Annotated in this window: 412 protein-coding genes, 8 tRNA genes, 5 pseudogenes and 1 riboswitch (2 of these 426 cut by a window edge); of the genes and pseudogenes, 257 read left to right on the top strand and 168 right to left on the bottom strand. The window is 63.1% G+C overall.

Going from position 1 to position 450903, the window contains the following annotated elements; translation table 11 throughout:
- The 12 genes from ACTYOL_RS22285 to lpxC all read left to right on the top strand — a co-directional run.
- Positions 1 to 239, top strand: partial view of a UDP-N-acetylmuramoyl-L-alanyl-D-glutamate--2,6-diaminopimelate ligase gene (locus tag ACTYOL_RS22285; protein WP_153773189.1) — the final stretch only. Its footprint begins 1249 nt before the window's first position; only the last 239 of its 1488 coding nucleotides appear in the window; its start codon lies beyond the left edge, outside the window; its stop codon occupies positions 237 to 239.
- A complete protein-coding gene (locus ACTYOL_RS22280; protein WP_444757064.1) occupies positions 232 to 1599 on the top strand; it encodes a UDP-N-acetylmuramoyl-tripeptide--D-alanyl-D-alanine ligase in 1368 nt (455 codons plus the stop codon). Before ACTYOL_RS22285 ends, ACTYOL_RS22280 begins: the two co-directional genes overlap by 8 nt.
- Positions 1599 to 2681 (top strand): phospho-N-acetylmuramoyl-pentapeptide-transferase, encoded by a 1083-nt coding sequence (gene mraY, locus ACTYOL_RS22275; protein WP_054894005.1) that lies wholly within the window; start codon positions 1599 to 1601, stop codon positions 2679 to 2681. Before ACTYOL_RS22280 ends, mraY begins: the two co-directional genes overlap by 1 nt.
- 6 nt (positions 2682 to 2687) lie before the next feature.
- Complete coding sequence (gene murD / locus ACTYOL_RS22270) at positions 2688 to 4034, top strand: UDP-N-acetylmuramoyl-L-alanine--D-glutamate ligase (protein WP_197891847.1); 1347 nt, start codon at positions 2688 to 2690, stop codon at positions 4032 to 4034.
- Positions 4031 to 5245, top strand: a complete 1215-nt coding sequence (ftsW, locus tag ACTYOL_RS22265) for a putative lipid II flippase FtsW (RefSeq protein WP_054894007.1) — start codon at positions 4031 to 4033, stop codon at positions 5243 to 5245. The genes murD and ftsW overlap by 4 nt, the downstream gene beginning before the upstream one ends.
- A complete protein-coding gene (gene murG, locus ACTYOL_RS22260; RefSeq protein ID WP_112899083.1) occupies positions 5235 to 6314 on the top strand; it encodes an undecaprenyldiphospho-muramoylpentapeptide beta-N-acetylglucosaminyltransferase in 1080 nt (359 codons plus the stop codon). The genes ftsW and murG overlap by 11 nt, the downstream gene beginning before the upstream one ends.
- Positions 6307 to 7761, top strand: a complete 1455-nt coding sequence (gene murC, locus ACTYOL_RS22255) for a UDP-N-acetylmuramate--L-alanine ligase (RefSeq protein ID WP_054894009.1) — start codon at positions 6307 to 6309, stop codon at positions 7759 to 7761. Before murG ends, murC begins: the two co-directional genes overlap by 8 nt.
- The gene (locus ACTYOL_RS22250) at positions 7758 to 8714 is read left to right on the top strand and encodes a D-alanine--D-alanine ligase (RefSeq protein ID WP_054894010.1); all 957 of its coding nucleotides are present in this window, start codon (positions 7758 to 7760) and stop codon (positions 8712 to 8714) included. The genes murC and ACTYOL_RS22250 overlap by 4 nt, the downstream gene beginning before the upstream one ends.
- Before the next feature lie 5 nt (positions 8715 to 8719).
- Positions 8720 to 9589: a cell division protein FtsQ/DivIB gene (locus ACTYOL_RS22245; RefSeq protein ID WP_054894011.1), complete on the top strand. Its 870-nt coding sequence runs from the start codon at positions 8720 to 8722 to the stop codon at positions 9587 to 9589.
- Between the two features lie 14 nt (positions 9590 to 9603).
- Positions 9604 to 10860 carry a cell division protein FtsA gene (gene ftsA, locus ACTYOL_RS22240; protein WP_054894012.1) on the top strand — a complete coding sequence of 419 codons (1257 nt, stop codon included), beginning with the start codon at positions 9604 to 9606 and terminating at the stop codon, positions 10858 to 10860.
- A 55-nt stretch (positions 10861 to 10915) separates the two neighbouring features.
- On the top strand, positions 10916 to 12112 hold the full coding sequence (ftsZ, locus tag ACTYOL_RS22235) for a cell division protein FtsZ (protein ID WP_444757063.1): 1197 nt from the start codon (positions 10916 to 10918) through the stop codon (positions 12110 to 12112).
- A gap of 112 nt (positions 12113 to 12224) precedes the next feature.
- The gene (gene lpxC, locus ACTYOL_RS22230; protein ID WP_054894014.1) at positions 12225 to 13136 is read left to right on the top strand and encodes a UDP-3-O-acyl-N-acetylglucosamine deacetylase; all 912 of its coding nucleotides are present in this window, start codon (positions 12225 to 12227) and stop codon (positions 13134 to 13136) included.
- A gap of 106 nt (positions 13137 to 13242) precedes the next feature.
- Here lpxC and ACTYOL_RS22225 read toward each other — a convergent pair whose 3' ends face one another.
- Positions 13243 to 13698 carry a DUF721 domain-containing protein gene (locus ACTYOL_RS22225; protein WP_063546007.1) on the bottom strand — a complete coding sequence of 152 codons (456 nt, stop codon included), beginning with the start codon at positions 13696 to 13698 and terminating at the stop codon, positions 13243 to 13245.
- 350 nt (positions 13699 to 14048) lie between these two features.
- On the opposite strand from ACTYOL_RS22225, the gene secA reads away from it, so the two are divergent.
- The 4 genes from secA to ACTYOL_RS22205 all read left to right on the top strand — a co-directional run bounded on the left by secA (position 14049) and on the right by ACTYOL_RS22205 (position 19845).
- Entirely contained in the window at positions 14049 to 16784 is a 2736-nt protein-coding gene (gene secA, locus ACTYOL_RS22220; protein ID WP_054894016.1) for a preprotein translocase subunit SecA, read from the top strand.
- Between the two features lie 163 nt (positions 16785 to 16947).
- Positions 16948 to 18165: a bifunctional glutamate N-acetyltransferase/amino-acid acetyltransferase ArgJ gene (argJ, locus tag ACTYOL_RS22215; RefSeq protein WP_054894017.1), complete on the top strand. Its 1218-nt coding sequence runs from the start codon at positions 16948 to 16950 to the stop codon at positions 18163 to 18165.
- Positions 18166 to 18271: 106 nt separating this feature from the next.
- Complete coding sequence (locus ACTYOL_RS22210; RefSeq protein WP_054894018.1) at positions 18272 to 18904, top strand: glutathione S-transferase family protein; 633 nt, start codon at positions 18272 to 18274, stop codon at positions 18902 to 18904.
- Entirely contained in the window at positions 18901 to 19845 is a 945-nt protein-coding gene (locus ACTYOL_RS22205) for a Nudix family hydrolase (protein WP_444757062.1), read from the top strand. Before ACTYOL_RS22210 ends, ACTYOL_RS22205 begins: the two co-directional genes overlap by 4 nt.
- A gap of 35 nt (positions 19846 to 19880) precedes the next feature.
- Here ACTYOL_RS22205 and ACTYOL_RS22200 read toward each other — a convergent pair whose 3' ends face one another.
- Genes ACTYOL_RS22200 through ACTYOL_RS22190 form a run of 3 tightly spaced genes read right to left on the bottom strand, consistent with a single transcriptional unit; the run spans position 19881 to position 23433 of the window.
- Entirely contained in the window at positions 19881 to 20447 is a 567-nt protein-coding gene (locus tag ACTYOL_RS22200; protein WP_054894020.1) for a cob(I)yrinic acid a,c-diamide adenosyltransferase, read from the bottom strand.
- Position 20448: 1 nt separating this feature from the next.
- Positions 20449 to 22479 carry an ATP-binding protein gene (locus tag ACTYOL_RS22195; protein ID WP_444757061.1) on the bottom strand — a complete coding sequence of 677 codons (2031 nt, stop codon included), beginning with the start codon at positions 22477 to 22479 and terminating at the stop codon, positions 20449 to 20451.
- 36 nt (positions 22480 to 22515) lie between these two features.
- Positions 22516 to 23433 (bottom strand): putative 2-dehydropantoate 2-reductase, encoded by a 918-nt coding sequence (locus ACTYOL_RS22190; RefSeq protein WP_444757060.1) that lies wholly within the window; start codon positions 23431 to 23433, stop codon positions 22516 to 22518.
- Between the two features lie 101 nt (positions 23434 to 23534).
- Between ACTYOL_RS22190 and ACTYOL_RS22185 the strand changes: the two genes are divergently transcribed.
- The 3 genes from ACTYOL_RS22185 (at position 23535) to ACTYOL_RS22175 (ending at position 26346) form a co-directional block, all read left to right on the top strand.
- Positions 23535 to 24020, top strand: coding sequence for a YajQ family cyclic di-GMP-binding protein (locus ACTYOL_RS22185; protein ID WP_054894023.1), 486 nt, complete (start codon positions 23535 to 23537; stop codon positions 24018 to 24020).
- A gap of 113 nt (positions 24021 to 24133) precedes the next feature.
- Positions 24134 to 24976, top strand: coding sequence for a mechanosensitive ion channel family protein (locus ACTYOL_RS22180; protein WP_054894024.1), 843 nt, complete (start codon positions 24134 to 24136; stop codon positions 24974 to 24976).
- 125 nt (positions 24977 to 25101) lie between these two features.
- The gene (locus tag ACTYOL_RS22175) at positions 25102 to 26346 is read left to right on the top strand and encodes an MFS transporter (protein WP_063546000.1); all 1245 of its coding nucleotides are present in this window, start codon (positions 25102 to 25104) and stop codon (positions 26344 to 26346) included.
- Between the two features lie 150 nt (positions 26347 to 26496).
- On the opposite strand, the gene ACTYOL_RS22170 is transcribed toward ACTYOL_RS22175, so the two are convergent.
- Both ACTYOL_RS22170 and ACTYOL_RS22165 read right to left on the bottom strand, forming a co-directional pair.
- A complete protein-coding gene (locus ACTYOL_RS22170) occupies positions 26497 to 28044 on the bottom strand; it encodes an AmpG family muropeptide MFS transporter (RefSeq protein WP_054893837.1) in 1548 nt (515 codons plus the stop codon).
- Between the two features lie 43 nt (positions 28045 to 28087).
- On the bottom strand, positions 28088 to 28441 hold the full coding sequence (locus ACTYOL_RS22165) for an MGMT family protein (protein ID WP_112899080.1): 354 nt from the start codon (positions 28439 to 28441) through the stop codon (positions 28088 to 28090).
- Between the two features lie 153 nt (positions 28442 to 28594).
- On the opposite strand from ACTYOL_RS22165, the gene ACTYOL_RS22160 reads away from it, so the two are divergent.
- The 5 genes from ACTYOL_RS22160 to groL all read left to right on the top strand — a co-directional run bounded on the left by ACTYOL_RS22160 (position 28595) and on the right by groL (position 33200).
- On the top strand, positions 28595 to 29602 hold the full coding sequence (locus ACTYOL_RS22160; protein ID WP_054893835.1) for a DUF481 domain-containing protein: 1008 nt from the start codon (positions 28595 to 28597) through the stop codon (positions 29600 to 29602).
- Between the two features lie 96 nt (positions 29603 to 29698).
- Positions 29699 to 30430: a HugZ family pyridoxamine 5'-phosphate oxidase gene (locus tag ACTYOL_RS22155; protein WP_197891865.1), complete on the top strand. Its 732-nt coding sequence runs from the start codon at positions 29699 to 29701 to the stop codon at positions 30428 to 30430.
- A 65-nt stretch (positions 30431 to 30495) separates the two neighbouring features.
- On the top strand, positions 30496 to 30957 hold the full coding sequence (locus tag ACTYOL_RS22150) for an FxsA family protein (protein ID WP_153773178.1): 462 nt from the start codon (positions 30496 to 30498) through the stop codon (positions 30955 to 30957).
- A 261-nt stretch (positions 30958 to 31218) separates the two neighbouring features.
- Positions 31219 to 31512 carry a co-chaperone GroES gene (locus ACTYOL_RS22145; protein ID WP_029614823.1) on the top strand — a complete coding sequence of 98 codons (294 nt, stop codon included), beginning with the start codon at positions 31219 to 31221 and terminating at the stop codon, positions 31510 to 31512.
- Positions 31513 to 31556: 44 nt separating this feature from the next.
- A complete protein-coding gene (groL, locus tag ACTYOL_RS22140; RefSeq protein ID WP_054893832.1) occupies positions 31557 to 33200 on the top strand; it encodes a chaperonin GroEL in 1644 nt (547 codons plus the stop codon).
- An 81-nt stretch (positions 33201 to 33281) separates the two neighbouring features.
- Here the strand turns inward: groL and ACTYOL_RS22135 are convergent, their stop codons facing one another.
- A complete protein-coding gene (locus tag ACTYOL_RS22135) occupies positions 33282 to 34007 on the bottom strand; it encodes a phosphatase PAP2 family protein (protein ID WP_444757059.1) in 726 nt (241 codons plus the stop codon).
- A 189-nt stretch (positions 34008 to 34196) separates the two neighbouring features.
- On the opposite strand from ACTYOL_RS22135, the gene colR reads away from it, so the two are divergent.
- The 5 genes from colR to ACTYOL_RS22110 all read left to right on the top strand — a co-directional run bounded on the left by colR (position 34197) and on the right by ACTYOL_RS22110 (position 37963).
- A complete protein-coding gene (colR, locus tag ACTYOL_RS22130; protein ID WP_054893830.1) occupies positions 34197 to 34880 on the top strand; it encodes a two-component system response regulator ColR in 684 nt (227 codons plus the stop codon).
- Positions 34870 to 36189, top strand: a complete 1320-nt coding sequence (locus ACTYOL_RS22125; protein ID WP_112899078.1) for a sensor histidine kinase — start codon at positions 34870 to 34872, stop codon at positions 36187 to 36189. The genes colR and ACTYOL_RS22125 overlap by 11 nt, the downstream gene beginning before the upstream one ends.
- Before the next feature lie 151 nt (positions 36190 to 36340).
- On the top strand, positions 36341 to 37021 hold the full coding sequence (locus ACTYOL_RS22120; RefSeq protein ID WP_112899077.1) for a class I SAM-dependent methyltransferase: 681 nt from the start codon (positions 36341 to 36343) through the stop codon (positions 37019 to 37021).
- 7 nt (positions 37022 to 37028) lie between these two features.
- Positions 37029 to 37727 (top strand): lipopolysaccharide kinase InaA family protein, encoded by a 699-nt coding sequence (locus ACTYOL_RS22115; RefSeq protein ID WP_054893827.1) that lies wholly within the window; start codon positions 37029 to 37031, stop codon positions 37725 to 37727.
- Positions 37727 to 37963: a hypothetical protein gene (locus ACTYOL_RS22110; RefSeq protein WP_054893826.1), complete on the top strand. Its 237-nt coding sequence runs from the start codon at positions 37727 to 37729 to the stop codon at positions 37961 to 37963. Before ACTYOL_RS22115 ends, ACTYOL_RS22110 begins: the two co-directional genes overlap by 1 nt.
- Positions 37964 to 38009: 46 nt before the next feature.
- Here ACTYOL_RS22110 and ACTYOL_RS22105 read toward each other — a convergent pair whose 3' ends face one another.
- The 9 genes from ACTYOL_RS22105 to ACTYOL_RS22065 all read right to left on the bottom strand — a co-directional run bounded on the left by ACTYOL_RS22105 (position 38010) and on the right by ACTYOL_RS22065 (position 51543).
- Positions 38010 to 41093 (bottom strand): multidrug efflux RND transporter permease subunit, encoded by a 3084-nt coding sequence (locus ACTYOL_RS22105; protein ID WP_444757058.1) that lies wholly within the window; start codon positions 41091 to 41093, stop codon positions 38010 to 38012.
- A gap of 13 nt (positions 41094 to 41106) precedes the next feature.
- On the bottom strand, positions 41107 to 42237 hold the full coding sequence (locus ACTYOL_RS22100; protein ID WP_444757057.1) for an efflux RND transporter periplasmic adaptor subunit: 1131 nt from the start codon (positions 42235 to 42237) through the stop codon (positions 41107 to 41109).
- A 218-nt stretch (positions 42238 to 42455) separates the two neighbouring features.
- Complete coding sequence (locus tag ACTYOL_RS22095) at positions 42456 to 43553, bottom strand: DUF1513 domain-containing protein (RefSeq protein WP_153773175.1); 1098 nt, start codon at positions 43551 to 43553, stop codon at positions 42456 to 42458.
- A gap of 2 nt (positions 43554 to 43555) precedes the next feature.
- Positions 43556 to 44620, bottom strand: a complete 1065-nt coding sequence (locus ACTYOL_RS22090) for an imelysin family protein (RefSeq protein ID WP_151925147.1) — start codon at positions 44618 to 44620, stop codon at positions 43556 to 43558.
- Positions 44621 to 44638: 18 nt separating this feature from the next.
- Complete coding sequence (locus ACTYOL_RS22085; protein ID WP_200603573.1) at positions 44639 to 46066, bottom strand: di-heme oxidoreductase family protein; 1428 nt, start codon at positions 46064 to 46066, stop codon at positions 44639 to 44641.
- Positions 46067 to 46304: 238 nt separating this feature from the next.
- Positions 46305 to 47636, bottom strand: a complete 1332-nt coding sequence (locus ACTYOL_RS22080) for an imelysin family protein (protein WP_153773173.1) — start codon at positions 47634 to 47636, stop codon at positions 46305 to 46307.
- Between the two features lie 160 nt (positions 47637 to 47796).
- Positions 47797 to 49848, bottom strand: coding sequence for a putative bifunctional diguanylate cyclase/phosphodiesterase (locus ACTYOL_RS22075; protein WP_063545989.1), 2052 nt, complete (start codon positions 49846 to 49848; stop codon positions 47797 to 47799).
- Between the two features lie 307 nt (positions 49849 to 50155).
- Positions 50156 to 50752, bottom strand: coding sequence for a superoxide dismutase (locus tag ACTYOL_RS22070; protein WP_054893818.1), 597 nt, complete (start codon positions 50750 to 50752; stop codon positions 50156 to 50158).
- A gap of 191 nt (positions 50753 to 50943) precedes the next feature.
- Complete coding sequence (locus ACTYOL_RS22065) at positions 50944 to 51543, bottom strand: LysE/ArgO family amino acid transporter (RefSeq protein WP_153773172.1); 600 nt, start codon at positions 51541 to 51543, stop codon at positions 50944 to 50946.
- Positions 51544 to 51669: 126 nt separating this feature from the next.
- On the opposite strand from ACTYOL_RS22065, the gene ACTYOL_RS22060 reads away from it, so the two are divergent.
- From ACTYOL_RS22060 to ACTYOL_RS22050, 3 genes are all read left to right on the top strand, one after another.
- A complete protein-coding gene (locus tag ACTYOL_RS22060; protein ID WP_063545988.1) occupies positions 51670 to 52560 on the top strand; it encodes a LysR family transcriptional regulator ArgP in 891 nt (296 codons plus the stop codon).
- A 49-nt stretch (positions 52561 to 52609) separates the two neighbouring features.
- Positions 52610 to 53605, top strand: a complete 996-nt coding sequence (locus ACTYOL_RS22055; RefSeq protein ID WP_065864208.1) for an NAD-dependent epimerase/dehydratase family protein — start codon at positions 52610 to 52612, stop codon at positions 53603 to 53605.
- Positions 53606 to 53691: 86 nt separating this feature from the next.
- Positions 53692 to 54510: an ATPase gene (locus ACTYOL_RS22050; RefSeq protein WP_444757056.1), complete on the top strand. Its 819-nt coding sequence runs from the start codon at positions 53692 to 53694 to the stop codon at positions 54508 to 54510.
- 73 nt (positions 54511 to 54583) lie between these two features.
- Here ACTYOL_RS22050 and ACTYOL_RS22045 read toward each other — a convergent pair whose 3' ends face one another.
- Genes ACTYOL_RS22045 through ACTYOL_RS22035 form a run of 3 tightly spaced genes read right to left on the bottom strand, consistent with a single transcriptional unit; the run spans position 54584 to position 57141 of the window.
- Entirely contained in the window at positions 54584 to 55633 is a 1050-nt protein-coding gene (locus ACTYOL_RS22045) for an alkene reductase (protein ID WP_054893813.1), read from the bottom strand.
- A 19-nt stretch (positions 55634 to 55652) separates the two neighbouring features.
- Positions 55653 to 56825, bottom strand: coding sequence for an MFS transporter (locus tag ACTYOL_RS22040; RefSeq protein WP_054893812.1), 1173 nt, complete (start codon positions 56823 to 56825; stop codon positions 55653 to 55655).
- A gap of 13 nt (positions 56826 to 56838) precedes the next feature.
- Complete coding sequence (locus tag ACTYOL_RS22035; RefSeq protein ID WP_054893811.1) at positions 56839 to 57141, bottom strand: ArsR/SmtB family transcription factor; 303 nt, start codon at positions 57139 to 57141, stop codon at positions 56839 to 56841.
- 152 nt (positions 57142 to 57293) lie between these two features.
- Here ACTYOL_RS22035 and ACTYOL_RS22030 point away from each other — a divergent pair, with 152 nt between their 5' ends.
- Positions 57294 to 57878 carry an acyl carrier protein phosphodiesterase gene (locus tag ACTYOL_RS22030; RefSeq protein ID WP_444757055.1) on the top strand — a complete coding sequence of 195 codons (585 nt, stop codon included), beginning with the start codon at positions 57294 to 57296 and terminating at the stop codon, positions 57876 to 57878.
- A gap of 121 nt (positions 57879 to 57999) precedes the next feature.
- On the opposite strand, the gene ACTYOL_RS22025 is transcribed toward ACTYOL_RS22030, so the two are convergent.
- Positions 58000 to 58788, bottom strand: a complete 789-nt coding sequence (locus tag ACTYOL_RS22025; RefSeq protein ID WP_444757054.1) for a lysophospholipid acyltransferase family protein — start codon at positions 58786 to 58788, stop codon at positions 58000 to 58002.
- Positions 58788 to 59543, bottom strand: a complete 756-nt coding sequence (gene olsB / locus ACTYOL_RS22020) for an L-ornithine N(alpha)-acyltransferase (protein WP_063545976.1) — start codon at positions 59541 to 59543, stop codon at positions 58788 to 58790. The genes ACTYOL_RS22025 and olsB overlap by 1 nt, the downstream gene beginning before the upstream one ends.
- Before the next feature lie 135 nt (positions 59544 to 59678).
- On the opposite strand from olsB, the gene ACTYOL_RS22015 reads away from it, so the two are divergent.
- From ACTYOL_RS22015 to ACTYOL_RS21985, 7 genes and pseudogenes are all read left to right on the top strand, one after another.
- A complete protein-coding gene (locus tag ACTYOL_RS22015; RefSeq protein WP_200603568.1) occupies positions 59679 to 60566 on the top strand; it encodes an acyl-CoA dehydrogenase in 888 nt (295 codons plus the stop codon).
- A 42-nt stretch (positions 60567 to 60608) separates the two neighbouring features.
- Positions 60609 to 61696: pseudogene (locus tag ACTYOL_RS22010) on the top strand (serine hydrolase domain-containing protein).
- Positions 61693 to 61989 (top strand): amidase, encoded by a 297-nt coding sequence (locus ACTYOL_RS22005; protein ID WP_153773166.1) that lies wholly within the window; start codon positions 61693 to 61695, stop codon positions 61987 to 61989. Before ACTYOL_RS22010 ends, ACTYOL_RS22005 begins: the two are co-directional and overlap by 4 nt.
- Positions 61990 to 62034: 45 nt before the next feature.
- Positions 62035 to 62616 carry a YceI family protein gene (locus ACTYOL_RS22000; RefSeq protein ID WP_065864225.1) on the top strand — a complete coding sequence of 194 codons (582 nt, stop codon included), beginning with the start codon at positions 62035 to 62037 and terminating at the stop codon, positions 62614 to 62616.
- A 1-nt stretch (position 62617) separates the two neighbouring features.
- Positions 62618 to 63775 carry a phospholipase D-like domain-containing protein gene (locus ACTYOL_RS21995; protein WP_153773165.1) on the top strand — a complete coding sequence of 386 codons (1158 nt, stop codon included), beginning with the start codon at positions 62618 to 62620 and terminating at the stop codon, positions 63773 to 63775.
- 79 nt (positions 63776 to 63854) lie between these two features.
- Complete coding sequence (locus ACTYOL_RS21990; RefSeq protein ID WP_054893803.1) at positions 63855 to 64433, top strand: DJ-1/PfpI family protein; 579 nt, start codon at positions 63855 to 63857, stop codon at positions 64431 to 64433.
- A gap of 142 nt (positions 64434 to 64575) precedes the next feature.
- Complete coding sequence (locus ACTYOL_RS21985) at positions 64576 to 65166, top strand: GNAT family N-acetyltransferase (RefSeq protein WP_054893802.1); 591 nt, start codon at positions 64576 to 64578, stop codon at positions 65164 to 65166.
- Between the two features lie 108 nt (positions 65167 to 65274).
- Here the strand turns inward: ACTYOL_RS21985 and ACTYOL_RS21980 are convergent, their stop codons facing one another.
- Positions 65275 to 66798, bottom strand: coding sequence for a fumarate hydratase (locus ACTYOL_RS21980; protein WP_054893801.1), 1524 nt, complete (start codon positions 66796 to 66798; stop codon positions 65275 to 65277).
- Positions 66799 to 67039: 241 nt separating this feature from the next.
- Between ACTYOL_RS21980 and ACTYOL_RS21975 the strand changes: the two genes are divergently transcribed.
- Positions 67040 to 67960 carry an iron-sulfur-binding ferredoxin reductase gene (locus tag ACTYOL_RS21975; protein ID WP_200603809.1) on the top strand — a complete coding sequence of 307 codons (921 nt, stop codon included), beginning with the start codon at positions 67040 to 67042 and terminating at the stop codon, positions 67958 to 67960.
- A 101-nt stretch (positions 67961 to 68061) separates the two neighbouring features.
- Here the strand turns inward: ACTYOL_RS21975 and pyk are convergent, their stop codons facing one another.
- Positions 68062 to 69516, bottom strand: coding sequence for a pyruvate kinase (gene pyk, locus ACTYOL_RS21970; RefSeq protein WP_054893799.1), 1455 nt, complete (start codon positions 69514 to 69516; stop codon positions 68062 to 68064).
- A gap of 238 nt (positions 69517 to 69754) precedes the next feature.
- Here pyk and ACTYOL_RS21965 point away from each other — a divergent pair, with 238 nt between their 5' ends.
- The 3 genes from ACTYOL_RS21965 to sbcB all read left to right on the top strand — a co-directional run bounded on the left by ACTYOL_RS21965 (position 69755) and on the right by sbcB (position 72098).
- Positions 69755 to 70138 carry a hypothetical protein gene (locus ACTYOL_RS21965; protein WP_054893798.1) on the top strand — a complete coding sequence of 128 codons (384 nt, stop codon included), beginning with the start codon at positions 69755 to 69757 and terminating at the stop codon, positions 70136 to 70138.
- Positions 70139 to 70252: 114 nt separating this feature from the next.
- Entirely contained in the window at positions 70253 to 70612 is a 360-nt protein-coding gene (locus ACTYOL_RS21960) for a PilZ domain-containing protein (protein WP_444757053.1), read from the top strand.
- A gap of 49 nt (positions 70613 to 70661) precedes the next feature.
- A complete protein-coding gene (gene sbcB, locus ACTYOL_RS21955) occupies positions 70662 to 72098 on the top strand; it encodes an exodeoxyribonuclease I (RefSeq protein ID WP_444757052.1) in 1437 nt (478 codons plus the stop codon).
- Between the two features lie 56 nt (positions 72099 to 72154).
- Here the strand turns inward: sbcB and mvaT are convergent, their stop codons facing one another.
- On the bottom strand, positions 72155 to 72532 hold the full coding sequence (gene mvaT / locus ACTYOL_RS21950; RefSeq protein ID WP_063545971.1) for a histone-like nucleoid-structuring protein MvaT: 378 nt from the start codon (positions 72530 to 72532) through the stop codon (positions 72155 to 72157).
- Positions 72533 to 72825: 293 nt separating this feature from the next.
- On the opposite strand from mvaT, the gene purU reads away from it, so the two are divergent.
- Complete coding sequence (gene purU / locus ACTYOL_RS21945) at positions 72826 to 73677, top strand: formyltetrahydrofolate deformylase (RefSeq protein ID WP_054893794.1); 852 nt, start codon at positions 72826 to 72828, stop codon at positions 73675 to 73677.
- A 15-nt stretch (positions 73678 to 73692) separates the two neighbouring features.
- A complete protein-coding gene (locus tag ACTYOL_RS21940; protein ID WP_081255308.1) occupies positions 73693 to 73926 on the top strand; it encodes a hypothetical protein in 234 nt (77 codons plus the stop codon).
- On the opposite strand, the gene ACTYOL_RS21935 is transcribed toward ACTYOL_RS21940, so the two are convergent.
- From ACTYOL_RS21935 to ACTYOL_RS21920, 4 genes are all read right to left on the bottom strand, one after another.
- Complete coding sequence (locus ACTYOL_RS21935) at positions 73832 to 74824, bottom strand: lysylphosphatidylglycerol synthase transmembrane domain-containing protein (protein WP_153773162.1); 993 nt, start codon at positions 74822 to 74824, stop codon at positions 73832 to 73834. The genes ACTYOL_RS21940 and ACTYOL_RS21935 overlap by 95 nt on opposite strands.
- The gene (locus ACTYOL_RS21930) at positions 74821 to 75585 is read right to left on the bottom strand and encodes a DUF2334 domain-containing protein (protein ID WP_200603806.1); all 765 of its coding nucleotides are present in this window, start codon (positions 75583 to 75585) and stop codon (positions 74821 to 74823) included. Before ACTYOL_RS21930 ends, ACTYOL_RS21935 begins: the two co-directional genes overlap by 4 nt.
- Positions 75578 to 76699: a glycosyltransferase family 4 protein gene (locus ACTYOL_RS21925; RefSeq protein WP_125931518.1), complete on the bottom strand. Its 1122-nt coding sequence runs from the start codon at positions 76697 to 76699 to the stop codon at positions 75578 to 75580. The genes ACTYOL_RS21930 and ACTYOL_RS21925 overlap by 8 nt, the downstream gene beginning before the upstream one ends.
- A gap of 192 nt (positions 76700 to 76891) precedes the next feature.
- The gene (locus ACTYOL_RS21920) at positions 76892 to 78766 is read right to left on the bottom strand and encodes a methyl-accepting chemotaxis protein (protein WP_054893790.1); all 1875 of its coding nucleotides are present in this window, start codon (positions 78764 to 78766) and stop codon (positions 76892 to 76894) included.
- 168 nt (positions 78767 to 78934) lie between these two features.
- Here ACTYOL_RS21920 and ACTYOL_RS21915 point away from each other — a divergent pair, with 168 nt between their 5' ends.
- Entirely contained in the window at positions 78935 to 80410 is a 1476-nt protein-coding gene (locus ACTYOL_RS21915; protein ID WP_444757051.1) for a helicase HerA-like domain-containing protein, read from the top strand.
- Between the two features lie 58 nt (positions 80411 to 80468).
- Here the strand turns inward: ACTYOL_RS21915 and ACTYOL_RS21910 are convergent, their stop codons facing one another.
- Positions 80469 to 81941, bottom strand: a complete 1473-nt coding sequence (locus ACTYOL_RS21910) for an inorganic phosphate transporter (protein WP_054893788.1) — start codon at positions 81939 to 81941, stop codon at positions 80469 to 80471.
- Positions 81942 to 82256: 315 nt separating this feature from the next.
- Complete coding sequence (locus ACTYOL_RS21905) at positions 82257 to 82457, bottom strand: hypothetical protein (protein WP_081255307.1); 201 nt, start codon at positions 82455 to 82457, stop codon at positions 82257 to 82259.
- A 415-nt stretch (positions 82458 to 82872) separates the two neighbouring features.
- Here ACTYOL_RS21905 and pcaR point away from each other — a divergent pair, with 415 nt between their 5' ends.
- From pcaR to pcaC, 9 genes are all read left to right on the top strand, one after another.
- On the top strand, positions 82873 to 83742 hold the full coding sequence (pcaR, locus tag ACTYOL_RS21900; protein WP_054893786.1) for a pca regulon transcriptional regulator PcaR: 870 nt from the start codon (positions 82873 to 82875) through the stop codon (positions 83740 to 83742).
- A gap of 302 nt (positions 83743 to 84044) precedes the next feature.
- Positions 84045 to 85391 (top strand): MFS transporter, encoded by a 1347-nt coding sequence (locus ACTYOL_RS21895; protein ID WP_063545964.1) that lies wholly within the window; start codon positions 84045 to 84047, stop codon positions 85389 to 85391.
- Between the two features lie 326 nt (positions 85392 to 85717).
- Positions 85718 to 86566 carry a CoA transferase subunit A gene (locus ACTYOL_RS21890; RefSeq protein WP_186667290.1) on the top strand — a complete coding sequence of 283 codons (849 nt, stop codon included), beginning with the start codon at positions 85718 to 85720 and terminating at the stop codon, positions 86564 to 86566.
- Entirely contained in the window at positions 86563 to 87342 is a 780-nt protein-coding gene (locus tag ACTYOL_RS21885) for a CoA-transferase subunit beta (protein ID WP_054893783.1), read from the top strand. Before ACTYOL_RS21890 ends, ACTYOL_RS21885 begins: the two co-directional genes overlap by 4 nt.
- A complete protein-coding gene (gene pcaF, locus ACTYOL_RS21880; RefSeq protein ID WP_444758172.1) occupies positions 87339 to 88544 on the top strand; it encodes a 3-oxoadipyl-CoA thiolase in 1206 nt (401 codons plus the stop codon). Before ACTYOL_RS21885 ends, pcaF begins: the two co-directional genes overlap by 4 nt.
- A 172-nt stretch (positions 88545 to 88716) precedes the next feature.
- The gene (locus ACTYOL_RS21875; RefSeq protein ID WP_444757050.1) at positions 88717 to 90006 is read left to right on the top strand and encodes an MFS family transporter; all 1290 of its coding nucleotides are present in this window, start codon (positions 88717 to 88719) and stop codon (positions 90004 to 90006) included.
- 9 nt (positions 90007 to 90015) lie between these two features.
- Positions 90016 to 91368 carry a 3-carboxy-cis,cis-muconate cycloisomerase gene (locus ACTYOL_RS21870; RefSeq protein ID WP_065864245.1) on the top strand — a complete coding sequence of 451 codons (1353 nt, stop codon included), beginning with the start codon at positions 90016 to 90018 and terminating at the stop codon, positions 91366 to 91368.
- A gap of 11 nt (positions 91369 to 91379) precedes the next feature.
- Positions 91380 to 92171, top strand: coding sequence for a 3-oxoadipate enol-lactonase (gene pcaD, locus ACTYOL_RS21865; RefSeq protein WP_444757049.1), 792 nt, complete (start codon positions 91380 to 91382; stop codon positions 92169 to 92171).
- A 10-nt stretch (positions 92172 to 92181) separates the two neighbouring features.
- Positions 92182 to 92574 carry a 4-carboxymuconolactone decarboxylase gene (gene pcaC, locus ACTYOL_RS21860; RefSeq protein ID WP_112899050.1) on the top strand — a complete coding sequence of 131 codons (393 nt, stop codon included), beginning with the start codon at positions 92182 to 92184 and terminating at the stop codon, positions 92572 to 92574.
- A 64-nt stretch (positions 92575 to 92638) separates the two neighbouring features.
- On the opposite strand, the gene ACTYOL_RS21855 is transcribed toward pcaC, so the two are convergent.
- Positions 92639 to 93163: an Mpo1 family 2-hydroxy fatty acid dioxygenase gene (locus ACTYOL_RS21855; protein WP_444757048.1), complete on the bottom strand. Its 525-nt coding sequence runs from the start codon at positions 93161 to 93163 to the stop codon at positions 92639 to 92641.
- A gap of 92 nt (positions 93164 to 93255) precedes the next feature.
- On the opposite strand from ACTYOL_RS21855, the gene ACTYOL_RS21850 reads away from it, so the two are divergent.
- Positions 93256 to 93951 carry a Crp/Fnr family transcriptional regulator gene (locus ACTYOL_RS21850; protein WP_054894503.1) on the top strand — a complete coding sequence of 232 codons (696 nt, stop codon included), beginning with the start codon at positions 93256 to 93258 and terminating at the stop codon, positions 93949 to 93951.
- Here ACTYOL_RS21850 and ACTYOL_RS21845 read toward each other — a convergent pair.
- From ACTYOL_RS21845 to ACTYOL_RS21825, 5 genes are all read right to left on the bottom strand, one after another.
- Positions 93851 to 94834: a LysR family transcriptional regulator gene (locus ACTYOL_RS21845; protein ID WP_112899049.1), complete on the bottom strand. Its 984-nt coding sequence runs from the start codon at positions 94832 to 94834 to the stop codon at positions 93851 to 93853. The two genes, ACTYOL_RS21850 and ACTYOL_RS21845, sit on opposite strands and share 101 nt — an antisense overlap.
- Before the next feature lie 137 nt (positions 94835 to 94971).
- On the bottom strand, positions 94972 to 96177 hold the full coding sequence (locus ACTYOL_RS21840) for an OprD family porin (protein WP_371926266.1): 1206 nt from the start codon (positions 96175 to 96177) through the stop codon (positions 94972 to 94974).
- 291 nt (positions 96178 to 96468) lie between these two features.
- Entirely contained in the window at positions 96469 to 97923 is a 1455-nt protein-coding gene (locus ACTYOL_RS21835) for an AdeC/AdeK/OprM family multidrug efflux complex outer membrane factor (RefSeq protein ID WP_063545955.1), read from the bottom strand.
- Entirely contained in the window at positions 97920 to 101072 is a 3153-nt protein-coding gene (ttgB, locus tag ACTYOL_RS21830) for a multidrug efflux RND transporter permease subunit TtgB (protein ID WP_054894499.1), read from the bottom strand. The genes ACTYOL_RS21835 and ttgB overlap by 4 nt, the downstream gene beginning before the upstream one ends.
- A gap of 3 nt (positions 101073 to 101075) precedes the next feature.
- Positions 101076 to 102230: an efflux RND transporter periplasmic adaptor subunit gene (locus ACTYOL_RS21825; RefSeq protein WP_054894498.1), complete on the bottom strand. Its 1155-nt coding sequence runs from the start codon at positions 102228 to 102230 to the stop codon at positions 101076 to 101078.
- A gap of 254 nt (positions 102231 to 102484) precedes the next feature.
- Here ACTYOL_RS21825 and ACTYOL_RS21820 point away from each other — a divergent pair, with 254 nt between their 5' ends.
- On the top strand, positions 102485 to 103117 hold the full coding sequence (locus ACTYOL_RS21820; RefSeq protein WP_065862401.1) for a TetR family transcriptional regulator: 633 nt from the start codon (positions 102485 to 102487) through the stop codon (positions 103115 to 103117).
- A gap of 82 nt (positions 103118 to 103199) precedes the next feature.
- On the opposite strand, the gene ACTYOL_RS21815 is transcribed toward ACTYOL_RS21820, so the two are convergent.
- Positions 103200 to 104651, bottom strand: coding sequence for an MDR family MFS transporter (locus tag ACTYOL_RS21815; RefSeq protein WP_153773152.1), 1452 nt, complete (start codon positions 104649 to 104651; stop codon positions 103200 to 103202).
- Between the two features lie 377 nt (positions 104652 to 105028).
- Between ACTYOL_RS21815 and ACTYOL_RS21810 the strand changes: the two genes are divergently transcribed.
- Positions 105029 to 105898, top strand: coding sequence for an isocitrate lyase/PEP mutase family protein (locus ACTYOL_RS21810; RefSeq protein ID WP_054894495.1), 870 nt, complete (start codon positions 105029 to 105031; stop codon positions 105896 to 105898).
- 18 nt (positions 105899 to 105916) lie between these two features.
- Here the strand turns inward: ACTYOL_RS21810 and ACTYOL_RS21805 are convergent, their stop codons facing one another.
- Positions 105917 to 106090 (bottom strand): hypothetical protein, encoded by a 174-nt coding sequence (locus tag ACTYOL_RS21805; protein WP_172964814.1) that lies wholly within the window; start codon positions 106088 to 106090, stop codon positions 105917 to 105919.
- Between the two features lie 126 nt (positions 106091 to 106216).
- Complete coding sequence (locus ACTYOL_RS21800) at positions 106217 to 107125, bottom strand: LysR family transcriptional regulator (protein WP_125931524.1); 909 nt, start codon at positions 107123 to 107125, stop codon at positions 106217 to 106219.
- 105 nt (positions 107126 to 107230) lie between these two features.
- Here ACTYOL_RS21800 and ACTYOL_RS21795 point away from each other — a divergent pair, with 105 nt between their 5' ends.
- Positions 107231 to 108106, top strand: a complete 876-nt coding sequence (locus ACTYOL_RS21795; RefSeq protein WP_444757047.1) for an MBL fold metallo-hydrolase — start codon at positions 107231 to 107233, stop codon at positions 108104 to 108106.
- A 30-nt stretch (positions 108107 to 108136) separates the two neighbouring features.
- The gene (locus ACTYOL_RS21790) at positions 108137 to 108751 is read left to right on the top strand and encodes an NAD(P)-dependent oxidoreductase (RefSeq protein WP_200603799.1); all 615 of its coding nucleotides are present in this window, start codon (positions 108137 to 108139) and stop codon (positions 108749 to 108751) included.
- Positions 108752 to 108825: 74 nt separating this feature from the next.
- Here ACTYOL_RS21790 and ACTYOL_RS21785 read toward each other — a convergent pair whose 3' ends face one another.
- A complete protein-coding gene (locus ACTYOL_RS21785; protein ID WP_054894491.1) occupies positions 108826 to 109701 on the bottom strand; it encodes a LysR substrate-binding domain-containing protein in 876 nt (291 codons plus the stop codon).
- 112 nt (positions 109702 to 109813) lie between these two features.
- Here ACTYOL_RS21785 and ACTYOL_RS21780 point away from each other — a divergent pair, with 112 nt between their 5' ends.
- On the top strand, positions 109814 to 111448 hold the full coding sequence (locus ACTYOL_RS21780) for a 5-guanidino-2-oxopentanoate decarboxylase (RefSeq protein ID WP_444757046.1): 1635 nt from the start codon (positions 109814 to 109816) through the stop codon (positions 111446 to 111448).
- A 27-nt stretch (positions 111449 to 111475) separates the two neighbouring features.
- On the opposite strand, the gene ACTYOL_RS21775 is transcribed toward ACTYOL_RS21780, so the two are convergent.
- Entirely contained in the window at positions 111476 to 112399 is a 924-nt protein-coding gene (locus tag ACTYOL_RS21775) for an AraC family transcriptional regulator (RefSeq protein ID WP_065862394.1), read from the bottom strand.
- A 202-nt stretch (positions 112400 to 112601) separates the two neighbouring features.
- Here ACTYOL_RS21775 and ACTYOL_RS21770 point away from each other — a divergent pair, with 202 nt between their 5' ends.
- Positions 112602 to 112895 carry a putative quinol monooxygenase gene (locus ACTYOL_RS21770; protein WP_054894488.1) on the top strand — a complete coding sequence of 98 codons (294 nt, stop codon included), beginning with the start codon at positions 112602 to 112604 and terminating at the stop codon, positions 112893 to 112895.
- A 111-nt stretch (positions 112896 to 113006) separates the two neighbouring features.
- Positions 113007 to 113240 carry a hypothetical protein gene (locus ACTYOL_RS21765; RefSeq protein WP_065862393.1) on the top strand — a complete coding sequence of 78 codons (234 nt, stop codon included), beginning with the start codon at positions 113007 to 113009 and terminating at the stop codon, positions 113238 to 113240.
- Here ACTYOL_RS21765 and ACTYOL_RS21760 read toward each other — a convergent pair whose 3' ends face one another.
- Both ACTYOL_RS21760 and ACTYOL_RS21755 read right to left on the bottom strand, forming a co-directional pair.
- Positions 113241 to 113846: a flavin reductase family protein gene (locus ACTYOL_RS21760; RefSeq protein WP_112899042.1), complete on the bottom strand. Its 606-nt coding sequence runs from the start codon at positions 113844 to 113846 to the stop codon at positions 113241 to 113243.
- A 118-nt stretch (positions 113847 to 113964) separates the two neighbouring features.
- On the bottom strand, positions 113965 to 114408 hold the full coding sequence (locus tag ACTYOL_RS21755; protein ID WP_444757045.1) for a heme utilization protein: 444 nt from the start codon (positions 114406 to 114408) through the stop codon (positions 113965 to 113967).
- Between the two features lie 355 nt (positions 114409 to 114763).
- Between ACTYOL_RS21755 and ACTYOL_RS21750 the strand changes: the two genes are divergently transcribed.
- Complete coding sequence (locus ACTYOL_RS21750) at positions 114764 to 115516, top strand: COG4705 family protein (RefSeq protein WP_444757044.1); 753 nt, start codon at positions 114764 to 114766, stop codon at positions 115514 to 115516.
- Between the two features lie 117 nt (positions 115517 to 115633).
- Here the strand turns inward: ACTYOL_RS21750 and ACTYOL_RS21745 are convergent, their stop codons facing one another.
- The 4 genes from ACTYOL_RS21745 to bglX form a co-directional block, all read right to left on the bottom strand.
- A complete protein-coding gene (locus ACTYOL_RS21745) occupies positions 115634 to 116953 on the bottom strand; it encodes an MFS transporter (RefSeq protein WP_197891915.1) in 1320 nt (439 codons plus the stop codon).
- Positions 116954 to 117232: 279 nt separating this feature from the next.
- Positions 117233 to 118570, bottom strand: coding sequence for a sigma-54-dependent transcriptional regulator (locus ACTYOL_RS21740; RefSeq protein ID WP_444757043.1), 1338 nt, complete (start codon positions 118568 to 118570; stop codon positions 117233 to 117235).
- Positions 118564 to 120321, bottom strand: a complete 1758-nt coding sequence (locus tag ACTYOL_RS21735) for an ATP-binding protein (protein ID WP_197891917.1) — start codon at positions 120319 to 120321, stop codon at positions 118564 to 118566. Before ACTYOL_RS21735 ends, ACTYOL_RS21740 begins: the two co-directional genes overlap by 7 nt.
- A gap of 116 nt (positions 120322 to 120437) precedes the next feature.
- Entirely contained in the window at positions 120438 to 122729 is a 2292-nt protein-coding gene (gene bglX / locus ACTYOL_RS21730) for a beta-glucosidase BglX (RefSeq protein WP_414154174.1), read from the bottom strand.
- Positions 122730 to 122930: 201 nt separating this feature from the next.
- Between bglX and ACTYOL_RS21725 the strand changes: the two genes are divergently transcribed.
- On the top strand, positions 122931 to 123548 hold the full coding sequence (locus tag ACTYOL_RS21725; protein ID WP_200603792.1) for a TPM domain-containing protein: 618 nt from the start codon (positions 122931 to 122933) through the stop codon (positions 123546 to 123548).
- Positions 123549 to 123651: 103 nt separating this feature from the next.
- The gene (locus tag ACTYOL_RS21720) at positions 123652 to 124860 is read left to right on the top strand and encodes a class I SAM-dependent methyltransferase (RefSeq protein WP_197891921.1); all 1209 of its coding nucleotides are present in this window, start codon (positions 123652 to 123654) and stop codon (positions 124858 to 124860) included.
- Positions 124861 to 124967: 107 nt separating this feature from the next.
- Here the strand turns inward: ACTYOL_RS21720 and ACTYOL_RS21715 are convergent, their stop codons facing one another.
- From ACTYOL_RS21715 to ACTYOL_RS21700, 4 genes are all read right to left on the bottom strand, one after another.
- Positions 124968 to 127520, bottom strand: a complete 2553-nt coding sequence (locus ACTYOL_RS21715; protein ID WP_444757042.1) for a TonB-dependent hemoglobin/transferrin/lactoferrin family receptor — start codon at positions 127518 to 127520, stop codon at positions 124968 to 124970.
- Positions 127521 to 127635: 115 nt separating this feature from the next.
- A complete protein-coding gene (locus ACTYOL_RS21710; protein ID WP_444757041.1) occupies positions 127636 to 128589 on the bottom strand; it encodes a FecR family protein in 954 nt (317 codons plus the stop codon).
- A complete protein-coding gene (locus ACTYOL_RS21705; protein WP_063545935.1) occupies positions 128586 to 129113 on the bottom strand; it encodes an RNA polymerase sigma factor in 528 nt (175 codons plus the stop codon). The genes ACTYOL_RS21710 and ACTYOL_RS21705 overlap by 4 nt, the downstream gene beginning before the upstream one ends.
- Positions 129114 to 129200: 87 nt before the next feature.
- The gene (locus tag ACTYOL_RS21700) at positions 129201 to 130220 is read right to left on the bottom strand and encodes a DUF4917 family protein (RefSeq protein WP_065862306.1); all 1020 of its coding nucleotides are present in this window, start codon (positions 130218 to 130220) and stop codon (positions 129201 to 129203) included.
- Positions 130221 to 130348: 128 nt separating this feature from the next.
- Between ACTYOL_RS21700 and ACTYOL_RS21695 the strand changes: the two genes are divergently transcribed.
- Entirely contained in the window at positions 130349 to 131419 is a 1071-nt protein-coding gene (locus ACTYOL_RS21695; protein WP_444757040.1) for a glycerophosphodiester phosphodiesterase family protein, read from the top strand.
- Here ACTYOL_RS21695 and ACTYOL_RS21690 read toward each other — a convergent pair whose 3' ends face one another.
- From ACTYOL_RS21690 to plsB, 6 genes are all read right to left on the bottom strand, one after another.
- Positions 131420 to 133120, bottom strand: coding sequence for a SulP family inorganic anion transporter (locus ACTYOL_RS21690; protein ID WP_197891929.1), 1701 nt, complete (start codon positions 133118 to 133120; stop codon positions 131420 to 131422). It abuts the gene before it with no gap.
- Between the two features lie 203 nt (positions 133121 to 133323).
- Positions 133324 to 133397, bottom strand: a tRNA-Gly gene (locus tag ACTYOL_RS21685).
- A gap of 111 nt (positions 133398 to 133508) precedes the next feature.
- Entirely contained in the window at positions 133509 to 134390 is an 882-nt protein-coding gene (locus ACTYOL_RS21680) for an alpha/beta fold hydrolase (protein ID WP_054894471.1), read from the bottom strand.
- 452 nt (positions 134391 to 134842) lie between these two features.
- Positions 134843 to 135529 (bottom strand): DUF4197 domain-containing protein, encoded by a 687-nt coding sequence (locus ACTYOL_RS21675; RefSeq protein ID WP_054894470.1) that lies wholly within the window; start codon positions 135527 to 135529, stop codon positions 134843 to 134845.
- A 33-nt stretch (positions 135530 to 135562) separates the two neighbouring features.
- Positions 135563 to 135961 carry a YbaY family lipoprotein gene (locus tag ACTYOL_RS21670; protein WP_054894469.1) on the bottom strand — a complete coding sequence of 133 codons (399 nt, stop codon included), beginning with the start codon at positions 135959 to 135961 and terminating at the stop codon, positions 135563 to 135565.
- Positions 135962 to 136155: 194 nt separating this feature from the next.
- Positions 136156 to 138642 (bottom strand): glycerol-3-phosphate 1-O-acyltransferase PlsB, encoded by a 2487-nt coding sequence (plsB, locus tag ACTYOL_RS21665; protein ID WP_444757039.1) that lies wholly within the window; start codon positions 138640 to 138642, stop codon positions 136156 to 136158.
- A 231-nt stretch (positions 138643 to 138873) separates the two neighbouring features.
- On the opposite strand from plsB, the gene ACTYOL_RS21660 reads away from it, so the two are divergent.
- A complete protein-coding gene (locus ACTYOL_RS21660; RefSeq protein ID WP_065862298.1) occupies positions 138874 to 139083 on the top strand; it encodes a cold-shock protein in 210 nt (69 codons plus the stop codon).
- A 64-nt stretch (positions 139084 to 139147) separates the two neighbouring features.
- On the opposite strand, the gene ACTYOL_RS21655 is transcribed toward ACTYOL_RS21660, so the two are convergent.
- The 4 genes from ACTYOL_RS21655 to ACTYOL_RS21640 form a co-directional block, all read right to left on the bottom strand.
- Positions 139148 to 139525, bottom strand: coding sequence for a hypothetical protein (locus ACTYOL_RS21655; RefSeq protein ID WP_054894467.1), 378 nt, complete (start codon positions 139523 to 139525; stop codon positions 139148 to 139150).
- 19 nt (positions 139526 to 139544) lie between these two features.
- Positions 139545 to 140357: a putative RNA methyltransferase gene (locus ACTYOL_RS21650; protein ID WP_197890550.1), complete on the bottom strand. Its 813-nt coding sequence runs from the start codon at positions 140355 to 140357 to the stop codon at positions 139545 to 139547.
- Complete coding sequence (gene dapE / locus ACTYOL_RS21645) at positions 140357 to 141508, bottom strand: succinyl-diaminopimelate desuccinylase (RefSeq protein WP_197890552.1); 1152 nt, start codon at positions 141506 to 141508, stop codon at positions 140357 to 140359. The genes ACTYOL_RS21650 and dapE overlap by 1 nt, the downstream gene beginning before the upstream one ends.
- Before the next feature lie 200 nt (positions 141509 to 141708).
- Complete coding sequence (locus ACTYOL_RS21640; protein ID WP_444757038.1) at positions 141709 to 144300, bottom strand: glycosyltransferase; 2592 nt, start codon at positions 144298 to 144300, stop codon at positions 141709 to 141711.
- A gap of 216 nt (positions 144301 to 144516) precedes the next feature.
- Here ACTYOL_RS21640 and tcdA point away from each other — a divergent pair, with 216 nt between their 5' ends.
- The gene (gene tcdA / locus ACTYOL_RS21635; protein ID WP_197890556.1) at positions 144517 to 145326 is read left to right on the top strand and encodes a tRNA cyclic N6-threonylcarbamoyladenosine(37) synthase TcdA; all 810 of its coding nucleotides are present in this window, start codon (positions 144517 to 144519) and stop codon (positions 145324 to 145326) included.
- 73 nt (positions 145327 to 145399) lie between these two features.
- Here the strand turns inward: tcdA and ACTYOL_RS21630 are convergent, their stop codons facing one another.
- The 4 genes from ACTYOL_RS21630 to ACTYOL_RS21615 all read right to left on the bottom strand — a co-directional run bounded on the left by ACTYOL_RS21630 (position 145400) and on the right by ACTYOL_RS21615 (position 148552).
- A complete protein-coding gene (locus ACTYOL_RS21630) occupies positions 145400 to 145810 on the bottom strand; it encodes a SufE family protein (protein ID WP_200603608.1) in 411 nt (136 codons plus the stop codon).
- Positions 145807 to 147012 (bottom strand): cysteine desulfurase, encoded by a 1206-nt coding sequence (locus ACTYOL_RS21625; RefSeq protein ID WP_444757037.1) that lies wholly within the window; start codon positions 147010 to 147012, stop codon positions 145807 to 145809. The genes ACTYOL_RS21630 and ACTYOL_RS21625 overlap by 4 nt, the downstream gene beginning before the upstream one ends.
- Before the next feature lie 121 nt (positions 147013 to 147133).
- Entirely contained in the window at positions 147134 to 148168 is a 1035-nt protein-coding gene (gene dapD / locus ACTYOL_RS21620) for a 2,3,4,5-tetrahydropyridine-2,6-dicarboxylate N-succinyltransferase (protein ID WP_153773130.1), read from the bottom strand.
- A gap of 36 nt (positions 148169 to 148204) precedes the next feature.
- A complete protein-coding gene (locus ACTYOL_RS21615; protein ID WP_054891086.1) occupies positions 148205 to 148552 on the bottom strand; it encodes an ArsC family reductase in 348 nt (115 codons plus the stop codon).
- A gap of 282 nt (positions 148553 to 148834) precedes the next feature.
- Between ACTYOL_RS21615 and ACTYOL_RS21610 the strand changes: the two genes are divergently transcribed.
- Complete coding sequence (locus ACTYOL_RS21610) at positions 148835 to 150481, top strand: Na+/H+ antiporter (RefSeq protein ID WP_054891085.1); 1647 nt, start codon at positions 148835 to 148837, stop codon at positions 150479 to 150481.
- Between the two features lie 2 nt (positions 150482 to 150483).
- Here the strand turns inward: ACTYOL_RS21610 and ACTYOL_RS21605 are convergent, their stop codons facing one another.
- The 4 genes from ACTYOL_RS21605 to map (ACTYOL_RS21590) all read right to left on the bottom strand — a co-directional run bounded on the left by ACTYOL_RS21605 (position 150484) and on the right by map (ACTYOL_RS21590) (position 156248).
- Entirely contained in the window at positions 150484 to 151221 is a 738-nt protein-coding gene (locus ACTYOL_RS21605) for a M12 family metallopeptidase (protein WP_444757036.1), read from the bottom strand.
- Between the two features lie 304 nt (positions 151222 to 151525).
- Positions 151526 to 152722, bottom strand: a complete 1197-nt coding sequence (gene dapC / locus ACTYOL_RS21600; protein ID WP_444757035.1) for a succinyldiaminopimelate transaminase — start codon at positions 152720 to 152722, stop codon at positions 151526 to 151528.
- Between the two features lie 21 nt (positions 152723 to 152743).
- Positions 152744 to 155443 (bottom strand): [protein-PII] uridylyltransferase, encoded by a 2700-nt coding sequence (locus ACTYOL_RS21595; protein WP_054891083.1) that lies wholly within the window; start codon positions 155441 to 155443, stop codon positions 152744 to 152746.
- A gap of 22 nt (positions 155444 to 155465) precedes the next feature.
- Positions 155466 to 156248 carry a type I methionyl aminopeptidase gene (map, locus tag ACTYOL_RS21590; protein WP_054891082.1) on the bottom strand — a complete coding sequence of 261 codons (783 nt, stop codon included), beginning with the start codon at positions 156246 to 156248 and terminating at the stop codon, positions 155466 to 155468.
- Positions 156249 to 156592: 344 nt separating this feature from the next.
- Here map (ACTYOL_RS21590) and rpsB point away from each other — a divergent pair, with 344 nt between their 5' ends.
- From rpsB to ispD, 23 genes are all read left to right on the top strand, one after another.
- Complete coding sequence (gene rpsB, locus ACTYOL_RS21585) at positions 156593 to 157330, top strand: 30S ribosomal protein S2 (RefSeq protein WP_054891081.1); 738 nt, start codon at positions 156593 to 156595, stop codon at positions 157328 to 157330.
- Positions 157331 to 157516: 186 nt separating this feature from the next.
- Entirely contained in the window at positions 157517 to 158380 is an 864-nt protein-coding gene (gene tsf / locus ACTYOL_RS21580; protein WP_063545921.1) for a translation elongation factor Ts, read from the top strand.
- 180 nt (positions 158381 to 158560) lie between these two features.
- Positions 158561 to 159304 (top strand): UMP kinase, encoded by a 744-nt coding sequence (pyrH, locus tag ACTYOL_RS21575; RefSeq protein ID WP_023381972.1) that lies wholly within the window; start codon positions 158561 to 158563, stop codon positions 159302 to 159304.
- Positions 159301 to 159858: a ribosome recycling factor gene (frr, locus tag ACTYOL_RS21570; protein ID WP_054891079.1), complete on the top strand. Its 558-nt coding sequence runs from the start codon at positions 159301 to 159303 to the stop codon at positions 159856 to 159858. The genes pyrH and frr overlap by 4 nt, the downstream gene beginning before the upstream one ends.
- Positions 159859 to 159873: 15 nt before the next feature.
- Positions 159874 to 160629, top strand: coding sequence for a polyprenyl diphosphate synthase (gene uppS / locus ACTYOL_RS21565; RefSeq protein WP_054891078.1), 756 nt, complete (start codon positions 159874 to 159876; stop codon positions 160627 to 160629).
- Complete coding sequence (locus ACTYOL_RS21560) at positions 160629 to 161444, top strand: phosphatidate cytidylyltransferase (RefSeq protein ID WP_054891077.1); 816 nt, start codon at positions 160629 to 160631, stop codon at positions 161442 to 161444. The genes uppS and ACTYOL_RS21560 overlap by 1 nt, the downstream gene beginning before the upstream one ends.
- Complete coding sequence (gene ispC, locus ACTYOL_RS21555; RefSeq protein WP_054891076.1) at positions 161441 to 162631, top strand: 1-deoxy-D-xylulose-5-phosphate reductoisomerase; 1191 nt, start codon at positions 161441 to 161443, stop codon at positions 162629 to 162631. The genes ACTYOL_RS21560 and ispC overlap by 4 nt, the downstream gene beginning before the upstream one ends.
- A 46-nt stretch (positions 162632 to 162677) precedes the next feature.
- Positions 162678 to 164030 carry an RIP metalloprotease RseP gene (rseP, locus tag ACTYOL_RS21550; RefSeq protein WP_197890566.1) on the top strand — a complete coding sequence of 451 codons (1353 nt, stop codon included), beginning with the start codon at positions 162678 to 162680 and terminating at the stop codon, positions 164028 to 164030.
- 76 nt (positions 164031 to 164106) lie between these two features.
- Positions 164107 to 166455 (top strand): outer membrane protein assembly factor BamA, encoded by a 2349-nt coding sequence (gene bamA / locus ACTYOL_RS21545; RefSeq protein WP_200603605.1) that lies wholly within the window; start codon positions 164107 to 164109, stop codon positions 166453 to 166455.
- A 44-nt stretch (positions 166456 to 166499) separates the two neighbouring features.
- Positions 166500 to 167003: an OmpH family outer membrane protein gene (locus ACTYOL_RS21540; RefSeq protein WP_054891073.1), complete on the top strand. Its 504-nt coding sequence runs from the start codon at positions 166500 to 166502 to the stop codon at positions 167001 to 167003.
- 1 nt (position 167004) lies between these two features.
- Positions 167005 to 168060 (top strand): UDP-3-O-(3-hydroxymyristoyl)glucosamine N-acyltransferase, encoded by a 1056-nt coding sequence (gene lpxD, locus ACTYOL_RS21535; RefSeq protein WP_200603604.1) that lies wholly within the window; start codon positions 167005 to 167007, stop codon positions 168058 to 168060.
- Between the two features lie 113 nt (positions 168061 to 168173).
- The gene (fabZ, locus tag ACTYOL_RS21530) at positions 168174 to 168614 is read left to right on the top strand and encodes a 3-hydroxyacyl-ACP dehydratase FabZ (RefSeq protein ID WP_054891071.1); all 441 of its coding nucleotides are present in this window, start codon (positions 168174 to 168176) and stop codon (positions 168612 to 168614) included.
- Positions 168611 to 169387, top strand: a complete 777-nt coding sequence (gene lpxA / locus ACTYOL_RS21525; protein WP_054891070.1) for an acyl-ACP--UDP-N-acetylglucosamine O-acyltransferase — start codon at positions 168611 to 168613, stop codon at positions 169385 to 169387. The genes fabZ and lpxA overlap by 4 nt, the downstream gene beginning before the upstream one ends.
- Position 169388: 1 nt before the next feature.
- On the top strand, positions 169389 to 170516 hold the full coding sequence (gene lpxB, locus ACTYOL_RS21520) for a lipid-A-disaccharide synthase (protein WP_197890739.1): 1128 nt from the start codon (positions 169389 to 169391) through the stop codon (positions 170514 to 170516).
- A gap of 1 nt (position 170517) precedes the next feature.
- A complete protein-coding gene (gene rnhB, locus ACTYOL_RS21515) occupies positions 170518 to 171141 on the top strand; it encodes a ribonuclease HII (RefSeq protein ID WP_054891068.1) in 624 nt (207 codons plus the stop codon).
- A 90-nt stretch (positions 171142 to 171231) separates the two neighbouring features.
- Entirely contained in the window at positions 171232 to 174756 is a 3525-nt protein-coding gene (gene dnaE, locus ACTYOL_RS21510; RefSeq protein ID WP_153773124.1) for a DNA polymerase III subunit alpha, read from the top strand.
- 105 nt (positions 174757 to 174861) lie between these two features.
- Positions 174862 to 175809 carry an acetyl-CoA carboxylase carboxyl transferase subunit alpha gene (accA, locus tag ACTYOL_RS21505; RefSeq protein ID WP_054891066.1) on the top strand — a complete coding sequence of 316 codons (948 nt, stop codon included), beginning with the start codon at positions 174862 to 174864 and terminating at the stop codon, positions 175807 to 175809.
- Between the two features lie 105 nt (positions 175810 to 175914).
- Positions 175915 to 177210: a tRNA lysidine(34) synthetase TilS gene (gene tilS, locus ACTYOL_RS21500; RefSeq protein WP_197890576.1), complete on the top strand. Its 1296-nt coding sequence runs from the start codon at positions 175915 to 175917 to the stop codon at positions 177208 to 177210.
- 269 nt (positions 177211 to 177479) lie between these two features.
- On the top strand, positions 177480 to 179108 hold the full coding sequence (locus ACTYOL_RS21495) for a CTP synthase (protein WP_054891064.1): 1629 nt from the start codon (positions 177480 to 177482) through the stop codon (positions 179106 to 179108).
- Between the two features lie 3 nt (positions 179109 to 179111).
- Positions 179112 to 179957: a 3-deoxy-8-phosphooctulonate synthase gene (kdsA, locus tag ACTYOL_RS21490; RefSeq protein ID WP_054891063.1), complete on the top strand. Its 846-nt coding sequence runs from the start codon at positions 179112 to 179114 to the stop codon at positions 179955 to 179957.
- Positions 179958 to 180110: 153 nt separating this feature from the next.
- Positions 180111 to 181400 (top strand): phosphopyruvate hydratase, encoded by a 1290-nt coding sequence (gene eno / locus ACTYOL_RS21485; RefSeq protein ID WP_054891062.1) that lies wholly within the window; start codon positions 180111 to 180113, stop codon positions 181398 to 181400.
- 156 nt (positions 181401 to 181556) lie between these two features.
- Complete coding sequence (ftsB, locus tag ACTYOL_RS21480; protein ID WP_054891061.1) at positions 181557 to 181838, top strand: cell division protein FtsB; 282 nt, start codon at positions 181557 to 181559, stop codon at positions 181836 to 181838.
- Positions 181835 to 182542 carry a 2-C-methyl-D-erythritol 4-phosphate cytidylyltransferase gene (gene ispD, locus ACTYOL_RS21475; RefSeq protein WP_153773122.1) on the top strand — a complete coding sequence of 236 codons (708 nt, stop codon included), beginning with the start codon at positions 181835 to 181837 and terminating at the stop codon, positions 182540 to 182542. The genes ftsB and ispD overlap by 4 nt, the downstream gene beginning before the upstream one ends.
- Positions 182543 to 182573: 31 nt before the next feature.
- Here ispD and ACTYOL_RS21470 read toward each other — a convergent pair whose 3' ends face one another.
- Complete coding sequence (locus tag ACTYOL_RS21470; protein WP_054891059.1) at positions 182574 to 183470, bottom strand: LysR substrate-binding domain-containing protein; 897 nt, start codon at positions 183468 to 183470, stop codon at positions 182574 to 182576.
- Positions 183471 to 183576: 106 nt separating this feature from the next.
- Here ACTYOL_RS21470 and ACTYOL_RS21465 point away from each other — a divergent pair, with 106 nt between their 5' ends.
- From ACTYOL_RS21465 to rpoS, 8 genes are all read left to right on the top strand, one after another.
- A complete protein-coding gene (locus tag ACTYOL_RS21465; RefSeq protein ID WP_153773121.1) occupies positions 183577 to 184689 on the top strand; it encodes an S-(hydroxymethyl)glutathione dehydrogenase/class III alcohol dehydrogenase in 1113 nt (370 codons plus the stop codon).
- An 8-nt stretch (positions 184690 to 184697) separates the two neighbouring features.
- Positions 184698 to 185552, top strand: a complete 855-nt coding sequence (gene fghA, locus ACTYOL_RS21460; protein WP_153773120.1) for an S-formylglutathione hydrolase — start codon at positions 184698 to 184700, stop codon at positions 185550 to 185552.
- A gap of 72 nt (positions 185553 to 185624) precedes the next feature.
- Positions 185625 to 186098 carry a 2-C-methyl-D-erythritol 2,4-cyclodiphosphate synthase gene (ispF, locus tag ACTYOL_RS21455; RefSeq protein WP_054891057.1) on the top strand — a complete coding sequence of 158 codons (474 nt, stop codon included), beginning with the start codon at positions 185625 to 185627 and terminating at the stop codon, positions 186096 to 186098.
- Complete coding sequence (gene truD, locus ACTYOL_RS21450) at positions 186095 to 187153, top strand: tRNA pseudouridine(13) synthase TruD (protein WP_063545912.1); 1059 nt, start codon at positions 186095 to 186097, stop codon at positions 187151 to 187153. Before ispF ends, truD begins: the two co-directional genes overlap by 4 nt.
- On the top strand, positions 187141 to 187890 hold the full coding sequence (gene surE / locus ACTYOL_RS21445) for a 5'/3'-nucleotidase SurE (protein ID WP_054891055.1): 750 nt from the start codon (positions 187141 to 187143) through the stop codon (positions 187888 to 187890). Before truD ends, surE begins: the two co-directional genes overlap by 13 nt.
- Positions 187891 to 187931: 41 nt before the next feature.
- Positions 187932 to 188570 carry a protein-L-isoaspartate(D-aspartate) O-methyltransferase gene (locus tag ACTYOL_RS21440; protein ID WP_162714454.1) on the top strand — a complete coding sequence of 213 codons (639 nt, stop codon included), beginning with the start codon at positions 187932 to 187934 and terminating at the stop codon, positions 188568 to 188570.
- 188 nt (positions 188571 to 188758) lie between these two features.
- The gene (locus tag ACTYOL_RS21435; RefSeq protein ID WP_444757034.1) at positions 188759 to 189619 is read left to right on the top strand and encodes a peptidoglycan DD-metalloendopeptidase family protein; all 861 of its coding nucleotides are present in this window, start codon (positions 188759 to 188761) and stop codon (positions 189617 to 189619) included.
- Positions 189620 to 189728: 109 nt separating this feature from the next.
- A complete protein-coding gene (gene rpoS, locus ACTYOL_RS21430; protein WP_054891052.1) occupies positions 189729 to 190736 on the top strand; it encodes an RNA polymerase sigma factor RpoS in 1008 nt (335 codons plus the stop codon).
- 503 nt (positions 190737 to 191239) lie between these two features.
- On the opposite strand, the gene fdxA is transcribed toward rpoS, so the two are convergent.
- Positions 191240 to 191563, bottom strand: coding sequence for a ferredoxin FdxA (gene fdxA, locus ACTYOL_RS21425; protein ID WP_054891051.1), 324 nt, complete (start codon positions 191561 to 191563; stop codon positions 191240 to 191242).
- A gap of 136 nt (positions 191564 to 191699) precedes the next feature.
- Positions 191700 to 194270, bottom strand: coding sequence for a DNA mismatch repair protein MutS (mutS, locus tag ACTYOL_RS21420; protein ID WP_153773117.1), 2571 nt, complete (start codon positions 194268 to 194270; stop codon positions 191700 to 191702).
- A 147-nt stretch (positions 194271 to 194417) separates the two neighbouring features.
- Between mutS and ACTYOL_RS21415 the strand changes: the two genes are divergently transcribed.
- The 25 genes from ACTYOL_RS21415 (at position 194418) to recX (ending at position 214428) form a co-directional block, all read left to right on the top strand.
- Entirely contained in the window at positions 194418 to 194858 is a 441-nt protein-coding gene (locus tag ACTYOL_RS21415) for a hypothetical protein (RefSeq protein ID WP_153773116.1), read from the top strand.
- A 64-nt stretch (positions 194859 to 194922) separates the two neighbouring features.
- Positions 194923 to 195657, top strand: coding sequence for a LexA family transcriptional regulator (locus tag ACTYOL_RS21410; protein WP_054891094.1), 735 nt, complete (start codon positions 194923 to 194925; stop codon positions 195655 to 195657).
- Positions 195658 to 196198: 541 nt separating this feature from the next.
- On the top strand, positions 196199 to 196522 hold the full coding sequence (locus ACTYOL_RS21405; RefSeq protein WP_054891048.1) for a phage holin family protein: 324 nt from the start codon (positions 196199 to 196201) through the stop codon (positions 196520 to 196522).
- A gap of 11 nt (positions 196523 to 196533) precedes the next feature.
- Positions 196534 to 197031: a hypothetical protein gene (locus tag ACTYOL_RS21400; RefSeq protein ID WP_444757033.1), complete on the top strand. Its 498-nt coding sequence runs from the start codon at positions 196534 to 196536 to the stop codon at positions 197029 to 197031.
- The gene (locus tag ACTYOL_RS21395; RefSeq protein WP_112899014.1) at positions 197028 to 197588 is read left to right on the top strand and encodes a phage baseplate assembly protein V; all 561 of its coding nucleotides are present in this window, start codon (positions 197028 to 197030) and stop codon (positions 197586 to 197588) included. The genes ACTYOL_RS21400 and ACTYOL_RS21395 overlap by 4 nt, the downstream gene beginning before the upstream one ends.
- 87 nt (positions 197589 to 197675) lie before the next feature.
- Complete coding sequence (locus ACTYOL_RS21390) at positions 197676 to 198002, top strand: GPW/gp25 family protein (RefSeq protein WP_153773114.1); 327 nt, start codon at positions 197676 to 197678, stop codon at positions 198000 to 198002.
- Positions 197999 to 198880: a baseplate assembly protein gene (locus tag ACTYOL_RS21385; protein ID WP_444757032.1), complete on the top strand. Its 882-nt coding sequence runs from the start codon at positions 197999 to 198001 to the stop codon at positions 198878 to 198880. The genes ACTYOL_RS21390 and ACTYOL_RS21385 overlap by 4 nt, the downstream gene beginning before the upstream one ends.
- A 1-nt stretch (position 198881) precedes the next feature.
- Positions 198882 to 199493: a phage tail protein I gene (locus ACTYOL_RS21380; protein ID WP_065862267.1), complete on the top strand. Its 612-nt coding sequence runs from the start codon at positions 198882 to 198884 to the stop codon at positions 199491 to 199493.
- A complete protein-coding gene (locus ACTYOL_RS21375; protein WP_444757031.1) occupies positions 199486 to 202206 on the top strand; it encodes a phage tail-collar fiber domain-containing protein in 2721 nt (906 codons plus the stop codon). The genes ACTYOL_RS21380 and ACTYOL_RS21375 overlap by 8 nt, the downstream gene beginning before the upstream one ends.
- Positions 202207 to 202217: 11 nt before the next feature.
- Complete coding sequence (locus ACTYOL_RS21370; RefSeq protein ID WP_444757030.1) at positions 202218 to 202655, top strand: phage tail assembly chaperone; 438 nt, start codon at positions 202218 to 202220, stop codon at positions 202653 to 202655.
- A 126-nt stretch (positions 202656 to 202781) separates the two neighbouring features.
- Positions 202782 to 203948 (top strand): phage tail sheath subtilisin-like domain-containing protein, encoded by a 1167-nt coding sequence (locus tag ACTYOL_RS21365; protein ID WP_444757029.1) that lies wholly within the window; start codon positions 202782 to 202784, stop codon positions 203946 to 203948.
- A 13-nt stretch (positions 203949 to 203961) separates the two neighbouring features.
- Positions 203962 to 204471 carry a phage major tail tube protein gene (locus ACTYOL_RS21360; protein ID WP_444757028.1) on the top strand — a complete coding sequence of 170 codons (510 nt, stop codon included), beginning with the start codon at positions 203962 to 203964 and terminating at the stop codon, positions 204469 to 204471.
- Positions 204472 to 204482: 11 nt separating this feature from the next.
- Entirely contained in the window at positions 204483 to 204785 is a 303-nt protein-coding gene (locus ACTYOL_RS21355) for a phage tail assembly protein (protein ID WP_063545900.1), read from the top strand.
- Positions 204786 to 204909: 124 nt separating this feature from the next.
- A complete protein-coding gene (locus ACTYOL_RS21350) occupies positions 204910 to 206940 on the top strand; it encodes a hypothetical protein (protein ID WP_444757027.1) in 2031 nt (676 codons plus the stop codon).
- Positions 206941 to 206955: 15 nt separating this feature from the next.
- Positions 206956 to 207801 (top strand): phage tail protein, encoded by an 846-nt coding sequence (locus tag ACTYOL_RS21345; RefSeq protein WP_112899008.1) that lies wholly within the window; start codon positions 206956 to 206958, stop codon positions 207799 to 207801.
- Positions 207776 to 207982, top strand: a complete 207-nt coding sequence (locus tag ACTYOL_RS21340) for a tail protein X (RefSeq protein WP_444757026.1) — start codon at positions 207776 to 207778, stop codon at positions 207980 to 207982. Before ACTYOL_RS21345 ends, ACTYOL_RS21340 begins: the two co-directional genes overlap by 26 nt.
- A 40-nt stretch (positions 207983 to 208022) precedes the next feature.
- A complete protein-coding gene (locus tag ACTYOL_RS21335; protein ID WP_444757025.1) occupies positions 208023 to 209057 on the top strand; it encodes a phage late control D family protein in 1035 nt (344 codons plus the stop codon).
- A 25-nt stretch (positions 209058 to 209082) separates the two neighbouring features.
- Positions 209083 to 209667 carry a 2OG-Fe(II) oxygenase gene (locus ACTYOL_RS21330; RefSeq protein WP_197890593.1) on the top strand — a complete coding sequence of 195 codons (585 nt, stop codon included), beginning with the start codon at positions 209083 to 209085 and terminating at the stop codon, positions 209665 to 209667.
- 6 nt (positions 209668 to 209673) lie between these two features.
- A complete protein-coding gene (locus ACTYOL_RS21325) occupies positions 209674 to 210483 on the top strand; it encodes a hypothetical protein (RefSeq protein ID WP_197890595.1) in 810 nt (269 codons plus the stop codon).
- A 50-nt stretch (positions 210484 to 210533) separates the two neighbouring features.
- Positions 210534 to 211079, top strand: a complete 546-nt coding sequence (locus tag ACTYOL_RS21320; RefSeq protein WP_197890597.1) for a hypothetical protein — start codon at positions 210534 to 210536, stop codon at positions 211077 to 211079.
- 102 nt (positions 211080 to 211181) lie between these two features.
- Positions 211182 to 211730: a glycoside hydrolase family 19 protein gene (locus tag ACTYOL_RS21315; RefSeq protein WP_153773106.1), complete on the top strand. Its 549-nt coding sequence runs from the start codon at positions 211182 to 211184 to the stop codon at positions 211728 to 211730.
- Positions 211724 to 212224: a lysis system i-spanin subunit Rz gene (locus ACTYOL_RS21310; protein WP_420029855.1), complete on the top strand. Its 501-nt coding sequence runs from the start codon at positions 211724 to 211726 to the stop codon at positions 212222 to 212224. The genes ACTYOL_RS21315 and ACTYOL_RS21310 overlap by 7 nt, the downstream gene beginning before the upstream one ends.
- Before the next feature lie 59 nt (positions 212225 to 212283).
- Positions 212284 to 212766, top strand: a complete 483-nt coding sequence (locus ACTYOL_RS21305; protein ID WP_153773105.1) for a CinA family protein — start codon at positions 212284 to 212286, stop codon at positions 212764 to 212766.
- Positions 212767 to 212870: 104 nt separating this feature from the next.
- Positions 212871 to 213938, top strand: a complete 1068-nt coding sequence (gene recA, locus ACTYOL_RS21300) for a recombinase RecA (protein WP_054891029.1) — start codon at positions 212871 to 212873, stop codon at positions 213936 to 213938.
- A gap of 19 nt (positions 213939 to 213957) precedes the next feature.
- Entirely contained in the window at positions 213958 to 214428 is a 471-nt protein-coding gene (gene recX, locus ACTYOL_RS21295; RefSeq protein ID WP_197890599.1) for a recombination regulator RecX, read from the top strand.
- A gap of 59 nt (positions 214429 to 214487) precedes the next feature.
- On the opposite strand, the gene ACTYOL_RS21290 is transcribed toward recX, so the two are convergent.
- Positions 214488 to 215606 (bottom strand): LOG family protein, encoded by a 1119-nt coding sequence (locus tag ACTYOL_RS21290; protein WP_197890601.1) that lies wholly within the window; start codon positions 215604 to 215606, stop codon positions 214488 to 214490.
- A 357-nt stretch (positions 215607 to 215963) separates the two neighbouring features.
- On the opposite strand from ACTYOL_RS21290, the gene ACTYOL_RS21285 reads away from it, so the two are divergent.
- Positions 215964 to 216167, top strand: a complete 204-nt coding sequence (locus ACTYOL_RS21285) for a hypothetical protein (RefSeq protein WP_112899004.1) — start codon at positions 215964 to 215966, stop codon at positions 216165 to 216167.
- Position 216168: 1 nt separating this feature from the next.
- Here ACTYOL_RS21285 and ACTYOL_RS21280 read toward each other — a convergent pair whose 3' ends face one another.
- Complete coding sequence (locus ACTYOL_RS21280) at positions 216169 to 216591, bottom strand: quorum-sensing-regulated virulence factor family protein (RefSeq protein ID WP_054891025.1); 423 nt, start codon at positions 216589 to 216591, stop codon at positions 216169 to 216171.
- 222 nt (positions 216592 to 216813) lie between these two features.
- Here ACTYOL_RS21280 and ACTYOL_RS21275 point away from each other — a divergent pair, with 222 nt between their 5' ends.
- From ACTYOL_RS21275 to ACTYOL_RS21265, 3 genes are all read left to right on the top strand, one after another.
- Entirely contained in the window at positions 216814 to 217524 is a 711-nt protein-coding gene (locus ACTYOL_RS21275; RefSeq protein WP_065862255.1) for a tRNA-uridine aminocarboxypropyltransferase, read from the top strand.
- A gap of 256 nt (positions 217525 to 217780) precedes the next feature.
- Positions 217781 to 218431, top strand: coding sequence for a response regulator transcription factor ErdR (gene erdR / locus ACTYOL_RS21270; protein ID WP_054891023.1), 651 nt, complete (start codon positions 217781 to 217783; stop codon positions 218429 to 218431).
- A 72-nt stretch (positions 218432 to 218503) separates the two neighbouring features.
- Positions 218504 to 218869: a diacylglycerol kinase gene (locus ACTYOL_RS21265; protein ID WP_054891022.1), complete on the top strand. Its 366-nt coding sequence runs from the start codon at positions 218504 to 218506 to the stop codon at positions 218867 to 218869.
- A gap of 3 nt (positions 218870 to 218872) precedes the next feature.
- Here ACTYOL_RS21265 and finR read toward each other — a convergent pair whose 3' ends face one another.
- The gene (gene finR, locus ACTYOL_RS21260) at positions 218873 to 219799 is read right to left on the bottom strand and encodes a LysR family transcriptional regulator FinR (RefSeq protein WP_054891021.1); all 927 of its coding nucleotides are present in this window, start codon (positions 219797 to 219799) and stop codon (positions 218873 to 218875) included.
- 121 nt (positions 219800 to 219920) lie between these two features.
- On the opposite strand from finR, the gene fpr reads away from it, so the two are divergent.
- Complete coding sequence (fpr, locus tag ACTYOL_RS21255; RefSeq protein WP_054891020.1) at positions 219921 to 220700, top strand: ferredoxin-NADP reductase; 780 nt, start codon at positions 219921 to 219923, stop codon at positions 220698 to 220700.
- Positions 220701 to 220766: 66 nt separating this feature from the next.
- Here fpr and tsaA read toward each other — a convergent pair whose 3' ends face one another.
- From tsaA to rimO, 5 genes are all read right to left on the bottom strand, one after another.
- Positions 220767 to 221462, bottom strand: a complete 696-nt coding sequence (gene tsaA / locus ACTYOL_RS21250; RefSeq protein WP_444757024.1) for a tRNA (N6-threonylcarbamoyladenosine(37)-N6)-methyltransferase TrmO — start codon at positions 221460 to 221462, stop codon at positions 220767 to 220769.
- A gap of 7 nt (positions 221463 to 221469) precedes the next feature.
- Entirely contained in the window at positions 221470 to 221931 is a 462-nt protein-coding gene (locus tag ACTYOL_RS21245) for a DUF1456 family protein (RefSeq protein WP_054891018.1), read from the bottom strand.
- A gap of 49 nt (positions 221932 to 221980) precedes the next feature.
- Positions 221981 to 222691, bottom strand: coding sequence for an rRNA pseudouridine synthase (locus tag ACTYOL_RS21240; RefSeq protein WP_112899002.1), 711 nt, complete (start codon positions 222689 to 222691; stop codon positions 221981 to 221983).
- Between the two features lie 111 nt (positions 222692 to 222802).
- Positions 222803 to 223261: a GNAT family N-acetyltransferase gene (locus ACTYOL_RS21235; RefSeq protein ID WP_063545886.1), complete on the bottom strand. Its 459-nt coding sequence runs from the start codon at positions 223259 to 223261 to the stop codon at positions 222803 to 222805.
- A gap of 109 nt (positions 223262 to 223370) precedes the next feature.
- Positions 223371 to 224702, bottom strand: a complete 1332-nt coding sequence (gene rimO, locus ACTYOL_RS21230) for a 30S ribosomal protein S12 methylthiotransferase RimO (protein WP_063545885.1) — start codon at positions 224700 to 224702, stop codon at positions 223371 to 223373.
- Between the two features lie 268 nt (positions 224703 to 224970).
- Between rimO and ACTYOL_RS21225 the strand changes: the two genes are divergently transcribed.
- Complete coding sequence (locus ACTYOL_RS21225; protein ID WP_444757023.1) at positions 224971 to 226869, top strand: potassium transporter Kup; 1899 nt, start codon at positions 224971 to 224973, stop codon at positions 226867 to 226869.
- 37 nt (positions 226870 to 226906) lie between these two features.
- Here the strand turns inward: ACTYOL_RS21225 and ACTYOL_RS21220 are convergent, their stop codons facing one another.
- From ACTYOL_RS21220 to ACTYOL_RS21200, 5 genes are all read right to left on the bottom strand, one after another.
- Positions 226907 to 228199, bottom strand: coding sequence for a virulence factor family protein (locus ACTYOL_RS21220; protein WP_125931573.1), 1293 nt, complete (start codon positions 228197 to 228199; stop codon positions 226907 to 226909).
- Positions 228199 to 230841: a bifunctional lysylphosphatidylglycerol flippase/synthetase MprF gene (gene mprF / locus ACTYOL_RS21215; RefSeq protein ID WP_444757022.1), complete on the bottom strand. Its 2643-nt coding sequence runs from the start codon at positions 230839 to 230841 to the stop codon at positions 228199 to 228201. The genes ACTYOL_RS21220 and mprF overlap by 1 nt, the downstream gene beginning before the upstream one ends.
- Before the next feature lie 238 nt (positions 230842 to 231079).
- Positions 231080 to 231156: transfer RNA gene (locus ACTYOL_RS21210), tRNA-Met, on the bottom strand.
- Positions 231157 to 231276: 120 nt separating this feature from the next.
- A tRNA-Met gene (locus tag ACTYOL_RS21205) sits at positions 231277 to 231353 on the bottom strand.
- A 119-nt stretch (positions 231354 to 231472) separates the two neighbouring features.
- Positions 231473 to 231549, bottom strand: a tRNA-Met gene (locus tag ACTYOL_RS21200).
- 245 nt (positions 231550 to 231794) lie between these two features.
- Between ACTYOL_RS21200 and dinB the strand changes: the two genes are divergently transcribed.
- A complete protein-coding gene (gene dinB, locus ACTYOL_RS21195; RefSeq protein WP_444758171.1) occupies positions 231795 to 232853 on the top strand; it encodes a DNA polymerase IV in 1059 nt (352 codons plus the stop codon).
- A gap of 30 nt (positions 232854 to 232883) precedes the next feature.
- Here the strand turns inward: dinB and ACTYOL_RS21190 are convergent, their stop codons facing one another.
- From ACTYOL_RS21190 to ACTYOL_RS21180, 3 genes are all read right to left on the bottom strand, one after another.
- The gene (locus ACTYOL_RS21190; RefSeq protein WP_054891010.1) at positions 232884 to 233837 is read right to left on the bottom strand and encodes a hypothetical protein; all 954 of its coding nucleotides are present in this window, start codon (positions 233835 to 233837) and stop codon (positions 232884 to 232886) included.
- Between the two features lie 20 nt (positions 233838 to 233857).
- Entirely contained in the window at positions 233858 to 235573 is a 1716-nt protein-coding gene (locus ACTYOL_RS21185; RefSeq protein WP_063545881.1) for a proline--tRNA ligase, read from the bottom strand.
- Between the two features lie 159 nt (positions 235574 to 235732).
- Positions 235733 to 237034 (bottom strand): OprD family porin, encoded by a 1302-nt coding sequence (locus tag ACTYOL_RS21180; protein ID WP_063545880.1) that lies wholly within the window; start codon positions 237032 to 237034, stop codon positions 235733 to 235735.
- 745 nt (positions 237035 to 237779) lie between these two features.
- On the opposite strand from ACTYOL_RS21180, the gene ACTYOL_RS21175 reads away from it, so the two are divergent.
- Both ACTYOL_RS21175 and ACTYOL_RS21170 read left to right on the top strand, forming a co-directional pair.
- Complete coding sequence (locus tag ACTYOL_RS21175) at positions 237780 to 238199, top strand: HIT family protein (protein WP_063545879.1); 420 nt, start codon at positions 237780 to 237782, stop codon at positions 238197 to 238199.
- Positions 238200 to 238202: 3 nt separating this feature from the next.
- Positions 238203 to 238409: a SlyX family protein gene (locus ACTYOL_RS21170; RefSeq protein ID WP_054891006.1), complete on the top strand. Its 207-nt coding sequence runs from the start codon at positions 238203 to 238205 to the stop codon at positions 238407 to 238409.
- Positions 238410 to 238427: 18 nt separating this feature from the next.
- Here the strand turns inward: ACTYOL_RS21170 and ACTYOL_RS21165 are convergent, their stop codons facing one another.
- Positions 238428 to 239021, bottom strand: coding sequence for a cold-shock protein (locus ACTYOL_RS21165; protein WP_054891005.1), 594 nt, complete (start codon positions 239019 to 239021; stop codon positions 238428 to 238430).
- Positions 239022 to 239302: 281 nt separating this feature from the next.
- On the opposite strand from ACTYOL_RS21165, the gene ACTYOL_RS21160 reads away from it, so the two are divergent.
- From ACTYOL_RS21160 to ACTYOL_RS21060, 21 genes are all read left to right on the top strand, one after another.
- Complete coding sequence (locus ACTYOL_RS21160; RefSeq protein WP_023381917.1) at positions 239303 to 239776, top strand: Dps family protein; 474 nt, start codon at positions 239303 to 239305, stop codon at positions 239774 to 239776.
- Positions 239777 to 239955: 179 nt separating this feature from the next.
- Positions 239956 to 240273 (top strand): ribbon-helix-helix domain-containing protein, encoded by a 318-nt coding sequence (locus ACTYOL_RS21155; protein ID WP_054891004.1) that lies wholly within the window; start codon positions 239956 to 239958, stop codon positions 240271 to 240273.
- Positions 240274 to 240365: 92 nt separating this feature from the next.
- Positions 240366 to 240584 (top strand): FmdB family zinc ribbon protein, encoded by a 219-nt coding sequence (locus ACTYOL_RS21150; protein WP_197890612.1) that lies wholly within the window; start codon positions 240366 to 240368, stop codon positions 240582 to 240584.
- 94 nt (positions 240585 to 240678) lie between these two features.
- A complete protein-coding gene (gene aspS, locus ACTYOL_RS21145) occupies positions 240679 to 242454 on the top strand; it encodes an aspartate--tRNA ligase (protein ID WP_054891002.1) in 1776 nt (591 codons plus the stop codon).
- A gap of 109 nt (positions 242455 to 242563) precedes the next feature.
- Positions 242564 to 243310 carry a YebC/PmpR family DNA-binding transcriptional regulator gene (locus tag ACTYOL_RS21140; RefSeq protein WP_054891001.1) on the top strand — a complete coding sequence of 249 codons (747 nt, stop codon included), beginning with the start codon at positions 242564 to 242566 and terminating at the stop codon, positions 243308 to 243310.
- A gap of 64 nt (positions 243311 to 243374) precedes the next feature.
- On the top strand, positions 243375 to 243899 hold the full coding sequence (gene ruvC / locus ACTYOL_RS21135; protein ID WP_054891000.1) for a crossover junction endodeoxyribonuclease RuvC: 525 nt from the start codon (positions 243375 to 243377) through the stop codon (positions 243897 to 243899).
- 109 nt (positions 243900 to 244008) lie between these two features.
- Positions 244009 to 244626, top strand: a complete 618-nt coding sequence (ruvA, locus tag ACTYOL_RS21130; RefSeq protein ID WP_063545876.1) for a Holliday junction branch migration protein RuvA — start codon at positions 244009 to 244011, stop codon at positions 244624 to 244626.
- Positions 244623 to 245669: a Holliday junction branch migration DNA helicase RuvB gene (ruvB, locus tag ACTYOL_RS21125; RefSeq protein WP_054890998.1), complete on the top strand. Its 1047-nt coding sequence runs from the start codon at positions 244623 to 244625 to the stop codon at positions 245667 to 245669. Before ruvA ends, ruvB begins: the two co-directional genes overlap by 4 nt.
- 125 nt (positions 245670 to 245794) lie before the next feature.
- On the top strand, positions 245795 to 246247 hold the full coding sequence (gene ybgC / locus ACTYOL_RS21120) for a tol-pal system-associated acyl-CoA thioesterase (RefSeq protein WP_054890997.1): 453 nt from the start codon (positions 245795 to 245797) through the stop codon (positions 246245 to 246247).
- Positions 246248 to 246249: 2 nt separating this feature from the next.
- On the top strand, positions 246250 to 246945 hold the full coding sequence (tolQ, locus tag ACTYOL_RS21115) for a protein TolQ (RefSeq protein WP_054890996.1): 696 nt from the start codon (positions 246250 to 246252) through the stop codon (positions 246943 to 246945).
- A gap of 14 nt (positions 246946 to 246959) precedes the next feature.
- A complete protein-coding gene (gene tolR / locus ACTYOL_RS21110; RefSeq protein ID WP_054890995.1) occupies positions 246960 to 247412 on the top strand; it encodes a protein TolR in 453 nt (150 codons plus the stop codon).
- Positions 247412 to 248479, top strand: a complete 1068-nt coding sequence (gene tolA / locus ACTYOL_RS21105; protein WP_054890994.1) for a cell envelope integrity protein TolA — start codon at positions 247412 to 247414, stop codon at positions 248477 to 248479. The genes tolR and tolA overlap by 1 nt, the downstream gene beginning before the upstream one ends.
- A 26-nt stretch (positions 248480 to 248505) precedes the next feature.
- Entirely contained in the window at positions 248506 to 249777 is a 1272-nt protein-coding gene (gene tolB / locus ACTYOL_RS21100; RefSeq protein WP_054890993.1) for a Tol-Pal system beta propeller repeat protein TolB, read from the top strand.
- Between the two features lie 53 nt (positions 249778 to 249830).
- Complete coding sequence (gene pal, locus ACTYOL_RS21095) at positions 249831 to 250328, top strand: peptidoglycan-associated lipoprotein Pal (RefSeq protein WP_023381906.1); 498 nt, start codon at positions 249831 to 249833, stop codon at positions 250326 to 250328.
- 6 nt (positions 250329 to 250334) lie between these two features.
- Entirely contained in the window at positions 250335 to 251141 is an 807-nt protein-coding gene (ybgF, locus tag ACTYOL_RS21090; protein WP_063545875.1) for a tol-pal system protein YbgF, read from the top strand.
- A gap of 160 nt (positions 251142 to 251301) precedes the next feature.
- Positions 251302 to 251949, top strand: coding sequence for a 7-carboxy-7-deazaguanine synthase QueE (queE, locus tag ACTYOL_RS21085; protein ID WP_153773378.1), 648 nt, complete (start codon positions 251302 to 251304; stop codon positions 251947 to 251949).
- 16 nt (positions 251950 to 251965) lie between these two features.
- Complete coding sequence (gene queC, locus ACTYOL_RS21080) at positions 251966 to 252640, top strand: 7-cyano-7-deazaguanine synthase QueC (protein WP_444757021.1); 675 nt, start codon at positions 251966 to 251968, stop codon at positions 252638 to 252640.
- Between the two features lie 60 nt (positions 252641 to 252700).
- Positions 252701 to 252776 (top strand) — tRNA-Lys (locus tag ACTYOL_RS21075).
- Positions 252777 to 252990: 214 nt separating this feature from the next.
- Positions 252991 to 254202: an N-acetylmuramoyl-L-alanine amidase gene (locus ACTYOL_RS21070; protein WP_444757020.1), complete on the top strand. Its 1212-nt coding sequence runs from the start codon at positions 252991 to 252993 to the stop codon at positions 254200 to 254202.
- A 110-nt stretch (positions 254203 to 254312) separates the two neighbouring features.
- Positions 254313 to 255197, top strand: a complete 885-nt coding sequence (locus tag ACTYOL_RS21065; protein ID WP_323454620.1) for a glycosyltransferase family 2 protein — start codon at positions 254313 to 254315, stop codon at positions 255195 to 255197.
- Positions 255198 to 255273: 76 nt separating this feature from the next.
- The gene (locus ACTYOL_RS21060; RefSeq protein ID WP_444758170.1) at positions 255274 to 255843 is read left to right on the top strand and encodes a CatB-related O-acetyltransferase; all 570 of its coding nucleotides are present in this window, start codon (positions 255274 to 255276) and stop codon (positions 255841 to 255843) included.
- Positions 255844 to 255850: 7 nt separating this feature from the next.
- On the opposite strand, the gene ACTYOL_RS21055 is transcribed toward ACTYOL_RS21060, so the two are convergent.
- The 11 genes from ACTYOL_RS21055 to ACTYOL_RS21005 form a co-directional block, all read right to left on the bottom strand.
- On the bottom strand, positions 255851 to 256090 hold the full coding sequence (locus ACTYOL_RS21055; protein ID WP_054890987.1) for a DUF1427 family protein: 240 nt from the start codon (positions 256088 to 256090) through the stop codon (positions 255851 to 255853).
- Between the two features lie 4 nt (positions 256091 to 256094).
- Positions 256095 to 256748 carry a hydrolase gene (locus ACTYOL_RS21050; RefSeq protein ID WP_444757019.1) on the bottom strand — a complete coding sequence of 218 codons (654 nt, stop codon included), beginning with the start codon at positions 256746 to 256748 and terminating at the stop codon, positions 256095 to 256097.
- Positions 256749 to 256893: 145 nt separating this feature from the next.
- Positions 256894 to 257598 carry a LysR substrate-binding domain-containing protein gene (locus tag ACTYOL_RS21045; RefSeq protein ID WP_444757018.1) on the bottom strand — a complete coding sequence of 235 codons (705 nt, stop codon included), beginning with the start codon at positions 257596 to 257598 and terminating at the stop codon, positions 256894 to 256896.
- Positions 257576 to 257797, bottom strand: a complete 222-nt coding sequence (locus ACTYOL_RS21040) for a helix-turn-helix domain-containing protein (protein ID WP_444757017.1) — start codon at positions 257795 to 257797, stop codon at positions 257576 to 257578. The genes ACTYOL_RS21045 and ACTYOL_RS21040 overlap by 23 nt, the downstream gene beginning before the upstream one ends.
- A gap of 117 nt (positions 257798 to 257914) precedes the next feature.
- Positions 257915 to 258970, bottom strand: a complete 1056-nt coding sequence (locus tag ACTYOL_RS21035; RefSeq protein ID WP_054890984.1) for an ABC transporter substrate-binding protein — start codon at positions 258968 to 258970, stop codon at positions 257915 to 257917.
- A 16-nt stretch (positions 258971 to 258986) separates the two neighbouring features.
- On the bottom strand, positions 258987 to 260123 hold the full coding sequence (locus ACTYOL_RS21030) for an NAD(P)/FAD-dependent oxidoreductase (protein WP_444757016.1): 1137 nt from the start codon (positions 260121 to 260123) through the stop codon (positions 258987 to 258989).
- Complete coding sequence (locus ACTYOL_RS21025; protein WP_200602999.1) at positions 260120 to 261475, bottom strand: FAD/NAD(P)-dependent oxidoreductase; 1356 nt, start codon at positions 261473 to 261475, stop codon at positions 260120 to 260122. The genes ACTYOL_RS21030 and ACTYOL_RS21025 overlap by 4 nt, the downstream gene beginning before the upstream one ends.
- Complete coding sequence (locus ACTYOL_RS21020) at positions 261472 to 261762, bottom strand: (2Fe-2S)-binding protein (RefSeq protein ID WP_125931589.1); 291 nt, start codon at positions 261760 to 261762, stop codon at positions 261472 to 261474. The genes ACTYOL_RS21025 and ACTYOL_RS21020 overlap by 4 nt, the downstream gene beginning before the upstream one ends.
- Before the next feature lies 1 nt (position 261763).
- Positions 261764 to 262558, bottom strand: coding sequence for an ABC transporter permease (locus ACTYOL_RS21015; RefSeq protein WP_054890980.1), 795 nt, complete (start codon positions 262556 to 262558; stop codon positions 261764 to 261766).
- A 3-nt stretch (positions 262559 to 262561) separates the two neighbouring features.
- Positions 262562 to 263452 carry an ABC transporter permease gene (locus tag ACTYOL_RS21010; protein WP_200602998.1) on the bottom strand — a complete coding sequence of 297 codons (891 nt, stop codon included), beginning with the start codon at positions 263450 to 263452 and terminating at the stop codon, positions 262562 to 262564.
- A complete protein-coding gene (locus ACTYOL_RS21005) occupies positions 263449 to 264474 on the bottom strand; it encodes an ABC transporter ATP-binding protein (RefSeq protein ID WP_197890634.1) in 1026 nt (341 codons plus the stop codon). The genes ACTYOL_RS21010 and ACTYOL_RS21005 overlap by 4 nt, the downstream gene beginning before the upstream one ends.
- A gap of 237 nt (positions 264475 to 264711) precedes the next feature.
- Between ACTYOL_RS21005 and ACTYOL_RS21000 the strand changes: the two genes are divergently transcribed.
- A complete protein-coding gene (locus ACTYOL_RS21000; RefSeq protein WP_063545865.1) occupies positions 264712 to 265536 on the top strand; it encodes an IclR family transcriptional regulator in 825 nt (274 codons plus the stop codon).
- An 18-nt stretch (positions 265537 to 265554) separates the two neighbouring features.
- Here ACTYOL_RS21000 and ACTYOL_RS20995 read toward each other — a convergent pair.
- The 3 genes and pseudogenes from ACTYOL_RS20995 to ACTYOL_RS20985 all read right to left on the bottom strand — a co-directional run.
- Positions 265555 to 266067 (bottom strand): annotated as a pseudogene (locus ACTYOL_RS20995) (methyl-accepting chemotaxis protein); the annotation flags it as partial.
- A gap of 345 nt (positions 266068 to 266412) precedes the next feature.
- Positions 266413 to 267462: pseudogene (locus ACTYOL_RS20990) on the bottom strand (PDC sensor domain-containing protein); the annotation flags it as partial.
- 284 nt (positions 267463 to 267746) lie between these two features.
- Entirely contained in the window at positions 267747 to 269099 is a 1353-nt protein-coding gene (locus ACTYOL_RS20985) for an APC family permease (protein WP_444757015.1), read from the bottom strand.
- A 595-nt stretch (positions 269100 to 269694) separates the two neighbouring features.
- Here ACTYOL_RS20985 and ACTYOL_RS20980 point away from each other — a divergent pair.
- Together ACTYOL_RS20980 and nadA are read left to right on the top strand one after the other, a co-directional pair.
- Positions 269695 to 271203, top strand: a complete 1509-nt coding sequence (locus tag ACTYOL_RS20980) for a YdgA family protein (protein WP_444757014.1) — start codon at positions 269695 to 269697, stop codon at positions 271201 to 271203.
- A 261-nt stretch (positions 271204 to 271464) separates the two neighbouring features.
- Positions 271465 to 272523 (top strand): quinolinate synthase NadA, encoded by a 1059-nt coding sequence (nadA, locus tag ACTYOL_RS20975; protein WP_200602993.1) that lies wholly within the window; start codon positions 271465 to 271467, stop codon positions 272521 to 272523.
- 94 nt (positions 272524 to 272617) lie between these two features.
- Here the strand turns inward: nadA and ACTYOL_RS20970 are convergent, their stop codons facing one another.
- Positions 272618 to 274051, bottom strand: coding sequence for a M48 family metalloprotease (locus ACTYOL_RS20970; protein ID WP_444757013.1), 1434 nt, complete (start codon positions 274049 to 274051; stop codon positions 272618 to 272620).
- Positions 274052 to 274171: 120 nt separating this feature from the next.
- Here ACTYOL_RS20970 and ACTYOL_RS20965 point away from each other — a divergent pair, with 120 nt between their 5' ends.
- Together ACTYOL_RS20965 and ACTYOL_RS20960 are read left to right on the top strand one after the other, a co-directional pair.
- Positions 274172 to 274411, top strand: coding sequence for a sulfurtransferase TusA family protein (locus tag ACTYOL_RS20965; protein ID WP_054890970.1), 240 nt, complete (start codon positions 274172 to 274174; stop codon positions 274409 to 274411).
- Positions 274412 to 274434: 23 nt separating this feature from the next.
- Positions 274435 to 275505, top strand: a complete 1071-nt coding sequence (locus ACTYOL_RS20960; RefSeq protein WP_054890969.1) for an AI-2E family transporter — start codon at positions 274435 to 274437, stop codon at positions 275503 to 275505.
- 68 nt (positions 275506 to 275573) lie between these two features.
- Here the strand turns inward: ACTYOL_RS20960 and ACTYOL_RS20955 are convergent, their stop codons facing one another.
- Together ACTYOL_RS20955 and ACTYOL_RS20950 are read right to left on the bottom strand one after the other, a co-directional pair.
- A complete protein-coding gene (locus ACTYOL_RS20955; protein WP_054890968.1) occupies positions 275574 to 276047 on the bottom strand; it encodes a peroxiredoxin in 474 nt (157 codons plus the stop codon).
- Positions 276048 to 276056: 9 nt separating this feature from the next.
- A complete protein-coding gene (locus ACTYOL_RS20950) occupies positions 276057 to 276614 on the bottom strand; it encodes a glycine cleavage system protein R (protein ID WP_054890967.1) in 558 nt (185 codons plus the stop codon).
- Between the two features lie 260 nt (positions 276615 to 276874).
- Between ACTYOL_RS20950 and dapA the strand changes: the two genes are divergently transcribed.
- From dapA to ACTYOL_RS20915, 7 genes are all read left to right on the top strand, one after another.
- Positions 276875 to 277762 carry a 4-hydroxy-tetrahydrodipicolinate synthase gene (gene dapA, locus ACTYOL_RS20945; RefSeq protein ID WP_054890966.1) on the top strand — a complete coding sequence of 296 codons (888 nt, stop codon included), beginning with the start codon at positions 276875 to 276877 and terminating at the stop codon, positions 277760 to 277762.
- A 17-nt stretch (positions 277763 to 277779) separates the two neighbouring features.
- Positions 277780 to 278895 (top strand): outer membrane protein assembly factor BamC, encoded by a 1116-nt coding sequence (gene bamC, locus ACTYOL_RS20940; RefSeq protein WP_065862225.1) that lies wholly within the window; start codon positions 277780 to 277782, stop codon positions 278893 to 278895.
- On the top strand, positions 278896 to 279654 hold the full coding sequence (locus ACTYOL_RS20935) for an MBL fold metallo-hydrolase (RefSeq protein ID WP_153773364.1): 759 nt from the start codon (positions 278896 to 278898) through the stop codon (positions 279652 to 279654).
- 29 nt (positions 279655 to 279683) lie between these two features.
- A complete protein-coding gene (purC, locus tag ACTYOL_RS20930) occupies positions 279684 to 280394 on the top strand; it encodes a phosphoribosylaminoimidazolesuccinocarboxamide synthase (RefSeq protein WP_063545856.1) in 711 nt (236 codons plus the stop codon).
- A gap of 91 nt (positions 280395 to 280485) precedes the next feature.
- Positions 280486 to 280575: transfer RNA gene (locus tag ACTYOL_RS20925), tRNA-Ser, on the top strand.
- A 433-nt stretch (positions 280576 to 281008) separates the two neighbouring features.
- Entirely contained in the window at positions 281009 to 281326 is a 318-nt protein-coding gene (locus tag ACTYOL_RS20920; protein WP_197890640.1) for a hypothetical protein, read from the top strand.
- Positions 281323 to 281592 (top strand): DUF3077 domain-containing protein, encoded by a 270-nt coding sequence (locus tag ACTYOL_RS20915; protein WP_151925059.1) that lies wholly within the window; start codon positions 281323 to 281325, stop codon positions 281590 to 281592. The genes ACTYOL_RS20920 and ACTYOL_RS20915 overlap by 4 nt, the downstream gene beginning before the upstream one ends.
- A gap of 97 nt (positions 281593 to 281689) precedes the next feature.
- Here the strand turns inward: ACTYOL_RS20915 and ACTYOL_RS20910 are convergent, their stop codons facing one another.
- The 3 genes from ACTYOL_RS20910 to choX form a co-directional block, all read right to left on the bottom strand.
- Positions 281690 to 282982 carry an MFS transporter gene (locus ACTYOL_RS20910; protein WP_063545855.1) on the bottom strand — a complete coding sequence of 431 codons (1293 nt, stop codon included), beginning with the start codon at positions 282980 to 282982 and terminating at the stop codon, positions 281690 to 281692.
- A 157-nt stretch (positions 282983 to 283139) separates the two neighbouring features.
- The gene (locus ACTYOL_RS20905; RefSeq protein ID WP_444757012.1) at positions 283140 to 284060 is read right to left on the bottom strand and encodes an alpha/beta hydrolase; all 921 of its coding nucleotides are present in this window, start codon (positions 284058 to 284060) and stop codon (positions 283140 to 283142) included.
- The gene (gene choX / locus ACTYOL_RS20900; RefSeq protein ID WP_151925058.1) at positions 284060 to 284995 is read right to left on the bottom strand and encodes a choline ABC transporter substrate-binding protein; all 936 of its coding nucleotides are present in this window, start codon (positions 284993 to 284995) and stop codon (positions 284060 to 284062) included. Before choX ends, ACTYOL_RS20905 begins: the two co-directional genes overlap by 1 nt.
- 322 nt (positions 284996 to 285317) lie before the next feature.
- On the opposite strand from choX, the gene hda reads away from it, so the two are divergent.
- The 3 genes from hda (at position 285318) to ACTYOL_RS20885 (ending at position 287461) form a co-directional block, all read left to right on the top strand.
- Positions 285318 to 286022 carry a DnaA regulatory inactivator Hda gene (hda, locus tag ACTYOL_RS20895; protein ID WP_054890953.1) on the top strand — a complete coding sequence of 235 codons (705 nt, stop codon included), beginning with the start codon at positions 285318 to 285320 and terminating at the stop codon, positions 286020 to 286022.
- 125 nt (positions 286023 to 286147) lie between these two features.
- Positions 286148 to 286789 (top strand): C40 family peptidase, encoded by a 642-nt coding sequence (locus ACTYOL_RS20890; protein WP_153772796.1) that lies wholly within the window; start codon positions 286148 to 286150, stop codon positions 286787 to 286789.
- Between the two features lie 135 nt (positions 286790 to 286924).
- Positions 286925 to 287461, top strand: coding sequence for a C40 family peptidase (locus ACTYOL_RS20885; protein ID WP_054890951.1), 537 nt, complete (start codon positions 286925 to 286927; stop codon positions 287459 to 287461).
- 35 nt (positions 287462 to 287496) lie between these two features.
- On the opposite strand, the gene ACTYOL_RS20880 is transcribed toward ACTYOL_RS20885, so the two are convergent.
- The gene (locus ACTYOL_RS20880; RefSeq protein ID WP_063545852.1) at positions 287497 to 288075 is read right to left on the bottom strand and encodes a hypothetical protein; all 579 of its coding nucleotides are present in this window, start codon (positions 288073 to 288075) and stop codon (positions 287497 to 287499) included.
- A 136-nt stretch (positions 288076 to 288211) separates the two neighbouring features.
- Positions 288212 to 288431: riboswitch (cobalamin riboswitch) on the top strand.
- A gap of 145 nt (positions 288432 to 288576) precedes the next feature.
- Between ACTYOL_RS20880 and cobO the strand changes: the two genes are divergently transcribed.
- The 15 genes from cobO (at position 288577) to ACTYOL_RS20805 (ending at position 301067) form a co-directional block, all read left to right on the top strand.
- Positions 288577 to 289188: a cob(I)yrinic acid a,c-diamide adenosyltransferase gene (cobO, locus tag ACTYOL_RS20875; protein WP_125931596.1), complete on the top strand. Its 612-nt coding sequence runs from the start codon at positions 288577 to 288579 to the stop codon at positions 289186 to 289188.
- Positions 289185 to 290483, top strand: a complete 1299-nt coding sequence (locus ACTYOL_RS20870) for a cobyrinate a,c-diamide synthase (RefSeq protein WP_444757011.1) — start codon at positions 289185 to 289187, stop codon at positions 290481 to 290483. The genes cobO and ACTYOL_RS20870 overlap by 4 nt, the downstream gene beginning before the upstream one ends.
- A complete protein-coding gene (gene bluB, locus ACTYOL_RS20865) occupies positions 290480 to 291130 on the top strand; it encodes a 5,6-dimethylbenzimidazole synthase (RefSeq protein ID WP_151925056.1) in 651 nt (216 codons plus the stop codon). The genes ACTYOL_RS20870 and bluB overlap by 4 nt, the downstream gene beginning before the upstream one ends.
- A complete protein-coding gene (cbiB, locus tag ACTYOL_RS20860) occupies positions 291127 to 292035 on the top strand; it encodes an adenosylcobinamide-phosphate synthase CbiB (RefSeq protein ID WP_151925055.1) in 909 nt (302 codons plus the stop codon). The genes bluB and cbiB overlap by 4 nt, the downstream gene beginning before the upstream one ends.
- Entirely contained in the window at positions 292028 to 293020 is a 993-nt protein-coding gene (gene cobD, locus ACTYOL_RS20855) for a threonine-phosphate decarboxylase CobD (RefSeq protein WP_444757010.1), read from the top strand. Before cbiB ends, cobD begins: the two co-directional genes overlap by 8 nt.
- Positions 293017 to 294471 (top strand): cobyric acid synthase, encoded by a 1455-nt coding sequence (locus ACTYOL_RS20850; RefSeq protein ID WP_372822244.1) that lies wholly within the window; start codon positions 293017 to 293019, stop codon positions 294469 to 294471. Before cobD ends, ACTYOL_RS20850 begins: the two co-directional genes overlap by 4 nt.
- Position 294472: 1 nt before the next feature.
- Complete coding sequence (cobU, locus tag ACTYOL_RS20845; RefSeq protein WP_197890652.1) at positions 294473 to 294994, top strand: bifunctional adenosylcobinamide kinase/adenosylcobinamide-phosphate guanylyltransferase; 522 nt, start codon at positions 294473 to 294475, stop codon at positions 294992 to 294994.
- On the top strand, positions 294991 to 296046 hold the full coding sequence (gene cobT, locus ACTYOL_RS20840; protein ID WP_444757009.1) for a nicotinate-nucleotide--dimethylbenzimidazole phosphoribosyltransferase: 1056 nt from the start codon (positions 294991 to 294993) through the stop codon (positions 296044 to 296046). Before cobU ends, cobT begins: the two co-directional genes overlap by 4 nt.
- Entirely contained in the window at positions 296043 to 296612 is a 570-nt protein-coding gene (cobC, locus tag ACTYOL_RS20835; protein ID WP_444757008.1) for an alpha-ribazole phosphatase family protein, read from the top strand. The genes cobT and cobC overlap by 4 nt, the downstream gene beginning before the upstream one ends.
- On the top strand, positions 296612 to 297346 hold the full coding sequence (locus ACTYOL_RS20830; protein ID WP_200602984.1) for an adenosylcobinamide-GDP ribazoletransferase: 735 nt from the start codon (positions 296612 to 296614) through the stop codon (positions 297344 to 297346). The genes cobC and ACTYOL_RS20830 overlap by 1 nt, the downstream gene beginning before the upstream one ends.
- A 106-nt stretch (positions 297347 to 297452) precedes the next feature.
- On the top strand, positions 297453 to 298631 hold the full coding sequence (locus tag ACTYOL_RS20825) for a glycoside hydrolase family 5 protein (protein ID WP_444757007.1): 1179 nt from the start codon (positions 297453 to 297455) through the stop codon (positions 298629 to 298631).
- Between the two features lie 53 nt (positions 298632 to 298684).
- Positions 298685 to 299089 carry a MarR family winged helix-turn-helix transcriptional regulator gene (locus ACTYOL_RS20820; protein WP_197890661.1) on the top strand — a complete coding sequence of 135 codons (405 nt, stop codon included), beginning with the start codon at positions 298685 to 298687 and terminating at the stop codon, positions 299087 to 299089.
- A gap of 63 nt (positions 299090 to 299152) precedes the next feature.
- The gene (locus ACTYOL_RS20815; protein ID WP_151926334.1) at positions 299153 to 300355 is read left to right on the top strand and encodes an MFS transporter; all 1203 of its coding nucleotides are present in this window, start codon (positions 299153 to 299155) and stop codon (positions 300353 to 300355) included.
- On the top strand, positions 300352 to 300474 hold the full coding sequence (locus ACTYOL_RS20810; protein ID WP_256093865.1) for a hypothetical protein: 123 nt from the start codon (positions 300352 to 300354) through the stop codon (positions 300472 to 300474). Before ACTYOL_RS20815 ends, ACTYOL_RS20810 begins: the two co-directional genes overlap by 4 nt.
- Positions 300475 to 300515: 41 nt before the next feature.
- Complete coding sequence (locus tag ACTYOL_RS20805; protein WP_197890663.1) at positions 300516 to 301067, top strand: glutathione peroxidase; 552 nt, start codon at positions 300516 to 300518, stop codon at positions 301065 to 301067.
- A gap of 24 nt (positions 301068 to 301091) precedes the next feature.
- Here the strand turns inward: ACTYOL_RS20805 and ACTYOL_RS20800 are convergent, their stop codons facing one another.
- Positions 301092 to 301349 (bottom strand): DUF2798 domain-containing protein, encoded by a 258-nt coding sequence (locus ACTYOL_RS20800; RefSeq protein ID WP_197890666.1) that lies wholly within the window; start codon positions 301347 to 301349, stop codon positions 301092 to 301094.
- A gap of 118 nt (positions 301350 to 301467) precedes the next feature.
- Here ACTYOL_RS20800 and ACTYOL_RS20795 point away from each other — a divergent pair, with 118 nt between their 5' ends.
- Positions 301468 to 302397: a LysR family transcriptional regulator gene (locus tag ACTYOL_RS20795; RefSeq protein ID WP_054890936.1), complete on the top strand. Its 930-nt coding sequence runs from the start codon at positions 301468 to 301470 to the stop codon at positions 302395 to 302397.
- A gap of 43 nt (positions 302398 to 302440) precedes the next feature.
- Here ACTYOL_RS20795 and ACTYOL_RS20790 read toward each other — a convergent pair whose 3' ends face one another.
- The 3 genes from ACTYOL_RS20790 to ACTYOL_RS20780 form a co-directional block, all read right to left on the bottom strand.
- Positions 302441 to 303703 carry an OmpP1/FadL family transporter gene (locus ACTYOL_RS20790; protein ID WP_444757006.1) on the bottom strand — a complete coding sequence of 421 codons (1263 nt, stop codon included), beginning with the start codon at positions 303701 to 303703 and terminating at the stop codon, positions 302441 to 302443.
- 145 nt (positions 303704 to 303848) lie between these two features.
- Complete coding sequence (locus ACTYOL_RS20785) at positions 303849 to 304331, bottom strand: hypothetical protein (RefSeq protein WP_153772806.1); 483 nt, start codon at positions 304329 to 304331, stop codon at positions 303849 to 303851.
- A gap of 246 nt (positions 304332 to 304577) precedes the next feature.
- Positions 304578 to 304802 (bottom strand): hypothetical protein, encoded by a 225-nt coding sequence (locus ACTYOL_RS20780; protein WP_054890933.1) that lies wholly within the window; start codon positions 304800 to 304802, stop codon positions 304578 to 304580.
- 955 nt (positions 304803 to 305757) lie between these two features.
- Between ACTYOL_RS20780 and ACTYOL_RS20775 the strand changes: the two genes are divergently transcribed.
- Positions 305758 to 306180, top strand: coding sequence for a tetratricopeptide repeat protein (locus ACTYOL_RS20775; protein WP_444757005.1), 423 nt, complete (start codon positions 305758 to 305760; stop codon positions 306178 to 306180).
- Between the two features lie 168 nt (positions 306181 to 306348).
- Positions 306349 to 307722, top strand: coding sequence for a DNA recombination protein RmuC (gene rmuC, locus ACTYOL_RS20770; protein ID WP_200603015.1), 1374 nt, complete (start codon positions 306349 to 306351; stop codon positions 307720 to 307722).
- On the opposite strand, the gene ACTYOL_RS20765 is transcribed toward rmuC, so the two are convergent.
- A complete protein-coding gene (locus tag ACTYOL_RS20765; RefSeq protein ID WP_153772809.1) occupies positions 307694 to 311170 on the bottom strand; it encodes a hybrid sensor histidine kinase/response regulator in 3477 nt (1158 codons plus the stop codon). The genes rmuC and ACTYOL_RS20765 overlap by 29 nt on opposite strands.
- A 113-nt stretch (positions 311171 to 311283) precedes the next feature.
- Positions 311284 to 312468: an MFS transporter gene (locus ACTYOL_RS20760; protein WP_444758169.1), complete on the bottom strand. Its 1185-nt coding sequence runs from the start codon at positions 312466 to 312468 to the stop codon at positions 311284 to 311286.
- A gap of 163 nt (positions 312469 to 312631) precedes the next feature.
- Between ACTYOL_RS20760 and ACTYOL_RS20755 the strand changes: the two genes are divergently transcribed.
- The 4 genes from ACTYOL_RS20755 to ACTYOL_RS20740 all read left to right on the top strand — a co-directional run bounded on the left by ACTYOL_RS20755 (position 312632) and on the right by ACTYOL_RS20740 (position 316974).
- Positions 312632 to 313771, top strand: a complete 1140-nt coding sequence (locus tag ACTYOL_RS20755; RefSeq protein WP_444757004.1) for a TDT family transporter — start codon at positions 312632 to 312634, stop codon at positions 313769 to 313771.
- 209 nt (positions 313772 to 313980) lie between these two features.
- Positions 313981 to 314712, top strand: a complete 732-nt coding sequence (locus ACTYOL_RS20750) for a GntR family transcriptional regulator (RefSeq protein WP_200602979.1) — start codon at positions 313981 to 313983, stop codon at positions 314710 to 314712.
- A gap of 128 nt (positions 314713 to 314840) precedes the next feature.
- Positions 314841 to 316115 (top strand): MFS transporter, encoded by a 1275-nt coding sequence (locus tag ACTYOL_RS20745; RefSeq protein ID WP_153772812.1) that lies wholly within the window; start codon positions 314841 to 314843, stop codon positions 316113 to 316115.
- A gap of 16 nt (positions 316116 to 316131) precedes the next feature.
- Complete coding sequence (locus tag ACTYOL_RS20740; RefSeq protein ID WP_444757003.1) at positions 316132 to 316974, top strand: amidohydrolase family protein; 843 nt, start codon at positions 316132 to 316134, stop codon at positions 316972 to 316974.
- Between the two features lie 192 nt (positions 316975 to 317166).
- Here the strand turns inward: ACTYOL_RS20740 and ACTYOL_RS20735 are convergent, their stop codons facing one another.
- Both ACTYOL_RS20735 and ACTYOL_RS20730 read right to left on the bottom strand, forming a co-directional pair.
- Entirely contained in the window at positions 317167 to 318030 is an 864-nt protein-coding gene (locus tag ACTYOL_RS20735; protein ID WP_420029858.1) for a methyl-accepting chemotaxis protein, read from the bottom strand.
- Positions 318022 to 319086 (bottom strand): annotated as a pseudogene (locus ACTYOL_RS20730) (methyl-accepting chemotaxis protein); the annotation flags it as partial. The gene ACTYOL_RS20735 and the pseudogene ACTYOL_RS20730, both read right to left, overlap by 9 nt.
- Positions 319087 to 319354: 268 nt before the next feature.
- Here ACTYOL_RS20730 and ACTYOL_RS20725 point away from each other — a divergent pair.
- Positions 319355 to 321229 carry an MFS transporter gene (locus tag ACTYOL_RS20725; protein ID WP_444757002.1) on the top strand — a complete coding sequence of 625 codons (1875 nt, stop codon included), beginning with the start codon at positions 319355 to 319357 and terminating at the stop codon, positions 321227 to 321229.
- 15 nt (positions 321230 to 321244) lie between these two features.
- On the opposite strand, the gene sugE is transcribed toward ACTYOL_RS20725, so the two are convergent.
- From sugE to rdgC, 3 genes are all read right to left on the bottom strand, one after another.
- Positions 321245 to 321562, bottom strand: a complete 318-nt coding sequence (gene sugE / locus ACTYOL_RS20720; protein WP_063545829.1) for a quaternary ammonium compound efflux SMR transporter SugE — start codon at positions 321560 to 321562, stop codon at positions 321245 to 321247.
- Positions 321563 to 321790: 228 nt separating this feature from the next.
- Positions 321791 to 322756 (bottom strand): bile acid:sodium symporter family protein, encoded by a 966-nt coding sequence (locus tag ACTYOL_RS20715; protein ID WP_063545828.1) that lies wholly within the window; start codon positions 322754 to 322756, stop codon positions 321791 to 321793.
- A 138-nt stretch (positions 322757 to 322894) separates the two neighbouring features.
- On the bottom strand, positions 322895 to 323815 hold the full coding sequence (gene rdgC / locus ACTYOL_RS20710) for a recombination-associated protein RdgC (protein ID WP_054890921.1): 921 nt from the start codon (positions 323813 to 323815) through the stop codon (positions 322895 to 322897).
- Positions 323816 to 324000: 185 nt separating this feature from the next.
- Between rdgC and ACTYOL_RS20705 the strand changes: the two genes are divergently transcribed.
- Positions 324001 to 324076, top strand: a tRNA-Val gene (locus tag ACTYOL_RS20705).
- Positions 324077 to 324089: 13 nt separating this feature from the next.
- A tRNA-Asp gene (locus ACTYOL_RS20700) sits at positions 324090 to 324166 on the top strand.
- Between the two features lie 131 nt (positions 324167 to 324297).
- Here the strand turns inward: ACTYOL_RS20700 and ACTYOL_RS20695 are convergent.
- On the bottom strand, positions 324298 to 324678 hold the full coding sequence (locus tag ACTYOL_RS20695; RefSeq protein WP_054890920.1) for a COG4315 family predicted lipoprotein: 381 nt from the start codon (positions 324676 to 324678) through the stop codon (positions 324298 to 324300).
- A 266-nt stretch (positions 324679 to 324944) separates the two neighbouring features.
- On the opposite strand from ACTYOL_RS20695, the gene ACTYOL_RS20690 reads away from it, so the two are divergent.
- Positions 324945 to 326651 (top strand): Hsp70 family protein, encoded by a 1707-nt coding sequence (locus ACTYOL_RS20690; protein WP_444757001.1) that lies wholly within the window; start codon positions 324945 to 324947, stop codon positions 326649 to 326651.
- Here ACTYOL_RS20690 and ACTYOL_RS20685 read toward each other — a convergent pair whose 3' ends face one another.
- The 4 genes from ACTYOL_RS20685 to ACTYOL_RS20670 form a co-directional block, all read right to left on the bottom strand.
- Entirely contained in the window at positions 326652 to 329330 is a 2679-nt protein-coding gene (locus ACTYOL_RS20685) for a molecular chaperone DnaJ (protein ID WP_444757000.1), read from the bottom strand.
- Positions 329327 to 330019 carry a DUF1266 domain-containing protein gene (locus ACTYOL_RS20680; RefSeq protein ID WP_444756999.1) on the bottom strand — a complete coding sequence of 231 codons (693 nt, stop codon included), beginning with the start codon at positions 330017 to 330019 and terminating at the stop codon, positions 329327 to 329329. The genes ACTYOL_RS20685 and ACTYOL_RS20680 overlap by 4 nt, the downstream gene beginning before the upstream one ends.
- Positions 330020 to 330088: 69 nt before the next feature.
- Positions 330089 to 330865: a type I methionyl aminopeptidase gene (gene map, locus ACTYOL_RS20675; protein ID WP_200602973.1), complete on the bottom strand. Its 777-nt coding sequence runs from the start codon at positions 330863 to 330865 to the stop codon at positions 330089 to 330091.
- The gene (locus ACTYOL_RS20670; protein ID WP_054890915.1) at positions 330862 to 331065 is read right to left on the bottom strand and encodes a ParD-like family protein; all 204 of its coding nucleotides are present in this window, start codon (positions 331063 to 331065) and stop codon (positions 330862 to 330864) included. Before ACTYOL_RS20670 ends, map (ACTYOL_RS20675) begins: the two co-directional genes overlap by 4 nt.
- Positions 331066 to 331400: 335 nt before the next feature.
- On the opposite strand from ACTYOL_RS20670, the gene ACTYOL_RS20665 reads away from it, so the two are divergent.
- The 3 genes from ACTYOL_RS20665 (at position 331401) to nirD (ending at position 338664) form a co-directional block, all read left to right on the top strand.
- On the top strand, positions 331401 to 335429 hold the full coding sequence (locus ACTYOL_RS20665) for a molybdopterin-dependent oxidoreductase (RefSeq protein WP_444756998.1): 4029 nt from the start codon (positions 331401 to 331403) through the stop codon (positions 335427 to 335429).
- Positions 335430 to 335749: 320 nt separating this feature from the next.
- Entirely contained in the window at positions 335750 to 338302 is a 2553-nt protein-coding gene (gene nirB / locus ACTYOL_RS20660; RefSeq protein WP_444756997.1) for a nitrite reductase large subunit NirB, read from the top strand.
- Positions 338302 to 338664, top strand: a complete 363-nt coding sequence (gene nirD, locus ACTYOL_RS20655) for a nitrite reductase small subunit NirD (RefSeq protein ID WP_444756996.1) — start codon at positions 338302 to 338304, stop codon at positions 338662 to 338664. The genes nirB and nirD overlap by 1 nt, the downstream gene beginning before the upstream one ends.
- A gap of 561 nt (positions 338665 to 339225) precedes the next feature.
- Here nirD and ACTYOL_RS20650 read toward each other — a convergent pair.
- The 4 genes from ACTYOL_RS20650 to ACTYOL_RS20635 all read right to left on the bottom strand — a co-directional run bounded on the left by ACTYOL_RS20650 (position 339226) and on the right by ACTYOL_RS20635 (position 345896).
- Positions 339226 to 339723, bottom strand: a complete 498-nt coding sequence (locus ACTYOL_RS20650) for an Imm42 family immunity protein (RefSeq protein ID WP_444756995.1) — start codon at positions 339721 to 339723, stop codon at positions 339226 to 339228.
- Between the two features lie 518 nt (positions 339724 to 340241).
- Entirely contained in the window at positions 340242 to 340904 is a 663-nt protein-coding gene (locus ACTYOL_RS20645; protein ID WP_444756994.1) for a hypothetical protein, read from the bottom strand.
- A complete protein-coding gene (locus ACTYOL_RS20640; protein ID WP_444756993.1) occupies positions 340901 to 345442 on the bottom strand; it encodes an RHS repeat-associated core domain-containing protein in 4542 nt (1513 codons plus the stop codon). The genes ACTYOL_RS20645 and ACTYOL_RS20640 overlap by 4 nt, the downstream gene beginning before the upstream one ends.
- 28 nt (positions 345443 to 345470) lie before the next feature.
- Positions 345471 to 345896, bottom strand: a complete 426-nt coding sequence (locus ACTYOL_RS20635) for a DcrB-related protein (RefSeq protein WP_444756992.1) — start codon at positions 345894 to 345896, stop codon at positions 345471 to 345473.
- Positions 345897 to 346045: 149 nt separating this feature from the next.
- On the opposite strand from ACTYOL_RS20635, the gene pcaQ reads away from it, so the two are divergent.
- The 5 genes from pcaQ to ACTYOL_RS20610 all read left to right on the top strand — a co-directional run bounded on the left by pcaQ (position 346046) and on the right by ACTYOL_RS20610 (position 349412).
- Complete coding sequence (gene pcaQ, locus ACTYOL_RS20630) at positions 346046 to 346978, top strand: pca operon transcription factor PcaQ (protein WP_125931795.1); 933 nt, start codon at positions 346046 to 346048, stop codon at positions 346976 to 346978.
- A 144-nt stretch (positions 346979 to 347122) separates the two neighbouring features.
- Positions 347123 to 347857, top strand: a complete 735-nt coding sequence (locus tag ACTYOL_RS20625) for an FKBP-type peptidyl-prolyl cis-trans isomerase (protein ID WP_054890905.1) — start codon at positions 347123 to 347125, stop codon at positions 347855 to 347857.
- Positions 347858 to 348148: 291 nt separating this feature from the next.
- Complete coding sequence (locus tag ACTYOL_RS20620) at positions 348149 to 348589, top strand: YkvA family protein (protein WP_200602964.1); 441 nt, start codon at positions 348149 to 348151, stop codon at positions 348587 to 348589.
- Positions 348590 to 348678: 89 nt separating this feature from the next.
- A complete protein-coding gene (locus ACTYOL_RS20615) occupies positions 348679 to 349038 on the top strand; it encodes a helix-turn-helix domain-containing protein (RefSeq protein ID WP_200602963.1) in 360 nt (119 codons plus the stop codon).
- Positions 349035 to 349412, top strand: coding sequence for a hypothetical protein (locus tag ACTYOL_RS20610; protein WP_054890902.1), 378 nt, complete (start codon positions 349035 to 349037; stop codon positions 349410 to 349412). Before ACTYOL_RS20615 ends, ACTYOL_RS20610 begins: the two co-directional genes overlap by 4 nt.
- A gap of 2 nt (positions 349413 to 349414) precedes the next feature.
- Here the strand turns inward: ACTYOL_RS20610 and ACTYOL_RS20605 are convergent, their stop codons facing one another.
- The gene (locus tag ACTYOL_RS20605) at positions 349415 to 351169 is read right to left on the bottom strand and encodes a bifunctional diguanylate cyclase/phosphodiesterase (RefSeq protein ID WP_444756991.1); all 1755 of its coding nucleotides are present in this window, start codon (positions 351167 to 351169) and stop codon (positions 349415 to 349417) included.
- Positions 351170 to 351289: 120 nt separating this feature from the next.
- Entirely contained in the window at positions 351290 to 353371 is a 2082-nt protein-coding gene (locus ACTYOL_RS20600; protein WP_172964815.1) for a carboxy terminal-processing peptidase, read from the bottom strand.
- Positions 353372 to 353512: 141 nt separating this feature from the next.
- On the opposite strand from ACTYOL_RS20600, the gene ACTYOL_RS20595 reads away from it, so the two are divergent.
- Positions 353513 to 354475 carry an NAD(P)H-quinone oxidoreductase gene (locus ACTYOL_RS20595; protein ID WP_153772830.1) on the top strand — a complete coding sequence of 321 codons (963 nt, stop codon included), beginning with the start codon at positions 353513 to 353515 and terminating at the stop codon, positions 354473 to 354475.
- A 51-nt stretch (positions 354476 to 354526) separates the two neighbouring features.
- Here ACTYOL_RS20595 and ACTYOL_RS20590 read toward each other — a convergent pair whose 3' ends face one another.
- From ACTYOL_RS20590 to ACTYOL_RS20565, 6 genes are all read right to left on the bottom strand, one after another.
- Positions 354527 to 355180 (bottom strand): HAD family hydrolase, encoded by a 654-nt coding sequence (locus tag ACTYOL_RS20590; protein WP_200602961.1) that lies wholly within the window; start codon positions 355178 to 355180, stop codon positions 354527 to 354529.
- A gap of 13 nt (positions 355181 to 355193) precedes the next feature.
- Positions 355194 to 356183, bottom strand: a complete 990-nt coding sequence (locus tag ACTYOL_RS20585; RefSeq protein ID WP_063545808.1) for an ABC transporter ATP-binding protein — start codon at positions 356181 to 356183, stop codon at positions 355194 to 355196.
- A complete protein-coding gene (locus tag ACTYOL_RS20580) occupies positions 356183 to 356977 on the bottom strand; it encodes an ABC transporter permease (protein WP_054895577.1) in 795 nt (264 codons plus the stop codon). The genes ACTYOL_RS20585 and ACTYOL_RS20580 overlap by 1 nt, the downstream gene beginning before the upstream one ends.
- The gene (locus tag ACTYOL_RS20575; RefSeq protein WP_197890711.1) at positions 356967 to 357806 is read right to left on the bottom strand and encodes an ABC transporter permease; all 840 of its coding nucleotides are present in this window, start codon (positions 357804 to 357806) and stop codon (positions 356967 to 356969) included. Before ACTYOL_RS20575 ends, ACTYOL_RS20580 begins: the two co-directional genes overlap by 11 nt.
- Complete coding sequence (locus tag ACTYOL_RS20570; RefSeq protein ID WP_197890712.1) at positions 357803 to 358609, bottom strand: alkaline phosphatase family protein; 807 nt, start codon at positions 358607 to 358609, stop codon at positions 357803 to 357805. Before ACTYOL_RS20570 ends, ACTYOL_RS20575 begins: the two co-directional genes overlap by 4 nt.
- Before the next feature lie 155 nt (positions 358610 to 358764).
- Positions 358765 to 359829 (bottom strand): ABC transporter substrate-binding protein, encoded by a 1065-nt coding sequence (locus tag ACTYOL_RS20565; protein WP_444756990.1) that lies wholly within the window; start codon positions 359827 to 359829, stop codon positions 358765 to 358767.
- Between the two features lie 346 nt (positions 359830 to 360175).
- On the opposite strand from ACTYOL_RS20565, the gene ACTYOL_RS20560 reads away from it, so the two are divergent.
- Positions 360176 to 360889: a UTRA domain-containing protein gene (locus tag ACTYOL_RS20560; RefSeq protein ID WP_153772834.1), complete on the top strand. Its 714-nt coding sequence runs from the start codon at positions 360176 to 360178 to the stop codon at positions 360887 to 360889.
- Positions 360890 to 360924: 35 nt separating this feature from the next.
- Here the strand turns inward: ACTYOL_RS20560 and ACTYOL_RS20555 are convergent, their stop codons facing one another.
- The 7 genes from ACTYOL_RS20555 to minC all read right to left on the bottom strand — a co-directional run bounded on the left by ACTYOL_RS20555 (position 360925) and on the right by minC (position 367578).
- Positions 360925 to 363078, bottom strand: coding sequence for a mechanosensitive ion channel family protein (locus tag ACTYOL_RS20555; RefSeq protein ID WP_444756989.1), 2154 nt, complete (start codon positions 363076 to 363078; stop codon positions 360925 to 360927).
- A 48-nt stretch (positions 363079 to 363126) separates the two neighbouring features.
- A complete protein-coding gene (locus ACTYOL_RS20550; protein WP_172964816.1) occupies positions 363127 to 363291 on the bottom strand; it encodes a hypothetical protein in 165 nt (54 codons plus the stop codon).
- A gap of 140 nt (positions 363292 to 363431) precedes the next feature.
- Positions 363432 to 364721 (bottom strand): M18 family aminopeptidase, encoded by a 1290-nt coding sequence (locus ACTYOL_RS20545; RefSeq protein WP_054895571.1) that lies wholly within the window; start codon positions 364719 to 364721, stop codon positions 363432 to 363434.
- Positions 364722 to 364872: 151 nt separating this feature from the next.
- Positions 364873 to 365508 carry an RluA family pseudouridine synthase gene (locus ACTYOL_RS20540; RefSeq protein ID WP_112898943.1) on the bottom strand — a complete coding sequence of 212 codons (636 nt, stop codon included), beginning with the start codon at positions 365506 to 365508 and terminating at the stop codon, positions 364873 to 364875.
- A 145-nt stretch (positions 365509 to 365653) separates the two neighbouring features.
- The gene (gene minE / locus ACTYOL_RS20535; RefSeq protein WP_003252572.1) at positions 365654 to 365908 is read right to left on the bottom strand and encodes a cell division topological specificity factor MinE; all 255 of its coding nucleotides are present in this window, start codon (positions 365906 to 365908) and stop codon (positions 365654 to 365656) included.
- A gap of 3 nt (positions 365909 to 365911) precedes the next feature.
- The gene (gene minD / locus ACTYOL_RS20530) at positions 365912 to 366724 is read right to left on the bottom strand and encodes a septum site-determining protein MinD (RefSeq protein WP_054893840.1); all 813 of its coding nucleotides are present in this window, start codon (positions 366722 to 366724) and stop codon (positions 365912 to 365914) included.
- A 95-nt stretch (positions 366725 to 366819) separates the two neighbouring features.
- Complete coding sequence (minC, locus tag ACTYOL_RS20525) at positions 366820 to 367578, bottom strand: septum site-determining protein MinC (protein WP_063545803.1); 759 nt, start codon at positions 367576 to 367578, stop codon at positions 366820 to 366822.
- Between the two features lie 111 nt (positions 367579 to 367689).
- Between minC and ACTYOL_RS20520 the strand changes: the two genes are divergently transcribed.
- Together ACTYOL_RS20520 and ACTYOL_RS20515 are read left to right on the top strand one after the other, a co-directional pair.
- A complete protein-coding gene (locus ACTYOL_RS20520; protein WP_153772837.1) occupies positions 367690 to 368625 on the top strand; it encodes a lipid A biosynthesis lauroyl acyltransferase in 936 nt (311 codons plus the stop codon).
- A gap of 89 nt (positions 368626 to 368714) precedes the next feature.
- Positions 368715 to 369869 (top strand): patatin-like phospholipase family protein, encoded by a 1155-nt coding sequence (locus ACTYOL_RS20515; protein ID WP_197890715.1) that lies wholly within the window; start codon positions 368715 to 368717, stop codon positions 369867 to 369869.
- A 24-nt stretch (positions 369870 to 369893) separates the two neighbouring features.
- Here ACTYOL_RS20515 and ACTYOL_RS20510 read toward each other — a convergent pair whose 3' ends face one another.
- Both ACTYOL_RS20510 and ACTYOL_RS20505 read right to left on the bottom strand, forming a co-directional pair.
- Positions 369894 to 370709 (bottom strand): MlaA family lipoprotein, encoded by an 816-nt coding sequence (locus tag ACTYOL_RS20510; RefSeq protein ID WP_054893844.1) that lies wholly within the window; start codon positions 370707 to 370709, stop codon positions 369894 to 369896.
- The gene (locus ACTYOL_RS20505) at positions 370702 to 372000 is read right to left on the bottom strand and encodes a serine/threonine protein kinase (protein WP_065862161.1); all 1299 of its coding nucleotides are present in this window, start codon (positions 371998 to 372000) and stop codon (positions 370702 to 370704) included. Before ACTYOL_RS20505 ends, ACTYOL_RS20510 begins: the two co-directional genes overlap by 8 nt.
- Before the next feature lie 223 nt (positions 372001 to 372223).
- Between ACTYOL_RS20505 and ACTYOL_RS20500 the strand changes: the two genes are divergently transcribed.
- Positions 372224 to 372586, top strand: a complete 363-nt coding sequence (locus tag ACTYOL_RS20500) for a hypothetical protein (RefSeq protein ID WP_063545798.1) — start codon at positions 372224 to 372226, stop codon at positions 372584 to 372586.
- Positions 372587 to 372641: 55 nt separating this feature from the next.
- Here the strand turns inward: ACTYOL_RS20500 and ACTYOL_RS20495 are convergent, their stop codons facing one another.
- Positions 372642 to 374198 (bottom strand): glycoside hydrolase family 17 protein, encoded by a 1557-nt coding sequence (locus ACTYOL_RS20495; RefSeq protein WP_444756988.1) that lies wholly within the window; start codon positions 374196 to 374198, stop codon positions 372642 to 372644.
- Between the two features lie 209 nt (positions 374199 to 374407).
- Between ACTYOL_RS20495 and ACTYOL_RS20490 the strand changes: the two genes are divergently transcribed.
- From ACTYOL_RS20490 to ACTYOL_RS20450, 9 genes are all read left to right on the top strand, one after another.
- Positions 374408 to 375268 (top strand): glycine betaine ABC transporter substrate-binding protein, encoded by an 861-nt coding sequence (locus tag ACTYOL_RS20490; protein ID WP_444756987.1) that lies wholly within the window; start codon positions 374408 to 374410, stop codon positions 375266 to 375268.
- A 188-nt stretch (positions 375269 to 375456) separates the two neighbouring features.
- Positions 375457 to 375768, top strand: coding sequence for a DUF485 domain-containing protein (locus ACTYOL_RS20485; RefSeq protein WP_063545796.1), 312 nt, complete (start codon positions 375457 to 375459; stop codon positions 375766 to 375768).
- Positions 375765 to 377429 (top strand): cation acetate symporter, encoded by a 1665-nt coding sequence (locus ACTYOL_RS20480; protein ID WP_054893849.1) that lies wholly within the window; start codon positions 375765 to 375767, stop codon positions 377427 to 377429. Before ACTYOL_RS20485 ends, ACTYOL_RS20480 begins: the two co-directional genes overlap by 4 nt.
- A gap of 193 nt (positions 377430 to 377622) precedes the next feature.
- A complete protein-coding gene (locus ACTYOL_RS20475) occupies positions 377623 to 378102 on the top strand; it encodes a CS1 type fimbrial major subunit (RefSeq protein ID WP_153772840.1) in 480 nt (159 codons plus the stop codon).
- An 87-nt stretch (positions 378103 to 378189) separates the two neighbouring features.
- Positions 378190 to 380691 (top strand): TcfC E-set like domain-containing protein, encoded by a 2502-nt coding sequence (locus ACTYOL_RS20470; protein WP_444756986.1) that lies wholly within the window; start codon positions 378190 to 378192, stop codon positions 380689 to 380691.
- Between the two features lie 128 nt (positions 380692 to 380819).
- Positions 380820 to 381551 carry a fimbrial biogenesis chaperone gene (locus ACTYOL_RS20465; protein WP_444756985.1) on the top strand — a complete coding sequence of 244 codons (732 nt, stop codon included), beginning with the start codon at positions 380820 to 380822 and terminating at the stop codon, positions 381549 to 381551.
- Entirely contained in the window at positions 381548 to 382753 is a 1206-nt protein-coding gene (locus ACTYOL_RS20460; RefSeq protein WP_444756984.1) for a hypothetical protein, read from the top strand. Before ACTYOL_RS20465 ends, ACTYOL_RS20460 begins: the two co-directional genes overlap by 4 nt.
- Before the next feature lie 29 nt (positions 382754 to 382782).
- Entirely contained in the window at positions 382783 to 383409 is a 627-nt protein-coding gene (locus ACTYOL_RS20455; protein ID WP_153772843.1) for a response regulator transcription factor, read from the top strand.
- A gap of 9 nt (positions 383410 to 383418) precedes the next feature.
- Positions 383419 to 386646, top strand: coding sequence for a transporter substrate-binding domain-containing protein (locus ACTYOL_RS20450; protein WP_444756983.1), 3228 nt, complete (start codon positions 383419 to 383421; stop codon positions 386644 to 386646).
- Here ACTYOL_RS20450 and ACTYOL_RS20445 read toward each other — a convergent pair.
- Positions 386626 to 386778: a DUF3309 family protein gene (locus ACTYOL_RS20445; RefSeq protein WP_065862157.1), complete on the bottom strand. Its 153-nt coding sequence runs from the start codon at positions 386776 to 386778 to the stop codon at positions 386626 to 386628. The genes ACTYOL_RS20450 and ACTYOL_RS20445 overlap by 21 nt on opposite strands.
- A gap of 233 nt (positions 386779 to 387011) precedes the next feature.
- Here ACTYOL_RS20445 and ACTYOL_RS20440 point away from each other — a divergent pair, with 233 nt between their 5' ends.
- Together ACTYOL_RS20440 and csrA are read left to right on the top strand one after the other, a co-directional pair.
- Entirely contained in the window at positions 387012 to 387824 is an 813-nt protein-coding gene (locus ACTYOL_RS20440; RefSeq protein WP_197890733.1) for an SDR family oxidoreductase, read from the top strand.
- A 132-nt stretch (positions 387825 to 387956) separates the two neighbouring features.
- A complete protein-coding gene (csrA, locus tag ACTYOL_RS20435) occupies positions 387957 to 388145 on the top strand; it encodes a carbon storage regulator CsrA (RefSeq protein ID WP_063545790.1) in 189 nt (62 codons plus the stop codon).
- Here the strand turns inward: csrA and ACTYOL_RS20430 are convergent.
- The 5 genes from ACTYOL_RS20430 to mnmC form a co-directional block, all read right to left on the bottom strand.
- Positions 388142 to 388369, bottom strand: a complete 228-nt coding sequence (locus ACTYOL_RS20430) for a YheU family protein (protein WP_054893888.1) — start codon at positions 388367 to 388369, stop codon at positions 388142 to 388144. The two genes, csrA and ACTYOL_RS20430, sit on opposite strands and share 4 nt — an antisense overlap.
- Positions 388370 to 388481: 112 nt before the next feature.
- Positions 388482 to 389666 carry an osmoprotectant NAGGN system M42 family peptidase gene (locus ACTYOL_RS20425; protein ID WP_063545789.1) on the bottom strand — a complete coding sequence of 395 codons (1185 nt, stop codon included), beginning with the start codon at positions 389664 to 389666 and terminating at the stop codon, positions 388482 to 388484.
- Between the two features lie 83 nt (positions 389667 to 389749).
- Complete coding sequence (gene ngg / locus ACTYOL_RS20420) at positions 389750 to 391492, bottom strand: N-acetylglutaminylglutamine synthetase (RefSeq protein WP_054893859.1); 1743 nt, start codon at positions 391490 to 391492, stop codon at positions 389750 to 389752.
- Between the two features lie 3 nt (positions 391493 to 391495).
- On the bottom strand, positions 391496 to 393283 hold the full coding sequence (locus ACTYOL_RS20415) for an N-acetylglutaminylglutamine amidotransferase (RefSeq protein ID WP_151926285.1): 1788 nt from the start codon (positions 393281 to 393283) through the stop codon (positions 391496 to 391498).
- Between the two features lie 123 nt (positions 393284 to 393406).
- Positions 393407 to 395392: a bifunctional tRNA (5-methylaminomethyl-2-thiouridine)(34)-methyltransferase MnmD/FAD-dependent 5-carboxymethylaminomethyl-2-thiouridine(34) oxidoreductase MnmC gene (mnmC, locus tag ACTYOL_RS20410; RefSeq protein ID WP_444756982.1), complete on the bottom strand. Its 1986-nt coding sequence runs from the start codon at positions 395390 to 395392 to the stop codon at positions 393407 to 393409.
- A 131-nt stretch (positions 395393 to 395523) separates the two neighbouring features.
- Here mnmC and pap point away from each other — a divergent pair, with 131 nt between their 5' ends.
- Positions 395524 to 397017 (top strand): polyphosphate:AMP phosphotransferase, encoded by a 1494-nt coding sequence (gene pap / locus ACTYOL_RS20405; RefSeq protein ID WP_054893862.1) that lies wholly within the window; start codon positions 395524 to 395526, stop codon positions 397015 to 397017.
- A 137-nt stretch (positions 397018 to 397154) separates the two neighbouring features.
- Complete coding sequence (locus tag ACTYOL_RS20400) at positions 397155 to 398117, top strand: DMT family transporter (protein ID WP_444756981.1); 963 nt, start codon at positions 397155 to 397157, stop codon at positions 398115 to 398117.
- A 58-nt stretch (positions 398118 to 398175) separates the two neighbouring features.
- Here ACTYOL_RS20400 and ACTYOL_RS20395 read toward each other — a convergent pair whose 3' ends face one another.
- Positions 398176 to 399570 (bottom strand): class II fumarate hydratase, encoded by a 1395-nt coding sequence (locus ACTYOL_RS20395; RefSeq protein WP_197893343.1) that lies wholly within the window; start codon positions 399568 to 399570, stop codon positions 398176 to 398178.
- A 157-nt stretch (positions 399571 to 399727) separates the two neighbouring features.
- On the opposite strand from ACTYOL_RS20395, the gene ACTYOL_RS20390 reads away from it, so the two are divergent.
- The 7 genes from ACTYOL_RS20390 to ACTYOL_RS20360 all read left to right on the top strand — a co-directional run bounded on the left by ACTYOL_RS20390 (position 399728) and on the right by ACTYOL_RS20360 (position 407492).
- Complete coding sequence (locus ACTYOL_RS20390) at positions 399728 to 400252, top strand: DUF2059 domain-containing protein (RefSeq protein ID WP_054893865.1); 525 nt, start codon at positions 399728 to 399730, stop codon at positions 400250 to 400252.
- A 10-nt stretch (positions 400253 to 400262) separates the two neighbouring features.
- On the top strand, positions 400263 to 400559 hold the full coding sequence (locus tag ACTYOL_RS20385) for a BolA family protein (protein WP_054893866.1): 297 nt from the start codon (positions 400263 to 400265) through the stop codon (positions 400557 to 400559).
- A gap of 117 nt (positions 400560 to 400676) precedes the next feature.
- Positions 400677 to 401609, top strand: coding sequence for an oxygen-dependent tRNA uridine(34) hydroxylase TrhO (gene trhO, locus ACTYOL_RS20380; protein ID WP_444756980.1), 933 nt, complete (start codon positions 400677 to 400679; stop codon positions 401607 to 401609).
- 3 nt (positions 401610 to 401612) lie between these two features.
- Positions 401613 to 402245 carry a DsbA family protein gene (locus ACTYOL_RS20375; protein ID WP_153772850.1) on the top strand — a complete coding sequence of 211 codons (633 nt, stop codon included), beginning with the start codon at positions 401613 to 401615 and terminating at the stop codon, positions 402243 to 402245.
- Positions 402238 to 404070 carry an ABC transporter ATP-binding protein gene (locus ACTYOL_RS20370; RefSeq protein ID WP_197893344.1) on the top strand — a complete coding sequence of 611 codons (1833 nt, stop codon included), beginning with the start codon at positions 402238 to 402240 and terminating at the stop codon, positions 404068 to 404070. The genes ACTYOL_RS20375 and ACTYOL_RS20370 overlap by 8 nt, the downstream gene beginning before the upstream one ends.
- A 122-nt stretch (positions 404071 to 404192) precedes the next feature.
- Positions 404193 to 406649, top strand: coding sequence for an EAL domain-containing protein (locus tag ACTYOL_RS20365; RefSeq protein ID WP_197893345.1), 2457 nt, complete (start codon positions 404193 to 404195; stop codon positions 406647 to 406649).
- Between the two features lie 45 nt (positions 406650 to 406694).
- Positions 406695 to 407492 (top strand): TenA family transcriptional regulator, encoded by a 798-nt coding sequence (locus ACTYOL_RS20360; protein WP_151926277.1) that lies wholly within the window; start codon positions 406695 to 406697, stop codon positions 407490 to 407492.
- Between the two features lie 58 nt (positions 407493 to 407550).
- Here the strand turns inward: ACTYOL_RS20360 and ACTYOL_RS20355 are convergent, their stop codons facing one another.
- The 4 genes from ACTYOL_RS20355 to ACTYOL_RS20340 form a co-directional block, all read right to left on the bottom strand.
- Positions 407551 to 408291 carry a YciK family oxidoreductase gene (locus ACTYOL_RS20355; RefSeq protein ID WP_444756979.1) on the bottom strand — a complete coding sequence of 247 codons (741 nt, stop codon included), beginning with the start codon at positions 408289 to 408291 and terminating at the stop codon, positions 407551 to 407553.
- Positions 408292 to 408339: 48 nt separating this feature from the next.
- The gene (mupP, locus tag ACTYOL_RS20350; RefSeq protein ID WP_125931655.1) at positions 408340 to 409011 is read right to left on the bottom strand and encodes an N-acetylmuramic acid 6-phosphate phosphatase MupP; all 672 of its coding nucleotides are present in this window, start codon (positions 409009 to 409011) and stop codon (positions 408340 to 408342) included.
- Positions 409012 to 409013: 2 nt separating this feature from the next.
- Positions 409014 to 409712 carry a bifunctional 2-polyprenyl-6-hydroxyphenol methylase/3-demethylubiquinol 3-O-methyltransferase UbiG gene (gene ubiG, locus ACTYOL_RS20345; RefSeq protein WP_112898930.1) on the bottom strand — a complete coding sequence of 233 codons (699 nt, stop codon included), beginning with the start codon at positions 409710 to 409712 and terminating at the stop codon, positions 409014 to 409016.
- Between the two features lie 64 nt (positions 409713 to 409776).
- Entirely contained in the window at positions 409777 to 411102 is a 1326-nt protein-coding gene (locus ACTYOL_RS20340; RefSeq protein ID WP_197893346.1) for a TRZ/ATZ family hydrolase, read from the bottom strand.
- Positions 411103 to 411211: 109 nt separating this feature from the next.
- Between ACTYOL_RS20340 and mtnA the strand changes: the two genes are divergently transcribed.
- The 20 genes from mtnA to ACTYOL_RS20240 all read left to right on the top strand — a co-directional run bounded on the left by mtnA (position 411212) and on the right by ACTYOL_RS20240 (position 437274).
- A complete protein-coding gene (gene mtnA / locus ACTYOL_RS20335; RefSeq protein ID WP_200603663.1) occupies positions 411212 to 412288 on the top strand; it encodes an S-methyl-5-thioribose-1-phosphate isomerase in 1077 nt (358 codons plus the stop codon).
- Positions 412289 to 412546: 258 nt separating this feature from the next.
- Complete coding sequence (gene gyrA / locus ACTYOL_RS20330; RefSeq protein WP_444756978.1) at positions 412547 to 415318, top strand: DNA gyrase subunit A; 2772 nt, start codon at positions 412547 to 412549, stop codon at positions 415316 to 415318.
- Positions 415319 to 415530: 212 nt separating this feature from the next.
- Positions 415531 to 416616 carry a 3-phosphoserine/phosphohydroxythreonine transaminase gene (gene serC, locus ACTYOL_RS20325; RefSeq protein ID WP_444756977.1) on the top strand — a complete coding sequence of 362 codons (1086 nt, stop codon included), beginning with the start codon at positions 415531 to 415533 and terminating at the stop codon, positions 416614 to 416616.
- Positions 416616 to 417710, top strand: a complete 1095-nt coding sequence (gene pheA, locus ACTYOL_RS20320) for a prephenate dehydratase (protein ID WP_054893877.1) — start codon at positions 416616 to 416618, stop codon at positions 417708 to 417710. Before serC ends, pheA begins: the two co-directional genes overlap by 1 nt.
- A 173-nt stretch (positions 417711 to 417883) precedes the next feature.
- Entirely contained in the window at positions 417884 to 420121 is a 2238-nt protein-coding gene (locus tag ACTYOL_RS20315; RefSeq protein WP_444756976.1) for a bifunctional prephenate dehydrogenase/3-phosphoshikimate 1-carboxyvinyltransferase, read from the top strand.
- Complete coding sequence (cmk, locus tag ACTYOL_RS20310; RefSeq protein ID WP_054893879.1) at positions 420118 to 420804, top strand: (d)CMP kinase; 687 nt, start codon at positions 420118 to 420120, stop codon at positions 420802 to 420804. The genes ACTYOL_RS20315 and cmk overlap by 4 nt, the downstream gene beginning before the upstream one ends.
- A gap of 124 nt (positions 420805 to 420928) precedes the next feature.
- Positions 420929 to 422608 (top strand): 30S ribosomal protein S1, encoded by a 1680-nt coding sequence (gene rpsA / locus ACTYOL_RS20305; RefSeq protein WP_054893880.1) that lies wholly within the window; start codon positions 420929 to 420931, stop codon positions 422606 to 422608.
- A 240-nt stretch (positions 422609 to 422848) separates the two neighbouring features.
- Positions 422849 to 423154, top strand: coding sequence for an integration host factor subunit beta (gene ihfB, locus ACTYOL_RS20300; RefSeq protein WP_125931661.1), 306 nt, complete (start codon positions 422849 to 422851; stop codon positions 423152 to 423154).
- A gap of 8 nt (positions 423155 to 423162) precedes the next feature.
- Positions 423163 to 423384: a DUF1049 domain-containing protein gene (locus ACTYOL_RS20295; protein WP_444756975.1), complete on the top strand. Its 222-nt coding sequence runs from the start codon at positions 423163 to 423165 to the stop codon at positions 423382 to 423384.
- Between the two features lie 345 nt (positions 423385 to 423729).
- On the top strand, positions 423730 to 425211 hold the full coding sequence (locus tag ACTYOL_RS20290; protein WP_200603661.1) for an O-antigen ligase family protein: 1482 nt from the start codon (positions 423730 to 423732) through the stop codon (positions 425209 to 425211).
- A gap of 111 nt (positions 425212 to 425322) precedes the next feature.
- Entirely contained in the window at positions 425323 to 426756 is a 1434-nt protein-coding gene (locus ACTYOL_RS20285) for a lipopolysaccharide biosynthesis protein (protein WP_444756974.1), read from the top strand.
- A 90-nt stretch (positions 426757 to 426846) separates the two neighbouring features.
- A complete protein-coding gene (locus ACTYOL_RS20280; RefSeq protein ID WP_200603660.1) occupies positions 426847 to 428037 on the top strand; it encodes a glycosyltransferase in 1191 nt (396 codons plus the stop codon).
- The gene (locus ACTYOL_RS20275; protein ID WP_065862133.1) at positions 428034 to 429074 is read left to right on the top strand and encodes a polysaccharide biosynthesis protein; all 1041 of its coding nucleotides are present in this window, start codon (positions 428034 to 428036) and stop codon (positions 429072 to 429074) included. Before ACTYOL_RS20280 ends, ACTYOL_RS20275 begins: the two co-directional genes overlap by 4 nt.
- Positions 429075 to 429077: 3 nt before the next feature.
- Positions 429078 to 430196, top strand: a complete 1119-nt coding sequence (gene wbjC / locus ACTYOL_RS20270; RefSeq protein ID WP_197893352.1) for a UDP-2-acetamido-2,6-beta-L-arabino-hexul-4-ose reductase — start codon at positions 429078 to 429080, stop codon at positions 430194 to 430196.
- A gap of 24 nt (positions 430197 to 430220) precedes the next feature.
- Entirely contained in the window at positions 430221 to 431351 is a 1131-nt protein-coding gene (wecB, locus tag ACTYOL_RS20265) for a non-hydrolyzing UDP-N-acetylglucosamine 2-epimerase (RefSeq protein ID WP_153772864.1), read from the top strand.
- A 12-nt stretch (positions 431352 to 431363) separates the two neighbouring features.
- Positions 431364 to 432614 (top strand): glycosyltransferase family 4 protein, encoded by a 1251-nt coding sequence (locus tag ACTYOL_RS20260; RefSeq protein WP_153772865.1) that lies wholly within the window; start codon positions 431364 to 431366, stop codon positions 432612 to 432614.
- On the top strand, positions 432614 to 433579 hold the full coding sequence (locus tag ACTYOL_RS20255) for a UDP-glucose 4-epimerase family protein (RefSeq protein ID WP_153772866.1): 966 nt from the start codon (positions 432614 to 432616) through the stop codon (positions 433577 to 433579). Before ACTYOL_RS20260 ends, ACTYOL_RS20255 begins: the two co-directional genes overlap by 1 nt.
- The gene (locus ACTYOL_RS20250) at positions 433576 to 434586 is read left to right on the top strand and encodes an MraY family glycosyltransferase (RefSeq protein WP_153772867.1); all 1011 of its coding nucleotides are present in this window, start codon (positions 433576 to 433578) and stop codon (positions 434584 to 434586) included. Before ACTYOL_RS20255 ends, ACTYOL_RS20250 begins: the two co-directional genes overlap by 4 nt.
- A 92-nt stretch (positions 434587 to 434678) precedes the next feature.
- On the top strand, positions 434679 to 436673 hold the full coding sequence (locus ACTYOL_RS20245) for a polysaccharide biosynthesis protein (RefSeq protein ID WP_153772873.1): 1995 nt from the start codon (positions 434679 to 434681) through the stop codon (positions 436671 to 436673).
- A 265-nt stretch (positions 436674 to 436938) separates the two neighbouring features.
- Entirely contained in the window at positions 436939 to 437274 is a 336-nt protein-coding gene (locus ACTYOL_RS20240) for a ComEA family DNA-binding protein (RefSeq protein WP_197893354.1), read from the top strand.
- A 449-nt stretch (positions 437275 to 437723) separates the two neighbouring features.
- Here ACTYOL_RS20240 and ACTYOL_RS20235 read toward each other — a convergent pair whose 3' ends face one another.
- Together ACTYOL_RS20235 and ACTYOL_RS20230 are read right to left on the bottom strand one after the other, a co-directional pair.
- Positions 437724 to 438818, bottom strand: coding sequence for an acyltransferase family protein (locus ACTYOL_RS20235; protein WP_444756973.1), 1095 nt, complete (start codon positions 438816 to 438818; stop codon positions 437724 to 437726).
- A gap of 334 nt (positions 438819 to 439152) precedes the next feature.
- A complete protein-coding gene (locus ACTYOL_RS20230) occupies positions 439153 to 439320 on the bottom strand; it encodes a DUF2897 family protein (RefSeq protein ID WP_065862125.1) in 168 nt (55 codons plus the stop codon).
- A gap of 166 nt (positions 439321 to 439486) precedes the next feature.
- On the opposite strand from ACTYOL_RS20230, the gene pyrF reads away from it, so the two are divergent.
- The gene (gene pyrF / locus ACTYOL_RS20225) at positions 439487 to 440188 is read left to right on the top strand and encodes an orotidine-5'-phosphate decarboxylase (RefSeq protein ID WP_153774642.1); all 702 of its coding nucleotides are present in this window, start codon (positions 439487 to 439489) and stop codon (positions 440186 to 440188) included.
- Positions 440189 to 440263: 75 nt separating this feature from the next.
- Here the strand turns inward: pyrF and ACTYOL_RS20220 are convergent, their stop codons facing one another.
- The gene (locus tag ACTYOL_RS20220) at positions 440264 to 441265 is read right to left on the bottom strand and encodes an NADP-dependent oxidoreductase (protein ID WP_197893356.1); all 1002 of its coding nucleotides are present in this window, start codon (positions 441263 to 441265) and stop codon (positions 440264 to 440266) included.
- 229 nt (positions 441266 to 441494) lie between these two features.
- On the opposite strand from ACTYOL_RS20220, the gene ACTYOL_RS20215 reads away from it, so the two are divergent.
- The gene (locus ACTYOL_RS20215; protein WP_063545753.1) at positions 441495 to 442256 is read left to right on the top strand and encodes an SDR family oxidoreductase; all 762 of its coding nucleotides are present in this window, start codon (positions 441495 to 441497) and stop codon (positions 442254 to 442256) included.
- Here the strand turns inward: ACTYOL_RS20215 and ACTYOL_RS20210 are convergent.
- A complete protein-coding gene (locus tag ACTYOL_RS20210; RefSeq protein WP_197893357.1) occupies positions 442207 to 443382 on the bottom strand; it encodes an MFS transporter in 1176 nt (391 codons plus the stop codon). The genes ACTYOL_RS20215 and ACTYOL_RS20210 overlap by 50 nt on opposite strands.
- A 121-nt stretch (positions 443383 to 443503) precedes the next feature.
- On the opposite strand from ACTYOL_RS20210, the gene ACTYOL_RS20205 reads away from it, so the two are divergent.
- From ACTYOL_RS20205 to ACTYOL_RS20195, 3 genes and pseudogenes are all read left to right on the top strand, one after another.
- Positions 443504 to 444901 carry an aminotransferase-like domain-containing protein gene (locus ACTYOL_RS20205; protein ID WP_200603655.1) on the top strand — a complete coding sequence of 466 codons (1398 nt, stop codon included), beginning with the start codon at positions 443504 to 443506 and terminating at the stop codon, positions 444899 to 444901.
- 116 nt (positions 444902 to 445017) lie between these two features.
- Positions 445018 to 446049, top strand: a pseudogene (locus ACTYOL_RS20200) (methyl-accepting chemotaxis protein); the annotation flags it as partial.
- 36 nt (positions 446050 to 446085) lie between these two features.
- Complete coding sequence (locus ACTYOL_RS20195) at positions 446086 to 446961, top strand: methyl-accepting chemotaxis protein (RefSeq protein ID WP_371926324.1); 876 nt, start codon at positions 446086 to 446088, stop codon at positions 446959 to 446961.
- A gap of 118 nt (positions 446962 to 447079) precedes the next feature.
- Here ACTYOL_RS20195 and ACTYOL_RS20190 read toward each other — a convergent pair whose 3' ends face one another.
- Positions 447080 to 448270 carry a benzoate/H(+) symporter BenE family transporter gene (locus ACTYOL_RS20190; protein WP_444756972.1) on the bottom strand — a complete coding sequence of 397 codons (1191 nt, stop codon included), beginning with the start codon at positions 448268 to 448270 and terminating at the stop codon, positions 447080 to 447082.
- A gap of 142 nt (positions 448271 to 448412) precedes the next feature.
- On the opposite strand from ACTYOL_RS20190, the gene ACTYOL_RS20185 reads away from it, so the two are divergent.
- Positions 448413 to 449015: a glutathione S-transferase family protein gene (locus tag ACTYOL_RS20185; RefSeq protein ID WP_153774637.1), complete on the top strand. Its 603-nt coding sequence runs from the start codon at positions 448413 to 448415 to the stop codon at positions 449013 to 449015.
- A 40-nt stretch (positions 449016 to 449055) separates the two neighbouring features.
- On the opposite strand, the gene ACTYOL_RS20180 is transcribed toward ACTYOL_RS20185, so the two are convergent.
- The 4 genes from ACTYOL_RS20180 to ACTYOL_RS20165 form a co-directional block, all read right to left on the bottom strand.
- Positions 449056 to 449427, bottom strand: coding sequence for a glutaredoxin family protein (locus tag ACTYOL_RS20180; protein WP_063545747.1), 372 nt, complete (start codon positions 449425 to 449427; stop codon positions 449056 to 449058).
- A gap of 76 nt (positions 449428 to 449503) precedes the next feature.
- On the bottom strand, positions 449504 to 450049 hold the full coding sequence (folE, locus tag ACTYOL_RS20175; RefSeq protein WP_054891992.1) for a GTP cyclohydrolase I FolE: 546 nt from the start codon (positions 450047 to 450049) through the stop codon (positions 449504 to 449506).
- Positions 450050 to 450118: 69 nt separating this feature from the next.
- Complete coding sequence (locus ACTYOL_RS20170) at positions 450119 to 450679, bottom strand: Smr/MutS family protein (protein WP_054891991.1); 561 nt, start codon at positions 450677 to 450679, stop codon at positions 450119 to 450121.
- A gap of 70 nt (positions 450680 to 450749) precedes the next feature.
- A protein-coding gene (locus tag ACTYOL_RS20165; RefSeq protein ID WP_054891990.1) for a hypothetical protein crosses the window boundary here: on the bottom strand, positions 450750 to 450903 show its final stretch. It continues 167 nt past the right edge of the window; the window shows 154 of its 321 coding nt (coding positions 168-321); its start codon lies off the right edge, out of view; the stop codon is at positions 450750 to 450752.

The raw sequence follows: 450903 nt of genomic DNA, 5'->3' as shown, positions 1-450903 counted from the left end.
CGCTGCGGATCTTCGATGACATTCGCCCTGGTTTCGCCAAACCTGCCGACGCCGAGTTCGTCGCAGGTCGCGGCGAAGCCATCGCACACCTGATCGCCACCGCTGCCGCCGACGATGTGATCGTGCTGGCCGGCAAGGGGCACGAGGATTACCAGGAGATCAATGGCGAGCGCCTTGTTTTCTCCGATCTGGTCGAAGCCGAGAAGGCGCTTTCAGCCTGGGAGGCTCCACATGCTTAAGCCCATGACACTCAGCCAGCTGACCGCAGCACTGAGTGCTCGTCTGGTCGGGGCCGACGCCACCTTCACCGGTGTCAGCATCGACAGCCGCAGCGTGGCTGCGGGGCAACTGTTCATTGCACTGACCGGCCCGCGTTTCGATGGCCACGACTACCTTGCCGATGTGAAGGCCAAGGGCGCCGTGGCTGCGTTGGTCGAGCGCGAAATCGCCGATGTCGACTTGCCGCAGTTGCTGGTCGCCGATTGCCGCGTGGCGCTTGGCCTGCTGGGCGCGCTCAATCGCGCTGCCTTCGACAAACCGGTGGTCGCCATCACCGGCTCCAGCGGCAAGACCACGGTCAAGGAGATGCTGGCCTCCATTCTGCGCACCCGCGGCCTGGTACATGCCACCCGTGGCAACCTGAACAACGACCTCGGCGCGCCACTGACGTTGCTGGAGATCGCGTCCGAGCACAGCGCGGCGGTGATCGAGCTGGGTGCCTCGCGCATTGGCGAGATTCGCTACACCGTTGGCCTGACCCGGCCACAAGTCGTCATCCTTAACAACGCTGGCACCGCCCACGTGGGTGAATTCGGCGGCCCGGAGAAGATCGTCGAGGCCAAGGGCGAGATTCTCGAAGGTTTGGGGGAGGGCGGTATCGCCGTGCTCAACCTGGACGACAAGGCCTTTGACATCTGGCACAAGCGCGCTGGCGCGCACCAGGTGTTGAGCTTTGCCCTGAACAACGAGAAGGCCGACTTCCATGCCAGCGACATCGGTCGCGATGCGCGCGGCTGCCCCTCGTTCACCCTGCACGGTCCGAGCGGTAGTGCGTCGGTGCAGTTGAACCTGCTTGGTACGCATAACGTCGCCAATGCGCTGGCCGCTGCGGCTGGCGCCCATGCCGTAGGTGTGAGCCTGCCGGGCATCGCTGCCGGCCTTGCCGCAGTGCAGCCAGTCAAGGGCCGTTCCGTGGCACAGATTGCGCCCAGCGGTGCGCGGGTGATCGACGACACCTACAACGCAAACCCCACCTCTATGTGTGCCGCCATTGATATACTCGCCGGCTTTTCCGGACGCACCGTCCTGGTGCTCGGGGATATCGGCGAACTGGGGCAATGGGCCGAGGAAGGCCACCGGCAGGTGGGCGACTACGCACGTGGCAAGGTCGATGCCTTGTACGCGACTGGCACCAACATGGTTCATGCGGTCCAGGCCTTCGGCGCCAATGGCCGCCATTTCGCTACTCAAGCTGAGCTGATCGACGCCGTTCGTGCCGAGAGCGTCAGCGATACCACTATCTTGATCAAGGGCTCGCGCAGCGCTGCGATGGAAAACGTCGTGGCTGCATTGTGTGGTGCCAGCGGGGAGAAACATTAATGCTGCTGCTGTTGGCTGAGTATCTGCAACAGTTCTACAAGGGCTTCGCGGTCTTCCAGTACCTGTCCCTGCGCGGGATCCTGGGTGTGTTGACGGCGTTGTCCCTGGCACTGTGGCTGGGGCCCTGGATGATTCGTACCCTGCAGATTCGCCAGATCGGCCAGGCTGTGCGTAACGACGGCCCGCAATCGCACCTGTCCAAGTCCGGCACCCCGACCATGGGCGGTGCGCTGATCCTGTCTGCCATCGCCATCAGCACCCTGCTCTGGGCCGACCTGACCAATCGCTATGTATGGGTGGTGTTGATCGTCACCCTGCTGTTCGGCGCCATCGGCTGGGTCGACGACTACCGCAAGGTGATCGAGAAGAACTCGCGTGGCCTGCCGAGCCGCTGGAAGTACTTCTGGCAGTCGGTGTTCGGTCTCGGGGCTGCGGTCTTCCTCTACATGACCGCCCCGACCAGCGTCGAAACCACGCTGATCGTGCCGTTCCTCAAGGACTTCACCATTCCCCTGGGCGTTGGCTTCGTGGTGCTGACCTACTTCGTCATCGTCGGTTCGAGCAACGCGGTCAACCTGACCGACGGCCTCGATGGTCTGGCGATCATGCCGACGGTGATGGTCGGCGGTGCGCTGGGCATCTTCTGCTACCTGTCGGGCAACGTGAAGTTCGCCGAGTACCTGCTGATCCCTTATGTGCCGGGCTCGGGTGAGCTGATCGTGTTCTGCGGTGCGCTGATCGGTGCAGGCCTGGGCTTCCTTTGGTTCAACACCTACCCGGCACAGGTCTTCATGGGTGACGTCGGTGCCCTGGCGCTGGGGGCGGCGCTGGGCACCATCGCCGTGATCGTCCGCCAGGAAATCGTGCTGTTCATCATGGGCGGCATCTTCGTGGTGGAAACCTTGTCGGTGGTGATCCAGGTCGCATCGTTCAAGTTGACCGGCAAGCGTGTGTTCCGCATGGCGCCGATCCATCACCATTTCGAACTCAAGGGTTGGCCCGAGCCGCGAGTGATCGTCCGATTCTGGATCATCACCGTGATTCTGGTGCTGATCGGCCTTGCCACCCTGAAGCTGAGGTAAACGAGCGTGTCACTGATCGCTTCCGACCAATTCCGCATCGTTGTCGGCCTCGGCAAGAGCGGCATGTCCCTGGTTCGCTTCCTGGCGAACCGGGGTATTGCCTTTGCGGTCGCCGATACCCGCGAGCAACCGCCGGAACTGGACACCCTGCGCCGTGAATACCCGCAGGTGGAAGTGCGCTGTGGTGAACTGGATGTGGACTTCCTGTGCCGCGCCAACGAGCTCTACGTAAGCCCAGGCCTGGCACTGGCTACCCCGGCGTTGCAGCAGGCTGCCGCGCGCGGCGTGAAACTCTCCGGTGACATCGAGCTGTTTGCCCGCCATGCCAAGGCGCCAATCGTTGCCATCAGCGGCTCCAACGCCAAGAGCACGGTGACCACCCTGGTCGGCGAGATGGCTGCCAAGGCCGGCAAGCGTGTCGCTGTCGGCGGCAACCTCGGCACCCCGGCGCTTGACCTGCTCGACGATGCGGTCGAGTTGTACGTCATGGAGCTGTCGAGCTTCCAGCTCGAGACTACCGATCAGCTCAACGCCGAAGTGGCCACCGTGCTGAACATCAGCGAAGACCACATGGATCGCTACAATGGCCTGCCGGCTTATCACCTGGCCAAGCACCGCATCTTCCGCGGTGCGCGCCAGGTGGTAGTCAACCGTCAGGACGCCCTCAGCCGGCCCCTGCCCGTCGAAGGTCGTCCATGCTGGACATTCGGCCTCAACGCCCCGGACTTCAAGGCTTTTGGCCTGCGTGAAGTGGAGGGCGAGAAGTATCTGGCCTTCGAGTTCCAGACCCTGATGCCGGTGCGTGAGCTGAAGATCCGCGGTGCCCATAACCAGAGCAATGCCCTGGCAGCCCTGGCTCTGGGCCATGCCGCCGGTCTGCCGTTCGAGCCGATGCTCGAGGCTCTGCGCGAGTTCAAGGGGCTTGTCCATCGCTGCCAGTGGATCCGCGAGCGCAATGGCGTGAACTGGTACGACGACTCCAAGGCTACCAACGTCGGTGCTGCCCTGGCGGCCATCGAAGGCCTGGGTGCCGACATCGAAGGCAAGCTGGTGCTGATCGCCGGTGGCGACGGCAAGGGCGCTGATTTCGCCGCCTTGCGTCAGCCGGTCGCCGCCTATTGCCGCGCCGTGGTGTTGCTGGGGCGTGACGCCGAGCGCCTGGCCGAGACGTTCGGCGACAGCGTGCCGCTGGTCCGGGTCAAGACCCTGGACGAAGCCGTGCAGCGCTGCGCCGAGCTCGCCCAGCCAGGTGACGCGGTGCTGCTGTCGCCGGCCTGCGCCAGCCTCGACATGTTCAAGAACTTCGAAGAACGCGGGCGCTTGTTCGCCCAGGCAGCGGAGGGGCTGGCATGATCTTCGGCATCATCAAGCCGTATCCGTCGCCGCTGATCAGCGGTCGTGGCATCGACATCGACTTCGCCTTCCTTGCTGGCTGCCTGGCCTTGCTGGGGTTGGGCCTGGTAATGATCACCTCGGCGTCCTCGGAAGTGGCCGCCGTGCAATCCGGCAATCCGCTCTATCACATGATCCGCCACCTGGTGTATGTCGCGATCGGCCTTGTTGCCTGCGGTGTGACCATGATGGTGCCGATCGCCACCTGGCAGCGCATGGGCTTCATGATGCTGATCGGCGCCTTCGGCCTGCTGGTGCTGGTACTGGTGCCGGGGATCGGTCGGGAAGTGAACGGTTCGATGCGCTGGATCGGCTTCAGCTTCTTCAACGTCCAGCCTTCGGAGATCGCCAAGGTCTTCGTGGTCATCTATCTGGCGGGTTACCTGGTACGCCGCCAGACCGAGGTGCGCGAGAGCTGGATGGGCTTCTTCAAACCGTTCATCGTCCTGCTGCCCATGGCCGGCCTGCTGCTGATGGAGCCGGACTTCGGCGCCACCGTGGTGATGATGGGCGCTGCGGCGGCCATGCTGTTCCTGGGAGGGGTGGGGCTGTTCCGCTTCTCGCTGATGGTGGTGCTGGCGGTGGTCGCGGTGTTCATCCTGGTCCAGGCGCAACCCTACCGGATGGCGCGTCTGATCACCTTCACCGACCCCTGGTCCGATCAGTTCGGTTCGGGCTACCAGCTGACCCAGGCACTGATCGCCTTCGGTCGTGGCGAGTGGCTGGGCGTCGGCCTGGGCAACAGCGTACAGAAACAGTTCTACCTGCCTGAGGCGCACACCGACTTCGTGTTCTCGGTGCTGGCCGAAGAGCTTGGTGTAGTCGGCTCGCTGTGCACCGTCGCGCTGTTCGTGTTCGTCACCATCCGCGCCTTGTACATCGGCCTGTGGGCCGAGAAGGCCAAGCAGTTCTTCGCCGCCTACATGGCCTTCGGCCTGGCCTTCCTGTGGATCGGCCAGTTCCTGATCAACATTGGTGTGAACGTTGGCCTGCTGCCGACCAAGGGGCTGACGCTGCCATTCCTCAGCTACGGGGGCAGCTCGCTGGTGATCTGCTGCGCCTGCGTGGGGCTGTTGCTGCGTATCGAGTGGGAGAGTCGAACGCACCTGGGCAGCGAGGAGCACGAGTTCAAGGAGAGCGATTTTGCCGAGGAGACCAGTCATGGCCGCTGATGGCAAGAACGTACTGATCATGGCCGGTGGCACCGGGGGGCATGTGTTCCCGGCCCTGGCCTGCGCCCGCGAATTCCAGGCGCGCGGCTACAGCGTGCACTGGCTCGGTACGCCACGGGGTATCGAGAACGAACTGGTGCCCCAGGCTGGCTTGCCGCTGCACCTGATCCAGGTCAGCGGGCTGCGTGGCAAGGGCAAGCTGTCGCTGCTCAAGGCGCCGTTCACCCTGGTCAAGGCCGTGCTGCAGGCGCGGCGCATCATTCGTGAGCTCAAGCCGGTGTGCGTGTTGGGCTTTGGCGGCTATGTCACAGGCCCAGGCGGTGTTGCCGCGCGGCTGTGCGGTGTGCCGCTGGTGATTCACGAACAGAACGCCCGTGCAGGTACCGCCAATCGCCTGCTGGTGCCACTGGCTGCGCGAGTCTGCGAAGCTTTCCCCGACACTTTCGCTGCCAGCGAGAAGCGTCGGACCACCGGTAACCCGGTGCGCCCCGAACTGTTCCTGGAAACGCCTCGTGCGGCACTTGCCGAGCGTCGTGCGCGTCTTCTGGTGCTCGGTGGCAGCCTCGGTGCGGAACCATTGAACAAATTGCTGCCTAAGGCCCTGTCCGAAGTGACTGCAGACCTGCGGCCAGAGGTGTTCCACCAGGCTGGCAAGCAACATGCGTCGATCACCGCCGAGCGTTATCGCGAGGCCGGTATCGAGGCTCAGGTAGAGCCTTTCATCAAAGACATGGCCCACGCTTATGGCTGGGCCGACATGGTGGTGTGCCGGGCCGGCGCCCTGACCGTCAGCGAACTCGCGGCGGCAGGCCTGCCCTCGATGCTGGTGCCCTTGCCCCACGCGATCGACGATCACCAGACTCACAACGCCCAATATCTGGCTCGCGAAGGTGCCGCCTTCCTGATGCCACAAGCGACAACTGGCGCAGCGCAGCTCGCTGAACGCCTGAACGAGGTGCTGATGCAACCCGAGAAACTCAACACAATGGCCGGCACTGCGCGCCGCCTGGCCAAGCCTGCTGCAACCAGCACCGTGGTCGATATCTGCCTGGAGGTGGCCCATGGTTGAAAGCCAGAAAGCCATGCCGCAGCCCAAGATGGGCCGCATTCGCCGCATTCACTTCGTCGGTATCGGCGGCGTGGGCATGTGCGGTATCGCCGAAGTGCTGCTGAACCTGGGATACGAAGTGTCCGGTTCCGACCTCAAGGCCTCGCCGGTCACCCAGCGCCTGGAGTCGTTCGGCGCCGAAATTTTCGTGGGCCACCGTGCCGAGAACGCTGCCACCGCCGATGTACTGGTGGTCTCCAGCGCAATCAATCCGGCCAACCCTGAAGTTGCCACCGCGCTCGAACGCCGTATTCCGGTGGTGCCGCGTGCCGAGATGCTGGCCGAGCTGATGCGCTACCGCCACGGCATCGCTGTCGCCGGTACCCACGGCAAGACCACTACCACCAGCCTGCTGGCCTCGGTGTTCGCTGCCGGTGGCCTGGATCCGACCTTCGTCATCGGTGGCCGTCTGACTGCGGCTGGCACCAACGCCCAGCTCGGCACCAGCCGCTACCTGATCGCCGAAGCCGATGAAAGCGATGCGAGCTTCCTGCACCTGCAGCCGATGGTCGCTGTCGTCACCAACATCGACGCCGACCACATGGCGACCTACGAGGGTGACTTCAACAAACTGAAGAAGACCTTCGTCGAGTTCCTGCACAACCTGCCGTTCTACGGTCTGGCCGTGATGTGTTTGGACGATCCGGTCGTGCGCGAGATTCTGCCTCAGGTCAAACGTCCGACCGTCACCTACGGCTTCAGCGAAGAAGCCGACATCCGGGCCATCAATGTGCGCCAGCAGGGCATGCAGACGCATTTCACCGTACTGCGTCGCGACTGCGAGCCGCTGGAGGTGTCGGTGAACATGCCGGGCAACCACAATGTGCTCAACGCCCTGGCCACCATCGCCATTGCCACCGACGAGGGCATCAGTGACGACGCCATCATCCAGGGTCTGTCGGGCTTCCAGGGTGTGGGGCGACGCTTCCAGGTGTACGGCGAGCTGCCAGTCGAGGGCGGTAGCGTGATGCTGGTCGACGACTATGGCCATCACCCCACCGAAGTGGCGGCGGTGATCAAGGCCGTGCGCGGCGGTTGGCCGAGCCGGCGCCTGGTGATCGTCTACCAGCCGCACCGCTACAGCCGCACCCGCGATCTTTACGACGACTTCGTGCAGGTGCTGGGTGATGCCAACGTGCTGCTGCTGATGGAAGTCTATCCGGCCGGCGAGGAGCCGATCCCCGGCGCCGACAGCCGCCAGCTGTGCCACAGCATCCGCCAGCGCGGCAAGCTGGACCCGATCTACATCGAACGTGGTGCCGAGCTCGCGCCACTGGTCAAGCCATTGCTGCGCGCTGGTGACATCCTGATTTGCCAGGGTGCCGGCGATGTGGGTGGTCTGGCCCCGCAACTGATGAAAAGCCCGCTGTTCGCTGGCGCTGTCGCCAAGCAGGAGAAACCGCTGTGAGTACCGCCTACGACAAACTGCACTCCACGCTCGACGTCAAGGCCTTCGGCCGCGTCGCCGTGCTGTATGGCGGCAAGAGCGCCGAGCGCGAGGTTTCGCTCAAGTCGGGCGCCGCGGTGATCGAGGCGCTGACCTCGGCCGGCGTGGATGTGGTTGCCATCGATGTGGGTGACGATCTGCTCGCCCGCTTGCAAAGCGAGAAGATCGACCGCGCTTTCATCATTCTTCACGGCCGTGGTGGTGAAGACGGCAGCATGCAAGGCCTGCTCGAGTGCCTGGGCATTCCCTACACCGGCAGCGGCATCCTCGCCTCGGCGCTGGCCATGGACAAACTGCGCACCAAGCAGGTGTGGCAGAGCCTGGGCATTCCGACCCCGCGTCACGCCGTGCTGGCCAGCGAAAGCGACTGTGTCGAGGCCGGCAAGGAACTGGGCTTCCCGCTGATCGTCAAACCGGCCCATGAAGGTTCCAGCATCGGCATGGCCAAGGTGAACAGCGTCGAAGAGCTGGTTGCCGCCTGGAAGGACGCTGCCAAGTACGACTCCCAGGTACTGGTCGAGCAGTGGATCCACGGTCCGGAGTTCACCATTGCGGTGCTGCGCGGGCAGGTGCTGCCACCGATCGCACTGGGTACGCCGCATGTGTTCTACGACTACGACGCCAAGTACATCGCCAACGACACCCAGTACCGCATTCCATGCGGCCTGGACGCTGGCAAGGAACAGGAACTGATGGACCTGACTGCCCGCGCTTGCGATGCCATCGGCATCGAGGGCTGGGGCCGTCTGGATGTAATGCAGGACGAGCAGGGCCGGTTCTGGCTGCTCGAAGTCAACACCGCACCCGGCATGACCGATCATAGCCTGGTGCCCATGGCGGCCCGCGCGGCCGGTCTGGACTTCCAGCAGCTGGTGCTGGCGATCCTGGCCGAAAGCGTAGCGACGCGAGGTTAAGAGCCATGCAAGGCGCGATGATACGTCAGCAGCAACCCGTCACCGGCCGCAGCAAGCCGGTGCCGCGCGGTGCCAGCCGACTGGTGGCCGACGAGCCCGTATCGGCGCGCCTGCCACGGCCCAGCTTCGGTGGGCTGAAACGCCTGCTGTGGCCGGTGCTGCTGGTCGCTGCCGGCTTCGGCGCCTACGAAGGCGCGATCCGGTTGATGCCTTACGCCGACCGCCCGATCACCAAGATCGCCGTGCAAGGCGACCTGAGCTACATCAGCCAGCAGGCGGTGCAGCAGCGTATCGCGCCTTATGTCGCGGCGAGCTTCTTCAGTGTCGATCTGCCGGCGATGCGTACAGAACTCGAGCAGATGCCATGGATCGCCCACGCCGAAGTGCGTCGGGTATGGCCGGACGAGGTGGTGATCCGCCTCGAGGAACAACTGCCGGTCGCGCGCTGGGGCGATGAGGCCTTGCTCAACAACCAGGGCCAGGCGTTCACCCCGCGCGAGCTGGCCAACTATGAGCATTTGCCGCAGCTGTTCGGGCCGCAGCGCGCTCAGCAACAAGTCATGCAGCAGTATCAGGTATTGAGCCAGATGCTGCGCCCCATGGGATTCTCCATCGCTCGCCTGGAGCTGCGCGAGCGAGGCAGCTGGTTCCTGACCACCGGTGCGGGTAGCGCCGGCCCTGGCATCGAGCTGCTGTTGGGGCGCGATCATCTGGTGGAGAAGATGCGCCGGTTCATTGCCATATACGACAAGACACTCAAAGAGCAGATCACCAACATCGCCCGCATCGATCTGCGATACGCCAACGGATTAGCGGTTGGCTGGCGGGAACCGAATGCACCGACGACGGCCCAACCCGCCGTTGCGAAGAATTAGAGAGAGGCAGGACCATGGCAAACGCGCATAGCGGCAAAATGATCGTCGGGCTGGACATTGGCACCTCCAAGGTGGTGGCGCTGGTTGGCGAAGTGGCGGCGGACGGCACCCTCGAGATCGTCGGGATCGGTACGCATCCGTCCCGCGGCTTGAAGAAAGGCGTGGTGGTGAACATCGAGTCGACCGTGCAGTCGATCCAGCGCGCGGTGGAAGAAGCGCAGCTGATGGCCGGCTGCCGCATCCACTCGGCGTTCGTCGGTGTTGCCGGCAACCACATCCGCAGCCTGAACTCCCATGGCATCGTCGCCATCCGCGACCGTGAGGTCAGCGTCGCCGACCTCGAGCGCGTGCTCGATGCTGCCCAGGCCGTGGCCATCCCGGCCGACCAGCGCGTGCTGCACACCCTGCCCCAGGACTACGTGATCGACAACCAGGAAGGTGTGCGCGAGCCACTGGGCATGTCTGGCGTGCGTCTGGAAGCGAAAGTCCATGTGGTCACCTGCGCGGTCAACGCCGCCCAGAACATCGAGAAGTGCGTACGCCGCTGCGGCCTCGAGATTGACGACATCATTCTCGAACAACTGGCCTCGGCTTATTCGGTGCTGACCGATGACGAGAAAGAACTGGGCGTGTGCCTGGTGGACATCGGCGGCGGCACCACCGACATCGCCATCTTCACCGAAGGTGCGATCCGCCACACCGCGGTGATCCCGATTGCCGGTGACCAGGTCACCAACGACATCGCCATGGCCCTGCGTACACCTACGCAGTACGCCGAGGAAATCAAGATCCGCTACGCCTGCGCCCTGGCCAAGCTGGCCGGCGCCGGCGAGACCATCAAGGTGCCGAGCGTCGGCGATCGTCCGCCGCGCGAACTGTCGCGCCAGGCCCTGGCAGAAGTGGTCGAGCCGCGTTACGACGAGCTCTTCACACTGATCCAGGCCGAGTTGCGTCGCAGCGGCTACGAGGATCTGGTGCCGGCCGGCATCGTCCTGACCGGCGGTACATCGAAGATGGAAGGCGCCGTGGAACTGGCCGAGGAAATCTTCCACATGCCGGTACGCCTCGGCGTGCCGCACAGCGTTCGGGGGCTGAGCGACGTGGTGCGCAACCCGATCTATTCAACCGGCGTGGGACTGCTCACCTACGGCCTGCAAAAGCAGACCGAGGACCTGCCCCTGACCGGCAACAGCAGCAGCAACAGCTATGGCGATGAACCTAAGGCCCCGGTGCTTGAGCGCTTCAAGCGCTGGGTCCAAGGCAACTTCTAAGTTTCAAAGCAGTAGTGGTAGGCGCAAAAACTAGAGAACTGTAAGGAGAGGGAAAATGTTCGAGCTCGTAGACAACGTCCCGCAAAGCCCGGTCATCAAAGTGATCGGTGTCGGTGGTGGTGGTGGCAACGCCGTCAACCACATGGTCAAAAGCAGCATCGAAGGTGTGGAATTCATCTGCGCCAACACCGATGCCCAGGCGCTGAAGAACATTGGCGCACGCACCATCCTGCAACTGGGGACCGGTGTGACCAAGGGCCTGGGTGCCGGTGCCAATCCGGAAGTCGGTCGTCAGGCCGCGCTGGAAGACCGTGAGCGCATCGCCGAAGTGCTGCAAGGCACCAACATGGTGTTCATCACCACTGGCATGGGCGGCGGTACCGGTACCGGTGCTGCGCCGATCATCGCCGAAGTGGCAAAGGAAATGGGCATCCTCACCGTTGCGGTGGTGACCCGTCCGTTCCCGTTCGAGGGTCGCAAGCGCATGCAGATTGCCGATGAAGGCATCCGCATGCTGGCTGAAAGCGTTGACTCGCTGATCACCATCCCCAACGAGAAGCTGCTGACCATCCTGGGCAAGGATGCAAGCCTGCTGTCTGCCTTCGCCAAGGCCGACGACGTGCTGGCTGGCGCCGTGCGCGGTATCTCCGACATCATCAAACGTCCGGGCATGATCAACGTCGACTTCGCCGACGTGCGCACCGTGATGGGCGAGATGGGCATGGCCATGATGGGCACCGGCTGCGCCAGCGGTCCTAACCGTGCTCGTGAGGCCACCGAGGCGGCGATTCGCAACCCGCTGCTCGAGGACGTCAACCTGCAGGGTGCCCGCGGTATCCTGGTGAACATCACCGCAGGTCCTGACCTGTCGCTGGGTGAGTACTCCGACGTGGGGAGCATCATCGAGGCCTTCGCCTCCGACCACGCGATGGTCAAGGTCGGCACCGTGATCGATCCTGACATGCGCGACGAGCTGCACGTCACCGTGGTCGCTACTGGCCTGGGTGCGCGCATCGAGAAGCCGGTCAAGGTCGTCGACAACACGCTGCAGACCGCACAGCAGGTGTACGAGTCCTCCAACCCGGCTCCGGTTCGCCAGGAGCAGACGGCGGTGAACTACCGTGACCTGGAGCGTCCGACCGTGATGCGCAACCAGGCACACGCAGGCGCTGCGGCTGCGGCTAAACTCAACCCACAGGACGATCTGGACTACCTTGACATCCCGGCCTTCCTGCGTCGCCAGGCCGATTGATGGAATTTATCAGGGGTATAAGGGTGATTGGTGTTCAGCAAAGGCCGGGTCTGCTATCATTCTCAGCCTTTGTTGATACCAATTCGCAATTAGCGCTAAAGCGGCCAATGCCATGATTAGACAACGCACCCTGAAGAATACCATTCGTGCCACAGGTGTCGGCCTGCATTCCGGAGAGAAGGTCTACCTGACTCTCAAGCCAGCACCCGTGGATACCGGCATCGTTTTCCGCCGCGCTGACCTCGACCCTGTGGTCGAAATCCCGGCGCGTGCGGCCAACGTCGGCGAGACAACCATGTCGACGACGCTGGTCAACGGTGACGTCAAGGTCGATACGGTCGAGCACCTGCTCTCTGCCATGGCGGGCCTGGGCATCGATAACGCCTACGTCGAGCTCTCCGCCTCGGAAGTGCCGATCATGGATGGCAGCGCCGGTCCCTTTGTATTCCTGATTCAGTCCGCCGGCCTGGAAGAACAGGACGCCGCTAAAAAGTTCATCCGTATCCTGCGCGAAGTCAGCGTGGAGGAGGGCGACAAGCGCGCCACCTTCCTGCCCTTCGACGGGTTCAAGGTGAGCTTCGAGATCGACTTCGATCACCCGGTCCTCAAGGGCCAGACCCAGAGTGCAGTGGTTGATTTCTCCAGCACGTCGTTCGTGAAGGAAGTCAGCCGAGCACGCACCTTCGGTTTCATGCGTGACATCGAGTACCTGCGCAAGCACAACCTTGCGTTGGGTGGCAGTGTCGAGAACGCCATCGTGGTCGACGAGACCGGTGTGCTCAACGAAGACGGACTTCGCTCCGATGACGAATTCGTCAAGCACAAGATCCTCGACGCCATTGGCGACCTCTATCTGCTGGGCAACAGCCTGATCGGCGAGTTCAAGGGCTACAAGTCCGGACACGCGCTGAACAACCAGTTGCTGCGCAAGCTGATCGCAGAAACGGACGCCTGGGAAGTGGTGACTTTCGAAGATGCCAGTACGGCACCGATCTCCTACATGCGCCCTGTTGCGGCCGTGTAAGTTCGAACACTCTCTAGTTCATTGAGGCCACCTTCGGGTGGCCTTTTTTATTGGCGCGCCCATGGCCGAGCGGTGTTTGACGCCTTCGCAGATAACGCCTGGAACTTCAGGTCTTGTCGTGGGCGTGTGCTGCAAGCCGTTCCAGCGCGGCCCGCAGTTTTTCGTCATCAATGCCTTGCGCCGTCTCGCGCAGGCTTTGTGCCGCTTGTTGCGACAACTCGGTGGTGTGTGTCGGGCGCGCGGGTGCGCCAACTGGTGGTTGCACCTGGAACTTGATGCGCTGCAGGTTGGCGAAGGCTTCCATGGCTCGCAGCGTTGTCAGCAGGCGCTTCTGCTGGTAGCGCAGACGAGTTGCCCAATGGCCGTCCGTCACCACCAGGAGCAGACAGCCATCGCGCCAGGAGGCCACATGACAGTGTGCCCTGGCAGCGGGCTGCAACTGGCTTTCCAGCAAACGCTGCAGGTGCTCGAGGCGCTCGGCCTGGTTGAGCAGCAGGCGCAGCGGCCTGGCCTGGCGCAGCAAGGCGGCGGGTGGCTGGGCAGAAGGGGGTTTGTAGGCCATCGGAGTACGCATGAGGTTACAAGATTGGCAGTCTAACAGATGCCGCCAGGGCCGTTGCCTGTGCCGGACGCTTTGCCGGCAGCACCGATCCTGGGGGCGGTGCAGAGGGTGCAGGCGCAGGCCCGCCCGCGAGGACGCCAAACACGTTTCATCTCTGGCCGCCTTGAACTTGAGGAAAATGTCCCTATGTTAGAGAGGCCCCGTTTAAAGCGCTGTGCCAGCATCGTGGAAATCCACCACTTTCCTCACCAACGTTTCCGGGTAGAATGCTCGTTCGCATGCGGCCCAAGGGCTGCACGGGCGACTCACGGGGCCGCCCTCCATCCCTAAGTGTGGAAGATCCTGCCGATATGTTTGCGCCTTTGTTAAAAAAACTTTTTGGAAGCAAGAACGAGCGTGAAATCAAGCGCATGCTCAAGACGGTCAGCACCGTCAATGCCTTCGAAGAGAAGATGGTGGCCCTCTCCGACGAGCAACTGCGTGGCAAGACCGCAGAGTTCAAAGAGCGCCTGGCCAAAGGCGAAACCCTCGACCAGTTGTTGCCCGAAGCCTTCGCCGTGGCCCGTGAGGCCGGCAAGCGTGTCATGGGCATGCGCCACTTCGATGTCCAGCTGATCGGTGGCATGACCCTGCATGAGGGCATGATCGCAGAAATGCGTACCGGTGAAGGCAAGACCTTGGTCGGTACCCTGGCGGTCTACCTGAATGCGCTGTCCGGCAAGGGCGTGCATGTGGTCACGGTCAACGACTACCTGGCTCGCCGTGACGCCAACTGGATGCGTCCGCTGTATGAATTCCTCGGCCTCAAGGTGGGCATCGTCTCGGCCTTCCAGCCGCCGGAAGAAAAGCGCGCCGCCTATGCTGCCGACATCACCTACGGCACCAACAACGAATTCGGTTTCGACTACCTGCGCGACAACATGGCGTTCAGCCAGGACGAGAAGTTCCAGCGTGAGCTGAACTTCGCCGTGATCGACGAAGTCGACTCCATCCTCATCGACGAAGCGCGTACCCCGCTGATCATCTCCGGTCAGGCCGAAGACAGCTCCAAGCTGTACATCGAGATCAACCGCCTGATCCCGCGCCTGAAGCAGCACATCGAAGAAGTCGAAGGCCAGGTGACTCAAGAGGGTCACTTCACCATCGACGAGAAGAGCCGCCAGGTCGAGCTCAACGAGGCCGGTCACCAGTTCATCGAGGAGATGCTCACCCAGTCCGGCCTGCTGGCCGAAGGCGAGAGCCTCTACTCGGCCCACAACCTGGGCCTGCTCACCCATGTCTACGCGGGCTTGCGTGCGCACAAGCTGTTCCACCGCAACGTCGAGTACATCGTCCAGGACGGCCAGATCCTGCTGATCGACGAGCATACCGGCCGTACCATGCCGGGCCGTCGCCTGTCCGAAGGCCTGCACCAGGCCATCGAGGCGAAGGAAAACCTGAACATCCAGGCCGAGAGCCAGACCCTGGCTTCGACCACCTTCCAGAACTACTTCCGTCTCTACACCAAGCTGTCCGGCATGACCGGTACTGCCGACACCGAAGCGTTCGAGTTCGCCCAGATCTACAACCTCAACGTGATGGTCATTCCGCCGAACAAGCCGCTGGCACGGAAGGACTTCAACGACCTGGTCTACCTCACCGCCGACGAGAAGTACGCGGCGATCATCGCCGACATCAAGGAAAGCATGGCCAAGGGCCGTCCTGTCCTGGTGGGTACCGCGACCATCGAGACCTCCGAGCACATGTCCAACCTTCTGCAGAAGGAAGGCATCGACCACAAGGTCCTGAACGCCAAGTACCACGAGAAGGAAGCCGAGATCATCGCCCAGGCCGGTGCGCCGGGCGCCCTGACCATCGCCACCAACATGGCCGGTCGTGGTACCGACATCCTGCTGGGCGGTAACTGGGAAGCCGAAGTCGCTGCCCTGGAAAACCCGACCAGCGAGCAGATCGCGCAGATCAAGGCCGACTGGCAGAAGCGCCACCAGCAGGTGCTGGAAGCCGGTGGCCTGCACGTGATCGCCTCCGAGCGTCACGAGTCGCGTCGTATCGACAACCAGCTGCGTGGCCGTGCCGGCCGTCAGGGCGATGCCGGTTCGAGCCGCTTCTACCTGTCGCTGGAAGACAGCCTGATGCGTATCTTCGCCTCCGACCGGGTGAAGAACTTCATGAAGGCGCTGGGCATGCAGTCCGGCGAAGCCATCGAGCACCGCATGGTCACCAACGCCATCGAAAAAGCGCAGCGCAAGGTCGAAGGTCGCAACTTCGACATCCGCAAGCAGCTGCTCGAATACGACGACGTGGCCAACGAGCAGCGCAAGGTGATCTACCACATGCGCAACAGCCTGCTGGCTGCCGAGAACATCGGCGACACCATCGCCGAGTTCCGCAAGGAAGTGCTCGACGCCACCATCAGCCAGCACATTCCGCCGCAGTCGCTGCCCGAGCAGTGGGACGTGGCGGGCCTTGAGGCCGCGCTGTCGAGCGACTTCGCCATGAAGCTGCCGATCCAGCAGTGGCTCGACGAGGACGATCACCTCTACGAGGAGACCCTGCGCGAGAAGCTGCTGAACGAGATCACCACCGCCTACACCGAGAAGGAAGACCAGGCCGGCATCGACGCCCTGCGCACCTTCGAGAAGCAGATTCTGCTGCGCGTGGTGGACGACCTGTGGAAAGACCACCTGTCGACCATGGATCACCTGCGCCACGGTATCCACCTGCGCGGCTATGCCCAGAAGAACCCGAAGCAGGAGTACAAGCGCGAGTCGTTCACCCTGTTCCAGGAGCTGCTCGAGTCGATCAAGCGCGACACCATCCGTGTGCTCTCGCACGTCCAGGTTCGCCGCGAAGACCCTGCCGAAGAAGAAGCCCGCCTGCGCCGCGAGGCCGAGGCACTGGCCAGCCGCATGCAGTTCCAGCATGCCGCAGCCCCAGGTCTGGAAAGCGAGCAACTGAGCGAGGAGGGCGCCGAAGTGGCTGTAGCCTCTGCGCCCGTTCGCAACGAACAGAAGCTGGGCCGCAACGAGCCGTGCTGGTGTGGTTCGGGCAAGAAGTTCAAGCATTGCCATGGTCAGATCGAGTGATTCGATCCGTCACCTGACATCTACAGGGCCGCTTGGCGGCCCATCGCGGCACAAGGCCGCTCCCACAGGCATCGCACAGAACCTGTAGGAGCGGCCTTGTGCCGCGATGGGGCGCAAAGCGGCCCCGCTTTTCGCAACTCATTCATTTTCTAGGAGCGCTCCAATGGCTGTCGGTCTCGGTCCCCTGCCTACCCTGCACCCGGTTCCCGGTTTCGAACTCGGCATCGCTTCGGCGGGCATCAAGCGCCCTGGGCGCAAGGACGTGGTGGTGATGCGCTGCGCCGAAGGCTCCAGCGTTGCCGGCGTGTTCACCCTCAACGCCTTCTGCGCCGCTCCCGTGATCCTCTCCAAGCAGCGCGTGCAGGGCACTGTGCGCTACCTGCTGACCAACACCGGTAACGCCAACGCCGGTACCGGTGCGCCGGGCCTGGCCGCCGCCGAGCGCACCTGCGCCAAGCTGGCCGAGCTGACCGGCGTGCCTGCCGAGTCCGTGCTGCCATTCTCCACCGGGGTGATCGGCGAGCCGCTGCCGGTCGAGAAGATCGAAGGCGCGCTGCAGGCTGCGCTGGACAACCTTTCGGAAAACAACTGGGCCGAAGCCGCTACTGGCATCATGACCACCGACACCCTGCCCAAGGGTGCCAGCCGTCAGTTCCAGCACGACGGCGTCACCGTCACGGTCACCGGGATCAGCAAAGGTGCAGGCATGATCCGCCCGAACATGGCCACCATGCTCGGCTACATCGCCACCGACGCCAAGGTCGCCCCGGCTGTGCTCAAGGACCTGATGCTCGACGGTGCCAACAAGTCGTTCAACCGCATCACCATCGATGGCGACACCTCGACCAACGATTGCTGCATGCTGATCGCCACCGGCAAGGCCAACCTGCCGGAGGTGACTGAGGCAAGTGGCGCGCTGTTCGAAGCGCTGAAGAAGGCCGTGTTCGACGTGTGCATGGAAGTGGCCCAAGCCATCGTCCGTGATGGCGAAGGTGCGACCAAGTTCGTGACCGTGCAGGTCAATGGCGGCGGGAATCATCAGGAGTGCCTGGATGTCGGCTATGCCGTCGCTCATTCGCCGCTGATCAAGACTGCACTGTTCGCCTCCGACCCCAACTGGGGCCGCATTCTGGCTGCCGTCGGCCGCGCAGGCGTGCCGGAACTGGACGTCAGCCTGATCGATGTGTACCTGGACAGCGTGTGCATCGCCAGCAAGGGCGGTCGCAGTCCGAGCTACACCGAAGAGCAAGGTTCGGCGGTGATGGCCCAGGAAGAGATCACCATTCGTATCGAACTGGGTCGCGGTCAGTGCAGCGAAACCATCTGGACCACTGATCTGTCCCACGAGTACGTGAAGATCAACGCCGAATACCGTACCTGATCCACCCAAGGCCGCTGCCACAGGCTCGAAGGGGACCTGTGGAGCGGCCTTGTGTCGCGATGGGCTGCGCAGCAGCCCTGAATCCAAAGAGCAATGGAGCCGAACCATGAGCTATCACCTGATCATCGGCGACAAGCTGTATTCTTCCTGGTCGCTGCGCGGCGCTCTGGCCCTTGAGCTGGCAGGCGTCGGTTATGACGAGACACTGATCAAGCTCAACCAGCCTGATACCCGCAAGCGCATTCTCGAATTCTCGGCCACCGGCAAGGTGCCGCTGCTCAAGACCGAGCACGGCGTGATCGCCGACTCCCTGGCCATCGCCGAATACCTCAACGAACAGCACCCCGAGGCGCAGCTCTGGCCGGTGGAGGTCGCTGCGCGTGCCCAGGCGCGCTCGGCGTGTGCGCAGATGCACAGTGGTTTCTTCGCCTTGCGCGGTGCGATGCCGTTCGATCTGTCGCGCGATCAGGCGTTGGATAGCGTGCCGCTCGAAGTGCAGGTCGATATCGACCGCATCGTCGCCTTGTGGGGCGAGTGCCGCCTGATGGCCAAGGACGGCGGCCCGTTCCTGTTCGGACGGCCTACGCTGGCCGATGCTTTCTTCGCCCCGGTGGCGGTGCGTTTGCGTACCTACCGTGTGCAAGTGCCCGCGCAGGCTGCGGCGTATATCGAAACGATCTACAACTGGCAGGCCTTCCAGGCCTGGCAGAAGGCGGGCTTGATGGAGTGTAACGGGTGAAACGGATCCATGTAGTTGCAGCCGTCATTCGCGGCGTCGACGGGCGCATCCTCATCGCGCGCCGCGCCGATACTCAGCACCAGGGCGGCCTGTGGGAATTTCCCGGCGGCAAGGTGGAAGAGGGCGAGGGCGTCGAGGCCGCACTGGCCCGTGAGCTCCACGAGGAGCTGGGTATCGTCGTCAGCGCCTCTCGGCCGCTGATCAAGGTCAGCCATGACTACTCGGACAAGCAGGTGCTGCTGGACGTGCGCGAGGTGTCGGCTTTCACCGGCGAGCCCCATGGCGCCGAGGGCCAGCCATTGGCGTGGGTTGCTCCGCGAGACCTGGACCAGTATGCATTTCCCGAGGCCAATAAACCCATCGTGGCGGCCGCGCGCCTGCCGGACCAGTACCTGATCACCCCGGATGGGCTCGATACCCCGGTGTTGCTGCGCGGTATCCAGAAGGCAGTGGCCTCTGGCATCAGGTTGATCCAGTTGCGCGCGCCAGACATGTACGACCCCAAGTACCGCGATGTGGCGGTGGATGCGGTGGGGCTCTGTGCAGGCAAGGCCCTGCTGATGCTCAAGGGGCCACTGGAGTGGCTGGGTGATTTCCCATCCGCAGGTTGGCACCTGACGGCGGCGCAATTGCGCAAGTACGCTGCCAAGGGGCGACCGTTCCCGCAGAATCGCTGGCTGGCGGCGTCCTGCCATAGCGCCGAGGAGCTCGAGCTGGCACGGCAGATGGGAGTGGATTTTGTCACTCTGTCGCCAGTGCAGCCTACCCAGACCCACCCCGAGGCCACGCCGATTGGCTGGGACGAGGCACAGCGCTTGATTGCAGGCTTCAACCAGCCGGTGTTCCTGCTGGGCGGGGTCGGGCCGGGTGAGCGTGAGCGGGCCCGGGAGGCGGGTGCTCAAGGTGTTGCTGGGATTCGGGCGTTCTGGCCTCAAGCCTGAGTCGTATCCGGGGCCGCTTTGCGGCCCCGATGGTCTCAGCCTTGCGGCTTCTCGGCAGGCTGCCACAGCACCTCGGCCACCCCCTGGCGTCGGCCGATGATCCGCGCTGCGACAAACAGCAGGTCCGACAACCGGTTGATATAGGCCAACCCCACCCCCTCAAGCGGCTCGACGGCATTCAACTGCTGGCAGCGCCGCTCCGCCGCCCGTGCCTGGGCGCGACACACATGGGCCTGGGCCACCAGCGCCGACCCGCTGGGCAGAATGAAGTTCTTCAATGGCCCCAGCTCCTCGTTCCACCTATCGATGACCGCTTCCAGGCGCTGCACTTCGGCCTGGTCCAGCGCCTGGTAACTGGGCATCGCCAGCTCGCCGCCGAGGTCGAACAGACGATGCTGACAAGGCGCCAACACCTCGCTCAGCTCATCCAGGCCTTGCTCGGCCAGCCCGGCGAGCAGCACGCCCAACTGGCTGTTGAGCATGTCCACCTCGCCGATGGCCTCGATGCGCGGATGGTCCTTGGGGACGCGGCGACCGTCGCCAAGGCCGGTCTCGCCCTTGTCGCCGGTGCGGGTGTAGATCTTCGACAGGCGATAGCCCATGTCATGCCTCCGTCTTGGCCGGGGGCATGGCCCCCAGCTGGCTCAAGGGCAGGCGCAGGGTGAAGCAGGTGCCTTGGCCTGGGGTGGAGTGCACCTCCATCTGCCCTTTGTGGTTGTTGGTGATGATGAAGTACGAGACCGAAAGGCCCAGGCCGGTGCCCTGGCCGATCTCCTTGGTGGTGAAGAACGGCTCGAAGGTGCGCTTGCGCACCGACTCGGGCATGCCGATGCCGTTATCTTCCACCTGGATCTCGGCCCACGGTGGATTGAGGCGGGTGCGCAGGGTGATGCGCCCGGGTTCGCTGGGCGCCGGGCGCTGATGGATGGCCTGGGCGGCGTTCTTCAGCAGGTTGAGCAGCACTTGCTCCAGCTCGTTGGCGGTGCAGGGCACGGGGCCGAGCTCGGGGTCGAACTGACGGACGATGGCCTGTCCCTTGAAGTCGAAGCCCTCCGTCAGGTCGAAGTCGTTGCCGGCGATCTCCACCGCCTGGTCGATCAAGGCGGGCAGGTTGCAAGGCGCCAGTTGGCGGTTGCTGCGGCGGCTGAAGCTGAGCATGTGGGTGACGATCTTCGCGGCCCGCGCGCCGGCCTGCTGGATGCCGTCGAGCAATTGCGGCACCTCGCGGCCGTCCAGGTAGCGGTTGATGCTGGCCAGGTCGATGCCCAGTTCGTCGGCCTGCTCCTGATTGCGCGGCAGTTCCGGCGACAGGCGTCGACGAATGTTCTGCACGTTGTGCAGGATTGCGCCCAGCGGGTTGTTGATCTCGTGGGCCATGCCTGCGGCCAGGCCGCCGACCGAGAGCATCTTTTCCGATTGCACCATCATTTCTTCCAGCGACAGGCGCTGGGTGATGTCGTCGATGCGGATCACCACCCCACGCCCGCCGCCGCCGGTCAGCGGATAGAACGTGAGCGCGTAGTGGCGTGGCTCGTCGTCCTTGGGCCAGGTCACCCGCTCGACCTTCGCTACCCGGTGTTTTTCCACCGTCTCCTTGAGCTGTGGCAGGAATGGTTTGAGTGGCTCGAAAGCGATGAAGATCGGCTGGTTCAGCGCCTCGTCCAACGGCGTTCCGGAAAGCGAGGTGGCTTCCTGGTTCCATTGCGTGACGTAGAGCTGCTCGTCGAGGGCGATCAGTGCCGAAGGCATGGAGTCGATGATGCTGTTCAGGTAGTTCTGGAAGCCTGTCAGCTTTTTCTCGATCTTGCTGCGCACCTGGACTTCCAGTTCCAGCTTGCGGTTGGTGTGGCGGGTTTCCTCGGCCAGGCCCTGGGCCTGGTCGAAAGCCGACTGGAATTCGTCGCGGGCACGCTTGAGCTGGTCTTCGCGCGCTTCGATACGCGACAGCATGGTGTTGAACGCTTCGGCAAGGCTGCCGATTTCGTCGTCGTTGCCCCGTTGCGCACGCAGGGCGTAGCTCTCCTCGCGGGTCACCTGGCGCGAGAGCTCCTCAAGGCTGTTGATCGGCTGGGTGATGAGGCGCTTGATCTGCCGGGCGATGATCAGCCACAGCAGAATGCTGAACACCAGGATCGCCAGGCTGGCAGACAGGGTGCCGGTATAGAACGCAACCGGCAATTCGCTGCTGGCCACCAGCAGCAGGTGCGCGGGCGGGCTGCCTGGACGGGGCAGGGCGATCAGCTGGGTGCTGCGAAACTCGGTGAGGCGCCAGCCGTCGATGTTGCGGTAGCGCTTGGGCATGCTCAGTGGCTGGCCATGTTGCAGTTGGGCCAGCAGGCGCCCGTCGCTGGCATACACGGCGGCGGCGCGCAGCGGTGAATAGCTGTCGAGCTCCTTGAGCAAGGCGCTGGCGGCTTCTGGACTGTCGCTGGCGCGCGCGGAAAGCTGTGGGTTGGCGACCAACCGGCCGATGGTCTGTAGCGCCTGGGGAGCCATGCTTTCCTGGGTGATCCAGTAGGCGGCGCTGATGAAGGCCAGGTTGGCCACCAGCAGGATGGTGACCAGCAGCACCAGCAGGGCGGCCAGCAGTTTTTGCCCGACCGGGAGGTTTTCCAGGCGTTGGCGCAGGGTCATGGGCGAGGTGATGTCCGTGTCGGTGGGTGGGCAGCGTCAGTCGCTGGGCAGGTTGCGTGCCTGCAGGTTATCGACCAGGCGTTGGCGCAGGTGTTCCAGGCCAGGTGTCGCCAGGCCATGCCGGGCGGCAACGTTGCAGGCATGGCCAAGCAGGTAGTGCAGCTCGGTACGTCGGCCTGCGCGCACGTCCTGGTACATCGAAGAGTAGTTGGCCGCGGTCGCCACGATCACCCGTTGGACGTCTTCGGTCAGGTTTTCGGCCGCTTGCGCTTGCCCGGCACTGCGCAGGAGAGTGCTCAGTTCCAGGCACAGTTCGTCGACTTCAGGCAGGTGACCAAGCAGCCCGCCATTCTGGCAGTCGTAAAGCACCGTCAGCGGGTTGATCGCGCAATTGAGTGCAAGCTTGCGCCACAGGCGGGTGAGTATGTCCAGCGACCACTCGGCCGGGATGCCGGCCTCGCTCAGATCGCCGAACCATTCGGGGACGCCAGGGTTGCCCGGATCGCCCAGCCAGTTGAAGCCCTGGCCAGCGAACCGCACCTGCCAGTCGCGCTCGCGGAACGCACCTTCGGTGCTGGAGGCGAAGATACTGCGGGCGTGGGGAGCCTGCTCGGCCACTTCATCCTGGCTGCCGAGGCCGTTCTGCAGCAGGACCAGCTCAGCACCTTCGGCCAGCCGCGGCGCCAGGCGCGCGATGGCAGGCGCGGCGTCGTAGGCCTTGCACGCCAGCAGCAGGCGGTGGATGGGGCCTTCGCCCTCGCAGGTCTGTGCCGGAATGGCGAATTGTGTTGTCTGGTGCTGTTCGATCAGGGTCAGGCCGCCTTCGGCTTCATAAGCTGCCAGGCGCTGTTCGTCGCGCAGCACCAGGCGCACGGCCTTGCCCGCCCGTGCCAGGCGGCAGGCCCAGAGGCTGCCGAGGCTGCCGGCGCCGAGAATATGCCAGGTGCTGCTCATCTGCGTTTCGCAACCCGTTATAATGAGCCCGCATTTTAACCATCAAACCCGACGCGCTCCATCTTCAAGCCGAGCGCGCTTTTATTTTATGGAGAACAACCATGCCTTCGTTCGACGTGGTATCGGAACTGGACAAGCACGAAGTGCAGAACGCGGTCGAAAACGCCATCAAGGAGCTCGATCGCCGCTACGACCTCAAGGGCAAGGGCAGCTTCGAGTTCAAGGACAAGGAGCAGACCGTGATGCTCACTGCCGAAGCCGAATTCCAGCTCGAGGCGATGATCGAAATCCTGCGCCTGGCGCTGGTCAAGCGCAAGATCGACGTCAAGTGCCTGGAAACCAAGGATCCCTATGCTTCCGGCAAGGAAATGAAACAGGAAGCCAAGTTCCGCGAGGGCATCGACAAGGAGCTGGCGAAGAAGATCGTCGCCCATATCAAGGATGCCAAGCTCAAGGTCCAGGCCGCCATCCAGGGCGAGCAGGTACGGGTCACCGGCAAGAAGCGCGACGACCTGCAGGAAGCCATCGCTGCCCTGCGCGCCAAGGAATTCGACATGCCGCTGCAGTTCAACAACTTCCGCGACTGATTCTGCTGGGCAGGAACCTTGATGGCACACCAATGTCCATCGCTTCCTGCGACCGCTGAATGTCCGGCGGTCTGCTTTACTGTGCACGTGTCGTTCGACATCAGGAGATGAACATGGATTTGAACGCTGAAGTCGATCAACTGGTACGCCAGTCCGAGACTTGGATTCCCTTGATCATGGCGTACGGCAGTCGTTTGTTGCTGGCGCTGCTGACCCTGGCGATCGGCTGGTGGATCACCAACAAGATCAGTGATCGATTGGCCAGGCTCGTCGGCCTGCGGGTGGCTGACCCGGCGTTGCAGGGTTTCATCCGCACGCTGTCCAACATCGTGCTCAAGGTGATGCTGGCGATCAGCGTGGCGTCGATGATCGGCATCGAAACCACCTCGTTCGTCGCTGCCATGGGTGGTGCCGTGCTGGCCATCGGCCTGGCCTTGCAGGGCAGCCTGGCAAACTTTGCCGGTGGCGTGCTGATCCTGCTGTTCCGCCCGTTTCGCATCGGTGACTGGATCGAGGCCCAGGGTGTGAGCGGGACCGTCGACAGCATCCAGATCTTCCACACCGTGCTGCGTAGCGGTGATAACAAGACGGTCATTCTGCCTAACGGCACCTTGTCCAACGGCATCATCGTCAACACCAACCGCCAGCCGACGCGCAAGGTCGTGTTCGACGTGGGTGTGGACTACGAGGCCGACCTGCAGAAGGCGCGCAACGTGCTGCTGGAGCTGGCGCAGGACCCTCGGGTGCTGCCCGACCCAGCGCCTCAGGCGGTGGTTGCAACGCTTGGCGACAGTTCGATCACCGTGTCGCTGCGCCTGTGGACCAAGACTGCCGACTACTGGGACGTGATGTTCATGCTCAATGAGCAGGCGCGGGATCGCCTGAAGGCCGAGGGGATCGACATTCCCTTCCCGCAGCGGGTGATTCGCGTGGTGCAGGAGACTGCCGCGCAGTAACCCACGCCGTACAACGGGGCCCCTGTAGGGGCCCTTGTTTTTTGCGCCTTACACTTGTTCACAGCCAAAGCCGGTGATTTCTGGCATATAGCCTGACCCCTTCTGTCTGCACCCGAAACGCCATCATGAAACCATTGTTGTATATCACTCCTCTGCGGGCCCTGTTGTTCGGCCTGACCCTTGCCCTGTTCGAACTGCTGACCTACCTGGCCAGCGATGCAGTCATGCCTGCCATGCCGGTGGTGGTCGACGATCTCAAGGCCAGCCCTGAATTCATTCCCCACGCCCTGAACCTCTACCTGCTTGGCGGCGTAGTGCTACAGTGGCTGATCGGCCCGCTGGCCGACCGCTATGGCCGCCGTCCACTGCTGCTGACAGGCTGCGCCTTCTTTGGTGCGGCATGCCTTGCGACCTTCTGGGTGCACGATATCGGCCTGTTCAATCTGCTGCGCCTGCTGCAGGGCATTGGCCTGGGCTTCGTGGTGACGGTGAGCTATCCGGCGCTCAACGAGGCGTTCAGCGAGGCTGACGCGGTGCGGATGATGGCGCTGCTGGCCAACATTGCGCTGCTCTCGCCGTTGCTCGGGCCGCTGGTGGGGACGTTGATGCTGCAGTGGCTCGACTGGCGCTGGCTGTTCGTCGCCTTCGCGGTGGGCGCGGTGCTGTGCTGGGGGCTGCTGTATCGCCTGATGCCTGAAACGCTCGGGGTCGAGCGCCGTGATGGCTCGCGCCTGGCCTTCACGCCCATCCACCTATTGCCCTTGCTGGCCGGTTACGCGCAGTTGCTGGGCAACCGTCGTTTTGTGGCTGGCAGCGCGGCATTGGGTTTGGTGGGCTTGCCGCTGATCGGCTGGATCGGCCTGTCGCCGGTCCTGCTGATTCATGACGAGGGGCTGAGCACCCTGGAATACGCGCTGTGGCAGTTACCGGTGTTTGGTGGACTGATCCTCGGCAACCTCATCATCAATCGTATTGCGGATCGTTATCCGCTGCCTGCGCTGGTGCGCGGTGCCCTGTGGCCGTACCTGGCCGGGTTGTGCCTGATGGTGCTGGCGACCTGGTTGTGGCCGACGGTGACCAGTGTGGTCGCTGGCATGTCGCTCTATGCACTGGGGTTGGGTGTGGCCAACGCGGTGCTGTACCGCATGACGCTGTTCTCCAGCGAGCAGAGCAAGGGGCTGGTGTCGGCGATGCTGGGGATGATCACCATCGCCTTGCTGGGGCTGGGGGGCGCGGTGTTGGCGATGCTGGGTGCAGGGGCGAGCTTGTTGCACTTTGCCTTGGGTGCAGGGATTGCCGGGGCGCTGGCGCTGTGGCCGTTGTGGTTCGTGGTGGGCGGTCGGCCTGGGGAAGGGGCTGTCGTTCAGTAGGCTTGAAAACGGCGTCGTCCTTTTCGCGGGCAAGTCGGGGCGCCGAACCGCCGCTCCCACAAGTACACCATGGGTTTCAAGAGCAGTGGTGTACCTGTGGGAGCGGCGGTTCGGCGCCCCGGCTTGCCCGCGAAAAGGATGAGGTGACTGTCAGGGCTGCTCGGTGACCGAGTTCTCTGCCTGCGCCTGCTTGCCGCGTCCCACTTCCTGGCGCCAGTGCAGCGCGATCAGGATCAGCGTGGGCACGCCCAGCAGGGCGGTGATCATGAAGAAGTTGTGATAGCCGAACTTCTCGACCATCACCCCTGAATAGCCGCCGATCAGCCGCGGCAGCAACAGCATGATCGAGCTCAGCAGTGCGTACTGGGTAGCCGAGAACTTCAGGTTGGTCAGGCTCGACAGGTAGGCAACGAACGCCGAGGTCGCCATGCCGGAGCTGAAGTTGTCCAACGAGATGGTCACCACCAGCATTTCCAGGTTCGGCCCCATGTCGGCCAGCATCACGAACAGGATGTTGGTACCTGCCGACGCCACGCCGCCGATGAACAGGATCGGCAGGATGCCGAAGCGCACGATCAGCAGCCCGCCGACACCGGCACCGACCAGGGTCATGATCAGGCCGAAGATCTTGCTGACGCTGGCGATCTGGTCCTTGGTGAAGCCCATGTCGATGTAGAACACGTTGGCCATGACGCCCATCACGGTGTCCGACATCCGGTACGTGGCGATCAGCCCCAGCAACAGCAAGGCCTGCCAGCGGTAGCGGACGATGAAGTCGTTGACCGGCGTGAGTACCGGCGCCAGGCCGCGGCGGCCCATGGAAGACAGGCAGGCCCAGGTCAGCAGTGCATAGAGGATCAGGCGCAGGAAGGCGCGGTCTTCGAGCAGCAGGTCGAGCATGGTCGAGTCGCCGAACACCACGCTGGCCCAGTCGGTGTTGAACATCTGGGTGAAGCTGGCGGGCACCGACACCAGCAGGATGATCAGCACGAACACCGACACCAGCTGATGCATCAACCCGTAGCGCGCCGCCGACAGCTGCGTGCGCAACGGCACGGGAGGTTCACGCATCACCAGTGTGGTGAACAGCGCCGGCAGCATGAGGATGCCGAACAGCACGTAGGTGCCGGTCCAGGCTTTGTGCAGGTAGCTGAAACCGGTGGAGCCGAACCATTCGGCGAAGAACAGCGCGCCAGCGGTGGCCAGTAGTGCCGCGACCCGATAGCCAGCCATGTAGCTGGCGGCGAGGGCAGCCTGGCGCTGGTCATCGGCGATTTCCAGGCGGTAGGCGTCGACGGCGATGTCCTGGGTGGCCGAGGCGAAGGCCACCAGCACCGCCAGGGCGATCAGCCAGGACAGGTGTTTCTGCGGATCGCACAGGCCCATGCCCATGAGCCCTACCACGACCAGCACCTGCGACAGCAGCAGCCACGAGCGACGCCGTCCCATGCCGCCGAGCAGCGGCAGGCGCCATTGGTCGAGCAGCGGCGACCAGACCCATTTGAACGCGTAGGCCAGACCGATCAGGCTGGCATAGCCGATGGTCTCGCGGGCGACACCGGCTTCGCGCAGCCACACCGAAAGCGTTGAAAACACCAGCATGTAGGGCAGGCCGGCGGCGAAACCGAGCAACAACAGCACCAAGGTCGACGGGCTGGCATAGGCAGCGAGCGCAGCGCGCCAGGTTTTACGGGGCATGGGCCAACATCTGCCTCAAGTTTGCGAAAACAAAGCGCGCACTCTAACCGCTGTGCTCCATTGGGCGCCAGCCATGGCGCGACATATCCACTCGATTATTGGTCACATTCACGCCCTCTGCGCGCAGCCTGGCGCGTTGTTCGTCGCCCGACGGCGTACCCGACGCGAGGCTCAGGCGGCCACCGGCCCCGAGCACCCGGTGCCACGGCAGGCGTGTGTCAGACGGCAGTTGCCCGAGGGTGCGCCCGACCCAGCGTGCAGCGCGGCCAAGGCCGGCCAGTTCCGCCAATTGGCCGTAACTGATCACCTTGCCAGCCGGCACTTGGCCGAGGACCGAATACAGTGCCATTCGTCGGGCTTCGGGATCGTCCGGATGCGGAATCGATTGATCAGACATCAGTCAATTCCTGACCTGAAGGTGAAACAAGATGAAAAGTTGACGGAAATGAGAATTGAACTCGTAGGCATAGGCCCGGTCTGTCCTTGCTCTGGTCGTGGGTATCTGGATAATGCCCGACTTTTTTCGTCCAACCGAACGCAAATTCTGCCTATGTCTTCTAGAGCTTTGCTGTGCCTTTTCGCCGCCACCCTCTCTGCGCCCGTGCTGGCCGACACCGTCTGGATGAAGAACGGTGACCGCCTGAGCGGCAAGATCAAGGTCTTCGACGGCGGCAAGCTGCTGCTCGAAACACCCTATGGCGGCAGTATCGCCCTGGACTGGAAGCAGGTTCAGACCCTCGAAAGCGACCAGGAACTGTTGGTCAAGCAGGACGCCTACTCCGGCGAGAAGGCCAAGTCGCTCAAGGCCGCCGAAGCCGGCAAGGTGACTCTGGCCAACGGCGATGCGCCCAAGACCGTGGAGCTCGCCAGTATCGAGCAGATCATGAAGCCGCGGCCGCTGGTCGAGGACTTCCTGTGGAAAGGTAATGTCGACCTGGCGCTGGACTACAAGCGTGCCGAAAACGACACCGACGACTACGACGTCAGCTTCAAGACCACCGCGCGCCATGGCCGCTGGCGGCACAACGCCGAAGGCGAATACAACCGCGAAACCAAGGACGACGTCACCACGACCAACAACTGGAGCGCCGAGTACGCGCTGGACCGTTTCCTCACCGAAAAATGGTTCTGGCAGGGGCGCCTGGAATACAAGCGTGACCAGATCGAGAATCTGGCGCGTCAGCGTACCGTCGGTACTGGCCCGGGCTATCAGTTCTGGGACGACGAGCTGGGCGCGTTCTCGCTTGGTTCGCTGATCAACCGTACCGACTACGAATACCGCGATGGCGGCAAGGATAACTTCTATTCGGCTGCGGTGAAGTGGGACTACAACCGCTACCTGATCGGCAAGAAGGTCGAGTTCTTCACCACCGGTGAGCTGGGCAAGCCATTCGGTTCGGTCGCCGATTACTCGCTGGATGCCGAGATGGGCCTGCGCTACAAGGTGACCGAGTGGGCCTCGCTCAACCTCAAGGCCGAGAAGGACCTGATCAAGGGCACCAGCGACAGCGACCTGGACAAGACCCGCTACACCGCAGGTTTCGGTGTGGCCTGGTAAGACCGCTCGCACGGGGCTGTACAGCGCTCCTGTGGCAGGCGGCGGTGATAATGATTATCTTGTCACCCATCCAGCCCGCTGCCCCAGGAGTTCCCCGTGAGTACCAACGCCATCCGCCCCGCCCGGGAACTGCTGCTCGAAGAGTACCGCGGCGTTCTCTCGACCCTGTCCAAGTCCATGCCCGGCTTCCCCTTCGGTTCGGTGGTGCCCTACTGCCTGGACGCCCAAGGGCACCCGCTGATCCTCATCAGCCGTATCGCCCAGCACACCCATAACCTGCAGAAGGATGCCAAGTGCTCGCTGTTGGTGGGCGAGCGTGACGCTGAAGACGTGCAGGCGGTCGGCCGCCTGACAGTGATGGCCGAGGCGCGCAAGCTGACCGACGAAGCCGCCATCGACGCGGCTGCTGCGCGCTACTACCGGTACTTCCCCGATGCCAGCAACTACCACAAGGCCCACGATTTCGATTTCTGGGTGCTGGAACCTGTGCGGCATCGCTACATCGGCGGTTTCGGCGCAATCCACTGGCTGGACGACGTCACCTTGGCCAACCCTTTCGCCGGGGCGGCAGAAGCCAGCATGATCGAGCACATGAACAGCGATCATGCCAACGCCATCGCCCATTACGTCGAGCTCACCGGTCTGCCGCGCAGTGCACCGGCCGAGATGGTCGGCATCGACAGCGAGGGGATGCACCTGCGCATCGGCCAGGCGATTCACTGGCTGGCGTTCCCGAACACTTGCAATACGCCGACACAAGTGCGCGAAGCCTTGGTATTGCTGGCACGCGCCGACCAGTGGCCCACTCCGGCGAAGGCCGAGGGTTGAAATCGCGAGCAGTTGCATCCATCTGAGGTCTTATTGGAAGGTTCTCTTCCGTCGAGGAATCCTTGATGCGTGCTTTTCTACTGCTGTTCCTGATTTTTCCGGTGCTGGAGTTGTTCGTCTTCGTCAAAGTCAGCGCCGCCATTGGTTTCTTCCCGGCGCTGCTGCTGATCATCGCCGGTTCCGCCCTCGGCCTGCTGGTCATGCGCCTGGCCGGTCTGGCGACGGCGCTGCGCGCCCGTGAAAGCCTGCAGCGCGGCGAACTGCCCGCTGAGGACATGTTCCAGGGGCTGATGCTGGCTGTGGGTGGTGGTTTGCTGCTGCTGCCGGGCTTCATCAGCGATGTGCTGGGCCTGCTGTGCCTGCTGCCCTTTACCCGCCATCTGGTTGCGCGCAAGTTGCGTCAACGGGCCGAGGCCCAGGCCACGCGCCAGCGGGCGTTCCAGGATGATCCGTTAAACGGGCAGCCGCGCGATGGCGGTCACCGTCCGAATGTGATCGAGGGCGAATACGAGCGCCGCGATCAGTGATCGACAAATGAACCCAACGGGGCCGCTATGCGGCCCCTGCTTTTTTTCGGCGTGTACACGCCGATTAAAAAAATTCCATGGCAAGCCTTGTAATCGAATCGAGCGGCCTCATGTATGTGTCACCGCAAGGTTTCTGGTGGCGACACCAGACATGACACGTGGGGTTCGCAGGCCGCGAGCCCCCTCCGGCAACGCCGGATAGCCTCAACCCGCCGGTGTCGACACCGGCCGATGAAAACCACAATTTGGGAGAGATCGACAATGAAGCTTCGTCCTCTGCATGACCGCGTCGTCATCCGTCGCAGCGAAGAAGAATCGAAAACCGCTGGCGGTATCGTCCTGCCGGGTTCGGCCGCTGAAAAACCGAACCGCGGCGAAGTTGTCGCCGTTGGCACCGGTCGCGTCCTGGACAACGGCGAAGTTCGCGCGCTGGCCGTGAAAGTGGGTGACAAAGTGGTTTTCGGCCCTTACTCGGGCAGCAACACCGTGAAAGTCGATGGCGAAGACCTGCTGGTGATGGCCGAGAACGAAATCCTCGCCGTCATCGAAGGCTGATTTCCCCGATTTCCCTGCTAAAGAATTCCAAGGATTAAACGATCATGGCTGCTAAAGACGTAAAATTCGGCGATTCCGCCCGCAAGAAAATGCTCGTTGGTGTCAACGTTCTGGCTGACGCTGTCAAAGCCACCCTGGGCCCGAAAGGCCGTAACGTTGTCCTGGCCAAGAGCTTCGGCGCTCCAACCATCACCAAAGACGGTGTTTCGGTTGCCAAGGAAATCGAACTGAAGGACGCCTTCGAGAACATGGGCGCCCAGCTGGTCAAGGAAGTTGCTTCCAAGGCCAACGACGCTGCCGGGGACGGCACCACCACTGCTACCGTTCTGGCTCAGGCCATTGTCAACGAAGGCCTGAAGGCCGTCGCTGCCGGCATGAACCCGATGGACCTCAAGCGCGGTATCGACAAGGCCACCGCTGCCGTCGTCGCCGAGCTGAAGAACCTGTCCAAGCCATGCGCCGACTCCAAGGCCATCGCTCAGGTCGGCACCATCTCCGCCAACTCCGACAGCTCCATCGGTGAAATCATCGCCGAAGCCATGGAAAAAGTCGGTAAAGAAGGCGTGATCACCGTTGAAGAAGGCTCGGGCCTGGAAAACGAACTGTCCGTCGTAGAAGGCATGCAGTTCGACCGTGGCTACCTGTCGCCGTATTTCATCAACAAGCCTGACACCATGGTTGCCGAGCTCGAAGGCCCGCTGCTGCTGCTGGTCGACAAGAAGATCTCGAACATCCGCGAACTGCTGCCGGTTCTGGAAGCTGTTGCCAAGTCGGGTCGTCCGCTGCTGATCGTTGCCGAAGACGTCGAAGGCGAAGCCCTGGCTACTCTGGTGGTCAACAACATGCGCGGCATCGTCAAGGTTGCTGCGGTCAAGGCCCCAGGCTTTGGCGACCGCCGCAAGGCCATGCTGCAGGACATCGCCGTCCTGACCGGCGGCCAGGTCATCTCCGAAGAAATCGGCCTGACCCTGGAAACCACCACCCTGGAGCACCTGGGCAACGCCAAGCGCGTCATCCTGTCCAAGGAAAACACCACCATCATCGACGGTGCTGGCGTTGACGCCGACATCGAAGCACGCGTCAAGCAGATCCGTGCCCAGATCGAAGAGACTTCCTCGGACTACGACCGTGAGAAGCTGCAAGAGCGTCTGGCCAAGCTGGCTGGCGGTGTTGCCGTGATCAAGGTCGGTGCTGGCACAGAAGTCGAGATGAAAGAGAAGAAAGCCCGCGTTGAAGACGCCCTGCATGCTACCCGTGCAGCCGTTGAAGAAGGCGTGGTGCCTGGCGGTGGTGTTGCCCTGGTTCGCGCCCTGGCAGCCATTACCGAGCTCAAAGGCGACAACGAAGACCAGAACGTCGGTATCTCCCTGCTGCGTCGCGCTGTCGAAGCGCCGCTGCGTCAGATCACTGCCAACGCTGGCGACGAGCCAAGCGTTGTGGCCGACAAGGTCAAGCAGGGTTCGGGCAACTACGGCTACAACGCCGCTACCGGCGAATACGGCGACATGATCGAGATGGGCATCCTGGACCCAGCCAAGGTCACCCGTTCGGCGCTGCAAGCCGCTGCTTCGATCGGTGGTCTGATGATCACCACCGAGGCCATGGTTGCTGACCTGCCGGAAGACAAGCCAGCTGCTGGCGGCATGCCAGACATGGGCGGCATGGGTGGCATGGGCGGCATGATGTAAGCCAGCCCTGGCCCTAGCTGCATGAAAAAGCCCCGCCTTGTGCGGGGCTTTTTCATGCGCGTGTGCCAGACCTGCGTCGATTCAGGCAATGCCGCGTTCAGCCACGGTCACCCTTGCCATCCCCCTGCGATAGAGCACCAGGTAATAGCAGCCCAATCCGATCAACCAGCAGAACACGGCGGTCCAGACGTTGTGCGAGAGAAAGTGTGCGCCCTGCATCATCCGGCCTACCGATAGCATCACCCCGACACCTGCCGCGAGGGCGAAGGCACCACGTGCCAGGCGTGGCTTGCGGTCGCGCAGCACGAAGAACAATGCGAACAGGCTGAAGCCGGTCGCTGCGTGGCCGCCGGGCCAGCACAGCCCTGGTTTGTCGGTCGCTGGCCGCGCTTCGAGCAGTTTGCTGTAGGTTTCCTTGCCGCCAAACTGGGTCAGGCTCCACGGGCACTGCACCGCCGTCAGTTGCTTGAGCGGCGTGACAAAACCGGTGGACAGCCCCAGGGCCAGCACCAGGCAACCCAGTTCGCGACGCCAACTGCCCAGGCGTGACCAGAAGAAACTGGCGATGAACGCCACTACCGCCAGCAGCCCGACACCGATCACCGCCTGCTTGACCCGGTCATGCAGGATGGTCTCCAGGAAGTAGCTATGGCGCCCGATGAATTGACCCACGGACGGATCGAACATCAGGTTGGCCACGTCCATGTCCAGCGATGTGGCCTCGAGCAGCAGCAGAACCAGTGCGGTAGCCAGGGGGATGCCAAGGTACAGCCAGAGGTTGATCGGGCGGGGTCGGGCGGTGTGCATGAAGGCTCCACAGGCAAGGGGGAAGGCACGAAAGATCGGGCATTTTCGGTCCGCGGCTATGCTCTGTGTGTGAAGGATCAGTGAAAAAAGCGTCAGTTACGCTGTTTTTCCACCAAGGCTGGCGATGCCTGGCCAATGGCCGTAAGCTGCGCCTGCCGCGCACAGCGAAGCGCCGCACAGGAGACCCCGATGCGCATTCTACTGGTTGAAGACAACCGCGATATCCTCGCCAACCTGGCTGATTACCTGGGCATGAAAGGCTACACCGTCGACTGCGCCCAGGACGGCCTGTCGGGCCTGCACCTGGCCGCGACCGAACACTATGACCTGATCGTGCTCGATATCATGCTGCCCGGCATCGATGGCTACACCCTGTGCAAGCGCCTGCGCGAAGACGCCCGCCGCGACACCCCGGTGATCATGCTGACTGCCCGCGACCAGCTGGACGATCGCCTGCAGGGCTTCCGTTCTGGGGCCGACGATTACCTGCTCAAGCCTTTCGCCCTGTCCGAATTGGCCGCGCGCATCGAGGCGGTGCTGCGTCGCGCCCAGGGCGGTGGTCGGCGTACGCTGCAGGTGGCAGACCTGAGCTACGACCTCGACACGCTGGAAGTCACCCGTCAGGGCAAGCTGCTCAAACTCAACCCGGTCGGCCTGAAGTTGCTGGCGGTGCTGATGCAGAAGAGCCCGCACGTGTTGCGCCGCGAAGTCCTCGAAGAAGCCCTGTGGGGCGACGACTGCCCCGACAGCGACAGCTTGCGCAGCCATGTCCACCAACTGCGCCAGGTGATCGACAAGCCGTTCGAAAAGCCCCTGCTGCATACCGTCCATGGCGTCGGCTATCGCCTCGCCGAGGGTCGCGATGGAGTTTAAGCAGAGCCTTGCCCAGCGCATCATCATTGCCTTTGCACTGATGAGCGCGCTGGTCGCTGGCGCGTTTGCCTTCGGCATCGTCGCCACTGTTCACCTGGTCGAAGAACGCCTGATTTCCTCGGTGCTGGGGGGGGATCTGCAGCGTCTGCTGCGCATGGACAGCGTCAGTGACTGGAGCCACCGCCCGCGCCCTGACCAGTTGTTCTACTTCAGCGGCGGTCGCGATGATTTCGAGTTGCCCAAGGACCTGCGTCACCTCGATGCCGGCTTCCATGAAGTGTTCCGCGACCAGCTCTCCTACCACGCCATGGTCGAGGTCGTGGACGGTCGTCGCTATGTACTGTTGCAGGACCAGAGCGATTTCGAGGAGCGTGAGCGGGTGCTGTTCGCCGTGGTGGTGGTGGGCTTCCTGCTCAGCCTGGTGCTGGCGGCATTCCTTGGCTGGCTGCTGGCGCGTCGGGTCATGGCGCCGGTGATTCGTCTGGCGCGTCAGGTTCGCCATCGTGACCAGTTGCTCGGTTTGGCGCCGCCGCTTGCGCCGGACTATGCCGCCGACGAAGTCGGGCAGTTGGCGGTGGCGTTCGACGATACCCTTGGTCGCTTGCGCGATGCGTTGACCCGCGAGCGACTGTTCACCAGCGATGTCAGCCACGAACTGCGCACCCCATTGATGGTGCTCGCGACTTCCTGCGAACTGCTGATGGAGAACACCGGCCTGGACAGTCGGTCACGCGCCCAGGTGGAACGGATCGCCCGTGCCACCGAGGAGATGCGCGAACTGGTCAAGACCTTCCTCATGCTGGCCCGGGCCCAGCGTGACGAAGGTGCGGTGGCCTCGCGGGCCAGCCTGCGCGAGGTCGCTGATGATCTGATCGGCGTGTGGCGCGACACCATCGAGCAGAAGGGCCTGACGCTCTACTACGATGGCCGTGTCAGTGCCAGCCCGACCTTGTACAACGCCACCTTCCTGCAATCGGTGATGGGCAACCTGCTGCGCAACGCAGCGCATTACACCGATACCGGTTATATCCGCCTGAGCCTCGAGGCCCGCGGTTTCAGTGTCGAGGACAGCGGCGTGGGCATTCCCGAGGAGCAGCGCGAGGCTATGTTCAAGCCCTTCGTGCGTGGCGACGAGCGACGTGGCGAGGGGCTCGGCCTGGGGCTTTCGCTGGTGCAGCGGATCTGCGACGACCAGGGCTGGCGCGTGACCCTGACCGCCACCGCGCCCCACGGCTGCCGCTTCCAGGTAGACCTGAGCCAGGGCACCACGCTGGCGCATGAGCAGGAAATCGACACAACACTGCAGTAGAAACCGGGGCCGTACGGCGGCCCCGATGCAGAATGTTGTGTAATGCTTCGTAAGATTTAACCCTTTCGTGTGACAGTTTTTTCACATGGCGATGACCTGATGCCAACGCTTGCCCACCTAATGTGGTCGGCATTGAGTCAGGAGATGTCCCATGCGTAGCCCTATCAAACTCGAATTTTCCGAAAAGTACGATCAGCAGCACGCCCGTGAGTACTTCATCAAGCATCAGGATGGCCTGGCCCGTCGACTTTCCCACACGCGTGACGAGCAACTTGCTCGCCGCGCCCTGACACTGGCCGGCGAGCCGGGCCTGGTGCTCGACCTGCCATGCGGCGCCGGCCGTTTCTGGCCGCTGCTGGCAGAAAAACCCAACCGCGTGATCATCGGTGCAGACAATTCCGCTGCGATGATCGAGACAGCCTGTGCGTCGCAACCGCCAGCGGTGGTCGAGCGGGTACGCCCTTTGCAAACCTCAGCCTTTGCCATTGACCTGCCGGACAACTCGGTAGACAGCATTTTCTGCATGCGATTGTTCCACCACATCGGTGATCCGGCCCATCGCAAGACAATTCTTTCTGAATTTCAAAGAGTTAGCCGCGATAGCGTGATCCTGTCGCTGTGGGTGGATGGCAATTTCAAGGCATGGCGGCGCAAGAAGCTCGAACAACGACGCAGCGCCAAGGCGGAGCAGGACAGTTACCAGAATCGCTTTGTGTTACCTGCTGCTACGGTTGAAGAAGAATTTGTGACAGCAGGGTTCAGGATTCAGGAACGTCTCGACTTCCTGCCGTTCTATGCCATGTGGCGAGTCTATGTATTGCGAAAGGGGTGAGGGATTCATGGCAGCAACTCAGGGGCAGGTGTCGCAATTCGACTACTACTGGCAACAGCAGGGGGAATGGGTCGAGGAGCCCAATCAGCGACGTGGCGGTGAAAGTGGCGTGCAGCGCCTGGATGATGGCAACGGCCATCTGCTCTATGCCAAGCGCCAGGTCGGGCATATCTACCGCAGCCTGCTGCACCCCTTCGGCCGCCCCACGGTATTGCGCGAGCTGGACGCCCTGAACAGCTTCGAGCAGTTGGGAGTGCGGGTGCCGCGCATCGTCTTTGCTGGTGCAGAACGCGATGCCGAGCACCAGTGGCGGGCACTGTTGGTCAGTGAGGCGCTGGATGGATTCGTCGATCTCGACACCTGGCACGCCCAGGGCGCTCGCGAGCATTACCCGCAGGTGCTGCATGAGCGCATGCTCAAGGACCTGGCTGACAACCTGGCGCGGATGCATCTGGGCCACTGGCAGCACGGCTGCCTGTACGGCAAGCATGTGTTCGTCAAGGTGAGCGGTGAAGGTGAGCAGGCGCGGGCCGAAGTGGCCCTGCTGGACCTGGAGAAGTGCCGCCGCCGCATCAGTTGCCAGCGCGCGGCCTACAACGACCTGCGCCAGCTGCGCCGCCATTCGTCGTTCAATGAAGCGGAGTGGCAAACCCTGCTCTACTTTTATGAGAGGGCGTTTGGCAGCGCTGTCAAAGGGTTAGGTTGATGAAACTAGAAATAGCTCGAGCTTTGTTCCTGGTGGCCGCGCTTGGCGTGACCAGCGTAGCCGTGGCGGCCTGGGAGGTGCCACGGCCGACCGTGTTCAGCAAGAGCGATGCGGCGGGGCAGTGCGCCACGCCGCGGGTGACAAAGCCAGAGCAGGCGCAGGCCCAGGCTCAGCCGGATCATGATCTGCTGTTGTTCCTGTTCGGGATGCGCCAGGGGCTGCGGCCGTTTGGTTGAGCCCCAGGCACGAGGCCCCGCAGATGCGGGGCCTTGTTGTTTCTGGCTAATGGGTTTGTGGTTTTTCCAGGCTTGAGGTTGTGCCGCCGCTCCCCTGGCGCTCATCCGCCACCGTCCGATGCGCCAGCAAGGTGTATACGCAGGGCAGCACGAACAAGGTGAACAGCGTGCCGATCGACATGCCGGTGGCAATCACGATACCGATGTCGAACCGGCTCACGGCGCCGGCACCCGTCGCCAGGATCAGTGGCACCATGCCGAATACCATTGCTGCGGTGGTCATCAGTACCGGCCGCAGACGGATCGCCGCGGCTTCCTCGATCGCCTCGCGCACCCCCAGGCCCTTTTCCTCGCGCAACTGGTTGGCGAACTCGACGATCAGGATGCCGTGCTTGCTGATCAGCCCGATCAGCGTGACCAGCCCGACCTGGGTGTAGATGTTCATGCTCGAGACGCCAAGAAACAGCGGCAGCAGTGCGCCACAGATCGACAGCGGTACGGTCACCAGAATCACCAGCGGGTCGCGGAAGCTTTCGAACTGTGCTGCCAGCACCAGGAAAATGATCGCCAGGGCCAGACCGAAGGTCACCCACAGGGCACTGCCTTCCTGGACGAACTGCCGCGCGGTGCCGGCATAGTCGAAGGCGAAGCCCTCCGGCGCCTCCTCGCGGGCGATGCCGCGGATGGTATCCAGCGCCTCGCCCATGCTGACCATCGGTACGCCCTGGATGATCGCCGAGTTCAACTGCTGGAACTGGTTGAGCTGGCGCGGTCGGGCCCGCTCGCTGAGGGTGATCAGGGTCGACAGGGGCAGCAACTGGTCCTGCTCGTTCTTCACGTAATAGTTGTTCAGCCAGCCGGCGTTGTCGCGGTAGGCCCGCTCGACCTGGGCGATCACCTTGTAGCTGCGCCCTTCGAGGGTGAAACGGTTGATTTCCGCCTCGCCCAGCAGGGTGGCCAGCGTTGCGCCGAGGGTATCCATCGACACCCCCATCTGCGCCGCCTTGGCCCGGTCGATATCGACCACCACTTCGGGCTTGTCGAAGGCCAGGTCGATGTCGAGGAAGGCGAACTTGCCCGAGGTCTGGGCGCGCTCCTTGACGCGCTGTGCCACTTCCAGCAGGGCTGGGTAGTCGCCTGCGGTGTTGAGCACGAACTGGAACGGCAGGCCTTCGCCAGTGCCCGGCAACGATGGCAGGTTGAAGCCGAAGATCTGCAGTCCGCCGATGTCCTCGAGCTTGGCCTGCACCAGCGGCAGCAGTTGCATCTGAGTACGTTCGCGCTCGTTCCAGGGCTTGAGCAGAAAGCCGCCGATACCGCTTTGCACACCATTGAAACCGTTGATCTGGAACGAGGAGTAATACTCGGGGAAGGTCTTGAACAGCGGTGTGAAACGGTCGGTATAGGCGTTGAGGTAATCCAGGTTGGCCGGCTGCGGCGAGCTGCTCATCATGAAGATCACCCCCTGGTCTTCGTTGGGCGCCAGCTCGTTCTGGGTGAACTTGAGCAGTACCGGGATCAGGCACAGGATGATCACGGCGAAGACGATGACCACCGGGCGGCTGTCGAGGGTGCCGTGCAGCAGGCGCTGGTAACGCACTTTCAGACGCTCGAAGATCTGGTCCAGGCGATGGGCCAGGCCTTTCTCGCTCTGCTCGGGGCGCAGCAGCAGGGCGCACATCATCGGTGACAGGGTCAGGGCCACGATGCCGGAGATCACCACCGCGCCCGCCAGGGTCAGGGCGAACTCCTTGAACAGCGCGCCGGTCAGCCCGGTGAGGAAGCCGATCGGTGCGTACACCGCCGCCAGGGTGATGGTCATCGACACCACCGGCATGGCGATTTCCCGCGCGCCTTCGAGGGCAGCGTCGAACGGCGTCTTGCCCTCTTCGATATGGCGGTGGATGTTCTCCACCACGACGATCGCGTCATCCACCACCAGGCCGATGGCCAGGACCATGGCCAGCAAGGTCAGCAGGTTCAGCGAATACCCCATCATCTGCATGAAGAACAGCACGCCGATCATCGACAGCGGGATGGTGATCACCGGGATCAGCACCGAGCGCAGCGCACCGAGGAACAGGAACACCACGACGATGACGATCAGCACCGCTTCGCCGAGGGTCTTGATCACTTCATCGATGGAGGCCTGGATGAACAGCGTGGCGTCGTAGGCGATAGAGACTTTCAGTGCCGAGGGCAGCTGGCTTTCCAGGTCCGGCATGATTCGCCGCACCTCCTTGATCACCTCCAGCGGGTTGGCCGATGGCGTGGCCTTGATGCCGATGTACACCGACGGGATACTGTCGAAGGAGCTGACCGTGTCGTAGTTCTCTGCGCCCATCTCGATGCGCGCCACATCGCCGAGCAGCACGCGACTGTCGCCGACGGTCTTGACCGGCAGGGCGGCGAAGGCTTCGGCGGACTTCAGTTCGGTGGTGGCATTGACGCTGGTGACCACGTATTCGCCCTTCACCTCGCCGGCGGCAGCCAGGAAGTTGTAGCGGCGCACCGCGCTGGTCACATCGGTGGCCGAAAGGCCGAATCCGGCCAGCTTCACCGGATCGACCCAGATGCGCATGGCGAACACCTGGTTGCCGAGGATTTCGGCTTGGGCCATGCCTGGCAGGGTCGCAAGCTTGGGCTGGATGACCCGTGACAGGTAGTCGGTGATCTGCGGATTGCTCATTTCGCTGCTGTAGAAGCTGATGTACATCAGCGCCGAGGCATCGGCCGCCTCCTTGCTCAGGACCGGGTCTTCGGAGTCCTGCGGCAGTTTGTTGCGCACCTCGTTGGCCTTGGCCAGCAGTTGGGTGAACAGGCGATCCGTATCGGCACCGATGCGCGCGTAGACCGAGATCACCGAAAAGTTCTGGCGGCTCACGGAGGTCATGTAGTCGATGCCGTCGGCACTGGCCAGGCTCTGCTGCAGCGGTTGGGTGATGTAGCCCTGGATGGTCTCGGCGTTGGCGCCGGGATAGGCGGTGGTCACCGTGATCAGGGCGTTTTCCATCTGCGGGTACTGGCGGATCTGCAGCTTGCTCCAGGCCTGGAAGCCGAGCAGCAGGATCAGCAGGCTGACCACGCTGGCGAGTACGGGGCGGCGGATGAATGGGTCGGTGAATGCCATGCCAGCCTCCGCGTCAGTGGGGGGCCGCCGCGCCTTGGGCGTCGGCGGGCGACAAGGGCGGGTCCTGGCTGATACGTATCGCAGCGCCCGGGCTGAGCTTGAGCTGTCCGGCGGTGACCACCTGTTCGCCAGCCTGCAGCCCCTTGCGCACCACCACCACGCCATCGCGGCGCTCGCCGGTCTGTACGGTGCGCTGCGCGGCGACCAGATGGGCCTGGCCGTCGTCGGCCTTCTTCTCGCCGACCACATACACCGAGTTGCCGTAGAGGGTGTAGGTGATCGCGCTCTCCGGCACCACCACCTGCAATTGAGGATCGGGCAGCAATACCAGCAGGCTGGCGAACATGCCCGGTAGCAGCTTGCCATCCGGGTTGGCCAGGGTGGCGCGCAGCAGCAGGTTGCGCGTGCTTTCCTCGACCTTGGGGTTGATTGCGCTGAGGCGGGCAGGGAAGGTCTGGCCGGGGAAAGCCGCCACCTGCACCAGCACCTGCTGGCCGAGGGACAACTGCGGTAGCGCCTGTTCGGGTACGTTGAAGTCGACGTAGAGGCTGGAGAGGTCCTGCAGCGTGGCAATCACCGTGCCGCTGGCCAGATAGTCGCCGACATCCACCTGGCGGATGCCGATGGTGCCGCTGAAGGGCGCCTTCATGCTTTTCTTGGCCAGCGAGGCCTTGAGTTGTTCGACCACGGCCTGGTTGCGCCGGTACTGGGCGGTGAGGCGGTCGAATTCACCGCGGGAGATGGCCGAGTCGCCTACCAGTTGGCTGCCGCGGCCGAAATCGACCTTGGCCAGGCCCAGGTCGGCCTGCGCGGTGCCCAGCAGCGCGGCCTCCTGTTCGCTGTCGAGTTCCAGCAGCAGTTGCCCGACCTTGACCTGTTGTCCGGAATCGAAATGCAGGTGCTTTACCGTCCCGGCCACTTCCAGGCTGAGTTCGACGCCCTGCAGCGCCTTGAGGCTGCCGACCGCCGGCAGGCGTTCCTGCCACTGGCGTTGCTCGGCCTTGGCGGCAGCGACGCTGATCGCGGGCTTGGGAGCGGAAAAGACCTGGATCTGGCGGTAGATCGAAAAGGCCTTGATGCCCCCCAGGGCGAGCACGATCAGCAGCACCACGGCCAACATGATCAGCATGCGGCGGCGTAGCATGGTCCGGTTCCTTGGATGTGATTGTTATGGGTATGGCACGACCACGGGCGATCCTGCCCACGTGCGGATGAAGGCAAGTATTGACTGTTTTTCGGGAAGTGGGAGATGTATCGACTGGGCAGGCCCTATCGCAGGGCGAGCCTGCTCCCACTACCCGTGGATGCCGGACCTGTGGGAGCGGGCTTGCCCCGCGGTAGGGGCGGTGGGCCAGTGCTGAATCAGACCAGATGCAGGTGATTGTCCCAAAGCCCGGATGGCAGATTCATGGGCTGCCCGACCAGCTCTGCCTTGCGGCAGTCGTAATAGCGGCAGCGCCCCTGCCCCGAGGTGACGACGAAGCCGTCCTTCACCGCGCCGACCCCGGCGCAGTCGGGCATCGGCGCATCGAGCTTCACCGCGCCGCTGTCCAGGTCCCAGATGAACAGGCGGTTGGCCCGCGGCGCGGTCAGTGCCACCAGGCGCAGGTCACTGTGCACGGCGACACTGGCGGTGTACTGGGCCATCGACTGCAGTTGCCGCTCCGGCACCGGGAAGGCCTTGAACGCCTCGCCCGGACGCTTGATCGCCAGCAGTTCGGCGGTTTCTTCAGCACCTCCCATGAACTGCTGGCAGGCAAGGACGGTGCCGTCGTTGCCCACCGCGAGATGGCGCACGCTGTTCATCTGCTGGGCCAGCGTCTCCTTGCTAAGCAGCGTGCCATCACGCTGCATCAGCACCAGGCTCGGCTCCATGGCGTCGAGGTTCATCTCTACCCGGCTTTCGGCCTCGGTGCGGATGCCTCCGTTGGCCACCACCAGGGTCTCGCCGTCGGGCATCCAGGCCACTTCATGGGGGCCGACGCCATGGGTGGGGATCTCGCCGCTGTGTACCAGGCGCTGGCCCTCGAAACGGTAGACCCCGAGCACGCCGCGCCCGGGGTCGGTGGTGTCGTTCTCGGTGGCGTACAGCCACTCGCCATCCTTGTGGATGACGGCGTGGCCATAGAAGTGCCGGTTCGGTTGCGAGGTGATCGTCTGCAGCAGACGCCCGTCGCGCAGGTCGATCAGGTAGCTTTCGGTACCTGGTCGACGGGCGACGAACAGGGCGACCGGCTGTTCGGGGTGATGAATGATTGCATGGCAACGCTGGGCCACCTGGGTGGCGAACACCTGGGTGCCGTCGAGGCGGTAGCCTACGGCATGGTGGCCGCCATCGGCATCGTCACGCGCCGACAGCAGCAGCGGCTCGCTGCCCTTGTTGCGCAGCAGGGTCCAGCCGCCGAGCGTCAGGGCGCTGAGCAGCACGCTACCGAGTTTGAGGGCCTGGCGTCGCAGCATGATCAGTCACCGTCGTTGGCATTGAAGCCCAGCTGGATATTCAACGCCTTGGCCAGCTCGCCTTCGTGCAGGCGGTGGACGACGTTGAGGCTGTCGTAGATCTGGTTGAGGGTCTGCTTGCCGGCATCGTCGGCGAGCAGTTCGCCCAGGGTCTTCTGGTTGTCAGCCAGCAGTTTGGCAGCGCTGGCGTAGGCATCGTCGATCTTTTGCGCCAGCGCGCTCTGATCTTTACCCAGCAGACCGCGCAGGCCTTTGTTGTCGACCCCGGTCCAGACGGTTTCGGCGGCCTTGAGCGAAGCCTCCAGGCTCTTGAGCGAGGAGTGGCTGCGCCAGGCTTCGGCCTGGAGCGGCTGAGGGATACCCTTGCTCTGACGGCCCATGGGGGCGCCGAGTTTCTTCTTCAGCGTGTCCAGGGCGGTGACCTGCGCGCGCAGCAGGTCGGCGATCGCTTCATGCGAGTCGGCGTAGCGCTGGTTGGGGAATTTGGTCATCTGCGACAGCATGCCATCGGTGCTGTTCCAGCTCTTGAGAATGTCTTCGGCCAGGGCTTTCTGGTGCTCGGCGATGGCCACCAGCAGCGGGCAGTAGCGGGCTTTCTGCTCTGCGGTGGCGATGTCCGGCTTGCTGTCGAAGAGGATGTACTCGTAGGCCGACAGGCCACGGACCACGACGCTGGCCTTGCCGAGGCTGTCTGCGTCGACCGGCTTGTCGCCGCTGACCAGTTGCTCGACCTGGCGGCCGACCAGGTTCTTCTTGTCAGGCCAGAACTGCACCTGCCAGGCGCGGTTGCCTTCGGCCAATGGGCCGACCAGCAGCGGCTGCAGTTCGGCCCAGGCCTTCTGCGCGTTGAGGAAGTCGGCGCGGGCGGTGTCCAGGCTCTGCTTGCCTTCGCAATAGGCCAGGGCGCTGGCGGCCAGTTGGCGGTCGGCCTCGACCCAACGGCTGTAGGTCGGCAGGATCACCTGCTGGGCGATGGCGGCGGAGGTCACGGCTTGCGGGTCCTGCGGCGAGCAGGCGCCCAGGGCGATGGCGGCGAGGCTGGTGAACAACAGTTTGGGTCGGAACATGCCCGGCTCCTTGCGCGTTTAAAGTGAGTTCAGGAAAGCCAGCAGCGCGGCGCGTTGCTCGGCATTGAAGGTCAGTACGTGACGGCGTGCAGCCTCGGCTTCGCCGCCGTGCCAGAGCACGGCCTCGAGCAGATTGCGGGCGCGACCGTCATGGAGGAACTGGGTGTGGCCGCTGACGGTTTCGGTCAGGCCGATGCCCCACAGCGGCGGCGTGCGCCAATCCTGGCCACCGGCGGCGAACTCGCTACGGTTGTCGGCAAGGCCTGGGCCCATGTCGTGCAGCAGCAGGTCGCTGTAGGGCCGGATCACCTGGTTGGCCAGTTCTGGCTCGACGTTGTCACTACCCGTGGTGAACTGCGGTGTGTGACAGCCCTGGCAACCCGCCTGGAAGAACAGGTTCTTGCCGGCCAGCACCTGCGGCGAATTCACCTCGCGGCGTGCAGGCACCGCCAGATTGCGGGTGTAGAACGTCACCAGGCGCAGGATGTTGTCGCTGACTTCCTTTTCCCCGTCGTCACCGTCGCCGTTGGGCGCGGCGCGGCATTCGACCTGCGCCGGCGTGCAATCGTCCTCGGGCTTGAGGGTGCTGGTCAGGCCCATGTCGCCAGCGAAGGCGTGGACGTTCTGCTGGTTGACGTTGGGTTGCCCGGCTTTCCATCCGAAGCGGCCGACCACGGTCTTGCCTTGGGCATCGTCCCAGACCCGGTTGGCGCGGCCGCGGATGCCGTCGTTGTTGCGATCATCCGGGTCTTCGTTGGCCAAAAGCGCAGCCTCCGGGATGGCCTCGAGCAGTCCGAGGCCGATCATGGGCGGGGCGACGCGGGCGGACATGCGTGTGTCCGGGTGCATCGGGCCGTAGCCGAGCTGGGTGATCTCCACGGTCGGGCGGCGCAGTTCGACCTGGTGGCCATCCTTGAAGGTGACGGTCTCGCTGTCGTAGCTGACCCGCACCTTGCCTTCCGGAGCTACGCCGGGGATCGACATGTCCTGCAGCTGCGTACCGTAGACCGGTTCGGGAACCACGCCGAGGCGTTCGATTTCCTTGATGAACTGCGGCTGGTCGGGGATCGACAGACGCACCAGCATGGACACGGCATTGCGGGCATCGGCCTCTGGCGGATGACCTCGGCCGTCGCGGATGTGGCAGTTCTGGCAGGCATTGGTGTTGAACAACGGGCCCAGGCCATCGCGTGCAGTGGTGGTCGAAGGTGCGATCACCCAGGGATTGCGGAAGAAGCTGTTGCCGACGCTGAAATCCAGGCGGCGCTCGGGCGTGAGGTTGGCCGAGGGCATCGAGAAGGCGTTACGGTCGCTGCGCAGGATCGTCGCCTTGCCGCCGGACAGCGCTTCGCCGGGCTCGGCCTGGGTGAAACGCGGAGCGTCGTCACAGGCGGCCAGGACGGTGACCATCAGCAGAAGTGGGAGTCGGGACAGCGACGAGGACATCGAGAATCCTGGGCGTGAGCGAAAAACCGGCGTGCAAGCTTAGCAAAATGGGGATGTTTGAATAAGAGCAATTTGCAATTGCCTGCTGAATCCGCTGGCGGCCCTTTCGCGGGCAAGCCCGCTCCCACCGGCACCAGTGGAAGCGGGCTTGCTCGCGAAGGGGCGGGTTTGGTCAGCGCAAACCCGGATATGAAAAAGGCGACCCGAAGGCCGCCCCTTTCAAACCTTCACCCTGGCATCAGAACTCGTGGTCTGCGGTGTCCGGGTTCAGGTTGTCGATGCCCAGCTTGCCAGCGGCCTGCTCGATGGCACCGGTCTGCTTGACCAGCGCGGCGATGGCGTCGCGCACCACCTGGTTGCCTGCAGCGTTATCGGCAGCGATCAGCTGGTCGTAGTGCTCGCCCTTGAGGGCGTGGTCGACGATCACCTGGATCTTCGCTTCGGTGTCCTGCAGGTCGGCCTTCAGGGTGGCGTCGGTGGCCGGGTCGACCTTGGCCACCAGCGACGACAGGCTCGGGCCGCTGACCTTGGAGCCGTCCGGACGGGTGTACTCGCCCAGGTAGATGTTGCGGATGCCCTTGGCGTCGTAGAAGTGCGACCAGTGGGTGTTGTCGCTGAAGCAGTCGTGCTCGTCTTCAGGCGAGTTGGCTTCCAGCGAGACCTTCATGCGCTCGCCCGCCAGTTCGCCCAGCGACAGGCTGCCCATGCCGAACAGCATCTTGCGCAGGCCATCCTTGACCGGCTCGGCTTCCAGCGAAGCGCGGTAGTTGTCGGCGACGTTCGGTGCCCAGTTGCCGACCATCTCTTCGAGGTCGCTGACCAGCAGGTCGGTGACGGCTTTGAGGTAGGCGCGGCGACGGTCGTTGTGACCACCGGTGGCACCCTGGCCTTCGAGGTAGTCCGAAGCCGGACGGTTGCCTGCGCCTGGGCCCGTGCCGTTGAGGTCCTGGCCCCAGAGCAGGAATTCGATGGCATGGTAGCCGGTGGCGACGTTGGCTTCGGAACCGCCCAGCTCGTTCAGGCTGGCCAGTTTCTCGGGCGTGATTTCCTTGACGTCGATCTTGTCTTCGCCGACCTGGATCTCAGGGTTGGCGATGATGTTGGCGTTGGCAGCCGGGTTGCCCAGGGCGTGCTCGTAGCTCTTGTCGACGTAGTCGATCAGGCCTTCGTCCAGGGGCCAGGCGTTCACCTGACCTTCCCAGTCGTCGATGATGGTGTTGCCGAAGCGGAAGGCTTCGCTCTGCAGGTAAGGAACGCGGGAAGCGACCCAGGCGTCCTTGGCGGCTTTCAGGGTCTCATCGTTGGGCTTGGCCAGGAACGCGTCGATGGCGGTCTGCAGTTGCTTGGCGGTGCTCAGCGAGTCGCTGTACACGGCATGGACCATTTCGGCGTAGTGCTTGACCACGGCCTGGGCAGCAGCTTCATCGACAGCCCCAGGTGCGGCAGCAGTGCTGGCGGCAGGTGCCTGGGCTTGCGGAGCGGCGGCCTTGTCGTCCTTGCCTTCGCCGCAGCCGGCGAGAGCGATGGCGATGGCCAGCAGACTGGCGGAGGCCAGAGGCATTCGAATCATTGTTGGTTTCCCTGCGTCGTTTGGTTGGACCATGTGTTGGAAGCGCTGCACCGTGGCACGCGAAACCGCAACATAATGCGAAAGATTTGCATTTGGTGTAAAGGGTTGGCCGTGCTTTTCGTGCAAATGTCGTTTCCAGGGTCGTCAATGACGACCACGCTCAGAGTGCCGAGACCTGGTTGCGTTGGGCGTGCTTGAGGAAGGCGGTCAGCTCGCGCGAGGGCAGCGGCTTGCTGTAGTGGTAGCCCTGACCCTCGTGACAGCCCTGGGCGATGATGTAGGTTTCCTGCTCGGCGGTTTCCACGCCCTCGGCGATGACCTGCATCCCGAGGCTCTTGCCCAGCTGGATGATGGCGCGAACGATGGTGGCGTCGTCATCGTCGTCCAGCAGGTCCTGGACGAAGCTCTTGTCGATCTTGATCTTGTCCAGCGGCAGCGACTTCAGGTAACTGAGCGAGGAGTAGCCGGTGCCGAAGTCGTCGATGGCGATCAGCGCCCCTGAACGGCGCAGGCTCAGCAGGTGTTGGGCGGCGGTGCTGATGTCTTCCATCAGGCCGGTCTCGGTCACCTCCAGCTCCAGGCTGCGCGGCGGCAGGCGATAGGCCTGCAGCAGGTTGTTGACCACCCGCGGCAGCTCGTTGTGGTGCAGTTGCACGGTCGACAGGTTGACCGCCATGCGCAGCTCGCTGAAACCCAGGTCGTGCCACTCGCGCAACTGGCGGCAGGCCTGGTCGAGCACCCATTCGCCGATGGCGATGATGTTGCCGTTCTGTTCGGCCAGCGGGATGAACTGGTCTGGCGGTACCATGCCCAGCTCCGGATGCTGCCAGCGCAGCAGCGCTTCGACGCCGACCACGCGGTGGTCGCGGTAGCTGATCTGCGGTTGATACACCAGGTAGAGCTGGTTGCGCGGCAACGCCTCGCGCAGGTCTTTTTCCAGCTCTCGGCGCCGACGCATCTCGCTGTCGACGCTGGCGATGTAGAACTGATAGCGGTTGCGCGAGCGGGCCTTGGCCAGGGTCATGGTCTGTTCGGCCTTTTGCAGCAGCTTCTCGGTGCTGTCGCCGTCTTCGGGGAACAGGGTGATGCCGATGGTGGCACGCAAACGGATTTCCTGATGATCGAGGGCGAAGGGCACTTCCAGGTCGTCGAGAATGCTCTGGGCCAGCTCGGCGGCCTCGTAGGGCTGCTCGATGTTGGCTTGCACCAGGGCGAACTGGTCGCCACCCAGGCGGGCGAGGGAGCCGAGGCGGCCGCTGTGGGCGCGCAGGCGGTCGGCCAGGGCCAGCAGCAACTGGTCGCCGACCTGGTAGCTGAACTGCTCGTTGATGCCCTTGAAGTCGTCCAGGCCCACGCACAGTACGGCCACACGGTGCTGCAGGCGCCCGCCATCGACGAGAATCTTGTCCAGTTGCTGTTGCAGTTGCTGGCGGTTGGGCAGGCCGGTCAGGAAGTCGTACTGGGCCATGCGCTGCAGGCTGTTTTCCGCCTCGTGGCGCAAATGGGTGTTGCGTTCGATGGAGGCCAGCAACTGGTTGGCAGTGTCGACCCACAGGCCCAGTTCGTTGCGTTCGTGGCCCTTGAGTTGGGGAATCTGGTGCTGGCTGGGGCGGTCGGGGTTGATCTGGGTGAGATGCTCGATGATTTTCGATAACGGTTTGGTCAGCAGCCAGTGGTACACGAGGTAGAGCACCAGGCCCATGGCCAGGGCGCGCAGCACGCCGGAAATGAAGATGATGACCGCGTTGACCAGAAAGCCCTCGCCATAGCTGGCGGTATCGAGGGTGATGCTCAGGTCGCCGTAGTATTCGCTGTAGGGGCCGCGGCCGACCAGCTGGGTGGTGTAGGTGCGCTCCTGGCCGAGGATCAGGTCGGTCAACCAGCGCAGGGGCATGTCCTGCAGGGGGCGGGACTTCTGCGCGAGCATGGTTTCATTGGGGTGGCCGATGGAGGCCATGCGGACCGATTCGTCCTGGAACAGACCCTCCATGACTTGCATGCCCATCTCTCGGTCGAGGCTGTAGACCGCTTGGGTGGAGGGGTCGCGGAACATGTCGAGGATGCGCTGGGCATCGTTGTTGACGGCCTGGCGGGTCTTGTAGGTGTCATAGACGATCTGCGCACAACTGAGAACGACGCCCACCGCGAGCGCCGACAGCAGCACGACCCTGAGCAACTTGACCGACAAGCTGTTCCGAAATTCCAGCTTCAATGGGGTTTCCTTAATCCATGCGCATGCCATTATTTTGCCATCAACCTTGGCAATACACTATCGACCGATTGCCGCGGCAGGCGAGGGGCCCGTCGCTGGATGCACCCTGAGTACTGTATCGGTTATGCGGCCTTGCGACTTGAATGTCCTGCATCAACTTTCCAGAAGGTTGATGTTAGCGCGCTATTGAGGGGGAGCAAGAGAGGGCGCGCGGGAGGCTTGAAAATTAGCCGTGGTTTTTCCATTTCCTGGACCCGGGAAACAAAAAAACCCGGCCAGGGCCGGGTTTTTCAGAGCGCTGAACGAATCAGGCCTTGAAGGTCTTGCCTTCGAACTGCTCGGCAACGAACTTCCAGTTGACCAGGTTCCAGAACGCCTCGACGTACTTCGGACGCAGGTTGCGGTAGTCGATGTAGTAGGCGTGCTCCCAGACGTCGCAGGTCAGCAGCGGGGTGTCGCCGCTGGTCAGCGGGTTGCCGGCGCCGATGGTGCTGGCCAGGGCCAGGGAACCGTCAGCCTTCTTCACCAGCCAGCCCCAACCGGAACCGAAGGTGCCGACCGAAGTCTTGGTGAACTCTTCCTTGAACTTGTCGAAGGAACCGAAGGCAGCGTTGATGGCTTCAGCCAGGGCGCCAGTCGGCTGGCCGCCGGCGTTCGGTGCCAGGCAGTTCCAGTAGAAGGTGTGGTTCCAGACTTGAGCTGCGTTGTTGAAGATACCGCCCGAGGAGGTCTTGACGATTTCTTCCAGCGACTTGCCTTCGAATTCGGTGCCTGGGACCAGGTTGTTCAGGTTCACGACATAGGTGTTGTGGTGCTTGTCGTGGTGAAACTCCAGGGTTTCCTTGGAGATGTGCGGCTGCAGGGCATCGTGGGCGTAGGGCAGCGGCGGCAATTCAAAAGCCATGGTGGATCTCCTGATTCAGGTCTGTTTGCGGTTTGCGCAAGGCCGATCACGGGCGGCCCGATGAGCGTCGGCGAGTTTGTACTCTTTGCGACGCAAGGGCTGGATCATAGCACCAGCCCCCGCGCATAACCACGCAACAACTATAGGGAATAGAGGTTCCAGAGCGGTTGGGCCCCGGCGACCAGTGGGAATCAGCCGATGATCAACTGCGTGGCCACGGCGAACATCATCACCGCCACCATCAGGTCCAGCAGCCGCCAGGTCCCGGGACGCGCGAGCCAGGGGGCGAGCCAGGCGGCACCCAGGGCCAGGGTGAAGAACCATACCAGCGATGCGCTCGCCGCTCCGGCGACGTAGGCACCAGGCACCGTCTGCTGGGCGCCGAGCGAGCCGATCAGCAGCACGGTGTCCAGGTAGACGTGGGGGTTGAGCAGGGTCACCGCCAGGGCACTGAGCAGCACTGCCCGGCGTGAACGCAGGCCTTGGCCTTGCTGCTGTTCCAGGCTCTGCCTGGAGCAGGCACGTTGCAGGGCCTTGGCGCCATACCAGATCAGGAACAGCGCACCGCCCCAGCGTGCGGCGGCGAGCAGGGTCGGGTTGTGCGCCAGCACCGTCGCCAGGCCAAACACTCCAGCCGCCACCAGGATCGCGTCGCACAGCACGCACAACAGTGCCACTGGCAGGTGATGTTCGCGGCGCAGGCTCTGGGCCAGGACAAAGGCGTTCTGGGTGCCGATGGCCATGATCAGGCCGAAGGCCACCAGCATGCCGTTCAGGTAACTTTGCCACATAACGGGAACACTCCACGGGCGCCGCCGTTGGAGGGCGACGCGGATTCACAAGAAGATGCTGGCTATTGTCGGTAAGGGCGCTGTATAAGAAAAACAAATAGTACTCATCCGGCATTAGGAAAATCGATGTTCGACTACAAGTTGCTCGCCGCCCTCGCCGCCGTGATCGAACAAGGCGGGTTCGAGCGCGCCGCCCAGGTACTGGGGCTTTCGCAGTCGGCCATTTCGCAACGCATCAAGCTGCTGGAGGCGCGTGTCGGCCAGCCGGTGCTGGTGCGTGCCACGCCACCGAGCCCGACCGATGTCGGTCGCCAGTTGCTCAACCACGTGCAGCAGGTGCGCCTGCTCGAGCGTGACCTGCAGCGCCAGGTCCCGGCGCTGGATGAAGAGGGCATGCCCGAACGTCTACGTATCGCTCTCAACGCTGACAGCCTGGCGACCTGGTGGGCCGGGGCAGTGGGGGATTTTTGTGCCGGGCAACGCTTGCTGCTGGACCTGGTGGTCGAAGATCAGGAAGTCGGCCTGCGGCGCATGCGTGCCGGCGAGGTGGCGGCCTGCCTGTGCGGTAGCGAGCGCCCGGTGGCGGGGGCGCGCAGCCAGCCGTTGGGGGCGATGCGCTATCGCGCGCTGGCAAGCCCGGCGTTCATGGCGCGGTATTTTCCGCAGGGGTTCGAGGTGGCGCGGTTGGCCCGCACACCGGCGGTTGTCTTCGGGCCTGACGATTTCCTGCAGCACCGCTACCTGGCGTCACTGGGGATCGAGGACGGTTTCCTGCATCACCTGTGCCCGTCGTCCGAGGGTTTTTTGCGTCTGACCGAAGCCGGGCTCGGTTGGGGCCTGGTGCCTGAACTGCAGGCCCGCGAACAACTGGCCAGTGGCCAGTTGGTGGAAATCTGCAGCGATACTCCCATCGATGTGCCGTTGTACTGGCATCATTGGCGCAACGGCGGGCAACTGCTCGCACAACTGACAGAACACCTGCGCCAGGCGGCGCCAGGTTGGCTGGTGCCGTTGTAGGCACGGGCGGCGTCAACTGCATCTGTAATCTGGCAAGGCGGAGTCTTACATGCGAATTCTGGTCACCGGCGCGAGCGGCTTCATTGGCGGGCGCTTTGCGCGTTTTGCCCTGGAGCAGGGCCTGCAGGTGCGGGTCAACGGCCGCCGTGCCGAAGGCGTGGAGCACCTGGTCAAGCGCGGGGCGCAGTTCATTCCGGGCGACCTGGGCGACGCCGAGGTGGCGCGCCGTCTGTGCCAGGGGGTCGACGCCGTGGTGCATTGCGCGGGGGCGGTGGGCAACTGGGGGCGTTATCAGGATTTTCATCATGGCAACGTGGTGCTCACCGAGAACGTGGTCGAGGGTTGCCTGAAAGAACATGTGCGGCGCCTGGTGCACCTGTCGTCGCCGTCGATCTACTTCACTGGCCGCTCGCGCCTGGACATTCGCGAGGACCAGGTGCCGCGGCGTTTTCACGATCACTATGCGCTGACCAAGCACCTGGCCGAGCAGAAAGTCTTCGGTGCCCAGGAGTTCGGCCTCGAAGTGCTCGCCCTGCGTCCGCGCTTCGTCACCGGCGCAGGTGATGCGAGCATCTTCCCGCGGCTGATGCGGATGCAGGGCAAGGGACGTCTGGCGATCATCGGCAACGGCCTGAACAAGGTCGACTTCACCAGTGTGCACAACCTCAACGAGGCGCTGCTCAGCGCCCTGTTCGCCGAAGAGCAGGCGCTGGGCCAGGCCTACAACATCAGCAACGGCCAGCCACTGCCACTGTGGGACGTGGTGAATTATGTAATGCGCCAGATGCAGTTGCCGCAAGTCACCCGTTACCGCTCCTATCGCCTCGCCTACAGCCTCGCAGCTGTCAATGAGGCCGCCTGCATGCTCTGGCCCGGCCGGCCGCAACCCACCCTGACACGTACCGCGATGCAGGTGATGAGCAAGGATTTCACCCTCGACATCAGCCGCGCCCGGCATAATCTCGACTACCGCCCCAAGGTCAGCCTGTGGACCGCGCTGGATGAATTCTGCGGCTGGTGGCAGCACCTTCCGGGGCAGCAGTGAACCTGTCGGGCGGGCGATGGTCATCAGTGCGCCGCCCGGGCGGTTTATAATATGTCTTTTTGCTATTAGTGCGGTCGAACCTACCCATGCGCAACGATGCCCACGATGATTTCGATGATGTGCCGGTCCTGAGGGCGGGTACGCCTGACGATGATGAACTGCTTCCGGCTCACGTGGCCCGCGGCCGCCAGAAAGCCGCGCGCCCGGCCAGCAACGGCCCGCTGTGGGCGCTGCTGCTGGCCTCGTTCATTGCCCTGGCCGGGCTCGGCTGGTGGAGCTTCCAGCAGATCTCGCTGATGGAGCAGCAATTGGTGGCCACTCAGGAGAGCTTTGCCCGCATCAGCGAGGAAGCTGCCGGCCGCCTGCAGGCGATCAGCGGCAAGGTCGATGCCAGCGAGTCGAACAGCAGCACTGGCAGCGAAGCCCTGAAACTGCAGATTCGCCAGTTGCAGGCCAGTCTTGCCGAGCAGGGCAAGCAGCAGGAAGGCGTCGCTGGTCAGGCCGGCGATCTGGGCAAGCGCCTGGAGCAGGTGCTGGCCGATACCCGCGAGCAGCAGAAGGCGGTGACCGAACTGCAGACCCAGTTGCAGGCGCAGCTCAAGGCCGTGAATACGGAACTGACAGCGCTCAAGTCGGGCCAGGTCGATGGCGGCAAGCTCGATGGCCAGCTCCAGAGCCTGAGCAGCGAGGTGGCCGCGATGAAGAAGCAAGGCGCTGCGATCGAGAGCCTGGAGCAGGATGTGCTGGTGCTCAAGAGCCAGGCGGACAACCGTCCATCCAGCGCGGCTGCCGGTGGCGCGTCGGTGCAGGAGTTCGATGCCTTCCGTGGTCAGACCACCCGCAGCCTCAACACCTTGCAGAGCCAGATCCAGAACCTGCAGCAGCAGATCAACGCGCGGCCCTGATCGCCTGCGCGCGTTAAAAGAAAGCCCGCCCCCACGACCAGGTGTGGGGGCGGGCTTTTTTTCAGCCTGTGCGTTACATCCGCGGATAGTCGATGTAGCCCACTGGCCCTTTGCCGTAGAACGTCTCGGGGTGCGGCTCGTTCAGCGGCGCATCGGCTGCCAGGCGTGCTGGCAGGTCAGGGTTGGCGATGAACGGGATGCCGAAGGCGACGGCATCGGCCTTGCCGCTGGCCAGTGCTGCGTTGGCGGTGGCCTTGGTGAAGCGTTCGTTGACGATGTAGGGGCCGCCGAACGCCTCTTTGATCAGCGGGCCGATGCTGTCGTCGGCTTCTTTTTCCCGCGAGCAGATGAAGGCGATGCCGCGCTTGCCCAGTTCACGGGCAACGTAGGTGAAGGTCTCGGCGCGGTCGGCGTCGCCCATGTCATGGGCATCGGCCCGTGGTGCGAGGTGCACGCCAACGCGCTTGGCGCCCCACACACCGACCACCGCGTCGGTCACTTCCAGCAGCAGGCGGGCACGGTTTTCCAGCGAGCCGCCGTATTGGTCGGTGCGCTGGTTGGTGCTGCTCTGCAGGAACTGATCGAGCAGGTAACCATTGGCGCCATGGATTTCCACGCCGTCGAAACCAGCAGCCTTGGCGTTCTCGGCACCGGTCCGGTAAGCCTCGACGATGTCAGCGATTTCTTCGGTTTCCAGCGCACGTGGAGTCGGGTAGTCGCTCAGCGGACGCACCAGGCTGACGTGGCCTTTGGGCTGGATCGCGCTTGGCGCCACCGGTAGCTCACCGTTCAGGTACGACGGGTGGGAGATGCGCCCCACGTGCCACAGTTGCAGGAAGATGCGCCCGCCGGCGCCATGCACGGCCTGGGTCACGTTGAGCCAGCCACGGACCTGGTCGTTGGACCAGATGCCGGGGGTGTCGGGATAGCCGACGCCCATCGGCGTGACCGAAGTGGCTTCGCTGAGGATCAGGCCGGCGCTGGCGCGCTGCACGTAGTACTCGGCCATCAGTGCGTTGGGCACGCGGCCCTCGTCGGCGCGGCAGCGGGTCAGCGGGGCCATGATGATGCGGTTGGGCAGCTCGAGGTCGCCCAGGGTGATCGGATCGAAAAGCGTGGTCATATCGCAAGCCTCGCGTAGGTCAGTTGGATGCAGCGGCCAGTTCGGCGTCGTTGTCGCCGCGCTGGTTGAAAGTGATCAGGGTGACGATCAGCGCCAGGACAGCCAGGGCACCTGCAGCCAGCGGTACGCTGGTCAGGCCCAGGCCATGGGCGATGACGCTGCCGCCGACCCAGGCGCCCAGGGCGTTGCCCAGGTTGAAAGCGCCAATATTCAGGGTCGAGACCAGGTTCGGCGCATCCTTGCCGTAGGTGACCACGTTGACCTGCAGCGCCGGAACGGCGGCGAAGGCAGCGGTGGCCCAGAGGAACAGGGTGATTTCGGCGGGCACCAGCGCGTTGCTGGTCCAGCTGAACAGGGTGGAGACCACCGCCATGGTGGCGAACACGCCCACCAGCGTGGCGGCGAGGCGGCGATCGGCAAGCTTGCCTCCGAGGATGTTACCCAGGGTCAGGCCCAGGCCGATCAGCACCAGGGTCCAGGTCACGCCACGTGGCGATACGCCGGTAACATCACCGAGCAGTGGCGCGACGTAGGTGAACAGGGCGAACACCGAGGCCGAGAACAGTACGGTCATGCTCAGCGACAACCAGATCCGGGCACCCTTGAGGGAGGCGAGTTCAGCACGCATGTCGACCTTTTCGGCATCCTGTTGCAGGGGCAGGAAGCGGATCAGGCCGATCAATGCGATCACGCCGATGCCGGTCACGGCCCAGAAGGTCGAGCGCCAGCCGGCGACCTGGCCGAGGGCGGTGCCCAGTGGCACGCCGAGCACGTTGGCCAGGGTCAGGCCGGTGAACATCAGGGCCACGGCCGAGGCGCGGCGGTTGGCCGGCACCAGGCTGGCCGCGACCACCGAGCCGATACCGAAGAAGGCACCGTGGCACAGGGCGGTGACCACGCGGGCGAACATCAGCAGGTTGTAGTCGCTGGCCACGGCACACAGCAGATTGCCGACGATGAACACGCCCATCAGCACTACCAATGCCGCCTTGCGTGGCAGACGGGCCGTGGCCAGGGCCATGAACGGCGCACCGATCGCCACGCCCAGGGCGTAGCCGGTCACCAGCCAGCCGGCGCCGGGAATGCTCACCCCCAGGTCGCGCGCCACATCGGGCAGCAGGCCCATGATGACGAACTCGGTGGTGCCGATGGCAAAGGCGCTCAGCGCCAGGATCAACAGTGAAAGGGGCATTGCAAGGTCCTTGTCAGAGCTCTTGGCTCATCTGCTCGAGGAAGGCCTGGATGGTTTCCTCGTTGCGCTTGAAGAAATGCCACTGCCCGACCTTCTGACTGCTGATCAGGCCTGCGCGCTGCAAGGTGGCCAGGTGGGCGGAGACGGTCGACTGCGACAGGCCGCAGCGTTGATCGATCTGCCCGGCACAGACGCCGAATTCGGTGCTGTGGTGCTGGTCGGGGAATTGCGCCGCTGGGTTCTTCAGCCAGTTGAGGATGTCTCGGCGGACCGGATGGGCCAGGGCTTTTATTATTTCGTCGAGGTCGAGAGGCATGGTTGGGCTCGTGGTATGTAGCGGTATATCGCGATAGGGCGAAATATAAATCGGTATTTCGCGATATACAAATATGAAGAGGTTCTGAGCTCAGCTGAAATCGCTATATCGCGTTATAACGATATAAATGTCCACGGTGATAGAATGCCGCCATGAACTACCTCGCACACCTGCACCTTGGCGGCTCCGCGCCGCAGCAACTGCTCGGCAGCCTGTACGGCGATTTCGTCAAAGGCCCGCTCGAAGGGCGCTTTGCGCCTGAGCTGGAGGCGGCAATCCGGTTGCATCGACAGATCGATCGCTACACCGACAGCCACCCGCTGGTGCTGGCGGCGCTGGCGCGTTTCCCGCGGGAGCGTCGGCGGTTTGCCGGGATTGTGCTCGACGTGTTCTTCGATCACTGCCTGGCACGGCACTGGGCGGATTACGCCGAGCAGCCGCTGGCGCAGTTTACCGATAGCTTTTATCGAGTGCTGCTGGCCGAGCCGCAGTTGCCGGGGCGCTTGGCACGCATTGCGCCGTTCATGGCAGCGGATGACTGGCTGGGAGCCTATGGTGATTTCGCCACGCTGGAGCAGGTATTCAATGGCATTGCCCGGCGCTTGTCGCGGCCGGAAGGGATGGCTGGGGTGATGGATGAGCTGGAGCGGCTGTATGAGCCGTTGCTGGCGGATTTTCGTGAATTTTATCCTCAGTTGCAGGCGTTTGCGGCGGCAGGAAGGCTAGCTGACAGCTGAATCTCTATTGCCTTCACTGGCCTCTTCGCGGGTAAACCCGCTCCCACAGGGACTGCGCTGTTTTCAGATCCCGCGCAGTCCCTGTGGGAGCGGGTTTACCCGCGAAGAGGCAATGCCTGAATCAGGCAGCGCGCGCCTGACGCCGTGGAGCCACCGTCTCTTCCTCAACCCCGAACAACACCATGTGAATCGCCTGCTGCGCTTGAAACGCCAGCGCCGCTCGTTCCTTCCCGGCGCTGCCAATCGGCTTCAACAAGTGAATGCAAACCTCTCCCCGAGGCTCGGCAAACAAGCGCATCAGGTGCGAAACCATGTCGTCATCGCCAATGAACGGTGCGATCGGGTCCGGTTCACCGTTGCGCAGGTATTGGATCGCCACTGGCTGCACGGGCGTGCCCTGGTCGATGGCGCCGGCCAGCAGGCGTCCGTGGAAGGTGCGCAGGGCGCGGCCATCGGTGGTGGTGCCTTCAGGGAAGATCAGCAACGGTCTGGCCTGGCCCAATTGCTCGCTGATCTGTTCACGCAGACGCTGGGCGTCACCCCCGCCACGGCGAATGAACAAGGTGCCGGCCTTCTCCGCCAGCCAGCCGGCCAGCGGCCATTGGCGTACCTCGGCCTTGGACAGGAACGACAGCGGGGTGAGCATGCCCAGTACCGGGATGTCGGTCCAAGACACGTGGTTGCTGATCCACAGCATCGAGCGCTGCGGCAGTTCACCGACGACCCGCACCTCGAAGGGCAGGGCACCGATCAGGCGTTTCATGAACAGGCAGGTCCAACGTTGCCGTCGCTCGAGGGAGGCGTGCAGGCCCAAGCGTTCGCCCAGGGCGATGACGCTGGCCATGGCCATTCCCAGCAACAGCACCAGCACCAGGCGCAGGAGGCGGGCACAGGCCCGCAGGCCCGGCATCAGACTGCCGCCTTGAAGTGGCGGGCGTAGCGCGGGCAGAGGTCATCGCGCTTGAGCAGGATGAACACGTCGGCGACCTGGAAGTCTTCGTCCCAGCAAGGCTCGCCACAGATCTTCGCTCCCAGGCGCATGTACGCCTTGAGCAGCGGTGGCATCTCGGTGATCACGTTGTTCGGCAGGGCCAGGCTGGGGAGCGGCTTTTTCGGCTCGGCGCGCAGGTGCTCGTTGCACAGGTAGCGTTCGCGCAGGCGCTGCATGATTGCGTGGGCCTGGATGCCGCCGTCCTGCATGGGGATGCTGGCGCAGCCCATCAGGTAGCTGTAGCGACCTTCGTTGAGCACTTCGGCAAGCTCGCCCCAGAGCACGGCGATGGTGCCGCCGTTGCGGTAGTCGGGGTCGACGCAGGTGCGGCCCAGCTCCAGGATCGGACCTTGCAGTTGCAGCAGGCCATGCAGGCTGAATTCTTCTTCGCTGTAGAAGCGGCCCAGGCTGCTGGCGGCCTGGTGGTCGAGCAGGCGGGTGGTGGCGACCAACTGGCCGGTGGCCAGGTCGCGCACACCGATGTGGCGGCAGTGGATATCGTAGTCATCCATGTCCAGGCCCAGTTCGGCGCCCTTGAGCTTGGCCTTGAATTCGGCGCTGAACACCTTGAAGCGCAGGGCCTGTGCTTCCTGCAGGGCCGCAGCGCCGACCAGGCGTTCGGCTTGCAGACGGCGTTCAGTGCTGTTGTCGCCAGAGCGAGCGATCCGAGTCATTGCGAGTCTCCATAAGCCAGCCAAATAGGGTTGCGGCCGGTCGGCTTTGTTGTGCAAAGTCAGCCTAGGTAGGCGCGGTGTCACCTCCATGAATCTTTGGTGATGCTTGCGTGACACCCCTCACGAGGAGCATCGATGACCTGGTTGCAACGACTCAACGACCCGCTGCGCCAGGCGCTGGCGGCCACCCTGGGCGAGACCTACGCGGCCACGCTGGAGCGCCTGGGCGCTGTCACGCCGTTCGAGCTGGCGGCGCTGGGTGGGCGCGCAATGGACACGCCAGGATTGGCCTTTCTGATCGGTTACCAGGCGGCCTTGCGTGTGCTCTGGCCCAGCGCGCCTGCTGGATTGGGGGCCTTGTGCGCCACCGAGCGGCGCAGTGTGCGTCCGGCCGACATGCACACCCGCCTCGACGGCTTGCGGCTGAGTGGTCGCAAGGATTTCGTCACCGCAGGCCTCGACGCCGAATGGCTGTTGGTGGCGGCCCGCAGCGAAGCGCAGGGCGAGGGCGCGCGGCTGAGCCTGGCGGTGGTCTACCCTGGTGAGCCCGGCGTGACCCTCGAAGCGTTGCCGACCCTGCCGTTGATGCCCGAGGTCGGCCATGCCCGTGTCGAACTGAAGCACGCGGCCTGCGAACTGCTGGCCGGTGATGGCTGGGATGCCTATGTCAAACCGTTCCGCTCCCTCGAAGACCTCTACGTACTCACTGCGCTGCTCGGATGGCTGCATGGCGTTGCCCAGGAATGCGCCTGGCCGCAGGCGTTGCGCCTGCGCCTGATCGGCCTGCTCGCCGCCTGTGCCGAGGCCAGCCGACAGTGCGCCGACAGCGTGGGCTGTCATCTGTTGCTGGCCGGTCTGTTCGCCCAGTTCCAGGCACTGCGGGTCGATATCGACAAGGCCCTGGTCGAAGGACCCGAACACTGGATGCAGCTCTGGCAACGCGACCAGGGGCTGCTGGCGCTGGCGGCTGCGACCCGGGAAAGGCGCCTGGCCAAGGCCTGGGCTGCTGCAGGATTGTCATGAAGCCCAGGCATGCTCCGCCGATTGACCGCGCGTGAGGTATCGATGGGCAGACTGAAGGTGGTACTGGGTATTCTCGGGTTGATCGCCCTGCCGGTGTTCGCCGAGGAGTGGCCGGACAGCCACTGGCAGCAGGATCCGACGCCGTACGACTGGCAGGCTGTCGACGCTTATGCCTTCCCGTTGCGCGACGATGCTGTTCGCAGCGGTGTGCGCAGCGATGCACTGTTATCATTCGTGACGGTCGCATCCTGTACGAGCGCTACGCCGCCCCCACAAGTGCCGATACCCCGCACCTGACCTGGTCGATCAGCAAGAGCGTGCTGGCCACGCTGTTGGGTGTTGCCCGCGGCGAAGGGCGTTTCCAGCTCGATGACCCGGCCGCCCGCTATTACCCCGCCCTGCGTGAGCATCCGCAACTGCGCCTGGTCGACCTGCTGCACTGGGCCAGCGGCCTGGCCTGGCAGGAAGATTATGAATATGCGCCGCTGAAATCCTCGGTAGTGGCGATGCTCTATACCCGCGGACGCAACGACATGGCGGCCTACACCGCAGGCATGGAGCAAGCCGAGAAACCGGGTGAGCATTTCGCCTATTCCAGCGGCGACAGCAACCTGCTGGCGGCGGCCTTGCGCGGCATGCTCGCGCCGGATCAATACGCCGACTATCCCTGGCAGGCGCTGTTCACCCCGCTTGGCATCACGCATGCGGTGTGGGAGCGCGACGCTGCGGGTACCTATGTCGGCTCCTCCTACCTCTACCTCAGTGCTCGCGATCTTGCGCGCATCGGGCTGCTGATGCAGCGCGACGGGCGTTGGCGTGAGCGGCAACTGCTCCCTGCCGACTGGGTGGCCTTCAACCGCACCCTGTTCACCCATGCCGAGCCGGTGCCGGGCGATGCCAACCCTGGTGGGCACTGGTGGCTGAACCAGCCACTGCCGGGCAACCCGACGCCCTGGCCGGACGCACCTACCGACACCTTCGCCGCCCTCGGTCACTGGGGCCAGGCGCTGTACGTGTTGCCCACGCAGAAGCTGGTGATCGTACGCTACGGCGACGACCGCGACGGCAGCTACAGCCACAACGAACTGCTCAAGCGCGTGCTGGCCGTGCTGGCGAAGGAGGGCGCATGAAGCGAGTCTTGCTGGTGTTGCTGCTGGTCCTGCTGGCCTGGGGATGGAGCGAACGTCAGGCCCTGTCGGATTTTCCGAGCATTCTCCCGGCGTATTCGGCAAAGGAGTACTGCTCGTGCCGCTTCGTCATGGGGTTTGACGAGGCCTATTGCCGGGCTTATGTGAAGCAGTACCTGCCATTGGGACGCCTGGAAGAGGACAGCCGCGCACGCAGCGTGCGCGCCGAAGGCCTGGGACGGCTTAGCGAGGCTGCCTGGCAGGGGCCTCGCGAGGGTTGTCGCTTGCTGCCGTGAAGGCCCGCAGGGTAAGGTGGCTGGCCTTGCTTCACGAGGTTTCACATGTCCACTTTGCTCCGCCTGTTACCCGCCCTGTTGCTGGCCCTGTGTCTGCCCGCCCATGCCAACTGGCATCTGGACGGCGAGTCCTCGCGCCTGTCGTTCATCACCGGCAAGAACGGCGATACTGCCGAGGTGCACCGCTTCCTGGTGTTGCACGGCACCATCGACCGCAAGGGTGTGGCTGGCTTGAGCATCGAGATGGATTCGGTGAGCAGCGGTATCCCGCTGCGTGATGAGCGCATGCGTGACGGCCTGTTCGAGGTCGAGCGCTTCCCCGAAGCGACGGTCAAGGCCCAGCTCGACCTGCGGCCGATCAACGACCTGGCCAACGGTGCCCAGCTGGAGTTGCGCCTGCCACTGACCGTGACCCTGCACGGCCAGTCTCACAACTACAACGCGCTGCTGCTGGCCACCCGCCTCGATGAGCGGCGCTTCCAGGTGGTGACCCTCGAACCGCTACTGTTGCGGGCCGACGATTACGGCTTGCTGCCAGGGCTGGAAAGCCTGCGCAAGTTCGCCAAGCTCAAGTCCATCAACCCGTCGGTGCCGGTGAATGCGGTGCTGATCTTCACCGCACGTTGACATGCCAGGGCCAGTCTTCCCCTGGCGGGATGGCAACCAGTTCGAACTGCTGATCGACGGCCCGGAATTCTTTCCGCGCATGCTTACGGCGATCGTGCGCGCCGAGCGCCAGGTCGATCTGGAACTGTACCTGGTGGAGGCGGGGGCCTGTGCCGATGCGGTGGTCGAGGCCCTGGAGTCGGCCGCCTTGCGTGGTGTGCGGGTGCGTTGCCTGTTCGACGACTACGGCGCCCTGGCCTTCCCTTCGGCACTTCGCCAACGCTTGCAGGCCGCCGGTGTCGAGCTGCGTCTGTACAACCGCCTGCGCTGGCGCCGGGGCCTGCGCAACCTGTACCGCGATCACCGCAAGCTGCTGCTGGTGGATGAGCACTGGGGGGTGGTGGGTGGTACCGGGGTGACCGACGAATTCTGGACACCGGGGCAGCAGGCGAGCGAGTGGCATGAAGTGATGGTGCGCATGGAGGGGCCGGTGGTGAGTGACTGGCAGGTGCTGTTCGACCGCCAGTGGCACGCCAACCACCGTCGTACAGCCTGGCGCCCGCCCGAGAACTTCGGCCTGTCGCGCCTGCCGAAGATGCCGGCGCAGGGGCAGGGCTTGGGCCGCGTGGCCTATGCCGATGCGCGCCAGCACCGCGACATCCTGCATTCGCTGGTCCGTGCGCTGAACAGTGGGCAGCGTCGCATCTGGCTGGCGACGCCGTATTTTCTGCCAACCTGGAGCGTGCGCCGCTCGCTGCGCCGGGCGGCGCAAAAGGGCATCGACGTACGCTTGCTGCTCACGGGCCCACGTACCGACCACCCTTCGGTGCGCTACGCCGGCCATCGTTACTACCCTCGCTTGCTGCGCGCCGGGGTACGGATCTTCGAATACCAGCCATGCTTCCTGCACCTGAAGATGGCCGTGGTCGACGACTGGGTCAGCATCGGCTCGTGCAACTTCGACCACTGGAACCTGCGTTTCAACCTCGAAGCCAACGTCGAAGCCCTCGACCCGCCGCTGACTGCAGCGGTGCTGGCCAGCTTCACGCGGGACTTCGCCGTGAGCGAGGAGGTCGATCTGGATCACTGGAAGGCCCGACCGCTGTGGCGGCGGGTGCAGCAGCGGATCTGGGGCTGGCTGGATCGGCTGGTAGTCAATCTGCTGGATCGCCGCAACTGAGACCTGCGCCGTATATCGGTCATGGACAAAGCGGACTATCGTGCAGTGATTGTTCCCTGCAAACGAAGGAGTGAATGCGATGACGGCGAAGAAGATTCTCATGCTGGTAGGCGATTACGTCGAGGACTACGAGGTGATGGTGCCGTTCCAGGCTTTGCAGATGGTCGGCCACACAGTGCACGCGGTCTGCCCCGAGAAGATCGCCGGGCAGACCGTGCGCACGGCCATCCACGACTTCGAGGGCGACCAGACCTACAGCGAGAAGCCTGGGCACAACTTCGCCCTCAACTTCGATTTCGTCCAGGTGCGTGCCGAAGGGTATGACGCGCTGCTGATCCCCGGTGGGCGGGCGCCGGAGTACCTGCGCCTGGACGAACGGGTGCTGAAACTGGTCAAGGAATTCGACCAGGCGGGCAAGCCGATCGCGGCGGTGTGCCATGGCGCACAGTTGCTGGCGGCGGCCGGGGTGCTCGAAGGGCGTGAGTGCAGCGCTTATCCTGCGTGCGCACCGGAGGTGCGGTTGGCCGGGGGACGGTTCGTGGATATCGCCATCGACCAGGCGCATGTGGATGGCAATCTGGTGACGGCACCGGCATGGCCGGCGCATCCGGCGTGGCTGGCGGCTTTTCTCAAGGTGCTGGGCACGCGTATCGGCTGATTCGCGATAGCGCCGGGTAGCGGTTCTGGAGAAATACCCGTCGCGCAGGGGAAAGGGCGCATGGCGCAGCCGATGTTAGGGTTTCCCCTCAGGCCCGGCTTGGCCGGGCGCTTCACCCACATCGACAGAGCGATCGCCCCGCATGGAAATCCGCCTGCTCCACGGCGCTGCCATCGCGCCTTACATCGATGACATCGCTCGCCTGCGCCTGACATTGCTACGCGAGTTTCCCTACCTCTACGAGGGTACGCCGGAGTGCGAGGCCGATGCGCTTCGCCGCTACATCGACTGCGAGTGCAGCCTGGCGATCCTGGCGGTGGACGAGGGACGGGTGGTCGGTGCCTCGACCGGTCTGCCGCTGAGTGACAAGAGCGAGGCGTTGCGCCAGCCGTTTCTCGAGCAGGGGCGCGATCCGCGTACAGTCTATTATTTCGGCAAGTCGGTGTTGCTGCCGGCTTATCGCGGGCGGGGATTGGGTGTGCGTTTTTTCATCGAGCGTGAGTCCTATGCGCACAAGTTGGGCGGCTTTCATTACTGTGCGTTCAGCGCCGTCGAACGGCCCAATGGCCATCCGCGACGACCCGACGACTACAAGCCGCTACACGGTTTCTGGCGTAATCGTGGCTTTCTGCATCAGCCGTCCATGCGTGCATCGTATGCCTGGCGCGATCTTGATGAAGCGGATGAGTCGGACAAGACGCTGTCGTTCTGGCTCAAGGATCTGTTGCTGTGATCCTGTGCTGAAACAGCAGCGCCCCGTTCGCGGGCAAGCCCGTTCCTTGTAGGAGCGGGCTTGCCCGCGAACGGGGCGCTGCTGTTTCAGCCTGGGATTAAAGCAGTCTTACTTCACTTCAACAGCCAGGCTCTGGGCAATCTTGTTCTGCCACAGCGCAGGGCCGGTGATGTGCACCGATTCGCCATTGCTGTCCACCGCGACGGTGACCGGCATGTCCTTGACGTCGAACTCGTAGATCGCTTCCATGCCCAGTTCGGCGAACGCCAGGACCTTGGACTTGCGAATCGCCTGTGCCACCAGGTATGCGGCGCCGCCAACGGCCATCAGGTAAACGGCCTTGTTGTCCTTGATCGCCTCGATGGCGGTCGGGCCGCGCTCGGATTTGCCGATCATGCCCAGCAGGCCAGTCTGTTCCAGGATCTGCCGAGTGAACTTGTCCATGCGCGTGGCAGTGGTTGGGCCGGCAGGGCCGACCACTTCGTCACCGACCGGATCGACCGGGCCGACGTAGTAGATGAAGCGGCCTTTCAGATCCACCGGCAGCTCTTCGCCACGGTTGAGCATTTCGACCATGCGCTTGTGTGCAGCGTCACGGCCGGTGAGCATCTTGCCGTTGAGCAGGATGGTCTCGCCCGGTTTCCAGCTGGCGACTTCTTCGGGGGTGATCTCGTCGAGGTTGACGCGACGTGCGCTCGGGCCGGCTTCCCAGACGATTTCCGGGTAGGCATCCAGCGACGGCGCTTCCAGCTCTGCCGGGCCGGAGCCATCGAGCACGAAGTGGGCGTGACGGGTGGCGGCGCAGTTGGGGATCATGCACACCGGCAGCGAAGCGGCGTGGGTCGGGTAGTCCATGATCTTGACGTCGAGCACGGTGGTCAGGCCGCCCAGGCCCTGGGCGCCGATGCCCAACTGGTTGACCTTCTCGAACAGCTCCAGGCGGATCTCTTCGATGCGGTTCTGCGGGCCACGGGCTTTCAGTTCATGGATATCGATCGACTCCATGAGTACTTCCTTGGCCATGACTGCGGCTTTCTCTGCTGTACCGCCGATGCCGATGCCCAGCATGCCAGGCGGGCACCAGCCAGCGCCCATGGTCGGGACGGTCTTGAGCACCCAGTCGACGATCGAGTCGGACGGGTTGAGCATGGCCATCTTCGACTTGTTCTCCGAACCGCCGCCCTTGGCTGCGACGTCGACTTCGACCTTGTCGCCGGGCACGATGGAGTAGTGAATCACCGCAGGGGTGTTGTCCTTCGTGTTCTTGCGGGCACCGGCCGGGTCGGCCAGGATGGAGGCGCGCAGGACGTTTTCCGGCAGATTGTAGGCGCGGCGCACGCCCTCGTTGATCATGTCGTCCAGGCTCATGGTCGCGCCGTCCCAGCGCACGTCCATGCCAACGCGCACGAACACGGTGACGATACCGGTGTCCTGGCAGATCGGGCGGTGGCCGGTGGCGCACATGCGCGAGTTGATCAGGATCTGGGCGATGGAGTCGCGGGCAGCGGGCGATTCTTCACGCAGATAGGCTTCGTGCATCGCCTGGATGAAATCGACGGGGTGGTAGTACGAGATGAATTGCAGGGCGTCGGCAACGCTCTGAATCAGGTCGTCTTGCTTGATCACGGTCATGCAGCGCGCTCCTCTTAAAGACGGGAACATTCGTAAAGGCATCGACACAGCCGACCAGCGCGTCGAAAGGCCTTGCAAGGCGCACCGGCAGGTCAGGCCGGCACAAAAAGGGCGCGGCAGTATAGCGCGGCTGCCCGTGGGAAACACCTGCGAGTGGTCTGGACCATGGTCGGCCGCTGCCAGGCATCGTTCTTGCTGGCGCTCTGTACAATGGCAACAGACTTCAGGAGACCCTTCGTACATGCCCGATCTTCGTGTGGGCGAGCGCTGCATCAGCGTTCCAACCGGCAGCAACCTGCTCGACGCCCTCAATGGCGCCGGCCTGAACGTGCCCTACAGTTGCCGGGCCGGCAGTTGCCACGCCTGCCTGGTGCGTTGCGTCGATGGCGAGCCGCAGGACGCCCGGCCCGAAGCCTTGCCGGACGACAAGCGTGAGCAGGGCTGGCGATTGGCATGCCAATGCCGGGTGGCCGGCGATATGCGGGTTGCCGTGTTCGATCCCTTGACCGACGGCCTGCCTGCGAAGGTGATTGAGGTCGATTGGCTGGGCGATGTGTTGCGTCTGCGGCTGCGACCCGAGCGTGGCTTGCGCTATCGGGCCGGCCAGCATCTGGTGCTGTGGCTGGGGTCGGTGGCGCGACCTTATTCGCTGGCAAGCCTGCCGGGCGAGGATGAATTTCTCGAATTTCATATCGACTGCCGACGTCCAGGCGCCTTCTGCGACCAGGCGCGGGGCTTGAAAATTGGCGACCAGATGGTTCTGGGGGAGCTCAGAGGGGGCGCGCTGCACTACGACCCCGACTGGCAGGAGCGGCCGCTGTGGTTTCTGGCGGCAGGTACCGGCCTAGCCCCGCTGTGGGGCGTTGTGCGAGAGGCTTTGCGTCAAGGCCATCGGGCAGAAATCAAGGTGATGCATGTGGCACGCGACGCTGCCGGGCATTACCTGCAACCCGCGCTGCACCAGATGCATGGCATCGATGCCGAATGCGTGCTGCAGGAACATCTCGAGGAGGCGCTTGCCAGCTTGCGTCCGACCTCTCGCCAGACCATCGCTTTGCTCTGTGGATCGCCCGCAAGTGTCGAGCGCTTCGCGCGCAGACTGTTCATCGCCGGTGTGCCGAGAAATCAGGTGTTGGCTGACGTGTTCGTCGAGCATGCCTGACGTTCTTGCAGCCGCGGCCTATCGCGGGCTACCAAAAAAAAGACCGCTCCGAAGAGCGGTCTTTTTTGGGGGCGCCTGAGGCCGTTGCCACGGCTTAGGCATCAACCAACCAGCGGATCACCGACGTGCAGGATCTTCATGCCGTTGGTGCCACCGATGGTGTGGTAGCTGTCGCCCTTGGTCAGGATCACCCAGTCACCCTGTTCGACCAGCCCACGCTTGAGCAGCTCGTCGACAGCCGCCTGGCTGACCTTGTCGGCCGGCAGCGAAGCCGGATCGAAGGCGATCGGGTAGACGCCACGGAACATCGAAACGCGGGCCTGGGTCGCGCGGTGCGGCGACATGGCGAAGACCGGCACATGCGAGCGCAGCCGCGACATGATCAGCGGGGTGTAGCCGCTTTCGGTCAGGGCGATGATCGCCTTCACGCCAGGGAAGTGGTTGGCGGTGTACATCGCCGCCAGGGCGATGCTCTCGTCGCAGCGCTCGAAGGTGGTGTGCAGGCGGTGGCTGGACTTCTGGTTGGTCGGGTGCTTCTCGGCGCCCAGGCAGATGCGCGCCATGGCCTGCACCGCTTCGATCGGGTACGAGCCGGCGGCGCTTTCGGCCGACAGCATCACCGCATCGGTGTTGTCCAGCACGGCGTTGGCCACGTCGGATACTTCGGCGCGGGTCGGCATCGGGTTCTGGATCATCGACTCCATCATCTGGGTCGCTACGATCACCGCTTTGTTGTTGCGGCGCGCGTGCTGGATGATCTTCTTCTGGATGCCGATCAGCTCGGCGTCGCCGATTTCCACGCCGAGGTCGCCACGGGCAACCATCACCGCGTCGGAAGCAGCGATCAGGCCGTCGAGGGTTTCGTCGTCGGCAACGGCTTCGGCACGCTCGATCTTGGCCACCAGCCAGGCGCTGCCGCCGGCTTCGTCACGCAGCTTGCGTGCGTATTCCATGTCCTTGGCGTCACGCGGGAAGGAGACGGCCAGGTAGTCCAGGTCCATTTCCGCGGCCAGTTTGATGTCGGCCTTGTCTTTTTCGGTCAGGGCCGGTGCAGTCAGGCCGCCACCCTTGCGGTTGATGCCCTTGTGGTCGGACAGTGGGCCACCGACGATCACCACGCAATGCAGCGCGTCGGCAGTAGCGGTTTCGACGCGCATGACCACGCGACCGTCGTCGAGCAGCAGCTCGTCACCTACACCGCAGTCCTTGACCAGGTCGGGGTAGTCGATGCCGACGATATCCTGGTTGCCTTCGGTGAGCGGGTGGGCGGTGGAGAAGGTGAACTTGTCACCGATCTTCAGTTCGATGCGCTTGTTGCTGAACTTGGCGATACGAATCTTCGGACCTTGCAGGTCGCCCAGCAGTGCGACGTGGCGGCCGTTCTTGGCGGCGATGTCGCGGATCAGGCGAGCGCGGGCCTTGTGCTCGTCCGGAGTGCCGTGGGAAAAGTTCAGACGTGCCACGTCCAGGCCGGCGAGGATCAGTTGTTCGATCACTTCCGGCGAGTTGCTGGCGGGGCCCAGGGTGGCGACGATTTTGGTACGGCGGATGGTCATGCACAGACTCCTATAGTGAAGCGCAGCGAAAGGCTACTCCTCAATTGAGCTGTAGTCATTGTTCCGTTGCACTACCTTGCAGGTTGGCGAGAGGGCGGTTGCACCGTCGGCAGCACCCTACAAGCAGCAGGTTACAGGTAGACGCTTGCCGCCGGGCGTCTGCGGGATGAAGGGTGCATCGGCGCGCTGAAGAAATCGGGGCGCAGGCCGATATACTGCCCATCAAAGGAGAATTCCCATGCGAGCCCTGATCGTGTTAACCATGGCGGCCAGTGTCGTCGGCTGCACCCGTTGGTCCATGGACCATCACCTGAACAACGCCTATCGCGCTTACGACCGTGGCGATTGCCAGCGCGTGATGCTGGAGCTGTCGCAGGTCGATCGCACCAGCCGTGCCCGCCCGTTCATCCATCCGGAAGTGGCGATGCTGCGTGGCCAGTGCCTGGAGCGGCAGAAACTCTATGTCGATGCAGCGCAGACCTACCAGTTCCTGATTCAGCGCTACCCGCAGAACGAGTATGCCTACCGTGCTCAAGCGCGCCTGCAGACCCTGGAGCAGCTTGGCCATCTGCGTGGTGAGCCTGCGGTGACCCGCCCTGCGCCGACTACCCCTTTGCGTTAATACCAAGGTGACAATGATTTCATCGGGGCCGCCGCTCAGGCTAAGCTAGGCTGTAAAGTAGGTGTAACGCTCACCGCCAGTACCTGGTCTTCCTGGCATAGGGTACGGAGAATCATGTTCATCGAACGTCAGATCGATCGTCATCAACTGCCTTACGTGCTCAAGGTCTTCAACCGGTTGACCGATCAGGAGATTGGTTACCTGGGGAATGCCTCCGAGGATGGGGTCATGGTGATCAGCCAGCTCCCGATCATGGTCGGCCCGGATTTCGAGCTGCAGTTGCGTGTGCCGCTGGCAGGCGGTGGCCATCAGTTCATCAATCTTACCGCCAGTTGCCTGTGGAGCCGCGAGGACCAGACCCCGGGGCATTACGATGCCGGCTTCATGCTGCTACAGGCGCCGCGCGAGTACGAGGAGTTCGTGAGCTCGCTGCGCGACTTCTTCAGTTTCAGGCCGATGAACGAGTCGGCCTGAAGGCGTTCCTCCGGTAGACTCGTCCGCGAACTTTGTACAGGACGACACCGTGAGCTCCAGCATCTTCTGGCACGACTACGAAACCACCGGTATCAATCCGCGCTGCGACCGACCGCTGCAGGTTGCAGGCGTACGCACCGATTTCGAGCTCAACGAGATCGACGAACCGGTCAACCTGTATTGCCGCCCCTCCGACGACATCCTGCCGCACCCCGCCGCCTGCCTGGTCACCGGTATCACCCCTGAACAGCTGATCGCCAAAGGCTTGGGGGAAGCGGAGTTCATGACCAGGGTGCATGAACAGTTGTCGCGCCCCGGCACCTGTGGCGCAGGCTACAACACCTTGCGCTTCGATGATGAAGTCACTCGCTACAGCCTCTACCGCAACTTCTTCGACCCCTACGCCCGTGAGTGGCAGGGTGGCAACAGCCGCTGGGACTTGATCGATGTAGTGCGTACCGCCTATGCCCTGCGCCCGGAAGGTATCGTCTGGCCGCAGCAGGAGGGGCGCACCAGCCTGCGCCTGGAGTTGCTGAGCAAGGCCAACGGCATCGACCACGGTCATGCCCACGAGGCCCTGTCCGATGTCCGGGCCACCATCGCGTTGGCTCGTCTGATTCGCCAACGCCAGCCCAAACTTTATGACTGGTTGTTCCAGTTGCGTAGCAAGCACAAAGTCATGGAGCAGATTCGTCTGCTCCAGCCGCTGGTGCATATCTCCGGGCGCTTCTCCAGCGAACGTAGTTACCTGGGGGTGGTATTACCCTTGGCCTGGCATCCGCGTAATCGCAATGCACTGATTGTGTGCGACCTGCACATGGAAACCTTGCCTTTAATAAGGGAAAGTGCCGAGGTATTGCGTTCGCGTTTGTACACGCGGCGCGAGGAGTTGGCTGACGGCGAATTGCCGGTTCCGCTGAAGTTGGTGCACATCAACAAGTGCCCGGTGGTGGCGCCATTGAACGTATTGCGCCCGGTCGATCAACAGCGACTGGGTCTGGATATGTCGCTTGTTCAGTCTCGCGTCGAACAATTGATTCAGCAGCATGACGTGTGGCGGGACAAGCTGGAGAACGTTTACAGCGCTGATGAATTCGCACCCAGCGAAGATCCTGAGCAACAGTTGTACGAGGGATTTCTCGGGGATCGTGATCGGCGCCTGTGCGAGCAAGTTCGTTTGAGCGAGCCGCGACAGTTGGGGCAGGGGCACTGGATGTTCGATGATGCGCGCATGCCCGAGCTATTGTTTCGTTATCGAGCGCGCAACTTTATCGACACGCTGAACGAACAGGAGCAACAACGCTGGCATCGCTTCTGCCAGCAGCGCCTGAGCGATCCGCAGCTGGGAGCGCCCAACACCCTGGGCGATTTCGAGCAGGCGGCGCAGGCGAGTCTGGCCAATGCGGACGATGCCGGGCGGCAGGTGCTGGAGGCCTGGCTGGCGCATGCCGGGAAACTGCGAATGCACTATGGGTTGACAGAATAAATAAAAACGCCGGCGATCAGCCGGCGTTTTGTTGAAGCCATACGCAATTGTCTGGATCAGTCCAGCAGGGTTGCCCAGCTTTCAACCACGTCACCACCCCACTTGGCTTTCCATTCTTTCAGGGTCTTATGGTTGCCGCCTTTGGTTTCAATCACTTCACCGTTGTGCGGGTTTTTGTATTGCTTGACCTTGCGAGCACGTTTGGTGCTGGTGGTCTTGGCAGCGCCACGCGGGGCCTTGCTCAGTTTGGATTCCGGGTCGAGCAGGGCAATCACGTCACGCAGCGACTTGGAGTATTCGCCCATCAGTGCGCGCAGTTTGCCTTCGAATTCCAGCTCTTTCTTCAGCTTGTCATCTTGCGACAGGTTGGCGAGGCGAGCTTGAAGTTCCTTGATAGCTTCTTCGGTGGCGCGGTATTCGTTGATCAGGGACATGGAGTGTTCCTTGGTGAATGTACAGAGAGACAGTGGGCCAATAATAGACAGGCGATACTCGCAAGTAAACAATTAATAAGGGTGTGAAATGTCGAATCATTGTGACGCAACAATAAGAATGCGTCGGTAAAGAAAAATTTACATATTGCCTTATGCCTATCTTCTCACCTCATCCGCCAGCCCGCGGAGGGTCCAGGGCGGCATTGAGCCGCCACACAGGCCAATGGTTACTGCCTTTTTCACGGCAGATGGCTAGAATGTGCGCCTTTGCGAAGTTTTCCGGAGTCTGATCCATGCGCACCTATCGTCTGACGATTGCCTGCCCCGACCGTGTCGGCATCGTGGCAAAAGTCAGTAACTTCCTGGCCTTGTACAACGGCTGGATCAACGAAGCCAGCCACCATTCCGACGAGCAGAGCGGGTGGTTCTTCATGCGCCATGAAATCCGCGCCGAATCGCTGCCATTCGGTATCGAGGCCTTCCGCGAGGCCTTTGCGCCGATCGCCGAAGAGTTCTCGATGAGCTGGAATATCACCGACTCGGCGCAGAAGAAACGCGTGGTGCTGATGGCCAGTCGCGAGTCGCACTGCCTGGCCGACCTGCTGCACCGCTGGCACACCGATGAACTGGACTGCGATATCCCGTGCGTGATCTCCAACCACAACGACCTGCGCAGCATGGTCGAGTGGCACGGTATTCCGTTTTTCCACGTGCCGGTCGATCCCAAGGACAAGGCCCCGGCCTTCGCCGAAGTTTCGCGCCTGGTTGCCGAGCATGGTGCTGATGTGGTGGTACTGGCGCGCTACATGCAGATCCTGCCGCCACAGTTGTGCCAGGACTACGCGGGGCGTGTGATCAACATCCACCACAGCTTCCTGCCATCGTTCGTCGGCGCCAAGCCCTACCACCAGGCTGCACTGCGCGGTGTGAAGCTGATCGGTGCCACTTGCCACTATGTCACCGAAGAGCTGGACGCAGGTCCCATCATCGAGCAGGACGTGGTGCGTGTGAACCATGCCGACAGCATCGAGGATATGGTTCGCTTCGGTCGTGATGTGGAGAAAATGGTGCTGGCGCGGGGTTTGCGCTACCACCTGGAAGACCGCGTGCTGGTTCACGGCAACAAGACCGTGGTCTTCGACTGACCGGAGCCCGCCCAGATGGCCGATCCGCGTGACAAGGCTGGCGCCCAGCCTCCGCCGACACTCGGTGAAGGCTGCCTGGCGCGCTACGATCCCGAGGCGTTGAGCGACGAAGACGGTACCGAGTTCGAAGGTGCCGCCGAGCTCTGGGAGCAACTCAACCCGCCTGACGCCGCCAGCGCTCCAGCAACGGGCGCGCCAGCAGGCAGACGAACACCGGCCCCCCGGCGAGCAGATAGAAGTAATAAGTGACGGCGCGCCAGATCAGGATCGCCGCCGCCGCTGTCGAGCTGCCCACCAGTGGCGACAGCAGGGTCGCCGACGTCAGCTCGGCGGCCCCTGCACCGCCTGGCAGCAGGCTGAATTGGCCGGCACTGAGCGAGAGCATCTGCACCAGGAAGCTCGGTATCCACGACAGCTCCACCCCCAGCCCCCTCAAGACCAGATACAGCACGCTGTAGCGCAAGCTCCAGTGCGCGCAGGTGAGGGCGAATACCAGCGCCAGCGTGCGCTTGGGCAGGCGCCAGGTTTCGGCCAGTGCCCGGATGAAGCGCAGCAGCCTACGTGCCCAGCGCCGACGACGGCTTGTCGACAAACCCAGGCGTTGCAGCAGACGGCCGTTCCAGCGCATCACGCCACGACGGCAGCGCAGCAGCACGACGATTGCCGCCAGCACGCCACACAGCAAGGCGGCACTGCCCAGCAACATGCTTTCCTGGCTGCGGCCCAGGCTGTGGAACAGGGCGTAGCCGGCGATGGCCAGCATGGCGCAGAAGAAGAACAGCAGGTCGTTCAACTGATCCATGGCGAACACTGCGCCGCTGCGGGCGGGGCCAATGCGTTCGCGGGCCAGCAGTGTCATCAGGGTCAAAGGGCCTCCGCTACCGCCGGGCGTAGTGCAGATGGCAAATTCGGTCGCCATCACCACACCCAGGCTGCGTACTCTGCCCAGTTGCGCGCCCTGCTGGCCGAGCAGCAAGCGCAGGCGCACGGCGTTGATGATCCAGCACAGCAGAATCATGCCTAGCAGCGTTGCCATCAGCCCAGGGTCGAACGTCTGCAGGCGCGGCAACAGTTGGCTGCCGCCGAGCAAACCCGGCACCAGCACGGCGAGCACCAGTGCCAGCCCCAGCCAGGCGAGGCGGTTCATGGGCAGGTCCTGCGCTCCAGCCAGGCGGATTTGGTCAGAGGCTCACGCCCTTGCTCGATCAATTCACGCAGGGTGCGCAACCAATAGTTGCGTGCGCTGGCATGGCGCATATCCACCGGATGCAGGCCCAGGCGCAGGGTTTCGGCCTGGCGCCAACGTCGAGCCTGCCAGTCACAGAGCACCCGTGACATACCGCGGCGCCATGCACTGCGGGCGCTCCAGACCAGTCCGGGAGCTTCGATCGCGGTGAAGTCCGGCAGCCGATAAAGGTGCTGCGGTGTGCTGGTGTAGCGCAGCGGCAGGCGGCGCAGGGCTTGGCGGGTGCCTTCGCTCATCAGCCAGGCGGGCGCGACGAAGCCTGCGACCGGCCAGCCCTGGCTGGCGAACAGGGCCAGGCCCGCCTCCAGACGTTGCAGGGCTTCGCGCTGCTCCAGCGCATAGAACTCGCCCTCATGGGTGTAGATCCGGCGCATGAAGTACTCGGCAGGCCCGCGTGGGGCAGGGCCATCGTCGGCGTGGTAGAAACCGTGCAGCGCCAATTCGTCGCCGCGCGCCAGGCGCCGATCGAGCAGGCGGCAGAAGTCGGGGGAACGGGCCAATGCGTTGCGGTGGTGGAAGTCCGGGACCACCAGCCAGGTCATGGGCACGTCGCCCATTGCATCGACGGCTTCGACGAAGGGGCGGTAGTCGGGCCAGGTTTCGGGCGCGACATCGTGCAGCACCAGCATCAGGCTACGCGAATCGGCGGGCGCTTCACGCATGGGCGCGTACCTGTGGCGACAGGCCAAGCACGGCCTGGTAGTGCAGCAGCAGGCCATCGACCACGCTGTCCCATGAGTAATGCTGCTCCACATGGCGACGGGCCTGGGCGCCGAGGGGGCGCACGCCGGCTTCGAAGATTTCGCGCACTGCCCCGGCCATTGCCTGGCTGTCGTTGGCCTGGCACAGGCGCCCGCACTGGTCGTTGACGATCTCGCCGAAAGCCCCGGCGCGCACGGCGACCACCGGTGTGGCGCTGGCCATGGCCTCGAGTATCACCAGGCCAAAGGTTTCCTGGTCGCCGGCGTGCAGCAACAGGTCGGCACTGGCGAGCAGGCGGGCCACTTCATCGGCGGGGCAGAAGTGGTCGATCACGCTGACGTTGTCCGGCACGTTGGCCGGCATGTTCGAGCCGACCAGCAACAGGTGGTAATGGCGACCCAGGTGGCCCATGCACTCGAGCAGCACTGGCAAGTTCTTCTCCCGCGAGCCGCGACCGGCGAAGACGAGCAGACGAGTGGTGTCGGGAAGGCCGAGCTGGGCCCGCAGGTGCGGATCGCGCCTGTCGGGGTGGAAGGTATTCAGGTCGACCCCCAGGGGCTGTACATGCACATCCCGCACGCCAAGACGGCGCAGTTTGTCGGCCATCACCTGGCTCGGCGCCAGCACCCGGTCGAAATTGCCGTAGAGCTTGCTGACATAGGCTTCGACATTGGGGGTGAACCAGTTGCCCATGCGGTTGCTGACCAGCAATGGCAGGTCGGAGTGATAGAAGCCGATCACCGGCACGTCCAGCTTGCGTCGCGCTTCAAGGGCGGCCCAGGCGGTGAGGTAGGGATCGCCGACCTCGATCAGGTCAGGCTTGAGGCGGCGTAGCTCGTTGCACCAGGGCGTCAGGCGTACCGGAAAACGGTAGCCCTTGCCGAACGGCAGGGGCGGCGCGGGCACCTGGTAGATGCCATTGGCATCACGGGCGCTGGGGCCGGGGATCAGCAGACTGTGGCGTACGCCGGGCATGGCGTCGAGGCGATGGTGTTTGGCATCAAGATAGGTCCGTACACCGCCGCTGGCCGGGGCGTAGAACATGGTGATGTCAGCGATGTGCACGATCAGCATCCCTCCGGGATCGTCTTCGGGTCTGTCATCCGGCGGTAACAGACCGACGGTGACGCGCCTAAAGATTGACCTTTATGAAGGATAGTTTGTTCGATCGGGATTGGGCGGCGGGGCGTCCTGGCTTGCCCGCTGCGGGAGCGGGCGAGTCGGGATACCCCGCCGCTCCCAGAGGTGCTGTACAGCCCTCAGGCGTCAGATACGGAAACTGCCCACCAGTTGCTTGAGGCGCGCGGCCTGCTGTTCCAGATCGGAGCAGGCGCGCAGGGTGGCCTGCAGGTTTTCCACGCCCTCCTGGTTGAGCGTGTTGATCTCGTTGATGTCCATGTTGATCGACTCCACCACCGAGGTCTGTTCCTCGGTGGCGGTGGCCACCGACTGGTTCATGCCGTCGATCTCGCCAATGCGCTGGGTCACACTGCCCAAGCGCTCGCCGGCCTGGTTGGCGATCTGCACGCCGTCCTGGCTGTGGCGTTGACTCTGGTCCATGGTCTCGACCGACGTGCGGGCGCCGACCTGCAACTCCTCGATCATCCCCTGGACCTGCTGCGCCGATTCCTGGGTACGGTGGGCGAGGTTGCGCACCTCGTCGGCCACCACCGCGAAGCCGCGGCCGGCCTCACCGGCACGGGCGGCCTCGATGGCCGCGTTCAGCGCCAGCAGGTTGGTCTGTTGGGAGATGCTGGTGATGACCTCGAGGATCTGGCCGATGTTCACGGTCTTGTCGTTGAGGGCCTCGATATGCGCGCTGGAACTGACGATCAGCGCCGACAGGCGGTTCATCGCCTGGATATTGTGCTCGACCACCTGCTGCCCTTCTTCGGCGAGCAATCGGGCAGAGCTGGCATGTTGCGAGGCTTGTGCGGCATTGCCAGCGATTTCCTGAGCCGCGGCGCCCAGCTCGTTGATGGCGGCGGCGACGCTGTTGGTGCGGTTGGCCTGCTCGTCCGAGTTGAGCATCGAGGAGTTGGAGGCGCTGACCACCCGCAGCGCCACTTCGTTGACCTGCTCGGTGGCCGAGGAGACTTCGCGAATCGAGCTGTGCACCCGTTCGACGAAGCGGTTGAATGCGCTGCCGAGCACACCGAACTCGTCATGGTTATGGATGTTCAGGCGCTTGGTCAGGTCGCCTTCACCTTCGGCGATGTCCTCCATGGCACGGGTCATGGTGTGCAGCGGTTGCATCAGCACGCGGATCAGCAGGCCGAGCAGGGCGATGATGATGACCACCGCCACCAGCGTGGCTATCACCGCCGAGTTACGGAAGGTGCTGAGCATGCTGAAGGCTTTGTCCTTGTCCACCGACAGGCCGATGTACCAGTTGGCCGAAGGCAGGCCCTGGATGGGCGTGAAGGTGAGCAGTCGCGCCTGGCCGTCGACCTGCACCTCGGTCAACTCGCGGGACAGTTTCGGAGTGTTCTGTGGGAAGGCCTCCGACAGCGATTTCATCACCAGGGCGTTGTCCGGGTGCACCAGGATCTTGCCCTGGTCGTTGACCAGGAACGCGTAGCCCATGCCGCCGAAGTTCAACGAGTTGATGATCTGTACCAGGCCGTCCAGCGCCAGGTCGCCGCCGACCACGCCGACATCGCTGGAAACCTTGTCGAGGATGCCCATGACCATCTTGTTGGTGGTCATGTCGATGTAGGGTTCGGTGAGGAGGGGGCCGCTGGCGGCCATGCCGTCCTTGTACCAGGGGCGTACGCGCGGGTCGTAGCCGTCGGGCATCTTGCTGTCGGGGCGCACGCTGAAGCTGCCGTCGACCTTGCCCAGGTAGACCGTGAGGAAACTGGAGATCAGCGCCTGTTGCCCCATCAGGGTTTCGGCATCGGCCGGATGCTGAGCGATATTCTGCGCAAGGTTTTCCACCAGCCGGATCCGCCCTTCGAACAGGTTGCGGATCGTGGTGGACGTGGACTGGCCCATTTCTGCCAGGTAACTCTCCAGATTGGCGCGAATGGCATTACGCTGGAGATAGTCGTTGTACAACGTGAACAGCGCAAAGGCCAGTATCACGATCAGAGAGGCCGCCAAGAGAATCTTGTGGCTGAAACGAAGGCTTTTGTTCATGACGTCGTCGGGTCCGCTAAGGTTTTATCGGGTCGCTCGCACGAAGCACAGCAGAAAACAGTGCAACAATCCGGTGAGCCTTGGTGGGTTGTGTCCTGTATTTCGGGTCAATATCGCCTCTGCATATCGGCCGCTTTTAGGCAAAGCTTGAGAAGAGGATGAAATAAGATGTCGGATTCTTCGCAAATCGTTGTAGGTGCCGGTCTAGACGGCATGCCGGTCAGCCAGGCCATGCGCTTGGCCAACCGCCATGGACTGGTCGCCGGAGCGACCGGCACCGGCAAGACCGTGACCCTGCAGCGTCTGGCCGAGGTGTTCAGCGACGCGGGTGTGGCGGTGTTCGCGGCAGACGTGAAAGGAGACCTGTGTGGCCTGGGGGCGGCGGGTTCGCCCCAGGGCAAGGTGGCCGAACGCATTGCCGGGATGCCGTGGCTCGCCCACCAGCCCAAGGCCTACCCGGTGAGCCTTTGGGACATCCCCGGGCAGAGTGGTCACCCGTTGCGCACTACCCTCAGCGAAATGGGCCCGTTGCTGCTGGGCAACCTGCTTGAACTGACCGACAGCCAGCAGGCGGCGCTCTATGCGGCGTTCAAGGTTGCCGACCGCGAGGGGCTGTTGCTGCTCGACCTGAAAGACCTCAAGGCGCTGCTTGGGCATCTGAAGGACAACCCGCAGCTGCTGGGCGAGGATAGCGCACTGATGACCACCGCTTCGACCCAAGCCTTGCAGCGGCGCCTGGCCACGCTGGAACAGCAGGGGGCCGAGGCGTTGTTCGGTGAGCCGGCGCTGCAACTGGAGGATCTGCTGCGGGTCGATAGCGATGGTCGCGGGCGCATCCACCTGCTTGACGCCAGCCGCCTGGTGCACGAGGCGCCAAAGGTCTATGCGACCTTCCTCCTGTGGCTGCTGGCCGAGCTGTTCGAGCAACTGCCGGAGCGCGGCGACGCCGACAAGCCGGTGCTTGCGCTGTTCTTCGACGAAGCGCACCTGCTGTTCAACGGGACACCCAAGGCCCTGCAGGATCGTCTGGAGCAGGTGGTGAGGCTTATCCGTTCGAAGGGTGTGGGGGTGTACTTCGTTACCCAGTCCCCGGCCGACCTGCCCGATGCCGTGCTGGCGCAGCTGGGCTTGCGCATCCAGCACGGGCTGCGGGCCTTCACTGCCAAGGAGCAGAAGTCGCTCAGGGCCGTGGCCGACGGTTTTCGCCCCAATCCTGCCTTCGATACCCTGACGGTGCTCACCGAACTGGGGATCGGCGAGGCGTTGGTGGGCACCTTGCAGGACAAGGGGACACCAGAGGTCGTCCAGCGCGTGCTGGTGGCGCCGCCGCAATCGCGGATCGGCCCGCTCACCACGGCGGAGCGCAGTGCACTGATCGCGCAATCGCCTCTGGCAGGACGTTATGACAAACCGATCGACCGTGAGTCGGCCTATGAGCTGCTGACCCAGCGCAAGGGCGAGCCGGTGGAGCCGGCGCCTCAGCCCAAGGCTGACGCAGACAGCCTGGCCGACAAGGCGGGTGAATTCTTGCAGAGTGCGGCAGGGCAGGCGATCAAGTCGGCGGTGCGTCAGGCCGCCAACCAGTTGGGCAGGCAACTGGTGCGAGGCTTGATGGGATCTTTGCTGGGAGGCAAGAAGCGCTGAGTTTCCCCAAGGCATGAAAAAGGCGCCGTCGCGGGCGCCTTTTTCAATGCTGCAGGTGTCAGCCGATCGCTTTGGAGGCGAGCCAGAACAGGCCAGCCGCCAGGCCCATCGAGGCTGGCAGGGTCAGTACCCAGGCCAGCAGGATGGTCTTCACCGTGCCGCCTTGCAGGCCGCTCTTGTTGGCGACCATGGTCCCGGCAACACCCGACGACAGTACGTGGGTGGTCGAGACCGGCAGGCTGAACACGTTGGCCATACCGATGGCGCAAGCTGCGGTGATCTGTGCCGACATACCCTGGGCGTAGGTCATGCCCTGCTTGCCGATCTTCTCGCCAACGGTCAGTACCACACGCTTCCAGCCGACCATGGTGCCCAGGCCCAAGGCCAGTGCGACGGCGACGATCACCCAGAACGGGGCGTATTCGGTGGTTGCGGTGAGGTCCTTGCGCAGTTTTTCCAGGTCGGCCTTCTCGCGGCTATCCAGCCCTGGCAGTTTTCCGACCTTTTTCGCGGTGTCGTCCAGGCACAGCAGGTAACGACGTACTTCCACACGCTGTTCGGCGTTCAGGTCACGGTAGTCGGTCACGCCCTGGAGCGAGGTCTGCAGCGCGGCAATGGTTGGCTCGGTCTGTTGCGGGTTGCAACTGAACTGCTCCGGCAGGTCGTTCGACTTGGCCTTGCCCAACGCCAGGAACTCGCCAAGCGTGGCGGCATTGCGCTGGTAGAACTGGCTCATGTGCAGGGTGGCGTCGCGGGTGCGCTCGATCTGGTAGGTGGTGCTGTTCAGGTCGAGAACGAACTTGGCCGGGACGATACCGATCAGCACCAGCATGATCAGGCCAATGCCTTTCTGGCCGTCGTTGGAGCCGTGCACGAAGCTCACGCCCATGGCCGAGATCACCAGCACCAGGCGGTTCCAGAAGGGTGGGTGCTTCTTGTCGTCGAGCTTGCGGCGCTGGTCCGGGGTCTTGTGCATCTTCGACAGCGGGCGCCACCATTTCAGGCCAATCAGCACCAGTGCGGCAACGGCGAAGCCGGCCATGGGCGAGACCACCAGCGACATGGCGATGTCGATCGCTTTCTGCCAGTTCACGCCGTCACCCAGCGGGATGTCGCTGAGCAGTGCGTTGGCCAGGCCAACCCCGAGAATCGAGCCGATCAGGGTGTGCGAGCTGGACGCCGGGATACCGAAATACCAGGTTCCCAGGTTCCAGGTGATGGCGGCGGCGAGCAGGGAGAAGACCATGGCCAGGCCATGCCCGGTGTTCACGTTGATCAGCAGCTCGACCGGCAGCAGGTGCACGATGGCATAGGCCACCCCGACACCGCCGAGCAGAACCCCGAGGAAGTTGAACACACCCGAGAAGAACACGGCCAGGTGCGGCGGCATGGCTTTGGTATAGATGACGGTGGCTACCGCGTTGGCGGTGTCATGAAAGCCATTGATGAACTCGAATGCGAGCACGAAGGTGAGGGCGAGCACCAGGCTCACGGCTACCCAGGCATCCAGTCCGCTGAATAAATCGATCATGAAGGTTTTCTGGCGGTCGTAGGGGGGCCGGATTATGCCAGAAAACCATGGCAATCGATGCACCCGTGACAGACAGATGGCAGCTTTTCTAATGCCGCCATGCCGGTTCGGCGGTAGGAAGCAAAGCGAAATCGACGAATAAAAAACCGTTAATTTCGTTGAAATGCAGCGAATACGCGATCAATCAAAGGGTTTCACGGGATTCAAACGATTGTATGAAATTTGTGTAATTCCATTTCATCATCGTCGATTGCAGAAAAAGCGCACGGCGCCATGGCGTTCAGCACCATGGCGCATTGCGATCACGCCCTGAGCTCAAGGCTCTTCGGGGCGCCGTTCCTTTTCCATCTTCTCCAGTTCCTCGGAGAAGGCTTGGTCAAGGAGGCTGGCACGTTTGCGCCAGGGTTTGCGTTCCGGTTCCGGTTGGGCAGCATAAGTGGTGACTTCACCACCATAAACATCCTTGTAACGTTCTGCCTGGCGCTCGAGTTCGGCGCGCAGTTCATCTTTCGTCACAGTATCGACCTGATAAATTGAAGAGGTTCTCGGTACGGGGCTGTAACACGCAGTGCGCGTGGATCCATTTCCCAGCGTGCATACAGACCCGAGCGCCGAATTATAACCGTCGAATCACCAATGGCCACGGCCTTTACTCGAGCCTGATCGTGCAATGGGAAGTTGACCCGTTGTACTTGGGAAGTTGGAGGCGACGTACCGAGTAAAGTTCGGATAAACAGTGCAGAAATGAAAACGGCCTCGCTGGTAAGCGAGGCCGCTGCCTTTAGTCTTCTACGGTGGGTACCTGACCAGTCTCTCCAAAGAAGCCACAAGGGCATGAGAAAGGTATAAGCAAACGTGTCGGCGGTCAATTGCGATTATCGGCCGCTTGTTCGATAATCGCACGAAGCGCCGTTTTTTTTGAGGTCTGCCGATGAACGATGAAACCAACGCTTCCACGCCCAGCGATCCGCAGCGTGCCGTCTCGCCTTCCCTGGCCCCGCCGATCGTCGCATCGCCGGCCAAGCGCATTCAGGCGTTCACCGGCGACCCCGACTTCATGACCTCTCTGGCCCGGGGGCTGGCGGTGATCCAGGCCTTCCAGGAGCGCAAGCGCCACCTGACCATTGCCCAGATCAGCCACCGCACGGAAATCCCCCGCGCCGCAGTGCGTCGTTGTCTGCACACCTTGATCAAACTCGGTTACGCCACTTCCGACGGACGTACCTATTCGTTGCTGCCCAAGGTGCTGACGCTGGGACATGCCTACCTCTCCTCGACGCCGCTGGCCGTCTCGGCCCAGCCCTACCTTGACCGTATCAGCGAGCAACTGCACGAAGCGGCGAACATGGCGACCCTCGAAGGCGACGACATTCTCTACATCGCCCGCTCGGCGACGGTGGAGCGTCTGATTTCGGTCGACCTGTCGGTGGGTGGCCGCCTACCGGCCTATTGCACCTCCATGGGCCGAATCCTCCTGGCGGCACTGGACGACACCAGCCTGCGCGAGTACTTCGAGCGCGCCGATCTCAAGGCTCGAACCAGCCGCACCTTGCATGATCCCGAGTCGCTGTTCGCCTGCATCCAACAGGTGCGCGCCCAGGGCTGGTGTGTGGTCGACCAGGAGCTGGAGCAGGGGCTGCGCTCGATCGCCGTGCCGATCTATGACGCTTCAGGGCAAGTGCTGGCAGCACTGAACGTCAGCACCCACGTCGGACGGGTGACGCGCAACGAACTGGAACAGCGCTTCTTGCCCATACTGTTGTCGGCCAGCCGCGATCTTTGCCATCAGTTGTTCGGTTGAGCGTCTGGGATGGCGCGCCGCCGCAATAGGTGGACAAGCGGTAGAACTATTCTTGTGCGATAAACGCACAATGTCGTTCCTCGTGAATTGCGCCCGCCGCAGGTGCTGATTAATGTTCTCGCAACGGTCGGCGCTGCCGACCGGACAATAACAACACGAGACAAGCCCATGACCACTGTCCCCTCGCTGCCTTGCGCAGTTGCATCGTTACCCAGCTGATTTCAACGCCCGTACCGGTTTCTTTAGCCCTGCGCCTTATTGGTCGCAGCGGTGTACCTGCGCCCATCTTCTGGATAACAACAATGAACAAACCGCAAACTGCTGTCGGCAACTGCCTCGATGTACAGTCGTTCATCAACGACCAGCCGCTGTCCCGCTATCAATGGCGGGTGGTGATCCTGTGCTTCCTGATTGTCTTCCTCGATGGCCTGGACACCGCAGCGATGGGGTTCATCGCTCCGGCGCTGTCCCAGGAGTGGGGGATCGACCGTGCCAGCCTGGGCCCGGTAATGAGCGCCGCACTGATTGGCATGGTCTTCGGTGCCCTGGGTTCCGGGCCGCTTGCAGACCGCTTCGGTCGCAAGGGCGTGCTGGTAGGCGCGGTACTGGTGTTCGGCGGTTTCAGCCTGGCCTCGGCGTACGCCAGCAATGTCGATCAACTGCTGGTGCTGCGTTTCCTGACAGGCCTCGGCCTGGGCGCTGGCATGCCCAATGCCACGACCCTGCTATCCGAATACACCCCGGAGCGCTTGAAGTCGCTGCTGGTGACCAGCATGTTCTGCGGCTTCAACCTGGGCATGGCGGGTGGTGGCTTCATCTCTGCCAAGCTTATCCCAGCCTACGGCTGGCACAGCCTGCTGGTGCTGGGCGGTGTGCTGCCGTTGCTGCTGGCGGTGGTGCTGCTGGTGTGGTTGCCGGAGTCGGCGCGTTTTCTGGTGGTGCGCAATCGCGGCACCGACAAGGTGCGCAAGACGCTTGCCCCGATCGCTCCGGCCGTGGTTGCCCAGGCTGCGAGCTTCAGCGTACCGGAGCAGAAGGCCGTGGCTGCGCGCAACGTTTTCGCGGTCATCTTCTCTGGCACATATGGCCTGGGCACCGTGCTGCTATGGCTGACCTACTTCATGGGCCTGGTGATCGTCTACCTGCTGACCAGTTGGCTGCCGACGCTGATGCGCGACAGTGGCGCCAGCCTTGAAACGGCAGCCTTCATCGGTGCGCTGTTCCAGTTCGGCGGCGTACTCAGCGCCGTGGCGGTGGGCTGGGCGATGGACCGCTTCAATCCGCACAAGGTCATCGGCATCTTCTACCTGCTGGCCGGGGTGTTTGCCTACGCGGTGGGTCAAAGCCTGGGCAACATCACGTTGCTGGCTATTCTGGTGCTGGTCGCGGGGATGTGCGTGAACGGAGCACAGTCGGCGATGCCTTCGCTGGCAGCGCGCTTCTATCCGACCCAGGGGCGTGCCACGGGGGTGTCGTGGATGCTGGGCATTGGCCGTTTCGGCGCGATTCTCGGAGCCTGGAGCGGGGCGACGCTGCTGGGGCTGGGCTGGACTTTCGAGCAGGTGCTGACCGCGCTCCTGGTGCCGGCCGCGCTGGCGACCGTCGGGGTTATCGTCAAAGGCTTGGTGAGTCACGCTGACGCCACCTGATCAGGCCTTGGGGGGGCCTTTTCGCGGGCAAGCCCGCTTCCACAGGGATGGACTGCCCCCAAGAAGTTGGACACAAATCCAACCCTTGGGGCAGTCGAGGGATTGGGCTGGCCTTTAGATTTTGAGCAAGACAGTTACTCCCTTGTGGGAGCGGGCTTGCCTGCGAAAAGGTCGCCACCCGTCATCATCGGTAACGCATTCAAATCGTTCGATAACCGCACAAAAGGTCGATTATCGGATTGTTTCCCCACCCCCGGTCTCCTTAATCTGAGCCCATCGCAGCGACGCTGCACTCAAACCCGACTCAGCCTGACCAGGAGTCTCCAATGGCAGCAATCCTCTCGCTTCATGATGCCGTGAAGCAGTTCGTCCACGACGGCGACAGCGTTGCCCTCGAAGGTTTCACCCACCTGATTCCGACCGCCGCCGGTCACGAAATCATCCGCCAGGGCAAACGCGACCTCACGCTGGTGCGCATGACGCCGGACCTGATCTACGACCAACTGATCGGTGCCGGTTGTGCGCGCAAACTGATCTTCTCGTGGGGTGGCAACCCTGGGGTCGGCTCGCTGCATCGCCTGCGCGACGCCGTGGAGAAACAATGGCCGCACGCGATCGAGATCGAAGAGCACAGCCATGCCGACCTGGCCAACGCCTACGTTGCCGGCGCCTCCGGCCTGCCGTTCGCGGTATTGCGTGCCTACGCCGGCTCCGACCTGCCCAAGGTCAACCCTCTGATCAAGTCGGTCACTTGCCCGTTCACGGGCGAAGTGCTGGCTGCCGTGCCTTCGGTTCGCCCGGATGTCACCGTGATCCACGCGCAGAAAGCCGACCGCAAGGGCAACGTGCTGCTGTGGGGCATCCTCGGGGTGCAGAAGGAAGCGGCCCTGGCCGCCAAGCGCTGCATCGTCACAGTCGAGGAAATCGTCGACGACCTGCAAGCGCCGATGAACGCCTGCGTACTGCCGACCTGGGCGCTCAGCGCAGTGTGCCTGGTACCGGGCGGCGCGCACCCGTCCTACGCCCATGGCTACTACGAGCGTGACAACCGCTTCTACCAGGCCTGGGACCCGATCGCGCGCAACCGCGAATCCTTCACGGCCTGGATCGACACCTACATTCGCGGTACCACCGACTTCACCGAATTCAAGCGCAAGCTGGAGGCTGCACAATGAGCTACTCCACCTCCGAAATGATGACCGTGGCCGCGGCCCGTCGCCTGCGTAACGGCGCCGTCTGCTTCGTGGGGATCGGCCTGCCGTCCAAGGCCGCCAACCTGGCGCGCCTGACCTCGTCGCCTGACGTGGTGCTGATCTATGAGTCTGGCCCGATCGGTGCCAAACCGAGTGTGTTGCCGCTGTCGATCGGCGATGGCGAGTTGGCTGAGACCGCTGACACGGTGGTGCCGACCGGCGAGATCTTCCGCTATTGGCTGCAGGGCGGTCGTATCGATGTGGGCTTCCTCGGCGCCGCCCAGGTCGACCGCTTCGGCAACATCAACACCACCGTGGTCGGTGATTACCACGCGCCCAAGACTCGCCTGCCGGGCGCGGGCGGTGCGCCAGAGATCGCAGGCTCCGCCAAGCAGGTGCTGATCATTCTGAAGCAGTCGCCGCGCGCTTTCGTCGACAAGCTCGACTTCATCACCTCGGTCGGGCACGGCGAGGGCGGCGATTCGCGCAAGCGCCTGGGCCTGCCCGGCGAGGGGCCGGTGGGCATCATCACCGACCTGTGCATCATGGAGCCGGAAGTCGGCACCCACGAATTCGTCGTTACCTCGATCCATCCGGGCGTGACCCGCGAACAGATCGTCGCCGCCACCGGCTGGGCGATTCGCTTTGCCGATGACGTGCAGGCCACCGCCGAGCCGAGCGAGACAGAATTGACCGCTCTGCGTGATCTTGAAGCCCGTACTGCAGCAGCCCATGGCCAGAGCGCAGGAGAAGCCTGATGCGTGACGTATTCATCTGCGACGCGATCCGTACCCCGATTGGCCGTTTCGGCGGCGCCTTGGCTGGTGTGCGCGCCGACGACCTGGCGGCGGTGCCGCTCAAGGCGCTGGTCGAGCGCAACCCGCAGGTTCGCTGGGATCAGCTCGACGAAGTGTTTCTCGGCTGCGCCAACCAGGCCGGCGAGGATAACCGCAACGTCGCGCGCATGGCGCTGCTGCTGGCTGGCCTGCCCGAGAGCATTCCCGGCGTGACCCTCAACCGCCTCTGCGCTTCGGGCATGGATGCGGTCGGCACGGCGTTTCGCGCCATCGCCAGTGGCGAGATGGAGCTGGCCATCGCCGGTGGCGTCGAGTCGATGTCGCGCGCGCCGTTCGTGATGGGCAAGGCCGAGAGTGGCTACTCGCGCAGCATGAAGCTTGAAGACACCACCATCGGCTGGCGCTTCATCAACCCGTTGATGAAGGCTCAGTACGGTGTCGATGCCATGCCTGAGACTGCGGACAACGTTGCCGACGATTACCGGGTCTCGCGTGCCGACCAGGATGCCTTCGCCCTGCGCAGCCAGCAGAAGGCCGCCGCCGCGCAGGCAGCAGGTTTCTTCGCCGAAGAGATCGTGCCGGTGCGTATCGTCCACAAGAAGGGCGAAACCCTGGTCGAGCAGGATGAACACCTGCGCCCGGACACCACCCTGGAAGCGTTGGCCCGGCTCAAACCGGTCAATGGCGCGGACAAGACCGTCACTGCTGGCAATGCGTCGGGTGTGAACGATGGCGCCGCGGCGCTGATCCTGGCATCGGCCGATGCGGTGAAGAAACACGGCCTGACCCCACGTGCCCGTGTCCTGGGCATGGCCAGTGCCGGCGTGGCGCCGCGGGTGATGGGCATAGGCCCCGTGCCTGCGGTGCGCAAGCTCACCGAGCGCCTGGGTATCGCCGTGGCTGATTTCGATGTGATCGAACTCAACGAAGCCTTTGCCAGCCAGGGCCTGGCGGTGCTGCGCGAGCTGGGCGTGGCGGACGATGCGCCACAGGTCAACCCCAATGGCGGAGCGATCGCCCTGGGGCATCCGCTGGGCATGAGCGGCGCGCGGCTGGTGCTGACGGCGCTGCACCAACTGGAAAAGAGCGGCGGGCGCAAGGGCCTGGCAACCATGTGTGTCGGCGTGGGGCAGGGGTTGGCGCTGGCCATCGAGCGGGTTTGACCTGTGCCGTCCTCTTCGTGGGCAAGCCGCTCACGCCATCCTGTGGGAGCGGGCTTGCCCGCGAAGAGGCCGGACCTGCAAGACATAAGGCTAATGGTCAGCCCCCAAGCGGAACGAGAGTGTTACCGGGTATGTCTAGAATTGATGGTAACCCTCGAGGAGTAAGCACGCCATGACCGCAATCCATTACACGGGCGAGGAGCGTAAAAGCCGTATCTTCGCCATCGTCGGGGCTTCTTCCGGCAACCTGGTGGAGTGGTTCGACTTCTATGTCTATGCCTTCTGCGCCATTTACTTCGCCCCGGCGTTCTTCCCCTCCGACGACCCCACGGTGCAGTTGCTCAACACGGCCGGGGTGTTCGCCGCAGGCTTTCTGATGCGCCCTATCGGTGGCTGGATTTTCGGCCGTCTGGCCGACCGTCACGGGCGCAAGAACTCGTTGATGATCTCGGTGTTGATGATGTGCGCAGGCTCGTTGCTGATCGCCTGCCTGCCGACCTATTCGAGCATCGGTACCTGGGCTCCGGCGCTGCTGCTGTTTGCGCGACTGGTCCAGGGCCTGTCGGTCGGCGGTGAGTACGGCACCACCGCGACCTACATGAGTGAGGTGGCCCTGCGCGGCCAGCGTGGATTCTTCGCCTCGTTCCAGTACGTCACCCTGATCGGCGGCCAGTTGCTGGCGGTGCTGGTGGTGGTGATCCTGCAGCAATTGCTCACTGAAGAAGAACTGCGCGCCTGGGGCTGGCGCATTCCGTTCGTGGTCGGCGCCGTCGCCGCGCTGATTTCGCTGATGCTGCGCCGATCGCTGAAAGAGACCAGCAGTGCCGAGACTCGCCAGGATAAAGATGCCGGCAGCGTCAGTGGCCTGTTCCGCAACCACGCCGCAGCCTTCATCACGGTGCTGGGCTATACCGCTGGCGGTTCGTTGATCTTCTACACCTTCACCACCTACATGCAGAAGTACCTGGTCAACACGGCCGGCATGAACGCCAAGAGCGCCAGCTTCGTGATGACTGGCGCGCTGTTCCTGTTCATGATCCTGCAGCCACTGTTCGGCATGTTGTCCGACCGTATCGGCCGACGTAACTCGATGCTGTTGTTCGGCGCGCTGGGCACTCTGTTCACCGTGCCGTTGCTGATGGCGCTCAAGACCGTGACCAGCCCGTTCATGGCCTTCGTGCTGGTGACCCTCGCGCTGTGCATCGTCAGTTTCTATACCTCCATCAGCGGCCTGGTGAAGGCCGAGATGTTCCCACCTCAGGTGCGTGCCTTGGGTGTGGGCCTGGCCTATGCCGTGGCCAACGCGGTCTTCGGCGGTTCGGCCGAATACGTCGCCCTGGGCTTGAAGACGCTGGGGATGGAGAACACTTTCTACTGGTACGTGACCGCCATGATGGCAGCGGCCTTCCTGTTCAGCCTGCGCCTGCCCAAGCAGGCGGCGTACCTGCACCATGATCACTAAGGACGTTGCATGAGCAACCAACTGTTCGATGCCTACTTCACCGCCCCGGCCATGCGCGAGGTGTTCAGCGACCATGGCCGCCTGCAGGGCATGCTCGACTTCGAGGCTGCCCTGGCGCGCGCCGAGGCTGACGCAGGGCTGGTGCCGCACACCGCGGTGGCAGCCATCGAGGCGGCATGCAAGGCCGAGCGCTATGACGTGCAAGCGCTGGCGCAGGCCATTGCGGTGGCTGGCAACTCGGCGATCCCGCTGGTCAAGGCACTGGGCAAGGTGGTTGCCAGTGGCGTGCCGGAGGCCGAGCGTTATGTGCACCTGGGGGCTACCAGCCAGGATGCGATGGACACTGGCCTGGTTCTGCAACTGCGTGATGCCCTGGGGTTGATCGAGGCAGATCTGGAAAAGCTCGCCGACACCCTCGCACGCCAGGCTTTGCTGCATGCCGACACGCCGCTGGTGGGGCGCACCTGGCTGCAGCACGCCACGCCTGTGACGCTGGGCATGAAGCTGGCCGGTATGCTCGGGGCGTTGACCCGTCACCGCCAGCGCTTGCAGGAGCTGCGTCCGCGCCTGTTGTGCCTGCAATTCGGGGGGGCCTCTGGCAGCCTTGCGGCGCTGGGCAGCAAGGCATTGCCGGTGGCCGAGGCGCTGGCGGCACAACTTGGCCTCGCCTTGCCCGAGCAGCCCTGGCACACCCAGCGCGACCGCCTGGTGGAGTTCGCCTCGGTGCTGGGCCTGATTGCCGGCAGCCTGGGCAAATTCGGTCGCGATATCAGCCTGTTGATGCAGACCGAGGCTGGCGAGGTGTTCGAGCCTGCTGCGCCGGGCAAGGGCGGCTCTTCGACCATGCCGCACAAGCGCAACCCTGTGGGTGCAGCGGTGCTGATCGGCGCCGCGACCCGCGTGCCGGGGCTGCTGTCGACGCTGTTCGCCGCCATGCCCCAGGAGCACGAGCGTAGCCTGGGCCTGTGGCATGCCGAATGGGAGACCCTGCCAGACATCTGCTGCCTGGTCTCCGGCGCCCTGCGCCAGGCACAACTGATCGCCGAGGGCATGGAGGTGGACGCCGAGCGCATGCGCCGCAACCTTGAACTGACTCAAGGCCTGGTGCTGGCCGAAGCGGTGAGCATCGTGCTGGCCCAGCGTCTGGGGCGCGACAAGGCCCATCACCTGCTTGAGCAATGCTGCCAGCGCGCGGTAGCCGAACAGCGCCACCTGCGTGCCGTGCTCGGCGACGAGCCACAGGTCACCGAACAGCTGTCTGGCGAAGCGCTCGACCAGTTGCTCGACCCTGCCCATTACCTCGGCCAGGCCCGCGTCTGGGTGGCGCGTGCTGTGGCTGAACATCAACGTTTCACTGCTTGAAGGAGACCGCTGTGGCGCATTTGCAACTGGTCGATGGCGTATTGAACTACCAACTCGAAGGCCCCGAGCACGCCCCCGTGCTGGTGCTGTCCAACTCGCTGGGCACCAACCTGCACATGTGGGATACCCAGATGCCGCTGTGGACCGAACACTTTCGAGTACTGCGCTACGACACGCGCGGTCATGGCGATTCGCTGGTCACCGAAGGGCCGTACAGCATCGAACAACTGGGGCGTGATGTGCTGGCGCTGCTGGATGCTCTGCAGATCGAGCGCGCGCATTTCTGTGGGTTGTCGATGGGCGGCCTGATCGGTCAGTGGCTCGGCATCAATGCAGGTGAGCGTTTGCAGCGTCTGGTGGTGTGCAACACGGCGGCGAAGATCGGATCGCCTGAAACCTGGAATCCGCGCATCGAAATGGTCTTGCGCGACGGCGCCGAGGCCATGCGTGGGTTGCGTGATGCGTCCATCGAGCGCTGGTTCACCCCGGCGTGGTCGAGCGAGCACGCGGATCAGGTCAAGCGCATCACCGACATGCTCGCAACCACTTCGCCACAGGGCTATGCCGCCAACTGCTGTGCGGTGCGCGATGCCGATTTCCGCGATCAGTTGGGAGCGATCAGCGCGCCGCTGCTGGTGATTTCCGGGGAGGCCGATGCGGTGACGCCGCCCTCGGGTGGCCTGTACATCCAAGAGCATGTGGCAGGCGCCGAGTACACCGGCTTCCTGGCTGCGCACCTGTCCAATGTCGAGGTCGGCGAGGCGTTCAGCCGTCGCGTGCTCGATTTCCTGTTGGCCCGCTGAGGAGTACGCCATGGATGAGAAACAACGTTACGACGCTGGCATGCAGGTGCGTCGTGCGGTGCTGGGCGATGCCCATGTGGACCGCAGCCTGGAGAAACTCAACGACTTCAATGGCGAGTTCCAGGAGATGATCACGCGCCACGCCTGGGGCGATATCTGGACCCGCCCGGGGTTGCCACGCCACACCCGCAGCCTGATTACCATCGCCATGTTGATTGGCATGAACCGCAACGAGGAACTCAAGTTGCACCTGCGCGCGGCGGCCAACAATGGCGTGACCCGCGAGGAGATCAAGGAAGTGATCATGCAGAGCGCGATCTATTGCGGGATCCCGGCGGCCAATGCGACCTTCCACCTGGCCGAGTCGGTGTGGGATGAGCTTGGGGTCGAGTCGCGGGCCTAGGCCATAGATCCCCACTGAATTCTTCGCGGGCAAGCCCGCGAAGAATTCAGCACTGTTCCAGCATCTACACCGCCGCCTTCTTCCCGCGCACCGCTACCGGCCCGGCATGGGCTTCCACCTGCTGCCTCAGACCGGCACACAGCCCAAGCATGAACGCCAGTTCTGCAACCACGAACAGTGGCCCGATGATCAAGCCGCTGACATCGTCGACGAAGGCGGGTTTCCTGCCCTCGTAGGCATGCCCGACGAACTGGATGATCCAGCCCAGCACGAAGGCCCCGAGCCCGGCACTCAGCCACAGCCCGGTGCTTTGCAGCGCCAGCCATTCGCCTGCCCACAGGCACAGCCCCAGCAACACGCCCATCACCAGCCCGAAGCGCAGGTCCAGGCGCAGGTAGAACCACACCGACGCTGCCGCCACCAGCAGCGCTGGCGACATCCAGATGCCGGCGACAGGCCAGCCGGGTCGTGACAGCAGGATGCTGACCGCCAGCACGATCAACGGAATGCCGACGAAGTGCGTGGCGATGTTGCGCGGGTCGCGATGATAGGCCGCGTATTGACTCAGGTGTTCGACGAGGTTTTTCATTGTTGTTCCTCCATCAGGGGTAGCGACAGCTTGCCCCGTTCATCCGCCGTCGTCTGTCGCCTGGCCGACAGAGTCCGTTCAGAAGAGGTGTCATGGACAACCCCCAAGCCTGGCGTGCGCAGTTGAGCCACGGCCAGTGGTTTCGGCAGTTGCCCGCTCAGGTTCAGGATAGCCTGCTGGCATTGGCGCGTTCACGTGAGCTGGCGGCCGGACAGTGCCTGTTCCAGCGTGGTGATCCGCCCTGCGGTTTGTATGCGGTGCTGGAGGGCGCCATGCGCGTCGGTGCGGTCAGCCGTGAGGGCAAGGAAGCGCTGTTGACGTTGGTCGAGCCGCCTTACTGGTTCGGCGAGATCAGCTTGTTCGACGGCCAGCCACGCACTCACGATGCCTTTGCCGAAGGTGTCACGCAGCTGTTGTGGATCCCTCAGGCCGCGCTGCTCGACTGGTTGGCGCAGCATCCGCAGCACTGGCGCGACCTGGCTTTGCTGATGAGCCACAAGCTGCGCTGGGTGTTCGTCGCGCTTGAGCAGCAGCACTTGCTGGCCGCGGGGCCGCGTGTGGCCCATCGGCTGTTGCAGATCGCCGAAGGCTATGGCGAGCGCGATGTTGCCCAATGGCGCCTGCAATTGTCGCAGGAGCAACTGGCGCTGATGCTGTCCCTGTCGCGCCAGACCATCAACCAGATCCTCAAGGCGCTGGAGCAGGCGGGGGTGGTGCAACTGGGCTATGGCGAAGTGCTGATCCTCGATGCGCCGAGGCTGCGGGAGATGGCCGCGCATCCAGGCTGACCAAGGTATCGATCATCGCCCGTGCTGCCGGTGACAGGCGATAGCCGCTGCGGCTGATCACCCCGCAACGCACGCTCAGCACTTCCAGCCCCGGCGGCAGGTTGCGCCAGTGCAGGCGTACCAGGCGCCCCGCGGCCAGGTCCTCGGCCACGGCTTCCTCGCTGGCGCTGCCGAGAGTATCGCTGGCCAGCACCACGCTGCGCAGCACTGCCAGGTGTTCGGTCTGCAGGTGTGGGATGAAGTCGCTGCGTCCGCTGAGATTGGCCAGGCGCTTGCGTACACCGGGGGTGAGCAGGGCGCTGGCCAGGGGGTAGGCGAACAGATCGTTGGTCGACAGGCTGTCCTTGGCCAGCAGCGGATGGCCGGGGCGGCAGAAGAACAGGCCCGGGCGCGGGTTGAGGGGCTCGGTGTGGAAGTTGGGGTCGGCCTCGAAGGGGCGGATATCGTCGACGAAAAACTCGATCTGCTCGCGGCGCAGGGCCTGGCCCAGACGTTCGGCATTGTCCACCAGCAGCTCGGTGCGAATCCCCGGATGCTGGGTGATGAACTGCTGCAGGGCGTCGGGTACCAGTCGTGCAGCCAGGGCTGGGCCGCTGCCGAAATGCAGTTCGCCGGCGTCGAGCTTGGTCATCTGCAGCACGTCGTTGCTCAGTTGTGCGGCCCCCTGAACCAGGCGCCGGGCATGTTGCAGCACCACCTGGCCTTCGGGGGTCGGTTGCAGCGCCTTGTTGCCGCGATCGACCAGGGCGCAGCCGAATTCCTGCTCCAGGCCCTGGATGGCGCGACTGAACGCGGGTTGGGTAATGCCCATGGCTTCGGCAGCGCGGACGAAGCTGCGGTACTCGGTGAGGGCGATGAAATAGCGCAGTTGGCGAAGGTCCATATCGAGATTCTGCGGAGTAGAGAGGGCTCGTTTTAGACCTTGTCACTTATTCCGTCAACGATGGTTTAGTTAGTTGTTTAGCTGTTTTTGTTATTTATAGGGGCGGGTAAGCCCGCCCCCCAAGCGCGGCGCGACTTTCACAACAGGCTGAACGGATAACTCACGATCAGCCTGTTCTCGTCGAAGGCGTTGGTGCTGAAGTCCCTGCGCATGGTGGAGTTGCGCCATTTCACCGACAGGTCCTTGAACGTACCGGACTGGATCACGTACGCCAGTTCGCTCTCGCGCGCCCACTCCTTGCCATCGGTGATGCTGCCGACATGCACGTTGTCCCCCTTGATGTAGCGGTTCATCAGGGTCAGCCCGGGGATGCCGACGGTGGCGAAGTTGAAATCGTGGCGCAGTTGCCAGGAGCGTTCCTTGGCATTCTCGAAGCTGGCGTTGTAGCTGTCGTTGGCCAAGGTGCCGCCGCTGGTGCCGTTGACTCGCATCCACTCGTCATCGCCGCCGACCTTCTGCAGGCCGACATAGAACGTATGACCCTGATAGCGCGCCGAAAGCATGGCCGAGGCGGTGCGGTTGTCCAGCTTGCCGGCACGCTCGGCGCCGTCTTCCTTGCCGATGAAGTAACCCAGGTTCGCCCCCAGGGTCCAGTCGCCCAAGGGCTGGCTGTGCACCAGGTTGAAGTACTGCTGGCGGTAGATATCCTTGAGCTGGGCGTCCCACACCCCGACCAGGGTGCGCTTGTCGTTGAAGCTGTACTCACCCCCTGCAAAGTTGAAGCGGTCGGAGGTGAAGCCCGGGCGGCTGAACAGCGCCATGTCCTCCATGCTTGCGTCGTTGCGCGGGCTGTTGCCACGGAACTGGCCGGCGTACAGGGTCAGCCCGGCGATCTCCCTGGAGGTGATCTGGCCGCCGCGGAAGGTCTGCGGCAGCGAACGACCATCGTCAGAGCGCAGGATCGGCAGTACCGGCATCCATTCGCCGACCTTGAGCTCGGTCTGTGAAATCCTGGCCTTGAGCGCGACACCCAGGCGGCCGAAGTCGTCGGCGGGGCGACCATCGTCGTGCACCGGCAGCAGCTGCGTGCCGGCCGTCCCCTTGCCGCCATCGAGCTTGACCGAATACAGCCCCAGCACATCGACGCCAAAGCCGACGGTGCCCTGGGTGAACCCGGAACGCGCGTCGAGGATGAAGCTTTGCGTCCATTCCTCGGCCTTGCCCTGGGCCTTGGCAGGGTCGACGAAGTTGCGGTTGATGTAGAAGTTTCGCAGGTTGAGGGTGGCCTTGGCGTCTTCCAGGAAGCCGCCGTCGGCGGCGAGGGCGGGGAGGGCGCAGGACATGGCCAGAAGGCCCGGCAGCAGGGGGCGTGCGGGTTGCAAAATGCTCATCTGTCGTGGATCTCTTGTTTTTATGGGCGAGTCGGAGCGCTGCGGCCGGAGGCTGCAGGTCGACGCTTTATTGATGAACTTGTGCAACGTTGCGTGAAGGATGGTGCGTGATCGGAGCTGCGGCGAGCAATTCGTCGGAAGTGGAACGGGGCGATAATCGAACGCATTGTGTGAGGCGGGGTGTTGTTGCCGGAAAACAAAAAGCCCACCGCGAGGGTGGGCTTGATGCTTTTGCCGGATCACTCAGCCTTTGGGCGAGTCCACCGAAGCCTGCTGGTTGGCCTGTCCGGTCTGCTCGTACCAGCCACCGCCGAGCGCCTTGTACAGGTTGACCTCGCTGGTCAGCTGCGACAGGCGATCGCTGATCAGCGCCTGCTGGGCACTGAACAGGTTGCGCTGGGCGTCGAGGAAGGTCAGGTTGCTGTCGATACCGATGCGGTAGCGACGCTCAGCCAGACGGTAGTAATCCTGGTTGGCGGCAACCAGGTCACGCTGGGCCTGCAACTGCTCTTCGAAGGTCTTGCGCGCCGCCAGGCCATCGGAGACTTCCTGGAAGGCGGTCTGGATGGTCTTTTCGTACTTGGCGACGTTGATGTCCTTCTGGATCTTCGAGTAGTCCAGGCTGGCGCGCAGGCTGCCGGCGTTGAAGATCGGCAGGTTGATCTGCGGTTGGAACAGCCAGGTCCCCGAACCACCCTTGAACAGCCCGCCCATGTCCGGGCTCAGGGTGCCGGCGTTGGCGGTCAGGCTGATGCTCGGGAAGAACGCCGCGCGGGCTGCGCCGATGTTGGCGTTGGCAGCCTTGAGCAGGTGTTCGGCTTCCTGGATGTCCGGACGCCGCTGCAGCAGGTCGGACGGCAGGCCCGCTGGCACGTCGGCCAGTTGGTCGGCGTCGAGCTTCAGCGAGGCCGGCAGGTCCGCCGGTACACCGGTGCCCAGCAGCACGGTCAGGCTGTTCAGGTCCTGCGCCACCAGGCGCTGGTACTGCGACAGCTTGACCCGCGCGCCTTCGACAGCGGTGCGCGCCTGGCTCAGGTCAAGTGCGGAGGCCACGCCGACCTCGTTGCTGCGGCGGGTCAGGTTGTAGCTTTCTTCGTAGGTCTTGAGCGTTTCTTCGGTCAGCTTCAGCAGCGCCTGGTCGGCCTGCCAGGTGTAGTAGGCGTTGGCCACGCTGGCCACCAGGCTGATCTGCGTGGAGCGACGTGCCTGCTCGCTGGACAGGTAGGTCTCCAGTGCCTGTTCACTCAGGCTGCGGACGCGGCCGAACAGGTCCAGCTCATAGGCGCTGACGCCCAACGTTGCCGAGTACTGGCTGGTGATGTTCGCTTCGCCGGTCTGCGACAGGTTGCCCGGAACCCGCTGACGGCTGCCGCTGCCGGTGGCCGAGACCGCCGGGAACAGGTCGGCGCGCTGGATGCGGTACTGCGCACGGTAGGCATCGATGTTCAACGCGGCCACACGCAGGTCGCGGTTGTTGACCAGCGAGGTCTGGATCAGCTTCTGCAGCGCCGGGTCGTGGAAGAACTGGCGCCAGCCCTGTTCGGCGGCGGCCACGTCTGCCGACTGGGTCGGCGAGTACGCAGGGCCTTGCGGCCACTGCGCGGCCACCGGCGCTTCCGGGGTCTGGTAGTCAGGAATAAGCGAGCAGCCGCCGAGAATGAAAGCGGTTACCGCCAGGGACAACAAAGACTTGGTCATTGCCCAGCCTCATTACGTGGAGTTTCAGGGGTGGCGTCGGTGTGCGGCTCTTTGCTGCCGAACAGCGACGACACTGCTACGAAGAACAGCGGTACCCAGAAGATCGCCAGCACAGTCGCACTGATCATGCCGCCGATCACCCCGGTGCCGATCGCGTGCTGGCTGCCAGAGCCTGCGCCGCTGGCGATGGTCAACGGTACCACGCCGAGGATGAATGCCAGAGAGGTCATGATGATCGGGCGCAGACGCATGCGGCACGCCTCGATCGTCGCATCGAACAGGCTCTTGCCCTGTTCGTGCAGCTCTTTGGCGAACTCGACGATCAGGATGGCGTTTTTCGCCGCCAGGCCGATAGTCGTCAGCAGGCCGACGAGGAAGTACACGTCATTCGACAGCCCGCGCATGCTGGTGGCGATCAGTGCACCGATGATACCCAGCGGCACCACCAGCACGACGGCGATCGGGATCGACCAGCTTTCGTACAGCGCTGCCAGGCAGAGGAACACGAACAGCAGCGAAAGGGCGAACAGCGCCGGCATCTGCGAACCGGAGAGCTTCTCCTCGTAGGACATGCCGGTCCAGGAGTAGCCGATGCCCGACGGCAGTTCGCCGACGATGCGTTCGACCTCGGCCATGGCCTCACCGGTACTGTAGCCAGGCGCCGGGGCACCGAGGATCTCGACTGCTTCCACGCCGTTGTAACGCGACAGCTTCGGCGAGCCGTAGGTCCATTCACCGGAGGCGAAGGAGGAGAACGGCACCATCTCGCCCTGACCGTTGCGCACGTACCACTTCTGCAGGTCTTCGGGGCTCATGCGGGCACTGGAGTCGCCCTGGATGTACACCTTCTTGACCCGGCCACGATCGATGAAGTCGTTGACGTAGCTGCCACCCAGCGCGATCGACAGGGTGTTGTTGATGTCGGCAATGGTGACGCCCAAGGCACTGGCGCGCTCATCGTCGACGATCAGCTGGTACTGCGGCTCGTCGTTCAGGCCGTTGGGGCGCACGGCGGAGAGGATCTTGCTCTGCGAGGCCTTGGCCAGGAACTGGTTGCGCGCTTCCATGAGCTTCTCGTGGCCGACGCCGGCACGGTCCTGGAGGAACACGTCGAAGCCGGTGGCGTTACCCAGTTCGAGCACTGCTGGCGGTGCGAAGGCGAACACCATCGCATCGCGGAAGCTGAAGAAGTGCTGCTGGGCGCGGGTCGAGAGATTGAACACGCTGTTCTCGGCCGAACGCTCGCCCCAAGGTTTGAGCATGATGAACGCCATGCCCGAGCTCTGGCCACGACCGGCGAAGTTGAAACCGGTCACGGTGAACACCGACGACACGGTGTCGGCTTCGTCCTTGAGAAGGTATTCGCGCATCTTGTCGACGACCACCTGGGTGCGTTCGGCACTGGAACCGGCCGGGGTCTGCACCTGGGCGAAGAGTACGCCCTGGTCTTCTTCAGGCAGGAACGCGGTGGGGATGCGAGTGAACAGCCAGATCATGCCCACCACGATCAGCGCATAGGCCAGCAGGAACGGGATCTTGTTGCGCAGGATGGTACCGACACTGCGCTCGTAGCCCTTTACGCTGCGGTCGAAGTTACGGTTGAACCAGCCGAAGAAGCCGCCCTTGGCCGTGTGGTGCTCACCCTTCTTCAACGGCTTGAGCATGGTCGCGCACAGCGCCGGGGTGAAGATCAGTGCCACCAGCACCGACAGGCCCATGGCCGATACGATGGTGATCGAGAACTGGCGGTAGATCACGCCGGTGGAGCCGCCGAAGAAGGCCATCGGCAGCAGTACCGCCGAAAGCACCAGGGCAATACCCACCAGTGCGCCCTGAATCTGCTGCATCGAGCGCTTGGTCGCTTCCTTGGGGGGCAGCCCTTCTTCGGACATCACCCGCTCGACGTTTTCCACGACGACGATGGCATCGTCCACCAGCAGGCCGATGGCCAGGACCATTGCGAACATGGTCAGGGTGTTGATGCTGAAGCCTGCGGCGGCAAGGATGCCGAAAGTGCCCAGCAACACCACCGGAACGGTCATGGTGGTGATGATGGTGGCGCGGAAGTTCTGCAGGAACAGGTACATCACCAGGAACACCAGGACCACGGCTTCGATCAGGGTGTGGATTACCCCGCTGATCGATTCGGTGACCACTGGCGTGGTGTCATACGGGAACACTGCCTTGACCCCGGGCGGGAAGAACGGCTCGAGGTCGCTGATGGTCTTGCGCAAAGCCTTGGCGGTATCCAGGGCGTTGGCGCCGGTTGCCAGCTTGACCGCCAGGCCCGATGCCGGCTTGCCGTTGAACTGTGCGCTGACCGCGTAGTTCTCGCCGCCCAGCCCGACCTTGGCGACGTCACGCAGGCGCACCTGCGAGCCATCGCTGTTGACCTTGAGCAGGATCTTCTCGAACTGCTCGGCGGTCTGCAGGCGAGTCTTGCCGATGATGGTGGCGTTGAGCTGGGTACCTGGCATCGCTGGCAGGCCACCGAGCTGGCCGGAAGAGACCTGCACGTTCTGCGCAGTGACGGCGGTACGTACATCGACCGGGGTCAACTGGAACTTGTTGAGCTTGGCCGGATCGAGCCAGATACGCATGGCGTACTGGGCACCGAACACCTGGAAGTCACCAACGCCGGCAGTCCGCGAGATCGGGTCCTGCATGTTGGAGACGATGTAGTTGGCCAGGTCGTCCTTGGTCATGCTGCCATCTTCGGACACCAGGCCGATCACCAGCAGGAAGTTCTTCACTGCCTTGGTGACACGGATACCTTGCTGCTGCACTTCCTGCGGCAGCAGCGGGGTGGCCAGGTTGAGCTTGTTCTGCACCTGCACCTGCGCGGTGTCGGCGTTGGTGCCCTGCTCGAAGGTAGCGGTGATGGTCATGCTGCCGTCGGAGTTACTTTCCGAAGACACGTAGCGCAGGTTGTCGATACCGTTGAGCTGCTGCTCGATGACCTGTACCACGGTGTCCTGCACGGTCTGCGCCGAGGCGCCCGGGTAGGTCACGGCGATGGCGATGGCCGGCGGCGCGATGCTGGGGTACTGGTTGATCGGCAGTTTCAGGATCGACAAGGCCCCGACCAGCATGATCACCAAGGCGATCACCCAGGCGAAGATCGGGCGATCGATAAAGAACTTCGACATGGTTTACTCCGCTTTGGCGTCGGCTTTCGCGGCGCTGGCCTGTTCAGGGCTGCCCGGCTTCTTGACGTTGGTGGCTTCGCTGACCTTGACCTCGACACCTGGACGCACGAACTGCAGCCCCTCGGTGATCAGGCGGTCGCCCGGATTGAGGCCTTCCTCGATCAGCCACTCGTTGCCCAGCGTGCGGCTGGCCTTGAGTTGACGCAGTTCCACCTTGTTATCCTTGTTCACCACCAGTGCCGTGGGCGAGCCCTTGAGGTCGCGGGTCACACCTTGCTGAGGGGCGAGGATCGCGTTGGCATTGACACCAGCTTGCAGGCGGGCATGCACGAACATGCCAGGCAGGAGGGTGTGGTCCGGGTTGGCGAACACCGCACGCAGGGTCACCGAGCCCGTGGTTTCATCGACCGAGACTTCGGAGAACTCCAGGCGACCTTCACCGGCGAACGTGCTGCCGTCTTCAAGCACCAGTTGCACCTTCGCGGCATTGTCGCCAGCCTTCTGCAGCCGGCCGCTTTCCAGATCACGGCGCAACTTGAGCAGTTCGGCGGTGGACTGAGTAACGTCGACGTAGATCGGGTCGAGCTGCTGGATGGTGGCCATGGCGTTGGTCTGGCCATTGCTCACCAGCGCGCCTTCGGTGACCGACGAGCGTCCGATGCGACCGCTGATCGGCGCCAGCACCTTGGTGTAGCGCAGGTCGATCTGCGCGCTCTTGAGCGAGGCTTCGGCCTGCAATCGTTTGGCATTGGCGTCGTCATATTCCTGTTTGGAGACGGCCTGCTCGTCGATCAGCTGCTTGTAGCGCTCGGCCAGCGAGCGGGTAGCCTGAAGGTTGGCCTGGGCATTACCCAGGTTGGCTTCATAGACGGCGGGATCGATCTGGTAGAGCTGCTGCCCTTCCTTGACGTCGCTGCCTTCCTTGAACAGGCGCTTGAGAATGATGCCATTGACCTGTGGACGGACTTCGGCGACGCGATAGGCGCTGGTGCGCCCTGGCAGTTCCGAGGTCAGGGTGAAGGCCTGCGGCTGCAGGGTGACGACGCCGACCTGAGGAGCCTGCGCTGCAGGCGCGGCTTCTTCTTTCTTGCAGCCACTGAGCAGGGTTGCAAGGGCGACGGCGGAAACCAGGGCGGTAACGGCTGGCTTGAATTGCATGAGGATCCTCGGGTCGCAGGAGCAGGGGGAGCTCAAGAATAGTGGAAGAGTCTTGTCAGAAAAATCGCTATCGAGTGGATTAGTAGCTTACTAACGAATATACTTACATTCATGGTTGTTTGTAAATACCGCGTGGTGGTACCAGGCTACTACCGCAAAACGTGATTAATGCATCCGGGAGTCGCCCTGCAGAGGCGAACCCGGCCCAAAGCCCAGGCGATTCTTGTGCCGGGCTCAGATGAGGTTGAGCTGCCATGGTCCGTCGAACCAAAGAGGAAGCCCAGGAAACCCGCGCCCAGATCATCGAGGCGGCGGAAAAGGCTTTCTACAAGCGCGGAGTTGCGCGAACCACCTTGGCCGATATCGCCGAGATCGCGGGCGTCACCCGTGGTGCGATCTACTGGCATTTTAGTAACAAGGCCGAGCTGGTCCAGGCGCTGCTCGACAGTTTGCATGAGACCCATGACCATCTCGCGCGTGCCAGCGAAAGCGAGGACGAGCTCGATCCGCTCGGCTGCATGCGCAAGCTGCTGTTGCAAGTGCTCAACGAGCTGGTACTGGACGCCAGGACCCGGCGTATCAATGAAATCCTGCATCACAAGTGCGAGTTCACCGATGAGATGTGTGAAATCCGCCAGCAGCGACAAGGCGCCATCGTCGAATGCCACGAAGGCATTTCCCGCGCCTTGGCCAATGCGGTACGCCGTGGCCAGTTGCCCGCCGACCTGGATGTCGAGCGGGCGGCCATCGCCATGTTCGCCTATGTCGACGGCCTGATCGGGCGCTGGTTGCTGCTCCCGGACAGCTTCGACCTGTTGCGCGATGCGCAAAAATGGGTCGACACAGGGTTGGATATGCTGCGCTTGAGCCCGGCCCTGCGCAAATGACACTTTGTTAAGGATTGTGATGAAGTTTTTCCCGGCAGGATTAAGCCGGGGTTAAAAGGGCCGCTTTGCGGCCCTGGCCTTTTCAATGCCCCCGTAACTGCCGGTCTGGCAACGCCAGTGCCGCCAGCAGCCCCAGCACTGCCGCGGCGGCACTGGCCAGCAGCAGGTACCGGAACGTCACCAGCAGATGCGCCTGGGTCGCCGGATCCGTCTCGCCGCCCTTCAGGCTGCCCAGCAGCGGGTTGCCCAGCACCTCGAGCCCTCCGAGATGCAGCAGCGCCAGCAGCAGGCTGGACATGCAGGCCACGCCCATCGCCCCACCCAACGAGCGGAACAGGTTGGTGGTGCTGGTGGCCACACCGATATCCTTCATGTCCACCGCGCTCTGCGTCCCCACCAGCGAGGTCGGGAACTGCAGCCCGCAGGCGATACCGGTCAACAGCATGAACAACCCGCCCAGCCAGGCTGACTGCGGCGGTGTGAAGGCCATGCCGAGGATCGCCAGCGGCATCAGCAGTGCGCCCGCCAGGATCTGTGGTTTGTAGCGACCGGTGAATGTCGTCAGGCGGCCTGCGCTGAAGGCTCCCAGTGGCAACCCCATCGCCAACGGCAGCAGGTGCAGCGCGGCACTGTCGGCGCCGGCACCGGTGATGCTCTGGAAGCGCAGCGGCATGAGCATGGTCAGCGAGATCGACTGGAAGCTGGCGAAGAAGATCACGCACCAGCACAGCACGGCGACCCGATTGCCGAACAGTTTCAGTGGCAACAGCGGCTCCTGGCAGCGGCGTTCGTGGGCGACGAACAGCACCAGGCCCAGTACCGCGCAGGCAAACAGGGCCAGCACCGGCGCCGCGGTCCAGGCATGCCCTTGACCCACCAGGGTGATGCCCAGCAACAAACTGCCCAGGCCCAGGATCAGCAGCAGTGCACCGATATAGTCGACCTGTGCTTCCCGGCGTTGGACCGGCATGCCCATCAGCGCGCGGCGGATCACCCACCAGGCGCAAAGCCCCAGCGGCAGGTTGATCCAGAACACCCAGCGCCACGACAGGTATTCGGTCAGCCAGCCGCCGAGCACCGGGCCAGCCACGCTGGCCAGGGCGTACATGCTGCTGAAATAACCCTGGTAGCGCCCGCGCTCGCGAGGCGGGACGAAGTCGCCGATGATCGCCTGGCTGACCGAGACCATGCCGCCCGCGCCGATGCCCTGCAGCACGCGCGCCAGCACCAGTTGTTCCATGTTCTGTGCCAGGGCGCAGAAGATCGAGGCCAGGGTGAACAGTGCGGTGCCGGTGAGGATCATGCGCCGACGGCCATACAGGTCGCCCAGCTTGCCGTAGATCGGCACGGCCACGGTCATGGCAACCATATAGCCGGAGATGACCCATGCCAGCAGGCCGACATCGTTGAACTGGGCAGAAATGGCCGGCATGGAGACGGCGACGATGGTCTGGTCGAGGGCACCAAGAAGAATCGCCAGCATCAGCGCGCTGAGCACGCTACGCAAGTCGGCGGGGGGCAGGGCGGCGGTCACGGGGTCACACCTTGTGGTCGGAGGTAGTGAAATTGTGCTGTTCGTCGGCGGCCCGTGGCGAGTGAAATGGCTGCGAACGAGACGGGGATTGTAACCTGAGTTAGGTAGCTTCCTATGTACTGTCTGCATCGCCTATGCACGATCGGCATAAGCGCTTTCACACGAACGCGCATGGCCGCGTGATATCGTGCAGGTTCATAGCAGCCGAAATACACTGGTTTGCACCCATTTGGTGCATTGTGACCCAGGTTTCCGCATCGCTGTAATCCCGCACTTCTCTTCCACTCTCTGCATGTCATGCCTATGGCAGGGCGGAGGGTCCCGGTTCAGGGGCGGTAGTCAGCCAGTTCGACTTTTCACGTTTATGCGGAGTGATCATGCCCAAGGCTTCCCACCAAGATCTGCGTTTTGCCTTCCGCGAACTGCTCGCGTCGGGTTCGTGCTATCACACAGCTTCAGTCTTCGACCCGATGTCGGCGCGCATTGCCGCAGACCTGGGCTTTGAAGTCGGTATCCTCGGCGGCTCGGTCGCTTCCCTGCAGGTGCTCGCCGCCCCGGACTTCGCCCTGATCACCCTGAGCGAATTCGTCGAGCAGGCCACACGCATTGGCCGCGTCGCCCAGTTGCCCTTCATCGCCGATGCCGACCATGGTTATGGCAACGCGCTGAACGTCATGCGTACGGTAATCGAGCTGGAGCGCGCCGGCGTGGCGGCGCTGACCATCGAAGATACCCTGCTGCCGGCCCAGTTCGGTCGCAAGTCCACCGACCTGATCTCGGTGGAAGAGGGCGTCGGCAAGATCCGTGCAGCGCTGGAAGCGCGAGTCGACTCGTCGCTGTCGATCATTGCCCGGACCAACGCTGGCGTACTGACCACCGAGGAAATCATCGTCCGCACCCAGAGCTACCAGAAGGCCGGTGCCGACGGTATCTGCATGGTCGGGGTGAAGGATTTCGAGCAACTGGAGCAGATCACCGAGCACCTGAACGTGCCGCTGATGCTGGTCAGCTACGGCAACCCGAACCTGCGTGACGACGAGCGCCTGGCGCGCCTGGGCGTGCGCATCGTGGTCGATGGCCATGCGGCGTACTTCGCTGCGATCAAGGCCACCTACGACTGCCTGCGATTGCAGCGCGGGCAGCAGAACAAGTCCGAGAACCTCAGCGCCACCGAGCTTTCGCACACCTACACCCAGCCTGAGGATTACATCCGCTGGGCCAAGGAGTACATGAGCGTCGAGGAGTGACCGACAGGCGTTGTCGGGCTACCTGAGGGCGCTCAGCGTTGCGGTGTGCGGGACGCAGTGCTCGTGTGCGCAACTGGCTGCGGTACTGGGCTGGCTGCGCAACAGCTCGACGCGCCAGCAGGCCGAACCATAGAGCCCGGCCACGGCGACCAGGGCCAGGACGATCACGCACCGTCTGGATTTGATGCCCATGTTGCCTACCTCCTGCTGTGACCACAGGTGATACTTGCAAGCATAGGTCAGGTCGCAGCAATTGCCTGGAGCGAACATCGAGATCGGTGCGATTTGCGTCACAGCGGCGCAAGGCCGCTCCACGCACTAATCCAGCTCCCGATCCCACTCCGGTTCTTCGCTGAAGCGTTGGGCAAGAAAGTCCAGCATGCTGCGCAAGGTCGCGGGCATGTGTTTGCGTGAGGTGTAGACCGCATTGAGGTTCAGCTCCCGCGGTCGCGCCAGGGGCAGTAGTTTCACCAACTCGCCGCGACGCACTGCGCAGGCGGCCTGGTAGGTCGGCAGCATGGCGATTCCGGCACCGGCCAGGGCGGCCTTCTGCAAGGTCAGGGCTTCGTTGGCGCTGATATTGCCCTGCACGGGCACCGCGACCTGTTCACCGGCCACCTCGAAATGCCACAGGCTGTGGCCGAAGTAGGCGTGGGTCAGGCAGTTGTGCTGGGTCAGGTCCTCGACTCGCTGCGGCGTGCCGTACTCGCGCAAGTAGGCGGGGCTGGCGCAGACCACCGAACGGCAGACGCTCAGGCGTCGGGCAATCAGGTTCGGGTCCAGGTCGTTGCTGGTGCGGATCGCCAGGTCGATGCGCTCGTCAACCAGGTTGACCGTGCGATCGAGCATCTGCAACTCCACCTTCACCCCCGGATAGCGTTTCACGTACTCCGCCACCGCATCCACCAACTGCGCCTGACCGAACGAGGTGCTCACGCTGATGCGCAACTCGCCGCGCGGCGCATCTTCAGGCGCACGCACCGCTGTCTGCAGGTCGCAGGCCAGTTCCAGCATCTGTCGGCAGCGTGGCAGGGTGTCCAGGCCCGCGGCGGTCAGGCTCAGCTTGCGCGTGGTGCGCTGCATCAAGCGTGCGCCGACCCACTCCTCAAGCTCCGCGAGATAGCGCGACACTACAGGCCTGGAAAGCTCCAGGTGATCTGCCGCAGCCGACTGGCTACCCAGGTCGACGACGGTGACGAACACGCGCATGGCGTTCAGACGGTCCATGATTTGCCCGATTTCAGAAACAAACTATGTTCAAGCATCGCATTTTTTGTGACGGATCGGGCAACTAAGCTGTGTTCCATCGTCCCGCTTTCAGGAACCCTCACCATGTCGATTTTCACTCCACTGCGCAGTCTGATGCTGGCCTGTGTCGCCCTGACGGGCCAGGCAATGGTGGCCGATCCGCTGCACCTGGATGTCTACAACCCAGGCCATGACGCACTGTTCCCGGTCAGTTCGGTGATCGTCAGTGGCGAGCGGGAGGCTGTGCTGGTGGATGCGCAGTTCGGCAAGGCCCAGGCCGAGCAGGTGGCTGAGCGCCTGCGTGCCAGTGGCAAGCGGCTGACCACCATCTACATCAGCCATGGCGATCCGGACTATTACTTCGGCCTCGACACCCTGACCCAGGCGTTTCCAGACGCCAAGGTGGTCGCCTCCGCTGCCACTGTGGCGCACATCCGCCAGACCATGGACGCCAAGCTGGCCTACTGGGGGCCGCAGATGGGCGCCGACAAGCCCGCGAAACTGGTCGTACCCCAGGTGTTGGCCGGTAACCGTCTCGAGCTGGAGGGGCAGGCGCTCGAAGTCGTTGGCCTGGACGGCCCGCAGCCCGAGCGCAGCTTCGTCTGGATTCCCTCGATCAAGGCGGTGGTCGGTGGTGTGGTGGTTTCCGAGAACATTCACGTATGGATGGCTGACACCCAGTCTGCCCAATCCCAAACCGACTGGCTGGCAACGCTTGCACACATCGAAAAACTCGCCCCGCGCACGGTGATCCCAGGCCACTACCTGGGACAGAGCAGCCGTTCGCTGGATGCCGTGCGCTTCACCGCAGGCTACATCCGCGCCTTCGACAGCGAAGCGGCCAAGGCTCGTGATGCGGCGGCGCTGATTGCTGCAATGAGCAAGCGTTATCCGAACCTGGCCGATGAAAGTTCCCTGGAGCTCGGGGCCAAGGTCGCAAAAGGCGAAATGAAGTGGTAACCCCCTTACAACCCTGATGGAGTGTTTCCCATGAGCAAGATCGCAATCATCGGTGCCACCGGCCGCGCCGGCAGCCAGTTGCTGGAAGAGGCTCTGCGCCGTGGCCACAGCGTGGTCGCCATCGCACGCGATACGTCTTCGCTGCAGGGCCGTGAAGGTGTCACGGTCAAGGCGCTGGATGCCAAGGACAGTGCTGCGCTGCAGGCGGCAGTCACAGGCGTGGACGCTGTGCTGAGCGCTGCGCACTTCTCCACCCTTGCGCCGCAGGCGATCATCGAGCCGGTCAAACGCGCCGGGGTCAAGCGACTGCTGGTGGTCGGCGGTGCCGGCAGCCTGCTGCTGCCGTCGGGGCAGCGGGTGATCGACAGCCCGGACTTCCCCGAGGCGTACAAGGCCGAGGCCAGCGCCGGCGTGGGCTTTCTCGATACCTTGCGCCAGGAGCCGACCCTCGACTGGACCTTCCTTTCGCCTTCGGCCGAGTTCGTCGAGGGTGAGCGCAGCGGGCGCTATACGCTGGGCAAGGATCACCTGCTGATCGGCGCCGATGGCAAGAGCTGGATCACCTTCGCCGACTACGCCATTGCCTTGATCGACGAACTGGAAAAGCCTGCCCATACGCGCCAGCGCTTCACTGTCGGCTACTGAGGTGTCGCTGCCAGTTTTTCGCAGGTGAATCGCGGCGCAGTACATGCTGCCGAGCTCATGGGGTCGCAGGGCCGCTAAAGACTGGCGCGTGCCTGCAGCCACTCCAGTAATTCGCCCAGCCCCGGCGGCAGGCTTTTCGACGGGCAGACCAGGTAATAGCCTTTGCCCGTCATCACCTTCAGCGCAAAGGGCATGCATAACCGCCCACTGCGCAGGTCATCGCCGATCAGCGCCCAGTCGCCGATGGCCACCCCGGTCCCCTGGGAGGCCATGGCCATCGCCATGTCCAGTGTCTCGAAATGCTGGCGTCGGCCCTGTGGCTCGAACGCAGCGCCGGCCGCTTGCAGCCACAGGCGCCAGTCACGCTCGTCGCGCGAGGGGTGCAGCAGCATGTGCCGCGCCAGGTCCTCCACTCGCTCCAGAGGCATGCCGCCTTGCAGCAACGAGGGGGCGCACACCGGTGTCAGTTGCTCGTCGAACAGCTTGCGCACCAGCGATCCCTGGGCGGGCGGGCTGCCATACACCACTGCCGCATCGAAGCCTTCATGACGAAAGTCCACGCCGTGCTGCACCGTCGTGGTCAGTTCCACCGGCACATCCGGGCGCAGCGCCTGCCATTCCATCAGCCTCGGCAGTAGCCAACGCATCACGCAGGTCGGGGCCTTGAGCTGCAAGGTGGCGGTGCGCGCACTGACCTCGCGCACCCCCTGTTCGATCAGGGCGAACACTTGCTGCACCCGCGGCAGCCAGTCCTGGCCTTCACGGGTCAGGCTCAGGCCACGGGCCTGGCGCTGAAACAAGGGGTAGCCGAGTTGCTCCTCGAGCCCGGCGATCTGACGGCTGACAGCGCCCTGGGTGATGTGCAGATGCTGGGCGGCACGGGTGAAATTGCAGTGCTGGGCGGTGACCAGGAAGGTGTGCAGGGCGGGCAGGGGAGGGAGTCGTTTCATCGTGGCGAGCCATGATCTGGAGACATGGCTAGTATGTGTTTTTTTGCATTGTCGCGGTAGCCGCAGCTTGATTCCATGAGCACTGATTTCAACAAGAATCAGGGTAAAGACGATGGCAACCTGTGGCGAAGTACTGGTCAAACTCCTCGAAGGCTATGGCGTAGACCATGTGTTCGGGATTCCCGGCGTGCATACCGTGGAGCTCTATCGCGGGCTTGCGCGCTCGTCGATCCGTCATGTCACGCCGCGCCACGAGCAGGGCGCCGGCTTCATGGCCGACGGCTACGCGCGTACGCGCGGCAAGCCGGGAGTGTGCTTCATCATCACCGGCCCCGGCATGACCAACATCACCACGGCCATGGGCCAGGCCTATGCCGACTCGATCCCCATGCTGGTGATCTCCAGCGTGCAATCGCGCAATGCACTGGGCGGTGGGCGCGGCAAGCTGCATGAGCTGCCGAACCAGTCTGGGCTGGTGGCGGGCGTTTGCGCGTTTTCCCAGACCCTGATGAGTGCCGATGACCTGCCGCAGGTGCTGGCCCGCGCCTTCGCCGTGTTCGACGGTGCCCGGCCACGCCCTGTGCATATCGAGATCCCGCTGGATGTGCTGGTCGAGCCAGCCGACCACCTGCTGCAAGTTCGCCCGGTGCGTACCAGCCGTGCAGGCGCCGCGCCGCAGGTGGTGGCGCAGATGGCCGAGCGTCTGGCCAAGGCCCAGCGCCCGTTGATCCTCGCCGGTGGCGGTGCGCTGGCGGCAGGCGAGGCCCTGGCGCAACTGGCCGAGCAGCTCCAGGCGCCGGTGGCCCTGACCATCAATGCCAAGGGCCTGCTGCCGGGTGCTCATCCGTTGCAGATCGGCTCGACCCAATCGCTGCCGGCAACCCGTGCCCTGGTTGCCGAGGCCGACGTGGTACTGGCCATTGGTACCGAGCTTGCCGAAACCGACTACGACGTGACCTTCAAGGGCGGATTCGAGATCCCCGGCAGCCTGCTGCGCATCGACATCGATCCAGACCAGACCGTACGCAACTACCTGCCTGAGCTGGCACTGGTCGCCGATGCCAAGCTGGCTGCCGAAGCCCTGGTTGCAGCGTTGGCCGAGCAGCCTGCGGTGCGTGACGAACGCTGGGGCGCTGCCCGTGCCGAGCGCCTGCGTATCGACCTCGCTGCCGGCTGGGACCAACCGACCCTGAGCCAGACCCTTCTGCTTACCGCGATACTGGAAACCTTGCCCGATGCCGTGCTGGTGGGTGACTCGACCCAGCCGGTCTACACCGGCAACCTCACCCTCGACCTTGCGCGTCCGCGTCGCTGGTTCAATGCGTCGACCGGCTACGGCACGCTCGGCTATGCCTTGCCAGCTGCGATGGGCGCCTGGCTTGGCAGTGCTGAAGTCATGGCTGAACGCGCCCCGTCGGTGTGCCTGATCGGTGACGGCGGCCTGCAGTTCACCCTGCCGGAACTGGCCAGTGCAGTCGAGGCACAGGTACCGCTGATCGTGCTGCTGTGGAATAACCAGGGTTACGAAGAGATCAAGAAGTACATGGTCAATCGCGCCATCGAGCCTGTGGGCGTGGACATCCACACCCCCGACTTCATCACCGTGGCGCAGGGGCTGGGGGCTGCGGCCGAACATGTCGGCGATGTGGCGCAGTTGCAGGCCGCGCTGGCGCTGGCGGTCGAGCGCAAGGGGCCGACCCTGATCCAGGTGGACCAGGCACAGTGGCAGGCAGCGGTGGCCGGCTGAGGCGCTCGCTCTCGGGGGCTTGCGGAATCAACCCGCGCTCGAGCGCAGGCGCGCCATGTCGCGAATTGGCGGCGCGCCGTACAGCCGGCTGTACTCCCGGCTGAACTGCGACGGGCTTTCATAGCCCACTCGATACCCCGCCACCGCGGCCTCCAACCCATCGTTGAGCATCAGGCGCCGGGCTTCCTGCAGGCGCAGTTGCTTCTGGTACTGCAACGGGCTCATGGACGTCACGGCCTTGAACCTGTGGTGCAGGGTCGAGGTGCTCAGGTTCACTTCCCGGGCCAGCTCCTCGATGCGCAGCGGCAGGTGGAAATGCTTGTTGAGCCAGGTGATCGCCTGGCTCACGCGGTGTGTCTGGCTGTTGGCCAGGGCAATCTCGTACAGGCGATGCCCCTGCGGCCCGCGCAACAGGCGGTAGAGGATTTCGCGGCGAAACAGCGGGGCCAGCATCGGGATGTCGCGCGGGCTATCGAGTAAGCGGACCAGGCGCAGCAAGGCATCGAGCAGGTGCGCATCGGTCTTCTCCACATACAGCCCAAGCCCGGACTGCACGCTGGGCACCAGCATCGGGCCGCTTTCGGCAATCAACTGGCTGATCTCTGCTGCGTCCAGATCGATCCGCAGCCCAAGCACAGGGTTTTCCGGGCTGGCGTCGAGCCTCACCCGGCTGATCGGCATGGTCACCGACACCACCATGTAGTGCAGCGGGTCGTAGGCATACTGCTGATCGCCCAGGAACAGACTCTTGCTGCCTTGGGCCATGACGCAGAGGGCCGGCAGGGCCAGGCCCGGCTTCGAACGGATGTTGTCTTCATAGCGCGACAGGTACAGCTGCTCGATGGCCGTCGGTGGTCCGTGGGGATCGCCTGCGTGCCTCAGGATCAGGTCAGCGAGTTCCAGACGCTGGTTTTCCAGGGTCGGGTCGAGAGCGGCAAGGGCAGTGGTCATGATCGAATTCCTCCAGGGACCGGGCCAGCATAGATTTGGGCAACATCCGGCGCTAGCCAAATGCTGCCGACCGATTGCCTGATCCTGCATTGCGACAGGATCAGGCAATCGGCAGACAGAAATGGCCTAACGCAGGGTGCGGGCGAGGACCTAATCTTGGCAGCCTGGCTTTTCCGTCCCGCCTGCTTCAAGGAGATCGTTCATGACCTTGCATCAACCGGTCACACACTTGGCTTTCATCCGTGCCAGCAGCGGTCGTTCGGCGGAACTCGGCATGCGCCTGCGCGACCTGCTCGAGCCTTCGCTGCGCAGCCCAGGCTGTCTGGCGTTCACCGTCCAGCGCTCCCAGGTTGACGCTGACCTCTGGCTGCTCAGCGGCAGCTGGCAGGACCAGCAGGCCATGCGCGGTTACTTCGCTTCACCGACGCTCGAGGTCTTCGGCGACCTGCTGCAGGAGCGGGTGGTGGCGAGCATGGACCTGCAGACCTTCGATTGAGGGTTGGTCGCGGGTAACCTTCTCGCGGGCAAGCTTGCCTATGAAAAGGCCACTACCGTAACGCCTGCTGCAGTAGAATCCCGCCCCTCGTTCAACAGCTGGAGCACAGCAATGGCACGTAGAGAGTTCCCGGGCTTCGAGGCCGTTTCGGCGATGGTCCCGGTCGAAGGTGGCGGCTACCACGCGGCAATCGCGGTCAAGGCCCTGCACATGGGTGGGGCACCGCGCTTTCACAAAGTCCTGGAGGGCCAGGTGTTCAAGTCGGCACTGGCCGCTGACGAGGCGGCCTGTGCCGAACTCGAACGCCTGCAGGGCGTCGGTGAAGAGGGCGAGCTGGCCTGGTGATCAGGCCTGCGGGCGACGCATCTTGAACAGGTTGCCCAGCTCGAAGTAATCCGCCGGGCCACCGCCACGCAGGATCGGCTCGGCGGCAGCAGTGTCGTAGATACCCTCTTTGAGCAGGTGCTCGGCGATGTGCACGGCCACCACTTCACCCAGGATCAGCCAGCTGGGCACCAGCTCCTGATCGGCGCGCTTGAGCTGGATGATCTGGCTCACCTTGCACTCGAAGTTCACCGGGCTCTCACCCACCCGCGGCACGCCGACCACGTTCGAGGGCGCCGGTGTCAGGCCGCTCAGCTCGAATTCGTCGATATCCGCAGCCACTGCGGCGCAGCTCTGGTTCATCTGCTCGGCCAGCGGGCGCGTGGCCAGGTTCCAGACGAACTCGCCGGTCTGTTCGATGTTGTTCAGGCTGTCTTTGCGCCCGACGCTGCAGAAACCGATGATCGGTGGAATGTAGTTGAAGGCGTTGAAGAAGCTGTAGGGCGCCAGGTTCAGGCGACCTTCGCGATCATGGGAGGATATCCAGCCGATGGGCCGGGGGCCGACGATGGCGTTGAACGGGTCGTGGGGCAGGCCGTGGCCTTTGGCGGGTTCGTAGTAGTGCATCTGCGCAGGGCCTTGGCCCTTCCTCTGGGACGGACGAGGCGCCTAGTGTGCCAAGCCTTGAGCTGGCTGGGAATGATCAAGCCCGGCCAAAACCGGGCAGGGTGACACGCATCAGTGATCAGCTGATGCGGTGGGCGTTGGTGCGGCTGAAGCCATCTTCAGCGAAGCGTTGGCCGCCAGTACGGTCGAAGCCGTCTTCGGCGAAGCGTTGACCACCAGTGCGGTCGAAGCCGTCTTCGGCAAAGCGTTGACCACCAGTGCGGTCGAAGCCGTCTTCAGCGAAGCGTTGGCCACCGGTGCGGTCGAAGCCGTCTTCGGCGAAGCGTTGGCCGCCAGTGCGGTCGAAGCCATCTTCAGCGAAGCGTTGGCCGCCAGTGCGGTCGAAGCCGTCTTCAGTGAAGCGTTGGCCACCGGTGCGGTCGAAACCGTCTTCTGCGTAGCTGGCCGATTGGCTTTGTGCAGCGGCGAAGGTGTGGGCGTTGGTGCGGTCAAAGCCGTCTTCGGCGAAGGCACCTGCGGCGAAGACCGAAAGGGCCAGGGTCAGGATCAGTTGGTTTTTCATGGTCGTTGCTCCAGTAGATTCGAGGGGGTTTGTTCTTGCTATGAATCTCATGCTACGCCGATTAATTTGATTAAAAAGCGCAAAAAATTACGTAAAATAATCAATTTTATCGATGTGTTTGCGCGCGAGGTTTCCAAATAAGTAGCTGTCGGCTCTACCCCGCAGCATGCGGCATATCAAATATCCGAAAGCGTTCTGTCAGCGCTTGTAGGTTGCTCCACCTCAATTAATGGCGAGTTAAGGACTCAACCCTTCGTCGCTCTCGACGCCAAACGGTTTTTTCATTCCTTTCCAACCGATTTTTCAGACGTTCATCTTCAACATCGCCGCATTCCAGAAACCGGAGCGGCACACGATGAATAAACTTCCGCAAATCACCTTGGCCTTCTGGGTCATGAAGATCTGCGCCACCACGCTGGGCGAGACGGCTGGCGACCTGCTGTCGATGACGCTCGACATCGGCTACGCCATAAGTTCGCTGTTGTTGATCAGTGTGTTCTTGCTGACGTTGCTCACCCAACTTTATTCCCGCCGCTATCACCCAGTGCTCTACTGGCTGGTGATACTGTCCACCAGCACCGCTGGCACCACCCTGTCCGATTTCATGGATCGCACGCTCGGGTTGGGTTACGCCGCAGGTTCAGCGCTGCTGATCGGCATCCTGCTGTTGACCTTCGCCCTGTGGCGGCTGAGTGGTAATCCACTGGATGTCACGCGCATCCGCAGTCGTGCTGGCGAGTTGTTCTACTGGGTTGCGATCCTGTTCTCCAACACCCTGGGCACCGCAATGGGCGACTACCTTGCAGATGATTCAGGCCTGGGATTCGCGGGTGGCGCCCTGCTGATCGGCAGTGCCATCGTGTTGGTGGCTATGGCGCGTTACTGGACCCGAATCCCTGGTGTGGTGTTGTTCTGGGTAGCCTTCGTGCTGACTCGGCCATTCGGTGCAACCCTGGGCGATTTCCTCACCAAGCCATACGAAAAAGGCGGTCTGGACTTTGGCACGATCGGCTCGTCCATGGTGTTGGGCGCGATCCTGCTGGCGCTGGTGCTACTGGCCACCTACTACCAGCGTCGTCAGCCGCAGCAAGTGCTGGAAGTATCCTGACCTCAGGAAAAAAGGACTGACGCGAACGGTACAAATGCCCGCAGCAGAGCTTTTTTGCGGCCGCAAAAAAGGGCCGTTCCACCGGAACGACCCTTTTCAGTTACAGCGGACGCAGAATCAATCAGTGGTGATGCGCGAGTGCTGCTTGGTGTCCTTCATGGTCGCGTAGACCAGCAGCGAGCAGGCGATGCAGCCGGTGACGTACCAGTAGAAGCCGGTTTCCATGCCGACGCTCTTGAACCACAGGGCCACGTACTCGGCGGTGCCGCCGAAGATCGACACGGTCAGTGCGTAGGGCAGGCCAACGCCCAGGGCGCGGATCTCGGTGGGGAACAGCTCGGCCTTGACCACGGCATTGATCGAGGTGTAGCCGCTGACGATGATCAGCGCGGCCATGATCAGGAAGAATGCGCCCCACCAGGTCTGGATGGTGTGCAGGGTGCTGAGGATCGGTACGGTGAACAGGGTCCCCAGCACGCCGAAGGCGATCAGGATCGGGCGCCGGCCGATCTTGTCGGACAGCCCGCCGATCACCGGCTGCAGGCACATGAACAGGAACAGCGTGGCCGCCGAGATGGTGGTCGAGTCGCTGATGCTCATGCCGACGGTGTTGACCAGGTACTTCTGCATGTAGGTGGTGTAGGTGTAGAAGGCCAGGGTGCCGCCCATGGTCAGGCCGACGACGGTCATCAGCTCCTTGGGGTGGCGCATCAGGGTGCGCATCAGGCTTTCCTTGGACTTCTCCTTCTTGGTGAAGGACGCGGTCTCTTCCATCCCACGGCGCAGGTACAGCGCAACCACCGCGCACAGCGCGCCGATCACGAAGGGCACGCGCCAGCCCCAGGCATACAGCTCTTCGGTGGTCAGCACGTTCTGCAGGATGATCAGCACCGCCAGGGCGATGAGCTGGCCGGAGATCAGGGTGACGTACTGGAAACTGGAGAAGAAGCCACGGCGTTCCTTGCTGGCCATCTCGCTGAGGTAGGTGGCCGAGGTGCCATATTCACCGCCGACCGACAGACCCTGCATCAGGCGTGCGATCACCAGCAGGATAGGCGCGGCGACGCCGATGGTTTCATAGCCCGGCGTCAGGGCGATGACCAGAGAGCCTGCACACATCAGCAGTACCGAAGCCATCAGCGCAGCCTTGCGGCCCTTGCGGTCGGCGTACAGCCCCATCAGCCAGCCACCGATCGGGCGCATCAGGAAGCCCACGGCGAAGATCGCGGCGGTGTTGAGCAGTTGTGCGGTGGTGTCGCCAGCGGGGAAGAAGGCTTTGGCGAAGTACAGCGAGAATGCGGCGTAGACGTACCAGTCGTACCATTCGACCATGTTGCCGATCGAACCGCTGAAGATCGACTTGAGACGACTGGCGGTGGTTTTTTCCGCGGCGGGCGCAGTGGCCGCCCCGGCGGGCAGGGTGGTGGCGTTATCCATCAGGGATACCTTCTCGTTGTTTTTGTGAGGCGCGCGGGACCGCGGCTTGAGAAGGGTTTTGCAGAAGCTGTGCCAAATGAGGGCGTAACGATCCGAATGAGGTGTCGGCCGCCCCATCCTTGGGCATGCCAGCGCCACGGAAACGCGATGGATCAAGGCCTGCACTGTATCCGTAGGAGCGGGCTTGCCCGCGAACAGCCGCGCTGCTTGCACCGGCCAGACACAGGCCATATGAGCGGTAACCCGCCTATTGGCAGCTTTTGATCGGCAAGATTCCGCTCATTCGCGCTCGATAAAATCCTCGCGCATCAGGCCATGGCGCTGCATCTTCTCGTTCAGCGTACGCCGCGGCAGTTGCAGCGTCTCCATGACCCCTTTGATCTCGCCCTTGTGCTGACGCAGCGCGGCGCGCAGGCATTGCAGCTCGAACGCCTCCATCTGTTCGCTCAGCGACTGACCTCCCGGCGCCACCTCGATGCTCGATGAACCCAGCCCCAGCGCATGGCGCTCGGCGGCATTGGCCAGCTCGCGCACATTGCCCGGCCAGTCATGGGCCAGCAGTTGTGCCAGTTGCGCGCCTGAAAGCGGCGGTGTGCTGCTGCGCCCCAGGCGCTCGGCGGCGGTACGGACGAAATGCTCGAACAGCAGCGGGATGTCCTCGCGCCGCTCGCGCAGTGGCGCCAGACGCAGTTCGGCAACGTTCAGGCGGTACGCCAGGTCTTCGCGAAATCGCCCGGCGCGAGCCTCGTCGAGCAGATCGGGTTTGGTCGCGGCGATGATGCGCAAGTCGACGGTGATGCTCTGGTTGGCACCCAGGCGTTCGAGTTTCTGCTCCTGAATCACCCGCAGCAACTTGGCCTGCTGGGCCAGTGGCATGCTTTCGATCTCGTCGAGAAATACCGTGCCGCCATTGGCATATTCCAGCTTGCCGATGCGTTTGCCCTGGGCGCCGGTGAAGGCGCCGCTCTCATGGCCGAACAGCTCGGCCTCGAACAGGGCTTCGGGGATTGCCGCGCAATTGAGGGCGACGAAGGGCTTGTCGGCACGTGGGCCGAAGTCGTGCAGACAACGCGCCACGCGCTCCTTGCCGCTACCGGTCTCGCCGCGGATCAGCACGTTCACCGGCAGCCCGGCCAACTCCAGTACCTGCCGGCGCAACTGTTGCAGGCCCTGGGACATCCCGAGCAGGGTCGCCTGCAGCCGTTCCTTGAGATCGGCCTGCTGGTGCAGCGCGCGGTTTTCCAGCACCAGTTGGCGCTTGTCCAGAGCGCGGCGCAGGCTGCCCAGCAAGTGCTGCGGGGTGAAGGGCTTTTCCAGGAAGTCGTAGGCGCCGTTGCGCATGGCCTCCACTGCCATCGGCACATCGCCGTGGCCGGTGAGCAGGATCACCGGCAGGTCAGGGTCCTGTGCCTGCAGGCGTTCGAGCAGCTGCAGGCCATCCATGCCCGGCATGCGCACATCGCTGATGACCACGCCGGGGAAGTGTTGTGGCAGTTGCGCGAGACATTCCTCTGCGCGGGCGAACAACTGCACGCTGAAGCCGGACAGGCTCAGCCATTGCTCCACCGCGGTGCGGATGCTGGCTTCGTCGTCGACGACGATCACTGAATTCAACATGCAGGCTCCAGGTCGCGGGGCAGGGTAAGGCTGAAGCGGGCACCGCCAGGCAGGTTTTCGACCTGCAACTGGCCGCCGGCTTCATGAACGATGCCATAGGAAATCGCCAGGCCCAGGCCCAGGCCTTCGCCCACCGGCTTGGTGGTGAAGAAGGGGTCGAAGACGCGGGCCAGGTCGGCGTCCTTGATGCCGCCACCGGAGTCGAGCACGCTCAGGTGCCAGCGTTCGTCCTCGGCTTCGATGCGGATCTCCAGACGTTTGTAGCGCTTGTCGGCCATGGCGTCGAGGGCGTTGTGCAGCAGGTTGATCAGCACCTGTTCGAGGCGGATCGCGTCGCCGCGCACCCACGCAGGACGCGCCAGGTACAGCGCCACCTCGACCTGCTCGCCGCGAATGCGGGTGTCGAGCAGGTGCAGGGCCTGGTCGACCACGGTGGCCAGGTCGAGACGCTCGCGCAGCCCGCCTGGGCTATTGCGTGCGAAGGTCTTGAGGTGGCCGGTGAGGGCGGCCATGCGCGTGAGCATCTGCTCCAGCGGCTCCAGCGCCTGACGCGCCTGTTCATGGCGGCCATGGTCGAGCAGTAGGCGCAGGGTTTCCAGTTGCATGCGCTGGGTGGTCAACGGCTGGTTGATCTCATGGGCCAGCGCCGCCGACATCTGCCCCAGCGCCGCCAACTTGGCCGACTGCACCAGGCCTTCCTGGGCAGTGCGCAACTCGCGTGTGCGCTCCTCGACCAGGCGCGTCAGCTCTTCGCGGCTGCGTTGGCGCAGGCGGGCGATGCGCAGGCGCTGGCTGACGAACAGCACGGCGAACACCAGGCTCAACCACACCGCGGCGCCAGACAGCGCCGCATTGCGGGCATCCTCGCTGACCTGCGGCTTGCGCAGCAGGTGCAGGGTCCAGCCTTCGGTGGTCAGCGGCAAGCTCTCCCACAGATAGTCGGCGCTACCATCCGGCCCCTGCACGCGGCTGAACGTGCTGCGTTCGTCGAAACGGGTCAGCAACTGGTGCTGCAGAGGGACCAGGGGCTGTTTGTCGTACTGGCGGGTTTCGGCCAGCTCAGCGCGGTCTGCGGCGGTCAAGGGCTGCAGCTCGCGATAGCGCCAGCCGTTCTGGTTGGCGATGAAGATGATCCCGCGCGCATCGCTGACCAGCAGGATGTCGCTGCCCTGGCGCCATTCGCGTTCGAGCTCGGGGAACTCGAGCTTGACCACCATGGCACCGAGGAAGCGTCCGTGCTCGTCGTTCACTGCGCTGGACAGGAAATAGCCCGGCACGCCGCTGGTCACGCCGACGGCGTAGAAGCTGCCGGTGCCCTGGCTGCGGGTCTGCTTGAAATAGGGGCGAAAGCCATAGTTGGAGCCGACATACGTGGTCGGCAGGCGCCAGTTGCTGGCTGCCACGGCGAGACCGGTGCGGTCGAGCAGTTCGAGGGTGGAGGAGTTGGCGGCGCCGTTGATGCGTTCGAGCTTGCGGTTCAGCGCATCCTGCAGCGATTCGCCGACCGGCCCGCGCAGGGCATCGATCAGCTCCGGGTCCAGCGCCAGGACGGCGGGCAGGGCGCGGTAGCGTTCGATGAGCGTATGCAGGCCGTTGGCGTAGAGGGTCAACTGCTCGCTGGCCCGGCGTGCGTCGGTCTGCATCGCCTGGCGCTTGGCGTGGTGCATCGCCCAACTGGCGCTGAGGGCAGTGCCGACCAGGATCAGCAGAATGATCAGGGCCAGGCGCAGTGCGCGGAAGGGTGAGGGCATGGTGCGGGTCCGGGCGTTCTGTTTAAAGTGCCGGCCCCTTCGCGGGTAAACCCGCTCCCACAAGAGCACATCCGACCCTGTGGGAGCGGGCGTGCCCGCGCAGTGGCCGCAGCGGTCTACAGCAACTCGAAGCTCTGCTGCTGCACGGCCTGCGAGTCCAGTCCGATCTGGACGTTGAACTGCCCAGGCTCGGCCACATGCTGCAACTGGCCATTGTAGAACTTCAGGTCATCCTCGCTGATGCGGAAGGTCAAGGTTCGGGACTCACCCGCCTTGAGCAGCACCTTCTGGAAGTTCTTCAGCTCTTTCACCGGACGGCTCATCGAAGCGCTGACATCCTGGATGTACAGCTGCACCACGGTTTCGCCATCGACCTTGCCGGTGTTCTTCACCGTCACTTCGGCCTGCAGGTTGTCACCGCGCTTGAGCGCGGTCTTCGACAGCGCAAGATCCGAGAGCTCGAAGGTGCTGTAGCTCAGGCCGTAACCGAACGGATACAGCGGGCCATTGGGCTCCTCGAAGTACTGCGAGGTGTAGTTGCCCGGCTTGCCCGGGGTGAACGGGCGGCCGATGCTGAGGTGGTTGTAGTACATCGGGATCTGCCCGACCGACCGCGGGAAGGTGATGGCCAGCTTGCCGGACGGGTTGTAGTCGCCGAACAGCACATCGGCGATGGCGTTGCCGCCTTCGGTGCCGCTGAACCAGGTTTCGAGGATGGCATCGGCCTGCTCGCGCTCCCAGGCGATCGACAGCGGACGGCCGTTCATCAGCACCAGCACCAGGGGTTTGCCGGTGGCTTTGAGCGCCTTGATCAGCTCGCGCTGTACCGCCGGAATCTCCAGGGTGGTGCGGCTGGACGACTCGTGGGACATGCCGCGCGACTCACCCACCACCGCCACTACCACGTCCGATTGCTTGGCGGCCTTGACCGCTTCATCGATCAGCACGGCGGCCGGGCGCGGATCGTCGATGATTTCTGGCGCCGCGAAGTTGAGGAAGTTCAGGTAGTCGAAGATCGCCTTGTCGCCGGTGATGTTCGAACCCTTGGCATAGATGACCTTGGCCTTGCCTTCGGTGGCGCGACGCAGGCCTTCGCGAACCGTCACCGAATGTTCGGGGCGGCCGTCGGCAGCCCAACTGCCCATCATGTCGATCGGGGCATCGGCCAGTGGGCCGACCAGGGCGATGGTGCCTGCCTTCTTCAGCGGCAGGGCCTGCTTCTTGTTCTCCAGCAGCACCAGGCTGCGCCGTGCCACGTCGCGGGCGGCTTCACGGTGCAGGCGGTCGTCGCCGTAGTAGTCCTTGAGATCGGTCTCGGGCTTGCCGATGCGCACGTAGGGGTTCTTGAACAGACCCATGTCGTACTTGGCGCCCAGCACTTCGCGTACCGCCTGGTCGAGCTCGGCCTGGGTCACTTCACCGGACTTGAGCAGGCCCGGCAGTTCCTGGCCGTAGAGGGTGTCGTTCATGCTCATGTCGATGCCGGCCTTGATCGCCAGCTTCGCCGCCTCGCGGCCGTCGCGGGCGACGCCGTGGCGGATCAGCTCCTGGATGGCGCCGTGGTCGCTGATGGTCACGCCCTTGAAGCCCCACTCCTTGCGCAGCAGATCGTTCATCAGCCAGGTATTGGAGGTGGCCGGTACGCCGTTGATCGAGTTCAGCGCTACCATCACCCCGCCCGCACCGGCGTCGAGGCTGGCGCGGTAGGGTGGCAGGTAGTCGTTGTACATTTTCGGCAGGCTCATATCGACCGTGTTGTAGTCGCGCCCGCCTTCCACTGCGCCATACAGGGCGAAGTGCTTGACGATGGCCATGATGCTGTCGGGCTCGGCCGGGCTCTTGCCCTGGAACGAGCGGACCATCACCTGGCCGATCTTCGAGGTGAGGTAGGTGTCTTCGCCGAAGCCCTCGCTGGTGCGACCCCAGCGTGGGTCGCGGGCGATGTCGACCATCGGCGCGAAGGTCATGTCCAGGGCATCGGCCGAAGCTTCGATGGCCGAGGTGCGGCCGACCTTGGCGATGGCGTCCATGTCCCAAGTCGCTGCCAGGCCCAGGCTTATCGGGAAGATCGTACGCTCACCATGGATGGTGTCGTACGCAAAGAACATCGGAATCTTCAGGCGGCTGCGCATGGCGGCGTCCTGCATCGGCCGGTTCTCTGGCGCTGTGCGCGAGTTGAAGGTACCGCCGATGCGACCGGCGGCGATCTCCTCGCGGATCTTTTCGCGCGGCATTTCCGGGCTGATACTGATCAGGCGCAACTGACCGATCTTCTCGTCGACGGTCATCTGGCTGATCAGATGGTCGATGAAGGCCCGCTTGTCTTCCAGGGGCGGGGCAGAGGTGGCGGCCACGGCCGCCTGACTGGCAAGGCCCATGGCCAGGCCCAGCAAGGACAGTTTCATCATCAATTCCGTTGTCGAGTGGTTCGCTCGCGGCCGATTTTTCGGACGGCTGTTGTTGTCTGGCCCGCTGGCGGTGTAACAGGTCGCTCCCCCATCCTCCCGCGGTCGCCGCGGATTATGCCTTATAAGTGGGGCTCGATGAGATACACTCTCGCGACCGCGTGCCGGGCTAACAACTATAAGAACGATCGAGAGACCGAAGGCATGACCCTTCTCAATGAATACGAACAACGCCAGGTTGCCGAAGCCATCGCTCGTGCCGAACAGCGCACCGACGCGGAGCTGGTGACGGTGCTGGCGCGCCACGCCGATGACTATGCCTACCTGCCGTTGCTGTGGGCCGTGCTGCTGGCGCTGGCGCTCCCCGGATTGGTGCAGGTGCTGCTGGGGTGGCCAGGGCTGCGTGGGCTGCTGGTGGCCCAGGTACTGACCTTCATCGCCTTCAGCCTGTTGCTGCGTAACCCGCGCCTGGCCGGCTGGCTGGTCCCACGGGTGCTGCGCCACCGCCGTGCCGCCGATCTTGCGCGGCGGCAATTTCGTGAGCAAAACCTGCAGCGCACCGAGGGAGCTACCGGGGTGTTGATCTTCGTCAGCGAGGCGGAGCGCTATGTGACCATCCTGGCGGACGAGGGCATCGCCCAGCACCTGGACGAACGAGCACGTGCCGAACTGGTGGCACGTTTTACCGCGCAGGTCTGCGCGGGGCGCACCTTGCAGGGGTTCGTCGAATGCATCGATGCCTGCGGCGAGTTGCTCGGCCAGCACCTGCCGCCGACGCGGCGGCGCAACCAGTTGCCCAACCAGCTGGTGATCCTGGATTGAACAGTGTGTGGCGGTGCGGGCCGACGATCGGGCCTGCACAGCCACTCAAGCCTGCAAACCTGTAGAATGCCGGCCATTGCGCATCTTGAGGCACCCCCTTCCCATGTCTTCCTCCACTCCCGCTGCGGACGCCCGCGCCCAGTTCCTGACCTTGCTGGGCGATGCCCTGCACAGCGAAACCCTGACCAAGCTGGTGCTGGCGCGCCATGTGGGTGCCGACCAGAGCCTGCAACGGATCATTGCAAAGCCTGTGCAGATCAAGGGCCAGCCCTGCCTGTCGCTGGTCTACCGTCACCAGACCCGCGACATCACCCGCAACCTGCCGCTGGATCAGGCCCAGGCCCTTGTCGCCGAGTTGTTGCCGGAGAGCTTTCGCAATGCCCATCTGTTCACCGCCGACGGCGAGGTGCAACTGGGGTTCAGCAAGAAGGGCAAGCCGCTGTTGCAACGCCACGGCACCCAGGTGCCGCGCGAGGCTGCGGCGGGGGGGCACGATCGTGAGAAGAAACGCTATCTGGAACTGTCGCGGCCATTTCTGCGCGATCTGGGCGTGACCGACACTCAAGGTGCGCTGATTCCGTCGATGTCGCGCAAGTGGAAGCAGATCAACAAGTTCATCGAGGTCTTCGCGCATGCCCTGGGCAGTGCGCCGCTGACTGCCGACCAGGTGCTGCGAGTCGCCGACTTCGGTTCGGGCAAGGGCTACCTGACCTTCGCCATGCATGACTACCTGCGCAACACCCTGGCTCGCGAAGCGCAAGTGACCGGCGTCGAGTTGCGCCCCGACATGGTCGAACTGTGCAACGCTGCCGCGGCGCGGCTGGAGCATCCTGGCCTGGAGTTCCAGTGCGGCGATGTGCGTAGCGTGGTGCCCGATGCCATCGAGGTGATGATCGCGCTGCACGCCTGCGATACCGCCACCGACTACGCCATCCATACCGGGATCCGCTGCGGCGCGTCGATCATCATGTGCTCACCGTGCTGCCACAAGCAGATCCGTCCGCAACTGCACAGCCCAGGGCTGTTGCAGCCCATGCTGCAGTACGGGCTGCACCTGGGCCAGCAGGCCGAGATGCTCACCGACAGCCTGCGCGCGTTGTATCTGGAAGCTTGTGGCTACGAGACCAAGGTGTTCGAGTTCATTTCGTTGGAGCACACCAACAAGAACAAGATGATCCTGGCGGTCAAGCGCAGACAGGCGGGGGATAACAGCGCACTGCTGGAGAAGATCGCCCAGCTCAAGGCGTTCTATGGGGTACAGGAGCATTGCCTGGAGAGCCTGTTGCGGGCCGATGGGCTCATTGCCGGCTGAGTACTGCCAGGCCCTGTGGGAGCGGGTTTACCCGCGAACAGCACACCGCCAATGTTCGCGGTGGTTCGGCGCCCCGACAAGCTCGCCTCCACCGCGACTGGCGACAATCAGAAGAACCGCGTCACGCTGATCTTGGCATTGCGCCCTTGCATCAGCGCATTCTCCCCCGACAGCTCTGGTCGGGCCGACTCGTTGAACAGGTTGTCCACCGTCAGGTTGACCTCGGTACCTTTCAGGTAGGCCTGCTGCGGCTTCCAGTTGGCGAACAGGCCGTGGATCTGGTAGCTGCTGTTGGCGAACTGATCGTAGTAACGGTCACCCAGTACGCTGGCCGGCCCCTCGTAGTATTTGTCGCTTGGCAGGCGGTCGGTCTTGCGCACGAACTGCGCGGTCCAGCCGATCCGCGCATCCCAGGCCGGAATCTTCACCCCCAGCGTGGTGATCCATTTCGGCGCGGGAATATCCTTGGCCCACACATCCGGGCCCCAGGGGTTGGTGTAGGCGCCCTGGTGACGGCCGGTGATCCAGGAGAACGACGCCGAGCCGAACAGGTAGGTCGAATCGTAGAAGCTCTCGACCTCGAAGCCCTTGATCACCACATCGCCAATGTTGCGGTAGTTGGAGATCAGCCCGCCGCCACAGGTGTTGGCGATGCTGCCACCGGTGACCAGTTGCTGTGGGCAGCCGATGCCGGTGGCCTTGAAGATCTCGTCCTCGATGTGGTTGCGAAACAGCGTGGTGCGCACCTGGGCGCTGTCGTTGGCCAGCAGGAGGTTGTCGAAGTCGAACACGCTGCCCACGCGCAGGGCGGTGATGCGCTCCGGGTCCAGGTTGCGGCTGGTGGCGGTGCGGCTACCGCTGCCCTGGACTTCGTACTGCTCGTCCAGCACCGGCGCCCGCCAGGTCTTGCTGTAGTCGGCGAACAGGGCGGTGTTGGGCGTGACCTTCCAGAACACCGACAGACGTGGCGACCAGCCGCTGTAGGTCTTGTCGCTGTAGTCGTGGCCCGCGGCCGGGTTGTTGTACAGCGGGGCATCGTTGGGCTTGCCCTCGTTGGTCACCTGGTCGTAGCGCAGCGACGGGGTGATGGTCACATCACCCAGGGTGACGGCGTCCTGCAGGTAGTAGCCCTGGCTCCGCACCTTGCCGCTGGGCATGAAGTACGGCTGGTAGTGGCCGTAGTTGTAGCGCGGCGTGTCGTAGATGCCGCCCGGCATCCACATCTGCGTGTCGCGGTCGTGGCGGCGCACTTGCACGCCCGCCGTCAGTGCGTGCTCCAGCACGCCGGTCTCGAACAGGCTGGTGTTGGTCACGGCGAGCATACGGTCGCGGTACTCGGTGTCCATCTTGCGCCCGCCGGTGGCAGGCTGGAAGAACGCCGTGGCCAGGCGCTCGTCGGTCTGCTTGGTGTCGGAGTCGGAGTACTTCACTTCCAGGTCGACCCAGCGGTTGTCGATCGGCTGGTAGGTGTAGGTGGTCGACCAGGTGGTGTCGGTGGTGGTGCGGTTGGCCAGGAAGCGTTTGAGCGCCGCTTCGTAGCCGTACTTCTTGATGTCGGCGGCGGTGGGCGGCGTGGGGTAGGCGGTGGACGAGAACGGTGCCCAGCGTTCGCTCTGCGACTGTGACCAGGAGAAGCCCAGGCTGTGCTCTTCGTTGAAGTGCACGTTGCCCTTGAACAGTGCGCCGTCCAGGTCCAGGGCGCTGTTGGGCAGGCGCGTCGGGTTGATCGGGTAGCGGCCGTCCGGGTCGGGGATGTTACTGGCCAGCTTCATGTCGCCGCCGTCGCGCTTGGTCAGGTAGGCCAAGCCATCGAAGCGGCCATCCTCGGTGCGACCGAACAGCGCCGAGCTGTACACCTGCTGGTGGTCGTTGCTGGCGTAGCCGTACTTGACCATCGCGCCGCTGTTGCGCCCTTCCTGGAGCAGGTCGCCGGCGTCCTTGGTGGTCATGTTGACGCTGCCGCCGAAACCGCCATTGCCGGTCTTGACCGAGTGCGGGCCTTTTTCCACCTCGATGTGCTTGATCAGCTCCGGCTCGATGAACACCGTGCCTTGCTGGTAGCGTTCGAAGCCGCTCTTGGTGGCGCCGTCGACGGTCATCGGCACGTCTTCGGCGTCGCCCAGGCCCCAGATGTTGATGGTCTGCCCGCCCGGCTTGGCCGAGCCGCCCATGTTCACGCCTGGCAGAGTGGCGAGCACGCTGGGGATATTGCTGGGCTGGTAGCGGTCGATCTGTTCCTGGTTGAGGGTCGAGCGTCCGACGTTCTGCGGTCCGATCTGCTGGCCGTCGCCGACGATGCTCATGGCACCGAGCTGGATGCTGTTGTCGGCCTGCGGTTGCTCTTCGTTGAGCCGCACCACGTAGGTGTTGCCCATGCGCACCATGCTGAAGCGGCTGCCGGCAAGCAGGCGGGCGATCGCATCCTGCGCCTCGAAGGCACCTTGCAGGGCCGGGGCCTGGGCGTTGTGCAGCAGGGCTTCGTCGAACAGCAGCTGGACCTTGGCCTGCTGCGCCAGTTGGCTCAGCGAGCGCGCCAGCGGTTGGGCGGGCAGGTCGAACTGCTGCGGCGCGGCTTCGGCGGCCAGGCTGATGGCCAGGCACAGGGCGAGCAGGGTGGGACGAGTGGGCAAGGTTTTCAACGGACGCAACGCAGGCAACATGGATTCCCCCAAACGGCAAATGGCCGGAAAAAAGCCCGCCGTTTACGCGGCAGGCGGGGAGGAAGACGCGGTGTTGGGAAAAACCCTCACCTGCGAATGATAAAAATTCTCAAATTTATTTCGAGCGATGTTCGATGCGCAGGCGGCCGTCGCCGAGCAGCGTGGTTTTTACCGGGAGCAACGCGGGCAGGGCGGTGAGCAGTGCATCGGGATCGTGCACATCGAGATTGCCCGACACCTTGTAGCGGCCCAGGCTCGGATCGGCGAGCAGCACCGGTTGCTGGCGGTACAGGCTCAGTTCGTCGATCAGGCTCGCCAGCTCACGGTTGCGAAAGCTCACGTGGCCATCGCGCCAGTCGGCCACCGGCTGTTCTCCGAGCTCCTGACGCACCAGCGTGCCGCGTGCCGGGTCGTAGGTAACCCGTTGTCCGGCACCGAGCAGCAGCGCAGGCTGATGTTCGCCCGAGGTCTCGAAGGCGACCTGGCCGTGGGCCACGCTCAAGGCCAGCTCGCGGTCGCCGCGGCGCAGGTCGAAGCCGGTGCCGACCACGCGCACGCGGGCACTGCCGGCATCGACGAACAGCGGGCGCTCCTTGTCGGGTGCCACCTCGATGTACAGCTGGCCGTGTTCGAGGTTGATCAATCGTTGTTCGGCGGTGAAGTCCAGGCGCAGGCGGGTCTGGGCGTTGACGAACAACTGGCTGCCGTCGGGCAGGCGCAGGGTGCGCATGCTGTCGTTGGCCGCCAGGTTCTGATGCATCGGTGCAGCGGTGCTGCCCAGGTTGCTGGCCAGCACCGCGCACAGCAGCGCCGCGGCCACCGCCAGAGCCGGACGCCAGCGCGGTGCCTGGCGTATGGGCAGGGCGACAGGCTGGCTGGCCTGTTTGAGCGCCGCCAGGTCGTCCCACAGCTGTTCGAACTGGCGATAGGCGCGCGCATGCTCCGGGTGCTGGATCCACAGGGCGAAAGCCTTGCGTTCATCACGCGACGGGGTATTGCGGTTGCGCGTGAACCAACTGGCCGCCTGGGCGTCGATCGGACGCTGGTCGATGTCGTCGATAAGGCTCATTGCGGCTGCTCCCTGCCATTGTCACTGTCCAGCCGTTGCTTGCATTGCAGCAGGGCGGCGGCGATGTGCTTCTCGACCATGCTTACGGAAATGTCCATGCGTTCAGCGATCTGTGCCTGGGTCAGGCCTTCGAAGCGGTGCAGCATAAGGGCTTCTCGTCGCCGCGGCGAGAGTTCGCCGAGCACTTCACGCAATTGATCCAGGCGTTGCGCGTGCTGGGCGTGGTCGAGCGGGTCGTTGTCGGCCGCTGTTTCGTCCTGGGCCTGGTCGTCGAGCACGGCATGGCGCACCTTCTGCCGACGCCAGTGATCGCTCAGCAAGTTGCGCGCCACCTGGAACAGAAAGGCGCGGGGTTGCTCGACCTTGGCCCGGTCGCGGTAGCCCAGCCATTGGGTGAAGACATCCTGGGTCATGTCGGCGGCGTCACTGGCATTGTCCATGCGCTTGCGCAGGAAATGCAGGATCTCGGCATAGAAGCCGCGGCAGGTGTCCTGGGTGGCTGGGTCGGGCTTGAGGCGCTGCATGCACGCTTTCCGGGCTGGCCTGGGAAGGAAAGGGTGCGGATCTTATCGAGAATTATTTACATTTACCAGATCGCCGCGGATGAATTGTCAGTGACGTCGCGCTTGCGCCAACGGCACCGGCAGTGCCAGTTCCGCGGCGCCGAGCGGGTGGCTGGTGGCGTCGAAGAAGTGCAGGGAAACGCCAGCAAGATCGGCGAAGCGCTTGGAAAAGTGCTGCTTCTGGTTGATGATCGAGGCTTCGTTCAGAGGCCGGATGGCGATGCTCAAGTGCTTGGGGCGGGCTTGGTGAATGGCTTGCAGCAGGTGTTCGTCGCTGCTGTCCAGGTGGTGGCCGAACAGGCATAGACCGTCGTGTTCGGTGGCCAACTGCGCGAGGCTCCAGGCCAGATAGTCCGAGTTGCGGATCGCCCGCAGCTTCTGCTCGCTGCGGTCTTCATTGACGAACAGCGGCACCTCGCCAGGGATGTTCACGGCGAAGCCGTCGAGCAGTTCGCTGCCGACAGCGCTGCGCTGGCGCGTGCTGCCGTCGGGCAGCTTGAGCAGGTGCATGCCACCGTGCAGGTGCAGGACCCGGGTGCCGGTGCTGGCGGTGCGGCGTACATCGAAGAAACCTTCGTCATCGAACAGCTGCGCGAAACCTTGTGGCGCATGTTCGATGGCCCAGGGCAGGATCAGGTCGTAGTTGCTGGTGTAGACGCTGCGGTACTGGCGCAGTGCGGCGTTGATCGACGCCAGGGTGGCGCTCGACAACAGCGTGTGCGGCGGATGCACCGTGCGGGTGGCGTGGATCAACGCTTCCTTGATCGAGTAGTAGCGGTTCAGCGGCGCGGTGGAGTTGATCGCCAGGGCCGCGTTGGCCCGTACCGTGGTGTTCAGGGTGCTCAGCACCGGTTCGAACAGCTCGGTGCCCAAGGCCTTGAACAGCGCTTGGTCGCTGATCGCCAGGCCGCTCTTGCGTCCCGCGCGCTGCGCCTGTTCGAACAGCGAGAAGTAGCCGAACGGCTTCCACAGCACCCGACTGGCGCCGTTGCCCACCAACAGGGCGGTGCAGGAGTGGCGGGCGTTGAGATCGGGCCAGTTGGCCAGCTGGGAATCGAGAGAGGGCATCGCGCATCCGTGGGGCAAGGGTGAACGCGGGGACTTTAGCATGTCATCCAAGCTGTGAGAGGCTTGCGTCTCCAAGGAATCAGCTGCGCAGCTTCCCTTCTGAACGCGCAGCCCAAGAGGATCGATGAATGCGTATACCTGCTCTTCCGGCAATGGGCCTGGCCCTGCTCCTTTGCGCGATGAACGCTGCCGCCAGCGATGGCCCCTCCCTGGCCAAGGCCCAGCATGTCCCCCATCCGGCGGTGATCGCCCACCGCGGCGCCTCCTTCGATGCCCCCGAATCGACGCGAGCGGCCTATCTGCTGGCCCGTGAGCTTGGCGCCGACTACCTGGAGCTCGACCTGCAGCGCACCCGCGACAACGTGCTGGTGGTGGTGCATGACGATGTGCTGGCGCGTACCAGCGATGTGGCCGAGCGCTTCCCCGAGCGGGCGAAGAGCCCGGTCAGCGATTTCACCCTCGCCGAGTTGAAGTCGCTCGATGCCGGCAGCTGGTTCAACAAGGCCTATCCGGATCGTGCCCGTGAATCGTTCGGCAAGCTGCAGATCCTGACGCTGGACGAAGTGATCGATATCGCCGAAGGCAACCCCGAGCGCCATCCGGGGCTGTACATCGAGACCAAGGTGCCCAAGCAGTTTCCGGGCATCGAGAAGCAGCTCAAGGAAAAACTCAAGGCTCGCGGCTGGCTCGACAAGCCGGGCCGGGTGATCCTGCAGACGTTCGATCGCAACAGCCTGGCGCTGCTGCACCAGCAGATGCCACAGGTGCCGAAGATCCTGCTGCTGTGGATCGGCAAGGACAGCATCGAGCCGAAGTCGGGCAAGGATTTTGCCGATTCCGCTGAACAGGACAAGGCCGCGTTCTATGCCCGCCAGGAACCGAAGGATCGTGAGGAATTCCTCCGTTGGCTGGATGCGGCCAAGGCCGGTGGCGCCATCGGTACGGGGCCTTCGGCGGTGCGCAGCAATCTGGGCGAGCAGAGCTATGCCGACCTGATCAAGCCATGGATGAACCAGGCCAGCCATGAGCGCGGCTTGCTGGTGCACGTGTACACCCTCGATGAGCGCGTGGACTTCGACAAGGCGATGAAGGCGGGGGTGGATGGCATCTTCACCAACCGGGCCGGGGAACTGCTGCGTTTTTATGGGCGTGCGCAGGTACCGGCCGAGGCGCAGTTGCTGAAGGTGCTGGGTTACTGATCACACGTTTTGCGCTGTGCTGCGCTCCCTGTTACGCCACACCCGATAGGCGCGGATACCGGCGCGGACCGAGCCGAACAGCAGCTTGTCTTCCATCTCCCGCGCCATCCCCGAGCGCACCAGCATGCGCAGGAAGGTGCCGCGGGCGCGGGCGATGGCGAAGTGCACGCCCTGCGCTTGCAAGGTGTCGCGCACTTCGCGCAGGGCGGCGATGCCGCTGACGTCGATGCTGGTCACGGCCTCGGCATCGAACAGCACAGCCTTGGGCTCGGTCTCGCGCTGCAGGGCTTCGAGCAGGCGCATCTTGAAGTAGTCGGCGTTGAAGAACAGGATCGCGTCATCGAAGCGGTACACCACCAGGCCAGGTACCGTGCGCGCGTCCTGGTGCTGGCGTACGTCGACCTGGCCTTCGATACCCGGTACCCAGCCGAGCACGGCATCGGTGGGTTGGTAGATGGTGTAGAGCAGACGCAGGATGGCCAGGGTCACGGCAAAGACGATGCCTGGCAGCACGCCCAGGCCAAGCACGCCGATGGTGGTCAGCAGGCACAGCCAGAACTCGAAGCGGCTCAGGCGCCGGATCTTGCCCAGGGACTTCACGTCGATCAGACCCCAACCGGCCATCAACAGCACGGCGCCCAGGGCGGCCTGGGGGATCCAGGCCATGGGAGCGGTGAAGAACAGCAGGATCAGCGCGATCACCAGCGCGGCAATGATGCCCACCAACTGGCTCTTGCCACCGACCATGTCGTTGACCGCGGTGCGCGAGTCCGCGCCGCTGATGGCGAAGCCCTGGGAGATGCCTGCGGCCAGGTTGCTCACACCCAGGGCGACGAACTCGTGGTTGGCATTGATCGCGTAGCCATGCCGCGCGGCGAAACTGCGCGCGGTGAGCATGGCGCTGCAGAAGCTGACCGTGGCGATACCCAGCGCGTCGCGCAGCAGGCTCTTGGTTTCGGCCAGGTTGCTCTGGGGCCAGGCCAGCTCCGGGATGCCCGCAGGCACTGGGCCGAGGATCGCTACGCCGAATCGGTCGAGACCGAACAGGGCTGCGAGCACGGTGAACACTGCCACAGTCACCAGTGCCGCAGGCAACCTCGGATAGCGCCTGGGCAGCCAGATCAGCAGGGCCAGGCCACCGAGGCCGATGACCAGGGTCAGCCAGTGGATCTCACCCAGGCGCTCGAGGAAATTGATCAGACTCAGCACGAAGCCATCGCCCTCGATGCGGAACCCGACCACTTTCGACAGTTGTCCGGCAATCAGGCTCAGGCCGATACCGTTGAGGTAGCCGATCAGGATCGGCCGCGAAAAGAAGCTGGCGATGAACCCGGCGCGGGCCAGGCCCGCCGCGATCAGCATCACCCCGACCAGTACCGTGACGATCACCGACAATTCGGCGATGCGCTGCGGATCGCCCATTGCCAAGGGCGCCACAGCCCCGGCGATCATTGCGCAAGTGGCGGCATCGGGGCCGACCATCAATTGCCGCGAGCTGCCGATCAGGGCGTAGACCATCATCGGCAGTACGCAGGCATACAGGCCGTACTGCGGCGGCAGGCCAACAATCTGCGCGTAGGCGATGGCGATCGGGATCTGGATCGCGGCCACCGACAGGCCCGCCTGCAGGTCGGCGTGGAACCACTCGCGACGGTAGTGCAGGAGGTTGGCCAGGCCGGGCAACCAGCGGGAGAGAAACATGGGCAGTCCCTTGGAAATGTCTCTGGGTAGAGTAGGCGATATGCACCCGAAGCCGTCTCGCTTGCAAGCGAAATCCGGCCGCGCATTCAAGCGGATCGGCAAGGGGGCGGCCATGGGCCAGATCAATGGAAGATGCAGAAACGAAAAAAGAGCCGACGGCTCTTTTTACGGGCGCTGAAACCAGGGGTTTCAGGCGAGGAATCTGGAGCGGGTAGAGGGAATCGAACCCTCAACTAAAGCTTGGGAAGCTTTCGTTTTGCCACTAAACTATACCCGCTTCGCAGCGCGACTTTTTACCAGAACCCAAGCCTCATGAGAAGCCCAGGGTTGTAAAAAAGCCTGTCGACGACCTGAACCGGCGGGTAACGGCCACAGGTCGCCGGGCCGCTCAGATGGCCAACGCATGCTGCCCCTGCACGTAGGTGTAACGTTGGCGCGGCTCGCGTGCTGGCTTGAGGAAACCCAGCATGGCATTGCGGGTATCCTCGCAGGCGGTCTTGTGTTCCATGTCGAGGAAGTGGCCGGCATCGCGAATCACGCTGAACTGGCTCTTGCCCACATGGCGGCTGAACTGCCGGGCATCCTCGACGGTGGTGTACTCGTCACGTTCGCCGTTGATGAACAGCACCGGAATATCGATGTTGCGCGCGCCCTTCAATGCCCGCTCCAGATCATGATCCAGCACCTGGTTGATGTGAAAGTGCATCTGTGCGTACTCGTGGCTGTCCAGGCTGCTTACGTGGCGGTAGTTGAAGCGCTTGAACAGCGATGGCAGGTGCTTGCCGATGGTGTCGTTGACCAGGTTGCCGACCTGATAGCGATCGCAGGCCGACAGGTACTGGCAGCCGCGCTCCAGGTAGTCGCGCATCGGATCGTTGATCACCGGCGAGAACGAACTGACGATCGCCTTCTTCACCAGGCGTGGCTGGTGCGCCAGTGCCAGCAGGGTGCACGCGCCGCCCCAGGAGAACGACATCACGTGATCGGCACGGAAGTGCTCGATCAGCTCCAGCAGAATATGCGCCTCGGTCTCTTTCGTGAGCAGACGTTCCTGGCGGTTGTGTGGCTTGGACTTGCCGGCATAGGGCTGGTCGTACAGCACCACGTTGAATTGCGGATACAGATTGCGCACCGTCTGGGCAAAAGATGCCGTGGTGGCCAGCGAGCCGTTGATCAGGACGATCGTCTTCTCTGCCGTTTCCGCGCGATAGAACTCCGTGTAAACCCGGTACTGACCTTGGATATCAAGTACAGCGATTTCTGGCCTCATGTCATCGACTCCTGGCGCAAAAAGGGCACTCGCGTCATCTAGTGGCCTGCTCAGTCGTATCGATCGCTCGACATGGCTGCGCAGAACCCTAGGGTGCACGTTCCATATGACAGGTAGGCATTCGCCTTGAAGTGAAACCGGGGGCCCAGTGCCGATCCCGGTTGTGCGGGTCGACGGGTATTGTTGTAGGCGGGCGATCTGCCGTGCCCCAAGGCATCGAGACCCTGGGTGGCCAGCAAAAGGCGTCTTGGACTCCATGAGTGACCGATGAGTCACATGAAGACTGACGAATTGGATTCAAGCAGCCGTGCGCGGATCGTGCAAGTGCCGCCTGGGGGATCTTTTGCGCAAAACCGCCGGATGGTCGTTCTGGCGGCGCCCATGGGCGTGGGCTGGGGTGGCATCGCGGGCGTTTGCCCGCGATGCACGTTCAGGCAGTGACGTTGGGCGAATCAGAGTGCGCCGAACACTTTCTTGGCCAGGCTGGTCGCGGCCTGTGCCGGGTTCTGGCGGATGCTCTGTTCTTGCTTGGCAATCATTTCGAACAGCCCATCCAGGGCCTTTTCGGTCACATAGTTCTCGATATTGGCGTCGTCCTTGATCAGGCCCAGCCCCTTGGCCTGGCCGGCGAAGCTGTTGTACTGCTGGGCCAGACCGACCTTGTCGGTAGCCTGCTTGACGATCGGCAGGAACTTGGCGCGAATCTGCTCGCGGCTGCTCTTGTTCAGGTACTGGGTGGCCGAATCCTCACCACCGCTGAGGATGCCCTTGGCATCGGTGACGGTCATCTTTTTCACCGCATCCACGAGAATCGCCTGGGCTTGTGGCACGGCAGCCTCAGCAGCCTTGTTCATGCTGTTTTCCAGGGCATCGACCTGATCGCCCTTGCCAAACATCTTCATCGCTTTGGCGGCCTTGCCCAGGTTGCCGGGCAGTTCGATGCGTACGTCAGGGTTATTGTTGAAGCCCCCTGGGGTGCTCAACTGCTTGACGGCAATCTGCGCGCCCTGAGTCAGGGCGTCCTTGAGGCCGCCGGAGGCGTCGCTCTGGGACAGGTCGCCAAGCGACAGGGCCAGGGCGCTGGCCGACAACAGCAAGCCGGCGCACAGGGTGGTGAAGCGCAAGGAGGAGCGAATCATGGAGACTTCCTTATGGGCAGAAATGAAGCGGGATCAGCGCACCTGATCGACTTTGATCCGCACAGGTTGCGGGTCGCTGCCGTCGAGTCGGACGCCGTGGTGTTCGGTGTTGATGAACAGCAACTTGCCATCGAGCTCGATACGCGCGCTGACGGCGTAGCGATGACCCGGTTGGACCTTGGCCGGGTCGTAGCTGAGCTGGAACGGCAGTGGCACGTTGCCTTTGACCGGACCTGACTGGCTGGCCAGGGTGACGGCCGGGGCGTCCATCAGCGAGACATCCTGCAGGCTCACGCTGAGCGTAGCGGCGGGCGGCAGGGCAATGCGCTGCAGGTAGAAGACTTCGCCTTCCAGGCTGGCCTGGTGGGACGGGGTATGGCTGGAGCAGGCTGTGAGCAGGGTGGCACAGCACAGCGTGAGAAGTTTTTTCATGGAATCTCCGCAGTCCTTGGCGTGGGCTTGTGGCCGACCACTGGGACTTTAGCGCAATGGCGGGTGGGGAAGGAAATCTGTCCGGTGCTCAGCGCCATGCCCGGAACATTTGCCGCGTTGGTCTTTTCGCTGGCAAGCCCGCTCCTACAAAATCTTGCAGGGGTGGGCTTGCCTGCGAAAAGGCCAACCCTGGATCAGGCGATAGCCTGTTCTCCGGTGTCGTCCCTATGCAGCGCCACCTGCCGGATCGACAAGCGCAGCTCCGCCGACAGCACGCGCTTGGCGACGCCTTCGGCCAGCTCGGCGAGTTTGTCGTGGTAGCCAAGCTTGCCATTGCCATCGGGCAGCAGCACGCCTTCACGCACCAGGGTCTGGATGAAGTGGCGGAACAGGGTCTTGTCGAAGAACTCCGGGGCATTGAGCCCATGCAGGATCGACAGGCGCTGGGCCATCATCACGCACAGGTCTTCCAGTTCTTCGGCGTTCAGGCTGTGCTGGCCACTGTTGAGCAGCAGCGAAGTGGCCATGTAGAAACGCTGTAGCGTCTGGGTGATGGCGCGGGCCAACAGGGTGAGCAGCACGAACTGGCGCGAGCTGGGCGCCGGACGCAGGTACACGCCGTTCTCGAAGCGCAGCAGGCCTTGTTCGACCAGTGCGCTCAGCCATTGGTCGATGGCCTCGTCGAGTTGCTCCGGTGTCCAGCGCAGGAACAATTCGGCCTGCAGGTACGGGTAAAGCGCCTGTACATATTGCCCCACCAGTTCGCGACTCATCCGCGAGCTGCTGAGGAAGAAACTGGCGAGCAGCGCCGGCAGGGCGAAGATGTGCAGGACGTTGTTGCGGTAATAGGTCATCAGCACCGCATTGGCTTCGTCCAGGTAGAGGATACGCCCCAGGGCGTCCTTCTGTTCGGCCAGCAACTCCATGCCCCTGACATGTTCGATCAGCGCCTTGCCGTCGCCTTCGGGCAGGGTCACGTGGCTTGAGTAGGGCACCTGGCGCAGCAGGGCCAGGTAGAGGTCGAGCACACGAATCAGGGCGCGCTCGTCGAGCGCCAGGCGGCTGGTCGAGAGCAGCGCGAGGGCTACCAGGTTGACCGGGTTGATGGCTGCCGCACCGTTCAGGTGTTGGGCCACCGTCTGGCCCAGGCGTGTAGTGGTGTCGTTGAGCCAGGCCGGGCGGAACTGCGGGGCAAGGTCTTGCTCGCGCCAGCCAGGTTGCTGCTGGTCCAGGAACGCGCCCAGGCGGATCGGTTCGCCGAAGTTGACATAGACCTGGCCGAAGCGTTGCTTGAGGGCGCCGATGACCTTGAAGATGTCGAAAATCGACTCTTTCTTCTTGCTCGCACCACGCAGCTCTCCCAGGTAGGTGCGGCCTTCGAGTACGCGTTCATAGCCGATATAGACCGGCACGAAGACGATTGGCGTGCGCGAGGAGCGCAGGAAGCTGCGCAGGGTGATCGCCAGCATGCCCGGGCGTGGCTGCAGCATGCGCCCGGTGCGCGAGCGTCCGCCCTCGACGAAGTACTCCACCGGGAAACCCTTGGTGAACAAGGTGTGCAGGTACTCGTTGAACACTGCGGTGTACAACGGGTTACCCTTGAACGTCCGGCGCATGAAGAACGCACCACCGCGGCGCAACAGGCCGCCGATCACCGGCATGTTGAGGTTGATGCCGGCGGCGATGTGCGGCGGCGTCAGGCCATTGCGGAACAACAGGTACGACAGCAGCAGGTAGTCGATGTGGCTGCGATGGCACGGCACGTAGATCACTTCGTGGCCCGGAGCGATGCCTTGCACCTGTTCGATGTGGTTGACCTTGATGCCGTCGTAGATCTTGTTCCAGAACCAGCTCAGCACCACTTCCAGGAAACGGATCGCGGTGTAGGTGTAGTCCGAGGCGATCTCGTTGCCGTAGTGCAACGCCTTGGCCTCGGCCTTGGCGTAAGGGATCTTCTCGCGCTCGGCTTCATCGCTGATCGCCTGGCGTACCAGCGGGTCATGGACCAGGCCCTTGACCAGGTTGCGTCGGTGCGAGATGTCCGGCCCGATCACTGCGGTCTTGAGGTTGCGAAAATGCACGCGCAGCAGGCGCTGGGCCATGCGCACGGTACGCTCCTGGCCCTTGTTGTGCTGCACCAGTTCACGCAGGTGGATCGGCGCGGAGAACTGCACGCGGGTCTTGCGGCCGAGGATCAACACACTGAGCAGCCGGCGCAGACGGCCGGTGACTGCCCAGCTGTCGGCGAACAACAGTTTCCACGGGCTGGATTCGCTGGCCGGGGTCTGCCCCCAGAACACGCTGACCGGAATGATTTGCGCATCCTCTTCGGCATGCTCGCCAATGGCCGCGATCAGGCGCTCCAGGGTGGGGGGCGCGCCGCGTTTGTCCTGGCGGCCTAGCCAGTCCGGGTCTGGGGTGAGGTAGAAGAACGCCGCAGGTTCGTGCAGCGGCCCAACGGCAACGGGCAACACGGGGCGTGGCAGCCCCGCTTTGGTGCATTCGCGGTCGACCACCGCCAGGTCAGTGAGCGACGGCGAGGGCAAGGCATAGAACACCGGGCGGCAGCGGTCGAGCTTGAGCGTCAGCGAAGACTGATTGATGGTTTCGGATCGCACCCACAGATAGAGCACGCGACGCAGGGCGCCGAAGATCAGGCGGCGCAGGGGGGAACGGGTCATGGGGTGTCTGCCCTGGAAAATGTATCAGGTGATATACCAGCAAGTTAGGCTGCTGTATCTGCATAAGTTCAGCAAAAATCGGCCATCCACGGGCCAGTCATCAAATTTTTTTGTTCTCTGTCATATACTCGGTCCGCACCTTGCAGGAAATTTCCTCAAGCAGTGTCGGCACAGGGAGGAGACCCTGTGCCTGCAAGGCGATCTTCAAAATAAAAATCCGGAGTGTTTCAGATGTCGTCTCGTGAGACTGGGAATGTGAAGTGGTTCAACGATGCCAAGGGTTTTGGCTTCATTCAGCGCGACGGGGGAGCGGATGTGTTCGTCCACTATCGTGCGATCCGCGGTGAGGGGCATCGTACCCTGGTCGAGGGACAGCAGGTCGAGTACTCCCTGGTGCAGGGCCAGAAAGGCCTGCAGGCAGAGGACGTGGTCGGTCTCTGACACGTAGTCGGCACGCTTCAAGCTGCAGGTTGTCCGTGGAACTTGCAGCCTGATGCGAGCTTTTTCAGCTGGTGCGCCAGGTGATTTCCTCTTCACCGTCGGCGCTGATGCGGATCCAGCGATCGGCATCCTCTTCACCATCTTCCTCGACCCAACTGCCCGGCGCGCAGCGCACTTCGACATTGAGCGCAGCGAAGGCGGCGCGGGCGCAAGCGACATCATCGGCCCACGGCGTCTGATCGCTTTCCAGGTACAGGCTGTTCCATTTCCCTACAGCCTTGGGTAACCAGGTGACCGGAATGTTACCGGCTGTGCACTTGAAGGTCTGGCCTTTCTGTTTCCATTCGCTGCATGGGCCCAAGGCCTGGGTCAGCCAGTCGGCGATCTGCTTGTGATCGACGTCGGCGTCCTTGAGGTAGATCTCGATATCGGGTTGGCGCATTTCAGGGCTCCGGGTGTGCTCAGTCTTGGCGCACGAAATAGTCATAACGCATGGAAACCGTGACGTCGAACGGCTCAGGCTGCTCGATCACGCTGGCACGTTTCTCGGCGCTGGCGCGCCAGCCGTGCGGGGTCATCGCCAGCAGGTCCGCGCGGGCCTTGCCTTCGCGCAGTGTCAGGGTGAACTCGAGCACCTCGCCGTGGGCGTGCTGCATGCCGTCCGGGACCAAGGCCAGGTGCTTGTCGTCGGCGTAGGGGCGCACTTCATCGTAGAGCATCTGGCGCAACTCCATCAGGTGGCCGCTGGTCGGTCCGACCCGCATCAGGCCGCCACCTGGGGCGAGCAGGCGCTTGGCTTCTGCCCAGTCCAGCGGGCTGAAGACACTGGCGATGAAGTTGCAACTGGCGTCCGCCATCGGCACTCGAGCCATGCTGGCGACCATCCAGGTCAACTGCGGCGCGCGGCGGCAGGCGCGCTTGACTGCCTCGCGGGAGATGTCCAGCGCATAGCCGTCTGCCGTTGGCAGCGCCTGGGCGATCTGCGCGGTGTAATAGCCCTCGCCGCAGCCGATGTCGAGCCACGTTGCAGGCTGGCGCTCGGCGGCCAGTTGCGCCAGGCGCGCGGCTACCGGAGCGTAGTGACCGGCGTCGAGGAAGTCGCGGCGGGCCTCGACCATCGCTTGATTGTCGCCCGGGTCGCGGCTGTTCTTGTGCTGTACTGGCAGCAGGTTCAGGTAGCCTTGGCGGGCGCGGTCGAAGCGGTGGCCGGCAGGGCAGGCCACGCCGTTGTCGAGCTGCGCCAGGGGCGCCTGGCAGAGGGGGCAGGCAAGCATCAGGCGAGCAACCGCACCAGGGTTTGGTAGTAGATTTCGGTCAGCAGGTCCAGGTCGCTGGCCAGGATGCGCTCGTCCACCTGGTGGATGGTGGCGTTGACCGGACCCAGTTCGACCACCTGGGTGCCCATGGTGGCGATGAAGCGGCCATCGGAGGTGCCGCCGCTGGTGGACGGCTGGGTGTCGCGACCGGTGACGGCCTTGATGCTCGATGACACCGCATCGAGCAGCTCACCCGGTTCGGTGAGGAACGGCAGGCCCGACAGCGCCCAGTCGATCGACCAGTCCAACTGGTGCTTGTCGAGGATCGTCGCGACCCGATGCTGCAGGCCTTCGACGGTCGACTCGGTGGAGAAGCGGAAGTTGAACAGCGCGGTCAGGTCGCCCGGGACCACATTGGTGGCGCCGGTGCCGGAGTTGAGGTTGGAGATCTGGAAGCTGGTCGGCGGGAAGAAGGCATTGCCCTCGTCCCAGTGTTCGGCGGCAAGTTCTGCCAGGGCCGGTGCGGCCAGGTGGATCGGGTTGCGGGCCAGGTGCGGGTAGGCCACGTGACCCTGCTTGCCGCGCACGGTCAGCTTGGCGCCGAGCGAGCCGCGACGGCCGTTCTTGACCACGTCCCCGAGCAGCGTGGTGCTCGACGGCTCGCCGACGATGCACCAGTCCAGGCGCTCGTTGCGGGCCTTGAGCAATTCGACCACCGCTTTGGTGCCGTGATGCGCTGGACCTTCCTCGTCACTGGTGATGAGGAAAGCCACCTTGCCGCGGTGATTGGGGTAATCGTTCACGAAGCGCTCACTGGCGATCACCATCGAGGCCAGGCTGCCTTTCATGTCGGCAGCACCGCGGCCGCAGAGCATGCCGTCGGCGTCGATCAGCGCGTCGAAAGGCTCATGCTGCCATTGCTGCACGGGGCCGGTGGGCACCACGTCGGTGTGACCGGCGAAGCACAGCACCGGGCCGTCCTGGTTGCCATGGGTGGCCCAGAAGTTGTCGACGTCCTCGAAGCGCATCGGCTCGAGCTGGAAGCCGACGGCACCCAGGCGGTTCATCATCTGGGTCTGGCAGTCGGCATCGACCGGCGTCACCGAGGGGCGACGGATCAGGTCGCAGGCCAGTTGAAGGGTGGGCGAGAGCTCGGCTGGGGCCGTCATGGGGGACTCCGGGGCAAGGCAAGGCGGGAAATCTTGGGGGCGTTATCTTATATCAAATGATTTCAGGCTTCACGGCCCATTCGCCAGCAAGTCGCAGCGGTGGTTCGCCCCTGCCAGCCCATGCACGGTCCACAGCACCGGTGCGGTACCTGTAGGAGCGGGCTTGCCCGCGAATGGGCTGCCAAGCAGCCCCCGCTACATCAGGCCTGCTGCGGTTCGGCGGCCTTTTCTCCAGGCTTGGGCAGCGACGACAGCAACGCCATCACCAATGCCGCCAGATATGGCAGCGACTGCACCAGCAGCATCGCTACCCAGAAACGCATGTCGGAACTGGGCAGCCCTTGCACCAGGTAGATCCCAGCCGCTGCGCTCCACAACAGCAACATGATGAACAGTTCTTCGCGTGCCTCGGAGATCGCCACCAGCACGCCATGGCTGTCGGCGTTCTTCGGGGTGCGGAAGAACGGCATGCTGCTGGTGAAGAAGCCGTACAGCACCGCCTTGGCGATAGTGTGCGACAACGCCAGGCCCGCCAGGGCGGCGGCGAAGGCATCCTTCATGTTGACCCCCACCGCACGGCGGTAGAGGAAGACGATCTTGCCGACCTTGAAGAAGAACAGCGCCAGCGGCGGGATGGCAAAGATCATCAGCGGTGGATCGACGCGATGCGGCACGATGATCATCGCCGCCGACCACAACAGTGCGCCGACGGTGAAGAAAATGTTCATGCCATCGGCGATCCATGGCAGCCAGCCAGCCAGGAAGTGGTAGCGCTGGCCACGGGTCAGCTCGCTGTTCCTGCCGCGCAGCAGGGCGCCGGCGTGGTGCTTGATGATTTGGATCGCACCATAGGCCCAGCGGAAGCGCTGTTTCTTGAAGTCGATGAAGGTGTCGGGCATCAGGCCCTTGCCATAGCTGTTGTGAGCGTAGGCAGCCGACAGCCCCTTCTCGAACACTCGCAGGCCCAGCTCGGCATCCTCGCAAATGCACCATTCGGCCCAGCCCAGCTCTTCGAGCACGCTGCGGCGGGTCATGGTCATGGTGCCATGCTGGATGATCGCGTCACGGTCGTTGCGGGTGACCATGCCGATGTGGAAGAAGCCCTTGTACTCGCTGTAGCAGAGCTTCTTGAAGGCGCTCTCGTGCTGGTCGCGGTAGTCCTGCGGCGACTGCACCACGGCGATCTTCGGGTCGGCGAAGTGCGGCACCATGTGCTTGAGCCAGTTGCGGTCGACGCAGTAGTCCGAGTCGATCACCGCGATCACCTCGGCGTCTTTGGCGGTGTGCGGGATCAGGTAATTCAGTGCGCCGCCCTTGAAGCCCGCCAGCGGGGCCACATGGAAGAACCTGAAGCGCTCGCCGAGTTTCTCGCAGTGGGCCTTGAGCGGCTCCCACACGGCCGGGTCCTTGGTGTTGTTGTCGATCACCAATACTTCGTAGTCTGGATAGTCCAGGGCGGCGAGGGCGTCGAGGGTCTGTTTCACCATCTCCGGTGGCTCGTTGTAGCACGGCACGTGCACCGAGACCTTGGGCCGGTACGCAGCGTCGCCCTGCACCGGCAGGAACTCGCGTCGTCGCTTGTGAATCCATACGGCCTCGGCCAGCTCGTGGGCCTCGGTGAGCAAGACGATGAACACGCCGATGGCGCCGAGGGCCAGAAGCAAGCCTACGGTCAGGCTGAACCAGGTGCTGTACTGCTGGCTGTAGTCGTAGGCGATCCACACCAGCACCGACCCGCAGAGGAAGGTGATGAAGGTCAGGAAGGTGCGTCCGCGTTGGCGCAGGGCCGAGCCGTCGATCAGCAGCACGGTCAGGGCGATCATCGCCAGCACCACCGAAGCCACGGCCAGGGCTCGCCATTGTGGAATGGCAACCACCGGCCCTTCGAAGTTGAATTTCTGCTGGCGTTCGGCGTTGAACACACCCCAGTAGGCGCCCACCGAGCCTTCGTCGCTGGCTTTCCAGGGTTGGTCGTAGGCTTCGATCACGAAGTAGTTGAAGCCGCGGCGGTTCAAGGTGTTGACCAGGGTGCGCAGGTAGATTGCCTGGTCAGCCTGGGTCGCATCGGCACCGCCGCGCATGCGGCCATTGCTCGGCCAGCCCACTTCCGACAGCAGCAAGGGTTTGCGCGGGAACTGGCGCTTGAGGTCGCGGGCGCGGTCGAGCACGAACTGGATCGAGTCGCCCACCGGCACGAACTCCCAGTAAGGCAGGATGTGCGCGGCGATCAGGTCGACGTGCTTGGCCAGTTCTGGATGCTCTTTCCAGATGTGCCATTGCTCACTGGTGGTAACGGGGACTTTGACTGCGGCCCGTACGCGGTCCAGGTACTTGATCAGTGCCTCTGGCGTGATTTCTTCGCGGAACAGTGCTTCGTTGCCCACCACCACTCGCACCACGCTGCGCGAGCTGTTGGCCAGGCCGATGGCTTTTTCGATCTCGCGCTCGTTGCGCTCCAGGTCGGTACTGATCCAGATGCCCAGGGTCACACGCAGGCCCAGCTCCTCGGCCAGGTGCGGAATTTCCGCCTGGGTGCCTTCGACGGTGTAGATACGGATGCTGTCGGTGAGCTTGCTGAGTTGCTCCAGATCCTGGCGCATCTCGTCTTCGCTGGGGTACTGGCCCTTTTGCGGGCTTTCACCGAGACGGAAGGGCGAGTAGGAAAAGCCGGAGATCTGTTCTGGCCAGGCAGGGGCCGACACCGGGCGGTTGACCAGCGCCCAGAAGCCGGTGAACAGCGCGGCAATGGCCAGCACCACCACCAGGTTGAGACCGAATTTGCGTGATGACATAGGTGATTCAGTTTCCGAGGAAGGGGCGGGAAGCTTGCGCCGTGGGTCCCGCTCTGTTGTCGTCCAGATCTGCTTGTTTGGTAAGACATTAAAGCAGGATTGGTAGGCTGTTTCCTAATGAACGCGCGCTGCGCGAAGAGCCCCCTCGTGTCGACAAAGCCTCACCGGTCTGTCCGCTTGGCATATAATGCGCGCCGGTTTTTTCGGGGTATCAACATGAGCACAGAAGATCCACGCTTTGCCGGTGTCGCCCGGCTGTACGGCGATGACGGCCTGCAACGTCTGCATCAGGCCCACGTGGCGGTTGTTGGCATCGGCGGTGTGGGTTCTTGGGCGGCGGAAGCCCTGGCGCGTAGTGGCGTGGGCGAAATCAGCCTGTTCGATCTGGACGATGTCTGCGTCAGCAACACCAATCGCCAGGCCCATGCACTGGAAGGGCAGGTGGGGCGCTCGAAGGTCGAGGTCATGGCCGAGCGCCTGCGCGCGATCAACCCGGCCTGCACCGTGCATGCGGTGGCTGACTTCGTCACCCGTGACACCATGCTCGAATACATCACCGAGTCGCTGGATTGTGTGATCGACTGCATCGACAGCGTGCAGGCCAAGGCCGCGCTGATCGCCTGGTGCCGCCGACGCAAGATTGCGATTGTTACCACAGGTGGTGCGGGCGGCCAGATCGATCCGACCCAGATCCAGATTGGCGACCTCAACAAGACCTTCAACGACCCACTGGCGTCGCGGGTACGTTCCACCTTGCGCCGGGACTACAACTTCTCGCGCAATGTCAGCCGTAATTACGGGGTGCCCTGTGTGTTCTCCAGCGAGCAACTGCGCTACCCCAAGGGCGATGGCAGTGTTTGCTTGCAGAAGAGCTTCGTGGGGGAAGGCGTGCGCCTGGATTGTTCGGGGGGCTTCGGCGCGGTGATGATGGTCACCGCTACCTTCGGCATGGTGGCGGTGAGCAAGGCTGTGGAGAAGCTGGTGGCGGGGGCGCGGCGGCCCTCGGAGCGGGTCAAGGCGCAATAAGCGCGCGGGCTTCTTCGCGGGTAAACCCGCTCCCACAGGGGCTGGATTTATCCGCGAAGCACGTGCTGCCGTCTCAAGGGTTGGTCACCAACTCCGTCATCCGCAACAACACCGCATGCAGCCCATTGCTGCGTGAAGGCGAAAGCTGCCGCTCCAGCCCCAGTTGTGTGAACCACTCACGCAGGTCCAACCCGGCCAACGCTTCGCTGTCCAGCCCCTGTACCCGCACCAGCAGCAGCGCCAGTAGACCGCGCAGCAGCCGGGCATCACTGGTGGCCTTGAAGCGCCACTGTCCGTCGACCTGGCCAGCCACCAACCAGACCAGGCTTTCGCAGCCATGCACGCGGTTGGCGTCGGTCTTGTCAGACTCGTGCAGTGGCTCCAGGCGATCGCCTATCTGCATCAACAGCCGTGCGCGCTGTTCCCAGCCTTTTGCCTGGGTGAAGGTGTCCAGTGCCTGCTGGGCGTCGGCAGGCAGGCTCACCGCAGCAGCTCCAGGCCCTGGTCGAGCGCATCGAAGAAGCGCTGCAGGTCGTCGCTGTCGTTGTACAGCCCCAGCGAAACGCGGATCGCGCCTTCCAGCCCCAGTCCCTTGAGCAATGGCATCGCGCAATGATGGCCGGCGCGCACTGCGATCCCTTGTTCGGTCATTAGGTGGGCGATATCGGCGTTGTGCACGCCATCGATGACGAAACTGGCCAGTGCGCTCTGTGGGGTGCCGAGCATGCGCACGCCTTCGCGGTCAGCCAGGCCGCGCACCAGGTGCTGGTGCAGGCTGGCTTCGTGGGCTGCCACGGCCGCAGGATCGAGGCTGGCAAGGTAATCGAGGGTCGCGCCCAGGCCGATGACACTGGCGATCGGCGGCGTGCCCGCCTCGAAGCCCAGTGGCGCGGGACGAAAGCTTGCCTCATGGTAGTCGGCCAGTTGCACCATCTCGCCGCCGAACTGCCAGTGGCGCAGCCGTGCCAGGGCCTCCGTGCGGCCATAGAGCGCGCCAACCCCATCCGGGCCATATAGCTTGTGGCTGGAAAATACGTAGAAATCGCAGCCCAGCTGCTGCACGTCGTGGCGGCCATGAACCACGCCCTGGGCGCCATCGACCACGCTCAGAGCGCCTTGGGCGCGGGCATGAGCGAGCAGCGCAGGCAATGGCTGCCAGGTGCCGAGCACGTTGGACAGTTGGCTCAGCGCTACCAGGCGGGTACGTGGGCCGATCAGTTGCAGGGCCTGGTCGAGGTCGATCCGGCCATGTTCGTCCAGCGGCAGCACTACCAGGCGCAGATTGCGGCGCCGCGCCAATTGTTGCCAGGGCAGCAGGTTGGCGTGGTGCTCCAGCGCGCTGACGGCGATTTCGTCGCCGGCTTCGAAGCCATGCTCCAGCCCGTATGCCAGCAGGTTGAGCGCCGAGGTGGCGCCGTGGGTGAAGATGATCTCCCGGGAGTCAGCGGCGTTGAGCCAGGCAGCAACCTTGTCGCGGCTGGTCTCGAATGCCTGGGTCGCCAGCGCGCCAGGCAAGTGCTGGGCGCGGTGCACATTGGCTGCACCATGGCTGTAGTAGTGGCTCAGGGCGTCAAGCAGGGCTTGGGGTTTCTGCGTTGTGGCGGCGCTGTCCAGGTAGGTCTGGTGCTGCCGTTGCAGGGCGGTGATGGCGGGAAAGTCGGCACGCCAGGGGGAGGGCTGGAACATGATCGCGGGGCCTGGAATGAAAATCGGGTCTGGCGTGGTGCCAGACCCGATCTTAACATCTCAGACGCCGAGAGTCCGCTGATCGCGGGCAAGCCCGCTTCTACAGAGGCCTGCAAGGTTCTCAGTTGTGTGCGTGCAGCGCCTCGTTCAGCTCGATGGCCGACTTGTGGGTCTTGCACTCGACTGCGCCGTTGAGCGAGTTGCGACGGAACAGCAGGTCGGTCTGGCCGGCCAGGTCACGGGCCTTGACCACCTTGACCAGCTCATTGTGCTCGTCGAGCAGGTTCACCTTGGTGCCAGCGGTGATGTAAAGGCCGGCTTCGACAGTGTTGCGGTCGCCCAGCGGGATACCGATACCAGCGTTGGCGCCGATCAGGCAGCCTTCGCCAACCTTGATGACGATGTTGCCGCCACCGGACAGGGTGCCCATGGTCGAGCAACCACCGCCCAGGTCCGAGCCCTTGCCGACGAACACGCCTGCCGAGACACGGCCTTCGATCATGCCCGGGCCTTCGGTGCCAGCGTTAAAGTTGACGAAGCCTTCGTGCATGATGGTGGTGCCTTCGCCGATATAGGCGCCCAGGCGCACGCGGGCGGTGTCGGCGATACGCACGCCGCTCGGGACCACGTAGTCGGTCATCTTCGGGAACTTGTCCACCGAGAACACTTCCAGCAGTTCGCCCTTCAGGCGTGCTTCCAGTTGCTGCTCGGCCAGTTCGGCCAGGTCGATGGCACCCTGGTTGGTCCAGGCCACGTTCGGCAGCAGCGGGAAGATGCCGGCCAGGGAAACGCCGTGCGGCTTGACCAGACGGTGCGACAACAGGTGCAGCTTGAGGTAGGCCTCGGGGGTTGAGGTCAGCGCGCCGTCTTCGGCGAGCAGGGTGGCGACCAGCGGCTTGTGGCTTTCGGCCAGGCGGGTCAGCAATGCGTGCTGGACGGCATCCACGCCCTTGACCGCGTCGGCGAGCTGGGCGGCCTGGGCCGGGCTGAAGGCGATCGCCTGGTTGCCGCCTTCGTAACCGAGGATCGGAGCGACGGCCGCGACCAGCTCGGTGGACGGGTTGAGCAGGGGCTGAGCGTAGAAGACTTCCAGCCAGGTGCCCTGGCGGTTCTGGGTGCCGACACCGAAGGCCAGGCTGAACAGAGTGGTGGACATGCAATTACCTCGTGCGAAATAGGGTGTGGAGCGGAATCAGGCCAGTGCCGCGGCGTACAGGTCGGGCTTGAAGCCCACCAGGGTGCGGTCACCCAGATCGAGCACCGGGCGCTTGATCATCGACGGTTGAGCCAGCATCAGCTCGATGGCCTTTGCCTGGTTCAGGTCAGCCTTGCTGGCCTCGTCGAGCTTGCGGAAGGTGGTGCCGGCGCGGTTCAGCACGACTTCCCAGCCGTGCTCGTCGCACCAGCGCTCGAGGCTGTCACGGTCGATGCCTTGGGTCTTGTAGTCGTGGAACGCGTAACCGATGGCCTGTTCTTCAAGCCAGGTGCGGGCCTTTTTCATGGTGTCGCAGGCTTTGATGCCGTAGAGAGTGTAAGCCATTGAATGCCTGGGGCTGCCGGGCCGGACCTGGCGTCCCCGATACTCCTTGAAGAATGGGTGGGGCGATTATGCGGTATCGATGGGCCTGGCGCCACGGCTTGCTGTCCGGCTAGGCGATCGATCTGTATCACGACCTCTCAGGTAGCATTGTGTTACACATTGCTGGGTAGCGTTCGACCATGGTTCAGCGGTGCATCATCACCGCTCGCCGCTAACATATTGTTTCAAGGGCGAAGTCTGGCCCTTTTTTTCGTGTCTGCTTTCATACAGGAAGTCTTGCCAATGCAGTCAGCCTATACCGTTCTTATCCTGCTGATGCTGGTGAGCCTTTCCAAGCTGGTCGGACGCATGGTGCCGCTGCCCTTGCCGCTGGTGCAGATCGCGGCCGGCGCGCTGCTGGCCTGGCCCACGCTTGGGCTGCATGTGGCCCTCGATCCCGAGCTGTTCCTGTTTCTGTTCCTGCCGCCGCTGCTGTTCGCCGATGGCTGGCGCATCCCCAAGCGTGAGCTCTGGCGCATTCGTGGCCCGGTGGTGGCCTTGGCCGTGGGGTTGGTGCTGTTCACCGTGGTGGGAGCGGGGTACTTCATTCACTGGATCCTGCCAAGCATTCCACTGCCGGTAGCGTTCGCCCTGGCCGCGGTGCTCTCGCCCACTGATGCGGTGGCGGTTTCGGCGATTACCCAGGATCGCCTGCCAACCCCCTTGATGCACATGCTCCAGGGCGAAGCACTGATGAACGATGCTTCGGGCCTGGTGACGTTCAAGTTCGCGTTGGCAGCTGCCATTACCGGGGTATTCTCGTTGACCGATGCCAGCCTGACGTTCGTGCTGGTAGCCATCGGCGGGCTTGCGGTTGGCGTGGGTCTTAGCTGGCTGGTGGGGCGCCTGCGTGCCTGGATGATCGCCCGGGGCTGGGACGATCCGGCGACGCATGTGGTGTTCATGCTGCTGTTGCCGTTTGCCGCCTACGTACTGGCCGAACGACTAGGTGTCTCGGGCATTCTCTCTGCGGTGGCGGCAGGGATGATGCAGAGCTGGCTCGACCTGTTGCCGCGCCAGACCAGCACGCGCCTGCTCAACCGCAGCGTCTGGTCGCTGCTGGAGTTCGCCTTCAATGGTCTGATCTTCCTGCTGCTGGGCTTGCAATTACCCGACATCATCAAGGCAGTTGTCAGCCACGAAACGTCGTTGTGGCCGACCCTGGCCTGGCGTTGCCTCGATGTGGTGGCGATCTTCGTGGCGTTGGTGCTGCTGCGGTTCGTCTGGGTACAGAGCGTGTGGCGCGCTATCGGCGTGGTGCGCCGCTGGCGCGGTAAGTCGGCGTTGGTGCTGATGCCCAGCGCACGTTCGTGCTGGTTGTTGACCCTTGGCGGTGTGCGGGGGGCTGTGACCTTGGCGGGTGTGATGTCGGTGCCCTTGCTGATCGGGGCCGGCCAGGCGTTCCCGGAGCGTGATCTGCTGATCTTCATTGCCGCCGGGGTGATCCTGCTGTCGCTGATCAGTGCCTGCATCGCCCTGCCGATCCTGTTGCGCGGGGTGACCAAGAGCCCGGACGAGCGCCTGCACCAGGAGGTGCAGGAAGCCTGGAGGCGTACTGCAGAAGCGGCCATCCATGCCTTGGAGGCCGAGGAGGTCGTCGATGCCAATGCCCCGCAGGATGCCGCCCAGGCGACGCTGGCGACCGAGCTGAAGGCGCGCCTGATGGCAGAGTACCGGGACGAGCTGGACAGCTACAACGACAGCGCCGAAGCGCGTGCATTGGCCGAGCAGATGGATCTTCTGGAGCGCCGCCTGCGCCTGCGCGCATTGCGTGCGCAGCGGTTGGAGCTCTACAGCCTGCACCGCCAGCACCTGGTGGGGGATGAAGTCGTGCGCCAGGTGCTGGGGGAGTTGGACATGAGCGAGGCGAACCTGGGGCAGGTTCGTTAGCGTCAGTCGTGCGGGTAGGCCAGGCGCATCAGGTCGATGTCTTTCGCACTGAGCTCTGTGTTCTGGCCTATCTCGGAATTATCCAAGGTCATCCAGGCCGCAATCGGGTAATGCATTATGGATAGCGGATCGTACTGGGTTTTGATCAGTCCGCTGTCGGGCCGTTTGTTCAGGTATTGCTCCCTGACGTCTTGCTCTGACCAGCCAGCCGCACGCTTGTGAGCTTCGATTAGCAACGGCTCGTTCCAGGGGATGCTGGCATCGGGGTGCAGATGTTCATGTTCGAACCCCAGCGCATGGCCGAACTCGTGTAACACGGTGGATTCGAATGTTTCATCCCCCGGTATGACATTCAGCGCCATGGTGTCGTCTTCATAAGCCAGTGCATCGGTGCCGATGTCTGATTCGTTGTGCTCTGCATGCTTGCCTGTGAGGATCCTGATCTGGGCATGTTTGTCATCATCCTCTGATAGATCAAGCGTCAGGTTGGCGTCGGAAAGTTCCACCCACTGGCAACCCAGTTCGAAGACCGACATCTTGAGCTTTCTGTCCGGAGCACCGAGAAACGAGACCCACAAAGTACGACCGGGTGCCCATAGTCGGCCGGTCTGTATCAGTCCGCGCTTTTTTCGACCGCCGTTGCTCTGGCCTCTGTTGTGGGGGTTCTCGGTAACGGCCAGATCATGGGAAAGCTGCTGCTCGGTGCGCTGACGGCAGCGGGGTGGGGAGGGTGTATGCATCGGAGAGTTCCTGGTGTGGTTGGAAACTCAGGATGATCTACGACGGATCAAGCTACGTAGCATTACATAAGTCTGTGCGGTGACATGCGTTCAGGCATCCCCGCGCCCGGGTGCTCATGCTCATGATCATGCCCGGGGCATGACCGAACTCGAGATTTGCATGCTCCAGCCATTGGCAGGCGACCTTCAGGATATCGCTCAGCTCCTTGGTCGGGAGCGAACAATGTGCCGGTGCAGGGGCGAGGGGCCGGTGGATAGTTGCCTCGGGGCTGACATCGACGCCAGCCCCGAGACGAGGGGCATTTCAGCGCCCTGCGAGGAACCCGCGAATCCGCTCGGCCGCCTCGATACACTCGGCCAGCGGCGCAACCAGCGCCATGCGCACGCGTCCGGCTCCGGGATTGACGCCATCCACTTCACGCGACAGGTACGAGCCAGGCACCACGGTCACGTGTTCGGCCTCGAACAGGTCGCGGGTAAAGTCGGTGTCGCTGCCCGGCACCTTGGCCCACAGGTAGAAGCTGCCATCCGGGCGCTGTACATCCATCACGGGCTGCAGGATCTCGAGCACGGCGTCATATTTGGCGCGGTACTGATCGCGGTTCGCCCGCACATGGGCCTCGTCCTGCCAGGCGGCCACGCTGGCCAGTTGCGTCTGCACCGGCATGGCGCAACCGTGGTAGGTGCGGTACAGCAGGAATGGCTTGATGATCCTGGCGTCGCCCGCGACGAAGCCTGAGCGCAGGCCCGGCAGGTTGGAGCGCTTGGACAGGCTGTGGAACACCACGCAGCGCGCAAAATCGCTGCGGCCGAGTTCGGCGCAGGCGCTCAGCAGGCCAGGCGGCGGGGCGTCTTCGTCGAAGTACAGCTCGCTGTAGCACTCGTCGGCGGCGATCACGAAATCGTGCTCGTCGGCCAGGGCGATCAGTTTTTTCAGGGTGTCCATCGGCACCAGCGCGCCAGTGGGGTTGCCTGGGGAGCACAGGAACAGGATCTGGCAACGTTTCCAGATCTCGGCAGGTACCGCGTCGAAATCCGGATTGAAACCGTTGCTTTCCAGGCATGGCAGGTAGTGCGGGGTGGCGCCGGCCAGCAGCGCCGCGCCCTCGTAGATCTGGTAGAACGGGTTGGGGCTGACGACCAGGCCGTCATCGGCGCGGTTGACCACTGTTTGAGTGAAGGCGAACAGCGCTTCGCGGGTGCCGTTGACCGGCAGGATGTGCTGGTCGGCATCGAGCCAGCCGGCGGGTACGCCGAAGCGGCGCTCGCACCACTGACCGATGGCCTGGCGCAGGGCCGGCAGGCCGAGTGTGCTGGGGTAGACCGCCAATTTGTCGAGGTTGTCGGCCAGGGCCTTGGCGACGAACGCCGGGGATTCGTGCTTCGGCTCACCGATCGACAGGGCAATGGCGCGTTTGTCCGCGGCAGGCTTCACGCTGCCGAGCAGGGCGCGGAGCTTTTCGAAGGGGTAGGGCTGAAGCTGGGTCAAGGCATGGTTCATCGGCGCAAGGTCTCGTAATCGTCAGAAGGTCACGCGGGTGGGGCTGGTATCGCTGGACTGGCCGGCCTGCAACTGTTCGACGATGGCTTCCTGCAGGCGGCTGCACAGTTGCGGGTCGGAGAGCGGCTGGTTGTCGGCATCGGTGATGAAGAACACGTCTTCCACGCGCTCGCCGAGGGTGGCGATCTTGGCGTTCTGCAGCGACAGGTCGAACTCCAGGAAGATCCGTCCCAGGCGCGCCAGCAGGCCGGGCCGGTCGGGGGCCGTGATCTCGAGGATGGTCACCGGGCGCTGGGCGTCGTTGAGGATGGTCACCTGCGGCGCGAAGTTGAAGTGCTTGAGCTGGCGCGGCACGCGTCGCTGGATGATGGTCGGGTAATCCTCGGGATTGCGCAGTGCCTCGGTCAGCCCTTCGCGTATCTGCTTGACCCGCTGCGGGTTGTCGCCGATCGAGCCGCCGTCGTTGTCGAGCACGATGTAGGTGTCGAGGGTGAACTGGCTGCTGGAGGTAATGATGCGGGCGTCATGGATGTTCAGGTTGAGCTGCGACATCGCCGCCACGGTCACGGCGAAGAAATCGTGCTGGTCGGGCGCGTAGATGAAGATCTGCGTGCCGCCTTCGAACTCGCGCTGGGTGGTTTCCTTGATCAGCACCAGCGGGCCGCCATCGGCCGGCTGCTGAAGGATTGCATCGCTGTGCCAGGCCACGTCCGCTGCGGTGTGCTTGAGGAAATAGTCGTCGCCCAGCTGCGACCAGAGTTGCTCTACATCGTCCGGGTCGGTGCCTTCGCGCACGAGAATGTCCAGCGCCGCGCTCTGGGTCTGGCGGATCTGTTCTTCACGGTCCAGCGGGTTTTCGAGGCCCCGGCGCAGCGCGCGCTTGGTTTCGGTGTAGAGCTGGCGCAGCAGGCTGGCGCGCCAGGAGTTCCACAGGCTGGGGTTGGTGGCGTTGATGTCGGCCACGGTCAGCACGTAGAGGTAGTCCAGGCGGGTTTCGTCGCCGACGAACAGTGCAAAATCGTTGATCACCTGTGGGTCGGAGAGGTCCTTGCGCTGGGCCGTGGTGGACATCGCCAGGTGGCTCTGCACCAGCCAGGCAATCAGGCGCGAGTCCCAGGCCGGCAACTGGTGGCGTTCGCAGAAGGCTTGCGCGTCCACCGCGCCGAGCTCGGAGTGATCGCCCTGGCGACCCTTGCCGATGTCGTGATAGAGGCCGGCGAGATAGATCAGCTCAGGCTTGGGCAGGCGTCCCATGAGCTTGCTGGCCAGCGGGAATTTCTCCGACACCGGGGTGTACTGCAGTTTGCGCAGGTGCTTGATGAGGTTGAGCGTGTGCGCATCGACCGTATAGATGTGGAACAGGTCATGCTGCATCTGTCCGACGATCAGGCCGAATTCCGGCAGGTAGCGACCGAGGATGCCATAGCGGTTCATGCGCCGCAGGTTGCGGTGGATGCCGATCTCGCACTTGAACAGCTCGATGAACAGGCTGGTATTGCGGATATCGTTGCGGAATTTGTCGTCGATCAGGTGCCGATGTTCGCGCAGAAGGCGCACGGTATCGGCGCGTACGCCCTTGATCTCCGGATGCTGGGCCATCAGCACGAAGATCTCCAGCATGGCGAACGGAGTGCGCTTGAAGACGTTCGGATTGACCGCTTCTATATAGCCATCATGCAGGCGAAAGCGCGTGTTCAGCGGTTGGGTGCTGCCGTTGTCGTCAGCGAGTATCACTTCCTCGAAGTGCTGGATGATCAGGTCGCACAACTGGCTGATGCTCATCACCACCCGGTAGTACTGCTGCATGAACTGCTCGATGGCGCGCTTGGGGTTCTCGTCGCTGTAGCCGAGCAGCGCCGCGATGCTGCGCTGGTGATCGAACAGCAGGCGGTCTTCGGCACGTCCGGCAAGCATGTGCAAGGCGTAGCGCACGCGCCAGAGGAAGGCCTGCGAGGAGGCCAGCAGGTCGTTCTCGCTTTCCAGCAGAAAACCTTCACCGGCCAGCGCGTGCAGGTTGAGGGTGCCGTACTGGCGGCGGGCAACCCAGAGTACGGTCTGGATGTCGCGCAGGCCGCCTGGCGAACCTTTGACGTTGGGCTCCAGGTTGTACTCGGTGTCGTTGTACTTGTGGTGCCGTGCCTTGAGCTCGGCGCGCTTGGCCAGGAAGAACTCCTTGCTCGGCCACATGTGCGCAGTGCTGGTGACTTCCAGCATGCGCTCGCGCAGCGTCTCGGGGCCGGCGACGGTGCGGCTTTCCATCAGGTTGGTGATCACTGTCAGGTCGGCGCGCGCCTGCTCGGCGCATTCCTCGACCGTGCGCACGCTCTGACCGACCTCCAGGCCGATGTCCCACAGCAGTGTCAGGAAGCGCTCGATGGCGTCGCGATACTGCTCGTGTTCCGCCTGGTCGAGCAGGATCAGCAGGTCGATGTCCGACCAGGGGTGCAGCTCGCCGCGGCCATAGCCGCCGACCGCGACCAGGGCAATACCGTCCGGATTGCCCCAGTCGAACTGGTTCCAGGCCTGCTGCAGGATATTGTCGACGAACCAGGCGCGGTCCTCGATCAAGCTCCGGATCTCGACACCCTCGCGAAAGCGTCTGTCGAAGACGTCTGCTGCCTGGCGCAGAGCCTTCTTGAAGGCGGGGATGGGGCTTGCCTTGAGCGCCAGTTCCGCCTGGAACTGGCCACGGTCGAACAGCTCTGGATCCACCTGGGGCATCGAGTCGCCTTCCTGAGTTGAATTACGCCGAGGTACGGGGAATGGTGTCGTCTTTGCGCAGGGTGAAGATTTCATAACCCGTGGCGGTGACCACCAGCGTATGTTCCCACTGTGCCGAGAGCTTGCGATCCTTGGTGATGGCGGTCCAGCCATCGCCCAGCACCTTGGTGTCGGCCTTGCCCTGGTTGATCATGGGCTCGATGGTGAAGGTCATGCCTTCTTTCAGTTCCATGCCGGTGCCGGCCTTGCCGTAGTGGAGGATCTGGGGTTCTTCATGGAAGACCTTGCCGATGCCATGGCCGCAGAACTCGCGAACCACCGAGAAACCGTTCTTTTCAGCGTGTTTCTGGATCACTTCGCCAATGTCGCCCAGGCGGCAGCCAGGCTTGATGAGCTCGATGGCCTTGTACAGGCACTCTTGCGTGACCTTGGACAGGCGCTCGGCCCAGGGCGCGACGGTGCCGACATGGAACATGCGGCTGGTGTCGCCGTGGTAGCCATCCTTGATCACGGTCACGTCGATGTTGATGGTGTCGCCATCCTTGAGCGGCTTCTCGTTGGGAATGCCGTGGCAGACCACATGGTTGATCGAGGTGCAGATCGACTTGGGGAAGCCCTTGTAGTTGAGCGGTGCCGGGATCGCCTGCTGGACGTTGACGATGTAGTCGTGGCACAGGCGGTCGAGTTCCTCGGTGGTCACGCCAGGCTTGACGTGCTCTTCGATCATTTCGAGGACTTCGGCGGCCAGGCGGCCGGCGATGCGCATCTTCTCGATGTCTTCTGCGGTCTTGATGGTGACGGTCATTACAGGCTCTCTACGGCGCCGGGCGGCGCGCAACAAACGGGAAAGGCCGGATTCTAACAGAGCAGGGCGGCGTTCTGTGGGGAGAAAACCGCGGATCCGGTGGTCTATGGAAGGCATTCTGGCGCGATTGTCGAACCGCTGCAAAAGCCGCTGACGGATGAAACACCTTGCGGGTTCCGTTCGTCTTCTGTCTGTGGTATAAAATGCGCCGCTTTCGGGGAGGTCCCCGTCAGCTCAAACCCACACACGTGTCGACACGATGGCCTGGGTGCCCGGGATCTTAGGATCCATGGGTTGGTCATTGGGATACGTGGAGGCCCAACCCGACTTATCAAGGAACTATCATGTCCCAAGTCAACATGCGCGATATGCTGAAGGCCGGTGTGCACTTCGGCCACCAGACCCGTTACTGGAACCCGAAAATGGGCAAGTACATTTTCGGCGCGCGCAACAAGATCCACATCATCAACCTGGAAAAAACCCTGCCGATGTTCAACGACGCTCTGTCGTTCGTAGAGCGCCTGGCCCAGGGCAAGAACAAGATCCTGTTCGTCGGCACCAAGCGTTCCGCTGGCAAACTGGTCGCCGAGCAAGCTGCTCGTTGCGGTTCGCCATACGTTGATCACCGCTGGTTGGGCGGCATGCTGACCAACTACAAGACCATCCGTGCTTCGATCAAGCGTCTGCGCGACCTGGAAACCCAGGCCGAAGATGGCACCTTCGCCAAGCTGACCAAGAAAGAAGCCCTGATGCGCTCGCGCGACCTGGAAAAACTGGATCGCAGCCTGGGTGGTATCAAGGACATGGGCGGTCTGCCTGATGCTCTGTTCGTCATCGACGTTGATCACGAGCGCATTGCAATCACCGAAGCCAACAAGCTGGGCATCCCGGTCATCGGCGTTGTCGATACCAACAGCAGCCCGGAAGGCGTTGATTTCGTGATCCCAGGCAACGACGACGCAATCCGCGCCATCGAGCTGTACATGACTTCGATGGCTGACGCCGTCATCCGCGGTCGCAACAACGTTGCCGGCGGTACCGAAGTCTACGCTGAAGAAGCGGCGGCACCAGCTGCTGAGTAATTGACGCCTGGCGTCTACTTGGCACGCGAAAAGGGGGCTTGGCCCCCTTTTTGCCACCTGAAATCCTCTTGTCAGCAAGCACGCCGCATCATGTGTGACGCTGGTGTGAAGACAGTGGATTTCCAGAATTGAACGCCCGTGATGAACGGGTGGAATGGTTGAAAAACTTTCCAAGAGGATTTTGAAATGGCAGCAATTACTGCAGCGCTGGTCAAAGAACTGCGCGAGCGTACCGGCGAAGGCATGATGGATTGCAAAAAGGCCCTGGAAAAGGCCGGCGGCGACATCGAGAAAGCCATTGACGACATGCGTGCCTCGGGCGCCATCAAGGCCGCCAAGAAGGCTGGCAATGTTGCCGCTGAAGGCGCTATCGCCGTCAAGACCGACGGTAAGGTCGCCGTTCTGCTGGAAGTGAACTCGCAGACCGACTTCCTGGCCCTGCAAGACGACTTCAAGAACTTCGTCGCCGAAAGCCTGGAAGAAGCCTTCGCCCAGAAGCTGACCGACGCAGCTCCGCTGATCGCTTCGCGTGAAGCTGCTCGTGAAGCCCTGGTCGCCAAGTGCGGCGAGAACGTCAACATCCGTCGTCTGGCTCGCGTCGAAGGCGACGTGGTCGGTGCCTACCTGCACGGCAACAAGATCGGCGCTGCCGTCGTTCTGAAAGGCGGTGACGTAGAGCTGGCCAAGAACATCGCCATGCACGTTGCAGCTTCGAACCCTGAGTTCCTGGATTCGTCGGAAATCTCCGCCGAGGCCATCGAGCGCGAGAAGGGTGTCTTCCTGCAGCTGAACGCCGACAAGATCGCTGGCAAGCCGGAAAACATCGTCGAGAACATGATCAACGGCCGTATCACCAAGTTCAAGGCAGAAGCCTCGCTGAAAGAGCAGGCCTTCGTCATGAACCCGGAAGTCAAGGTCGGCGATCTGGCCAAGAAAGCCGGTGCTGAAATCGTCTCCTTCACCTACTTCAAGGTTGGCGAAGGCATCGAGAAACCTGTTGACGACTTCGCTGCCGAAGTTGCCGCCCAGGTCGCTGCCGCCAAGCAGTAAGACGGACTCGTCTGTCGCCCCAAAGAGGCTGCCCGCTCACGCGCGCAGCCTCTTTGTCAAAGCGCGCAAGGGTTTATCTGGCCCTGTGCGCTGGCACTGAAGCAGTGCCACGCTACAGTTAGCAGGCTGCACACAGCCCGCACGGAATTTTCTAAAAGTACGCCGCAGGAGAGACTCGCAATGGCTCAGCAGGTGAGTGGTCGCCAACCTCGCTATAAACGCATTTTGCTCAAACTTAGCGGCGAGGCCCTGATGGGCTCGGAAGACTTCGGGATCGACCCGAAGGTGCTGGACCGCATGGCCCTGGAAGTCGGCCAGCTGGTCGGTATCGGTGTCCAGGTCGGCCTGGTGATCGGTGGTGGTAACCTGTTCCGCGGCGCCGCGCTCAGTGCAGCCGGCATGGACCGCGTCACGGGCGACCATATGGGCATGCTGGCCACCGTGATGAACGCACTGGCCATGCGCGATGCGCTGGAGCGCTCGAACATCCCGGCACTGGTCATGTCCGCCATCTCCATGGTTGGCGTCACCGATCATTACGATCGTCGCAAAGCTATTCGCCACCTCAACTCCGGGGATGTGGTAATTTTCTCCGCCGGTACCGGCAATCCGTTCTTCACCACCGACTCCGCAGCCTGCCTGCGTGCCATCGAAATCGATGCCGACGTGGTGCTGAAGGCGACCAAGGTCGATGGTGTGTACACTGCCGACCCATTCAAGGACCCGCATGCCGAGAAGTTCGACCACCTCACCTACGACGAGGTGCTGGATCGCAAGCTCGGTGTCATGGACCTGACCGCAATCTGCCTGTGCCGCGACCACAAGATGCCATTGCGGGTATTCAACATGAACAAGCCTGGCGCCCTGCTGAACATCGTGGTGGGTGGCGCTGAAGGTACTTTGATCGAGGAAGGCGAAGCATGATCAACGACATCAAGAAAGACGCGCAGGAGCGCATGGGCAAGTCCCTCGAGGCGTTGGCCCGCAACCTGGCAGCGATCCGCACCGGTCGCGCCCACCCAAGCATCCTGGACGGCGTCAAGGTCCCTGCCTGGGGTAGCGAGATGCCGCTGAACCAGGTGGCCGCGATCACCGTCGAGGATGCCCGTACCCTGAAGATCGTCGCCCACGACAAGAACCTCAGCGCCGCGATCGAGAAGGCCATCCTGACCTCCGACCTGGGCCTGAACCCATCGAGCGCCGGTACCACCATTCGCGTGCCGATGCCGGCCCTGACCGAGGAAACCCGCAAGGGCTACACCAAGCAGGCCAGCGGCGTTGCCGAGGACGCCAAGGTTGCCGTGCGCAACGTGCGTCGCGATGCATTGGCTGATCTGAAGAAGCTGACCAAGGACAAGGAAATCAGCGAAGACGAAGAGCGTCGTGCAGCTGACGAGATCCAGAAGCTGACCGACAAGTTCGTGGCGGAAGTCGATGCTGCGTTCAAAGCCAAGGAAAAGGACCTGATGGCCGTCTGAGGCCAGGACTTTTTCATGGAAAAGACCAAGCAGGCGGCACCCTCGTCGGTGCCGCGTCACGTCGCTATCATCATGGACGGCAACAACCGCTGGGCGAAAAAGCGCCTGCTGCCTGGCGTTGCCGGGCACAAGGCCGGCGTCGATGCGGTGCGTGCGGTGATCGAGGTCTGCGCCGAGGCCAAGGTCGAAGTGCTCACGCTCTTCGCCTTCTCCAGCGAGAACTGGCAGCGTCCGGCCGATGAGGTGGGTGCGTTGATGGAGCTGTTCTTCTCGGCATTGCGCCGCGAGGCCAAGCGACTGAACGACAACAACATCTGCCTGCGCATCATCGGTGACCGTTCGCGCTTCCATCCGGAGCTGCAGGCGGCGATGCGAGAGGCCGAGGCGCTGACTGCCGGCAACGATCGCTTCATCCTGCAGATCGCTGCCAATTACGGCGGTCAGTGGGATATCGCCCAGGCCGCCCAGCGCCTGGCGCGCGAAGTCCAGGCCGGCCATCTGCGCCCGGACGACATCACGCCCGGTCTGCTGCAGACCTGCCTTGCCACGGGTGACCTGCCGTTGCCCGACCTGTGCATCCGCACCGGTGGCGAACACCGCATCAGCAACTTCCTGTTGTGGCAGTTGGCCTACGCCGAGTTGTATTTCTCCGACCTGTACTGGCCGGACTTCAAACACGAGGCCATGCGTAGTGCACTGGCCGATTTCGCTTCGCGCCAGCGCCGCTTCGGTAAGACCAGCGAGCAGGTCGAGGCTGGAGCTCGTGCTTAATGCTTAAACAACGCATCATTACTGCGCTGATCCTGTTGCCGATCGCGCTGGGCGGTTTCTTCCTGCTCAACGGAGCGGATTTCGCCCTGTTCATCGGTTTCGTGGTGACCCTTGGTGCCTGGGAGTGGGCGCGTCTGGCCGGGTTGATGGCCCAGCCATTGCGCATCGCCTATGCCGCCGTGGTCGCTGGAGCGCTGATGGTGCTCTACCTCATGCCGGACCTTGCACCTTGGGTGCTGGGGGCGTCGGTGATCTGGTGGGGATTGGCCACCTGGCTGGTGCTCACCTACCCACGCAGCGCTGAGTTGTGGAGCAGTGCCGCTTGCCGTCTGCTGATCGGTCTGCTGGTGTTGTTGCCCGCCTGGCAAGGTTTGTTGCTGCTCAAGCACTGGCCGTTGGGCAATGGCTTGATCCTGGCGGTGATGGTACTGGTCTGGGCTGCCGACATCGGTGCATATTTCTCTGGCCGTGCCTTTGGCAAGCGCAAGCTGGCGCCGCACGTCAGCCCCGGCAAGAGCTGGGAGGGCGTGTATGGCGGCATGGCCGTGAGCCTGTTGATCACCTTGGTGGTCGGGCTCGTGCGCGACTGGGGGCTGGGGCAGTTGCTGCTTGGCCTGGTCGGCGCGGTGATCGTGGTCATGTCCTCGGTGGTTGGCGACCTGACCGAAAGCATGTTCAAGCGTCGTGAAGGCATCAAGGACAGCAGTAACCTGCTGCCCGGCCACGGCGGCGTGCTTGATCGCATCGACAGCCTGACCGCGGCGATCCCGATGTTCGCCGTGCTGCTCTGGGCGGCCGAATGGGGTGTGATGTGAGTCATCCGCAGCGGATTACCGTACTCGGTGCGACCGGGTCGATCGGCCTGAGCACGCTGGATGTGATCGCCCGCCACCCCGAGCGCTACCAGGTGTTTGCCCTGAGCGGCTATTCGCGTCTGGATGAATTGCTGGCCCTGTGCCTGCGTCATCGGCCGGCGTATGCGGTGGTGCCGGACGTCGATTCGGTCGCCCGCCTGCGTGAAGGGCTGGCGGCGGCGGGCAGCACCACCGAGGTGCTGGAAGGCGAAGCAGGGCTTTGCCAGGTTGCGTCTGCCAGCGAAGTGGACACCGTGATGGCTGCCATCGTCGGCGCTGCCGGTCTGCGTCCGACCTTGGCGGCGGTGCAGGCCGGCAAGAAGGTGCTGCTGGCCAACAAGGAGGCGCTGGTGATGTCCGGCGCGCTGTTCATGGAGGCAGTGCGCACCAGTGGTGCAGTGCTGCTGCCGATCGACAGCGAGCACAATGCTATCTTCCAGTGCTTGCCCGGCGACTATGCTCGCGGCCTGGCGCAAGTGGGGGTGCGTCGTATCCTGCTGACGGCGTCTGGCGGGCCCTTCCGTGAAACCTCGGCGAAGGCGTTGATGGATGTCACGCCGGAGCAGGCCTGCGCTCATCCGAACTGGTCGATGGGGCGCAAGATTTCGGTCGACTCGGCAAGCATGATGAACAAAGGGCTCGAGCTGATCGAGGCCTGCTGGCTGTTTGATGCTGCGCCAGCCAAGGTCGAGGTGGTGGTGCATCCGCAAAGCGTGATCCATTCGCTGGTCGACTATGTGGATGGTTCGGTGTTGGCGCAGTTGGGCAACCCGGACATGCGCACGCCGATCGCCAATGCCCTGGCATGGCCTGAGCGGATCGATTCCGGTGTTGCGCCGCTGGACCTGTTCGCGGTCGCCCGTCTGGATTTCCAGGCGCCCGACGAGCAGCGGTTCCCCTGCCTGCGCCTGGCGCGAGAAGCTGCTGAAGCGGGCAATAGCGCGCCGGCGGTGCTCAATGCCGCCAACGAGGTGGCGGTCGAGGCATTTCTCCAGCGGCGTATCCGCTTCCCGGAAATCGCGGGTATGATCGAACAGGTGCTCGAGCAGGAGCCGGTAGTGCCGTTGCCTTCGCTGGATTCGGTGTTCGCCGCCGACCAGCGAGCCCGGGAGCTGTCCCGGGAGTGGTTGAGGCGCCACGGCCGCTGATTTCCCATCGGCCCCAGGCCTGGCTGAACGTCATTCGGAGATGGATATGACTGCGCTCTACATGATTATCGGCACCCTGGTGGCTCTGGGTGTATTGGTCACGTTTCACGAATTCGGCCACTTCTGGGTGGCACGCAAGTGCGGGGTGAAAGTCCTGCGCTTCTCTGTGGGGTTCGGCACGCCGCTGGTGCGCTGGCACGATCGCCATGGCACCGAGTTCGTCGTCGCGGCGATTCCGCTGGGCGGCTACGTCAAGATGCTCGACGAGCGCGAAGGCGAGGTACCGCCGGCGCTTGCCGATCAATCCTTCAATCGCAAATCGGTTGGGCAGCGTATTGCTATCGTTGCCGCAGGCCCCATTGCCAATTTCCTCCTCGCCATCCTGTTCTTCTGGGTGGTCGCCATGCTTGGCAGTCAGCAGGTGCGTCCGGTCATCGGTGCGGTCGAGTCTGGCAGCCTGGCGGCATCTGCGGGCCTTGTGGCAGGCCAGGAAATTGTTTCTATCGATGGCAAGCCGACCAGTGGCTGGTCTGCGGTCAATCTGCAGCTGGTGCGCCGCCTCGGCGAGAGCGGCAGCCTGCGGGTAGGTGTGCGCGATGATGGCGGCACGCTGGAGCGCCAGCATGAGATCCGCCTGAACCAATGGCTCAAGGGCGCCGATGAGCCCGACCCGATCCAGTCCCTGGGGCTGCGTCCCTGGCGGCCGGCGGTGAGCCCGGTGCTCGCCGAAATCGACCCCAAGGGACCGGCCGCTGCAGCCGGGCTGAAGAGCGGCGATAAACTCCTGACGCTCGATGGCGTTGCACTGGGCGACTGGCAGCAGGTGGTAGACGCTGTCAGGGCTCGCCCCGACGCGAAGGTGCAGTTGCGTATCGAGCGTGATGGCGCACAGCTGGAGTTGCCTGTGACGCTGGCCCGCAAAGGGGAAGGGCAGGCCTCCGGAGGCTATCTGGGCGCTGGGGTGAAAGGCGCCGAGTGGCCTGCGAACATGCTCCGAGAGGTCAGCTATGGGCCGCTGGAAGCAGTCGGTGAGGGGCTCTCGCGTACTTGGAACATGAGCGTCCTGACCCTTGAATCGCTGAAGAAAATGCTGTTCGGGGAGCTCTCGGTAAAAAACTTGAGCGGACCGATAACCATTGCTAAAGTGGCGGGCGCTTCAGCCCAGTCGGGCGTTGGGGATTTCCTGAATTTCCTGGCCTACCTGAGCATAAGCCTGGGGGTTCTGAACCTGCTGCCCATCCCGGTACTGGATGGGGGGCATTTGCTGTTCTACCTGATCGAGTGGGCGCGCGGTCGTCCGCTCTCTGATCGGGTGCAAGGTTGGGGGGTCCAGATCGGTATCAGTTTGGTCATTGGGGTGATGTTGCTCGCCCTGATCAACGATCTGGGTCGACTTTAACGCTTCGCTCTATTGCGAACCTGCCGCCGTGCTGCGGTGGCGGGTTGTTTATTGCCAGTTGGAATAAAAGGACTTCATGAAACGTCTGCTGCTAACTGCGGTCCTCTCCGCACTGATGATCGCTGAAGTTCACGCCGAGTCCTTCACCATCTCTGATATTCGTGTCAACGGCCTGCAGCGGGTTTCCGCCGGCAGCGTGTTCGGCGCGTTGCCGTTGAACGTAGGCGACCAGGTCGATGACCGCCGCCTGGTGGAGTCGACTCGCTCGCTGTTCAAGACCGGTTTCTTCCAGGACATCCAGCTGGATCGCGACGGCAATGTCCTGATCATCAACGTGGTCGAGCGCCCATCGGTGTCGAGCATCGAGATCGAGGGCAACAAGGCGATCAGTACCGAAGACCTGATGAAAGGCCTGAAGCAGTCCGGCCTGGCCGAGGGCGAGATCTTCCAGCGTGCCACGCTCGAGGGCGTGCGTAACGAACTGCAGCGCCAGTACGTGGCCCAGGGCCGCTATTCGGCCGAGGTCGATGCCGAGGTCGTGCCGCAGCCACGCAACCGTGTCGGCCTGAAGATCAAGATCAACGAAGGTACCGTCGCGGCGATCCAGCACATCAACGTGGTGGGCAACACCGTGTTCAGCGACGAAGACCTCTCCCAGCTCTTCGAACTGAAAACCACCAACTGGCTGTCGTTCTTCAAGAACGACGACAAGTACGCCCGTGAAAAGCTCTCCGGTGACCTGGAGCGTCTGCGTTCCTACTACCTGGACCGCGGTTACATCAACATGGACATCGCGTCCACCCAGGTATCGATCACCCCGGACAAGAAGCACGTCTACATCACCGTCAACGTCAACGAAGGCGAGAAGTACACCGTCCGTGACGTGAAGCTTTCCGGTGACCTGAAAGTGCCGGAAGACCAGGTCAAGTCGCTGCTGCTGGTACAACCTGGCCAGGTCTTCTCGCGCAAGGTGATGACTACCACCTCCGACCTGATCACCCGTCGACTGGGTAACGAAGGCTACACCTTCGCCAACGTCAACGGCGTGCCGCAACCGAACGACCAGGATCACACCGTCGACATCATGTTCGTCGTCGATCCGGGCAAGCGTGCCTACGTCAACCGCATCAACTATCGCGGCAACACCAAGACCGAAGACGAGGTGCTGCGTCGCGAGATGCGTCAGATGGAAGGTGGGTGGGCATCCACTTATCTCATCGACCAGTCCAAGACCCGCCTCGAGCGCCTGGGCTTTTTCAAGGAAGTCAACGTCGAGACCCCGCCGGTGCCAGGCACCGACGACCAGGTCGACGTCAACTATGCGGTCGAGGAGCAGGCTTCCGGTTCGATCACCGCCAGCGTCGGCTTCGCCCAGAGTGCGGGCCTGATCCTGGGTGGTTCGATCAGCCAGAGCAACTTCCTGGGTACCGGTAACAAGGTGTCCATCGGCCTGACCCGAAGCGAATACCAGACCCGATACAACTTCGGCTTCGTTGACCCCTACTTCACTGCCGACGGCGTGAGCCTGGGCTACAACGCCTTCTACCGCAGCACCAACTACGACGACCTCGACGTCGACGTGGCGAGCTATGCGGTAGACAGCCTCGGTGCCGGCGTCAGCCTGGGCTACCCGATCAGCGAGACCTCGCGCCTGACCTACGGCCTGACCGTCCAGCAGGACAAGATCAAGACCGGTCGCTACACCGTGGACGAGATCTTCGACTTCCTCGACAAGGAAGGCGACAACTTCCTGAACTTCAAGGCGTCGATCGGCTGGTCCGAATCGACCCTGAACAAAGGCGTGCTGGCAACCCGTGGTCACTCGCAAAGCCTGACCCTGGAAACCACCGTACCGGGCAGCGACCTGTCGTTCTACAAGCTCGACTACCGCGGCCAGCTGTTCAAGCCACTGAGCAACGACTACACCCTGCGCCTGCACACTGAGCTGGGCTATGGTGATGGTTTCGGCGGCACCTCGGGCCTGCCGTTCTACGAGAACTATTATGCGGGTGGCTTCAACTCTGTCCGCGGCTTCAAGGACAGCAGCCTCGGCCCACGCAGTACGCCGAGCCAGGGCACCAATCCGGGTACCATTCGTGACCCGGACCAGGACCCGCTGCCGTTCGGTGGTAACGTCCTCGTACAGGGCGGTGTCGAGCTGTTGTTCCCGCTGCCGTTCGTCAAGGACCAGCGTTCGCTGCGTACCTCGGTCTTCTGGGATGTGGGTAACGTGTTCGACACCAACTGCGGCTCCAAGCCTGACTGCGCGAAGGTCGGTTTCTCCGACATGGCCAGCTCCGTCGGCCTGGGCGTGACCTGGATTACCGCGCTGGGCCCGTTGAGCTTCAGCCTGGCGATGCCGATCAAGAAACCGGACGACGCCGACACCCAGGTGTTCCAATTCTCTCTGGGCCAGACTTTCTAAGCTTGGCCCTTGCTTAACGACAACGGTTTATCCAGGAGTGCATCGTGCGTAAGTTGACTCAACTGGCCGTAGTGGCCGCGGCGCTGGTCGCCACCCCGGCTTTCGCCGAAATGAAGATTGCCGTTCTGAACTACCAGATGGCGCTGCTCGAATCCGACGCCGCCAAAAAGTACGCTGTCGATGCCGAGAAGAAGTTCGGTCCTCAACTGAACCAGCTGAAAACTCTCGAAAGCAGCGCCAAGGGCATCCAGGATCGACTGATCAAGGGTGGCGACAAGATGCAGCAGCAGGAGCGTGAGCGCCTGGAGCTCGAGTTCAAGCAAAAAGCCCGTGACTTCCAGTTCCAGTCCAAGGAACTGAACGAAGCCAAGGCCGTTGCTGACCGCGATATGCTCAAGCAGCTCAAGCCCAAGCTCGACGGTGCCGTCGAGGAAGTCATCAAGAAAGGTGGTTTCGACCTGGTGCTTGAGCGTGGTGCGGTAATCGATGTCAAGCCTCAGTATGACATCACCCGCCAGGTCATCGAGCGCATGAACCAAGCGCGTTGATATGACCGTAACCATTACGCTCGGTCAGTTGGCCGAGACCCTCGGGGCCACGCTCAGTGGCCCCGAGTCGCTTGAAATCACCGGACTGGCCACCTTGCAGGAAGCCGGTCCGGGGCAGTTGAGCTTCCTCGCCAATCGTCAGTACCGCAAATTCCTGGATGACAGCCAGGCGGCAGCGGTACTGATCAAGGCCGAGGATGCCGAAGGCTTCACCGGCAATGCGCTGATCGTCCCCGATCCCTACCTGGCCTACGCCCGTATTTCTCACCTGTTCGATCCAAAGCCCAAGGCTGTGGCGGGAGTTCATCCCAGCGCCGTGGTAGCCGACGATGCGCAGGTGGATGCCAGCGCCAGCATCGGGCCGTTCGCGGTCATCGAAAGCGGTGCGCGCATCGGTGCGAACGTGACCGTTGGCGCGCATTGCGTTGTCGGTGCCCGCTGCATCATCGGCGAAGGTGGCTGGCTTGCCCCGCGTGTGACGCTGTACCACGATGTCACGATCGGCAAGCGTGTCGTCATTCAGTCGGGTGCGGTGATCGGTGGTGAAGGCTTCGGTTTCGCCAACGAGAAAGGTGTGTGGCAGAAGATTGCCCAGATCGGCGGCGTGACGCTCGGTGACGATGTGGAAATCGGTGTCAACACGGCTGTGGACCGTGGCGCGCTCTCGGACACGCGAATCGGCAATGGCGTCAAGCTCGACAACCAGATTCAGATCGCCCACAACGTGCAGATCGGCGACCATACCGCGATGGCGGCTTGCGTCGGGATTTCCGGCAGCACGCGCATCGGCAAGCACTGCATGATCGCGGGTGGCGTCGGCATGGTCGGTCATATTGATGTTTGCGACAACGTCTTCGTCTCCGGCATGACCATGGTCACCCGCTCGATCACCGAGCCGGGCGGCTATTCTTCCGGTACTGCCATGCAGCCGTTGGCCGATTGGCGCAAGAGCGCAGCACGTATACGTCAGCTCGACGAGATGTCCAAGCGTCTGCAGCAACTGGAAAAACGCGTCGAGACCGTGACCTCAGGTGGCCAGCCGGCATCAGAAGGCTGATACCATTTCCTGAGCAAGAGTGAACAGTCGCTAGCTGGCTCCTCTTTGGACTGCAAAAGGAGCGTGTGGTCAGCACCTGCGCTCCCTATTCTTATTACAGGCTTCCCCCCGAAATGATGGACATCAACGAGATTCGCGAATACCTGCCTCACCGTTACCCGTTCCTGCTGGTGGACCGGGTCACGGAGCTGGACTTCGAGGCCCAGAGCATTCGTGCCTACAAGAATGTCAGCATCAACGAGCCGTTCTTCAACGGCCATTTCCCGGCGCACCCTATCATGCCGGGCGTGCTGATCATCGAGGCGATGGCCCAGGCGGCCGGGATTCTCGGCTTCAAGATGCTCGATGCGAAGCCTGCCGATGGCACTCTTTACTACTTCGTCGGCTCCGACAAGCTGCGTTTCCGCCAGCCAGTGCTGCCGGGTGACCAGCTCGTGCTGGAGGCCAAGTTCCTCAGCCGCAAGAGCATGATCTGGAAGTTCGAGTGCCGTGCTCTGGTCGACGGCAAGGCCGTCTGCTCGGCCGAGATCACCTGCGCGGAACGCTCCCTATGAGTTCGATTGATCCGCGGGCGATCATCGATCCGTCGGCCAGGCTGGCTGACGGCGTCGAGGTCGGCCCTTGGTCGATCGTAGGCCCCGATGTCGAAATCGGGGAGGGCACCGTCATCGGTCCGCATGTAGTGCTCAAGGGGCCTACCCGGATTGGCAGGCACAACCGCATTTATCAGTTCAGTTCCATCGGCGAAGACACACCTGACCTCAAGTACAAGGGTGAGCCGACGCGCCTGGTGATCGGCGATCACAACGTGATCCGCGAAGGTGTCACCATTCACCGCGGCACTGTGCAGGACCGTTCGGAAACCACGCTTGGCGATCACAACCTGATCATGGCCTATGCCCATATCGGTCATGACAGCGTGATCGGCAACCATTGCATCCTGGTCAACAATACTGCGCTGGCCGGTCATGTGCATGTGGGCGACTGGGCGATCCTGTCCGGCTATACCCTGGTGCACCAGTACTGCCATATCGGCGCTCACGCGTTCTCTGGCATGGGCACGGCGATCGGCAAGGATGTTCCGGCGTTCGTCACGGTGTTCGGCAGTCCGGCCGAGGCGCGCAGCATGAACTTTGAAGGTATGCGCCGTCGCGGTTTCAGCGATGAGGTCATTCATGACTTGCGCCGTGCCTACAAGATCGTCTATCGCCAGGGGTTGACCGTGGAAGAGGCGATCAAGGAACTGGACGAACTGGCCGGGCAGCACCCGGAGGTCGAACTGTTCCGCCAGTCGATCCTCAATTCTGCCCGCGGCATCACCCGCTGACATGGCGTCGCTTTGCGTAGCGCTGGTCGCCGGTGAGGCCAGCGGCGATATCCTCGGTTCCGGCCTGATGCGCGCGCTCAAGGCGCGCCATCCCGATGTTCGCTTCATTGGCGTCGGCGGTCCGTTGATGGAAGCCGAGGGCATGCAGTCGTACTTCCCCATGGAGCGCCTGGCGGTGATGGGGCTGGTCGAGGTGCTTGGGCGCCTGCGTGAGCTGCTCAAGCGGCGCAAGGATCTGATCCAGACACTGATCGCCGAGAAGCCCGACGTGTTCATCGGCATCGACGCCCCGGATTTCACCCTCAACATCGAATTGAAGTTGCGTCAGGCCGGGATCAAGACCGTGCATTACGTCAGCCCGTCGGTCTGGGCCTGGCGGCAGAAGCGGGTGCTGAAGATCCGCGAAGGCTGCGACCTGATGCTGACGCTGTTGCCCTTCGAAGCGAAATTCTACGAAGAAAAGGGTGTACCGGTACGCTTCGTCGGCCACCCGTTGGCTGACACTATCCCGCTGGAGGCTGACCGTGCTGGGGCACGTGCTTCGCTGGGATTGGGCGATGGACCGCTGGTAGCCTTGATGCCGGGCAGTCGCGGCGGCGAAGTGGGGCGCCTTGGCGTGTTGTTCCTCGATACTGCCAAGCGCTTGCAGGCGTTGGTGCCCGGTGTGCGTTTCGTTTCACCCTGTGCCAGTCCGGCGCGTCGTGCGCAGCTCGAGCAGATGCTGCAGGGGCGCGAACTGCCGTTGACCCTGCTCGACGGTCAGTCGCACCAGGCACTGGCCGCCTGCGACGCGGTGCTGATCGCTTCGGGCACCGCAACTCTCGAAGCGTTGTTGTACAAGCGCCCGATGGTTGTCGCCTATCGTCTTGCGCCGCTGACCTTCTGGATTCTCAAGCGCATGGTCAAGAGCCCCTACGTGTCGCTGCCCAACCTGCTGGCCCGGCGTTTGCTGGTCCCCGAGTTGCTGCAGGACGCCGCAACGCCCGAAGCGCTGGCAACCACGCTCGCGCCCTTGGTGGTGGGCGGTAGCGAGCAGACCGATAGCTTCGATCAGATTCACCGCACCCTGCGCCGCGACGCCTCGAACCAGGCTGCCGACGCGGTGCTGGCATTGTTGAAGGATCGATGACATGCAGATGGGACTTGATTTCAACCTGGTCGAAGACCTGGTCGCGGGTGTCGACGAAGTCGGGCGTGGCCCACTGTGCGGTGACGTGGTCACTGCAGCGGTGATCCTTGATCCGCAGCGGCCGATCCTGGGTCTGAACGACTCGAAGAAGCTTACCGAGGCGCGTCGCGAGCTGCTGTTCGACGAAATCTGCGAAAAGGCACTGGCCTTCTGTGTCGCTCGTGCCACGGTCGTCGAGATCGACCAGCTGAATATCCTGCAGGCCACCATGCTGGCCATGCAGCGTGCGGTGGAAGGGTTGAGCGTGACGCCGAAACTGGCGTTGATCGATGGCAACCGCTGCCCGAAACTGTCGGTGCCAGCAGCGCCGGTGGTCAAGGGCGATTCCCAGGTGCCGGCCATCGCTGCCGCTTCGATCCTGGCGAAGGTCACGCGTGACCGCGAGATGAGCGCCTTCGAGCTGATCTATCCGGGCTACGGCATCGGCGGGCACAAGGGCTACCCGACACCGTTGCACCTCGAAGCCCTGGCGCGACTGGGGCCTACGCCCATCCATCGGCGTTCGTTCGCACCGGTGAGGGCTGCGTGGGAGGTTCGTGAAGGGCTTTCCAGCACGCTGATCTGATCTGTCGGGGCCGCTATGCGGCCCCAAAACATTCTGGCTAATTACGCTACAATCCCGCCCTTGTCGTTCAGCATTGCCACAGGATCTTCAATGTCGGTCTCCTTCGTTCACCTCCGCGTGCACTCCGAGTTCTCCCTGGTCGACGGCCTGGTGCGGATCAAGCCGCTGGCCAAGGCTCTGGCTGGAATGAACATGCCGGCGGTGGCGATCACCGACCAGAGCAACATGTGCTCGCTGGTGAAGTTCTACAAGACCGCCATGGGCGCAGGGATCAAACCGATCTGCGGCGCCGACCTGTGGCTGGCCGGTGCCGATCCGGAGGCACCGCTGTCGCGCATCTGCTTCCTGGCGATGAATCCCCAAGGCTATCGCAACCTGACCGAGCTGATCTCCAAGGGCTGGACCGACGGCCAGCGCAACGGCCTGGTGATCATCCAGCGCGAATGGATCGCGCCCGCCAGCGAGGGCTTGATCGGCCTGTCCGCGGCGCGTGAGGGCGATATCGGCATGGCGCTGCTCTCCGGTCGTACCGACGAGGCCGAGGCCCTGTTGCGCGACTGGATGCAGATGCTGCCGGAGCGCTTCTATGTGGAAGTGCAGCGCACCAACCGGGCAGGCGACGAAGAATACCTGCATGCTGCCGTTGCCCTCGCCGACAAGGTCGGCGCGCCGCTGGTGGCGACCAACGATGTGCGCTTCATCAAACAGTCCGACTTCGATGCCCACGAGACCCGCGTCTGCATCGGCGAGGGCTGGACCCTGGACGACCCGCGGCGCCCACGCGCCTACAGCGACCAGCAGTACCTCAAGTCGCCCGAGGAGATGGCCGAGCTGTTCAGCGACCTGCCGGACGCCATCGCCAACACCGTCGAGATCGCCAAGCGCTGCAACATCACGGTGCAGTTGGGCAAGTACTTCCTCCCCGACTTCCCGACGCCCAACGGCATGGGCATCGACGACTACCTGCGCCACGTCTCCTACGAGGGCCTGGAAGAGCGTCTGGCCGTGCTCTGGCCGAAAGAGACCACCCCCAATTACGAAGAGAAGCGCCAGGTCTACCTGGATCGCCTGAAGTTCGAGCTGGATATCATCATCCAGATGGGCTTCCCCGGTTACTTCCTGATCGTTATGGACTTCATCAAGTGGGCCAAGAACAACGACGTGCCGGTGGGCCCGGGGCGGGGTTCGGGTGCTGGCTCGCTGGTGGCCTACGTACTGAAGATCACCGACCTCGACCCGCTGGCTTATGACCTGCTGTTCGAGCGCTTCCTCAACCCTGAACGTATTTCCATGCCCGACTTCGACGTCGACTTCTGCATGGATGGTCGCGACCGGGTGATCGACTACGTGGCCGAGGCCTACGGGCGCAATGCGGTGAGCCAGATCATCACCTTCGGCACCATGGCCGCGAAGGCGGTGGTGCGTGACGTGGCGCGTGTGCAGGGCAAGTCCTACGGCCTGGCCGATCGCCTGTCGAAGATGATCCCGTTCGAAGTGGGCATGACCCTGGAGAAGGCCTACGAGCAGGAAGAGATCCTGCGCGACTTCCTCAAGGGCGACGAAGACGCTCGCGAGATCTGGGACATGGCCCTCAAGCTCGAGGGGGTCACTCGCGGTACCGGCAAGCACGCCGGTGGCGTGGTGATCGCGCCGACCAAACTCACCGATTTCTCGCCGATCGCCTGTGACGAAGAGGGCGGCGGCCTGGTGACCCAGTTCGACAAGGACGACGTCGAGGCTGCCGGCCTGGTGAAGTTCGACTTCCTCGGCCTGCGGACGCTGACGATCATCAAGTGGGCGATGGAGATCATCAACCGCGAGCAGAAAAAGAAAAACCTGCCCGACGTCAACATCGACTTCATCCCGCTGGACGACCGCAAGACCTACGAGCTGTTGCAGAAGGCCGAGACCACGGCGGTGTTCCAGCTTGAATCGCGCGGCATGAAAGAGCTGATCAAGAAGCTCAAGCCCGACTGCCTGGAAGACCTCATCGCACTGGTGGCCTTGTTCCGCCCCGGCCCGCTGCAGTCGGGCATGGTGGATGACTTCATCAACCGCAAGCACGGCCGCGCGGAGCTGGCCTACCCGCACTCCGATTACCAGTATGAAGGCCTCAAGCCGGTACTGGCCCCCACCTACGGCATCATCCTGTACCAGGAACAGGTGATGCAGATCGCCCAGGTGATGGCCGGCTACACCCTGGGTGGCGCCGACATGCTGCGCCGGGCGATGGGCAAGAAGAAGCCCGAGGAAATGGCCAAGCAACGCGGCGGTTTCATCGAAGGCTGCGTGGCCAACAACATCGACGCGGACCTGGCCGGTAACATCTTTGATCTGGTAGAGAAATTCGCAGGTTACGGCTTCAACAAGTCTCACTCCGCGGCCTATGGCCTGGTCTCGTACCAGACCGCCTGGCTCAAGACCCACTACCCGGCGCCGTTCATGGCTGCGGTGTTGTCGGCGGATATGCACAACACCGACAAGGTGGTGGTGCTGGTCGAGGAAGTGCGCAGCATGAAGTTGCGCCTCGACGCGCCGGACGTGAACTTCTCCGACTTCAAGTTCACCGTCAACAACGACGGTCGTATCGTCTACGGCCTGGGTGCGATCAAGGGTGTGGGTGAAGGCCCGGTGGAGGCGATCGTCGAGGCACGCGCCGAAGGTGGACCGTTCAAGGACCTGTTCGACTTCTGCGAGCGCGTCGACCTCAAGCGTATCAACAAGCGTACCCTCGATGCGCTGATCCGCAGCGGTGCGCTGGATCGCCTGGGCCCGCACTTCCATGACGAGATCAAGGCCTATCAGGCCAACATCGACCGCAACCGCGCGGTGCTGCTGTCGGCGCTCGAGGAGGCCATCAAGTCGGCCGAGCAGACCGCCCGCACCGCTGACAGCGGGCATATCGACCTGTTCGGTGGGCTGTTCGTCGAGGAAGACTCCGATGTCTATGCCAACCACCGCAAGGTCCGCGAGCTCACGCTCAAGGAGCGGCTGAAAGGCGAAAAGGACACCCTCGGGTTGTATCTCACCGGTCATCCGATCGATGAGTACGAAACCGAGATCCGCCGTTTCGCTCGTCAGCGCATCGTCGACCTCAAGCCTTCGCGCGAGACCCAGACCATCGCGGGGATGATCATTGCCCTACGGGTGATGAAGAACAAGAAGGGTGACAAGATGGGCTTCGTCACCCTCGACGACCGCTCCGGTCGCATCGAGGCTTCGTTGTTCGCCGATGCCTTCATGGCGGCCCAGGCGCTGCTGCAGACTGACGCCATGGTGGTGGTCGAAGGCGAGGTCAGCAACGACGACTTCTCCGGCGGCCTGCGCCTGCGCGTCAAGCAGGTGATGACCATGGAGGATGCCCGCACCAAACTGGCCGAAAGCCTGCGCCTGAAGATCGCCCACGAAGCGCTCAAGGGCGATCGCCTGGCCTGGCTGGGCGAGCTGATCACCCGTCATCGCGGCGGTTGCCCGATCACGCTCGAGTACACCGGCAGCGATGCCAAGGCCATGCTGCAGTTCGGCGACGAGTGGTCGATCGACCCCGCCGATGGCCTGATTCAGGCGCTGCGTGACCAGTTCGGACGTGAGAACGTCTTCCTGCAATACCGTTGAAACGACGAATTTTAATCTCGACCTGAATGCGCCAGATCCCGTAAGGTATGGCGCCAAACGGATCAACCGGCCGGCCGCCTGGCCGTAGACCCAAGACGGATGCCTATGAACCCGAATTTTCTCGATTTCGAACAGCCGATTGCCGACCTGCAAGCCAAGATCGAAGAGCTGCGCCTGGTCGGTAACGACAACTCGCTGAACATCAGCGATGAAATTGCCCGTCTGCAAGACAAGAGCAGCACCCTGACCGAAAGCATCTTCGGCAACCTGACCAGCTGGCAGATTGCCCGCCTGGCACGCCACCCGCGTCGTCCGTACACCCTGGACTACATCGATCACATCTTCACCGAGTTCGAAGAGCTGCACGGCGACCGTCACTTCTCCGACGACGCCGCGATCGTTGGCGGTACCGCGCGCCTGGACGGCAAGCCGGTGATGGTCATCGGTCACCAGAAGGGCCGCGAAGTGCGTGAGAAGGTCCGCCGTAACTTCGGCATGCCGCGTCCTGAAGGCTACCGCAAGGCCTGCCGCCTGATGGAGATGGCCGAGCGCTTCAAGATGCCGATCCTGACCTTCATCGACACCCCGGGTGCCTACCCGGGTATCGATGCCGAAGAGCGCAACCAGAGCGAGGCCATCGCCTGGAACCTGCGCGTCATGGCGCGCCTGAAAACCCCGATCATCGCCACCGTGATCGGTGAAGGCGGTTCGGGCGGCGCACTGGCTATTGGCGTGTGCGACCAGCTGAACATGCTGCAATACTCCACCTACTCGGTGATCTCGCCGGAAGGTTGCGCCTCGATCCTGTGGAAGACCTCCGACAAGGCGCCGGACGCTGCCGAAGCAATGGGCATCACCGCTGAGCGCTTGAAGAGCCTGAACATCGTCGACAAGGTGATTGGCGAGCCACTGGGCGGCGCTCATCGCGATCCGGCCAAGATGTCGGCCAGCATCCGTGCCGACCTGCTCGAGCAGCTCGACATGCTGGGCAAGCTCGACAACGATACCCTGCTCAAGCGTCGCTACGATCGCCTGATGAGCTACGGTCTCTGATTGGCAGGGGCGCCTGGCGCCCCATTCGCAGGCAAGCCGCCTCCCACTCGTGCGTCTTCTGTGGGAGCGGGCTTGCCCCGCGATGCGGTCCTCAGTGAGGCAACCATGCTCGACCTCACCCAATCCCTCTCCCCCTGGCTCAAAGCCCCCGCCTGGCACGTCGCCTTCTCCGGTGGCCTCGACTCCACCGTCCTGCTAAACCTGCTCTTCGATTACGCTCGCGATCATGAAGCACCGCCATTGCGTGCCGTGCATATTCATCACGGTCTGCAAGCGGCCGCCGACGCTTGGCCTGCACATTGTCAGCAGGTCTGTGATGCGCTGGGTATCGAACTGCGCGTGATCCATGTCCAGGTCGAGCCTGTCGCCAGCCTCGAGCAAGCCGCCCGCACCGCGCGATACGACGCGTTCACAGCGCTTCTGGGCCCCGACGAAGTGCTGTTCACCGGCCAGCACCGCGAAGACCAGGCAGAGACCCTGCTGTTTCGCCTGTTGCGTGGTGCCGGCCTGCGCGGCCTGGCGGCGATGCCTGCTTCCCGTCCGCTGGGACAGGGGCAGTTGGTCAGGCCGTTGCTTGATCTGGCGCGGGGTCAGTTGCAGCGGTATGCCCAGGCATCGGGGCTGAGATGGATCGAAGACCCGTCCAACACCGATACCCGCTTCGCCCGCAATTTCCTGCGCGCCGAAGTGTTCCCGCTGCTACGCCAGCGCTGGCCGCAAGCGAGCCAGAGCCTGGCACGCAGTTCCGCGCACCTGGGCGAGGCCCTGGCGCTACTGGACGAACTCGCCGCCTCCGACATCGCTGCCGCAAGCGCCGGAGCAGTGGCGCCCTGGCAATGCCTGGACTCGTTGGACATGGGAGTGCTGGCGGCGCTCTCGCCGGCGCGCCAGCGTAACGCCTTGCAGTACTGGCTGAGCAGTCGTACACGTCTACCTGATAGCCGCCATTGGGCCGGCTGGGACAACCTGCGTGATGCGGCAGCCGATGCCCAGCCGCTCTGGCGCTTGACCGATGGCGAGCTGCAGCGCAGCCATGGACGGCTTTGGTGGTTGAGCGGCGATTGGCTGCAAGCGCCGCACGGCGGGGTGGCTTGGCCGGATCCGAGCCAGCCTCTCGCACTACCCGGCAATGGCAGCTTGCAACTGGTGGGTGTCATTCCTGGGTCTGGCCTGCATGTCACCTATCGCCAGGGCGGCGAAGTCCTCGATATTCCAGGGCGCGGCCACCGCGACCTGAAGCGCCTGCTCAACGAGCACCGCGTGCCGCACTTCGTGCGTCATCGCCTGCCACTGCTTTGGCAGGGCGAGCGCCTGCTGGCGGTGGCCAACCTGCCGGAGCTGGGGCAGACCGACTGGCAACTGCAGTGGCAGCCGCCGACGAACGTGCAAGGTTTGAGCTGAAGGGTACATTCCGGTAGACTACCCTCCCTTCTTGATACAGCTTCTGTGGGTTCCGCGAAAACACAGGAGTTGCCGATTACCAAGCAGTTTTTTGCTGGGCTGATTCTTAAAATGACGAGCGAGCTCCACACTGGGGATACCCCCGGTCTGTACAGACGCGGCAGTTGTTCGAGATGCACTGTGATTGACGCAGGTGATCGGGGGCTTCGGCCTTCCTTCGCTTTCTCCGGCGGCGCTGGCCGCCTTAACGCAGACTTCTAGGGTTTTTCATGACGCGCTACATATTCGTCACGGGCGGTGTTGTTTCTTCATTGGGGAAAGGCATTGCCTCGGCTTCCCTGGCGGCCATCCTGGAAGCGCGGGGGCTCAAGGTCACCATGCTCAAGCTGGACCCGTACATCAACGTCGATCCGGGCACCATGAGCCCGTTCCAGCACGGTGAAGTGTTCGTCACCCACGACGGTGCCGAGACCGACCTCGACCTGGGCCACTACGAGCGGTTCATCCGCACCACGATGACCCAGAACAACAACTTCACCACCGGCCGCATTTACGAGCACGTGCTGCGCAAGGAACGCCGTGGTGACTACCTGGGCGCGACCATCCAGGTCATCCCGCACATCACCGACGAAATCAAGCGTCGCATCATCAAGGGCGCCGGCGATGCCGACGTGGCCTTGGTCGAGATCGGCGGCACCGTGGGCGACATCGAGTCGCAGCCATTCCTCGAAGCCATCCGTCAGTTGCGTGTCGAAGTGGGCTCCAAGCGCGCCATGCTGATGCACCTGACGCTGGTGCCGTACATCGCCACCGCCGGCGAAACCAAGACCAAGCCTACTCAGCACTCGGTCAAGGAGCTGCGCTCCATCGGCCTGCAGCCTGACGTGCTGATCTGCCGCTCCGACCACCCGGTCGATGCCTCTTCGCGCCGCAAGATCGCCCTGTTCACCAACGTCGAAGAGCGTGCGGTGATTTCGCTGGAAGACGTCGACACCATCTACAAGATCCCGGGCGTGCTGCACGCACAGGGCCTGGACGACTTCGTCGTCGAGCGCTTCGGCCTGCAGTGCAATGGCGCCGACCTGTCCGAGTGGGACAAGGTCGTCGACGCCAAGCTCAATCCCGAGCATGAAGTCACCATCGCCATGGTCGGCAAGTACATGGAGTTGCTGGACGCGTACAAGTCGCTGATCGAAGCGATGAGCCACGCCGGCATCACCAACCGCACCAAGGTCAACCTGCGCTACATCGATTCCGAAGACATCGAGAACCAGGGCACCGGCCTGCTCGAAGGCGCCGACGCCATCCTGGTGCCGGGCGGCTTCGGTCTGCGTGGCGTGGAAGGCAAGATCAAGGCCGTGCAGTTCGCCCGTGAGAACAAGGTTCCGTACCTGGGCATCTGCCTGGGCATGCAGGTCGCGGTCATCGAGTTCGCCCGTAACGTGGTGGGCTGGAAAGACGCCAACTCCACCGAGTTCGATCGCAACGGCGCGCACCCGGTCGTCGGCCTGATCACCGAGTGGGCCGATGCCACCGGCGCCGTCGAAACCCGTACCGAAGCCTCTGACCTGGGTGGCACCATGCGCCTGGGCGCGCAGGATTGCCAGCTGATCGCCGGTTCCAAGGTCCACGACTGCTACGGCAGCGACGTGATCACCGAGCGTCACCGTCACCGCTACGAAGTGAACAACAACCTGCTGCCGCAACTGATCGACGCCGGCCTGGTGGTTTCCGGTCGTTCCGAAGATGGCGCGCTGGTCGAAGTGGTCGAGTCGAAGGATCACCCATGGTTCGTCGCCTGCCAGTTCCACCCGGAGTTCACCTCCACGCCTCGTGACGGTCACCCGCTGTTCAGCGGTTTCGTCAAGGCAGCCCTGGCACAGAAGAACAAGGCCTGATCCATGACCCAGAAGATCATTCGCGTCGGCAACATCGAGATCGCCAACGACAAGCCGTTCGTCCTGTTCGGCGGCATGAACGTCCTGGAGTCCCGTGACCTGGCCCTGAAGGTCTGCGAGGAGTACGTGCGGGTGACCGAGAAGCTCGGCATCCCGTACGTGTTCAAGGCCAGCTTCGACAAGGCCAACCGTTCGTCGGTGGCCTCGTACCGTGGTCCGGGCATGGAAGAGGGGCTGAAGATCTTCGAGGAGATCAAACGCACCTTCAACGTGCCGGTGATCACCGATGTGCACGAACCCTACCAGTGTGAACCGGTGGCCAAGGTCTGCGATATCATCCAGCTGCCGGCGTTTCTCTCGCGCCAGACCGACCTGGTAGTGGCCATGGCCAAGACCGGCGCGGTGATCAACATCAAGAAGGCCCAGTTCCTCGCACCGCACGAGATGAAGCACATCCTCGCCAAGTGCGTCGAGGCCGGTAACGACCAGCTCATCCTCTGCGAGCGCGGTTCGAGCTTCGGCTACAACAACCTGGTGGTCGACATGCTTGGCTTCGGCATCATGAAGCAGTTCGAGTACCCGGTGTTCTTCGATGTCACCCACTCGCTGCAGACGCCGGGTGGTCGTGCCGACTCCGCCGGCGGTCGCCGTGCCCAGGTCACCGACCTGGCCAAGGCGGGCATGAGCCAGGGCCTGGCCGGCCTGTTCCTCGAGGCTCACCCGGACCCGGACAACGCCAAGTGCGATGGCCCATGCGCCCTGCGCCTGGACAAGCTGGAGCCATTCCTGGCGCAGCTCAAGCAACTGGACGACCTGGTGAAAAGTTTTCCGACGGTAGAGACCGCGTAAAGCTCGTTTCTCGGGTAAAGTACCGCCCGTTCCACCCCCTGGCCTGCCGGTCAGGGGCTCCCTTCGCCAGGCCTGCCCGTGCCATGTCGCCTGGTGAACGGCAAGAATTCCCAAAGCTGCGTTGTTTTCGTCAATTCTGGAGTGCTTACAACAATGGCAAAGATCGTCGACATCAAAGGTCGTGAAGTTCTCGATTCGCGTGGCAACCCCACCGTGGAAGCCGATGTGCTGCTCGACAACGGCATCATCGGCAGCGCTTGCGCGCCGTCTGGTGCTTCCACTGGCTCGCGCGAAGCGCTGGAGCTGCGTGATGGCGACAAGAGCCGTTACCTGGGCAAGGGCGTGCTGAAGGCTGTCGGCAACATCAATGGTCCGATCCGTGACCTGCTGCTGGGCAAGGATCCTTCCGACCAGAAAGCACTCGACCGCGCCATGATCGAACTGGACGGTACCGAGAACAAGGCCAAGCTGGGCGCCAACGCCATCCTCGCCGTGTCCCTGGCCGCTGCCAAGGCTGCTGCACAGGACCAGGACCTGCCGCTGTACGCACACATCGCCAACCTCAACGGTACCCCTGGCCAGTACTCGATGCCGGTGCCGATGATGAACATCATCAACGGCGGCGAGCACGCCGACAACAACGTCGACATCCAGGAGTTCATGGTTCAGCCGGTCGGCGCCAAGACCTTCTCCGACGGCCTGCGCATGGGCACCGAGATCTTCCACCACCTCAAGGCTGTCCTCAAGGCCCGTGGCCTGAACACTGCCGTGGGTGACGAAGGCGGCTTCGCCCCGAACCTGGCCTCCAACGAAGACGCCCTGGCGGCCATCGCCGAAGCAGTCGAGAAGGCCGGCTACAAGCTGGGCACCGACGTCACCCTGGCCCTGGACTGCGCCGCTTCGGAGTTCTACGAAGACGGCAAGTACAACCTGTCTGGTGAAGGCAAGTCGTTCGACGCCGAAGGTTTCGCCGACTACCTGAAAGGCCTGACCGAGCGCTTCCCGATCATCTCGATCGAAGACGGCCTGGACGAGTCCGACTGGGCTGGCTGGAAGATCCTGACCGACAAGATCGGTGCCAAGGTGCAACTGGTCGGCGATGACCTGTTCGTGACCAACACCAAGATCCTGAAAGAAGGCATCGAGAAGGGCATCGGTAACTCGATCCTGATCAAGTTCAACCAGATCGGCTCGCTGACCGAAACCCTGGAAGCCATCCAGATGGCCAAGGCCGCTGGCTACACCGCGGTGATCTCGCACCGTTCCGGTGAAACCGAAGACTCGACCATCGCCGACCTGGCTGTCGGTACTGCTGCAGGCCAGATCAAGACCGGTTCGCTGTGCCGCTCCGACCGCGTCTCGAAGTACAACCAATTGCTGCGTATCGAAGAGCAACTGGGCGCCAAGGCCGTCTACCGTGGCCGTGCCGAGTTTCGCGGCTGAGCAAGAGATGGTAAAAAGGCAGCAGCCGGGGCTGTCTGAGCGTTCTCACTGAGCGTTCAGCGCCTTCAAACGGGTTTCTGTCGACGAAGCCTGGCCTCGGCCAGGCTTCGTGCTATCGGAAGCTCGCTGCGGCGGCCTTTTACCCTGGATATCTTCATGCGCAGTCCCTATTGGTTGTTCCTCGTCCTGCTGTTGTTGCTCGGAGGCCTGCAATATCGCCTCTGGGTCGGTAATGGCAGCCTGGCGCAAGTGGCCGAGCTGCAACAGCAGATCGCCGACCAGCATGCCGAAAACGAACGGCTGCTGGAACGCAATCGCGTGCTCGACGCTGAAGTGCTGGAGTTGAAGAAAGGTATGGAGACCGTGGAAGAACGGGCTCGTCATGAACTGGGGATGGTCAAGGAGGGCGAAACCCTCTACCAGTTGCCACAGAAATGATCCATGAACTGCCGGCCTTCTGGGCCGTGATTCCTGCCGCGGGCATTGGTGCCCGCATGGCTGCCGACCGCCCCAAGCAGTATCTGCAACTGGGCCGGCAGACCATCCTCGAGCATAGCCTCGACTGTTTTCTCGACCATCCCACGCTCAAGGGGGTGGTGGTCAGCGTTGCCGAAGAAGATCCCTACTGGCCTGGCTTGCGCTGTGCGAATGATCCGCGCATCCAGCGCGCAGCGGGCGGGCGCGAGCGTGCCGATTCGGTATTGAATGCCTTGCTGCTGCTGCATGCCCACGGGGCGGCCGACGATGACTGGGTGCTGGTGCACGATGCTGCGCGGCCGAACCTGGCGCGCAGCGATCTGGACAAGCTGCTGTCGGAGCTGGGCGACGATCCGGTGGGCGGGCTGCTGGCGGTGCCTGCGCGCGATACTCTCAAGCGTGCCGACGCGACTGGCCGGGTCAGCGCCACGGTGGACCGCACCACCGTATGGCAGGCCTACACGCCGCAGATGTTCCGGCTTGGCATGCTGCACCGGGCACTGGCCGAGTGCCTGGTGGCGGATGTGGCAGTGACCGATGAATCCTCCGCCATTGAGTGGGCCGGGCATGCGCCGCGATTGATCGAAGGGCGTAGTGACAACATCAAGGTGACCCGGCCCGAAGATTTGGAGTGGTTGCGTCAGCGCTGGGCTGGGCGGCGCTGAGGCTTTAGCCTGTGCCCGCTTCTTTGCGGGCTCAGCCTGGCTGATACTCCGGCAATCCTGCCAACCCGTCCTTCAGATAGTCGACCAACCGCCGTACCTTGGGTGACAGGTGCCGCTGTTGCGGATACAGCGCCCACACCGCGGTGTTCGGCGGCTGGTGCGCCTCCAGCAGTGACACCAGTGCCCCGGCATGCAGATGCTCGAGCACGTAGTAATCCGGTAACTGACACAACCCCATTCCCTGCAGCGCCGCGTCGAGTACCGCCTGGCCGCTGTTGCAGCGCCAGTTGCCTTGAACCCGTTGGCTGATTTCACGGCCATCCTGCTGCAGCACCCACAGATCCGAACTGCCCACCAAGCAATTGTGCCGCGCCAGTTCCGACAGGCTGTGCGGTCGGCCGTAACGCTCCAGATACGCTGGCGATGCACACAGGTACATGCGCCGCGGTGCGAGGCGCGTGGCCACCAGGCGTGAATCCTGTAGGCGTCCCAGGCGAATAGCCAGGTCCATGCCCTCGTGCAGCAGGTCCAGGGTGCGGTTGCTCAGCTCCACCTCGACGCGCAACTGGGGATACAGCGCCATGAAACGAGTCACCAGTGGCACGATGAAACGCTCGCCGTAGGCCACCGCGCAGGTCATGCGCAGCAGACCTTTGGGTTCGCTGGCCAGGTCCCCCATCGCGCGCAGCGCTTCTTCGCGGCCATCCTGCAAACGCTGGCAGTGTTGCAGGAAGGTCTGCCCGGCCTCACTCAGGGTCACGCGCCGGGTGCTGCGGTACAGCAGCCGAGTTTGCAGGCGTTCCTCCAAGCGAGCGATCTGTCGGCTGATATGCGATGAGGAAACCCCCAGTCGTTCGGCGGCCGCGGTGAACTGGCCCGACTCGGCGACCGCGACGAACTCGTCGATTCCTTCCCAGCGACTGCTCATTGATTATCCCTGTGTGGCAATAATGTTTTGCATTTGCCCGGATTATTCATCAAAAAAGCATGAATTACACTGATGACCTGAACCGATACCTAGCTTGGAGCCCTTCATGATCAAGTCCCGCGCCGCTGTTGCCTTCGAGGCCAAGAAACCCCTGGAAATCGTCGAAGTGGACGTGGCCATGCCCAAGGCGGGCGAGGTGCTGCTGCGCGTGGTCGCCAGCGGTGTCTGCCATACCGATGCCTACACACTCTCCGGCGCGGACCCGGAAGGTATCTTCCCGTCGATCCTCGGTCACGAGGGCGGCGCGATCGTCGAAGCGGTGGGTGAGGGCGTCACTTCGCTGGCTGTTGGTGACCACGTGATCCCGCTGTACACCCCGGAATGCGGCAAGTGCAAATTCTGCCTGTCGGGCAAGACCAACCTGTGCCAGGCCATCCGCGCCACCCAGGGCAAGGGCCTGATGCCTGATGGCACCACACGCTTCAGCTACAAAGGGCAGCAGTTGTTCCACTACATGGGCACCTCGACCTTCTCCGAGTACACCGTTCTGCCGGAGATCTCCGTGGCCAAGATCCAGAAGGAAGCGCCGCTGGAGAAGGTCTGCCTGCTCGGTTGCGGCGTGACCACCGGTATCGGTGCGGTACTCAACACCGCCAAGGTCAAGCCGGGTGACACCGTGGCCATTTTCGGCCTGGGCGGCATTGGCCTGTCGGCGGTGATCGGTGCGGTGAAGGCCAAGGCCTCGCGCATCATCGCCATCGACATCAACCCGGCCAAGTTCGAGATCGCCCGCCAGCTGGGCGCCACCGACTGCATCAATCCGAAGGAGTACGATCGTCCGATCCAGGAAGTGATCGTAGACCTCACCGATGGCGGCGTGGACTTCTCCTTCGAATGCATCGGCAATGTCCAACTGATGCGTGCGGCGCTCGAGTGCTGCCACAAGGGCTGGGGCGAGTCGGTGATCATCGGGGTGGCCGGCGCTGGCCAGGAAATCGCCACCCGTCCATTCCAGTTGGTTACCGGCCGGGTCTGGCGTGGTTCGGCATTCGGCGGCGTGCGTGGCCGCAGCGAGTTGCCAAGCTACGTGGAAATGTCCGAGAAGGGCGAGATTCCGCTGGACACCTTCATCACCCACACCATGGGTCTGGAGGACATCAACAAGGCCTTCGACCTGATGCATGAAGGCAAAAGCATCCGCAGCGTGATCCACTTCTGAGGTCAGCCATGAGCCTGGACAACATCTCCTGCCAGAAGAGCTTCGGCGGCTGGCACAAGCGCTACAAGCATCACTCCAAGGTGCTGGGCTGCGACATGGTGTTCGCCGTCTACCTGCCACCGCAGGCCGAGCAGGGCGAGAAACTGCCGGTGCTGTACTGGCTCAGTGGCCTTACCTGCACCGACGAGAATTTCATGCAGAAGGCCGGCGCCCAGCGCCTGGCCGCCGAGCTAGGCCTGATCATCGTCGCGCCCGACACCAGCCCGCGTGGCGAGCAGGTGCCCGGCGATCCGGAGGGGGCCTGGGATTTCGGGCTCGGCGCCGGCTTCTACCTCAATGCCACCCAGCAGCCCTGGGCCCAGCATTACCGCATGCACGATTACGTGGTGCAGGAGCTGCCGGCGTTGATCGAGGCGCATTTCCCTGCGTCCGATCAGCGCAGTATCAGTGGTCATTCGATGGGCGGGCATGGGGCGCTGGTCTGTGCCCTGCGCAACCCGGGGCGCTACCGATCGGTGTCGGCGTTCTCGCCGATCAGCAACCCGATGGATTGCCCGTGGGGCGAGAAAGCCTTTTCCCGCTACCTGGGTGATGACCGCGCGCGCTGGCGTGAATGGGATGCCAGCGTGCTGCTGGCCGACACCCCGGCTGGCCAGTGCCCACCGCTGTTGGTCGACCAGGGCGATCGCGATGACTTCCTCGACAAGCAGCTCAAGCCAGCAGCGTTGGAGCAGGCGGCGCGCAAAGGAGGGCATGAACTGACCCTGAGGCTGCAGCCGGGGTATGACCATAGCTACTACTTCATCGCCAGCTTCATTGATGAGCACCTGCGTCATCACGCCGTCGCACTTGGGCGGGTGTAGTGATGCAGCAGCGGCCCCAATAGCGGCCAAAGCAGGTAGAATCACGCCCTGACTCAATCAGGGCGTTTTTCTATGCGTATTGGCCACGGCTACGATGTGCACCGTTTTGCTGACGGTGATTTCATTACCTTGGGCGGGGTGCGTATTCCCCACAAATACGGCCTGCTGGCCCATTCCGATGGTGATGTGCTGCTGCACGCCCTGAGCGATGCCTTGCTTGGCGCTGCTGCGCTGGGTGACATCGGCAAGCATTTTCCCGACACCGACCCGCAGTTCAAGGGCGCTGACAGCCGCGTGCTGCTGCGTCATGTGGTGGCCGTCGTGCAGGCCAAGGGCTGGAAGGTGGGCAACGTCGACGCCACCATCGTCGCCCAGGCGCCGAAGATGGCGCCGCACATCGACACCATGCGCCGCTTCATCGCCGAAGACCTGCAGGTCGAGCTCGACCAGGTCAACGTCAAGGCGACCACCGAGGAAAAGCTCGGCTTTACTGGCCGTGAGGAGGGCATCGCCGTGCATGCGGTCGCCCTGTTGCTGCCAGCATGACCGAACTGGAACTGCTGGGCCCGCGCGCCAGCGGCGAGGCCCTTGGCCGCGCCGTGCTCAAGGCGGTCGCCGATGATTTTCAGGTCGATGAAGTGCTCGACATCCCACTGTCCGGTCAAGGCGAGCACCTGTGGCTGTGGGTCGAGAAGCGCGACCTGAACACCGAGGAAGCGGCCCGACGCCTGGCGCGCGCGGCCGGTGTGCCGGTTCGTGCCATCAGTTATGCCGGCCTGAAGGACCGTCAGGCGTTGACCCGGCAGTGGTTCAGTCTGCATCTGCCGGGCAAGGCCGATCCTGACCTGTCCCGTGCCGAAGACGACAGCCTGCGCGTGCTCAAACAGGTGCGTCACCAGCGCAAACTGCAGCGCGGCGCGCACTCGGCCAATGGTTTCACTCTGCGACTGACGGCACTGAGCGCCGATCACCAGGCGCTGGATGCACGTCTGGAACAGCTCAAGGTGCAAGGCGTACCGAACTATTTCGGTACCCAGCGCTTCGGTCATGCCGGCGGAAACGTCCACGATGCACTCGACTGGGCGTCTCGAGAGGCGCTGCCTGAGCAGCGCAATGTGCGTTCGCGGCTGCTGTCTGCGGGACGCAGCTACCTGTTCAATCAGGTTCTGGCGGCGCGAGTGGCGGACGGAAGCTGGAACCAGGCGCAGGTTGGCGATCTTCTGGCCTTCACGGATAGCCGTAGCTTTTTTCCGGCTGGCGAGCAGGAATGCTCCGATCCTCGGCTGGCAATTCTCGACCTTCATCCCACCGGACCCCTGTGGGGCGCGGGTCTTCCGTCAAGCGCGGGCGGGACCGCGGCGCTGGAAACGGCAGTCGGTGAGCGCCATCCGGCACTCTGCAAATGGCTGGGCAGGGCAGGACTGGATCACGAACGGCGCATCCTGCGGCTCCCTATTGGGCGGCTGACGTGGCATTATCCCGAGCCTGATATCCTGCAACTGGAATTCGTCCTTCCGGCCGGATGCTTCGCCACCGTGGTGGTGCGCGAACTTGTGGATCTGGTGCCGGCAGGGCAGACGGAAAGCCCATGCGTATTCTGATTTCCAACGACGACGGTGTTACCGCCCCCGGCCTCGCTGCGCTTCACGGTGCGCTGCAGGACTACGCCGAGTGCGTGGTGATCGCCCCGGATCAAGACAAAAGCGGCGCCAGCAGTTCGCTGACGCTCGACCGGCCACTGCACCCACAGGTGTTGGCCAACGGTTTCATCAGCCTCAACGGCACGCCCACCGATTGCGTGCACCTGGGGCTCAACGGCCTGTTGCCGGAAACGCCCGACATGGTCGTCTCCGGAATCAACCTGGGCGCCAACCTGGGCGACGACGTGCTGTACTCCGGCACGGTTGCCGCTGCATTGGAGGGCCGCTTTCTCGGCGGCACTTCGCTGGCGTTCTCGCTGCTGTCGCGCCTGCCGGACAACCTGCCGACCGCCGCCCATATCGCCCGGCGCCTTGTCGAGGCGCAGTCGCGTCTGGAACTGCCGGCGCGCACCGTGCTCAACGTCAACATCCCCAACCTGCCGCTGGAGCATATCCGCGGTATACGCCTCACCCGTCTGGGGCACAGGGCACGTGCGGCCGCACCGACCAAGGTCGTCAATCCGCGCGGCAAGGAAGGGTACTGGATCGCCGTGGCCGGTGACGCCGAGGACGGCGGCCCGGGCACTGACTTCCATGCAGTGATGCAAGGCTATGTATCGATCACGCCGCTGCAACTGGATCGCACCTTCAACGATGCCTTCGAGCGCCTCGATGGCTGGCTGGAGGGGCTGCTTTGATGCGCGAACAGGATGATCTTCAGCGCCGTGGCGGCATTGGCATGACCTCCCAGCGTACCCGGGAGCGCCTGATCCAACGCTTGTATGAAGAGGGCGTGTCGAACACCAAGGTGCTCGAGACCATTCGCCGCACCCCTCGCCACCTGTTCGTCGATGAAGCCTTGGCCCATCGGGCGTATGAAGATACTGCGCTGCCGATCGGCCATAACCAGACGATTTCCCAGCCATTCATGGTTGCGCACATGAGCGAACTGCTGCTGGAGGCCGGCCCGCTGGACAAGGTGCTGGAGATCGGCACCGGTTCTGGTTACCAGACCGCCATCCTGGCGCAGTTGGTCGAGCGTGTGTTTTCGGTCGAGCGGATCAAGGTGCTGCAGGATCGTGCCAAGGAGCGTCTGGTCGAGCTCAACCTGCGTAACGTGGTGTTTCGTTGGGGCGACGGTTGCGAAGGCTGGCCGGCGCTGGCGCCTTACAACGCCATCATCGTCACCGCGGTGGCGCCGGAAGTCCCCCAGGCCTTGCTCGATCAGTTGGCACCCGGCGGACGCATGGTGATTCCGGTAGGGGCGGCGGGCGAAGCACAGCAACTGTTGCTGATCGTTCGTGAGGAACAGGGCTTCTCGCGCCGGGTGCTGGGCGCCGTACGCTTCGTGCCGCTGCTCAACGGGCCACTGGCCTGACGGCCGACGGAATATGTGCGGTTGTAACGAATTCTTGCGCCGCGGGCTTGTCTATCTGGCGGGGTGAGGCAAACCCCGCCAGAATGACAGCGCCCGTACGGGCCACCCAAGCGGGTCGGGCTCGGTTATAATTGAAACAATATTGCATATCGTCATATCCAGATTTCGGCACCATGAGGGGAGCGCGGGTGGGTCACACAATCATTCGGCAGCGCAAGGATCGGTCGGGTTTGAAGCTTCTGGTGATTGCGCTGGCCATGGGAACCTTGCTGGCGGGATGCTCCAGCACCGGCTCCAGTGGCGCTCGGGTGGTCGATCGCAACAACGCGGCACCCAAGCGTCCGACCGTGACCTCGGGGCAGTATGTGGTCAAACCTGGCGATACCCTGTTCTCTATCGCCTTCCGCTACGGCTGGGACTACAAGGAGCTGGCCGCGCGCAATGGCATCTCGGCGCCCTACACCATCCGTCCTGGCCAGCCGATTCGTTTCAGCAGCGGCGCTGGAGGCTCCACCACCGTCGTATCGTCCGGTCCCTCGTCGTCGAGCAGGACCACGGTCATTCGCCGTCCGGTTGGTACGCAGACCCCGCCAGTAACAAATAGCGACAAGCCGGCAACAGCTTCCCCTGCCACAGCCGCTCCGACCGTCACCCAGGTGCCGGCCGCAGAGCGTGCGGTGGGGGGCTGGACTTGGCCGGCGAACGGCGTGCTGATTGGAAAATTCGCTTCAAACGGTAGTTTGAATAAAGGCATTGATATCGCCGGAGATTTGGGACAGCCTGTTTTTGCTGCATCTGATGGTGCGGTGGTTTACGCCGGGAGTGGCTTGCGGGGCTACGGCGAACTCATCATCATCAAGCACAATGATACCTACGTCAGTGCCTACGGCCACAACCGCAGGCTCATGGTTCGGGAGGGGCAGCAGGTCAAGGCAGGGCAGACGATCGCAGAAATGGGGTCTACGGGCACTGATCGGGTGAAGCTGCATTTCGAGATTCGCCGCCAGGGCAAACCCGTCGACCCACTCCAGTTCCTGCCACGCCGTTGATTGTTGCACCAGCCTGTTCCTGAAGACGTAAAGGGGACAGGCTTTAGCGCTGCCAGGGAATCAGGCGACGCTAGAGTCTGAGGTTCGAACTCAGCAAAGGACTATAACAATGGCTCTCAGCAAAGAAGTGCCGGAGTTTGACATCGACGATGACCTCCTCCTGATGGAGACAGGTATCGTTTTGGAAACGGATGTGGTGTCAGACGAACCTGCTGTACCTTCGGTTCGGACCAGGGCCAAAACGGGCTCATCGCTCAAGCAGCACAAGTACATCGATTACAGCCGTGCGCTCGACGCCACGCAGCTGTACCTCAACGAAATCGGTTTCTCGCCACTGCTCTCCCCGGAAGAGGAGGTGCACTTCGCGCGCCTGTCTCAGAAGGGCGACCCGGCCGGCCGCAAACGCATGATCGAGAGCAACCTCCGTTTGGTCGTGAAGATCGCCCGCCGCTACGTCAATCGTGGCCTGTCGCTGCTCGACTTGATCGAGGAGGGCAACCTGGGGCTGATCCGCGCCGTGGAGAAGTTCGATCCGGAGCGCGGCTTCCGTTTCTCGACCTACGCGACCTGGTGGATCCGCCAGACCATCGAACGGGCGATCATGAACCAGACCCGCACCATTCGCCTGCCGATCCACGTGGTCAAGGAGCTCAACGTCTACCTGCGCGCTGCGCGCGAGCTCACCCAGAAGCTCGACCATGAGCCGTCCCCCGAAGAAATTGCCGGGCTGCTGGAGAAACCAGTGGCTGAGGTCAAGCGCATGCTTGGGCTCAACGAGCGTGTCTCCTCGGTCGACGTGTCCTTGGGCCCGGATTCGGACAAGACGCTACTCGACACCCTTACCGATGACCGCCCCACCGATCCGTGTGAATTGCTGCAGGACGACGACCTGTCGCAGAGCATCGACCAGTGGCTGGGTGAGCTGACCGACAAGCAGCGGGAGGTGGTGATTCGCCGCTTCGGCCTGCGTGGCCATGAAAGCAGTACGCTCGAGGATGTTGGCCTGGAGATTGGCCTCACCCGTGAGCGTGTACGGCAGATCCAGGTGGAGGGGCTCAAGCGTCTGCGTGAGATCCTGGAAAAGAACGGCCTGTCCAGCGAGTCGCTGTTCCAATAAGCTGCTGCGCGCAAACAGAATGCCCCGATGACCTCGGGGCATTTTTTTGTCTGGGAAATTGTTCAACCTACTAGCGCTGTTGCTTGGCGTGTAAGAGATCGCTTACTCGTGGTGTAAGCCTTCGCTACCAACAAGAGTAAACAATTGCCTTTTTCAGCAACGATATTTTCTTAACTATCTGAAAATAATGAATTTTTTCGATGTTTGAAAATGTGTCAGCTGTAGCATCTTGTTAGGTGCGCGGGTTGCTCGCGCTGGGGAAATCGCTAGTATCTGAAGTGTGCCGACGGACTGGCACAGGCTTTCAAGGATGATTGCCAAGGACATCGCAGGATGCGATTCATCAGGATGATGAATGGGACAAGCAGGGACTACGGAAAAAATGTGGGCGGGTCAAACCGCCCCTTTTTTTTGCCTGCGATTTCTCCTCGCTCGGGCTTGCATGAGCTCGAATGCCAGGCACAAAAAAGGCCCTTGCGGGCCTTTTTTTGTCACTGCAGCGATCAGCGCTCCAGATCAGCGATCTTGCCTGGCTTGCCATCCCATTCTTCAGCGTCCGGCAGGGGATCCTTACGCTCGGTGATGTTCGGCCATATCTCAGCCAGCTCGGCGTTGAGCTCGAGGAAGTTCTCCATCCCGGCAGGCACTTCGTCCTCCGAGAAAATGGCCTGTGCCGGGCACTCAGGCTCGCACAGCGCACAGTCGATGCACTCGTCCGGGTGAATGACCAGGAAATTCGGGCCTTCGTAGAAGCAGTCCACCGGACAGACTTCCACGCAGTCGGTGTACTTGCATTTGATGCAGTTGTCGGTGACGACGAAGGTCATTTCTAATTTTCTCCTCAGGCGACGGCAGCGTGCCCTTCCTTCCAGGGCAGCGCGGTTCACGTTGGCTGCAGGCCAGGCTAATAGCCTGCAGCTCCGGCAAACCGCGGCGGATTCTACCAGCTTGCGCGGCTGGCCGTTATAACAGGTTTTTCAGTTGATATAGCATTTCGATAGCTTGGCGAGGCGTCATGTCGTCCAGTGCCAGCTTGCCCAGCTTCTCGATGGCCGGGTGTGGCAGGCTGGCGAACAGGTCGCTCTGGTGTGGCACGTGCGGTTCGCCCTTGGCCTTGGTCACCGGCGCCTCGTGGGGCAGGCTGGCGGTTTCCAGACGGCGAAGGTGTTCACGGGCGCGCAGGATGACTTGCGAAGGCACGCCCGCCAGTTGCGCCACTGCCAGGCCATAGCTCTGGCTGGCGGGGCCTGGCAGCACATGGTGCAGGAACACGATACGCTCGTTGTGCTCGGTGGCGTTCAGGTGCACGTTGGCCACCAGCGGCTCGCTGTCCGGCAGTACGGTCAGCTCGAAGTAGTGGGTGGCGAACAGGGTGTAGGCGCGCAACTGCGCCAGACGTTCGGCAGCGGCCCAGGCCAGCGACAGGCCGTCGAAGGTACTGGTTCCGCGGCCGACCTCGTCCATCAGTACCAGGCTGCGGTCGGTGGCATTGTGCAGGATGTTGGCGGTCTCGCTCATCTCTACCATGAAGGTCGAGCGGCCGCCGGCCAGGTCGTCGCTGGAACCGATGCGGGTGAAGATGCGGTCCACCAGCGACAGTTCGCAGCGCGCTGCCGGCACGAAGCTGCCGATATGCGCCATCAGCACGATCAATGCGGTCTGGCGCATATAGGTGGATTTACCGCCCATGTTCGGACCGGTGATGATCAGCATGCGGGTGTTGTTGTCCAGGCCCAGGTCGTTGGCCACGAACGGCGTGGTCAGTACCTGCTCGACCACTGGATGACGCCCTTGCTCGATGCGCAGGCACGGCTCGTCGACAAAGGCCGGGCAGTTCAGGTCCAGGGTCAGTGCGCGCTCGGCGAGGTTGCTCAGCACGTCCAGCTCGGCCAGCGCCGCAGCGCTGTCCTGCAACGGCGCGAGGTGGCTGATCAAGGTCTCGAGCAGTGCATCGTAGAGCATCTTCTCGCGGGCCAGGGCGCGGCTCTTGGCCGACAACGCCTTGTCTTCGAACGCCTTGAGCTCAGGTGTGATGAAGCGCTCGGCGCCCTTGAGCGTCTGGCGGCGGATGTAGTCGCCCGGCGCTTGTTCGGCTTGTTTGGTGGGCAGCTCGATGAAATAGCCATGCACACGGTTGTAGCCGACCTTGAGATTGGCAAGCCCGGTGCGGGCTTTCTCTCGGGCTTCGAGGTCGATCAGGAACTGACCGGCGTTCTCGCTCATGGCCAGCAGTTCGTCGAGTTCGCTGTCGTAGCCGGTCTTGAGCACGCCGCCGTCGCGGATCACCGCAGGCGGGTTGTCGATGATTGCCCGCTCCAGCAGGCTGGCCAGCTCCGGGTAGGTGCCGGTGATCGCCGCCAGGCGGGCCAGGTGGGGGGCTTCGAGCTCGGCCATGGCGTTCTGCAGTTCGGGCAGGGCGCCAAGCGCATCGCGCAGGCGTGCCAGATCACGTGGGCGGGCGTTGCGCAGGCCGATACGGGCGAGAATCCGCTCGATATCACCGATTTCCTTGAGTTGCGGCTGCAGCTTCTCGAAGCGGTAGCCGTCGAGGAAGCAGCGAATCGAATCCTGGCGTGCCTGCAGGACTTTCAGGTCGCGCAGCGGGCGGTTCAGCCAGCGGCTCAGCAGGCGGCTGGCCATGGCCGTCTGGCAGCGGTCGATGACCGACTGCAGCGTGTTGTCGCGGCCACCTGCCAGGTTGATGTCCAGCTCGAGGTTGCGGCGGCTGGCGCCGTCGAGAATCACCGTGTCATCCATGCGCTCATGGCGCAGGCTGCGCAGGTGCGGCAGGCTGGTGCGCTGGGTTTCCTTGGCGTAGGTCAGCAGGCAGCCGGCGGCGCCGATGGCCAGAGTCAGCTTGTCGCAGCCGAAGCCCTTGAGGTCCTGGGTTGCGAACTGCTGGCACAGACTCTTGCGCGCCGAGTCACGATCGAAGTCCCACGGAGCCCGACGCCGCGCTCCCGGGCGCTTCTCAGCAGGCAGGCCTTGGGGCCAGTCGTCGGGAATCAGCAGCTCCACCGGGTTGATACGCTCGAGTTCGGCGAGCAGGTTTTCCCAGCCCTTGATCTCCTGCACGGTGAAGCTGCCGCTGGTGATGTCCAGTACCGCGAGGCCAAACAGGCGTTCGTCACCCAGCAGGGCGGCGATCAGGTTGTCGCGGCGCTCGTCGAGCAGCGCCTCGTCGCTGACCGTACCCGGCGTGATGATACGCACCACCTGGCGCTCAACCGGGCCCTTGCTGGTGGCCGGGTCGCCGATCTGCTCGCAGATCACCACCGATTCGCCGAGCTTGACCAGTTTGGCCAGGTAGCCTTCCAGCGAGTGGAACGGAATCCCGCACATGGGGATCGACTGGCCCGCAGACTGACCGCGCGCAGTCAGGGTGATGTCCAGCAGTTTCGCGGCTTTCTTCGCATCTTCGTAGAAGATTTCGTAGAAGTCGCCCATGCGGTAGAACATCAGCTGGTCTGGATGCTGGTTCTTCAGCTTCCAGTACTGTTGCATCATCGGGGTGTGTGCGGAGAGATCAGACATTCAGGGCCTTGAAACAGGTGGTCTGGTGGCAATTTCGAAACCCGCAATGGTACAGGCTTTTTTCGCCTGCTGCAGGACACAAAGGGCAGGGCACCGCTATGATTTGTCGATTTTCCGGACAGGCCCGAATACAGCGCGAGGAATTCCATGCCAAGGGTGGCGTTTTATCTGATGGTCGCAGGCTTGAGCCTGCCGTTACCGGTCATGGCGGCTGCACAGTGCCCTTTCCCGCAGGGTATGCAGGCGTCGATAGAGGCTTCGCGGCATGTCGTCCAGGCACGGGCTGACGGGACACCGCGGGAGCAGTTGCTGCAGGGGATACCGGCCAAGCTGGACGAGCCGACCCGCCAGTTGCTGCGCGAGATCGTGAGCGAAGTCTATGACAATGAGCCGGTGCAGGCCGATGTGTATGCGGCCTATCGCTTCGAGCACTGTTTCCTGTCTCAGCAGCATGCCGAGACTGTCGCTGCAATCAAGTTCAGCGACGCATTGCCGTTGCTGCGCAAGTGCGAGCAGATCGAACCCCAGGGCGCGCGTCCGCCTTGCGCGATGCGGGCGGTGCATGCGGTGACGGGGATCCCAGAATGATCGCGTGTTCAGGGCGCGCGGTATGCATTTGCATTTCCCATCGATCTGCAGCAATATGCATTTTATGCAAAAGCGCAACGTAGCCACTGTACTCAGAGAACTGCTCGATCGCCACGGCCTGTCCCCGACGGAGCTGCACCGGCGCACGGGCGTACCGCAATCCACCCTGTCTCGGATTCTCAGCGAGAAAATTGTCGATCCGTCAGACAAGCATGTCTCCAGGATCGCCGATTACTTCGGCGTGAGCACCGATCAGTTGCGTGGCCGCATAGAGCTGGGTGAGTCCCGCGAGGCGCAGCCCATGCATGGTCATGTGGACCTGAGCGACATCAGCCTGTGGGACGACGAAACCCCCGTCGAGGATGACGAGGTGTCCGTTCCATTTCTTCGAGAGGTCGAATTGGCAGCAGGATCAGGAAGATTCGTCATCGAGGAAAGCGAGCGCGCGCGCCTGCGTTTCGGCAAGCGCAGCCTGCGCCACAATGGTGTGCAGTTCGACCAGGCCAAGTGCGTCACGGTGCGCGGCAACAGCATGCTGCCAGTGCTGCGCGATGGTGCGACGGTCGGCGTCAACACCGGCAAATGTGCCATTGGCGATATCATCGATGGCGATCTCTACGCCATCAACCACAATGGCCAGCTGCGGGTGAAGCAGGTCTATCGCCTGCCCACCGGCATACGCCTGCGCAGCTTCAACCGCGATGAACATCCCGACGAAGACTACAGTTTCCAGCAGATGCAGGAAGAGCAGATCAGCCTGCTCGGGCATGTCTTCTGGTGGGGCATGTACGCACGCTGACTCGTAAATCCGCTGGATAAAAACCCGCTTCGGCGGGTTTTTTCATGCATACGAAACATCCCCGCTTCCCGCCTTGCATCCCCCGCCGCCACAAACCCTACCCGGCCTACAAAAATTTTAGGCTCTCTGAAAAGCCCTACAGGCCATACCCGACAAGACCTTCATGCATTTAAGCAACTCCTCATGCATAAATTTTTTCAAAAATGCATTGACTGCATATGCATCAGTGCATAGCCTGTATCTCAAGCCGGACAGCAACCGGTTGTTACACAGGCAGCGATGAACAGGCCTTGACTGTTCAGAGGGTTGGCAACTGGCCCGGGTGTGCAGCGTAAAGCACCACGATCAGTTATCCGGCGGGCAGGTGGCCGCGGTCGGAGTCACCAATTTGAAGCGGAACCGGTCGGTGTCACCAGATGTGACCGACGGTTCGACAACGCATTACTGAAGGGCCTGCACGGACGGGCCTTTTGGAATGCCGCGTTATACGGCAAGGGATCCACCGGCACTCGCCGGTGGCCATGACACAGGAGACAGGACAGTGACGAACGAGCAACAGGCGTTGCTGGAGATGCCGCTCTGGCTGGTGATCGTCCTGGCATTGCTGGGAGGGCTTTCCGGCGAGATGTGGCGGGCCGACAAGGCCGGTGCCCGAGGCTGGTCGCTGCTGCGGCGGCTGGCGCTGCGCTCGGGGGCTTGCATGGTCTGCGGGGTGTCGACGGTGATGCTGCTGTATGCCAGCGGCATGTCGATCTGGAGCGCCAGCGCCTTCGGGTGCCTGACCGCGATGGCGGGGGCCGATGTCGCCATCGGCCTCTATGAACGCTGGGCAGCCAGGCGCCTTGGTTTGAAGGACGAACGATAGGAGTGCGGCACATGAGCGAACTGGCCACCTTGCATGCGGCCTTGACCGCAACGATTCGAGAGGCGATTCCGGAGCTGGCATCGGTCGATGCCTATATGGAAGTAGGACATGCCCCGGCATTGCCTGCGTTGCGCCATGGCATCGTGCGCATGACTGCCGATGCTGCGCCCAGGGATGGACGCTCGGTGCTGGTCACCACCTTCGAGGCGGACATCACCCCCGATGCCGCCAACCCCGAGGCACGCCTGCAGGGCAGCGTGCTGGCCGCGCAACTGATGGACCTGTTGCGCCAGCAGCTATGGGGGCTGGACTTCGTCGAGCCGAGCCGCAATGTACGGGCGTTCTTCGCCGGTGCTGGTTGGCGCGTGCGCTGGGACCAGCCGGTGCTGCTGGGCGAACTGCAATGGCACTGGCCCGACCAGCCGCCGGGCAGCCTCCGGCTGGGCTTCAGTCCAGAAACGGGGCCCGGCAATGAAAGCCTGTACATCGCCCCGGAGGACCTGGCATGAGCTACGTCAGCGCCACGCATGACCGCATGCTCGCCACCCTGGTGATTCCCTGCCGCGTGGTGGCGGTGGATTTGGCCGCTGCCCGGGTCCGGGTGTCCGATGGTGGCGGCTGGACCAGCGCCTGGGTGCGCTGGCATGCCCAGGCGGCGGGCAAGGCTCGGCACTGGCGGGCGCCGAGCCTGGGTGAGCAGGGCGTGTTGCTCAGCCCCAGTGGTGAACCGGCGCAAGGTACTTTTTTTGCCGGGCTGTATGGCAATGCCGGCTTCCCGCCAGATAACCGCGAGCACGCCGAGGTCTGGCGCTTCGATGACGGCGGTTCGCTGACCTACGACTGGCAGGCCCGGCGTTATGACATCGAACTGCCCAGCGGCAACGCACGCATCAAGGTCGGTGCCAGCACCCTGGTGGTCAGTGACGGCGCGATCACCCTCGAGGCCTCGAGCATCACCCTGACCGGCAAGGTCACGGTCAACGGCCCGCTGACTGTCAGCGGCGACATCAACGGCGGCGGGCGGATCATCGATACCGCCGGCAACACGCCCAACCACAAACACTGAACCCAGCCCGCCATCGCGGGCTTTTTCATGCCAGGAGAACGCAATGGATACCCATCAACGCGCCCGGGCTTTTCCGGGAGGCGCGCCATGATCGGCCTGGACCGTCGCACCGGCTTGCCACTGGCCGGGATCGCTCACCTGCGCCAGTCCATCGAGGACATTCTCACCACCCCTCTGGGCAGTCGCCGAATGCGCCCGGACTACGGCAGCCGGTTGCGCCGCTATGTCGACCTGCCGGTCAACGAAGGCTGGAAGAGCGCGGTACAGGCTGAGGTCGCCCGCGCCCTTGGGCGCTGGGAGCCGCGCCTGCAACTGGAGCGAGTCAAGGTCGTGGCCGTGCTCGACGGCCAGGTCAGCCTGGCCCTGAGCGGTCGTTACCTGGGCGATGACGCCCTGGTGGAGGTGAGCGTATGAGCCAGGTAGACCTGTCGAAACTGCCCGCCCCGCAACTGCTCGAGGACCTTGATTTCGAGGCGCTGTACGAGGCTGACCTTGAAACCTTTCGTGCACATATGGGCGATGGCTGGACGGCACATCTGGAAAGCGATCCGGTCACCAAGCTGCTCGAGGTCGGCGCCTACCGAAAACTGCTCAACCGGGCACGCATCAATGATGCTGCGAAGGCTTTGCTGCTCGCCTATGCCCAGGGCCGCGATCTTGACCAACTGGCGGCCAACGTTTCGTTGCAGCGCCTGGTGATCCAGGCCGCCGACCCCGCCACCGTTCCACCCACCGAGGCGATTCTCGAATCCGACGACGCCCTGCGCGAGCGTGTGCAACTGGTCTATGAAGGCCTGACCACCGCCGGCCCGCGCAACAGTTACATCCTCCACGCCCGCAACGCCTCGGGACGGGTCGCCGACGCGACCGCCGAAAGCCCGTCGCCGGCGGTGGTCGATGTCACGGTACTGAGCATCGATGACGACGGTGTCGCACCCCAGGCGCTGCTCGATGAAGTCAACGCCTACCTCAACGACGAGGACATCCGCCCGGTTGCCGACCGGGTCAATGTACGCAGCGCCCAGGTGCTGCCATACCGGATCGACGCCGTGCTGCACATGGCCGACAACGGCCCCGAGTACGAGGCCATCCTCAGCGAGTGTCGGCGTCGTCTGCAGGACTGGATCAACCCGCGGCGCCGCCTGGGTGTCGAGGTCGCCCGCTCTGGCATCGACGCCCAGTTGCACATCGACGGCGTCAGCCGGGTCGAGTTGATCGACTGGACCGACATCCGCCCGAGCAAGGCCCAGGCTGCCTGGTGCACAGGCTTCGACCTCAAGCGCGGAGGCTGACATGCACAGCCTTCTGCCGCTCAACCGCACCCCGCTGGAGCGGGCCATCGAAACGGCTGGCGACGAAGACCTCAAGGTCACCCTGCGCCAGCTCTACAACCCCGACACCTGCCCCGCGCACCTGCTCTACCAGCTGGCCTGGGCCTGGTCGGTGGATCGCTGGGACGACAGCTGGAGCGACACCGTCAAGCGTTCGGTGATCCGCTCGGCATTCTTCGTCCATGCCCACAAGGGCACCCTCGGCGCCCTCAGGCGGGTGGTCGAGCCGTTCGGTTACCTCATCGAGGTGCAGGAGTGGTGGCAGGCCCAGCCTGCCGGGGTGCCGGGGACCTTTGCGCTGAAGGTGGGCGTAGAGGACAGCGGCATCGACGAACAGACCTACCAGGAGCTGACTCGGCTGATCGAGGACGCAAAGCCGATCAGTCGACACCTGATCGGACTGGATATCAGTCTGGAGACCTTCATCCCCGCCTATCAGGCCGTCGCCTTGAACGAGGGCGAACTGCTGGAGGTTTATCCCTGGGAGGCTGCGGATATCGAAGTGCGTCTGGGCGCTTTCAACCTGGTGAACGACCACACCCTGGACTTATTGGACATCTACCTAAATGGCTAACTCGACCACTCAATTCGGTGGGTTCCTGACCAACATCGGTATCGCCCAGCAGGCCAACACGGCTGCGCTGGGTCTGCCCTGGAACATCACCCACATGCTCATCGGCGATGCCGGCGGTGAGCCCTCGCAAACCCCCGATCCGACACCCAAGCCGACCCAGACCGCTCTGGTACGCCAAGTCTATCGGGCGCAACTCAATGCGCTCTATCCATCACCTGCCGATCCGGGTGTGCTGGTGGCAGAGCTGGTGTTGCCACCCGAGATTGGCGGCTGGTGGATTCGCGAGCTGGCGCTGGAGGATGCCAGTGGCAACCTGATCGCCATCGCCAAACCTGCACCGAGCTACAAGCCCCTGCTGGCGCAGGGGTCGGGACGAACCCAGACCATTCGCATGCACGTGGTGTTCGGTAACGTCGCCAACGTTAATCTGAAGATTGATCCGAGCATCGTACTGGCCACCCGGGACTATGTGGACAAGGCGCGCGAAGCCGCCGAGCTGTATGCACGCAATCAACTCAAGGCCCATGTGGAAGCCGCTGACCCGCATCCCCAGTACCTGCGTCGGGCCGACGCTGCGAAGGATTCAGGCCCGTTGGCCTGGCTGGGCGACGCCAAGGGCACCGCTGATGCCCTGGTGCTCGAACTGAAGAGCCGCGAGACCGTGCTGACAGCTTATGCCGCAGGTCAGCGCTTCCAGTTCAAGGCCACAGCGACCAACACGGGAGCGGTTACTGTGCGCGTCAACGGACTCGCCGCCGTGCCCGTCAAGAAGGCCGGCACAGGTGGGCTGGTCGACCTGGTAGGGGGCGATATTCGCGCTGGCGCCTTGTACGACCTCAACCATGACGGTACGTACTTCCAGCTCGGCGGTGGCGTCGGCGCGGGCAAGGCGTTCGAGCGATACTCCTTCGAGGCCTCGGTCGGGCAGACGGTATTCGAGGTCGCACACACCGTTGGAAGTACCATCGTCCTGCGCAACGGACGCGAGGTCACTGATTACTTGTCCGACGGGCAGCGCATCACCTTCATGGCGCCCTGCACGCTCGGGGAGTCGGTGGAAATTCTCGCATTCAGCGCGTTCCAGTCTGCCAACACCTACACCAAGGCCGAGATCCAGGCACTGTTGAAGACAGCTTCGGCATTGCCGGTCGGCACCATGCTGCCATTTCCACGCGGTACGGTGCCTGCAGGCTTCCTCGAAGTCGATGGCAGTACCCAGAGCGCCGCGGTCTATCCGGATCTTGCTGCTTATTTGGGCGGTGCGTTCAACAAAGGGAACGAGCAGAGCGGATTCTTCCGGTTGCCGGATTCTCGGGGTGAGTTCTTGCGGGGTTGGGACCATGGGCGGGGGGTAGATGTCGGGCGTGGCCTTGGCAGCTTCCAGGACGAGTCGTTCAAGTCTCACGAGCACAAAGACGTTGGCTTTATTGATAACGTCGGGGCCGGGTCTGGTGCCAGCGGCGTTTCGGGCGCCACCGGCCCTGTAACCACAATATTCGGCAAAGGGTACGGCAGCAGCGCCTCCTCCACGGCGAAAGCCTACAAGGAAACAACCCCAGGTTCGCTGAATGGATCGATTGCCGGTTTGATTTCTGGCAGCACTGGCGGAGCTGAAACACGACCTCGAAATCTGGCTGTCATTTGGTGCATCAAGGCCTGGAATGCGCCGGTCAACCAAGGGCAGATTGACGTAGCGGCGCTTGTTGAAGAGTTGGCCAAGTTGCGATCCGCGATGCCGGTCGGTGCCATCGTGCCATTCCCGATAGCCACGCCACCTGCGGGGTATCTGGAGCTGGACGGAAGTTTACAAAGCAGCGCTGGCTATCCGGACCTTGCCGCCTATCTGGGCGCAGCCTACAACAAGGTTGGTGATCCGGCCGGTTACTTCCGCCTTCCGGACTACCGCGGTGAGTTTCTGCGTGGCTGGGACCATGGCCGTGGTGTGGATGCTGGCAGGGGAATGGGTTCCTATCAGGACGATGCCTTGCAGAACCTTGTTGGATCGCTTGGCCTGCGTGGTGGTACAGGCACCGGGCTTGGCGTGCTGGGAGGTACCTCAGGCGTATTTACCGGCTCCTACGCCGAGTCGTCGCCAGCAAATACCATCACCCGTGATCCAAACTCTGCCGCTGCCAGTGATGTGGCTCGCTTCGATGCCTCCAAAGTGGCAAGGACAGCAGCAGAAACCCGTCCTCGTAACTTTGCGGTGATGTGGTGCATCAAGGCATGGAATGCGCCGATCAATCAAGGGCAGATCGACGTCGCCGCGTTGGCTGCGCTAGCGAGAGAAGGAAGTGAAACCACCTCCGGCACCTTGCGTGTCGCATCGCAGGCCGAGGTCAATGCTGGCGTTGTAGACAACGCCGCAGTGTCCCCCCGGAAAATGCGCTGGGGCTTTTCCATGCAGTTCGGCGCCAACGGCTACTTGATGCTGCCCACATGGCTCGGAGGTTTGATCCTCCAGTACGGTTCAAGCGTTAACACCACCGAAAACGCGGATGTCAGCTTTCCGTTGGCTTTTCCAAATCGCTGTTTTTGGGTAGGCGCCTATGACAATACCCAGCCTGGTGGTAGCACGCGTACCTTCTGGCAGTTCCGAGGGCTCAGTAACACGGGAATGAACGTGCTGAACATTGGCTCCTACACCAAGGGTTCGGTGGGCTGGGGCAACCCCACACTTTCCGCCTGCCCCTATTTTGCTATTGGTTACTGAGGCAATACTGCATGAAGCGCTATTACAGCAAAACCACAGGCACTACCTATTTGGAAGGTATCCACGCTGACATCCCAATGGATGCCGTAACGATTTCTGAAGACTTGTTTCGGGCGATAATTTGCAATCCTCCGCCAGACAAGCTCCGTGCCCATGACCAGCAAGGCCTACCCGTTCTCATCGACCCTCCCGCGCCCACGCTTGAGCAGTCTTCGAATGCCGAGCGTCTATGGCGAAACCTGCAACTGCAAACGAGTCAATGGCTTGTGGCCAGGCATGTCGAGCAGCAGGAGTTGAACCTCGCCCCAACACTGACGCCTTCTCAGTTCGCTGAGCTTCTGCGCTACCGGCAGGCGTTGAGAGAGTGGCCTGAGTCTGAAGGCTTCCCCGATGACTCCCTGCGTCCGCTGACACCTTCGTTCGTCGAGTCCGAATCCGCAGCAAGCTGATTCGCAAAAATCATCGGGATTCGTAGCTTCCCCTTGCACGGGGAATGTCCACCTCGAACCAGATACCCCAAGGCCCCGCACCCGCGGGGCCTTTTCATTTCATCCGCAAACCTGGAGTAACCCTACATGAGTGGATTCTTCCACGGCGTCACCGTAACCAACGTAGACACCGGCGCCCGCAACATCGCACTGCCGTCGTCCTCGATCATCGGCCTGGTCGACACCTTCACCGAAGGTTCCGGTGTCACGGCCAAGGCCAACGACCTCGTCCTCATCACCAGCGAGCGTGAAGCCGTGGCCGCCTTCGGCGCCGATGCGGCGATCACCAAGGCCTGCCGCGCCATCTACAGTCGCGCCAAGGCGGTCATCGTCGCTTGCGGCGTGGCCAAGCTCGAGGAGGCGGCCGAGCAGACCGCAGCGATCATCGGCAACGTGCTCGCCGACGGCAAGCGCACCGGACTGCAGGCGCTGCTCGACGGCAAGAGCCGTTTCAACGCCCAGCCGCGCCTGCTGGTCGCGCCCAAGCACAGCGCCACCCAGGCGGTCGGCACCGCGTTGGTGGCACTGGCCGACAAGCTGCGCGGCATCGCCATCATCGACGGCCCTGGCACCACCGATGAAGCGGCGCTCGCCTATGCCAAGAACTTCGGTGCCAAGCGCGCCTTCCTGGTCGATCCGGGCGTGCGCTACTTCGACACCGTCGCCGAGACCACCGTCGATGCGCCAGGTTCGGCCTGGGTCGCCGGCCTGTTCGCCTTCACCGACCGCGAGTACGGCTTCTGGGCCTCGCCATCGAACAAGGAGTTTGTCGGCATCACCGGCACCAGCCGCCCGGTGGAGTTCCTCGATGGCGACGACAGCTGCCGCGCCAACCTGCTGAACAACGCCAACATCGCCACCATCATTCGCGATGATGGCTTCCGACTGTGGGGCAACCGCACCCTGTCCAGCGATCCGAAGTGGGCCTTCGTCACCCGCGTGCGGACCATGGACATCGTCATGGACGCGATCCTCTACGGCCACAAGTGGGCCGTCGACCGCTCCATCACCGCCACCTACGTCAAGGACGTCACCGAGGGCTTGCAGGCCTTCATGCGCGACCTGAAGAACCAGGGCGCGATCATCAACTTCGAGGTCTTCGCCGATCCGGAGCTGAACACCGCCAGCCAACTGGAGCAGGGCAAGGTGTACTGGAACATCCGCTTCACCGACGTACCGCCTGCCGAAAACCCCAATTTCCGCGTCGAAGTCACCAACCAGTGGCTGACCGAAGTCCTCGATTCCGCCGCTTAAGGAGCGCATCTACATGGCAATGATTCCCGAAACCCTGGCCAACCTGAACCTGTTCGTCGACGGTGTGAGCTTCCAGGGCGATGTACCCAGCCTGACCCTGCCCAAACTGACCCTGAAAATGAAAGAACACCGTCCCGGTGGCATGGACATGCCCGTCGAGATGGACCTGGGCATGGAGAAGCAGGAAGCGGCCTTCACCACCACTGGCGTGCGCCGCGAGTCGCTGAAGTTCTTCGGCCTTGCCGATGGCACGGCCTTCAACGGCACGTTCCGCGGCGCCTTCAAGGGCCTCAAGGGCCAGATCAATCCAGTCATCGTCACCCTGCGCGGCTCGCTCAAGGAAATCGACATGGGCGACTGGAAATCCGGCGACAAGGCCGAGATCAAGCACAGCGTCGCGCTCAGCTACTACAAGCTGGAGGTTGATGGTCGCCTGGTCTACGAGATCGATGCCCTGGGCATGAAGCGTGTGATCGATGGTGTCGACCAACTGGCGGCGCAGCGTACTGCGCTGGGCCTGTAAGGGAGGTGCTCATGGCTCAGGAAAACCGCCAGCCCCAGTGGCTGAACCTTGCAGCCGACCGCGTCACGGTGCGTTTGTCGCGTCCGAGCGAGGCCAATGGCATTCAGGTCGACAGCCTGACGTTGCGGGCCCCGACGGTGCGTGACATGCGCAACGCCCAGGCCGGCGGCGCCAGCGACGACGAGCAGCGCGAGCTGAACTTGTTCGCCTCGCTGGCCGAAGTTGGTATCAAGGACCTCGAAGGCCTCACCCTGAAAGACTACGGCCGCTTGCAGGCCGGGTATTTTCGCCTGGTGCAGGACGACGAGGTTTGACCCGACCCGGCAGAAGGCCGCCGCAAGGCGGCTGGCCAAGGAGCTGAACTTTTCCGCGAGCGAAATCATGACCATGTCGTTCAGCGACATGGTCTGGTGGCTTTCGGATTGAGAGGATTAACGGATGGCGAACAAATCAGGGATTGCCCTGGGGGAAGCCGTCGCATCTGGCTCGGCTTTCCCTGGCGCGCTCGATGACTATCGCGCCAGGTTTACCGATCATTGGGCGCCTTACGGCAAGGCGCTTCAATCGTTTTCGTCACCGCTGGATATCTGGCGACCAGGCCCGTATCCATCGGTCGTGCCACAGCTGTCGAACTGGCAAGGACTCACTCCGGCACTGGAGCACCAGCCGTTACCCTTGGCTGAACAGGGATGGCGCGCATCCAACTCACCCCCGTTCGAGTTGCCCGCTCAGATCGTACATGCGTACCCCCAGCCTCGGCCGCGCGCAGATTCAACTCCCCGGATCAACGCTGATGCACCTGAAGCCCGCCAAGGGGTGGTGTCGGGGGAGGGCGAAGCAGTTTCGTCAGCCTCTGCTGATCCCACGCCGAGCCGAGCCACTGCCCGTACTCGAGCAGGGGCTGCGGCCAGGGAGGCTGCCTCTGCAACCAAGTTGGATTTGGGGTTGAAGCTCTTCCACACCGCTTCCACCGCCACCACGCCGAAGGAGCAGGCAGTGGGCTATCTCAGTGCGGTTGGGTCGGCAGTCGGCACATTAGGCGGCAAGGCCTTGGGAGCGGCGGTGCCGCGCTGGGGCACGATGGTTTCGGAGGTGGGCGGCGTTGCCTTCGGTATGGCTGGCGACAAGCTGGGCGCCTGGGCTGGCGAGCGGGTCACGAACCCTGCATCGGAGACAGCCAAGGACAAACCGCCATCAACGCCGGTATCGACTCAGTCGAAACCTGACGCGGATCCTTATTCGACGCTGTCTGGCTCAGTCAAGGACGCGCTTACGACTGCTGCGGTGGTGGGCGGGGGTTATGCCAGCTGGGAAGTACTCAAGCGGCGTTACACCAACCCAGGTGCTGTTGCTGGGACCGCCAAGGGCGTCGCAGAGAACCTCAAGGCATTGAAAATACCCCTTGCTTCGATGTTCATCGAGGCTGGTGCAAAGGCGGCCTATACCTATGGCACGGCGCAAACCCGTGAAGAAAGGTGGAGCGGTTATGGCGGCGCGGCAGGGGGCCTGATCCTTGGTGGCGCCCTGGGTGCCGCCGGATCGTTGCTGGGTCCGATCGGTACCACGATAGGGATGTCGGTCGGCAACTTTGTGGGCGATCAGGTTGGGTCGGCGGTTGGCAAATATTTGGCCACCCAGTACCCGGAGCCTGCCTCCACAGAGCAGCCGGTACGGCGAGGGCTGCCGGCCAAGGCGAGCGGGACGGCAAAGGAGCAGAGCCCGGAGCGTGCCAGGTCGTCGGGACCGCCGTCTCCTCTTCGGCCGCCGGGACTTATGGCGCAGTTTGCAACTGCCGCAAGCGTTTCATCGCAACGGCGGCCTACGATGTTGACTATGCCGAAGCCGGGTTCGACTGCTGACACTGCCGGCATGGACAAGGCTCTCGTCAGGGATCTGTTGAGGCCTCCTGTGGATGAAGGGAGGGCAGCAAGTGTGGTGGCCAAGCAACGGGTTGCAGGCGCCATCGCTGAGCCTCGTGCATGGCCTCCGGCGATTCCTGGTCTTTCGTTGGTCCCCGGTATCGTGCCTTCTCCCAGATTCGAAAGTCATGGCGCCAGCGTTGCGCCCGCTGCCGTAAAGGTCGAGCTCCCTCGATCGCCTCAGAAGCCGTCAAGGCCGGCTGCTGTACTGGGGTTGCCGAAGGTTGCGGTGCAGGCCTCAGCGTCTGGACGTTCAGCTGTAATGGACAAGCCCGCAGTAGAGGTGCAGGTACCAGCCGCGCAGTTGTCGGTGCCGCCGCAAGCCAGCGTCCTGCCAGATGCTCCGCCGCAAGCCCCGGCCCAACCGGTCATTACCGGCGGGGCAGGCCAGCCCTTCAACTTCACCACCAACATCCCCATCACGCTGCAAGGCGCCGCTGTTGCACACGACCAACTCGCCACCGACCTGGAACTGGCTGTGCGCCGGGTACTGGAAGAACGGCAAAGAGCTGATGAAGCGCGTCTGGCAGACCCTCTACGACAATTTTGAACCGGAGGGACATTCATGACCTACCTGGAGCAGTTGCAGGCCGCACTGCATGCACTGGTCAAGGCGGGCGAGGAGGGGCGTCGGCGTGCCGGCGCCATGCTCGACCCGATGAACCAGGCCGTGGACCACGTCAAGGAAGCCGCGGCTGAACTCGAAGCATTGCCTTGGATCGGTCCGGCCATCGGCAAGCGCCTGCAACGTACCCTGCGTGCCATCGACTCGGCGCAAGGGCGTGTCAACAAAGTGATTGCCCGCTACGACAAGAGCGTCGACGAGGTGCGCAAGGTGCAGGAGCGTGTCGATGCGTTCTCCGAACACCTGGGCAAGGCTGGCGCGGCGATCCGCAAGGTGGTGGGCGATGCCCGCGCGGTGGCAAGCGGGGTGCTCGTCACCTTCGGCTTCGCACCGCTGACAACGCCGACCGCCGAAGCGATCAAGCCATTCCCGCACCTGCTGGTGCTGCAACCGCTGAAGGCCAATGCCACACCGTACTACTTCAACCTCGATACTGCCGCGTTCGACCAGTTGCGTCGCCAGACCCGCTTTCGCTGGGCCGCCCAGGAACGCCTGAGCCGCGACAGCGCGCAGCAGGCCGTCGGCCAGGGCGAGGAGACGATCAGCATCCGTGGTGCGATCTTTCCCTCCTTCAAGGGCGGTCTAGGCCAGCTGCAGACCCTGCGCAGCATCGGTCGCCAGCTGCTGCCCCTGAGTCTGACCACAGGGTACGGCGAGGTACTCGGCAACTGGTGCCTGACCAGCATCGACGAAGACCAGAGCAACCTGCTGGCCGGGGGCATTCCACGCAAACAGGGTTTTTCACTGGAGTTCACCCGCTATGGCGAAGACCTGCAAAACGTCTGACGGCGACCAGCTCGACACCCTCTGCCAGCACTACTACGGCCACCTCAACCGCACGGTCGAAGCCGTGCTGGAGGCCAATCAGGGGCTGGCCGACGAAGACCAGCCCCTGCGCGCCGGCGTGATGATCCTGCTGCCGGACCTGCCCACTGCCACGGTCAGCAGCGTGCAGCTCTGGAACTGAGCGCAGGCCCCTATCCACACCGACAACGGAGGCATGAGTCATGCAACCCGTCTTCAGCATCAAGGCCGATGGCAAGGACATCACCGCCCTGATCAACGACCGCTTGTTGCTGCTGCGCACCACCGACAAACCCGGCATGGAGTCGGATACATTCGAGCTGCGCATCGATGCCCGCGACGGTGCCCTGGCCCTGCCGCCTCGCGGCGCGGTGCTGGAGGTGCACCTGGGCTACGCCGGGCAGCCACTGACGCTGCTGGGGCGCTTCACCGTCGATGAGGTCGAGCTGTCCGGGCCGCCGGACACCCTGGTGATCCGCGGCAAGGCCAGCGACCTGTGCGGCAGTGGCAGAACCATCCGCAGCGGCAGTTGGGAGAATGTTCCGCTGCAACGCATCATCGCCGAGATCGGTGCGCGCAACGGTTGGCAGGCGATCTGCCCGGTCGCCCTGAACGTGCCGCGTATCGACCAGTACAGCGAGTCGGACTTCAACTTCATCACCCGTCTGGCCCGCCAGTACGACTGCACCGCCAAGCTCGCCAACGGCCAGCTGCTGGTGCTGCCGCGCCAAGGCGGGCAGAGCGCCGGCGGCAAGACGCTGGGGCTGGTGACGCTGCGGCGCAGCGACGTCAGCCAGTGGCAATTTCGCCTGGACGACAAGGCCACTCGCAAGGCCGTGCGCACCCGTCACCAGGACAGTGCCAGCGGCGAGCTCAAGGTGGTCGAACTGAGCAACGCCGAAAGCTCGGGCAGCCAGCGTCCTGTTCATACCGACCGCCACCTGTACCCCAATCGCGCCGCCGCCGAACAGGCTGCCCGCGCACGCCTGGCCAGCTTCAATCGCGAGACTGCCATCGTGCGCCTGGACATGCCTGGTCGCACCGACCTGTTCGTCGAGCGCAGCATAGAGGTCAGTGGTTTTGTCGACGGGCTCGACGGCCAGTACCTGATCGACTCGGTCGAGCAGGTGTTCACCGGCTCTGGCTGGCGCACCACCGTGCAGTGCAACGGTGGCAAGGCGGGCAAGGCCAAGAGTGCCGGGCGTGCAGCGGGCAGGCCCGCTTCTCTCAAGGCCTAGGCCGTTTTCGACAAGGAGTCTCTTCATGCAATCGAGTTTCAACCCGGATGCGATCCAGGTGCTGGACGACCTGCTCAGCCCCAAGGAGCTGTCCATGCTCGCCCAGCGGCTGGCCGGCCCTGTATGGCGTTTCGGCTGGGCGCAGCACTACGGCGTATTGGACCGACCGTGCTGGCATGCCTTCATTGCCGGCAGCGCACGCGAACAACGACAGGACTGCGAGCAGGAACTGCGTGAGCGCGCAGGCTGGACGTTCCTGGCCGACTGGTGGGCCGGCTTCAAGGACAGCCATCTGCCGCAGGCAACATTGCTTGGGGTCTACGCCAATGGCCAGACCAGCGGCCAGGACGGCCCTATCCACCGCGACAACCGCCCGGATGAGCCGGGCAAGACCCTGGTCATGTTCTGCAACGAACACTGGGCTTCGGCCTGGGGCGGCGAGCTGCTGTTCTTCAACGCCGCCAAGACCGATGTGATCAAGGCCGTCCTGCCCAAGCCCGGGCGAATCGTGCTTTTCGACGGACGCATTCCCCACAGCGCCAGATCGCCCGCCGCAAGCTGCAACCGCTTGCGCGTGAGCCTGGCTTTCAAGACCCTCATCAAGGAGTAGATAACCATGGCTGGAACAGTCGAACTGATCGTCGGTTATGTCGACAAGGCGGCGGGTACCGGTGCAGCCGGCACGTCGCTGATCGATCAGTACAACAGCGACAAGGAGGGCTTCGCCCTGGTCAACCAGAGCACCCAGACGGTTGCGACGGTGGCTGGGGTGACTTCCATGGTCAAGCTCACAGCCGGCTTCACGCCGTTCCTGAGCGTGACCACCAACACGCTGGCCGCGACCACGGTGTTCGTCAAGATCACCGCGGAGTACCGCACCGAGCAGCCGTTCAACACCGGCGATGTCATCAGCCTGGTGGGCAACGTTGCCGGCGTGGTCGGCGGTATTGCCCTGCTGGCCGGGTTCGGCCCTGCAGCGGCCTTGTTCACGGCGGTCGGTATTGGCGCCAACGTCTCGGGCATCATCACCTCCGACGTCAGGAACAACCTCTACCAGTCGCTGGTGAAACCGGTTTGGGAACAGTATTTCAGCGCCAACCCCCAGGCCAGCTATCCTGACTACTGGGTGGCGCCGGACCTGAAACTGGCCACGCTCGCCGAGCTGGGCGCCTACTACGCCGATCGCATCGCCACCAGTCACTGGGATCCGGCAACGGGGGCGGTATCGCTGTCCAGCGACAGCCGGAGCGTCTATGACGAGGGTGCGGCGGCTGGCGGCGGGGGAGGGGGCTATGTCGAAGGAGGCAGCTCCGGTACTGCGCCTGTGGTCTATCCCGATCTGCCGGACGCCTGGATCGATATCGGGCCGATCGAGATCGTGAACCCGGGCGATGTGTACCTGGGCAGCGATCAATACCATCGCTGAGGTTCATGGTAGGGTTGCGCTCCAGCCCAACGGTCATCGATAACGGACATATGGCTTCACTCGCCTCTCAGCTTTCTGCGCTCACGCCCCGCCAGCGTTTCATCGTCCTGCTGCTCCTAGCGATCTGCTTCCTTGCGTTCGCCGCGATCTATGCGCGGGGATATCGCGACGCTCCTGCGTCGGATGACACCCGGCTGGTCACGCTCGACGGTCGACTGACGACCCACCCCCAAGTCTGGAAGCCCCAGCCCGAGTTGGTCAGCTTTGGCGTGGCCTACGACCTGGACGGTCAGCGTCGGCAGCAGGGTTTGTATGCTTATCGCAGTGCGTTCGAGCAGGCGGGAATCGGTATGGGCACCGTGCTCAGGCTGACCGTGGAAGGCTCCGGGCGGGTGCGAGCTCTGGCCAGTGAAGAGGGCCGTATCCTGTTCGATGACCGGCTCAACCAGCAGGTCATCGAGTGGAACAATATTTCGATCCGGCGCGGCGTAATCGTCAGTGGCGTCATGTCGGCTGCAGCGCTGGCCTTCGCGCTGCTGACCGGCTGGCGGCACCGGCGGCGCATTTTTTCCCGAGGCGGTGCTGCCGAAGGCTGACGTCTCGCACCGATCCTCTGCGCCATCGTCCAGGACGCAGTCCACACCCCACTCCCAACCCAGGCTTGCCTGGGTTTTTTTTGCTTGCCAGGGAGGTTCTGCATGCTCACCGAGCGGCAACTCATTCAGATCTATCCACTCGCCGGCCAGCGTGTCGGCACGTTTCTCACACCTCTCAACGAGGCCATGGCCCGTTGGGAAATCGACCATCCCAAGCGCATCGCCGCCTTTCTCGCCCAGGTCGGTCATGAGTCCGACCAGTTACGCTATGTGAAGGAGCTGGGCAGCGATCGCTATCTTTCACGCTATGACACCGGCCCGCTGGCCCTGCGCCTGGGCAACACGCCCGAGGCCGACGGTGATGGCCAGCTGTATTGCGGTCGCGGCCTGATCCAGGTCACCGGGCGCAACAACTACCAGGCTTGCAGCCGTGCGCTGTTTGGTGATGAGCGGTTGCTGGCGCAACCCCAGCTACTCGAGCAGCCACGCTGGGCCTGCGAGTCGGCGGCCTGGTTCTGGCAGTCGCGCGGGCTCAATGCCCTGGCCGATCGTGGTGAGTTCAACCGCATCACCCGACATATCAATGGTGGGCTCAATGGCCTGGATGAGCGCCTCAAGCTCTGGGCCAGGGCTCGGGAGGTATTGTGCTGAGCCGCCTGCAGTTTGCTGCGTACGTTGCCTCGGTACTGTTGCCCGCCGCGTTGGCCTGGCAGGTTCAGGCCTGGCGCTACGAGCGTCTGCTCGCCGAGTCGGACGAGTTGCAGGCGCGCCAGCGGGTGGAGCAGGCCGAGGTGCTCAACGAACAGCTGCGTAGTGAGCGCGAGCAGCGCCAGGCGCTCGAGCGACGGCTGCACGACAGCGAGTCGATTCATTTCCAGGAGCTTACCGATGCGCAACAGAATCAGGCTCGGCTGCGTGATCGCCTTGCTACTGCCGATCTGCGCCTGTCGGTCCTGGTCGAGCGCGACGCCACCTGTTCCACAATGCCTGCCGCCACCGGCGCCAGCGGCGTGGATCATGGCGCCGTACGCGCCCGACTTGACCCGGCGCATGCTCGACGAATTATCGCCATCACCGACGACGGCGACCGGGGGCTGATCGCCCTGCGCGCCTGTCAGGCCTACATCCGCGCGCTGGCGCCGTGAATCCTTGCCTGGGGGGATGAGGGTGGTAGGGTAGTGCGCAGTCACGCAAGGAGCCTGCCATGGACCCGATCACCGTACTTTCTACCCGCCTGGGCGAACACCTGCGCCGCTTCAATGCGCAGGTGAGCACCGCCGAGTCCTGCACTGGTGGTGGCATCGCCGAAGCGATCACCCGTATTCCCGGCAGTTCGGCCTGGTTCGAGGCGGGTTACGTCACCTATTCCAACGCCCAGAAGACCCGCCAGCTTGGCGTCCCCGAGGCACTGTTCACCCAGGTTGGCGCCGTCAGCCAGGAGGTTGTCGAGGCCATGGTCCGTGGTGCCCAGGCCGCCAGCGGCGCGCGGTTTGCCGTAGCGGTCAGCGGTGTCGCCGGGCCGGATGGCGGCTCGCCGGCCAAACCGGTAGGCACCGTGTGGCTGGCGTGGGGCGATGGAGCCGACGTGAGCAGCGAGCGTCGCCACTTCGAGGGCGATCGCGAGGCGGTGCGCCGACAGACGGTGATCGCTGCGTTAGACGGCTTGTTACAGCTTGGTGCCGAGTAAATCGCTCGACGGGGGTTTGCGGAAACGAATCCCTGTGGAATAATACTGGCTACTTATACAGGTATTCCGGCCATCAGGGCCAAGTCGAACACGTGAGGATTTCAATGGACGACAACAAGAAGCGCGCCTTGGCTGCGGCCCTGGGTCAGATCGAACGCCAATTCGGCAAGGGCGCAGTCATGCGCATGGGCGATCACGAACGCCAGGCCATCCCGGCCATCTCCACCGGCTCGCTGGGCCTGGACATCGCCCTCGGCATCGGCGGTCTGCCAAAGGGCCGTATCGTCGAGATCTACGGCCCGGAATCCTCGGGCAAGACCACGCTGACCCTGTCGGTCATCGCCGAGGCCCAGAAGAACGGCGCCACCTGCGCCTTCGTCGACGCCGAGCATGCTCTCGACCCTGAGTACGCTGGCAAGCTCGGCGTCAACGTCGATGACCTGCTGGTCTCGCAGCCAGACACCGGCGAACAGGCCCTGGAAATCACCGATATGCTGGTGCGTTCCAACGCTGTCGACGTGATCATCGTCGACTCCGTGGCGGCCCTGGTACCCAAGGCTGAGATCGAAGGCGAAATGGGTGACATGCACGTCGGCCTGCAGGCCCGCCTGATGTCCCAGGCGCTGCGCAAGATCACCGGTAACATCAAGAACGCCAACTGCCTGGTCATCTTCATCAACCAGATCCGTATGAAGATTGGCGTGATGTTCGGTAGCCCGGAAACCACCACCGGCGGTAACGCCCTGAAGTTCTACGCCTCGGTCCGTTTGGACATCCGTCGTACTGGCGCTGTGAAGGAAGGCGACGAAGTGGTGGGCAGCGAAACCCGCGTCAAGATCGTCAAGAACAAGGTTTCGCCACCTTTCCGTCAGGCCGAGTTCCAGATTCTCTACGGCAAGGGTATCTACCGTAACGGCGAGATCATCGACTTGGGCGTCTCTCAAGGCCTGGTCGAGAAATCCGGCGCCTGGTACAGCTATCAGGGCAACAAGATCGGCCAAGGCAAGGCCAACGCTGCCAAGTACTTGCAAGAGAACCCGGCCATCGGTTCGGAAATCGAGAAGCAGATTCGTGAGAAGCTGCTGACCTCCGGCGCTGTCGCCGCTGCTGGCAAGGCCGCCGCCGCTGAAGCTGATGCCGACGATATGGCTGATGCTGAAGCCGGTTATTGATATCGCTGGTTGATCGCGCATGTCGTCCGTCGTACTCGACACCCCCGTCGCCGTTCGGCGGACAGCCATGGACCTGCTCGCGCGCCGCGAGCACGGTCGTGTCGAGCTGACGCGCAAGTTGCGTCAGCGCGGTGCCACCGATGAGCTGATCGAGCCTGCGCTCGATCGGCTTGCCGAGGAAGGGCTGCTCAGCGAGGCGCGCTACCTGGAAAGCTTCATTTCCTATCGCTCCAACTCCGGCTATGGCCCCGCACGTATTCGTGAGGACCTGAGTCAGCGAGGGCTGAACCGTGGCGATATCGATCAGGCACTGCGCGAGAGCGGTGTGGACTGGTCGGCCCGCCTACGGGACGTCTGGCAGCGCAAGTTCGCCGGGCAACGTCCTCAGGATCCCCGCAGTCGCGCGCAGCAAACGCGCTTTCTCGCCTACCGTGGTTTTTCCATGGACATGATCGGCCGGCTGCTCAGCGGGCGCGACCTCGATGATTGACGGCCAGTACGGCTGACCAGGCAGATATCTACCTGGTCAGCCGTACTGGCCTTTTTCGTTCAACTGACTTTCAGCGCTTCTCGCGCATGCTGGGTCGTGTGCATGGGCTCAGGTTTTGCCCAGTTTTCCGGCAGGTTGATGAAGTCCACCAGTTCACGAAGGCGCCCCTGATCACGGCCGCTGAAGGCGAAGGTCAGGCGGGTCAGGTGGTTGAAGTCGCCGACTTCATGTTCTGCGCTACTGTCGGGCTGTTGATGATACTTGCCGCTCAGGCGCAGGTCGGCAAAACCCTCCTGGATGTCGCATAGCGCAGCCTCGCTCAAGGGGTGCAGCATGCGGATCACGAACTGGTTCTTCAGCCAGCGGCTCGAGTGGTAGTTGCTATAGAACTGTTTGATCTCTTCAACGGCCTCGTCGGCACTGTGCACCAGGCGTACCAGCTTCAGGTCGCTGGGCAGGATATAGCGGTTCTCTTCCAACTGACGGCTGATGAAGTTCAGGGCATCCTGCCAGAAGCTGCCGCCAGGCGAGTCCAGCAGTACCACCGGCACCAGTGGGCTTTTACCGGTCTGGATCAGGGTCAGCACTTCCAGCGCTTCATCAAGGGTGCCGAAGCCACCCGGGCAAAGGACCAGTCCGTCGGCTTCCTTGACGAAGAACAGCTTGCGGATAAAGAAGAAGTGGAAGGGCAGCAGCTTGTCGGTGCCGTCTACCGTGGCATTGGCATGTTGCTCGAAAGGCAAGGTGATATTGAAACCCAGGCTGTTCTCGGCACCGGCGCCTTCGTGGGCAGCGGCCATGATGCCGCCGCCGGCACCGGTGATGACCATCAGCTCGGAGCGTGCCAGTGTGGCGCCCAGTTCCCGGGCCAGGGCATACATCGGGTGTTCCTGGGGTGTGCGCGCCGAGCCGAACACCGTGACTTTGCGTCGGCCCTTGTAGCGTTCGAGAGTACGGAAGGCGTGATCCAGTTCGCGCAGGGCCTGCAAGGTGATCTTGGCGTTCCAGCGGTTGGCGTCGTCGCTGGCCATGCGCAGTACGGTCAACATCATGTCGCGGTAGAGGGGCAGGTTGGGGCTGTTCGGCGCCACCAGTTGCAGTTGTTCGTCAATCCTGCCCAGGTCGATTCCCTGGTCGCTGAAGTGCTTGGACAGCAGTTCATTCGGTAGGTAAGGCATTCAACGTCTCCTTCTGCAGCAAAACCTCTGACCGGTCGATGGTGAGTACCGGCCACGACACTGCGTGTGTCGCTGGCTGCTGTGGCTCGAGTGTGCATCCCGAGCATTGCAGTAGGCCTTCAAGGCCGTGATGCAGTGGCTTGTATCCATCTTGTCTGTTTTCGTTGCGGATCCGGCAACGTCGTGGCGTCGGCAATCTCCTGTGCTTGCCGAAAATGCCTGTCGTTTGCTTTCAATCTAGACGCTGGCGCGCGATCGTGCCGGTTCGCTGAAGGTCAACCGTTCGTCTGATCGGATCCAATCCTTGCCGAGCTTTGTTTAACTGAGGGGCAGAGGGCGATGCAGGGAGGAAGAAGCATGCATCGGTTGGTCATCGAGGTGGACCTGCAGTTGTATGAACTGCTCAGGCGTGCGGCCCAGGACCATCACTTGAGCCTGGAGGGCGAGTGCCTGCGCAGGTTGCAAGGCGCCGACAGGCAATCACGTTACCTTCAGGCCCTGCTGGCGGATCTGCGCGCCGATGAGGAGCAGCGGCGCGCCAGCGACGATCAGGTCGCCTGAATCACTTCTTCTTGTTGCCAGCGGTGCAGCTGGCAGCGTCGAACGCCTGGTCCATGACCGGCTGGTTGGTCTTGTAGACGGTGAAGCGGTAGACCATCACCGCGCCCTTGGTCATCAGTTGGCGGTAGCCGGTGTTGCGGCAGACGCTGTCGCCCAGCTGGCTGCGCACCAGCGCCGGGTTTTCCAGCATGCGCTGGGCATGCTCTTCACGCACGCTCAGGTGGTTGACCAACGCCTTGCCCTTTTCAACAGTGTAGCCCTGATCGAGGATGTCTTCGTTGACGGCGCGTGGCGTGCCGACGCTGCTCTCCTTGGCAACCTTCTGCAGCATCTGGTTCAGCTCGTAGTCCTGCTTGGACGCTGCGTTGGCGGCAAGCGGCAGGGCGAGCATCAGGCTCAGGGTCGGGACGATAAGACGCAGCATGAATCTCTCCTGGTTCGGTGACTGGCGCTTTGACCCGCGCCGGCAGGCGGCGTTCCATGAACAGGTCGCGCTCCAGGCGCAGCCGCCGCCAAAGGCTCGATTATAAGGGAGCCTGGCAGTGGCCTGCACGGCAAACCTGCGCCCGCTCTGGTAGACTTGCACCTTTGTTTCCCGCCGAGTTGTCGCAGTGTCCATCCTATTCCCGTCGCCAGGCTTGCAGCCATGAGCCATGCGGTAGCGCGTCTGCGCGCCGAGCGTCTGGCGCGCAGCAACAAACCCTTCGTCGCCCGCGGTTCGCGAGCCGATCGCTGCCCGGACTGCCGGGTTATCGCCAGCCATTGCCTGTGCGCCTGGAAGCCTCGGGTCGACGCCCAGGCCGGCATGTGTCTGGTGATGCACGACACCGAGCCATTGAAGCCGACCAACACCGGCTGGCTGATCGCCGACCTGATCGAAGACACCTGGGCCTTCGGCTGGCAGCGCACGGATGTCGATGCGCGCTTGCTGGCGCTGCTCGAACAACCCCAGTGGCAGCCCTATATCGTCTTCCCTGGTGAGTTCGTCGCACAGGAGCGGGTGGTCAACGAAGTGGTGTGCGAGCCCGGCAAGCGGCCGCTGTTCATCCTGCTCGACGCCACCTGGACCGAAGCGCGCAAGATGTTTCGCAAGAGCCCGTACCTGGATCGCTTCCCGGTGCTGAGCCTGGAGGCCGAGCAGATGTCGCGCTACCGCCTGCGCCGCTCCAAGCGTGACGATCATTTCTGCACCGCGGAAGTGGCGGCCATGTGTCTGGACCTGGCCGGCGACAACCGTGCCTCCCAGGCGCTGGATGCCTACCTTGACGTGTTCAGCCTGCACTACTTGAGCGGCAAGCGACACCTGGCACTGGACGATCAGGATGAGCCGCATCAACGCTTGCATACCTTCCTATAGTCCAAGGGGCAAGCGAGCCGGATTGGTTCATACTGTCGAGCAGGTCGCCAGGGGGGGCGAGGCCGCCGGGCAATTGGCTTGACCACCCGGACGGTGCTCGGCATCCTTGGCGCCGATTCGGCCACGACGCAGCCGCCACCCCTGGTCTGCCTCGTGCCCTTGCCGCTGGCGGCGCCGTCGCCCGCGCCTTGAGTTGCCCGCCAGGCACAGGCCCCATACCCCGCAGCGCCTGGCACAGAACAGGACCCCTGGATCGATGGCTACATATGAAATCCTGATTGCCGATGACCATCCGCTGTTCCGTAGCGCCTTGCGCCAGGCCGTGACCCTTGGCCTCGGGCAGGACGTACGTCTGGTGGAGGTGGCAAGCATCGCCGAACTGGAAACCCGCCTGACCGAGAAATCCGACTGGGACCTGGTCCTGCTCGACTTGAACATGCCAGGTGCCTATGGCTTCTCCGGGCTGGTCCTGCTCCGCGGCCAATACCCGCAGATTCCGGTGGTGATGGTGTCGGCGCAGGAAGAGGCGGCCGTGGTGGTCAAGTCCCGTGAGTTCGGGGCCAGCGGTTTCATTCCCAAGTCCAGCCCGCTGGAAACCATCCAGGACGCCGTGCGCAAGGTGCTCGACGGCGAAGTGTGGTGGCCGCCGCAGGCGTTCGAAAAGGTTGATGTGTCGGCCGAGGCAAAAGCCGCCAGCGAAGGGCTCGCAAGCCTGACGCCGCAGCAGTTCCGGGTGCTGACCATGGTCTGCGAAGGTTTGTTGAACAAGCAGATCGCCTACGAGCTGAGCGTTTCGGAGGCGACCATCAAGGCCCACGTCACCGCGATCTTCCGCAAGCTGGGCGTGCGCACCCGGACCCAGGCCGCCTTGCTGCTGCAACAACTTGAATCGGTTTCAGCCAACTGAGCCTTCCGGCTTCACGCTTTTTTGACCCAGGCTGGACTAGCCTGCAGGTCTTTTTCAGGTGAATTGACTCACATGTCGCCATTCAAGGGCCAGACCGGCCTGAAACGCATCTTCAATGCCGCCGGCTATTCGCTCGACGGCCTGCGCGCCGCCTTCAAGGGCGAGGCTGCCTTCCGCCAACTGGTGCTGCTCAATGTGCTGCTGATCCCGACTGCCTTCTGGTTGCCGGTCAGTCGCGGCGAGCGTGCGATCCTGATCGCGGTGTGTCTGCTGGGGCTGATCGTCGAGCTGCTCAACTCGGCGGTCGAGGCTGCCATCGACCGCATTTCGCTGGACCGTCACCCCTTGTCGAAGAACGCCAAGGACATGGGCAGTGCTGCGCAATTGGTGGCAATGAGCATGGTGGCGCTGGTCTGGGGCGTAATCCTGCTCGGCTGACGCTCAGGCGATGGTCGGCAGCACGATCTCGTCGCTGCGCTGCACCCCCGCAGTGAAGCTGCGGCACAGCTCGAGAAACTCACGCATGGCCGAGGTCTGGTACTTCTGCTTGTGCCAGATGAAGTAGAACTGGCGCAGCAGATCCAGCTCCGGGGTTTCCACTGCCACCAGGCTGCCGCGCCTGAAAGCGTCGCGCAGCGCGAGGCGTGAAATGCAGCCGATCCCCAGACCCGACTCCACGGCGCGCTTGATCGCTTCCGTATGTTCAAGCTCCAGGCGGATGTTCAGGTTGGCGCGGTGGTGGCGCATGGCCTGGTCAAAGGTCAGGCGGGTGCCTGAGCCTTGTTCGCGCAAGATCCACGCCTCCTGGGACAAGGCCTCGATATTGGCGCGGCCGACCTTGGCCAGCGGATGTTGCGGGGCGCAGAACACCACCAGTTCGTCCTCGACCCAGGGTTGCACCTCCAGGTCAGGGTGGTTGCAGTCACCCTCGATAAGACCCAGGTCAATTTCGTAGTGCGCCACCTGTTGCACAATGTGCGCTGTATTCTGCACGTGCAGCTTGACCTGGCTTTCCGGGTGCACCTGCATGAAGCTGCCGATCAGCAGCGTTGCCAGGTAGTTGCCGATGGTCAGGGTGGCGCCGACGGCGAGCGAGCCGAAGCCGGACTTGCCATTGAGCAGGTCTTCGATTTCCTTGGCCTGGTCGAGCAGGGCTACTGCTTGGGGCAGCAACTGATGGCCCAGGGCGTTGAGGCTCAGACGCTTGCCGGCGCGATCGAACAGCTGGCAGCTGGACTGGCGCTCCAGTTCGGTGATGGAAGTACTGGCCGCCGACTGCGAAAGGGCCAGTACATTGGCCGCTCGCGATACGCTTTGATGCTGGGCGACGGCGACGAAGACTTGAAGCTGGCGGAGAGTGAATCGCATATCTATATAACCGATAAGTCATATCTTGATAATTCAGTTAACAGATATTCTCGCTGCCCCTAAACTATCGCGCAACTGCGCGTCTTGCGCGCGCCGCGTTTTTCTTCAGGAGCCCCACTAGATGAGCAACATGAACCACGAACGTGTCCTCAGTGTGCATCACTGGAACGACACCCTGTTCAGCTTCAAGTGCACCCGCGACCCGGGCCTGCGCTTCGAGAACGGTCAGTTCGTGATGATCGGCCTGCAGCAGGAAAGCGGCCGTCCGCTCATGCGTGCCTATTCGATCGCTTCGCCGAACTGGGAAGAGCATCTGGAGTTCTTCAGCATCAAGGTGCCGGACGGTCCGCTGACCTCCCAGCTGCAGCACCTGAAGGAAGGCGACGAGATCATCATCAGCAAGAAACCGACCGGCACCCTGGTGCTGGACGACCTGAACCCGGGCAAGCACCTGTACCTGCTGAGCACCGGCACCGGCCTGGCACCGTTCATGAGCGTGATCCAGGACCCGGAAACCTACGAGCGTTTCGAAAAGGTCATCCTGGTGCATGGCGTGCGCTACGTGAACGAAGTCGCCTACCGCGAGTTCATCACCGAGCACTTGCCACAGAATGAATTCTTCGGTGAAGCGGTGCGTGAGAAGCTGATCTATTACCCGACCGTGACCCGCGAGCCGTTCGAGAACCAGGGCCGCCTGACCGACCTGATGCGCAGCGGCAAGCTGTTCAGCGACATCGGCCTGCCTCCGATCAACCCGCAGGACGACCGTGCGATGATCTGCGGCAGCCCGAGCATGCTCGACGAGACCAGCGAAGTGCTCGACAGCTTCGGCCTGAAGATCTCGGCGCGTATGCGCGAGCCAGGTGATTACCTGATCGAGCGTGCATTCGTCGAGAAGTAAGGCGAATTGCGGCATAAAAAAACGCAGACCAGGGTCTGCGTTTTTTTATGCCTGGAGAATGTGAGTTCAGGTTTCGCGTGCAACCTCCAGCACCCGGATCACTTCCGGCTGGGGATAATGCCAGCGCACCTGCACATCCCAGAACTTTACCCCGTAGACGCGTTCCGCAGGCGGCACCTGGTAGGCCGGGCGCGGGTCCTGGGCCAGGCACTGCTCGATGAGTTCCACCAGTGGTTCTGCCAGGCGCAGAGCATGTTTGTGGGCCTGGTGCAGGGCACTATCGGTCCACTGCACGTTGATCGGCAGTGGCGCATCGCTGGCCATCTGGTTGACGGCATTGTCGATGCTGTCGGCGTAGGGCACGTAGGGTTTGATATCCAGCACTGGGGTACCGTCCAGCAGGTCGATGCCGGACAAGAGCAGACGCCCCGGCTCCACGCCCTCGAGGCGCACCACCGACTGGCCAATACCATTGGGGCGATGGGTGGCGCGCGTGGCGAACACGCCCATGCTCTTGTTGCCGCCCAGGCGCGGTGGGCGCACCTTCAGCCGGGGCTTTTCTTCCAGTGCTTGATGGAACAGGAACAGCAGCCACACGTGGCTGACCTGCTCCAGGCCCTGTACCGCGTCACCCTGGTCGAACGGCGGCAGCAGCTCCAGCACGCCACGTGCGGCAGGCGCCAGGCGCGGCTGGCGGGGAATGGCGAACTTCTCCTTGAAGCAGGAACGGACGATGCCCACCGGTGTGACGCTGTGCTGCATGATCGGCTCAGCCACGTACGCGAAGGGTCAGGCCCTTGAGGAAGTTGCGCAGCAACTGGTCCTGGCAGGGCCGGTAGTTGTCATGCCCGACCTTGCGAAACAGCGCGCTGAGTTCGGGCTTGGACACCGCGAAATTGACCGACTTGAGAATCGCGTGCAGGTCATCTTCCTTGAGCTCGAACGCCACCCGCAGTTTCTTCAGCACGGTGTTGTTGGTCACCGGCAGCTCGACGGGCTGGGGCGCACGGCTGTCGTCCTTGCCACGGCGATGGATCACCAGGCCATCGAGAAAATGGGCCATGACGCGTTCCGGGCAGCGCACGTAGCCGGCTTCGTCTTCCTTCTTGATGTAGCCGGCAAGGACCACCGGGTTCACTTCAAGGCCGGACAGGGCGATGATTTCGGCCATCTTGGCGTCGTTCACCTTGAGCATGTAGCGCAGGCTGCGCAGGACATCGTTGTGGTTCATGTGACTCGAATCCTTTTCAGGGCCGCACCTGGCGGCGCGGCGGTATCGCTTAGAAACGTTCGCTGGCGGCCAGGTAGCGCCACTGGCCCAGGGGCAGCTTGCCCATCGACACACCACCCAGGCGAATGCGACGCATACCGAGCATTTCCAGGCGAAGGTAGGCGCACAGTTCGGAAATCTGCCCAGGCTGCGGGTTTTTCAACACCAGGCGCAGGTGGGTTTCGTTCTGCCAGCTGGCCTTGGCCCGCGGCAGTTCCCGGTCATTGCGCGTGGCACCACGGGCCAGGCGCTCGAGCGCCTGCGGTGTGGTTTCACCGCGTACCTCGATGATGTATTCCTGCTCCAGGCGACGCAGGTCGGCGTCGATCTTGCGGGTCACCCGCCAGTCCTGGGTGAATACCTGCAGGCCGCTGGCGCCGCGTTCGAGCGGGGCGAGGCAAGTCAATCTGGCGAAGTGCCCGTGCAGGGGGCGCACGCCTTCGCGGTGGGCTTCGCTGAGGCTTGCCAGGTTCATGCTGGCGCGGGCAGCTTCACTGTCCTGGCCCTTGGGCTGGTTGAGCAGCAGGGTAACCGGCTCCAGTGTTTCGGCACGGGCACCCGGGAGCAGTTCGACACGCTGAGTTTCAACCTTGAACTGCGGTTGCTCGACCACGACTCCATCGACCGTGACCCAGCCGCCCTCGATGTACAGTTCGGCCTCGCGGCGGGAGCAGCCGAGCTGTTCGATGAGGCGTTTGGACAGGCGGACGGGTTCGGACATGAGCAGACATTCGCAGGGCAGGGAAAGGTGTCCATTGTACCCGTCCGAGCCGTGCTGCGGCTGGGAATCTGTGCCATTTCGGCCATTTGCACAGCGGTGGCGGCGCAGTTGCTAGCCCTGTGGGCGGATCAGTCGCATATGCAGCAGCGGATACGGCTGACCCAAGCCATCGGTTTCCGAGCGGCCCGCTATCTCGAAGCCCTCATGCAGGTAGAAACCCAGCGCCTGGGGGTTCTGTTCGTTGACGTCCAGGCGATCGGCGTTGAGCTCGGAAATGGCGTGGTGCAGCAGGCGCTTGCCAACGCCTTGGCCGCGGTGCTCAGGGGCGACGAAGAGCATGTCGACACGGCCATTGGCGACGCCGGTGAAGCCGAGGATCCTGCGTCGAGTGTCCCGGCAGCAGACCAGCATCACGGCGTCCAGATAGCGGCGCAGTACATGGTCGCGCAGCAGCACGATGTAGGCGTCGGGGAGAAAGTCATGAGTGGCGCGCACCGATGCTTCCCAGATACGGACCAGTTCGGGGTAGTCGCTGTAGTGGGGGGTATGTAGCGTCAGGTGCAAGGACATTCTGTATTCCTCGGGTAGTGAGGAAAACATAGATGCTGCAGCACAGGTGTGCGGATTTTTTCTGTCTGGCAGGCCCTTTCGCGGTGTTACGCGCGAAAGGGCGTGACGATCAGATGGGCTCGGCCCACATGTCGTATTCGTCGGCATCGACAATACGGCAACGGACCTTGTCGCCCGGCTTGAAGCCGTGGTCACCGTCGATGAACACGCTACCGTCGATTTCCGGCGCGTCGAAGAAGCTGCGACCTACCGAGCCCTGTTCCTCGACCTCGTCGATCAGTACCTCGATCTCCTTGCCGATACGCAGTTGCAGGCGTGCAGTGCTGATCGCCTGCTGGTGGGCCATGAAGCGGTCCCAGCGATCCTGCTTGACGTCATCCGGGACTTCTTCCAGGCCCAGGTCGTTGGCTGGGGCGCCCTCGACCGGCGAGTACTGGAAGCAGCCGACGCGGTCGAGCTGGGCTTCGGTCAGCCAGTCGAGCAGGTACTGGAAGTCCTCTTCGGTTTCGCCGGGGAAGCCGACGATGAAGGTCGAGCGGATCACCAGCTCCGGGCACTGCTCGCGCCAGTTCTTGATGCGCGCCAGGGTACGGTCCTCGAAGGCCGGGCGTTTCATGGCCTTGAGCACCTTGGGGCTGGCGTGCTGGAACGGGATGTCCAGGTACGGCAGGATCTTGCCGGCGGCCATCAACGGGATCACGTCATCGACGTTGGGGTAGGGGTAGACATAGTGCAGGCGCACCCAGGCGCCCAGGCTGCTCAGCGCTTCGCACAGCTCGAGCATGCGGGTCTTGACCGGGCGACCGTTCCAGAAGTCGGTCTTGTACTTGACGTCGACGCCATAGGCGCTGGTGTCCTGGGAAATCACCAGGATCTCCTTGACGCCAGCCTTCACCAGGCGCTCGGCCTCGCTCAGCACTTCGCCGACCGGGCGGCTGACCAGCTTGCCACGCATCGACGGGATGATGCAGAAGCTGCAGCTGTGGTTACAGCCTTCGGAAATCTTCAGGTAGGCGTAGTGGCGCGGGGTCAGCTTGACACCCTGCGGCGGCACCAGGTCGATCAGCGGGTTGTGGTCCTGGCGCGGTGGCACCACCTCGTGTACGGCATTGACCACCTGCTCGTATTGCTGTGGGCCGGTGACCGACAGCACGCTGGGGTGCACGTCGCGAATGGTGCCTTCCTCGACACCCATGCAGCCGGTGACGATGACCTTGCCGTTTTCCTTGATCGCTTCGCCGATCACTTCCAGCGACTCGGCCTTGGCGCTGTCGATGAAGCCGCAGGTGTTGACCACCACCACGTCGGCATCTTCGTAGGTCGGAACGACTTCATAGCCTTCCATGCGCAGTTGGGTGAGGATGCGCTCGGAGTCGACCAGGGCCTTGGGGCAGCCCAGGGAGACAAAGCCGACCTTCGGCGTGGCGGGAGTGGTGGACATGACTAACCTCGGTATTGAAACAGGTCGCGCCTGCCAGTGGCGGCGCGATCCGGGCGGGCGTTTTTGGCGCCTCTGATCAAAAAGTGCGCAATTCTAGCGAGCGCAAGGTCGCTTGACCAGCAGAAAAGCGACGAGCGCTGCGCTATGCTTCGCGCCGTTGTGTCCGGGTAGCAATGATAGCCGGATGACGACAGCGGTCCGGGCGCTGCGAGCATGGCGTCCGGTGCGAATACTACCGGCCCCGAGGGGCCGTCTGCGGGAGTGGTCGATGGTTCAGGCAAGCAGTCACGCCGAGGGTGGGCATGGGGCGGCACGCCCTTTGGGCCTGCTGGTGGCAGCTGTTGGGGTGGTCTATGGCGATATCGGTACCAGCCCGTTGTATACCCTCAAGGAAGTCTTTACCGGCGGTTATGGCGTACAGGTCGACCACGACGGGGTGCTGGGCATCCTGTCGCTGATTCTCTGGTCGCTGCTGTGGGTCGTGTCGTTCAAGTACGTGATGTTCATCCTGCGTGCCGACAACCAGGGCGAGGGCGGCACCATGGCGCTCACCGCACTGGCGCGGCGTGCCACGGCCGCGCATCCGCGGCTGCGCATGCTGATGGTTGGCTGCGGGCTGGTCGGGGCCTCGCTGTTCTATGGCGACAGCATGATCACCCCGGCAGTCTCGGTGCTGTCGGCGGTCGAGGGCATGGGGCTGGCGTTCGACGGCATCGACCACTGGGTGGTGCCGATCTCGCTGGTGGTGCTGGTGGCACTGTTCCTGGTGCAGAAGCATGGTACCGAGAAGATCGGCAAGGCCTTTGGGCCGATCATGGTTGCCTGGTTCCTCGTGCTGGCTGCGCTCGGCGTGCATGGCATCCAGCAAAGCCCGGAAGTGCTCAAGGCGTTCAATCCCGGGTGGGCGTTGAACTTCTTTATCGTCCATCCTGGGATGGGCGTGGCGATTCTCGGTGCGGTGGTGCTGGCGCTGACCGGTGCCGAGGCGCTGTACGCCGACATGGGCCACTTCGGGCGCAAGCCGATCGCCCGTGCCTGGTTTGCCCTGGTGCTGCCAGCGTTGGTGCTCAACTACTTCGGCCAGGGCGCGATGCTGCTGCAAAACCCCGAGGCCGCGCGCAACCCCTTCTACCTGCTGGCGCCAAGCTGGGCGCTGCTGCCGCTGGTCGGGCTGGCGACCATGGCTACGGTGATTGCCTCCCAGGCGGTGATTTCCGGCGCCTTCTCCCTGACCCGCCAGGCCATTCAGCTGGGCTACGTGCCGCGCATGCAGATCCAGCACACCTCCAGTGACGAGCAGGGGCAGATCTACATTGGCGCCGTGAACTGGACCCTGATGGTCGGCGTGGTGCTGCTGGTGATCGGCTTCGAGTCTTCCGGCGCCCTGGCTGCGGCCTACGGGGTCGCGGTGACCGGCACCATGCTCATGACCACCATCCTGGTTTCTGCGGTGATGCTGCTGCTGTGGAAATGGCCACCGGTGCTGGCAGTGCCGCTGCTGGTGGGGTTCCTGTTGGTGGATGGGCTGTTCTTCGCCGCCAACGTGCCGAAGATCGTGCAGGGTGGTGCTTTCCCGGTACTGGCGGGGATCGTGCTGTTCGTGTTGATGAGCACCTGGAAGCGTGGCAAGCAGATTCTCGTCGAGCGTATCGATGAGGGTGGCCTGCCGTTGCCGGTATTCATCAGCAGCATTCGTGTGCAGCCACCGCATCGCGTCGAGGGGACGGCGGTGTTCCTCACGGCGCGTGCCGATGCGGTGCCCCATGCGTTGTTGCACAACATGCTGCACAACCAGGTGCTGCACAGCCAGGTCGTACTGTTGACGGTGGTCAGCGAGGATCGGCCGCGGGTACCGGAGTCGGAGCGCTTCGAGGTCGAGGCCTATGGCGACGGGTTCTTCCGCGTATTGCTGCACTTTGGCTTCATGGATGAACCGGACGTACCGGCGGCACTGCGGCTGTGCCATCTGGAAGAGCTGGATTTCAGCCCCATGCGCACCACCTACTTCCTCAGCCGCGAGACGGTGATCGCCTCGCGCCTGGAAGGCATGGCGCGCTGGCGCGGGAACCTGTTCGCGTTCCTGCTGAAGAATGCCAACGGCAACTTGCGCTTCTTCAACCTGCCGCTGAACCGGGTGATCGAGCTGGGAACCCAGGTCGAGATCTGATTGAAACAACAAGGGCCGCGATGCGGCCCTTGTTGTTTTACTGCTCGGCGACGTTCGACTTGCCCTGGCGGGTCTCGATCTCGCCGATCAGGCGCTTGGCCAGCGCCGGGTAGTTTTCGTCGAAGTGATGACCGCCTGGCAGCTTCATGCGCTCGCCCACGGCCGTCTTGTCGGTGCAGCCGCTCTCGTCGGTTTCTTCCACACCATAGATGCACACCACCTTGGCGGCAGGCAGCTTGGCCATCTCCGGCCCGGTCGGGGCCTCCTGGCCTTCCTTGCCCAGCCAGCCTTCCACTTCGATCTCGAAGCTGCCACTGCGGGCGAAGGCCAGCAGGATCACCGCGTCGATGCGCTTCTGGTCGGCCTCCGGCAGGCGATTGTAGATCGCCGGCAGTACATCGGCACCGAACGAATAGCCGGTCAGCACGAAGCGTTTGGTACCCCATTTCTGCCGATAGTGCTGCATCAGCTCCGACAGATCGGCAGCGCTCTGTTCTGGCGTCTTGTGCTGCCAGTAGTAGCGCAGGGTGTCGATGCCGACCACCGGGTAGCCGAGCTTGGCCATCTCGCCCGCCACGTCGCGGTCCAGGTCGCGCCAGCCGCCGTCACCGGAGAGGAACAGGGTGACGGTGTCTGTGGTCTGGCCGGCTGGCACTTCCACCACGGGAATGGCCAGGGCGTTGCCATCGCGCCCCACCAAGGCCTGGGTCAGCTGGGCCTTGAGTACCTGCGGCAGGTGAATGTCATAGTCGCTGATGCTGGTCTCGGCGTTGGCCTGGTCGCGCACGAAGGCAGCGCTGGCGTCGTCGGGGTTATCGTTCCAGGCCACGTTCCAGTGACCGTGGGCAGCGGTTTTAGGCAGCTCAAGCTTGCAGTCTGGTTGTTCGAGGTTGAAGTCGACCGAGATGGCTCGGGCCTTGTCGTCGTTCTGCCCGGCCAGCCAGCGCCAGGCCTGCGAGGCGCCTGGCCCGATGCCGGCAACCAGGGTCGGCTTGCCGGAGAGCTTGCCCATGGCCTGGTCCAATGCCACTTGCTGCTTGCTGCAGTCGCCGGTCGGCAGGATCACCTGCACCAGTTGCGCTTCACCGGCCTGGCTGAGATCCAGCAGTTGCTTGTCGGTCAGTGCCTGGTCATGGGGTACGCCAACCGCGACCAGGGTCTTGGCGCGCACGCCGGGCGTGACCCGGGTCAGATTACTGCCATCGTCCAGGGTGAAGTGCTCGATACGGGCTTCGGGGGCAGGGCGGGTCCATAGCCAGAAGGCCCCACCGCCAGCCAGCACGGCGAGCAGCAGGGGGATCAGCAGGTACAACCAGTAACGTCGGGTCATCAGCGTTTCACCAATCCAGTCAGGCCGCCAGCAATCAGGGCGGCGGTATCAGCCAGTGCAACCAGGGGGTCCAGCCCGGCTGGCACAGCCATGTAACGGGGTTCCCAGTCCGGCTGGAACTTGTCCTTGAAGCGCCGCAGGCCCTGGAAGTTGTAGAGCTGCTCGCCGCGCTGGAACACCATCGAACCCAAGCGTTGGGTCAGCGGTGCGCCGCGACGCGGTTGCAGGCCGGAAAGCGGGACCATGCCCAGGCTGAAGCGGGCGTAGTCGTGGCTTTTGTAATGCAGGATGAGGCCAAGCATCATGAATTCCATGGTCAGCTTCGGTGCCTCGGGATGCGCGCGCATCAGGTCCAGGCTGGCCAACTCGTTGCTGTGGGTTTCCAGCAGGTTGGCGAAGGCCACCGGGCGGCCCTGGAAGCGGATCAGTGCAATACGGAAATGTTGCAGGTACTCCGGGCTGAAGCGGCCCAGGGAGAAGCCTTTTTCGCGCACGTTCTTGCCAGCCAGCCAGGCGTCGGAGATTTCCCTGAGCTCCTGCAGGGGCGCATGCCCGGGTTCGTGGACTTCCAGGGTCAGGCCGTCGCGGCCGCCACGGTTCCAGGTGTAGCGCAGGTCCTTCATCTCCTTGCCCTTGGCTTCGAGGTCGAAGCGGCGCAGGTCGACCCGTGCCTCTTCGCCAAGCTTGATCGCGGTCAGGCCGATGTCCATGTAGAACGGCAGATTTTCCGCACGCACCTGGTAGAACACCGGGCGGGCGTGGTGCAGGTCGCAGAGGTCGCGGAACTGCCAGATCATTTCGGCACGCTCCTGGGCCGGGCCGATCGGGTCGTACAAGGCGACCAGGCTGCGGCCGCGACGGGCATACATGAGGAAGGCGTTGTCGTTGGGGTGGAACAGCAGCGCCTTGTCACCGGTCAGGGCCAGGCCCCCGTCGGGCTGATCGGACGCCAGCAGAATGCGGTTGGCGCGCTGCAGTTCGTCTTCGCTCGGCAGGTGAATCACCGGGCGCGCGGTGCGTAGCAGCCAGGTCAGGGCGACGATCACCAGCAGTACTGCACTGCCCAGTGCAGCGCGCAGGCCGCGCGGAGCATCGGCGTCGAGGGTGAATTGCCACCACAGTTTGTGGCTGTAGGGGACGTCCTGATAGGCGAACAGCAGCAGCCATACCGAGGCACCGACCACGCAAGCGCTGGCTACCAGGTAGATCGGCGAGAACGGCAGCTCCAACAGGCGGCTGGGGCGATAGAACGAGCGCCGGAACAGGGCGAGCAGGGCGGTGGTGAAGATCATCATCGACGCCTCTTCCCAGTCGAAGCCCTTGAGCAGCGACAGCAGTGCGCCGGTCAGCAGCAACACCGTGGTCAACAGCCAGGCCGCTGACAGGCGGCGACGCAGGCCCTGTGCCAGCAACAGGCAGAGGACGCCGATCAGGCTTGCGCCGAAGTGCGAGGCGTCGATCAGTCGATGTGGGATGAGAAAGCCCATGTGCTCCAGGCGGCTATCGATCTCTGGGGTAACGCCGGAGAACAACAGCACCACGCCGGACAGAAACACCAGGATCGCCAACACAGGAGCGGCGAGCCCGGATGCAGCCTTGATCGCCTGTTGGGCGAACAGCAGGCGGCGGGCCTCGTTTACCAGTAGCAGAACGCAGGCCACCAGCAACGGCAGTACCACGTAGATCAGGCGATACAGCAGCAGTGCCGCGGCCAGGGGCGCCGCGCCCAGCTCGTTGGCGAAGGCGGCGAGCAGGATCGCTTCGAACACGCCGACGCCGCCGGGCACGTGGCTGAGTACGCCAGCGGCGAGGGCCAGCAGGTAGACCAGTACGAAAGCGCCGAATGGCGGGGCTTCGGGCAACAGCAGGTAGAGCACCGTGGCGGCGGCTGCGACGTCCAGCGCGGTGATGAGCAGTTGCAGGGCGGTCAGGCGTGCACCGGGCAGGCGCAGGGTGCGACGTCCGACCTGCACCAGCAGATTGTCGGCCAGAGGTTGCTCGGCGGCGCGGCGGCGATAGAGCCCCATGGCCAGGACGGCGCAGGCCAGCAATACCGCAACGGCGACGCTGCCCAGCAGTGTCGGGGACATGCGCAATGCGGTGGAGGCCGCGGTGAGGTCGCTCAAGGTGGCCACTGCTGCCAGCGGAGGCAGTGCGCAGCCCAGCGAGAGGCTGGCGAACACGGTCATCCGCGCGACTTCTGCAGCCCCCAGCCCCTTGCGCGCATAAAGGCGATAGCGCACCGAACCACCGGAAAGCATCGACAGGCCGATGGCATTGCCGATGGCGAACGCACTGAAACCACCCAGCACAAGCGTGCGGGGTGGAAGCTTGACACCTGCATAGCGGGCCGCGGACCACTCGTATCCCAGCAGGGTCACGAAACCTGCCACCGTGGCCAGCAAAGCACCGAGCAGCGCCTGCTTGGGCACGCTGAGCATGGCGTCATGCAAGGCATAGATGTCCAGCTCGCTCAGCAGGTGCCGGCAGGCGATCAGCGCCATGGCGAACAACAGCAGGGTTATCGCCAGTCCGATGGGCTGGCGGTATTTGCTGAGGCGTTCGAGCCACGGCAGACGCTGTGCTGCCGCAGGCAGGGCTGCGGTGATCGGGGCCTGGGAGTCTGGAGAGCGGGAGGTCATGAAATACCTCGTGCGGCGAGCGCGAGGGGGAGGAGACGTGCGGCCAAGTGAAAGTCCCTTTGGAAAACGTGTCCAGATAGTACTCCGGGTGGAGTAGGTTTATCCGTTTCAGGTTAGTTAAAGTTAGTTCATTGAGGTGCCAGACAAAGGGCAAAGCGCGTACGACAGGATGTTTTAAAGGGCAAACGCAACAAGCCCCGCGCTATCCAAGGATAGGCGGGGCCTGTTCTGACGAATATGGTTGCGGGAGCCGGATTTGAACCGACGACCTTCGGGTTATGAGCCCGACGAGCTACCAGGCTGCTCCATCCCGCGTCAGAGGTGCGCATTCTACGGATTATCGACGGACTGTCAAACCTTAATGCGTGTTGAGCGTGGATATTCATCAAAGCAAAGAAAAAGGCCACTGTGTTAACAGTGGCCTTTTCTTGAATCTGGTTGCGGGAGCCGGATTTGAACCGACGACCTTCGGGTTATGAGCCCGACGAGCTACCAGGCTGCTCCATCCCGCGTCAGTGGTGCGCATTCTACGGATTATCGACGGGCTGTCAATCTTAATCCTTGATTTACGTGGATATTTTTCAAGGCAAAGAAAAAGGCCACTGTGTGAACAGTGGCCTTTTCTCGAATCTGGTTGCGGGAGCCGGATTTGAACCGACGACCTTCGGGTTATGAGCCCGACGAGCTACCAGGCTGCTCCATCCCGCGCCTGTGGAATCGAATTCTACGGAAATCCTTCCGTGAGTCAAGCTATTTTTCAAAAAACCCTTTTTTGTTCAATCCCTTAGCCTGTTGCACAGGCCAGGAGCTGAGCCATGACGCGGGTTGTAGCGGGTTTTGCGAGGGGGCAGTCATACCGATCATCCTTGCCCCCGTCGGGTGGGGCTGACGAATGCCGAGGCACGTGCTGTAATATCTGTATGAATTTACAGTGCTGACGGTCAGTCATGTCCCTGCGCAAGATCATCCACATCGATTGTGACTGTTTCTACGCCGCCATCGAGATGCGTGACGACCCCCGGCTGGCGGGTCGACCCATGGCTGTGGGCGGTCAGCCGGGGCAGCGTGGGGTGATCGCCACCTGTAACTACGAGGCAAGGGCCTATGGAGTGCGTTCGGCGATGTCGTCGGGGCATGCCATGAAGTTGTGCCCGGACCTGCTGATCGTCAAGCCGCATTTCGAGGCCTACCGTGAGGCCTCGCGGGAAATCCATGCGATATTTCGTGACTACACCGATCTGATCGAGCCCCTGTCGCTGGATGAGGCGTATCTGGATGTCAGCGACAGCCAGTGGTTTTCCGGCAGTGCCACGCGGATTGCCGAGGACATCCGTCGGCGCGTTTCCCAGACCTTGCACATCACGGTGTCCGCTGGCGTTGCACCGAACAAGTTCCTGGCCAAGATCGCCAGCGATTGGCGCAAACCCAATGGTTTGTTCGTGATCAGGCCCGATCAGGTCGATGAGTTCGTTGCCGCACTGCCGGTGGCACGCCTGCACGGGGTGGGCAAGGTGACTGCCGACAAGCTTTCAAGACTTGGTATCGATACCTGTCAGTCATTGCGCGAATGGTCGCGCCTGAGCCTGGTGCGCGAGTTCGGCAGTTTCGGTGAGCGGTTGTGGGGGCTTGCCCATGGCATCGACGAACGGGTCGTACAGAACGACAGCCGGCGCCAGTCGGTCAGCGTCGAAAACACCTACGACAACGATCTCCCTGACTTGGCCAGTTGCCTGGAAAAAATCCCGGATCTGCTCGACAGCCTGAACGGGCGGATTGCGCGGATGGACAGCAGCTACAAGCCAGACAAGCCTTTCGTCAAGGTCAAGTTCCATGATTTCAGCCAGACCACCCTGGAACAGGCGGGGGCAGGGCGGGACCTTGAAAGCTATCGGCAATTGCTCAGCCAGGCCTTCGCTCGGGGTGGCAAGCCGGTGAGGTTGCTGGGAGTGGGGGTAAGGTTGCGGGATCTGCGCGGTGCGCATGAGCAGTTGGAGCTGTTTCCTGCTCAATAAAAGAAAGGGGCGCATGGCGCCCCGTTCTTTTTACCGCTCTCCAGGGTCGGCGACCAATCTGCCGGTTTCCTTGGTCAGCGTCTTGAGGAATTCCTGCTGCAACTCCGGATCGTTGCGTGTCAGCTCGATCAGGCTCTGTTCCAGTTCGCTGGCTTCCTCTTCCAGGCCCAGTTCCGAGAGACGTTTGACCCGGTGTACCCACTGGCCAACGTCATCGTCCTCGAGGTCGTCGAAGATCAGCTCATGAGCCTCCAGCAGCTTGTTGCGCAGCGTACCGCTGACCAACAGGCTGGCGTCGCCGCGGATGCCGTTGTCTTCATCGATCGCCGCCAGATGCAGGGTGCCGATATGGTTGAGGTTCTGCTCCGAGAATGGGCTGTCGAGCAGGTTCAGGCGTAGCACACCATGCTTGTCGGTGGTCAGCTCGTGGGTCATCTTGCCAGCCTTGACCTCGACCAGGCGCTCGTTCCACGGCAGGCTGGTGAACTCCTCGCGCTTGTCCTTCTGGATTTCGCTGATGCCTGCGAGGTTCTGCTGTGCGCGACCGTTGGACTGCACGTTCATGAACGGATTGAGCCCGGCCAGGCCGTAGCTCAGCCAGTCGTGGGTCATGCTCTGCGGCAGGCTGTCGAAGGTGATCACGTTGACCACGTTGGCGCCTATGCCCGCGACCACCGCCACCGCACCCAGTGGGATCTCGTAGATCTCCCGCCAGGGCTGGTAGGGCGTGTAGCGGTCGTAGCGCCGCGTGACTTCGAACTCGGTGACCTCGAAGCGTCGCTGTTCATTGATGCGAACACGCCGTTGCGGAAGCTCCATCACCTTGGGCTCGCCGACGTCGATCTGCAGACTGTGCTCGAGCAACTTGCGCTCGACACGTTCCTCATGCTCGCTGCGCTGGGACATCTGGTTGGCGCAGCCGCTGAGGAACAGGGCGCCGCAGAGCGCGGCGCCCCCCAGGGTAAAGGTACTTCGCTTGGACATGTTCACTCGTGCATTGGTGGTCAGCGGCGGATGCGGGCCTGCAGGAAGGTCAGCACTTCGTTGAGCGGCAGCGGCTGGGCATCCTGTTCGGTGCGGTGCTTGTACTCCAGGTTGCCGTCGGCCAGACCGCGATCGCTGACGACGATGCGGTGCGGGATGCCGATCAGTTCCATGTCGGCGAACTTGATGCCGGGGCTGGTCTTCTTGTCACGGTCGTCCAGCAGCACTTCGTAGCCTGCGGCAGTCAGCTCGGCGTAGAGCTTGTCGGTTGCCTCGCGCACGGCGTCGGTCTCGTAGCGCAATGGCACGAGGGCGATCTGGAAGGGCGCCAGGGCATCGTTCCAGATGATGCCCTTGTCGTCATGGTTCTGCTCGATGGCGGCGGCGACCACGCGGGACACGCCGATACCATAGCAACCCATCGACAGCACCACTGGCTTGCCGTTCTCGCCCAGTACCTGGCACTTGAGCGCCTCGCTGTACTTGGTGCCGAGCTGGAAGATGTGGCCCACTTCGATACCGCGCTTGATGACCAGTGTGCCCTGGCCGTCGGGGCTCGGATCACCGGCGACGACGTTGCGCAGGTCCGCGACCTGTGGCACTGGCAGGTCACGCTCCCAGTTCACGCCGAAGTAGTGCTTGTCGTCGATGTTGGCGCCGATGCCGAAGTCGCTCATCAGGGCGACCGAACGGTCGATGATGCATTCCAGCGGCAGGTTCAGTGGGCCGAGCGAGCCGGCACCGGCACCGATGGCTGCGCGCAGCTCGGCGTCGCTGGCCATGACCAGCGGGTCGGCAACCTGTTCCAGCTTGGTGGCCTTGATTTCGTTCAGCTCGTGGTCGCCACGTACGATCAGGGCGACCAGCTTGCCTTCCTCGGCGCCACGCACGATCAGGGTCTTGACGGTCTTCTCGATCGCCAGGCCGTGGTTCTCGACCAGTTCGGCGATGGTCTTGGCGTTTGGCGTGTCGACCAGGCGCAGTTCTTCGGTCGGCGCTGGGCGCACGGTTTCCCGTGGAATCGCTTCGGCCTTCTCGATGTTGGCGGCGTAGTCGGAGGTGTCGCTGAAGATCACGTCGTCTTCGCCGGAAGAGGCCAGGACGTGGAATTCGTGGGAGTAGCTGCCACCGATCGAGCCGGTGTCGGCCTGCACCGGACGGAAGTCCAGGCCCAGGCGGGTAAAGATGTTGGAGTACGCCTGGTGCATGCGGTCGTAGGTTTCCTGCAGGGAAGCCTGGTCGGCATGGAAGGAGTAGGCGTCCTTCATGATGAACTCGCGGCCGCGCATCAGGCCGAAGCGCGGACGGATCTCGTCACGGAACTTGGTCTGGATCTGGTACATGTTCAGCGGCAGCTGTTTGTAGCTGGACAGCTCGTTGCGTGCCAGGTCGGTGATCACTTCTTCGTGAGTCGGGCCGACGCAGAAATCACGGTCGTGGCGGTCTTTCAGGCGCAGCAGCTCGGGGCCGTATTGCTCCCAGCGCCCGGATTCCTGCCACAACTCTGCGGGCTGGATGCTCGGCATCAGCACCTCAAGGGCACCGGCGGCGTTCATTTCTTCGCGCACCACGTTCTCGACCTTGCGCATGACACGCAGGCCCATCGGCAGCCACGTGTACAGGCCGGAGGCCAGCTTGCGGATCATGCCGGCGCGCAGCATCAGCTGGTGGCTGATGACAACGGCGTCTGCCGGGGTTTCTTTCTGGGTGGCGAGCAAATATTGACTGGTGCGCATGGGAAGCCGTGTCGATTGCCTGAATGTTTGAAATGACCCCGCATTGTACGGGGGCGAGACGAAGGCGTACAGGATGCCCCAGGGCGCTCGGCTTGTCAGCCAAGAAAAAGCCCGGCAGATGCCGGGCTTCTTCAGGTGCGGGGCATTGCAAGCCGGGGCTTACAGGATGCTCAGCGGGTACTCGACGATCAGGCGCAGTTCGTCGATCGATGCGGAGCCGTAGTAGACGCCATCGGCGGAGCGGTAAGTGGCCTGGCGGACACGGAAGCTCAGGTCTTTGGCCGGACCTTCCTGCAGGACGTACTTGACGTCGATGTCGCGTTCCCATTCCTTGCCGTTGGTGGTGCCTTCGACGTGAGCACCGGTACCACGGGCGTAGCGGGTCATGAAGGTCAGGCCTGGAATGCCGTACTCGGCGAAGTTCAGATCGTAGCGAGCCTGCCAGGACTTCTCGCCTTCGGCGTTGAAGTCGGAGCGGGCGATGGAGTTGGCGAGGAAGATGGTGCCGCCGCCGTCTACGCCATAGGCGTAGTCGCCGTCACCGGTGACCTTCTGGTAGGCCAGGGTGAAGGTGTGAGCGCCAACGTTGTAGGCGCCAGACAGGCTGAATGCACGGTTGTCCAGTTTGTCGCCATCGAAGGCGCGTACCTTGCCTTCGCCATCGCTCTTGGTGTCATAGATGTTGAAGTCGAACACCAGGCCTTGTTTGTCGGACAGCGGCAGTGCCCAGTTGACGTTGGCGTAGTATTTGCGCCAGTAGTCTTCGACTTTGGAGTAGTAGAGGCTGGTGCTCAGGCCGTCGGTCACGGCATAGGTGCCACCGAAGACGTTCGCTTCGGTCAGACCCGGGTTCTTGATGCCGAGGTTGTTACGACCGCCGATGCTGTCCTTGTAGCTCTGGGCTTGTGCGTCCAGACGGGTGAAGTGACCGGCGTTCAGCTCCAGGCCTTCGATCTCCTTGCTGGTCAGCAGGAAGCCTTCGGCGGCTTCCGGCAGCAGGCGGCTATCGTCAGTGGCGAAGACTGGCAGCGAGGTGAACTGGCCGCCGAACTTGAGGACGGTGTTCGAGATGCGTGCTTTGACGGCACCGTAGCCCTTCGAATAGGAGTCTTCCGGGCGACCTTCGGAGTCGACGGGGAACAGGCCGGTGTTGGTGGTGCCACGACCGCCGTCGAGCTTGATGCCCAGCAGGCCGATGGCGTCGACACCGACACCAACGGTGCCCTGGGTGAAGCCGGATTCGAAGGTGCCGATGAAGCCTTGGCCCCACTCGGCGCGACGGCTTTGTTCGTCGCTTGGGTTGTTGCGGAAGTCACGGCTGAAATACAGGTTACGCAGCTTCACGTTGAGCTTGCTGTCGTCAACGAAGCCTTTGGAGTCATCCTGCGACGACGCCATTGCCAGTCCAGAAGTCCCCGCTGCAACAGCCAGGGCGATCATGCTCCACTTCATCACGCGCATCGTGATTTGCTCCTTTGGTTTTAGGAAGAGTACCGCTGCGCCCAAGTGTTTTAGTTATATGGGGCAGCTCTTTCTTTTTATGTCGGCGAAAATGTATATCACGCTGACTGTACTTGGCGACATGAAAAACGGAACCTTTCGGTAAGTTTACGGTCGTGTCGCTTTTGGCTATTTCCATGTCGCAAATCACGTCCCGCTAAAGGCGGGTCGTACACCCCAGCGCTGCTTCGAAGTCCGTCACGATTCCGTAAAGAATGGCTGTGTACTCGAAGCTCCCTGGTGAATCCCTTGTCGCTGTTGTTATTTGTCGCGTTCACCGGCTAATGCAGGTGCCGTGCCGACTTGGCGTAAAAAGAATGCAACAAGCGTGCACAAAAACGATCAGTGTTGATGAATTTTTCACAAATGCCCGCAAAGCGTCCTGAAACCTCCGGAAACACTGGGTTCAGGTGCTTTGAGGGTATAACGCGATGTTGATTATCGTTTGCAAAATAAAGCTGGCTTGAAAGTCAAGGTGTTACCGCTGACTGTTGATGCTGAGTAGTTTGTACCAGGCGGGTATGACAGGTGTATTTTTCGTTGCTTCATTTTGGTGCGAAAAGTAGCGCAGTGTTACCGCTTTTGGCGCGTACGTCTCGGTCGGGGGCGGACAAGTGAGTGGGTCGTGTCGTGGGCTCTGCAAGCAAGGTATCCTTGCGCTCCACCCGCGTTCGAGTCGGGTCGTGTCATTCGATGGAGGTTTGCCGTGTTTGTCCTGGATTCGCGTCTGCAGCAGGATTCCCTGGTGCTGGGGGATTTCCCGTTGTCCCGTCTTTTGCTGAGCAAGGATGCCAACTACCCCTGGTTCATCCTGGTGCCGCGCCGTGCTGATGTCAGCGAGCTGTTCCAGCTGGATCTGGCCGACCAGCAACAACTATGGAAGGAAACCACTTTGCTCGCCGAGGCGCTCAAGGGCGAATTCCTGGCTGACAAGATGAATGTCGCCACGCTGGGCAATGTCGTCAGTCAGTTGCACATGCACGTGGTGGTGCGTCATCGCGGCGATGCGGCGTGGCCAGCGCCGGTGTGGGGCAAGGTGCCCGCGCTCGATTACGCGCCCGCGCAGGTCGATGCAATCCGCCAGCGCCTGCGCGGGTTGGCGCTTGAAGGTTTCGAGGAGGCCTGAGCCATGTCACTGGAAGCGAGAATCGTCGAGCTGGAGATGCGCCAGGCGTTTCAGGATGACACCCTTCAGGCGCTCAGCGACGAAGTGGCCGGGCAGAACCGGCTGATCGAGCGTCTGCAGTTGCAGATCGCCGAACTGATCAAGCGTCATGAAGAGATGGTCGGCCAGTACGAGGCCGGAGGGGAGGAGCCTCCACCACCTCATTATTGAGGTGATGGAGGCGGGTGGTCAGCGGCGTGAAACCGCGACCACGTCTTCGGCCTGCAGGCCTTTGTCGCGATGCATTACCGAGAACTCCACGCGCTGGCCTTCGACCAGGACGCGATGGCCTTCGCCGCGGATGGCGCGAAAGTGCACGAAGATGTCATCGCCGGAGTCGCGGGAGATGAATCCGAAGCCTTTCGAGGTATTGAACCACTTCACGGTGCCGGTATCGCGCTTGCTGGCATCTTGCGGGCCTGCCTGGCTGGCGCGTGACTTGCGGCTGCTGCGGGCGAAGCCTGCGGCCAGGTGCAGGGCGGCTGCCAGTGCCGCGCAGAGCAGCGCCGACAAGCTGCCGAGCTCGGGGCGGGCAAGAACGGTGATGGTTTGCAGGATCACCGCCAGCACCAGGAGTGCGCTGGCCAGGTGTTGCAGTTGCTGGCGGGCGCCGCGGTAGTAAAGCGGTACAACCGGTGCCAGGACCAGGTTGAGCAGGCCCAGGAGTACCAGGTAAACCGCTTCGGGTTGTTGCAGGAAGGGTGTGGCGTCGGTTTTGAGGCTGGGTATGAACGACAGCAGCAAAGCCGCAACGCCCGTCACCAGATGGACGATCTTGAACATTGGGTTGGCTCACATATTTGGATAAGGCCGATCACAGGAAGAGCTGGCAGCACGGTGCGCATGAGGTATGGAGCGCGATCACGTGACTGTTCAGCCTATGCACCCGGCAATAACAGTCCGCACGGGTGGCACCCTGCCTATTTAACAGCAAAGCCAGGGGGTTCTCAAACCGCAGGGGTGGTCAGGCGATGTGTTGCCTTGTGTCACATGCAGCCGTCTGCAACTCTTGGTACAGTGTTTTCGCCCGCTTGATCGTCAAGCCTTATGGAAAGGGGAGATTCATGGCAATCGATATCGGTATCAGCGAAGAAGATCGCAAGTCCATCGTCGAAGGGTTGTCCCGCCTGCTGTCGGACACCTATGTGCTGTATCTGAAAACCCACAACTTCCACTGGAACGTTACCGGTCCGTCGTTCCGAACCCTGCACCTGATGTTCGAAGAGCAGTACAACGAACTGGCCCTGGCAGTCGACTCGATCGCCGAACGCATTCGCGCGCTGGGATTCCCGGCGCCGGGTTCCTATGCATTCTATGCGCGCCATTCCTCGATCAAGGAGGAAGAGGGAGTGCCCGCTGCCGATGAAATGATCCGCCAGCTGGTCCAGGGGCAAGAGGCGGTGGTGCGCACGGCGCGCAGCATCTTCCCGGTGGTGGACAAGGTCAGTGACGAGCCGACGGCCGACCTGCTCACCCAGCGCATGCAGGTGCACGAAAAAACCGCCTGGATGCTGCGAGTGCTGCTCGACGGCAAATAACGATGCGCCGGCCTATGGCCAGGCTGGTCCATCAAGCCCGGTGTCGCCTTGCGATCCCGGGCTTTTTTATTATGGGGAAACCCTTGCTGCTGCTCTGTGATGCCGGAACGGCGCTTCATTGAAGCACCCTCGACCTTGTTGTGCGGGGTATGAAGTGATCGCAATCAAGGAGCAGAACCATGGCGCAAGCAAGCAGGCACGGCGGTTGGCCAGGCAGGGATTGTCAGGATCCGTTCAGGGGTGATTTCGACATGTTGCAGGTCGTACCGGTCTCGCGGTCTGTAAGGCTCAATGGTTTTGCCACGTGCCTTCGGCTCGAGGCGGTCTACTGGCGTATTCTGGAGCGTATCGCCGAGGCCAATCGCTGTTCGGTGAGCGCTGTGCTGTCCTACGTCGATCGAGAGGTGCACCTGCGGCAGGGCGGTGTGCGTAATTTCAGTGGGCTGATTCGCGTCATCTGTGTGGCCTGGTTACTTGATCCGCCGAGTACACACTGATCGCCGGGCGGGCTGCACAGCACTCCTTAACCATATATAATCCCGCTTTTTGCTGCCCCGGCAGCCAGCGTTGTGGTTGACGAGAGACTTCCATGCCCCTTTATGACTATCAATGTGCTTCCTGCGACCACCGCATGGAGGTGTTGCAGAAAATCAGCGCCGCGCCATTGACCGATTGTCCGGCATGCCAGGCGTCGGCCCTGAAGAAATTGCTGTCGGTACCCGGCTTTCGCCTGAGTGGCAATGGCTGGTACGAGACCGACTTCAAGACCGGGGCGAAGAAGAACCTGGCCGGCGAAAAGGCCGACTGAGTTGAATTGCAGCGACAGGGTCTTGCACTATTAGCCCTCAGGGCGGACAAGACCTCCACCGAATACACGAATCACGAGAAGCGAAACCACGATCATGATGCGCAGCCATTATTGCGGCCAACTGAACGAGAGCCTGGACGGCCAGGAAGTCACCCTTTGCGGCTGGGTCCATCGGCGTCGCGACCACGGCGGGGTGATCTTCCTCGACATCCGTGACCGCGAAGGCATGGCCCAGGTCGTGTTCGATCCGGATCGCGCCGAAACCTTCGCCGCCGCCGACCGCGTGCGCAGCGAATACGTGGTGCAGATCACCGGCAAGGTGCGCAAGCGCCCTGACGGCGCGGTGAACGCGAACATGGCCTCCGGCGCCATCGAGATCCTCGGTTACCAGCTGAACGTGCTCAACGAAGCTGAGACCCCGCCATTCCCGTTGAACGAATACTCCGACGTCGGCGAAGAAACCCGCCTGCGCTATCGTTTCATCGACCTGCGTCGCCCGGAAATGGCCGACAAGCTGCGCCTGCGTTCGCGCATCACCAGCAGCATTCGCCGCTTCCTCGACGAGAACGGCTTCCTCGACGTCGAAACGCCGATCCTGACCCGTGCCACTCCGGAAGGCGCGCGCGACTACCTGGTGCCCAGCCGCACCCACGCTGGCAGCTTCTTCGCCCTGCCGCAGTCGCCCCAACTGTTCAAGCAACTGCTGATGGTGGCCGGCTTCGACCGCTACTACCAGATTGCCAAGTGCTTCCGCGATGAAGACCTGCGTGCCGACCGCCAGCCGGAATTCACCCAGATCGACATCGAGACCAGCTTCCTCGACGAGTCCGAGATCATGGGCCTCACCGAGAGCATGATCCGCAAGCTGTTCAAGGAAGTGCTCGACCTCGAGTTCGGCGACTTCCCGCACATGACCTTCGAAGAAGCCATGCGTCGTTATGGCTCCGACAAGCCGGACCTGCGCATCCCGCTGGAACTGGTCGATGTTGCCGATCAGCTCAAGGACGTCGACTTCAAGGTCTTTGCAGGCCCTGCCAACGATCCGAAGTGCCGTGTCACTGCCCTGCGCCTGCCGGGCGGCGCTGCCATGCCGCGCAGCAAGATCGACGAGTACACCAAGTTCGTCGGCATCTACGGTGCCAAGGGCCTGGCGTACATCAAGGTCAACGAGCGCGCCAAGGGCGTCGAGGGCCTGCAGTCGCCGATCGTCAAGAACATCCCTGAGGCCAACCTCAACGTGATCCTCGATCGCGTCGGCGCGGTCGATGGCGACATCGTGTTCTTCGGGGCCGACAAGTTCAAGGTCGTCAGCGAGGCCCTGGGCGCGCTGCGTATCAAGCTGGGTCACGACTTCAACCTGCTCACCTGCGAGTGGGCACCGATGTGGGTCGTCGACTTCCCGATGTTCGAAGAGAACGAAGACGGCAGCTTCACCGCGCTGCACCACCCGTTCACCGCACCCAAGTGCACCCCTGAAGAGCTGGAGGCCAACCCGGCCACCGCCTTGTCGCGTGCCTACGACATGGTGCTCAACGGCACCGAGCTGGGTGGCGGTTCTATCCGTATCCACCGTAAAGAGATGCAGCAGGCAGTCTTCCGTCTGCTGGGTATCGAGGCGGCGGAACAGGAAGAGAAGTTCGGCTTCCTGCTCGACGCCCTGAAGTTCGGCGCCCCGCCACACGGTGGTCTGGCCTTCGGCCTGGATCGTCTGGTCATGCTGATGACCGGCGCCCAGTCGATCCGCGAAGTGATCGCGTTCCCGAAAACCCAGAGCGCTGCGTGCGTCATGACTCAGGCTCCGGGCCTGGTCGATGCCAAGGCTCTGCGCGAGCTGCACATCCGTCTGCGTGAGCAGACCAAGGTCGAGTAACCGACCGCAGGCGCCCCGAAGTCGGGGCGCTTCGCGCTTGCGCGCAGGATTTTCCGCGTTCCGCCCTTCGGGGCGGAACCTGTTTCTGTTTCAAGGATTTGGAGTCGTTATGGCCGGTCATTCCAAGTGGGCGAATATCAAGCACCGCAAAGAACGCCAGGATGCCAAGAGAGGCAAGATCTTCACCAAGTGGATCCGCGAACTGACCGTCGCTGCCAAGCAGGGTGGTGGTGATCCGGCCTCCAATCCCCGGCTGCGGTTGGCGCTGGACAAGGCGCTGGGTGCCAACATGAGCCGCGACATCATCGATCGTGCGGTGGCGCGTGGGGCTGGCACCAACGAAAGCGACAACGTCGAAGAGCTCAGCTACGAGGGTTACGGCCCCGGTGGCGTGGCGATCATGGTCGAGGCCATGACCGACAACCGCAACCGCACTGCAGCAGCCGTGCGTCATGCCTTCACCAAGTGTGGCGGCAACCTCGGTACCGATGGCTCGGTGGCTTATCTGTTCGAGCGCAAGGGGCAGATCAGCTTTGCACCGGGCGTCGAGGAAGATGCGCTGATCGAGGCGGCCATGGAAGCCGATGCCGATGATGTGGTCGGCAATGACGATGGCTCCTTCGACGTCTTCACCTCCTTCAACAGCTTCTACGCTGTGCGCAATGCGCTGGAAGAGGCGGGCTTCAAGGCTGCCGACGCGGAAATCGTCATGCAGCCGACCACCAGCGCCGAGCTGGATCAGGACGGCGCGGAGAAGGTGCTCAAGCTGATCGATATGCTCGAGGACCTGGACGACGTGCAGAACGTCTACTCCAATGCGCAGATCTCCGACGAGATCATGGAAAAACTCGGCTAAGGTTTTCCTTGGTCTTCGGGGCCTCTTCGCGGGTCAGTGAAATGTGTAAAGAACCGCAGGCTTTATGACGCTGATTCTTGGTATCGACCCCGGTTCGCGAATCACCGGTTATGGTGTGGTACGCCACACGCCGCGGGGGTGCGAGTACGTGGCCTCCGGTTGCATCCGCACCGGTGGTGGCGAGTTGCATGAGCGACTGCAGATCGTGTTTCGCGGCGTCAGCGAGGTGATTCGCCTGCATGGCCCCGTCACCATGGGCATCGAGCGGGTGTTCATGGCACGCAATGCCGACTCGGCGCTCAAGCTTGGCCAGGCCCGCGGTGCAGCCATCGTCGCTGCCGCCGAGGCGGGCCTGGAGATCGCCGAATACACCGCCAGCCAGGTCAAGCAGTCGGTGGCCGGTACGGGCGGGGCGAACAAGGATCAGGTCATGCTGATGGTCATGCACCTGCTCAAGCTGACGCAGAAGCCGCAGATCGACGCCTCCGACGCCTTGGCCATCGCCCTGTGCCACGCCCATACACGCTCCAGCCTGGTGCCCCACGGCCTGGCCACCGCACGCCGGCGCGGTGGGCGCTTGCGTCTGTAACAGCTTCATGCCCTGATACACATTTTGTCCGGGTGACACGCTCACCCGCCGCATTTGCTGATAGGGTTGTCCGGTCTCCGACCAGACGCCCGAGAGAAAGGATCGGAACGTGATTGGACGTTTGCGTGGCACTCTGGCGGAAAAACAACCGCCGCACCTGATTATCGATGTCAATGGCCTGGGCTATGAGCTGGAGGTGCCGATGACGACGCTGTACCGCCTGCCCAAGGTCGGCGAAGCGGTGACGCTGCACACTCATCTGGTTGTGCGCGAAGACGCCCACCTGCTCTATGGCTTCTTCGAGAAGCGCGAGCGCGAGCTGTTCCGCGAGCTGATCCGTCTCAATGGCGTCGGCCCGAAGTTGGCTCTGGCGTTGATGTCGGGCCTCGAGGTCGATGAGCTGGTGCGCTGCGTGCAGGCCCAGGATGCATCGGCTCTGGTGCGCGTACCCGGCGTCGGCAAGAAGACCGCCGAGCGCCTGCTGGTCGAGCTCAAGGACCGTTTCAAGGCCTGGGAAACCTCGCCTGCGATGTTCACCCTGGTGTCCGATGGGCCACTGCCGGTGGCCAGCACTTCCAGCGCCGAAGCCGATGCAGTCAGCGCCCTGATCTCGTTGGGCTACAAACCTCAGGAAGCCAGCAAGGCGGTGTCGGCGATCAAGGACAAGGCGAACATGACCAGCGAGGAACTGATTCGCCATAGCCTCAAAGGGATGATCGTCAAGTGATCGAAGCCGACCGCCTGATCGCCGCCAGCGGGCGCGACCGTGAAGAGGTCCAGGACCGTGCCATTCGTCCGTTGAGCCTGGACGAGTACATCGGCCAACCGGTGGTGCGCGAGCAGATGGGCCTGTTCATCCAGGCTGCCCGCGGCCGCAACGAGTCCCTCGATCACACCTTGATCTTCGGTCCGCCCGGACTGGGCAAGACCACCCTTGCCAATATCATCGCCCACGAGATGGGGGTTTCGGTCAAGAGCACGTCCGGCCCGATCCTCGAGCGCCCGGGTGATCTGGCGGCAATGCTGACCAACCTCGAGCCGCACGACGTGCTGTTCATCGATGAAATCCATCGCCTGTCGCCTGTGGTCGAGGAAGTGCTCTACCCGGCGATGGAGGACTTCCAGCTCGACATCATGATCGGTGAGGGGCCTGCCGCACGTTCGATCAAGCTCGACCTGCCGCCGTTCACCCTGGTCGGTGCGACCACCCGGGCCGGCATGCTCACCAACCCACTGCGTGATCGTTTCGGGATCGTCCAGCGCCTGGAGTTCTACAGCAACCAGGACCTGGCGACCATCGTCAGCCGGTCGGCGAACATTCTGGGGCTTGCCATCGAAGACAAGGGCGCTTTCGAGATCGCTCGTCGCGCCCGCGGTACGCCACGGATCGCCAACCGCCTGCTCCGCCGCGTGCGTGACTACGCCGAGGTGCGTGCGAAGGGCCAGATCACCAAGGAAATCGCCGACAAGGCATTGAACCTTCTGGACGTCGACGAGCGCGGTTTCGACCATTCCGACCGGCGCCTGCTGTTGACCATGATCGAGAAGTTCGATGGCGGACCGGTAGGCGTGGACAACCTGGCGGCTGCGATCAGCGAAGAGCGGCACACCATCGAGGATGTCCTCGAACCGTACCTGATCCAGCAGGGCTACATCATGCGTACGCCGCGTGGCCGCGTGGTCACCCGGCACGCCTACCTGCATTTCGGCCTGAACATTCCGGGGCGCTTTGCCGAGGGCGGAGAATTTTCCGATCCTGACGATGAGTGACAGATCGAATCGGGGTTTTCGTGGTCCTAGCGCTGGCACTTTGCGACAGCGCTGGCAATACGACATTTCCCCTGAAAAAACAGTTGCCGGGGCGGATTGGCAAGCTGAGGAGTAAGCACTAGAGTATGCGCGCGCAAAATCGGCAGGACCCGTTCGCTCACCGTTGTCGCGTCTATTACGAGGATACTGACGCAGGCGGGGTGGTGTACTACGTCAACTACCTGAAATTCATGGAGCGTGCACGCACCGAAAGGTTGCGGCACCTGGGGTTCTCCCAGTCCGAGCTGGCGGAACAGAATCTATTGTTCGTCGTCCACTCCAGCGAGGCACGCTACCACGCGCCGGCACGGTTGGACGATGCGTTGCGGGTAACCGCACAAGTACTTGAATTGAATCGCGCCAGCCTGCGCTTCGTGCAGCAGGTCTGGCGAGAAGCGGATGAAACACTGCTTTGCGAAGGGCAGTTCCTGGTGGCCGCCGTGCGCGCCGACACTTTCAAACCCCGGGCCATTCCCCCTGAACTGCGCGACGCTTTCATGGCGGACGGCACGGGTACTCAATCGAACGCAGGAGAATAAGCGTGGAAGCAAACGTCGTCGACCATACCTCCATGTGGAGCCTGGTCGCCAATGCCAGTGTGGTGGTTCAGCTGGTAATGCTGACTCTCGTGGCAGCCTCGGTGACCTCTTGGATCATGATCTTCCAGCGCAGCACCATGCTGCGCGCCGGTCGTCGTGCACTGGACGCTTTCGAAGAGCGTTTCTGGTCGGGCATCGACCTGTCCAAACTGTATCGTCAGGCCGGCAGCAACCCTGATCCGGACTCGGGTGTCGAGCAGGTCTTCCGCGCCGGCTTCAAGGAATTTTCGCGCCTGCGCCAGCAGCCGGGCGTCGATCCTGATGCGGTCATGGAAGGGGTGGGGCGCGCCATGCGTGTAGCCATCTCCCGCGAGGAAGAGAAGCTCGAGCAGAGCCTGCCATTCCTGGCCACCGTCGGTTCCACCAGCCCGTACATCGGCCTGTTCGGTACCGTATGGGGCATCATGAACTCCTTCCGCGGCCTGGCCAGCGCCCAGCAGGCCACCCTTGCCACCGTGGCACCCGGCATTGCCGAGGCACTGATCGCCACCGCGATCGGCCTGTTCGCCGCGATCCCGGCAGTCATCGCCTACAACCGCTTCGCTGCACGCAGCGAAACACTGATCGGTCGCTACTACACGTTCGCCGATGAGTTCCAGGCGATCCTGCACCGCAAAGTACACACCAGCGAAGAGTGATCAGGTAGACATCCATGGCCCGAGTTCGCCACAAACGCAAGCCGGTCGCCGAGATGAACGTGGTGCCCTACATCGACGTGATGCTGGTGCTGCTGGTCATCTTCATGGTGACCGCACCCATGCTCAACCAGGGCGTGAAGGTCGACCTGCCCAAGGTTTCCAGCGAAGCCTTGCCGCAGGACAACAACGTCCAGATCCTCACCATCTCGATCAAGGCCGACAAAACCTACTACTGGAACCTCGGTAGCGAAGTCGATACCGACAAACAGATGGACAAGGCGATGACCCTGCCGGAAATGACCAACGCGGTGACCAAGATCATCGCTGCCGGCCGCGACCAGGGCAAACAGACCCAGGTGTTCATCCGGGGTGACAAGGCCGTCGACTATGGCGCGGTCATGGGCGCCATGGGCGGGTTGCAGAAAGCCGGTGTCGGTAACGTTGGCCTGATTACCGAGGCGCCCTGATGCAACAGCGAGAGCCATCCGCCTCGGAAAGCTACTTCTGGCCCAGCGTCTGGGCCATTGGCCTGCATGTGCTGGTGTTCGGCCTGCTGTTCGTCAGCTTCGCCATGACGCCTGAACTGCCGCCGTCCAAGCCGATCGTCCAGGCTACGCTCTATCAGCTCAAGTCAAAGAGCCAGGCGACCACCCAGACCAATCAGAAGATTGCCGGGGAAGCCAAGAAAACGGCTTCACGCCAGACTGAAGTCGAGCAGATGGAGCAGAAGAAGGTCGAGCAGGAAGCTGTGAAGGCCGCGGAACAAAAGAAAGCCGACGCCGCTCAAAAGGCCGAGGAAGCTCGCGAGGCCGCCGAAGCCAAGAAAGCCGAGGACGCTGCCAAGGCTGCCGAGGCGAAAAAGGCCGCCGAGCAAAAGAAGGCCGAGGAAGCGAAGAAGCAGCAGGCTGACATCGCCAAGAAGAAGGCAGAAGACGAGGCCAAGAAACAGGCCGAGGAAGAAGCCAAGAAAGCTGCGGCCGAAGAGGCGAAGAAGAAAGCCGCCGAAGACGCCAAGAAAAAAGCAGCCGAGGACGCCAAGAAGAAAGCAGCGGCGGCCGAGGAAGCGAAGAAGAAGGCAGCCGAAGAGGCCAAGAAGAAGGCCGCTGCGGATGCACAGAAGAAAAAGGCACAGGATGCAGCCCGCAAGGCGGCTGAAGACAAGAAGGCTCAGGCTCTGGCCGAGTTGCTGTCCGACACCACCGAGCGTCAGCAGGCACTGGCCGACGAGCAAGGCGACCAGGTGGCGGGTGATTTCGACGACCTCATCCGCATGCGTGCGGCCGAAGGTTGGGCGCGTCCGCCATCCGCGCGCAAAGGCATGACGGTAGTCCTGCAGATCAACATGCTGCCGGACGGCACGATCACCAATGTGAGCGTGGCCAAGTCCAGTGGCGACGGTCCGTTCGACAGCTCGGCCGTGGCCGCGGTGAAGAACATTGGCCGGTTGACTGAAATGCAGGGCTTGAAGCCGAACGAGTTCAATCCGTATCGTTCGTTCAAGATGACATTTACACCTGAGGATCTAGCGTTGTGATTAAACGTCTGAGAGGACTGCTGGTCATGCTCTGCTGCGTGGCAGGCATGGCCGTGGCAGAGGAAAAGAACATCCTGGTCACCAGCGGCAGCGACCGGGCCACGCCCATTGCGGTAGTGCCGTTCGGTCTGCAGGGTGGCAGCGTGCTGCCGGAAGACATGGCCGACATCATCGGCAACGATCTGCGCAACTCCGGCTACTACGCGCCCATCCCGCGGCAGAACATGATCAGCCAGCCGACCCAGGCCAGCGAAGTCATCTTCCGCGACTGGAAAGCGCTGGGTGCCCAGTACGTGATGGTCGGTAGCATCGTGCCGTCCGGTGGTCGCCTGCAGATCAGCTACGCGCTGTTCAACGTTGCCACCGAGCAACAGGTGCTGACCGGCAGTGTCGGTGGTGGCGTCGATCAACTGCGCGACATGGCGCACTACATCGCCGACCAATCGTTCGAGAAGCTCACCGGTATCAAGGGTGCGTTCTCCACCCGCATGCTGTACGTGACCGCCGAGCGTTTCTCGACCAACAACACCCGCTACACCCTGCAGCGTTCCGACTACGACGGTGCCCGTGCAGTGACGCTGCTGCAGTCGCGCGAGCCCATCCTGTCGCCGCGTTTTGCGCCTGATGGCAAGCGTATCGCCTATGTTTCGTTCGAGCAGAAGCGTCCACGTATCTTCGTCCAGCACATCGACACCGGTCGCCGCGAGCAGATCACCAACTTCGAAGGCCTCAATGGTGCACCGGCCTGGTCGCCCGATGGCAATCGCCTGGCGTTCGTGCTGTCCAAGGACGGCAACCCGGACATCTATGTGATGAACATGGGGTCGCGTCAGATCAGCCGTGTCACTGCAGGCCCTGGTATCAATACCGAGCCGTTCTGGGGCAAGGATGGCAACACCCTGTACTTCACCTCCGACCGTGGTGGCAAGCCACAGATCTACAAGACGTCGGTGGGTGGCGGTGGCGCCGAGCGTGTCACCTTCGTTGGCAACTACAACGCCAACCCGAAACTGTCGGCGGATGAAAAGACCCTGGTAATGATCCATCGCCAGGAAGGTTTCACCAACTTCAAGGTGGCTGCCCAGGACTTGCAACGGGGAAGTGTAAAGATTCTTTCTGAAACGAGTCTTGATGAGTCTCCCACTGTTGCGCCTAACGGCACCATGCTAATCTACGCCACCCGCCAGCAGGGCCGGGGAGTCTTGATGCTCGTGTCGCTTAACGGCCGTGTGAGGCTCCCACTTCCTACCGCTCAAGGCGAAGTCAGAGAACCGTCCTGGTCCCCCTACCTGAACTGATTGCGGCGTAACAATTTTGCTTAACACACTGGGGTTTCATTAGGAGTTTCACGATGGAAATGCTGAAGTTTGGTAAATTCGCTGCGCTGGCTCTGGCCATGGCCGTAGCTGTAGGTTGCTCCTCCAAGGGCGGTGACAACGCTGGCGAAGGCGCTGTTGATCCGAACGCTGGCTACGGTGCAAACACCGGCGCTGTCGACGGTTCCCTGAGCGAAGAAGCCGCCCTGCGCGCAATCACCACCTTCTACTTCGAATACGACAGCTCGGATCTGAAGCCAGAAGCCATGCGCGCCCTGGACGTTCACGCCAAGGACCTGAAAGCCAACGGCAACCGCGTTGTTCTGGAAGGTAACACCGACGAGCGCGGTACCCGCGAGTACAACATGGCTCTGGGCGAGCGTCGTGCCAAGGCCGTTCAGCGCTACCTGGTTCTGCAGGGCGTTTCCCCTGCTCAGCTGGAACTGGTTTCCTACGGCGAAGAGCGTCCAGTTGCTACCGGCAACGACGAGCAGTCCTGGGCTCAGAACCGTCGCGTAGAACTGCGTAAGTAAGTTCTTATGCGTATGTGCCGTCGTGTTGTAACCGTCCTCGCCCTCAGCCTGCCGCTTTCTGCGTGGGCTGCGGTTCCTGTAGTTGATGACAACGGAGGCAGTTATCCGCCTTCGGGTTATGGCACGAGCGGCGCCTATGCCGGGGCAGGGGCTTCGGCCCCTGCTTCTGCACAGGGTCAGCTGTTCCTGCAGCTGCAACAGATGCAGGACCAGATTTCCCGTCAGCAAGGCATCATCGAAGAGCTGCAGAACGATGTGTCGCGCATGAAGCAGGAAAACCTGGAGCGATACCAGGATCTGGACCGCCGCATCAACAGTGGTGCCGCACCAGCCGCTACACCCGATAATTCCTCCACCGGTGGCGCATCCGACGCCGCAGGTGCCGCTGCAGGCGCAAGCGCTGCGCAGCAACCGGCTGCCAATGGCGAGCCGGCCGATCCGGCGAAAGAAAAGCTGTTCTACGATGCTGCTTTCGATCTGATCAAGCAGAAGGACTTCGACAAGGCCAGTCAGGCCTTCAGCGCCTTCCTGCGCAAGTATCCCAACAGCCAGTACGCCGGCAACGCGCAGTACTGGCTGGGTGAGGTCAACCTCGCCAAAGGCGACCTGCAAGGCGCCGGCCAGGCCTTCGCCAAGGTCAGCCAGTTGTACCCCAAGCACAGCAAGGTGCCTGACTCGCTGTACAAGTTGGCCGATGTCGAACGTCGCATGGGCCACACCGACAAGGTCAAGGGCATCCTGCAGCAAGTCATCACCCAGTACCCCGGCACCTCCGCCGCACAGCTGGCTCAGCGTGACCTGCAGAAGCTCTGAACTGCACCGCTTGAAAGAAACCCGCGCCTGGCGCGGGTTTTTTCGTTAGAATCTCTGCCCTTTTTTCGTAAACACGCTGTTGCGGATAACGCTATGTCGAGTCTGCAGCAGTGCCTGACGGAGGCGGTCAGCCTGTATAGCTGTCACGCCCGTGGCGACCATGCAAGACACATTACGTATCACCGAAGTCTTTTACTCGTTGCAGGGTGAAACGCGAACGGCTGGCTTGCCCACCGTGTTCGTGCGTTTGACCGGCTGCCCGCTGCGCTGCCAGTACTGCGACAGTGCCTATGCATTCAGTGGCGGCACACTGCGTACCCTCGACGACATTCTCGAGCAGGTCGCGGGTTTTCGTCCGCGCTATGTCTGCGTCACTGGGGGCGAACCGTTGGCTCAGCCCAACGCATTGCCTTTGCTTGAGCGCCTGTGCGATGCGGGCTACGAGGTTTCGCTGGAGACCAGCGGCGCGCTCGACATCTCGCGGGTGGACACGCGGGTCAGTCGCGTGGTCGACCTCAAGACCCCAGGTTCGGAAGAGGTTCACCGTAACCGCTACGAGAACATCGACCACCTGACGAGCAATGATCAGGTCAAGTTCGTCATATGCTCCCGCGAGGACTACGACTGGGCAGTGTCCAAGCTGATCCAGTACAACCTCGAAAGACGGGCAGGTGAAGTCCTGTTCTCGCCCAGCCACCATCAGGTGAGCGCCAGCGACCTGGCCGACTGGATCGTCGCCGATAACCTGCCCGTGCGTTTCCAGCTGCAACTGCACAAGTTGCTGTGGAACGACGAACCGGGCCGCTGATCAAGAGAGTGATGACATGACTGAAAAACGTGCGGTAATCCTGCTGTCTGGCGGCCTGGACTCGGCCACTGTGGTCGCCATGGCCAAGGCCGAGGGCTACAGTTGCTACACCATGAGCTTCGATTACGGCCAGCGCCACCGCGCCGAGCTCAACGCCGCTGCGCGGGTGGCTCGCGATCTGGGGGTGGTCGAGCACAAGGTCATTGGCTTGAATCTCGATGGTATTGGCGGTTCGGCCCTCACCGACAGCAGCATCGATGTGCCTGAAGCACCTACCGAGGGTATTCCGGTCACTTATGTACCGGCGCGCAACACCGTATTCCTGTCGTTGGCGCTGGGCTGGGCGGAAGTGCTGCACGCTCATGACATCTTCATTGGCGTCAACGCTGTTGATTATTCGGGTTACCCCGATTGTCGCCCGGAGTTCGTCGAGGCCTTCGAGCGCATGGCCAACCTGGCTACCAAGGCGGGGGTGGAAGGGCAGGGGTTCCGCATCCAGGCGCCACTGCAGAACCTGAGCAAGGCGCAAATCGTCGAGGCCGGTATCGCCCGTGGGGTGGACTACAGTCTGACGGTTTCCTGCTATCAGGCAGATGATGATGGCCGCGCCTGTGGCAAATGCGACAGTTGCCGCCTGCGGGCAGAAGGCTTCAAGGCCGCAGGTGTGGCCGATCCGACACGCTATTTTTGAGAAATTTTCGATGGAGTGTTGATTTCCTCTGAGAAATCAGTAATATACGCGCCATCCAGCGGGTCGTTAGCTCAGTTGGTAGAGCAGTTGGCTTTTAACCAATTGGTCGTAGGTTCGAATCCTACACGACCCACCATATTCACAGCGGTTCGCATGTATTGAACCACTGTACGAAAAGCCCGCCTTATGGCGGGCTTTTTCGTTTGCGTCTCCGTGGTTCATGCCGGGTTCAACCAGCGTGTGCAGATCGCGGGCGCGTGACAACAAGCAAGCCTTGCAAATGACTTTAAAATGTTATGTTATAACTTTTATTATAATCAGCTTTTTGTCGACACGAGTGCCCCTCCGCCATGGACAGACGCACCTTCCTGCAGCTGCTGTTTGCCGGCTGCACCTTGCCTGTCAGCCGCCTGGTGCTGGCAAATACCGCCGAGCAGGTTCGCGGTGCAGTATTGCGCCAGGCAGCAGAGGGCACGACCCTGCTGCTGGACCTCAGTGGCCCGGTAGCGGCCCGCACCTTCACCCTCGAAGCGCCGCCGCGGCTGGTTCTTGACCTGCAAGGCGCGGGGCTGGCGACTTCGCTTGATGGGCTGGCCCTCAAGGGCACGCCAATCAAGGCAATTCGCAGTGCAGCGACTGCAGACGGCGGCTTGCGCATTGTGCTGGACCTGCGCTCACCGGGGATTTCCGGCGAGTTGCAGACGCTCGCCCGCGGTCGGCAGTTGGCCCTGCGTCTTGGCGGATTGCCAGTTGCGGCCGCAGTGCCGACGGGCAAGGCTGTCGGGAATATGGCGCCGCCGCAGGGGCGTGACCTGCTGATCGTCATCGACGCCGGTCACGGCGGCAAGGATCCCGGTGCGGTGGGCTCTCGGGGCGAGCAGGAAAAGCTCGTCGCCTTGTCCATCGCCCGCCTGCTGGCGCGACGCATCGATGCGCAGAAGGGCTTCAAGGCGCGCCTGGTGCGCAATCAGGACGTGTTCATCCCGCTGCGCAAACGTGCCGAAATGGCCCAACGGCTGAACGCCGACCTGTTCATTTCCGTGCATGCCGACGCGGCGCCGAGGCGCACCGCATCCGGTGCCTCGGTGTTCGCCCTGTCCGAGCATGGTGCCACTTCGACCGTGGCGCGCTGGATGGCACAGCGCGAGAACGATGCCGATTTCGTCGGGGTGTCCAGCGTGTTGAAAAAGCCGCCCAAGGACCCGGTGGTGGCAGGCGTGCTGCTGGACATGTCGATGAACGCGACCATCTCCACCAGCCTGGACCTGGGGCATTCGGTGCTGGGCCAGCTGGAAGGCGTGGCCGGCCTGCACCAGGCCCGGGTGGAGCAGGCCGGTTTCGCGGTGCTCAAGTCGCCCAGCGTGCCTTCGATCCTGGTGGAGACTGGCTTCATGTCCAATGCCCGGGATTGCCAGCGGCTGCAGGATCCACGGCATCAGCGCAAGGTCGCCGAGGCGATTTTCGCCGGGCTCGACAAGCACTTTCGCAGGCGTGCACCCGATGGCAGCTACCTGGCCGCGCTTGCCGCGCATCGCCTAGCCGAGGCTGGCGTCCAAGGCTGAAGCTGGCCGCTTCGAGAACGCAGCGGGCTTGCGTATACTGTGCCGCTTCACGGTCCAGGGCTGAGCCTTGCGACCCGCTCACGCATCGCGCACAGAGGCTTGCCAGTACGATGACGCAAGGATGTACTTCCACCACCGAGGCTTCGGCACCGCTGATCTCGGTCGTCGCCCCCTGCTACAACGCCGAGAAGTACCTGGAGGCCGCCCTGGCGAGCATCTTTGCCCAGGACTACCCGAACTTCGAAGTCATCATCGTCGACGACGGCTCCAGCGACCGAAGCGTGGAGATGCTGCGCGCGTTGCAGTCGACCTACGATTTCACCCTGCTGACCCAGGCCAACCAAGGGGTCAGCGGCGCGCTCAATACCGGTCTGCAACATGCCCGCGGGGTCTATGTCTCGACCCCCGATCTCGACGACATCATGCTGCCGAACTCCCTGAGTGTTCGCGCCGCTTATCTGGACGCTCACCCGAAGGTCGGTTGTGTCGGCGCGTTGATCGTCTACATGGACACCGAAGGCCGCGACACCAAGGTGCAGCAGCGCACCGAAATCAAGACCTTCGATTTTGCCGAGATCCTGCGAGACGCCGTGGTCGTCGGCGCGCCTGGCTCGCTGTACCGGATGGAGGCGATGCGCGCGGCCGATTTCTACGATCCGGCTATCAAGGTCCAGGATTTCCAGATGACCTTGCGCATTGCCGCCCAGGGTTACGAGATCCACGAACTGCCGGTGTGCGTCACCCGCTACCGCCGCCACCCCAACAACCTGTCGCGCAAGTTCAAGGTGCTGCTGGAGGCTGATCTCAAGGCCATCGCGCCCTACCAGCAGTATCCGGGTTATGCCCGTGGGCGTTCGGTGCTGTTGCACAAGGCGCTCAAGTACGCCGTGGTTGCCGACAAGGCCTATGCCTGGGATCTGCTGCGCAGCATTCCCCTGCGCCACTACAACAAGACCACCCTCAAGCGCATCAAGCGCCTGATGTTCCACCGTTGATGCCGATCAAGGAGTGCCTGCCGTGAAATTCTTCAGGAACCTGGCCGAGCGCCGTGAACGCAAGCGTCTGCGGGCGATGGACAAGCTTGAGCGCGTATCTGAAAAAATCCGCATGCGTTATCCACGATACAGTGTTGGCGTGGGCAGTTATGGCGTGCCAGAGGTCACAGAGTTCGGTGAGGAATCTGTGTTGCGTATTGGCAGCTACAGCTCCATTGCCGCTGGCGTGCAGATTCTGCTGGGGGGCGAGCATCGCACCGATTGGGTCAGCAGCTATCCCTTTCCTGCCATGGTTGAAGGGCTGGAAGACATCACCGACTACGATCGCAGCAAGGGCGACGTGGTGATCGGCAGCGACTGCTGGATTTGCACCAACGCGGTGATCCTTTCCGGAGTCACCATCGGTCATGGCGCCATCGTTGCCGCCGGGGCGATGGTCACCCGTGATGTACCGCCATTTGCGGTGGTCGGCGGCAACCCGTGCAAGTTCATCCGCTGGCGCTTCGACGAGCCGGTGCGCGAAGCCCTGCTGGAGGCGGCCTGGTGGGACTGGCCGGTGGAAGAGGTCAAGCAGGTGGCGCGCATGCTCAGCAGCGCTGACCTGGACGCCTTCCTCGGCTACGCCAGAGCCCGTCAGGGCCGCTGAGGCCTCGTCAGTCGGGTGGCAGGTCGCGCAGTTCTGCGGGGCGCCGTTGCTCGGTCGTTGTGGTCTGCTCGGCCGTGTGATCAATGCGCAGCAAGCGCTTGCCCAGCGGCAGCGCCTGCTCGCCGACCAACATTCCCAAAAGCCCGACCAACGCGATGACCGGCGGCGCAGGGGAGCGCACGCCGGTCAGCGAATAGATCAGGCCCACCACCACGCCGATGCCAAGCGATAGCAGATAGGGCTTCATCAGCTCACCCCTGGTGGGCGGCGAACATGCTCTTCACGTACTGGATGCCGACCCCGAAGGCGCCGCCGTACTGGCGTGCAATGCCCGTGGTGAGGTCGTAGGTTTCAGTGCGCGCCCAGTCACGCTGCAGCTCCAGCAAGTAGGTCAGGGCGGTGATCGGCCGGGCGCCGGCCTGGATCATGCGCTGCACGGCGCGCTCGTGGGCTTCGGCGGTGCAGTCGCCGCAGGCGTCGGTGACCACGTAGACCTCGAAGCCCTGTTCGAGCGCCGACAGTACCGGACCGTTGCAGCATACCGACGTCCATAGCCCGCAGATCACCAGGCGTGGCTTGCCCACGGCGTTGATCCGGGCGACGAACTGCTCGTCTTCCCAGGCGTTGGACGTGGTGCGGTCGATGATTGCAGCCTCCGGAAAGGCCCTGCTGACCTCCTCGAACAGCGGGCCGGCGAACGACTCGCGGGAAATCGTCGAGATGATCGTCGGTACGCCAAAGCCCTTGGCCGTTTCGGCGAGGATGCCGGTATTGGCGCGCAGGTTGGTGATGTCGATCGACTTGGTGTTGAAGGCCATCTGTGACTGGTGATCGATCAGCACCAGGGCGTGGTCATCGGGGCTGAGCAGTGAGCGGGCGGGCTTGGCGGTAGCGTTGATAGTCATGGCGGGATCCTTCTGGCAGCAGGCTGCATGAGTACGTCGAAAGATCGGGAGGGCAGGGCCCCCTCGACGCCAGCGAGTCTAGAGCGCCATCTGCGCGAGCAGTGTGCATGCATGCACGGACGCTCGCGCAAGGGTGCACGGGGCTTCAGTCGAATCGCCCGCAGCCTTCGATGAAATCGCGCCGGGCGATGATGGCCTCGGCGCAATGCTGCATGAACGCGTGCACCCTGCCGGACTTGCGGATATCGGGATGGGTGAGGATCCACAGCTCATCGTAGACCTCCGGCTGCACCGGGCTCAGGCGCACCAGACCTGGCTGCAGGTCGCCATGCATGCAGGGAAGAAGGCCCACACCGATTCCTGCCGCGATAGCCGCGGCGACACCTGCGACCGAGTCGCTGCGGTAGATCACCTGTTCGGCGGCCACGGTCTGCTCGACGAAGTCGAACGCCCGCAGGCCCGACAATCCCTTGCCGTAGGAGACCCAGGGCATCCCCGCCAGTTCACGAGGCTGCGGCATCGGCAGTGGCTGTACAGGTTTGCGGCCATAGACCGCCCAGGCAATGGTTGCGACCTTGCGCCCGAACAGGTTTTCCGGTGGTGCGAGAGTGGCGCGAAAGGCGATATCGGACTCGCCCCTGGCCAGGTTCAGCGCAGAGTTGCCGACGCTCACCTCGATGCGGATCTGTGGGTTGGCGGTCTGGAAGCGGGCGACGATGGGGGTGAGGAAGTCCAGCAGCAGCGCATCGCTGGTGGTCATGCGCAGCTCGCCTTTAAGTCCTCGGGCGTGACCAGAGACGCGGCGGGCGACGCTGAGAATCTCCAGCTCAAGACGGCCAGCCAGGGCCACCAGTTCGCTGCCGGCATCCGTTGCGACGGCGGTCGAACAGGCATACGCCCAGACAGGTTTCCAGCGCTGTCAGGCGTCTGGAGACAGTGGAGTGGTTGACCTGCAGGGCAGTGGCGGCGGCCACCAGGTTACCGTGATCGGCAATGGCCTTGACGATGCGCAGGTCATCCCAGCAAAGCGTTTGCAACGGGTCGTTCATGGGCTCTTTGGCTCGGCTGAGGCGGCTTTGCCCGCAGAGTAGGCCCAGGCCCGCTACCGGGCAAGCCTACCGGCGTTAGGTCAGCTCGGCTCCGCTCCGCCTGTATCCGCGCCCTGGTCAGCGTTCGATCGAGCGACTCCAGCGCGCGTTCCACTGTGGCCGCTGCTGGTTGACCTCGTCCCAGTTCACCACCACGGCGCTCTGCTGGTACTGCTGCATCGCCTCGACCTGGCCGCGCGTGCGCTCGGTGGTCGGGGTCGTGGGGTTGGACGGAATCTGGTCGCCTTCCTCCAGCGCCGGGGCCTGGGCCGCAGGCGTCAGCAGGTAGGCGGCGAGCTTCTGCGCCAGCTCCGGCTGGTCGTTGTTGGCTACCACGCATTCAGCGAAGTTCAGCACCACCGCCCCTTCCTTGGGCTGGGCGTAGGCCACCGGGATGCCCTTGGCCTGCAGGGTGGTGACCTGGGTAGGCGTCAGCGGGAACAGGGCGGCTTCGTCGGTCTGCACCATCTCGGAGATCTTCGCGGAGCTGGCGATGTACTCCAGCACGTTCGGCCCGACCTGCTTGGGCCAGGCCTTGAAGCCCGGTTCGACGTTGCTTTCGTCACCGCCCTGCAGGCGGTTGTACATCAGGAAGCCATGCAGGCCGAAGGTCGAGGATGCCAGCGACTGGAACACCAGTTTGTCCTTGAAGCGCGGGTCTTGCAGGTCGCCCCACGAGGTTGGCGCTGCCCAGCCGTTCTTCTCGAACAGGCGGGTGTTGTAGGCCAGCCCCGTCACCCCGAGGCTGACGGCGACGGCTTCTTCCTTGATGCGTGCCTTCTGCGGAATCTGCGACAAGGCCTCGCTGGGCTGCAGCTTGCTGCACAGCCCCATCGAGATGGCCCGGTACATGATGCCGTCGTCGAGCATCACCACATGCATCTGCGGCTTCTTGCTGTTGGCCTGGACCTTGGCCAAATGGTCGGCCGAAGTGCCGGGCACGATCACCACCTTGACGTTGTTCGCCTGCTCGAAGGCCGGCAGCACCTTGTCGGCGTAGGTACGCTCCATGGTGCCGCCGTTCATGCCCAGGTACAGGGTCGGGGTGGCGGCCTGCAGCGTGGGGCTGGCGGCGAGCATAGCCAGTGACAGGCAGGACAAGCCGGTGCCGAGAATACGTTTGACGTGCTTCATGAAAGCGACCTTCCTCTTAGTGGTTACAGGCCAGGTCGTGACGGACCTGGAAACGACGGATGGAAAATGCCTCGATCGGCTGGCGGCTGGCGCCGTCGCAGACCAGCTCGGCCAGCGCCTCGCCGACTGCCGGGCCGATCTGGAAGCCTGCACCGGCAAAGCCGAAGCCATGCAGCAGACCGGGTTGGGTGGTGCTGGCGCCGATCACCGGCTCGTGGTCGGGCAGGTAGCCCTCGGTGCCGCTCCAGGTGCGGATCGCCTGGGCACCGGCCAGAAACGGGTAGAGTTCGACGGCGTTGCGCAGGATCGCCAGCACCGCCGATTGCCCTGGGCGGGCGCGGTAGGCGTCCAGGGCGAAGCCACGCCCACCACCGAGCACGCAATTGCCGCGGGCGACCTGGCGGGCATAGATGCCGCCGCCCTCGACACCGGTGCTGGCATTCATCACCCAGGGCAAGGGTTCGGTGACCAGCATCGCCGGGTGGCCAGACTCCATCGGTACCGGCTCGCCGAACTGCGCCGCCAGGTCGGCGGCCCAGGCACCGGCACAATTGAGTAGCCACGGCGCGCGCAGGCGCAGACCGCTCTGGGTGTGCAGGATGAAGCGCTGGCCATCGTGCTCGACACGGCTGTCGCCGGCCTGCTCGATGACCCGTGCGCCTTTCTGGCGGGCGGCGCGGGCGAATGCGGGGGAGACCAGGCGCGGGTTGGCGTGGCCATCGTCGGCGCAGTACGAAGCGCCGACGGCGATCTCGCCGACCCAGGGGTAGCGGGCGCGCAAGGTGGTGCGGTCGAGTAGTTGCAGGTCCAGGCCGTGGTCGCGGCTGGCCGCTTCATAGCGTTGCAGCGCGACGAAGTCGGCCTCGCTGCGCGCCAGTTTCAGGTGCCCGGAGCGCAAGTATTCGCCATCGATGCCGATCAGCGCAGGCAGTTCGCCCCAGATCTGGTGTGCCCGCTGCGACAATGGCAATTGTGCCAGGCTGCGCCCCTGGCGGCGCACACCGCCGTAGTTGACGCCGCTGGACTGGGCGCCGCAGAAGCCGCGTTCCAGCAAGGTCAGCGAACGGCCACGTCGGGCCAGGGCAAGCGCTGCCGAGGCGCCAACGATACCGGCCCCCATGACGATCACCTCCGAGTCGATCCACGGGCTCATGCGTCATGCTCCACGCCGAAGGGCAGGGGTTTGATCGGTGCCTGGGCGCGCAGGCGGCCGACCTCGTGCAGGGCCTTGCCACTGCAACTGGCGATGATTTCCGCAGCTGCCGCGCCGCACATGCGGCCCTGGCAGCGGCCCATGCCGACCCGGCAGTGAGCCTTGACCCGGTTGATCTCCCAGTGGCCTTCGCCGACCACGGCGCGCAACTCACCGACGCTGATCTCTTCGCAGCGGCACACCACCAGATCGTCCGCTGCCTGTTCGGCCCAACGCTCGGGGAAGGGAAAGGCGGCTTCCAGCCCTTCACGGAAACGGCCAATGCGTGTCAGGCGTTTTTCCAGGGTGCGGCAGCGCTGGAGATCGACGCTTTGGCCGAGGTCCTGCAGCAGAGCCAGGGCGGCGCGTTCGCCTGCCATCTCGGCGGCGTCGGCGCCCATGATCCCGGCGCCGTCGCCGGCCAGGTAGACATCATGCTGGCTGCTGCGCCCGGCCTCGTCGCGGCGCGGCAACCAGGCGCGGTTGAGCGAATTCCAGTCGAATGCACAGCCGAGCAGGTCGGCCAGTTGCGTTTCGCTGCGCAGCGCATGGGCGAAGGCCAGCGCATCGCATTCGGTGTCATGAAGCTGGTCGCCCTTGCGCCATATTGCTCGTTGCACCTGTTGCCCGCCTTCGATGCGTTCCAGCGTCGCGCCTTGGTGCACCGGCACGCCATGGGCGCTGAGCCAGGCGCGGTAGTACAGGCCCTTGCCCAGGGTTGCCGGTTGCTCCAGCAGTTCAGGCAGGGCGCGGCACTGGGCGCTGAAGGGCGCGCTGTCGAGCACGCCGAGGACCTTGGCACCGGCCTTGGCGTACTGGTAGGCCACCAGGTAAAGCAATGGCCCGCTGCCGCAAAACAGCACGCGCTCGCCAATGGCGCAGCCCTGATGCTTGAGCGCGATCTGCGCAGCCCCCAGGGTGTAGACCCCAGGCAGCGTCCAGCCCGGCACCGGCAGCACCCGATCGGTGGCGCCAGTGGCGATGATCAGGCGCTGGTAGGGCAGGTGCGCGGCATGGCCGTCGCGCAGGGTGTCCAGGGCGCCGTGTTCGGCGTTCCACACCAGGGTGCCGGGGCGATAGTCGATGTGCCCGGCGAGTTGTTCGAGGGTCTGGTGCAGCGCGCTGGCCTTGCGAGCCTCGAAGCCGTAGAGCTGGCGCGCCGGTCGCGTGAAGTTGGCCGGTTGGCGACGATAGATCTGCCCGCCGCCCTGGCTGGCTTCGTCGATCAGAACCGGACGCACACCGTGCTCCACCAGCGTCTGCGCGGCACGGATCCCGGCGGGGCCGGCTCCGACGATCACTACGGCGCTCATGGCCGGCGCCCCGGTTCGCGCAGCACCTGCTGTCCGGCTTCCAGCGCGGTGGCGCAGGCACGGACGCGGCGGCCATCACCCAACCGCACCCAGCAGTCCTGGCAGGCACCCATCAGGCAGAACCCGGCGCGGGGCTCGGCGCTGAAGTCGCTGCCGCGCAGGTGCGTTCCACTGGTCAGCACGGCGGTCAGCAGGGTGTCGCCGAGCAAGCCTCTGGCCGGCTCGCCGTCGAGGGTGAATTCCAGCACCGGGCGCTGGCGCTCGGCGAGGCGTTTGAACAAGGCCATGTCAGTGCTTCCCTACCAGGACCCGATCCAGGCCATAGACCCGGTCGAGCAGAATCATGGTCACCGCCGTCAGGGCGATCACCAGGGCCGACACCGCAGCCATCATCGGATCGATGGACTCGGTGGCGTAGACGTACATCTTCACCGGCAGGGTCTGGGTGGCCGGCGAGGTGACGAAGATCGACAGCGTCACCTCATCGAAGCTGTTGATGAACGCCAGCAGCCAGCCGCCGGCGATACCGGGCAGGATCATCGGCAGGGTGATCTTGCGAAACAGCGTGAAGCGGCTCGCACCCAGCGACTCGGCGGCCTGCTCGGCGCTGCGGTCGACGCCGATGGCGGCGGCGATGACCAGGCGCAGTACATACGGGGTGATCACCACGGTGTGCGCCAGCACCAGCCAGGTGAAGCTGCCGTTGACCCCGAGCAGGGCGAACAGGCGCAGCAGCGCCACCCCCAGCACCAGGTGCGGAATGATGATCGGCGACAGGAACAGCACATTGAGAAAGTCGCGCCCCGGGAACTGCAGGCGCGTGATCGCAAGCCCTGCCGGCACCGCGATCAGCGTCGCCAGGCTGGCGGCAAGGAACGCCAGTTGCAGGCTGTTGTTGAAGGCTTCGAGGAAGTCGGCGCGCTCGAACACCGCTTCGAACCAGCGCAGCGAGAACCCCGCCGTGGGCAGGCTCAAGGTGTTTTCCGGGGTGAATGCCACCAGGCACACCACCACCAGCGGTGCGAGCATGAAGACCACCACCAGGCTGTGGAAGGTCAGGGCCAGAGGACCGTTCTTGGACATGAGTTACCCCAGCGATTTCTTGTAGCGGCGTTCGATCATGCGGTTCCACGACAGCATGATCAGCAGGTTGACCAGCAGCAGGGCGATGGCGATGGCCGCGCCCATGGGCCAGTTCAGGTCGGCCAGGTACTGGTCGTAGACCAGCGTGGCGACCATCTTCAGTCGACGGCCACCGAGCAGGCCGGGGATGGCGAAGGAGCTGGCGGCCAGGCCGAAGACGATCAGCGTGCCGGACAGCACCCCTGGCATCACCTGCGGCAGCACCACCAGGCGCATGACCTTGGCTTGGCTGGCCCCCAGTGACAGCGCGGCCTGTTCGGCGGCCGGGTCGAGCTTCTGCAGGCTGGTCCAGACCGGGATGATCATGAACGGCAGCATTACGTGGACCAGCGCGATGATCACCGCGAACGGGGTGTACAACAGCTTCATCGGCGCGCCACCCAGGGCCTGGATGGCGTGGTTGACCAGCCCATCGGCGCCCAGCAACAGGCTCCAGCCGAAGGCACGCACCACCACCGAGATCAGCAGCGGGGTGAGGATCACCACCAGGAAGATCGAGCGCCACGGGCTGCCCATGCGGCTGAGGATGTAGGCCTCGGGTACACCGATCACCACGCACAGCAGGGTGACCAGGGCGCTGATCCAGAAGGTGCGCCAGAAGATTTCGAGGAAGTAGCTGTCGCCGAGCAGGGCCAGGTAGTGCTCGAAGGTCCAGTGGTCGGCACGGATGCCGACTTCGTAGTCGAACACATTGAACGACAGCACCAGGGTCAGCAGCAGCGGCACGATCAGCAGTGCGGCGAACAGTGCCAGCGCTGGTGCCGACAGCAGGTAGCCGCGCAGGTCACGGTGTTGCCTGGCGCAGGTGGCGGGGGCAGGCACGGCGCTGGTCATGCGCTCACCTCTTCGGCAGCGAGCACCCGCAGCAGCTCGGGCTGCCAGTCCAGGCCAACATCGACACCTTCGCCCAGCGGGGCGCTGCCATCGTTGCGACGCACCACGGTCAGCTCGCCCAGCGGCGTACCGATGCGGTACAGCCATTGGCTGCCAAGGAAGTAGCGGGTCAGGATGCGGCCTTGCAGGCGACCAACACCGTTGTCGAGCAGGTCGATCTTTTCCGGGCGCAGGCTCAGGGTCAGGCTGGCGTCGCGGCAGTGGTGCACCTGCGGCAGGCCTGCGCCGTCCAGCTCGCCGGGCAACAGGTTGGCCTTGCCGACGAAGTCGGAGATGAAGCGGGTGCGCGGGTGTTCGTAGAGGCGATATGGCTCGTCGACCTGGGTGACGCGTCCGGCCTGCATCACCACCACGCGGTCGCTGATCGACAGGGCTTCGGCCTGGTCGTGGGTGACCATCAGCGTGGTGATGCCGACTTCGCTCTGGATCCTGCGGATCTCGAACTGCATCTCCTCGCGCAGGTTGGCGTCGAGGTTCGACAGTGGCTCGTCGAGCAGCAGCACCGGTGGCTCGATCACCAGCGCCCGGGCCAGGGCCACGCGCTGGCGCTGGCCACCGGACAGTTCGCGTGGGTAGCGTTCGGCGTGCCGGTCCAGGCGCACCAGTGTCAGTACCTCGGTCACCTTGCGGCGAATCTCGGCTTCAGGCTGCTTGCGCATGCGCAGGCCGAAGGCGACGTTGTCGGCCACGGTCATGTGCGGGAACAGGGCGTAACTCTGGAACACCACGCCCAGGCCACGACTGCTGGGCTTGGTGTGGGTGATGTCGCGTCCGTCGAGCAGGATGCGGCCGCTGCTGACGTCGACGAAGCCGGCGATCATCTGCAGGGTGGTGGTCTTGCCGCAGCCTGAAGGCCCGAGCAAGGAAACGAACTCGCCTTGTTCGATGGCGAGGTTGGTGGCGACCACGGCGTCGATCGCGCCGTAGCGTTTGCAAAGATTGTCCAGCTGCAGAAAGGCCATGACTGCGTTCCACCTGTCTTTTGTCGCGTGTCGGGCACGCTTGTTGTTGGGGCAGATGCAAGGAGGCAAATCGAGGACCGATGAATACTCACAAGGCCACCGGTGTGTTGTTCGATTTGTCCCGGTGGACGCAGAGTAGGCGCAAGCCTAGGATGGCCTCAATGGCGAATTTCACTGAGTCGAGTACTATTTTCAGTTTTATTCGTTCAGTGAAATTCAGATAAGGAAAATCACAAATTGAATTCCGATAAACGAAATCAGGAAGAGCCAGGCGTCAGTGTGGTCTCGCGTTTGTTCGCGGTGTTGAGGGTGTTGGGCGAGGCGCCGGTGGAGGGCATGCGGGTGATCGAGCTGGCCGAGCAGGTGGGCCTGTCCCAGCCAACCGTGCACCGGCTGGTGCGCAGCCTGGTGGATGAAGGCATGGTCGAGCAGGAGGCGCGCAGCAAGCGTTATCGCCTGAGCCTGGCGTTCTTTGCCCTGGCGGCGCGGGCAGGCAACAGCGGTAACCTGCGCGATCTGGTGCGACCCAGCTTGCTGCGCCTGTCGGCTTCGCTGGGTGACTCGCTGTTTCTGCTGGCGCGCAGCGGCTTCGATGCAGTGTGTCTGGATCGCAGCGAAGGGCCGTATCCGATCCGTACCTTCACCGGCGATATCGGTGGGCGTGTGGCGCTGGGCGTGGGGCAGGGGAGCCTGGCGATCCTGGCGTTCCTGCCGGAGGAGGAGCGCGAGGCGGTGATTCGCAACAACCTGCCGCGGCTACGGGATTTCCATCTGTACGACGAGGTGTTCCTGCGCGCGGAGGTGGAGAACGTGCGGCGCCAGGGGTATGCCGCGCGCAACACCGGCGTGTTGCCAGGCATGGCCGGGCTGGCGGTGCCGATCCTCGATGGCAATGGCCATGCCGTGGCGGCGTTGAGCGTGGCGACCATCAGCGACCGGCTGGGGCCGGAGCGCCTGCCGATGGTGGTCGAGTTGCTCAAGCGCGAAACGGCGGCGATCGGGCCGAGGATCAATCCGTTCGACCCGACCTTGCGCCATCCTTCGCGGGTGTTCGGTGAGTGAACACCGCAGTACCGCCGATCAGGTCCTGAACTGCTCCATCAGTGCCTGCTGCTGATTGGCCAGGCGGTTCAGCGCCTGGCTGATCCGCGCCGACTCTTCGGCCTGCCCTGACAACGACTCGGTCACATCACGAATACCTGCGACGTTGCGGTTCACCTCCTCGGCCACCGCGCTCTGTTCCTCGGCAGCCGACGCGATCTGCAGGTTCATGTCGCTGATCACCGCCACCGCCTCGCCGATCCGTTGCAGGGCCGGGAGCGCCTGGTCCATGCGCTGGGCATTGTCCTGGGCCTGGCGTTGGCCGGCCTGCATGGCATCGACCACATCCCGCGTGCCTTGCTGCAAGCCTTCGATCACCACGCGGATCTCCTCCACCGACACCTGGGTGCGCTGGGCCAGGTTGCGCACCTCGTCGGCGACCACGGCAAAACCGCGCCCGGCTTCGCCTGCACGGGCGGCCTCGATGGCGGCGTTGAGCGCCAGCAGGTTGGTCTGCTCGGCGATGGCGCGGATCACCTCCAGTACAGAGCCGATCTGCTCGCTGCGCCCGGCCAGCGAACGGGCTTCGTCCATGGCCGCATCCATGCCCGCGGCCAGGTTGGCGATGGTCTGGCGGGTGCTGGCGATCAGTTGCAGGCCCTCCTGGCTGGCCTGGTCGGCACCCCGCGCCGCCTCGGCAGCCTGCGAAGCGTTGTGGGCGACATCCTGCGCCGTGGTGCTCATCTCGTTGGCGGCGGTGGCCACCTGCTCGATCTCGCGATGTTGCAACTGCATGCCGGCACTGGTCTGGCTGGCGATGGCGGCCGACTGGTCAGCCGTGCCGCGTGCTTCGTGCAGCGACGCCTTGACCTGGGCGATTACCGGCTGGAGCTTGTCGAGGAAGCGGTTGAACCAGCCTGTCAGTTGGCCCAGTTCGTCGTCGCGGGCGTAGTCCAGGCGACGGGTCAGATCGCCCTCGCCGCTGGCGATATCGCGCAAGCGTTCGGCCACGGCAAGGATCGGCCGTGTTACGCCGCGCGCGGTCAGCCACACCAGCAGCAGGCCAAACACGGCGGCGACCAGGCCGATCAGCAGGCTGCTGAGGTTTGCCTGCTGGTTGTGTGCGTCCAGGCGCTGGTTGAGCGCCACGGCAGGGGCGCGCAGCACCGCTTCCGGCACTTCCAGCAGCACCTGCCATGGCGCGGCGTCGGGGATCGGTGCGAACGGGTGGGCAACGCGCAGCATCCCGCCTTCCTGGCGCTCGACCGGCTGGCCGGCACGCATCGGTGCCAGCAGTTCGCGTACCGCCTCACCCAGCGCCTGCTCCAGGGGCTTGCTCAACTGGCTGGCGTCCTGGCTGTGTCCGGCCAGCAGGCCGACGGGGCTGACGATGCTGACCTGGCCCTGGCCTTCGAACAGCTCCTGGCGCCCGGCCAGGCTCAGTTGCTGCAGGTTGTCCAGGCCAATGTCCAGGCCAAGCACGCCGATCACCTTGCCGTTTTCCAGCAATGGCAGCGCGATGCTGGTCATCAGTACCTGACGGCCGTTGACTTCGTCGAAGTACGGGTCGAGCACACAGGCCTTGGCCGTTTCCAGCGGGCAGGTCAGCCAGCGGTTGTAGGCTGAGCCGTTGGCGCCAACGCTGGTGTCGGCCAGCATCGATTCGGGCATCGCTTCGGAGGCGACCTCGCCGGAGTCTGCGCGTGACCAGTACAGCGAGAAGCGCCCTTGCTCGTTGCTGCCCAACTCGGCCTGCCCCCTGAAACGCGCGTCCTGATGCTCCAGAGCGTCCGGTTGAAATACCAGGTAGAGGCCGATCAGGTCGGGGTTGCCTGCCAGCGCGGCACCGGCTTCCTTGACCAGGTCGCTGCGCAATTGGTCACCGCCGCGTGCCCTGAGCACCTGCACCAGGCGGGCGAAACCGTTGCCGTACTGATAGGCGTCCATGAAATAGCGCTGGATGCGCAGCGACTGGGTCTCGGCGTGGGCCTGCAGGCGTAGCCGTGCGCTCTGGTCGAGCAACTCGGTGTTGGCAGTGAACACCTGTTCGGCGCTGCGCCGGGATTGGATCAGCGAAGTGGCTACCAGCAAGGCGACCACCGCCAGCAGACACAGGCCGGCAAGCAGGGTGATTTTCCACTGGATGGAGAGACGGCGCAGCGACATGGAGCGTTTCCTTCTCGATCAAGACAACGCCCGCGTTCAGGCGCGGGCGTTGTCGGCAGGATGGGTCATTCGGCCACGTAGCTTGGCGGGGCGACGCGGAACGCCTTGGTCAGCCAGGCCAGGTACAGCACGCCGCACAAGGCCCAGGCGCCGCCGAACGCCAGCGAGTGCTCGTCCAGGTCGATCCACAGTACGGCGATGATGCAAAAGCCTATCGTCGGCAGCACCAGATGCTTGAGGTTGTTGGTCAGGCCCTTGTTGCGCCGCTCGCGAACATAGCAATGGTTGATGACCGACAGGTTGACGAAGCTGAAGGCCATCAGTGCGCCGAAGTTGATCACCGAGGTGGCGGTCACGAGGTCGAAGAAGATCGCCGACAGGGCGACCACACCCACCACCACGATGTTCAGCACCGGTGTGCGATAGCGCGGGTGCAGACGGGCGAACAGGCGGGCCGGGATCACTTTGTCGCGGCCCATCACGAACAGCAGGCGGGACACGCTCGCCTGGGACGCCAGGCCCGAGGCGATGGTGTTGATCACCGTGCAGGCGATGAATACCGACTGGAACAGCTTGCCACCGACGTACAGGGCGATTTCCGGCAGGGCGGCTTCATGATCCTGGAAGCGGTCCATGGTCGGAAAGTACGCCTGGATGAAGAACGACATGACGATGAACATCACGCCGCCGATCAGGGCGATCAGGAAGATCGCGCGCGGGATGGTGCGCGCCGGGTCGCGGGTTTCTTCTGACAGGCAGGTGACGGCGTCGAAGCCCAGGAACGAGAAGCACAGGATGGTTGCGCCGGCGACCAGTGCACTGAACTGCGTCTGTTCATCGGCGAACGGCATCAACGTCCAGGCCGTGCCCAGCCCTTCGCCCTGGTGCAGGCCGCGCACGCAGAGGTAGACGAACACGGCCATGATCGCGATCTGCACCGCCACGAACAGGGTATTGAAGTTGGCCACCAGGTTGATGCTGCGCATGTTGACCAGGCTGATCAGGGTGACGAAGGCCACCACCCACACCCATGCCGGCACCTCGGGGAACATCGCCGACAGGTACAGCTTGGCCAACAGGGCGTTGACCATCGGCAGCAACAGGTAGTCGAGCAGCGACGACCAGCCGACCAGGAAACCTATGTGCGGGTTGATCGCACGTTGCGTGTAGGTGTAGGCCGATCCCGACTCCGGGAAACGCCGCACCAGCGTGCCGTAGCTCACGGCGGTGAACAGGATGCCCAGCAGGGCCAGGATGTAGGCGCTGGGCACGTGACCGGCGGTGATGCCGGAGACGATGCCGAAGGTATCGAAGACGGTCATTGGCGCGATGTACGCCAGGCCGATGATCACAACCTGCCAGAGGCGCAGGGACTTGCGAAACTGCTCGTGACGGCTGGCAGGGTGCTCAGGCTGCATGCTGGCACTCCCGGCGATGACGGGACGAGGCGGGCGACGGGCACGGCAAGGTCGGGCGGATGAGCTCCATGTTGTTCACCTTTTATAGCGGAGCGAAGGTTCGCGCGTGGGCGCGGGAGTCAGTACGGGCGAGGCCGGCGAAACGGCGGCGCCTGGGGGCAGGGGTGGACAGGCATGATGGCGGCGCGGTCTTTTTTTTGGTGTGTAGGGCGCGGAGCAAGGTGGGGAAAATAAAAGACGATTGGACGGTTGGGTGTCAAGTTAAACATGACAGAGTGATAGATTTTCAGGTTTTTATCGGCTTTTTATCCACTCTTAAACCCTGTTATATGATTTTTACAGTAAAAACCAGATTTTTGTGTTCGTAAAATTTTACGATCTTTGTAGTGGGTCATGCCTCTTGTAGCGGTTTGATCAGTGAGGACAGATGTGCTCTGTGCAGCTGTCACCTGTCGGCAGTTGTAGGACGCGTCGCAAGTGCAGGAAAATCTCCCGGGCGAACACCGCGGCCGGCAAGCGACAGTGCTACGCTTGGCACCCCCGGTCGCGTGCTTCGCGCCACCATCAGCCCTATGGACAGCAATCGGTTCTATTCATGAAGAAATCAGTAGGCATCCTTTCCGGCCTGGCCGTCGCCATCGCCGTCGTCACCACTGTCGGCGCCTGGTACACCGGCAAACAGCTGCCGACGGAACTGGAGCAGTCCATCGCCCGCGGCAACGCGGAGTTGCAGAAGGCGCTGGTCGGTACGGGTGGCACCATGACCATCGAGTTGGTCTCGCTTGACCAGCACCTGTTCACCAGCGACGCGCAGTACCGGCTCAAGGCCAACGACCTGCGCCTCGGCGAGGGTGAGCCGGTGAGCTTCGAGGTCGGTGTGATCGACCATATCGAGCATGGCCCTTTCCCTTGGTCGCGGGTCAAGGCGCTCAAGCTGCTGCCGGTGATGGCGGTCAGCAACAGCCAGTTGCAGAAGGATGACGGCACCGCATCGTGGTTTGCCGCTGCAGGCGACACGTCGCCGGTGGTTGGCCAGGTCAGCCTGGGCTATGGCGGTGGCGTCGAGAGCGACATCCGGCTGGCGCCGGTGAAGCTGGACGAAGGTGATGGCAATGTCCTCGACTTCGCGGGCATGCAACTGGTGCTCAAAGGGGATCGTGAAGGCAAGGCGGTGGAAATCCACGGCAATGCCGAGCGCCTGGACATGACCCTGGTCGGTGATGATCACCCGCCGGTCAAGTTGCAGTTCAACGGCTTCAAGATTGGTGGCGAGCTGACCAGTACCGGCCACGACATGATCTATGTCGGCCACCTGAACCTGCTGCTGGCCGATCTGCAAGCCACGCTCGGACCGAAGCAGGACGTGCTGGTGCTCAAGGGGCTGGAGCAGAACAGCCTGTACAGCGCCGAGGGCCAGGACAAGCTGGGTGGGCGCCTGGAGTACAAGGTGTCCGACATCACCTACGCCGGTCGCGCAGTGGGCAGCGGGCAGATGGTGCTGAGCATGAAGTCGGTGAACATGCCGGCCACTCAGGCACTGCTGGAGTGGTACCAGACCAAGGCGCCCGAGCTGCAGGAGGCCGCTGCCCGCGGCGAGACGGTGCCGTCGCTGAACATGAGCCCCGAGGAGACCGCCAAGGTCCAGGGCGACCTGCAGAAATTGCTGGCCGACAAACCGCAACTGGCGGTGGAAGACCTGTCGTTCAAGACGGCCAATGGCCAGAGCCACTTCAACCTGTCGCTGGACTTCGCCAATCCGACCTCCTTCGACCTGCCGCCGGACCAGTTCGCCAAGCAGCTGATCACGCGCCTGCAGGGCAAGCTGTCGGTGTCCAAGCCAATGGTCGTGGATCTGGTGACGTTGCAAGCGTTGCTCGATGGCCAGAATGATCCTCAGGCCATTGCCCAGCAAGCCGGTCAGGCAGGCAACATGTTCGGCGTGATGGCGCTGCAGAGTGGGATGGCGCTGGAAGAGGGCAGCGATATCGTGTCGAAGCTGAACTATGCCGATGGGATGGTCGACTTCAACGGCAAGAAGATGACTGTCGAAGAGTTTGCCATGCTGATGAGCATGCACCTGGCAGCCTTGTCGCCGCAGGGCTGACGATTCCCGAGAGGGCTTCGCGGGTAAGCCCGTTCCTGCAGTGTCAATGCACCTGTGGGGACGGGTTCCTCCGTGAACGCCTCATCCCTTTCAAAAACCCTTTTGCATTCCCCCGATTGCCTGTAGCCTTCGCCGTCCGATAATAATCCGTGCCCGCAGATGGGCCGCGATGGCCCGCCACTGCCGGCCATCCGGCACCGTTAGCCGATCTGCCAGGGCCGGGTGGTACACTCGACTGACGCGCACGCAGGTCCAGCGATCATGACCCAGATTTCCGAACGTCTCCTGGTTCAAGCCCACCTTGACGCCAAGCAGCCCCATCCGCTGACGCCCGCGCAGGAGGCCGATTACCGTGCGGCCATCGCTGCCGAGCTCAAGGCACAGAACGCGGTTCTGGTTGCCCACTTCTACTGCGATCCGGTGATCCAGGCCCTGGCCGAGGAGACCGGTGGTTGCGTTTCCGACTCCCTCGAAATGGCCCGCTTCGGCAAGAACCATCCGGCTGACACCGTGGTGGTCGCTGGTGTGCGTTTCATGGGCGAGACCGCGAAGATCCTTACCCCGGAAAAGCGCATCCTGATGCCGACCCTGGAAGCTACCTGCTCCCTTGACCTGGGCTGCCCGGTAGAGGAGTTCTCGGCGTTCTGCGACCAGCACCCGGAGCGTACCGTGGTGGTTTATGCCAACACCTCGGCGGCGGTAAAGGCGCGTGCCGACTGGGTGGTGACTTCCAGCTGCGCGCTGGAGATCGTCGAGACCCTGATGGATAACGGCGAGACCATCATCTGGGGCCCGGACCAGCACCTGGGCCGTTACATCCAGAAGAAAACCGGCGCCGACATGTTGCTGTGGGATGGTGCCTGCATCGTTCACGAAGAGTTCAAGTCGCGCCAGTTGGCCGACATGAAGGCGTTGTATCCGGATGCCGCGATCCTGGTGCACCCGGAGTCGCCGGAGTCGGTGATCGAACTGGCCGATGCCGTGGGTTCGACCAGCCAGCTGATCAAGGCTGCGCAGACGCTGCCCAACAAGACCTTCATCGTCGCCACCGACCGCGGCATCTTCTACAAGATGCAGCAGCTGTGTCCGGACAAGGTGTTCGTCGAAGCGCCGACCGCCGGCAATGGCGCCGCCTGCCGCAGTTGCGCGCACTGCCCGTGGATGGCGATGAACACGCTGGAGCGCACGCTGGATTGCCTGCGCAAGGGCAGCAATGAAATCTTCGTCGAGCCGGCGCTGATTCCGCGGGCGATCAAGCCACTGAACCGGATGCTGGACTTTACCCAGGCGGCGCGTCTCAAGCTCTCCGGCAACGCCTGACTCCAGACCGCCGCTCCCTCAGTGAGTGATGCCCTCGCTCGCTGTGGGAGCGGGCTCGTCCCGCGATTGGGGCGCGTAGCGGCCCCTGTCCATATCAGCGCATCATGTCCTTGACCATCCGCTGCTGTTCCATGATCTCCCGCTGGCGCTGGTCGATCTGCGACGCCAGTGGGAAGTTGCTTCCCGCCCGGCGCTTGGCGTAGTCCAACTGCTGGATCGCCTGGTCGAAATCACCCACCAGCGTGAAGTACTCAGCTCGTGCCCGGTGCAGGCCAATCGTGTTGCCCGACAGGCCGCGCACCTCGGCCACCTCATACCAGACATCCGGATCGTCTGGCCGGTTTTTCACCAGGTCATCCAGCACCTTTTCCGCCTCGGCCGGCTTGCTCTGCTTGACCAGCAGGTCGGAGCTCACCTGCTTGAGCGGGTAGTTGCCCGGATACAGCCCCTGCATGCGGGTGACTCGCTGCTGGGCATCGGCCAGGCGATTGTTGGTGATGTCCAGGTCGATCTGCGCCAGGTTGTAGGTGATGTCGTTGGGCGCCTTGGCCAACAGCGGCTTGAGGTTTTCCCGTGCCTCGTTCAACTGGCCACCCTTGATCTGCGCCAGGGCCAGGCCGTAGCGGGCCGCGTCAATGTTGGGGTTTTCGTCGAGCTGGGCACGGAAACGCTTGGCGGCAAGGCCAGGTGTGCCTTCATAGGTGAGGGCAACACGGGCACGGATCAGTTGGTAGCGCAGGCTGTCCTCGACACCGCCCTTGGGCGCCTGTTCTGCGCGGTTGCGGGTGTCGGCGATACGCGATTCGGTGACCGGGTGGGTCAGCAGGAATTCCGGTGGCTTGGCGTCATAGCGATACTGGCGGGCCAGGCGCTCGAACATGCTCGGCATGTTGCGCGGGTCGTAGCCGGCCTTTTCCAGGTTGAGGATGCCGATGCGGTCGGCCTCCTGCTCGTTCTGCCGCGAGAAACGTCGTTGCTCCTGCAGGGCCGCGGCCTGGGTGCCGGCGATCACGCCGATCCCGGCATCGCCACCGCCGCCGGCGGCCAGTACGATACCGGCCAGCAGCGCCGCCATCATCGGCAGTTGCATACGCTGCTGGGCCTCGACACCGCGAGCGAAGTGGCGCTGCGACAAGTGCGCCAGTTCGTGGGCCAGCACCGAGGCGTACTCGCCTTCGGTCTGAGCGTTGAGGAACAGGCCGCCGTTGACCCCGACGATGCCGCCGGGCGCGGCGAAGGCGTTGAGTTCGCGGCTGTCGATCAGGATGAATTCCAGGCGTCGGTCCTGCAACTGGCTGGTTTCGGCCAGTTTGTACACGCTGGTCTCGACGTAGTCCTTGAGCTGCGGGTCGTTGAGCTGGTTGACCTGGCCGCGCAGCAGGCTCAGCCAGGCACGGCCCAGGTCGTGCTCCTGTTTCGGCGAGACGATCGCAGAGCTGGCATCCCCCAGCGACGGCAGGTCGTCGGCGTGGCCAGGAAGGGCCATCAGGCAGGCCAGCGTCAGCAGGGTGGGGCGCAGTAGATTCATGCACGAAGCTCGCGTCGATCAAAAACCCTTACTGTAGCCCGCTCGCACCTTGGCGACCAGTGGCGGTATCCTACCGACATCGTCTGCAACACCTTGTTGCGCCCGCCATGGAGACCCCTGATGATCGACACCCCGACCTGCGATGCTGAGCTCGATGCCAGCGGGCTGAACTGCCCACTGCCGCTGCTCAAGGCGAAAATGGAGCTCAATCGCCTGGCCAGCGGCGCGGTCCTCAAAGTGGTGGCCACCGATGCCGGCTCGCAGCGTGACTTTCGCACTTTTGCCCAGCTTGCCGGTCATACGCTGCTTCGCGAAACGGCCGAGTCAGGGATCTACACCTATTGGCTGCGCAAGGCCTGAGTCTTCTTTCCCAAGGATCGTCAATGTTCAAAGTGCTTCGCGACTGGATGCAGCGCTACTTTTCCGATGAGGAAGCGGTGGTGCTGGCGGTCCTGCTGTTCCTGGGCTTCACCGTGGTACTCACGCTCGGTGGCATGCTCGCGCCGGTGCTGGCGGGTATGGTCCTGGCGTTTCTCATGCAGGGGCTGGTCAACGCTCTGGAGCGCTTCAAGGTGCCGACGCGCATGGCGGTGTGGCTGGTGTTCGCCCTCTTCATGGGGGCGCTCGGAGTGTTCCTGGTGGTGCTGGTGCCGCTGCTGTGGCACCAGTTGATCACACTGTTCAACGAGTTGCCGGGCATGCTTGGTAAATGGCAATCGCTGTTGTTGCTGCTGCCCGAGCGCTATCCGCACCTGGTTTCGGACGAGCAGGTGCTGCGCGCTATCGAGTCGGTGCGCGGTGAAATCGGCAAGTTCGGCCAGTGGGCGCTGACGTTCTCGCTCTCCAGCCTGCCGCTGCTGGTCAACGCGATGATCTACCTGGTGCTGGTGCCGATCCTGGTGTTCTTCTTCCTCAAGGACCGCGAGATGATCGCCCGTTGGGTCAGCGGCTACCTCCCGCGTGAGCGCAGGTTGCTGACTCGCGTGGGCGACGAGATGAATCGGCAGATCGCCAACTACATCCGCGGCAAGGGCATCGAGATCCTGATTTGCGGGATCGCCACCTATATCGCTTTCATCAGCCTGGGGCTCAACTACGCGGCCCTGCTGGCGCTGCTGGTGGGGTTGTCGGTGGTGGTGCCCTACGTGGGGGCGGTGGTGGTGACCGTGCCTGTGACCCTGATCGCGCTGTTCCAGTGGGGCTGGGGTGATCAGTTCATCTATCTGATGGCGGTGTACGCGATCATCCAGGCGCTGGATGGCAACGTGTTGGTGCCGCTGCTGTTCTCGGAGGCGGTAAGCCTGCACCCGGTGGCAATCATCTGCGCGGTGCTGCTGTTCGGTGGGCTGTGGGGGTTCTGGGGGATCTTCTTCGCCATTCCCCTGGCGACGCTGTTCAAGGCGGTGCTCGATGCCTGGCCGAGGCAGGAGCCTACGGTGGCGCCACTACTGTAGGGGCGTAGCGTTCTTTTCGCGGGCAAGTCGGAACGCCGAACTTGCCCGCGACGCAATTCAAGGCGATATCAGGCCTTGTTCAGGGCCTGCGCTGCCGCCAGCACCGCATCCACATGCCCGGGCACCTTCACCCCGCGCCATTCCTGGCGCAGCACACCGTCCTTGTCGATCAGGAAGGTGCTGCGGTCCACGCCCAGGTATTCCTTGCCATACAGCTTCTTCAGCTTGATCACGTCGAACAGCTGGCACAGCGCCTCGTCCTTGTCGCTGATCAGCTCGAAGGTGAAGCCCTGCTTGGCCTTGAAGTTCTCGTGCGACTTGATGCCGTCACGCGAGACGCCCAGCACCACGGTGTTGGCAGCCTTGAAGGCTTCGTGCTGGTCACGGAAACCCTGGCCCTGGGTGGTGCAGCCCGGCGTGCTGTCCTTCGGGTAGAAGTACAGCACCACCTGCTGGCCCTTGAGCGCAGACAGGCTGATGGTCTGGCCGCTGGTGGCCTGGGCCTGGAAGTCGGCAACGGGTTGGTCGATGGCAACGGCCATGGGAGCTCCTTAGACAGGGTTCTGTGGGCGCCAGGGTTCGATCAGGGCGTCTAGGTTCAGGGCGTCGGCGAAATCCAGGAACTGGTCGCGCAGCCAGCTGATCTGGGTGCCGGCCGGCAGGATCACGGTGAACTGGGCGTTGAGCATGCTGCTGCCGGTCTGCGGGGCGAGGTAGGTGTCGCAGGTCATCCCGTCGAGCTCGACGCGGTGGTCGAGGAAGAACTGGCACAGCTCGTTGATGATGTCCGGGCGATAGGCGGCGCTGACGTAGGCCACGTAGGGCAGGGCCTGTGGGCGAACCTCCTGCTCGGCGCTGCGCACCACATCGAGGGTCAGGCCGTGCTTCTTGCCAAGGCCGGGCAGGGTGGTCTCAAGACGGGCCAGGGCATCCCAGCTGCCACCGACCTGCAATACCAGGGCGCTGGTTTCGCCGTGGCGCGACAGGCGCGAGGTGACCACCGCGCAGCGGTTTTCGAAGGCCGCGCGGCTGAGGACGTTGGCAAGCTCCATGGGATTGGGGCCCAGGGCACTGATGACGAGGAATTGTTCGCGGGGGGCGGTGGACATGCAGCATTCCTAAAGCGATGAGCGGTCGGCGAAGGACGAGAGCTAGCCTCCCTGTCACCCGCATTCGCAGCCCTCTGGAGGGTGACGAAGTACTGGCGTGGAGCACTGTCGACGGCCCGGCGGGCCGCACTGCGCCGATCAAAGAATCAAGGGTAGCGAAAAGCGAGGCCGAGGGGAATGCTCCGCCCGCCAGCTTCGCTTGTGCAAGGTCGATGGCGCCAGTACCATTACCGCTCTCTTTTTCCGGCAGGAGCAGTTTCATGATCGCGGGCAGTATGGTGGCATTGGTCACACCCATGGATGCACAAGGGCGTCTGGATTGGGACAGCCTCGATAAACTGGTCGACTTCCACCTGGAAAAGGGCACCCACGCGATCGTAGCGGTCGGCACCACTGGCGAATCCGCCACGCTTGACGTCGAAGAGCACATCCTGGTGATCAAGCACGTGGTCGAGCGCGTCAAGCGCAGCGCCCGCCGCATCCCCGTGATCGCCGGCACCGGCGCCAACTCCACCGCCGAAGCCGTGCACCTGACGCAGAACGCCAAGAACGCCGGCGCCGACGCCTGCCTGCTGGTGGTGCCGTACTACAACAAGCCGACGCAAGAAGGCCTGTACCAGCATTTCAAGCACATCGCCGAAGCCGTCGACATCCCGCAGATCCTCTATAACGTGCCCGGCCGCACCTCCTGCGACATGCAGGCCGAGACCGTGATCCGCCTGTCGAAGGTCAAGAACATCATCGGCATCAAGGAAGCCACCGGCGACCTGGCCCGTGCCAAGGCCATCATCGAGGGCGTCGACAGCGACTTCATCGTCATGTCCGGCGACGACCCGACGGCCGTCGAGCTGATCCTGATGGGCGGCAAGGGCAACATTTCCGTCACTGCCAACGTCGCCCCGCGCGAAATGGCCGATCTGTGCGAGGCCGCCCTTGAGGGCAATGCCGAGAAGGCCCGCGCGATCAACGAAAAACTCATGCCGCTGCACAAAGACCTGTTCTGCGAAGCCAACCCGATCCCTGTGAAGTGGGCGCTGGTGGAAATGGGCCTGATGCACAAGGGCATTCGCCTGCCGCTGACCTGGCTGAGCGAAGGCTGTCACGAAAAAGTCCGTACTGCCTTGCGCCAGTCCGGCGTACTGGTTTAATCGAGGAAGTACACCGCATGAAGCGACTGGCTGGTCTTTCCGCGCTCGCCCTGATCATCTCCAGCACCAGCGGGTGCGGCTGGCTGTGGGGCGAGGATGGCTATTTCCGCGACCGCGGCAGCGATTACCTGCAGGCGCACCCGACTGCGCCGATGCAACTGCCGCCGGACGCCGCCAACGTCAAGCGTCTGGATCCGCTGCTGCCGATCCCGCGCAATGTGGCCGACGACAACGCCACCGGCGAGTTCGAAGTGCCGCGTCCGCAGCCGCTGTCGGCCAGCGCCGACGTCAGCGATTTCACCCTGCAGCGCAGCGGTGCCAACCGTTGGGTGCTGGCCCAGCGCTCTCCGGCCGAAGTCTGGCCGGTCGCGCGCCAGTACTTTGAAGACAATGGTTTCCGCATTGCCGAAGAGCGTCCGCAGACGGGTGAGTTCAACACCACCTGGCAGCGCTTCGATGAGCTGTCTGCCTCGCTCGGCCAGCGCCTGGCCAGCACCTCCAGCAGCCCGGACAGCGAAGTGCGCGTCCGTGTGCGCATGGAGCCCGGCGTGCAGCGCAATACCTCCGAGGTGTACGTGGTCAGCGTCGAGCGTCCGGCCGGCAGCACCGCCGAGCCTGGCTTCCCGAGCACGTCGAGCAACACCGGTGTCGACGCATTGCTGGTCGACGAGCTGCTGGCCAGCATGAACCGCAGCGCCGAGAAGGGCGGTTCGGTGTCGCTGCTCGCGGCGCGTGACTTCGATGCCCCGAGCCAGGTCAGCCTGAGCGAAGACGGCAGCGGCAACCCGGTGCTGTTCCTGGGCTCGGACCTGGACCGCGCCTGGTCTGGCGTAGGCCGCGCCCTGGAGCAGGGCGAATGGCGTGTCGAGGACATCAACCGCAGCCTGGGCCTGTACTACATCAACCTGTCCGAGAAACCCGAGGACAAGCAGAACGAGCCGGGCTTCTTCAGCCGCCTGTTCGGCAGCGCGCCGAGCAAGGAAGAGCGTGAAGCACGTGCCGAGCGCTACCAGGTTCGCTTGAGCAAGGTGGGCGAGTCGGTCCAGGTTACCGTCGAGAAGAACATCAACACCGTGGCCCCGGCCGATGTGGCCCGCCGCGTGCTGAGCGCGATCCAGGACCGTCTGGGCTAAGTGCGCTTCGCGGTACTGGGAAGCGGTAGCCAGGGAAATGGCACGCTGATCGCCAGTGACGATACCTTCGTCCTGGTCGATTGCGGGTTCTCCCTGCGCGAGACCGAGCGGCGCCTGGCGCTGCTCGGGGTATCGGCAGCACAACTGAGCGCCGTGCTGGTGACCCACGAACATGCCGACCACGTGCATGGCGTCGGGTTGCTGTCGCGGCGCTACAATGTACCGGTCTACCTCAGCCAAGGGACCTTGCGCGGCATGCGCAAGCCGGTGGAGGTCGCCGGTTTTCTCGGTTGTGGGGACGTACTGGACATCGGCAGCCTGCAGGTCAGTGCTGCGCGGGTCGAGCACGATGCGCTCGAACCCCTGCAATACGTGATCAGTGACGGGCGCCGGCGTTTCGGCATGCTCACAGACCTGGGCAGCTACGATACGTACCTGCTGGAGCGTTACCAGGGCCTCGACGCGTTGCTGATCGAGGCCAATCACTGCCGTGACCTGCTCGCACGCGGGCACTACCCGTACTTTCTCAAGCAGCGGGTCGGCGGCAGCCAAGGACATCTGAACAACCACCAGGCTGCCAACCTGGTGGCCGAGCTGGGCTGGAAGCACCTGCAACACCTGGTGCTGGCCCACCTCAGCAGCAAGAACAACCTGCCACAACTGGCCCGTCAGTGCTTCGTCGACACCTTGGGGTGCGATCCGGACTGGCTCCAGGTGGCGAATCAGGAACATGGGCTCGACTGGCGCGAAATCGCCTAGCCCAACCACTCAAGCAAGCGGAGCCCATCATGGAAAAACGCGACGAACTCTACCGCGGCAAGGCCAAATCGGTTTACAAGACCGACGACGCCGACCGCTTGATCCTGCTGTTCCGTAACGACACCTCGGCGTTCGACGGCAAGCGCATCGAGCAGCTGGACCGCAAGGGCATGGTCAACAACAAGTTCAACGCCTTCATCATGCAGAAGCTCGAAGAGGCCGGCGTGCCGACCCAGTTCGACAAGCTGCTGGGCGACAACGAGTGCCTGGTCAAGAAGCTGGACATGATCCCGGTCGAGTGCGTCGTGCGTAACTACGCGGCCGGCAGCCTGGTCAAGCGCCTGGGCGTCGAGGAAGGCATTCAGCTGACCCCTTCGACCTTTGAGCTGTTCCTGAAGAACGACGAGAAGGGCGACCCCTTCATCAACGAATCCCACGTTGTCGCGTTCGGCTGGGGCACCGCCGAGCAGTTGGTCGAGATGAAGAAGCTGTCGCTGAAGGTCAACGAAGTGCTGAGCAAGCTGTTCGATGACGCTGGCCTGCTGCTGGTCGACTTCAAGCTGGAGTTCGGCGTATTCCACGGCCAGATCGTCCTGGGCGACGAGTTCAGCCCTGATGGCTGCCGCCTGTGGGACAAGGAAACCCGCAAGAAGATGGACAAGGACCGCTTCCGCCAGGGTCTGGGCGATGTCATCGAAGCCTACGAAGAAGTCGCCAAGCGCCTGGGCGTGCCGCTGTAACCCGTACGCTCACGCAAGCGCCTGATACCACGCGAATTTTTTTCGAAAAAGATTTGCCAGAAACGAAAACGCTGGTATGATGCGCGCCACTGGAGAGATGCCGGAGTGGTCGAACGGGACGGATTCGAAATCCGTTGTACTGGCAACAGTACCTAGGGTTCAAATCCCTATCTCTCCGCCATACATGAAAAGCCCCGCTGATGAGAATCAGCGGGGCTTTTTTATGGGCACAATTTCGACGGTAGTAGGCTGAGGCTCGCGAGAGTTCGAGGCAGATATCAGTGCTTAAAATGACTCCGCCGCCTTTCCATCGAATCCTACCAATCAGCTTTTCCTTATTCCCTGTAGTCCATTTCCCAAACATACTCCCACCGCCATTCCGCCATTGCAGTGCTCCAAAACGGCCTCTAGTCTCGCCGGGTCGTTGCCAATTCAACGACCGGCTTTGACAGGCCGCTTCGATCACTGAAACACGTGCAAGCGCTATGGTGGCTGTGCGTGGGGCACCTTCGTGTGCGCCGAGTTTCAGTGTCCTCGGTCTGTCAACCCGCGCACAGCTGCCACCTTCCTGTTTGACAGCGGGTGATGGCAGCCTCAATGACACTGAGGTGAGTATGCTGAAGATTGTCCCCGATCCACCCCCGCTCGAATATCCCACCCGTTCGCTCGAATTCCTTTTAAAACAGATTGCTCAGGATCTGGGTGTTGCCTTGAGCATTGCAGACCGACGATTGCCTTGTGTTTTGGGTCAGGAGCTGGCAGCGGCCAGAGGTCTGGTCAGGATGGCTTTGACCAGGATGCCAATAGATCGCTATGGGTCTTTGCCGATAGCGGCGACCCCATCGCGGGACCAGCCCGCTCCTACAGGTTGGGCGGTGTTCCCCAAGGTTGCGGTATGGCAACAGAGCGTCAATGGAGGAGAGCATCAATGAGCGATGTTGTGCAGGCACCAGTGACGCCGGGACTCACTGCATTCAGTGCAGGGGATGGTTCGGGGCGGCCTCTCTTTCGCGTCGAGCAGGGTATTCCCTGTAAGCACGCTCGCGAGCATGCGTCGGAATTGCTCGGTAGTGTCAGGCGACTGACATTTTTGGGTGTCATGGAGAGCGACACCGACTTGGCCTGGGCAGGTTATTACCTGGCGGGTATGGCCAAAGCACTGCTGGATGATGCTGAGTTAGGAATGAACCAAGACTAAGCCGAAAGCGCGCCCGAGATTCTCGGGCGCGCTTTTTCAGTTATGCGGAGTTACCTTCCAGCGCTCTGCACAGCACTCGTAAGAACCCGTCACACCCTCAGGCAACAGCCGTGCTGCGGGCAGGCCGACGGCGATACAGCACAAGCGTTGCAGTGAACGCACACAGCGCTGCGAACATCAGCCAGTAAGCCGGGGCGGCCTTGTCTGACGTGGCATGGATCGCCCAGGTGGACACCGCCGGGGTGAAGCCGCCGAACACCGCGGTGGCGAGGCTATAAGCCAGGGAGAATCCGGCAACACGCACTTCGGTGGGCATGATTTCGGTCAGGGCCGGGATCAGTGCGCCGTTGTACACGCCATAGAGGCACGAGAACCACAGCAGCACCTCCAGCATGTGAGCGAAGCTTGGGGCCTGGGCCAGGTAGGACAGCGCAGGATATGCCGTGAGCACGGTCAGCAGGGACATCGCCGCCAGCAGCGGTTTGCGTCCCAGGCGATCGCTCAACGTGCCGCCGATCGGCAGCCACAGGAAGTTGGACACGGCGACCAGCAAGGTCACCATCAATGCGTCACTGGTATCGAGCTGCAGTACGGTTTTGCCAAAGGTCGGGGCGTACACGGTGATCATGTAGAAGGCGGTGGTGGTCATGGCCACCATCAGCATGCCCAGGATCACCACCGATGCGTTGGCGCACAGTGTCTTGAACACCTGGCTCATGGTCGGGCGATGCTCGCGTTTGGCGAACTCTTCGGTCTCCTGCAAGTTGCGGCGCAGCAGGAAGATGCACGGGACGATCAGGCAGCCCACGGCAAACGGAATCCGCCATCCCCACTGGGACAACTCCTCGGCGGACAACCACTGATTCAGGCCATAACCCAGGGCAGCGGCAACCATGATGGAGACCTGCTGGCTGGCCGATTGCCAGCTGGCGTAGAAGCCTTTGCGCCCGGGCGTGGCCATCTCTGCCAGGTAAACAGAAACACCACCGAGCTCGGCACCAGCCGAGAACCCTTGCAGCAGCCTGCCGAGCAATACCAGGGCCGGCGCCCACAGGCCGATGCTGGCATAGCCGGGCACGAACACGATCAGCAAGGTACCGCTGGCCATGATCGCCAAGGTCACGATCAGGCCTTTGCGTCTGCCGACGTCATCGATGTAGGCGCCGAGGATGATCGCCCCCAGCGGGCGCATCAGGAAGCCTGCGCCGAATACGGCGAAGGTCATCATCAATGAGGCGAACTCGTTGCTGGCAGGGAAGAACGCGGCAGCGATCTGGGTGGCGTAGAAACCGAACAGGAAGAAGTCAAACTGTTCGAGAAAATTGCCGGAGGTCACCCGGAAGACTCTTCCGGCTTTGGACGGTGCTTTGGCAGGGAGGGGGGGATTCATCACGTGCTCCAGCTATTCAGCGAATCTTTGTAAGAGGTTGTAACTAAAGATTCTTGCAGAAAGAGCATGGGTCAAAACATGAAACTTTCATTAGGTGAGCGCCTCCGTCGCGGGACGAGCCCACGCTTGCAGGTCGGGCGCTACCGTCAAGGCGGTATCACTGGAGGCTGTTCTTGAGCGCTGCAATCAGTGCCTCGTAGAGCTTCTCTACCTCGGGCAGCTCCCTGGCTCGCAGGCAGCCATGAACCAGCCCGTGGCCGGGGAAGTAATCTACTGCCACGCCGTCATCCTCCAGCCGTTGCGCATAACGCAGGCCGTCATCACGCAATGGATCAAACTCGGCCACTGCAATGAAAGCGCGCGCCAGCCCTGTGAAATCGTCGGCCAGCAGCGGTAGCGCCAACGGGCTGCGGGTAGTCGAGGGCAGGTAGGTGTTCAGGCAGGCGTGCATGTCGTCGACAGACAACAGCGGTGCATCGGCACATTCGCGTCGCGACACGCTGTCCTCGTCACCCAGCGCGGGATAGATCAGCGCCTGCATGCGCGGCTGCGGCTCATCCGCTTCACGCAGTGCCAGGCACAGGGCGGCGGCGAGATTGCCCCCGGCGCTGTCGCCGATGGCTACCAGTCGTGTGGGGTCAACCGGTACATCCAGCGCGCCATCGCGCAGGGCGCGCCAGGCGGCGAGGCTGTCGTGCAGGGCGGCGGGGAAGGGGTGTTCCGGCGCGAGTCGGTAATCCACCGCGACCACCGCCACTCCCAAGCGCGCCGTCAGTGCGGCGCAGAAGAACGCGTGCGAGTCGAGCCCACCGAGCATCCAGCCACCGCCATGCATAAATAGCAGCGCTGGCCACCCTCCTTCCGGTGCTGCTTGTGCCAGTTGGAACACGCGCAACGGCACCAGTCCCGGCATATTCAGATCTCGCACCTGCACGCCTTCCGGGCATGGCGGGGTGAAGGCTGCGGCCATGCGCGAATAGGCCGCGCGCTGGGCTGCCAGTGCAGGATCGGCCACGCCGAAGGCGCGTGTCCGTTCGATGAAGGCCTGCATGCCGGCCGAGAGAGAGTAGCGCTGCATTACTGTTGCGCGACCAATGCCGCATTGGCGGGCTTGCCGTCGAACGTGGTCACGCCCTCGAGCCAGGCCGAGACCTGCTCGGGATGCGCCTTGAGCCAGTCTCGAGCGGCATCGAGCGGCGCTTTGCGGTCGAGGATCGGCTCCATGACCTGGCTGACCCCTTCGCTGGTAAAACGCAGGTTGTGCAGCAACTTGGCGACGTTGCCGCATTGTTGCTGGTAACCGGCTGAGGTCATGATCGAGACCGTGGCCGAGCCTTCGTTGGGGCCGAAGGCATCGTCGCTGCCGGAGAGGTAGCGCATGTCGATCTGCAGGTTCATCGGATGCGGCTTCCAGCCGGCGAACACCACCCACTCGTTCTTTTGCACGGCACGCTTGACCGCCGTCAGCATGCCGGCCTCGCTGGACTCGATGCCCTTGAAACCCTTCAGGCCGAATTTGTCTTCGGCGATCATCTGTGCGGTGATGCGGTTCATGCCGCTGCCCGGTTCGATCAGGTACAGCTGGTTCTTGAGCTTGTCGCGAAACCTGGCGATGTCGGCGAAGGTCTTCAGGCCCGCGTCGTAGGCGTAGGCGGGCACGGCATAGGTGGACTGTGCATCGGCGAGGGTGGCGGGGCTGATCACGTCGATCTGCTGTTTGTCCAGGAAGGGCTTGGCCACCGATTGCATGGTTGGCTGCCAGTAACCGAGAAACACATCGAGGCGTTTTTCCGCCATGCCGGCCAGGATGATCTGCTGCGAGGCGCTGGTCTGCTTGACCTTGTAGCCCAGGCTGTCGAGCAGGGCTTCGGCGACGGCGCTGCTGGCGACGACGTCGGTCCAGTTCACCGAGCCCATGCGCACGTTCTGGCAAGCGGCGGGTTCTGCGCCCCAGCTGGCTGCGCTGATGCCCAGGAGTGCGGCGCAGGTGGCCGCCTTGATCGATCGCTGCATGACTTTTCCCCTCACGAGACGGTGATTATCGTTGTTATGTCATGACGCCCCGCGCGGCGGTGGCTGCCGTTCAGGTTATGAGCCGGGCGAGTGGAAAAATCGCACCCAGGCGACCTGCTTTTGCACCCAGGCGACTTCGAGTCTGGCACGCTAATGGGCGGGGCGCTTGGCCGAGGTGATGCTCTGATTGCTCAAAAATCACGCAACCTGTTGATTTTACTTGCGCTATTCCCTTCCCCGATTGTGCCGCCCGCGCTGCGGGTATAGACTTTGCGCACTCTTCACCAAAGGCCCCCTTTGGTCCTCGCGACCGCCAGCCAGCATGAAACCAATCCAGTTGCCCCTGGGTGTGCGCCTGCGCGATGACGCCACCTTCATCAACTACTATCCGGGCGCCAATGCCGCGGCACTGGGCTATGTCGAGCGGCTGTGCGAAGCCGACGCGGGCTGGACCGAGAGCCTCATCTATCTGTGGGGCAAGCAGGGCGCAGGGCGCACCCACCTGCTGCAGGCTGCCACCCACCGTTTCCAGCAACTGGGCGAACCCGCCGTCTACCTGCCGTTGGCGCAGTTGCTCGACCGAGGCGTGGAGTTGCTCGACCATCTGGAGCAGTACGAGCTGGTGTGCATCGACGACCTGCACGTGATTGCCGGCAAGGCCGACTGGGAAGAGGCGATGTTCCATCTGTTCAATCGCCTGCGTGACAGCGGCAGGCGTCTGCTGCTGGCGGCCTCGAGTTCGCCGCGCGAGCTGCCGATCAAGCTCGCCGACCTCAAGTCAAGGCTCACCCTGGCACTGATTTTCCAGATGCGTGGCCTGTCCGACGAAGACAAGCTGCGTGCCTTGCAATTGCGCGCCTCGCGCCGTGGCCTGCACCTGACCGATGAGGTCGGGCACTTCATTCTCACCCGTGGAACGCGCAGCATGAGTGCACTGTTCGATCTGCTCGAACGCCTCGACCAGGCCTCGCTGCAAGCCCAGCGCAAGTTGACCATTCCCTTCCTCAAGGAAACTCTCGGCTGGTAACGCTGAAAACACCGGGCCAGAGCGGCAAAACGCAAAAGTCACATTTTTTTCGATAAAATTTGCAAATAGGTCCGATAGAAGGCATAGTTTCCCCCTTCTAAAGGATTACAGACACGGTCGTGCCCATGCTCAAGCGCTTCGCACCCCTCGTGCCACTCGCACTCGTGACCCTGCTTTTTGGCTGCGCGGCCCAAGGCCCGATTTCCCAGCCCCAGGATCATCCATCGGTCACCGCGCAAACCGCGGTCAAGGCCAAGGCTTCGCATTCGTCGGTATTCGATGAAGAAGACCTCGCCACCGATGAAGACCTTCAAGCCTTCTCCAGCAATAGCAAGCCCTACCAGTTGCCCGTCCTTGCAGACAGCATTCTGGAGCGTGGCATGTCGCTGATCGGCACCCGTTATCGTTTCGGCGGTACCTCCGAGCAGTCCGGCTTCGATTGCAGCGGCTTCATCGGCTACCTGTTCCGTGAAGAGGCCGGCATGAACCTGCCGCGCTCGACCCGCGAGATGATCAACGTCGATGCCCCCAAGGTCGCACGCAACAAGCTCAAGCCGGGTGACCTGCTGTTCTTCAGCACCAACGGCCGTGGCCGTGTCAGCCATGCCGGCATCTACCTGGGTGACAACCAGTTCATCCACTCCAGCAGCCGCCGCAGCGGTGGTGTGCGCATCGATAACCTCGATGACCGCTACTGGAGCAAGACCTTCATCGAAGCCAAGCGTGCCTTGGCCATGGCGCCGACCACTACCCTGTCGCGCAACTGATATCAAAATGATGTATCCTCGCACGGCGGCGTAGCTGAAAAGCGAGCCGCCGTGCGCATTTACGAATAGCGTCTAATCTAAATCCTTAACTCTTTTTTCGGCTGCGGCCGATTGGTCTCAGACAGGTTCTGACCCATGGCGATGATGACGCGCTTCGCATTCCTTTCCCTGGTGGCACTGCTTGCCGCCTGTTCCAGCCGTGCTCCGGCACCGGCACCTGTGGCCAAGCCGCAGATCACCTTCATCGACCAACCTTCCTCGTCGCCTGTGGCTGACGATGTGTTGATCCGTGCCATCGGTCTGGTCGGCACCCCGTACCGCTGGGGCGGCAACACCCCGGATTCGGGTTTCGATTGCAGTGGCCTGATCGGTTACGTCTACCGCGGCGCGGCCAACATCAACCTGCCACGCTCGACCCGCGAGATGATCGTCATGCGTGCACCGACCGTGGACATCAATTCGCTGCAATCCGGTGACTTGGTGTTCTTCGCCACCGGCGGTGGCTCGCAGGTGAGCCATGCCGGGATCTACGTGGGGGAGGGGCGCTTCGTGCATGCGCCGTCCACCGGCGGTACGGTGCGCTTGGACTACCTGTCGAACAGCTACTGGTCCAAGGCCTACTTGCAGGCCAAGCGGGTGTTGGCGCCGGGGCATCTGGCGCAGAATCCCTGAGATTGTCGGGGCTGCGCAGCAGCCCCGGCGTACATTCAAGCCTGCTTGAGCAACAACGCCACACCCGGGTGGTATTGCCCTGACTCGTTATGCAGCTTGCGGTACGCATACGGGAAGTACCAGGCAATCGCGCAGGCCGTGTGCTTGTTCAAGTCATCGACCATATCCTGTAGTTCCTCGGGGCTTGCATGCTGCCCCGCCTTCCACGGGCTGACAAACAGCGCCCCGGCCTTGAGCTGGCTGGGATAGGCTGCCAGCCGCGCCAACGTCGCCGCCTCCTGCAGGGCGCCCGCCAGGTCCAGGCGGGCGATCTTCGGCCAGCGCTGCTCAGTGTGCAGATGAATGGATTGTTCGGCGCCAGCAATCGACAGATCGCAGCGCCCCTCGCGCTCGCCTTCGTCACGCTGCTTCTTGCTCTGATAGTGCTGCAGCGCCACCAGCTCGGCCTGCCAGGCAGCGGCGGCGAGGATACCGGCATTGGCCTGGGCGCCGTGCCAATAGGGCGCATCGCCATCGCCATGGATCTGGTTGAAGCGGTCGATGCAGTCGATCCAGCGCTCCAGGGCCGGGCGCAGGAATTCCAGGTGCGGGTTGTTGATGATCAAGCCTTGCATGCCGCGCTCTCCTTTTATTATGGTCGCGTACAGCCGGTGATGGCTATGTGATATCACTGCTTCAATAGTGAGACAAGCACCCAGATCAACCGTTCATCGTCCGCGTTTAATTGACGCTCCCTGTGCAACCCTCTAACCTTCGCGGCGTGTTTCAGGTGCTCTGCGGATCAGCTCCGGCAGGGTGAAACTGGGAAGCCGGTGGGCGCCAGCAGGGCGCGAATCCGGCGCTGCCCCCGCAACGGTAGGTGAGTCAAGGCCGCGCAAGGCCACTGGGTGTCCGCACCCGGGAAGGCGCGCGGTTTCGGGCCAAGGCCCGGCTCACGAGCCCGGAGACCGGCCTGTCACTGTCAACGGCATCACGGAGGGTGATGCGCGCTGCCCCGTGGTATCGCCACGGCCTTTGCGCGCTCCCTTCGCCTGCCTGCCTTGTTTATCTGTCGTTGCCTGGTGCCCGCCCGCGAGTGCCCGACCGGCGCGTCGACAGCCTGCGGAGAACCCCTGATGAGCGAATCCATCGAGCGCGACGAACGCCACCTGGCACGCATGCAGCGCAAAAAAGCGATCATCGACGAACGTATCGCCAATTCCCCGAATGAGTGCGGCCTGCTGCTGGTGCTCACTGGCAATGGCAAGGGCAAGAGCAGCTCGGCCTTCGGCATGCTTGCCCGTGCGCTGGGGCATGGCATGCAGTGCGGGGTGGTGCAGTTCATCAAGGGCCGCAACAGCACCGGCGAGGAGCTGTTCTTCCGCCGCTTTCCCAACGAAGTGCGCTACCACGTGATGGGCGAGGGCTTCACTTGGGAAACCCAGGATCGCCAGCGCGACATCGCCGCAGCAGAGGCGGCCTGGGCCGTCTCCCGCCAGTTGCTGCAGGACCCGTCGGTGCAGTTTGTAGTGCTCGATGAGCTGAATATCGCCCTCAAGCACGGCTACCTCGACCTGGACCAGGTGCTCTCGGACATCCAGGCCCGTCCTCCGATGCAACACGTGATCGTCACTGGCCGCGCCGCCAAGCCGGAAATGATCGAGCTGGCCGACACCGTGACCGAGATGGGCATGCTCAAGCACGCCTTCCAGGCCGGTATCCGCGCACAGAAGGGCGTTGAACTGTGAGTCGAGCCACCCGTCATTGCCCGGCGGTGCTGATTGCCGCACCAGCCTCCGGCCAGGGCAAGACCACCGTCACCGCCGCCTTGGCGCGCCTGCACCGCAACCTCGGGCGCAAGGTGCGGGTGTTCAAGTGCGGGCCGGATTTTCTCGACCCGATGATCCTGGAGCGCGCCAGTGGCGCGCCGGTGTACCAGTTGGACATGTGGATGATCGGCGAACAGGAGAGCCGCCGTCTGTTGTGGGACGCTGCCGCTGACGCCGACCTGATCCTCATCGAAGGTGTCATGGGGCTGTTCGACGGTACGCCGTCGAGCGCTGACCTGGCGCGGCACTTCGGCGTGCCGGTGCTGGCGGTGATCGATGGCACGGCCATGGCCCAGACCTTCGGGGCTCTGGCCCTGGGCCTGGCGCGCTACCAGCCTGACCTGCCATTCGCTGGCGTGCTGGCCAACCGGGTCGGCAGCCTGCGCCATGCGCAACTGCTCGAAGGTAGCCTGACCGAAGGCTTGCGCTGGTATGGCGGGTTGTCTCGCGAGCGCGGCATCGAGTTGCCCAGCCGTCACCTCGGCCTGGTCCAGGCCAGTGAGCTGAACGATCTGGATGCACGTCTGGACGCTGCCGCCGAGGCCTTGGGCGCCAGCTGCGATGCTGCCTTGCCGCCGCCGGTGGCCTTTGTCGAACCACACGCCGACCCCTCGACCGCAAGCCTTGCCGGTGTGCGCATCGGTGTGGCCCGCGACGAGGCGTTCGCCTTCCTCTATGGCGCCAACCTCGACCTGCTGCGCGATCAGGGCGCGGAGCTCGTGTTCTTCTCGCCCTTGCACGACCGGCACCTGCCTGCGGTCGACAGCCTGTATTTGCCCGGCGGCTACCCTGAACTGCATCACCACGCCCTGGCGGCCAACGCGCCGATGCGCGAGGCGATCCGCGGCCACCATGACGAAGGCAAACCCTTGTTGGCCGAATGCGGCGGCATGCTCTACCTGCTTGAGGCCTTGACCGACGTTGCGGGCGAACGTGCCGAGCTGCTAGGCCTGTTGCCCGGCGAGGCCGTGATGCAGAAGCGCCTCGCCGCGTTGGCGCTGCAGGCCGTCGAATTGCCTGAAGGCACCCTGCGTGGCCATACCTACCACCACTCGCTGACCACCACCGAGCTTGTGCCCATCGCCCGTGGCCTGAGCCCCAATGGCGGACGTGGCAACGAGGCGGTCTATCGTCTGGGACGCTTGACGGCGTCCTACGTGCACTTCTATTTCCCTTCCAACCCCGAAGCGGCGGCGGCGCTGTTGCGACCATGAACGAACACGCTTTCAGCGAGGCCGAGCGCGCTGCGGTCTACCGAGCGATCGGCGAGCGTCGCGACATGCGCCACTTTATCGGCGGCGATGTGGCGCCTGCGCTGCTCGCCAGGCTGCTGGCCGCCGCGCACCAGGCGCCCAGTGTCGGGCTGATGCAGCCCTGGCGCTTCATTCGTATCAGCCAGCGCGACCTGCGCCTGCGCATCCAGGCGCTGGTGGAGGAGGAGCGGATTCGCACCGCCGAGGCCCTCGGCGAGCGCTCCGACGCATTCATGCAGCTCAAGGTCGAAGGCATCGGTGAGTGCGCCGAGGTGCTGGTTGCCGCCTTGATGGACAAGCGCGAGCCGCACATCTTTGGCCGCCGGACCCTGCCGGAAATGGATTTGGCGTCTATGGCCTGCGCGATCCAGAACCTCTGGCTGGCCGCACGCGCCGAAGGCCTGGGGATGGGCTGGGTGTCGCTGTTCGACCCGCAGGCGCTGGGCGAGTTGCTGGGCATGCCGGCCGGGGCCAAGCCTGTGGCGGTGTTGTGCCTGGGGCCGGTGGCGAAATTCTACGAGGCGCCCATGCTGGTGCTGGAAGACTGGGCGCGTGAGCGGCCGCTGAGCGAGATGCTCTACGAGAACCAATGGGGAGAGCAGGCATGAGCATCGCCTTGCTGACTGTTGCCGGTGTGGCGCTGGATGCGCTGCTGGGCGAGCCGCAGCGGCGTCATCCGCTGGTGGCCTTCGGCAATTTCGCCGGGCGTCTGGAGCAACGCTTGAATGCCGGTGGCCGCGGCTGGCGTAGCCATGGGGTCAGCGCCTGGTTCCTGGCCGTGGTGCCCCTGACCCTGGTGGCGCTGATCCTGTCGTGGCTGCCCTACATCGGTTGGCTGGTGGACGCCCTGGCGCTGTATTGCGCGCTGGGCATGCGCAGCCTGGGCGAGCATGTATTGCCCGTGGCCCAGGCCCTGCGCCAAGGGGATCTGGATGAAGCACGGCGGCGGGTGGGCTATCTGGTCAGCCGCGAGACCCGCGAGCTCGACGAGCCTGCCGTGGCCCGCGCCGCGACCGAGTCGGTGCTGGAGAATGGTAGCGATGCGGTATTCGCCGCGCTGTTCTGGTTCGTCGTGGCCGGTGCGCCGGGCGTGGTGCTGTACCGCCTGAGCAATACCCTGGATGCCATGTGGGGTTATCGCAACGAACGTTTCGAGCGCTTCGGCTGGGCCGCAGCGCGTATCGACGATGTACTCAACTACCTGCCGGCCAGGCTGGTGGCCTTGACCTACGCATTGCTGGGCAAGACTCGCCTGGCGCTCAGTTGCTGGCGCAACCAGGCGCCGCTGTGGGACAGCCCCAACGCAGGCCCGGTGATGGCCGCAGGGGCCGGTGCCCTCGGCGTGGAGCTGGGAGGTCCGGCGGTGTACCACGGTGAGCTGCACGAACGAGCGCGCCTGGGCGAGGGGCCGGTGGCCGACGCCGATGCCATCGAGCGCGGCTGGAGCCTGGTGCAGCGCGGCGTATGGCTGTGGCTGCTGGTGATCTGCACGGGGGCCTGGCTCTATGCTTGAACATGGTGGCCGCCTGCTGCGCGCTGTGCACCAGTACGGTATCGCACGCGAAGACTGGCTCGACCTGTCCAGCGGTATCGCCCCCTGGTCCTTCTCCATCCCATCGATTCCGCTGGAGGCATGGGCGCGCCTGCCTGAGGTCGAGGATGGCCTGGAGCAGGTCGCGCGCGCCTACTATGGTGTCGATGAACTGCTCGCGGTGGCGGGCTCTCAGGCAGCGATCCAGGCCTTGCCGCACTTGCGCACGCGCGGGCGGGTCGGCGTGTTGTCGCCGTGCTATGCCGAGCATCCGCATGCCTGGCAGCGCGCCGGGCATGAGCTTGTCGAGCTCGATGACGACCAGGTTGAAGCGGCCCTGGACCGCCTCGATGTGCTGCTGCTGGTCAACCCGAACAACCCCACGGGGCGCTGCGTGCCGCGCGAGCGCCTGCTCGACTGGCACGCACGCCTGGCTCGACGCGGCGGCTGGCTGGTGGTGGACGAGGCGTTCATGGACAACATCCCGGCACACAGCATCACCGATCAGAGCGGGCGTGGCGGATTGATCGTGCTGCGTTCGTTCGGCAAGTTCTTTGGCTTGGCCGGTGTGCGCCTGGGCTTCGTGATGGCCGAGGCGCCACTGCTGCAGCGCCTGGCCGAGATGCTGGGGCCGTGGACGGTCAGCGGCCCGACCCGGATCATCGGCCAGTCGTGCCTTGCCGATGGCCAGGCGCAGCGGGCGCAGATCGTGCGCTGCGCCGAAGCCAGCGCACGCCTTGCAGCACTGCTGGTCGAGTCTGGCTTGCCCGCCACTGGCGGCTGCGACCTGTTCCAGTACTTGCGCGATCCGCGCGCCGCCCAGCTTCACGACTTTCTCGCCCGCCGTGGCATTCTCGTGCGCCTGTTCGAGGCGCCTGCCGCCGTGCGTCTTGGCTTGCCTGCCAGTGCGGCGGATGAACAGCGCCTGCGCCAGGCGCTGCAGGACTACCAGAAGGAATCGGCATGACCACCCTCATGGTGCAAGGCACCACCTCCGATGCCGGCAAGAGCACGCTGGTCACCGCCCTGTGCCGTTGGCTGTTGCGCCAGGGTGTCGGCGTGGTGCCGTTCAAGCCGCAGAACATGGCGCTCAACAGCGCGGTGACCGCCGACGGTGGCGAGATTGGCCGCGCCCAGGCGGTGCAGGCCCAGGCCTGCCTGCTGGCACCGCATACCGACATGAACCCGGTACTGCTCAAACCCAACAGTGACACCGGCGCCCAGGTCATCGTCCATGGCCGCGCGGTGACCAGCATGAACGCCGTCGCCTATCACGACTACAAGGCCATCGCCATGCAGGCGGTCTTGGCCTCGCACCAGCGCCTGAGCGCTGCCTACCCGGTGGTGATGGTCGAAGGCGCAGGCTCGCCTGCCGAGATCAACCTGCGGGCCGGCGATATCGCCAACATGGGCTTTGCCGAGGCGGTGGACTGCCCGGTGATCCTGGTTGCCGACATCAACCGTGGCGGTGTGTTCGCCCACCTGGTCGGCACCCTCGAACTGCTGTCGCCCAGTGAGCAGGCGCGGGTGAAGGGGTTTGTCATCAACCGTTTTCGCGGAGACATCGCCTTGCTGCAACCGGGCCTGGACTGGCTCGAGCAGCGTACCGGCAAACCGGTGTTGGGTGTGCTGCCCTACATCACCGACCTGCACCTGGAGGCCGAGGACGGCATCGACCGGCGCCAGTCGCTCAAGGGCGATCGTGTGCTCAAGGTTATCGTTCCGGTATTGCCGCGCATCAGCAACCACACCGACTTCGACCCGCTGCGCCTGCACCCGCAGGTGGACTTGCAGTTCATCGGCCCCGGCCAGCCGATTCCGCCTGCCGACCTGATCATCCTGCCCGGCTCCAAGAGCGTGCGCGGTGACCTGGCGCAGTTGCGCGAGCGCGGTTGGGACAGCGCCATCGCCCGTCACCTGCGTTACGGCGGCAAGCTCATCGGCATCTGCGGCGGGCTGCAGATGCTGGGGCGCCAGGTGCACGACCCGCTGGGGCTGGAAGGGCCGGCGGGTTCGAGCGCTGGGCTGGGCCTGTTCGACTACGCCACCGTGCTGGAAGCCGAAAAGCAGCTGCGCAATGTCGAAGGCGTGCTGAGCCTTGAGCAGGCACCGGTGTCGGGCTACGAGATTCATGCAGGCGTCACCCAGGGGCCTGCGCTGGAGCAGCCTGCGGTGATGCTCGCAGATGGACGTGCCGATGGCGCGATCAGCGCTGACGGGCAGATCCTCGCCACTTACCTGCACGGTTTGTTCGAGGGTAGCCAGTCGTGCGCCGCGCTGCTGCGCTGGGCCGGGCTGGATGACGTCGAGGTGGTCGATTACGAGGCATTGCGCGAACGCGATATCGAACGCCTGGCCGACCTCATCGAGCAGCACCTGGACACCGCGCGGTTGCGCGCCTTGTGTGGAGTAGCCTGAGATGCGCAACCTGATCCTCGGTGGTGCCCGCTCGGGCAAGAGCCGCCTGGCCGAGCAACTGGCCGTGGCCAGTGGTTTGCCGGTCACCTATATCGCCACCAGCGAGCCGCTGGACGGCGAGATGAATGAACGCGTGCGCCTGCACCGCGAGCGCCGGCCTTCTGACTGGGGGCTGATCGAAGAGCCTCTGGCCCTGGCCCGCGTGCTGCGCGCCGAAGCAGACGTAGGGCGTTGCCTGCTGGTGGATTGCCTGACCCTGTGGCTGACCAATCTGCTGATGCTCGATGACCCGCAGCGCCTGGTCGAGGAGCGTGACACGCTGCTCGACTGCCTGGCCAGCCTGCCCGGCACGCTGATCCTGGTCAGCAACGAAACCGGCCTGGGCGTGGTGCCCATGGGCGAGCTGACCCGCCGTTACGTCGACCTGGCCGGCTGGCTGCACCAGGCGGTGGCCGAACGCTGTGAGCGCGTGGTGCTCACGGTTGCCGGCCTTCCTCTCATGCTCAAAGGACCTGCTCTATGAACACCTCCTGGTGGCTCGATGCCTGCCAACCCCTCGACAACGATGCCATGGAGCAGGCGCGCACCCGTCAGCAGCAACTGACCAAGCCCGCCGGATCGCTGGGCCAACTGGAAGCGCTGGCGATTACCCTGGCCGGCCTGCAAGGTCGCGAGCGTCCGACCCTCGAGCGCGTGGCGATCGGCTTGTTTGCCGGTGACCATGGCGTGGTGGAGGAGGGTATCTCCGCCTATCCCCAGGCTGTGACTGGCCAGATGTTGCGCAATTTCGTCGGCGGTGGGGCGGCGATCAGTGTGTTGGCGCGTCAATTGGAGGCGACGCTGGACGTGGTCGACCTGGGGACCATCGACCCGGAACTGCAACTGCCGGGCGTGCATCACCTGCGCCTGGGCGCCGGCACTGCCAACTTCGCCCGCCAGCCGGCGATGACCGACGCGCAACTGCGCGCCGCGCTCGGGGCCGGGCGCGACAGTGCCTTGCGCGCCGCAGGCCAGGGCGCACAGCTGTTTATCGGTGGCGAGATGGGGATTGGCAACACCACGGCAGCGGCAGCCCTGGCCAGCGCATTGCTGGGGTGCCCGGCCGATGCCCTGAGCGGCCCGGGTACTGGGCTCGACAGTGCCGGCGTGCGGCACAAGGCCGAGGTGATCGAGCGAGCCCTGGCACTGCATGGCCTGCAGAACGCTGACACGCTGCGGGCATTGGCCTGCGTCGGTGGTTTCGAGATCGCGGCGCTGGCGGGTGCATACCTGGCCTGCGCGCAGAGTGGGGTCGCGGTGCTGGTCGACGGCTTCATCTGCAGCGTGGCGGCCTTGGTTGCCGTACGCCTCAATCCGCAGTGCCGTCAGTGGCTGCTTTTCGCCCACCAGGGCGCCGAGCCTGGACATCGTGCCTTGCTCGACGCGCTGCAGGCCGAACCGTTGCTGGCCCTCGGGTTGCGCCTGGGCGAGGGCAGCGGTGCCGCGCTGGCGGTGCCGCTGATGCGCCTGGCCTGCGCCCTGCACGGGCAGATGGCGACCTTCGCCGAAGCGGCGGTGGCGGATCGTCCGGCATGATCCTCGATCTGCTGCGTCATGGTGAGACCGAACTGGGCGGCGGCTTGCGCGGCAGCCTGGACGACGCCCTGACCGCGCAGGGCTGGGCGCAGATGCGCGCGGCTGTCGCGGTGGGTGGGCCTTGGGATGTGCTGGTCAGTTCGCCGTTGCAGCGTTGCGCACGTTTCGCCGACGAACTGGGCGCAAGTCTCCAACTGCCGGTGCAACTGGAAGCGGGTGTGCGCGAGCTGCACTTTGGCGAGTGGGAAGGACGCAGCGCGGCGCAGATCATGCAGACCGAAGCGGACGCGTTGGGGCGTTTCTGGGCCGACCCCTACGCCTTCACGCCGCCTGCAGGCGAGCCGGTGGCCGACTTCGCCAAGCGTGTGCTGACAGCGGTCGAAACCCTGGCCCGGCAACACTCCGGCAAGCGCGTTCTGCTGGTAACCCACGGCGGTGTCATGCGCCTGTTGCTGGCCCGCGCCCGTGGATTGCCGCGCGAGCAGTTGCTGCAGGTCGAGGTGCGGCACGCTGCGCTGATGCGTCTGGCGCTGCAGGCCGATGGCCAGTTGCGTGAGGTGGTTTGATGCTGCCGTTCTGGATTGCCCTGCAGTTTCTCAGCAGCCTGCCGGTAAGCCTGCCGGGCATGCCGGAGCCGCGGCAGATGGGCCGTTCGCTGCTGTTCTACCCGGCAGTCGGGTTGCTGTTCGGCCTGCTGTTGTGGGCTGCCAGCGCGCTGCTGCAGGGCGTTGCGGCACCGTTGCAGGCTGCACTGCTGCTGGCCTTGTGGGTGCTGCTCAGCGGCGCCCTGCACCTGGATGGCCTGGCCGACAGTGCCGACGCGTGGTTGGGTGGCTTCGGCGATCGCGAGCGCACCTTGCAGATCATGAAAGACCCGCGCAGTGGCCCGATTGCCGTGGTCACCCTGGTGTTGGTGCTGCTGCTGAAGTTCTGTGCCCTGTGGGTGCTGGTCGAGCGTGGCGCGGGTGCCTGGCTGGTTCTGGCGCCAGTGGTCGGGCGGGCTGCGATGCTCGGTTTGTTCCTCTGTACACCTTATGTGCGTGCCGGGGGACTGGGCTCGGCACTGGCCGAACACCTGCCCAGGCGTGCGGCGGGCTGGGTACTGCTGGGCAGTGCGCTGGCCTGTCTGGTGTTGGGTGGCTGGCTGGCGCTATGGCTACTGCTGGTGGCAGCGCTGGTCTTTGCGTTCTTGCGGCGGCAGATGTGTCGCCGATTGGGCGGGACCACCGGTGACACTGCGGGTGCACTGCTGGAGTTGCTGGAACTGGGCGTGGTGCTGGGGTTGGCGCTGCTGGGTTGATGATCGCGGACGATCAATCCAGAAATATCCTTCACTCATTGGCGAAACGTCTTGTTGGTGACGGGGATACGCTCGCTATCCCTTCGCCTTGTCAGGAGTCGCCCCGATGCGTCACTGGATATTCGCTGGCCTGCTGGCGCTGGCACCGCTGCCGGCCCTGGCAGCCGACCTGATCGACTTCTGGAACACCCCCCGCCATGGCGGTAACAGCTTCAACCGCCTGCCGCCGGATCAGGCCTATTTCGATGCCCTGAAAGCCTACGGTGCCACCTGGGTGCGGCTTTCCTACGACAAGTGGAGGCCTGCCGGCAGGGACTTCCTTCTGGGAGATGCCGACCACTACGACGGTCTTGTCGCCGCCGACCTCGCTGAGTTGAAACAGGTGCTGGACCGCGCCCAGCAGGCCGGGCTCAAGGTGGTCATTGCACCGCTTTCGCTGCCTGGCATGCGCTGGTCGCAGAATAACCATGGCCAGTTTGACGACCGGCTGTGGCAGGACAAGCGTTACTGGCAGCAATCCGTTACTTTCTGGCGCGATCTGGCAGGGGCGCTGAAGGATCATCCCGCAGTCGCAGCCTACAACCTGGTCAATGAGCCGGCCCCGGAAAAGCAGGGTGGCCTGCCGGAGCATGCCTCGCAAGACCAGATGAAGGCCTGGTATGCGCGACAGCAGGGCGGGTTGCGTGACCTGCCGGCACTGTCGGCCAAGCTGCTGGCAGCGATCCGGGCGGTGGACGACAAGACCCCGGTGATGGTCGATGCCGGCTGGTATGCCGCAGCCGATGCTTTCGGCTATTGGCCAAGGCCGCTGGCAGATGCGCGTGTGCTGTACAGCGTGCATATGTACGAACCCTACGCTGCCACCAGTGCGCCGAACATGGCGCGCAAGCGGCCGTTCGAATACCCGGGCAGGGTGCCTTTCGCGGGGCGCGACGAGCACTGGGATGCGGCGCGGGTAGCACAGTACCTGCAACTTCCGCTGCAATGGGCCGAGGCCATGCGGGTCCCGCGTTCACGCCTGGTGGTCGGTGAGTTCGGCTGCATGCGCCGCCTGCCGGGCTGTCATCGCTACCTGGAGGACGTTCTGGAAGTGCTCGTGCGTGAGCGCCTGCACTGGGCTTTCTACAGTTTTCGCGAGGACAGCTGGGATGGCATGGACTACGAGCTGGGTACCGATAAGGTGCCATGGCGCTACTGGAAAGCCATCGATGAGGGAGCGCCCGATCCGCTGGTACGTCATGCCAGCGAGGCATTCGAGCCAATCCGTCGTCGCTTGCAGCCCTGAGCAGGCGCAGAAACTTCTTGCAACATCCAAGGTGCGGGTATATACACGCATTTATGTTGACCAGTGAATGCATCTGCACCCATCTGCGTCGTGCGGCCCGTGGGGTGAGCCGACATTATGACGAGGCCCTGGCGGGCTTCGGTATCAATGTCGCGCAGTTTTCCTTGTTGCGTCATCTGCAGCGGCTCGACCAGCCGAGTATCACCAGCCTGGCCGAGGCCATGGGCCTGGATCGCAGTACCTTGGGCCGCAACCTGCGGGTGCTGGAGGCCGATGGGCTGGTGTCGCTCGGCGAAGGCAGCGACCAGCGCAATCGCCTGGTGTGCCTGACCGAAGCAGGCAAGGCGTGCCTGGCTGCCGCACATCCTGCCTGGGAGCAGGCTCAGCTACAGTTGGTCGAGCATCTGGGCGAGAGTCAGCGCGATGAACTGGTTCGCTTGCTGGAGCGTTTGGCCTGAAATGTGCCCTATAAAGCGGGTATATACCCGCACAAACCTTGCGATGGCTAGGAGACAACAACAATGACTTCTGTTTGGCGAACCAGTGGCTGGGTGCTGCTCGGGGCGGCGCTGATCCTGGCGCTGTCGCTGGGTGTGCGACATGGCTTTGGCCTGTTCCTGGCCCCCATGAGCGCCGATTTTGGCTGGGGGCGCGAAGTCTTCGCCTTCGCCATTGCCCTGCAGAACCTGATCTGGGGATTGGCCCAGCCGTTCGCCGGCGCGCTGGCCGATCGCCTGGGCGCGGCGCGGGTGGTGATCATTGGCGGCATTCTCTACGCTGCCGGCCTGGTACTGATGGGCATGGCCGATTCGATCTGGTCGTTGTCGCTGAGTGCTGGCTTGCTGATCGGCATCGGGCTTTCCGGTACCTCGTTCTCGGTAATCCTCGGTGTGGTTGGCCGTGCGGTGCCGCCGGAGAAACGCAGCATGGCCATGGGTATTGCCAGCGCGGCGGGATCGTTCGGCCAGTTCGCCATGCTGCCGGGTACGCTTGGGCTGATCCAGTGGCTGGGCTGGTCGGCAGCGTTGCTGGTGTTGGGTTTGATGGTGGCGCTGATCGTGCCTTTCGTCGGGCTGCTGCGTGATCGGCCGCTACCCAGTCAAGGCGGCGAGCAGACGCTGGGCCAGGCACTGCGCGAGGCGTGCTCGCACTCCGGTTTCTGGTTGCTGGCCCTGGGCTTTTTCGTCTGTGGCTTCCAGGTGGTGTTCATCGGTGTGCACCTGCCGGCCTATCTGGTCGACCAGCACTTGCCGGCGACCATCGGTACCACGGTGCTGGCACTGGTCGGGTTGTTCAACATTGTCGGCACCTACACCGCCGGCTGGCTGGGCGGGCGCATGTCCAAGCCGCGTCTGCTGACCAGCCTGTATCTGCTGCGGGCGGTGGTGATCGTGCTGTTCCTGTGGGCACCGGTGACCGAATTCAGCGCCTACCTGTTCGGCATCGCCATGGGCCTGTTGTGGTTGTCGACGGTGCCGCTGACCAACGGCACGGTGGCGACCCTGTTCGGGGTGCGTAACCTGTCGATGCTGGGGGGCATCGTGTTCCTGTTCCACCAGCTCGGCGCCTTCCTCGGTGGCTGGCTGGGCGGGGTGGTCTATGACCGCACGGGTAGCTATGACCTGGTCTGGCAGATCTCCATTCTGCTCAGCCTGCTGGCGGCGGCCCTCAATTGGCCGGTGCGCGAACGCCCGGTTGCGCGCCTGCAGGCCAAGGCGGCATGAACCGCTCCTTGCTGCGCGGGCTGCTGGTAGCGGGTGCGCTGCTGGTGCTGGCGCTCGCCTGGTGGGGCTGGCATCAGGGCGGATTGGCATTGATGCAGCTGGGCATGGGCGTTTGTTAAGCGCTACCCTGCAAGGAATTGTCTTGTAGGAGATTGGGAACATGCTTACGCGTTGGCTCGCAGTACCCTTGCTCGCTTTGGCGGCCACTTCCTCCAGCTGGGCCGCCGATTGTCCGGCGCTGCTGCAAGGCAGCCTGCCGGAGCTACGCGGCAAGGGCCAGGTCGATCTGTGCCAGCGGTACGCTGGCAAGCCGCTGGTGGTGATCAATACCGCCAGCTACTGCGGCTTCGCGCCGCAGTTCGAGGGGCTGGAGGCTGCCTACAAGGAGTACCACGAGCAGGGGCTGGAAATGCTCGGCGTGCCCTCCAACGATTTCAAGCAGGAAGATGCCGACAGCGAGAAGACCGCCAAGGTCTGCTACGCCAACTACGGTGTCACCTTCACCATGACCAAGACTCAGCCGGTGCGCGGCAAGGATGCGATCCCGCTGTTCGTCGAGCTGACAAAGCAGAGCAGTGCACCCAAGTGGAATTTCTACAAGTACGTGGTGGACCGGCGAGGCAAGGTGATCGGCAATTTTTCCAGCCTGACCAAGCCGGATGATCCGGCGTTCCGGGCGGCTATCGAGAAGGCCATAGCTTCGCAGCCCTGATGCGGTGCTGTCTCGTGCGGGCGATCAGTGCGGATGCACGGTGATGGCCACCAGGCGCATCACCACGGGCCGCACCATGAGCACGCAGACGAACGCCACCGGCATCGCCAGTTGGTAGGCCTGCAGCACCTTGCGCAAGTAGTCCTGATTGATGCCGGTCGTGGCAGCGGTGATCACGAAGCACATCAGCATCGCCATGATCGCCGACATGTAGAACGCGAAGACATAGGGTGTGGCACTGGCGCGGAGCTTGCGACGGCGTGGCTGGGGCAAAGGGGTCATGAGGGCGCCTCTCGGTTGGACATGAGAAGCGCAGGTTAACAATGGTCAGTTGTGCGCTGTAGACCAGCCGGGTTGAGTTCTTTATAAAGAGATTCTTACGAATCCCAAGAGCGCAGCCATGGATCTGCTCAATGCCATCCGCAGTTTCATCAAGGTCGTCGAGGCTGGCAGCATTGCCGGTGCAGCGCGCACACTGGGCCTGAGTGCGGCAGCGGTCAGCCAGAACCTGGCGCGCCTGGAGGCGCACCTGCAGGTCCGTCTGCTGTCGCGCAGCACGCGCAGCATGGCGCTCACGCCTGCTGGCAGCCAGTATTACAGCCGGGTCAAGCATGTAGAACGTGACCTGATCCTGGCCGAACAGGAGGTCACCACCCCCGATACCGAGCCGCAGGGGCGCTTGTGCATTGCCGCCTCATCGGCGTTCGGGCGCCGCATCCTGGCGCCCCTGATTCCTGCCTTCAGTGCGCGCTATCCGCTGCTTTCGATAGAAATGGTTGCGAGTGATCGCCGGGTCAGTCATGCCCGCGAAGATGTCGATGTCAGTCTGCGTATTACGCCGCAGCTGGAAGATCATCTGCTGGCACGACATATCGCCCGGATTCCGTTCATCTGTTGCGCCTCGCCGGGATATCTGGCCAGGGCTGGCCGCCCCACCACGCCCGAGGCGCTGCGTGATCATCGCTGCCTGGTATTGCGTTATCCGGTCGATGGCCGCCTGCTGCGCTGGGGATTCGTGCGTGATGGCATGCGCTTCGAGGCGGAGTTCGACAATGTATTGATCAGCGACGACATCGAGGCCCTGGCGGAAATGGCGCTCAATGATGGTGGGGTGACGCGCCTGGCCGAGTTCCTTGTGCGTCCGCACCTGGACAGCGGTCAGTTGGTGCCGTTGTTCGACTCTGCCCAACCTGGCGAGGCCTATGCGCAGACCGAACCGATGGATGTGTTCCTGTGCGTGGCCGATCGCTTTGCCATGACCACCAAAGTGCGGGTATTCATGGAGTACCTGCAGGCGAGCCTTGGCGAGCATTGGCGCGTGCAGGCATGAAAAAACCGCCACGAAGGCGGTTTTTCATGCAGCCTGAACCCACTCAGAAGCGGTAGGTGAGCGACGCTCCGATGCCGTGAGCGCTGTTCTCGTACTTGGCCTGGTAGGTGCCTTTGGTGGCGCTGGCCAGGTTCACCTTGGTGTCCTCTTCCCACAGGTAGGAGTAGGCCACGTCGATGGTCACGTCGTCGGTCGGGCTATAGCCGGCACCCAGGCTGAAGATCTTGCGATCGCCAGTAGGGATGCGCGGAGAGCGGTCGTGGTTGTTGGTCGGCGACTGGTCGATGGTGAAGCCGGTGCGCAGGGTCCACTCCTTGTTCACCTTGTACGAGGCACCGATGGCGTGAGCCCAGGTGTCGTGCCAGTTCTGCTCTTCGCTGATGGTGCCGAACTGGCCGGCCAGCGGGGCAGGGACGTCGTTGGTGACGGTGATGTCCTTCAGACGGCTCCAACGGGTCCAGGTGCTGCCTGCGTACAGGGTCCACTGGTCGTCGAGTTCGTGGGTGACCGAGAAGTCCACCGACTCGGGCGTCTTGATCTTCAGGTCGGCGTCGAATTTGCTGCCGCTGAACGGGCCGATCAACGCGTTGTTGATCTTGGTCTTGCCTTCGAGCTTGTAGTCGACCATCGAGTGATAGGTCAGGCCGAGGCGGGTGCGGTCGGTGGCCTGGACCAGGATACCGATGTTGTAGCCAACGGCGGTGTCATCACCCTTGATCTTCACTTCGCCATCGTTGCGGCCAGGGGAGCGCGGGTTGATGGTGCTCGAACCCAGTTCGCCCTCGATGCGGTTGATGGTCGGGCCGAAACCGATCGACACCTTGTCGTTGAAGGCGTAGCTGACGGTCGGCTGGAAGGTGACCACTTCGACGTGGCTCTTCTTGCCCCAGTAGCGTGCCGCGTGGTTGCTGCCGTAGTCGGTGACCAGGCCGAAGGGCACGTAGACGCCGAAGCCCAGGCTCCAGTGATCGTCGATTGGCTTGACGTAGTAGCCCATGGGCACGCCTACGAACGGCACCATGTCACCGTCCATTTTCCCGCCCAGGTTGCTGCCGCGGCCGGAAATGTCGGTCTTGGCGATGACGGCTGCGCCGCCTACGGTGATCTGTTCGCGCTTGAGGCGCGACATGCCGGCAGGGTTTCCGTAAATGGTGCTGGCATCGTCGGCAGAGGAAGAACGACCCGCAAAACCTGTCCCCATGCCACTGACGCTCTGTTCGTTGAGGGCGAAGCCGCTGGCGAACAGTTGGCTGGAAGCGAGCGCGATAGCGACGCCGAGAGAGGTTTTGAGCATGACTGTTTTCATTATTAGAACTCCTTGGGATCTCCGGGGCGAAAAGCTACCAACAAATCACGCACTACGCCATAGCCTGTATCGGCGGAGATAGAGCGGTTTTGTAGGACAATCCGACCAAAATTCCCTTTTTTCCGGTTTGCTTGTAGGACGGTTCTTAAGATGCCTGGGACATTATCGGATTTACCCAGCAGTGCCAGGCCTGCGTGAAGTCGCGCAGGCGTCCCTGGGGGTGGAATGTCTGTCGCCAGATTCGTGCGAGCCCTAGAAGATCGTCGGGGGCGGGTAGAGGCGTGGCTTGCTCTTCGATGAGCATCCAGGCGATGGCGGTGGCATAGCGCAGGTTGACCGTCAGCTCCAGGTGCGGGCCACCAAGGAAGGCATGCTGACTGGCAAGCCCGCGGACCAGGCTTGCCAGCTCGGGATCGCGGGCCAGGTAATCGTCCCAGAGGGTTTGATGGCGCGTCTCGCCGATCCTGTACAAGCCGTGACCGCGACGGTCATGCAGGGCTGCTCCAAGGCTGGACTGGCTAGCTGCGACGCCCAGCAGCAAGGCTTCGGCGCTCGCGCTATGGCGATCCAGGTAGATCAGCGTGGGGCGGATCACATATTGACTCAACTCGTTCGCAGCGATACCCATGATGCCCTCGAACTGTCAGGGGCCGACGGGCGCTGGAGCTTGGCAGCTAATGGATGATCAGGCCCGCCGGAAGCGGCTCGCACCGCTCGAGTTGAAGTGTAGTGTGATAATCATGGTGTAAAGGGCTGTTTTTAAATCGATTGCTGCCGCAGCGCCTCTGCCATATGCCTTGTGGCAATTAAGCAAAGAGCGTTTCGGGCAGCAATCAGGGGCGGTCATTCATGGGGTGAATCCTCACCCATTCATTCATGCGACCAACGACTGGCGGGTGCGATCGATCACCGCCTGCAGCGGCTCTGCGTGGGTGTATTGCTCTGGATACAGGCGCTCGGTGTGGCAGGCCACGCCGTGTTCGTCGACCAGGGTGAAGCTGAAGCTGCCCTTGCGAGGGGCAACGATGAGGCACTTCAGTGGGGCGAAGGCCTGAGAAAGCGTGCCGAAGGCGCGCTGGATCTGATGGTGATTAGTCATTTTTTTAGATTTCCTGCTCAAGACACGGGTTTCGATCCGTGCACAATAGAAACGTTCCGGTGACGCCTTTATTAAGGGAGGCGAAAAACCTGACCGGAACAGAGCAGCCAGAGGTAGCGCAAGCACAAGTAAGGCGCCGGGCTGACTGGTAGGTACTTCGGAAGGCGGGCAGCATCCCACGGACCAGGTTCGAGGCCACTGGGTGAAGATCCCGATCAATCTGTCATTAGGTGATTCGTGCTGGAGCGGCTGTTGCCGTCGAGGGAATCATCGAGTGGGCCGGTCCTGGTTTCAGCGGTGCTACCCGGGGAGGGTGGCCATTCGCAAGGACGTTGCGGCCAGAATTGACGTTCAGCTTGGTACTAACGGCGGCCACACTACTGGAAGGTTCGCGGCATGGCAAGCGTTTTTTGATTTTCTTCAGCGAAGCCGAGCATTATCTCTGTTCGTGGTGCATCTGTGAAGGGATGGGTTGCGGTAACACGATGCTGTTTTCCCGCCGTGGTGCGAGCCTGCGCACTTTGTTGGCGCACTTGTGCACACTTGGAGCATGACTTGTAACTGTTCTGCAACGTCTTCCCCGGACGCCGCCAATGACTTGACTGAGCCCTTAAGTCAATGAAAAAAAACACTTATTTAGGCTGGTGAAAAAATCGTCAGTTTGACTGTAAGCCCCATTCCACAGGGGTTTGCGGGCGCCAAGGGGGGGTTGTCCACCGAGTTATCCACAGGTTCTGTGGATTGTCCCTAGGGCTTGCTCTAGGACGGGCGTGCCAGCTGTTTTCGGAAGGGTCCGACACCTAGCCATGGAAAATACTTACCGCCTTTCTCTGGGGTGAAAACGTCAAGAAAAGAACCATGAAATATTTTTTTCCGACGCCCCAATGTTGCCCCGGGCCTTTGTCGAAAAAATCGAGTAGAGTGGCGCGCCTCTCGAATCACCATCGCTGTTGTCATGAAGTTTCGTGGTAAATCCCCCGCCGGTTCCCCCGCCAATGCGCCGTTGGTTTCTCCCAAGCGCTTTTCCCTGAAAGTGGCCCTGTGGCTGCTCGACAACCCGCGCCTGGCTGACAAGCCCAGCGTCAAGCACCTCGCTGGGCGCATGCTCAAGCAACCCGCCCGGCAGGGCGTGGTGGTAGCGCAGAGTCGCCTGGGGCAGATGCTCTGCCGTGACTGTGGCACTGCGCGGGATCGGCGTATCGGCCATGAGCTGCTGCGCCAGGCCGCCCGCGCCGGTGACAGTCGGGCTCAGCTCGAATATGGCCGGTTGTGCCAGGCGCAGGATCCCGAGCAAGCGCGGTACTGGCTGGAGCTGGCGGCGGGACAGGGTTCGCAGGAGGCGCGGCGGCTGCTTGGCCTGCTGCCTTCGGTGCAATAGCACCGGCAAAAAACCTGTAAGCTGCGCACAATCTAAGCATTGACCGGAGCAAGCATGGCAGTGGACCTGGCCAGTATTCTATTGGGCATCGTGGCTGCCGCGGTGCCGTGCCTGGGGTGGGTGTTGCAGGTCCAGCGTCGGCTCGCCGCCCGCCAAACCGAAACCGGCCTGATGCAGGAACGCCTGAGTGCCGCGCAGTTGGCCCAGGCTGGCCTGCAGGCGCAGCTCGAAGCCTGCCGCGACGAGATCAGCGACCTCAGCGAAGCCAACAGCCACAAACAGGCGACGCTTGCTGCGCAGAATCGCGAGCTGGAACTGTTGCAGAACGAGCGCGACAACGCGCGCGATGCCGCCCATGCCTGGAACCTGGAGCGCGCTACCCGCGAAGCCGAACTGCGTCGCCTGGAGGCTCAGGCTGCGCGGCTGGACGCCGAACTGCGCGAGCAGCAGGAAAGCCACGCCCAGCGCCTGGACGACTTGCAGGAAGCCCGCGATACGCTACGTGCCCAGTTCGCCGAGATGGCCACCAAGATTTTTGACGAGCGCGAGCAGCGCTTCGCCCAGACCAGTCAGCAGCACCTGGGACAATTGCTCGATCCGCTCAAGGAGCGCATCCAGGCCTTCGAAAAGCGTGTCGAAGAGAGCTACCAGCAGGAGGCCCGCGAGCGCTTCTCGCTGGGCAAGGAGCTTGAGCGCCTGCAGCAACTCAACCTGCGTCTGTCTGATGAGGCCACCAATCTCACCCAGGCGCTCAAGGGCCAGAAGACCCAGGGCAACTGGGGCGAGTTGATTCTCGAGCGGGTACTGGAGCATGCGGGCCTTGAGAAAGGCCGCGAGTACCAGACCCAGGTCAGCCTGAAGAGCGCCGATGGCGAGCGTTTCCAGCCCGATGTGCTGATCATGCTGCCGGGGGACAAGCAGGTGGTGGTCGATGCCAAGGTCAGCCTCACCGCCTATCAACAGTTCGTCTCCGGCAATGACGAGGCGGCGCTCAAACAGCACGTGCAGTCCTTGCGCAGTCACGTCAAAGGCCTCTCCAGCAAGGATTACAGCCGGCTGGATGGCTTGCACAGCCTGGATTTCGTATTGCTGTTCGTACCCATCGAAGCGGCCTTCTCGGCAGCGCTGCAAGCGGAGCCGGGCCTGTTCCAGGAAGCCTTCGACCGACAGATCGTCATTGTCAGCCCCACCACCTTGCTCGCGACCCTGAGGGTCATCGACAGCCTGTGGAAGCAGGAGCGTCAGGGCCAGAACGCCCGCGAGATCGCCGAGCGTGCGGGTTGGCTGTACGACAAGTTCGTGCTGTTCATCCAGGACCTGGACGAGCTCGGTGCGCGCCTGCAGCAGGTCGACAAGGCCTACGCCGCAGCGCGCAACAAACTGTGCGAAGGGCGCGGCAACCTCATCAGCCGCAGCGAGCAGCTCAAGCTGCTGGGCGCGCGCGCCAGCAAGAGCTTGCCTGCCGACCTGCTGGAGCGTGCGCTGTCGGATGAGGCGCTGGCCGATGCGACGCTTACTGAACCAGGCTCAGATGCCGATTGAGCAACGCACGCAGGGCGGCGGGCTTGACCGGCTTGGCCAGGTAGTCCAGCCCTGCAGCATGCACCTGGGCGATGGTTTCGTTGCGCCCGTCGGCACTGATCACCACGCCTGGAACGGGTTCACCCAGGCGCGTGCGTAGCCAGGCCATCAGGCCAGTACCGGTTTCGCCGTCGTCCAGGTGGTAGTCCACCAGCGCCAGGTGCGGGCGCATGCCCTTCAATAGCAGCGCCTCGCACTCGGCCTGGTTGCGTGCGGTCCAGACCTGGCAGCCCCAGCGCCCGAGCAGGCTGTTCATGCCGATCAGGATGCTGTCTTCGTTGTCCACGCACAGCACCTGCAGCCCGGCGAGCGGTTGCCCGCCCGGTTCCACGGGCGCTGCGGGCGCTGCCACCGGATGCCTGGCGATCGGCACGCTGACCCGGAACACGCTGCCCTTGCCTGGCCATGAGCGCACTTCCAGGCGATGCCCGAGCACCCGGCACAGGCCATCGGCGATTGCCAGGCCCAGGCCCAGGCCTTTTTCGGCGCGGGTCTGATGGCTGTCCAGGCGTTTGAACTCCTGGAAGATCACCTGCAGTTTGTCGTCGGCAATGCCCGGACCGCGATCCCAGACTTCCAGCCAAAGGTGCTCGCCTTCGCGTCGAGCGCCCAGCAGGATCGGGCTCTTGCCGTAACGCAGGGCGTTGGTGAGGAAGTTCTGCAGCACCCGGCGCAACAGTTTCATGTCGCTGGCGACTTGCAGCCGGCTGCCGCGCAGGCGGAATTCCAAGCCTTTCTCGGCCGCCAGTACCTTGAACTCGGCGCCCAGGGTGTCGAACAGTTCGTTGAGCGCGAAGGGCTTGATGTCGGGGGTGACCTTGCCGTTCTCCAGGCGCGAGATGTCCAGCAGGTCGCTGATCAATTCCTCTGCCGAGCGCAGCGAGCTGTCCATGTGCTGCACCAGTTGCTGGGCCTCTTCACTCAGGCCCTCGGCCTGTTGTGACAGGGCGGCGGAGAACAGCCGCGCGGCATTCAGCGGTTGCATCAGGTCGTGGCTGACGGCAGCGAGGAAGCGGGTCTTGGACTGGCTGACCGCCTCGGCATGGCTCTTGGCTTCCGACAACGCCTGGTTCAGTTGCGACAGCTCGTGTGTGCGCTCGGCCACGCGCTGCTCCAGGCCCTCGTTGGCGTCCTTGAGCGCCTGTTCGGCTTCGCGGAACGGGGTGATGTCGGTAAAGCTCATGACGAAGCCACCGCCGGGCATGGGATTGCCGATCAGTTCGATCACCCGCCCGTTGGGGAACAACCGTTCCGAGGTGTGCGCCCGGCCCTGGCGCATCCAGTGCAGGCGCCTCGCCACGTGCACCTGCGCCTCGCCCGGGCCGCACAGGCCGCGCTCGGCGTTGTAGCGGATGATGTCGGCGATCGGTCGGCCGACACTGATCAGCCCGTCGGGGTAGTTGAACAGTTCGAGATATCGACGGTTCCAGGCCACCAGGTGCAGGTTCTGGTCGACCACACTGATGCCCTGGTTGATGTTCTCGATGGCGCCTTGCAGCAGGGCGCGGTTGAATTGCAAAACCTCGCTGGCTTCGTCGGCGATGCGCACCACGTCTTCGAGCTGCATGTCGCGGCCTTCGATGGCGGCCTTGACCACCGCACGGGTGGAGGAGGTGCCGAGCACGCCAGCGAGCAGGCGCTCGGTGTGTTCGATCCAGTCGCCGTCGGCGTTCTGGTTGGGGTTGAAGCCCTTGCCCTGGCGGTAGGCGAAGCGGATGAAGCTCTGCCGCGCGCGTTCCTCGCCGACGAAACGCGCGGCAAGGTTGAGCAGATCGTCGATCTGCACGGCCAGCAGAGGGCGGCTGCTAGGGCGGGCGCTGGTTTGCTGGCCGATGAAGCGCCCGGCCTGCCAGTGCTCGGAAACCCGGGTGCGCGACAGAATCGAGACCCAGGCAAAGAGCATGAAGTTGCCCGCCAGCGACAGCACCACCCCTTGTGTCAGCGGGGTGATCGGCAGGTCCAGTGGGTTGCCGTGCAGCCAGGCAAGGCCGGGGAACAACTGCAGCGACCAGCCCAGGCTATGGGCGGCGATCGGCAGCACCAGGGTGTAGAACCACAGGAAGATGCCCGCAGCGAGGCCGGCGAACACGCCGCGGCGGTTGGCCTGCTTCCAGTACAGGGCGCCGAGCATCGCCGGGGTCAGCTGGGTGACTGCGGCGAAGGCGATCTGGCCGATGGTCGCAAGGCTGGCGGTGGAGCCGAGCAGGCGATAGCTGACGTAGGCCAGCAGCAGGATGACCACGATGGCCACCCGGCGCACCGAGAGCATCCAGTGGCGGAACGCCTCGAACGGGCGCTCGGCGTTGGTGCGTCGCAGCAGCCAGGGCAGCAGCATGTCGTTGGAGACCATGGTCGACAGCGCCACCGCCTCGACGATCACCATGCCGGTAGCGGCCGAGGCGCCGCCGATGAAGGCCAGCAGGGCCAGGCTCGGGTGGGCTTCGGCCAGCGGCAGGCTGATGACGAAGGAGTCGGAGATCACCGTGCCTGGCAGCATCATCTGCCCGGCCAGGGCGATCGGCACCACGAACAGTGCCGCCAGCACCAGGTATAGCGGGAACACCCAGCGGGCCAGGCGCATGTCCTGAGGCTCGATGTTCTCGACCACGGTGACGTGGAACTGCCGCGGCAGACAGATGATCGCCATCATCGCCACGGCGGTCTGCACCACCATCGATGGCCAGTTGATCGTCTCCTGCCAGTAGCTTTCCAGGTGGATCGACTGGCGCGCCTGGCTGAACAGGTCGTCGAAGCCGTCATACAGGTTGAACACCACGAAGGCGCCCACGGCAAGAAACGCCAGCAGCTTGATCAGGGACTCGAAGGCGATGGCCAGCACCATGCCGCGATGGTGCTCGGTGACATCCAGGCTGCGCGTGCCGAAGACGATGGCGAACAGCGCCAGCACCAGCGACACCACCAGCGCCGTGTCCTGCACCCGGGTGCCGGTAGCGTCGGGAGTGGCCCCGATCAGCAAGTTGACGCCGAGCACGATGCCCTTGAGCTGCAGGGCGATGTAAGGCAGCACGCCGACCAGACAGATCAGTGCAACCACCACCGCGAGCGTCTGCGACTTGCCGTAGCGGGCGGCAATGAAGTCGGCGATCGAGGTGATGTTCTGCTGCTTGCTGATCAGCACCATCTTCTGCAGCACCCAGGGTGCGAAGATCAGCAGCAGCACCGGGCCCAGGTAGATCGGCAGGAACGCCCAGAGTTGCTCGGCCGCCTGGCCGACGGCGCCGAAGAAGGTCCAACTGGTGCAATACACCGCCAGCGACAGGCTGTACACCCAGGCGCGCAGGCGCGGCGGCAACGGCGTGCTGCGACGGTCGCCGTAGAAGGCGATGGCGAACATGACGGCCATATAGGCCAGGGCGACCACGGCGATCAGCCCGCTGGACAACGACATGCAAACTCCGGAGCAAAAATGAAAACGCGGTCCCGATCAATCAGTCTGGCACGCGGGCGCGGGTTCGTCAGCGCAGACGATGGTCGCAGTGGCAGGTGGTCGCAGGGGGCGCTCTAGACCTTCGCCCCTCGCGTCCCCAGGTAATAGAAGAGTGCCGCCAGCAGCACCGACAGCACCAGCAGGTAGAACACCGCCACCGGCACTACATACCCCAGGGCAAACCCGACCAGTACCGGCCCCAGTGCCGCGCCGAGGTTGGAGAGGTTCTGCGCGCCATAGTAGACGCCGCGCAGATGCTCCGGTGCGATCAGGTCGATGAACATGTACTCCGCCGGGATCACGATGATCTCGCCGAGGGTGAACACCAGCATTGCCAGGCACCAGCCCAGCACCGAGCCTGCCAGCGAGAAGCCCAGCAGCCCGGCGACGAACAGCGCCATCCCGGCCATCAGCCAGGGCATCAGGTACTGGCGGCTGATGCGTCTGCCGATCAGGTATTGCAGGGCGATCACCGTCACGGCGTTGGTCGTCACCAGCACCCCGACCAACCGCGCCGCTTCGCTGGCGTGGGCCGTCACCACCAGGTATTGCGACAGGTAGGCGGTGAACTGGCCGAACACCACTGCACTGAGGGCGCCGCCCAGGGTGAAGCACACCAGGCGCCGGTCCCGCGCCAGCCCGATAGCCACTTGCATGAAGCCGACGCCGGGCAGTTGCGGCTCGCTGGGGCGTAACTGCCGATCGCCCAGACGCTGGTAGACCAGGCACATGAGCAGGCCGATCAGCGCCGAGACCAGGAACGGCAGATGGCCATCGAGCTCGATCAGCGCCACCCCCAGCAACGGGCCGACGGCATAGCCGATGTTGCTGAGGGTGTACTTGATGGCGAACACCTCGGCGCGCTCCTCCACCGGCAGCAGGGCGCAGAATCCGGCCTTGCTGGCGATGTCGACCACCGCCAGGGCGAGGTTGATCAGCACCAGGCACAGGAAGAACAGCGCCACCGAGGGGCTGAACATGGCGACGGCGAACGACAGCGTGAACACCAGGGTTGCGACGATGATCACCGTATGGTTGCGCAGCGTGTCGACCAGATGTCCGCCATACAGGCTCAGCAACGAGGCGACGATCAGTGCCCCGCCGATCAGCAGGCCGATATGGCTGACCGACAACTGGAAGCTGTCCGACAGATAGACGACCAGATAGGGCAGGGTGATCGCGCGAGCCAGGGTCAGCACGAAGGTGGTGAGCAGCAGGAGGCGGACAGCGAAAGGGTAGCGTTTGAGTGCGGCGAGCATTGCCACGTCCTTGTTGTTGGAGTTGTCGCAGGCAGCAAGCATAAGCCACCGGCTCTGGCTTGCGCTATATCTGCAAAATAGATAACAGATAGAGAAAATAACCGTTATATGGATATTCTTTGCAGGCATAAGATGATCCCACCTTACACGAGGAATCTTTGCCATGACCTGCCCACCGACTCGCGCTGCGTCCTTGCGGCCCTTCCACCAGTTGGCCCACCCGCTGGAAGTGATCCGTCAGTTCACCCCGAACTGGTTTGCCGCGACCATGGGCACCGGCGTTCTGGCCCTGGCCTTGCGACAATTGGAGATTCCGGCTCTGCACGGTGCGGCAGAGGGTTTGTGGTGGCTGACCATCGGCCTGTTCATCTTGTTCTGCGCCCTGTACGGCGCGCGCTGGCTGCTGTTCTTCGACGAGGCACGGCGGATCTTCGCCCACTCCACGGTCTCGATGTTCTTCGGCACCATCCCCATGGGCCTGGCGACCATCCTCAATGGCGCGCTGGTGTTTGGCCTCGAGCGCTGGGGCGACGGCGTGGTGCCTTGGGTCGAGGCGCTCTGGTGGGTTGACGTGGCACTGGCATTGCTGTGTGGCGTGGCAATCCCTTATCTGATGTTCACCCGCCAGGAGCACAGCATCGACCAGATGACTGCAGTGTGGTTGCTGCCGGTGGTGGCGGCCGAGGTGGCGGCGGCCAGCGGTGGCCTGCTGGCGCCGCACCTGGCGAATGTCCATGCGCAGTTCCTGGTGGTGGTGACCAGCTACGTGCTGTGGGCGGTTTCGCTGCCGGTGGCGTTCAGTATCCTGACCATCCTCATGCTGCGCATGGCGCTGCACAAGCTGCCGCCGGCCAACATGGCCGCATCCAGCTGGCTGGCGCTGGGCCCGATCGGCACCGGGGCGCTGGGCATGCTGCTGCTGGGCGGCGATGCGCCCACAGTGTTCGCGGCCAATGGCCTGGGAAACCTGGGTGAAGTGGCACGCGGGTTGGGGCTGGTGGCCGGGATGGTGTTGTGGGGAGCCGGCCTGTGGTGGCTGCTGACCGCGGTACTGATCACCCTGCGCTACATGCGCCAGGGCATGCCATTCAACCTGGGCTGGTGGGGTTTTACCTTCCCGCTGGGGGTGTACAGCCTCGCCACCTTGAAGCTGGCGGCCTGGCTGGGCCTGGGTTTCTTCACGGTATTCGGGCAGGTGCTGGTGGTGATGCTGGCGCTGCTCTGGCTGGTGGTGGCGAGCCGCACGCTCAAGGGCGCCTGGCGTGGTGAGCTGTTCACCTCGCCCTGTATCGCAAATCGTTGAATGTGCTGACCTTTTAGTGGGTGGTCGCGCTCCCCGGTTACCTGGCAGTGCTCAAGAACGCTGTGCACCTGTGGGAGCGGGTTTACCCGCGAAGAAGCCACCGTGGCTTTCAAGCCGATAGGCGGAGGATTGACAGCGTTCAGGGCAGCAGGAATACTCTCGGAAAAATTCATATATATGTTTATATAACAAGACGAGAGACAGGCCCCATGAACACACTGCCCGGTGATGCGCGTCTGCCCCGCTACCAACAGCTGCGCGACCATATGGTCGAGCAGATCGCCAACAACCGCTGGCGCCCCGGTGAGGCCATTCCCACCGAAGCGGCCCTGGCCAGCGAGTTCGACATGTCGGTCGGCACCGTACGCAAGGCCGTCGATGTGCTGGTGACCGAGGGCGTGCTGGAGCGCCAGCAAGGCCGCGGCACCTTCATTCGCCGGCCGCAGTTCCATTCCTCGCTGTTCCGCTTCTTCCGCTTCGAGTCGGCCAACGGCGAACGTGCCGTGCCCGAGAGCCGCATCCTGTCCATCGAGCCAGTCCCGGCGCCCTCGGCGGTTGCCAGTGCCCTGGGCTTGGCGCCGGAAGCCGACGTCATTCACATCGTGCGCCTGCGTCTGCTCGGTGCCCAGCCGGTGTTGGCCGAGGAAATCTGGCTGCCACGGCAGACGTTCCAGCCATTGCTTGAGGTCGAGCTGGACCGCAAGGGCCCGCTGCTCTACCCGATCTACGAAGAGCTGTGCGGTCAGGTGGTGGCCTATGCCGAGGAGACCCTCACGGCCGAGTCGGTCGATGCCGTTCACGCGCGCCTGCTGCAGATGCCGGAGGGCAGCCCGGTGGTGGTGATCGAGCGTCTGGCCCGTGACTACGCCGGCAAACCGTTGGAATGGCGCCGTTCGCGCGGCCATGCCGAGCACTTCCGCTACCGCATCGATATTCGCTGACCGGGCGTTTCACGCCCCGTTGTGACTTCCGGCGCCGTGCCAGCACGGTGCCGTGGCTCTGCCTGCCTGGCCGGCGTGCGTCCGGCTGCCCCTGACCTCGCACACACGACATAGAAGGATAAGAAATCATGTTCAGTTGGTATCGCGAAATCACCTCGCGCGAACGCAAGACGTTCTGGGCCTGCTTTGGTGGCTGGTCGCTCGACGCCCTTGAGGTGCAGATGTTCGGCCTGGCCATCCCGGCGCTGATCGCCGCGTTTTCCCTGACCAAGGGCGATGCCGGGCTGATCAGTGGCCTGACGCTGGTCACCTCGGCGATCGGTGGCTGGCTTGGCGGTACGTTGTCCGACCGTTACGGCCGGGTGCGTACCCTGCAGTGGATGATCCTCTGGTTCTCCTTCTTCACCTTCCTGTCGGCGTTCGTCACCGGTTTCTACCCGCTGCTGTTCGTCAAGGCCATGCAAGGCTTCGGCATTGGTGGCGAGTGGGCCGCAGGCGCGGTGCTGATGGCCGAGACCATCAACCCGAAATACCGCGGCAAGGTCATGGGTACGGTGCAGAGCGCCTGGGCCGTGGGCTGGGGCCTGGCGGTGGGCCTGTTTGCGCTGATCTATTCGCTGGTGCCGCAGGAGTTCGCCTGGCGGGTGATGTTCTTCGTCGGCCTGCTGCCGTCGCTGCTGATCATCTGGGTGCGGCGCAACGTACCCGAGCCGGACAGCTTCCAGCGCCTGCAGAAGGAAAAGGCCATTCCCGTCAGCTTCACCAAGTCCATGGCCGGCATCTTCCGTCCTGAACTGCTGCGCGTGACCCTGCTGGGCGGGCTGCTGGGTTTGGGTGCCCATGGTGGTTACCACGCGGTGATGACCTGGCTGCCGACCTTCCTCAAGACCGAGCGCAACCTCTCGGTGCTCAACTCCGGCGGCTACCTGGCGGTGATCATCTTCGCCTTCTGGTGTGGTTGCGTGGTCAGTGGCCTGCTCATCGATCGTATTGGCCGGCGCAAGAACATCCTGTTGTTCGCCCTGTGCTGCGTGCTGACGGTACAGGCCTATGTGTTCTTCCCGCTGAGCAACACGCAGATGCTGTTCCTCGGCTTCCCGCTGGGCTTCTTCGCCGCCGGCATTCCCGCGAGCCTGGGGGCGTTCTTCAACGAGCTGTACCCGGCCGATGTGCGCGGTGCCGGGGTGGGCTTCTGCTACAACTTCGGCCGGGTGCTGTCGGCCGTGTTCCCGTTCCTGGTCGGTCACATGAGCGAATCCATGTCGTTGGGGGCCGCCATCGGCATCGATGCCGGCATCGCCTACGGCGTGGCGGTGATCGCTGCACTGTGTCTGCCGGAAACCCGCGGTCGCAACCTCGAGGCCCCGGTCTCGCCGCAGGTTGCGGTTGCGGTCGCCAAGTAACCTTCAATCGTCCCGAATGAGCATCATGCCGCAAACCCCTGTATCCCCGTTCACCGCGATCGACAGCCACGCCCACGTGTTCAGCCGTGGGCTGAACCTGGTAGCGGAGCGCCGTTACGCACCCACCTACGATGCGCCGCTGGGCGACTACCTCGCCCAGCTGGCCGGGCACGGTTTCAGCCATGGCGTACTGGTGCAGCCGAGCTTTCTCGGCACCGACAACAGCTACCTGCTGGCGGCGTTGCAAACCGCGCCCAGGCAATTGCGCGGCGTGGTGATGCTCGAGCCTGGCGTTGCGCGCGACACCCTTGAGCAGATGGCGCGCCTCGGTGTACGCGGTGTGCGCCTGAATCTGATGGGGCAGGCCCTGCCTGATCTGCGCGACGCCGGTTGGCGGCCACTGCTGGAGCTGATCGGCGATCTGGGCTGGCATGTCGAGCTGCATCGACAGGTGGCCGATATACCGGCACTGGTGCGTGCCTTGCAGCCATATGGTGTGGATATCGTGATCGATCACTTCGGCAGGCCGGATGCGCGCCTGGGGTTGGGGCAGCCGGGATTTGCCGAGCTGCTGACCCTCGGCGGGCAGGGCAAGGTGTGGATGAAGGTATCGGGGATCTATCGATTGGGCGGCTCGCCTGGGCAGAACCTGGATTTCGCCCGCCAGGCCCTGTGCGCCCTGGAGGCGCACTATGGCGCGGACCGGTTGATGTGGGGCAGCGACTGGCCGCATACCCAGCATGAATCGGTGATGAGCTTTACCGCGGTGGTCGAGCAGTTCGATGCCCTGGGCTGCTCGGCGTCGCTGCGTCGGGCGCTATTGGTGGACACGGCGCGGGGGTTGTTCGGGTTCGCGTAGGGGCGCAGGTTCGCCGCTCCGACTTGCCCGCGAAAGGAACACCGCGATGCATGGCACCGGCTACGCCGGTGTTCGCGGGACCAGCCCGCTCCTACAGGGATTGGGCTGGTCTTTCGATTTTGAGCAGGACAGTTGCTCCTGCAAGTGTGTTTTTCGCGGGCAAGCCCGCTCCTACAAGGGGAGCTCGGGCTGTCAGAGCCGGAACCGGCTGATCATCTGCTGCAATTGCCCACCCAGCCGTGCCAGTTCGACGCTGGACACCGAGGTCTGCTCACTGGCCTCGGCGGTCTGTTCGGAAATGTCCCTCACCGTCACCACGCTGCGGCTGATCTCCTCGGCCACGGCGCTCTGCTGCTCGGAGGCGGCGGCGATCTGCTGGTTCATCAACTGGATGCCCGACACCCGCTGAGTGATGCCCTCCAGCGCAACGCCGGCCTCGCGTACCAGTGCCACGCTGCTTTCGGTCAGGCTCTGGCTTTCTTCCATCAGGTCGCTGACCGAGCGCGTGCCTTGCTCCAGGCTGCTGATCGCCGATTCGATTTCTTCGGTCGAGGCCTGGGTGCGCTGGGCCAGGCTGCGTACCTCGTCGGCGACCACGGCAAAGCCACGACCGGCCTCGCCAGCGCGGGCGGCCTCGATGGCGGCGTTGAGCGCCAGCAGGTTGGTCTGCTCGGCCACGGCCTTGATCACGTCCATCACCTTGCCGATGCGTTGGCTTTCGTTGCGCAGGGCGTCCATCGCCTCATTGGTGGCGTCGACCTGGCTGGCCAGGCGGCCGATCTGGGTCACGGCGCGGGTGACCACACTGTCGCCTTCGCGGGCCTCGAGATCGGTGGCGCTGGCGGCCACCGAGGCTTCGCCGGCATTGCGCGCCACTTCCTGCACGGTGGCGGCCATTTCCTGCATCGCAGTGGCGACCTGGTCGGTCTCCTGGCGCTGGCTGCTGGCGCCGGCGCTGGTCTGCGCGGTGATCGCCGAGAGCTCTTCGGTGGCACTGGCAATCTGCGAGATGCCGTCGCGCACGCCGCCTATCAGCTGGCGCAGCTTGGCAGTCATGCCATGCAGGCTGTTCTGCAACTGGCCGAGTTCATCGCGGCGATTGCTGCTGGGTTGTTCGCCCAGGTTGCCGTCGGCCACCTGCTCCATGGCGCGCAGCACCCTTTGCAGCGGCTGGCTGATCTGCCGGGCGATCAGTATCGCCAGCAGGGCACCGAGCAGCAGGGCGAGGGCGGTGGTGGCGAACTGCAGCGTCTTGGCGAACTGACTGTCATTGACCACGGCCACTGCCTGACTGTCGAGCAATTGCCCGATCAGGGTGTTGAGGGTCGCGACGTCATTGCCCATGTTGGCGCGGTAGTCCATCAGTTTGCGGGTTTCGCCGCGGAAGGCCTCGACGGCGGCGGCGTAGGCGCGCACCTGTTCGTTCAGTTGGCGGAATTGCTCGGCGAACTGGCCATTGAATGCCGCGGTCAGGGCTGGCAAGTCGTTCACCGTGGTGGCGATCTGCGCATTCATCGCCTGCTCGGTGTCGGTGTTGGTGTTGCCGGTGTAGCCACGCACCTGGTAGCGCAGCAGGATCAGGTTCTCGCGAATCTGGTTGATCGCTTCGCTGCGCACGTAGCGCTGTTCGGCATCGGGCAACGCGCGGACCTGCTTGCGGATGCTGTCGATCGTGGCGAACGACTGGGTGGCAAGCCCACCCATCTCCTTTTGCGCCGCGCGCATGGTGCGGTACGACTGCAGGCTCTGTTCCTGGTTGCGGGCATAGGCCTGCAGGGCCTGCTCGGCCTTGTCGAGGGTCTGCAGGTTGGTCGCGTTGCGCAGGATGCCGTGGAGTTTCGCCAGGGGTGCCTGGAAGGCCGCCAGTGTCTGCTGCAACGCCTTGCCTTGTTCTTCGTCACCATTGGACATGGCGTGGCGCAAGCGCGCCTCGCGCAGATCGCCCAGGGCATCGTTGAGTGCGGAGACGTCGCTGACCACTTCGCTGCGCCGCACCAGGCTGCCCAAAGCGTCCCAGCCGATCAGCGACTGGGCCAGGGTCAGCACGAGGACCAGGCCAAAACCGAGCCCGAGTTTGTGTGCGATCTTCAGATCGCCGAACCAGGTGAACATCTGCTGCTGTGCTCCTTTTCTTGTGCGTTGGAGGAGAGCCGAAGGCTGATCCTGTTACCGGATGTAGTCATCTATATGAATTATCGGCAGCCTTGCAACATTCTGAAAAGGGGTTGCAGAAAAAATAATGGCATATAGCCATTAATTGGTTCGTCGGCGTGATGCGCTTCGCAGGCCTGTTGCCAGAGGTGGGCAATCGCGTGCAGATTTGTGGCTTCTCGCGATGAGCGGACCTCCAATTGACAACGCCCTCTCAGGAACAAGGACGATGAGTCATTCCTCGCAATTCACCTTGCTCGGCAAGCGGCGCTTCCTGCCGTTCTTCATCACCCAGTCGCTGGGTGCCTTCAACGACAACCTGTTCAAGCAGTCACTGATCCTGGCGATCCTCTACAAGTTGAGCCTGGAGGGCGACCGTTCGATCTGGGTCAACCTTTGCGCGCTGCTGTTCATCCTGCCGTTCTTCCTGTTTTCGGCGCTGGCCGGGCAGTTTGGCGAGAAGTTCGCCAAGGATGCGTTGATCCGTGCGATCAAGCTGGCTGAAGTGGTGATCATGTTGATCGGCGCGGTGGGCTTTCTCAGTGATCACCTGGAGCTGATGCTGCTGACATTGTTCGCCATGGGCACTCATTCGGCGCTGTTCGGGCCGGTGAAGTACTCGATCCTGCCCCAGGCCTTGCGCGAGGACGAACTGGTCGGCGGCAACGGGCTGGTGGAAATGGGCACCTTCCTGGCGATCCTGGCCGGCACCATCGGTGCCGGGGTGATGATGTCCTCGGGCAACTACGCCACGGTGGTGGCCGGAGGCATCGTCGGCACTGCGGTGCTCGGCTACCTGGCCAGCCGCTGGATCCCGCGGGCGGCGGCGGTGGCGCCGCAGATGAAGCTGGATTGGAATATCTTCAAGCAGTCCTGGGCCACCCTGCGCCTGGGCCTGGGGCAAACCCCGGCGGTGTCGCGCTCGATCGTCGGCAACTCGTGGTTCTGGTTCGTCGGGGCGATCTACCTCACGCAGATCCCGGCCTATGCCAAGGACTGGCTGCACGGCGACGAGACCGTGGTCACGCTGGTGCTGACGCTGTTCTCGGTGGGCATTGCCGTCGGTTCGCTGCTGTGCGAACGCCTGAGCGGGCGCAAGGTGGAAATCGGCCTGGTACCGTTCGGGTCGTTCGGCCTGACCCTGTTCGGTCTGCTCTGGTGGTGGCATTCGGGTGACGTGCCGGCCGCTGCTGCGCCGCACGATTGGCTGAGCCTGTTGGGCATGAGCCAGGCCTGGTGGATCATGGTCTCGATCGTCGGGCTTGGTGTGTTCGGCGGTTTCTACATCGTGCCGCTCTACGCCCTGATCCAGGCGCGTACGCCTGAAGACCAGCGCGCCCGGGTGATCGCCGCGAACAACATCCTCAATGCCCTGTTCATGGTGGTCTCGGCGATCGTCACCATCGTCCTCTTGAGCCTGGCCGACCTCAGCATTCCGCAGCTGTTCCTGGTGGTGTCGCTGCTCAACATTGCGGTCAACGCCTACATCTTCCGCATTGTTCCTGAGTTCACCATGCGCTTCCTGATCTGGTTGCTCAGCCATTCGATGTACCGCGTCGAGCACCGCGACCTCGATCGTATCCCTGACGAGGGGCCGGCGCTGTTGGTGTGCAACCATGTGTCGTTCGTCGATGCGCTGCTGATCGGCGGTGCGATCCGTCGACCGATCCGTTTCGTCATGTACTACAAGATCTACAACCTGCCGGTGCTCAACTTCGTGTTCCGCACTGCCGGGGCCATCCCGATTGCCGGGCGCAGCGAGGACGAGGCGACGTACGAGCGGGCCTTTGCGCGCATTGCCGAGTATCTGCAGGCCGGTGAGGTGGTGTGCATCTTCCCGGAAGGCAAGCTGACCGCCGATGGTGAGATCGATGTGTTCAAGGGTGGCGTCAGCCGGATTCTCCAGGAGACGCCGGTGCCGGTGATTCCGTTGGCGTTGCAGGGGTTGTGGGGGAGTTTCTTCAGCCGTGATCCGGCCAAGGGCTTCCTGCGTCGATTGTGGTCGCGGGTGACCCTGGTGGCGGGTGCCGCCATCCCGGTGGAGGCGGCCCAGCCTGAAGCGCTGCGCGAGGAGGTCAGTGCCTTGCGCGGCGACTTGCGTTGAGGGGAGGGTGGAAGGTCAGCTGGCGCTGACCTTCAGGCCGATCAGGCCGGCGACGATCAGCGCAACGCTGATCAGGCGCACCAATGCCATGGATTCGCCGAACAGGATGATGCCGGCGATTACCGTGCCGACTGCGCCGACGCCGGTCCAGATGGCGTAGGCAGTGCCCAGCGGCAATTCCTTCATGGCCAGGCCCAGCAGGCCCAGGCTCACGGCCATGGCGGCGACGGTCAGTGCGGTTGGGAGTGGGCGAGTGAAGCCATCGGTGTATTTGAGGCCGATAGCCCAGCCGACTTCGAACAGGCCGGCGAAGAACAGGATGATCCAGGACATGATGATTCTCCATCGTTGAAAGATGGGGCCGTCCCCGGATTGGTCACGCCTTGCGTCGTGAGGTCGTCCTCACAGTGCGCACTATATTGCACATCTGCCGGGTGACAAGCAAGTGGTGCCTGTCCGGGCCTCTTCGCGGGCAAGTCGCGGCGGCGAGCCGCCGCTCCCACAAGGTATACAGCTGTCTTGCGTTTGGGAGCGGGCTTGCCCGCGAAGAAGTCCGCCCGCTCAGTGCCCGACTTGCGCCTGTTCCTCCCCGGCACCGCGAGGCTCTTCCATGCGCCTGAACCAGGTCGAGAGCAAGGCCCCGGAGATGTTGTGCCAGACGCTGAACAGCGCGCTGGGCACCGCCGCCAGCGGTGAGAAATGCGCCGCTGCCAGGGCCGCGCCCAAGCCTGAGTTCTGCATCCCCACCTCCAGCGCCAGCGACTTGCGCTGCGCCAGGGGCAGCTTGCACAGCTTGCCGGTCAGATAGCCCAGCAGGAAGCCGAAGCTGTTGTGCAGGATCACCACCGCCATGATCAGCAGGCCGGACTCGGCGATCTTCGCCTGGCTGGCCGCGACCACCGCGCAGACGATCATCACGATGCTCACCACCGACACCAGTGGCAGCACCTGCACCGCCAGTTGCACCCGCGCACCGAGTAGCTTCTGCGCCAGCACGCCGAGCACGATCGGCAGCATCACCAATTGCAGGATCGACCAGAACATGTCCATGAACGAGACCGGCAGCCAGGCCGAGGCCAGGAACCAGATCAGCGCCGGGGTCAGCAAGGGCGCGAGCAGGGTGGTGACTGCGGCGATGGCCACGGCCAGTGCCAGGTCGCCCTTCGACAGCCAGACCATCACGTTCGAGGCGGTGCCGCTCGGGCAGCAGCCGACCAGGATCACGCCCACGGCGATTTCCGGTGGCAGGTGAAACAGTTGGCATAGCAGCCACGCAACGCCCGGCATGATCACGAAATGCGCCACCACTCCCAGCGCCACGCGCCAGGGTTGACGGGCGAGGGCGGCGAAGTCGTCGAGCTTGAGCGTAAGGCCCATGCCGAACATCACCAACCCCAGCAGTGGCACGATGGCTACCTTCAGGGCGATGAACCATTGCGGTTGCAGGAAGGCCAGGCAGGCGAACACCAGCACCCAGAGGGCGAAGGTGTTACCGACGAAACGGCTGAAGGCGGCGAGGGCGCGCATGGGGGATTCCTTTTCTATTTATAGCTTTGTGAAATTCACTGGCCCTGTGGGAGCGGCGGTTCGGCGCCCCGACTTGTCCCGCGAAGAGGTCGGTGCTGGCGACCACACAACCACCCAGCACCGGCCTTTCAACCTGAATCAGACCCCCTGCGGAATCTCTTCCCCACCCAGGGCTTCGAACAGCACCGGCAGGAATTCGTTGAGGGTCATCATCATCAACAGGAAGCTTGCGTCGAACTGTTGCGCGGCTTCGTCGCCACCATCCTGCTCGGCCTGCTCCTGCAGCAATTCCTCGAACTTCAGGCGCTTGATCACCATCTTGTCGTCGAGCACGAACGACAGTTTGTCTTGCCAGGCCAGGGCCAGTTGCGTGACCAGCTTGCCGGTGCTCAGGTGCAACTGGATTTCCTCGCTGGCCAGGTCCTGGCGCTTGCAGCGCACGATGCCACCGTCTTCGGCGGTGTCGCGCAGCTCGCATTCATCCAGTGGATAGAAGCCTTCGGCAGGCTGCTGCGACTTGACCCAGTCGGTCATGGTCGCGGTCGGGGCGATCTTCACGGTGGCCGGGCGCACCGGCAGCGAACCCATGACTTCACGTAGCGTGGAGAGCAGGTCTTCGGCGCGCTTGGCGCTGGCCGAGTTGACCAGGATCAGGCCCTGGCGCGGAGCGATGGCAGCGAAGATCATCGAACGGCGGATGAAAGCACGCGGCAGGAAGGCCTGGATGATCTCGTCCTTGATCTGGTCGCGTTCCTTCTTGTAGACCTTGCGCATCTGCTCGGTCTCGATCTCTTCGACCTTCTCCTTGACCGCGTCGTTGACCACGCTGCTGGGCAGGATGCGTTCTTCCTTGCGTGCGGCAATCAACAGGAATTCACCGCTGACGTGTACCAGGGGAGCGTCTTCGCCCTTGCCGAACGGAGCGACAAAGCCGTAAGTGGTCAGCTCCTGGCTGGCGCAGGGGCGGGCCGGCTTGCTGGCCAAGGCGGTCTCCAGCGCTTCAGGCTCGAACGGGACATCCTGGGTCAGGCGGTAGGTCAGCAGGTTCTTGAACCACATGAGGGGGAATCTCTCCTTAATACATAAGGCGGGCATTATTCTCCGAGCAGTGGTTGCAGGCCAACCCTGTCAGAGGGCCAGCAGTGACTTATTCATAGGTCTTTGAAAGATCAGATAAAAAATTTGAAAAAAGTGCTTGCCAGGGTACAGGCTCCTCCGTAGAATGCGCGCCACACCGAGACGAAGGGTGATTAGCTCAGCCGGGAGAGCATCTGCCTTACAAGCAGAGGGTCGGCGGTTCGATCCCGTCATCACCCACCACTCGATGTATAGCGCAGCGGTAGTTCAGTCGGTTAGAATACCGGCCTGTCACGCCGGGGGTCGCGGGTTCGAGTCCCGTCCGCTGCGCCATATTCCAGCTTCCAGGGCCCACTGAACACCCGGAAGCCACAAAGAAAGCGACCTTAGGGTCGCTTTTTTTGTTTCTGTCTTGCACAAACACCACGGGGGCTGTCCATCGACACCCCCGTGGTGTTTCAGCTTCAGGGTTTGGCCACGTGCCAGACCTGGCCGACCCCTTCGCCGGTGGTATCGCCCGGCTTCTGGTCCTTGACCCAGCCGTACAGCGGCTGGTCTTTGTAAGCCCACTGCTTGCTGCCATCGTCGCGGGTAATCACGCTGTAGCCATCGGCGGCCTTGGCGTAGGGGCCGGCGGCCAGCGGCGGCCAGTTCTGCGCACATTGACCGTTGCACGCCGACTTGCCAGCGCTGTCCTTGGTGAAGGTGTAGAGGGTCAGGCCTTTGCTGTCGACCAGGACCTTGCCCAGGGCGCTGTCGCCGACCTTCGCGGGGGCATCAGCCAAGGCCAGGCCAGACACGCAGGTCAGAGCCAATGAAAGAACGAGTGCGCTTTTCTTCAACATGAGAGATACCTCTGGCGGTTATCCGAATCCGTTCGGGGGAATGATGGCCTTATGCATCGGCCATGCAGGGACAACGCCCCGGTGTCGGCTTCTATTCCCGTGTTCGATGAATATTTTTCCGTCCCTGGTGCCGCCCTGGGTCAGCAGGCACGCCGGGTTCGCATCTACGCCTTCAACTCGCTGGCTCATTGCGTCAGAATCCCCCTACACGCCGGATGCAGCCAGCAGGCCGCGCGCCGGCTCTACCTTGCAAGCAGAGACCGACCATGCAGGATGCCAGCACCTCTCCAACGCCCACGCCGTCGACCCCACTGCTGGGTATCGACCTGGGGACCACCAACAGCCTTATCGCGGTCTGGCAGGACGGCAAGGCGCAGCTGATCGCCAACGCCGTGGGCGAGGTGCTGACGCCGTCGGTGGTCAGCGTCGACGACGACGGCAGCATCCTGGTGGGCAGCGCCGCCCGCGCCCGCCTGACCACCCACCCCCATCGCACCGCTGCGGCCTTCAAGCGCTTCATGGGCAGTGACAAGCGCTTCGAGCTCGGCGAGCACCGCTTCACCCCGGAAGAGCTCTCGGCTCTGGTGCTGGGTGCGTTGAAGCAGGATGCCGAGGCGTATCTGGGGTGTGCGGTCAGTGAAGCGGTGATTTCGGTGCCGGCCTATTTCAGCGACGAGCAGCGCAAGCGCACGGTCTTCGCTGCGGAGCTGGCGGGGCTGAAGGTGCAGCGCCTGATCAACGAGCCGACCGCGGCCGCCATGGCCTACGGGCTGCACGAGCAGAAGTTCGAGCGCACCCTGGTGTTCGACCTGGGCGGCGGGACCTTCGACGTCACTGTGCTGGAATACGCCTTGCCGCTGATCGAGGTGCATGCCTCAACCGGTGACAACTATCTGGGGGGCGAAGACTTCACCGAGGCCTTGCTCAATGCCTGCCTGCGTGACTGGAACCTCAGTGCCGAAACCCTTGAGCCCCAGGCGCTGTCGAGCCTGCATGATGCGATCGAGCAGCTGAAACGCGAGGTGGGCGAGGGCAGTCGCACCCTGTACTGGAGCGGCGATGGCCAGGCCCGCGAATGGGTGCTTGACCAGGCCCGGCTACAGTCGATCTGGGCGCCGTTGCTGGCACGGGTACGGACCCCCATCGAGCAGGCCCTGCGTGATGCGCGCCTGAGCCCGCGCGAGCTGGACAGCCTGGTGCTGGTCGGTGGGGCCACGCGCATGCCGCAGATCCAGCAACTGGTGGCCAAGCTGTTCGGCCGCCTGCCGTACCGCCACCTCGATCCGGACACCATCGTCGCTCTTGGTGCCGCCAGCCAGGCAGCCTGCAAGGCGCGGGATTCGGCGATCGACGAGTTGATCCTGACCGATGTCTGTCCTTACACCCTGGGGGTCGCCTCGTCCCGTGGCGAGGACGTGTCCGGGGCCTTTACCCCGATCATCGAGCGCAACACGGTGATCCCCACCTCGCGTGTGCAGCGCTTCTACAGCAGCCATCCGGAGCAGAAAGTGGTGCGCATCGCCGTGTACCAGGGCGAGCGGCCCTGGGTGCGCGACAACATTCTGGTCGACAGTTTCGAGATTCCGTTGCAGCCGACCGGCCAGGTGCAGTCGCTGGATGTGCGTTTCAGCTACGACATCAATGGCCTGCTCGAAGTGGACGTGACGTTCCTCGAAACCGGGCAAAAGCACAGCCACAGCATCGACCGCAGCCCGACCGGGCTGGACAGCGACGCCCGCCAGGCCAGCCACGAGCGCCTGGCGAGATTGAAGATCCACCCGCGCGACGCCTTGCCCAACCGCACCCTGCTGGCCCGCCTGGAGCGCGCCTGGATGCAGAGCCTGGGAGATGAGCGCGACCTCATCGGCAGTTGGCTGGACGCCTTCAATGCCGTGCTCGTTGGCCAGCAGGCCACCGAGATCAGCCGCCAGCGCCAGCAGTTGAGCCAGGCGCTGGACGAGCTGCGCTACTGATCAGGGATGATTCAGGCGCCGCAGGGCCACTTGCAGGCCCAGTTGCAACTGGTCGGGGTCGTCCGGTGAAGGGCCATAGCGGTTGGCCAGCTTGTCGCCGGGTAGCCCCACCAGAAGCAGCGGTGCGAATGGCAGCAGGCGGCTGACGGCCAGCAACCCCACCAGTGCCCAGACGCCCTGGCCCAAGTCGCGCAAGCGCCGCAGGAAGGATGTCAACAGCAGCAACACGACAAGGGTCCAGAGCATCGGGCTCTTGGTCGCGGTGGTCAGCGCCGTGCCCGCCAGCAGCATCACGATCACGTGGGCGATGAGGTCGCTGCGATTGAGGCGGCTGTCCAGGCGCCAGAATGCCCAGGAGGGTACCGGCGTCTGGCTGACACGGGCCATCAGCAAGCGTTCGGCGCGAGCCAGTATCGCCATGCTGGCGCAGCGCAGGCCGGTGTCCTGGTCCGGGTCATCCTTGGCTTTCTGCAGGCGCATCAGGCTGCGGGTGCCTGGCGGGGATGCGGATTTGACCAGGTGATTGAAGGCATCGAGGATCTCGTTGAGCAGCTTGCCGTCGACCTTCTCTTCCTGCTCTACCGCTTGGCGCGGCGGACGTTTGACCTTGCCGGCGATCAGGCCATCGCGCAGCGGGGCGAACCAGGGGCTGTCGTTGTTCATCGCCTCGAGGCGATCGCGCAAGCGGGCGCGCTGTTGAGCATCGAGCTCTGGGTCGTGGTATAGCACTGCGCATAGCAGCATGTAGCCCAGTGGGTGGCCGTCGAGGGTACCGACGTCTTCTTCCAGGCATTCGAGCAGACGTACCGCGCTGGGCAGGCGAGTGCTGCCGAACACGTAACCCAGTGTGTGCAGGCGGCTGGCGACCAGGGCCTGCAGCGGGTCGCGGTCGTCCATCCAGCCGAGCAGGGCATTGTGTTCGTTGAACTGAGCCTGACGGGCGATCAGCACCTTGTGCAGGGGGGCGAACGGATGGTCGCTCGGGTAGGTGAGCTGGGCGGCCAGTTGCGGTGGCGCCAGGTCCAGCCAGCGTTGCGGCTGTTGCGCCGTGGCCAGCATGAACAACTGCTGGCGATGCCAGTTCCACAGTGCTTCGCCCTCGACCATCGGCGGCAGCTCGATGCCGTTCAGTGCCAGTTCTTCCATCAGCACCAGGCCGAATGGCACGGTGAACATGCGGCGCATGTCGAAATGCTCGTTCAGCTCGCCCAGCGCTCGCGGCGAATAAACCCGCATGCGCCGCAGCCACTCGCGGCAGGCCGGGTGCAGTGCGTCGGACTTGAGCGCCTCTGGCAGTTCCACCGGCCCCTCGTCACGTGCGCAATACTCCACCAGTGCACGCGCCACCGGTGAGTGTTCGAGCCAATGCAGTTGCTGCGCCGCCTGGCGCTGGAAGCCTTCGAGGATCAAGGCATCGAGCGGGTCGTTGCCCAGGCGCTCATCGACAATGGTGCGCAGCAAGCCGGCTTCACCGCGTTGCAGGGCCCAGGCCTGCCAATAGCGGCGGTGCAATTCGCGATCGTCCTGGTTGGGCAGCAGCCAGGCGAGCAGCGGCAGTTCGTCGTCGCCGTCCAGGCGCCAGTCGATGTAGGTGGCGGCGATGCCCTCAAGGCCCAGGCGCGAGGCTTCGGACCAGCGCGCCAGTGTCTGCGGCGACTGTGCCGGGCTGCCCAGGACCTGTGCCGGATCGGCCAGGTCGGCGGGCCAGGTGTCGGGCGTGCTCTGCTGGTCGAGGGCCTGGATCAGCAGTGGCAGGCGTTGCGGCTGGTAGCGCGCGCAGAGGTCGAGCAGCCAGCGTTCGGCCTGCGGGTGGCGGTGTTCGCGCCACAGCCGTAGCCAGCAGTCCAGGGCTTGCTGCTCGGCGCCCAGGGCGTCGGCCTGGCGGGCCAGCAAGAACAGCAGGTCGACATCGTCCGGCGCCTGCTGGTGCTGGAGCTGCAGGCGTGCATGCAGGGTGAGGCTGCCGATGCCCACCTGGCTGAACTGTTCGGTCAGACGCTGAACCAGATGCTCGTCGTCTGGGAACGCCACGCAGGTGTGGCACCCGGCGAACTGTGCGTACTCGAACAGCGGGCGCTCCTGATGGTAGTAGCCGAGGCTGCGGAAGTACCAAAGGGTTTCCAGTTGCGCGGCGGGCGACCAGCTTTGCATCAGGCGGGTGTCGAAGGGATCGGGTTCCTCGATGCGCTGCAGGAAGGCCTCTATCTCCTGGGCATCCTCCGGCGCCAGGCGCAGCAACTGCTCGGCCCAGCCCATGCGCTGGGCCAGCAGGCGTGCGCACTGGTACGAGATCGGTCCGCAGTTGCGCAGGTTGTGCAGCAGTCGCCAGCTGAGGTCTTCCAGTTGCTCCAGGGGCAGTTCGTCGAGCTGGGCGATGTAGTCCTGCCAGGCTTGGGGTTCGTAACGGCGAGTGGAGTCTTCGAGCAGTGCATGGAACGCCTCGAAGACTTCGCTGGTGGACGCTTCGCTCTGTCCGTCGGCTGCTTGCTGCTCGGGCGCCGCGCCGGTTTCGGCGTGTTCGCGGGCCAGGCGCTGTGCTTCCTCGTAGGCGGCGCGCAGGGCCTGGAAGCCTTCGGGGTCGGTTTCCGGATGGTGCGTCGGCAGGCGGCCGCGGTAGGCCTGGCGGATGGTGTCGAGGTCCTGGGTCGGCTCGATGCCCAGGCGAATCCAGCAACTCATGACCAGCAGTCCTCTTCCAGTGATGCCGGGCGTTCCGGCTCAGGCAACGGCAGCTCCCAGGGCAGGTCGGCGAGCAGCGCGTTGGCGCCGATCCTCAGGTTCAGGACAATGCAGCGATTCCAGTGTTCGTTGCCCTGACGCTCCAGGTTGGCGGCGAACGTTTCGTCGCTGCTGTCGGAGACATTCCACAGCGCCTTGCCGAACAGGTACCCGGCGATGTAGCTGTCCCAGCGGTTGTAGTAATGGCGGGCGCGCAAGGCCAGGCGATAGTGCAGGTAGAGGCTTTCGTCGCGGCTGATATGGCCCTTTTTCACCCCGGCGCGCAGCAGAAAGCTCATGCGTCCGATGTCCCAGGCGCGGGTTCCGCCCGGGCCGCAGTCGGGAAAGGTGCAGGCGGCGTAGTTGTACTTGACCTGGTCACGTGGTGTCAGCGTAGCGAGCAGTGCCTGCCACTGGCTTGGCAGGCAGCGCTGGAACTGCCAGTAGGCGTTGCTCATCTCGCTGGCGTGGCCGTTGTCGGCCATGCCGAGCACGTCGAGCAACTGAGCACGGGTGCTGATGCCCCAGCCGCTTTCCAGGTCGGTCTGGTCTTCGCCTTCGAAGTATTCGGCGGCGGTGTAGCTGGCACCGTTGAGTGCGGCCATCGGGGCGGAGAGGGCATGCAGCCAATGCTGTGCGGATTCGTCCATGAAGAGTGTCCGGGGCGAGGGGTGTGGCGCGATTGTAGAGAGGCAGCAAGGGGGCCGTCTACGCAGGCCTCAACGCCGGCCTTCTTCCGCTCGCAGCGTCAGCACTTCATAGCCCTGCTCGGTCACCGCGACGGTGTGCTCCCACTGCGCCGACAGCCCGCCATCGCGGGTGATCACCGTCCAGCCATCTTTCAGCGTGCGCGTGCCGCGGGCGTCCTGGTTGATCATCGGCTCGATGGTGAACACCATCCCGGGCTTGAGTTTCAGGCCCATGCCGCGCTGGCCGTAGTGCAGCACCTGCGGCGCTTCGTGCATCTGCCGGCCGATGCCGTGGCCGCAGTACTCGCGTACCACGCTGTAGCCCGCCGCCTCGGCGAACTGCTGGATGGCGTGGCCGATATCGCCCAGGGTGGCGCCGGGGCGCACCTGTTCGATGCCTTTCCACAGCGCCTCGTAGGTGGTGTCGACCAGGCGCCGGGCCTCCTCGCTGATTGCGCCGATGCGGTACATCTTCGACGAGTCGGCGATATAGCCGCCCTGTTCCAGGGTGATGTCGACGTTGATGATCGAGCCTTCCTGCAGCACCTCGTCAACCTTGGGCATGCCGTGGCAGACGACCTGGTCCACCGAGGTGTTCAGCGAATAGGGGAACCCGTACTGGCCCTTGCTCGCCGGGCGCGCCTTGAGCGTCTCGACGATGAAGGCTTCGGCGCGGTCATTGATCTGCATCGTGGTCACCCCGGTGCGGATGAAACCGTCAAGGTCGGCGAACACCTGTGCCAGCAACTGCCCGGCCCTGCGCATCAGTGCCAGTTGCTCGGGGTTCTTGAGTATCACCTCGCTCATTGCAGCAGCTCCTTGAGATTCGCTTGTTCCTGGCGCAGCAGTTGACGCAGCAGTTCCTGGTAGGTGGCCTGGGGGTGCAGTTCGGCGAGCATGCCGATGCGGATCCAGTGTTCGGCCTGGGCGTTGATCGAGCGCGACATCGCGGCGCTGGCGATGCGCAGGTCTTCGTGGAGGTCGTCGCAGATCTTGACGATGCCCATGGGGAATCTTCCTGGTATATGAAACGTATACGGATCATATAGTCGGTTGGGCGTCGTGTCATCTTCTGGTGCGCGGGGGTATCAAGACGGGGCGGATATCGCGTCGATGTTTTCGCGGGGCGACCCGCCCTCTGGGCTGCGCAGGCCTGCGGGTGCGGGTTGCCCGCGCCAAGGCCACCGCCATTGCGCAACTGGCCCGCAAATTGCTGATTCAGCAGCATCCGGACCCCTCAACGCCGAGGGGCCCTACATCTTCACGACAAAGGCGCCGTGTTACCCCGCTTGCCCTGCAGGCCGGGTAGCCGGCGCCTTTTGCGTTTTCAGGGAGACCGCCCATGAGCAGCAGCGAGGTGCGCAGCGTTTGCCCGTATTGCGGGGTCGGGTGCGGCATTGTCATGACCGTGGCCGAGGGCAAGGTGGTCAAGATCAGCGGTGACAAACAGCATCCGAGCAACTTCGGACGCCTGTGCACCAAAGGCCTCACCGCACACCTGCCACTGTCCGCTGCCGGACGCATGGAGCACGCCTTCGTGCGCCAGCAGCGCAGCCAGCAGCCGGTGCGCACCGGCATGGACGACGCCATTGCGCAATCGGCCGCGCGCCTGCGCGCGATCATCGACGAGCATGGGCCGGATGCCGTGGCGCTCTATGTGTCCGGGCAGATGTCGCTGGAGGCTCAATACCTGGCCAACAAGCTGGCCAAGGGCTTTATCCGCACCCGCCATATCGAATCCAACTCGCGGCTGTGCATGGCCAGTGCCGGCAGCGGCTACAAGCAGTCGCTGGGCGCCGACGGCCCGCCGGGCAGCTACCAGGATTTCGAGCGTGCCGAGGTGTTCTTCGTCATTGGCGCCAACATGGCCGACTGTCATCCGATCCTGTTCCTGCGCCTGCTCGACCGAGTGAAGGCCGGGGCTCGGCTGATCGTCGTCGACCCGCGTCGCAGTGCCACCGCCGACAAGGCCGACCTGTTCCTGCAAGTGCGCCCGGGCAGCGATCTGGCTCTGCTCAACGGCTTGCTCTACCTGTTGCACGAGAACGGCCATACAGACATCGACTTCATCGCCCGCCACACCGAGGGCTGGGACGAGATGCCTGCGTTTCTCGCCGACTACACCCCCGAACGGGTCGCGGCCCTGACCGGCCTTGCCGAGGCCGATATCCGTCAGGCGGCTGCCTGGATCGGTGGGGCGTCGGAGTGGATGAGCTGCTGGACCATGGGCCTCAACCAGAGCATCCATGGCACCTGGCACAGCAACGCGCTGTGCAACCTGCACCTGGCCACCGGCGCGATTTGCCGACCTGGCAGCGGACCGTTCTCGCTGACCGGCCAGCCCAACGCCATGGGCGGCCGTGAGATGGGCTACATGGGCCCGGGTCTGCCGGGCCAGCGTTCGGCGCAGGTGGCGGGCGACCGTGCGTTCGTCGAGCAGCAGTGGGGCCTGGCGCCGGGCGCGCTGCGCAGCGAAGGCGGTGAAGGCACGGTGGCGCTTTTCGAGCAGATGAAGGCCGGGCAAGTGAAGGCCTGCTGGATCATCTGCAGCAACCCGGTGGCCAGTGTCGCCAACCGCCAGCAGGTGATCGACGGCCTGCACGAGGCGCAGTTGGTGATCGCCCAGGACGCCTTCCTCGACACCGAGACCAACCGCCATGCCGACATCCTGCTGCCGGCCGCGTTGTGGGCCGAGGGCGAGGGCGTGATGATCAACAGCGAGCGCAACCTCACCCTGATGCCGCGTGCGGTCGCAGCGCCCGGCGAAAGCCTTGAGGATTGGCGCATCATCGCCCGCATCGCCTGTGCCATGGGCTATGCCGAGGCGTTCAGCTATGCCGATGCCGAAGCGGTGTACGACGAGATCCGCCGCTTCTGGAATCCCGCCACCGGCTATGACCTGCGTGGCATCGGCTACGCCGAGCTACGCGACAAGCCGCGCCAGTGGCCAAGTGCGCCCGGGCGCGCGGACGACCGCAGCCCGCTGCGCTATCTCAACGACGGCAGCAGCCAGGCGCTGCTGCACGATGCCCAGGGCGAGCGCCCCGCACTGGCCTTTCCCACGCCCAGTGGCAAGGCGCGGTTCTTCGCTCGGCCCTGGCTGGCGCCGACCGAGCTGCCGGATGCCGACTTTCCGCTGGTGCTCAACACCGGCCGCGTGCAGCACCAGTGGCACACCCTGACCAAGACCGGCAAGGTGCCGAGCCTGAACAAGCTCGAGCCCGGCCCCTTCGTCGAGATCAATCCCGAGGACGCCCGACGCCTGGGCATCGCCGACAAGGATCAGGTGGCGATCCGCTCGCGCCGCGGCCAGGCCGTGCTGCCGGCACGCATCAGCGAGCGGGTGCTGGTCGGCAACTGCTTTGCCCCTTTTCACTGGAACGACCTGTATGGCGAGCAACTGGCGATCAACGCCGTGACCTGTGACGCGGTCGATCCAACTTCCCTGCAACCGGCCTTCAAGCATTGCGCCGTGACCCTGGAGCGGGTTGCAGGCGAACGCATCGAGGCACTCGAGCTGCCCTGCGCGATTTCTACGGAGTCTGCCATCATGCCCACCGATACCCTGTCTCGCCTGCTGGGGCTGGACAGCCTGCCGGCCCCCGTCCTGGCGGACGAGGAGCGTCGTTACCTGCAGGGCTTTCTGCTCGGCCTTGGGCAGGCGCGCGCACCGGGGGTGCCCAGCCTGCCGCCCGGTGCGCCGCTTGCGCCTGCCAGTCGTTTGTTCGTCGATGGCTTGATCGCCGGCCTGTTCGCCCAGCCGGTGGTGGCGCCGGTCGCCATGGCCGAGGTTGCCAGGCATCGGGTGCTGTGGGCCTCGCAGACCGGCAATGGCGAGGCGCTGGCCGAGCGCTGTGCGGCGCATCTGCGCGAAGCGGGCCTGGCCGTCGAGCTGAGCTGCATGGATGCAGTCAGCCCCAGCCAGTTGCGTGGCGCCGCCAGCGTGCTGCTGATCACCAGTACCTTTGGTGACGGCGATGCGCCTGACTGCGCTTCGGCGTTCTGGCAGGCGTTGCAGGGCGAGGAGGGGGCACAGTGTGCGGCACTGCCCTTCGCCGTGCTGGCGTTGGGTGATTCCAGCTACGACCAGTTCTGCGGTTTTGGCCGCAAGCTCGACCAGCGTCTGGCTGAACTGGGCGGCCGACGTCTGCTCGATCGGGTCGATTGCGAACCGGATTTCGATCCATCGTTCGTCACATGGCTGCAGGCGTTGTTGCCGCTGCTGGGGCCGACGGCCGCTGCGCAGGTCACAGCCAAGCCGGCGCCAGTGTTCGGCAGGCAGCAGCCCTGCCTGGCTCCCATCATCGAGAACCGTGTGCTCAATGCGCCCGGAGCGACCAAGGAAACGCGCCAGGTGGTGTTCGACCTGCAAGGCACCGGGCTGGTCTACGAGGCAGGCGATGCGCTGGGTGTCTGGCCGCGCAACTGCCCGGCGCTGGTCCAGGAGCTGCTCGAGCTGATGGGGCTCGATGGCGAGAGGCGCGTGCAACTGCCCGACTTGCCGACGATGCCGTTGGCCGAGGCGATGGAGCGGCACCTGGAGATCGCCCGGGTCACTTCGCAACAGCTTGCAGCCTTCAGCCAGGCGCCGCAGGCCGGTGAACTGCGTCGGTTGCTGCTGCCCGAGCACAAGGCCGAACTCACGGACTGGCTGTGGGGGCGGCAGTTGGCCGATGTGCTCGCTGCCTTCGCGCCGCAACTGTCACTGGAGCACTGGTTGACTCTGCTCAAGCCCTTGCAGCCCCGCATGTACTCGATCAGCTCCAGCCCCAAGGCCCATCCACAGCAGGTGCACCTGACCGTTTCAACCGTGCGCTATGGCCAGCGAAAGGGCGTGAGTTCAAGCTTTCTCGCCGACCGCGCCGAAGCGCTGGAGGTGGCGATCTTCCCGCAGGTTGCGCGGCATTTCCGACTGCCGGACGACGATGCCACGCCGCTCATCATGGTTGGCCCTGGCACCGGTATCGCGCCGTTTCGTGCCTTTCTCGAAGAACGCGAAGCCCGCGGTGCGACCGGCGGCAACTGGCTGTTCTTCGGTGAGCAGCATGCTGCCTTCGATTTCTATTACCGCGAGCAGTTGCAGGCCTGGGAGGCCAGCGGTCATCTGCGCCTGAGCACGGCGTTCTCGCGTGACCAGGCCGAGAAGCTGTACGTGCAGCAGCGCATGCTCGAACAGGGTGCCGAGCTGTGGCAGTGGCTGGAGGCGGGGGCGTACTTCTACATCTGCGGCGATGCCCAGCGCATGGCCAAGGATGTCGATGCCGCGCTGCGCCAGGTCGTGGCCGAGCACGGGCGGATGAGCGCCGAGGCGGCGGCGGTTTATGTCGAGGGGTTGAGCAAGAGCAAGCGTTATCGACGCGATGTGTATTGAGTGCACCGGGATGGGGAGCGGTGCACCGGCTTGAGGCGGTGCAGCGTGCGGCGCTCTCGCGCGGCAGGCCCGCTCCTGCAGGTCGCGCAACGCTGCATCCCCTGTTGGCGTGGGCTTGTCCCGCGATAGTGCCAGCACCGATTGCACCTTGGCACGCTCCCTGCTTTTAACGATTTACAACACAGCCCCACTGATCAACGGCGATCAACAGGGGCCTCACACTGATGAGTACAGGCAAAGGCGCCTGGAGCTTCGGCTCCAGGCGCCTTTTTTTGTCTTTGCGTCGGGCAAGCCCCGCACACCGTGATCGAGGATCGGCTATGAAGGCAACAGCGAACGGCGGACAACGAGAGCGACTGGTCATCGTCGGCAACGGCATGGTCGGTCATCACTTGGTCGAGCAACTGATCGAGCGCGGCGCCCTGGCGCGCTTCGAGCTGCGCGTGTTCGGCGAGGAGCGCCAGCGCGCCTACGACCGTGTGCACCTGTCGGAATACTTCGCCGGCAGCAGCGCCGAGGCACTGGCCATGTGCGAGCCCGAATTCTACGGTCAGCACGGCGTGCACCTGCACTTGCACGAAGCGGTACTGGAGATCGACCGCACGCTGGGTGAAGTGGTCACTGCCCAGGGCCGCTACGGTTACGACCGACTGATCCTCGCCACCGGCTCCTACCCGTTCGTACCGCCGATCGAAGGCTCCACCGGTACCGCCTGCCTGGTCTACCGCACCCTCGACGATCTTGACGACATCCGCGCCTCGGCCGCCGGCGCCCGGCGTGGCGTGGTGGTCGGTGGCGGGTTGCTGGGCCTCGAGGCCGCCAATGCGCTCAAGTCGCTGGGGCTGGAGGCTCATGTCGTGGAGTTCGCGCCACGGCTGATGCCGGTGCAGCTCGATCATGAAGGGGGCGCGGCCTTGCGTGCGCAGATCGAAGCGTTGGGTGTCGGCGTGCATCTGTCTCGCGCCACCCAGTCGATCGACCCGGGCGAAGAGTATCGCCACCGCATGAAGTTCGATGGTGGCGAGTACCTGGAAACCGACCTGATCGTGTTCTCTGCCGGCATCCGTCCGCGTGACGCCCTGGGGCGTGCCTGCGAGCTGGAGATCGCGCCGCGCGGCGGTGTGGTCATCGACGGCAACTGCCGCTCCAGCGATCCACGGATCTTTGCCATCGGCGAGTGCGCGTCGTGGAACGGCAGCGTGTTCGGCCTGGTTGCTCCAGGCTACAGCATGGCCCGCAACCTTGCTGCGCTGCTGGTCGGCGAGGCCAGTGCCGAGTTCACCGGTGCCGACATGTCGACCAAGCTCAAGCTGCTGGGGGTCGATGTCGGCTCCATCGGTGACGCCCACGGCGCCACTCCAGGCGCGCGCAGCTACCGCTATATCGACGAGGCCAACGCCAGCTACCGCCGCCTGGTGGTCGACGCCAGCGGCAAGCGGGTGATCGGCGCGGTACTGGTCGGCGACAACAGCTACTACGACACCCTGCTGCAGTACGTGCAGAACGGCATCGCCCTGCCGCAGGATCCGGCGGCGCTGATCCTGCCGCAGAGTGGCGGCGCGCCCACGCTCGGTGCCGATGCCCTGCCCGACAGCGCGACCATCTGCTCGTGCCACAACGTCAGCAAGGGTGCGATCTGCGCGGCCATCGACAGTGGCTGCGCGGACCTGGCGGCGGTCAAGGGCTGCACCAAGGCGGCCAGCGGCTGTGGTGGTTGTGCGGCGCTGCTCAAGCAGGTGTTCGAGCATGAACTGACCGCGCGCGGCGTGACGGTCGACAAGAGCCTGTGCGAGCACTTCGCCTATACCCGCCAGGAGTTGTATGCATTGGTGCGTGTCGAGGGCATTCGAACCTTCAACGAATTGCTTGAGCGCCACGGCAAGGGGCATGTCGGTTGCGACATCTGCAAGCCGACCGTGGGCTCGATCCTCGCCTCGTGCTGGAACCAGCCGATCATGGATCCCTCGCTGGTACCGCTGCAGGACACCAACGACACCTTCATGGCCAACATGCAGAAGAACGGCACCTACTCGGTGGTGCCGCGCATCCCAGGTGGTGAAATCACCCCCGACAAGTTGATCGTGATCGGCCAGGTGGCAAAGAAATACGACCTCTACACCAAGATCACCGGCGGCCAGCGCATCGACCTGTTCGGCGCGCAGTTGCACGAATTGCCGCTGATCTGGGGCGAGCTGATCGAGGCGGGCTTCGAGACCGGCCATGCCTACGGCAAGTCGACCCGCACGGTGAAGTCGTGCGTGGGCAGCACCTGGTGCCGCTACGGCGTGCAGGACAGCGTCGCCATGGCCCTGCGCATCGAAGACCGCTACAAGGGCCTGCGTTCGCCGCACAAGCTCAAGTTCGCGGTGTCCGGCTGCACCCGTGAATGCGCCGAGGCGCAGAGCAAGGATATCGGTGTGATCGCCACCGACAAGGGTTGGAACCTGTACGTTTGTGGAAACGGTGGCATGCGCCCGCGCCATGCCGAACTGTTCGCCACCGATCTGGACGACGACACCCTGATCCGCCTGATCGACCGCGTGCTGATGTTCTACATCCGCACCGCCGACAAACTGCAGCGCACCTCGGTGTGGCGCGAAGGCCTGGACGGCGGGCTGGACTATCTCAAGGCGGTGATCCTTGACGATAGCCTCGGCCTTGCCGACGAGCTGGAAGCGCAGATGCAGCATGTGGTCGACCGCTACGAATGCGAATGGGCCAACGCCCTGAAAGACCCGGAGAAGCTCAAGCGCTTCCGCACCTTCGTCAACGACCAGCGGCCTGACCCGGATGTGCATTTCGTGCGTGAGCGCGAACAGCGTCGACCGGCTACGCCGCTGGAGTTGATCCCTACTGTCGAGGAGCTCGTTTGATGAACCTGTCCAATGCTGTCGTTGCACCACAGGATACCTGGCAGTCGGTGTGCCGGGTCGATGATCTGATTGCCGATTCGGGGGTGGTGGTCTGGCTCGACGGCGAGCAGGTCGCGCTGTTCTACCTGCCCGGGCAGGAGCAGACACTGTATGCCGTGGACAACCGCGACCCGCGTTCCGGGGCCAATGTTATCGGGCGGGGATTGATTGGCAGCCTGCAAGGCGAGCTGGTGGTGGCGGCGCCGTTGTACAAGCAGCATTTCAGCTTGCGTGATGGGCGTTGCCTGGAGGATGCGGGGCAGCGGTTGCGGGTGTGGCCGGTGAGGATGGAACGGGGGCAGGTCGAGATTCGCTGTTTCTAGCAGGTATGGCTCCTGCCCGGCCTGTGCAGTACCTGTGGGAGCGGGCTTGCCCGCGAACACCGGCGAAGCCGGTGCCATCTACCGCGGTGTTTGCTTCGCGGGTAAACCCGCTCCCACAGGTACCGCGTAGACTTCGGGTCTGGCTCACTTTTGCAGGTCCTTGGATAAACGTGGCTCCACGGCTTTCAACTACCGCTGCGCGCACATTTGGCTTGAGGGGCACTCGCGGGAGCGTTGGTTTCAACGGCTGTCCTGAATCATAAGTCCTGCCACCTCACTCTTAGCGAATTGATATTGATGGTGAGTGTTCGCCTAAGTGATCCGGACATGATTTCGCATGAGATCTCGTCCTCGTCAATCGAAAGGCAATGCAGCCCGCTGGCGTAATTGAACGCCAGAAGCCTATCGTCAAGATACAGCGATGTCGAAACAGTACCGTCCAGTGAGTAGACCAACTCCAATCGGAGGAGCCCTGTGCCGAGCTTGCAACTCCATTGTGCATACTCTGGATCGAAATCTGCGACGAGCCCGAGCACCTCGAGCAATGTGGTTTCGAAAGAACTAATCATGGTTTTTGGGCGGGCTGAAAAAATTTATCACATCGTTCAGTGTGTTTTTTACGTATCCAGGAGGTAGGAAAATTTCTCGCACCACGTCATCGTCATGAGCTCTCCAAATGACCCGGTCCGTTGTTTCAAGCATGAGCAGAATCACCACATCGCCATCAAGGCATGGCGTCAGGTTCAGTGACAGGAACAGAGCACCAATTTTGCGAGAATCAATCCAGTTTTGAGCGTGCTCGTACCCTTGCTCGATCTGGGAAAGCACGGCCGATTTGTCCAGATTTCTTAGGGAGTCAGCGTAATCGAGATCATAATCTGCGAGTTTGACGTTGACCATGTTCAAGAAGGTGTCGATCTGCGTGATTTCTTCGTTGGCCCCGATGAGATGGTTGTCTAAAAAAAGGTTCACGGCCATCCAACCTGACTTGAAGCTTGGTGCGCAGGTCGAGCAACAGACTGAAAACAACTCTTTTTTCCCCGCATTATAGTAGCTCATGCTACCGGCCTTTTTTCGCATCGATGAGTGGACAGAACAGAGTGCGAACCATCGCCACGATTCAAATTCCTTTTGATGGCAGAGCCGACCTGACGATGTGCATTTCGATGGCGTGCTCATCGTCGCTCAGCGATATGATGAAATCCGGATCAGTAAGGCCAATTGAGCGTCGTAGCTTTTGTCGAGTCTGAATAAACTTCCTAGGAATGCACCAAAATCGTACCCGTAAAAATTTAGGCCTATTCTGTTTTCGAAGAATATCCAGAATTCAAATTCTTTGTATATGTTCGAGGCATCAGTTATGGCCGATATGACTTCATTTGCTTTCGTTGGGTGAGGCAGTAAGCGTCCATCTGCCTTCTCAGCGACAGCGTGCATGTAATTAAACGTTTCTCTATGCCAAGAGAAATCGTCTGGTCGCAGGTGTTTGAGTTTACAGGACTGAATCCCAAGAAGGTGTGAAGCATATTTTTGTGCTCTGAGAGTTAGTAGTTTGTTGCTAAGTGTCTTATCCATTTTTATGTGTGGGTGTTCTTGGGTGTTTGCGGATTGTTGTTGTCTTTGTTTAGTGGGTCAAACTTTTGCGTTTTTATTCTTTTTAGCATGTCGTATTTCTTAGGGTGCTCGCGCTCAAAGGTGTTCACGGCGCATTCGTCAAGTTTTTCTTCTTCGTATGCCCAAGAGATTAAATATTCCTGCAGGTGCCTGCTCAGGTTCAAATGTGCGGGCGTGAGGTTTGAAAGTGATAAGCTATTGGGCTCGGCCTGTCTTATCAGGTGGCGTGCACTGAGTTTGGCAATCATCTCAGTATCGGTGTCTGAGATTTTTGCTAGAGCACTCATGTCTTTATACTGCGCGAAATCAGAGATTCGTGAGAGTGCTACAAGTTCATTCGAAATCCATTGACTGATCAGCGTGGCGCGCAATGGTTTTTGTGCTATCGATTTCAATAATGTAATTAGAGTTTCAGATGAGTCGATAAGAAAAACAAGTGTGTGATTGATGAAGTAGTTTGCGCAGGCGTTGACTTCGGTGCCCGCCGGTCGGTTGGCTTGAGCCGAAAGTGCAAAGGTCAGGATTTCTGAGAAGAATTGCTTATCGTGCCAGAGGTTGTTGACAGCTTTGTGCTCACGGTACAGTGATAGGAGTGTTTCCTGAACATCTCTACTGGTATTTTTCACAATGAACACCCTCCTTTAATGCCTCTGGCGCCTGGCTTGAATGGCCGTCCACCTACAATTCCACCGCCTACCTTACGAATATAATTAGCGATGCGCTTTTCTGCCTTTCGTAATTTGCTGATGACCGAACGATCCTTGAGCAGTCCTGCTGCCTTTTTATTTACTTTACCGTCTAGCACAGTGCCGTCAGCTTTAACTTTCCCCACCGACTTACCCCCTTCTTCAATGTGGAAGTGGATAGGGTCGGCGTGCTCTCGACCTAAGTCATCATAGTAATGCACGATGCTAGTATTTCCGTCCGAAGCAAGCACCCGTCCTGGTAGGGTCGGGCTAGTGCTGAGACCTAGAGGATCGATCCAGGCAAAAGAATTTGCAGCATATCGGTACAGGTTGTAATCCGATAGCAACCCAATCGGATCCTGCTGCGTAAACCGCCCCACCTCCGGATCATAGAACCTGAACGTGTTGTAGTGCAGCCCCGTCTCCCGGTCCAGGTACTGCCCCTGGAACCTCAGGTTCTGCTGACGGTTCTGCCCGGCATGGTGCCATTCTTCCCGACACTTGCCCCAGGTCTCGAACTCACCTTGCCACACGGTCATGCCGTTTTCATCGGTGAGCTGCTCGGGCAGCCCGGCGAGGTTGGTGTGGAAGTAGTGCAGCAGTTCGGCGCCGGGTGCGCCGTCGAGGCGGGCGAGGGGTTCGTAGCTGTCGCTGTCGGCGTAGACGTACAGGCTGGGTTTGTCGTCCTGGATTTCCTGCAACAGGCGCAGACCCTGCCAGAGGAACAGCGTCTGGCTGGCGGGGGTTGGGTGATCGTTACGGTACAGGCGCTTGGCGATCCTGCGCCCCAGCGGGTCGTAGTCGAATTCCACCCGCTCGTGCACCGGCCCGCGCTGCTGGTGTACGCGTACCAGGCGGTGCTCGGCGTCGTAGTCGAAGCGCTGGATCAGGTGCGCGCCTGTACGTTTTTCGCTGAGGCGGCCGAAGCGGTCGTAGCGGTAGCGCTTGTCCTGGTAGACCTTTAGGCGGTTGTGCCGTACGTAGCCCTTGATCGGGTAACCGTCGAGCAGGTTGCCGGCCTTGTCGTAGCCGTAGTGCTCGACCTGTTGGCCATTGCGATGAGGCAGTGTGCGGCTGGCGCCATGGATGCGTTCTGTGGGGCCATAGTCGTAGCGAACCTGACCGCGCTGGACATTGCCGCTGGCGTCGGTGCCGAACAGGCGACCAATGATCTGGGCGTGCGTGGGCGGCTCGCCGTCGCGGGCTCGCTGACACTGGATGAAGTCCTCGCCGATCAGGTTGTCACTGTCGTCATAACGATACTGCTTGCTCAGCAGGGCCAGGCTGCCGGGGCCTGCGCCCTGTACATGCAGGGCTTTTTCCAGCAGGCGCCCGGTGCTGTCGTAGCGGGTCCGGGTCTGGATCCGGCCTTGTGTGCGCAGGACTTCGGCATGCAGCTCGTCGCGCTCGAAATCGCAGATCACCCGGCCGTCGAGGTTGAGCTGATGCAAGTGGCCGCTGCCGTAGTACAGATGGTTGAGGCGTCGGCCATCAGGCAGGGTCAGGGTCTGCAGGTTGCCCAGTTCGTCATGTTCGTAGGCAAGCCGGCCCGCTTCACCGGTTTCACTCAGCAGTTGCCCGAGGGCGTCATGGCTGAAGGCGAGCCGTTTTGGCTCTCCCTGCAGGTTGGTGAAGGTGATCGCCAGCAGGTTGTCGGCGAGGTCATATTCGTAGTCGGTGACGCCGTCGTCGGTGCGCTTGCGCAACAGGCGCCCGGCGGCGTCGTACTCGAAGTATTGCGACTGTATCGACGCTTCGGGTTCCGGCGGGCTGCCGGGGAACGTCGGCTCGGCGTCGCGGGCCGGGTGCAGCCTCGCCTCGATGACATTGCCCGCTGCATCGTAGCGATAGCTGTGACCGCCGCCATCGAGGTTGTGCTGGGCGGCCAGGCGGTCCAGGGCATCCCAGTGGAAGGCGTAGTGCTCGCCGTTTTCGTTTTGCAGACGCTGCAGGCGGTCGTGCGCATCCCAGGCGAAGCGAAGGGTGAGCCCCATGGCGTCGGTGCGTTGGCTGAGACGCCCACGCTCGTCGTAGTGCCATCGGGTGAGCTGCTGCCCAGGGTCGATGTGCTGGGTCAACTGCCCCGACAGGTTTACCTGGTAGCGGTCGACGCGCCCGTCGGCGCGGGTGCTTTCCAGCAGGTGGCCACGGGCGTCGAAACGATAGCGGGTGCGGTTGTTGCGGCCGTTGAAGACTTCGCTCAGGTGACCGCGCTCGTCATAGCGCCAGAGGGTGGTGCGGTTGGAGCAGTCGCTGTAGCGAATCAGTTGCCCTCGGGCGTTCCATTCCAGCTGGCGGGTCTTGCCCTGTGCATCGATGACCTGTTCCACCCGGCCTTGTCGATCGTGACGGTAGCGCGTGGTGCGCCCCAGTGGGTCGGTGGTACTGATCAGATTGCCGCGGGTGTCGTAGGCATTGCGATAGGTGCGGCCGGCGCCATCGCTGATGTGCGTGGGCAGCGCCCAGTGCTCGGTGTAGGTGGTGCGCTCGCAACGCCCTAGCGGGTCGTGGCTTTCGATCAGGCGCCCGAGTGCATCGTAGTGGTATCGCCACTCGGCGCCTTGCGGGTCGATGCTCGCCAGCAACTGGCCCTGGACGACCTCTTCCTGCCAGCGCTGGCCCAGTGCATCTATGTAGACCAATACCTCGTGCAACGGGCCCCACTCGAAATGTTCCTTGCGACCGAGGCTGTCGGTGACCTCGGTATGACCCAGCGCCAGGTCGTAGTGGAAGTGGTAGTCTTCGCCGTCTTCGCTCCAGTGACGGATCACCCGCCACTCATGGTCTGGCTGCGGCTCGAGCAGCGGCGGCAGGTTCGGTGTCGGACGAGGGACGGCGGCGAAGCGCTGCCACTGGTAATGGAAGGTCGCACCGCTGGCCAGGGTGTGACTGGCCATCAGGCCTTCAGGGGTATAGCTGAAGCGTCGCAGCACCTGGCCGCCCGGCTCGTGTACTTCGCTCAGTTGACCGGCAGGGGTGTAAGTGTAGGTGGCGAGGGTTTCACGGCGTTCGACCACAAAGTCGTTGCCCTCGCGCAGGAACAGACGTTGCACCTGGCCGACGCGGCGAGCATACACGCTGTCGTAGAGCAGTTCGACCACCGTGCGGCCAAAGGTGTCGACCAGGTACTGCAGGCGGCCGTCGTTGTCGTAGAGCAGGTCAAGGCGGTTGAGGTTGCGATCCCCCAGTTGCACCAGGCGTGAACGACTCGGGTCGTGCGGGTCGGTGCGCAGCACCTGGTACTGGCCGCTGTAGATGTCCTCGACCACGGTGATGCCGGCATCCTGATGGAAGAACGCCAGGCCGTCGAGGCTGCTGACCAGCGCGCTGCCTGGCTGCAGGCGCCCCAGTTCGATACGCGTGCCTTCCTCGTCGACATAGATCCACAGCTCGCCCCCTTCAGGGTGGGGGACACGCTCGATGCACACTTCATAAGGCAGGCTCCAGCCCAGGCCGAATACGCCGTCGCCGCGCGTGTCGTTACTGTCATAGCGCCGGGCCCACTCGATCGGCAGCAGGCCGGGGAGGGCGAAATCCAGGTCGTCAGGGCCATCGAGCAGCTTGGCACCGCTGGAGACGATCACCGGATGGCCCTTGCACTTGGGAATCATCGACTTTGGCTTGGGTGCCTTGCCCGGGCGTGAGCGGGCCTTGCCGCCCCGGCGCGAGAGGAGCATGCCGGCCACGATGCCGATGATCTTGGCCAGCGCGCTCTTGCCGTCGCGGATGTCGCGTACGGTCAGGGTACCGCCGCCGATGCGTACATTGGGCGAGAAGGTCATGCCCACTGGCCCGTCGCAGGTGGTCTTGTCGCCCACCCGCACGGCGGGCTGGCCGTTGATGAAGACCTTGTCCGAACCCTGGGCGAGGAAGTTCTTGGCCGGGTGCTTGCTGCAGGTGACGGTATCCTCGCCCCTCTCCTGGGTGCCGGGATCGGCGGGTGTGGTGATCGGCGGGTTGAAGATGCTGGCGATGTCCTGGGCCATGCCGATGATCGGGAGCATCATCGAGGCGCCCAGCATGGCGTAGGCACCGACGTTTTCCAGGATGGAGGGTGGTTCGGGGTTGTCGGGCGAAGCCTCGACGCCCAGGCTGATGCCGGCAGCACGGGCAGCGGGCACGCCATTGATATGGACGTTGGCGGAACCGGTCAGGATCGCGCCATAGGGCTCGGGCGGGAACAACGAGTTGCCGACCCAGCCACTGAAGTCGGAAATGTGTTCGCCGATGCTCTTGTCGCCGCCGCCGGGCAGCGAACTGGCCGCGCCTACCAGCAGGCCGGCGGCCACCGGCACCAGTGCAGCCGCCGCACCGCCGGTGCCGATGGTGGCGGCGACGGCGGCGCCCAAGGCCGCACCCACTGCGGCCGTGGCGGCCGCATAGACCACCGCCTCGGTCAGCGCGCTGGTGAGCTCGGCCATCAACGGTGGGTGCAGTATCAGGTCGTCCTTGCGGGCGGCGTGGAGGTCCTGCGCCATGAATCCGGGCTTCCTTGCTGGAGGAGTGTCAGCGTGTCTGCAGGCTCGCCTTGATGGCTTGCCAGTGCATGAGGTCGTTTTCCGTCAGCGGTGTCTCCTTGCTATAGCTCAGCACCATAAGACGCTGTGCCTGCACATGGGGATAGGCCAGTTGGCGCTGGTGCGAGCGAATTTCGCCACGCTGGAACTGCAGGCCGACTTCCAGGCCCTGGATGGCTTGCGCCATGCCGCAAGTCGTGGCTTGAGGCTCGGTGATGTGTGCATCGAGGCGACTGCGCAGTTGTTCGAGCTGCTGGCGGTAGACGATGTCGAAGGACTGGTCTGCGGGGAGCGGGCTGCGGGCGATCACCAAGGTGGTGCCGCGCTCGGGGAACGTCAGCATGTTCATGCTGCTGTCCTGCGGCAGCTCTGCGCCCAGGTCTAGTGATAGGTCCTGGGTTTGGTAGCGCGACATCGGTTGGCTCCTTGCCGGGGAAAGCTGCACCCTACAAATCCAGGGGCTTGAGGGCAAGCTGCGCATTGTCAGAATGGGATCGAGTCGTTGTAGGAAAGGGTATTCATAGACGATTTGCAGCTCTCATGCACACCGTTACACTGCCGTGCATGAACCTCGATACCCGCATCAAGTACCGCCATCTGCTGTGCTTCCTGGAGATCGCCCGTCAGGGCAGTCTGGCCAGGGCGGCCGATGTCCTGGCGATCAGCCAGCCGGCCATTTCCAAGACGCTCAAGGAGCTTGAGGACTTGCTCGAGACGCGCCTGTTCGAGCGCACCCGACAAGGCGTAGAACTGACCTCGGCGGGTACCCGCTTCATGCGTTACGCCGGACCCAGCGTGCAGGCGTTGCGCGAAGGCGTCAGCACGGTGCGCGGCGAGGCGCGGGCGCCGTCGCAGGTGCGCATCGGCGTGCTGTCGACGGTCGAGGGATTGTTGATGCCGGAGGTACTGTGTCGCCTGCACCAGCGTCATGAAGCGTTGATGATCAGCGTGGCTACGGGGGTCAGTGCCCAATTGCTGGGGCAACTGCGCCTGGGCGAGCTGGAACTGGTCGTCGGGCGGATGACCGACAGCCCGCAGATCCAGGGCCTGTCGTTCGAGCACCTGTACAGTGAGTCCATGAGCCTGGTGGTGCGTCCCGGCCATCCGTTGCTCGCGCGTCATCCCCTGGACCGAGCGCGGGTTGGCGATTACGCACTGGTGCTGCCGCCAGCAGGCACCACCATTCGCCAGCACGCCGATAGCCTGTTCGTGCAGTGCGGTATCCAGATGCCGGGGCAACGCCTGGAAACCCTGTCCCTGGCCTTGAGCCGGCGCTACCTGCTGGGCAGTGATGCGGTGTGGGTGGCACCGCGGGACGCCGTGCTGATCGACCTGCAGCGTGGTGAGCTGGTCGAGCTCGACCTGGGTGTACGCGAACCGGGAGGCTCGGTGGGTATCTGCCGCAACGCGGCCCTGCCGCAGGGGCTGGCCGCCCAATGGCTGTGCGAGGTATTGCGGGAAGTGGCGGGCGAATACCGGGCCGGCAGCTACCCTTGATTTTCACGGTGGGATGAACATCCCTTCATACAGGAACTTCCTGCCACAAACCCGCTCCTATGCCGGTAGCCATTGGTCATGGCCGCCTGATAAGCTCGCGGCTTTACCCTGATTGCCCTCATGGCGCATGAACAAGGAAATAGCATGAAACAGCATCGTTTGGCGGCTGCGGTTGCCCTGGTAGGCCTGGTCCTGGCTGGCTGCGACGCTCAGACCAGCAGCGTCGAGCTGAAGACCCCAGCACAGAAGGCCTCCTACGGTATCGGCCTCAACATGGGCAAGAGCCTGGCGCAAGAAGGCATGGATGACCTGGACTCCAAAGCGGTGGCCCTGGGTATCGAGGATGCGGTCGGCAAGAAAGAAGCCCGTCTGAAGGACGAAGAGCTGGTTGAAGCCTTCACCGCCCTGCAGAAACGCGCCGAGGAGCGTCTGGCCAAGGCCAGCGAGGAAGCGGCCGCCAAGGGCAAGAAGTTCCTTGAGGACAACGCCAAGAAGCCGGGCGTGGTCACTACCGCCTCGGGTCTGCAGTATGAAGTCGTGAAGAAGGCCGACGGCCCGCAGCCCAAGCCGACCGATGTGGTTACCGTCCACTATGAAGGCAAGCTGATCGATGGCAAGGTCTTCGACAGCTCCATCGAGCGCGGCAACCCGATCGACCTGCCGGTCAGCGGCGTGATCCCAGGTTGGGTCGAAGGCCTGCAACTGATGCACGTCGGCGAGAAATACAAACTGTACATCCCGGCCGAGCTGGCTTACGGCGCCCAGAGCCCGAGCCCGCTGATCCCGGCGAACTCGGTACTGGTCTTCGACCTCGAGCTGCTGGCCATCAAGGACCCGAGCAAGCTGGACGCCGAGCCTGCCGAAGCGCCGGCCAAGTAATCTGGCAACTGCGATACCTGACGCCCCGTTTCGACGGGGCGTTTTCATTTGGGCCGCACGCTTGACGCGAACGCCGCGGGTGTCTCACTGTCTGAGCATGAGGTACCTTGACGCGTACCCAACCGCACGCCTGACGCAAATCGTTTGCCTGTCTGAAACGGTTGTGTAAAAAACGCCCGATCTGAGCGGGACCCTTGCCCCGTGGGCGCCTAGCGCCTGAAAACGCTGCCCTGTTCACAAGGTTATCCACAATAAATGTGGATAACCTTCCTGGCTGATGCTGGAGACACCATGAGCGCACCCTGGAATTTTGCCCGTTTCCTGCCGCTGGCCGAGCGCCTGCTCAGCCGTGGCCGCCTGCCGGCGCTGCTGTTCGCCGTGGCCCGCAAGGGCCCCAAGCTGGGCCAGTTGCGTGACGACCTGCGCCTGATGCAAGGCCTGTGTCTGGCCTGGTGGCGCGGCGAGTACCGTGCTGTAAGCCCCAAGGCGCTGGTGACCATCGTCGCTGGTCTGCTGTATTTCGTCAGCCCCCTGGATGCCATTCCGGACTGGATCGTCGGTGTCGGCTTTCTCGATGACATCGCCGTCCTGGGGTGGGTGCTGAAGACCGTCGGCGACGAGCTGGCGCGCTTCAAGGCATGGCGCGACAGCCAGTCACCCGAGCGCCTGCGTGTGGTCGAGCGGCTGCCGGACAGCCCGGAGGCGTTGCGCCTGGAACGTCCTCGCTCTTGATTTTGGCCTGACCTGCACAGACTCCTGCACTTGGTCATATAATTGGCATAAGCATTATGCCGACGGATTACATGCAGTGAGGGGGTTGTATGGGTATTCAGGTCATCAGTCGGGACGGTCAGCCCGAGTATGCAGTTGTTCCCTGGGCCCAGTACCAGGCGCTGCTCGCGGCAGCCGGGCAGGCGCCAGCCAATATCGACGAACCTCAGGCTGCGGTCACTGAAGACCGTGGCGAAGTCATCGAGCAAAGCGCCAGCTTGCCCGCCCTGGGGGAGCTGGCGCAGTTGCGTCAGGCCAAGGGCCTGGCCCCCGAGCAACTGGCCCGCAGCGTCGGCATCAGCCCCTCGTACCTGGCCATGATCGAGTCGGGCGAGCGTGTGCCTGATGCGGCGATCCAGCGCAGCCTGGCGTGGCACTTGGGAATCGCCGGCTGGAGCGATCCATCATGAGCCAGGTCAGGATCAGTCGTCAGCAATGGCAGCGCCTGCTGGACGAGCTCGACCTGGCCCGCCGTCAACGCCATCTGCTCACCTACAGGGCGCTGCTCGAGCGCCTGGAGCTGCCCACCCCCGCCATGCAAACCCTGACCGCCGCCCTGGAGTATCTGGCGCTGCTCGACGCGCGCGCCGAGCAGCCGCTGCGCAGTTCGTTGGTGATCAGCCAGGGGGCCAGCCGCCTGCCGCGTACCGGCTTCTTCGAGTGTGTCGAGCGCCTGGGGCGGTTTTCCGGGCCGGTCGATGGCATGGAGGCGGCGTCGTGGCATGCGTCCGAAGTGGTGCGGGTGTTCGAGTTCGCTTACCCCGAAGAAGTGACGGCGGGGTAGGGCTACAACACCCCGGTATCGATCAGGCTCAGACTGGGCCCGGTTGTATCCTTGGCCTGGCGCTTTGCCTGTGAGGCGAGATCGGCCAACTGCGCCGCATCGAGGCTGGCACAGCATTCCGGTCGCAGCAAAACCACGCCGATCGACAGCGACAGCAAGGGGAAGGTCTCCCGCTGCCCTTGGCGGTTGTGGGCGATGAAGCACCCGGCCTCCAGGTGCTCGCTGCGATAGAAACGTCGACATTCGCGTAGAAAATTATCGATCAGCTGGTGCAGCCGCTCGCGCCAATCGAGCGACCCCAAGACCAGCATGAAATCATCACCGCCGATATGCCCGACGAAGTCGCGGCGCGGATCGACGCTGTCGTTCAAGCACTGGGCCAGGCACAGCAACACCTCGTCGCCGCGGGCATAGCCATAGATATCGTTGAAGGGTTTGAAGCTGTCGATGTCGACGTAGCACACCGCCGCCGCACGCTGTTGCTCCAGCAGGCGGGTCAGGCACTGGCGGATCGGCACGTTGCCCGGCAGCAGGGTCAGGGGGTTGGCGTAGCGGGCCTGCTGGATCTTCTGCTCGGTGATCAACTTGAGCACATCGATCACCCGCCCCAGGCCCTGGTAGCGACCACCGTGGGTGATGATGAAATCTTCCTCGATGCGCTGTCGTGCGCGGCTGGTGAGCAGGCGGCTGACCTGCTGCAGTGACTGGCTGCGCTCGACTGCGAGGAAGTCTTCGTTCATCAGTCGGCTGATCGGCTTGCGGGCGAACAGGTCGGTGCCGAACGGCTGGAGCAGAACGTCGGACAGCGAGTGCCGATGGACGATACCGCAGGGGTGGCCCTGGGCATCGAGCACGGCCAGGGAGTTGAGATTGGCCTGGCGGCGAAACGCTTCCAGCACCTGCTGGGTCGGGGTGTCCAGCGCAACCGCAGGCTGCTCGATCAGCAGTGCGGCGAGGTCGCTTCCTTCCTCGTTGATCATCAGTGCGCTGCCGTGCGCCGGGGGCAGCAGATTCAGGCCCTCGCGCGGGGGGAATTCCTGAGGGCGGCCGAGCAGGTAGCCTTGCAACAGGTCGACGCCCATGTCGGCCAGTACGGTCAGCTCTTCGCCCAGCTCGATGCCCTCGGCAATCACCTGGGCCTTCGAGGCGCGGGCGATCTGCAGGATGGAACCAACGAATTCGCGTTTGAGCGGATCCTGATGGATGCCGTCGATGAAGTGTCGGTCGATCTTCACGTAGTTCGGACGCAGCTCCGACCACAGGCGCAAGCTTGAGTAACCGGCCCCCAGGTCGTCCAGCGCGATGGAAAAGCCCATGTCCCGATAGTGATGCAAGGCGTTGGACAGCAACTGGAAGTCGTCGGTGGGGGTTTGCTCGGTCAGCTCGATCACCACACGGCTGGGTTGCAGACCGACCTGCTCGAGCATCTTCAGGGTACGCCCGGAAGGGTAGTGTGGCTCCAGCAGCGACTCGGGCGAGACATTGAGGAACAGCTTGCCTTCGAGCCCCAGCTCGCTGAAGCGTCGGCATGCGTTCTCCCGGCACAGCACTTCCAGCTCGCTCAGGCGCCCCGCCTGGCGGGCGATGGCGAACAGGTTCAGGGGCGAATGCAGAGGGCTGTTGGACGGTCCGCGGCTGAGCGCCTCATAGCCGAGGATGCGCCGCTCGGAAAGGCAGATGATCGGTTGGAACAGGCTGTGAATGCTGCGTTGAGCCAGGATGGCGCTCAAGGCACTGAGCTGTTCGGTGACGGTCATGGACTGCTTCCTGAAAATGAAAAGGCCGGACGTTTTGGCGTCCGGCCCTTCTATTTCACGACAGTGCGATGACTGTTTGATGACAGCTCACATTAATCTGCCATCACCTGGTCAAGTCGCTTACTTCTTCGCCACTTGCGAGCTCAGGCGCAGGTAGTCGAGCAGGATGCGACCGGTTTCGGCCAGGTAGGCATCATCTTCTGGCTTGGCGTCGTCCTTCTCCTCGGGCAGGGCATCTTCATCGACCTTCTTCAGTTCCTTGAGCGGCTCTTCGCCCTTGGCCTTGCGTCGGGTGTTCTCCAGCGCCAGTTGCTTGGCCTCGATCTCGTCGTGACGGGTACGGCGATCCTGCTCGTTGAGGCTGACGGTCTTCTCGTTCATCAGGCGCTGGGTCAGCGCCAGGCGGTCGCGGATGTAGGTGAACTCGGCATCCTTGACGCTACGGGCTTCATGCTGCGCCTTGAGCTGGGCCAGGAATGGCTTGAACGGATCGGCTGCCGGCTTGACCACCGGGCGGATGGTGTCCCATGGCATGGCTTCGGGCAGGGCGCTCTCGCCGATTTCCTTGGTGTCGATGATCGACGGGTAGTCGATGTCCGGCAGTACGCCCTGGTGCTGGGTGCTCTGGCCGGAGACACGGTAGAACTTGGCCAGGGTGAGTTTCAGCTCGCCATGGTTCAGCGGCTGGATGGTCTGCACGGTGCCCTTGCCGAAGGTCTGGCCACCGATGATCAGCGCGCGGTGGTAGTCCTGCATGGCGCCGGCGAAGATCTCCGAAGCCGAGGCCGAGAGGCGGTTGACCAGCAGTGCCAGCGGGCCCTTGTAGAAGGCGCCGGGGTTCTCGTCCTCGAGTACGTCGACGCGGCCGTCGCTGTTGCGTACCAGCACGGTCGGGCCTTTCTCGATGAACAGGCTGGTCAGTTCGGTGGCTTCCTGCAGCGAGCCGCCGCCGTTGTTGCGCAGGTCGATGACCACGCCGTCGACCTTCTCCTTCTGCAGTTCGGTGAGCAGTTTCTTCACGTCGCGCGTGGTGCTCTTGTAGTCCGGATCGCCAGCACGGTAGGCCTTGAAGTCGAGGTAGAAGGCCGGGATCTCGATGATACCGAGCTTGTAGTCACGACCGTCCTGCTTGAGCTTGAGCACCGACTTCTTCGCCGCCTGCTCCTCGAGCTTGACCGCCTCGCGGGTGATCGAAACGATCTTGGTGGTCTGGTCGTTCGGTGCGTTGCTGGCCGGGATGATTTCAAGACGCACCACCGAGCCTTTCGGGCCACGGATCAGCTTGACCACTTCGTCCAGGCGCCAGCCGACTACGTCGACCATTTCCTTGTTGCCCTGGGCAACACCGATGATCTTGTCGGCAGGGGCGACCTGCTTGGTCTTGGCGGCAGGGCCGGCCGGTACCAGGCGCACGATCTTGACCTGGTCGTTGTCGCTCTGCAGCACCGCGCCGATGCCTTCGAGCGACAGGCTCATGTTGATGTCGAAGTTTTCGGCGTTGTCTGGCGACAGGTAGTTGGTGTGCGGATCGTAGGACTGGGCGAAGGTGTTGATGTAGGCCTGGAAGATGTCTTCGGCACGGGTCTGGTCCAGGCGCGCCAACTGGTTCTTGTAGCGCTTGGTGAGCGTTTCCTGGATCTGCTTGGGATCCTTGCCGGCCAGTTTCTGGCGCAGCACTTCATCCTTGACGCGCTTGCGCCACAGGTCGTCGAGCTCGGCCTCGTTCTTCAGCCACGGAGCGTCCTTGCGGTCGACCAGCAGGTCTTCCTTGACGGTGAAGTCGATCTTGTCGACGCCCTTGTTCAGTTCGGCCAGGGCGAAGTCCAGGCGCGATTTCACGCGGTCCAGGTAGCGCTTGTAGATGGTGAAGCCAGGGTCGAGGTTGCCGCTCTTGAGGAAGTCGTCGAACTGCGTCTTCCACTTGTCGAATTCGGCGATGTCACTGGCCATGAAATAGCTGCGTGATGGATCGAGCAGTTTGATGTAGCTGTCATAGATGATGACCGAGCGGGCATCGTCCAGCGGAGGCTTGCTGTAGTGATGGCGCTTGAGCAGCTCCACCACGTTGAGGCTGGCGACGATCTCGTCGCGGTCCGGCTGCAGGCTGTCCCATTTGTTGGCGGCGGCCGCATTGCCACCGAGCGTGAGGCTGCCGAGGCCGACCATGAGGGCGAGGGCGGTGCTGGGGAGGAAATGCTTCATGCTGATTCGACGTGGGGGCAATTGATCACGCATAGTAGGCCGTCTTTTCCGTACGCCGGTTCCATGAAACCGGCTGAATACTGCAAAAAACCCGGGACATGGCGATCCCGGGCTCAGTCATGACTCAACTATGGAGGCACTGTGAAGGCATTGCAAGGCGTTGACGGACATGTAGCCTGGGTCGAAGCCGAACGTCCGGTTTGTGACGCGGGGCAGGTACGCATTCGAGTGGCTGCGGCCGGGTTGAACCGCGCCGACCTGTTGCAGATGAAGGGTTTGTACCCGCCGCCACCCGGTGCCAGCCCTTACATGGGGCTGGAGTGCGCCGGGGTGATCGAGGAGGTGGGTGCGGGGGCAGATTGGCGCGTGGGCGATCGGGTCTGTGCGCTGCTGGCCAGTGGCGCCATGGCCGAAGAAGTGGTCGTGGATGCCCGCCATGTGCTGCCGGTGCCCGAGGGCCTGAGCCTGCACGAGGCGGCCGCGCTGCCTGAGGTGTACGCCACGGCCTGGCTGAATATCTTCCAGCTCGGGGCGGCCAAGGCGGGTGAGAAGGTACTGGTGCACGCCGGTGCCAGTGGTGTGGGCTCTGCGGCCATCCAGTTGGGCAAGGCGTTTGGTTGCCCGGTATGGGTCAGCGTCGGCTCCCAGGAGCGCCTGGACTACTGCAAGGCACTGGGTGCCGCAGGAGGTGTGGTGCGTAACGAGAACCTCGACGCGCTCAAGGGGTTCGGGCCGTTCGATGTGATCCTCGACCCGGTAGGCGCGAGCTATGGCCCGCTCAACCTGGAGCTGCTGGCCCGCGACGGCCGCTGGGTGATCATCGGCCTGATGGGCGGGCGCAAGTTCGAAGTGGACCTGGCGCTGGTGCTGGGCAAGCGCCTGGAGATCACCGGTTCCACCCTGCGCAATCGTGATGATGGCTTCAAGGCCGAGTTGCTGCGCGACCTGCAGCAGCAGGTGTGGCCGCTGTTCGCCGAAGGGCGGCTGTCGCCACAGTTGGTCGATACCTATCCAGTCGAATTCGCCCAGGCGGCGTATGCGGAGCTTGAGAGCAACCAGGTGTCCGGCAAGCTGGTGATGGTGATCGACCCTGACCTGGCGTAAGCAGACCCGGCCTCTTCACGGGTGAAGAGGCCGGAACAGGGGCAATGGATCTCAGGACCAGCTCAACACAGGCCAGCCATTGGTCTGGGCATGCTCGCGCAGCACCGGGTCTGGATTCACCGCATTCGGATGGTCCACCTTCAGTAACAGCGGCAGGTCGTTCCGTGAGTCGGAATAGAAGCTCGCGCCCTCCAGGTTCTCCTGCTCCTGGTCCAGCCACTCCAGCAAGCGAGTGATCTTGCCCTCGCGGTAGGTCAGCACGCCGTGGGTCTTGCCGGTGTACACGCCGTTGATCGCCTCCAACTCGATGGCCAGGTATTCGTCGACCCCCAGGCGTGCGGCGATCGGCCCGACAAGATGCGTGCCGGAGGCGGAGATGATCAGGATGCGATCGCCCTTGTTGCGGTGTTCGGCGATGCAGCGACAGGCATCGCCATAGATGATCGGCTCGATCACATCCTCCACCCAGGGCTCGACCAGGTGCTCGACCTCTTCCAGCGTGCGCCCGGCGATGGGCTCCAGGCTGAAGGCCATGTAGTCCTCCATCTGCAGGTGGCCCTTGCCGTACGCCTCCATCAGTTCATGGTCGCGACGCAGGAATTCCTTGCCGTCCACCCAGCCCAGCCGGGCCATCTGTTCGCTCCACAGCGACGCGCAGTCACCGTGGATCAGGGTTTCGTCCAGATCGAAAATCGCCAGTGCCATTGCTTGAATCTCCTTAAGCCACTTCCCGTAGCGCGGTGGGGTCGATCGACAGCGACACGCGCTGCCCGTCGGCATACAGATCGGCAGACGAGCGATTGAGCACGTCCACCACCACCTCCACGCCGCGCGACTCGACACGGTAACGGATCACGTTGCCGAGCAGGCTGTGACTGCGGATCTGGCCGTCCAGTTCACCGTCCAGGCCCAGGCTGATGGACTCGGGACGGATCGCCAGGCGTGCGCTGACCGGGCGCTGCAGCAGGCGGCTGGCGCTGTCGGCGTCGAGCAGGTTGTAGTTGCCGATGAAACCGGCGGCGAACAGGTCGACAGGTGCGGTGTAGAGGGTTTCGGCGTCGCCGCTCTGGACGATGCGCCCCTGGTTCATCAGGACGATGCGGTCCGACATGGTCAGCGCCTCTTCCTGATCGTGGGTGACGAAGATGGTGGTCAGCCCCAGCTCGCGCTGGATCGCGCGGATCTGCTCGCGCAGGTGTTTGCGGATACGCGCATCCAGCGCCGACAGCGGCTCGTCGAGCAGCAGCAGGCGCGGGCGGGTGACCAGCGAACGGGCCAGCGCCACGCGCTGGCACTGACCGCCCGACAGCTGGTGCGGATAGCGTCCGGCAAAACTGCCCAGCTCCACCAGCTCCAAGGCCTCGTGCACACGCGCCTGGCTCTCCTCGGCCTTGACCTTCTGCATGCGCAGGCCAAAGGCGACGTTCTGTTCAACGGTCATGTTGGGGAACAGCGCGTAGCTCTGGAAGACCATGCCGATCCCGCGCTTCTGCGGGCTGAGTGGCACGATGTCCTGGCCGTCGAGCAGGATGCGGCCGCTGTCGACAGGTGTCAGGCCGGCGATGCAGCGCAGCAGGGTGGACTTGCCGCACCCCGACGGGCCGAGCAGGGTGACGAACTCGCCGCGTTCGATGTTGCAGTCGATGTTCTCGAAGACCGGGCTGCCGGCGTAGCTCTTTTGAAGTTTCTGGACACTGACGAAGCTCATCAGGATTTATCCTTGTTCAGGCGGTTGGCGACCCAGGTCAGTACCAGCACGAAGGCGAAATAGGAGATCACCAGCGCGCTGTTGAAGTGGCCGCTGCTGTTGCGCATGTTGTTCAGGTAGACCTGCAGGGTTTCGTAGCGGGTGCCGACCAGCAGGTTGGCGAACACGAATTCGCCGAACAGGAAGGAAAACGACAGCAGCAACGCCACCATCAGGCCCTTGCGCAGATTGGGCAGCACCACCAGAAGGGCGGCTTGCCAGGTGCTGGCGCCGAGCAGTTGCGCGGCGTCCATCAGGTCGCGCAGGTTGATCGCCTGCAGGTTGTTGGTGATCGCCCGGTACATGAAGGGTAGGGCGATGGTGAAATAGCAGCCGATCAGGATCCACGGCGTCCCGACCATGGCCATCGGCCCGCTGCCGTACAACTGCAGCAGCCCCACCGAAGACACCACCGGCGGCACCGCGAAGGGCAGCAGGATGAGAATGTTCATCAGCGCGTCGAGCTTGGGGAAGTGGTAATGCACCACGAACAGCAGCGGCAGGATCAGCACCACCGACAGTACCAACGCTCCCACGCAGACGATCAACGACTGGCCGAAGGCGGCGAGAAATCGCGGCTCGCTCCACAGTTGCACGTACCACTTGAGGGTCAGGCCGCTGGGCAGCAGGCTCGCCGACCAACTGGTAGCCAATGAGTAGAGCAGGGTGCCGGCCAGGGGCAACAGCAGGATCAGGAACAGCAGGTACACCACGGCGCGGTGGTACCAGCCGCCCTTGTGTGATTCAGCGCGCATGGTAGCTCCTTTTCAGCAGCCATTGATGGACCACCGTCACCAGGGTCATCAGCCCCACCAGCACCATGGCCAGCGCGCTTCCCAGGTTCGGGTCGAGGGTGATGTCGCCGGCCACCAGGGCGGCGATACGAATTGGCAGCACGTTGAAGTTGCCGGTGGTCAGGGCATAGACCGTGGCGTAGGCGCCCAGGGCGTTGGCCAGCAGGATGACGAAGGTGCCCAGCAGTGCCGGGGTCAGCACCGGCAGGCCGATGTGCCGCCAGAACTGCCAGTGGCTGGCACCGAGCAACGCGGCGGATTCGCGCCAGTCCTCGCGCAGGGCGTCGAAGGCCGGGTAGAGCAGCAACACGCCCAGCGGAATCTGGAAGTAGGTGTAGACGATGATCAGGCCGGTCTTGGAGTAGATGCTGAAGTCGCCGAGCAGGCCGATCTCCTTGAGCGCCAGGGTGAGTGCGCCGTTGAAGCCCAGCAGGATGATGAAGGCGAAGGCTAGCGGAACGCCGGCGAAGTTGCTGGTCATGTTGGCGAAGGCGCTGACGAAGTCGCGCAGGCGCGAATCGACCTGGCGCAACGAGTAGGCGCCGAGGGTGGCGATGAGGATGCCGAACAGGCTCGACCAGAAGCTGATCTCGAGGCTGCGTTCGATGGCCTGCAGGTAGAACTTCGAGGCGAAGATCTTGCTGAAGTTGTCCAGGCCCCAGCCACTTTCACTTTGCAGGCTGGCGATGGCGACCCATACCAGCGGGGCGATCTGGAAGATGATGAAGAAGATGGCGAAGGGCAGCAGACAGAGCAGGGCCAGGTGGCGGCCGCGGTGGCTGGAATTCACTTGAGCAACTCCCGGCAGACCGGTTTGTCGTGGGCCGCGCTGAGCAGTTCGCAGATCGTGCCGCACAGCTCGGTCTGCAGGGGCTTGGCGGCCGGGTCGAGGCTGAAGGCGTCGCCGAAGACGAACAGCGGCACCTCGCGTTCCTCGGCCAGCAGGCCATTGTGCGAGCGGTCGTTGTTCATGCCGTGGTCGGCGGTGACCAGTACCTGATAGCCCTCTTCGAGCCACAGTGGCAGGTAGTCGGCCAGCAGGATGTCGGCGCTGCGTGCGGCGTTGCGGTACTGGCTGCTGTCCAGACCGTGGCGGTGGCCGGCATCGTCGATGTTCATCGGGTGCACCAGCAGGAAGTTCGGGGCATGGCGGCGGCGCAGGTACTCGGCGTCGGCCAGCAGGTGCGAATCGGGGTAGTGATCGGCGTAGTAGAACAGCCCGTGCTGGATCGGCAGCTTGGGCGCGTGGGTATGGCGGTCGCGGATCGGATCGAAGGGCGAGCGGTTGTACAGTTCGCTCATCCAGTGATAGGCCGCAGCTGCAGTGCCCAGCCCGGCTTCGCGGGCGTAGTGGAAGACGCTGCGCTGATTGGACAGGCGATTGACGTTGTTGTGCACGATACCGCTGTCGATCGGCGCGACGCCGGTGAGAATGCACTCGTACAGCGGGCGTGACAGTGACGGCAGTTCGCATTCCACGCGGTACAGCGCGGCGCGGTCGGCCTCGACGTAGGCATGCAGATGGCCCATGGCGTGGTGTGCGACCTGGTGGTTGAGGCCGTCGAGCAGGACCAGGATGACGTTGTGTTGCATGTTGGCTCCGCAGAGGAATGGGTCGGTACCGCGTCGTCCTTTTCGCGGGTAAACCCGCTCCCACAGGTATCGCGCAGGCCCGGAAGCTTGTGCTGCACCTGTGGGAGCGGGTTTACCCGTGAAAGGGCCGGGTCAGGCGCTGGAAAACCCCGCTGTCACTCCATCTCGATGATCACCTGCTCCTGCCACTTCTGCGGCAGGGCCTTGGAGGTCTTCTCCCAGGCGTCGGCGTTCTTGATCGGCTGGGCGGCCTGGTACTGCTCGTTGGGCAGCAGCTTGGCCTGGACATCGGCTGGCAGCTTCAGGTGCTCGGCGCGGATCGGGCGGGCGTGGCCGATGGCCAGGTTGGTCTGGCCGGCGTCGCTGAAGATGTATTCGCGGGCAAGCTTGGCGGCGTTCGGGTGCTTGGCGTATTTGTTGATGATGGTGGTGTAGCCGGAAATCACCGAGCCATCGGACGGGATCAGCACTTCGAAACGCTTCGGATCAATCTGTTCGCGGTAGCTCAGGCCGTTGAAATCCCAGACCACGCCGACTTCCACTTCACCTTTCTCGAGGGTCTGGATGGTCGGGTTGGCCAGCGACAGGCGCTTCTGCTGGGCCAGCTTGGTGAACAGTTGCAGGCCCGGCTCGATATTGCTTTCGTCGCCCTTGTAGGCGATGGCGGCAGCCAGTACGCCGTTGGCGGCCTGGGCTGCGGTGCCGACGTCACCGATGGCGACCTTGTACTTGCCTTTTTCCAGGTCGTGCCAGGTTTTCGGGCGTTGGTCTTCCTTGACCAGGTCCTTGTTGATGATGAAGGCGATGGTGCCGGTATAGGCCAGCGCCCAGTGACCGTCCTTGTCCTTGGCCCACTCCGGCACCTGGTTCCAGGTGCTCGGCTTGTAAGCCTGGGTCACGCCCTTGGTCACGGCGATCGGACCGAAGGCGGCACCGACGTCACCGATGTCGGCACTGGCGTTGTCTTTTTCAGCGTCGAACTTGGCGATTTCCTGGGCCGAGCTCATGTCGGTGTCGCTGTGCTTGAGGCCGTACTTCTTGGCCAGGTCATCCCAGGTGCCTTTCCAGTTGGCCCAGGCATCCGGCATGCCCACGCTGTTCACCGTGCCTTCCTTGCGGGCGGCGTCTTCCAGGGCCTTGAGGTCGGTATCGGCGGCCATGGCCGTGGTGCACAGGGCGATGGCCGAGCCCAGCAGTGACGCCATGAAGAACTTTTTCATCCGAAGCTCCTTTGGTGGGTGCCTTGCAATCGTTGTTATGAACGCTGTTGTGAATGCTGTGGTGCAGACCTTGCCGAGAACCATTGGTCTAGGTCAGCAAACCTTGAGCCAAGGTAGGCCTGTTGCATGACAGTTTGATGTAGGACAGGCCCGCCAGCGGTGAGGCTTGGGCCCTGAAAGCAAAGCGTAGACCAGAACCCGGCCCTTTATTCGCGGGGCTTGGCCCGATTCTGGCAATCGTGGTGCAAGGGCTTTGTCACAGGATCTTCATCAGCCGTGCCTAGGCTTGCTCTATTCTCCAGTTGCCCTGTTATGGGGCTGGACTAGTCCAGATAGGTAACCTTTGATGCAATCGACCCCACCGCGGGCGGTAACAGCCATCTGCCATGCGCTGCAGGAACAGATCGAACATGGCCTGCTGATGCCGGGCGGCAAGCTGCCGGCCGAACGCAAGCTGAGCGAGGTATTCGACACCACCCGCATCACCTTGCGTGAGGCACTGGTGCAGCTCGAGGCCCAGGGCCTGATCTACCGCGAAGAGCGGCGCGGCTGGTTCGTCGCCCCCGAACGCCTGACCTACGACCTGATCGAGCGCAGCCACTTCCATGCGATGGTGCGCGACCAGGGACGGGTGCCGAGCACTGAGCTGCTGGCGGCGCGCTTGCTGCCGGCGTCGGCGGCGATCTGTGCGCGCCTGCGGCTCCCGGCGTTATCGAGCGTGATACAGATCTGCCGTTTGCGGCGCATCGATGGACGCGGCGTGTTGTATGCCGAGCACTACCTCAACCCACGCTATTTTCCGGGGATCCTGGCGCTGGACCTGGCACAGTCGCTGACCGAGATCTATGCCCGCGAATATGGCATCCGCTACGGGCAGGTGTGTTTCGAGATCCTGCCGACTGCGTTGCCGGTGGCGGCGGCCATGGCGCTTAGGGTGTCGGCAGGGAGCCCGGGGTTGCACATCACCCGGGTCAACAGTGACCAGCATGGGCACCTGATCGACTGCGACCTGGAGTATTGGCGGCACGATGCGATTCGTATCCAGGCGCAGGCGGGGTAGCGGAGAGCTTTCGCGGGTTCGTCCGCGAAAGGGCACTAACCGGCGGAGCCAGACTCAGCCATCGCCCCACCCCCAGCCGTCACCACCTGCACCGACAACCGCGGCGTAGCCAGGTCCAGCCCGGCTTCGTCGAGCTGGCGCTTCAACGCCAGGTTGAAGGCCCGTGACACCTCCCACTGCTTGATCGGCGCGGTCTTGAAGCGTGCCCGCAGGATCGCCGAGCCCGACTCGAAACTCTCGACTCCCTGCAGTTCCAGCGGCGACCAGATGTTGCGGCGCATCAGCGGATCATTGCGCAGCTTCTGGCCCACCTCGCGAATCAGGCTGATCGCCTTGTCGATGCTCATGTTGTGCGGTATGGCGACTCGGAAGATCGCATAGCCAAACTCGCGCGAGTAGTTCTTGATGCTCTTGATCTCGCTGAACGGGATGGTGTGGACGATGCCGTCGATGTCGCGCAGGCGCACGGTGCGAATGGTCAGGCCCTCGACCGTGCCCAGGTGGCCGCCGACGTCGACATAGTCGTCGATGGCCAGGCTGTCCTCGATGATGATGAACAACCCGGTGATCAGATCGGCCACCAGCGATTGCGCACCGAAGCCGATGGCCAGGCCGATGACACCGGCACCGGCCAGCAGCGGTGTGACGTTCATGCCCATGTTGGCCAGGGCGACGATCACCGCGATGATGAAGATCGCCACGAACAGTACGTTGCGGATCAGCGGCATCATGGTCTGCGCACGGGCGTTGGCCAGGCCTCGGCGCGAACGCACCAGTGCGTGGTGCACGGCGGTGTCGGCCAGGATCCACACCAGCCAGGCGGCGATCAGGGTGCCTGCCAGGCCCAGCAGGCGCACGCTGACATCATGGCCTTCGCCCTCGGCAAAACCGATCATCGAAAGCCCCCACACGCGCAGGCCCAGCTCGATGAACAGCAACCAGATGCACAGGTGGACCAAGGCGTAGCCAAAGTTCTTCAGGCGTTCGGTATACACCGCCTGACGTTTGTTGGCGCGCCGGGGTTTGGCGGCGTGGCGGCGCACCAGGCCGTTGAGCACCATGCACACCACCACCAGTACGGTGCACATCAGTGACTGACGCAGGGCGGTGCTGGTGTCGCCGGCAGAGACGAAGGTGGCGAACAGCGAGATCGCCACGAGGATCAAGGCCGGGACGAACCAGAAACTGCCAAGCAGCTCGATGGTGTCGCTGAGTGTGCGCCGGGTCAGGCGCCGCGACAGGGGCTGATTGCGGATCAGGTGCGCAATCGGCCGCCTGAAGCGCAGGATGAACAAGCCTGTGCACAGGGCCGCCAGCACGTTGGTCACGGTCGCTATCGCATGGGCCAGGTGCGTGCCCAGCGCAGTGGTCAGGCGTGGATCGCTCATCGCTTCACCGAAGGCGGCGAAGCTGCCGATCAGCCATAACGGACGAAACGCCTGGTGTCGCAGGATATGCAGGGCACGGTGGCGATGCGGGCCGTCGAGCAGAGAGAAGGCGATCACGCAGATCGCCGAAAAACAGGTGCCGACCACCAGCGCATAGGCCAGGACCATGGCCAGGGATTTGCCCAGCGACGGTGGCAGGGCGAAGCTCAGGTACACGGTGAATACCAGCGCCACCAGCCAGGGCCCGAGCTTGCGCAGGGCGAATCGCACCAGGTCCCAGGTCCGTGGGTGTTGGGGCAGCTCCTCGGTCAGCCCGAAGCGGATCCGTACCCGATGGCCGATCCAGTTGAAGGCGTAGGCCAGCAGGCTCCACACGGCAATGACCGCTGCGAAGCCGAACAGGATCGCTGGCCACTGGTGCACCGGAACGACCAATGCTGCCAGTTCGCTCTGGGCCTGGTCGATTTCCTGCGACCAGCGCACGAAGGGGCTGGCATCGCCGCTGAACTGCTTTTCCAGGTCGTGCATGGCGTTGCCGATCAGCCCCAGTACGCCCTGTTCCACCGTGGGTTGCGACTGTTTGCTGGCATCGCGCAGTTTCTTCAGGTCGGCCAGCAACTTGGCTCGTTGCTGGTCGTTTTCCAGGCTCTTGATCACTTCGTCCAGTGACTTGTCCAGCGGCTCGGTGGCCTGGGGTTGGGCAGGCGTGCTGCTACCCAGCAAGCCGGGCAGGCCAGCGGCTTGCACCGGGGCGATGAACAGGAGGAGCAGCAGGGTCAGGCAACGGAGAAAGGCGGGCACCGGAAAATCTACCTCAGGTCGATCGATTGCCGGAGTGTAGAGGATTTCTCAGGCGAGTTTCTCGAGGATCTTCCAGCACATGATGCCAAAGATGCCGAGGGTGCCGATCCACATCATCAGCACGCCGGCATTGCGCTCGCGCAGGCTGAAACCGATGGTCAGCAACATCAGGAAAAGGAACACCGGCACGAACAGGGAGAGGAAGGGTGACATGAACAGAATCCTTCTGTTGTCGGGGGCATGCTTGAAGCATAGCGCGTTGAGTGGCGGAGAATTCGCGGGTAAGCCCACTCCTGCTGGAGCGTTGATGCACCTGTAGGAGCGGGTTTATCCGCGAAAAGGCCTAGCTGATATCAAGGCAGTTCGCGACTGCGATAGAACGCCGTCAGCACCTTCACCAGGTGCGCCAGGTCCTGGCTGCCGCACAGCTCGCGGATCGAGTGCATGGCGAAGGTCGGCAGGCCGATGTCGACGGTACGCACGCCCAGGTGGCTGGCGGTGATCGGACCGATGGTCGAGCCGCAGCCCATGTCGCTGCGCACCACGAAGCTTTGTACAGGCACTTCCTCGGCCATGCACAGGTGGCGGAAATAGCCGGCGGTTTCGCTGTTGGTGGCGTAGCGCTGGTTGTTGTTGACCTTGATCACCGGGCCGGAGTTGAGCTTGGGCCCATGATTGCCGTCATGCTTGTCGGCGTAGTTGGGGTGCACGCCGTGGGCGTTGTCGGCCGACACCAGCAACGAGCGCTGGATGGTGCGCACGTATTCGTCGCCATCGGGCAGCAGACGTTGCAGGGTCTGCTCGAGCATCGGTCCGTCGGCGCCGCACGCCGAGCAGGAGCCGACCTCTTCGTGATCGGTGCATACCAGCACGCAGGTTTCGTCGCTCTCGGCGGCCAGTAGCGCCTGCAGCCCGGCATAGCACGACAGCAGGTTGTCCAGGCGCGCACCGGCGATGAAGTCGCCATGCAGGCCGATGACCGCAGCGCTCTGGGTGTCGTAGAAACTCAGCTCATAGTCCAGCACCACGTCGGCGATCAGGCCGTGCTCGCGGGCCAGTTGCTCGGTGAGCAGGGCTCGGAAGTCGACACGCTCGTCGCCGGCGACCTGGGCCAGGATAGGCGGCAGCTCGTTCTGCGGGTTGATCGGCCAGCCCTCGTTGGCGGTACGGTTGAGGTGGATGGCCAGGTTGGGAATGATGGCGATCGGCAGCTTGAAATCGACCAGTTGGCTTTCGACCTTGCCATCGCGGCGGAAGGTGACGCGTCCGGCCAGCGACAGGTCGCGGTCGAACCAAGGGGCGAGCAGGGCACCGCCATAGACTTCGACGCCCAGTTGCAGGAAACCCTGGCGCTGCAGTTCGGGCTGTGGCTTGACCCGCAGGCACGGGCTGTCGGTGTGTGCGCCGACCATACGGATGCCGCCAATCAAGGGCGAATGCTTGCCCAGGCGAATGGCGATGATCGAAGAGTCGTTACGGGTGACGTAGTAGCGCCCGCCGGGCACGGTGGCCCAGCTGTCACGCTCGTCCAGACGCTGGTAACCGGCGGCTTCGAGGCGCTTGGCCAGGCTGGCGGTGGCGTGGAAGGGCGTCGGGGAGGCCTTGAGGAAATCGATCAGGCCGGTATTCAGTGCTTCGCGCATAGCTCACTCCAGACAGCAGTGGCGCGAGTTTAGCGTAAATGGTCCGGAATTTGTGCGGGCCTCTTCGCGGGCAAGCCCGCTCCTACAGGGCTGGAGGTGACCCCTGTGGGAGCGGGTTTACCCGCGAAAGGGCCGGTGCAGCCACAAAAATCTAGAACGGCGCCGGGCACTCGAACTTCAACCGCTGCCCAGACACCGGGTGAGTAAAGCTCAGCATCGATGCATGCAGGCACAGCCGTTCATGGGCCGCCAATGCCTCGGGGTTGGCATACAGCCGGTCGCCCAGCAGCGGGTGCCCGATCGACAGCATGTGTACGCGCAACTGGTGCGAGCGTCCGGTGATGGGCGTCAGTTCAACCCTGCAATGATCGCCACTGCGTTCCAGTACGCGCCAGAAGGTCAGGGCATGCTTGCCCTGCTCATGGTCGACCACATGGCGTGGCTTGGTGGGCGGGTCGTAGCGCAGCGGCAAGTCGATACTGCCACTGTCGAGCGTCGGCTGGCCCCAGCACAGTGCGGTATAGGCTTTCTCCGTCTCGCGGTCGTGGAACTGGCGCGACAGCTCGCGGTGACTGTCGGCATCGCGGGCCAGGAGAATGATCCCGGAGGTTTCCCAGTCCAGGCGATGGACGATCAGCGCGTCGGGGTAGCCGTTTTCCTGCAGGCGGGTGATCAGGCAATCCTTGTTGTCCTCGGCACGGCCTGGCACCGACAGCAGCAGGGTCGGTTTGTTGATCACCAGGATGGCGGCGTCTTCGAAGAGGATCTGGATGTTCGACAGCGGCATGTTCAACGGTTCTCTGTAAAGCACTGTGGGAGCGGGCTTGCCCGCGAAGAAGGCCGGTACAAGTGCCAGAGTGATGGCGCCAGTACCGGCCTTTTCGCGGGCAAGCCCGCTCCCACAGGGGATCGCGGTGTGACAGGGGTTTCTATCAGCGATCCGGCAAGGTGATGTTCAGTTCCAGAATCGAGCAGCTGCCCTGGTTTTCCAGCTCGATATGCACGTCATCGTTGCCGATGTTCACATACTTGCGGATCACTTCGAGCAGTTCTTTCTGCAGCGCCGGCAGGTAGTCCGGTTCGCTGCGCTGGCCGCGCTCATGCGCCACGATGATCTGTAGACGCTCTTTCGCTACCGACGCACTGGTCTGTTTCTGTCTGCCACGAAAGAAGTCAAAAAGGTTCATGGTTTATTTGCCTCCAAACAGGCGCGCGAAGAATCCTTGCTTCGGCACTTCGATGAAGCGCAGAGGCTTCTCTTTACCCAGCAGGCGGTCGACGGTATCGCTGTAGGCCTGGCCGGCGTCGCTCTGGTCGTCGAGGATGACCGGGATACCCTGGTTGGATGCCTTGAGGACCGCTTGCGACTCGGGAATCACGCCCTTGAGCTTGATCGCGAGGATCTCTTCGACGTCGGCGATGCTGAGCATTTCGCCCTTTTCCACGCGCTCGGGGTGGTAGCGGGTGATCAGCAGGTGTTCCTTGATCGGCTCCTCGCCGTTCTCGGAGCGGCGCGACTTGCTCGACAGAATGCCCAGCATGCGGTCGGAGTCACGTACCGAGGAGACTTCCGGGTTGGTCACGACGATGGCTTCGTCGGCGAAGTACATCGCCAGGTGCGCGCCTTTCTCGATACCGGCCGGGGAGTCGCAGATGACGTAGTCGAACTGCTCCTTGAGCTCCATCAGGACCTTTTCGACGCCTTCTTGCGTCAGGGCGTCCTTGTCGCGGGTCTGGCTGGCGGCCAGCACGAACAGGTTCTCAAGGCGCTTGTCCTTGATCAGGGCCTGTTGCAGGTTGGCTTCGCCGTTGACCACGTTGACGAAGTCGTACACCACGCGGCGTTCGCAGCCCATGATCAGGTCGAGGTTACGCAGGCCGACGTCGAAGTCGACGATCACAGTCTTGTGGCCGCGCAATGCGAGGCCGGTACCGATGGCGGCGCTGGTGGTGGTCTTGCCCACCCCCCCCTTGCCGGAAGTAACCACGAGAATCTTGGCCAAGGTGTTTCACCCCTAAATAAACGGGACCCGAAGTCCCAGCAAATGCAAAAAAGGCAACGGTGGAAAAGTTGCTCTTAAAATGGCGGCAGTATCCGTTAAAGACGGGTGATGTTCAACACGTCGCCGACCAGGCTCACCTGCACGCCCGAACCCCACAGCGGGTCGCGGCGCAGGTCTTCGCAGACCTTGTACTGACCGGCGATGGAGACCATTTCGGCCGTCATCTGCTGACAGAAGATCCTGGCTCGGGTGTTGCCCTTGATACCAGCCAGTGCGCGGCCACGCATGGCGCCGTACACATGGATATTGCCATCGGCGAGAAGTTCCGCACCCGGGCTCACCGAGGCGGTCACGATCAAGTCGCCGCCCTGAGCATAGATCTGCTGGCCGCCACGTACAGGGCTGGTGATGATGCGGGTCGGGCGAACCTCGGGTTCGGCGGCCACAGCGGGTGCCGGAGCGGGCTCGACTTTCTTCACTTCCGGCTCAGGTTCCAGCGGGCGTTCGCGGGCGCCGGAGGGCGGCAGGACCGGCAGGTCGATGGCGATCGCCGCGGCGATGTCCTCGATCCGGCTGGCGCGGATCGCCAGGGTGCGCAGGCCATGGTGACGGCAGATGCGCATCAGCCCGGGCAGGTCGATGGCGCCTTCGTCCGGCGGCAGTTTGTCCAGGGCCAGCACCAGCGGTGTGTTGCTGAAGAAATTGGGGGCCTGCGCCACTTTCGCCGCCAGTTGGCGGTCGAGGGCTTCGAGGTCGTTGCGCGCCAGTTCCAGCACAGTGATGGCGAGCATGCTGCCCTTGAGCTGGAACACGGTGGCGGAGTCGGGTGTCTGGTTGAGGCTCATGGTCTGCATAGACGGCTTGTTGCGAAAAAAGTGCCCTGACTTATAACGATAAGACCGATTGGCCGCAACCTGCGGCCAAAGGTTGTAGAATGCCAGGCCTTTGTCTTACCGGAAGCTTCAATGGATCGTCCGCGTTTTCGTCCCTACTTCCTCCATCCACGTTTCTGGGGCCTGTGGCTCGGCCTGGGACTGCTGTGGCTGGTGGTGCAGTTGCCTTACCGAGCCTTGCTGTGGCTCGGCAGCGCCCTGGGCGCCGTGATGTATCGCCTGGCCGGCGAGCGTCGGCGCATTGCCGCGCGCAATCTGGAGCTGTGTTTCCCGGCACTGTCCGGCGACGAACGGCAGCGCCTGCTGAAGGCAAACTTCGCCTCTACCGGCATCGCCTTCTTCGAAATGGCCATGAGCTGGTGGTGGCCCAAAGCCAGGCTTGCCCGCCTGGCACACATCGAAGGTCTGGAGCACCTGCAGGCAGCCCAGCGTGACGGGCAGGGCGCCATCCTCATGGCGGTGCATTTCACCACGCTGGAGATCGGCGCGGCCCTGCTCGGCCAGGAGCACACCATCGATGGCATGTACCGCGAGCACGGCAATCCGGTGTTCGACTTCATCCAGCGACGCGGTCGCGAGCGGCACAACCTCGACTCCCTGGCAGTGGAGCGCGAGGACGTACGCGGCATGCTCAAGCTGCTGCGCGGCGGGCGGGCGATCTGGTACGCGCCGGACCAGGACTACGGCACCAAGCAGAGCCTGTTCGTGCCGCTGTTCGGCATCCCCGCCGCCACGGTGACTGCAACGACCAAGTTCGCCCGACTGGGCAAGGCGCGGGTGATTCCGTTCACTCAGAAACGCCTGGAAGATGGCAGCGGCTATCGTCTGGTGGTGCATGCGCCGCTCGAGGATTTCCCAGGGGAGAGCGAGGAGGCCGACTGCCTGCGCATCAACCAGTGGGTCGAAAGTGTGCTCCGCGAGTGCCCCGAGCAGTACCTGTGGGCGCACCGGCGCTTCAAGTCGCGGCCCGAAGGGGCGCCGCGGCTGTATGACAAGAAGAAGCGCTGATCCGGGGTAGTGGCTGCAGGCCCTTTCGCGCCCCGACTTGCCCGCGAAGGGGCCGATCCTGACAAAACCGACAAACCAGGAAGGAACCGATGGCCCCACCCCCGACTACTGGCCTGATCCTCTCCGGCGGCGGAGCCCGTGCTGCCTACCAGGTCGGCGTGCTCGCCGGTATCGCCGAACTGTTGCCCGCCGGCGCGCCCAATCCCTTCCCGGTCATCGTCGGCACCTCTGCCGGGGCCATCAATGCCGTGACCCTGGCCAGCGGCGCCACTCGCTTTGGTGAGTCGGTGCAGCGCCTGACCCGCTTCTGGCAGAACTTTCGCAGCCACCTTGTGCTGCGCAGCGACTGGCCCGGGGTCATGCGTCAGGCCAGCCGTTTCGTCAGCCACAGCCTGCTGGGGCTGGGCCGGCAGATGCCGGTAGCGCTGCTCGACAGCAGCCCGCTGCGAGCGCTGCTCAAGGCGCATCTGGACCTGGATGGCATCCACCATGCCCTGGCCAGCGAGCAACTGCGCGCGGTGGCCGTAACCGCCTTTGGTTACGAGTCCGGCCAGGCGGTGACGTTCTATCAAGGCGGCGAAGCGATCGAACCCTGGCTGCGGCACCGGCGTATCGGCGTACCCACTGCGCTGAGCGTCGAGCACCTGCTGGCCAGTTCGGCCATCCCGTTGCTCTTCGCTCCGGTGCGCCTGGGCGACGAGTACTTCGGTGACGGCGCGGTGCGCCAGTCTGCGCCGATCAGCCCGGCACTGCACCTGGGGGCCAGTCGCGTACTGGTGGTGGGGGTCAGCGGTAACCCGCAGCGCCCTGTGCCGCCGGTACAGAGTGCACGGGTGTTCAGCGGGCAACAGCCGAGCCTGGCGCAGATCGGTGGGCACATGCTCAACAGTACCTTCATCGACAGCCTCGAAGACGATATCGAGTTGTTGCAACGCCTGAATCACCTGAGTCATCTGATGCCTGCACATCTGGACGCCCGGCGCCTGGGTCTGGCGCCGATCGAAGTACTGGTGGTGGCGCCCAGCCAGCCGCTGGACGAGATCGCGGCACGTCATCGGCGCGAGTTGCCGGCTGCGTTGCGCCTGTTCCTGCGTGGGCCCGGAGCGACCAGGACCAGCGGGGCCGGTGTACTCAGCTACCTGTTGTTCGAGGCGAGCTACTGCAGTGAGCTGATCGAACTGGGGCGCAGCGATGCCCTGGCCAAGCGCCGGGAGTTGCAGCAGTTTCTGGGGTTGGTGGGCTGAGGCCGCATGGCGGCCCCGCCGCACTCACTCTGAAATCTGCAACTTGCGCGCCTGGGTATAGACGTAGCGCACTTTTTCGTACTCGAACGGCGAGTTGGTCTGGCCATAGCGGAAATTGGTGGTGTAGCGCCGGTCGATCGCCCGCAGCAGGAAGATCTCCGGATGGTCGGTACTGACCTCGGCGACGTTGAGGAAATTCGCTTCGCGCTCGCCGACGTAGTCCACCACCAGGCCTGTGGTGTCGCGCAGGTTCGAGGGACCGAGGATCGGCAGCATGATATACGGGCCTTCCGGAACGCCGTAGAAGCCCAGGGTCTGGCCGAAGTCCTCGCTCTGGCGTGGCAACCCCATCTTGGTCGCCGGGTCCCACAGGCCACCCACGCCGATGAGGGTGTTGAACATCAGGCGCGCAGTGATCTCCGCCGAGCGTTTGACCTTGAGCTGCAACACACTGTTGAACAGGTTGGGCACATCCCCCAGGTTGTTGAAGAAGTTGCTCACCCCGGTGCGCACGAAGTGCGGGGTTATGTAGCGGTAGCCATCGACCGCCGGCAGGAACACCCATTGGTCGAAGCGATAGTTGAAGTGGTAGATGCGCCGGTTCATCGATTCCAGCGGGTCGTAGACGTTCAACGCGGCCAGGGTGGAGCGTTCGAACTCGCGCTGGTCGAGACCGGGGTTGAATTTCAGCTCGCGCAGCGGGTCGAGGAAGCCGTCCGATTCCACGGTAGGCGTGTCGATCACATCGGCTTCGACCACGCTGGTACGCGGTGCGGTTTCTGCTGCCAGGGCGCTGGTACTGACGAGCAGGGCGAGGGCAAGTATGAGTCTGTCAGCCACGGAAGAACTCCAGCATGGCGTCGGCATTGACGCGGTAGTTGAGGTTGCCGCAATGGCCGCCGTGTGGATAAAGGGTCAGCCGGTCGCCGAACACCTTGCGCAGGAAACCGATGTCGCCGGGGCCGAGAATTACGTCGTCGGCGTTGTGCATCACGGCGATCTTCGGGCTGTCGGCGAGGTAGTCCTTGAGGGCGTACAGGCTGACCTGGTCGATCAGTTGCAGCAGGCTGTTGCCGTCCGTGCGCGCACGCCACATGGGGATCACCTGCTCGGTCAGGTAGCAGTCGAAGTCGCATTGCAGGGCCCGTTTGAAGAACGGCGTGAGGCTGCTGCCTTCGGTGATCGGAAACTTCGGCGGAATGATCAGGCCGCGGCGGTTGATCAGGTCGGAGGTGAAGGCGATGTCGGCTGCCGAGAAGCGGAACGAGGTGCCGATCAGCATGGCCATCTGTTCGTTGGACAAATGCTCGCGTGAGTTCTGGAAGTCGTAGAGCAGGGCGTCATTGAGGTCGATGTAGCCCTTGTCCTGGAAGTAGCGCGTGAGTTTTTCCAGCATCAGTTCGTAGAACGTGGTGCTGCGGTCGATGCCCTTGACCTGGGTCTGCACCAGTTTGTCGAGGTTGTTGATCGAGGTGTACAGGTTCACGGGCGGGTTGAGCAGCAGCACGCGCTTGAAGTTGAAGCTGCGCCGGGTTTCGTCCAGATGGCTGACGAACGCCGCGTCCAGGGCGCCGAGGCTGTAGCCGGTGAGGTAGAACTCGCTGACCGGCAAGCGCGGATGCTGGGCGCGTACGGCTTGCATGACCCGGTACAGGTCTTCGGCATCCTCGCGGCTCACGCCGGGCGTGGCGAAGCGTGAGGCGGCGCTCATGAAGTCCCAGCTGGTGGGCGAAGACAACTGCACCACGTGATAGCCCGCCTGGTAGAACAGTTTTTTCAGGTATTCGGCGATGGTGCTGCTGTAGGGCGCGCCGGTGCCGGCGATGATGAACACCAATGGCGCTTCGTGGTCCTGGCGTGCCAGGCGGTAGCGGAGTTTTTTCACCGGCCAGAAGTTGTCCGGCAGGGTGAATTCGCGCTCTGGGCGCAGGTTCAGGCTGTAGTCGGACTGGTTGATATCGTCGTCGCTGGGCAGCGTCGGGCGCTGGTCCGGCGGCGTGGTGGCAATGGTCGCCTCGAACGGATTGGTCAAGGGATAGCCGTAGGTGGCGGGGTCGATGTCCCGCGCAGAGGCGGCCGCAGCCAGAAACAGGCCGCACAGCAGGGCGACAAGGCGCAACGGTCGAAGCATGGAGAGTCCCCCGGGAGAACGGCAAGGCAATGTGGAGCTAGGACCATCGTGCCCCTGGCAAAGTTGCCTGGCGCGCTGTCCTTTATTGTGGCGGATGTTGCCGCGAAGTTGGCCGCTGCGGCAATGACCGCTTCCTCGACATTAGCCGAACCGCGCCATTTTGCCTTGCGCGGCAGGCCTGGGGGATTATCCTGAGCGCCGGTTACATTTTCTGGAGCTGTGCATGAGTCGTTGGTGGCCTGTCGTTGCGTTGCTGCTGTTTCTGCCGGTGTGGCTGGCGGCCAGTTATGGCGTGCGTTTCGGCCTGATGGAAGACGGGCAGTGGGTAGGCCTGTGCGCGGTGCCTGGCGAACACTGGCAGTGCCAGGCGCGGTCGCTGCTGGGGTTGTGGATTCACTTCCAGGTGATCGGCTGGGTGGCGTTGGGGCTGGCCTTGCTGTGCCAGGTGCTGCCGGGACGGCTTGGCTGGTGGGGGGCGGTGCTGGCGCTGGTGGCAGGGGTACCGGCGCTGGTGCTGTACACGGCGAGCCTGGGGGTTTTTGCGGTGGTTCTGGCGGGGTTGCGGTTGGTCAGGGCCTCCAGCTAGCAGGTTTTACCGGTGTTCTTTTCGCAGGCTTGCCCGCGAAAGGAACACCGCCGTTTCAAGCCCTGCGCAAACTGCGCCAAAGGGCAGCCACCATCAGCACACTGACCGCCGCCCAGCTCCAGGCCTGATGATTGTGCAGCCCTTCCTGATACAGCTGCGGCGCAATCCCCGCGCCGATGATGAATGCCAGCAGCGCCACTTCGGCCCTGCGCGCGGCCACCGGTCGCAACAGGTACACCAGCGCCGGCAGCAGCAGCGCTGCGCTGGGGAAGCTGCGATAGCGCGGATCGAAGACCATTGCCAGCATGCTCACCGCCGCTGCGAATCCCGCTGCCAGCAGCCACCATCCCGCTCGCGCCTGCAGCCAGGTGAACAACCGCTCACGCCAGCCTTCGCGCCGGGCCAGGGCCAGCGCGGCATGGGCCAGTACCAGCAGGTTCAGGCCCGCCAGCGCTGCCGCCCACAGCCACTCAGCGACAAAGCGCGCGTTGGTGCGCATCAGCTCGCCCCACAGCCCCAGGCTGCCCGCGCCGACTGCCGCCAGCAGCGGTAACAGCAACGCCGCGCGGGCGTGCACCGGGCGCCCGGCCAGGCCCAGGGTCGCCAACACCAGCAACGCGCTGGCCAGCCACCACTGTGGCCACAGTGGCAGGTTGCTGACTGGCCCTTCGAGTACGCCTTTGTCCTGCCGATCAGCGTCGTACAGCCCCCAGTAGCCACCCACGGCGCCTTCGCTGGCGCGTTTCCAGGGCTGGTCGAAAGCTTCGATCAGGTTGTAGTGCCAGCCGTTGGCCTCGGCCATCGCGACGAAGCCACGAATGAAGCGGGCCTCGTTGACCCTGCTGGGCTCTGCGGTCTCGCGCTGGCGGCCTTCGCTGGGCCAGCCGGTTTCGCCGATCATGACGTCCTTGGGGGCGAAGCGGTTGCCGAACACCTGACGTACCTCGGCGACATGCGCCAGGGCGTCCTCGATGCCGCGTGGATCGTCCTCCCAGTAGGGCAGCAGGTGGATGGTCAGGAAGTCCACCGCTGGCGCCACTTCCGGGTGCTGGAGCCAGAACTCCCAGACGTCGGCGTAGGTCACCGGGACCTGCACCTGGGCTTTCACCCGAGTGATCAGTTCGGCCAGGCGTTGGCCGGTGACTTCCTTGCGCAGCAGCGCCTCGTTGCCGACGATCACTGCGCTGACCACGTCCGGGTTGGCGTTGGCCGCCTCGATCAGCAGCGCCACCTCCTTGTCGGTGTCTACCGGGTTGGCATTGACCCAGGCACCGAGCATCACCTTCAGTCCGTGCTTGCGCGCCAGCGCCGGGATCGCCTCCAGCCCAGTCATCGAATAGGTGCGGATGCACTGGAAGCGCTCTGCCAGCAATGCCAGGTCGGCGTCCATGCGCGCAGGGCGCAGGCGAAATGGCTGGTCGAAGGGCGACTGATCCTTGTCGAAGGGGGTGTAGGAGGCGCACTGCAATTTGTGCGCCGGGCTCGCCGCATCGGGCAGGTGCACCGGCTTGCCCAGGCCATACCAGAGTGCACCGAGACCGAGCAGGGCGAACAGGCAGGTGATCAGGTAGAGGAGGGTGGTGCGGGGCGTGCTGGGCATCGAGCGGTCCATCGTCTGGCGCGGGTCATCGGTTGAGAGTCGCTGATAGTAGCCCGGCGCCAACAGTTTGGCATGCAAGGATCGCGCAGAACTGCGCGCGTGGATGACGCTAATGGCGAAGTGCTGTCGCTTATCGTTGGGTAAAGGTCGCTGACGGAGCAGGTCGCGCTGTGTTGCAGGTTGATGATGCAATCTCCAAGACCTGACGAGGGGATGCTTTGATGGCGACTACTACAAGAATGCGACGTTTCCTGGGCGTGACCGGCGCCCTGGTGTTGGCCATGGGTGCTGCACAGGCCATGGCCAAGGAAGTAAGCATCGGTTACGTGGACGGGTGGGCCGACAGCGTCGCCACCACCAACGTGGCTGCCGAAGTGATCAAGCAGAAACTCGGCTACGACGTGAAGCTGCAAGCGGTGGCCACCGGCATCATGTGGCAGGGTGTCGCCACCGGCAAGCTCGACGCCATGCTCTCGGCCTGGCTGCCGGTGACCCATGGCGAATACTGGAGCAAGAACAAGGATAACGTGGTCGACTTCGGCCCCAACTTCAAGGATGCCAAGATCGGCCTGATCGTGCCGGAGTACGTCAAGGCCAACAGCATCGCCGACCTCAAGACCGACGCCAGCTTCAAGCAGAAGATCGTCGGCATCGATGCAGGCTCCGGAGTCATGCTCAAGACCGAGCAGGCGATCAAGGACTACGACCTCACCGGCTACAAGCTGACGGCAAGCTCCGGCGCGGCGATGACGGCGGAACTTGGGCGTTCGTATGCCAAGCAGCAGTCGATCGCGGTCACCGGCTGGGTGCCGCACTGGATGTTCGCCAAATGGAAACTCAAGTTCCTCGAAGATCCCAAGGGCGTCTATGGTGCGGCGGAAACCGTCAACAGCATCGGCAGCAAGGAACTGGCGACCAAGGCGCCGGAAGTGGCCGAGTTCCTCAAGAAGTTCCAGTGGCAGTCCAAGGACGAGATCGGCGAAGTGATGCTGGCGATCCAGGAAGGGGCCAAGCCTGAAGCAGCGGCCAAGGACTGGGTGGCCAAGCATCCTGAGCGGGTCAAGGAGTGGACGGGTAAATAACCGATAGGGCCAGTGGGTACTTTTCGCGGGTAAACCCGCTCCTGCAAAGTGCGCATTGGCCCTGACTTTGTTACCCGAATGGTAAAAGACTGTTGCATCTAAGACTAAGGTCGTCTGGTTGGCGTCCACCGGCAGCATAAAGTTAAGGCGGGTTCTCCCCTTACTGTGTTGCTGCTAGGACAAAAACAATGAACGACAGCATCTACCGATCGATACAAGAAAGTCCGCGCTTCAAGGAGCTGGTCACCAAACGCGAACGTTTCGCCTGGCTCCTGTCGGCGATCATGCTCGGCCTCTACTGCGCTTTCATCCTGCTCATCGCCTATGGCCCGCAGATTCTCGGCGCCAAACTCAGCCCCGGCTCTTCCATCACCTGGGGCATTCCTCTGGGCGTCGGCCTGATCCTCTCGGCATTCGTCCTCACCGCCATCTATGTGCGGCGTGCCAACGGTGAGTTCGATGAGCTGAACAAGGCGATCCTGAAGGAGGCGCAGCAATGATTCGTCACGCCAAAACCTTGGCCGTACTGGCCTGCGGTGCCTTCGCACCCGCCGTGTGGGCTGCCGATGCAATCAGCGGCGCGGTGCAGAAACAGCCGTTGAACATGTCGGCGATCATCATGTTCCTGGCCTTCGTCTGCTTCACCCTGGGGATTACCTACTGGGCCTCGAAACGCAACAAGTCGGCTTCGGACTACTACGCCGCAGGCGGGCGCATCACCGGCTTCCAGAACGGTCTGGCGATCGCCGGTGACTACATGTCGGCTGCTTCCTTCCTGGGTATTTCCGCGCTGGTGTTCACCTCCGGCTACGACGGCCTGATCTACTCGATCGGCTTCCTGGTCGGCTGGCCGATCATCCTCTTCCTGATCGCCGAGCGCCTGCGCAACCTGGGCAAGTACACCTTCGCCGACGTTGCTTCCTATCGCCTCGGGCAGAAAGAGATCCGCACCCTGTCGGCCTCGGGCTCGCTGGTGGTGGTGGCCTTCTACCTGATCGCGCAGATGGTCGGCGCGGGCAAGCTGATCGAGCTGCTGTTCGGCCTGGACTACCACGTCGCGGTGATCCTGGTCGGCATCCTGATGTGCCTGTACGTGCTGTTCGGTGGCATGCTGGCCACGACCTGGGTGCAGATCATCAAGGCCGTGCTGCTGCTCTCCGGTGCCAGCTTCATGGCGCTGATGGTGATGAAGCATGTGGGCTTCGACTTCAACACCCTGTTCTCCGAAGCGATCAAGGTGCATGCCAAGGGCGAGGCGATCATGAGCCCGGGCGGCCTGGTCAAGGATCCGATCTCGGCCTTCTCGCTGGGCCTGGCGCTGATGTTCGGCACCGCAGGCCTGCCGCACATCCTGATGCGCTTCTTCACCGTCAGCGATGCCAAGGAAGCGCGCAAGAGCGTGCTGTATGCCACCGGCTTCATCGGTTACTTCTACATCCTGACCTTCATCATCGGCTTCGGCGCGATCCTGCTGGTCAGCACCAACCCGGACTTCAAGGACGCCGCCGGCGCCCTGCTGGGCGGTAACAACATGGCGGCGGTGCACCTGGCCGACGCCGTGGGTGGCAGCATCTTCCTCGGCTTCATCTCGGCGGTGGCCTTCGCCACCATCCTGGCTGTAGTTGCCGGCCTGACCCTGGCAGGCGCTTCGGCGGTGTCCCACGACCTGTACGCCAGCGTATGGCGCAAGGGCAAGGCCAACGACAAGGACGAGATCCGCGTGTCGAAGATCACCACCGTCGCCCTGGGCGTCCTGGCGATCGGCCTGGGTATCCTGTTCGAGAAGCAGAACATCGCCTTCATGGTTGGCCTGGCCTTCTCCATCGCCGCAAGCTGCAACTTCCCGGTACTGCTGCTCTCGATGTACTGGAAGAAGCTGACCACCCGCGGCGCCATGATCGGCGGCTGGATGGGCCTGATCAGCGCGGTTGGCCTGATGATCCTCGGCCCGACCATCTGGGTGCAGATCCTCGGTCATGAAAAAGCCATCTACCCGTACGAGTACCCGGCACTGTTCTCCATGATCATCGCCTTCGCGGGTATCTGGTTCTTCTCGGTCACCGACAAGTCCAAGGCTGCCGATGACGAGCGTGCACTGTTCTACCCGCAGTTCGTTCGCTCGCAGACCGGCCTGGGCGCCAGTGGTGCGGTTTCCCACTGATCGTTGATGCCGAGTACGACGCCCCGCTTGCCGGGGCGTCGTCGTTTCTGATTGATGGCATTTCTCTATCCCTGGGAAATTTCCCAAGCTCGCTGGGAAGGGTCTGAGTTAATGCGTCGATTACTCCGCGAATAATGAGCCAGGTGACGCAGTCAAGCGTTATTCCGCCTCATCACTTCAAGGAGATTTCCTCATGAAACGTCTGTTCGTGGCCCTGCCCCTCGCACTGTTTACCGCCGCATCGGCATATGCCGTCGACCCTATCGAAAAGCAGGTCCAGGTCACCGCACAGGTGCCTACCGATGCCTTCTTCGTCGAGCCGGTGGGCGGCAACTGGATGAACGACCCGCAAGAACTGTCCTGGAACTCGTTCCGCAGCGAACTGCAGCCGATCCGCAAGCAGTTGCAGGTCAAGAGCACCGTTGGCCCGATCACCGCTTACCTGGTGTCGCCGGCGGCGGTCAGCGACGGCGTGAACAGCATCGGCCTGGATGTGTCGGTGGCCGGCACGACACTCAGCACCACCTCCACCGAAGTCATCACCGCGGCGCAGGCAGCGCCGGGTGCGGTGGTCGGTTTCGAGATCGCGGCTCAAGCCGCGCCAGCCGGCGGCTATGTGCCCGGCAGCTACCAGGGGCTGGTGAGCATGATGTTCGAAACCGCCACCCCCTGATTCGCTCACTCCCTGCTTTCCATTGCCCGTTGCTGCCCCTGTCTGATGCTTGTCAGGGCGGGGCGGGCATTGCCTGCCATGATGCCTATGCCAATCTTTCAACCTATCCCCGCCGCGCTCCGCCATTGCCTGCTCGTGGGCGCCTGCATCGCCCTGATGCCCCGGATCGGCCTTGCTGCCTCTGCAACCCTCGGGCGGGTCGAGGGTTTGCCGCGTGAATTCGAGGGGCATTTCTTCGATGTGCCGCTGGCGGTGCGGGTGGACCTGGACGGCCGCTACCTGGGCGATGCCATGGTGGTCCTGGGGCGTGACGAGCAGGTGCAACTGCTCGAGTTCACCGAAACCGACGAGAGCCGCGAGCCCGAAAGCCTGCGCCAGCGCTGGCAGGAGCGTCTGGCTCGACCGCGACCGCTCGGAGATTGTCTTCAGGATTGTCCCGATGGGCTTCAGGCCGTGCACTACAGCCTGGTCAACTCACAGTTATCGTTGCTCACCCTCCAGGCCGAAAGCGCCGGGCAGGTACCTCGTTTTCACCAGCCGCCAGAGCAAGGAAGCACGGGCCTGTTGCTGCGCAACCAGCTCAACCTGGTCGGAGATGGGCGCGGCGGTACTGGGCGCTTTGCACTGCAGGGCCAGGGCAGCATCGGTCACTGGACCGCCCTGGCCGATGGCCAACTCGACCGTGGCAGCGAGGCCGACGCCTCGACCCGTTATCACGTCGAGCAGCTGTATGCCGAACGCCTGGTCGAAGATCACTTCTATCGGCTCGGCTACTTCACCCCCAGTGCCCAGGGCCTGACGCGCCAGCCACGGCTGAACGGGGCCAGCCCCGACACTACACTGGGGCTGATGTTCGGCAGCAGCGACGGGTTGGCCTTGGATACCGGCATGCCCAGCACCACCCCGATCTATGTCACCCCCGACCGACCGGCGATCGTCGAGATCTACCGCAACGGTGTGCTGATCAACAGCCAGCCTGTGCAGCCTGGCTTGCAGACCCTGGACACCCGGGTGCTGCCCGGTGGCATCTACGAAGTCGAGGTGCGTCTGGTCGAGGATGGCCAGGTCACCTCGCGCGACCAGGCATTCATCTACAAACCCAGCAACTGGAGCAGCCGCGGCGGGCGTTGGCGCTACAACGTCTACCTGGGGCGCCAGAGCAGTGTGCTGAGCAACTGGTCACGTGAGCATGACGACAGTCTCAGTGGCGGCATCCTTGCCAACTACCTCCTGCATCCACGCGCAGTGGTGGGGGTTTCCGTGCAGCAGATCGATGAGCAGCAGCAGTTCGGCACTTCGCTGGACTGGGATGTGCACGAGCGCTTCAAGCTGTATGGCAACCTCTATCAGGCCCGGGGCTATGGCAACGGCTACGACCTGCAGGCCGTGGGCAATTTCGAGACCACCTCCCTGGTGGCCAGCCACAGCCGCTCCTGGCTCACCCCCCAGACGACCACCCGGCGCCCTCATGCGGCGCTGGCGACCCGGCAGACCTCGGTGTCGCTGAGTCAGCGCCTGGACCCGCGGCACACTGCCAACCTGCGGGTGTCGCACAGCAGCGGTGCCAGCGAGGGGTTGGGCCTGGATCTGGGGTGGTCGTATTACGGACGGCTGTTCGGCTCCGATGCCAACTGGCGGCTGTCGGTGTTCGACCGCCCCGGCACGTTGGCCACGGGGGAGTCACGCAGCCGCGGGGTCAACCTGGCGCTGAGCATGAGCCTGGGAGGCGGCAAGGGGCGGCGGTTGTCGGCGACTGTCGGTACCCGCACTTCTCGTGATGGCGGGCGCGACATCAACACCTCGCTGACCTATCAGCAAGACCTCGAGCTCGGGCCGCTGCGCAGTGTCGGTGCAACGATGAGTGCCGACCGCTATGGCGTGGGGCTGGGCGGCGATACCCAGTTCGAAAACGAGGTGATGCATGGCGATGCCTACGTTCAGCAATCTTCCTACAACGGCGAGTTCGGCGGTGGCGTGAACCTGGAGAGCCTGCTTGCGCTTGGGGGCGGCAAGGTTGCAATGAGCGGCCAGTACCTGCCGCATCAGGCGGGTCTGATTGTCGACGTCGACAGTGACTTGCCCGACCTGAAACTGCACGCCGAAGACCCCAATGGCAGCACCGCCGTCCTGCGCCCCGGGCGCAACGTGATCCCGGTCGCGGCCTACAAGCCCGGCAGCGTGCAGTTCGACTTCGAAGGTATCGACCCCACTGCGGCGTTGATCCAGCCCGCCAGCCTGGATTACCACCTGAACCGAGGCGGCATCGCCTATCGCCAGTTGCGGGTGATGCGCACGGTCACGGTGCTGGGACGCTTGTTCGACGACAAGGGCCAGCCCTTGCGGGGCGCGCAGGTAATCAATCACGCCAGCCGCAGCGTCACTGAAGTCGACGGTTTCTTCGCCGTTGAAATGAGCGAGGCGACTCCGACTCTCGAGGTCCGTCTCAAGGGGGCAGCGGTCTGCTTGCTGGCGCTTGACCCTTCGCGACTGGTGCGCGAGGGCGATGTGCTGTTGGCCGGTGACCAGCAGTGCAGGCCCGGTGAACTGGCGGGCAAAGGGGACCCTGCCACGGATGCACGCAGTGGTTGAGAAGTGCACAGCGCCTGCTTTTTGTAGGAGTTTTCTCATCGCGTTTTGGGAAGTATCGCTCGCATCGGTGCATGGCCACGCGCCCGACGCCCCCCTAATATCACATTGATTGCATGGAGATTTATCGCATGGATATCCGCGGCCTGATGGCCCTGCTGCTGACGATACCGCTGTCATTACACGCGGCTCCGGAACTGAACATCGGTGGGCTTTACGACTACCTTGAAGGTGACCGGAGCACCTTGCTCAAACGGGTACGCAATGGTGGCGACACCACGGCCTTCGTCAGGATCAGCGTGGTGGAGCTGGTGTATGACGCAGACGGCAGTGCTCGTGAGGTCGCGACTGATGGCCTGGCGCTGGAACAGCGAGGGCTGATCGCCAGTCCTGCCCGGCTGATCGTGCCTGCTGGTGGCATGCAGGCTGTGCGCCTTCTGTACCGAGGGCCACGAGATCAGGAGCGCTATTTCCGCCTGCGCTTCGTACCGGTGCTGCCTGAGCGCGGCGATGGCTTTGCCGTCGATGAAAAAGAGGCACGCAGCTACCGTGAGCACTTGCAGGCTGGCGTCAACCTGCTGGCCGGTTACGGTTCGTTGCTGTTCGTGCGCCCGCAGCAGGCGCGTTTCGATACCCGGATTCGCCGTCAGGCTGGTCAGTTGGAAGTGACCAACGCTGGCAACGCCAGTGTAGTCCTGGACCGTTTCCGTCAGTGCCACGTGGCGGCGCAGACCTGTGATGCGGCCACCAAGCATCACTTGTTGCCGGGGCGTAGCCGACAATTCAGTGGTCATGTGGAAAAGGAACATCGCTTCGACCTGCATGAAGGTGCCGAACGCCGCGATGTCGTGGTGGAAGGATGAGCCGCCTCGCAGGACGCGGTCGCCTTGCGCATATCGGTCGCGCCTGGCTATGGCTCATGCTGCTGGTCGCACCGGTTGCCCCTGCCCTGGAGGTGACCTTGACTGCGAAATACAATGGCGGCGGATCGGGACGGTTCGAGAATACTACGCCGCCTGGCGGGCTTTGTCAGAGCTGGGGTTCGAGCTGCCGTGAGCAGATGACCGTGACCCTGCCTATCACCTGTACCAAGACGACGATCCGTGCAGCTTCGGATGTGCGCGATACCTTCTTCGTCAAGGTTCCCGCTCGACGCGAGATCGAGGTGCGCTCTGATGACGGGCTCGATTCGCGGCGTATGGTGTTCGAGTGGACGGCGCTCAGCCAACGCGTGCTCGGCGCGAATATCAATCGACATACGCTTTACCAGGCAAGGGTGGAGGGCGGTTGCAGCAGTATCGGCAATGTCTCGCAATTCCGTCCCGCCCTTATCTCCTTCCTCTGGAGCATCGGCAATCCGACCTCCCCGGGAGCCTGCACTGCAGATGGTGGTTACGCTGCAGCGGGCTTCAGCCAGAACCTCGACGTGCAGGAAACCAGCGTCGCCTTCCAGCTCGACCTACCGCCGCCTTACCGCCTGCGTTCTGGCATCTATCGAGGTTCCACCACCTACCGCATCGGTCCGGGCATGGACTTTGACTTCGGTAATGGAGTGTCAGCGCTTAGCGGCGACACACTGACCGTGAATTTCGAATTGGATGTGCAGCATGCCTTCCTGTTCGAGTTTCCCCCAGGATCCGAGCGCGCCGTGCTCGAACCACGAGGCGGCTGGCAGGCATGGCTGGGGGGAGGGCGGGTTCCACAGCGGCTTTATCGCGACTTGCCTTTCCGGGTGTGGTCGACCGGCCCGTTCAAGGTCTACAAGCTGTGTCAGCACGACAGTGGTACCGGGTGCGCGATCCGGGATGCCGCCAGCCATCAGGCCGACCTGGAAGTGGCGCTCAGCCTGCCTGGGGGGATCCAGCATGGGGGCGGCGCGGTGCAGCGACTGCCGCTGCCCACCGGGCGCGCCATGGCATTGCAGTTCGAGTCGGTTCAGCCGGTGGCGAATCGCCCCGGGCAGTTGCACTTCGCCATCGAATCCGATCAGGTACGCGGCATGCTGGCCAATGCCGGAAGTACCTACAGTGGCCTGGTTACCGTCGTTTTCGATGCCGAGTTGTAGTCCATGGACATGACGAGCGAGGAACGAGCATGAGCAGGGTACTGGTGGTCGACGACCATCCTTTCATCCGCTCGACCGTGTGCATGCTGTTGCGCCAGGAGCGGCTGGAGGTCGTCGGGCAGGCGGACAATGGTATCGATGCGCTGCGGTTGATGCGCCAGGAACCGGTGGATCTGGTGATCCTGGACATCACCATGCCTGGTCTGGATGGCCTGGAGGTGATCGCCCGGATGCGTAGCCTGGAGCATCCGGCCAAGTCGCTGATCCTTACCTCGCAACTGGCCGAGGCCTATTCGCTGCGTTGCATGCAGGCCGGCGCCGCCGGCTATGTGTCCAAGACCGATGATCTTGGTGAACTGAACAAGGCGGTGCGCGCCGTGCTTTCCGGTTACACCTACTTTCCGCAGGTGGCGTTCAGCTCGGTGCACCGGCAGGATCTCAAGGCCAGCGAGGCGCAGTGCATCGCCAGCCTCACCGACCGTGAATTGATGGTTCTGCAGCAGTTGGCGAGGGGCTTGAGCAACAAGGCAATCGGCGATGCGATGTTGCTGAGCAACAAGACCATCAGCACCTACAAGAGCCGCCTGCTGGAAAAGCTTCGGGTCCGTTCGCTCATCGATCTCGCGGATTTCGCTCGCCGCAATCTTTTGATCTAGAGCTGTCCAGTGCTCGGCCGAGCCCTGTCGATGGCGCTGCTGTTGTGCCTGATCGCCCCGCCGCAAGCAACTGCCACCCAGTTGCATTCGGGGGTTGCCCTGAAGGGGCCGGCCATCGAACCGACGCAAGCGGCCCTGCGCTGGTTGTGGGAGCGAAGCCGGTTGCGCCTGGGTATCGTCGAACGACACGATCCCCCTTTCGACCTGCTGGGCACCGGCCAGACCTATGAGGGTATCACTGCCGACTACGCCAGCCTGGTGGCGGCACGGTTGCGCATGCAGGTCGAGGTGCAGGTCTTTGCCACGCAGAACGAGGCCTTTGCAGCCTTGCGTGATGCACGCATCGACCTGGTCGGTTCGGTGACCGCTCGCCAGGCTCAGGATGCCGGCTTGCGCTTGTCGCATCCCTATGCCGAGGACCGGCCCATGCTGATGGCGGCCCGACCGGTCGGCGCACCTGGACCAGGGCATGAGCCCGGTATGCGCTTGGCCATGGTCGAAGGCTATCGCTCACTGGAACAGGTTCTGGCAGGTTACCCGCTGGCGCAGGTCCAGTGGCATGCCTCGCCGTTCAGTGCCATGGCCGCGCTGGTACTGGGTCAGGCCGATGTGTATATCGGGGATGAGCACAAAGGACGCTACCTGCTGGGGCGCAGTCAGCTGTTCGGGGTCGAGGCGGTCGGTCGTGCCGACCTGGATTCACAGGCGATCGGCTTCGCCATGCTCGACTCGACCGGGCCGCTGGCGACCTTGGTCGATGAAGCCCTCGCCAGCCTTGGCGAGCCCCAGCATGAGCAGATCCGCCGACGCTGGAGCCCGTTGGCGATGGCGGCCTACGATCCTGCTGCCTTGCAGTTGAGCACCTCCGAGCAGCGCTGGATCAGTGACAATCCTGTGGTCAAGGTGGTGCTGGACGAACAGTTGCTACCTCTGAGCTATCGCGATGCCAAGGCGGGGCTGCAGGGGCTGAGCCTGGACATCCTGCAATTGATCAGCCAGCGCACCGGGTTGCGTTTCGAGGTGCAAGCCTCAGGCACTATCGAGCAGATGATCGAGTGGGTGCGTCAGGGGCGTGCACAGGTGATTGCCGGTTTGCCCTACAGCCCGCAGCGGGCCCGCGAGCTGAGTTTCAGTCGGGCATACCTGAGCGCAGCACGGGTGCTGGTCACGCGTGAAGACGCCTCCGGCCCTGCGAGCCTGGTCGGGCTGGAGGGGCACCGACTGGGTGTGATCCTGGGCAGTGCCGTGCCGGACCTCCTGGCCCAGCGCTACCCGCGTATCCGCTTGCAGGCCTATGGTGGGGCACTCGAGGCCCTGCACGCGGTGGCACGCGGTCAGGTGAGCGCGGCGGTGCTGACTTACGACGATGCGCGGCCGATGATCGCCCGTTGGTATCCGGGGCGCGTGAAGATCGCGGCCAGCGTATCCTTGCCGCCTGCTCACTTCGCGCTGGCCACGGCGCACGGCGAGCAGGCGTTGCAGGGCATCCTGAACAAGGCCCTGCTCAGCCTTGCCCCACAGGAAACCGATGCCCTGGTTCGCCGCTGGCGCAATCCACTGATCGTGGGGGATGGGGTCTGGTCACGCTATCGTGGCAAGATCCTGGGTGGCTTCGCGGCGGCCTTTGGCCTGCTGTTGCTGGCGCTGGTGTGGATTCGTTACCTGCGCCGTCTGCAGCGAGAGGCGGCACGGGCGCGCCGCGAGGCGGAGGCGGCGAACCAGGCCAAGACTGGCTTTCTCACCACCATGAGCCATGAAATCCGCACTCCGCTACACGCGCTGCTGGGCATGCTCGAACTGGCCCAGCGCAAGGCGGGCCAGGGTGTTCTCGACCGCATGGCCATCGAAGTGGCCACCGATGCCGCGCGCGGCCTGCTCGAGTTGATCGGTGACATTCTCGATGTCAGCCGGATCGAAGCCGGGCGTTTGCAACTGGCGCCGCAGCGTGTCGTGCTGGGCGAGCAGGTGGCCAGCGTGGTGCAGTTGTTCGAAGCGCAGGCGCGGGCCAAGGGCCTGGTGTTGGAACTGAACATGCGCGGTGCACAGGCGTGCGAGGTCATGCTCGATCCTCTGCGCTTCAAGCAGATCCTCGCCAACGTTCTGAGCAATGCGATCAAGTTCACCGGCGAGGGTCATGTCCGGGTTGATTTGCAGGCGCGTGCGCAGGGGGCCAGGCTGGCGGTCGAGCTGGCCGTGGAGGACACCGGAATCGGCATTGCCGCCGATGAGCTGGCCGCCCTTGGCCAACTGTTTCGCCAGGCCAGCAACCATCGACAATCGCCACGTCACAGCGCCGGGCTGGGTTTGGCCATCAGCCGCAGCCTGTGCCAGATGATGGGAGGGCACCTGATGCTGGACAGTGTGCTGGGGCAGGGAACACGGGTGTGCATTCACCTTGAGCTGCCTTTGCTGATCGCGCAGGAAGCCCGTGAGGAGCCCTCCGTGCCCACGGCCATGGCACACTTCGCCAGGTTGCGGGTGCTGGTTGTCGATGACTACCCTGCCAACCGCCTGTTGCTGGCCCAACAGCTCGATTACCTCGGCCATCAGGCCCGCGTCGCCGAAGACGGCACGCAGGCCCTGCGCTTGTGGCTCAAGGAGCATTTCGATGTAGTGATCAGCGATTGCAACATGCCTCGGCTCGGTGGGCACGCACTGGCGCGGGCAATCCGCGAACATGAGCGGCGCAGCGAGCGTCCGCGCTGTCGGGTGATCGGGCTCACGGCCAGCGCCCTGGTCGATGAGCGAAACCGCTGCCGGGCTGCGGGCATGGACAGTTGCCTGTTCAAGCCGCTGGGGCTGCAAGACCTGGAGCTGGTACTGACGGCGTGTCGTCCACCCTCAGAGGCGAGCGCATGCGGCCAATCGATTCTGGACATGGGCCATCTGATGCACCTGGTGGGCAAGGACCAAGCTGCGCTCAGTGCCTTGCTGTCCGATCTACGCAGCAGCAACCGTAGTGATCTCAAATGCTTGCAGACGTTCAGGCACCAGCCGCAGGCACTTGCGCAACTGGCCCATCGGGTCAAGGGCGCTGCGCGCATCGTGCGCGCCAGTACTCTGGTGGAATTGTGCGAACGTCTCGAACGAACCTGCGCCCAGCCGTCACCCGCACCGGAGCAATTGAGTGCGGACGTGCGCGCGTTGCACGCGGCGATGCAGCAGCTGGATCGCCAGCTCAATCGCCATGCCGCCACTGGCGGCATGGCGGTGGCGTCATATCATCCCGAGCAATAACAGCACCAGCAGCACCACCAGTACGGCACCGACGATGCCGGACGGGCCATAACCCCAGCTGCGCGAATGGGGGAAGACCGGTAAGCCACCGATCAGCAGCAGGATCAGGATGATGATGAGGATCGTGGTCATGGGCGAAATCCTTGCGTGGTTGGGGTCAAGGGCCTGGAACTGCTGGCCTCTTGTAAATTCGGACTGTTGCCGGACCTGAAAGATTCCATTTGTGTGTCTGCCCCTTGCAGGTCGACGAGCTCGGCACTGACTGAACGGTCATGGGCTTGCATTCACTATCCTGATGAATCCTGCCTCGCTGTCCGACGTTGATTAGACTCGGTTGCAATTCAGTCGGCACAAGGCCCGTCACCATGCAAAACCGCATCATGATCACAGGCGCAGGATCCGGCCTGGGCCACGAGATCGCCCTGCGCTGGGCTCGGGAGGGTTGGCGCCTGGCGCTGGCAGATGTCAACGATGCTGGCCTGCGCGAAACCCTGGAGCAGGTACGTGCAGCAGGCGGCGATGGTTTCGTGCAGCGTTGCGACGTGCGTGACTACAGCCAGCTCACCGCCTTGGCCCAAGCCTGCGAGGAACAATTCGGCGGCATCGATGTGATCGTCAACAACGCAGGCGTCGCCTCGGGCGGGTTCTTCGCCGAGCTGTCGCTTGAAGACTGGGACTGGCAGATCGCAGTGAACCTGATGGGCGTGGTCAAGGGCTGCAAGGCGTTTTTGCCACTGCTCGAGCGCAGCAAGGGGCGCATCATCAACATCGCTTCGATGGCGGCGCTGATGCAAGGGCCGGGAATGAGCAACTACAACGTCGCCAAGGCCGGTGTGCTGGCGCTGTCGGAAAGCCTGCTGGTGGAGTTGCGCCAACTCGAGGTGGGGGTGCATGTGGTGTGCCCGTCGTTCTTCCAGACCAACCTGCTTGACTCTTTCCGCGGGCCGAATCCGGCGATGAAGGCGCAGGTCGGCAAGCTGCTGGAAGGCTCGCCCATCACTGCCGCACAGATTGCCGACTACATCCACGCACAGGTCGCGGCGGGCGAATTCCTGATTCTGCCGCACGAGGCCGGACGCGATGCCTGGCGTCTGAAGTGCCAAGCCCCGCAGGTGCTCTATGACGAGATGGCCAGTATGGCGGTAAAGATGCGGGCCAAGGCGCGGCCAGGGCAATAGCTGTTATGCAGGTGCCGTCTGTAGGGCTTTTTACCGATCTGGGTAGGTGCGGTCTATTTCACAGGTGAGTGATTGAATAGGCCGAATGCCCATAGCAGGCTCGGATTTTCCCTGGGTCTGGAGGATCGGAGCATGTTGGTAATCGGACGTGATGTCGGCGAGGTCGTCACCATCGGCGAGAACATCCGCATCAAAGTGATGGCCGTCGAAGGGGGCGTGGTGCGCTTCGGGATCAGTGCACCGCGTGAGGTGGTGGTGCACCGCTCGGAGATTTACAAGCGTATCAAGGAGCAGGAGCTGGAGCGCAGCTCCTCGTCTTAATCCAGCAACTCCCGTGGCACATCATGCTTGGCCAGTAACTGGCACTGCTGGCTTTCCAGGTCGAAGAGGATGAATGCCTGGCCTTTGGCCAAGGCCTGGCGCACGCGCAGCACGCGGGTTTCCAGCGGGGTGTCGTCGCCGTTGTCGGTGCCGTCGCGGGTGACGAAGTCTTCGATCAGGCGGGTGAGGGTGTCGGCTTCGAGTTGGTCGTAGGGGATCAGCATGATGGCTATCGGGTTGGGCAGGTTGGGCTGCATGCTACTTGAAAGTGGGGCAGGGACGTTAATCGTCGGCGACGTCTGAGCGGGTTGAACCGCGTAGACGCCGCCGCCAGGTTCAGCTCTTGTTGCCCACCAGGCTATCCACCGCTGGCACCCGGGTATCGCTCTCCATTTGCGCATCATGCTCCAGTTGATGACTGAAGCGCTCCAGAGAAGCATTGGCCGGTTGCGAGTCGCTGGCGAACACGGGCGGGCTGAGCAGGTACGCCGACAACAGGCGGCTCAGTGCAGCCAGGCTGTCGATGTGGGTGCGCTCGTAACCGTGAGTGGCGTCGCAACCGAACGCCACCAGCGCAGTGCGGATATCGTGCCCGGCCGTGACCGCCGAGTGGGCGTCGCTGAAGTAGTACCGGAACAGGTCGCGGCGTACCGGCAACTCCTGGTCGCTCGCGAGTTTGAGCAGATGACGGGACAGGTGGTAGTCGTACGGCCCTGAAGAGTCCTGCATCGCCACGCTTACTGCATGCTCGCTGGACGCCTGCCCCGGCGCCACCGGGGCGATGTCGATGCCGACGAACTCGCTGACATCCCAAGGCAGCGCGCCTGCGGCCCCGGAGCCGGTTTCCTCGGTGATGGTGAACAGCGGATGGCAGTCGATCAGCGGTTGGCGGCCACTTTCCACCACAGCCTTGAGGGCTGCGAGCAATGCCGCCACGCCGGCTTTGTCGTCCAGGTGACGGGCGCTGATATGGCCGCTATCGGTGAATTCCGGTAGCGGATCGAAGGCGACGAAGTCGCCGATGCCGATGCCCAGCGCCTCGCAATCGGCGCGGGTAGCGCAGTAGGCGTCCAGGCGCACCTCAACGTGTTCCCAGCTGATCGGCATCTGGTCGATGGCGGTGTTGAACGCGTGCCCGCTGGCCATCAACGGCAGCACGCTGCCGCGAAACACGCCGGTGTCGGTGAACACGCTGACCCGGCTGCCTTCGGCGAAGCGGCTGGACCAGTGACCTACTGCCGACAGTGCCAGGCGGCCGTTGTCCTGCAACTGCCGCACGCTGGCGCCGATGGTGTCCAGGTGTGCCGAGACGGCGCGATCGGGCGAACTCTGACGGCCCTTGAGCGTGGCGCGGATGGTGCCACGGCGGGTCAGCTCGAAGGGGATGCCCAGTTCGTCCAGGCGCTCGGCTACGTAGCGCACGATGGTATCGGTGAAGCCGGTGGGACTGGGGATGGCGAGCATCTCCAGGAGGACGCGCTTGAGGTAGTCCAGGTCGGGTTCGGGGAGTCGTTCGGACATGGGTACTCCTTGGGGTCTTTGCTGGCTTTTTCGCGGGCAAGCCCATTCCACAAGGGCTTGCCCGCGAAAAGACCAGCAGCGATTCAGGCCAGGGGCTGGCTATGCGGGAACAGCAGATCCACGAACCGCTCCGCAGTCGGCTGCGGTTCATGGTTGGCCAGCCCGGCCCGCTCGTTGGCTTCGATGATCACGTAGTCCGGCTGCTGCGCATCGCGCACCATCAGGTCCAGGCCGACCACCGGAATTTCCAGTGCCCGTGCAGCCCTCACTGCCGCATCGGCGAGCACCGGGTGCAACTGTTCGGTGACATCTTCCAGGGTGCCGCCAGTGTGCAGGTTCGCCGTGCGCCGCACCGCCAGGCGCTGGCCTGCCGGCAATACGTCTTCAAAACCCAGCCCGGAGGCGCGCAGGGTGCGCTCGGTTTCCTCATCCATCGGGATGCGGCTTTCACCCCCGGTTGCGGCCTGGCGACGGCGGCTCTGGGCCTCGATCAGTGCCTTGATGGTGTGCTTGCCGTCGCCGATCACCTCGGCCGGATGGCGAATGGCGGCGGCCACCACCTCGAAGCCGATCACCAGGATGCGCAGGTCGAAACCGGCGTGGAAGCTCTCCAGCAGCACGCGGCTGTCGAAACGCCGGGCGTGCTCCACAGCCTGGCTGATCTCGTCGTATTCGGTGAGGTTGACCGCGACGCCCTGGCCCTGCTCGCCATCCACCGGCTTGACCACGACGGCGCCATGCTCTTCGAGAAAAGCCAGGTTGTCGTCGGCGTTGCCGGCCAGTTGCTGGGCAGGCACCTGCAGGCCGGCATCGTGCAGCACCTTGCGGGTCAGGCGCTTGTCCTGGCACAGGGTCATGGTCACGGCGCTGGTCAAGTCACTCAGCGATTCGCGACAGCGAATCCGGCGCCCGCCCAGGCTCAGGGTGAACAGCCCGGCGCTGGCGTCGTCTACCTGGACTTCGATACCACGGCGCAGGGCTTCGTTGACGATGATCCGCGCGTAGGGATTGAGCCCGGCTTCAGGGCCAGGGCCGAGGAACAGTTCCTGGTTGATGCCATTCCTGCGCTTGACGGCGAAGGTGGGCAGGTTACGAAAGCCCAGCTTCTGGTAAAGCCGCTTGGCCTGGCGGTTGTCGTGCATCACCGACAGGTCGAGGTAGGCCAGGCCGCGGCTCATGAAGTGCTCGACCAGATGGCGCACCAGCACTTCGCCGACACCCGGACGGCTGCACTGCGGGGAGACGGCCAGGCACCACAGGCTGCTGCCGTGCTCGGGGTCGTCGAAAGCCTTGCTGTGGTTCAGACCCATGACGCTGCCGATCACGGCGCCGGTGTCTTCGTCCTCGGCAATCCAGTACACCGGGCCACCCAGGTGGCGCGGGGTGAGTAGCTCGGGATTGACCGGCATCATGCCGCGCGCCTGATACAGCGTGTTGATCGCCTGCCAGTCGCCTTCGGCCTGGGCGCGACGGATGCGAAACCCGCGGAACACGCGCTGGGCCGGGCGATAGTCGGTGAACCACAGGCGCAGGGTGTCGGAGGGGTCGAGAAACAACTGTTGCGGCGCCTGGGCCAGCAACTGCTGGGGGGCCGCCACGTACAAGGCGATGTCACGTTCGCCGGGCTGTTCGTCGAGCATGGCCTCGGCAAGTTGTGCAGGGTCAGGGTAGGTGTGGCCGATCAGCAAACGTCCCCAGCCGCAGTGCACGGCGCGCGGCTGGTCGTGGGGGTCGCTGCCGTCACCGGCCAGGCGTGCCTGGAGGCGTTCGTAGGAGGGCGCCTGGCCGCGCAACAGGCGCTGGCCATAGGCACTATGGGCTTTCATCGGTCAGATTCCTTGTTCGCTGAGCCACAGGTTCAGGGCCGCCAGTTGCCACAGCTTGGAGCCGCGCAGTGGGGTGAGCTGGCCGTGAGGGTTGCTCAGCAGGCGATCGAGCATGGCCGGGTTGAACAGGCCACGGTCCTGGCTCGGGTCGGTCAGCAGTTCGCGTACCCAGCCAAGGGTCGCGCCCTCCAGGTGCTTGAGGCCGGGTACGGGGAAGTAGCCTTTCTTGCGGTCGATGACTTCATGGGGAATGACCCGTCGCGCCGCCTGCTTGAGCACCTGCTTGCCACCGTCTGGCAGCTTGAAGCGCGCCGGGATACGGGCAGAAAGTTCGACCAGGCGATAGTCGAGAAACGGCGTACGTGCCTCCAGGCCCCAGGCCATGGTCATGTTGTCGACACGCTTGACCGGGTCGTCGACCAGCATCACCGTGCTGTCCAGGCGCAGGGCCTTGTCCACCGCATGGGTTGCACCGGGACGGGCGAAGTGCTCGCGAACGAAATCGCCGGCGGCATCGTTGTCCAGCAACCAGGGTGCCTGCACGGTGTCGCGGTATTCGTCGTGGCTACGGTCGAAGAACGCCTCGCGATAGGCAGCGAAGGCATCCTCGGCACCATTCACCTGCGGGTACCAGTGATAGCCGGCGAACAACTCGTCGGCGCCCTGGCCGCTCTGCACGCCCTTGCAGTGCTTGGCGACTTCACGCGAAAGCAGGTAGAAGGCGATGCAGTCGTGGCTGACCATCGGCTCGCTCATGGCGCGGAAGGCAGCCGGCAACTGCTCGATGATCTCGTGTTCGGCGATGCGCAACTGGTGGTGGCGGGTGCCGTAGTGCTTGGCGATCAGGTCCGAGTACTGGAACTCGTCGCCACGTTCGCCGCCGGCATCCTCGAAACCGATGGAGAAGGTCGACAGGTCGTCCACGCCGACTTCGCGCAGCAGGCCGACCAGCAGGCTGGAGTCGACGCCACCGGACAGCAGCACGCCAACATCCACAGCCGCGCGCTGGCGGATCGCCACGGCATCGCGGGTGGCATCGAGCACACGGGTGGTCCAGCCTTCGAGGTCGAGGTCCTGCTCGTCCGGGGTCGGGCCGTAATGCAGTTGCCACCAGGTCTGGCGCTCGACTTCGCCGTGGCGGTCGATGCGCATCCAGGTCCCGGGCTCGAGCTTCTGCACGTTGGCCAGCATCGTGCGCGGTGCTGGCACCACGGCGTGGAAGTTGAGGTAGTGATTGAGCGCTACCGGGTCGATCATCGGGTCGATGTCGCCGCCTTTGAGCAGCGCCGGCAGGGTCGAGGCGAAGCGCAGGCGCTCGCCGTTGCGCGACAGGTACAGCGGCTTGACGCCGAGGCGGTCGCGAGCCAGGAACAGGCGCTGGTTGTCGCGCTCCCAGATGGCCAGGGCGAACATGCCGTTGAGCTTGGGCAGCAGCGCGGCGCCCCAGGCGTGGTAGCCCTTGAGCAGCACTTCGGTGTCGCCGTCTGACCAGAAGTTATAGCCCAGGTCCTGCAGTTCCTGGCGCAGTTCCGGGAAGTTGTAGATGGCGCCGTTGAACGCCAGGGACAGGCCGAGGGTGTTGTCGACCATCGGCTGCGCCGAGCCGTCGGACAGGTCCATGATCTTCAGGCGCCGATGGCCAAGGGCGATCGGCCCCTGGCTGTGGAAGCCCCAGGCATCAGGGCCACGTGGCGCCAGATGATGGGTGATGCGCTCCACCGCGGCGAGATCCGCCGGGCGGGGGGCTTGGTCGATGGGGGTGAAACGCAACTCTCCTGCTAATCCGCACATAAGTCCTTACCGGTTTTGCCGTTGGGGAAAGAGTGCCCCCACATGGGGCACCTTAAGGAACTGACCCAGGGGATTTGCGGGAGTTTTAGATCAATCTGTTATATGGGACGGGTGGGTGCTGTTTCATTTGCCGCGAATCAGCTTGCGCAGCATGAAGCGGTTTGGATGACAGGCCTCGGCCACGGCCCGAGGTATCGGCAGTGGTTCGCCACTGGCCCAGGCGGCAATCAGCTCGCCGCTCAAAGGCGCGGTAATCAGGCCGCGTGAGCCGTGGCCGCTGTTGACGTACAAGCCTTCCAGCCAGGGGCAGGCGATCGCCGGAACCTGTCGGGCATCCTTGGCCAGCATTGAATAGGTCGTGCTGATCGCAGCAGGATCGGCCAGCGGCCCGACAATCGGCAGGTAATCCGGGCTGGTGCAGCGAAACGCTGCGCGCCCCTGCAATTGCGCCGGATCCAGTGCGGCCGTGTCGAGCCGCTGCGCCAGGTCGGCAGAAATCGCCTCCAGCAGACCAAGATTGCTTGCGTGCTCGCCGGCAGTGGGGGCGAGGTCGAGGCTATGGAAGTCGAAACTGGCACCTAGGGTGTGCTCGCCATCGCGCGCCGGGGCGACGTAGCCGTTGGCGCAGACCACGGTGCCCAGCGCCTGGCTGCGCTCGGTCAGCGGCAGGCGGGTGATCTGTCCTCGGATACGCTTGAGCGGCAGCTCGGCGCATGCCTCGAGGTTGCGTATCTCAGCGGCACCGGCCAGCACCACCAGGGGCGCACTGGCCAGCAACCGTTCGCCGTCCCAGGCTTGCCACAGACCGTCGACGCGGCGCAGTTCGATCACCTGGTGATGGTTGAGCAGGCGAATGCGCGGGTGTTGCAGTTGCGCGTGGCACAGTGCGGGCGGGTGCACCCAGCCGCCCTCGGGGTAGAACAGCCCACCGCTGGACAGGGCGACCCCGGCGATCGCCTCGGCCTGCTCGCGATCCAGGCACTGCAGCAGGCTGCTGTCGAAGGCGCCGGCAAGTTTGGCCTGGCGTTCGGTTTCCTTGGTGTCGAACGCCAGTTGCAGCACGCCGCAGTCGTCCCAGTCGCGGCCACGCTGCAGGCGTTCGAGCCAACGGCGGGTGTAGCCGAACCCGGCGAGAATCATCTGCGACAAGGCGGTGCCGTGTGCCGACAGCTTCAGGTACAGCACGCCCTGGGGGTTGCCGGAGGCCTCTCGGGCCGGGGCGTCGTGGCGTTCCAGCACTTCGACCTGCCAACCGCGTGCAGCCAGGCTGGCGGCGCTGGCGCAACCGGCCAGCCCGGCGCCGATGACCAGCGCGCGACGGGGGCCGTCCACGGGGGCGGGGCGTGCATACCAGGGGGCTGGTTGTGGCGGCGTCGGCAGGTCTTCAGGCCAGCCGACGAATTCTCCCCCCATCACTTCCCACTTCTTGCCCAGCCCCGGCACTTTCTTGATCGCAAAACCGGCGGCTGCCAGGCCGCGGCGCACCCAACCTGTGGTGGTGAAGGTCCCCAGCGTGGTGCCGGGGCGTGACAGCCGTGCCAGTTGCGCGAACAGTTCCGGCGTCCACATGTCCGGGTTCTTCGCCGGGGCGAAGCCGTCCAGAAACCAGGCGTCGATGGGCGCGTCGAGCTGGGGCAACCGTTCCAGCACGTCACCGACCAGCAGGGTGAGGGTGACCCGGCCCTGCTCGAAGCTGAACTGCTGGAAGCCTGGATGCACGGCCACATACTGCGCCAGCAAGGGTTCGCTGAAGGGCGAAAGCTCCGGCCACAGCGCTGCAGCGCGGGCCAGGTCGGCGCGACTGAGTGGGTACTTCTCGACACTGACGAAATGCAGCCGCGCCTCGGGGTGAGCCTTTTCTGCAAACAGTTGCCAGGCACAGAAGAAGTTCATGCCGGTACCAAAACCGGTCTCGCCGATCACCAGGCAGGCGTGCGGCGCAAGCTCGGCGAAGCGCCGGGCCAGGTGGTTGCGCTCGAGGAAGACGTACACCGTCTCGTGCACGCCCTCGTTCTTCGAGAAATAGACGTCGTCGTATTGCCGCGAGTGGGGGCGGCCCTGGTCGTCCCAGTCGATCTGGGCGTGCTGGGGGAGTGGGGTATCAGGCATGGTCGGTTCGGCTGGCAGTGAAGCGAAGATTTTATGCCATCTGCGTCGCCGGCGCTGTATCCGCCGTGGGAAGAGGGCGCAAGACTGGCGTGCAATCCGCTACTCTTGCTTATCCATCGAAGGAGTGAGCCATGTTCGAATCCGCGGAAATCGGTCACAGCATTGACAAGGAAACCTACGAGGCCGAATTGCCGGCCCTGCGCGAGGCGTTGCTGGAGGCCCAGTTCGAGCTCAAGCAGCAGGCGCGATTCCCGGTCATCGTACTGATCAACGGTGTCGAGGGTGCTGGCAAGGGCGAGACGGTCAAGCTGCTCAACGAGTGGATGGACCCGCGGATGATCGATGTGCTCACCTTCGACCAGCAGACCGACGAAGAACTGGCGCGCCCACCCGCCTGGCGATACTGGCGTGCACTACCGCCAAAAGGGCGAATGGGCGTGTTCTTCGGCAATTGGTACAGCCAGATGTTGCAGGGGCGGGTGCATGGTCGCTTCAAGGATGCGGTGCTCGACCAGGCCATCACCGGCGCCGAGCGCCTGGAACAGATGCTTTGCGACGAAGGTGCGCTGATCATCAAGTTCTGGTTTCACCTCTCCAAGAAACAGATGAAGACCCGGCTCAAGGTGCTGCGCGACGATCCGCTGCACAGTTGGCGCATCAGTCCGCTGGACTGGCAACAGTCCGAGACCTACGACCGCTTCGTACGTTTCGGTGAGCGGGTTCTGCGGCGCACCAGCCGCGACTACGCGCCCTGGCATGTGATCGAGGGTGTCGATCCGCACTACCGTGCGCTGGCGGCCGGGCGCATTCTGCTCGAAAGCCTGAACGCGGCGCTGGCCAACGCGCCGAAGGGCAAGCACCAGGGCAATGTCGCGCCATTGGGGCGCAGTATCGATCAGTTGAGCTTGCTCGGCGCTCTGGATCTTACCCGGCGCCTCGACAAGCACGACTACCAGAAGCAGCTGGTCGCCGAGCAGGCACGCCTGGCCGGGCTGTTGCGGCACAAGCGCATGCGCGAGCACGCCCTTGTCGCGGTGTTCGAAGGCAACGATGCTGCGGGCAAGGGTGGGGCGATTCGCCGCGTGGCCGCCGCGCTGGACCCACGCCAGTACCGCATCGTGCCGATCGCTGCGCCCACCGAAGAGGAACGGGCCCAGCCCTATCTATGGCGGTTCTGGCGACATGTGCCGGCGCGTGGCAAGTTCACCATCTTCGACCGCTCCTGGTACGGTAGGGTGCTGGTGGAGCGGGTCGAAGGGTTTTGCACCCCGGCCGACTGGATGCGCGCCTATGGCGAGATCAATGATTTCGAGGAGCAGTTGAGCAACTCGGGCATCGTGGTCGTGAAGTTCTGGCTGGCAATCGACCAAGAGACACAGCTGCAGCGCTTCGAGGAACGTGAAGAGATCCCGTTCAAGCGCTACAAGATCACCGAGGAAGACTGGCGCAACCGCGACAAGTGGGATGTATACGCCGAGGCGGTGGGTGACATGGTCGATCGTACCAGCTCCGAGATAGCCCCCTGGACGCTGGTGGAGGCCAACGACAAGCGCTGGGCGCGGGTCAAGGTGTTGCGCACCATCAACGATGCCCTGGAAGCGGCGTTCGCCAGGCACAAGAAGTGACGCATCCCGTCCGCCGCGGGGCAGCCATGCCTCGCGGGAATGACCTGATGAATTCTTTTCCCGGCACTTTCTGCCAGCCCCACCTTTGCAGCCCTTAGACTTCAATCACCCCACTCAGGGCATTGATCGAGGACGCTATGCACATTTCTTCCGGACGCTGGGTCCATGGCCTGTTCCTGGCGCTGCTGACCGCGCTGCTGTGGGGCATTCTGCCGATCAAGCTCAAGCAGGTGCTGCAGGTGATGGATCCGATCACGGTCACCTGGTATCGGCTGCTGGTCTCCGGCGGCCTTCTGTTTGCCTGGCTGGCCGCCAACCGGCGCCTGCCGTCAGTCCAGCGGCTGGGGCGCAAGGGCTTGGGCCTGGTAGCGGTGGCCGTGTGTGGGCTGATGGGCAACTACGTGCTGTATCTGGTCGGTCTCAAACTGCTCAGCCCTGGTACTGCACAGTTGGTGGTGCAACTGGGGCCGGTGCTGTTGCTGGTGGCCAGTGTGTTTGTGTTCAAAGAGCGTTTCAGCTTGGGCCAGGGTATCGGGTTGCTGGTGCTGCTGGCCGGTTTCGGGCTGTTCTTCAACCAGCGCCTGGACGAGCTGCTGACATCACTTGGGACCTATACCACCGGTGTACTGACGATCATCCTGGCCACCAGCATCTGGGTGTTCTATGCCCTGAGCCAGAAGCAGTTGCTGACGGTCTGGCATTCGCAGCAGGTGATGATGGTGATCTACCTGTGCTGCGCGGCGCTGCTGACGCCTTGGGCGCACCCGCTGGAGGCGCTGCAACTGACGGCTGTACAAGGCTGGTTGCTGCTGGCGTGCTGCCTGAACACGCTGGTCGCCTATGGCGCATTTGCCGAGGCTTTGGCGCATTGGGAAGCATCGCGGGTGAGTGCGACCTTGGCACTGACGCCGCTGGTCACCTTTATTGCGGTGGCGCTATCGGCCTGGGTGTGGCCTGAGTACGTGCATGCCGAACAGATCAATGCGCTGGGCTATGCCGGGGCGGTGACGGTGGTGGCAGGGTCGGCACTGGTGGCGCTGGGGCCTTCGCTGGTGGCGGGGTGGCGGGCGCGGCGGGCCAGGGTGGCAGAGGTTCGCTGATGATCGGCGGTGGCCTCTTCGCGGGCAAGCCCGCGAAGAGACCACTATCGGCTCAGGATCAGCCCTTGGCCCCCGGTGCCAGCATGTTTTCCGGGCGCACCCACTGGTCGAACTGCTCGTTGGTCAGGTACTTGAGCTCCAGCGCTGCCTCGCGCAGGGTCTTGCCCTCGCTGTAGGCCTTCTTGGCGATTTCCGCAGCCTTGTCGTAGCCGATGTGCGGGTTCAGCGCCGTCACCAGCATCAGTCCGCGCTCCAGGTGGGCGGCCATCTGTTCGGCGTCCGGCTCGATGCCGGCCACGCAGTGCTCCTGGAAGTTGCGGCAGCCATCGGCCAACAGTTCGATCGACTGCAGCAGGTTGTGGATGATCACCGGCTTGAACACATTCAACTGCAAGTGCCCCTGGCTGGCCGCGAAGCCGATCGCCGCATCGTTGCCCAGTACCTGACAGGCCAGCATCGACAGGGCTTCGCATTGGGTCGGATTGACCTTGCCCGGCATGATGGAGCTGCCTGGTTCGTTGGCCGGCAGGCGTACCTCGGCAAGTCCGGCACGCGGGCCGGAACCCAGCAGGCGCAGGTCGTTGGCGATCTTCATCAGGGCCACGGCGAGAGTTTTGAGCGCGCCAGCCAGGCTGGTCAGCGGCTCATGGCCGGCGAGGGCGGCGAACTTGTTCGGTGCGGTGACGAAGGGCAGGCCGGACAACGCTGCAAGCTCAGCGGCAATGGCTTCGGCAAAGCCGTGTGGGGCGTTGAGACCGGTGCCGACGGCCGTGCCACCCTGTGCCAGTTCACAAACTGCCGGAAGGGTGGCGCGAATTGCCCGCTGTGCGTAGTCGAGCTGGGCAACGAAGGCCGAGATTTCCTGGCCGAAGGTGATGGGCGTGGCGTCCATCATGTGTGTGCGACCAGTCTTGACCAGATTCGAGTGACGCGCCGACAGTTCTGCCAGGCCCGACGACAACTCGGCGATGGCCGGCAGCAACTTGCCATGCACGGCCTGGGCGGCGGCGATGCTCATGGCGGTAGGGAAGCAGTCGTTGGAGCTCTGCGAGCGGTTGACGTGATCGTTCGGGTGGACCGGCACCTTGCCGCCACGGCCCTTGCCAGCCAGTTCGTTGGCGCGCCCGGCGATCACTTCGTTGACGTTCATGTTGCTCTGGGTGCCACTGCCGGTCTGCCAGACCACCAGCGGGAACTGATCGTCGTGTTCGCCGTCGAGCACTTCGTCGGCGGCTTGTTCGATCAGTCGGGCAATGTCGGCTGGCAGGTCGCCGTTGCGGTCGTTGACTCGTGCCGCGGCTTTCTTGACCAGCGCCAGGGCGTGGAGGACAGCCAGGGGCATGCGCTCCTTGCCGATGGCGAAGTTGATCAGCGAGCGCTGGGTTTGCGCACCCCAGTAGGCGTCCTCTGGAACTTCGACCGGGCCCAGGCTGTCTGTCTCGATACGGCTCATGCTGCGCTCACTCCTTTGTTCAGTCAGAAGTCGCAGTTTAGGCCCTGATCCACCCGGGCGGTCAATCGCTCGTCTTCCCACTTGAGCACAGTGCCCATCGCGGCGCAGAATGCTCTACTCTGAGGTATCCGCCTCACCCTCTCATGAAGGAATTGCAATGACCCGCCTCCGTGTCCTCTTTGCCGCCGTCGCCCTGGCCTGTGCCAGCGGCCAGGTCCTCGCCGCAACTGCCAGCCACAACGCCGCCGCCGAGAAGTTCCTGACCCTGGCCAATGCCGACAAGCTGGGCACCCCGGTGTACATGCAGGTCCAGCAGATGTTCGCCCAGCGCTTCGAGCAGACCAAGGCCCCGGCCGCGAAGAAATCCGTGCTCGACAGCTACCAGGCCAAGGCCAACGCCGCCCTGGACAATGCCATTGGCTGGAAGAAGCTCAAGCCGCAGATGGTCAACCTGTACACCGCGACCTTCACCGAGCAGGAGCTCAACGACCTGGTCAAGTTCTACGAGTCGCCGCTGGGCAAGAAAGTCCTGCGCGAAATGCCCAAGGTCACCCAGCAGTCGGCCCAGCTGACCCAGCAGAGCCTGGAGCCTGCAGTGCCGGTGGTGAACAAGCTGCTGGACGACATGACCAAGGAGCTGGACCCGAACGCTGGCAAGGCCGCCGCTCCGGCGAAGAAGTGAGCCTGAATCGATGAGCATGCAACAACGCATCGAGCAGCAACTGGCAGCGCTTGGCGATCAGCACCTGCAGGTGCTGAATGAAAGCCACATGCACAGTCGTGGGCAGGAGACGCACTACAAGGCGGTGCTGGTCAGCGAACAGTTCGCCGGCCTGAACAGCGTCAAGCGTCACCAGAAGGTCTACGCCACCATGGGCGAGCTGATGGGCGAGATTCATGCCCTGGCGATCCACACCTACACGCCCGAAGAATGGGCGCAGGTAGGGGCGGCGCCGGCCTCGCCGGTGTGTGCCGGCGGCGGGCACTGAAACCTGTCCGTCGTTCTGGTAGAATCCGCTTCATCCGGGGGCCGCTTTGCGGCCCCCGTGTTTTTTGTCAAACCCGGTCCGCCCCTTACGAGGGCAACCACCTGGAGATACAGATTCATGTCCCAACCGATCGTCGTGGCGGCGCTCTATAAGTTCGTCACCCTCGAAGACTACCTCGACCTGCGCGAGCCATTGTTGAAAACCCTGCAGGACAACGACGTCAAAGGCACTTTGCTGCTGGCGCTCGAGGGTATCAATGGCACGGTCTCCGGTACCCGTGAAGGTATCGACGGCCTGCTGGCCTGGCTGCGCAACGACCCGCGCCTGGCGGATGTCGACCATAAAGAGTCGTACTGCGACGAGCAGCCGTTCTACCGCACCAAGGTCAAGCTCAAGAAAGAGATCGTCACCCTTGGCGTGCCGGGCGTCGACCCCAACAAGCAGGTCGGTACCTATGTCGACCCCAAGGACTGGAATGCGCTGATCAGCGACCCCGAAGTGCTGTTGATCGACACCCGCAATGACTATGAAGTGGCCATCGGCACCTTCAAGGGCGCCATCGATCCGAAGACCGAGACCTTCCGCGAGTTTCCCGACTACATCAAGGCCAACTTCGACCCGAGCAGACACAAGAAGGTCGCGATGTTCTGCACTGGCGGCATTCGTTGTGAAAAAGCGTCCAGCTACATGCTCGGTGAAGGCTTCGAGGAGGTCTATCATCTTAAGGGAGGGGTCCTGAAATACTTCGAGGAAGTGCCTCAGGAAGAAAGCCTCTGGGACGGCGACTGCTTCGTCTTCGACAACCGGGTCACGGTGCGTCACGACCTGTCCGAGGGCGAGTACGACCAGTGCCATGCCTGCCGCCATCCGATCAATGCGGATGACCGTGCGTCCGAGCATTATTCGCCCGGAGTGAGCTGCCCGCATTGCTGGGACACCCTGAGCGAGAAGACCCGGCGCAGCGCCATCGACCGCCAGAAGCAGATCGAGCTGGCCAAGGCGCGCAACTTGCCGCACCCGATCGGTTACAACTACAAAGCCGAGGCCTGATGCATGACTGCACGCCTGCTCTATGTGATGGACCCGATGTGTTCCTGGTGCTGGGGCTTCGCTCCCGTGGCCGAGGCGTTGATCGCCCAGGCGCGGGATGCCGGTGTGCCGACGCGCCTGGTGGTGGGTGGCCTGCGCAGCGGTAGCAGCGCGTTGGATAGCTCGACGCGCAAGTACATCCTCGAGCATTGGCAGGCGGTCGCCGAGGCCACCGGTCAGGCGTTTCGCTTCGAGGGCGCCATGCCTGACGGGTTCGTCTATGACACCGAGCCGGCCTGTCGCGCCTTGGTCACGGCGCGTGAGCTCGATGCCGAGCGCGGTTGGGCGCTGCTCAAGCTGATCCAGGGCTCGTTCTACGAACAGGGCCTGGATGTCACCCGCGCCCCGCAACTGGTGGACCTGGCCGAGCAGGCAGGCTTCGACCGCGAACGGTTTTCTGCAGCGTTCGCAAGCGTCGAGACCCGCACGACCACGACAGCCGACTTTGCCTGGGTTCAGGACCTGGGTATCGCCGGCTTCCCGACCCTGCTGGCCGAGCGCAATGGTCAACTGGCCTTGCTGACCAACGGCTATCAGCCGCTCGATCGCCTGCAGCCGTTGCTGGGCCGCTGGCTGCAGCAGGCTGCCTGTGCTTGATCTGTCAGGGTCTAGCGACCCTGTGCCGGGGAAGCCCCCCGTTGCGCACGATCGTCTGAGCTGGGCGGAAATCCGCCGCCTGGCGCTGCACCACAAGAAGGCCTTGTGGACTGCCAACCTGGTTGCCGTGCTTGCCGCCCTCTGCAGCGTGCCGATTCCCTTGCTGCTGCCCTTGCTGGTCGATGAAGTGCTGCTGGGCCATGGCGACGCTGCCTTGAAATGGATGAACCAGTTCCTGCCGAGCCAATGGCAGGTGGCAGCCGGTTATATCGGCTTGATGCTGGTTGCGACCCTCAGCCTGCGCCTGGCCTCGCTGGCCTTCGGTGTGATCCAGGCCAGGCAGTTCGCCGGGCTGGCCAAGGATATCGTGTACCGCTTGCGAATCCGCCTGATCGAGCGGCTCAAGCGGATCTCGCTCAAGGAGTATGAAAGCCTGGGCAGTGGCACGGTCACTACGCATCTGGTCACCGACCTGGACACCCTGGACAAGTTCGTCGGTGAAACGCTCAGCCGCTTCCTGGTGGCCATGCTGACGCTTACCGGCACTGCGGCGATCCTGATCTGGATGCACTGGAAGCTGGCGCTGCTGATCCTGCTGTTCAACCCGTTGGTGATCTATTTCACCGTGCAGTTGGGCAAGCGGGTCAAGCACCTGAAGAAGCTCGAGAACGACAGTACCGGGCGTTTTACCCAGGCGCTGAGCGAGACCCTCGACGCCATCCAGGAAATCCGCGCAAGCAACCGCCAGGGCTATTTCCTCGGGCGCCTTGGAGTACGTGCCCGGGAAGTGCGTGACTATGCGGTGGCCTCGCAGTGGAAGAGCGACGCCAGTGGTCGGGCCAGCGGTCTGCTGTTCCAGTTCGGCATCGACATTTTCCGCGCTGCGGCGATGCTCACGGTGTTGTTCTCCGACCTGTCGATCGGGCAGATGCTGGCTGTGTTCAGTTACCTGTGGTTCATGATCGGCCCGGTGGAGCAGTTGCTCAACCTGCAGTACGCCTACTACGCGGCCGGTGGTGCGCTGAGCCGGCTCAACGAGTTGCTGTCGCGAGAGGACGAACCGCAGTATCCGGCCGCCTGTGATCCGTTCGCTGGGCACGCGACGGTGGGTATCGAGGTGCGCGAGCTGCGCTTCGCCTATGCCGATGAGCCGGTGCTCGATCACCTGGACCTGTCCATCGCTCCGGGCGAGAAGGTGGCTATCGTCGGTGCCAGCGGCGGCGGCAAGAGCACGCTGGTTCAGCTGCTGCTGGGGTTGTACAGCGCCCAGGCCGGGACCATTCGCTTTGGCGGTGCCAGCCTTCAGGAGATCGGCCTGGAGACCCTGCGCGAACATGTCGCGGTGGTGCTGCAGCATCCATCGTTGTTCAACGACAGTGTGCGCGCCAACCTGACCATGGGCCGCGAGTGCAGTGACGACGCCTGTTGGCAGGCGCTGCGCATCGCCCAGCTCGATGCCACCATCGCCGCGCTGCCGCAGGGATTGGACAGTGTGGTCGGGCGCTCTGGTGTACGCCTGTCCGGGGGCCAGCGTCAACGCCTGGCGATTGCCCGGATGGTACTGGCCGAGCCGAAGGTGGTGATCCTCGACGAGGCTACCTCGGCCCTCGATGCGGCCACCGAATACAACCTCCATCAGGCCCTGGCGCGCTTCCTCAGCGGCCGCACCACTCTGATCATTGCCCATCGCCTGTCCGCGGTGAAACAGGCTGATCGGGTTCTGGTATTCGACGGCGGTCATGTGGCCGAAGACGGCGGCCACCAGCAGCTCATCGCCGAAGGCGGGTTGTACGCCAAGCTGTATGGGCACCTGCAACAGTCCTGATCGGGCGGTGCATCAATAGGTGCAGTGGCTGCGACAAAAAGCTCCGCGCAGTTATGGCAAATGGCCTACGCTGTGCTTGTCTGGGTCGATTCGTGCCATATCCGCTCTGAGACAGGGACTACATGAAGGGAAATCGGACTCTCGAGGCGCCAAGGTTGCTGGGAATCATCTGGCCCTTCGTCGCAGTGGTGGTTTTCCAGGTGCTGTTGGGCAGCCTCAGTCTTTATTCGCTTTCGGCCATGCGTGCGTACGTGGCCGGCGAAAGCCTGTGGTCCAAGGCACAGAAAGACGCCATCTATTACCTCAATCTGTATGCCGAAAGCCAGGACGAACGCATCTTCGAGCGTTATCGCCAGGCCATTGCCATACCCCAGGGCGACCGTGAGCTACGGGTGGCTCTCGATCAGCCTGTCCCGGACCTGGAGGCGGCGCGGCGCGGGATCTTGCAGGGTGGTAACCATCCGGACGACGTCAATCGGATCATCTGGTTCTACCGCAATTTTCGCCAGATCAGTTACATGCAGAACGCCATCGGCTACTGGAACACCGGCGACGACTACCTAAGGCAACTGGACGGCCTGGCCCAGCAAATGCGCGAGGCCTTCGTCCAGGGGGTGGCCACTGAACGCGAGGTGGCGGACTGGAAAGCGCGTATCGTCTCGATCAACGAGGGCGTGACGCCGGCCGCCAAGGCATTCAGCGATGCATTGGGTGAAGGCTCGCGGGTGCTGCTGCGGGTGTTGATGGTCACCAATCTGCTCACGGCGTTGTTTCTCATCGCGCTGGCCTGGCGCCGTTCTGCACGGTTGCTGTCCCAGCGCCAGGCGTTTGCCAGCGCTTTGCAGGTGGAGCGTGAGCGGGCACAGACCACCCTTGAATCGATTGGCGATGCGGTGATCACCACCGATGTCGAGGGGTGCATCGTCTACATGAACCCTGCCGCGGAGCAGTTGACCCACTGGCAGGCCTCCCAGGCCCATGGCTTGCCGCTGGCGGCGCTGTTCAGCCTGCTCGATGAGAATGCCGAGCGGGACAGCCTGACCCTGGTCGAGCAGGTACTCAGCGGCAGCCTCAAGGGCGGCGCCGAGCATGCCCGGCTGATCCAGCGCCTGGATGGCAGTACGGTATCGGTCAACCTGGTTGGATCGCCGATCCACACCGACGGCCAGATCAGCGGTATCGTGCTGGCCTTGCATGACATGACGCAGGAGCGACAGTACATCGCCAACCTGTCCTGGCAGGCGACTCACGATGCCCTGACGGGCCTGGCCAACCGCCGCGAGTTCGAGTATCGCCTGGAGCAGGCGCTCAACACCTTGGTCCGTCAGTCGGGGCGCCATTCGCTGATGTTTCTCGACCTCGACCAGTTCAAGCTGGTCAACGATACCTGCGGACACGCTGCGGGCGATGAGTTGCTGCGCCATATCTGCGCCGTGCTGCAGGCAGGCCTGCGCGAAGGTGACACCCTGGCCCGGCTGGGCGGTGATGAATTCGGCGTGTTGCTGGAAAACTGCCCACCCGACCAGGCCGAGCGGATTGCCGAGCACTTGCGCCAGACCGTGCAGAGCCTGCATTTCGTCTGGAAGGGACGACCCTTCGTCACCACCGTCAGTATTGGCCTGGTACACATTGCCCAGTCGCCCGGCACCCTCGAGGCCTCGCTGCGGGCAGCCGACATGGCTTGCTACATGGCCAAGGAGAAGGGTCGCAACCGTGTGCAGGTCTACCATGCCGACGACAGCGAGTTGTCGATGCGCTTTGGCGAGATGGCCTGGATCCAGCGCCTGCATGTCGCGCTCGAGGAAAACCGCTTCTGCTTGTATGCCCAGGAAATCGCCCCGCTCAAGCCCGACATGGGCGCCGGGCACATAGAGATTCTTCTGCGCCTGCATGACGAGAGCGGCCGGACCGTGCTGCCTGACAGCTTCATCCCTGCTGCCGAACGCTACGGCCTGATGACCGCACTCGATCGCTGGGTGGTGCGCAATGTGTTTCAGGTGATTCGTCAGGCGCTGGATGAAGGTTGCAGTCGGCCGCTGGCGATGTGCGCGATCAATCTGTCGGGTAGCAGCATTGGCGACGATAAATTCCTGGAGTACTTGCAGCGATCGTTCGCCGAGTACCAGATTCCTCCGCACATGATTTGTTTCGAAATAACCGAGACCAGCGCAATCGCGAATTTGGGAAGTGCTATTCGCTTCATCAACGAATTGAAAGGCTTGGGCTGCAAGTTCTCCCTCGACGATTTCTGCGCCGGGATGTCGTCATTCGCCTATTTGAAGCATTTACCCGTAGACTTCCTGAAGATCGACGGAAGTTTCGTCAAAGATATGCTCGACGATCCCATTAACAGGGCTATGGTGGAGGTGATCAACCATATCGGCCATGTCATGGGTAAGCGCACCATCGCCGAATTCGTCGAAACGCCGTTGATCGAGCAGGCGCTGCAGGAGATCGGCGTGGATTTCGCGCAGGGTTATCTGATCGAGCGGCCGCAGGTGTTCACCTGTGGCAGCCTTCAGCGACAACGGATTGCAGTAAGGCCCCTGTTGCACCGGGCGCCAGGGACCTTCCGCTGATACCAGTAGCCGTCCGGGAAATCACAGGGAATCAAGGAGCTGACAGTGATTGAAGCATTCGTTCGGATCGGTCCATTGATGGACGCCAAGAGCTATCCCGACTGGGCGCAGAAAATGATCGATGATTGCGCCGAGAGCAAGCGCAGGGTGGTCGAGCATGAGATCTACCAGCGGCTGAGCGACGGCAAATTGAGCAAGAAGACCATCCGCCAGTACTTGATCGGTGGCTGGCCGGTGGTCGAACAGTTCTCGCTGTACATGGCCCACAACCTCACCAAGACCCGATACGGCCGAAGCCAGGGCGAAGATATGGCGCGGCGTTGGTTGATACGCAATATCCGTGTCGAACTCAATCATGCCGACCATTGGGTCAAATGGTGCAAGGCGCACGACATTACCTTGAAGGACTTGCAGGCCCAGGATGTTCCGCCTGAGCTGAACGGCTTGAATGATTGGTGCTGGCGTGTCTGTGCGACCGAGTCCCTGGCCATTGCGATGGCCGCGACCAACTATGCGATCGAAGGGGCGACGGGAGAGTGGTCTGCAAAGGTCTATCCCGACACGGACTATGCGCAGGCCTTCATCCAGCAAGGTGACAAGGAGTCCAAGGCGGCCATGAGGTGGCTGGATCTGCACGCCGAGTACGATGATGCTCACCCATGGGAGGCACTGGAGATCATCTGCACGCTGGTGGGCGAGAACCCTTCCGAGGAATTGCAGGCGCAACTGCGCAAGGCAATCTGCAAGAGCTACGACTGCATGTACCTGTTCCTGGAGCGTTGCCTGGCAATGGAGCCTGTGCAGCGTCAGACCTTCAGCAAGCCGGTGTTGGCGGCGGGCTGATCAGGTGCCCGGCCTCATCGCGCGCTTGCAGGGATGAGGCCGGTGCAGTTGCCGGCGTTTATTGGGCGTTGAACGCCTGTCCGTTCACGCCGCTGCTGTCAGGGCCCATCAGGTACAGGTACACCGGCATGATGTCTTCGGGCAGCGGATTGTCCTGCGGGTTCTCGCTGGGATAGGCGAGCGCTCGCATCGCCGTGCGCGTGGCACCCGGGTTGATGCTGTTGGCGCGCACCGGCGCCACGCCTTCCAGTTCGTCGGCCAGGGTCTGCATCAGGCCTTCGGTGGCGAACTTCGACACGCCATAGGCGCCCCAGTAGGCCCGGCCCTTGCGCCCCACGCTCGACGAGGTGAACACCACCGAGGCGTCCTCGGACAACTTGAGCAGCGGCAGCAGTGTGCTGGTCAGCATGAAGGTCGCGTTGACGTTGATGTGCATCACGCGCATGAAGTTGTCGCCCGACAACTGCTCCAGCGGCGTACGCGGGCCGATGATCGACGCGTTGTTGAGCAGGCCGTCGAGGTGCCCGAACTGTTCTTCGACCATCACCGCCAGTTCGTCGTACTGATGGGGCAGGGCGGTTTCCAGGTTGAACGGAATCACCACGGGTTGTGGGTGGCCGGCGGCCTCGATCTGGTCGTAGACCTCGTTGAGGTTGGCCTCGGTCTTGCCCAGCAGCAGCACGGTGGCCCCCAGTGCTGCATAGGCCTTGGCGGCGGCAGCGCCGATGCCGCGGCCAGCGCCGGTGACAAGAATGACCCGACCCTTGAGCAGGTCGGGGCGGGCGATGTAGTCGAACATTGAGAATTCCCTGTTTTTATCCCTGTGTGTGCTGCCAGCCCTTACTGCTCAGCAGCCGCACAACGCACTGTCGATCACCTTGCGCAGGTCCAGCGGGTGGTCCACCACCACGTCGGCACCCCAGTTGTTGGGGTTGTCCTCTGGATGAATATAGCCGTAGCGCACGGCTGCGGTGCGGGTGCCGGCATCGCGGCCGGATTCGATGTCACGCAGATCGTCTCCGACGAACAGTACGCTGGCCGGATCCAGGTCAAGGGTCTTGCAGGCGAGGATCAGCGGCTCGGGGTCGGGCTTGCTGTTCTTCACGTGATCGGGGCAGATCAGCAGCGCCGAGCGCTCGGCCAGGCCAAGCTGCTGCATGATCGGCTCGGCGAAGCGTACCGGCTTGTTGGTGACCACGCCCCACAACAGGTTGCCTTTCTCGATGTCGTCCAGCAGTTCGGCCATGCCCTCGAACAGCTTGCTGTGCACCGCGCAGTCGCGCTGGTAGCGCTCGAGAAACTCCAGGCGCAGGGCTTCGAAGCCTTCGGCGTCAGGGCTCATGGCGAAAGTGGCGGCGACCATGGCCCGGGCGCCGCCGGAGATCACGCCGCGGATCAACTGGTCGTCCACCGCCGGCAGTCCGCGTTCGGCGAGCATGGCCTGGCAGATGGCGATGAAATCTGGCGCGGTGTCCAGCAGGGTACCGTCCATGTCGAAGAGTACTGCTCGCAGGCGCATGCTCATTCCTCGCGCAGGGTCTGGATCATGTAGTTGACATCGACGTCGCTGGCCAGCTTGTAGTGCTTGGTCAGCGGATTGTAGGTGAGGCCGATGATGTCCTTCACTTCGAGGCCGGCAACACGGCTCCAGGCGCCGAGCTCCGATGGCCGGATGAATTTCTTGAAGTCATGGGTGCCGCGCGGCAGCATCTTGAGGATGTACTCGGCGCCGATGATCGCCAGCAGGTAGGCTTTGGGGTTGCGGTTGATGGTGGAGAAGAACACCTGGCCGCCGGGCTTGACCAGGCGATGGCAGGCGCGGATCACCGAGGAGGGGTCGGGCACGTGTTCGAGCATTTCCAGGCAGGTGACCACGTCGAACTGGCCAGGCAGCTCTTCTGCGAGCGCTTCGGCGGTGATTTGCCGGTACTCGACCTCGACCCCCGATTCCAGCTGGTGCAGGCGCGCCACGGCCAGTGGTGCTTCGCCCATGTCGATACCGGTCACGGTGGCGCCGCGCTGGGCCATTGCCTCGCTGAGGATGCCGCCGCCGCAGCCGACGTCCAGTACCTTCTTGCCGGCGAGGCTGGCGCGCTCGTCGATCCAGTTGACCCGCAGCGGGTTGATCTCGTGCAGGGGCTTGAACTCGCTCTCGCGGTCCCACCAGCGGTGAGCCAGGGCCTCGAACTTGGCGATTTCGGCGCGGTCGACGTTGCTCATTGAACAGATCCTCTGAAAACTTCGATAAAAGGTGTCTCAGGCGGCAGCCGCAGCTGCCGGCCGGTCATTCTTTGCCAGCGCGAATGCGCGCTCCCCAGGTGCGGGCGGTGTCGATCAGTGCCGCTTCGTCCATCTGGGTCAGGCGCCTGTCGTCGAGCAGGTGGTGGCCCGCGACCCAGACGTGGCGCACGCAGTCGCGGCCGGTGGCGTAGATCAGTTGCGAAACCGGGTCATGCACCGGTTGCTGGGCCAGGCCCGAGAGGTCGAAGGCGGTGATGTCCGCGGCCTTGCCCACCTCCAGCGAGCCGATGCTGGCCTCCAGCCCCAGGGCGCGGGCGCCGTTGAGCGTGGCCATGCGCAGGGCGCGGTGGGCGTCCAGGGCCGTGGCCGAACCTGCGACGGCCTTGGCCAGCAATGCTGCGGTCCGGGTTTCGCCAAGCAGGTCGAGGTCGTTGTTGCTGGCGGCACCGTCGGTGCCCACGGCGACGTTGACCCCGGCCTGCCACAAGCGTTCGACCGGGCAGAAGCCGCTGGCCAGCTTGAGGTTGGATTCCGGGCAGTGCACCACGCTGGTGTTGCTTTCTACCAACAGGGCAAGGTCGTCGTCGCTGATCTGGGTCATGTGCACGGCTTGCAGGCGCGGACCCAGCAGGCCGAGGCGCGCCAGGCGTGCCAGTGGGCGTTCGCCGTGCTCGGCCACGGCCCGCTCGACCTCGCCGGCGGTCTCGTGGATGTGCATGTGCAGCGGCGCGTCGAGCTGGTCGGCGATGACCCGGATCTTCTCCAGATTCTCGTCATTGACTGTATACGGGGCATGGGGGCCGAGGGCGACACTGATGCGCGGGTGATGGCGCAGGTCGCCGAACAGCTCGATGGCCAGGTGCAGGGCCTCGTCGGTGGTGCGCGCACCGGGGATGGGGAAGTCCAGCAACGGCACGGCCACCTGGGCGCGGATGCCGCTGCGGTGCACGCGGTCACAGGCTTCGCGGGGGAAAAAGTACATGTCGGCAAAGCAGGTGATGCCACCCTTGAGCTGCTCGGCGATCGCCAGGTCGGTGCCGTCGCGCACGAAGGCTTCGTCGACCCAGCGTCCCTCGGCCGGCCAGATGTGCTCCTGCAGCCAGGTCATCAGCGGCAGGTCGTCGGCCAGGCCGCGGAACAGGGTCATGGCGGCGTGCCCGTGGGCGTTGACCAGCCCCGGAGTGAGCACGCAGTCGGGCAGCTCGCGCACCTCGCGTGCCTGTGGTGCCCGCTCGCGGGGGCCGATCCAGGCAATCAGCCCGTCCCGGATACCCAGGGCGTGCCCTTCGAGCGCCACGCTGGCCGGCTCCACGGGCACCAGCCAGCGGGGTGCGAGCAGCAGGTCGAGCGGCGAAGAGGCTGAAAGCATAGGCAGGCTACCGGGTTCCGTTAAATGGAACGCGCAGTATACCCGAGCGCCTGCGCCCGAGGCTCGCTATAATCGTCCGCTTTTGATCAGTGAATTGCGGGGAGAGGCGATGCGCGAGCGACTTTTGGCGGCGGAGAAGGTGACCAGCATCCAGTGGCGTGATGGCACCCTGCATCTGCTCGACCAGCGTCTGCTGCCGACCCGCGAGCACTGGCTGACCTGCGCCGATGTGGCAGCCGTGGTCCAGGCGATCCGCGGCATGGCGGTGCGCGGTGCGGCTGCCATAGGCATCAGTGCTGCCTATGGGCTGGTGCTTGCGCTGCGTCAGCGCCTGGCCGAGGACGATGACTGGGAGCAGGCGCTGGAAGAGGACTTTCTCGAACTGGCCGAGGCGCGCCCGACTGCTGCCAACCTGTTCTGGGCGCTCAACCGCATGCGCGAGCGCCTGCAGCGGTTGCGCCCCGACGAGGACGTGCTCGCAGCCATGGAGGCTGAAGCTGTGGCGATCCACGACAGCGATCGCGAAGCCAACCTGACCATGGCGCAGAGCGGTATCGAGCAGATCCGTCGCCACCAGGGCAGCGAGCAGACCTTGCTGACCTACGGCAATGCCGGTGCGTTGGCCAGCGGTGGTTTCGGCACTGCGTTGGGGGTGATCCACGCCGCCTATCTGGAGGGCATGGTCGAGCGCGTCTATGCCGCTGAAACCCGCCCCTGGTTGCACGGATCGCGCCTGACGGCCTGGGAGCTGTCCCATGAGGGGATACCGGTCACGTTGTGTGCAGACTCCGCGCTGGCGCACCTGATGAAGACCAAGGGCATCACCTGGGTTGTGGTCGGTGCCGATTGCATCGCGGCCAATGGCGACATGGCGAGCAAGATCGGCACATACCAGCTGGCGGTCTCTGCCATGCACCACGGCGTACGTTTCATGGTGGTGGCGTCGAGTACCAGCATTGACCTCAACCTCGCCAGCGGTGATGACATCCCTCTCGAAGAGCGCGAGGCAGACGAGTTGCTGGACGTGGCCGGGAAGCGGGTCGCTGCGGATGTCGAGGTGTTCAATACCGTTTTCGATGTGACCCCTGCGGATCTGATCGATGTGATCGTGACCGAAAAGGGTATTGTCGAGCGCCCGGACGCTGCAAAAATCGCCCAGTTGATGTGTCGCAAGCGCTTGCATTGAGTGTTTTCGCGAGGGGGATGGCGGTCGGGACTTTCCGCTTCAGTGGCATCCTGCCCCATCTCCCACCCGCCAACCCTTTGTGATACCATCCGACAGTTTCCAAGGCCGCTCTTTTCCGCGGCCTTCATTGCGCAGATCCTGGGCACAACTCATTGATTTGTCGTATGTCGTCGCACTGTCGAACGCTGCGGCGACGAGCTTCGTTCGTCCACCGATGGATATGGCGAAGTTTCACCAGAAAAAGGAATCAGGCTTCTCATGGGCGAACTGGCCAAAGAAATCCTCCCGGTCAATATCGAAGACGAACTGAGACAGTCCTACCTCGACTACGCGATGAGCGTGATTGTCGGGCGAGCGCTGCCCGATGCGCGTGACGGCTTGAAGCCTGTGCATCGCCGCGTCCTGTACGCGATGAGCGAGCTGGGCAACGACTGGAACAAGCCGTACAAGAAGTCCGCCCGTGTGGTCGGTGACGTCATCGGTAAATACCACCCGCACGGCGATACCGCTGTGTACGACACCATCGTGCGCATGGCGCAGCCGTTCTCGCTGCGCTATCTGCTGGTCGATGGCCAAGGCAACTTCGGTTCGGTGGACGGCGACAACGCCGCGGCCATGCGATACACCGAAGTGCGCATGACCAAGCTGGCTCACGAGCTGCTGGCCGACCTGCACAAGGAAACGGTCGACTGGGTGCCCAACTACGACGGCACCGAGCAGATCCCGGCTGTCATGCCGACCAAGATCCCCAACTTGCTGGTCAACGGCTCCAGCGGTATTGCCGTGGGCATGGCGACCAACATTCCGCCGCACAACCTGGGCGAGGTCATTGATGGCTGCCTGGCGCTGATCGACAACCCCGAGGTCACCGTCGATGAGCTGATGCAGTTCATCCCAGGCCCGGACTTCCCGACTGCCGGCATCATCAACGGTCGCCAGGGCATCATCGAGGCCTATCGCACCGGTCGTGGCCGCATCTACATGCGTGCCCGTTCCGAGATCGAAGACATCGACAAGGTCGGTGGCCGTCAGCAGATCGTCGTCACCGAGCTGCCGTACCAGCTGAACAAGGCGCGTCTGATCGAAAAGATCGCCGAGCTGGTCAAAGAGAAGAAGATCGAAGGCATCACCGAGCTGCGCGACGAGTCCGACAAGGACGGCATGCGCATCGTCATCGAGCTGCGTCGCGGCGAGGTGCCGGAGGTGGTGCTCAACAACCTCTATCAGCAGACCCAGCTGCAGAGCGTGTTCGGTATCAACGTCGTCGCGCTGATCGACGGTCGTCCTCGGTTGCTGAACCTGAAAGACCTGCTCGAGGCCTTCGTTCGTCACCGTCGCGAAGTGGTCACCCGTCGCACCGTGTTCGAATTGCGCAAGGCGCGCGAGCGTGGGCACATCCTCGAAGGTCAGGCCGTCGCGCTGTCCAACATCGATCCGGTCATTGCCCTGATCAAGGCCTCGCCGACGCCGTCGGAAGCCAAGGAAGCCCTGATCGGCACGCCGTGGGAGTCCAGCGCCGTGCAGGTCATGGTCGAGCGCGCCGGCGCCGACTCCTGCCGTCCGGAAGACCTGCCGGAGCAGTATGGCCTGCGTGATGGCAAGTACTGGCTGTCGCCTGAACAGGCCCAGGCCATTCTCGACCTGCGTCTGCACCGTCTGACTGGCCTGGAGCACGAGAAGCTGCTGGCCGAGTACCAGGAGATCCTCGAGCAGATCGGCGAGTTGATCCGCATCCTCAACAGCGCCCAGCGCCTGATGGAAGTGATCCGCGAAGAGCTCGAAGCGATCCGCGCCGAGTACGGCGATGCCCGTCGTACCCAGATCCTCGATGCCCGTCACGACCTCAACTACGGCGACATGATCCCCGAAGAAGAGCGTGTGGTGACCATCTCCCATGGTGGATATGCCAAGACCCAACCGTTGTCCGCTTACCAGGCCCAGCGCCGTGGCGGCAAGGGCAAGTCGGCCACCGGCGTGAAGGACGAGGACTACATCGAACACCTGCTGGTCGCCAACAGCCACGCCACGCTGCTGCTGTTCTCCAGCAAGGGCAAGGTGTACTGGCTCAAGACCTACGACATCCCTGAAGCCTCGCGCGCCGCGCGTGGGCGCCCTATGGTCAACCTGCTGCCGCTGGAAGACGGCGAGCGCATCACCGCGATGCTGCAGATCGATCTCGAAGCCCTGCAGCAGAGCGCCGACCTCGACGAAGAGATCGACGAGGCGGAAGACGCGGTGCTCGAAGGCGAGGTGATCGAGCCGGAAGAGGTCGACGAAGAAGACGGCGACACGCCGGAATTGGTTGCCGAGCCAACCGGCGCCTACATCTTCATGGCGACCGCTTCCGGTACCGTCAAGAAGACCCCGCTGGTGCAGTTCGCTCGCCCGCGCTCCAACGGCCTGATCGCGCTCAAGCTGAAGGAAGGTGACACCCTGATCGCTGCTGCCATCACCGATGGCGCGAAGGAAGTCATGATGTTCTCCAGCGCCGGCAAGGTGATTCGCTTCGCCGAGAGCGTGGTTCGCGAGATGGGCCGTACTGCGCGCGGTGTGCGTGGTATGAGGCTGGGCAAGGGGCAGGAAGTGATTTCCATGCTGATCCCCGAGTCCGGCGCGCAGATCCTCACCGCCTCCGAGCGTGGCTTCGGCAAGCGTACTCCGCTGTCCAAGTTCCCGCGTCGCGGCCGCGGTGGGCAAGGTGTGATCGCCATGGGCACCAAGGGGCGCAACGGTTTGCTGATCGGTGCCATCCAGGTTCAGGAAGGCGAGGAGATCATGTTGATTTCCGATCAGGGTACCCTGGTGCGTACACGGGTTGGCGAGGTCTCCAGTCTGAGCCGTAACACCCAGGGTGTGACGCTGATCAAACTGGCCAGCGACGAGACGCTGGTGGGGCTGGAACGTATCCAGGAACCGTCCGAGGATGAGCTCGACGACATCGTCGAGGCGGACGAGGAGGGCGTCGACAACGACGCGCTGGACACGGCTGGCGAAGACCCCGCAGGCACCGAAGAGGCGCCGCAGGACTAAGCCAGTGCACTACCCGAACGGGGCGACCAAGGTCGCCCCGTTTGACTGATTAGCGACGGCAACGTCTGGTTTTTGTGGGAGCGGGCTTGCCCGCGAAGCAGGCGGTGCGATGTATGGCGCCGGCTTCGCCGGTGTTCGCGGGCAAGCCCGCTCCCACAGGATTACCGCTGAACCAGCTGGTTAGATTTTGTTCTATTAGAGCGAGAGTGGATGTGAGCAAACGAGCCTTTAACTTCTGCGCAGGCCCTGCCGCGCTTCCCGACGCTGTGCTGCAGCGTGCTCAGGCCGAAATGCTGGACTGGCGCGGCAAGGGCTTGTCAGTGATGGAAATGAGCCACCGCAGCGATGACTACGTGGCGATCGCTGAAAAGGCCGAGCAAGACCTGCGTGATCTGCTGACCATTCCCTCGAACTACAAGGTGCTGTTCCTGCAGGGCGGTGCCAGCCAGCAGTTCGCCGAGATCCCGCTGAACCTGCTGCCGGAAAACGTCACCGCCGACTACATCGAGACCGGTATCTGGTCGAAGAAGGCCATCGAGGAAGGGCGCCGTTTCGGCAATATCAACGTTGCCGCCAGTGCCAAGCCCTACGATTACCTGGCCATTCCTGGTCAGAACGAGTGGAAGCTGACCCCAGGGGCTGCCTACGTTCACTACGCCTCCAACGAAACCATCGGCGGCCTGCAGTTCGACTGGGTGCCTGAAACCGGTGATGTTCCGCTGGTGGTCGACATGTCGTCCGACATCCTCTCGCGCCCGATCGACGTGTCGCAGTACGGCCTGATCTACGCCGGTGCGCAAAAGAACATAGGCCCGAGCGGCTTGGTGGTGGTCATCGTGCGCGAAGACCTGCTCGGTCGCGCGCGCAGCACGTGCCCGACCATGCTCGACTACAAGATCTCGGCCGATAATGGTTCGATGTACAACACCCCGGCTACCTACTCCTGGTACCTGTCGGGCCTGGTGTTCGAGTGGCTCAAGGAGCAGGGCGGCGTCGAGGCCATGGAGCAGCGAAACCGCTCCAAGAAAGAACGCCTCTACGGCTTTATCGACGCCAGCGAGTTCTACACCAACCCGATCAGCCACAACGCCCGCTCTTGGATGAACGTGCCGTTCCGTCTCGCCGATGAGCGCCTGGACAAGGCATTCCTCGCCGGTGCCGACGCCCGTGGCCTGCTCAATCTCAAGGGCCATCGTTCGGTCGGTGGCATGCGTGCCTCGATCTACAACGCGCTGGGGCTGGATGCGGTGGAAGCCCTGGTGGCCTACATGGCCGAATTCGAGAAGGAGCACGGCTGATGTCCGAACAGGAACTCAAGGCCCTGCGCGTTCGCATTGACAGTCTCGACGAGAAAATCCTCGAGCTGATCAGCGATCGTGCCCGCTGCGCCGAAGAAGTGGCGCGAGTCAAGACCGCTTCGCTCGCCGAAGGCGAGAAGCCGGTGTTCTACCGTCCTGAGCGTGAGGCTGCAGTGCTCAAGCGCGTCATGGAGCGCAACAAGGGGCCGTTGGGTAACGAAGAGATGGCGCGTCTGTTCCGCGAAATCATGTCGTCGTGCCTGGCCCTGGAAGAGCCGTTGAAGATTGCCTACCTCGGCCCCGAGGGCACCTTCACCCAGGCTGCGGCCATGAAGCATTTCGGTCATGCGGTGATCAGCCGCCCGATGGCGGCCATCGATGAAGTATTCCGCGAAGTGGCGGCCGGCGCGGTCAACTTCGGCGTGGTGCCGGTGGAAAACTCCACCGAAGGCGCGGTGAGTCACACGCTCGACAGCTTCCTCGAGCACGACATGGTGATCTGTGGCGAGGTCGAGCTGCGCATCCACCACCACCTGCTGGTGGGCGAAAACACCAAGACCGACAGCATCACCCGTATCTACTCGCACGCCCAGTCGCTGGCCCAGTGCCGCAAGTGGCTGGACGCGCACTACCCGAACGTCGAGCGCGTTGCAGTTTCTAGCAATGCCGAGGCGGCCAAGCGGGTCAAGGGTGAGTGGAATTCGGCGGCGATCGCTGGTGACATGGCAGCCAATCTGTATGGTTTGACCCGTCTGGCAGAGAAGATCGAAGACCGTCCGGACAACTCTACGCGCTTCCTGATGATCGGTAACCAGGAAGTGCCGCCAACCGGCGACGACAAGACCTCGATCATCGTTTCGATGAGCAACAAGCCAGGGGCGCTGCATGAACTGCTGGTGCCATTCCACGATAACGGCATCGACCTGACCCGCATCGAGACCCGCCCGTCGCGCAGCGGCAAGTGGACCTACGTGTTCTTCATCGACTTCGTTGGCCACCACCGCGATCCGTTGATCAAGGCGGTGCTGGAGAAGATAAGCCAGGAGGCCGTGGCGTTGAAGGTGCTGGGGTCTTATCCGAAGGCGGTGCTCTGAATTTATTGTTGCCCGTGGGTGGGAGCGCTTTGCGCTCCATCGCGGGATCAGCCCGCTCCCACAGGTTTCACGTTGCCCGTGAGAGTGGCGTCGGACCTATAGTGCGGGTTCGTCCTGCCCACCTGTAGGCTGTAATTTGGCACATGTTGCTGTTCTGAACAGGGTTCGCACTCGTGGTTAATGCTGTAAACAAACCCGCACCGCTCATCAATCGCCTGGTCGTCGTCGGCCTGGGTCTGATCGGTGGTTCCTTCGCCAAAGGTCTGCGTGAAAGCGGCCTGTGCCGCGAAGTGGTCGGTGTCGACCTGGATGCCCAGTCGCGCAAGCAGGCTGTCGCCCTCGGCGTGGTCGACCGCTGCGAAGAAGATCTGGCCGCGGCCTGTGTCGGTGCTGACGTGATCCAGCTGGCGGTACCGATCCTGGCCATGGAAAAGCTTCTGGCCCGCCTGGCGTCGCTCGACCTGGGGGCTGCGGTGATCACCGATGTCGGCAGCGCCAAGGGCAATGTGGTGCGTGCCGCGCGGGCCGTGTTCGGCGAGCGTCTGGCGCGTTTCGTACCCGGCCATCCGATCGCAGGGTCCGAGCAGAGCGGTGTGGAGGCTTCCAATGCTGCACTGTTCCGTCGTCACAAGGTGATCCTCACGCCGCTCGCCGAAACCGACCCGACAGCCCTGGCCTTGGTCGATCGCCTGTGGCGCGCGCTGGAGGCCGATGTCGAGCACATGCCGGTCGAGCGTCATGACGAAGTCCTGGCGGCCACCAGCCACCTTCCGCACCTGCTGGCGTTCGGCCTGGTGGATTCGCTGGCCAAACGCAATGAAAACCTCGACATCTTCCGGTACGCTGCGGGAGGGTTCCGCGATTTCACGAGAATCGCCGGCAGCGACCCGATCATGTGGCATGACATCTTCCTCGCCAATCGCGACGCTGTCCTGCGCACGCTGGATACATTTCGCAGCGATCTCGACGCCTTGCGCGACGCGGTCGATGCAGGGGACGGGCACCAGCTGCTGGGTGTATTCACCCGCGCTCGGGTCGCCCGCGAGCATTTCAGTAAAATCCTGGCCCGCCGGGCCTATGTGGACGCTATGAACGCCAACGACCTGATCTTCCTGGCCCAACCTGGTGGCCGCGTGTCCGGACGGATTCGCGTACCGGGCGACAAATCGATTTCCCACCGTTCGATCATGCTCGGCTCGCTGGCCGAGGGCACCACAGAAGTCGAAGGCTTCCTCGAGGGCGAAGATGCCTTGGCGACCTTGCAAGCCTTCCGCGACATGGGTGTCGTCATCGAGGGGCCGCACCACGGCCGCGTCACTATTCATGGTGTCGGCCTGCACGGACTGAAGCCGCCACCTGGTCCGATCTACCTGGGTAACTCCGGGACCTCGATGCGCCTGCTGTCGGGCCTGCTGGCCGCACAGCCGTTCGACGTGACCATGACCGGTGACGCTTCGCTGTCCAAGCGTCCGATGAACCGCGTGGCCAATCCGTTGCGCGAGATGGGCGCCGTGGTCGAGACCGGCCCCGAGGGGCGCCCACCGCTGACCATTCGCGGTGGCCAGAAGCTCAAGGCGCTGAACTACACCCTGCCGATGGCCAGTGCCCAGGTGAAGTCCTGCCTGCTGCTGGCTGGCCTGTACGCCGAAGGCACTACCACCGTCACCGAGCCGGCACCGACCCGCGATCACACCGAGCGCATGCTGCGCGGCTTCGGCTACAGCGTGCAGAGCAATGGCCCTGTCGCCTCACTGCAGTCCGGCGGCAAGCTGACTGCCACTCGGATCGAAGTGCCAGCCGATATCTCGTCCTCGGCCTTCTTCCTGGTCGCAGCGTCCATCGCCGAAGGTTCGGAGCTGGTGCTGGAGCACGTCGGCATCAACCCGACCCGTACCGGCGTGATCGACATCCTGCGCCTGATGGGGGGTGACATCACCCTGGAGAACCAGCGTGAAGTCGGTGGCGAGCCTGTCGCCGACCTGCGCGTGCGTGGCGCAAAACTCAAGGGTATCGAGATTCCGGAAGATCTGGTGCCGCTGGCCATCGACGAATTCCCGGTGCTGTTCGTCGCTGCGGCCTGCGCCGAAGGGCGTACCGTGCTGCGTGGCGCCGAGGAGCTGCGGGTCAAGGAGTCGGACCGTATCCAGGTCATGGCTGATGGCCTGATCGCCCTGGGCGTGAAGTGCGAGCCGACCCCGGACGGCATCATCATCGACGGCGGCCAGATTGGTGGCGGTGAGGTCCACGGTCACGGTGATCACCGGATCTCCATGGCCTTCAGCATTGCCTCGCTGCGTGCCAGTGCGCCGATCCGTATTCACGACTGCGCCAACGTCGCCACTTCCTTCCCCAACTTCCTGGCGCTTTGCGCCGAAGTCGGCATCCGCGTGGCGCAAGAGGGCAAGTCGTGAATTCGCAGGCGCCGGTCATCACCATCGACGGGCCAAGCGGCTCGGGCAAGGGCACGGTCGCTGGCCTGCTGGCACGCGAGCTTGGCTGGCGGCTGCTGGATTCCGGAGCGTTGTATCGCCTGCTGGCGTTCAACGCCTCGAACCATGGCGTCGACCTGACCAATGAAGAGTTGCTCAAGGCGCTTGCCGCCCACCTGGACGTGCAGTTCATCGCCGCCGAGCCGGGCAAGCTGCAGCAGATCATTCTCGAGGGCGAGGATGTGAGCAATGTCATCCGTACCGAAACGGTAGGGGCGGGCGCCTCGATGGTCGCTTCTCTGCCAGCGGTGCGCGAGGCACTGCTGCAGCGCCAGCGCGCGTTTCGTGAGGCGCCGGGGCTGATTGCCGACGGTCGCGACATGGGCACCGTGGTGTTTCCCGATGCGCCACTGAAGGTGTTTCTCACCGCCAGTGCCGAGGAACGTGCCCGCCGCCGTTACCTGCAGTTGAAGGGCAAAGGCGAAGATGTTAGTCTGTCGAGTCTGCTAGATGAGATTCGTGCGCGCGATGAGCGCGACACCCAGCGCGCAGTGGCCCCGCTCAAGCCGGCGGCCGATGCAATCCAGCTGGACTCTACCGAGTTGTCCATCGAGCAGGTGCTGCAACGGATCAGAAGCGAGCTCGCATTGCGCGACCTGCTCTGATCGCCAGGAAAGCAGGCAGGGGCACCAGTCAACGTCCTGCCCGCTTTCCTTTACTTAAACGAAACCCACATTGTCTGGAATGTGGCGATGGGCGTCTGTCTCGCCCGAATTTACAGGAATTAAAATGAGCGAAAGCTTTGCAGAACTCTTTGAAGAAAGCCTGAAAACCCTCAATCTTCAGCCGGGCGCAATCATCACCGGTATCGTTGTCGACATCGACGGCGACTGGGTTACCGTTCACGCTGGTCTGAAGTCCGAGGGCGTCATCCCGCTCGAGCAGTTCTACAACGAAGCTGGCGAGCTGACCATCAAGGTCGGTGACGAAGTTCACGTTGCGCTGGACGCGGTCGAAGACGGCTTTGGCGAAACCAAGCTGTCCCGTGAAAAAGCCAAGCGCGCCGAGTGCTGGATTGTTCTGGAAGCTGCTTTCGCTGCCGAAGAAGTGGTCAAGGGCGTTATCAACGGTAAGGTTAAGGGCGGCTTCACTGTCGACGTTAACGGCATCCGTGCGTTCCTGCCGGGCTCCCTGGTTGATGTCCGTCCAGTGCGCGACACCACCCACCTGGAAGGCAAAGAGCTGGAATTCAAGGTCATCAAGCTGGACCAGAAGCGCAACAACGTTGTCGTTTCCCGTCGCAGCGTGCTGGAAGCCGAGAACAGCGCCGAGCGCGAAGCCCTGCTGGAAACCCTGCAGGAAGGCCAGCAGGTCAAAGGTATCGTCAAGAACCTCACCGACTACGGCGCCTTCGTGGACCTGGGCGGCATCGACGGCCTGCTGCACATCACCGACATGGCCTGGAAGCGCATCAAGCACCCGTCGGAAATCGTCAACGTTGGTGACGAAGTCGACGTTCGCGTTCTGAAGTTCGACCGTGAGCGCAACCGCGTTTCGCTGGGTCTGAAGCAGATGGGCGAAGATCCGTGGGTTGCTATCACTTCCCGCTACCCAGAAGGTACTCGTGTTACCGCTCGCGTCACCAACCTGACCGACTACGGCTGCTTCGCCGAGCTGGAAGAGGGTGTCGAAGGCCTGGTACACGTTTCCGAAATGGACTGGACCAACAAGAACATCCACCCGTCGAAAGTCGTTCAGGTTGGCGACGAAGTGGAAGTCATGGTTCTGGACATCGACGAAGAGCGTCGTCGTATCTCCCTGGGTATCAAGCAGTGCAAATCCAACCCATGGGAAGACTTCTCCGGCCAGTTCAACAAGGGTGACAAGATCACCGGTACCATCAAGTCGATCACCGACTTCGGTATCTTCATCGGCCTGGACGGCGGCATCGACGGCCTGGTTCACCTGTCCGACATTTCCTGGAACGAAACCGGCGAAGAAGCCGTACGTCGTTTCAAGAAGGGCGACGAGCTGGAAACCGTCATCCTGTCGGTTGACCCGGAGCGCGAGCGCATCTCCCTGGGCATCAAGCAGCTGGAAGACGATCCGTTCTCCAACTTCGTTGCTGTCAACGACAAGGGTGCAATCGTCAAGGGCATCGTGAAGGAAGTTGACGCCAAGGGCGCCATCGTCACTCTGGCCGACGACATCGAAGCTACTCTGAAAGCTTCCGAAATCAGCCGTGACCGCGTTGAAGACGCGCGTAACGTTCTGAAGGAAGGCGAAGAGATCGAAGCCAAGATCATCAGCGTTGACCGCAAGTCCCGCGTCATCAGCCTGTCCATCAAGTCGAAGGACGATGCTGAAGAGCGCGAAGCAATCCAGAGCCTGAAAAACACCGCTCCGGAAGCTGCTGCCGACACCACCATGGCTGCGCTGCTGCGCGAAGCAATGGCCAAGCAGAACTGAGTTCTGTTTGATCGGTAAAAAAGGGCGACCCTCCGGTCGCCCTTTTTTATGCCCTTGATTTCTCTCCCTTCCCCAGAGCCTTGCCGCTGCGGTGTTCCTGTCGGTGTTGGTCTAGGGTTAGTGTCATATGCAGATCTTGAATTTTTTTATCAAGTCAAGATGCACCCTGTTCAAATCCCTCCAAGCGTGCTACAAACTGCTTAAGCAATGATCTAGCTGCTTGATAACGAAGGGAAAAATATGACGAAGTCGGAGCTGATCGAACGTATTGTCACCCATCAGGGGTTGCTCTCGTCCAAGGATGTAGAGTTGGCCATCAAGACCATGCTTGAACAGATGTCCCAATGCCTGGCGACCGGGGATCGCATCGAGATCCGTGGCTTTGGCAGTTTTTCTCTGCATTATCGTGCGCCTCGGGTTGGGCGTAACCCTAAGACCGGGCAGTCGGTGAGTCTTGAAGGCAAGTATGTGCCGCATTTCAAGCCGGGGAAGGAGTTGCGGGATCGGGTCAATGAAGACGAAGCTCACGATTCCATCCAGCCGTGAGGAATAGCATGCGTCGTTTAAACCGCCTTGCCGTAGTGATCTTTTTGAGCTTCTTGTTAGTAGTTACTGTCCTGTTTGTGCTGGAGAATCAGGAGACTGTTTCGCTTGCGATGTTTGGCTGGTCGCTTCCTGATGTGCCGGTAGCACTGCCCGTGCTTGCTACGTTTGTTCTCGGTCTCGCCTTGGGGCCTCTGCTGGGTGGCATTGCCAGGGTGTCACGCAAGCGTTGATGAGCTGCGCGTCTCTGCGCAGCCAGCGTCTCTCATGCTCTGCGGCTCTTGGATGCTCTCAGGAGCGACAAGTATTTTCCAGTCACGCGAGTGGCGGCCTAGAAAAAAGCGTTCACGAAGATTAAGATGCTCCCCTTGTCTTGGGCGGGCGCGACTTGGCTTTGAAGGTGATCAGGTCGGCACGCTTCCCCCACTTGAGTTTTTTGCTAGCGCTGCAATACGGTTGGATTTGTTGATGTCGTCTTTCAGGGGCTATGGGGGCTGAAGGGCGTCGATGCATGTTCAATATTGGCTTTGCCAGGCGATAAACATGGCTTTGGTTTGTCAGCTTCTTGGGTGGATGAAATGCAGTATGCAGTAAACGTCAGGCGGGTCAGTGATGTATGGGTAGTACTGATTGCTGCGGCTCTCTCTACGCCTATCATTTTATTTTCATTATTGAACTACGACATCAATCCAGTATTTCTGCTTGCGCCGTTAGTGGCGTTGGCGTTTTTTGATGGCCTTGGGAAGATGTCCATCCTCTACGTTACCTCGTTGGTTCTCGGTATCGTATCTATTCTGGTTGTCAATCATCTGAAGCCAGATGGTGAGTTGGTCCGACACTTCTTTTCATTAGTGCTGATCATGTTTGCACCGTCTTTTTGGTTCTTGGGGCGCTCCCTATCCCGCCGCGTTGGTTTGGAAACCATCGTCTATTGGCTGGCGGTGTTTTCCTCGATTTTTGTTGTCGTGGTAACGGGACGTATCATCGCTCTGAATGAGCAGGTCAGGATTTACATTGGTGATCCAGGCCTAGAACTGGCTTACATGAATGCCAAGTTTCTCGGCTGGCCTGTGTTCGCTGCGTTTGGCGTATTGAGCCTGGCACATTTGATTTGTTTGCAGTTCCTGGTCGTGTGCGGTGTCTACCTGGCCCGGTCGGGGGGGCGAGTGTTCTCAATCGGTATGCCCTTGGCGTTGTTCAGTGGTGCGTTCCTGATCGCGGGCAGTGACTCGAGAAGTGCCCAGGCCTTGCTGCTTTGGATCGCTGCAACGTTGCTGGTAGGTGCGTGGCGCGTTCCCCGGATCAGGCGCAAGACCTTGGTTGTCGTTATGCTCACGTTACTCGCTTTCCTGGTGCTATATGTCAGAGGCATGTCTGAATTCCGGATGTTCACCACTGTCCAGACCATGTCGCAGGAGCAGCCGGTGGCAACGGGTGATGTCGCAGAGCGGATCGAGAGGTTGGCTGAGGAGCTGAACAGCGTCGCACCGCTTGCAGATATTTCCAACGATAGAGAAGAGGCCTCGACGGAGGGCCTTGCATCGGATGAAGAGATGCGAAGCGAAGTTCAGCAGCGGGAACAGAGCGTGCAAATCTTGAAAAAAGCTGATCAATTTTCGACCGGCCGTTTGGAGTTGGCAATCGAGAGCGTCACTGAGGTCTCCAAAAGCCCCGTGGTCGGAAATGGCTTTAGTGGTTATGGGCGACTCAGGGATGATGCCACGCCTTTGAAAGGCAGCATATCGGAAAATAGCTCAACGCATATCTACTATCTGACGCTGCTCTGGAAGGGCGGTTTACTTTTCTTCATACCGTTCATGATCATGTTGATGATGGCGTTTCATCGTCTGTGGCGCTTGCGATTGAGCCAGCCGCGTTCGGTAGAGAGAATCTATGCCGTCTCTGCAGTATTAATGGCATTTGGTCCAATGGCGCTGGCCTGGGACATTCTTATCGTGCCCAGCGCCGGGGTCCTCGCTTTCTTCCTGCTTGGCACGCTAGGGACGGTGCAGCGTCCAGTGGTCGAGCCAGGTTTCGGGGTCGCGGGTGCAGGTGACTGACAGGGTAGAACGATTTGGTCGATCTGCGTTCGCAAGGAGGCGAGCTGCTGTGGGCGGTGCTGTCTCAAGTGGGGCGGGAATGCAAGGCGTGTCGCGCAAAGGGTTCCAGGTATGAGTGGTAATAATGGCTTTTTGGGAAAGTTCGCACTGTATATACCTGTGAAGTTGCTTCCGGCAGCCCTTACAATATTTTTTATATTCTTCCTCTACAAGAACCTGTCAGGTGAAGACTATGTGAAATACTCTGTTGGCTTGGCGTGTGCCGCCATTGCTGCACAAATTGGGTCGATGTGGGTCGGTAACGCGTTCATTTACCATTTTGCTTCGGTGAGTAATAAGTTTTCTTTTCTGAAACATAGCGTGTTTCTGGTTTCGACACTGGGGCCTCTCACTGCCCTTGCTGCCGCGGGTGCTGCGATTGTGCTCGTGGGCGGGGGTGATGCATTTTTGAGTGTGTGGGTGTTGTGCTTGTGCCAAGCTTACTTCTTTTTTCTGTCGGCGGTTTGCCAGGCAGGATTTCTGGTCAAGCATCAGTTAGTGGCGGTTGCCCTTCAAGCACTCATTCAAGTGGGGGTCATCGTTTCCCTCCAGCGCGGCGGGGGGTTGACCTATTCAGCGGCAATGCTGGCGCTTGCTCTGGGTTACGCCTCGGCGGCATGCGTGATGCTTTATTTCGCCGTCAATCGTTTTCGAGTGTTTTCCCGCGGCATCGCCCCGTCAAAAATACGAGGAGATATCAAGGCAGTCTTCAGCTATGGCGTGGCCTTGGTGCCTTGGACGCTAGGCATGCTCATGATGGCTGCATCCGACCGTTTCGTCATCGGATATCTCGGGCTGGAAAATGGCGATTCCTACCTGTCCATGAAAGACCTGTTCGTCGGTGCTGGCGGGCTCTTGAGTATGCCTTTGCTGATGTTGGTCCACCCTTTGATCATGAAAAGGTTCAAGGAGGGTCGATTCGACGCATCGCTGGTAGAGGGGTCTCTTGGGTTCTTGATCATTGCATTTTCCTTGCTGTGGTGCGGGATCTGGCAAGTCGGCTTTGAATTGTTCGAGCGCGCAGTCGGAAAATCAGTAGTTGCACCAACCGGTACGTTGTTGCTGGCGTTTGTCGGCGTGTTTCTCAATTGTGCTGCGGTGTATGTGCAAAAGCGTCTGGAGGTGCACAGGAAGATGCGTCGGCTCGCGATGCTTTCGCTCGGCTGCGCGCTGGTGGGTGCTGTGCTGGCGTATGGCGGTGCTTTGTGGTTCGGATTGGTTGGTGTCGCATTGGGTGGCATGCTCGGCCAGGCGTTGTATTTCGTTGTTGTCACGACATCGATCAAGAGTAAAGCCACGGTGCTCAAGGCGGTCATCCGGCCTTTGCTGGTTGCTTGTGTTTCGCTTGTGTTGGGATGGGGGCTGCACCAGATATTGTCGTTGCTTCTGGGGGGGGAGCCTTGGTGGGTGGTCAGTGCAGGATGGATACTGATCTTCTCGGCGGTCTCCTTATTTTCTTTTTGGAAGGGTGTTGCCTGGCAGGGTTTTTTGCGGTCGCGTTTCTAAGCAATTCATTTCGATGCCGACAGGGGTGGACTCACCGCATTGGAGGTAGGGATATGTCAATGAGGTTTTTGAGTGTGCGCTGGGGGTGGTATGCATGATCTGACATTGCTGGGTTTCTGTGTCGATGACGACTATTTTCTCAAGTACTCCAAGGGCGATGCGATGCCGCAGGTGGCCGCTCATAAGCTGGAGTCTCGGTTTCTTGAGGCGATATCCGGTGTCGGGGTGGAAGTGGTTGCGCTGTCCACAATGGCGTCATCCGCCTATCCAAGAAATCCTCATGTTTTCATGCCTGCTGCACGTACCAGGCAGTCGGGAGTCGTCAGGCGGGTAATGCCGTTGATCAACCTTCCCGGCTTGAAGCTTATTGTTCGTTTCGTGATGGCTTTGTGTGGATTATTCTCATCCGGCAAGCCTCGCATAGGGGTGTGCGTGTATGCCGCACATACCCCCAACCTCTTGGCGGCCTGGATTTTTTCAAGGCTTCGTCGAGTGCCGTATTACGTGTATGTGCCAGACTTGCCTGCTTACATGGACGTGATGCTCAAGCGCTCGCGCTTCGTGCGGCTCATGAAGCAGATGGACGCTTCGATTCTTGGTTTTCTGGTCCGAGGCGCCGCAGGGTTGTTTGTGATAAGTCGTCCAATGGTAGACGACTGCCCGCAGTGGTCAAACGTGCCGTTCATGGTGCTGGAGGGCATAGCCGATACTGCTGAGCCACCGATCCAGGATCAAGTGATCGAGAAGAAAAGAGTGTTCTACGCCGGTGGTGTAAATCGGTCTTACGGGATCGAAGAGCTGGTGGAGGGATTTCTCCAGTCGGGTATTGATTATGAACTCCACATCTGTGGTGGTGGGGACCTTGTCGAATACCTCAAGTCGGTCAGTGCAGCAAACCCTTCTGTAAAATACTGGGGGGTGGTCAGCCCGGCCGAGGTGGCAAAAATGCAGGCATTTGCATCCGTCTTGCCAATTACGCGGGACCCGGCGCAAACATTTACTCGTTATTCGTTTCCATCAAAGTTGATCGAGTATATGTGTGCGGAAGTTCCTGTGTTGACCACGCGCTTAAAAGGTATTCCAGACGAGTATTATCAGTATCTCAATATTATCCCGGAGTTTTCCGTGGAGGGCGTGGCTTCGGCGCTCAAAGAGTTTGCATCGGCGGACCCGGAGCAATTGTCACAAAAGGCTAATCGTGGTAGGGTTTGGCTACTTGAAACGCGGTCTAGTCAAGCCGTTGGGAATCAGATTTTGAAATTTATGGAGAAATTTAAGTGAGTTTTTTCACGGGTAAAACACTGCTGATTACCGGGGGCACTGGTTCGTTTGGCAATGCCGTATTGAAGCGGTTCCTGGATAGCGATATTGCAGAAATTCGCATTTTCAGTCGCGATGAGAAAAAACAGGACGACATGCGTAAGCGCTATGCCAGTCCTAAGTTGAAGTTTTATATTGGCGACGTGCGTGATTATCAGGGTATTCTCAATGCCACCCGTGGCGTGGATTATATTTATCATGCGGCGGCATTGAAACAGGTTCCGTCCTGTGAGTTCCATCCACTGGAGGCGGTCAAGACTAACGTGCTGGGCACTGAAAACGTTCTTGAGGCTGCGATTCAGAACGGAGTCAAGCGTGTTGTCTGCCTGAGCACCGACAAGGCCGTTTACCCGATCAACGCCATGGGCATCTCCAAGGCAATGATGGAAAAGGTGATGGTCGCCAAGTCGCGAAACGTCGACGAGACCAAAACGGTTATCTGTGGTACCCGCTACGGCAACGTCATGGCCTCGCGAGGGTCGGTGATCCCTCTGTTCATCGAGCAGATCCGCGCAGGCAAGCCATTGACACTGACCGACCCGAACATGACGCGTTTCATGATGACGCTTTCTGACGCGGTCGATCTGGTGTTGTATGCATTCGAGCATGGCAACAATGGCGACCTGTTCGTCCAGAAGGCGCCCGCTGCTACGGTGGAAGTCCTCGCCAAGGCCCTCACTGCCCTGGTGAACAAGCCAGATCATCCTATTCAAGTGATCGGCACCCGTCACGGTGAAAAACTCTACGAAGCGCTGTTGAGCCGTGAGGAAATGGCTTGCGCAGAAGACATGGGCGACTATTTCCGTGTGCCGCCGGATCTACGCGATTTGAACTATGCCAAGTTTGTCGAAGAGGGTGAGACTAAAATCTCCCGTACTGAAGACTACAACTCGCATAACACCGAACGTCTCGATGTCGAGGGTATGCAGAAGCTGCTGCTCAAGTTGGACTTCATGCGTGCCATTCAACGCGGCGAACTGGCTGCGCCCGAGGACTGATCCATGCGTGTTTTGATTACTGGGGCGAATGGCTTTGTCGGTCAGAACCTGCTGGTGCATCTGGCTGAACGCAGTGATGTCGAAGTGGATCGCTTCACCCGAGCCGATGCGCCTGAATCGCTCAAAGGCAAGGTAGCGAACGCTGACTTCGTGTTCCACCTGGCCGGCGTCAATCGACCACAGGACCCTGCTGAGTTCAATACCGGGAATGCGGACCTTACCCGTCTTCTGTGTGATGCGATCATCGCCAGTGGGCGCAAGGTTCCGGTTCTTTACACTTCCTCGACCCAGGCTGAACTCGATAACGCCTACGGCAAGAGCAAGCGTGATGCCGAGGATGCGCTCAGGTCGCTTGCCAATGACGAGGGCGTGCCTGTCCAGATCTTCCGCTTGCCTAACGTGTTCGGTAAGTGGGCGCGTCCGAATTATAATTCGGCCGTCGCCACGTTCTGCCATAACATCGTCCGTGATTTGCCGATCACCATCAACGACCCAGAAGCCAGGATCAATCTGGTTTACGTCGACGATGTGGTGCGTCGCTTCATCGAAGTGATGGACGCAAAGGGCAGCGGTGCTGTTTTCGGAGAAGTCGAGCCCCAGTATCAAATCACGGTTGGCAAGTTGGCGGAACAGTTGCGGGCTTTCCGCGACAGTCGTCAGACCATGGTCACCGAGCCGGTAGGTACGGGGCTGGTGCGTGCACTGTACTCGACCTATCTGAGTTATGTTCCTGCCGAAAAGTTTACCTACGAGGTTCCCAAGTATGGCGATCCTCGGGGTGTTTTCGTTGAAATGCTCAAAACCAAGGATTCAGGGCAGTTCTCCTACTTCACGGCGCATCCGGGAATCACGCGTGGCGGGCATTATCACCACTCTAAGACGGAAAAGTTCCTGGTCATCAAAGGGCGTGCCTGCTTCCGCTTCCGTCACGTGATATCGGGCTCGTTTTACGAGCTTTTCACCACTGGCGAAAAGCCTGAGATCGTCGAAACCGTTCCCGGATGGACCCATGACATTACCAATGTCGGCGACGAAGAAATGATCGTCATGCTGTGGGCCAACGAGATCTTTGATCGCGAGCTTCCTGACACTTACGCGCGCCCTGTGGGTACACAAGCCTGAATTCTTGTTTAGGGTATAAAGAATATGAAAAAGTTGAAAATAGTCACTGTCGTTGGTACGCGTCCGGAAATCATCCGCTTGGCTCGCGTCATGTCAGCGCTGGATCGCCACTGCGATCACGTGCTTGTTCACACAGGGCAGAACTACGATTATGAATTGAACGAGATCTTTTTCAATGATCTCGGTATTCGTAAGCCGGATCACTTTCTCAATGCGGCTGGTGCAACAGGTGCCGAGACGATCGGTAACGTGATTATCGCGGTGGATCGTGTATTGGCCGAAGTCCAGCCTGAAGCGCTGTTGGTGCTGGGTGATACCAACAGTTGCATGGCAGTGTTGCCAGCCAAGCGCCGTAAGATCCCGACGTTCCACATGGAAGCGGGTAACCGGTGTTTCGACATGCGTGTGCCTGAAGAGATCAACCGCCGGATTGTTGATCACACTGCCGACATCAACCTGACTTACAGCACCATTGCCCGCGACTATCTGTTGCAGGAAGGCCTGCCTGCGGATCGCGTGATCAAGACCGGCAGCCCGATGTTCGAGGTTATCAATCACTATCTTCCGGCGATCGAAAAGTCCGATGTGCTTGATCGCCTGGGTCTGGAGTTCGGGAAGTTCTTCGTGGTCAGCGCGCACCGCGAAGAAAACATTGACTCCGAAAAGAACTTCATGAAGTTGGTTGCGGTGCTCAACACCGTCGCCGAGCAATACGACTTGCCGGTGATCGTGTCGACCCACCCACGCACCCAAAAACGCGTGGATGCCCTGGGTGTCACGTTCCACCCCAACGTACGTCTGCTCAAGCCACTGGGCTTCACCGACTACAACAAGCTGCAACTGACCGCCAAGGCTGTGCTCTCGGACAGCGGCACGATCAATGAAGAGTCGTCGATCCTCAACTTCCCGGCACTCAACATCCGTGAAGCGCACGAGCGTCCGGAGGGCATGGAAGAAGCGGCCGCGATGATGGTCGGCTTGGAAGTCGAGCGAGTGCTGCAGGCACTGGCGATCCTGGAGGAGCAATCCCGTGGTGCCGATCGCAGCCTGCGCCTGGTTGCCGATTACAGTATGCCGAACGTCTCGGACAAGGTCGTGCGCATCGTCCACAGCTACACGGATTATGTGAATCGCACAGTCTGGAAAAGATACTGATTCGTGGCCTGCATGTCAGAGAAACCATTAAAAGTACTGGTGGTCACGCAGTATTTCTGGCCGGAAAACATGCGGATCAATGATATGGTCCGCGATTTGGTCGAGAAGGGCCACGACGTGACCGTTTTGACAGGCCTTCCCAATTATCCTGAAGGCGTGGTCTTCGAGGCTTATCGGAAGGATCCCGCGCGTTTCAGTAACTATCATGGCGCGCAGGTCGTTCGAGTGCCCATGCGAGCGCGTGGTAAAGGCAGCCTCGGCTTGATACTCAACTATGCGGCGTTTTTTACCAGTGCCTCGACAATCGGAGCCTACAAACTGCGTGGTCGGGCATTCGACGCGCTATTTGTGTACGCCGTATCTCCGATCATGTCAGCCATACCGGCGATCGTGATTGGTCGGCTCAAGCGTGCCCCGGTATTCGTCTGGGTGCTCGATCTTTGGCCTGAAACGCTTCGGGCTGTGGGCGTGATCAAGCATACGGGTCTCCTGTCATTGGTCGGCCGCATGGTGTCCTGGATCTACAATCGGACTGATTACCTGTTGCTGCAATCCCATGGTTTCTTTGACAACGTCAGACACTACTGCACCAGGCCAATCGATCCGGATCGCCTCGTGTATTTTCCCAGCTGGGCCGAAGATGACTTTTCCGTCGAAGCCCCGCCGACTCGGCTGATCGAAGCGGATCCGACGGTGTTTACCGTTGCGTTCGCCGGCAACCTGGGTGAATCCCAGGACTTCCCCTCGATCCTCGAGGCCGCGCAATTGTTGCGCGACAAAGTTGCGGTGCGCTGGGTCATCGCCGGTGACGGCCGGATGGGTGAGTGGCTGGCCGATCAGGTGCGAGAGCGTGGGCTCGATAATGTCCATCTGCTGGGACGTCATCCACTCGAGGAAATGCCCGGCCTGTTTGCGTGTTCGGATGCCCTATTGGTGTCGTTGAAAACCAACGATGTCTTCGAGAAAACAATTCCCGGGAAGGTTCAGGCGTACCTGGCCTCTGGCCGTCCGCTGCTGGGCATGATCAACGGAGAGGCGGCCCGCGTCATCCGTGAGTCCGGTGCCGGACTAGCCTGTGATTCGAGCGATGGTAAAGGTCTCGCGCGAATTGTCACCGAGCTCGCCGGGTCGTCGGTCGAACGACGTACCGAGATGGGCAACGCCGGGCGTGACTATTACCTCACGCACTATTCCAAGGCCAGACTCATGGAGCGTCTGGTTTCTCTTTTCCGTACCGCGACTCAGCGCAAGGCGGCCAAGTGATGTCGAACAGGATTCTGTTGACCGGTGCAACCGGTTTTGTGGGCAAGGCAGTGCTGGAAAAGCTGCGCCAACTAGGCCACTCGGTGGTCATCGCAGTACGTCAGCCTGAAGTCGAGCAGACGGCTGCGACCGAGGTGTTCCACTGCGCCCAACTTGATGGTGACGCGGACTGGAGCCCGGCACTGGGTGATGTCGGCACTGTCATTCACTGCGCTGCTCGCGTTCATGTGATGAACGATACCGAACCAGACCCACTCGCGGCTTTTCGGCGTATCAACGTCGACGGCACCGTCAACCTGGCCAGGCAGGCTGCTGCGGCCGGGGTACGACGCTTTGTATTCGTAAGCTCGATCAAGGTCAACGGCGAGGGCACGGTCAAGGGGCGCCCGTACAAGCCTGACGATGTTCCTGCGCCGGTGGATCCGTACGGGGTGTCCAAGCGAGAAGCAGAAGACGCACTGCTACGTCTTGCCCAGGAGACCGGACTGGAAGTCGTGATCATCCGGCCGGTGCTGGTATATGGGCCGGGCGTGAAGGCCAACTTCCAGGCCATGATGCGTTGGCTCGACAAAGGCGTCCCGCTGCCTTTCGGTGCCATCGACAACCGGCGGAGCCTGGTGGCGCTGGACAATCTGGTCGACCTGATCATCACCTGCATGGATCATCCTGGGGCGGCCAACCAGACCTTCCTGGTCAGCGATGGCGAAGATCTCTCCACCACCGGTTTGTTGCGACGCATGGCTGCGGCTCTTGGACGTCCAGCCCGGCTCCTGCCAGTGCCTTCGATGCTGTTGGAGCTGGCAGCGACCCTGCTGGGCAAGCGTGCATTGTCCCAACGTCTTTGCGGGTCGCTGCAGGTTGATATCGAGAAAACCCGTTCGTTGCTGGGCTGGACTCCCCCGGTGAGCGTAGACGACGCGTTGCGCCAAGCTGCGCGTGACTTTCAGGAAGATACAAGAAAATGAATCAAGCGTGGTTGCTTCCGCTGGTGTTGGTGCTGTCGTTTTCGTTGACGGCGGTGTTGCGCCGGTATGCACTGGCCAAGAGCATCATCGACGTTCCCAATGCGCGCAGTTCCCATGCGGTTCCCACGCCACGTGGCGGCGGTGTGGCCATCGTGGTGGCGTTTCTGCTGTCGTTGGTCGCTATAGCATTTGGCCAACTGGCCGACTATCCGATGCTCGTGGCATTGGGCGGCGCAGGCGCTGCCATCGCCGTTATCGGTTTCATGGACGACCATGGGCATATCGCGGCGCGCTGGCGCCTCCTGGGACATTTCGCCGCCGCAGCCTGGGCGCTGTTCTGGCTTGGCGGATTCCCCGTAGTGCGAGTATTGGGCCTGGATATTGACCTTGGGTGGATTGGGGCTGTACTCGGGGCGTTCTATCTGGTCTGGTTGCTGAACCTCTACAACTTCATGGACGGTATCGACGGCATTGCCAGCGTCGAAGCGCTCTGTGCCTGCCTGGGCGCTTGCCTGGTGTATTGGGTGGGCGGCTTCGAGCAATTGATGATCCTGCCCTTGCTGCTCAGCGCTGCAGTGCTGGGTTTCCTTTGCTGGAATTTTCCACCTGCGCGGATCTTCATGGGGGACGCTGGCAGTGGCTTCCTGGGTATTGCATTGGGTGTACTTTCGCTGCAGGCCGCCTGGAAGGACCCATCGCTGTTCTGGTGCTGGCTTGTCCTGCTCGGTGTGTTCATCGTCGATGCCACGTTCACCCTGATTCGCCGCCTGGCAAGGGGGGACAAGGTCTATGAGGCTCATCGCAGTCACGCCTATCAATTTGCCTCCCGGCAATATGGGCGCCATCTGCCGGTCACGCTTGCTGTCGGTGCAATCAATCTGTTCTGGTTGTTACCCATTGCCTTGTGCGTCATGCTGCTGAAACTCGAGGGTGCATTGGCGCTCGTTATCGCCTATGTACCGCTGGTCGTGCTCGCGGTGCGTTACCGCGCTGGCGATCTCGAATAATAGAGAGTTATAAAGACCTGCTGCACGTGCGGCAGGTCTTGGTCATTCAAGACAGGCTTCGTAGGGGAGCGGTAAAGGTGTTCGAAGGGGTTATGGATAGATTGCGGACCTTTCTGTTGGGATTGCCTCGCCGTTATAAGCGCCTCCTTCAGGTCGCTACCGATATAGTGCTGGTGTGGGTAGCCTTGTGGATGGCATTTGTCGTGCGCCTGGGTATCGATGAATTGGCCAATCCCGTCAAGGATCACCCTTGGCTCTTTGCTGCTGCGCCCTTCGTGGCGATTCCATTGTTCATCCGTTTCGGCTTGTACCGGGCGGTCATGCGTTACTTCGGTAATGACGCCCTGATCACCATCATCAAAGCGGTCAGCCTGTCTTCTCTGATTCTGGGCGTGATCGTCTATTGGTACAGCAATCACGAGAATGTCGTGCCACGCTCCATCATCTTCAACTACTGGTGGCTGAGCCTGATCATGATCGGCGGGTTGCGTCTGGCCATGCGGCAGTACTTCCTGGGTGACTGGTTCGCAGCGGTGCAGCATGTACCGTTCACCAATCGCGACGATGGTTTGACCAAAGTCGCGATCTATGGTGCCGGTTCGGCGGGTAACCAATTGGTTGCCGCGCTGCGCTTGGGCAAGGTGATGAGGCCTGTGGCGTTCATTGATGATGACAACAGCATTGCCGACCGAGTGATTTCCGGGGTGCAGGTGTTCAAACCCAAGCATCTTCAGCGCATGATCGACCGGACCGGTGCGCAGGAAATCCTCCTGGCGATCCCATCGGCAACCCGGGCCCGACGCCGTGAGATTCTTGGCCTGTTGGAAGGGTATCCGCTGCACGTGCGCAGTATCCCGGGCTTCATGGATCTGGCCAGCGGCAGGGTCAAGGTCGATGACATCCAGGAGGTCGACATCGCCGACCTGCTGGGGCGTGACGCCGTGCCGGCGCAACGCGATCTGCTGTCGCGCTGTATCGCTGGCCAGGTGGTCATGGTGACAGGCGCGGGCGGCTCTATCGGATCGGAGTTGTGTCGCCAGATTCTCGGCCTGGGACCGAAAGTGCTGCTGCTTTTCGAACACAGCGAGTTCAATCTGTACAGCGTTCTTTCCGAGCTCGAGAAGCGCGTCGAGCGTGAATCGCTTTCGGTCAAGCTGCTGCCGATACTGGGATCAGTGCGCAACCAGCGCAAACTCATAGATATCATGCGCGCCTGGCGAGTGGACACTGTCTACCATGCGGCGGCCTACAAGCACGTGCCTATGGTCGAACACAATATCGCCGAAGGCGTGTTGAACAACGTGATGGGGACCTTGTATACCGCGCAGGCAGCGCTCCAGGCGGGTATCTCGAACTTTGTGCTGATCTCGACCGACAAGGCGGTACGACCAACCAATGTCATGGGGAGCACCAAGCGTCTGGCCGAAATGACGCTGCAGGCGCTGAGCCGAGAGTTGGCACCGATCCTGTTTGGCGAAACGGGCAACATCGCGCAGGTTAACAAGACGCGATTCACCATGGTGCGCTTCGGAAATGTCCTGGGTTCTTCCGGCTCGGTTATTCCATTGTTCCACAAGCAGATCCAGGCAGGCGGGCCGCTGACGGTCACCCACCCCAATATCACGCGATACTTCATGACCATTCCCGAGGCTGCGCAGTTGGTCATCCAGGCGGGTTCGATGGGCCAAGGGGGCGATGTATTCGTGCTCGACATGGGTGAGCCGGTGAAAATCGTCGAGTTGGCTGAAAAGATGATTCATCTGTCCGGGCTCAGTATCCGTTCGGAGCACAATCCCCACGGAGACATCGCCATAGAGTTTTCGGGCCTGCGGCCTGGGGAGAAACTCTACGAAGAATTGCTGATCGGCGACAATGTCGAGGCGACCCCCCACCCGATGATCATGAGCGCCCATGAAGACTACCTTCCATGGGACGTGCTCAAGGAGCGTCTGGAGGCCCTGCTGAAGGCTGTCGAAAACGACGATTACGCACGGGTACGCCAATTGCTCAGAGAGACGGTGAGTGGCTACGCTCCCGATGGCGAAATAGTCGACCTGATACATCAGCAACGTCGTCTGGAGCCCTGATGTATGCACAGGACTCATGGATGACACGGTCAGTGTTTAACGTGAGTCCTTTGGGTTTCTTTAATGTCAGGGTGTAGTTGCAAGTTGTTATTTTGACGAGTTCGTGTAGGAATTGTCTGAATATATTGAATGTTTTATTTTATTGTTTCGCGCAAGTAACTATTTTCCTGGATCGTTTGCTTTACGGCATACCGGTCCGCGGGTAATGTCACCTCGGTAGTGAGGAAATACTGCCGAAGATAAAACCCACAAGGAGATGTACATCATGCGCAATAATGTCCTGTCTTATCTCTTCCTTCCTCTGTTTGCCTGCCTATCGGTGTCCGCTCACGCCGTGACGCAAACGGTAGAGCACATGCCGCGTCCAGCAATGGCTACTGGCACCGTCGTTCAGGAGTCACCGGTCAGGATCGACCTGAACAAGGCTGATGTACAGACCCTGGAGGCCGGATTGAGTGGTATTGGCAAAGCCAAGGCCGAGGCCATCGTCGCTTATCGAGAGGCCAATGGGCCTTTTACGTCCGTTGATGAATTGCTGGAAATCAAGGGGATCGGCAACGCACTGTTGGAGCGCAATCGAGAGAAGTTGAAGGTGGAGTAAGCCATCATCAAAAGCCGGCTGGCATTGCGCTGGTCGGCTCTGGCAGCTTGGGCTGGTTATTTGTCTGTAAGCGTTCAGCCGACAAGCCCGCTCAATTGATTGACAAGCGCATCGCCAGCCCCAGCCGGGTGGGATAGCTGGGGTTCACGGATTGGTTACAAAACGCCTTAGCGCATCACCTTGTCGCCAATCTCGACCAAAAGTCAGCAGCAGTGTTCCTGGCATGGATGGAGTTTTTCGAACTTCGGGCAAAGCCTAGGCGCAGTATGAAAGCCTTGATACTCGGTGATGCTGCGTTGAAAATAGCCTGGTGCGCCAGCCCGGTCGGAATGCTCATTTACAACCCGTAAGGTCGAGCGCGACTCCGTTCCTCGGCTGTTTTCGCCTTGCCTGACCTTCGTCTCAAGACTTTTCAGACAGAGTCTAAGCAGCGATAAGCGGATGCTGGATTAAGCGTTATCTTCCCGCAGGGTTAGCTTTCTAGCTAAAGGTTTTGATTTTTTCAAAGACCACTTCTCAATCATTTGATGAATTGCTACCGCAAGTAAATACGTGGCAAGGCATGCTGAGGCTATAGCGGTGATAGCGTTTGCACCCTGTTCCACGAGTACATACATTATCGCGTAACCCGTTAGCGCATGGACGACGTACAAGGGGTAGCTGATATCTGCCATGTGTGAGAGGATTTTATTGTTTGTGAATTTGTCTCTGCATAGGTAGCAGGTGTGGAAAACAATGATTGCCAGCAGATAGCCACTCATCCACTGTAGTGTGTATTGATAAGGTTCGGCAATGTAAATCCATAGGATTGTTATTAATGTTACCGTCAGTAGTATTAGTGCATACATCTGTTTCTCAGTAATGCGCTTGGTTATCAGGGCGTGGTAGCTCATTCCTAGTGCGAGTAACATTCCTGAAGAAACCTGTACGCCAATAAGGTAGCTTTTTACTTTAAAGGTGATTGCTGCAATTAATGCGATGACGAGAATTCCCAGTGCGAGTGCCTTGAAGTCTAGGTTCAGGGCGCGTTTTCCAAGTGCGCATAGTATCAAATAAAAATAAATTTCTACTTCAAGCGTCCAGCTGACTCCGTCGATTCGGTTGATGTCCAAAGGGGCGCGAGTAATAATTCCGTAATGAGATATTATGTCGAGTGCGCCGAACCTATAGCTGACGCTCTTGTATTGGGCGAGTATGTAAAGTGCAAGCATTACGATCGTGAAGCCTGCGATGTAGACTGGGTAAATACGCCAAGCTCGTCTGCGAAGAAAATTGAGTTTTTGGGAGGGCGCAAGTGAGAAGGGGATCACCAGTCCGCTAATTATAAAAAATATGCCTACGCCAAACTGCCCGGCAATGATGCAGTGTTCGGCGAAGCGCTCAATAAAATACGGAAGTTCTGGTAGGGATGCTGGAGAAGGAACGCCCATCAAGCTGGAAATTGCTGGGTTCATGATCCAGAATATACCTGCGAAGTGCGAAAGCAATACAAATACCGCGGCAAATCCTCTCAGCGTGTTTGCAAAAATAATTCTGTTGGTCATTGTGAGCCCATTGAACTCCATTGGCAGGCTTCTGCCGCAGGGGCAGCTCGCCTGCGATGATAACTAAACCGTATTATTTGTCGAGCCCGCTCCTGTTTAGTGGGAGTGGGTGGCGCCATCGCTTGCGATCCGCGGATCGCCTTCTCGACGCTAAGCGAGAACTGAATCAAGCGCCGGGCACAAACGGGGTCTGTCTTAAATGTATATATGCGAAGGGCATGCAAGGCGAAACGGGAAAGGAACGGCCGGAGTCGGGCCCGACTGTAAAGGGGAACAACAGCATTCCGAGTCCCGTTTCAACGCAGCCTCACCGAATATCAAGGTTTTTTCGTGGTTATCGATCCCGCGCCTCCTTGGCATCCATCTCCGCATTCCGCTCCCGTATCTTCAGCTTCTGCTCCTCCGTCAACGGCACCTTCTTCGCCGTGTCCCGCAACATCATCAGCCCACCCACGATCGAGCCAATGGCCACTAACAGAATCAACCACGCATACCAAGGCATCTCATCTCTCCCACGAGCCGCTGGCTGCGGCGCTCATACCTTTTCGAGCCGCCGTCCAGCCGTTAGGTTCCAGTATAGGAGTTTTCGACCCCGACCTCTGGCCCCCAAACCGCGCCCCACTTCGTTTACAATGCGCGCCGTTTACGACTTGCCAAGAGACCTGACCATGTCCGCCTGCCAGACGCCCCTGATCGTCGCCCTCGATTTCCCTACCCGTGAGGCCGCCCTGACGCTGGCTGACCAGCTCGATCCGGCGCTGTGCCGGGTGAAGGTCGGCAAGGAGCTGTTCACCAGCAGCGCCTCGGGCATCGTCGAGACCCTCTGCGCGAAGGGCTTCGAGGTGTTCCTCGATCTGAAATTCCATGACATCCCCAACACCACGGCGATGGCGGTCAAGGCTGCCGCCGAGATGGGCGTGTGGATGGTCAACGTGCATTGCTCCGGCGGCCTGCGCATGATGTCGGCCTGCCGTGAAGAGCTGGCCAAGCGCAGCGGGCCGCAGCCGCTGCTGATCGGTGTCACCGTGCTGACCAGCATGGAGCGTGAGGACCTGGCAGGCATCGGCCTGGATATCGATCCGCAGGAGCAGGTGTTGCGCCTGGCGGCGTTGGCGCAGAAGGCCGGTATGGATGGCCTGGTGTGCTCAGCGCTGGAAGCACCGGCACTGAAGGCCGCGCATCCTGCGCTGCAACTGGTGACCCCGGGTATTCGCCCGGCGGGCAGTGCCCAGGACGATCAACGCCGCATCCTCACGCCGCGTCAGGCACTGGATGCCGGCTCCGACTACCTGGTAATCGGCCGCCCGATCAGCCAAGCGGCGGATCCGGCAAAGGCGCTGGCGTCGGTGGTGGCCGAGATTCGCGGTTGATTCGATCCAGGGGCTGCCATGCAGCCCATCGCGCTACAAGGCCGCTCCCGCACGGAGCGGCCACCTGTATCCGTTTTAGACCTTCAGCACCAGCTTGCCGAAGTTCTCCCCGCTGAACAACTTGAGCAGCGTTTCCGGGAAGGTCTCCAGGCCTTCGACCACATCCTCCTTGCTCTTGACCTTGCCACTGGCCAACCAGCCAGCTATTTCCTGCGCAGCCTTGCCGTACTCCTTGACGTGGTCCATCACCACGAAGCCTTCCATGCGTGCGCGGTTCACCAGCAGCGACAGGTAGTTGGCTGGTCCTTTCACCGCCTCCTTGTTGTTGTACTGGCTGATGGCGCCGCAAATCACCACGCGGGCCTTCAAATTCAGGCGGCTCAACACGGCGTCGAGGATTTCGCCACCGACGTTGTCGAAATACACATCCACGCCCTTGGGGCATTCGCGCTTGAGGCCGGCGAGCACATCTTCGGCCTTGTAGTCGATGACACCGTCAAAGCCCAGTTCATCCTTGAGGTACTGGCACTTTTGCGCGCCGCCGGCGATCCCCACGACGTGGCAGCCCTTGAGCTTGGCGATCTGCCCGGCGATGCTGCCAACGGCGCCGGCAGCTCCGGAAATGACGACGGTCTCACCCGCCTTCGGCTGGCCGACGTCGAGCAGGGCGAAGTAGGCGGTCATGCCGGTCATGCCCAGCGCAGACAGATAGCGGGGCAGGGGTGCCAGGCGCGGGTCGATCTTGTGCAGCCCCTGGGGCGTGCCGGTGAAGTAGTCCTGTACGCCAAGGGCGCCGCTGACATGGTCGCCGGGCTTGTAGTCCGGATGTTTGGAGGCGACGACTTCGCCGACGCCCAGCGCGCGCATCACCTCACCCAGGCCCACCGGCGGGATGTAGGACTTGCCTTCGTTCATCCAGCCGCGCATTGCCGGGTCCAGCGACAGGTAGAGGTTGCGCACTTGGATCTGGCCGTCGGTGGGTGCTGCGGCGGGGCCCTGCTGGTAGTCGAAATCTTCGCGGCGCACGGCACCGACGGGGCGTTTGGCGAGCAGGAAGCGGCGGTTGGTCTGGGTCATGGTATCTCTCCCTGTAGATGGCAAAGCCTGTTGATAGACCGTCGAGCCTGGCCAGGCAAGGTTGACCGGGTTGGCGAATGCCCGGTAATCCACCTCGATGATCTGGCTGGCAGCGCAGAATCACTGCAAACGATGGTAGTCCAACCGTGCTTCTGATGATGCTGCCCAGCCGGGTGGTGCTCTGACTAGACTCAGTCTCTACTCGATCTCTGTGAAGCAGGAGCCTGTGATGAGCATGACTTTTTCCGGCCAGGTCGCCCTGGTCACCGGCGGCGCGGCAGGTATCGGCCGAGCCACGGCCCAGGCATTTGCCGCCGAGGGGCTGAAGGTGGTGGTGGCTGACCTCGACGTGGCCGGTGGCGAGGCAACCGTCGCACTGATTCGCGAAGCCGGTGGTGACGCGCTGTTCGTGGCCTGCGACGTGACCCGCGACAGCGATGTGCGCCAGCTGCACGAGAAGATCATCGACGTCTATGGTCGCCTGGACTACGCGTACAACAACGCCGGAATCGAGATCGAGAAGGGGCGTCTGGCCGAGGGTAGCGAGGCCGAGTTCGACGCGATCATGGGCGTCAACGTCAAGGGCGTCTGGTTGTGCATGAAATACCAGTTGCCGTTGCTGCTGGCCCAGGGCGGCGGTGCGATCGTCAACACAGCGTCGGTGGCCGGGCTGGGCGCCGCCCCCAAGATGAGCATCTATGCTGCGTCCAAGCACGCGGTGATCGGCCTTACCAAGTCGGCGGCCATCGAGTATGCGAAGAAAGGGATTCGGGTCAACGCGGTGTGCCCGGCAGTGATCGACACCGACATGTTCCGTCGCGCCTACGAGGCCGATCCGCGCAAGGCCGAGTTCGCCGCAGCGATGCACCCGGTCGGGCGCATCGGCAAGGTCGAGGAGATCGCCAGCGCGGTGCTTTATCTGTGCAGCGATGGGGCGAAGTTCACCACCGGCCATAGCCTGACCGTGGATGGCGGTGCCACGGCCATCTGATCGAGATGCGTGCCGAGATCAGCAACGCCACCGCCACCGCGGCGCAGCCCAGCAGCAGGGCTGCGCCGAACAGCATCAGCGCCATGCGCGAGCCGAGGCGATCACTGAGCAGCCCGGTGAAGATCACCGGCAGGCTGAAACCCAGGTAAGCGAGCAGGAAGAAGCCGGCGCTGGCGCGGGTCTTCTCGTTGCCGGCGAGGGTGTTTACCGCCGCCAGCCCGCCAAGGTAGATGAAGCCATAACAGGCGCTGCTGGCAGCCACGGCACCTGCCAGTACCGCTGCCAACCTGCCGTTTTCTGCACCCCAGGCCAACAGGGCATAGCTCAGCGGCAGGATCGTCAGGCCGAGCAGCGTGGCGCGCACGCTTGCCAGGCGCCGAGCCAGCGGCTGGAACAGCACGCCGCAACTGATTACGCAGAAGGTGGAGAAGCCCGACCACTCGCTCAGCCCGTGCTGGCGCAGTACACCTGGCAGCAGCGCGATGACCAGCCCGGTGCAGGCCCAGGCCAGCAGGATCGCCAGGCCGTACGGCAGGCTGCCGGGCGGATAGCAGGGCAGGCGCAGCATGGCGCTGCGTTGTGTCGGACGACGGTCAGGCAGGCGCCACACCAGCAATAGGGCGACGGCGGCCAGCAGCAGTTGCAGGTAGAAGCTACCCGGGCTCAGGCTCGGGCCACGCAACAGGAACAGACTGGTCAGTGCCGCGCCCAGCCCGAAGCCCAACGAGGTGCTGGCGGTTACCCAATTGGCAGCCCGGGTACTGTCGGCGCCGCCCAGCAGTTCTCCCATGTAGGCGGTCGCGGTGGTGGTCGCCAAGGCCGTACCGACGCCCATCAGCAGTCGGGTCAGGGCGAGGGTTTCGAGGCCGGGTGCGAGCAGGACGAGGGTTGTGGCCAGCATCGACAGTAGCAGTGCGGCCATGATCAATGGGCGGCGGCCGACCCGGTCGGCCAAGCCGCCGAAGGCCAGCAGCACGGGAAGCACACCCAGCACATAGCTGGAAAATGCCAGGGCGGTAGCGGCGGCGCCGTATCCGGACAGATCGGCGTACGTGGTGTAGAGCGGGGCCTGCAGGTTCACGGCGAGGGTGATCAGGCACAGGGCAAAGGCCAGGCGGGCGGGCATGGGGTATCCATCTACGAAGGGGTGGGTGAAACCACATTGAATTCATCTCCCTGCGCCAACAAGACACACATCCCCGGCATTTGTGATTAACTGTTCCCCAAAAATCAGCAAACACTTTGCCATGCACATTTCCCTGAATCGCCTCAGTCCCGTCCCTCTGGTCCAGCAACTGACAGACCAGTTGCGAGCCTGGATCGAGCAACAGCGTCTGCGACCCGGTGCGCGGCTGCCGTCGATTCGCACCTTGGCCAGCACCCTTGAAGTCAGCCAATCCTGTGTGATCGATGCGTACGACCGTCTGGTGGCCATTGGCTGGCTGGAGGCGCGCCACGGTACCGGCTTCTTCGTCGCCGAGCGCAAGCCCGGGCTGGCCCAGGAGGATGCCATGGCCTGGGGCGATGCCATCGATGGCAGCTGGAGGCAGTTCAGGGATGGTCACGAAACCTTGCTCAAGCTCGGTTGTGGCTGGCTGCCCACCGCCTGGCACGCCCGTGATGCCCTGGCCCAGGCGATACGTCTGGTCAGCCGTGGCGACCCCGAAGACCTGTTCCGCTATTGCTCGCCGCTGGGGTTGGCCAGCCTGCGCCAGCAGTTGCACAAGCGCTTGTCGCAGCTGGATATCCCCACCGCTGCTGAACGCATTCTCACCACCCAAGGCGGCAGCCATGGCCTTGACTTGCTGGTGCGGACCCTGCTCAAGCCCGGCGATACGGTGGTGGTCGAAAGCCCCGGCTACTACAACCTGTTCACCCTGCTGCGCCAGCATCAGGTGCGCATGCTGCCGTTGCCGCGCACCCCTGCGGGCCCTGATGTCCAAGCGCTCGAGCAACTGCTGGTCGAGCACCGCCCGCGTTGCCTGTTCGTCAACAGCCTTTACCAGAACCCGACCGGCACCAGTCTCAGCCCCAAGACCGCCTACCGCTTGCTGGAGCTGGCGCGTGAGCATGATCTGCGGATCATCGAGGATGACATCTACGCAGACTTCCAGGACAGCCCGGCCACGCGACTGGCGACGCTGGACAGCGAACAGCGGGTGATCTACCTGGGCAGCTTTTCCAAGACCCTGAGCAGTGCCCTGCGGGTCGGCTACATCGCCGCCGACGCCGAGCTGATCGGCCAACTGGCGCAGTTGAAGATGGTGACCGGCATCGGCACTTCACGCTTCGTCGAGCAAGTGGTCGGGCAGATGCTCGCCAACGGCAGCTATCGCAAGAGCGTGCAGCGCTTGCGGCTGCGCCTGGCCCAGCACATGGCCAAGTTGCTGGGGCAGTTGGAGGTCTTCGGTTGGGAAGTGTTCTGCGAGCCTTATGGCGGCATGTTCGTCTGGGCGCGGGTGCCGGGCCGGGATTTCGCCTGGCTCGATCGCCTGGCGCTGGAGCATTCGGTGTTGCTTACCCCAGGCAGCGCTTTCGATCACCAGGGAGCCGACAGCGACTGGCTACGCATCAATGTCGCGTATGGGCAGGACATCCGTGCCCAGGCCTTCTTCGCACATGCAGGGCGACCTGCAGATAGCTGAAAACGACAGGGTCATAGCTATTTGACACCATTCTGACGTCAAGCCCTTGTGAGCCGGCCGGCACGGTTGTCACTCTTGGTATTCGGGAACACCTGCATGGGCAAGGGGGAGCGGCGATGGGGGCGACCAAGCGCGGTAGTCTGTCCAATCTGGGCATGGCACGTAAACTCGGCCTGGGTTTCGCCCTGGTGCTGCTGTTGACCCTGGCGGTGGCGGCCATCGGTGTGTACGCCCTGAACAATATCGGCCAGCGCTTCGACGGGCTGCGGCAGATGGGCGAGGTCAATACCGACCTGCTGCGTCTACGCCAGCATGAGCAAGCCTTCGCCCTGCGTTCTGACATCAAGGAGGCCGAGGCCTTGCGCGCGGGCTTGCAGACGCTGGTCGAACGCGTGCGCAGCCTGCCGACGCTGGCGGCGAGCGAGGCAGACCTCAATGCCTATGGCCAGGCCTTCGATGCCTTCGTCGAGGCCGTGCAGGCCAAGGAGCTGGCGCTGGATACGGCTGGCTGGTCGGTGTCCAGCGTCGCCAACAACCTCGATGTGCTGCAGGCCGGGCTGGCGGACGATGGCGCCTACACCCTCAAGCAGTCCCAGGGCCAGCAGGGCAGCGAGTTTCTCGATCAGGCCGCGCAGGTGGCCCAGGTCTCGCGCCTGATGCTGCAGGCGATGGACGAGGCGCGGGTACGTCTGGAGCAGGGGCGCAAGGGCGAAGAGGTGGTGTCCGCCGGGCGCATCGCGCAGACGGTCGATGCGGCGAATCTGGTCGATCAGCTCAAGACCGCCGTCACCGATTCCGGTTACCAGAGCGTATTGGGCGAGGTGGCCGGGCATATCGCCACCTTCTCCGACAAACTCAACGAATACACTGATGAACTGGCCAAGGAGCAGGGTACCAAGACCCAGTTGCAGGCCAGCGCCGAACAGGTCACCAGCCGGGTTGACCAGGCCTATGCGGAGCAGCAGGAAGCCATGCGCCAGGAGCTGCTGCACAACGCGCTGGCCATCGCCATCGCCACGGCCCTGGCGTTGCTGGTGGGCATCGTTGCCGCCTGGTTGATCACGCGCGCCGTGGTCGGGCCGCTCAAACGGGTGATCGCCAGTGCCCAGCGCATCGCGGCTGGCGATCTGGTGGTCGAGGCGCAAGTGGCAGGTCGCGATGAGGTGGGGCAACTCACCCTGGCCATGCAGCAGATGGCGGCGGGGCTGTCAGGTATCGTCAGCGGATTGCAGCAGGGCATCGAACAACTGGCCGGCAATGCCCAGGCGCTATCGGCGGTGACCGAGCAGACCAACCGTGAGGTCGGCAGCCAGAAGGAGGAGACCGAACAGGTCGCCACCGCGATGCAGCAGATGACTGCGACCGTGCACGATGTGGCGCGCAACGCCGAGGAGGCAGCGCAAGCGGCGCAGGATGCCGACGACAAGGTCGAGTCCGGCCAGCAGGTGGTACGCCAGAGCATGCAGCGCATCGAACAGCTGGCCGAGGCTGCGGAAGCCGCCAGCTCCGGTATCGACAGCCTGAGTGCCGAGATCCACACCATCGGCGATGTGCTGGAGGTGATCAAGAGCGTCGCCGAGCAGACCAACCTGCTGGCGCTCAACGCGGCGATCGAGGCCGCGCGCGCTGGTGAGCAGGGCCGTGGTTTTGCCGTGGTGGCTGACGAAGTGCGGGCCTTGGCACGGCGTACCCGGCAGTCGACCGAGGAGATCGAGCGCCTTGTAGCCAGCCTGCGCGGCAACGCCCAGCAATCGGTGGCGCAGATTCGTGGCAGTACCGAGCTGGTGCGCATGGCCGTGGCTGATGCGCTGCACACCGAAAGCGCCCTGGGTAGCATCGCCTCGGCCGTGTCGCTGATCCAGCAGATGAACCAGCAGATCGCTGCCGCAGCGGAGCAGCAAAGCTCGGTGGCCGAGGAGATCAGCCGCAGCGTCACGCAGATTCGCGGTAGTGCGGATCAGGCGGCGCTGGCGATGCAGGACAATGCGCGGTCGAGTGTGGAGCTGGCGCAGTTGGGGGATGAGTTGAAGGGGATGGTGGGGCATTTCCGCTTGGGATGAGGCTGGCCTCTTCGCGGGCAAGCCCGCTCCCACAGGTACGGCGCAGCCTTCAATACTGCTGGACCTCTGTGGGAGCGGGCTTGCCCGCGAAGAGGTCGGTACAGGCAACCAATAACCTTTACCCCTTGCGCGGACTCAGGATCAGCAAGGTAATCACCCCCGCCACGATTCCCCAGAACGCCGAACCGATCGAAAACAGCGTCAGCCCCGAGGCCGTCACCATGAAGGTGATCAGCGCCGCCTCACGCTCCCGCGCTTCGCTCATCGCCACGGTCAACCCGTTCATGATCGAGCCGAACAGCGCCAGCGCCGCAATCGACAGCACCAGCTCCTTTGGTAGCGCCGCGAACAGCGCCGCCAAGGTCGCGCCGAACACCCCGGCGATACCATAGAAGATTCCGCACCAGACCGCCGCGGTATAGCGCTTGGCCGGGTCTTCATGGGCGTGCGGGCCGGTGCAGATCGCCGCGCTGATGGCCGCCAGGTTGACCCCGTGCGAACCGAAGGGGGCCAGCAGCAGCGAGGCGAAGCCGGTCGCAGAGATCAGCGGTGAGGCCGGCACCTGGTAGCCGTCGGCGCGCAGCACGGCAACTCCGGGCATGTTCTGCGAAGTCATCGCCACCACGAACAGCGGGATGCCGATGCTGATGGTCGCTGCCAACGAGAAGCTCGGCGTGGTCCAGACCGGTTTTGCCACCTCCAGGTTGAAGTGGCTGAAGTCCAGCAGCCCCAGGATGCCGGACAGCGTCGTGCCGACCACCAGCGCGGCCAGTACGCAATAGCGCGGTGACAGGCGCTTGACCAGCAGGTAGCTGAAGAACATGCCCAGTACCAGCAGGGTGCGATGCTGGGCGGCGACGAAGATTTCACTGCCGATCTTGAACAGGATCCCTGCCAGCAAGGCCGACGCCAGCGACGCCGGAATACGCCGCACCAGGCGCTCGAAACTGCCGGTCAAGCCGCAGACCAGCACCAGCACGGCGCAGGTAATGTACGCGCCGATGGCTTCGCCATAGCTGACACCGCCAAGGCTGGTGATCAGCAACGCTGCGCCCGGCGTCGACCAGGCCACGGTGATTGGGGTGCGATAGCGCAGCGACAGGCCGATGCTGCACACCGCCATGCCGATCGACAGCGCCCATATCCACGAGGAAATCTGCGCGGTGGTCAACCCAGCGGCCTGGCCAGCCTGGAACATCAGCACCAGGGAACTGGTATAGCCGGTCAGCATGGCGATGAAACCGGCGACCACCGCCGATGGGGCGCTGTCCGCCAGTGGGCGCAGACGCGTGGAAGTGGCGTCGATCATGGGGCATTCCTTGTTCATGTAAGCAGTTTTTTCAGACTAACGCGGGCGAATCGGAAGCTTGCCATACAGCAGTCATTGCATTTAGCCGTACAGTCCCCAACTATTGGGCGCTGACCTGCAACTGCACAGGAGGGGAGGGGCGATGTACAAGGTTTATGGGGATTACCAGTCGGGCAACTGCTACAAGATCAAGTTGATGCTGAATCTTCTGGGGCGCCCCTATGAGTGGCACTCGGTCGACATTCTCAAAGGCGAGACCGAGACCCCCGAGTTCCTGGCCAGAAACCCCAATGGCAAGGTGCCGGTGCTGGAGCTCGAAGACGGTACCTGCCTGTGGGAGTCCAACGCGATCCTCAACTTCCTCGCCGACGGCAGCGAGTTCCTGCCGGTCGAGCCGCGCTTGCGTACCCAGGTGCTGCAATGGCAGTTCTTCGAGCAGTACAGCCACGAGCCTTACATTGCCGTGGCGCGTTTCATCCAGTTCTACCTGGGATTGCCGGATGAGCGCCTCGAGGAGTACCGCAAGTTGCACAAGGGCGGCTACAAGGCCCTCAAGGTGATGGAGCGCCAGTTGCAGATGACGCCGTACCTGGTGGGCGAGCAGTACTCGATCGCCGATGTGGCGTTGTATGCCTACACCCACGTGGCGCAACAGGGTGGCTTCGACCTGGCCGAGTATCCGGGGGTGAGGGCTTGGCTTGAGCGGGTTGCCAGCCATCCGCGGCATGTGCCGATGGTGGATTGATCGGCTTGGCAGCGGCGCAGTCCTTGTGACTGCGCCAGGCTCAGACCGACCCGAAGCGCTTTTCCAGATAGCCAATGATGTCCTTGGACTCATACATCCAGGTCACCTTGCCGTCCTCTTCGATACGCAGGCACGGCACCTTTACCCGGCCGCCGCCTTCCTGCAGTGCCTGGCGGTGTTGCGGGTCGTTCTTCGCATCGCGCAGTGCCACCGGCACGTTGAGGCGGTGGAGGGCGCGGCGGGTCTTGACGCAGAACGGGCAGGCATGGAACTGGTACAGCGCCAGCCCCTTGGCCTGCTGCTCGACCTGGGCCTGGGCGGCGGCGTCGCGCTTGCGCTTGGCCGGGCGGCTGATCCAGTCGCCGAACACGATGAGCTGGCCGAGGCCGACCCGCAGGGCTTTGACGATCATGGGCAACTCCTGATCTGTGGTGCACAACGGAAAATAAAAAGCCGACCCCGAGGGGTCGGCTTCGCGCAGAGTCCGATCACTTGATCAGACTGAGGAATTCACTGCGGGTGGCGGCGTTCTCGCGGAACTCGCCAAGCATCACCGAAGTGATCATGCTCGAATTCTGTTTCTCGACACCGCGCATCATCATGCACATGTGCTTGGCCTCGATGACCACCGCAACGCCTGCGGCGCCGGTAACCTTCTCCACGGCCTCGGCGATCTGGCGGCTGAGGTTTTCCTGGATCTGCAGGCGACGTGCGTACATGTCGACGATCCGTGCCACCTTGGACAACCCCAGCACCTTGCCCTTGGGCAGGTAGGCCACATGGGCCTTGCCGATGAACGGCAGCATGTGGTGTTCGCACATCGAATAGAGCTCGATGTCCCGGACCAGCACCATCTCGCTGTTGTCCGAAGTGAACAGCGCACCGTTGGTGACTTCTTCCAGGGTTTGTTCATAACCGCGGCAAAGGTACTTCATGGCCTTTGCGGCCCGCTTGGGCGTGTCGAGCAGGCCCTCACGGGAGACGTCCTCGCCGATCTGGCTGAGGATCTCGGTGTAGTTCTGTTCCAGGGACATGGATCTACCTGTGGGAAAAAACGCAAAAACGAAGGTTACGGCGGCAAACGCGGCGCTGCAAGCGTGATGTCATTCGTCGCGACCGTCGAGCATGGTCCGCTTGAGCATCACGTACAAGGCGCCGGTGCCGCCATGACGGGCCTGGCAAGAGACGAAACCGAGCACTTGCGGGTGCTGGCGCAGCCAGGTGTTGACGTGGCTCTTGATCATAGGGCGCTTGCCGTCGATGCGCGCAGCCTTGCCATGGGTGACCCGCACGCAGCGCACTTCCAGCTTGGTGGCTTCGGCGATGAAGTCCCAGAGCGTTTCGCGCGCGCGTTCAACGGTCATGCCGTGCAGGTCGAGGCTGCCCTCGAAGGCGATCTGGCCGAGCTTGAGCTTGCGAATCTGGCTTTCCTGCACGCCGTCGCGGCGCCACATCAGTTCGTCTTCAGCGCCAACGTCGATGACGAACTGGTCCGACATGCCATCGACCACCAGCGGCTGGTCGCTGCGCACGGTAGCGGCCTGGCGCAGGCCGGCCAGCTGCTTGCGGTCGGCCTTGGGCTTGCCGACTTCGGCGCGGTCGTGTGCGATGGGCTTGACGCCACGCACCTCGCTGCGGAAGAGGGAAAAGTCGTCGTCTTGCATGTGTGCCTCCACGTGGGCGGCGTATTCTACGCGAACGGCCCTGCGTCGTCAGCAGCGCGCTGGTCAACGCTCAATCATGCTTTTTCATCAAGTGCGGCGACAGGTTCAGCTCCCGCCCTCGGCGCAGGCGAATGCGGCTGCGCCGCCAGAAGCGCACCCCCAGGTACAGCATCAGCAACCCGATCACCGTGAGAATGGCCGACAAGGGGCGGTTGGCATTGAGT

This window comes from Pseudomonas sp. A014 (assembly GCF_052378495.1).
Taxonomy (GTDB): Bacteria; Pseudomonadota; Gammaproteobacteria; order Pseudomonadales; family Pseudomonadaceae; genus Aquipseudomonas; species Aquipseudomonas machongensis.
The sequence above is the reverse complement of the archived record's forward strand: the minus strand, read 5'-3'. Positions and strand labels throughout refer to the sequence as shown.

Bases quoted from the DNA above. Each gene is read 5' to 3' on its own strand.
- ACTYOL_RS22280 (WP_444757064.1), top strand. From the start codon at position 232: ATGCTTAAGCCCATGACACTCAGCCAGCTGACCGCAGCACTGAGTGCT.
- mraY (WP_054894005.1), top strand. From the start codon at position 1,599: ATGCTGCTGCTGTTGGCTGAGTATCTGCAACAGTTCTACAAGGGCTTC.
- ftsW (WP_054894007.1), top strand. From the start codon at position 4,031: ATGATCTTCGGCATCATCAAGCCGTATCCGTCGCCGCTGATCAGCGGT.
- murG (WP_112899083.1), top strand. From the start codon at position 5,235: ATGGCCGCTGATGGCAAGAACGTACTGATCATGGCCGGTGGCACCGGG.
- murC (WP_054894009.1), top strand. From the start codon at position 6,307: ATGGTTGAAAGCCAGAAAGCCATGCCGCAGCCCAAGATGGGCCGCATT.
- ACTYOL_RS22245 (WP_054894011.1), top strand. From the start codon at position 8,720: ATGCAAGGCGCGATGATACGTCAGCAGCAACCCGTCACCGGCCGCAGC.
- ftsA (WP_054894012.1), top strand. From the start codon at position 9,604: ATGGCAAACGCGCATAGCGGCAAAATGATCGTCGGGCTGGACATTGGC.
- ftsZ (WP_444757063.1), top strand. From the start codon at position 10,916: ATGTTCGAGCTCGTAGACAACGTCCCGCAAAGCCCGGTCATCAAAGTG.
- lpxC (WP_054894014.1), top strand. From the start codon at position 12,225: ATGATTAGACAACGCACCCTGAAGAATACCATTCGTGCCACAGGTGTC.
- ACTYOL_RS22225 (WP_063546007.1), bottom strand. From the start codon at position 13,698: ATGGCCTACAAACCCCCTTCTGCCCAGCCACCCGCCGCCTTGCTGCGC.
- secA (WP_054894016.1), top strand. From the start codon at position 14,049: ATGTTTGCGCCTTTGTTAAAAAAACTTTTTGGAAGCAAGAACGAGCGT.
- argJ (WP_054894017.1), top strand. From the start codon at position 16,948: ATGGCTGTCGGTCTCGGTCCCCTGCCTACCCTGCACCCGGTTCCCGGT.
- ACTYOL_RS22210 (WP_054894018.1), top strand. From the start codon at position 18,272: ATGAGCTATCACCTGATCATCGGCGACAAGCTGTATTCTTCCTGGTCG.
- ACTYOL_RS22200 (WP_054894020.1), bottom strand. From the start codon at position 20,447: ATGGGCTATCGCCTGTCGAAGATCTACACCCGCACCGGCGACAAGGGC.
- ACTYOL_RS22195 (WP_444757061.1), bottom strand. From the start codon at position 22,479: ATGACCCTGCGCCAACGCCTGGAAAACCTCCCGGTCGGGCAAAAACTG.
- ACTYOL_RS22190 (WP_444757060.1), bottom strand. From the start codon at position 23,433: ATGAGCAGCACCTGGCATATTCTCGGCGCCGGCAGCCTCGGCAGCCTC.
- ACTYOL_RS22185 (WP_054894023.1), top strand. From the start codon at position 23,535: ATGCCTTCGTTCGACGTGGTATCGGAACTGGACAAGCACGAAGTGCAG.
- ACTYOL_RS22180 (WP_054894024.1), top strand. From the start codon at position 24,134: ATGGATTTGAACGCTGAAGTCGATCAACTGGTACGCCAGTCCGAGACT.
- ACTYOL_RS22175 (WP_063546000.1), top strand. From the start codon at position 25,102: ATGAAACCATTGTTGTATATCACTCCTCTGCGGGCCCTGTTGTTCGGC.
- ACTYOL_RS22170 (WP_054893837.1), bottom strand. From the start codon at position 28,044: ATGCCCCGTAAAACCTGGCGCGCTGCGCTCGCTGCCTATGCCAGCCCG.
- ACTYOL_RS22165 (WP_112899080.1), bottom strand. From the start codon at position 28,441: ATGTCTGATCAATCGATTCCGCATCCGGACGATCCCGAAGCCCGACGA.
- ACTYOL_RS22160 (WP_054893835.1), top strand. From the start codon at position 28,595: ATGTCTTCTAGAGCTTTGCTGTGCCTTTTCGCCGCCACCCTCTCTGCG.
- ACTYOL_RS22150 (WP_153773178.1), top strand. From the start codon at position 30,496: ATGCGTGCTTTTCTACTGCTGTTCCTGATTTTTCCGGTGCTGGAGTTG.
- ACTYOL_RS22145 (WP_029614823.1), top strand. From the start codon at position 31,219: ATGAAGCTTCGTCCTCTGCATGACCGCGTCGTCATCCGTCGCAGCGAA.
- groL (WP_054893832.1), top strand. From the start codon at position 31,557: ATGGCTGCTAAAGACGTAAAATTCGGCGATTCCGCCCGCAAGAAAATG.
- ACTYOL_RS22135 (WP_444757059.1), bottom strand. From the start codon at position 34,007: ATGCACACCGCCCGACCCCGCCCGATCAACCTCTGGCTGTACCTTGGC.
- colR (WP_054893830.1), top strand. From the start codon at position 34,197: ATGCGCATTCTACTGGTTGAAGACAACCGCGATATCCTCGCCAACCTG.
- ACTYOL_RS22125 (WP_112899078.1), top strand. From the start codon at position 34,870: ATGGAGTTTAAGCAGAGCCTTGCCCAGCGCATCATCATTGCCTTTGCA.
- ACTYOL_RS22120 (WP_112899077.1), top strand. From the start codon at position 36,341: ATGCGTAGCCCTATCAAACTCGAATTTTCCGAAAAGTACGATCAGCAG.
- ACTYOL_RS22115 (WP_054893827.1), top strand. From the start codon at position 37,029: ATGGCAGCAACTCAGGGGCAGGTGTCGCAATTCGACTACTACTGGCAA.
- ACTYOL_RS22110 (WP_054893826.1), top strand. From the start codon at position 37,727: ATGAAACTAGAAATAGCTCGAGCTTTGTTCCTGGTGGCCGCGCTTGGC.
- ACTYOL_RS22105 (WP_444757058.1), bottom strand. From the start codon at position 41,093: ATGGCATTCACCGACCCATTCATCCGCCGCCCCGTACTCGCCAGCGTG.
- ACTYOL_RS22100 (WP_444757057.1), bottom strand. From the start codon at position 42,237: ATGCTACGCCGCCGCATGCTGATCATGTTGGCCGTGGTGCTGCTGATC.
- ACTYOL_RS22095 (WP_153773175.1), bottom strand. From the start codon at position 43,553: ATGCTGCGACGCCAGGCCCTCAAACTCGGTAGCGTGCTGCTCAGCGCC.
- ACTYOL_RS22090 (WP_151925147.1), bottom strand. From the start codon at position 44,620: ATGTTCCGACCCAAACTGTTGTTCACCAGCCTCGCCGCCATCGCCCTG.
- ACTYOL_RS22085 (WP_200603573.1), bottom strand. From the start codon at position 46,066: ATGTCCTCGTCGCTGTCCCGACTCCCACTTCTGCTGATGGTCACCGTC.
- ACTYOL_RS22080 (WP_153773173.1), bottom strand. From the start codon at position 47,636: ATGATTCGAATGCCTCTGGCCTCCGCCAGTCTGCTGGCCATCGCCATC.
- ACTYOL_RS22070 (WP_054893818.1), bottom strand. From the start codon at position 50,752: ATGGCTTTTGAATTGCCGCCGCTGCCCTACGCCCACGATGCCCTGCAG.
- ACTYOL_RS22065 (WP_153773172.1), bottom strand. From the start codon at position 51,543: ATGTGGCAAAGTTACCTGAACGGCATGCTGGTGGCCTTCGGCCTGATC.
- ACTYOL_RS22060 (WP_063545988.1), top strand. From the start codon at position 51,670: ATGTTCGACTACAAGTTGCTCGCCGCCCTCGCCGCCGTGATCGAACAA.
- ACTYOL_RS22055 (WP_065864208.1), top strand. From the start codon at position 52,610: ATGCGAATTCTGGTCACCGGCGCGAGCGGCTTCATTGGCGGGCGCTTT.
- ACTYOL_RS22050 (WP_444757056.1), top strand. From the start codon at position 53,692: ATGCGCAACGATGCCCACGATGATTTCGATGATGTGCCGGTCCTGAGG.
- ACTYOL_RS22045 (WP_054893813.1), bottom strand. From the start codon at position 55,633: ATGACCACGCTTTTCGATCCGATCACCCTGGGCGACCTCGAGCTGCCC.
- ACTYOL_RS22040 (WP_054893812.1), bottom strand. From the start codon at position 56,825: ATGCCCCTTTCACTGTTGATCCTGGCGCTGAGCGCCTTTGCCATCGGC.
- ACTYOL_RS22035 (WP_054893811.1), bottom strand. From the start codon at position 57,141: ATGCCTCTCGACCTCGACGAAATAATAAAAGCCCTGGCCCATCCGGTC.
- ACTYOL_RS22030 (WP_444757055.1), top strand. From the start codon at position 57,294: ATGAACTACCTCGCACACCTGCACCTTGGCGGCTCCGCGCCGCAGCAA.
- ACTYOL_RS22025 (WP_444757054.1), bottom strand. From the start codon at position 58,788: ATGCCGGGCCTGCGGGCCTGTGCCCGCCTCCTGCGCCTGGTGCTGGTG.
- olsB (WP_063545976.1), bottom strand. From the start codon at position 59,543: ATGACTCGGATCGCTCGCTCTGGCGACAACAGCACTGAACGCCGTCTG.
- ACTYOL_RS22015 (WP_200603568.1), top strand. From the start codon at position 59,679: ATGACCTGGTTGCAACGACTCAACGACCCGCTGCGCCAGGCGCTGGCG.
- ACTYOL_RS22005 (WP_153773166.1), top strand. From the start codon at position 61,693: ATGAAGCGAGTCTTGCTGGTGTTGCTGCTGGTCCTGCTGGCCTGGGGA.
- ACTYOL_RS22000 (WP_065864225.1), top strand. From the start codon at position 62,035: ATGTCCACTTTGCTCCGCCTGTTACCCGCCCTGTTGCTGGCCCTGTGT.
- ACTYOL_RS21995 (WP_153773165.1), top strand. From the start codon at position 62,618: ATGCCAGGGCCAGTCTTCCCCTGGCGGGATGGCAACCAGTTCGAACTG.
- ACTYOL_RS21990 (WP_054893803.1), top strand. From the start codon at position 63,855: ATGACGGCGAAGAAGATTCTCATGCTGGTAGGCGATTACGTCGAGGAC.
- ACTYOL_RS21985 (WP_054893802.1), top strand. From the start codon at position 64,576: ATGGAAATCCGCCTGCTCCACGGCGCTGCCATCGCGCCTTACATCGAT.
- ACTYOL_RS21980 (WP_054893801.1), bottom strand. From the start codon at position 66,798: ATGACCGTGATCAAGCAAGACGACCTGATTCAGAGCGTTGCCGACGCC.
- ACTYOL_RS21975 (WP_200603809.1), top strand. From the start codon at position 67,040: ATGCCCGATCTTCGTGTGGGCGAGCGCTGCATCAGCGTTCCAACCGGC.
- pyk (WP_054893799.1), bottom strand. From the start codon at position 69,516: ATGACCATCCGCCGTACCAAAATCGTCGCCACCCTGGGCCCCGCCAGC.
- ACTYOL_RS21965 (WP_054893798.1), top strand. From the start codon at position 69,755: ATGCGAGCCCTGATCGTGTTAACCATGGCGGCCAGTGTCGTCGGCTGC.
- ACTYOL_RS21960 (WP_444757053.1), top strand. From the start codon at position 70,253: ATGTTCATCGAACGTCAGATCGATCGTCATCAACTGCCTTACGTGCTC.
- mvaT (WP_063545971.1), bottom strand. From the start codon at position 72,532: ATGTCCCTGATCAACGAATACCGCGCCACCGAAGAAGCTATCAAGGAA.
- purU (WP_054893794.1), top strand. From the start codon at position 72,826: ATGCGCACCTATCGTCTGACGATTGCCTGCCCCGACCGTGTCGGCATC.
- ACTYOL_RS21940 (WP_081255308.1), top strand. From the start codon at position 73,693: ATGGCCGATCCGCGTGACAAGGCTGGCGCCCAGCCTCCGCCGACACTC.
- ACTYOL_RS21935 (WP_153773162.1), bottom strand. From the start codon at position 74,824: ATGAACCGCCTCGCCTGGCTGGGGCTGGCACTGGTGCTCGCCGTGCTG.
- ACTYOL_RS21930 (WP_200603806.1), bottom strand. From the start codon at position 75,585: ATGCGTGAAGCGCCCGCCGATTCGCGTAGCCTGATGCTGGTGCTGCAC.
- ACTYOL_RS21925 (WP_125931518.1), bottom strand. From the start codon at position 76,699: ATGCTGATCGTGCACATCGCTGACATCACCATGTTCTACGCCCCGGCC.
- ACTYOL_RS21920 (WP_054893790.1), bottom strand. From the start codon at position 78,766: ATGAACAAAAGCCTTCGTTTCAGCCACAAGATTCTCTTGGCGGCCTCT.
- ACTYOL_RS21915 (WP_444757051.1), top strand. From the start codon at position 78,935: ATGTCGGATTCTTCGCAAATCGTTGTAGGTGCCGGTCTAGACGGCATG.
- ACTYOL_RS21910 (WP_054893788.1), bottom strand. From the start codon at position 81,941: ATGATCGATTTATTCAGCGGACTGGATGCCTGGGTAGCCGTGAGCCTG.
- pcaR (WP_054893786.1), top strand. From the start codon at position 82,873: ATGAACGATGAAACCAACGCTTCCACGCCCAGCGATCCGCAGCGTGCC.
- ACTYOL_RS21895 (WP_063545964.1), top strand. From the start codon at position 84,045: ATGAACAAACCGCAAACTGCTGTCGGCAACTGCCTCGATGTACAGTCG.
- ACTYOL_RS21890 (WP_186667290.1), top strand. From the start codon at position 85,718: ATGGCAGCAATCCTCTCGCTTCATGATGCCGTGAAGCAGTTCGTCCAC.
- ACTYOL_RS21885 (WP_054893783.1), top strand. From the start codon at position 86,563: ATGAGCTACTCCACCTCCGAAATGATGACCGTGGCCGCGGCCCGTCGC.
- ACTYOL_RS21875 (WP_444757050.1), top strand. From the start codon at position 88,717: ATGACCGCAATCCATTACACGGGCGAGGAGCGTAAAAGCCGTATCTTC.
- ACTYOL_RS21870 (WP_065864245.1), top strand. From the start codon at position 90,016: ATGAGCAACCAACTGTTCGATGCCTACTTCACCGCCCCGGCCATGCGC.
- pcaC (WP_112899050.1), top strand. From the start codon at position 92,182: ATGGATGAGAAACAACGTTACGACGCTGGCATGCAGGTGCGTCGTGCG.
- ACTYOL_RS21855 (WP_444757048.1), bottom strand. From the start codon at position 93,163: ATGAAAAACCTCGTCGAACACCTGAGTCAATACGCGGCCTATCATCGC.
- ACTYOL_RS21850 (WP_054894503.1), top strand. From the start codon at position 93,256: ATGGACAACCCCCAAGCCTGGCGTGCGCAGTTGAGCCACGGCCAGTGG.
- ACTYOL_RS21845 (WP_112899049.1), bottom strand. From the start codon at position 94,834: ATGGACCTTCGCCAACTGCGCTATTTCATCGCCCTCACCGAGTACCGC.
- ACTYOL_RS21840 (WP_371926266.1), bottom strand. From the start codon at position 96,177: ATGTCCTGCGCCCTCCCCGCCCTCGCCGCCGACGGCGGCTTCCTGGAA.
- ACTYOL_RS21835 (WP_063545955.1), bottom strand. From the start codon at position 97,923: ATGACCAAGTCTTTGTTGTCCCTGGCGGTAACCGCTTTCATTCTCGGC.
- ttgB (WP_054894499.1), bottom strand. From the start codon at position 101,072: ATGTCGAAGTTCTTTATCGATCGCCCGATCTTCGCCTGGGTGATCGCC.
- ACTYOL_RS21825 (WP_054894498.1), bottom strand. From the start codon at position 102,230: ATGCAATTCAAGCCAGCCGTTACCGCCCTGGTTTCCGCCGTCGCCCTT.
- ACTYOL_RS21820 (WP_065862401.1), top strand. From the start codon at position 102,485: ATGGTCCGTCGAACCAAAGAGGAAGCCCAGGAAACCCGCGCCCAGATC.
- ACTYOL_RS21810 (WP_054894495.1), top strand. From the start codon at position 105,029: ATGCCCAAGGCTTCCCACCAAGATCTGCGTTTTGCCTTCCGCGAACTG.
- ACTYOL_RS21805 (WP_172964814.1), bottom strand. From the start codon at position 106,090: ATGGGCATCAAATCCAGACGGTGCGTGATCGTCCTGGCCCTGGTCGCC.
- ACTYOL_RS21800 (WP_125931524.1), bottom strand. From the start codon at position 107,125: ATGGACCGTCTGAACGCCATGCGCGTGTTCGTCACCGTCGTCGACCTG.
- ACTYOL_RS21795 (WP_444757047.1), top strand. From the start codon at position 107,231: ATGTCGATTTTCACTCCACTGCGCAGTCTGATGCTGGCCTGTGTCGCC.
- ACTYOL_RS21790 (WP_200603799.1), top strand. From the start codon at position 108,137: ATGAGCAAGATCGCAATCATCGGTGCCACCGGCCGCGCCGGCAGCCAG.
- ACTYOL_RS21785 (WP_054894491.1), bottom strand. From the start codon at position 109,701: ATGAAACGACTCCCTCCCCTGCCCGCCCTGCACACCTTCCTGGTCACC.
- ACTYOL_RS21780 (WP_444757046.1), top strand. From the start codon at position 109,814: ATGGCAACCTGTGGCGAAGTACTGGTCAAACTCCTCGAAGGCTATGGC.
- ACTYOL_RS21775 (WP_065862394.1), bottom strand. From the start codon at position 112,399: ATGACCACTGCCCTTGCCGCTCTCGACCCGACCCTGGAAAACCAGCGT.
- ACTYOL_RS21770 (WP_054894488.1), top strand. From the start codon at position 112,602: ATGACCTTGCATCAACCGGTCACACACTTGGCTTTCATCCGTGCCAGC.
- ACTYOL_RS21765 (WP_065862393.1), top strand. From the start codon at position 113,007: ATGGCACGTAGAGAGTTCCCGGGCTTCGAGGCCGTTTCGGCGATGGTC.
- ACTYOL_RS21760 (WP_112899042.1), bottom strand. From the start codon at position 113,846: ATGCACTACTACGAACCCGCCAAAGGCCACGGCCTGCCCCACGACCCG.
- ACTYOL_RS21755 (WP_444757045.1), bottom strand. From the start codon at position 114,408: ATGAAAAACCAACTGATCCTGACCCTGGCCCTTTCGGTCTTCGCCGCA.
- ACTYOL_RS21750 (WP_444757044.1), top strand. From the start codon at position 114,764: ATGAATAAACTTCCGCAAATCACCTTGGCCTTCTGGGTCATGAAGATC.
- ACTYOL_RS21745 (WP_197891915.1), bottom strand. From the start codon at position 116,953: ATGGATAACGCCACCACCCTGCCCGCCGGGGCGGCCACTGCGCCCGCC.
- ACTYOL_RS21740 (WP_444757043.1), bottom strand. From the start codon at position 118,570: ATGTTGAATTCAGTGATCGTCGTCGACGACGAAGCCAGCATCCGCACC.
- ACTYOL_RS21735 (WP_197891917.1), bottom strand. From the start codon at position 120,321: ATGCCCTCACCCTTCCGCGCACTGCGCCTGGCCCTGATCATTCTGCTG.
- bglX (WP_414154174.1), bottom strand. From the start codon at position 122,729: ATGATGAAACTGTCCTTGCTGGGCCTGGCCATGGGCCTTGCCAGTCAG.
- ACTYOL_RS21725 (WP_200603792.1), top strand. From the start codon at position 122,931: ATGACCCTTCTCAATGAATACGAACAACGCCAGGTTGCCGAAGCCATC.
- ACTYOL_RS21720 (WP_197891921.1), top strand. From the start codon at position 123,652: ATGTCTTCCTCCACTCCCGCTGCGGACGCCCGCGCCCAGTTCCTGACC.
- ACTYOL_RS21715 (WP_444757042.1), bottom strand. From the start codon at position 127,520: ATGTTGCCTGCGTTGCGTCCGTTGAAAACCTTGCCCACTCGTCCCACC.
- ACTYOL_RS21710 (WP_444757041.1), bottom strand. From the start codon at position 128,589: ATGAGCCTTATCGACGACATCGACCAGCGTCCGATCGACGCCCAGGCG.
- ACTYOL_RS21705 (WP_063545935.1), bottom strand. From the start codon at position 129,113: ATGCAGCGCCTCAAGCCCGACCCAGCCACCCAGGACACCTGCCGCGGC.
- ACTYOL_RS21700 (WP_065862306.1), bottom strand. From the start codon at position 130,220: ATGCCCTCTCTCGATTCCCAGCTGGCCAACTGGCCCGATCTCAACGCC.
- ACTYOL_RS21695 (WP_444757040.1), top strand. From the start codon at position 130,349: ATGCGTATACCTGCTCTTCCGGCAATGGGCCTGGCCCTGCTCCTTTGC.
- ACTYOL_RS21690 (WP_197891929.1), bottom strand. From the start codon at position 133,120: ATGTTTCTCTCCCGCTGGTTGCCCGGCCTGGCCAACCTCCTGCACTAC.
- ACTYOL_RS21680 (WP_054894471.1), bottom strand. From the start codon at position 134,390: ATGAGGCCAGAAATCGCTGTACTTGATATCCAAGGTCAGTACCGGGTT.
- ACTYOL_RS21675 (WP_054894470.1), bottom strand. From the start codon at position 135,529: ATGATTCGCTCCTCCTTGCGCTTCACCACCCTGTGCGCCGGCTTGCTG.
- ACTYOL_RS21670 (WP_054894469.1), bottom strand. From the start codon at position 135,961: ATGAAAAAACTTCTCACGCTGTGCTGTGCCACCCTGCTCACAGCCTGC.
- plsB (WP_444757039.1), bottom strand. From the start codon at position 138,642: ATGACCCGTTCCCCCCTGCGCCGCCTGATCTTCGGCGCCCTGCGTCGC.
- ACTYOL_RS21660 (WP_065862298.1), top strand. From the start codon at position 138,874: ATGTCGTCTCGTGAGACTGGGAATGTGAAGTGGTTCAACGATGCCAAG.
- ACTYOL_RS21655 (WP_054894467.1), bottom strand. From the start codon at position 139,525: ATGCGCCAACCCGATATCGAGATCTACCTCAAGGACGCCGACGTCGAT.
- ACTYOL_RS21650 (WP_197890550.1), bottom strand. From the start codon at position 140,357: ATGCTTGCCTGCCCCCTCTGCCAGGCGCCCCTGGCGCAGCTCGACAAC.
- dapE (WP_197890552.1), bottom strand. From the start codon at position 141,508: ATGACGGCCCCAGCCGAGCTCTCGCCCACCCTTCAACTGGCCTGCGAC.
- ACTYOL_RS21640 (WP_444757038.1), bottom strand. From the start codon at position 144,300: ATGTCATCACGCAAATTCGGTCTCAACCTGGTGGTGGTGCTGGCCATT.
- tcdA (WP_197890556.1), top strand. From the start codon at position 144,517: ATGAGCACAGAAGATCCACGCTTTGCCGGTGTCGCCCGGCTGTACGGC.
- ACTYOL_RS21625 (WP_444757037.1), bottom strand. From the start codon at position 147,012: ATGTTCCAGCCCTCCCCCTGGCGTGCCGACTTTCCCGCCATCACCGCC.
- dapD (WP_153773130.1), bottom strand. From the start codon at position 148,168: ATGTCCACCACTCTGTTCAGCCTGGCCTTCGGTGTCGGCACCCAGAAC.
- ACTYOL_RS21615 (WP_054891086.1), bottom strand. From the start codon at position 148,552: ATGGCTTACACTCTCTACGGCATCAAAGCCTGCGACACCATGAAAAAG.
- ACTYOL_RS21610 (WP_054891085.1), top strand. From the start codon at position 148,835: ATGCAGTCAGCCTATACCGTTCTTATCCTGCTGATGCTGGTGAGCCTT.
- ACTYOL_RS21605 (WP_444757036.1), bottom strand. From the start codon at position 151,221: ATGCATACACCCTCCCCACCCCGCTGCCGTCAGCGCACCGAGCAGCAG.
- dapC (WP_444757035.1), bottom strand. From the start codon at position 152,722: ATGAACCATGCCTTGACCCAGCTTCAGCCCTACCCCTTCGAAAAGCTC.
- ACTYOL_RS21595 (WP_054891083.1), bottom strand. From the start codon at position 155,443: ATGCCCCAGGTGGATCCAGAGCTGTTCGACCGTGGCCAGTTCCAGGCG.
- map (WP_054891082.1), bottom strand. From the start codon at position 156,248: ATGACCGTCACCATCAAGACCGCAGAAGACATCGAGAAGATGCGCATC.
- rpsB (WP_054891081.1), top strand. From the start codon at position 156,593: ATGTCCCAAGTCAACATGCGCGATATGCTGAAGGCCGGTGTGCACTTC.
- tsf (WP_063545921.1), top strand. From the start codon at position 157,517: ATGGCAGCAATTACTGCAGCGCTGGTCAAAGAACTGCGCGAGCGTACC.
- pyrH (WP_023381972.1), top strand. From the start codon at position 158,561: ATGGCTCAGCAGGTGAGTGGTCGCCAACCTCGCTATAAACGCATTTTG.
- frr (WP_054891079.1), top strand. From the start codon at position 159,301: ATGATCAACGACATCAAGAAAGACGCGCAGGAGCGCATGGGCAAGTCC.
- uppS (WP_054891078.1), top strand. From the start codon at position 159,874: ATGGAAAAGACCAAGCAGGCGGCACCCTCGTCGGTGCCGCGTCACGTC.
- ACTYOL_RS21560 (WP_054891077.1), top strand. From the start codon at position 160,629: ATGCTTAAACAACGCATCATTACTGCGCTGATCCTGTTGCCGATCGCG.
- rseP (WP_197890566.1), top strand. From the start codon at position 162,678: ATGACTGCGCTCTACATGATTATCGGCACCCTGGTGGCTCTGGGTGTA.
- bamA (WP_200603605.1), top strand. From the start codon at position 164,107: ATGAAACGTCTGCTGCTAACTGCGGTCCTCTCCGCACTGATGATCGCT.
- lpxD (WP_200603604.1), top strand. From the start codon at position 167,005: ATGACCGTAACCATTACGCTCGGTCAGTTGGCCGAGACCCTCGGGGCC.
- fabZ (WP_054891071.1), top strand. From the start codon at position 168,174: ATGATGGACATCAACGAGATTCGCGAATACCTGCCTCACCGTTACCCG.
- lpxA (WP_054891070.1), top strand. From the start codon at position 168,611: ATGAGTTCGATTGATCCGCGGGCGATCATCGATCCGTCGGCCAGGCTG.
- lpxB (WP_197890739.1), top strand. From the start codon at position 169,389: ATGGCGTCGCTTTGCGTAGCGCTGGTCGCCGGTGAGGCCAGCGGCGAT.
- rnhB (WP_054891068.1), top strand. From the start codon at position 170,518: ATGCAGATGGGACTTGATTTCAACCTGGTCGAAGACCTGGTCGCGGGT.
- dnaE (WP_153773124.1), top strand. From the start codon at position 171,232: ATGTCGGTCTCCTTCGTTCACCTCCGCGTGCACTCCGAGTTCTCCCTG.
- accA (WP_054891066.1), top strand. From the start codon at position 174,862: ATGAACCCGAATTTTCTCGATTTCGAACAGCCGATTGCCGACCTGCAA.
- tilS (WP_197890576.1), top strand. From the start codon at position 175,915: ATGCTCGACCTCACCCAATCCCTCTCCCCCTGGCTCAAAGCCCCCGCC.
- ACTYOL_RS21495 (WP_054891064.1), top strand. From the start codon at position 177,480: ATGACGCGCTACATATTCGTCACGGGCGGTGTTGTTTCTTCATTGGGG.
- kdsA (WP_054891063.1), top strand. From the start codon at position 179,112: ATGACCCAGAAGATCATTCGCGTCGGCAACATCGAGATCGCCAACGAC.
- eno (WP_054891062.1), top strand. From the start codon at position 180,111: ATGGCAAAGATCGTCGACATCAAAGGTCGTGAAGTTCTCGATTCGCGT.
- ftsB (WP_054891061.1), top strand. From the start codon at position 181,557: ATGCGCAGTCCCTATTGGTTGTTCCTCGTCCTGCTGTTGTTGCTCGGA.
- ispD (WP_153773122.1), top strand. From the start codon at position 181,835: ATGATCCATGAACTGCCGGCCTTCTGGGCCGTGATTCCTGCCGCGGGC.
- ACTYOL_RS21470 (WP_054891059.1), bottom strand. From the start codon at position 183,470: ATGAGCAGTCGCTGGGAAGGAATCGACGAGTTCGTCGCGGTCGCCGAG.
- ACTYOL_RS21465 (WP_153773121.1), top strand. From the start codon at position 183,577: ATGATCAAGTCCCGCGCCGCTGTTGCCTTCGAGGCCAAGAAACCCCTG.
- fghA (WP_153773120.1), top strand. From the start codon at position 184,698: ATGAGCCTGGACAACATCTCCTGCCAGAAGAGCTTCGGCGGCTGGCAC.
- ispF (WP_054891057.1), top strand. From the start codon at position 185,625: ATGCGTATTGGCCACGGCTACGATGTGCACCGTTTTGCTGACGGTGAT.
- truD (WP_063545912.1), top strand. From the start codon at position 186,095: ATGACCGAACTGGAACTGCTGGGCCCGCGCGCCAGCGGCGAGGCCCTT.
- surE (WP_054891055.1), top strand. From the start codon at position 187,141: ATGCGTATTCTGATTTCCAACGACGACGGTGTTACCGCCCCCGGCCTC.
- ACTYOL_RS21440 (WP_162714454.1), top strand. From the start codon at position 187,932: ATGACCTCCCAGCGTACCCGGGAGCGCCTGATCCAACGCTTGTATGAA.
- rpoS (WP_054891052.1), top strand. From the start codon at position 189,729: ATGGCTCTCAGCAAAGAAGTGCCGGAGTTTGACATCGACGATGACCTC.
- fdxA (WP_054891051.1), bottom strand. From the start codon at position 191,563: ATGACCTTCGTCGTCACCGACAACTGCATCAAATGCAAGTACACCGAC.
- mutS (WP_153773117.1), bottom strand. From the start codon at position 194,270: ATGTCTGATCTCTCCGCACACACCCCGATGATGCAACAGTACTGGAAG.
- ACTYOL_RS21415 (WP_153773116.1), top strand. From the start codon at position 194,418: ATGCCAAGGGTGGCGTTTTATCTGATGGTCGCAGGCTTGAGCCTGCCG.
- ACTYOL_RS21410 (WP_054891094.1), top strand. From the start codon at position 194,923: ATGCAAAAGCGCAACGTAGCCACTGTACTCAGAGAACTGCTCGATCGC.
- ACTYOL_RS21400 (WP_444757033.1), top strand. From the start codon at position 196,534: ATGAGCGAACTGGCCACCTTGCATGCGGCCTTGACCGCAACGATTCGA.
- ACTYOL_RS21395 (WP_112899014.1), top strand. From the start codon at position 197,028: ATGAGCTACGTCAGCGCCACGCATGACCGCATGCTCGCCACCCTGGTG.
- ACTYOL_RS21390 (WP_153773114.1), top strand. From the start codon at position 197,676: ATGATCGGCCTGGACCGTCGCACCGGCTTGCCACTGGCCGGGATCGCT.
- ACTYOL_RS21385 (WP_444757032.1), top strand. From the start codon at position 197,999: ATGAGCCAGGTAGACCTGTCGAAACTGCCCGCCCCGCAACTGCTCGAG.
- ACTYOL_RS21380 (WP_065862267.1), top strand. From the start codon at position 198,882: ATGCACAGCCTTCTGCCGCTCAACCGCACCCCGCTGGAGCGGGCCATC.
- ACTYOL_RS21375 (WP_444757031.1), top strand. From the start codon at position 199,486: ATGGCTAACTCGACCACTCAATTCGGTGGGTTCCTGACCAACATCGGT.
- ACTYOL_RS21370 (WP_444757030.1), top strand. From the start codon at position 202,218: ATGAAGCGCTATTACAGCAAAACCACAGGCACTACCTATTTGGAAGGT.
- ACTYOL_RS21365 (WP_444757029.1), top strand. From the start codon at position 202,782: ATGAGTGGATTCTTCCACGGCGTCACCGTAACCAACGTAGACACCGGC.
- ACTYOL_RS21360 (WP_444757028.1), top strand. From the start codon at position 203,962: ATGGCAATGATTCCCGAAACCCTGGCCAACCTGAACCTGTTCGTCGAC.
- ACTYOL_RS21355 (WP_063545900.1), top strand. From the start codon at position 204,483: ATGGCTCAGGAAAACCGCCAGCCCCAGTGGCTGAACCTTGCAGCCGAC.
- ACTYOL_RS21350 (WP_444757027.1), top strand. From the start codon at position 204,910: ATGGCGAACAAATCAGGGATTGCCCTGGGGGAAGCCGTCGCATCTGGC.
- ACTYOL_RS21345 (WP_112899008.1), top strand. From the start codon at position 206,956: ATGACCTACCTGGAGCAGTTGCAGGCCGCACTGCATGCACTGGTCAAG.
- ACTYOL_RS21340 (WP_444757026.1), top strand. From the start codon at position 207,776: ATGGCGAAGACCTGCAAAACGTCTGACGGCGACCAGCTCGACACCCTC.
- ACTYOL_RS21335 (WP_444757025.1), top strand. From the start codon at position 208,023: ATGCAACCCGTCTTCAGCATCAAGGCCGATGGCAAGGACATCACCGCC.
- ACTYOL_RS21330 (WP_197890593.1), top strand. From the start codon at position 209,083: ATGCAATCGAGTTTCAACCCGGATGCGATCCAGGTGCTGGACGACCTG.
- ACTYOL_RS21325 (WP_197890595.1), top strand. From the start codon at position 209,674: ATGGCTGGAACAGTCGAACTGATCGTCGGTTATGTCGACAAGGCGGCG.
- ACTYOL_RS21320 (WP_197890597.1), top strand. From the start codon at position 210,534: ATGGCTTCACTCGCCTCTCAGCTTTCTGCGCTCACGCCCCGCCAGCGT.
- ACTYOL_RS21315 (WP_153773106.1), top strand. From the start codon at position 211,182: ATGCTCACCGAGCGGCAACTCATTCAGATCTATCCACTCGCCGGCCAG.
- ACTYOL_RS21305 (WP_153773105.1), top strand. From the start codon at position 212,284: ATGGACCCGATCACCGTACTTTCTACCCGCCTGGGCGAACACCTGCGC.
- recA (WP_054891029.1), top strand. From the start codon at position 212,871: ATGGACGACAACAAGAAGCGCGCCTTGGCTGCGGCCCTGGGTCAGATC.
- recX (WP_197890599.1), top strand. From the start codon at position 213,958: ATGTCGTCCGTCGTACTCGACACCCCCGTCGCCGTTCGGCGGACAGCC.
- ACTYOL_RS21290 (WP_197890601.1), bottom strand. From the start codon at position 215,606: ATGCCTTACCTACCGAATGAACTGCTGTCCAAGCACTTCAGCGACCAG.
- ACTYOL_RS21285 (WP_112899004.1), top strand. From the start codon at position 215,964: ATGCATCGGTTGGTCATCGAGGTGGACCTGCAGTTGTATGAACTGCTC.
- ACTYOL_RS21280 (WP_054891025.1), bottom strand. From the start codon at position 216,591: ATGCTGCGTCTTATCGTCCCGACCCTGAGCCTGATGCTCGCCCTGCCG.
- ACTYOL_RS21275 (WP_065862255.1), top strand. From the start codon at position 216,814: ATGAGCCATGCGGTAGCGCGTCTGCGCGCCGAGCGTCTGGCGCGCAGC.
- erdR (WP_054891023.1), top strand. From the start codon at position 217,781: ATGGCTACATATGAAATCCTGATTGCCGATGACCATCCGCTGTTCCGT.
- ACTYOL_RS21265 (WP_054891022.1), top strand. From the start codon at position 218,504: ATGTCGCCATTCAAGGGCCAGACCGGCCTGAAACGCATCTTCAATGCC.
- finR (WP_054891021.1), bottom strand. From the start codon at position 219,799: ATGCGATTCACTCTCCGCCAGCTTCAAGTCTTCGTCGCCGTCGCCCAG.
- fpr (WP_054891020.1), top strand. From the start codon at position 219,921: ATGAGCAACATGAACCACGAACGTGTCCTCAGTGTGCATCACTGGAAC.
- tsaA (WP_444757024.1), bottom strand. From the start codon at position 221,462: ATGCAGCACAGCGTCACACCGGTGGGCATCGTCCGTTCCTGCTTCAAG.
- ACTYOL_RS21245 (WP_054891018.1), bottom strand. From the start codon at position 221,931: ATGAACCACAACGATGTCCTGCGCAGCCTGCGCTACATGCTCAAGGTG.
- ACTYOL_RS21240 (WP_112899002.1), bottom strand. From the start codon at position 222,691: ATGTCCGAACCCGTCCGCCTGTCCAAACGCCTCATCGAACAGCTCGGC.
- ACTYOL_RS21235 (WP_063545886.1), bottom strand. From the start codon at position 223,261: ATGTCCTTGCACCTGACGCTACATACCCCCCACTACAGCGACTACCCC.
- rimO (WP_063545885.1), bottom strand. From the start codon at position 224,702: ATGTCCACCACTCCCGCCACGCCGAAGGTCGGCTTTGTCTCCCTGGGC.
- ACTYOL_RS21225 (WP_444757023.1), top strand. From the start codon at position 224,971: ATGGTTCAGGCAAGCAGTCACGCCGAGGGTGGGCATGGGGCGGCACGC.
- ACTYOL_RS21220 (WP_125931573.1), bottom strand. From the start codon at position 228,199: ATGACCCGACGTTACTGGTTGTACCTGCTGATCCCCCTGCTGCTCGCC.
- mprF (WP_444757022.1), bottom strand. From the start codon at position 230,841: ATGACCTCCCGCTCTCCAGACTCCCAGGCCCCGATCACCGCAGCCCTG.
- ACTYOL_RS21190 (WP_054891010.1), bottom strand. From the start codon at position 233,837: ATGTCCAAGCGAAGTACCTTTACCCTGGGGGGCGCCGCGCTCTGCGGC.
- ACTYOL_RS21185 (WP_063545881.1), bottom strand. From the start codon at position 235,573: ATGCGCACCAGTCAATATTTGCTCGCCACCCAGAAAGAAACCCCGGCA.
- ACTYOL_RS21180 (WP_063545880.1), bottom strand. From the start codon at position 237,034: ATGCGCGTGATGAAGTGGAGCATGATCGCCCTGGCTGTTGCAGCGGGG.
- ACTYOL_RS21170 (WP_054891006.1), top strand. From the start codon at position 238,203: ATGTCACTGGAAGCGAGAATCGTCGAGCTGGAGATGCGCCAGGCGTTT.
- ACTYOL_RS21165 (WP_054891005.1), bottom strand. From the start codon at position 239,021: ATGTTCAAGATCGTCCATCTGGTGACGGGCGTTGCGGCTTTGCTGCTG.
- ACTYOL_RS21160 (WP_023381917.1), top strand. From the start codon at position 239,303: ATGGCAATCGATATCGGTATCAGCGAAGAAGATCGCAAGTCCATCGTC.
- ACTYOL_RS21155 (WP_054891004.1), top strand. From the start codon at position 239,956: ATGGCGCAAGCAAGCAGGCACGGCGGTTGGCCAGGCAGGGATTGTCAG.
- ACTYOL_RS21150 (WP_197890612.1), top strand. From the start codon at position 240,366: ATGCCCCTTTATGACTATCAATGTGCTTCCTGCGACCACCGCATGGAG.
- aspS (WP_054891002.1), top strand. From the start codon at position 240,679: ATGATGCGCAGCCATTATTGCGGCCAACTGAACGAGAGCCTGGACGGC.
- ACTYOL_RS21140 (WP_054891001.1), top strand. From the start codon at position 242,564: ATGGCCGGTCATTCCAAGTGGGCGAATATCAAGCACCGCAAAGAACGC.
- ruvC (WP_054891000.1), top strand. From the start codon at position 243,375: ATGACGCTGATTCTTGGTATCGACCCCGGTTCGCGAATCACCGGTTAT.
- ybgC (WP_054890997.1), top strand. From the start codon at position 245,795: ATGCGCGCGCAAAATCGGCAGGACCCGTTCGCTCACCGTTGTCGCGTC.
- tolR (WP_054890995.1), top strand. From the start codon at position 246,960: ATGGCCCGAGTTCGCCACAAACGCAAGCCGGTCGCCGAGATGAACGTG.
- tolA (WP_054890994.1), top strand. From the start codon at position 247,412: ATGCAACAGCGAGAGCCATCCGCCTCGGAAAGCTACTTCTGGCCCAGC.
- tolB (WP_054890993.1), top strand. From the start codon at position 248,506: ATGCTCTGCTGCGTGGCAGGCATGGCCGTGGCAGAGGAAAAGAACATC.
- pal (WP_023381906.1), top strand. From the start codon at position 249,831: ATGGAAATGCTGAAGTTTGGTAAATTCGCTGCGCTGGCTCTGGCCATG.
- ybgF (WP_063545875.1), top strand. From the start codon at position 250,335: ATGCGTATGTGCCGTCGTGTTGTAACCGTCCTCGCCCTCAGCCTGCCG.
- queE (WP_153773378.1), top strand. From the start codon at position 251,302: ATGCAAGACACATTACGTATCACCGAAGTCTTTTACTCGTTGCAGGGT.
- queC (WP_444757021.1), top strand. From the start codon at position 251,966: ATGACTGAAAAACGTGCGGTAATCCTGCTGTCTGGCGGCCTGGACTCG.
- ACTYOL_RS21070 (WP_444757020.1), top strand. From the start codon at position 252,991: ATGGACAGACGCACCTTCCTGCAGCTGCTGTTTGCCGGCTGCACCTTG.
- ACTYOL_RS21065 (WP_323454620.1), top strand. From the start codon at position 254,313: ATGACGCAAGGATGTACTTCCACCACCGAGGCTTCGGCACCGCTGATC.
- ACTYOL_RS21060 (WP_444758170.1), top strand. From the start codon at position 255,274: ATGGACAAGCTTGAGCGCGTATCTGAAAAAATCCGCATGCGTTATCCA.
- ACTYOL_RS21055 (WP_054890987.1), bottom strand. From the start codon at position 256,090: ATGAAGCCCTATCTGCTATCGCTTGGCATCGGCGTGGTGGTGGGCCTG.
- ACTYOL_RS21050 (WP_444757019.1), bottom strand. From the start codon at position 256,748: ATGACTATCAACGCTACCGCCAAGCCCGCCCGCTCACTGCTCAGCCCC.
- ACTYOL_RS21040 (WP_444757017.1), bottom strand. From the start codon at position 257,797: ATGAACGACCCGTTGCAAACGCTTTGCTGGGATGACCTGCGCATCGTC.
- ACTYOL_RS21035 (WP_054890984.1), bottom strand. From the start codon at position 258,970: ATGAAGCACGTCAAACGTATTCTCGGCACCGGCTTGTCCTGCCTGTCA.
- ACTYOL_RS21030 (WP_444757016.1), bottom strand. From the start codon at position 260,123: ATGAGCCCGTGGATCGACTCGGAGGTGATCGTCATGGGGGCCGGTATC.
- ACTYOL_RS21025 (WP_200602999.1), bottom strand. From the start codon at position 261,475: ATGAGCGCCGTAGTGATCGTCGGAGCCGGCCCCGCCGGGATCCGTGCC.
- ACTYOL_RS21020 (WP_125931589.1), bottom strand. From the start codon at position 261,762: ATGGCCTTGTTCAAACGCCTCGCCGAGCGCCAGCGCCCGGTGCTGGAA.
- ACTYOL_RS21015 (WP_054890980.1), bottom strand. From the start codon at position 262,558: ATGTCCAAGAACGGTCCTCTGGCCCTGACCTTCCACAGCCTGGTGGTG.
- ACTYOL_RS21010 (WP_200602998.1), bottom strand. From the start codon at position 263,452: ATGACCAGCGCCGTGCCTGCCCCCGCCACCTGCGCCAGGCAACACCGT.
- ACTYOL_RS21005 (WP_197890634.1), bottom strand. From the start codon at position 264,474: ATGGCCTTTCTGCAGCTGGACAATCTTTGCAAACGCTACGGCGCGATC.
- ACTYOL_RS20985 (WP_444757015.1), bottom strand. From the start codon at position 269,099: ATGCAGCCTGAGCACCCTGCCAGCCGTCACGAGCAGTTTCGCAAGTCC.
- ACTYOL_RS20980 (WP_444757014.1), top strand. From the start codon at position 269,695: ATGAAGAAATCAGTAGGCATCCTTTCCGGCCTGGCCGTCGCCATCGCC.
- nadA (WP_200602993.1), top strand. From the start codon at position 271,465: ATGACCCAGATTTCCGAACGTCTCCTGGTTCAAGCCCACCTTGACGCC.
- ACTYOL_RS20970 (WP_444757013.1), bottom strand. From the start codon at position 274,051: ATGAATCTACTGCGCCCCACCCTGCTGACGCTGGCCTGCCTGATGGCC.
- ACTYOL_RS20965 (WP_054890970.1), top strand. From the start codon at position 274,172: ATGATCGACACCCCGACCTGCGATGCTGAGCTCGATGCCAGCGGGCTG.
- ACTYOL_RS20960 (WP_054890969.1), top strand. From the start codon at position 274,435: ATGTTCAAAGTGCTTCGCGACTGGATGCAGCGCTACTTTTCCGATGAG.
- ACTYOL_RS20955 (WP_054890968.1), bottom strand. From the start codon at position 276,047: ATGGCCGTTGCCATCGACCAACCCGTTGCCGACTTCCAGGCCCAGGCC.
- ACTYOL_RS20950 (WP_054890967.1), bottom strand. From the start codon at position 276,614: ATGTCCACCGCCCCCCGCGAACAATTCCTCGTCATCAGTGCCCTGGGC.
- dapA (WP_054890966.1), top strand. From the start codon at position 276,875: ATGATCGCGGGCAGTATGGTGGCATTGGTCACACCCATGGATGCACAA.
- bamC (WP_065862225.1), top strand. From the start codon at position 277,780: ATGAAGCGACTGGCTGGTCTTTCCGCGCTCGCCCTGATCATCTCCAGC.
- purC (WP_063545856.1), top strand. From the start codon at position 279,684: ATGGAAAAACGCGACGAACTCTACCGCGGCAAGGCCAAATCGGTTTAC.
- ACTYOL_RS20920 (WP_197890640.1), top strand. From the start codon at position 281,009: ATGCTGAAGATTGTCCCCGATCCACCCCCGCTCGAATATCCCACCCGT.
- ACTYOL_RS20915 (WP_151925059.1), top strand. From the start codon at position 281,323: ATGAGCGATGTTGTGCAGGCACCAGTGACGCCGGGACTCACTGCATTC.
- ACTYOL_RS20910 (WP_063545855.1), bottom strand. From the start codon at position 282,982: ATGAATCCCCCCCTCCCTGCCAAAGCACCGTCCAAAGCCGGAAGAGTC.
- ACTYOL_RS20905 (WP_444757012.1), bottom strand. From the start codon at position 284,060: ATGCAGCGCTACTCTCTCTCGGCCGGCATGCAGGCCTTCATCGAACGG.
- choX (WP_151925058.1), bottom strand. From the start codon at position 284,995: ATGCAGCGATCGATCAAGGCGGCCACCTGCGCCGCACTCCTGGGCATC.
- hda (WP_054890953.1), top strand. From the start codon at position 285,318: ATGAAACCAATCCAGTTGCCCCTGGGTGTGCGCCTGCGCGATGACGCC.
- ACTYOL_RS20890 (WP_153772796.1), top strand. From the start codon at position 286,148: ATGCTCAAGCGCTTCGCACCCCTCGTGCCACTCGCACTCGTGACCCTG.
- ACTYOL_RS20885 (WP_054890951.1), top strand. From the start codon at position 286,925: ATGGCGATGATGACGCGCTTCGCATTCCTTTCCCTGGTGGCACTGCTT.
- ACTYOL_RS20880 (WP_063545852.1), bottom strand. From the start codon at position 288,075: ATGCAAGGCTTGATCATCAACAACCCGCACCTGGAATTCCTGCGCCCG.
- cobO (WP_125931596.1), top strand. From the start codon at position 288,577: ATGAGCGAATCCATCGAGCGCGACGAACGCCACCTGGCACGCATGCAG.
- bluB (WP_151925056.1), top strand. From the start codon at position 290,480: ATGAACGAACACGCTTTCAGCGAGGCCGAGCGCGCTGCGGTCTACCGA.
- cbiB (WP_151925055.1), top strand. From the start codon at position 291,127: ATGAGCATCGCCTTGCTGACTGTTGCCGGTGTGGCGCTGGATGCGCTG.
- cobD (WP_444757010.1), top strand. From the start codon at position 292,028: ATGCTTGAACATGGTGGCCGCCTGCTGCGCGCTGTGCACCAGTACGGT.
- ACTYOL_RS20850 (WP_372822244.1), top strand. From the start codon at position 293,017: ATGACCACCCTCATGGTGCAAGGCACCACCTCCGATGCCGGCAAGAGC.
- cobU (WP_197890652.1), top strand. From the start codon at position 294,473: ATGCGCAACCTGATCCTCGGTGGTGCCCGCTCGGGCAAGAGCCGCCTG.
- cobT (WP_444757009.1), top strand. From the start codon at position 294,991: ATGAACACCTCCTGGTGGCTCGATGCCTGCCAACCCCTCGACAACGAT.
- cobC (WP_444757008.1), top strand. From the start codon at position 296,043: ATGATCCTCGATCTGCTGCGTCATGGTGAGACCGAACTGGGCGGCGGC.
- ACTYOL_RS20830 (WP_200602984.1), top strand. From the start codon at position 296,612: ATGCTGCCGTTCTGGATTGCCCTGCAGTTTCTCAGCAGCCTGCCGGTA.
- ACTYOL_RS20825 (WP_444757007.1), top strand. From the start codon at position 297,453: ATGCGTCACTGGATATTCGCTGGCCTGCTGGCGCTGGCACCGCTGCCG.
- ACTYOL_RS20820 (WP_197890661.1), top strand. From the start codon at position 298,685: ATGTTGACCAGTGAATGCATCTGCACCCATCTGCGTCGTGCGGCCCGT.
- ACTYOL_RS20815 (WP_151926334.1), top strand. From the start codon at position 299,153: ATGACTTCTGTTTGGCGAACCAGTGGCTGGGTGCTGCTCGGGGCGGCG.
- ACTYOL_RS20810 (WP_256093865.1), top strand. From the start codon at position 300,352: ATGAACCGCTCCTTGCTGCGCGGGCTGCTGGTAGCGGGTGCGCTGCTG.
- ACTYOL_RS20805 (WP_197890663.1), top strand. From the start codon at position 300,516: ATGCTTACGCGTTGGCTCGCAGTACCCTTGCTCGCTTTGGCGGCCACT.
- ACTYOL_RS20800 (WP_197890666.1), bottom strand. From the start codon at position 301,349: ATGACCCCTTTGCCCCAGCCACGCCGTCGCAAGCTCCGCGCCAGTGCC.
- ACTYOL_RS20795 (WP_054890936.1), top strand. From the start codon at position 301,468: ATGGATCTGCTCAATGCCATCCGCAGTTTCATCAAGGTCGTCGAGGCT.
- ACTYOL_RS20790 (WP_444757006.1), bottom strand. From the start codon at position 303,703: ATGAAAACAGTCATGCTCAAAACCTCTCTCGGCGTCGCTATCGCGCTC.
- ACTYOL_RS20785 (WP_153772806.1), bottom strand. From the start codon at position 304,331: ATGGGTATCGCTGCGAACGAGTTGAGTCAATATGTGATCCGCCCCACG.
- ACTYOL_RS20780 (WP_054890933.1), bottom strand. From the start codon at position 304,802: ATGACTAATCACCATCAGATCCAGCGCGCCTTCGGCACGCTTTCTCAG.
- ACTYOL_RS20775 (WP_444757005.1), top strand. From the start codon at position 305,758: ATGAAGTTTCGTGGTAAATCCCCCGCCGGTTCCCCCGCCAATGCGCCG.
- ACTYOL_RS20765 (WP_153772809.1), bottom strand. From the start codon at position 311,170: ATGTCGTTGTCCAGCGGGCTGATCGCCGTGGTCGCCCTGGCCTATATG.
- ACTYOL_RS20760 (WP_444758169.1), bottom strand. From the start codon at position 312,468: ATGCTCGCCGCACTCAAACGCTACCCTTTCGCTGTCCGCCTCCTGCTG.
- ACTYOL_RS20755 (WP_444757004.1), top strand. From the start codon at position 312,632: ATGACCTGCCCACCGACTCGCGCTGCGTCCTTGCGGCCCTTCCACCAG.
- ACTYOL_RS20750 (WP_200602979.1), top strand. From the start codon at position 313,981: ATGAACACACTGCCCGGTGATGCGCGTCTGCCCCGCTACCAACAGCTG.
- ACTYOL_RS20745 (WP_153772812.1), top strand. From the start codon at position 314,841: ATGTTCAGTTGGTATCGCGAAATCACCTCGCGCGAACGCAAGACGTTC.
- ACTYOL_RS20740 (WP_444757003.1), top strand. From the start codon at position 316,132: ATGAGCATCATGCCGCAAACCCCTGTATCCCCGTTCACCGCGATCGAC.
- ACTYOL_RS20735 (WP_420029858.1), bottom strand. From the start codon at position 318,030: ATGACTGCCAAGCTGCGCCAGCTGATAGGCGGCGTGCGCGACGGCATC.
- ACTYOL_RS20725 (WP_444757002.1), top strand. From the start codon at position 319,355: ATGAGTCATTCCTCGCAATTCACCTTGCTCGGCAAGCGGCGCTTCCTG.
- sugE (WP_063545829.1), bottom strand. From the start codon at position 321,562: ATGTCCTGGATCATCCTGTTCTTCGCCGGCCTGTTCGAAGTCGGCTGG.
- ACTYOL_RS20715 (WP_063545828.1), bottom strand. From the start codon at position 322,756: ATGCGCGCCCTCGCCGCCTTCAGCCGTTTCGTCGGTAACACCTTCGCC.
- rdgC (WP_054890921.1), bottom strand. From the start codon at position 323,815: ATGTGGTTCAAGAACCTGCTGACCTACCGCCTGACCCAGGATGTCCCG.
- ACTYOL_RS20695 (WP_054890920.1), bottom strand. From the start codon at position 324,678: ATGTTGAAGAAAAGCGCACTCGTTCTTTCATTGGCTCTGACCTGCGTG.
- ACTYOL_RS20690 (WP_444757001.1), top strand. From the start codon at position 324,945: ATGCAGGATGCCAGCACCTCTCCAACGCCCACGCCGTCGACCCCACTG.
- ACTYOL_RS20685 (WP_444757000.1), bottom strand. From the start codon at position 329,330: ATGAGTTGCTGGATTCGCCTGGGCATCGAGCCGACCCAGGACCTCGAC.
- ACTYOL_RS20680 (WP_444756999.1), bottom strand. From the start codon at position 330,019: ATGGACGAATCCGCACAGCATTGGCTGCATGCCCTCTCCGCCCCGATG.
- map (WP_200602973.1), bottom strand. From the start codon at position 330,865: ATGAGCGAGGTGATACTCAAGAACCCCGAGCAACTGGCACTGATGCGC.
- ACTYOL_RS20670 (WP_054890915.1), bottom strand. From the start codon at position 331,065: ATGGGCATCGTCAAGATCTGCGACGACCTCCACGAAGACCTGCGCATC.
- ACTYOL_RS20665 (WP_444756998.1), top strand. From the start codon at position 331,401: ATGAGCAGCAGCGAGGTGCGCAGCGTTTGCCCGTATTGCGGGGTCGGG.
- nirB (WP_444756997.1), top strand. From the start codon at position 335,750: ATGAAGGCAACAGCGAACGGCGGACAACGAGAGCGACTGGTCATCGTC.
- nirD (WP_444756996.1), top strand. From the start codon at position 338,302: ATGAACCTGTCCAATGCTGTCGTTGCACCACAGGATACCTGGCAGTCG.
- ACTYOL_RS20650 (WP_444756995.1), bottom strand. From the start codon at position 339,723: ATGAGCTACTATAATGCGGGGAAAAAAGAGTTGTTTTCAGTCTGTTGC.
- ACTYOL_RS20640 (WP_444756993.1), bottom strand. From the start codon at position 345,442: ATGGCGCAGGACCTCCACGCCGCCCGCAAGGACGACCTGATACTGCAC.
- ACTYOL_RS20635 (WP_444756992.1), bottom strand. From the start codon at position 345,896: ATGTCGCGCTACCAAACCCAGGACCTATCACTAGACCTGGGCGCAGAG.
- pcaQ (WP_125931795.1), top strand. From the start codon at position 346,046: ATGAACCTCGATACCCGCATCAAGTACCGCCATCTGCTGTGCTTCCTG.
- ACTYOL_RS20625 (WP_054890905.1), top strand. From the start codon at position 347,123: ATGAAACAGCATCGTTTGGCGGCTGCGGTTGCCCTGGTAGGCCTGGTC.
- ACTYOL_RS20620 (WP_200602964.1), top strand. From the start codon at position 348,149: ATGAGCGCACCCTGGAATTTTGCCCGTTTCCTGCCGCTGGCCGAGCGC.
- ACTYOL_RS20615 (WP_200602963.1), top strand. From the start codon at position 348,679: ATGGGTATTCAGGTCATCAGTCGGGACGGTCAGCCCGAGTATGCAGTT.
- ACTYOL_RS20610 (WP_054890902.1), top strand. From the start codon at position 349,035: ATGAGCCAGGTCAGGATCAGTCGTCAGCAATGGCAGCGCCTGCTGGAC.
- ACTYOL_RS20605 (WP_444756991.1), bottom strand. From the start codon at position 351,169: ATGACCGTCACCGAACAGCTCAGTGCCTTGAGCGCCATCCTGGCTCAA.
- ACTYOL_RS20600 (WP_172964815.1), bottom strand. From the start codon at position 353,371: ATGAAGCATTTCCTCCCCAGCACCGCCCTCGCCCTCATGGTCGGCCTC.
- ACTYOL_RS20590 (WP_200602961.1), bottom strand. From the start codon at position 355,180: ATGGCACTGGCGATTTTCGATCTGGACGAAACCCTGATCCACGGTGAC.
- ACTYOL_RS20585 (WP_063545808.1), bottom strand. From the start codon at position 356,183: ATGAGCTTCGTCAGTGTCCAGAAACTTCAAAAGAGCTACGCCGGCAGC.
- ACTYOL_RS20580 (WP_054895577.1), bottom strand. From the start codon at position 356,977: ATGCGCGCTGAATCACACAAGGGCGGCTGGTACCACCGCGCCGTGGTG.
- ACTYOL_RS20570 (WP_197890712.1), bottom strand. From the start codon at position 358,609: ATGCAACACAACGTCATCCTGGTCCTGCTCGACGGCCTCAACCACCAG.
- ACTYOL_RS20565 (WP_444756990.1), bottom strand. From the start codon at position 359,829: ATGAAAAAGTTCTTCATGGCGTCACTGCTGGGCTCGGCCATCGCCCTG.
- ACTYOL_RS20560 (WP_153772834.1), top strand. From the start codon at position 360,176: ATGCAATCGACCCCACCGCGGGCGGTAACAGCCATCTGCCATGCGCTG.
- ACTYOL_RS20550 (WP_172964816.1), bottom strand. From the start codon at position 363,291: ATGTCACCCTTCCTCTCCCTGTTCGTGCCGGTGTTCCTTTTCCTGATG.
- ACTYOL_RS20545 (WP_054895571.1), bottom strand. From the start codon at position 364,721: ATGCGCGAAGCACTGAATACCGGCCTGATCGATTTCCTCAAGGCCTCC.
- ACTYOL_RS20540 (WP_112898943.1), bottom strand. From the start codon at position 365,508: ATGCCGCTGTCGAACATCCAGATCCTCTTCGAAGACGCCGCCATCCTG.
- minE (WP_003252572.1), bottom strand. From the start codon at position 365,908: ATGAACCTTTTTGACTTCTTTCGTGGCAGACAGAAACAGACCAGTGCG.
- minC (WP_063545803.1), bottom strand. From the start codon at position 367,578: ATGCAGACCATGAGCCTCAACCAGACACCCGACTCCGCCACCGTGTTC.
- ACTYOL_RS20520 (WP_153772837.1), top strand. From the start codon at position 367,690: ATGGATCGTCCGCGTTTTCGTCCCTACTTCCTCCATCCACGTTTCTGG.
- ACTYOL_RS20515 (WP_197890715.1), top strand. From the start codon at position 368,715: ATGGCCCCACCCCCGACTACTGGCCTGATCCTCTCCGGCGGCGGAGCC.
- ACTYOL_RS20505 (WP_065862161.1), bottom strand. From the start codon at position 372,000: ATGCTTCGACCGTTGCGCCTTGTCGCCCTGCTGTGCGGCCTGTTTCTG.
- ACTYOL_RS20500 (WP_063545798.1), top strand. From the start codon at position 372,224: ATGAGTCGTTGGTGGCCTGTCGTTGCGTTGCTGCTGTTTCTGCCGGTG.
- ACTYOL_RS20495 (WP_444756988.1), bottom strand. From the start codon at position 374,198: ATGGACCGCTCGATGCCCAGCACGCCCCGCACCACCCTCCTCTACCTG.
- ACTYOL_RS20490 (WP_444756987.1), top strand. From the start codon at position 374,408: ATGGCGACTACTACAAGAATGCGACGTTTCCTGGGCGTGACCGGCGCC.
- ACTYOL_RS20485 (WP_063545796.1), top strand. From the start codon at position 375,457: ATGAACGACAGCATCTACCGATCGATACAAGAAAGTCCGCGCTTCAAG.
- ACTYOL_RS20480 (WP_054893849.1), top strand. From the start codon at position 375,765: ATGATTCGTCACGCCAAAACCTTGGCCGTACTGGCCTGCGGTGCCTTC.
- ACTYOL_RS20475 (WP_153772840.1), top strand. From the start codon at position 377,623: ATGAAACGTCTGTTCGTGGCCCTGCCCCTCGCACTGTTTACCGCCGCA.
- ACTYOL_RS20470 (WP_444756986.1), top strand. From the start codon at position 378,190: ATGCCAATCTTTCAACCTATCCCCGCCGCGCTCCGCCATTGCCTGCTC.
- ACTYOL_RS20465 (WP_444756985.1), top strand. From the start codon at position 380,820: ATGGATATCCGCGGCCTGATGGCCCTGCTGCTGACGATACCGCTGTCA.
- ACTYOL_RS20460 (WP_444756984.1), top strand. From the start codon at position 381,548: ATGAGCCGCCTCGCAGGACGCGGTCGCCTTGCGCATATCGGTCGCGCC.
- ACTYOL_RS20455 (WP_153772843.1), top strand. From the start codon at position 382,783: ATGAGCAGGGTACTGGTGGTCGACGACCATCCTTTCATCCGCTCGACC.
- ACTYOL_RS20445 (WP_065862157.1), bottom strand. From the start codon at position 386,778: ATGACCACGATCCTCATCATCATCCTGATCCTGCTGCTGATCGGTGGC.
- ACTYOL_RS20440 (WP_197890733.1), top strand. From the start codon at position 387,012: ATGCAAAACCGCATCATGATCACAGGCGCAGGATCCGGCCTGGGCCAC.
- csrA (WP_063545790.1), top strand. From the start codon at position 387,957: ATGTTGGTAATCGGACGTGATGTCGGCGAGGTCGTCACCATCGGCGAG.
- ACTYOL_RS20430 (WP_054893888.1), bottom strand. From the start codon at position 388,369: ATGCTGATCCCCTACGACCAACTCGAAGCCGACACCCTCACCCGCCTG.
- ACTYOL_RS20425 (WP_063545789.1), bottom strand. From the start codon at position 389,666: ATGTCCGAACGACTCCCCGAACCCGACCTGGACTACCTCAAGCGCGTC.
- ngg (WP_054893859.1), bottom strand. From the start codon at position 391,492: ATGAAAGCCCATAGTGCCTATGGCCAGCGCCTGTTGCGCGGCCAGGCG.
- ACTYOL_RS20415 (WP_151926285.1), bottom strand. From the start codon at position 393,283: ATGTGCGGATTAGCAGGAGAGTTGCGTTTCACCCCCATCGACCAAGCC.
- mnmC (WP_444756982.1), bottom strand. From the start codon at position 395,392: ATGCCTGATACCCCACTCCCCCAGCACGCCCAGATCGACTGGGACGAC.
- pap (WP_054893862.1), top strand. From the start codon at position 395,524: ATGTTCGAATCCGCGGAAATCGGTCACAGCATTGACAAGGAAACCTAC.
- ACTYOL_RS20400 (WP_444756981.1), top strand. From the start codon at position 397,155: ATGCACATTTCTTCCGGACGCTGGGTCCATGGCCTGTTCCTGGCGCTG.
- ACTYOL_RS20395 (WP_197893343.1), bottom strand. From the start codon at position 399,570: ATGAGCCGTATCGAGACAGACAGCCTGGGCCCGGTCGAAGTTCCAGAG.
- ACTYOL_RS20390 (WP_054893865.1), top strand. From the start codon at position 399,728: ATGACCCGCCTCCGTGTCCTCTTTGCCGCCGTCGCCCTGGCCTGTGCC.
- ACTYOL_RS20385 (WP_054893866.1), top strand. From the start codon at position 400,263: ATGAGCATGCAACAACGCATCGAGCAGCAACTGGCAGCGCTTGGCGAT.
- trhO (WP_444756980.1), top strand. From the start codon at position 400,677: ATGTCCCAACCGATCGTCGTGGCGGCGCTCTATAAGTTCGTCACCCTC.
- ACTYOL_RS20375 (WP_153772850.1), top strand. From the start codon at position 401,613: ATGACTGCACGCCTGCTCTATGTGATGGACCCGATGTGTTCCTGGTGC.
- ACTYOL_RS20365 (WP_197893345.1), top strand. From the start codon at position 404,193: ATGAAGGGAAATCGGACTCTCGAGGCGCCAAGGTTGCTGGGAATCATC.
- ACTYOL_RS20355 (WP_444756979.1), bottom strand. From the start codon at position 408,291: ATGTTCGACTACATCGCCCGCCCCGACCTGCTCAAGGGTCGGGTCATT.
- mupP (WP_125931655.1), bottom strand. From the start codon at position 409,011: ATGCGCCTGCGAGCAGTACTCTTCGACATGGACGGTACCCTGCTGGAC.
- ubiG (WP_112898930.1), bottom strand. From the start codon at position 409,712: ATGAGCAACGTCGACCGCGCCGAAATCGCCAAGTTCGAGGCCCTGGCT.
- ACTYOL_RS20340 (WP_197893346.1), bottom strand. From the start codon at position 411,102: ATGCTTTCAGCCTCTTCGCCGCTCGACCTGCTGCTCGCACCCCGCTGG.
- mtnA (WP_200603663.1), top strand. From the start codon at position 411,212: ATGCGCGAGCGACTTTTGGCGGCGGAGAAGGTGACCAGCATCCAGTGG.
- gyrA (WP_444756978.1), top strand. From the start codon at position 412,547: ATGGGCGAACTGGCCAAAGAAATCCTCCCGGTCAATATCGAAGACGAA.
- pheA (WP_054893877.1), top strand. From the start codon at position 416,616: ATGTCCGAACAGGAACTCAAGGCCCTGCGCGTTCGCATTGACAGTCTC.
- rpsA (WP_054893880.1), top strand. From the start codon at position 420,929: ATGAGCGAAAGCTTTGCAGAACTCTTTGAAGAAAGCCTGAAAACCCTC.
- ihfB (WP_125931661.1), top strand. From the start codon at position 422,849: ATGACGAAGTCGGAGCTGATCGAACGTATTGTCACCCATCAGGGGTTG.
- ACTYOL_RS20295 (WP_444756975.1), top strand. From the start codon at position 423,163: ATGCGTCGTTTAAACCGCCTTGCCGTAGTGATCTTTTTGAGCTTCTTG.
- ACTYOL_RS20290 (WP_200603661.1), top strand. From the start codon at position 423,730: ATGCAGTATGCAGTAAACGTCAGGCGGGTCAGTGATGTATGGGTAGTA.
- ACTYOL_RS20285 (WP_444756974.1), top strand. From the start codon at position 425,323: ATGAGTGGTAATAATGGCTTTTTGGGAAAGTTCGCACTGTATATACCT.
- ACTYOL_RS20280 (WP_200603660.1), top strand. From the start codon at position 426,847: ATGCATGATCTGACATTGCTGGGTTTCTGTGTCGATGACGACTATTTT.
- wbjC (WP_197893352.1), top strand. From the start codon at position 429,078: ATGCGTGTTTTGATTACTGGGGCGAATGGCTTTGTCGGTCAGAACCTG.
- wecB (WP_153772864.1), top strand. From the start codon at position 430,221: ATGAAAAAGTTGAAAATAGTCACTGTCGTTGGTACGCGTCCGGAAATC.
- ACTYOL_RS20260 (WP_153772865.1), top strand. From the start codon at position 431,364: ATGTCAGAGAAACCATTAAAAGTACTGGTGGTCACGCAGTATTTCTGG.
- ACTYOL_RS20255 (WP_153772866.1), top strand. From the start codon at position 432,614: ATGTCGAACAGGATTCTGTTGACCGGTGCAACCGGTTTTGTGGGCAAG.
- ACTYOL_RS20250 (WP_153772867.1), top strand. From the start codon at position 433,576: ATGAATCAAGCGTGGTTGCTTCCGCTGGTGTTGGTGCTGTCGTTTTCG.
- ACTYOL_RS20245 (WP_153772873.1), top strand. From the start codon at position 434,679: ATGGATAGATTGCGGACCTTTCTGTTGGGATTGCCTCGCCGTTATAAG.
- ACTYOL_RS20240 (WP_197893354.1), top strand. From the start codon at position 436,939: ATGCGCAATAATGTCCTGTCTTATCTCTTCCTTCCTCTGTTTGCCTGC.
- ACTYOL_RS20235 (WP_444756973.1), bottom strand. From the start codon at position 438,818: ATGACCAACAGAATTATTTTTGCAAACACGCTGAGAGGATTTGCCGCG.
- ACTYOL_RS20230 (WP_065862125.1), bottom strand. From the start codon at position 439,320: ATGCCTTGGTATGCGTGGTTGATTCTGTTAGTGGCCATTGGCTCGATC.
- pyrF (WP_153774642.1), top strand. From the start codon at position 439,487: ATGTCCGCCTGCCAGACGCCCCTGATCGTCGCCCTCGATTTCCCTACC.
- ACTYOL_RS20220 (WP_197893356.1), bottom strand. From the start codon at position 441,265: ATGACCCAGACCAACCGCCGCTTCCTGCTCGCCAAACGCCCCGTCGGT.
- ACTYOL_RS20215 (WP_063545753.1), top strand. From the start codon at position 441,495: ATGAGCATGACTTTTTCCGGCCAGGTCGCCCTGGTCACCGGCGGCGCG.
- ACTYOL_RS20210 (WP_197893357.1), bottom strand. From the start codon at position 443,382: ATGCCCGCCCGCCTGGCCTTTGCCCTGTGCCTGATCACCCTCGCCGTG.
- ACTYOL_RS20205 (WP_200603655.1), top strand. From the start codon at position 443,504: ATGCACATTTCCCTGAATCGCCTCAGTCCCGTCCCTCTGGTCCAGCAA.
- ACTYOL_RS20195 (WP_371926324.1), top strand. From the start codon at position 446,086: ATGCAGCAGATGGCGGCGGGGCTGTCAGGTATCGTCAGCGGATTGCAG.
- ACTYOL_RS20190 (WP_444756972.1), bottom strand. From the start codon at position 448,270: ATGATCGACGCCACTTCCACGCGTCTGCGCCCACTGGCGGACAGCGCC.
- ACTYOL_RS20185 (WP_153774637.1), top strand. From the start codon at position 448,413: ATGTACAAGGTTTATGGGGATTACCAGTCGGGCAACTGCTACAAGATC.
- ACTYOL_RS20180 (WP_063545747.1), bottom strand. From the start codon at position 449,427: ATGATCGTCAAAGCCCTGCGGGTCGGCCTCGGCCAGCTCATCGTGTTC.
- folE (WP_054891992.1), bottom strand. From the start codon at position 450,049: ATGTCCCTGGAACAGAACTACACCGAGATCCTCAGCCAGATCGGCGAG.
- ACTYOL_RS20170 (WP_054891991.1), bottom strand. From the start codon at position 450,679: ATGCAAGACGACGACTTTTCCCTCTTCCGCAGCGAGGTGCGTGGCGTC.